The sequence below is a fragment of the Streptomyces sp. NPDC088261 genome (assembly GCF_044740805.1).
Classification (GTDB): domain Bacteria; phylum Actinomycetota; class Actinomycetes; order Streptomycetales; family Streptomycetaceae; genus Streptomyces.
Window position 1 is genome coordinate 129,246 of sequence record NZ_JBIURL010000003.1, and the last position, 461,373, is coordinate 590,618.

At 71.6% G+C, this 461,373-nt stretch carries 384 protein-coding genes, 6 tRNA genes, 8 pseudogenes and 2 riboswitches (2 of these 400 running past the window's edge); of the genes and pseudogenes, 262 read left to right on the forward strand and 136 right to left on the reverse strand.

The features are described from left to right. Positions 1-31 carry the beginning of a spermidine synthase gene (locus ACIODU_RS07775; protein WP_356427254.1) on the reverse strand. It extends 698 nt beyond the left edge of the window, so 31 of the gene's 729 nt are visible here — the first part of the coding sequence; the start codon lies at positions 29-31; its stop codon lies off the left edge, out of view. Positions 32-279: 248 nt separating this feature from the next. Between ACIODU_RS07775 and lon the strand changes: the two genes are divergently transcribed. Then, positions 280-2,688, forward strand: coding sequence for an endopeptidase La (lon, locus tag ACIODU_RS07780; RefSeq protein WP_356427252.1), 2,409 nt, complete (start codon positions 280-282; stop codon positions 2,686-2,688). A gap of 148 nt (positions 2,689-2,836) precedes the next feature. Here the strand turns inward: lon and ACIODU_RS07785 are convergent, their stop codons facing one another. Beyond that, on the reverse strand, positions 2,837-3,379 hold the full coding sequence (locus ACIODU_RS07785; RefSeq protein WP_401765152.1) for a GntR family transcriptional regulator: 543 nt from the start codon (positions 3,377-3,379) through the stop codon (positions 2,837-2,839). 237 nt (positions 3,380-3,616) lie between these two features. Further along, positions 3,617-4,462: a lysozyme gene (locus ACIODU_RS07790; protein ID WP_401765155.1), complete on the reverse strand. Its 846-nt coding sequence runs from the start codon at positions 4,460-4,462 to the stop codon at positions 3,617-3,619. A gap of 242 nt (positions 4,463-4,704) precedes the next feature. Between ACIODU_RS07790 and ACIODU_RS07795 the strand changes: the two genes are divergently transcribed. Then, positions 4,705-5,193 carry a MarR family winged helix-turn-helix transcriptional regulator gene (locus ACIODU_RS07795; RefSeq protein WP_401765158.1) on the forward strand — a complete coding sequence of 163 codons (489 nt, stop codon included), beginning with the start codon at positions 4,705-4,707 and terminating at the stop codon, positions 5,191-5,193. Positions 5,194-5,245: 52 nt separating this feature from the next. Here the strand turns inward: ACIODU_RS07795 and ACIODU_RS07800 are convergent, their stop codons facing one another. Continuing rightward, the gene (locus ACIODU_RS07800; protein ID WP_401765160.1) at positions 5,246-6,037 is read right to left on the reverse strand and encodes a hypothetical protein; all 792 of its coding nucleotides are present in this window, start codon (positions 6,035-6,037) and stop codon (positions 5,246-5,248) included. A gap of 328 nt (positions 6,038-6,365) precedes the next feature. Here ACIODU_RS07800 and ACIODU_RS07805 point away from each other — a divergent pair, with 328 nt between their 5' ends. From ACIODU_RS07805 to ACIODU_RS07835, 7 genes and pseudogenes are all read left to right on the forward strand, one after another. After that, positions 6,366-10,883, forward strand: a complete 4,518-nt coding sequence (locus ACIODU_RS07805; protein WP_401765163.1) for a nitrate- and nitrite sensing domain-containing protein — start codon at positions 6,366-6,368, stop codon at positions 10,881-10,883. Continuing rightward, positions 10,880-11,362, forward strand: a complete 483-nt coding sequence (locus ACIODU_RS07810; RefSeq protein WP_356426619.1) for a roadblock/LC7 domain-containing protein — start codon at positions 10,880-10,882, stop codon at positions 11,360-11,362. The genes ACIODU_RS07805 and ACIODU_RS07810 overlap by 4 nt, the downstream gene beginning before the upstream one ends. Continuing rightward, entirely contained in the window at positions 11,359-11,862 is a 504-nt protein-coding gene (locus ACIODU_RS07815) for a DUF742 domain-containing protein (protein ID WP_401765166.1), read from the forward strand. Before ACIODU_RS07810 ends, ACIODU_RS07815 begins: the two co-directional genes overlap by 4 nt. Positions 11,863-12,139: 277 nt before the next feature. Beyond that, on the forward strand, positions 12,140-12,733 hold the full coding sequence (locus tag ACIODU_RS07820) for an ATP/GTP-binding protein (protein WP_327238532.1): 594 nt from the start codon (positions 12,140-12,142) through the stop codon (positions 12,731-12,733). A 5-nt stretch (positions 12,734-12,738) separates the two neighbouring features. Beyond that, positions 12,739-14,001 carry a styrene monooxygenase/indole monooxygenase family protein gene (locus tag ACIODU_RS07825; RefSeq protein WP_356426614.1) on the forward strand — a complete coding sequence of 421 codons (1,263 nt, stop codon included), beginning with the start codon at positions 12,739-12,741 and terminating at the stop codon, positions 13,999-14,001. A 105-nt stretch (positions 14,002-14,106) separates the two neighbouring features. Then, a pseudogene (locus ACIODU_RS07830) lies at positions 14,107-14,295 on the forward strand (acyl-CoA dehydrogenase family protein); the annotation flags it as partial. 430 nt (positions 14,296-14,725) lie between these two features. Next, positions 14,726-15,025: pseudogene (locus tag ACIODU_RS07835) on the forward strand (indole oxygenase); the annotation flags it as partial. A gap of 192 nt (positions 15,026-15,217) precedes the next feature. Here ACIODU_RS07835 and ACIODU_RS07840 read toward each other — a convergent pair. From ACIODU_RS07840 to ACIODU_RS07885, 10 genes are all read right to left on the reverse strand, one after another. Beyond that, the gene (locus ACIODU_RS07840) at positions 15,218-16,765 is read right to left on the reverse strand and encodes an NlpC/P60 family protein (RefSeq protein ID WP_401765170.1); all 1,548 of its coding nucleotides are present in this window, start codon (positions 16,763-16,765) and stop codon (positions 15,218-15,220) included. A gap of 1,621 nt (positions 16,766-18,386) precedes the next feature. Next, the gene (locus ACIODU_RS07845) at positions 18,387-18,671 is read right to left on the reverse strand and encodes a hypothetical protein (protein ID WP_401765172.1); all 285 of its coding nucleotides are present in this window, start codon (positions 18,669-18,671) and stop codon (positions 18,387-18,389) included. A gap of 48 nt (positions 18,672-18,719) precedes the next feature. Then, positions 18,720-19,697 (reverse strand): diiron oxygenase, encoded by a 978-nt coding sequence (locus ACIODU_RS07850; RefSeq protein ID WP_401765175.1) that lies wholly within the window; start codon positions 19,695-19,697, stop codon positions 18,720-18,722. 109 nt (positions 19,698-19,806) lie between these two features. Further along, complete coding sequence (locus tag ACIODU_RS07855; RefSeq protein ID WP_401765178.1) at positions 19,807-20,775, reverse strand: ornithine cyclodeaminase family protein; 969 nt, start codon at positions 20,773-20,775, stop codon at positions 19,807-19,809. Positions 20,776-21,072: 297 nt separating this feature from the next. Beyond that, complete coding sequence (locus ACIODU_RS07860) at positions 21,073-21,537, reverse strand: DUF3291 domain-containing protein (protein ID WP_356426604.1); 465 nt, start codon at positions 21,535-21,537, stop codon at positions 21,073-21,075. After that, positions 21,534-22,664 carry an amidase gene (locus tag ACIODU_RS07865; protein ID WP_401765180.1) on the reverse strand — a complete coding sequence of 377 codons (1,131 nt, stop codon included), beginning with the start codon at positions 22,662-22,664 and terminating at the stop codon, positions 21,534-21,536. Before ACIODU_RS07865 ends, ACIODU_RS07860 begins: the two co-directional genes overlap by 4 nt. A 48-nt stretch (positions 22,665-22,712) precedes the next feature. Continuing rightward, on the reverse strand, positions 22,713-24,713 hold the full coding sequence (locus ACIODU_RS07870; RefSeq protein ID WP_401765183.1) for a hypothetical protein: 2,001 nt from the start codon (positions 24,711-24,713) through the stop codon (positions 22,713-22,715). A gap of 119 nt (positions 24,714-24,832) precedes the next feature. Beyond that, positions 24,833-26,305 carry a penicillin-binding transpeptidase domain-containing protein gene (locus ACIODU_RS07875; RefSeq protein ID WP_401765185.1) on the reverse strand — a complete coding sequence of 491 codons (1,473 nt, stop codon included), beginning with the start codon at positions 26,303-26,305 and terminating at the stop codon, positions 24,833-24,835. After that, entirely contained in the window at positions 26,305-27,696 is a 1,392-nt protein-coding gene (locus ACIODU_RS07880) for an FtsW/RodA/SpoVE family cell cycle protein (RefSeq protein ID WP_356426591.1), read from the reverse strand. Before ACIODU_RS07880 ends, ACIODU_RS07875 begins: the two co-directional genes overlap by 1 nt. Before the next feature lie 94 nt (positions 27,697-27,790). Further along, positions 27,791-28,141 (reverse strand): zinc-ribbon domain-containing protein, encoded by a 351-nt coding sequence (locus ACIODU_RS07885; protein ID WP_401765189.1) that lies wholly within the window; start codon positions 28,139-28,141, stop codon positions 27,791-27,793. Between the two features lie 151 nt (positions 28,142-28,292). Here ACIODU_RS07885 and ACIODU_RS07890 point away from each other — a divergent pair, with 151 nt between their 5' ends. Next, positions 28,293-29,201, forward strand: coding sequence for a nuclease-related domain-containing protein (locus tag ACIODU_RS07890; protein WP_401765192.1), 909 nt, complete (start codon positions 28,293-28,295; stop codon positions 29,199-29,201). Positions 29,202-29,235: 34 nt separating this feature from the next. Here ACIODU_RS07890 and ligD read toward each other — a convergent pair whose 3' ends face one another. Continuing rightward, positions 29,236-30,132: a non-homologous end-joining DNA ligase gene (gene ligD / locus ACIODU_RS07895; protein WP_401765195.1), complete on the reverse strand. Its 897-nt coding sequence runs from the start codon at positions 30,130-30,132 to the stop codon at positions 29,236-29,238. Positions 30,133-30,227: 95 nt separating this feature from the next. Here ligD and ACIODU_RS07900 point away from each other — a divergent pair, with 95 nt between their 5' ends. From ACIODU_RS07900 to ACIODU_RS07935, 8 genes are all read left to right on the forward strand, one after another. Next, positions 30,228-31,229 carry a Ku protein gene (locus tag ACIODU_RS07900; protein ID WP_356426581.1) on the forward strand — a complete coding sequence of 334 codons (1,002 nt, stop codon included), beginning with the start codon at positions 30,228-30,230 and terminating at the stop codon, positions 31,227-31,229. Between the two features lie 84 nt (positions 31,230-31,313). After that, the gene (locus ACIODU_RS07905; RefSeq protein ID WP_401765877.1) at positions 31,314-31,946 is read left to right on the forward strand and encodes a response regulator; all 633 of its coding nucleotides are present in this window, start codon (positions 31,314-31,316) and stop codon (positions 31,944-31,946) included. Between the two features lie 77 nt (positions 31,947-32,023). Continuing rightward, a tRNA-Arg gene (locus ACIODU_RS07910) sits at positions 32,024-32,098 on the forward strand. A 348-nt stretch (positions 32,099-32,446) separates the two neighbouring features. Continuing rightward, a complete protein-coding gene (locus tag ACIODU_RS07915) occupies positions 32,447-32,659 on the forward strand; it encodes a hypothetical protein (protein ID WP_401765199.1) in 213 nt (70 codons plus the stop codon). Continuing rightward, positions 32,643-33,173 carry a DUF6879 family protein gene (locus ACIODU_RS07920; protein WP_401765201.1) on the forward strand — a complete coding sequence of 177 codons (531 nt, stop codon included), beginning with the start codon at positions 32,643-32,645 and terminating at the stop codon, positions 33,171-33,173. Before ACIODU_RS07915 ends, ACIODU_RS07920 begins: the two co-directional genes overlap by 17 nt. Further along, positions 33,157-33,996, forward strand: a complete 840-nt coding sequence (locus ACIODU_RS07925; RefSeq protein ID WP_401765880.1) for a helix-turn-helix domain-containing protein — start codon at positions 33,157-33,159, stop codon at positions 33,994-33,996. The genes ACIODU_RS07920 and ACIODU_RS07925 overlap by 17 nt, the downstream gene beginning before the upstream one ends. Positions 33,997-34,101: 105 nt before the next feature. Continuing rightward, entirely contained in the window at positions 34,102-34,233 is a 132-nt protein-coding gene (locus ACIODU_RS07930) for a hypothetical protein (protein WP_401765204.1), read from the forward strand. A 197-nt stretch (positions 34,234-34,430) separates the two neighbouring features. Then, positions 34,431-35,405 (forward strand): protein-L-isoaspartate(D-aspartate) O-methyltransferase, encoded by a 975-nt coding sequence (locus ACIODU_RS07935; protein WP_401765883.1) that lies wholly within the window; start codon positions 34,431-34,433, stop codon positions 35,403-35,405. 475 nt (positions 35,406-35,880) lie between these two features. On the opposite strand, the gene ACIODU_RS07940 is transcribed toward ACIODU_RS07935, so the two are convergent. After that, complete coding sequence (locus ACIODU_RS07940; protein ID WP_401765206.1) at positions 35,881-36,195, reverse strand: DMT family transporter; 315 nt, start codon at positions 36,193-36,195, stop codon at positions 35,881-35,883. 82 nt (positions 36,196-36,277) lie between these two features. Next, the gene (locus tag ACIODU_RS07945; RefSeq protein ID WP_401765209.1) at positions 36,278-37,018 is read right to left on the reverse strand and encodes an SDR family NAD(P)-dependent oxidoreductase; all 741 of its coding nucleotides are present in this window, start codon (positions 37,016-37,018) and stop codon (positions 36,278-36,280) included. A gap of 93 nt (positions 37,019-37,111) precedes the next feature. Here ACIODU_RS07945 and ACIODU_RS07950 point away from each other — a divergent pair, with 93 nt between their 5' ends. Next, positions 37,112-37,729 carry a TetR/AcrR family transcriptional regulator gene (locus ACIODU_RS07950; RefSeq protein ID WP_401765211.1) on the forward strand — a complete coding sequence of 206 codons (618 nt, stop codon included), beginning with the start codon at positions 37,112-37,114 and terminating at the stop codon, positions 37,727-37,729. Between the two features lie 55 nt (positions 37,730-37,784). Here ACIODU_RS07950 and ACIODU_RS07955 read toward each other — a convergent pair whose 3' ends face one another. After that, entirely contained in the window at positions 37,785-38,174 is a 390-nt protein-coding gene (locus tag ACIODU_RS07955) for a hypothetical protein (RefSeq protein ID WP_401765214.1), read from the reverse strand. An 89-nt stretch (positions 38,175-38,263) separates the two neighbouring features. Here ACIODU_RS07955 and ACIODU_RS07960 point away from each other — a divergent pair, with 89 nt between their 5' ends. The 24 genes and pseudogenes from ACIODU_RS07960 to ACIODU_RS08075 all read left to right on the forward strand — a co-directional run bounded on the left by ACIODU_RS07960 (position 38,264) and on the right by ACIODU_RS08075 (position 63,877). Further along, complete coding sequence (locus ACIODU_RS07960; RefSeq protein ID WP_356426560.1) at positions 38,264-38,746, forward strand: response regulator; 483 nt, start codon at positions 38,264-38,266, stop codon at positions 38,744-38,746. Positions 38,747-39,270: 524 nt separating this feature from the next. After that, positions 39,271-40,602, forward strand: a complete 1,332-nt coding sequence (nrtL, locus tag ACIODU_RS07965; RefSeq protein WP_401765216.1) for an ArgS-related anticodon-binding protein NrtL — start codon at positions 39,271-39,273, stop codon at positions 40,600-40,602. A 31-nt stretch (positions 40,603-40,633) separates the two neighbouring features. Next, entirely contained in the window at positions 40,634-42,025 is a 1,392-nt protein-coding gene (gene lysA / locus ACIODU_RS07970) for a diaminopimelate decarboxylase (protein WP_356426554.1), read from the forward strand. Between the two features lie 95 nt (positions 42,026-42,120). Continuing rightward, positions 42,121-43,410, forward strand: coding sequence for a homoserine dehydrogenase (locus ACIODU_RS07975; protein WP_356426627.1), 1,290 nt, complete (start codon positions 42,121-42,123; stop codon positions 43,408-43,410). A 7-nt stretch (positions 43,411-43,417) separates the two neighbouring features. Continuing rightward, positions 43,418-44,509, forward strand: coding sequence for a threonine synthase (gene thrC / locus ACIODU_RS07980; protein ID WP_401765220.1), 1,092 nt, complete (start codon positions 43,418-43,420; stop codon positions 44,507-44,509). A gap of 328 nt (positions 44,510-44,837) precedes the next feature. Continuing rightward, complete coding sequence (gene thrB / locus ACIODU_RS07985; protein ID WP_161309053.1) at positions 44,838-45,764, forward strand: homoserine kinase; 927 nt, start codon at positions 44,838-44,840, stop codon at positions 45,762-45,764. A gap of 486 nt (positions 45,765-46,250) precedes the next feature. Beyond that, on the forward strand, positions 46,251-48,362 hold the full coding sequence (rho, locus tag ACIODU_RS07990) for a transcription termination factor Rho (protein ID WP_401765223.1): 2,112 nt from the start codon (positions 46,251-46,253) through the stop codon (positions 48,360-48,362). A gap of 209 nt (positions 48,363-48,571) precedes the next feature. After that, positions 48,572-49,672 carry an LCP family protein gene (locus ACIODU_RS07995; protein WP_401765226.1) on the forward strand — a complete coding sequence of 367 codons (1,101 nt, stop codon included), beginning with the start codon at positions 48,572-48,574 and terminating at the stop codon, positions 49,670-49,672. Between the two features lie 185 nt (positions 49,673-49,857). Continuing rightward, positions 49,858-50,079, forward strand: a complete 222-nt coding sequence (gene rpmE, locus ACIODU_RS08000; protein ID WP_030352007.1) for a 50S ribosomal protein L31 — start codon at positions 49,858-49,860, stop codon at positions 50,077-50,079. 118 nt (positions 50,080-50,197) lie between these two features. After that, positions 50,198-51,277 (forward strand): peptide chain release factor 1, encoded by a 1,080-nt coding sequence (gene prfA, locus ACIODU_RS08005; protein ID WP_356426540.1) that lies wholly within the window; start codon positions 50,198-50,200, stop codon positions 51,275-51,277. 105 nt (positions 51,278-51,382) lie between these two features. Next, complete coding sequence (gene prmC, locus ACIODU_RS08010; RefSeq protein WP_202533057.1) at positions 51,383-52,222, forward strand: peptide chain release factor N(5)-glutamine methyltransferase; 840 nt, start codon at positions 51,383-51,385, stop codon at positions 52,220-52,222. A gap of 55 nt (positions 52,223-52,277) precedes the next feature. After that, on the forward strand, positions 52,278-52,925 hold the full coding sequence (locus tag ACIODU_RS08015; protein WP_161309763.1) for an L-threonylcarbamoyladenylate synthase: 648 nt from the start codon (positions 52,278-52,280) through the stop codon (positions 52,923-52,925). Then, complete coding sequence (locus ACIODU_RS08020) at positions 52,922-53,587, forward strand: protein-tyrosine-phosphatase (protein WP_356426537.1); 666 nt, start codon at positions 52,922-52,924, stop codon at positions 53,585-53,587. The genes ACIODU_RS08015 and ACIODU_RS08020 overlap by 4 nt, the downstream gene beginning before the upstream one ends. Positions 53,588-53,782: 195 nt before the next feature. Continuing rightward, positions 53,783-55,114: an MraY family glycosyltransferase gene (locus ACIODU_RS08025; protein WP_161309765.1), complete on the forward strand. Its 1,332-nt coding sequence runs from the start codon at positions 53,783-53,785 to the stop codon at positions 55,112-55,114. A 273-nt stretch (positions 55,115-55,387) separates the two neighbouring features. Then, entirely contained in the window at positions 55,388-55,825 is a 438-nt protein-coding gene (locus ACIODU_RS08030; RefSeq protein WP_356426534.1) for a hypothetical protein, read from the forward strand. Between the two features lie 213 nt (positions 55,826-56,038). Then, a pseudogene (gene atpB, locus ACIODU_RS08035) lies at positions 56,039-56,878 on the forward strand (F0F1 ATP synthase subunit A); the annotation flags it as partial. A 146-nt stretch (positions 56,879-57,024) separates the two neighbouring features. Further along, a complete protein-coding gene (gene atpE, locus ACIODU_RS08040) occupies positions 57,025-57,258 on the forward strand; it encodes an ATP synthase F0 subunit C (RefSeq protein WP_161309767.1) in 234 nt (77 codons plus the stop codon). A 42-nt stretch (positions 57,259-57,300) separates the two neighbouring features. Continuing rightward, on the forward strand, positions 57,301-57,858 hold the full coding sequence (locus tag ACIODU_RS08045) for a F0F1 ATP synthase subunit B (protein WP_345943819.1): 558 nt from the start codon (positions 57,301-57,303) through the stop codon (positions 57,856-57,858). Next, positions 57,855-58,670 (forward strand): F0F1 ATP synthase subunit delta, encoded by an 816-nt coding sequence (locus ACIODU_RS08050; RefSeq protein ID WP_161309768.1) that lies wholly within the window; start codon positions 57,855-57,857, stop codon positions 58,668-58,670. The genes ACIODU_RS08045 and ACIODU_RS08050 overlap by 4 nt, the downstream gene beginning before the upstream one ends. Positions 58,671-58,807: 137 nt before the next feature. After that, positions 58,808-60,400, forward strand: a complete 1,593-nt coding sequence (atpA, locus tag ACIODU_RS08055) for a F0F1 ATP synthase subunit alpha (RefSeq protein WP_161309769.1) — start codon at positions 58,808-58,810, stop codon at positions 60,398-60,400. A 20-nt stretch (positions 60,401-60,420) separates the two neighbouring features. Further along, complete coding sequence (locus tag ACIODU_RS08060; RefSeq protein WP_327234488.1) at positions 60,421-61,338, forward strand: F0F1 ATP synthase subunit gamma; 918 nt, start codon at positions 60,421-60,423, stop codon at positions 61,336-61,338. Continuing rightward, positions 61,338-62,792 carry a F0F1 ATP synthase subunit beta gene (atpD, locus tag ACIODU_RS08065; RefSeq protein WP_161309771.1) on the forward strand — a complete coding sequence of 485 codons (1,455 nt, stop codon included), beginning with the start codon at positions 61,338-61,340 and terminating at the stop codon, positions 62,790-62,792. The genes ACIODU_RS08060 and atpD overlap by 1 nt, the downstream gene beginning before the upstream one ends. A gap of 134 nt (positions 62,793-62,926) precedes the next feature. Then, on the forward strand, positions 62,927-63,301 hold the full coding sequence (locus ACIODU_RS08070; RefSeq protein ID WP_161309772.1) for a F0F1 ATP synthase subunit epsilon: 375 nt from the start codon (positions 62,927-62,929) through the stop codon (positions 63,299-63,301). Between the two features lie 129 nt (positions 63,302-63,430). Then, entirely contained in the window at positions 63,431-63,877 is a 447-nt protein-coding gene (locus ACIODU_RS08075; RefSeq protein ID WP_161309773.1) for a DUF2550 domain-containing protein, read from the forward strand. Between the two features lie 78 nt (positions 63,878-63,955). Here the strand turns inward: ACIODU_RS08075 and ACIODU_RS08080 are convergent, their stop codons facing one another. The 3 genes from ACIODU_RS08080 to ACIODU_RS08090 form a co-directional block, all read right to left on the reverse strand. Then, positions 63,956-65,728 carry a glycoside hydrolase family 18 chitinase gene (locus ACIODU_RS08080; protein ID WP_356426624.1) on the reverse strand — a complete coding sequence of 591 codons (1,773 nt, stop codon included), beginning with the start codon at positions 65,726-65,728 and terminating at the stop codon, positions 63,956-63,958. Between the two features lie 231 nt (positions 65,729-65,959). Further along, on the reverse strand, positions 65,960-66,619 hold the full coding sequence (locus tag ACIODU_RS08085) for a response regulator (RefSeq protein WP_401765236.1): 660 nt from the start codon (positions 66,617-66,619) through the stop codon (positions 65,960-65,962). Next, positions 66,616-67,860, reverse strand: a complete 1,245-nt coding sequence (locus ACIODU_RS08090; RefSeq protein WP_401765239.1) for a sensor histidine kinase — start codon at positions 67,858-67,860, stop codon at positions 66,616-66,618. The genes ACIODU_RS08085 and ACIODU_RS08090 overlap by 4 nt, the downstream gene beginning before the upstream one ends. 188 nt (positions 67,861-68,048) lie before the next feature. Here ACIODU_RS08090 and ACIODU_RS08095 point away from each other — a divergent pair, with 188 nt between their 5' ends. Further along, on the forward strand, positions 68,049-68,639 hold the full coding sequence (locus tag ACIODU_RS08095; protein WP_401765242.1) for a hypothetical protein: 591 nt from the start codon (positions 68,049-68,051) through the stop codon (positions 68,637-68,639). An 18-nt stretch (positions 68,640-68,657) separates the two neighbouring features. Here the strand turns inward: ACIODU_RS08095 and ACIODU_RS08100 are convergent, their stop codons facing one another. After that, complete coding sequence (locus tag ACIODU_RS08100) at positions 68,658-69,230, reverse strand: cob(I)yrinic acid a,c-diamide adenosyltransferase (RefSeq protein WP_356426520.1); 573 nt, start codon at positions 69,228-69,230, stop codon at positions 68,658-68,660. 226 nt (positions 69,231-69,456) lie between these two features. Here ACIODU_RS08100 and ACIODU_RS08105 point away from each other — a divergent pair, with 226 nt between their 5' ends. The 3 genes from ACIODU_RS08105 (at position 69,457) to ACIODU_RS08115 (ending at position 73,735) form a co-directional block, all read left to right on the forward strand. Continuing rightward, positions 69,457-70,305, forward strand: coding sequence for a 3-hydroxyacyl-CoA dehydrogenase family protein (locus tag ACIODU_RS08105; protein ID WP_356426518.1), 849 nt, complete (start codon positions 69,457-69,459; stop codon positions 70,303-70,305). Positions 70,306-70,493: 188 nt separating this feature from the next. Then, complete coding sequence (locus tag ACIODU_RS08110) at positions 70,494-70,817, forward strand: STAS domain-containing protein (RefSeq protein ID WP_161309778.1); 324 nt, start codon at positions 70,494-70,496, stop codon at positions 70,815-70,817. 338 nt (positions 70,818-71,155) lie between these two features. After that, a complete protein-coding gene (locus tag ACIODU_RS08115) occupies positions 71,156-73,735 on the forward strand; it encodes an ATP-binding protein (RefSeq protein WP_401765247.1) in 2,580 nt (859 codons plus the stop codon). Between the two features lie 93 nt (positions 73,736-73,828). Here the strand turns inward: ACIODU_RS08115 and ACIODU_RS08120 are convergent, their stop codons facing one another. Next, entirely contained in the window at positions 73,829-74,098 is a 270-nt protein-coding gene (locus ACIODU_RS08120; protein WP_401765251.1) for a hypothetical protein, read from the reverse strand. 180 nt (positions 74,099-74,278) lie between these two features. Here ACIODU_RS08120 and ACIODU_RS08125 point away from each other — a divergent pair, with 180 nt between their 5' ends. Then, complete coding sequence (locus ACIODU_RS08125; RefSeq protein ID WP_356426511.1) at positions 74,279-74,974, forward strand: type 1 glutamine amidotransferase domain-containing protein; 696 nt, start codon at positions 74,279-74,281, stop codon at positions 74,972-74,974. A 45-nt stretch (positions 74,975-75,019) separates the two neighbouring features. On the opposite strand, the gene ACIODU_RS08130 is transcribed toward ACIODU_RS08125, so the two are convergent. The 3 genes and pseudogenes from ACIODU_RS08130 to ACIODU_RS08140 all read right to left on the reverse strand — a co-directional run bounded on the left by ACIODU_RS08130 (position 75,020) and on the right by ACIODU_RS08140 (position 76,317). Continuing rightward, positions 75,020-75,733 (reverse strand): SDR family NAD(P)-dependent oxidoreductase, encoded by a 714-nt coding sequence (locus ACIODU_RS08130; RefSeq protein ID WP_401765254.1) that lies wholly within the window; start codon positions 75,731-75,733, stop codon positions 75,020-75,022. A gap of 178 nt (positions 75,734-75,911) precedes the next feature. Then, positions 75,912-76,042 (reverse strand): annotated as a pseudogene (locus ACIODU_RS08135) (MarR family transcriptional regulator); the annotation flags it as partial. Between the two features lie 92 nt (positions 76,043-76,134). Continuing rightward, complete coding sequence (locus ACIODU_RS08140) at positions 76,135-76,317, reverse strand: hypothetical protein (protein WP_401765258.1); 183 nt, start codon at positions 76,315-76,317, stop codon at positions 76,135-76,137. Positions 76,318-76,461: 144 nt separating this feature from the next. Here ACIODU_RS08140 and ACIODU_RS08145 point away from each other — a divergent pair, with 144 nt between their 5' ends. Next, positions 76,462-77,688, forward strand: coding sequence for a hypothetical protein (locus ACIODU_RS08145; RefSeq protein ID WP_401765261.1), 1,227 nt, complete (start codon positions 76,462-76,464; stop codon positions 77,686-77,688). Here ACIODU_RS08145 and ACIODU_RS08150 read toward each other — a convergent pair. The 6 genes from ACIODU_RS08150 to ACIODU_RS08175 all read right to left on the reverse strand — a co-directional run bounded on the left by ACIODU_RS08150 (position 77,663) and on the right by ACIODU_RS08175 (position 81,778). After that, complete coding sequence (locus ACIODU_RS08150; protein WP_401765264.1) at positions 77,663-78,490, reverse strand: transposase; 828 nt, start codon at positions 78,488-78,490, stop codon at positions 77,663-77,665. The genes ACIODU_RS08145 and ACIODU_RS08150 overlap by 26 nt on opposite strands. Positions 78,491-78,731: 241 nt before the next feature. Beyond that, positions 78,732-79,385, reverse strand: a complete 654-nt coding sequence (locus tag ACIODU_RS08155; RefSeq protein WP_401765266.1) for a hypothetical protein — start codon at positions 79,383-79,385, stop codon at positions 78,732-78,734. A gap of 40 nt (positions 79,386-79,425) precedes the next feature. Continuing rightward, positions 79,426-80,499 (reverse strand): MerR family transcriptional regulator, encoded by a 1,074-nt coding sequence (locus tag ACIODU_RS08160; RefSeq protein WP_401765269.1) that lies wholly within the window; start codon positions 80,497-80,499, stop codon positions 79,426-79,428. Continuing rightward, positions 80,475-80,879: a hypothetical protein gene (locus ACIODU_RS08165; RefSeq protein ID WP_401765272.1), complete on the reverse strand. Its 405-nt coding sequence runs from the start codon at positions 80,877-80,879 to the stop codon at positions 80,475-80,477. The genes ACIODU_RS08160 and ACIODU_RS08165 overlap by 25 nt, the downstream gene beginning before the upstream one ends. After that, positions 80,836-81,423, reverse strand: a complete 588-nt coding sequence (locus ACIODU_RS08170; RefSeq protein WP_401765275.1) for an ATP-binding protein — start codon at positions 81,421-81,423, stop codon at positions 80,836-80,838. Before ACIODU_RS08170 ends, ACIODU_RS08165 begins: the two co-directional genes overlap by 44 nt. A 4-nt stretch (positions 81,424-81,427) precedes the next feature. Next, positions 81,428-81,778 carry a hypothetical protein gene (locus ACIODU_RS08175; RefSeq protein WP_401765278.1) on the reverse strand — a complete coding sequence of 117 codons (351 nt, stop codon included), beginning with the start codon at positions 81,776-81,778 and terminating at the stop codon, positions 81,428-81,430. 335 nt (positions 81,779-82,113) lie between these two features. Between ACIODU_RS08175 and ACIODU_RS08180 the strand changes: the two genes are divergently transcribed. Both ACIODU_RS08180 and ACIODU_RS08185 read left to right on the forward strand, forming a co-directional pair. Next, on the forward strand, positions 82,114-82,983 hold the full coding sequence (locus tag ACIODU_RS08180; RefSeq protein WP_401765282.1) for a helix-turn-helix domain-containing protein: 870 nt from the start codon (positions 82,114-82,116) through the stop codon (positions 82,981-82,983). 13 nt (positions 82,984-82,996) lie between these two features. Then, entirely contained in the window at positions 82,997-83,203 is a 207-nt protein-coding gene (locus ACIODU_RS08185; protein WP_401765284.1) for a DUF397 domain-containing protein, read from the forward strand. Between the two features lie 66 nt (positions 83,204-83,269). On the opposite strand, the gene nucS is transcribed toward ACIODU_RS08185, so the two are convergent. After that, positions 83,270-83,929 carry an endonuclease NucS gene (gene nucS / locus ACIODU_RS08190; protein WP_356426492.1) on the reverse strand — a complete coding sequence of 220 codons (660 nt, stop codon included), beginning with the start codon at positions 83,927-83,929 and terminating at the stop codon, positions 83,270-83,272. Positions 83,930-84,142: 213 nt separating this feature from the next. Between nucS and ACIODU_RS08195 the strand changes: the two genes are divergently transcribed. After that, entirely contained in the window at positions 84,143-84,535 is a 393-nt protein-coding gene (locus ACIODU_RS08195) for an SCO5389 family protein (RefSeq protein WP_161310750.1), read from the forward strand. Positions 84,536-84,589: 54 nt separating this feature from the next. Here the strand turns inward: ACIODU_RS08195 and ACIODU_RS08200 are convergent, their stop codons facing one another. After that, complete coding sequence (locus ACIODU_RS08200) at positions 84,590-85,603, reverse strand: LLM class flavin-dependent oxidoreductase (protein WP_356426489.1); 1,014 nt, start codon at positions 85,601-85,603, stop codon at positions 84,590-84,592. Between the two features lie 233 nt (positions 85,604-85,836). Between ACIODU_RS08200 and ACIODU_RS08205 the strand changes: the two genes are divergently transcribed. Beyond that, positions 85,837-86,166, forward strand: coding sequence for an ATP/GTP-binding protein (locus ACIODU_RS08205; protein WP_356426486.1), 330 nt, complete (start codon positions 85,837-85,839; stop codon positions 86,164-86,166). Positions 86,167-86,206: 40 nt separating this feature from the next. Here ACIODU_RS08205 and ACIODU_RS08210 read toward each other — a convergent pair whose 3' ends face one another. The 7 genes from ACIODU_RS08210 to mce all read right to left on the reverse strand — a co-directional run bounded on the left by ACIODU_RS08210 (position 86,207) and on the right by mce (position 95,718). Beyond that, entirely contained in the window at positions 86,207-87,073 is an 867-nt protein-coding gene (locus ACIODU_RS08210) for an ABC transporter permease subunit (protein WP_401765289.1), read from the reverse strand. Then, entirely contained in the window at positions 87,070-88,260 is a 1,191-nt protein-coding gene (locus tag ACIODU_RS08215; RefSeq protein WP_401765291.1) for an ABC transporter ATP-binding protein, read from the reverse strand. Before ACIODU_RS08215 ends, ACIODU_RS08210 begins: the two co-directional genes overlap by 4 nt. Before the next feature lie 155 nt (positions 88,261-88,415). Next, positions 88,416-89,195, reverse strand: a complete 780-nt coding sequence (locus ACIODU_RS08220) for an ABC transporter permease (protein WP_356426621.1) — start codon at positions 89,193-89,195, stop codon at positions 88,416-88,418. Positions 89,196-89,204: 9 nt separating this feature from the next. Further along, complete coding sequence (locus ACIODU_RS08225; RefSeq protein ID WP_401765294.1) at positions 89,205-90,155, reverse strand: ABC transporter ATP-binding protein; 951 nt, start codon at positions 90,153-90,155, stop codon at positions 89,205-89,207. A 118-nt stretch (positions 90,156-90,273) separates the two neighbouring features. Next, positions 90,274-91,212, reverse strand: coding sequence for a cellulose-binding protein (locus ACIODU_RS08230; protein ID WP_161310756.1), 939 nt, complete (start codon positions 91,210-91,212; stop codon positions 90,274-90,276). Positions 91,213-91,412: 200 nt separating this feature from the next. After that, the gene (gene scy / locus ACIODU_RS08235) at positions 91,413-95,129 is read right to left on the reverse strand and encodes a polarized growth protein Scy (RefSeq protein WP_401765297.1); all 3,717 of its coding nucleotides are present in this window, start codon (positions 95,127-95,129) and stop codon (positions 91,413-91,415) included. 160 nt (positions 95,130-95,289) lie between these two features. After that, positions 95,290-95,718: a methylmalonyl-CoA epimerase gene (mce, locus tag ACIODU_RS08240; protein ID WP_356426473.1), complete on the reverse strand. Its 429-nt coding sequence runs from the start codon at positions 95,716-95,718 to the stop codon at positions 95,290-95,292. A gap of 157 nt (positions 95,719-95,875) precedes the next feature. Here mce and ACIODU_RS08245 point away from each other — a divergent pair, with 157 nt between their 5' ends. Both ACIODU_RS08245 and meaB read left to right on the forward strand, forming a co-directional pair. After that, entirely contained in the window at positions 95,876-97,096 is a 1,221-nt protein-coding gene (locus ACIODU_RS08245; RefSeq protein WP_401765300.1) for an acetyl-CoA C-acetyltransferase, read from the forward strand. Between the two features lie 58 nt (positions 97,097-97,154). Continuing rightward, on the forward strand, positions 97,155-98,129 hold the full coding sequence (gene meaB, locus ACIODU_RS08250) for a methylmalonyl Co-A mutase-associated GTPase MeaB (protein ID WP_401765302.1): 975 nt from the start codon (positions 97,155-97,157) through the stop codon (positions 98,127-98,129). A 109-nt stretch (positions 98,130-98,238) separates the two neighbouring features. Here the strand turns inward: meaB and ACIODU_RS08255 are convergent, their stop codons facing one another. Beyond that, positions 98,239-98,949, reverse strand: coding sequence for a PepSY domain-containing protein (locus tag ACIODU_RS08255; protein ID WP_401765304.1), 711 nt, complete (start codon positions 98,947-98,949; stop codon positions 98,239-98,241). Positions 98,950-99,065: 116 nt separating this feature from the next. Here ACIODU_RS08255 and ACIODU_RS08260 point away from each other — a divergent pair, with 116 nt between their 5' ends. After that, on the forward strand, positions 99,066-99,728 hold the full coding sequence (locus ACIODU_RS08260; RefSeq protein ID WP_356426462.1) for a response regulator transcription factor: 663 nt from the start codon (positions 99,066-99,068) through the stop codon (positions 99,726-99,728). Then, on the forward strand, positions 99,725-101,356 hold the full coding sequence (locus tag ACIODU_RS08265; RefSeq protein WP_401765307.1) for a sensor histidine kinase: 1,632 nt from the start codon (positions 99,725-99,727) through the stop codon (positions 101,354-101,356). Before ACIODU_RS08260 ends, ACIODU_RS08265 begins: the two co-directional genes overlap by 4 nt. Positions 101,357-101,395: 39 nt before the next feature. Here the strand turns inward: ACIODU_RS08265 and ACIODU_RS08270 are convergent, their stop codons facing one another. The 4 genes from ACIODU_RS08270 to ACIODU_RS08285 all read right to left on the reverse strand — a co-directional run bounded on the left by ACIODU_RS08270 (position 101,396) and on the right by ACIODU_RS08285 (position 104,129). Further along, complete coding sequence (locus tag ACIODU_RS08270; protein ID WP_161309191.1) at positions 101,396-101,872, reverse strand: MarR family winged helix-turn-helix transcriptional regulator; 477 nt, start codon at positions 101,870-101,872, stop codon at positions 101,396-101,398. A 135-nt stretch (positions 101,873-102,007) separates the two neighbouring features. Beyond that, complete coding sequence (locus ACIODU_RS08275) at positions 102,008-102,802, reverse strand: AIM24 family protein (protein ID WP_401765311.1); 795 nt, start codon at positions 102,800-102,802, stop codon at positions 102,008-102,010. Next, positions 102,799-103,449 (reverse strand): AIM24 family protein, encoded by a 651-nt coding sequence (locus tag ACIODU_RS08280; RefSeq protein ID WP_356426451.1) that lies wholly within the window; start codon positions 103,447-103,449, stop codon positions 102,799-102,801. Before ACIODU_RS08280 ends, ACIODU_RS08275 begins: the two co-directional genes overlap by 4 nt. Next, positions 103,449-104,129: an AIM24 family protein gene (locus ACIODU_RS08285; RefSeq protein ID WP_401765314.1), complete on the reverse strand. Its 681-nt coding sequence runs from the start codon at positions 104,127-104,129 to the stop codon at positions 103,449-103,451. The genes ACIODU_RS08280 and ACIODU_RS08285 overlap by 1 nt, the downstream gene beginning before the upstream one ends. A 123-nt stretch (positions 104,130-104,252) precedes the next feature. Here ACIODU_RS08285 and ACIODU_RS08290 point away from each other — a divergent pair, with 123 nt between their 5' ends. The 4 genes from ACIODU_RS08290 to ACIODU_RS08305 all read left to right on the forward strand — a co-directional run bounded on the left by ACIODU_RS08290 (position 104,253) and on the right by ACIODU_RS08305 (position 108,941). After that, entirely contained in the window at positions 104,253-104,612 is a 360-nt protein-coding gene (locus tag ACIODU_RS08290; protein WP_401765317.1) for a DUF3817 domain-containing protein, read from the forward strand. Continuing rightward, entirely contained in the window at positions 104,609-104,902 is a 294-nt protein-coding gene (locus tag ACIODU_RS08295) for an MTH1187 family thiamine-binding protein (protein ID WP_161309196.1), read from the forward strand. Before ACIODU_RS08290 ends, ACIODU_RS08295 begins: the two co-directional genes overlap by 4 nt. Before the next feature lie 161 nt (positions 104,903-105,063). Continuing rightward, positions 105,064-106,980 carry a glycosyltransferase family 2 protein gene (locus tag ACIODU_RS08300; protein WP_401765321.1) on the forward strand — a complete coding sequence of 639 codons (1,917 nt, stop codon included), beginning with the start codon at positions 105,064-105,066 and terminating at the stop codon, positions 106,978-106,980. After that, positions 106,977-108,941, forward strand: a complete 1,965-nt coding sequence (locus tag ACIODU_RS08305) for a galactose oxidase-like domain-containing protein (protein ID WP_401765324.1) — start codon at positions 106,977-106,979, stop codon at positions 108,939-108,941. Before ACIODU_RS08300 ends, ACIODU_RS08305 begins: the two co-directional genes overlap by 4 nt. A gap of 88 nt (positions 108,942-109,029) precedes the next feature. On the opposite strand, the gene ACIODU_RS08310 is transcribed toward ACIODU_RS08305, so the two are convergent. Next, positions 109,030-110,070 (reverse strand): glycoside hydrolase family 6 protein, encoded by a 1,041-nt coding sequence (locus tag ACIODU_RS08310; RefSeq protein ID WP_401765327.1) that lies wholly within the window; start codon positions 110,068-110,070, stop codon positions 109,030-109,032. Positions 110,071-110,122: 52 nt separating this feature from the next. Continuing rightward, the gene (locus tag ACIODU_RS08315) at positions 110,123-111,145 is read right to left on the reverse strand and encodes a DUF5937 family protein (RefSeq protein WP_356426436.1); all 1,023 of its coding nucleotides are present in this window, start codon (positions 111,143-111,145) and stop codon (positions 110,123-110,125) included. 93 nt (positions 111,146-111,238) lie between these two features. Here ACIODU_RS08315 and ACIODU_RS08320 point away from each other — a divergent pair, with 93 nt between their 5' ends. From ACIODU_RS08320 to ACIODU_RS08335, 4 genes are all read left to right on the forward strand, one after another. Then, on the forward strand, positions 111,239-112,876 hold the full coding sequence (locus ACIODU_RS08320; RefSeq protein WP_401765330.1) for an MFS transporter: 1,638 nt from the start codon (positions 111,239-111,241) through the stop codon (positions 112,874-112,876). 10 nt (positions 112,877-112,886) lie between these two features. Next, positions 112,887-113,396 carry a MarR family winged helix-turn-helix transcriptional regulator gene (locus ACIODU_RS08325; RefSeq protein ID WP_401765332.1) on the forward strand — a complete coding sequence of 170 codons (510 nt, stop codon included), beginning with the start codon at positions 112,887-112,889 and terminating at the stop codon, positions 113,394-113,396. Positions 113,397-113,466: 70 nt separating this feature from the next. After that, on the forward strand, positions 113,467-113,805 hold the full coding sequence (locus tag ACIODU_RS08330; protein ID WP_401765335.1) for a DUF3817 domain-containing protein: 339 nt from the start codon (positions 113,467-113,469) through the stop codon (positions 113,803-113,805). A gap of 379 nt (positions 113,806-114,184) precedes the next feature. Further along, on the forward strand, positions 114,185-114,694 hold the full coding sequence (locus tag ACIODU_RS08335) for a GNAT family N-acetyltransferase (RefSeq protein WP_401765338.1): 510 nt from the start codon (positions 114,185-114,187) through the stop codon (positions 114,692-114,694). 105 nt (positions 114,695-114,799) lie between these two features. On the opposite strand, the gene ACIODU_RS08340 is transcribed toward ACIODU_RS08335, so the two are convergent. Then, on the reverse strand, positions 114,800-115,384 hold the full coding sequence (locus ACIODU_RS08340; RefSeq protein WP_401765341.1) for a DinB family protein: 585 nt from the start codon (positions 115,382-115,384) through the stop codon (positions 114,800-114,802). A gap of 127 nt (positions 115,385-115,511) precedes the next feature. Between ACIODU_RS08340 and ACIODU_RS08345 the strand changes: the two genes are divergently transcribed. Next, the gene (locus tag ACIODU_RS08345) at positions 115,512-116,324 is read left to right on the forward strand and encodes an alpha/beta fold hydrolase (RefSeq protein WP_401765344.1); all 813 of its coding nucleotides are present in this window, start codon (positions 115,512-115,514) and stop codon (positions 116,322-116,324) included. Here the strand turns inward: ACIODU_RS08345 and ACIODU_RS08350 are convergent. Continuing rightward, positions 116,314-116,559, reverse strand: a complete 246-nt coding sequence (locus ACIODU_RS08350; RefSeq protein ID WP_401765347.1) for a hypothetical protein — start codon at positions 116,557-116,559, stop codon at positions 116,314-116,316. The two genes, ACIODU_RS08345 and ACIODU_RS08350, sit on opposite strands and share 11 nt — an antisense overlap. Then, a complete protein-coding gene (locus ACIODU_RS08355; RefSeq protein ID WP_161308249.1) occupies positions 116,556-116,891 on the reverse strand; it encodes a hypothetical protein in 336 nt (111 codons plus the stop codon). The genes ACIODU_RS08350 and ACIODU_RS08355 overlap by 4 nt, the downstream gene beginning before the upstream one ends. Before the next feature lie 180 nt (positions 116,892-117,071). Here ACIODU_RS08355 and ACIODU_RS08360 point away from each other — a divergent pair, with 180 nt between their 5' ends. The 12 genes from ACIODU_RS08360 (at position 117,072) to ACIODU_RS08415 (ending at position 128,578) form a co-directional block, all read left to right on the forward strand. After that, complete coding sequence (locus ACIODU_RS08360) at positions 117,072-117,914, forward strand: helix-turn-helix domain-containing protein (RefSeq protein WP_401765351.1); 843 nt, start codon at positions 117,072-117,074, stop codon at positions 117,912-117,914. Beyond that, positions 117,896-118,105, forward strand: a complete 210-nt coding sequence (locus ACIODU_RS08365) for a DUF397 domain-containing protein (protein ID WP_401765354.1) — start codon at positions 117,896-117,898, stop codon at positions 118,103-118,105. Before ACIODU_RS08360 ends, ACIODU_RS08365 begins: the two co-directional genes overlap by 19 nt. A gap of 98 nt (positions 118,106-118,203) precedes the next feature. Further along, entirely contained in the window at positions 118,204-118,482 is a 279-nt protein-coding gene (locus ACIODU_RS08370) for a DUF397 domain-containing protein (protein ID WP_401765357.1), read from the forward strand. Positions 118,483-118,577: 95 nt separating this feature from the next. Beyond that, positions 118,578-120,278 carry a methylmalonyl-CoA mutase gene (locus ACIODU_RS08375; RefSeq protein ID WP_401765360.1) on the forward strand — a complete coding sequence of 567 codons (1,701 nt, stop codon included), beginning with the start codon at positions 118,578-118,580 and terminating at the stop codon, positions 120,276-120,278. 103 nt (positions 120,279-120,381) lie between these two features. After that, positions 120,382-120,870, forward strand: a complete 489-nt coding sequence (locus tag ACIODU_RS08380) for a MarR family winged helix-turn-helix transcriptional regulator (protein ID WP_401765362.1) — start codon at positions 120,382-120,384, stop codon at positions 120,868-120,870. Further along, on the forward strand, positions 120,867-121,733 hold the full coding sequence (locus ACIODU_RS08385; protein WP_401765365.1) for an ATP-binding cassette domain-containing protein: 867 nt from the start codon (positions 120,867-120,869) through the stop codon (positions 121,731-121,733). The genes ACIODU_RS08380 and ACIODU_RS08385 overlap by 4 nt, the downstream gene beginning before the upstream one ends. Then, positions 121,693-122,637 (forward strand): ABC transporter permease, encoded by a 945-nt coding sequence (locus ACIODU_RS08390; protein WP_401765369.1) that lies wholly within the window; start codon positions 121,693-121,695, stop codon positions 122,635-122,637. The genes ACIODU_RS08385 and ACIODU_RS08390 overlap by 41 nt, the downstream gene beginning before the upstream one ends. Positions 122,638-122,673: 36 nt before the next feature. Next, positions 122,674-124,164, forward strand: coding sequence for a hypothetical protein (locus ACIODU_RS08395; RefSeq protein WP_401765372.1), 1,491 nt, complete (start codon positions 122,674-122,676; stop codon positions 124,162-124,164). A gap of 126 nt (positions 124,165-124,290) precedes the next feature. Next, positions 124,291-125,268: a tetratricopeptide repeat protein gene (locus ACIODU_RS08400; RefSeq protein WP_356426384.1), complete on the forward strand. Its 978-nt coding sequence runs from the start codon at positions 124,291-124,293 to the stop codon at positions 125,266-125,268. A gap of 634 nt (positions 125,269-125,902) precedes the next feature. Beyond that, positions 125,903-126,550, forward strand: a complete 648-nt coding sequence (locus tag ACIODU_RS08405; protein WP_356426381.1) for a DUF6230 family protein — start codon at positions 125,903-125,905, stop codon at positions 126,548-126,550. 101 nt (positions 126,551-126,651) lie between these two features. Further along, complete coding sequence (locus ACIODU_RS08410) at positions 126,652-127,248, forward strand: DUF6114 domain-containing protein (RefSeq protein WP_356426378.1); 597 nt, start codon at positions 126,652-126,654, stop codon at positions 127,246-127,248. Beyond that, positions 127,238-128,578 carry a hypothetical protein gene (locus ACIODU_RS08415; protein WP_401765377.1) on the forward strand — a complete coding sequence of 447 codons (1,341 nt, stop codon included), beginning with the start codon at positions 127,238-127,240 and terminating at the stop codon, positions 128,576-128,578. The genes ACIODU_RS08410 and ACIODU_RS08415 overlap by 11 nt, the downstream gene beginning before the upstream one ends. A 122-nt stretch (positions 128,579-128,700) precedes the next feature. On the opposite strand, the gene pyk is transcribed toward ACIODU_RS08415, so the two are convergent. The 3 genes from pyk to pta form a co-directional block, all read right to left on the reverse strand. After that, positions 128,701-130,131 (reverse strand): pyruvate kinase, encoded by a 1,431-nt coding sequence (gene pyk, locus ACIODU_RS08420; protein WP_356426373.1) that lies wholly within the window; start codon positions 130,129-130,131, stop codon positions 128,701-128,703. Between the two features lie 74 nt (positions 130,132-130,205). Further along, positions 130,206-131,462 carry an acetate kinase gene (locus tag ACIODU_RS08425; protein WP_401765380.1) on the reverse strand — a complete coding sequence of 419 codons (1,257 nt, stop codon included), beginning with the start codon at positions 131,460-131,462 and terminating at the stop codon, positions 130,206-130,208. Continuing rightward, the gene (pta, locus tag ACIODU_RS08430; RefSeq protein ID WP_401765383.1) at positions 131,459-133,540 is read right to left on the reverse strand and encodes a phosphate acetyltransferase; all 2,082 of its coding nucleotides are present in this window, start codon (positions 133,538-133,540) and stop codon (positions 131,459-131,461) included. Before pta ends, ACIODU_RS08425 begins: the two co-directional genes overlap by 4 nt. Positions 133,541-133,838: 298 nt before the next feature. On the opposite strand from pta, the gene ACIODU_RS08435 reads away from it, so the two are divergent. The 3 genes from ACIODU_RS08435 to eccCb all read left to right on the forward strand — a co-directional run bounded on the left by ACIODU_RS08435 (position 133,839) and on the right by eccCb (position 139,758). Further along, positions 133,839-134,864 (forward strand): ATP-dependent 6-phosphofructokinase, encoded by a 1,026-nt coding sequence (locus ACIODU_RS08435; protein WP_161310360.1) that lies wholly within the window; start codon positions 133,839-133,841, stop codon positions 134,862-134,864. A 109-nt stretch (positions 134,865-134,973) separates the two neighbouring features. Next, complete coding sequence (locus ACIODU_RS08440) at positions 134,974-135,366, forward strand: hypothetical protein (protein WP_401765386.1); 393 nt, start codon at positions 134,974-134,976, stop codon at positions 135,364-135,366. Positions 135,367-135,381: 15 nt separating this feature from the next. Further along, positions 135,382-139,758, forward strand: coding sequence for a type VII secretion protein EccCb (gene eccCb / locus ACIODU_RS08445; RefSeq protein WP_401765389.1), 4,377 nt, complete (start codon positions 135,382-135,384; stop codon positions 139,756-139,758). 182 nt (positions 139,759-139,940) lie between these two features. Here the strand turns inward: eccCb and ACIODU_RS08450 are convergent, their stop codons facing one another. Together ACIODU_RS08450 and ACIODU_RS08455 are read right to left on the reverse strand one after the other, a co-directional pair. Further along, positions 139,941-140,615 (reverse strand): response regulator, encoded by a 675-nt coding sequence (locus ACIODU_RS08450; protein ID WP_356426360.1) that lies wholly within the window; start codon positions 140,613-140,615, stop codon positions 139,941-139,943. Further along, positions 140,612-142,369 (reverse strand): ATP-binding protein, encoded by a 1,758-nt coding sequence (locus ACIODU_RS08455; RefSeq protein WP_401765393.1) that lies wholly within the window; start codon positions 142,367-142,369, stop codon positions 140,612-140,614. Before ACIODU_RS08455 ends, ACIODU_RS08450 begins: the two co-directional genes overlap by 4 nt. Positions 142,370-142,503: 134 nt before the next feature. Between ACIODU_RS08455 and ACIODU_RS08460 the strand changes: the two genes are divergently transcribed. Both ACIODU_RS08460 and ACIODU_RS08465 read left to right on the forward strand, forming a co-directional pair. Further along, positions 142,504-143,889 (forward strand): cation:dicarboxylate symporter family transporter, encoded by a 1,386-nt coding sequence (locus ACIODU_RS08460; RefSeq protein ID WP_356426356.1) that lies wholly within the window; start codon positions 142,504-142,506, stop codon positions 143,887-143,889. A gap of 199 nt (positions 143,890-144,088) precedes the next feature. After that, positions 144,089-145,087, forward strand: coding sequence for a GNAT family N-acetyltransferase (locus tag ACIODU_RS08465; protein WP_401765397.1), 999 nt, complete (start codon positions 144,089-144,091; stop codon positions 145,085-145,087). 77 nt (positions 145,088-145,164) lie between these two features. Here ACIODU_RS08465 and ACIODU_RS08470 read toward each other — a convergent pair whose 3' ends face one another. After that, positions 145,165-145,767 (reverse strand): CAP family protein, encoded by a 603-nt coding sequence (locus tag ACIODU_RS08470; protein WP_401765400.1) that lies wholly within the window; start codon positions 145,765-145,767, stop codon positions 145,165-145,167. Between the two features lie 217 nt (positions 145,768-145,984). Between ACIODU_RS08470 and murF the strand changes: the two genes are divergently transcribed. Continuing rightward, positions 145,985-147,388 (forward strand): UDP-N-acetylmuramoyl-tripeptide--D-alanyl-D-alanine ligase, encoded by a 1,404-nt coding sequence (murF, locus tag ACIODU_RS08475; RefSeq protein ID WP_401765403.1) that lies wholly within the window; start codon positions 145,985-145,987, stop codon positions 147,386-147,388. A 168-nt stretch (positions 147,389-147,556) separates the two neighbouring features. Here murF and ACIODU_RS08480 read toward each other — a convergent pair whose 3' ends face one another. After that, on the reverse strand, positions 147,557-147,820 hold the full coding sequence (locus tag ACIODU_RS08480) for a hypothetical protein (protein WP_401765405.1): 264 nt from the start codon (positions 147,818-147,820) through the stop codon (positions 147,557-147,559). A gap of 171 nt (positions 147,821-147,991) precedes the next feature. Here ACIODU_RS08480 and ACIODU_RS08485 point away from each other — a divergent pair, with 171 nt between their 5' ends. Continuing rightward, positions 147,992-148,330, forward strand: coding sequence for a YciI family protein (locus ACIODU_RS08485; protein ID WP_356426342.1), 339 nt, complete (start codon positions 147,992-147,994; stop codon positions 148,328-148,330). A gap of 105 nt (positions 148,331-148,435) precedes the next feature. Further along, positions 148,436-148,798: a DUF2255 family protein gene (locus tag ACIODU_RS08490; protein ID WP_401765409.1), complete on the forward strand. Its 363-nt coding sequence runs from the start codon at positions 148,436-148,438 to the stop codon at positions 148,796-148,798. A gap of 182 nt (positions 148,799-148,980) precedes the next feature. On the opposite strand, the gene ACIODU_RS08495 is transcribed toward ACIODU_RS08490, so the two are convergent. The 4 genes from ACIODU_RS08495 to ACIODU_RS08510 all read right to left on the reverse strand — a co-directional run bounded on the left by ACIODU_RS08495 (position 148,981) and on the right by ACIODU_RS08510 (position 153,411). Then, positions 148,981-151,302 (reverse strand): ATP-binding protein, encoded by a 2,322-nt coding sequence (locus tag ACIODU_RS08495; protein WP_401765412.1) that lies wholly within the window; start codon positions 151,300-151,302, stop codon positions 148,981-148,983. Between the two features lie 93 nt (positions 151,303-151,395). After that, complete coding sequence (locus ACIODU_RS08500) at positions 151,396-152,043, reverse strand: DUF6879 family protein (protein WP_401765415.1); 648 nt, start codon at positions 152,041-152,043, stop codon at positions 151,396-151,398. Next, positions 152,036-152,305 carry a hypothetical protein gene (locus ACIODU_RS08505; RefSeq protein WP_356431484.1) on the reverse strand — a complete coding sequence of 90 codons (270 nt, stop codon included), beginning with the start codon at positions 152,303-152,305 and terminating at the stop codon, positions 152,036-152,038. The genes ACIODU_RS08500 and ACIODU_RS08505 overlap by 8 nt, the downstream gene beginning before the upstream one ends. A 95-nt stretch (positions 152,306-152,400) precedes the next feature. After that, complete coding sequence (locus ACIODU_RS08510; RefSeq protein WP_401765418.1) at positions 152,401-153,411, reverse strand: aldo/keto reductase; 1,011 nt, start codon at positions 153,409-153,411, stop codon at positions 152,401-152,403. A gap of 159 nt (positions 153,412-153,570) precedes the next feature. Here ACIODU_RS08510 and ACIODU_RS08515 point away from each other — a divergent pair, with 159 nt between their 5' ends. The 5 genes from ACIODU_RS08515 (at position 153,571) to ACIODU_RS08535 (ending at position 160,298) form a co-directional block, all read left to right on the forward strand. Beyond that, positions 153,571-154,449: a helix-turn-helix transcriptional regulator gene (locus ACIODU_RS08515; RefSeq protein ID WP_401765421.1), complete on the forward strand. Its 879-nt coding sequence runs from the start codon at positions 153,571-153,573 to the stop codon at positions 154,447-154,449. A 79-nt stretch (positions 154,450-154,528) separates the two neighbouring features. Continuing rightward, complete coding sequence (locus tag ACIODU_RS08520; protein ID WP_356431488.1) at positions 154,529-154,975, forward strand: MerR family transcriptional regulator; 447 nt, start codon at positions 154,529-154,531, stop codon at positions 154,973-154,975. Then, positions 154,972-155,304, forward strand: coding sequence for a thioredoxin (gene trxA, locus ACIODU_RS08525; protein ID WP_401765425.1), 333 nt, complete (start codon positions 154,972-154,974; stop codon positions 155,302-155,304). The genes ACIODU_RS08520 and trxA overlap by 4 nt, the downstream gene beginning before the upstream one ends. 225 nt (positions 155,305-155,529) lie before the next feature. Continuing rightward, the gene (locus ACIODU_RS08530) at positions 155,530-157,893 is read left to right on the forward strand and encodes a HelD family protein (RefSeq protein ID WP_401765888.1); all 2,364 of its coding nucleotides are present in this window, start codon (positions 155,530-155,532) and stop codon (positions 157,891-157,893) included. Positions 157,894-158,195: 302 nt separating this feature from the next. Beyond that, positions 158,196-160,298: a SpoIIE family protein phosphatase gene (locus ACIODU_RS08535; protein ID WP_401765427.1), complete on the forward strand. Its 2,103-nt coding sequence runs from the start codon at positions 158,196-158,198 to the stop codon at positions 160,296-160,298. A gap of 180 nt (positions 160,299-160,478) precedes the next feature. Here ACIODU_RS08535 and glgB read toward each other — a convergent pair whose 3' ends face one another. The 4 genes from glgB to ACIODU_RS08555 form a co-directional block, all read right to left on the reverse strand. Next, positions 160,479-162,905 (reverse strand): 1,4-alpha-glucan branching enzyme, encoded by a 2,427-nt coding sequence (gene glgB / locus ACIODU_RS08540; RefSeq protein ID WP_401765429.1) that lies wholly within the window; start codon positions 162,903-162,905, stop codon positions 160,479-160,481. Positions 162,906-163,785: 880 nt separating this feature from the next. Next, positions 163,786-165,234, reverse strand: coding sequence for a maltokinase N-terminal cap-like domain-containing protein (locus ACIODU_RS08545; protein ID WP_356431495.1), 1,449 nt, complete (start codon positions 165,232-165,234; stop codon positions 163,786-163,788). Between the two features lie 192 nt (positions 165,235-165,426). Then, complete coding sequence (gene treS / locus ACIODU_RS08550; protein WP_161310890.1) at positions 165,427-167,151, reverse strand: maltose alpha-D-glucosyltransferase; 1,725 nt, start codon at positions 167,149-167,151, stop codon at positions 165,427-165,429. Beyond that, a complete protein-coding gene (locus ACIODU_RS08555; RefSeq protein WP_401765891.1) occupies positions 167,148-169,136 on the reverse strand; it encodes a maltotransferase domain-containing protein in 1,989 nt (662 codons plus the stop codon). Before ACIODU_RS08555 ends, treS begins: the two co-directional genes overlap by 4 nt. 530 nt (positions 169,137-169,666) lie before the next feature. On the opposite strand from ACIODU_RS08555, the gene glgP reads away from it, so the two are divergent. Further along, complete coding sequence (gene glgP, locus ACIODU_RS08560) at positions 169,667-172,357, forward strand: alpha-glucan family phosphorylase (protein ID WP_401765433.1); 2,691 nt, start codon at positions 169,667-169,669, stop codon at positions 172,355-172,357. 238 nt (positions 172,358-172,595) lie between these two features. After that, positions 172,596-173,840 (forward strand): alginate lyase family protein, encoded by a 1,245-nt coding sequence (locus tag ACIODU_RS08565; protein WP_401765436.1) that lies wholly within the window; start codon positions 172,596-172,598, stop codon positions 173,838-173,840. Positions 173,841-173,921: 81 nt separating this feature from the next. Here the strand turns inward: ACIODU_RS08565 and ACIODU_RS08570 are convergent, their stop codons facing one another. The 4 genes from ACIODU_RS08570 to glgX form a co-directional block, all read right to left on the reverse strand. Continuing rightward, positions 173,922-175,955 carry a M4 family metallopeptidase gene (locus ACIODU_RS08570; RefSeq protein ID WP_356431500.1) on the reverse strand — a complete coding sequence of 678 codons (2,034 nt, stop codon included), beginning with the start codon at positions 175,953-175,955 and terminating at the stop codon, positions 173,922-173,924. A gap of 425 nt (positions 175,956-176,380) precedes the next feature. Continuing rightward, complete coding sequence (locus ACIODU_RS08575) at positions 176,381-178,273, reverse strand: ABC transporter ATP-binding protein (RefSeq protein WP_356431502.1); 1,893 nt, start codon at positions 178,271-178,273, stop codon at positions 176,381-176,383. Beyond that, on the reverse strand, positions 178,270-180,177 hold the full coding sequence (locus ACIODU_RS08580; protein ID WP_401765440.1) for an ABC transporter ATP-binding protein: 1,908 nt from the start codon (positions 180,175-180,177) through the stop codon (positions 178,270-178,272). The genes ACIODU_RS08575 and ACIODU_RS08580 overlap by 4 nt, the downstream gene beginning before the upstream one ends. 34 nt (positions 180,178-180,211) lie before the next feature. Then, a complete protein-coding gene (gene glgX, locus ACIODU_RS08585; RefSeq protein WP_401765443.1) occupies positions 180,212-182,482 on the reverse strand; it encodes a glycogen debranching protein GlgX in 2,271 nt (756 codons plus the stop codon). A gap of 150 nt (positions 182,483-182,632) precedes the next feature. Here glgX and ACIODU_RS08590 point away from each other — a divergent pair, with 150 nt between their 5' ends. From ACIODU_RS08590 to ACIODU_RS08640, 11 genes are all read left to right on the forward strand, one after another. Next, on the forward strand, positions 182,633-183,856 hold the full coding sequence (locus ACIODU_RS08590; protein ID WP_401765446.1) for an Ig-like domain-containing protein: 1,224 nt from the start codon (positions 182,633-182,635) through the stop codon (positions 183,854-183,856). Between the two features lie 167 nt (positions 183,857-184,023). After that, positions 184,024-185,313 (forward strand): Ig-like domain-containing protein, encoded by a 1,290-nt coding sequence (locus ACIODU_RS08595; RefSeq protein WP_401765894.1) that lies wholly within the window; start codon positions 184,024-184,026, stop codon positions 185,311-185,313. Positions 185,314-185,414: 101 nt separating this feature from the next. Continuing rightward, complete coding sequence (locus ACIODU_RS08600) at positions 185,415-186,185, forward strand: enoyl-CoA hydratase/isomerase family protein (protein ID WP_401765449.1); 771 nt, start codon at positions 185,415-185,417, stop codon at positions 186,183-186,185. Between the two features lie 262 nt (positions 186,186-186,447). Continuing rightward, the gene (locus ACIODU_RS08605) at positions 186,448-186,972 is read left to right on the forward strand and encodes an ATP-binding protein (RefSeq protein WP_327234390.1); all 525 of its coding nucleotides are present in this window, start codon (positions 186,448-186,450) and stop codon (positions 186,970-186,972) included. A 168-nt stretch (positions 186,973-187,140) separates the two neighbouring features. Further along, positions 187,141-187,779, forward strand: coding sequence for an ADP-ribosyltransferase (locus tag ACIODU_RS08610; protein ID WP_401765453.1), 639 nt, complete (start codon positions 187,141-187,143; stop codon positions 187,777-187,779). A 114-nt stretch (positions 187,780-187,893) separates the two neighbouring features. Then, positions 187,894-188,109, forward strand: a complete 216-nt coding sequence (locus ACIODU_RS08615; RefSeq protein WP_161309364.1) for an EF-hand domain-containing protein — start codon at positions 187,894-187,896, stop codon at positions 188,107-188,109. A 183-nt stretch (positions 188,110-188,292) separates the two neighbouring features. Next, positions 188,293-189,105, forward strand: a complete 813-nt coding sequence (locus ACIODU_RS08620) for an MIP/aquaporin family protein (RefSeq protein ID WP_327234388.1) — start codon at positions 188,293-188,295, stop codon at positions 189,103-189,105. Positions 189,106-189,325: 220 nt separating this feature from the next. Then, a complete protein-coding gene (locus ACIODU_RS08625) occupies positions 189,326-190,417 on the forward strand; it encodes an Ig-like domain-containing protein (protein ID WP_401765456.1) in 1,092 nt (363 codons plus the stop codon). Between the two features lie 134 nt (positions 190,418-190,551). Beyond that, on the forward strand, positions 190,552-190,974 hold the full coding sequence (locus ACIODU_RS08630) for a hypothetical protein (RefSeq protein ID WP_401765459.1): 423 nt from the start codon (positions 190,552-190,554) through the stop codon (positions 190,972-190,974). Between the two features lie 66 nt (positions 190,975-191,040). Then, entirely contained in the window at positions 191,041-191,718 is a 678-nt protein-coding gene (locus ACIODU_RS08635; protein ID WP_401765461.1) for a class F sortase, read from the forward strand. A 138-nt stretch (positions 191,719-191,856) separates the two neighbouring features. Continuing rightward, positions 191,857-192,639 carry an SAM-dependent methyltransferase gene (locus ACIODU_RS08640; protein WP_401765464.1) on the forward strand — a complete coding sequence of 261 codons (783 nt, stop codon included), beginning with the start codon at positions 191,857-191,859 and terminating at the stop codon, positions 192,637-192,639. Between the two features lie 34 nt (positions 192,640-192,673). On the opposite strand, the gene ACIODU_RS08645 is transcribed toward ACIODU_RS08640, so the two are convergent. Further along, positions 192,674-193,846 carry a PP2C family protein-serine/threonine phosphatase gene (locus tag ACIODU_RS08645; protein WP_401765467.1) on the reverse strand — a complete coding sequence of 391 codons (1,173 nt, stop codon included), beginning with the start codon at positions 193,844-193,846 and terminating at the stop codon, positions 192,674-192,676. Between the two features lie 226 nt (positions 193,847-194,072). On the opposite strand from ACIODU_RS08645, the gene ACIODU_RS08650 reads away from it, so the two are divergent. Continuing rightward, positions 194,073-195,170, forward strand: a complete 1,098-nt coding sequence (locus ACIODU_RS08650; RefSeq protein WP_401765469.1) for a hypothetical protein — start codon at positions 194,073-194,075, stop codon at positions 195,168-195,170. 79 nt (positions 195,171-195,249) lie between these two features. Here ACIODU_RS08650 and ACIODU_RS08655 read toward each other — a convergent pair whose 3' ends face one another. From ACIODU_RS08655 to gcvT, 4 genes are all read right to left on the reverse strand, one after another. Continuing rightward, positions 195,250-196,632 (reverse strand): L-serine ammonia-lyase, encoded by a 1,383-nt coding sequence (locus ACIODU_RS08655; RefSeq protein ID WP_356431336.1) that lies wholly within the window; start codon positions 196,630-196,632, stop codon positions 195,250-195,252. Positions 196,633-196,824: 192 nt separating this feature from the next. Then, on the reverse strand, positions 196,825-198,093 hold the full coding sequence (gene glyA, locus ACIODU_RS08660) for a serine hydroxymethyltransferase (protein WP_401765473.1): 1,269 nt from the start codon (positions 198,091-198,093) through the stop codon (positions 196,825-196,827). Between the two features lie 17 nt (positions 198,094-198,110). After that, a complete protein-coding gene (gene gcvH, locus ACIODU_RS08665) occupies positions 198,111-198,488 on the reverse strand; it encodes a glycine cleavage system protein GcvH (RefSeq protein WP_356431333.1) in 378 nt (125 codons plus the stop codon). Positions 198,489-198,675: 187 nt separating this feature from the next. Beyond that, the gene (gcvT, locus tag ACIODU_RS08670; RefSeq protein WP_401765477.1) at positions 198,676-199,812 is read right to left on the reverse strand and encodes a glycine cleavage system aminomethyltransferase GcvT; all 1,137 of its coding nucleotides are present in this window, start codon (positions 199,810-199,812) and stop codon (positions 198,676-198,678) included. A gap of 170 nt (positions 199,813-199,982) precedes the next feature. Beyond that, positions 199,983-200,081: riboswitch (glycine riboswitch) on the reverse strand. A gap of 194 nt (positions 200,082-200,275) precedes the next feature. Between gcvT and ACIODU_RS08675 the strand changes: the two genes are divergently transcribed. From ACIODU_RS08675 to ACIODU_RS08720, 10 genes and pseudogenes are all read left to right on the forward strand, one after another. Then, positions 200,276-201,013: an AAA family ATPase gene (locus tag ACIODU_RS08675; RefSeq protein WP_401765480.1), complete on the forward strand. Its 738-nt coding sequence runs from the start codon at positions 200,276-200,278 to the stop codon at positions 201,011-201,013. A gap of 166 nt (positions 201,014-201,179) precedes the next feature. After that, positions 201,180-201,914 (forward strand): enhanced serine sensitivity protein SseB, encoded by a 735-nt coding sequence (locus ACIODU_RS08680; protein WP_401765483.1) that lies wholly within the window; start codon positions 201,180-201,182, stop codon positions 201,912-201,914. Between the two features lie 156 nt (positions 201,915-202,070). Continuing rightward, positions 202,071-202,856, forward strand: a complete 786-nt coding sequence (locus ACIODU_RS08685; RefSeq protein WP_401765486.1) for an enhanced serine sensitivity protein SseB C-terminal domain-containing protein — start codon at positions 202,071-202,073, stop codon at positions 202,854-202,856. Between the two features lie 505 nt (positions 202,857-203,361). Beyond that, on the forward strand, positions 203,362-204,363 hold the full coding sequence (locus tag ACIODU_RS08690) for an ABC transporter permease (RefSeq protein WP_161309848.1): 1,002 nt from the start codon (positions 203,362-203,364) through the stop codon (positions 204,361-204,363). Positions 204,364-204,431: 68 nt separating this feature from the next. Continuing rightward, a complete protein-coding gene (locus ACIODU_RS08695; RefSeq protein ID WP_161309849.1) occupies positions 204,432-206,213 on the forward strand; it encodes an ABC transporter substrate-binding protein in 1,782 nt (593 codons plus the stop codon). 116 nt (positions 206,214-206,329) lie between these two features. Next, a complete protein-coding gene (locus ACIODU_RS08700; RefSeq protein WP_161309850.1) occupies positions 206,330-207,328 on the forward strand; it encodes an ABC transporter permease in 999 nt (332 codons plus the stop codon). Next, positions 207,325-208,425: an ABC transporter ATP-binding protein gene (locus ACIODU_RS08705; protein WP_161309851.1), complete on the forward strand. Its 1,101-nt coding sequence runs from the start codon at positions 207,325-207,327 to the stop codon at positions 208,423-208,425. The genes ACIODU_RS08700 and ACIODU_RS08705 overlap by 4 nt, the downstream gene beginning before the upstream one ends. Positions 208,426-208,439: 14 nt before the next feature. Continuing rightward, on the forward strand, positions 208,440-209,654 hold the full coding sequence (locus tag ACIODU_RS08710; RefSeq protein WP_401765491.1) for an ABC transporter ATP-binding protein: 1,215 nt from the start codon (positions 208,440-208,442) through the stop codon (positions 209,652-209,654). Between the two features lie 149 nt (positions 209,655-209,803). Further along, positions 209,804-210,071 (forward strand): annotated as a pseudogene (locus ACIODU_RS08715) (TRIC cation channel family protein); the annotation flags it as partial. 948 nt (positions 210,072-211,019) lie between these two features. After that, entirely contained in the window at positions 211,020-212,183 is a 1,164-nt protein-coding gene (locus ACIODU_RS08720; RefSeq protein ID WP_401765494.1) for a cysteine desulfurase family protein, read from the forward strand. Positions 212,184-212,209: 26 nt separating this feature from the next. Here ACIODU_RS08720 and ACIODU_RS08725 read toward each other — a convergent pair whose 3' ends face one another. Further along, on the reverse strand, positions 212,210-212,929 hold the full coding sequence (locus ACIODU_RS08725; RefSeq protein ID WP_401765496.1) for an N-acetylmuramoyl-L-alanine amidase: 720 nt from the start codon (positions 212,927-212,929) through the stop codon (positions 212,210-212,212). 61 nt (positions 212,930-212,990) lie between these two features. Between ACIODU_RS08725 and mnmA the strand changes: the two genes are divergently transcribed. Then, on the forward strand, positions 212,991-214,124 hold the full coding sequence (gene mnmA / locus ACIODU_RS08730) for a tRNA 2-thiouridine(34) synthase MnmA (RefSeq protein WP_401765499.1): 1,134 nt from the start codon (positions 212,991-212,993) through the stop codon (positions 214,122-214,124). A 28-nt stretch (positions 214,125-214,152) separates the two neighbouring features. Further along, a complete protein-coding gene (locus ACIODU_RS08735) occupies positions 214,153-215,097 on the forward strand; it encodes an acetamidase/formamidase family protein (protein ID WP_401765502.1) in 945 nt (314 codons plus the stop codon). A 44-nt stretch (positions 215,098-215,141) separates the two neighbouring features. Here ACIODU_RS08735 and ACIODU_RS08740 read toward each other — a convergent pair whose 3' ends face one another. Beyond that, entirely contained in the window at positions 215,142-215,927 is a 786-nt protein-coding gene (locus tag ACIODU_RS08740) for an alpha/beta fold hydrolase (RefSeq protein ID WP_401765505.1), read from the reverse strand. A 90-nt stretch (positions 215,928-216,017) separates the two neighbouring features. After that, complete coding sequence (locus ACIODU_RS08745; RefSeq protein ID WP_161308308.1) at positions 216,018-216,347, reverse strand: DUF427 domain-containing protein; 330 nt, start codon at positions 216,345-216,347, stop codon at positions 216,018-216,020. 106 nt (positions 216,348-216,453) lie between these two features. Between ACIODU_RS08745 and ACIODU_RS08750 the strand changes: the two genes are divergently transcribed. The 11 genes from ACIODU_RS08750 to ACIODU_RS08800 all read left to right on the forward strand — a co-directional run bounded on the left by ACIODU_RS08750 (position 216,454) and on the right by ACIODU_RS08800 (position 230,531). Further along, positions 216,454-216,993, forward strand: a complete 540-nt coding sequence (locus ACIODU_RS08750; protein ID WP_401765508.1) for a TIGR00730 family Rossman fold protein — start codon at positions 216,454-216,456, stop codon at positions 216,991-216,993. A 52-nt stretch (positions 216,994-217,045) separates the two neighbouring features. Further along, on the forward strand, positions 217,046-217,735 hold the full coding sequence (locus tag ACIODU_RS08755) for an SDR family oxidoreductase (protein ID WP_401765511.1): 690 nt from the start codon (positions 217,046-217,048) through the stop codon (positions 217,733-217,735). Beyond that, the gene (locus ACIODU_RS08760) at positions 217,732-218,805 is read left to right on the forward strand and encodes a methionine synthase (protein WP_401765514.1); all 1,074 of its coding nucleotides are present in this window, start codon (positions 217,732-217,734) and stop codon (positions 218,803-218,805) included. The genes ACIODU_RS08755 and ACIODU_RS08760 overlap by 4 nt, the downstream gene beginning before the upstream one ends. 21 nt (positions 218,806-218,826) lie before the next feature. After that, on the forward strand, positions 218,827-221,127 hold the full coding sequence (gene ligA, locus ACIODU_RS08765) for an NAD-dependent DNA ligase LigA (protein ID WP_401765516.1): 2,301 nt from the start codon (positions 218,827-218,829) through the stop codon (positions 221,125-221,127). A 239-nt stretch (positions 221,128-221,366) separates the two neighbouring features. After that, positions 221,367-223,478, forward strand: coding sequence for a bifunctional diguanylate cyclase/phosphodiesterase (locus tag ACIODU_RS08770; protein WP_327234355.1), 2,112 nt, complete (start codon positions 221,367-221,369; stop codon positions 223,476-223,478). 186 nt (positions 223,479-223,664) lie between these two features. Next, the gene (gene gatC, locus ACIODU_RS08775; RefSeq protein ID WP_150487524.1) at positions 223,665-223,961 is read left to right on the forward strand and encodes an Asp-tRNA(Asn)/Glu-tRNA(Gln) amidotransferase subunit GatC; all 297 of its coding nucleotides are present in this window, start codon (positions 223,665-223,667) and stop codon (positions 223,959-223,961) included. A 6-nt stretch (positions 223,962-223,967) separates the two neighbouring features. Beyond that, complete coding sequence (gatA, locus tag ACIODU_RS08780) at positions 223,968-225,497, forward strand: Asp-tRNA(Asn)/Glu-tRNA(Gln) amidotransferase subunit GatA (protein WP_356431310.1); 1,530 nt, start codon at positions 223,968-223,970, stop codon at positions 225,495-225,497. Then, a complete protein-coding gene (locus ACIODU_RS08785; RefSeq protein ID WP_161308315.1) occupies positions 225,494-225,736 on the forward strand; it encodes a hypothetical protein in 243 nt (80 codons plus the stop codon). Before gatA ends, ACIODU_RS08785 begins: the two co-directional genes overlap by 4 nt. A gap of 16 nt (positions 225,737-225,752) precedes the next feature. Beyond that, a complete protein-coding gene (gatB, locus tag ACIODU_RS08790; RefSeq protein ID WP_401765521.1) occupies positions 225,753-227,261 on the forward strand; it encodes an Asp-tRNA(Asn)/Glu-tRNA(Gln) amidotransferase subunit GatB in 1,509 nt (502 codons plus the stop codon). 267 nt (positions 227,262-227,528) lie between these two features. Beyond that, the gene (locus tag ACIODU_RS08795; RefSeq protein ID WP_401765524.1) at positions 227,529-228,860 is read left to right on the forward strand and encodes an SLC13 family permease; all 1,332 of its coding nucleotides are present in this window, start codon (positions 227,529-227,531) and stop codon (positions 228,858-228,860) included. A gap of 234 nt (positions 228,861-229,094) precedes the next feature. Further along, positions 229,095-230,531 (forward strand): RICIN domain-containing protein, encoded by a 1,437-nt coding sequence (locus ACIODU_RS08800; protein WP_401765527.1) that lies wholly within the window; start codon positions 229,095-229,097, stop codon positions 230,529-230,531. 95 nt (positions 230,532-230,626) lie between these two features. On the opposite strand, the gene ACIODU_RS08805 is transcribed toward ACIODU_RS08800, so the two are convergent. Then, positions 230,627-231,553 carry an oxidoreductase gene (locus ACIODU_RS08805; protein WP_401765530.1) on the reverse strand — a complete coding sequence of 309 codons (927 nt, stop codon included), beginning with the start codon at positions 231,551-231,553 and terminating at the stop codon, positions 230,627-230,629. A 282-nt stretch (positions 231,554-231,835) separates the two neighbouring features. Between ACIODU_RS08805 and ACIODU_RS08810 the strand changes: the two genes are divergently transcribed. From ACIODU_RS08810 to ACIODU_RS08825, 4 genes are all read left to right on the forward strand, one after another. Beyond that, the gene (locus ACIODU_RS08810) at positions 231,836-234,073 is read left to right on the forward strand and encodes an MMPL family transporter (protein WP_401765533.1); all 2,238 of its coding nucleotides are present in this window, start codon (positions 231,836-231,838) and stop codon (positions 234,071-234,073) included. 173 nt (positions 234,074-234,246) lie between these two features. After that, a complete protein-coding gene (locus tag ACIODU_RS08815) occupies positions 234,247-234,894 on the forward strand; it encodes a hypothetical protein (RefSeq protein WP_401765535.1) in 648 nt (215 codons plus the stop codon). 271 nt (positions 234,895-235,165) lie between these two features. After that, on the forward strand, positions 235,166-235,339 hold the full coding sequence (locus ACIODU_RS08820; protein ID WP_401765538.1) for a hypothetical protein: 174 nt from the start codon (positions 235,166-235,168) through the stop codon (positions 235,337-235,339). A gap of 206 nt (positions 235,340-235,545) precedes the next feature. Further along, entirely contained in the window at positions 235,546-238,572 is a 3,027-nt protein-coding gene (locus ACIODU_RS08825) for an AAA family ATPase (protein ID WP_401765540.1), read from the forward strand. Between the two features lie 32 nt (positions 238,573-238,604). On the opposite strand, the gene ACIODU_RS08830 is transcribed toward ACIODU_RS08825, so the two are convergent. The 3 genes from ACIODU_RS08830 to ACIODU_RS08840 all read right to left on the reverse strand — a co-directional run bounded on the left by ACIODU_RS08830 (position 238,605) and on the right by ACIODU_RS08840 (position 241,173). After that, the gene (locus tag ACIODU_RS08830) at positions 238,605-238,811 is read right to left on the reverse strand and encodes a DUF6191 domain-containing protein (RefSeq protein WP_401765897.1); all 207 of its coding nucleotides are present in this window, start codon (positions 238,809-238,811) and stop codon (positions 238,605-238,607) included. 37 nt (positions 238,812-238,848) lie between these two features. Then, positions 238,849-240,039 (reverse strand): PQQ-dependent sugar dehydrogenase, encoded by a 1,191-nt coding sequence (locus tag ACIODU_RS08835; protein WP_401765543.1) that lies wholly within the window; start codon positions 240,037-240,039, stop codon positions 238,849-238,851. A 123-nt stretch (positions 240,040-240,162) separates the two neighbouring features. Then, complete coding sequence (locus ACIODU_RS08840) at positions 240,163-241,173, reverse strand: aldo/keto reductase (protein ID WP_401765546.1); 1,011 nt, start codon at positions 241,171-241,173, stop codon at positions 240,163-240,165. A gap of 114 nt (positions 241,174-241,287) precedes the next feature. Here ACIODU_RS08840 and ACIODU_RS08845 point away from each other — a divergent pair, with 114 nt between their 5' ends. The 6 genes from ACIODU_RS08845 (at position 241,288) to serA (ending at position 251,136) form a co-directional block, all read left to right on the forward strand. Further along, complete coding sequence (locus tag ACIODU_RS08845) at positions 241,288-242,229, forward strand: 2-hydroxyacid dehydrogenase (RefSeq protein WP_401765548.1); 942 nt, start codon at positions 241,288-241,290, stop codon at positions 242,227-242,229. 321 nt (positions 242,230-242,550) lie between these two features. Then, positions 242,551-245,457, forward strand: coding sequence for a putative bifunctional diguanylate cyclase/phosphodiesterase (locus ACIODU_RS08850; RefSeq protein ID WP_401765551.1), 2,907 nt, complete (start codon positions 242,551-242,553; stop codon positions 245,455-245,457). Between the two features lie 210 nt (positions 245,458-245,667). Further along, positions 245,668-247,518: an acetolactate synthase large subunit gene (locus ACIODU_RS08855; RefSeq protein WP_401765554.1), complete on the forward strand. Its 1,851-nt coding sequence runs from the start codon at positions 245,668-245,670 to the stop codon at positions 247,516-247,518. A gap of 81 nt (positions 247,519-247,599) precedes the next feature. Further along, complete coding sequence (gene ilvN, locus ACIODU_RS08860; protein WP_161311117.1) at positions 247,600-248,127, forward strand: acetolactate synthase small subunit; 528 nt, start codon at positions 247,600-247,602, stop codon at positions 248,125-248,127. Between the two features lie 135 nt (positions 248,128-248,262). Continuing rightward, positions 248,263-249,261: a ketol-acid reductoisomerase gene (gene ilvC / locus ACIODU_RS08865; protein WP_401765558.1), complete on the forward strand. Its 999-nt coding sequence runs from the start codon at positions 248,263-248,265 to the stop codon at positions 249,259-249,261. Between the two features lie 282 nt (positions 249,262-249,543). Then, entirely contained in the window at positions 249,544-251,136 is a 1,593-nt protein-coding gene (serA, locus tag ACIODU_RS08870; RefSeq protein WP_327234336.1) for a phosphoglycerate dehydrogenase, read from the forward strand. Between the two features lie 140 nt (positions 251,137-251,276). On the opposite strand, the gene ACIODU_RS08875 is transcribed toward serA, so the two are convergent. Continuing rightward, complete coding sequence (locus tag ACIODU_RS08875; RefSeq protein WP_401765560.1) at positions 251,277-252,422, reverse strand: PucR family transcriptional regulator; 1,146 nt, start codon at positions 252,420-252,422, stop codon at positions 251,277-251,279. A gap of 152 nt (positions 252,423-252,574) precedes the next feature. Here ACIODU_RS08875 and ACIODU_RS08880 point away from each other — a divergent pair, with 152 nt between their 5' ends. Both ACIODU_RS08880 and pruA read left to right on the forward strand, forming a co-directional pair. Next, a complete protein-coding gene (locus tag ACIODU_RS08880; RefSeq protein ID WP_356428472.1) occupies positions 252,575-253,501 on the forward strand; it encodes a proline dehydrogenase family protein in 927 nt (308 codons plus the stop codon). Between the two features lie 61 nt (positions 253,502-253,562). Further along, the gene (pruA, locus tag ACIODU_RS08885; RefSeq protein WP_401765562.1) at positions 253,563-255,194 is read left to right on the forward strand and encodes an L-glutamate gamma-semialdehyde dehydrogenase; all 1,632 of its coding nucleotides are present in this window, start codon (positions 253,563-253,565) and stop codon (positions 255,192-255,194) included. Between the two features lie 142 nt (positions 255,195-255,336). Here the strand turns inward: pruA and ACIODU_RS08890 are convergent, their stop codons facing one another. Continuing rightward, positions 255,337-256,176, reverse strand: a complete 840-nt coding sequence (locus ACIODU_RS08890) for a DUF1206 domain-containing protein (RefSeq protein WP_401765565.1) — start codon at positions 256,174-256,176, stop codon at positions 255,337-255,339. Between the two features lie 386 nt (positions 256,177-256,562). Here ACIODU_RS08890 and ACIODU_RS08895 point away from each other — a divergent pair, with 386 nt between their 5' ends. The 4 genes from ACIODU_RS08895 (at position 256,563) to cimA (ending at position 261,201) form a co-directional block, all read left to right on the forward strand. Then, positions 256,563-256,691, forward strand: coding sequence for a hypothetical protein (locus ACIODU_RS08895; RefSeq protein WP_356428464.1), 129 nt, complete (start codon positions 256,563-256,565; stop codon positions 256,689-256,691). 132 nt (positions 256,692-256,823) lie between these two features. After that, on the forward strand, positions 256,824-257,870 hold the full coding sequence (locus ACIODU_RS08900) for a 3-isopropylmalate dehydrogenase (protein WP_401765568.1): 1,047 nt from the start codon (positions 256,824-256,826) through the stop codon (positions 257,868-257,870). 228 nt (positions 257,871-258,098) lie between these two features. After that, complete coding sequence (locus ACIODU_RS08905; protein WP_356428459.1) at positions 258,099-259,190, forward strand: branched-chain amino acid aminotransferase; 1,092 nt, start codon at positions 258,099-258,101, stop codon at positions 259,188-259,190. Between the two features lie 394 nt (positions 259,191-259,584). Next, complete coding sequence (gene cimA, locus ACIODU_RS08910) at positions 259,585-261,201, forward strand: citramalate synthase (RefSeq protein ID WP_356428457.1); 1,617 nt, start codon at positions 259,585-259,587, stop codon at positions 261,199-261,201. 96 nt (positions 261,202-261,297) lie between these two features. On the opposite strand, the gene ACIODU_RS08915 is transcribed toward cimA, so the two are convergent. Further along, positions 261,298-263,187, reverse strand: coding sequence for a ricin-type beta-trefoil lectin domain protein (locus ACIODU_RS08915; protein WP_356428454.1), 1,890 nt, complete (start codon positions 263,185-263,187; stop codon positions 261,298-261,300). Positions 263,188-263,470: 283 nt separating this feature from the next. Here ACIODU_RS08915 and ACIODU_RS08920 point away from each other — a divergent pair, with 283 nt between their 5' ends. The 10 genes from ACIODU_RS08920 to ACIODU_RS08965 all read left to right on the forward strand — a co-directional run bounded on the left by ACIODU_RS08920 (position 263,471) and on the right by ACIODU_RS08965 (position 278,635). Continuing rightward, complete coding sequence (locus ACIODU_RS08920; RefSeq protein ID WP_356428451.1) at positions 263,471-264,448, forward strand: LacI family DNA-binding transcriptional regulator; 978 nt, start codon at positions 263,471-263,473, stop codon at positions 264,446-264,448. A 188-nt stretch (positions 264,449-264,636) separates the two neighbouring features. Then, positions 264,637-266,310 (forward strand): ABC transporter substrate-binding protein, encoded by a 1,674-nt coding sequence (locus tag ACIODU_RS08925; protein WP_401765573.1) that lies wholly within the window; start codon positions 264,637-264,639, stop codon positions 266,308-266,310. Between the two features lie 14 nt (positions 266,311-266,324). Then, entirely contained in the window at positions 266,325-267,461 is a 1,137-nt protein-coding gene (locus ACIODU_RS08930; protein ID WP_401765576.1) for an ABC transporter ATP-binding protein, read from the forward strand. Then, complete coding sequence (locus ACIODU_RS08935) at positions 267,458-268,438, forward strand: ABC transporter permease (protein WP_356428443.1); 981 nt, start codon at positions 267,458-267,460, stop codon at positions 268,436-268,438. Before ACIODU_RS08930 ends, ACIODU_RS08935 begins: the two co-directional genes overlap by 4 nt. A 3-nt stretch (positions 268,439-268,441) precedes the next feature. Further along, on the forward strand, positions 268,442-269,470 hold the full coding sequence (locus ACIODU_RS08940) for an ABC transporter permease (protein ID WP_356428440.1): 1,029 nt from the start codon (positions 268,442-268,444) through the stop codon (positions 269,468-269,470). Next, positions 269,467-270,489 carry an ABC transporter ATP-binding protein gene (locus ACIODU_RS08945; RefSeq protein WP_401765580.1) on the forward strand — a complete coding sequence of 341 codons (1,023 nt, stop codon included), beginning with the start codon at positions 269,467-269,469 and terminating at the stop codon, positions 270,487-270,489. The genes ACIODU_RS08940 and ACIODU_RS08945 overlap by 4 nt, the downstream gene beginning before the upstream one ends. Before the next feature lie 84 nt (positions 270,490-270,573). Further along, entirely contained in the window at positions 270,574-271,986 is a 1,413-nt protein-coding gene (locus ACIODU_RS08950) for a GH1 family beta-glucosidase (RefSeq protein ID WP_356428434.1), read from the forward strand. Positions 271,987-272,030: 44 nt separating this feature from the next. Continuing rightward, positions 272,031-273,926: a discoidin domain-containing protein gene (locus tag ACIODU_RS08955; protein ID WP_356428431.1), complete on the forward strand. Its 1,896-nt coding sequence runs from the start codon at positions 272,031-272,033 to the stop codon at positions 273,924-273,926. A 107-nt stretch (positions 273,927-274,033) separates the two neighbouring features. Continuing rightward, positions 274,034-277,120: a glycoside hydrolase family 3 N-terminal domain-containing protein gene (locus ACIODU_RS08960; protein WP_401765585.1), complete on the forward strand. Its 3,087-nt coding sequence runs from the start codon at positions 274,034-274,036 to the stop codon at positions 277,118-277,120. 150 nt (positions 277,121-277,270) lie between these two features. Then, a complete protein-coding gene (locus ACIODU_RS08965; protein WP_401765588.1) occupies positions 277,271-278,635 on the forward strand; it encodes a hypothetical protein in 1,365 nt (454 codons plus the stop codon). Between the two features lie 117 nt (positions 278,636-278,752). Here the strand turns inward: ACIODU_RS08965 and ACIODU_RS08970 are convergent, their stop codons facing one another. After that, complete coding sequence (locus ACIODU_RS08970; RefSeq protein WP_401765590.1) at positions 278,753-279,364, reverse strand: YceI family protein; 612 nt, start codon at positions 279,362-279,364, stop codon at positions 278,753-278,755. 280 nt (positions 279,365-279,644) lie between these two features. Here ACIODU_RS08970 and ACIODU_RS08975 point away from each other — a divergent pair, with 280 nt between their 5' ends. The 4 genes from ACIODU_RS08975 (at position 279,645) to ACIODU_RS08990 (ending at position 284,909) form a co-directional block, all read left to right on the forward strand. Further along, entirely contained in the window at positions 279,645-280,154 is a 510-nt protein-coding gene (locus tag ACIODU_RS08975) for a hypothetical protein (protein WP_161310404.1), read from the forward strand. Positions 280,155-280,475: 321 nt separating this feature from the next. Then, positions 280,476-282,881 (forward strand): polysaccharide lyase 8 family protein, encoded by a 2,406-nt coding sequence (locus tag ACIODU_RS08980; RefSeq protein WP_401765593.1) that lies wholly within the window; start codon positions 280,476-280,478, stop codon positions 282,879-282,881. A gap of 166 nt (positions 282,882-283,047) precedes the next feature. Beyond that, positions 283,048-284,631 (forward strand): acyl-CoA carboxylase subunit beta, encoded by a 1,584-nt coding sequence (locus tag ACIODU_RS08985; RefSeq protein WP_401765595.1) that lies wholly within the window; start codon positions 283,048-283,050, stop codon positions 284,629-284,631. A 71-nt stretch (positions 284,632-284,702) separates the two neighbouring features. Next, positions 284,703-284,909 carry an acyl-CoA carboxylase subunit epsilon gene (locus ACIODU_RS08990; RefSeq protein ID WP_356428416.1) on the forward strand — a complete coding sequence of 69 codons (207 nt, stop codon included), beginning with the start codon at positions 284,703-284,705 and terminating at the stop codon, positions 284,907-284,909. A gap of 94 nt (positions 284,910-285,003) precedes the next feature. On the opposite strand, the gene ACIODU_RS08995 is transcribed toward ACIODU_RS08990, so the two are convergent. From ACIODU_RS08995 to ACIODU_RS09030, 8 genes are all read right to left on the reverse strand, one after another. After that, positions 285,004-285,588, reverse strand: coding sequence for an ATP/GTP-binding protein (locus ACIODU_RS08995; protein WP_167026571.1), 585 nt, complete (start codon positions 285,586-285,588; stop codon positions 285,004-285,006). Further along, positions 285,569-286,234 carry a DUF742 domain-containing protein gene (locus tag ACIODU_RS09000; RefSeq protein ID WP_356428413.1) on the reverse strand — a complete coding sequence of 222 codons (666 nt, stop codon included), beginning with the start codon at positions 286,232-286,234 and terminating at the stop codon, positions 285,569-285,571. Before ACIODU_RS09000 ends, ACIODU_RS08995 begins: the two co-directional genes overlap by 20 nt. 98 nt (positions 286,235-286,332) lie before the next feature. Next, on the reverse strand, positions 286,333-286,746 hold the full coding sequence (locus ACIODU_RS09005; protein WP_040028900.1) for a roadblock/LC7 domain-containing protein: 414 nt from the start codon (positions 286,744-286,746) through the stop codon (positions 286,333-286,335). 10 nt (positions 286,747-286,756) lie between these two features. Further along, positions 286,757-290,023, reverse strand: a complete 3,267-nt coding sequence (locus ACIODU_RS09010; RefSeq protein WP_401765598.1) for a nitrate- and nitrite sensing domain-containing protein — start codon at positions 290,021-290,023, stop codon at positions 286,757-286,759. 339 nt (positions 290,024-290,362) lie between these two features. Next, positions 290,363-290,947, reverse strand: a complete 585-nt coding sequence (locus ACIODU_RS09015; RefSeq protein WP_167026562.1) for an ATP/GTP-binding protein — start codon at positions 290,945-290,947, stop codon at positions 290,363-290,365. Beyond that, the gene (locus tag ACIODU_RS09020; RefSeq protein ID WP_167026559.1) at positions 290,928-291,335 is read right to left on the reverse strand and encodes a DUF742 domain-containing protein; all 408 of its coding nucleotides are present in this window, start codon (positions 291,333-291,335) and stop codon (positions 290,928-290,930) included. Before ACIODU_RS09020 ends, ACIODU_RS09015 begins: the two co-directional genes overlap by 20 nt. A 110-nt stretch (positions 291,336-291,445) precedes the next feature. Next, the gene (locus ACIODU_RS09025) at positions 291,446-291,859 is read right to left on the reverse strand and encodes a roadblock/LC7 domain-containing protein (RefSeq protein ID WP_030351794.1); all 414 of its coding nucleotides are present in this window, start codon (positions 291,857-291,859) and stop codon (positions 291,446-291,448) included. Positions 291,860-291,868: 9 nt separating this feature from the next. After that, on the reverse strand, positions 291,869-295,768 hold the full coding sequence (locus ACIODU_RS09030) for a nitrate- and nitrite sensing domain-containing protein (RefSeq protein ID WP_401765602.1): 3,900 nt from the start codon (positions 295,766-295,768) through the stop codon (positions 291,869-291,871). A gap of 574 nt (positions 295,769-296,342) precedes the next feature. Between ACIODU_RS09030 and ACIODU_RS09035 the strand changes: the two genes are divergently transcribed. From ACIODU_RS09035 to ACIODU_RS09070, 8 genes are all read left to right on the forward strand, one after another. After that, the gene (locus tag ACIODU_RS09035) at positions 296,343-296,546 is read left to right on the forward strand and encodes a hypothetical protein (RefSeq protein WP_356428404.1); all 204 of its coding nucleotides are present in this window, start codon (positions 296,343-296,345) and stop codon (positions 296,544-296,546) included. A 133-nt stretch (positions 296,547-296,679) separates the two neighbouring features. Then, on the forward strand, positions 296,680-297,462 hold the full coding sequence (locus ACIODU_RS09040) for a fumarylacetoacetate hydrolase family protein (protein WP_356428401.1): 783 nt from the start codon (positions 296,680-296,682) through the stop codon (positions 297,460-297,462). Then, positions 297,455-298,927 carry a glutamate--tRNA ligase gene (gltX, locus tag ACIODU_RS09045; RefSeq protein ID WP_401765606.1) on the forward strand — a complete coding sequence of 491 codons (1,473 nt, stop codon included), beginning with the start codon at positions 297,455-297,457 and terminating at the stop codon, positions 298,925-298,927. The genes ACIODU_RS09040 and gltX overlap by 8 nt, the downstream gene beginning before the upstream one ends. A gap of 185 nt (positions 298,928-299,112) precedes the next feature. Further along, positions 299,113-299,184, forward strand: a tRNA-Gln gene (locus ACIODU_RS09050). 20 nt (positions 299,185-299,204) lie between these two features. Then, a tRNA-Glu gene (locus ACIODU_RS09055) sits at positions 299,205-299,277 on the forward strand. Positions 299,278-299,338: 61 nt separating this feature from the next. Then, positions 299,339-299,411 (forward strand) — tRNA-Glu (locus tag ACIODU_RS09060). Positions 299,412-299,431: 20 nt separating this feature from the next. Next, positions 299,432-299,503: transfer RNA gene (locus tag ACIODU_RS09065), tRNA-Gln, on the forward strand. 18 nt (positions 299,504-299,521) lie between these two features. After that, a tRNA-Glu gene (locus ACIODU_RS09070) sits at positions 299,522-299,594 on the forward strand. A 68-nt stretch (positions 299,595-299,662) separates the two neighbouring features. Here the strand turns inward: ACIODU_RS09070 and ndgR are convergent. After that, entirely contained in the window at positions 299,663-300,379 is a 717-nt protein-coding gene (gene ndgR / locus ACIODU_RS09075; RefSeq protein ID WP_010984119.1) for an IclR family transcriptional regulator NdgR, read from the reverse strand. Positions 300,380-300,555: 176 nt separating this feature from the next. Between ndgR and leuC the strand changes: the two genes are divergently transcribed. The 4 genes from leuC to ACIODU_RS09095 all read left to right on the forward strand — a co-directional run bounded on the left by leuC (position 300,556) and on the right by ACIODU_RS09095 (position 303,711). Then, a complete protein-coding gene (gene leuC, locus ACIODU_RS09080; protein WP_401765610.1) occupies positions 300,556-301,992 on the forward strand; it encodes a 3-isopropylmalate dehydratase large subunit in 1,437 nt (478 codons plus the stop codon). Between the two features lie 2 nt (positions 301,993-301,994). Beyond that, positions 301,995-302,603: a 3-isopropylmalate dehydratase small subunit gene (leuD, locus tag ACIODU_RS09085; protein WP_356428392.1), complete on the forward strand. Its 609-nt coding sequence runs from the start codon at positions 301,995-301,997 to the stop codon at positions 302,601-302,603. A gap of 104 nt (positions 302,604-302,707) precedes the next feature. Next, a complete protein-coding gene (locus ACIODU_RS09090; RefSeq protein WP_327234301.1) occupies positions 302,708-302,935 on the forward strand; it encodes a hypothetical protein in 228 nt (75 codons plus the stop codon). A gap of 143 nt (positions 302,936-303,078) precedes the next feature. Continuing rightward, on the forward strand, positions 303,079-303,711 hold the full coding sequence (locus ACIODU_RS09095; protein ID WP_356428390.1) for an HU family DNA-binding protein: 633 nt from the start codon (positions 303,079-303,081) through the stop codon (positions 303,709-303,711). Between the two features lie 350 nt (positions 303,712-304,061). Here ACIODU_RS09095 and cofC read toward each other — a convergent pair. Beyond that, positions 304,062-304,664, reverse strand: a pseudogene (gene cofC / locus ACIODU_RS09100) (2-phospho-L-lactate guanylyltransferase); the annotation flags it as partial. 227 nt (positions 304,665-304,891) lie between these two features. Between cofC and ACIODU_RS09105 the strand changes: the two are divergent. The 3 genes from ACIODU_RS09105 to ACIODU_RS09115 all read left to right on the forward strand — a co-directional run bounded on the left by ACIODU_RS09105 (position 304,892) and on the right by ACIODU_RS09115 (position 307,914). Then, complete coding sequence (locus ACIODU_RS09105) at positions 304,892-305,650, forward strand: lysophospholipid acyltransferase family protein (RefSeq protein ID WP_356428387.1); 759 nt, start codon at positions 304,892-304,894, stop codon at positions 305,648-305,650. Beyond that, positions 305,647-306,648, forward strand: a complete 1,002-nt coding sequence (locus ACIODU_RS09110) for an NAD(P)H-dependent glycerol-3-phosphate dehydrogenase (protein WP_401765615.1) — start codon at positions 305,647-305,649, stop codon at positions 306,646-306,648. The genes ACIODU_RS09105 and ACIODU_RS09110 overlap by 4 nt, the downstream gene beginning before the upstream one ends. A gap of 93 nt (positions 306,649-306,741) precedes the next feature. Further along, the gene (locus ACIODU_RS09115; RefSeq protein WP_401765618.1) at positions 306,742-307,914 is read left to right on the forward strand and encodes a D-alanine--D-alanine ligase family protein; all 1,173 of its coding nucleotides are present in this window, start codon (positions 306,742-306,744) and stop codon (positions 307,912-307,914) included. Positions 307,915-307,980: 66 nt separating this feature from the next. Here ACIODU_RS09115 and ACIODU_RS09120 read toward each other — a convergent pair whose 3' ends face one another. Continuing rightward, a complete protein-coding gene (locus ACIODU_RS09120) occupies positions 307,981-308,481 on the reverse strand; it encodes a DUF3515 domain-containing protein (RefSeq protein ID WP_401765619.1) in 501 nt (166 codons plus the stop codon). Positions 308,482-308,501: 20 nt separating this feature from the next. After that, positions 308,502-308,735: an Lrp/AsnC ligand binding domain-containing protein gene (locus tag ACIODU_RS09125; protein ID WP_356428381.1), complete on the reverse strand. Its 234-nt coding sequence runs from the start codon at positions 308,733-308,735 to the stop codon at positions 308,502-308,504. A 204-nt stretch (positions 308,736-308,939) separates the two neighbouring features. Between ACIODU_RS09125 and ACIODU_RS09130 the strand changes: the two genes are divergently transcribed. Then, entirely contained in the window at positions 308,940-309,911 is a 972-nt protein-coding gene (locus tag ACIODU_RS09130; protein WP_356428378.1) for a thiamine-phosphate kinase, read from the forward strand. A 10-nt stretch (positions 309,912-309,921) separates the two neighbouring features. Then, on the forward strand, positions 309,922-310,734 hold the full coding sequence (thiD, locus tag ACIODU_RS09135; RefSeq protein WP_401765622.1) for a bifunctional hydroxymethylpyrimidine kinase/phosphomethylpyrimidine kinase: 813 nt from the start codon (positions 309,922-309,924) through the stop codon (positions 310,732-310,734). Between the two features lie 86 nt (positions 310,735-310,820). Here the strand turns inward: thiD and rpmB are convergent, their stop codons facing one another. Continuing rightward, a complete protein-coding gene (gene rpmB, locus ACIODU_RS09140; RefSeq protein WP_078877327.1) occupies positions 310,821-311,006 on the reverse strand; it encodes a 50S ribosomal protein L28 in 186 nt (61 codons plus the stop codon). Between the two features lie 281 nt (positions 311,007-311,287). Between rpmB and ACIODU_RS09145 the strand changes: the two genes are divergently transcribed. From ACIODU_RS09145 to mutM, 9 genes are all read left to right on the forward strand, one after another. Then, complete coding sequence (locus tag ACIODU_RS09145) at positions 311,288-312,946, forward strand: DAK2 domain-containing protein (protein ID WP_401765625.1); 1,659 nt, start codon at positions 311,288-311,290, stop codon at positions 312,944-312,946. A 25-nt stretch (positions 312,947-312,971) separates the two neighbouring features. Beyond that, on the forward strand, positions 312,972-315,194 hold the full coding sequence (recG, locus tag ACIODU_RS09150) for an ATP-dependent DNA helicase RecG (RefSeq protein ID WP_401765628.1): 2,223 nt from the start codon (positions 312,972-312,974) through the stop codon (positions 315,192-315,194). A 107-nt stretch (positions 315,195-315,301) separates the two neighbouring features. Next, entirely contained in the window at positions 315,302-315,886 is a 585-nt protein-coding gene (rsmD, locus tag ACIODU_RS09155) for a 16S rRNA (guanine(966)-N(2))-methyltransferase RsmD (protein ID WP_356428367.1), read from the forward strand. Positions 315,887-315,912: 26 nt separating this feature from the next. Beyond that, positions 315,913-316,392 carry a pantetheine-phosphate adenylyltransferase gene (gene coaD, locus ACIODU_RS09160; protein WP_356428480.1) on the forward strand — a complete coding sequence of 160 codons (480 nt, stop codon included), beginning with the start codon at positions 315,913-315,915 and terminating at the stop codon, positions 316,390-316,392. A 97-nt stretch (positions 316,393-316,489) separates the two neighbouring features. Beyond that, entirely contained in the window at positions 316,490-317,677 is a 1,188-nt protein-coding gene (locus ACIODU_RS09165) for an ATP synthase F0 subunit B (protein ID WP_401765632.1), read from the forward strand. A gap of 143 nt (positions 317,678-317,820) precedes the next feature. After that, positions 317,821-318,459 (forward strand): DUF177 domain-containing protein, encoded by a 639-nt coding sequence (locus ACIODU_RS09170; protein ID WP_356428478.1) that lies wholly within the window; start codon positions 317,821-317,823, stop codon positions 318,457-318,459. 2 nt (positions 318,460-318,461) lie between these two features. Continuing rightward, positions 318,462-318,635: a 50S ribosomal protein L32 gene (gene rpmF, locus ACIODU_RS09175; protein ID WP_003965982.1), complete on the forward strand. Its 174-nt coding sequence runs from the start codon at positions 318,462-318,464 to the stop codon at positions 318,633-318,635. Positions 318,636-318,654: 19 nt separating this feature from the next. After that, positions 318,655-319,623, forward strand: coding sequence for a ribonuclease III (gene rnc, locus ACIODU_RS09180; protein WP_356428361.1), 969 nt, complete (start codon positions 318,655-318,657; stop codon positions 319,621-319,623). A 121-nt stretch (positions 319,624-319,744) separates the two neighbouring features. Continuing rightward, positions 319,745-320,605 (forward strand): bifunctional DNA-formamidopyrimidine glycosylase/DNA-(apurinic or apyrimidinic site) lyase, encoded by an 861-nt coding sequence (gene mutM, locus ACIODU_RS09185; protein WP_356428358.1) that lies wholly within the window; start codon positions 319,745-319,747, stop codon positions 320,603-320,605. A 37-nt stretch (positions 320,606-320,642) separates the two neighbouring features. Here mutM and ACIODU_RS09190 read toward each other — a convergent pair whose 3' ends face one another. After that, positions 320,643-321,548 (reverse strand): CAP domain-containing protein, encoded by a 906-nt coding sequence (locus tag ACIODU_RS09190; RefSeq protein ID WP_356428355.1) that lies wholly within the window; start codon positions 321,546-321,548, stop codon positions 320,643-320,645. 146 nt (positions 321,549-321,694) lie between these two features. On the opposite strand from ACIODU_RS09190, the gene ACIODU_RS09195 reads away from it, so the two are divergent. From ACIODU_RS09195 to ftsY, 5 genes are all read left to right on the forward strand, one after another. Further along, positions 321,695-321,976, forward strand: coding sequence for an acylphosphatase (locus ACIODU_RS09195; RefSeq protein ID WP_356428352.1), 282 nt, complete (start codon positions 321,695-321,697; stop codon positions 321,974-321,976). Positions 321,977-322,364: 388 nt separating this feature from the next. Beyond that, the gene (locus tag ACIODU_RS09200) at positions 322,365-322,583 is read left to right on the forward strand and encodes a hypothetical protein (RefSeq protein ID WP_356428350.1); all 219 of its coding nucleotides are present in this window, start codon (positions 322,365-322,367) and stop codon (positions 322,581-322,583) included. 219 nt (positions 322,584-322,802) lie between these two features. Beyond that, a complete protein-coding gene (locus tag ACIODU_RS09205; RefSeq protein ID WP_401765636.1) occupies positions 322,803-327,017 on the forward strand; it encodes an AAA family ATPase in 4,215 nt (1,404 codons plus the stop codon). 117 nt (positions 327,018-327,134) lie between these two features. After that, positions 327,135-328,553: a sugar porter family MFS transporter gene (locus ACIODU_RS09210; RefSeq protein WP_356428344.1), complete on the forward strand. Its 1,419-nt coding sequence runs from the start codon at positions 327,135-327,137 to the stop codon at positions 328,551-328,553. Positions 328,554-328,632: 79 nt separating this feature from the next. Further along, on the forward strand, positions 328,633-329,871 hold the full coding sequence (gene ftsY / locus ACIODU_RS09215; protein ID WP_356428342.1) for a signal recognition particle-docking protein FtsY: 1,239 nt from the start codon (positions 328,633-328,635) through the stop codon (positions 329,869-329,871). A gap of 318 nt (positions 329,872-330,189) precedes the next feature. Here the strand turns inward: ftsY and ACIODU_RS09220 are convergent, their stop codons facing one another. Beyond that, complete coding sequence (locus tag ACIODU_RS09220; RefSeq protein ID WP_401765640.1) at positions 330,190-330,759, reverse strand: bifunctional DNA primase/polymerase; 570 nt, start codon at positions 330,757-330,759, stop codon at positions 330,190-330,192. Between the two features lie 427 nt (positions 330,760-331,186). Between ACIODU_RS09220 and ACIODU_RS09225 the strand changes: the two genes are divergently transcribed. The 5 genes from ACIODU_RS09225 (at position 331,187) to ffh (ending at position 338,715) form a co-directional block, all read left to right on the forward strand. After that, complete coding sequence (locus tag ACIODU_RS09225) at positions 331,187-332,662, forward strand: hypothetical protein (protein WP_401765642.1); 1,476 nt, start codon at positions 331,187-331,189, stop codon at positions 332,660-332,662. A 265-nt stretch (positions 332,663-332,927) separates the two neighbouring features. Beyond that, entirely contained in the window at positions 332,928-334,205 is a 1,278-nt protein-coding gene (locus ACIODU_RS09230) for an ammonium transporter (RefSeq protein ID WP_356428334.1), read from the forward strand. Beyond that, the gene (locus ACIODU_RS09235; RefSeq protein WP_167026465.1) at positions 334,202-334,540 is read left to right on the forward strand and encodes a P-II family nitrogen regulator; all 339 of its coding nucleotides are present in this window, start codon (positions 334,202-334,204) and stop codon (positions 334,538-334,540) included. The genes ACIODU_RS09230 and ACIODU_RS09235 overlap by 4 nt, the downstream gene beginning before the upstream one ends. A 17-nt stretch (positions 334,541-334,557) precedes the next feature. Continuing rightward, positions 334,558-337,017 carry a [protein-PII] uridylyltransferase gene (locus ACIODU_RS09240; RefSeq protein WP_401765645.1) on the forward strand — a complete coding sequence of 820 codons (2,460 nt, stop codon included), beginning with the start codon at positions 334,558-334,560 and terminating at the stop codon, positions 337,015-337,017. Between the two features lie 138 nt (positions 337,018-337,155). After that, on the forward strand, positions 337,156-338,715 hold the full coding sequence (gene ffh / locus ACIODU_RS09245; RefSeq protein ID WP_356428328.1) for a signal recognition particle protein: 1,560 nt from the start codon (positions 337,156-337,158) through the stop codon (positions 338,713-338,715). Positions 338,716-339,247: 532 nt separating this feature from the next. Here the strand turns inward: ffh and ACIODU_RS09250 are convergent. Next, positions 339,248-340,090, reverse strand: a complete 843-nt coding sequence (locus tag ACIODU_RS09250) for a methyltransferase domain-containing protein (protein WP_356433081.1) — start codon at positions 340,088-340,090, stop codon at positions 339,248-339,250. A 720-nt stretch (positions 340,091-340,810) separates the two neighbouring features. On the opposite strand from ACIODU_RS09250, the gene ACIODU_RS09255 reads away from it, so the two are divergent. The 17 genes and pseudogenes from ACIODU_RS09255 to ACIODU_RS09335 all read left to right on the forward strand — a co-directional run bounded on the left by ACIODU_RS09255 (position 340,811) and on the right by ACIODU_RS09335 (position 354,077). After that, positions 340,811-341,404 carry a hypothetical protein gene (locus ACIODU_RS09255; protein ID WP_161308529.1) on the forward strand — a complete coding sequence of 198 codons (594 nt, stop codon included), beginning with the start codon at positions 340,811-340,813 and terminating at the stop codon, positions 341,402-341,404. Positions 341,405-341,628: 224 nt separating this feature from the next. Continuing rightward, a complete protein-coding gene (gene rpsP, locus ACIODU_RS09260; protein ID WP_161308528.1) occupies positions 341,629-342,075 on the forward strand; it encodes a 30S ribosomal protein S16 in 447 nt (148 codons plus the stop codon). A gap of 2 nt (positions 342,076-342,077) precedes the next feature. Beyond that, positions 342,078-342,317: an RNA-binding protein gene (locus ACIODU_RS09265; RefSeq protein WP_005311361.1), complete on the forward strand. Its 240-nt coding sequence runs from the start codon at positions 342,078-342,080 to the stop codon at positions 342,315-342,317. A 111-nt stretch (positions 342,318-342,428) separates the two neighbouring features. Beyond that, the gene (gene rimM, locus ACIODU_RS09270) at positions 342,429-343,001 is read left to right on the forward strand and encodes a ribosome maturation factor RimM (protein ID WP_401765647.1); all 573 of its coding nucleotides are present in this window, start codon (positions 342,429-342,431) and stop codon (positions 342,999-343,001) included. Beyond that, a complete protein-coding gene (trmD, locus tag ACIODU_RS09275; RefSeq protein ID WP_401765650.1) occupies positions 343,001-343,822 on the forward strand; it encodes a tRNA (guanosine(37)-N1)-methyltransferase TrmD in 822 nt (273 codons plus the stop codon). The genes rimM and trmD overlap by 1 nt, the downstream gene beginning before the upstream one ends. Before the next feature lie 129 nt (positions 343,823-343,951). After that, positions 343,952-344,302, forward strand: a complete 351-nt coding sequence (rplS, locus tag ACIODU_RS09280; RefSeq protein WP_161308525.1) for a 50S ribosomal protein L19 — start codon at positions 343,952-343,954, stop codon at positions 344,300-344,302. A gap of 57 nt (positions 344,303-344,359) precedes the next feature. After that, the gene (lepB, locus tag ACIODU_RS09285) at positions 344,360-345,241 is read left to right on the forward strand and encodes a signal peptidase I (protein ID WP_401765653.1); all 882 of its coding nucleotides are present in this window, start codon (positions 344,360-344,362) and stop codon (positions 345,239-345,241) included. Next, positions 345,234-346,342: pseudogene (gene lepB / locus ACIODU_RS09290) on the forward strand (signal peptidase I). Before lepB (ACIODU_RS09285) ends, lepB (ACIODU_RS09290) begins: the two are co-directional and overlap by 8 nt. Before the next feature lie 10 nt (positions 346,343-346,352). Beyond that, positions 346,353-347,231 (forward strand): signal peptidase I, encoded by an 879-nt coding sequence (lepB, locus tag ACIODU_RS09295; protein ID WP_401765655.1) that lies wholly within the window; start codon positions 346,353-346,355, stop codon positions 347,229-347,231. Positions 347,232-347,276: 45 nt separating this feature from the next. After that, on the forward strand, positions 347,277-348,077 hold the full coding sequence (gene lepB / locus ACIODU_RS09300) for a signal peptidase I (protein ID WP_401765658.1): 801 nt from the start codon (positions 347,277-347,279) through the stop codon (positions 348,075-348,077). Positions 348,078-348,123: 46 nt separating this feature from the next. Next, on the forward strand, positions 348,124-348,603 hold the full coding sequence (locus tag ACIODU_RS09305; protein ID WP_401765903.1) for an NUDIX hydrolase: 480 nt from the start codon (positions 348,124-348,126) through the stop codon (positions 348,601-348,603). Positions 348,604-348,659: 56 nt separating this feature from the next. Beyond that, a complete protein-coding gene (locus ACIODU_RS09310) occupies positions 348,660-348,968 on the forward strand; it encodes a DUF2469 domain-containing protein (protein WP_014675276.1) in 309 nt (102 codons plus the stop codon). Between the two features lie 213 nt (positions 348,969-349,181). Then, the gene (locus tag ACIODU_RS09315; protein WP_327234271.1) at positions 349,182-349,559 is read left to right on the forward strand and encodes a YraN family protein; all 378 of its coding nucleotides are present in this window, start codon (positions 349,182-349,184) and stop codon (positions 349,557-349,559) included. Further along, the gene (locus ACIODU_RS09320; protein ID WP_401765663.1) at positions 349,559-351,226 is read left to right on the forward strand and encodes a YifB family Mg chelatase-like AAA ATPase; all 1,668 of its coding nucleotides are present in this window, start codon (positions 349,559-349,561) and stop codon (positions 351,224-351,226) included. Before ACIODU_RS09315 ends, ACIODU_RS09320 begins: the two co-directional genes overlap by 1 nt. Continuing rightward, positions 351,223-352,452, forward strand: coding sequence for a DNA-processing protein DprA (gene dprA, locus ACIODU_RS09325; RefSeq protein WP_401765666.1), 1,230 nt, complete (start codon positions 351,223-351,225; stop codon positions 352,450-352,452). The genes ACIODU_RS09320 and dprA overlap by 4 nt, the downstream gene beginning before the upstream one ends. 154 nt (positions 352,453-352,606) lie before the next feature. Continuing rightward, entirely contained in the window at positions 352,607-353,443 is an 837-nt protein-coding gene (gene whiG, locus ACIODU_RS09330; RefSeq protein WP_161310885.1) for an RNA polymerase sigma factor WhiG, read from the forward strand. Positions 353,444-353,504: 61 nt separating this feature from the next. Continuing rightward, a complete protein-coding gene (locus tag ACIODU_RS09335; RefSeq protein WP_401765906.1) occupies positions 353,505-354,077 on the forward strand; it encodes a TetR/AcrR family transcriptional regulator in 573 nt (190 codons plus the stop codon). 956 nt (positions 354,078-355,033) lie between these two features. Here the strand turns inward: ACIODU_RS09335 and ACIODU_RS09340 are convergent. Further along, the gene (locus ACIODU_RS09340; RefSeq protein WP_401765670.1) at positions 355,034-355,741 is read right to left on the reverse strand and encodes a M23 family metallopeptidase; all 708 of its coding nucleotides are present in this window, start codon (positions 355,739-355,741) and stop codon (positions 355,034-355,036) included. 277 nt (positions 355,742-356,018) lie between these two features. Here ACIODU_RS09340 and rpsB point away from each other — a divergent pair, with 277 nt between their 5' ends. The 9 genes from rpsB (at position 356,019) to ACIODU_RS09385 (ending at position 366,088) form a co-directional block, all read left to right on the forward strand. Continuing rightward, entirely contained in the window at positions 356,019-356,963 is a 945-nt protein-coding gene (gene rpsB / locus ACIODU_RS09345; RefSeq protein ID WP_161310369.1) for a 30S ribosomal protein S2, read from the forward strand. A 105-nt stretch (positions 356,964-357,068) separates the two neighbouring features. Beyond that, a complete protein-coding gene (gene tsf, locus ACIODU_RS09350) occupies positions 357,069-357,923 on the forward strand; it encodes a translation elongation factor Ts (protein ID WP_356433165.1) in 855 nt (284 codons plus the stop codon). Between the two features lie 155 nt (positions 357,924-358,078). Next, positions 358,079-358,876 carry a UMP kinase gene (gene pyrH, locus ACIODU_RS09355; RefSeq protein ID WP_401765674.1) on the forward strand — a complete coding sequence of 266 codons (798 nt, stop codon included), beginning with the start codon at positions 358,079-358,081 and terminating at the stop codon, positions 358,874-358,876. A gap of 157 nt (positions 358,877-359,033) precedes the next feature. Then, positions 359,034-359,591 (forward strand): ribosome recycling factor, encoded by a 558-nt coding sequence (gene frr, locus ACIODU_RS09360; RefSeq protein ID WP_161310366.1) that lies wholly within the window; start codon positions 359,034-359,036, stop codon positions 359,589-359,591. Beyond that, entirely contained in the window at positions 359,591-360,661 is a 1,071-nt protein-coding gene (locus ACIODU_RS09365) for a phosphatidate cytidylyltransferase (protein ID WP_401765676.1), read from the forward strand. The genes frr and ACIODU_RS09365 overlap by 1 nt, the downstream gene beginning before the upstream one ends. 170 nt (positions 360,662-360,831) lie before the next feature. Further along, the gene (rlmN, locus tag ACIODU_RS09370) at positions 360,832-361,944 is read left to right on the forward strand and encodes a 23S rRNA (adenine(2503)-C(2))-methyltransferase RlmN (RefSeq protein WP_161310364.1); all 1,113 of its coding nucleotides are present in this window, start codon (positions 360,832-360,834) and stop codon (positions 361,942-361,944) included. A gap of 64 nt (positions 361,945-362,008) precedes the next feature. After that, positions 362,009-362,138: riboswitch (TPP riboswitch) on the forward strand. A gap of 94 nt (positions 362,139-362,232) precedes the next feature. Beyond that, positions 362,233-363,363: a thiamine ABC transporter substrate binding subunit gene (locus tag ACIODU_RS09375; RefSeq protein WP_401765679.1), complete on the forward strand. Its 1,131-nt coding sequence runs from the start codon at positions 362,233-362,235 to the stop codon at positions 363,361-363,363. A 53-nt stretch (positions 363,364-363,416) separates the two neighbouring features. Continuing rightward, positions 363,417-365,027 carry an ABC transporter permease gene (locus ACIODU_RS09380; RefSeq protein ID WP_401765909.1) on the forward strand — a complete coding sequence of 537 codons (1,611 nt, stop codon included), beginning with the start codon at positions 363,417-363,419 and terminating at the stop codon, positions 365,025-365,027. Continuing rightward, complete coding sequence (locus ACIODU_RS09385) at positions 365,027-366,088, forward strand: ABC transporter ATP-binding protein (RefSeq protein ID WP_401765682.1); 1,062 nt, start codon at positions 365,027-365,029, stop codon at positions 366,086-366,088. The genes ACIODU_RS09380 and ACIODU_RS09385 overlap by 1 nt, the downstream gene beginning before the upstream one ends. Positions 366,089-366,901: 813 nt before the next feature. Here ACIODU_RS09385 and ACIODU_RS09390 read toward each other — a convergent pair. Both ACIODU_RS09390 and ACIODU_RS09395 read right to left on the reverse strand, forming a co-directional pair. Beyond that, the gene (locus ACIODU_RS09390) at positions 366,902-368,038 is read right to left on the reverse strand and encodes a Rossmann fold nucleotide-binding protein (protein ID WP_356432358.1); all 1,137 of its coding nucleotides are present in this window, start codon (positions 368,036-368,038) and stop codon (positions 366,902-366,904) included. Then, positions 368,032-368,742: an MBL fold metallo-hydrolase gene (locus ACIODU_RS09395; RefSeq protein WP_401765686.1), complete on the reverse strand. Its 711-nt coding sequence runs from the start codon at positions 368,740-368,742 to the stop codon at positions 368,032-368,034. The genes ACIODU_RS09390 and ACIODU_RS09395 overlap by 7 nt, the downstream gene beginning before the upstream one ends. Positions 368,743-368,818: 76 nt before the next feature. Here ACIODU_RS09395 and ACIODU_RS09400 point away from each other — a divergent pair, with 76 nt between their 5' ends. Continuing rightward, on the forward strand, positions 368,819-369,265 hold the full coding sequence (locus tag ACIODU_RS09400; RefSeq protein ID WP_401765689.1) for a TetR/AcrR family transcriptional regulator: 447 nt from the start codon (positions 368,819-368,821) through the stop codon (positions 369,263-369,265). 12 nt (positions 369,266-369,277) lie between these two features. Here the strand turns inward: ACIODU_RS09400 and ACIODU_RS09405 are convergent, their stop codons facing one another. The 4 genes from ACIODU_RS09405 to ACIODU_RS09420 all read right to left on the reverse strand — a co-directional run bounded on the left by ACIODU_RS09405 (position 369,278) and on the right by ACIODU_RS09420 (position 373,274). Then, on the reverse strand, positions 369,278-370,498 hold the full coding sequence (locus ACIODU_RS09405) for a hypothetical protein (RefSeq protein ID WP_401765692.1): 1,221 nt from the start codon (positions 370,496-370,498) through the stop codon (positions 369,278-369,280). Continuing rightward, positions 370,480-371,208 carry an ATP-binding cassette domain-containing protein gene (locus tag ACIODU_RS09410; protein ID WP_356432365.1) on the reverse strand — a complete coding sequence of 243 codons (729 nt, stop codon included), beginning with the start codon at positions 371,206-371,208 and terminating at the stop codon, positions 370,480-370,482. The genes ACIODU_RS09405 and ACIODU_RS09410 overlap by 19 nt, the downstream gene beginning before the upstream one ends. A 198-nt stretch (positions 371,209-371,406) precedes the next feature. Then, entirely contained in the window at positions 371,407-372,786 is a 1,380-nt protein-coding gene (locus tag ACIODU_RS09415; protein ID WP_401765696.1) for an aspartate aminotransferase family protein, read from the reverse strand. After that, complete coding sequence (locus ACIODU_RS09420) at positions 372,771-373,274, reverse strand: Lrp/AsnC family transcriptional regulator (protein ID WP_161310811.1); 504 nt, start codon at positions 373,272-373,274, stop codon at positions 372,771-372,773. The genes ACIODU_RS09415 and ACIODU_RS09420 overlap by 16 nt, the downstream gene beginning before the upstream one ends. Before the next feature lie 214 nt (positions 373,275-373,488). Between ACIODU_RS09420 and ACIODU_RS09425 the strand changes: the two genes are divergently transcribed. Further along, positions 373,489-374,928, forward strand: coding sequence for a gamma-aminobutyraldehyde dehydrogenase (locus ACIODU_RS09425; RefSeq protein WP_356432367.1), 1,440 nt, complete (start codon positions 373,489-373,491; stop codon positions 374,926-374,928). A gap of 89 nt (positions 374,929-375,017) precedes the next feature. On the opposite strand, the gene ACIODU_RS09430 is transcribed toward ACIODU_RS09425, so the two are convergent. The 6 genes from ACIODU_RS09430 to ACIODU_RS09455 all read right to left on the reverse strand — a co-directional run bounded on the left by ACIODU_RS09430 (position 375,018) and on the right by ACIODU_RS09455 (position 380,951). Next, a complete protein-coding gene (locus tag ACIODU_RS09430; RefSeq protein WP_401765700.1) occupies positions 375,018-376,202 on the reverse strand; it encodes a serine hydrolase domain-containing protein in 1,185 nt (394 codons plus the stop codon). Positions 376,203-376,300: 98 nt separating this feature from the next. Next, positions 376,301-377,011: a response regulator gene (locus ACIODU_RS09435; RefSeq protein WP_401765703.1), complete on the reverse strand. Its 711-nt coding sequence runs from the start codon at positions 377,009-377,011 to the stop codon at positions 376,301-376,303. 36 nt (positions 377,012-377,047) lie between these two features. Further along, positions 377,048-378,286: a sensor histidine kinase gene (locus ACIODU_RS09440; protein WP_401765706.1), complete on the reverse strand. Its 1,239-nt coding sequence runs from the start codon at positions 378,284-378,286 to the stop codon at positions 377,048-377,050. A 5-nt stretch (positions 378,287-378,291) separates the two neighbouring features. Beyond that, on the reverse strand, positions 378,292-379,095 hold the full coding sequence (locus tag ACIODU_RS09445; protein WP_401765709.1) for an SAM-dependent methyltransferase: 804 nt from the start codon (positions 379,093-379,095) through the stop codon (positions 378,292-378,294). After that, positions 379,092-379,898: a glycerophosphodiester phosphodiesterase gene (locus ACIODU_RS09450; protein ID WP_401765711.1), complete on the reverse strand. Its 807-nt coding sequence runs from the start codon at positions 379,896-379,898 to the stop codon at positions 379,092-379,094. The genes ACIODU_RS09445 and ACIODU_RS09450 overlap by 4 nt, the downstream gene beginning before the upstream one ends. A gap of 27 nt (positions 379,899-379,925) precedes the next feature. Next, complete coding sequence (locus ACIODU_RS09455; protein ID WP_401765714.1) at positions 379,926-380,951, reverse strand: adenosine deaminase; 1,026 nt, start codon at positions 380,949-380,951, stop codon at positions 379,926-379,928. A 161-nt stretch (positions 380,952-381,112) separates the two neighbouring features. On the opposite strand from ACIODU_RS09455, the gene ACIODU_RS09460 reads away from it, so the two are divergent. Beyond that, a complete protein-coding gene (locus ACIODU_RS09460) occupies positions 381,113-381,856 on the forward strand; it encodes a DUF4190 domain-containing protein (protein ID WP_401765717.1) in 744 nt (247 codons plus the stop codon). A 79-nt stretch (positions 381,857-381,935) separates the two neighbouring features. On the opposite strand, the gene ACIODU_RS09465 is transcribed toward ACIODU_RS09460, so the two are convergent. Continuing rightward, complete coding sequence (locus ACIODU_RS09465; protein WP_401765720.1) at positions 381,936-382,541, reverse strand: NADAR family protein; 606 nt, start codon at positions 382,539-382,541, stop codon at positions 381,936-381,938. 243 nt (positions 382,542-382,784) lie between these two features. Between ACIODU_RS09465 and ACIODU_RS09470 the strand changes: the two genes are divergently transcribed. The 8 genes from ACIODU_RS09470 (at position 382,785) to ACIODU_RS09505 (ending at position 392,689) form a co-directional block, all read left to right on the forward strand. Continuing rightward, complete coding sequence (locus tag ACIODU_RS09470) at positions 382,785-384,302, forward strand: gamma-aminobutyraldehyde dehydrogenase (RefSeq protein WP_401765723.1); 1,518 nt, start codon at positions 382,785-382,787, stop codon at positions 384,300-384,302. A gap of 51 nt (positions 384,303-384,353) precedes the next feature. After that, the gene (locus ACIODU_RS09475; RefSeq protein WP_401765726.1) at positions 384,354-385,601 is read left to right on the forward strand and encodes a spermidine/putrescine ABC transporter substrate-binding protein; all 1,248 of its coding nucleotides are present in this window, start codon (positions 384,354-384,356) and stop codon (positions 385,599-385,601) included. A 66-nt stretch (positions 385,602-385,667) separates the two neighbouring features. After that, positions 385,668-386,852, forward strand: a complete 1,185-nt coding sequence (locus tag ACIODU_RS09480) for an ABC transporter ATP-binding protein (protein WP_356432382.1) — start codon at positions 385,668-385,670, stop codon at positions 386,850-386,852. Further along, positions 386,849-387,802, forward strand: coding sequence for an ABC transporter permease (locus ACIODU_RS09485; RefSeq protein WP_401765731.1), 954 nt, complete (start codon positions 386,849-386,851; stop codon positions 387,800-387,802). Before ACIODU_RS09480 ends, ACIODU_RS09485 begins: the two co-directional genes overlap by 4 nt. After that, positions 387,802-388,608, forward strand: a complete 807-nt coding sequence (locus ACIODU_RS09490; RefSeq protein WP_401765734.1) for an ABC transporter permease — start codon at positions 387,802-387,804, stop codon at positions 388,606-388,608. The genes ACIODU_RS09485 and ACIODU_RS09490 overlap by 1 nt, the downstream gene beginning before the upstream one ends. Positions 388,609-388,685: 77 nt before the next feature. Beyond that, positions 388,686-390,101: an NAD(P)/FAD-dependent oxidoreductase gene (locus tag ACIODU_RS09495; RefSeq protein ID WP_401765737.1), complete on the forward strand. Its 1,416-nt coding sequence runs from the start codon at positions 388,686-388,688 to the stop codon at positions 390,099-390,101. 172 nt (positions 390,102-390,273) lie between these two features. Next, positions 390,274-390,711: a hypothetical protein gene (locus ACIODU_RS09500; protein WP_356432390.1), complete on the forward strand. Its 438-nt coding sequence runs from the start codon at positions 390,274-390,276 to the stop codon at positions 390,709-390,711. 148 nt (positions 390,712-390,859) lie between these two features. Continuing rightward, positions 390,860-392,689: a chitinase gene (locus ACIODU_RS09505; protein WP_401765741.1), complete on the forward strand. Its 1,830-nt coding sequence runs from the start codon at positions 390,860-390,862 to the stop codon at positions 392,687-392,689. Here ACIODU_RS09505 and ACIODU_RS09510 read toward each other — a convergent pair. Together ACIODU_RS09510 and gabT are read right to left on the reverse strand one after the other, a co-directional pair. Continuing rightward, on the reverse strand, positions 392,677-393,618 hold the full coding sequence (locus tag ACIODU_RS09510; RefSeq protein WP_401765743.1) for a phosphatase PAP2 family protein: 942 nt from the start codon (positions 393,616-393,618) through the stop codon (positions 392,677-392,679). The genes ACIODU_RS09505 and ACIODU_RS09510 overlap by 13 nt on opposite strands. Before the next feature lie 127 nt (positions 393,619-393,745). Continuing rightward, the gene (gene gabT / locus ACIODU_RS09515) at positions 393,746-395,080 is read right to left on the reverse strand and encodes a 4-aminobutyrate--2-oxoglutarate transaminase (RefSeq protein ID WP_356432396.1); all 1,335 of its coding nucleotides are present in this window, start codon (positions 395,078-395,080) and stop codon (positions 393,746-393,748) included. A 281-nt stretch (positions 395,081-395,361) separates the two neighbouring features. Here gabT and ACIODU_RS09520 point away from each other — a divergent pair, with 281 nt between their 5' ends. From ACIODU_RS09520 to ACIODU_RS09535, 4 genes are all read left to right on the forward strand, one after another. Then, positions 395,362-397,509 carry an ATP-binding protein gene (locus ACIODU_RS09520; RefSeq protein ID WP_401765746.1) on the forward strand — a complete coding sequence of 716 codons (2,148 nt, stop codon included), beginning with the start codon at positions 395,362-395,364 and terminating at the stop codon, positions 397,507-397,509. A gap of 121 nt (positions 397,510-397,630) precedes the next feature. Continuing rightward, on the forward strand, positions 397,631-399,172 hold the full coding sequence (locus ACIODU_RS09525; protein ID WP_401765748.1) for a PucR family transcriptional regulator: 1,542 nt from the start codon (positions 397,631-397,633) through the stop codon (positions 399,170-399,172). Positions 399,173-400,238: 1,066 nt separating this feature from the next. Further along, on the forward strand, positions 400,239-401,684 hold the full coding sequence (locus tag ACIODU_RS09530) for an aldehyde dehydrogenase family protein (protein ID WP_401765751.1): 1,446 nt from the start codon (positions 400,239-400,241) through the stop codon (positions 401,682-401,684). 140 nt (positions 401,685-401,824) lie between these two features. Continuing rightward, on the forward strand, positions 401,825-403,798 hold the full coding sequence (locus tag ACIODU_RS09535; protein ID WP_401765754.1) for an acyl-CoA dehydrogenase family protein: 1,974 nt from the start codon (positions 401,825-401,827) through the stop codon (positions 403,796-403,798). Positions 403,799-403,883: 85 nt separating this feature from the next. Here ACIODU_RS09535 and ACIODU_RS09540 read toward each other — a convergent pair whose 3' ends face one another. Continuing rightward, the gene (locus ACIODU_RS09540) at positions 403,884-405,077 is read right to left on the reverse strand and encodes a glycoside hydrolase family 64 protein (protein ID WP_401765757.1); all 1,194 of its coding nucleotides are present in this window, start codon (positions 405,075-405,077) and stop codon (positions 403,884-403,886) included. Positions 405,078-405,352: 275 nt separating this feature from the next. On the opposite strand from ACIODU_RS09540, the gene ACIODU_RS09545 reads away from it, so the two are divergent. From ACIODU_RS09545 to ACIODU_RS09580, 8 genes are all read left to right on the forward strand, one after another. Continuing rightward, positions 405,353-406,324 carry a GNAT family N-acetyltransferase gene (locus tag ACIODU_RS09545; RefSeq protein WP_401765760.1) on the forward strand — a complete coding sequence of 324 codons (972 nt, stop codon included), beginning with the start codon at positions 405,353-405,355 and terminating at the stop codon, positions 406,322-406,324. A gap of 81 nt (positions 406,325-406,405) precedes the next feature. Then, positions 406,406-407,161: a hypothetical protein gene (locus ACIODU_RS09550; RefSeq protein ID WP_401765763.1), complete on the forward strand. Its 756-nt coding sequence runs from the start codon at positions 406,406-406,408 to the stop codon at positions 407,159-407,161. A 127-nt stretch (positions 407,162-407,288) separates the two neighbouring features. Then, positions 407,289-408,542, forward strand: coding sequence for a 1-deoxy-D-xylulose-5-phosphate reductoisomerase (dxr, locus tag ACIODU_RS09555; RefSeq protein ID WP_401765765.1), 1,254 nt, complete (start codon positions 407,289-407,291; stop codon positions 408,540-408,542). Beyond that, positions 408,539-409,840, forward strand: a complete 1,302-nt coding sequence (locus ACIODU_RS09560; RefSeq protein ID WP_356430122.1) for a site-2 protease family protein — start codon at positions 408,539-408,541, stop codon at positions 409,838-409,840. Before dxr ends, ACIODU_RS09560 begins: the two co-directional genes overlap by 4 nt. Before the next feature lie 222 nt (positions 409,841-410,062). Next, entirely contained in the window at positions 410,063-411,220 is a 1,158-nt protein-coding gene (ispG, locus tag ACIODU_RS09565) for a flavodoxin-dependent (E)-4-hydroxy-3-methylbut-2-enyl-diphosphate synthase (RefSeq protein WP_161309630.1), read from the forward strand. Between the two features lie 197 nt (positions 411,221-411,417). Next, a complete protein-coding gene (locus tag ACIODU_RS09570; protein ID WP_356430119.1) occupies positions 411,418-412,263 on the forward strand; it encodes a GNAT family N-acetyltransferase in 846 nt (281 codons plus the stop codon). Positions 412,264-412,293: 30 nt separating this feature from the next. After that, entirely contained in the window at positions 412,294-412,860 is a 567-nt protein-coding gene (locus tag ACIODU_RS09575) for a GNAT family N-acetyltransferase (RefSeq protein WP_401765770.1), read from the forward strand. A gap of 101 nt (positions 412,861-412,961) precedes the next feature. Continuing rightward, positions 412,962-414,656: a proline--tRNA ligase gene (locus tag ACIODU_RS09580; RefSeq protein WP_401765773.1), complete on the forward strand. Its 1,695-nt coding sequence runs from the start codon at positions 412,962-412,964 to the stop codon at positions 414,654-414,656. A gap of 879 nt (positions 414,657-415,535) precedes the next feature. On the opposite strand, the gene ACIODU_RS09585 is transcribed toward ACIODU_RS09580, so the two are convergent. The 3 genes from ACIODU_RS09585 to ACIODU_RS09595 are packed head-to-tail and all read right to left on the reverse strand — an operon-like array spanning position 415,536 to position 417,384. Beyond that, entirely contained in the window at positions 415,536-416,438 is a 903-nt protein-coding gene (locus ACIODU_RS09585) for an aminoglycoside phosphotransferase family protein (RefSeq protein ID WP_401765777.1), read from the reverse strand. Between the two features lie 17 nt (positions 416,439-416,455). Continuing rightward, positions 416,456-416,878, reverse strand: coding sequence for a ferritin-like domain-containing protein (locus ACIODU_RS09590; protein ID WP_356430108.1), 423 nt, complete (start codon positions 416,876-416,878; stop codon positions 416,456-416,458). Beyond that, complete coding sequence (locus ACIODU_RS09595; protein WP_401765780.1) at positions 416,875-417,384, reverse strand: hypothetical protein; 510 nt, start codon at positions 417,382-417,384, stop codon at positions 416,875-416,877. The genes ACIODU_RS09590 and ACIODU_RS09595 overlap by 4 nt, the downstream gene beginning before the upstream one ends. Positions 417,385-417,534: 150 nt before the next feature. On the opposite strand from ACIODU_RS09595, the gene rimP reads away from it, so the two are divergent. The 8 genes from rimP (at position 417,535) to ACIODU_RS09635 (ending at position 426,052) form a co-directional block, all read left to right on the forward strand. Beyond that, complete coding sequence (rimP, locus tag ACIODU_RS09600; protein ID WP_161307571.1) at positions 417,535-418,032, forward strand: ribosome maturation factor RimP; 498 nt, start codon at positions 417,535-417,537, stop codon at positions 418,030-418,032. A gap of 2 nt (positions 418,033-418,034) precedes the next feature. Beyond that, entirely contained in the window at positions 418,035-419,150 is a 1,116-nt protein-coding gene (nusA, locus tag ACIODU_RS09605; RefSeq protein WP_356430102.1) for a transcription termination factor NusA, read from the forward strand. A gap of 166 nt (positions 419,151-419,316) precedes the next feature. Continuing rightward, positions 419,317-419,607, forward strand: coding sequence for a YlxR family protein (locus tag ACIODU_RS09610; protein ID WP_356430141.1), 291 nt, complete (start codon positions 419,317-419,319; stop codon positions 419,605-419,607). A gap of 177 nt (positions 419,608-419,784) precedes the next feature. Further along, the gene (infB, locus tag ACIODU_RS09615) at positions 419,785-422,946 is read left to right on the forward strand and encodes a translation initiation factor IF-2 (RefSeq protein WP_401765784.1); all 3,162 of its coding nucleotides are present in this window, start codon (positions 419,785-419,787) and stop codon (positions 422,944-422,946) included. Between the two features lie 137 nt (positions 422,947-423,083). Next, positions 423,084-423,377 (forward strand): DUF503 domain-containing protein, encoded by a 294-nt coding sequence (locus ACIODU_RS09620; protein WP_161311733.1) that lies wholly within the window; start codon positions 423,084-423,086, stop codon positions 423,375-423,377. Between the two features lie 40 nt (positions 423,378-423,417). Continuing rightward, positions 423,418-423,903: a 30S ribosome-binding factor RbfA gene (gene rbfA / locus ACIODU_RS09625; RefSeq protein WP_401765788.1), complete on the forward strand. Its 486-nt coding sequence runs from the start codon at positions 423,418-423,420 to the stop codon at positions 423,901-423,903. Next, a complete protein-coding gene (truB, locus tag ACIODU_RS09630) occupies positions 423,900-424,799 on the forward strand; it encodes a tRNA pseudouridine(55) synthase TruB (protein ID WP_356430093.1) in 900 nt (299 codons plus the stop codon). Before rbfA ends, truB begins: the two co-directional genes overlap by 4 nt. A 311-nt stretch (positions 424,800-425,110) precedes the next feature. After that, positions 425,111-426,052 (forward strand): bifunctional riboflavin kinase/FAD synthetase, encoded by a 942-nt coding sequence (locus tag ACIODU_RS09635; RefSeq protein ID WP_356430090.1) that lies wholly within the window; start codon positions 425,111-425,113, stop codon positions 426,050-426,052. A 1,030-nt stretch (positions 426,053-427,082) separates the two neighbouring features. Here the strand turns inward: ACIODU_RS09635 and ACIODU_RS09640 are convergent. The 9 genes and pseudogenes from ACIODU_RS09640 to eccE all read right to left on the reverse strand — a co-directional run. Beyond that, positions 427,083-428,072 (reverse strand): ABC transporter ATP-binding protein, encoded by a 990-nt coding sequence (locus ACIODU_RS09640; RefSeq protein WP_401765792.1) that lies wholly within the window; start codon positions 428,070-428,072, stop codon positions 427,083-427,085. Positions 428,073-428,103: 31 nt separating this feature from the next. After that, on the reverse strand, positions 428,104-429,210 hold the full coding sequence (locus ACIODU_RS09645) for an ABC transporter ATP-binding protein (RefSeq protein WP_401765795.1): 1,107 nt from the start codon (positions 429,208-429,210) through the stop codon (positions 428,104-428,106). Continuing rightward, positions 429,207-430,148: an ABC transporter permease gene (locus ACIODU_RS09650; RefSeq protein ID WP_401765798.1), complete on the reverse strand. Its 942-nt coding sequence runs from the start codon at positions 430,146-430,148 to the stop codon at positions 429,207-429,209. Before ACIODU_RS09650 ends, ACIODU_RS09645 begins: the two co-directional genes overlap by 4 nt. Continuing rightward, on the reverse strand, positions 430,145-431,218 hold the full coding sequence (locus ACIODU_RS09655; protein WP_401765801.1) for an ABC transporter permease: 1,074 nt from the start codon (positions 431,216-431,218) through the stop codon (positions 430,145-430,147). Before ACIODU_RS09655 ends, ACIODU_RS09650 begins: the two co-directional genes overlap by 4 nt. A 3-nt stretch (positions 431,219-431,221) precedes the next feature. Further along, a complete protein-coding gene (locus ACIODU_RS09660) occupies positions 431,222-433,090 on the reverse strand; it encodes an ABC transporter substrate-binding protein (RefSeq protein ID WP_401765804.1) in 1,869 nt (622 codons plus the stop codon). A gap of 198 nt (positions 433,091-433,288) precedes the next feature. Next, a complete protein-coding gene (locus tag ACIODU_RS09665) occupies positions 433,289-437,038 on the reverse strand; it encodes an SCO5717 family growth-regulating ATPase (RefSeq protein ID WP_401765807.1) in 3,750 nt (1,249 codons plus the stop codon). Between the two features lie 457 nt (positions 437,039-437,495). Continuing rightward, positions 437,496-437,729 carry a DUF397 domain-containing protein gene (locus ACIODU_RS09670; protein ID WP_161306834.1) on the reverse strand — a complete coding sequence of 78 codons (234 nt, stop codon included), beginning with the start codon at positions 437,727-437,729 and terminating at the stop codon, positions 437,496-437,498. Positions 437,730-437,897: 168 nt separating this feature from the next. Further along, positions 437,898-438,617 carry a hypothetical protein gene (locus ACIODU_RS09675; RefSeq protein ID WP_401765811.1) on the reverse strand — a complete coding sequence of 240 codons (720 nt, stop codon included), beginning with the start codon at positions 438,615-438,617 and terminating at the stop codon, positions 437,898-437,900. A gap of 59 nt (positions 438,618-438,676) precedes the next feature. Then, a pseudogene (gene eccE, locus ACIODU_RS09680) lies at positions 438,677-439,963 on the reverse strand (type VII secretion protein EccE); the annotation flags it as partial. A 192-nt stretch (positions 439,964-440,155) separates the two neighbouring features. On the opposite strand from eccE, the gene eccB reads away from it, so the two are divergent. The 7 genes from eccB to ACIODU_RS09715 all read left to right on the forward strand — a co-directional run bounded on the left by eccB (position 440,156) and on the right by ACIODU_RS09715 (position 447,482). After that, positions 440,156-441,679, forward strand: a complete 1,524-nt coding sequence (gene eccB, locus ACIODU_RS09685; protein ID WP_401765814.1) for a type VII secretion protein EccB — start codon at positions 440,156-440,158, stop codon at positions 441,677-441,679. A 74-nt stretch (positions 441,680-441,753) separates the two neighbouring features. Further along, positions 441,754-443,007: a type VII secretion-associated serine protease mycosin gene (gene mycP, locus ACIODU_RS09690; RefSeq protein WP_401765817.1), complete on the forward strand. Its 1,254-nt coding sequence runs from the start codon at positions 441,754-441,756 to the stop codon at positions 443,005-443,007. A gap of 217 nt (positions 443,008-443,224) precedes the next feature. Next, positions 443,225-443,704, forward strand: coding sequence for a hypothetical protein (locus ACIODU_RS09695; RefSeq protein WP_401765820.1), 480 nt, complete (start codon positions 443,225-443,227; stop codon positions 443,702-443,704). Between the two features lies 1 nt (position 443,705). Beyond that, the gene (locus ACIODU_RS09700; protein ID WP_401765822.1) at positions 443,706-445,367 is read left to right on the forward strand and encodes a hypothetical protein; all 1,662 of its coding nucleotides are present in this window, start codon (positions 443,706-443,708) and stop codon (positions 445,365-445,367) included. 49 nt (positions 445,368-445,416) lie between these two features. Further along, on the forward strand, positions 445,417-446,682 hold the full coding sequence (locus ACIODU_RS09705; RefSeq protein ID WP_401765825.1) for a S8 family serine peptidase: 1,266 nt from the start codon (positions 445,417-445,419) through the stop codon (positions 446,680-446,682). 93 nt (positions 446,683-446,775) lie between these two features. Next, positions 446,776-447,135, forward strand: a complete 360-nt coding sequence (locus ACIODU_RS09710; RefSeq protein WP_401765828.1) for a WXG100 family type VII secretion target — start codon at positions 446,776-446,778, stop codon at positions 447,133-447,135. A 47-nt stretch (positions 447,136-447,182) separates the two neighbouring features. Beyond that, positions 447,183-447,482, forward strand: a complete 300-nt coding sequence (locus tag ACIODU_RS09715) for a WXG100 family type VII secretion target (RefSeq protein WP_356430050.1) — start codon at positions 447,183-447,185, stop codon at positions 447,480-447,482. Positions 447,483-447,598: 116 nt separating this feature from the next. On the opposite strand, the gene ACIODU_RS09720 is transcribed toward ACIODU_RS09715, so the two are convergent. From ACIODU_RS09720 to eccCa, 5 genes are all read right to left on the reverse strand, one after another. Next, positions 447,599-448,084, reverse strand: coding sequence for a hypothetical protein (locus ACIODU_RS09720; protein ID WP_401765831.1), 486 nt, complete (start codon positions 448,082-448,084; stop codon positions 447,599-447,601). A 116-nt stretch (positions 448,085-448,200) separates the two neighbouring features. Then, on the reverse strand, positions 448,201-450,501 hold the full coding sequence (locus ACIODU_RS09725) for a hypothetical protein (RefSeq protein WP_401765834.1): 2,301 nt from the start codon (positions 450,499-450,501) through the stop codon (positions 448,201-448,203). After that, positions 450,501-450,989, reverse strand: a complete 489-nt coding sequence (locus ACIODU_RS09730; protein WP_401765836.1) for a hypothetical protein — start codon at positions 450,987-450,989, stop codon at positions 450,501-450,503. Before ACIODU_RS09730 ends, ACIODU_RS09725 begins: the two co-directional genes overlap by 1 nt. Before the next feature lie 79 nt (positions 450,990-451,068). Continuing rightward, positions 451,069-451,821 (reverse strand): hypothetical protein, encoded by a 753-nt coding sequence (locus ACIODU_RS09735; protein ID WP_401765838.1) that lies wholly within the window; start codon positions 451,819-451,821, stop codon positions 451,069-451,071. Beyond that, positions 451,818-455,795 (reverse strand): type VII secretion protein EccCa, encoded by a 3,978-nt coding sequence (gene eccCa / locus ACIODU_RS09740; RefSeq protein ID WP_401765841.1) that lies wholly within the window; start codon positions 455,793-455,795, stop codon positions 451,818-451,820. Before eccCa ends, ACIODU_RS09735 begins: the two co-directional genes overlap by 4 nt. A gap of 268 nt (positions 455,796-456,063) precedes the next feature. Between eccCa and eccD the strand changes: the two genes are divergently transcribed. The 4 genes from eccD to ACIODU_RS09760 form a co-directional block, all read left to right on the forward strand. Continuing rightward, complete coding sequence (gene eccD / locus ACIODU_RS09745) at positions 456,064-457,569, forward strand: type VII secretion integral membrane protein EccD (RefSeq protein WP_401765844.1); 1,506 nt, start codon at positions 456,064-456,066, stop codon at positions 457,567-457,569. Between the two features lie 236 nt (positions 457,570-457,805). After that, entirely contained in the window at positions 457,806-458,096 is a 291-nt protein-coding gene (rpsO, locus tag ACIODU_RS09750; protein ID WP_161312975.1) for a 30S ribosomal protein S15, read from the forward strand. Between the two features lie 328 nt (positions 458,097-458,424). Continuing rightward, on the forward strand, positions 458,425-460,659 hold the full coding sequence (locus ACIODU_RS09755) for a polyribonucleotide nucleotidyltransferase (RefSeq protein WP_356430030.1): 2,235 nt from the start codon (positions 458,425-458,427) through the stop codon (positions 460,657-460,659). Continuing rightward, positions 460,656-461,373, forward strand: partial view of a pitrilysin family protein gene (locus ACIODU_RS09760; RefSeq protein ID WP_356430027.1) — the 5' portion only. The gene runs 659 nt beyond the window's last position; 718 of the gene's 1,377 nt are visible here — the first part of the coding sequence; its start codon is at positions 460,656-460,658; its stop codon lies off the right edge, out of view. The genes ACIODU_RS09755 and ACIODU_RS09760 overlap by 4 nt, the downstream gene beginning before the upstream one ends.

A 461,373-nucleotide genomic window follows, 5' to 3' on the forward strand; every position in this document is an offset into this window, starting at 1 on the left:
CCGGGCCTGGTGCCTGGGCGGATACGGGCATGGTGCGGCCTCTCCGGGGGACTGCTGGTGTCTGCGCTCTCGGTCCCATCCTGGTGCGCGGCGCGGGCCGCCGACAAACCGGTTCGGGTACGGGAAGCGTGACCCCCTTCAGGGCGTTACACCTCTCTGCCTCCCGCCCGCGGTACGCGTGCGGGAGTGATCGCTCAGAGCGAACGCCCCCAGGGGAACAACAGGAGGCTCACAAGCATTGAGCGGGTATAGCTCAACTTGAATGCCGAAGGGGAGATCATGGCTCTCACGTCCACATCGCTCACGCTTCCCGTGCTGCCGCTCGACGACGAGGTCGTGCTGCCCGGAATGGTGGTTCCGCTCGACCTGTCCGACGCCGAGGTCCGGGCGGCCGTGGAGGCCGCGCAGGCCGCCGCCCGCGCCGAGGGGGGCGGGGGCAAGCCGCAGGTGCTGCTCGTCCCGCGCATCGACGGCACGTACGCCGGTACGGGCGTGCGCGGCACCGTCGAGCAGGTCGGCCGGCTCTCCGACGGCGACCCCGGCGCACTGATCCGCGGCCGTGGCCGCGTGCAGATCGGCGCGGGGACGTCCGGACCCGGCGCGGCCCTCTGGGTCGAGGGCCTGAGCGTCGAGGAGCTGGCGCCGGACCCGCTGCCCGGGGCCGTCACCGACCTGATGAAGGAGTACAAGGCCCTCGCCGCGGACTGGCTGAAGAAGCGCGGCGCCTGGCAGGTGGTCGACCGCGTGCAGCAGATCGACGACGTGTCGCAGCTGGCGGACAACGCCGGGTACTCACCGTTCCTCTCGACCGCGCAGAAGGTCGAGCTGCTGGAGACCACCGACCCGGTGGCCCGGCTCAAGCTCGCCACCGACCAGCTCCGGGAACACCTCGCGGAGCAGGACGTCGCGGAGTCCATCGCCAAGGACGTCCAGGAGGGCGTCGACAAGCAGCAGCGTGAGTTCCTGCTGAGGCGCCAGCTCGAAGCCGTACGGAAGGAGCTGCGCGGCCTGAACGGCGAGGGCGACGAGGACGAGTCCGACGACTACCGGACCCGGGTCGAGGCCGCGGACCTGCCGGAGAAGGTGCGGGAGGCCGCCCTCAAGGAGGTCGAGAAGCTGGAGCGCTCGTCGGACCAGAGCCCCGAGGGCTCCTGGATCCGCACGTGGCTGGACACGGTCCTCGAACTGCCCTGGAACGTCAGGACCGAGGACGAGTATGACATCAGGGGCGCCCAGCGCATCCTCGACGCCGAGCACGCGGGCCTGGAGGACGTGAAGGAGCGCATCACCGAGTACCTGGCCGTGCGCAAGCGGCGGGCGGAGCGCGGCCTCGGGGTGGTCGGCGGCCGTCGCGGCGGCGCCGTACTGGCCCTGGTCGGGCCTCCCGGCGTCGGAAAGACCTCGCTGGGCGAATCGGTCGCGCACTCCATGGGACGCAAGTTCGTGCGGGTGGCGCTGGGCGGCGTCCGTGACGAGGCGGAGATCCGCGGACACCGGCGTACGTACGTCGGCGCCCTGCCGGGCCGTATCGTCCGGGCGATCAAGGAGGCCGGCTCGATGAATCCGGTCGTCCTGCTCGACGAGATCGACAAGGTCGGCTCCGACTACCGGGGCGACCCGGCGGCGGCGCTGCTCGAAGTCCTGGACCCGGCGCAGAACCACACCTTCCGTGACCACTACCTGGAGGTCGAACTCGACCTGTCCGACGTGGTGTTCCTCGCCACGGCGAACGTCCTGGAGGCGATCCCGGAGGCGCTGCTCGACCGGATGGAGCTGGTCAGGCTCGACGGCTACACCGAGGACGAGAAGGTCGTCATCGCCAGGGACCACCTGCTGCCCCGGCAGCTGGAGCGCGCGGGCCTGGAGACCGGCGAGGTCACGCTGGAGGACGAGGCGCTGCGCAGGCTGGCGGGCGAGTACACCCGCGAGGCGGGCGTCCGTAACCTGGAGCGGTCCATCGCCAGACTCCTCCGCAAGGTCGCGGCGGAACACGAACTGGGCAAGCGGGAACTGCCGTTCACGCTGGGCCCGGACGATCTGCGCAAGCTGATCGGCCGTCCGCACCACGTCCCCGAGTCCGCCCAGGACCCGGCGGAGCGCCGCACGGCGGTCCCGGGCGTGGCGACGGGCCTCGCGGTCACCGGCGCGGGCGGTGACGTCCTCTTCGTGGAGGCGTCGCTGGCCGACCCGGAGACGGGCGGCTCGGGGCTGACCCTGACCGGTCAGCTGGGTGACGTGATGAAGGAGTCGGCGCAGATCGCACTCTCCTTCCTCCGCTCGCGCGGCGCGGAACTGGAACTGCCGGTCGCGGACCTCAAGGACCGGGGCGTGCACATCCACTTCCCGGCGGGCGCGGTCCCGAAGGACGGCCCGAGCGCGGGCATCACGATGACGACGGCCCTGGCCTCGCTCCTGAGCGGCCGCCTGGTCCGCACGGACGTCGCCATGACCGGCGAGGTCTCGCTGACCGGCCGCGTCCTGCCCATCGGCGGCCTGAAGCAGAAGCTCCTGGCGGCCCACCGGGCGGGCATCACGACGGTCGTGATCCCGAAGCGCAACGAGGCGGACCTGGACGACGTCCCGGCGGAGATCCTGGACAAACTGGAGATCCACCCGGTGACGGACGTCCGCCAGGTCCTGGACATCGCCCTCTCCCCGGCAGAGGTGAGGCTCCCGGCAGCGGCATAAGCCTCCGGCCCCCTACTGACGACGGCCGCGCACTCCCGGACTTACGCTCCGGGCGGGCGCGGCCGTCGGCGTGTGCCTCCATGGTGATCGCCCGGCCGTTCGTGAAGCGACCGGCGTTCGTACGTGTCTTCCTCGGTCCTGGGCATGGTCAGCCGATCCGGATCTCGTAGCGCAGGCGCTGGAGTCGGGCGGGCATGGTGATCAAGTCGAGCTGGACGGGCCGGTCGTCGCCGTCGAAGGTGACGCGCGTTAGGTGCAGCACGGGTTCGCCGGGTGGGATGTCCAGGGCCGCCAGCTCCTCATCGTCGGGCATGCGCGCGGTCACGTCCTCGCGGACGCGGACGCCCACATAGCCCAGCTCGGCGAGGAGGGTGACGGCTCCGCCGGGGATCCTGGCCGTCCCGGCCAGGCGGGTGCCGCGCGCGATGGCGGTGGGGTAGTAGGTGTCCGTCAGCTCGCAGGGCCGGTCTTCGAGGTACATCACCCGCCTGCGCACGATCACGGTCTCATCTCCGCCGAGCCCCAGCAGGCCGGCCACGTCCGGGGCCGCCGGCACCTCGCCCGCGTGGACGACGCGCTGACTGCCCCGCCGCCCCCGCGCGGTCAGCTCCGCACCCCAGGCGTCCTGTTGGCCGTCGGGCCGGGGAGTCAGGTACGGCAATGAGGAACTGACCCACTCGCTGACGCTCACGACGTCCTCCTGCTTCTGGTGGCCCTGCGAGGGCGGTTGCCGACCATGGTGCGCCCTGCCGCTTCGGCAACCACCTCCCTGAGCCCGGGAGTCCGCGCGCTCCGGCGCGTGTCCGGCCCTGCGGGCACCCGGCCGTGCGGTCTCCCGGGGTGGAGAGCTGCGACGGCCGGGGGGTGAAGTCGGTGTCCGAGGTCGTGGACGACTTCGCGGCCCCGCCGCCGGGCGCGCCCGCAGGTGTCAGCCGGTGGCCAGGGACTTTACGCCTGACAGGGGGCCGTTGAACTTGTTGTGGTCTCCTACCGTGGGGCCCGAGGACGTGTACTGCCAGATCGTCTGGTACTCCCAGCCCGCCGGGAGTTCGCCGACCGTTTTGTCGTAGCGGGCGATCCAGAGCGGGTTCGTGGCGCCGAAGCCCGCGTAGTTGCCCGTGCAGTCGCGCCACCAGTTCGTGGACGTGTAGATCAGGGCCGCGCGGCCCGTGCGGGTCTTGTACGTCGTGAGGAAGTCGCGGATCCAGGAGACCAGTTGGGGCGGCGTCTTGCCGTAGCAGGCCGCGCCGTACGGGTTCCGCTCGATGTCCAGGACCCCGGGCAGTGTCCTGCCGTCGGGCGACCACGCCCCGCCGCCGTCCACGAAGTACGTCGCCTGCTCGGCGCCGCCGGAGTCGTCCGGGGCGGCGAAGTGGTACGCGCCCCGGATCATTCCGGTGGCGTACGAGCCCTCGTACTGCTGGCCGAAGTAGGGATTCTTGTAGTAGCTGCCCTCGGTCGCCTTTACGTAGGCCCACTTCACCCCGCTGTCCCACAGCTTGGCCCAGTCGACCTCCTTCTGGTGGCTGGAGACGTCCACCCCCTCCGTCTGTGCCACCCGCAGGCTCGCGGGCGGGCCGCCGCCCCGGCCCTCGTGCGCCAGGAGGCCCATCCCCATGTGCGCCGATCCCCTGGCCGGGGGGACCGGGGTGGGGGCGGCGGGCGTCGCGGTCGCCGTCGGCGGGAGCGTGAGGAGGAGCGCGGGGACGGCCAGGAGCGTGGCCGCCGTGGACCGTAACAAGCGGCCGGTCGTCGTGGGTCCGGGCGTGGGCATGGCTGGTGCCTCCAGGGGCGTCCGGTGATCCGGACGGGGAGTTGGGCGGGGGGATGCGGAGAGGGGGTGCGGACGGAGATACGGACGGGGATACGGACGGGCAGCACGACGCTACGCACGGTCACCCACCCGCGCGCGGCGCGGCACGCTGACGCCACTCCTACGAGCCTGCGAAATACTGTTCGGAAAGCCGCGGCAACGGCCGCCGGCCAGGCAAACCTTCAGGAGCGGAAAAGCGCGCGATGGCTGCTGACGTGCACGCGAGCGGTACGGCGCCCGACCGGGCCCCGGTCGGCGAGGGCGGGGTGGACCACGAGTTCCTCGCGCTGGAGCGCGAGCTGGCCGTCTTCCTGCGCCGCGCCAGAGCCAACTCCGGCGAGATGGCCCGCGAGGTCCATCCGGAGCTGGAGCCCGCCGCGTACGGACTGCTCGTACGGCTGGAGGAGAGCGGCAGCCAGCGCGCCACCGCCCTCGCCGGGTACTTCGGCGTCGGCAAGGCCACCATGAGCCGCCAGCTGCGCGCCCTGGAGGAGCTGGGCCTCGTCACCCGCGAGCCCGACCCCGCCGACGGGCGCGCCTCGCTCGTGCGGATCACCGACGAGGGCCTGGCCCGCTTCCGCCAGGTGCGGGACGCGCGCCGCGACATGTACGTACGCCGGCTCGCCGAATGGGACCGCACCGAGGTCGCCGAGCTGGCCCGGCTCCTTCATCAGCTGAACAGCCGCGTGTAGGCGGGAGCGGGGTCATGCGGATGTCTGTGCGTACGTCACAGCTCCACGTACCTCACAGCTCCACGTACGCCACCGTCGCGTCGTCACTCGTCTTCCAGCGCCGGAACGCCGCCCCGTCCGGATCCGCCGACTCCGCCGCCCGTACCCGGTCCACCAGCTCCTGCGGGCCGCTCTTGCGCACCAGCGCGAGGCAGTCCGCCCAGCCGCCCTCCCGGAACATCTCCACCCACCGCGCCGCCCCGTCCGTGAGGGCCAGGGCGCTCCGTACCTCCGCCGCGGGCGTCCGGCCCGTCACCGCCCTCGACGCGACCGCCGGGTCCGCCGCCGCCGTGAAGAAGCCGCCCTCCGCGTTGCGCAGCGCGTCCGCCGTCGCGACCAGGCGCAGCGCCTCCCGGGGGATCCGGTCCAGGCGGTCGTCCAGCACCGCCCGTACCGCGCCGTCCGGCGACTCCAGCAGCAGGGTCGAGTCCGACAGCACCAGGTGCTCCACCGCGTCCGTGCCCCAGCGGACCATGACGACCGTGGCCTGAGGCGTCCGTACGTGAGAAAGGTCACAGGTGTCACGGTGGGCGTCCGCCGTGCGCAGGATCGCCGCGGAGAGGATCGCGTCGAGGGTCATATCCCGCCGCGAACCGGACAGTTCGACCAGTGCGCCGCCCAGCCGGGCGGTGAACCAGGGCACACCGTGGACACAACCGTCACTACCGTCGCCCCCCGCCGGCGGAGTCACCCCGTCCAGGACCACCAGCACACCGCCCTCGCCGCTCGCGGGCAGTGACACGGCTGTCCAGTCCTCATTGGGGCGTCCGGCGGTGCCGGGGGCGGTGACGAGTTCGATGCGCATGGGGGCCAGTCTGCACGACCCCCGCACCCTTCCGCATGGGTCCTTCACGCCGTCTGCATGGTTGGTCAGTGGCCTTTACACCCAGGTCAGACGGTGTGTTTCGGTGCTGGGGCACCCCTCCGGGGAGCTGCGGGCGCGCATCCTGCCAAAGCGTGCGCGTAAGGTCCACCCGGCGTAACAGGTTCCGGTAGTGCGCCCCCTGGGAAGAGTTGTTGGTCAACTCCTCTGTGATGTTGACTCGTTCAGGTGGCGGAGCGGCCGATGTCTCGTCGCTGACCGGATGTCATCTCCGCTTCATGGGCGGACGAGAACAAGAATGTGAGCACCGGTGCGAAAGAAGCGGCCTCGGGGCAACGGCGTCACGCGCGGTGAGACTCCGGGCGGCCCCCTGAACCCTGGAGCGAACGGGACCACCGGCGTGCCCACCGGCGCCGCCGGCGCGTCTTCCGGCGTGCCCGCCGGACGCCGGGCGCGGGTGCGCAACCGGCTCGTCGTCGGCGTCGCCGTGGTGGGCGTGACCGTGGTCGCGGCCGGCGCTCCCGGCCTCCTCCTGGTCTCCGCCGACCTCAACGACGCGCAGAACCTGGTCACCCTCGCCCAGCTGAACCAGCAGGCCGTGACCCTCTCCCACTCCCTCGCGGACGAGCGCGACGAGGTCGTCGTGTTCATCGCGGCGGGGCGTGAGCCGGCGGGCGAGGGCGAGGGTGGCGACGACGGCAAGAAGACCGGGCACGAGGTCTCCGCGACCCGCAGCACCCGTGTCGACCGCCAGATCGACGAGATCCGCGCCGCCGCGACGGCCTCCCCCGGCCTCCTCCGCGATCTCGCCACCGTCCCCTCCCTCCGGCGCGCCGCCCTCACCGGCAAGGGCACGGCCCTGGAGGCGTACCGCGCGTACTCGGACGTCATCGCGAAGCTCCAGGCCCTCGCCGACGAGCTGGCCGAGAAGGCCCCGGCCGAGGCCGCCGACGGCACCCGCGCGCCCGCCGACCTCGGCCGCGCCGTCGAGCAGGCCTCCGCCACCCGCGGACTGCTGCTCGCCGCGCTCGCCGTGCCCGGCGCGCAGAGCGCGCAGCCGCAGATCGACCCGGTCACCGGTCTGGCCGTCGAACCGCCCGCCGGCGGCGACAGCAAGAAGAACGACGCGCTCCGCGACTCCCTCAGCGCGGCCGCCCAGCAGTCCCGCGTCCGGGAGCTGGGCGCCCTCGCCGACTTCGACCAGGCCGCGGGCGCCGAGGCCCGCGACTCCTTCGCGGCCACCGTCACCGGCCCGGACGTCAAGGCCGCCGACGGTTTCCTCACCCAGCTCACCGACCGGCCCGAGCTGTCCGAGTCGGAACGCCAGGCCGACCAGGAGAAGGTCGGTGCCGCGCTCTCCGCCCGGATCGACCAGATGCGCGGCGTCGAGTCCGGCCTCGGCTCCAGCCAGGTCGCCCGGCTGGAGACGCTGCGCGACGACGCTGTCACCGACCTGGAGCTGCGGGTCGCGCTCCTCGGCGGCTGTCTGCTGGTCGCCGTCGGCGTGTCCACGGCCGTCGCCCGTACGCTCACCCGGCCGCTCGCCGTCCTGCGGATCGGCGCGGCGCGGGTCGCGGGGGCGCCCGAGACCGAGGAGCCGATCAGGTTCACCGGCCGCAACGACGAGTTCGCCCAGGTCGTACGGTCCCTCAACGCGCTGCACGGGAAGGTGCTCGACCTCTCCACCCGTACGGACCAACTGGGCAGCGACCGCGACGACTTGATCGGCGCGCGCGAGAAGGTCGTCGCGCAGCGGTCCGAACTCCAGGAAGCCACGGCCGAGATCGGCGTCCAGCTCCAGCAGCTGCGCCACACCGTGCACCACACCTTCGTCAACCTGTCGCTGCGCACGCTCGGGCTGGTCGAGCGCCAACTCGCCGTCATCGAGGGCCTGGAGGAGCGGGAGCAGGAGCCGGACCGGCTCGCCACGCTCTTCAAGGTCGACCACCTGGCGACGGTCATGCGGCGGCACAGCGAGAACCTGCTGCTGCTCGCGGGGTACGAACACGCCCACGCGCCCACCGGGCCCGTGCCGCTCGTCGACGTGCTGCGTGCGGCCGTGAGCGAGATCGAGCGGTACGAGCGGGTCACGATCCAGGAGTTGCCGCAGCACATCCAGGTGGCCGGGTTCGTCGCGGACGACCTCAGCCATCTGGTGGCCGAACTGCTGGAGAACGCGGCGTCGTTCTCGCCGTCGGACGCCGAAGTGGAGCTGTCCGGGTGGCTGTTGGAGAACGGCGAGGTGATGCTCTCCGTCGAGGACCAGGGCGTCGGCCTGTCGGCGGCGCGGCTGGAGGAGCTGAACGCGCTCCTCGCCGACCCGACGGCGGAGCCGGAGGCGGGCACCGGCCAGGTGGCCGACGGCCTGGGACTGCGCGTGACCGGGCTGCTGGCCGCGCGGCATGGCGTACGGGTCGAACTGCGCGAGCACGAGCAGGGGGGCGTGGCGGCGGTCGTCGTACTGCCGCAGGCCCTGCTCCCGGCGGTGGCGGCGGAGCCGCGGGAGCCCCGGACGAAGGACAAGCCGGGGGACGAGCCGAAGGACAAGGCGCCGACCTTCCGGCTGCCGGGGTCGGTGGCGGAGTCCAACTCCAACGCGCTGCCGGGCCGTTCGGAACCGGGAGGCGATCCGGAAGCGGGACCGGAACCGGGACCGGAACCGGATCCGCTGGTGGTGGCGGCGGAACAGGCGATCCTGAAGGCGGAGGCGACCGGGTCGCTGCGCGTGGTCTCCGCCGAGACCGATGCAGGGGCGGACACCCGCGCTGGGGCCGGCCGCCGCGCGGGTACGCGGCCGGGCACCGATGCCGGGGCGGGCGACCGCGCCGGGGCCGGGGACGCCACGGTGGCGGGGGCCCGGAGCGATGCCGGCGACCGGGCCGGCGATGCGGACTTGGGCGCGGGCGCGGGCGCTGCGCGTGCCCGGGGTACCGGTACGGGTCCCGACGCGGCGGACGGCGCTGCGCGCGTCCGAGGCGCGGCCACGGGCGCGGGTCCGGACGCGGCGGGCAGCGCCCTGCCTCGGCGCGGCGGTGGGAAGTCGGCGGAGGCCGACGAGGAAGCGTTGTGGGCGGCTGCGGAGGGCCGTGGCGGGGCCACGGATCCCGTACAGGACGCGGCGGACGCCGTCGGTGTGGACGCGCCGGGGGCCCGGAGCGGGGCCGCTGCCCGCGCTCGGGACACGGACGCAGGCCTGGACACGGCTCCGGACGCGGCGGACGCTGCCGCGCGGGGGTTGGGCGTCGGTGGGGAGTCGCGCGAGGCTGCCGAGGAAGCCTTGTGGGCGGCTGCGGAGGGCCGGGGCGGGACCGGGGATCCGGTTCGGGGTGCGGCCGACGACGGCGCCCCGAGTGGGGCCGCCGCGCGCGCTCGGGACACTGATGCGGGTTCGGACGCGGCGGGCACCGCCCCGTCGCGGCGGGGCCGCGGTGGGAAGTCGGCGGACGTCGCCGAAGAAGCTTTGTGGGCGGCTGCGGAAGCCCGCGGTGGCGCGGCCGGATCCGTTCGGGACGTGGCGGACGCCGTCGCGCCGGGGCGGGACGCTGTGGACTCGGCGGACGCTGCCGAGGAGGCGCGTGGCGGCGTTGGGGGCCAGGGTCGGGACGCGGCCGGCGTCGGCGTGGACGCGGCGGATGCCGAGGAAGCGTTGTGGGCGGCTGCTGAGGCGCGGAGTGCGCGGAGTGGGGCCGCCGGGGCCGGGACCGGTCGGGACGCGGATGCCGATGAGGAGGCCCTTTGGGCCGCCGCTGAGGCGCGGAACGGCCGGGGTGGGGACGCTGGGGCCGGTCGGGACGCGGATGCCGATGAGGAGGCCCTGTGGGCTGCCGCCGAGGCGCGGAACGGCCGGAGCGGGGGCACCGGGGCCGACCGGGACGCGGACGCTGACGAGGAGGCCCTGTGGGCCGCCGCCGAGGCGCGGGGTCAGGAAGGCGGGGCCGTTGCGGGTGGCGTGCCCGTCTCCGGTGCCACCGACGCGTTGAGCGAGGCCCTCAGCCGGTTGAACACCGAGGACGCCGCCGCTGCCGCCGCCGCGGAGGAAGCCCTCTGGGCCGCCGCCGAAGCGCGGAGCGCCGCGAGCGCTCGGGCCGGCGGAGGAGTGGACGCGGCCGAGGCCGCAGCCGCAGCGCGCGGTGCGTCCGCGGGTGGTCCCGACGAGGAGCACGTCTCCGCCGCCGCCGCTCTGAGCGCCGCCGTCGACCGGCTGAACGCCGAGGACGCCGCCGCCGCGGAGGAGGCCCTGTGGGCCGCCGCCGAGGCGCGCAGCGCGGCCGGCGGTCAGGTCGGCGGCGTGGACGCGGCCGAGGCCGCCGCAGCGGCACTGCGGGCCGCCGCCACGGCGCGTGAGGCCTCGTCCGACGCTCCCGTACGAGGAGACGAGCCCGGCGCCCCCGAGGGCCCCCGTACCCGGCCCGGACGCGACGTCGCCCCCGCTCCCGTCACCCCGGGGCCGTACGCGATCGGGCCCGACGCCCATGAACGTACCCCCGACCAGGACACCTTCACGATGCGGCTGCCCCGGCAGCCGGGCGCGACTCCGCCCCGGACGGGGGACGGATCCCCCGCCCCCGCCCGGGGGGAACGCGTCACCGACAAGGGCCTGCCCAAGCGGACCCCCAAGATCGTCACGCCGGTTCCCCTCGCCCCCCAGGAGCGGACCGGGAGCATCGACGCGGAAGAGCTGCGCCGCAGGCTCGGTGGCTTCCACCAGGGGGCGAAGAACGGCCGGCGCGACGTCGAGGCCGAGCTCGCGGGGCTGACAGAGCCCGGGGAGCGGACGGCGGTACATACCGAAGAGACGGGGGAGACAGTCGAGGAGGCACGCAGTTGACTGCGACCGGCACATTCGGACTGAGCAGCGAAGCCCGTAACCTGCACTGGCTGTTGAGCAATCTGGTCGAGGAGGTACCAGGAGCGCGATCGGTCGCCGTCGTCTCGTCCGACGGACTGCTGCTCCTCTCCTCCGACCCGGAGCAGAACGCCGAGGCGGCCACCCCCGTGACCCGGGGAGGCCCGCGCGGCTCCAGCGCCGATCTGGCCACCATCGTGTCCGGCATCGGCAGCCTCACGATCGGCGCGGCCAAGCTCATGGACGGCGGCGGGGTCAAGCAGACCATGGTCGCCATGGAGGAGGGCAGTGTCTTCGTCATGGTGATCAGCGACGGCTCGCTGCTCGGGGTGCACGCCACCCCGGACTGCGACATGAGCGAGGTGGCGTACCACATGGCACTGTTCGTGGGCCGCGCCGGACACGTACTGACACCCGAAGTACGGGACGAGCTACGCAAATCGATGGAGAAGGCCGAATGACGCCCGCCGACGGTGCCACCGGTGCGACCGCCGACAGCACCGGCGGCGGCGCCGACGGCGGTACGGGCGGCGGCGCGGGCGGTACGGGTGGTACGCGCGGCGATCGCGGCCGCAGGCTGCCGGTGCGCGGATCGGACCGCAGGCCCACCCGGGTCCGGCCCTACTCGCTCACCGGCGGCCGCACCCGCTTCGGCCATGTCCTGCTCGTGGAGACCTTCGTCGCCGCGATCGAACCGGCCGAGGAACGCAAGGAGTTGACCGACGGCGGGCCGCCCGCCGGCGTGATGCCGGAGATGCTGGCGATCGTCGAGCTGTGCCGCCGTATGCGTACGGTCGCCGAGATATCGGCGCTGCTCAAGATGCCGTTGGGCGTGGTCAGGGTGCTGCTCAGCGACCTGGCCGACCAGGGAAAGATTCGTGTGTACGGGACAGGGCACGGCGACGGCCAGCCCGACAGAGCGCTGCTGGAAAGGGTGCTGAGTGGACTCCGCCGTATCTGACCTCTCCGATGTCGCCGAACAGGGGGCGACCGGAAAAGAGGCCACCGACCGGGAGGTCGAGGACAACAACAAGCCCGAGGGCGGTAATCGGCTCAAGGACGACAGCGAGCCCGGGGGCGGTGACCGGCTCAAGGACGACAGCAAGCCCGAGGGCGGCAACCAGCTCAAGGACAACAGTCAGCCCGCCACCGCCGACGCGCAGGACCTCTTCACCCGGGACCCCGGGAGGAAGAAGGCCACCCCTCCCCGGGTGGACGCGTCCGACGACGCGCCCCTCATGGTGCCCGAAGAGGACGCCAGGGCCTGGCAGTTGGACCGTACGCGTGCACCCGTCGCCACGAAGATCGTGATCGCGGGCGGGTTCGGCGTCGGGAAGACGACCTTCGTCGGGTCGGTCTCCGAGATCCCGCCGCTCCAGACCGAGGCGCTCATGACCCAGGCGGGCGCCGAGCTGGACGACGTCACGCACACGCCCGACAAGGTCACCACGACCGTGGCGATGGACTACGGGCGCATCACGCTCGACGACGACCTGGTGCTGTACCTGTTCGGTACGCCGGGCCAGCAGCGTTTCTGGTTCATGTGGGACGACCTGGTACGGGGCGCGATCGGCGCGGTCGTCCTGGCCGACACGCGGCGCCTGCCCGACTGCTTCCCGGCGCTGGACTACTTCGAGAGCTGCGGGCTGCCGTACATCGTGGCCGTCAACCACTTCGAGGGCACCCCGCCCTTCGAGCCGGAGGACGTGCGCGAGGCGCTGACCGTACCGGAGCACGTGCCGATACTGATCATGGACGCGCGGGAACGGCTCACCGCGGTCAAGTCGCTCTTCACCCTGGTGCGTCACGCGCTCGCGTCCTCACCGGAGTAACCGCCGTGCGGAGGGTGCTCATCGTCGGGGCCGGTCAGTCGGGGCTTCAACTCGCCCTCGGACTCCAGTCGCACGGCTACGAGGTCACTCTGATGTCGAACCGTACGGCGGACGAGATCAGGACCGGCCGGGTGATGTCCACCCAGTGCATGTTCCACACGGCTCTCCAGCACGAACGCGATCTCCGGCTGGACTTCTGGGCGGCGCAGGCGCCCAGGATCATGGGCCTCGGTGTCTCCCTCGCCGATCCCGCCGCGCCGGCCGAGCTGTCCCGTCCCGTGGACTGGCTCGGCCGGCTCGACGCGTTCGCCCAATCCGTGGACCAGCGCGTGAAGATGGCGGGCTGGATGGACACCTTCGCCCGGCGCGGGGGCCAGTTGGTCATCCACGGCGCGGCCGTCTCCGACCTGGACTACTTCTCGCGTACGTACGACCTCGTCCTGGTCTCGGCGGGCAAGGGCGAGATCGTCTCCATGTTCGGCCGCGACGCGGCGCGTTCGCCGTACACCAGCCCGCGCAGGGCGCTGGCCGTCGCGTACGTGCACGGACTCGGCCCGCGGCCCGAGCACCCCGACGACGACGCGGTCCGGTGCAACTTCGTGCCGGGGGTGGGGGAGTTCTTCGTGATGCCGACGTTCACCACCGGCGGGCGCGCGGACATCCTGTTCTGGGAAGGGGTGCCGGGCGGGCCGCTGGACGTGTTCGAGGGGGTACGGGACCCGGCGGACGTGCTCTCGCTCATCCTGGAGCTGATGGAGCGGTTCACGCCGTGGGAGTACGGGCGGGCGACGAAGATCGAACTGACCGACGCGAACGCGACGTTGTGCGGGCGCTACACCCCGACCGTCCGCGACCCGGTCGGCCGGCTGCCGGGCGGCGGCCTGGTCCTGGGCGTCGCGGACGTGGTCGTCGCCAACGACCCGGTGACCGGGCAGGGCTCCAACTCGGCGTCGAAGTGCGCGGCGGTGTACCTGGACGCGATCCTGGCGCACGGGGAGCGGGAGTTCGACGAGGCGTGGATGCGGGGGGCGTTCGACCGCTTCTGGGAGAGCGCGCGGCACGTCACCAAGTGGACGAACACGATGCTGGAACCGCCCCGGGACCACGTCCTGCGCCTGATCGCGGCGGGCGCGGAATATCCGGCGGTCGCGGACCGGATCGCGAACGGCTTCAACGACCCGGCGGACTTCGAGGACTTCTTCTACGAGGAGGAGAAGGCGGAGGGGTACTTGGCGGAGGTGGCGAAGGCGGACCCGTCCGGGGCGTGACCGGGCGGGGCCGGGGCTTGGGCGGACGGCTGCGGATGAGGGCGGCAACGCCCGACCAGCGGCGAGCAGGTACTCGTAGCCGCCGCGGCAGACCTCGTACCCCTTCTGCGGGACAACGCGGACAGGGCGGACCGGGACCGGAAACCGCCCGAGGAGAACATCGCCGCCCTGCGGGACGCGGGCCTGCTCCGCCTCTCGGTGCCCGCCGCCTACGGAGGTCACGCGGCCGGAACGCGTGCGCTGCTGGCGGTCCTGGAGGAACTGGGCCGGGGCTGCGGCTCGACGGCCTGGGTGCTGTCCATCTACTACAGCGGCGGCGTTTTCGCGGGTCTGCTGGGCGATCCGGTACGGCGGCGGATCTGGGCCGGGAATCCTGACGCGACGCTCTGCGGGGTGATCGGGGTGCCCGTGCCCGTCCGGACGGTGGACGGCGGCCTTGTCCTGGACGGCCAGTGGGGCTGGGCCTCGGATCTGCATCACGCGGACTGGATTGGTCTCGACGTCCTGACCGAGCGGGGAGGCGTTCCGGAGCGGGGTGTGGCGCTGATGACGACGGCGGAGCTGTCCACGGGGGACACCTGGCACATGACCGGTTATGCGGGGCACCGGCGGCGACAATGTGGTGGCGGAGGACGTATTCGTACCGGAGGAACGGTTCCTGTCCTTCGCCAGGTCGGCAACCGGCGCCTATCGGCGGGGCGCGGTGAGGGGGGCTCGGTTGGGCATGGGCAGGGCGGTGTACGAGCAGATCGTGGAGAAGCTGAGGGCCGGCCGACCCGTGGTGTCGGCCGCGACCCCGCATGCGCGGGCCGTCGACGCCCCGGGCGTGCAGGCGAATGTCGCGGACGCGGCGACGCTCGTCGACAGCGCGCTGCTCCAGGCGGGGCGCGCCGCCGACGACATCGACCGGGCCGCGCGGACCGGAGTGGCGCTGACTCCGGTGGTCCAGGCGCGCCTTCGGGTGGACATCGGGTTCGCGGCACGGCAGATCCGCCAGGCGGTGGACCTGCTGCTGGACGTGGGCGGGGCGAGCCGCTTCGACCTGTCGAGTCCGGTGCAGCGGATCTGGCGGGACCTCGGGACCTCGGGACCTCGGGACGTCGGGACCTCGGGACCTCGGGACGGCGTCGCGGCACCCGGCGTTCACGACGGAGATCAACCGGGAGCGGTACAGCCGTCTGCTGCTCAGCCTCGACTGATCCCGTGTGTCGGCGCCTCAGGCGTGTGGAGTGGCGATCGCGTCGTTGCCGAGGTGGGAAGGGGCCGGGTCGGTGTCCGGCGGGAGTACGGGTGGCTTGTACGACGGCATGGGGTCGGCCCCGGGATCCGGGCGTACGGCGCCGAGCAGCGGGTTCGCCGCGATGGGGGACACCTTGACGCGGGCGCCGGGGCGGGGGGCCTGGATGACCATGCCGTCGCCGAGGTAGATCGCCACGTGGGTGGCCTTGGGGAAGTAGACGACCAGGTCACCGGGGCGCAGCCGGTCCAGCGGCACGCGGGGGAGGTCGCGCCACTGCTGCTGGCTGGTGCGCGGGACGGTGACCCCGGCGCGCGCCCAGGCCTCGGAGGTCAGCCCGGAACAGTCGAAGGACGCCGGTCCCTCGGCACCCCACTGGTACGGCCTCCCGATCTGCGCGGCGGCGTACGCGACCGCGTCACGACCTCGAACGGAGGGAGCGGATCGCGCGACCCGCACGACTCCGCCACGCACCCCGGCCCCCACCTGACCGCCCGCCCTGCCCGAGCCGCCCGCCGGGCTCGGCCCGTCGGCTCGCGGAGGGCGGTACGACCGCGCCGGGTCGGCCGAGGCGGTGGGTCCGAACGGCCGGCGTGGGCCGTTGGGTCCGGCCGGGCGACGACTTGGCCTGTTGGCTCCGGCAGGGCGGTACGACTGCGTCGAGTCGGCCGATCCGATGGGTCCGACCCGTCGGCTTGGGCCGTCGGGTCCGGCCGGGCGATACGACCCGCCGGGACCAACCACACGCCTCGGGACCGAGGTTGCTGCCGCGCCGCCCGATTCTGCCGGGCCGGCGGGCCACGCCGGGCCGGGCACGCCTGCCGGGTCGGCCAGTCTCGTTGAGTCGACCGCTTCTGCGGAGCCGAGCCACCGAGGACCGTTCGGGCCTGCTGACCAGTGGGGCCCTTGCGCTCCGTTCGAAGCGTCTTCCGTCCCCGAGTCCGCCGGGTCGGTCTCCGGGCTTGTGCTCGGTACGTCTCCGAGGGCGCCCGAGGTGATCAGTTCCCGTTGGGCCTTGTCCGTGGCGGCCTTTTCCAGGGCGGCCAGCGCCGCGAGTTGGGCGGGGGTGAGGGAGGCGAGCAGCTTCTCGACCTCGCCGAGCCGGGCCCGTACGGTGTCGCGCTGCTTCTTCTGCCGTGCGGCGAGCACCTGTTGGCGGCGGAGGGCCCGGCGCGCGGCGTCCGCCAGGGCGTTCGCTCGCCGCTCGCCGCCGGTCAGCCGCGCGAGGGTCTCGGCGCGGCCGCGCGCGGCGCGTTTCATGAGGTGGCCCTCGTTCAGGGCGGATTGGGGGTCGCGGGCGAGGAGGAACCGCGCGTAGCCGGAGAGCCCGGACCGGCCCTGGTACTGCTCACGGGCCAGCCGGCCGGCGTCGTCGCGGCTGAGGGCGAGCGCGGTACGGGCCCGGTCGAGCCCGCTGGTGAGGCGCCGGGCCTCGGCGCGCAGCCGCGCCAGCTCCACGTCGGTGGCATTGAAGGCCTCACCGGCCTCCTCAGTCTCCTGGTACAGCCGCTGAAGCTTGATGAGCATCCCGGCGATACCACCGGGGCCGGCGGCGCCGGGGCCGGGCGCGCCCGGAGACGTTCCGCCGGGACCGCCGCCCGCGTCCCCCGGGCGGCCTTCCGATGCGATCGGGCCGCCCGGGGCGGATTCCGCCGGGCCCGGGCCCACCGGGGCGGACTCGCCCCGCCCCGGGCCCACTGGCGCCGACCCACCCGGAGCCCGGCCCCGCGTGCCGGAGGCACCTGGGCCCATCGGGCTGGCCGCAGGCGCGCCAGGCGTGCCCTGCCCCACCAGGACCGACCTACCCAGCCCGCGTCCCTGCGGGTTTGACTCACTCCGGCTGGCCCTACGTGGGCTGGACTCCACCGTCCCCTGGTCCACTGGGCCGAACGCACGCGCGCCCTGGATGCGCGAGCCCAACCCACCCGGTCCCCGGCCCTGCGGGCCCGACCCGCTCCGGGTGTACTTGCTGGGGTTGGACACACGCCGGCGGGCCGTGCTCGGGCCCGACGCATCCGGGCCCAGGCCTACTGGGTCGGACGCATCCGGGCCGTGGCCTACCAGGCCCGACGCACCCGGGCTCCGGCCCTGCGGGCCCGACGCACTCCGGGTGGACTTGCTGGGGTTGGACACACGCCGGCGGGCCGTGCTCGGGCCCGACGCATCCGGGCCCAGGTCTACCGGGTCGGACGCATCCGGGCCGTGGCCTACCAGGCCCGACGCACCCGGGCTCCGGCCCTGCGGGCCCGACGCACTCCGGGTGGACTTGCTCGGGCTGTGAGCCCGCGTGCCTGGGCTCACAAGGTTGGACGCATCCGGTCCTCGGCCCTGCGGGCCTGACCCGCTCTGGGGGGACTTGCTCGGGCTGGGCGCCCGCGTGCGTGGGCCCGGCGGGCTGGACGTATCCGGGCCCCGGCCTGCCGGGCCGGACGCGTCCGGGTCCTGGCCCCGCGGGCCCGACTCACTCCGGCTGGGCGCCCGCGTGCCCGGGCTCACGGGGTTGGACGCATTCGGGTCCTGGCCTGCCGGGCCGGACGTATCCGGGCCTCGGCCTGTCGGGCCGGACGTACTTGGGCCTCGGCCCTGCGGGCCTGACCCGCTCTGGGGGGACTTGCTCGGGTTGGACCCCCGGGTGCCCCGGCCCACCGGGCCCGACGCATCCGCGCCTGGGCCCACCGAGCCGGACGCATCCGCGCCTGGGCCCACCGAGCCGGACGCATCCGGGCCCCGGCCCACCGGGCCCGACGCATCCGGGCCTGGGCCCACCGGGCCCGACGCATCCGCGCCCCGGCCCACCGGGCTCGACGCGCCCGGGTCTCGGCCCACCGGCCCCCACTCCCCCCGGCTGGACTCCGCCGCGCCCCACCCGGCGAGTCCCAGGATCGTCGTCGTGGGGGACAGCGGGACCATCGTGAGAGCCGTGGCGGTGATCAGCGCCGTGGTGCAGACGGATCGCAGCGTTTTTGCTGACACTCCCTCACCTCCCTTTGCGGATGCGGATCGTCCGGTACCCGACGATGATGGGGGGAGGGAGCGGTGCTACTGGTGTGGCTATCGCACCATTGGGCGGTTCGGCGCAAGAACATCACCCTGGGCGGGACAATCCGGCGCCCCCGGCGCCCCCGCGCCCCCGGCGCGCCGTCCCCCGTCAGTCGGTGCGGTTCGGTTTCGACCAGGGCCAGCGCGGGCGGCCGCCTTCGCCGGGGGCGCGGCCCTCGGGGGCGTACACGTACTTCCAGCCCCGCTGGATCCCGAGCCGCTTCGTGTGGCCGGCCGGTTCGCGGCGGTACGTCAGGACCGTGGGCGGGCCCCCCTCCGCGTCCGGGACCGGGACCTCGTACCACTTGGGCGGGTTGCCCGCCGGTCCGGTCAGGATCGGCAGGACGCGCCCGTCCAGCGGGCCGCCCGTGAAGGGGGTGTCTTCGGTTCTCACCCTCCTATCCTCGCGCAGGCCGGGCGTCACCTCGCGGACGCGCCCCCGTCAGGCCAGCAGGCCCGACGCCTTCCACATCCTGCGGCCCGCCCCGCGCAGCACCCCGATGTCGTCCAGGAAGTCCGTCAGCCGCCGCGCCCCCGACTGCATCACCTCCCGCCGGTGGCCGCTCAGGCGGACCTGGGTGACGGCCTCCCGCCGGTCGAGTCCGACGTGGTCGTACACGCTCGGATTGACGAAGCAGACCGAGAAGACACGCGCGGCCTGGCCGCAGCTGAGGCGGGTGAGCTCCTGCTCCCACCGGGGCGCCGTCACCATCTGGCGCCTCAACTCCTCGCGCGCGTAACGGACATGCCGCGCCTCCTCCACCACATGGATGCGCGTCACGCCCCGTACCAGCGGCTGGACCCGCTCGTCGGGGAACGTCAACCTCTGCATCCAGTCCAGGATCTCCTCGCCGAGCAGCGTCGCGGCGAAGGAACCGGGTGTCGTGGACACCGTCTTCAGGACGCGCGCCATGTTGTGGTAGATCCTCGGCACCGGGTACGACGGCGTGCCGCCCTTGTCGATCATCTTCGCGAACATCATCGAGTGCCGGCACTCGTCCGCTATCTCCGTGAGGGCGTACCGGACGTGGTTGCTGGTCACGGGCTTGTCGTAGATGTGCCGGACCAGCAGCTGCATGAGGATGATCTCGAACCAGATGCCGAGCGAGGCGAGCGAGGCCGCCTCGTGCCTCGCCAGGTCCATCCGCTGCTCCTCGGACATCCTCCGCCAGAGCGGGGTGTCGTAGAGGGAGACCAGCTCCGGCGGCCAGAACCACTTGCCGCTCTCGGCCGGCGCGTCCCAGTCCAACTCCTCGTCGGGGTCGAACGAGTGCTTGGCGGACGCTTCGAGGAGCCGCGCGGCGACCTGCTCCCGGTCCCTGAGCGGGCCGAGCGCGTCACGGAGGATCTCCACGTCCCGCTCGGTGGCGGGAGCGGACGACGGGGAGGGGACGGGCGTCGGAACAGTGGCTCGGGGCATGGGCGGGAGCACCTCATCGCTGGGTTACCGGCGGTCACTCCTTATGAGACTACTTGTCAGTAGGGGCGTCAATCCCCCGGTGACGCCGGTTCCGGGCCGAGTTGGGGCGTCAGGCCGCGTCCTCCCCCGGGAGCAGCGCCGCTGCCAGCGCCACCTCCGTGCCCGCCAGTCCCACCGAGCAGAACACCGTGATCTGTCCGGGAGCGGTACGGCACGGCGCCGCGCCCGCCAGTACGGCCCCCAGCTCCACCATGCGCTCGGGCGCGAAGAGGTGGGGCTCGGTGTAACCGGCCGCCTGGGCACGGGAGTCGGTGAAGACCACGTCGGCCCGGGACACCAGCGCGGCGGGCACCTCGTGCCCGGAGGCGGTCTTGGGGCCGAGCGTGCTGACGTGTGTCCCCGGGGCGATCCAGTCCGTGTCCAGGACGGGGGTGGTGCTGTTGGTGGCCACGATCACCACGTCCCGTTCCCGTACGGCGTCCTCCACCGCGCCCACCGCCCTGACGCGGACGCCCAGTTCGTCCGCCGCGCGGCGCGCGAAGGCGGCGGTGCGCTCCGCGCTGCGGGCCGCCACCACGACGTCCTCCAGCGGCCGGACCGCGCCGAGCGCCCAGAGCTGCGTCCACGCCTGCCGGCCCGCCCCGACGATCCCCAGCCGGACGGGCCCCGGGTTGGCCGCCGCGTCCACGGCCAGCGCCCCGATGGCGCCGGTCCGCCGGGGCCCCAGCTCCGAGCCGTGCACCAGCGCCCTCAACCGGCCGTCGGCGCCGTCCCACACGGCCACGAGCTGCTCGGCGCCGACGACGGTGTCGTACGCCCGGAAGCCGTACAGCCCTCCCGTACCCGTACCCGTACCCGTACCCGTGCCTGAGCGGAGGCGTCCGGCCGTGACGACCAGCCCGGCCCCGTCGCCGAGGTCGGCGTTCAGGCGCGGGGGCGCGTGCAGGGCGCCGGAGTGGTGGGCGAGGAGAGCGGCCCGTACGGCACCCACGGCCGTGGCCGCGTCGAGGGCGCGCACGTCCTCGTCGTCGAAGAGGAGCGGGGACGCGGGACGGGAGGACACGGGATCCGGGGACATGGAAGGGGCACGCACCTTTCACGGCCGGGCACCTGGGGCAGGCACCACCGATCGCCGCTGATCGGCCTGGGGTGATCAGCCAGTGCTCATCAGCATGGCATGGGCCACTGACAAAACGGTCACCGCCCAAACGGCTGCCGCCAAAACGGATGTACGCCCGGACCGGGAACACGAACGATGGACCGACGCCGACCCGGCCCGGGGGTACGGGCACGGCACGCACCTCCTCCGCCACTTCCCCCGCTCCCGGCGCCTCCCCGCTCCCGCCGTTCCCCCCGATCCCGCCCCCCGCCGCTGTCAGCCCTGGTCGTTCCCGGTCGGCGGCGGGAAGCTGTCCCTCAGCGTGAAGGTGTACGCGGCCGGGCCGTTCTCCCGCAGGTGGCGCAGGTGCCGTTCCGCCTCCGCCACCGTCGGGCGGTGGCCCGCCGGCACCCACCACAGGGCCGTCATCGCCTCCTCCACGCGCTCGAACCACTCTCTTCGCCGAGTGAGCAGTTCGCGGTGCTGCCCCTGGTACATGAAGGCCTTCAGGGAGTCCGGGTCCCGCCACACCGACATGTTCACGATCAGCCACTCGTCGCCGAAGACGGGGACGTCCGTGGCGTTGCCGCTGTCGCTCTGCAACCTCCACACAAAGCCGTCGGACTCGTCGGCCACGGCGTTCACCGGGTCCAGCGCGTCGACGAAGTCCTTCAACTCAACGGAATCCAAGGGGTACTTGAGGCGGGCTATGTTCACCTGGGCAAGCTCGTACGTGGTCATGGCCGCACCCTAATCGTGTGGTTCTCGGCCGCGACGGCCATTTTCACCAGCCGGACGTCCGCTCCCCGCCGCGCCACCAGTTGCAGTCCGACGGGGCAGCCGTCGGCGGTGAAGCCGGCCGGGACGCTCGCCGCGGGATGGCCACTCAGGTTGAACGCCCACGTCAGCGCGGTGGAGTAGACCTCGCCGGGGCCTTCGTGCCCGTGCGGCCTGTTGGGCGTGACGGGGGTCAGCAGCAGCTCCGTCCCGGCGAAGAGGCGGTCGAGCCGCCGGTTGTTCTCGGCCCGGACGCGCGCCGCGTCGCCCGCTACCCCTGTGTCGGTCGCCGCGCCCCGTACCCCCAACTCCCCTGTGCCCGTTGCCCCGCCCCGTACCGCCAACCACGTCTCGCGCGGGTCCAGCAGCGTGAACGGCGGCCGCCGAAGCGGCAGTTGTACGACTCCGGCCGCCACCAGCCGGTCCACCGCCGCCCGTACGACCGCCGCCACCTCGGGATCCGTCCGGGCGAAGCCCAGGTCCGCCGAGTAGACGGCGGGCAGGGGCAGTTGAAGCGGCGCGGGGTTCCGTACCTCCGCCCGGGCGTCCAGCACGCAGTCCAGATACGCCCGCGCCTCCGCCGCCGAGCGGGTCAGTACCCCGGCCGACGCCAGGCCCGTCCGGTCGGGCGACGGCAGCAGGCCGTTGGTGGTCTTGAGGCCGAACACCCCGCACCAGGCCGCCGGGATCCGGACCGAGCCCGCTCCGTCGCTGCCCGTCGCCAGCGGCACCATGCCCGCCGCGACCGCCACCGCCGAACCGGCCGAGGACCCGCCGGGGGTGCGGTCGGCGCGGTAGGGGTTGACCGTACGGCCGTGCCGGCCCTGGCCCCAGGTCTGCCAGTACGTACCGGGGCCCGGCACGGCCGTCGAGCCGACCGGCACGGCACCGGCCGCGATCAGGCGTTCCGCCGCGTACGAACGGATCCCCGTCGGGCCCTTCACGGCGAACGGCAGTCCCGCGAGGGGCAGTCGGCGGTCCACCGTCCTCGCCCGCTCGCGGGCCTCCTCATCCCACACCTCGGCAAACGCGCACAGCTCGGGGTCCAGCCGCCCGATCCGCGCCAACGCTTCCTCGACCCGTTCGGTCACCGGCCCCCCCGCCCGCCTCACGCCCGCCTCATGCCCCCGCTCAGCCCGTCACGAGCGGCGCCGGAAGAGACCACGCAGCGTCGGCCTCCGTACCGCCTTCGCCCCCGCCTTCTTCTCGACCCCCGCCCCCGCGCCCGGAGCCGCCCCCGCGCCCGCCATCGCCCCGGCCACCAACTCCGCCCCCCGCGCCGCCCCTTCCTCCTCGTCCGGCTCCTCCTCGTCCTCCCGCCGGATCGACTCCAGCAGATCCGCCGCGAGCCCCGTGAAGGTCGCCTCCAGCCACGCGCACCCCAGCACGAAGTGGCACAGCGAGCCCAGGATCTCCACCGGCCGGGTCCGGAACGCCTCCGCCGCGTCCAGCATCCGTTCCACCAGCCGCCGCCCGATGTCCTCGCGGGTCGCCGGATCGCTCCAGGCGATCGCCAGCAGCGCGAAGCCGGCCGCCTCGGTGACCCAGTCCTCAGGCCCGTCCAGCAGGTCCAGCAGGATCCCGCGCCGCACCGACCCCTCCCACGGTTCGTCCGTCCCGTGGTGCGCGATGCCGAGGCAGGCGAACGCCTGCACGCTCCGTATCCACAGCTCCGGCAGGTGCTCCGTGAGGAACCGCCCCTGCTCGTCCTCGCGCGGCAGCGGCGGATGGACCAGGACGCCGAGCAGGTCGGCGGGGGCGATCGCCGCCAGCTCCACCGCGTGGTCGTACGCGGCGGGCAGGTACGGCCAGCGCAGCTCCGCCACCGCCCGCACCGCTTCCGCGACGGCGGCCGGCGGCTCGGGCACGGCGGCCCGGGCCACCAGGCCCTCGTACCGCCACACCGCCGTGGCCACCTCGCGCCGCGCCGGGCGCGGATCGGGTTCCGGTACGGCCCCGAAGCTCACCTCGCCCTTGGGGAAGGCCCGTTGGAGGGCCAGTACGGCGCTCGGCGCCTCGATCGCGGACGCGTTCAGCTGGAGGGCGCTGTCCCGGTAGGCCGGGTCCCCGCCCTCGGCCGCCCGCTCCAGGAACTGGTGGAGCACGTTGACCGTCGCCTCCCGCGCCCCCGTCACCCCCGACAGCCAGGGCAGGTTCTCACTGTGGCGCTGGAGGACCGTGTGCGCGTACCCGTGCTCGGGGTGGTCCCGCAGGTGGTCGGCCAGGGCCAGCAGATGCGTACGGCCCCCGTCCACGGCGAACCGCACCCCGTGGATCGCCGGGGCGGCCTGCGGATGGGCCGGATCTACCGCCAGCGCACGCTCCAGCCAGGGCAGGCCCGCCTCCGGGCGCCCCGACGTCGCGTACAGCTCGGCCACGTCCACGTACAGCGAGAGGTCCGAGGGGTCGCGGGCCAACTCCGCCTCCCAGCAGGCCAGGGCCTCGCCCACCCGCCCGGCGGCGCGCAGCGCGTAGCCGAGCATCACCGCCGGGGTGTGGCCGGGGTCGAGCCGCCGCGCGTGCTCGGCCCAGGCGATCGCCTGGTCGTACGCGGCGAATCGCCGGGCCAGGCCGGAGGCCATGGTCAGCAGGAGGGTGTGGTCCGGGTGCAGGGCGAGCGTGGCACGCGCGAGATCCAGGAACGGGCGCAGGGGCGCGGTCAGTTCGGGGGGCGGCGGGTCCGGTACGCCTCCGCCGACGATGCGGGCGATGACGCTCGCGAGGTTCTGCGGCGAGACCAGCCCGGCGAGGTCCTGGCGGGCGACCCAGGCGACCTCGGCCCAGGGGCGGTCCGGCTGTTCCCGTACCACCGCAGCCAGGGTGGACAGCGCCTCGTCCCAGCGGCCCGCGGCGGCGAGGAGATGCGCCTGGCACGCCACCGCACCGATGTAGGGGCTCCCGTCCGAGAACAGCTCCAGCGCCGCCTCCGCCCCGCCCGCGCGCCCGGCGAACTCCGCCAACGCCTCGTGCACCTCGGGGAGTCGGGGCGCCTCCGCGAGGGCGTTGCCGAGGTGGGTGGCGGCGTGCGGCAGGTCGCCGCCGTCCAACGCCAGGCGCGCCAGGGCCACTTCCCCCTCGGCGTTGAGCTTCTCCCCACCGTCCACGGGACAGTTGTGCAGATCTTCCAGTTCGTCGGCCATCAAGGCCCCCCTTGCCGCGCGGTCCCGCCGTGCCGCACCGGCGCGGCACACAGGAATGCGCAGACCCTAGCGGAGCTGTGTGGCAAGCCAGTTGCCGGGGAACATCCGAGGCCCCGGCCTCACTCCTCCCGCGCCGCCTCCTTCAATGCCGCCTCCATCACCGCCCGCGCGATCGGCGCCGCGTCGCCGCCCCCGCTGATGTCCGAGCGGTCCGCCTCCGCGTCCTCCACCACCACCGCCACCGCGACGGCCGGCTCTCCCGCGTCGTCGGCGCGGGCCCAGGCGATGAACCAGGCATACGGAACGCCCGCGTTGCCGATGCCGTGCTGGGCCGTGCCCGTCTTCCCGCCGACCACGGCGCCCTCGATACCCGCGTTCGTCCCCGTGCCCTCCTCGACCACGTCGACCATCAACCGCCGTACCTTCCGGGCCGTGGAGCCGTCCATCACCTTTCGGTAGGTGCGCTCGGCGGTACGGGAGACCGTCTTTCCCTGCGCGGACGTCGTACGGTCGACCAGGTAAGGACGCCTGAGTTCACCGCCGTTGGCGACCGCCGCGGCCACCATCGCCATCTGGAGCGGGGTCGCGCGCGTGTCGAACTGGCCGATCGAGGACAGCGCCAGCTGGTCCTTCGTCATGTGGCTGTCGAAGTTCGAGACGGCGACCCCGGACGGGATCCGGATCTCCGTGTCGTTGAAGCCGAACTTCTCCACCGTGTCGAGCATGCGGTCCATCCCGACCTTCACCCCGAGCCCCGCCATCACCGAGTTGCAGGAGAAGGTGATCGCGAAGGCCAGCGAGGCCCGGTCGCACCCCTCCACCTCGTTGGGCAGCGTGGTGGTCGTGCCCGGCAGGACGTACGGGTCGGGTACGGAGGTCGGCGCGTCGACGTCCGAGACGACCTTCGCGTCCAGCGCCGCAGCCGCCGTCACGATCTTGAAGGCGGAGCCCGGCGGATACGTCTGCCGGATCGCCCGGTTGAGCATCGGCTGGGCCTCCGCCCCGGTCAGCGCGGTCCAGGCCTCCGTGACGGCGGGGCCGGTGCCCGACAGCTGTTGCGGGCTGTACGACGGGCTGCTGACCAGCGCCAGGATCCGGCCGCTCGCGGGCTGGATCGCCGCGACCGCGCCCCGCCGCCCGGCCAGCCCGTCGAACGCCGCCCGCTGCATCGACGCCCGCACGGTGGTGGCGACCCGGCCGCCGGGCTGGCGGCCGCGCGTGACGTCGTTCCAGAAGGGCAGGGGCGCGAGCAGCGGGTTCGTACCGGTGAGGAGGTTGTCCTCGGCGTTCTCCAGCAGGGTCGTGCCGTACGTCTGGGAGGCGTAGCCCGTGACGGGCGCGTACAGGGGGCCGTCGGTGTACGTGCGCTCGAAGCGCAGCTGCTCGCCGGTGTCCTTGGAGCCGGTGACGGCCCTGCCGTCGACGAGGATGTTGCCGCGCCGCTGCTCGAAACGGGCCACGGTCTGGCGGCGGTTGGCGGGGTTGTCGTCGAGCGAGTCGGCCTCGATGACCTGGATCCGGCCCGCGTTGACGAACAGGGCGACCAGCAGGAGCAGGCAGAAGACGGTGGTGTGGCGGATCTGACGGATCATCAGCGCGTCTCCGTCCCCTCGGGCACCGGGACCACGAGGTCGGGCTCCTCCACCGGCTCGGGACGCGGCGCGCGGGCCGCGTCGCTGACCCGGATCAGCAGCGCCACGATGATCCAGTTGGTGACGACCGACGAACCGCCCTGCGCGAGGAACGGCATCGCCATGCCGGTCAGCGGGATCAGCCCCATCACGCCGCCCGCGATGACGAAGACCTGGAGGGCGAGGATGGAGGAGAGCCCGACGGCCAGGAGCTGTCCGAAGGGGTGGGGCAGGGCGAGGCCGGCGCGGTAGCCGCGGGCGACGAGCAGCGCGTACAGCAGGAAGATCGCGGTGAGTCCGACCAGGCCCAGTTCCTCGCCCGCCGTGGCCAGGATGAAGTCGGACTTGGCGGCGAACCCGATCAGGACGGACTCGCCGAGGCCGAGGCCCGTGCCGAACATCCCGCCGGCGGCGAACGCGAAGAGCGACTGCGCGAGCTGGCCGGGCCCCTGGCCCGCGTCGATGGAGGCGTACGGGGAGAGCCAGTCCTGCACGCGGCCGTGGACGTGTGGTTCGTACGACCCGACCACGAAGGCTCCGACCGCCGCGAGCAGCAGTCCGACCGCGATCCAGCCGATCCGCCCCGTGGCCACGTACAGCAGGATCACGAAGAGCCCGAAGAAGAGGAGCGAGGTGCCCAGGTCGCGTTCGAGGACCAGGACGATGACGCTGAGGAGCCAGATCGCGACGATCGGACCGAGCACCCGGCCGGTGGGCAGCTGGAGCTTCCACCAGAGGCGGCGGCCGGTGTAGGCGAGGGCGTTGCGGTTCGCGGCGAGGTACGAGGCGAAGAAGACGGCGAGCAGGATCTTGGCGAACTCCCCGGGCTGGAAGGAGAGTCCGCCGATCCTGATCCAGATCTTGGCGCCGTTCACCGCCGGGAAGAAGATCGGCACGATCAGCAGGACGAGCGCGGCGGCCACGCAGACGTAGGCGTACCGCTGGAGGACGCGCGCCTCGCGCAGGAACAGGACGGCCGCGATGAACAGCGCGACGCCGAGCGTCGACCAGACCAGCTGGGCGGGCGCCGCCTGGTCGCGCGGGGTCTCCAGGTCGAGCCGGTAGATGAGCACCAGGCCGAGGCCGTTGAGGAGGACCGCGATGGGAAGCAGGAGCGGGTCCGCGTACGGGGCGCGGAGCCGGACGGCGAGGTGCGCGAGGAGCGCGAGCAGGCCGAGGCCCGCGCCGTAGCGGGCCGCGTCGGGGGGGACGGCGTGGTTCCGGCCGAGCCCCACGGCGACGTAGCCGACGACCGAGATGACGACGGCGCAGACGAGGAGGGAGAGTTCGACACCCCGGCGCTTGGGGAGGCGTGGCTCGGGCGGGGGCGGGTCCGCCCTCGTTGCGGTCATGCTCCGCAACGTAGCAAGGAGGTGCGGCTTATGCCCGCTTATGTCGGGGTGCGAGGCATGTCGAACTCACGTCAGGTGGGCGCCTCGGTCCCGGTCAGCGCTGGTAAGGGTTCTGCTGGCCCTGGCCCTGTCCGTATCCCGGCCCGCCCTGCCCGCCGCCCTGTCCGTACGCCTGACCGCCGCCGCCCTGCCCGTACCCCTGCCCGGGCGCCGCGCTCTGCGCCAGCAGCTGGTCCGCCTGCTCCTTCTGCAACCGCTGCTCGGCGCCGCAGAACGTGCACTGGGTCTGGTACTTGGTGGAGAAGGGGAACAGCGGCACGAAGAACAGCGTGAACTTGGTGACCCGCTTGCGGAGGGTGTGGGCGGAGGGGTTGCCGCAACTGCCGCAGACCAGCGTCAATATGGCCAGTTGATAGAGATAGCCCTTGGTACCAAAAATGATCATGGGTGAGTCCTTCCGGGGCCCGTGTCTGGAGAGGGTGTCTGAAGAGAGCGTCTGAAGAAAGCGTCTGGAGAGAGTGTGCTGTAGGGAGTCTGCCGTACGGAGGTGACACGTTCGCGGGCATTTCCCTCCGCCGAGTGGGGAGTGATGAGGAATGACCCGTTTACGTGTCGCCCCGGCGCTGCGGCACTGTCAGGACCGGCTGTACGTGACGCTGCCGGACGGTACGGGCGTGGCCTGGTACGACAGGGGCGCCGGACGCGTCAGCCTCCTGCCGGGGGCGGGGCGCGAGGAGGTGCTGGCCGCGCTGGCGCCGTACCTGAGCGGTGAGGTGACCGTCGGGCCGCCGCCGGTGCCGACCCCCGCGGAGCTGGACCGGCTGGCGCTCCACCCCGACGACGACCTGGCGCCCAACCGGCCGGGGGAGGAGCTGTACGCCGTACTGGACGGGCTGCCCGCGCCGGGGCGGGCAGCAGCGGCACACCGGGGGGCGGCACACCGGGCGGCGCTGCGGCGGGATCCGCGTCAGGGCGAGCTGCTGGCGCGGCGGACCGTGGGGGACCAGCTGGACGGGCTCGACCGGTCGGACGCGTTGGGGCCGGGGGTGCGGGTCCGGGTCCTGCACTCCGTACCGCTGCCGGGGGCGGATCCGGCCGTCCGGATCGACCATCTGCTGATCGGACCGGCCGGTGTCCTGGCGATCCGTACGCTGCCCGCCCGCGACCGGCGGGTGCGTGTCGCCGACCCGATGGTCCGTACGGGCTTCTCGGCGCCCGTCCCCCTGCTCGGCCACCTCCGCGAGGCGGCGGAACGGGCCTCGGCGGCGCTGGCGACGGCGGTGCGGCCGGTGCTCGTGGTGGTGGGGGCGTCCCGGCTCCGGGTCGTGCCGGCGCCGGTGGACGTACGGATCGTGCGGGACACGGAGGTGGCGGCGCTGGCGGGGGTGGGGGGCCCGGGGGACCTGGCGGGCCCGGGGGGTGTCCTGAAGCCGGCCGACATCGAGTCCCTGTACGCGACGGCGCGGGACCGGAGGGCCTGGTCGGGGGGCCGGGGGGCGCGCTGAGGTTCCGGGGGCGGCGGCCGTACGCGGTCGCGCGTCATCCCGGTGCCGGGGGCAGCCGGCCCGCCCGTCCGGCGTCCAGGAGCGGGGCGAGGAGGTCCCCGTACCGCTCCAGCCGTACCGCCACATCGTCCAGCCGGAACACCAGTTGCTCCGCGTCCGTGCAGCTCTCGACCTCCTCCCAGGTCAGGGGGGTGGAGACGGTCGGCTCCCGGCGTGCCCGGACGGTGTAGGGGACGGCGGTCGTCTTCGCGGCGTTGTTCTGGCTGTGGTCGACGAAGACCTTCCCCGGCCGTAGCGAACGCTTCATGCGGTGCAGCGCCAGTCCGGGCCGGTCGCTCTCCGCCTCGACCGCGAGGCGTTTCGCGTACGCCGACACCTCCTCGGAGTCCGTCGGCTCCAGCGCCACCAGCAGGTGGAGCCCCTTGGAGCCGGAGGTCTTCGCGTACGCCGTGAGCCCGTCCGCCGCCAGCCGTTCCCGCAGCCACAGCGCCACCGCGCAGCACTCGACGGCCGTCGCGGGCGCCCCGGGGTCCAGGTCGAACACCAGCCGGTCGGCGCGGCGGGGCGCCTCGACCCGCCACTGGGGCGTGTGGAACTCCACGACCAGGTTCGCCGCCCACATCAGCGTGGGCAGGTCCGCGACCACCACCTGGCGGCCGACCTGCGCGGTCGCGCGGGGTACGTCGGCGATCCGCACCCAGGCGGGTGTACCGGGCGGCGGATTTTTTGTGAAGAAGCGCTGGCCCTCCGGGCCGTCCGGATAGCGCAGGAAGGAGACGGGCCGGTGTGCGAGATGGGCCAGGAGGGGGGCCGCCGTCCGGGCGTAGTAGTGCAGGACCTCGCCCTTGGTGGTGCCGGTGGCGGCGTACAGCACCTTGTCGAGGTTGCTCAGGCTCAGGCGCCGCCCCTCCACTTCTGTGATCGGCGTCATACGATGACAATCCCATAGGTTGGTCACATTCCGGTGAATCAAGACCATTCGGTTTCGGGACCTTCGGTTCAGGCGCATGAAAGGGAGGGACCGACGTGCGATCCATCTGGAACGGCGCGATCTCCTTCGGGCTGGTCAGCATCCCGATCAAGCTGGTGAACGCCACCGAGAACCACTCCATCTCCTTCCGCCAGATCCACAAGGAGGACGGCGGGCGCATCCGCTACCGGAAGGTGTGCGAGCTGGAGGAGCGGGAGGTGTCGTCGGCGGAGATCGGCAAGGCGTACGAGGACTCCGACGGGTCCATGATCCCGATCACGGACGAGGACCTGGCGTCGCTGCCGCTGCCGACGGCGAAGACCATCGAGATCGTGGCGTTCGTCCCGGCGGCCTCGATCGACCCGCTCCAGATGGACGCGTCGTACTACCTCTCGGCGAACGGGGTGCCGGCCGCGAAGCCGTACACACTGCTGCGGGAGGCGCTCAAGCGCAGCGAGAAGGTCGCCATCGCCAAGTACGCGCTGCGCGGGCGCGAGCGCCTCGGCATGCTGCGGGTGGTCGACGACGTGATCGCGATGCACGGTCTGCTCTGGCCGGACGAGATCCGGGCTCCCGAGGGGGTGGCGCCGGAGGCCCCGGTCTCGGTACGGGACGCCGAACTCGACCTGGCCGACGCGCTGATGGACACCCTCGGGTCGGTCGACCTGAAGACCCTGCACGACGACTACCGGGAGGCGGTCGAGGAGCTGATCGCGGCGAAGGCGTCGGGCGGGGCGGTGGCGGAGAAGGGGCCGGCCGAGCGGGGCGGCGGCAAGGTGCTCGACCTGATGTCCGCGCTGGAGAGCAGCGTACGGGCGGCGAAGGAGTCGCGCGGCGGCGAGTCCGAGTCGGAGGGGGACGAGGAGGAGGCGCAGGTGACGCGGCTTCCCCAGCGGAAGCAGGCGGCGAAGAAGACGGCGGCGAAGAAGCAGACGCCGGCCAAGAAGACGACGGGAACGAAGAAGACCACGGGAGCGAAGAAGACGGCGGGAGCGAAGAAGGCCACCGAGACGAAGAAGACGTCGTCTCAGCCGAGGAACAGGCGGTCGTCGGCCTGATGACAGACTGCGCGCGTGACCGAAGCGTCCCGTACCCGTACCCCAGCCGCCCGCACCTTCCGCACCCTCCGCACCCTCCGGATCATCCTGGCGGAGGACAGTGTGCTGCTCAGGGAAGGCCTGACCGCCCTGCTGGACCGCTTCGGCCACCAGGTCGTGGCGGCGGTCGGCGACGCGGACGCCCTGACGGCGGCGGTTGCCCGGCATACCCCCGACCTCGTGGTCACGGACGTACGGATGCCGCCGGGCTTCCAGGACGAGGGACTGCACGCGGCCGTGGCACTCCGTGAGAGCAACCCGTCCCTCCCGGTCCTGGTCCTGAGCCAGTACGTCCAGCGCACCTACGCGGCCGACCTCCTCGACTCCGGCGACGGCACGGGTGTCGGCTACCTCCTCAAGGACCGCGTCGGCCAGGTCGAGGACTTCGAGGCGGCGCTCCAGGCGGTGGCGGCGGGCGGCACGGTGGTGGACCCGGAGGTCGTACGCCAACTGCTGCGCCGCCGCCGCGACCCCCTGGCACGCCTGACACCCCGCGAGCGCGAGGTGCTCGCCCTGATCGCGGAGGGCAGGTCGAACGCGGCGGTGGCCCGCCAACTCGTGGTCTCCGAGGCGGCGGTGGGCAAACACATCGGCAACATCCTGGCGAAACTGGACCTCCCCCCGGCGGACGACACCCACCGCCGCGTCCTGGCGGTCCTCACGTACCTCCGCGCCTGACGCTCCCCGTAATACCTGTTCACGGCCACCCCACCGAAGCTGGTAAGGTTTCACCCGTCGCCGCACAAAGCGACAACGCCCCCGTAGCTCAGGGGATAGAGCATCGGCCTCCGGAGCCGGGTGCGCAGGTTCGAATCCTGCCGGGGGCACCAACCGCTGTGATCAGCGGAAACGTGCCTTGAGAAGCCGTTTGGCAGCCCAGCCGAAAAGCTGGAAATCCTGCCAAGCGGCTTTCTTATTGCCTACGACCGCCGACAGAGGGCACGTTGCCCAGCCCGGACTCGACCGGGACCAGGGTGCCGAGCACGGTCACGACGCCCGCAAGGGCCCGGCTTCGAGCCGCGGCCGCTGCCCTTGCGACGTGTACAGGTCACCCAACCGCCGGGACGAGAATCTTATTCGAGGACGGGAATAGTCCCCTTTCGGCATGGACGGCCGGCCCAACACCCCCCTAGCGTCCTCCTTGGGACCGGCAGACACCCGGCGAGGAAGGACCAGCCATGGCGGGTAAAGAGGCTCTCAGACGACTGACCGGAAGCGCGTTCGGGCCGAACTGCGATGACGACGACTGCCCGAACGTCTATGCCACCGAGAGAGGGTCGTTCGTCGTTCAGGGCGACACCTACGACGGCTTCAAGGCCCCTGACGGGGAGGGGCTCGTGGAAATTCCAGAGCATGTTTTGCGGGAGGCTTTCCGTGTTCTTGGATGGTGACGAGTGGCGGGCATTCTTTGACGGCTTCCAGCGCGAAGCCTTCCGCTTCGAATGCCAGCCGAAATACACCATGCCGAACGAAGCTGCCAGCTTGGCGAGTTTCCTTCGCGGCGAACCGAAGCCCGCGGACCACAATGCTCGCTGGCATGCGCGCGTGCGAGGATATGTGGGCGGCGGCAAATGGATTGGACGAGTGCGTGTCGTGCGTCACCCGTTGACCGATTACCAGCGCTATCAACTGGCGTGGGGAATTCCTGGGAACGTCGCGGCCGGCGAGGACATTCGGGTGCTCGACGCAACGGAACACGATTTCGGGTTGCCGATCGATCAGGATTGGTGGATGTTCGATCGATCCCGTGTCGTCCGACTGAATTACCGACCTGATGGCACACAGATCAATCGTGAAGTCATCCAAGACCGCTCCGAGGCATACCAGCAGTGGAAGAAGATCGCGACAGACGCGGCGATCCCCTTCGCGGAGTACATGAGAACACATGGTGACACTCGACCCTGAGCAGCTGGGGCGGTCGAAGAGCGACCTGGCGGAGATTCTCAGGGAACTGCGGAAGCGAGCCGGTCTCACCGGGGACCGGCTCGCCAGGCGGTGCGCCATGAGCCAAAGCAAAGTCTCGAAGATCGAGACGGGCAAGGTCACGCCCACCCTGGTGGACGTGGAGCGCATTCTTACCGCCCTGGAAGCTCCGCGAGAGCTGGTGGCCGAGGTGACGGCCCTGGCGCGCATCGCCAATACCCAGTGGCAGGACAAGCGGTCATCGTGGCGTCGTGGCCTGGAAAAACGCCAAGCCGAACTGGCCTCCCTCGAAAATACTTCTTCGGATATGAGGTACTTCCTGCCTGCGATGGTTACGGGACTGCTGGCGACGCCGGAGTACATCAAAGCCAGCCTTGACAACTCCCCGGGCGATACGTCAAGGACCGTCGCGAAAAAGCTGGAGCGACAGGCCGTCCTCTACGACACCAAAAAGTCATTCACATTTCTACTCACTGAGCAAGCGGTAATGTGGGCGATCGTCCCGCGTCCAGCCATGGTCATACAGGTCGAACGGCTTGCGTCATTGTCGCGACTGCCAAATGTCCGGTTGGGTGTTCTTCCGAACGGTACTTCACCGGCGCGCGGCCCGATGAATACCTTCACTACTTATGACGATCGACTCGCAACGGTCGAGACGTTCGCCGGCCGACTGGTTTTCCAAGACCCCAGAGACGTGATCCAGCACCTGGCCATATTTGCGGCATACGAGAGAATCGCCCTGTTCGGAGACGAGGCGCGCGCATTCCTTGCCGATTGCGTGCGGTCGATCATTCATGATCTTTAATCCAGGACGGGAATAATTGCGGGGCAGCGCGGGGCAGCGAAGTATTTCCCTGTAGGTTTTCCGGCAAGGGTCCTGTTCGGGGATCACGGATCGAGGGGAATTCTCATGAACGTGTGGTGGCCTGCCATGGTCGACGGTGGCGAGGACGACAGCGACTCCGGCAACAAGCACGGTGGAGGCGGCTCCGACGAAGGTGGGAACACGAATGACGGCCAGGGGCCGGCGGACGGGAAGTGATGACTGAGCCTCGGAAGGCGGAGGCCGGTCCTGATGGGCTGGCCTCCGCGCTCATGCGGAAGGCCGTACTGACGGCGGATTGGCTCCCCGCGTACCGGCGGGTGCCCCGGCACTTGTTCCTGCCTGACACGATATGGCCGGGCCGTGCCGGTATGAATCGGCAGGATGACCGAGTGATTCGGTCGGAAGAGCCGGACATGTGGTGGCGGGCTGCCTATCGGGATGCGCCGATCACCACTCAGTGGGACGACGGTGCGTACACCGGGCCTGGCAAGGGGAAGGTTCCTTCGAGCTCGAATTCCATGCCGACCATGGTTTTTTCCATGCTCGACGCCCTCAGTGTCGAAGACGGAAACCGTGTTTTGGAGATCGGTACGGGAACGGGCTGGAACGCTGCCCTTCTCTGTCATCGTGTCGGCCCTGAGAACGTGGTCACGGTGGAAGTGGACGAGGCCTGCGCCAGGGAGGCCGGGAGGCGTCTTCAGGGGGTTGGCTTCGCACCCCTGGCCGTCGTCGCAGACGGAGCACTGGGGTATCGGCAGAATGCCCCTTACGACCGTGTCGTAGCCACGTGCTCAGTCGGCAGCATCCCTCACGCCTGGGTCGAGCAGACCAGGCCCGAGGGCGTGATTGTCGCTCCCTGGGGGCCAACCTACGGTGGAGAAGGCGTTGTTCGGCTCGTTGTCGGCGACGACGGCACGGCGTCCGGCCGTTTCATCGGCTCGTCGGCCTTCATGCGGATGCGCGACCAGCGCACTCGACGAAGGCACGTCCGGGACTACTTGAACGGTCAGGATTGGCCCGCGGGCGGGATTGTCACCACCACGGAGCTATCCCCGGAATCGGTCGGGGAATGGCAGGTGATGTTCGCCCTCGGCGTTCAGGTCCCCGACGCCTTCCCCTGGGCCGAGACATACGACGACGGCTCGTACACCCTCTGGCTCCGCGACACGGCTGTCACGTCGTGGGCGACCGTGGACTACACGAAGGATCGCGCTGTATTCGACGTCGTACAGTCCGGACCACGGAAGCTCTGGGAGGAAGTCGAGACAGCTTTCCGGTGGTGGGAAGCTCAGGACCGGCCGAGTTTCGACCGATTCGGCCTGACGGTCACGGCAGAGTCGGAAGTCGTCTGGCTGGACGAACCGGAGAATGCTGTTCCCCGGACCTGAAGATCGAGAACGCGAACAAGCGGGACACCCGGCCGACCGCTGGCCACGGCCACGAGGCCGGGTGCGCGGGTTCGGATTCTGGTGGGGGGCTTCCGGATTGGCCCTCTGACCGGTGTCAGAGGTGCGCTGTAGCTTTCCCGCATGGGTGCGTACCTGGTGAGCGTCGGCGCTGAGGAGTGGTGCGGTGAGGAGGAGGACGGGTGGGGGCAAGTCGCTCGGCGCTCAATGCCGAGCTAGGGCGGCTGGGTCTGCCGCCCTATGAGGACGTGCCGCCGGAGACTCTGGTCGCTGGCGGGTTGGGGCAATCCGTGGGGACCCGCCGGCCCCGCGCACGGCTCAGGAGGGGAGCCCTCCTGAGCCGTGGACACGCGTACACACCACTGTCCGGGTCCCTCGGTGCTCGGCGGACCCGAACAGTGTCACCCCTCGGTCGTCACCCTCGCGGGGCGGGGCGGGGCGGGGCGGGGGAGCGAGATCAGCTTTCGAGAAGCCGCAGGCCCACCACACCGCCGATGATCGCGAGAATGCAGGCCACGCGGGCGGCCGACGCCGCCTCGCCCTGCACGATGCCCGCGACCACCACACCCGCCGCGCCGATGCCCACCCACACCGCGTATCCCGTGCCGACCGGCACGTCCCGCAGGGCGAAGGTGAGCAGTACGAAACTCAGCGCGGCGAAGGTGATGCCGATCGTGCTCGGCCACAGCTTCGTGAAGCCGCCGGACTCCTTCAGCGCCAGAGCCCGGACGACCTCCAGCAGGCCGGCCACCGTCAGGATCGCCCATGCCATGTAGCCCGTCCTCGCCGTCGTGCGATCCTCGGTCGATTGCGCGGCCCCGGTCACCGGGGCCCGCCCCTGCGCGCCGCGCGCATCAGGCGGTGTAGCCGCCGTCGACGGCGAGCGACGTGCCGGTGATCCAGGCCGCGTCCGGGCCCGCGAGGAAGGCAACCGCGCCGGCGGTGTCCGAGGCCGCGCCGAGGACCTTCGCCGCCGTCCGCCGGCGCTCCTCCTCCGCCTCCGCCGTGCCGTCCGGGTTCATGTCCGTGACGGTCGGGCCCGGGTCCACGATGTTGACCGTGATGCGCTGCGGTGCCAGGTCGTGGGCCAGCCCCTTGGTGAAGCCGATGAGGGCGGACTTGCTCATCGAGTACAGCGTCACTTCCGGTACGGGGACGCGGGTGGCCCAGCAGCTGCCGATGTTGATCACCCGTCCGCCGTCCGTCATGTGCGCGACGGCCGCCTGGGTGGCGACGAAGACGGCCCGCACATGGACCGCGAGCGTCCGGTCGATCTCTTCGAGGGTGACGTCCTGGAAAGGTCCGTAAGGGAAAATACCGGCATTGTTGACGAGGATGTCCAGGCCGCCCAACTCGGCCGCCGCGCGGGCGACGGAGTCGGCGACCGCCGCCGGGTCCGCGCTGTCGGCCTGGAGCGCGAGGCCCCTGCGGCCGAGGTCTTCTATGGACTTGACCACTTCCTGCGCCTTGTCGGCGGCGTTCACATAGGTCAGGGCGACGTCAGCCCCTTCCCGCGCTAATCGGAGGGCCGTGGCCGCGCCGATCCCCCGGCTGCCACCGGTCACCAGTGCGATTTTTCCTGCGAGTCGCGACATTTTGCTCCGCCTTGATTGCATTCCGGAATGGATGCTGCATAAAGCCTTAACAGGTAAGCTGAGTCAGGGTCAACCCCCTTGGAGGACGGGAATATGACGGAACGTGGCAGGCCGCTTGCGTTCGACCGGGCGGCGGCGTTGCGGCGCGCGATGGAGACGTTCTGGGAGCTTGGTTACGAAGGCACCAAGATGACCGATCTGACCGACGCGATGGGCATCAACTCGACCAGCCTCTACAACTCCTTCGGATCGAAGGAGCAGTTGTTCTACGAGGCGGTGGCCCTCTACGACAACACCGTCGGATCGGTTACCAACCGGGCGCTGCACGAGCAGCCCACCGTGCGGGGCGCGATCGAGGCGATGCTGCGCGGGAACATCGACGCCTTCACCGACCCCCATACGCCGAGCGGTTGCATGATCGTGCTCGCGGCGACCAATTGCAGTACGCGCAACAAGGGCGTGGGCGACCACCTGGCCTGGCGGCGGCGGAACGCGGTGGCGACGCTGGAGGAACGGCTGGAACAGGCCGTGGACGAAGGCGAGTTGCCCCTGGACGCGAACGTGGAGGGCATCGCCGCCTTCTACTCCACGGTGCTCCACGGGCTGTCGGTCGAGGCGCGGGACGGGGTGGCGCTGCGGAAGCTGGAGTCGACGGTGGACCTCGCGATGTCGGTGTGGAACCTGCTGGTACGGCAGATGGTGACGCCCTGACCGGCGCCCCTACCGCCGCCCCGACCGGCGCCCCGGCCGTTTTCCTGACGGACCGTCAGTCGCCCTGCGGGGGGCGGGACATGCGCAGGGCGAGGTCGCGGAGGAGGTCCTCGGAGGAGATGTCCGTACGGCCGGAGTCGTGGACCTCGGCCAGCTCGGAGTAGACGTACGTGAACGCCCCGATCAGCTGCATGATGGCCGGCAGCGCCGCCTCGGTGACCGCGTGGGCGGCCTCCAGGGGGGTCGCCTCGGAGGGCACGGCGAACGAAGGGAAGACCTCGGCGAGCAGCGACCCGATCTGCCCCTCGCCGGAGCCGCGGGCGGCGGTCGTGCCGGTGCTGCCGGTGCTCCCCGCGGCATCGGGGTGCCGCTCCGCCGTGCGGATCCATTCCGCGGACTGGGTGAGGATGCCGATGGCCCTGAGGACAACTTCGTTCTGCTCCATGCGTGGAGCGTAGGCGGTACGGGCGGGGCGGACGGCGGTACGCACCCCCGCCCGGACCGGCGCGTCCCGGCTCCGGGGCCGAGCGGCAATTGGCCAAAACCCGGACGCGGCGCGGAAGTCCGACCTACTCTCGATATGTGTCAGGCGCATCCGGCCGGGTGCTCGTTGTCGACGACAACCGAGTGATCAGGCAGCTGATCAGGGTCAATCTCGAGCTGGAGGGCTTCGAGGTCGTGACCGCGGCCGACGGTGCCGAATGCCTGGAGGTCGTGCACGAGGTCAGGCCGGATGTCATCACCCTCGATGTGGTCATGCCACGCCTGGACGGCCTGCGGACGGCCGCGCGGCTGCGGGCGGATCCGCGCACCAGCCGGCTGCCCCTCGCGATCGTGAGCGCGTGCACGCAGTACGAGGTCGAGGCGGGCCTCACGGCGGGCGTGGACGCGTTCCTGGCGAAGCCCTTCGAACCGGCCGACCTGATCCAACTGGTCCGCCGCCTCACCCACCAGGACGCCCCCCCATCCCTGGACGGCCGCCACGGCGCCGGCCACGCAGGCAGCACCCGCGGCTGACGCCGCCCTTTTTTGGAGCCCGGCCACCCCGGACGACGTCCCGCCCACGGCCGGGGCGCGCCCTCCGCTGCGGCTTCCCGCCACTCGCGGGCGGCCGCCGCGGCACGGCCCGCACAGGCAGCACCCCCGCCTGACGGCGCCCCCGGAGTCTGGTCGCCACCTGCCGACGGCGCCACGTCCGTGGCCCGGGGGGTCCGCCGGCAGCCGACGCCGATCCGGCGCGAACCCGGAGCTTGGCCGCCACCTCCGCCGACGGTGTCCCGTCCATGGCCTGCCCAGGGGCATCCGCCAGCAGTCGGCGGCGTCCTGACCAACGCCCGCCCAGGGCACCGCCGGGTTCGCGGACATGCGGGGGCCATCCGTTGCCGACGGCATCGCGGGACGAGACTCGCCGTCTGCGTGGCGGACGCTCGCGGCTGTCCGTTGCCCGGTCGGCTTGCCCGTACCCCGCCCCACTCGTCGCCGCCGACCGCATCGCGGAACGAGGTCGCGGAGGGGGCCCCCTCCTCCCCTACGCTGGTCCCGTGACCCCCGCCGATCTCTCCACGACCGTGCTGCGCGCCGTGCGCCGCGCGGTGGAGGACGGCGCCCTGCGCGTGGCCGTGCCCGACCGGGTGACGGTGGAGCGGCCCCGGCCCGGCGGAAGCGGCGACTACGCGACGAACGCGGCGCTGCGCCTGGCGGCCGACGCGGGGCTGGCGCCCCGCGAGGTCGCGGAGATCCTGCGCACCCGGGTCGCCACCGCCGAAGGCATCGCCCGGATCGACATCACCGGCCCCGGCTTCCTCAACTTCACGCTGACCGAGGACGACGGCGAAGACCTGGCCCGTACGGTGCTGAGCGCGGGCTCCCGCTACGGCCACGGCAACGCCCTGACGGGCACCACGGTGGTCTTCGCGCCCGCGCGGGAACCACGCGCCCGCGTCTGGACGGAAACGGTGGTCGCCCTGCTCCAGTGCCAGGGAGCGACGGCCTCGATCGCGCCTGCCGACACCGGGCCGGACGCGCCTGCGGCGCCGGGCCGGCTTGCCGCGCCCGCGCCCGCGGCCCCCGGGCCGGACGTGTCCGTCGGCCTCGGGCCTGGGGTGCCTACGACCCCTTGCCGGCGCACCGCCCCTGCGGCCCCCGGGCCAGGCGCGGCGCTCGCGCCTGCCGGCCCTGGGCCGGACGCCACCTTCGGCCCGGGCGCCGTGCCCGCGCCCGCGGCCCCCGGGCCCCGCGCGGCGCTCGCGCCCGCCGGCCCCCGCCCCGGTGGGGCTATGACGAATCCCACAGTCGCTCCGGCCGCACCGGCCCCCGTGCCCGAGACCCTCCGGGTCGTGCCCGTCCCCGACGGGGACGATCTCCTCGGGCGGCTGGGGGCCGACGCCGCCCGCTGGGCGCTGTTGCGGCCCGCCGCGCACGACCGGCCGGCCGCCGGTACCGCCGCCGACGCGCTGCTCGTACAGCGCGAGAGCAATCCCCTCTTCCGGGTGCGGTACGCGTACGCCCGTACCCGGGCCCTCACCCGCGCCGCCGAGCGGCTGGGCTTCGGGTCGGGTGGGGTCGAGGGCGTGGCGGTCGGAGAGGGCGGCCGGCCGCACCCCACCCACGTCGCCCTCACCCGGCTCCTCCGCGACCACCCCGCCGTCCTCGAGGCCGCCGCGCGGCACCGCGCGCCCGACCGGCTCGCCCGGGGGCTCGAACAGGTCGCCGACGCCGTGCTGCGTTTCCAGGAGAGCGGCCGCCCGCTGCCCCTCGGGGACGAGAAACCCTCGGCCGCCCACCGCTCCCGGATCGCGCTCGCCGAGGCCGCCGGGGCCGTGCTGGCCGGCGGCCTCTCCCTCCTCGGCATCGATGCCCCGGAATTCCTTTAGATCGTCCTGAGAGACCTGAAAGAGCCACACCATGAGCCGTTCCGCACACCCCGCAGGGCCCCGCCACGCCGATGTCTTCCCCGACGGGCACTACTCCGCCCCCGCCGCCGACCTCAACGTCCTGGACGAGAAGGTCTGGTCGCGTACGGTCCGGCGCAACGACGACGGCGTCGCGACCGTCGCCGGGATCGAGGTGACGCGGCTGGCCGAGGAGTTCGGCACCCCCGCCTACTTCCTCGACGAGGCCGACTTCCGGGCCCGCTGCCGCGCCTGGTCCGACGCCTTCGGCCCGAACGCCGACGTGTTCTACGCCGGCAAGGCGTTCCTCTCCCGCGCCGTCGTGCGCTGGCTCACCGAAGAAGGGCTCAATCTCGACGTCTGCTCCGGCGGCGAGCTGGCCACCGCCCTCGCCGGCGGCATGCCCCCCGAGCGCATCGCCTTCCACGGCAACAACAAGTCCGCCGAGGAGATCGAGCGCGCGGTCTCCGTCGGCGTCGGCCGCATCGTCCTCGATTCCTTCCAGGAGATCGTCCGCGTCGCGCACATCGCCCAGCGCCTCGGCCGCCGCCAGCCCGTCCAGATCCGCGTCACCGTCGGCGTCGAGGCCCACACGCACGAGTTCATCGCCACCGCCCACGAGGACCAGAAGTTCGGCATCGCGCTCGCCGACGGCCAGGCCGCCGAGGCCGTCCGGCGGGCCCTCAAGCTCGACGGCATCGAGCTCATCGGCATCCACTCGCACATCGGCTCGCAGATCTTCGACATGGCCGGATTCGAGGTCTCCGCCCGCCGCGTCGTCCAGCTCCTCGCCGAGATCCGCGACGAACACGGCGTCGAACTGCCCGAGATCGACCTCGGCGGCGGCCTCGGCATCGCGTACACCTCCGAGGACGACCCCAAGGAGCCGTACGACATCGCGAAGGCGCTGCTGGAGATCGTCACGCGCGAGTGCGACGCCGCCCGCCTCACCACCCCCCGGATCTCCGTCGAGCCGGGCCGCGCGATCGTCGGCCCCACCGCCTTCACGCTGTACGAGGTCGGCACGATCAAGCCGCTCGAAGGGCTGCGGACGTACGTCAGTGTCGACGGCGGCATGTCCGACAACATCCGTACGGCCCTCTACAACGCCGACTACAGCGTGGCGTTGGTCTCACGCCGCTCCGACGCGGAGCCCATGCTGTCGCGCGTGGTCGGCAAGCACTGCGAGAGCGGTGACATCGTCGTACGGGACGCCTACCTGCCCGCCGACCTGGCGCCCGGCGACCTGATCGCCGTCCCCGCCACCGGCGCGTACTGCCGTTCGATGGCCAGTAACTACAACCACGCGCTCCGCCCGCCCGTCGTCGCGGTCAGGGACGGCGAGGCCAGGGTCGTGGTCCGGCGCGAGACGGAGGAAGATCTCCTGCGGCTGGACATCGGATGATGGAATTGGTGTCTCGGGATCTGGACGGACGGTAGATACTTCCGTCCGGTGCGTGAGACTGGTTCACACTCAGTAAGAGGAAACGAGGTCGGATGATGCGTACGCGTCCGCTGAAGGTGGCGCTCCTGGGCTGTGGCGTGGTCGGCTCAGAGGTGGCGCGCATCATGACGACGCACGCCGACGACCTCGCCGCGCGGATCGGCGCCCCGGTGGAACTCGCCGGGGTCGCCGTCCGCCGGCCGTCCAAGGTCCGCGAGGGCATCGACCCCGCGCTGATCACGACCGACGCCACCGCCCTGGTCAAACGCGGCGACATCGACGTGGTCGTCGAGGTCATCGGCGGCATCGAGCCCGCCCGTACGCTCATCACCACCGCGTTCGAACACGGCGCGTCCGTCGTGTCCGCCAACAAGGCGCTGCTCGCCAAGGACGGCACGACCCTCTACGACGCCGCCGCGCAGCACGGCAGGGACCTCTACTTCGAGGCCGCCGTCGCGGGCGCCATCCCGCTGATCAGGCCGCTGCGCGAGTCCCTCGCGGGGGACACCGTCAACCGGGTCCTCGGCATCGTCAACGGCACGACCAACTTCATCCTCGACCGGATGGACACCGCGGGCGCCGGCTACTCGGAAGCGCTGGACGAGGCCACCGCCCTCGGGTACGCGGAGGCCGACCCGACCGCCGACGTGGAGGGCTTCGACGCCGCCGCCAAGGCCGCCATCCTGGCCGGGATCGCCTTCCACACCCGCGTACGCCTGGACCAGGTGCACCGCGAGGGCATCACGGAGGTCACCTCCGCCGACCTTGCCTCCGCCCAGCGCATGGGCTGTACGGTCAAGCTCCTCGCGATCTGCGAGCGCGCGGCCGACGGGAAGTCCGTCACCGCCCGCGTCCACCCCGCGATGATCCCGCTCAGCCACCCGCTCGCCTCCGTGCGCGAGGCGTACAACGCGGTCTTCGTCGAGGCCGAGGCCGCCGGGCAGCTGATGTTCTACGGCCCCGGCGCGGGCGGCGCCCCGACCGCCTCGGCCGTCCTCGGCGACCTGGTCGCGGTCTGCCGCAACAAGCTGGGCGGCGCCACCGGGCCCGGCGAGTCCGCCTACACCCGGCTGCCCGTCAGCTCCATGGGCGAGGTCGTCACGCGCTACCACATCAACCTCGACGTGGCCGACAAGCCGGGCGTGCTCGCCCAGGTCGCGACGGTCTTCGCCGAGCACGGCGTATCCATCGATACGGTGCGCCAGAAGGGAAAGGACGGCGAGGCCTCCCTCGTCGTCGTCACCCACCGCGCGCCCGACGCGGCCCTCTCCGGGACCGTCGAGGCGCTGCGCAAGCTCGACACCGTGCGCGGTGTCGCCAGCATCATGCGTGTTGAAGGGGAGTAAGGGACCCATGACCACCAGCATCGGCGCCCAGCGGGGCACCCATCAGTGGCGCGGCATCATCGAGGAGTACCGGGACCGCCTCCCGGTGACGGACGGGGCGGCCGTCATCACCCTCCGGGAGGGCGGTACGCCGCTGGTCCCCGCGCAGGTGCTGTCCGAGCGCACGGGCTGTGAGGTGCATCTCAAGGTCGAGGGCGCCAACCCGACCGGCTCCTTCAAGGACCGCGGCATGACCATGGCCATCACCCGGGCCAGGGAGGAGGGCGCGAAGGCGGTCATCTGCGCCTCCACCGGCAACACCTCGGCGTCGGCGGCCGCGTACGCGGTCCGCGCCGGGATGGTCTGCGCCGTGCTCGTACCGCAGGGGAAGATCGCCCTGGGCAAGATGGGCCAGGCCCTCGTCCACGGCGCGAAGATCCTCCAGGTCGAGGGGAACTTCGACGACTGCCTGACGCTGGCGCGCTCGCTCTCCGACAACTACCCGGTGGCCCTGGTCAATTCGGTCAATCCGGTCCGTATCGAGGGCCAGAAGACCGCCGCGTTCGAGATCGTGGACGCGCTCGGCGACGCCCCGGACATCCACGTACTGCCCGTCGGGAACGCCGGCAACATCACGGCCTACTGGAAGGGCTACACCGAGTACGCCTCCGACGGCCTCGCCGCCCGCACCCCCCGCATGTGGGGCTTCCAGGCGTCCGGTTCGGCCCCGATCGTGCGCGGCGAGGTCGTCAAGGACCCGCACACCGTGGCCACCGCGATCCGGATCGGCAACCCGGCGTCCTGGCGGTTCGCGCTCAACGCCCGTGACGAGTCTGGCGGGTTCATCGACGAGGTGACGGACCGCCAGATCCTTTCCGCCTACCGCCTGTTGGCCGCGCAGGAGGGCGTGTTCGTGGAGCCCGCCTCGGCCGCGTCCGTCGCCGGACTGCTCAAGGCCGTGGACGAGGGCAAGGTCGACCCGGGCCAGCGCATCGTCTGCACGGTCACCGGCAACGGCCTCAAGGACCCGGAATGGGCCACCGCCGGGGCGCCGCAGCCGTCGGTCGTACCGGTCGACGCGGCGGTCGCCGCCCGCCGCCTGGGCCTGGCGGACGCGTAGGCACGGCCGTTGGGACACGCCCCGGGACATGCTGGGGACACGCCCCGGGAGATTCTTGATCACGGGCGCACACGCAGGCACGCGACACGCATCGTGCGCCTCCTGTGCGCCCTATGTCGCCATGGAACCTTCCTTCGATAAGCTGGGGCCAACCCGCAGTGCCGCAACGTGCTGCCGCGCTGTCGACCCCGCGGCTCGGGCGTCCGGTATACCGTCGTACCGCCGAATCCCGCCGTACCGCAGATCCCCACACCCCTTCACGCCCCTCCACCCGCAGGCCCCGCCGATCCCCCCGCACGTCCCGCAGTCAAGGAGAGTCGTCAGAACGATGGCCGGTCCCTCGTTCCGCGCCGCCGCCGTACGGGTGCGCACCCCCGCCACCAGCGCCAACCTCGGTCCGGGCTTCGACGCCTTCGGCCTGTCGCTGGGGCTGTACGACGACGTGGTCGTCCGCGTCGCCGACTCCGGCCTACACGTCGACATCGCGGGAGAGGGCGCCGAGACACTTCCCCGCGACGAGAACCACCTGCTCGTACGGTCCCTGCGCACCGCGTTCGACCTGCTCGGGGGACAGCCGCGCGGCCTGGAGGTCGTGTGCGCCAACCGCATCCCGCACGGCCGCGGCCTCGGCTCGTCCTCGGCGGCCATCTGCGCCGGCATTCTCGCCGCCCGCGCGGTGACGATAGGCGGCGACGCCCGCCTGGACGACGCCTCGTTGCTGGAGCTGGCGAGCGAGATCGAGGGACACCCGGACAACGTCGCGGCCTGTCTGCTGGGCGGTTTCACCCTGGCCTGGACGGACGGGGGAGCGGCCCGCGCCATCAGGATGGAACCGGCCCGTTCCATCGTTCCGGTGGTTTTCGTGCCCGGCAGGCCCGTACTGACGGAGACGGCGCGCGGCCTGCTCCCGCGCTCCGTCCCCCATGTGGACGCGGCGGCCAACGCGGGACGGGCCGCCCTGCTCGTCGAGGCGCTGACCAGGCGTCCCGAGCTGCTGCTGCCCGCCACCGAGGACCGGCTGCACCAGGACTACCGGGGCCCGGCGATGCCGGAGAGCATCGCGCTCGTCAACCGGCTGCGCGCGGACGGCGTTCCGGCGGTCATCTCCGGCGCGGGCCCCACGGTGCTCGCGCTGGCCGAGGACGGTGCGGCCGACAAGGTCGCACGACTGGCGGGCGAGGGCTGGGCGGCGAACCGGCTGTCCCTCGACGCCGGAGGCGCGTGTGTGCTGCCGCTCGGTCCCGACCGGGCCTAGAACGGCCCTGACCAGCACGGACGCGGTCCGAACAGTGCGGACGCGGCCCAGTGGGCACGGACAGGGCAAGGACAGGGCACGGACAGGGCCCAGAAGGCCGGTAAGCCGGGATTGCCGGTGAGTGAGAGGGGGAATGTTTGTTGGAGCCGGTAGTGTTAACCTCAAGTCTGCAACCGACGTCTTTCAGGCGCGGTGCATCGTGTCCCGTTTCGGGACCACCTTTCTTCCGGGAGCCTCCCCAACTGCCTGAGCAGCCTGCCTGAGCAGTTTTGAGCACGCACCGGAACCGGCACGACACCCCCCGTTTTTCCCAGCGGTGGGCCGAGCAGGGGGACCTCGGGCCGGACCCATGGCACGTACGCATGTTTCTCCGCCGTACCCGGCGGGACCACCGCCCCGGCACGGTCCACAAGATGGGACCGCAGCCGGCAGCACAACCGGTCGCCGAGCCAGAAGGCCGACGTCCGCTCCAGGGAAGGACCCTTCGTGAGCGACACCACCGATCTGATGGGCGTGACTGCCGACAACAGCGTCGACACGACCGCGCCCGCCGAAGGTGCTGCCACTGGCACCACCGCACGGCGCCGCCGCTCCGGCACCGGCCTTGAGGGCATGGTCCTGGCCGAGCTTCAGCAGGTCGCGTCCGGCCTCGGCATCAGGGGCACCGCGCGGATGCGCAAGAGCCAGCTGATCGAGGTCATCAAGGAGACGCAGGCCGGTTCCCCGTCCGCGCCGAAGAGCGCCGACACGGGCGCCTCCGACGCCGAGACCAAGCCGAAGCGCCGCGCCACCTCCAAGGCCCGTACGGGCGAGTCCGCCGCTGCCGCCGCCGCGCAGGAGGCCGGACAGGCCGAGCAGGCCGTGGCCCAGCAGCAGATCGACATCCCCGGCCAGCCGGCCAGCGACGACCAGCCCGCGGGCGAGCGCCGCCGCCGCAGGGCCACCGCCCAGGCGGGCAGCCCCGAGGGCGCCCGTTCCGAGGCGAGGACCGACACCAGGACCGAGGCCGCGCCGGCCGACGTCAAGGTCGAGGCGCAGCCCGACACCAGGGCCGAGGCCGCCGTCTCCGTGTCCGCCCAGGGGAACGCGCAGGGCGACGCCGACGGCCGCCGCGACCGCCAGGACCGCGGCCAGCGCGGCGAGCGTGACCGCGGCGAGCGCGGCGACCGCCGTGACCGCCAGCGCGACCGCCGGGGCAAGGGCGACGAGCAGGGCGGCCAGCAGCAGGGCGGCCAGGGCCAGCAGCGCCAGCAGCGCGACAACCGGGGCGCGGGCGCCCCGGCCCAGACGGGCCCGCAGAACAACGGCCCGCAGAACAACGGCCCGCAGAACAACGGCCCCCAGGACGACTACGACGACGAGGCGGGCGGCCGCCGCGGCCGTCGCGGGCGCTACCGCGACCGCCGGGGCCGCCGGGGCCGCGAGGAGTTCGGCCCGGACCAGCCGCAGGTCGCCGACGACGACGTGCTGATCCCCGTCGCGGGCATCCTCGACATCCTCGACAACTACGCGTTCATCAGGACCTCCGGCTACCTGCCGGGCCCCAACGACGTGTACGTGTCCCTCGCCCAGGTCCGCAAGAACGGCCTGCGCAAGGGCGACCACGTCACCGGCGCGGTGCGCCAGCCCAAGGACGGCGAGCGCCGCGAGAAGTTCAACGCGCTCGTCCGGCTCGACTCCGCGAACGGCATGGGCGCCGACTCCGGCCGCGGCCGCCCGGAGTTCCAGAAGCTGACCCCGCTCTACCCGCAGGACCGGCTCCGCCTGGAGACCGACCCCGGGGTGCTGACGACGCGGATCATCGATCTCGTCGCCCCCATCGGCAAGGGCCAGCGCGGTCTGATCGTGGCCCCGCCGAAGACCGGTAAGACCATGATCCTCCAGGCCATCGCCAACGCGATCACGGTCAACAGCCCCGAGTGCCACCTGATGGTCGTGCTCGTGGACGAGCGGCCCGAAGAGGTCACCGACATGCAGCGGTCGGTCAAGGGCGAGGTCATCTCCTCGACCTTCGACCGCCCGGCCGAGGACCACACCACCGTCGCCGAGCTGGCCATCGAGCGGGCCAAGCGCCTGGTCGAGCTGGGTCACGACGTGGTCGTCCTGCTGGACTCCATCACCCGACTGGGCCGTGCGTACAACCTCGCCGCGCCCGCCTCGGGACGCATCCTGTCCGGTGGTGTCGACTCGACCGCGCTCTACCCGCCGAAGCGCTTCTTCGGCGCGGCGCGCAACATCGAGGACGGCGGCTCGCTGACCATCCTCGCCACCGCGCTCGTCGAGACCGGCTCGCGCATGGACGAGGTGATCTTCGAGGAGTTCAAGGGCACCGGCAACATGGAGCTCAAGCTCGACAGGAAGCTCTCCGACAAGCGCATCTTCCCGGCGGTGGACGTGGACGCGTCCTCCACCCGCAAGGAAGAGATCCTGCTCGGCAGCGACGAGCTGGCCGTCGTCTGGAAGCTGCGCCGGGTGCTGCACGCGCTCGACCAGCAGTCCTCGATCGAACTGCTCCTGGACAAAATGAAGCAGACGAAGTCGAACGCGGAGTTCCTGCTCCAGATCCAGAAGACGACGCCGGGCAACGGCAACGACTGACGTTTCCCCCGCTCGTACGCTCCCCAGAACCGCCCCGGCACCCCGTGCCGGGGCGGTTCTGTACGTTCCGCCCGGGTTGTGGAACCCCGCTCGGTCCTTCACCGTCTGTATATGTGACGATAAACAGCCCGGTGACGAGAAACGGTACGTTTCGGGCCTCGACCCCGGCGGGAGGTAGCGGTACCGGCACCACGGACTGAGGGAGACCCATGACCGAACCGAGCGGAGGGCCCCTGGGGGCCGGCGGCAGACGCCACAGGGCGCCCGGCGGGCACCGCCGGCCGGTCGTCGTCCTGGTGTGGTGCCTGGCCGCTCTGCTCGTGCTCTGCGGCGGCGGTCTCACGTACGTCTATTTCAAGCTCAACGGCAACATCAAGGGCGTCGACATCAACGCCCAGCTGGGCACCGCCCGCCCCCACGACGTCGACAACGGCTCCGAGGACATCCTCGTCCTGGGCTCGGACTCGCGGGCCGGCAAGAACGACGAGTACGGCCGGGACAGCGGTACGGCCCGCTCGGACACGGCGATGGTCGTGCACGTCTACAAGGGCCACAAGAAGGCCAGCGTGGTCTCCATACCGCGCGACACCCTGGTGGACCGGCCCGTCTGCACCGATTCCAAGGGCCGCCCGGTCCCGGCCGCGCACCTCGCCATGTTCAATTCGGCGTACGAGGTCGGCGGCCCCGCGTGCGCCGTCAAGACCGTCGAGTCGCTGTCCGGCATCCGCATGGACCACTACATCGAGGTCGACTTCACCGGCTTCAAGAAGATCGTCGACGAGCTGGGCGGGGTGAAGATCACCACCACGAAGGCCATCGACGACCCCAAGAGCCACCTGAAGCTGGCGGCCGGCACCCACACACTCCACGGGGAGCAGGCGCTCGGCCTGGTCAGGACCCGGCACAGCATCGGCGACGGCAGCGACCTGGGCCGTATCCAGCTCCAGCAGATCTTCATCAAGTCGCTGATCGGCCAGATCAAGAGCGTCGGGGTGTTCAGCAACCCCAAGAAGCTCTTCGACCTCGCCGACACGGCCACCAGCGCGATCACCCCCGACTCCCAGCTCGACTCGGTGAACAAGCTGATCGGCTTCGCGGGCGGCCTCAAGGACATCGGCGGCAAGAACCTCAAGATGATCACACTGCCGGTACGGTACGACCCCGCCGACGGGAACCGCGTCCTGCCGCTGAAGAAGCAGTCCGGACAGGTCTGGACCGCCCTCGCGCACGACCGCCCGATCCCGGCGTCCGCCACGAAGGACTCGGCGGGCGACAAGGAGAACGTGGGCCGGGTGGTCGAGGGCGGCTGACGTACATCCGTGGGCAGTACATCCGCCCGTACGCCCCCCGGAATACATCCGGGCGCCCCCCGGTTTGGGCAGATGCGGCCGGTCCTGGCAGACTGGTCCGTCGGCCCCGGTTCACGTACGAGCACTCCGCGCGTGCGACCCGGCGCCTTCCCCGCCCCCGGCGGGGATGTTCCTGAGGAGACACCTTGAAGCGCGACATCCACCCCGCGTACGTCGAGACCCAGGTCAGCTGCACCTGCGGTGCGTCGTTCACCACCCGGAGCACGATCGAGTCGGGCACCATCCGCGCCGACCTCTGCTCCGAGTGCCACCCGTTCTACACGGGCAAGCAGAAGATCCTCGACACCGGTGGCCGCGTGGCCCGCTTCGAGGCCCGCTTCGGCAAGGCCGCCGCCGCCAAGAAGTAGCGAGCATCCCGCGCCGGTCCTCGGTGCCCTCTCCCGGGCGCCGAGACCGGCGCTTTGGCGTCCCGAAGCACCTTCTCAGCCCCAGTGCAGCACCTTCGCGTCAACCCAGGAGACCCCGATGTTCGAGGCGGTCGAGGAACTGATCGGCGAGCACGCCGATCTGGAGAAGAAGCTCGCCGACCCGTCGGTCCACGCGGACCAGGCCAACGCGCGCAAGCTCAACAAGCGTTACGCCGAGCTGACCCCGATCATCACCACGTACCGCTCCTGGAAGCAGACCGGGGACGACATCGGGACCGCCCGCGAGTTCGCGGTCGACGACCCCGACTTCGCCGCCGAGGTCAAGGACCTGGAGAAGCAGCGCGAGCAGCTCACCGAGAAGCTCCGCCTGCTCCTCGTGCCCCGCGACCCCAGCGACGACAAGGACGTCATCCTGGAGGTGAAGGCGGGCGCGGGCGGCGACGAGTCGGCGCTCTTCGCCGGCGACCTGCTCCGCATGTACCTCCGGTACGCGGAGCGCGTCGGCTGGAAGACCGAGATCATCGACGCCACCGAGTCCGAGCTGGGCGGCTACAAGGACGTCCAGGTCGCGGTCAAGACCAAGGGCGGCAACGGCGCCACCGAGCCCGGGCAGGGCGTCTGGGCGCGGCTCAAGTACGAGGGCGGCGTGCACCGCGTGCAGCGCGTGCCCGCGACCGAGTCGCAGGGCCGTATCCACACCTCCGCCGCCGGTGTCCTCGTGACCCCCGAGGCCGAGGAGATCGAGGTCGAGATCAACCCCAACGACCTGCGGATCGACGTCTACCGCTCCTCGGGGCCCGGCGGCCAGTCCGTCAACACCACCGACTCCGCAGTGCGCATCACGCACGTGCCGACCGGCGTCGTCGCGTCCTGCCAGAACGAGAAGAGCCAGCTCCAGAACAAGGAGCAGGCCATGCGCATCCTGCGCTCGCGGCTCCTCGCCGCCGCGCAGGAGGAGGCCGACCTCGCCGCTTCGGACGTGCGTCGCAGCCAGGTACGCACGGTCGACCGCTCCGAGAAGATCCGTACGTACAACTTCGCCGAAAACCGGATCTCGGACCACCGTGTCGGCTTCAAGGCGTACAACTTGGACCAGGTGCTCGACGGAGAGCTGGACGCGGTCATCCAGGCCTGTGTGGACGCCGATTCCGCCGCGAAGCTCGCCGCCGCCCAGTAACCCGTCCCCGACCCACTCTCGCAGTCCGGAGGAACCAGCGTGCAGCCATCATCTGGGGGGCCCAGCGACCCTCAGCGGCTCCGCCGCGGGCCCGCGCCCCGCAGTCTGCTGCTCGCCGAGGTGGCCCAGGCCACCCAGCGGCTGGCGGACGCGGGCGTGCCCTCACCGCGCTTCGACGCGGAGGAGCTCGCCGCCTACGTGCACAGCGTCAAGCGGGGAGAGCTGCACCACGTCAAGGACACGGACTTCGACGCCCGGTACTGGGAGACGATCGCCCGCCGCGAGGCCCGCGAGCCGCTCCAGCACATCACCGGCCGCGCCTTCTTCCGCTACCTGGAGCTCCAGGTGGGCCCCGGCGTCTTCGTGCCGCGGCCGGAGACCGAGTCGGTCGTCGGCTGGGCGATAGACGCCGTACGGGCCATGGACGTCGTCGAGCCCCTCATCGTGGACCTCTGCTCGGGCTCCGGCGCGATCGCGCTCGCCATGGCGCAGGAGGTCCCGCGCTCGCGCGTGCACGCCGTGGAGCTGTCCGAGGACGCCCTCACCTGGACGCGGAAGAACGCCGAGGGGTCCAGGGTCACCGTGCACCAGGGAGACGCCCTGGCGGCCCTCCCGGAGCTCGACGGACAGGTCGACCTGGTCATCTCCAACCCGCCGTACATCCCGCTCACCGAGTGGGAGTACGTCGCCCCCGAGGCCCGGGACCACGACCCGGAGATGGCACTCTTCTCCGGCGAGGACGGCCTCGACACCATCCGCGGCATCGAGCGCACCGCGCACCGCCTGCTGCGGCCCGGCGGGCTCGTCGTGATCGAGCACGCGGACACCCAGGGCGGCCAGGTGCCCTGGATCTTCAGCGAGGAGTCCGGCTGGGCGGACGCCGCCGACCACCCCGACCTGAACAAGCGCCCCCGCTTCGCCACGGCCCGCAAGGCGATGCCGTGAGCGTGCGGACCCCCCGCGGCACCCACAGAGCTTCGAAGAACGAGGAGTCAGGCTGATGGCACGGCGATACGACTGCAACGACGCGACCGACCGTACGACGGGTCTGCGTGAGGCCGCGTCGGCGATTCGCCGCGGTGAGCTGGTCGTGCTGCCCACCGACACCGTCTACGGGCTCGGCGCGGACGCCTTCAGCGCCGAGGCCGTCGCCGACCTGCTCGACGCCAAGGGGCGCGGCCGCAACATGCCCACCCCGGTCCTCATCGGCTCCCCGAACACCCTCCACGGCCTCGTCACGGACTTCTCCGAGCAGGCCTGGGAGCTGGTCGACGCCTTCTGGCCGGGCGCGCTCACGCTCGTCGCCAAGCACCAGCCGTCGCTCCAGTGGGACCTCGGCGACACCCGGGGCACGGTCGCCATCCGCATGCCCCTGCACCCCGTCGCGATCGAGCTGCTCACGGAGGTCGGCCCGATGGCCGTCTCCAGCGCCAACCTCACGGGACACCCGGCTCCCGAGGACTGCGACGCCGCCCAGGAGATGCTCGGGGACTCCGTCTCCGTCTACCTCGACGGCGGCCCGACGCCCGGCATCGTCCCGTCCTCGATCGTGGACGTCACCGGCAAGGTCCCCGTGCTGCTGCGGGCCGGATCGCTCGACGCGGCCGAGCTCCGCAAGGTGGTACCCGACCTCGAGGTGGCCAATTGACCGCCCCTGAGGGGCGTGGCATAGCGGAGACCGCATACACCGGCAGCAACATCGACACCTTCCGCATCCTCCACGTCAGTACCGGCAACGTCTGCCGCTCGCCCATCACCGAGCGGCTGAACCGGCATGCCCTCAGCGCCCGCCTCGGCGCGCGCCTCACCGACGGGCTGATCGTGGAGAGCGCGGGCACCTGGGGCCACGAAGGGGCCCCCATGGAGTCCAACGCCGAGGCCGTCCTCGCCGACTTCGGCGCCGACGCGTCCGGGTTCGTCGGCCGCGAACTCCTCGACGAACACGTCATCCGGGCCGACCTGGTCCTCACCGCGACCCGTGACCACCGCGCCCAGGTGATCTCCATGGGCCACTCGGCGGGGCTGCGCACGTTCACGCTCAAGGAGTTCACCCGGCTGGTACGGGCCATAGACCCGGCCACCCTGCCCGACCCGCTGGACGAGGGCATGGTGGAGCGCGCCCGCGCCCTGGTCCGCGCCGCGGCGGCGCTGCGCGGCTGGCTGCTGGCGCCGAGCGCGGAGGCCGACGAGGTGTACGACCCGTACGGCGCCCCCATCACGTTCTTCCGCTCGATCGGCGACGAGATCAACCAGGCGCTGGACCCGGTGGTCACGGCGCTCACCGGCGTGCCCGCCCGGCCCGTGTTCTAGGACCCCCGCCCGGCCCGTGTTCCAGGACCGCCGTACGGCCCTCCTCCCCGAATGGAATTGGTGCCGACAGGAAGCCGTGCAACCATCTGCCAGAACCGTGTGTCCTCCTCCTGGGGGGACGCGGTATGCGTCCGCGCTTCCGGCGCGGGCTAATGTGTGGGCCTCGGATGGCCAGCGATTCCTGTGGGGCAGCCTGTGCGTGATTACCTGCTGACGCTCTGTGTGACGGCCGCGGTGACCTACCTGCTGACCGGCCCGGTGCGGAAGTTCGCGATCGCGACCGGCGCCATGCCGGAGATCCGCGCCCGTGACGTGCACCGGGAGCCGACACCGAGGCTCGGCGGGATCGCCATGTTCCTCGGGCTCTGCGCGGGTCTGCTCGTCGCGGACAACCTCCAGAACCTGAGCGGGGTCTTCGAGCGCTCCAACGAGCCCCGCGCGCTGCTCTCGGGCGCCGCGCTGATCTGGCTGGTCGGGGTCCTGGACGACAAGTTCGAGATCGACGCGCTGATCAAGCTCGGGGCGCAGATGATCGCCGCCGGTGTGATGGTGATCCAGGGCCTCACGATCCTGTGGATCCCGGTCCCCGGGGTCGGCACGGTCGCGCTGACCGCCTGGCAGGGCAATCTGCTGACCGTCGCGCTGGTGGTCATCTCGATCAACGCGGTGAACTTCGTGGACGGCCTGGACGGCCTCGCGGCCGGCATGGTGTGCATCGCGGCGAGCGCGTTCTTCCTCTACTCGTACCGGCTCTGGGTCGGGTACGGCATCGAGGAGGCCGCCCCCGCCACGCTGTTCGCCGCCATCCTCATGGGGATGTGCCTCGGCTTCCTGCCCCACAACATGCATCCCGCGCGGATCTTCATGGGCGACTCGGGCTCGATGCTCATCGGCCTGGTGCTGGCCGCGAGCGCCATCTCCATCACCGGCCAGGTCGACCCGGACCGGCTGGGCCTGTTCGCCGGCTCCGAGCGGGAGGCCACGCACGAGATGCTGCCGGTCTTCATCCCGCTGCTGCTGCCGCTGACGATCATCGCCATCCCGTTCGCCGACCTGGTGCTGGCCATCGTGCGCCGTACCTGGAACGGCCAGTCGCCGTTCGCGGCCGACCGGGGGCACCTGCACCACCGCCTGCTGGAGATCGGGCACTCGCACAGCAGGTCGGTCCTGATCATGTACTTCTGGTCCGCGCTGATCGCGTTCGGTGTGGTGCTCTACTCGGTGCACTCGACCGCGATGTGGATCCTGCTGCTCATCGTGCCGCTCAGCGCGATGGGCCTGGTGCTCCTGCTGCTGCCCCGGTTCACACCGCGGGCGCCGCGGTGGGCGGAGTCGTTCGTCCCGCCCCGCTACCGGCGCCGCCGGCGGGCGGAAATCACGGTCGAGGACATCGCGCCCGGACTCGCCCCCGACGCACGGGAGATGCCGGAGGAACGTACGCCTGTTCCCGCCGGCGTCAACGGCGCGACCGCGCTCGGCGCTCGTTCGCGTCTTCCTGAACGCGGCAAGGCCGGTTCACGGCGATGACACTTTTCCATTTACCGCATTGAGGTCCAATACCACGCAACATGCGCATTTCTGTTACGCACATGGGCACGGCCACTCTCACGTGTGACAGGTGGCACACCACCTGGGTAAAGACCTCATCAAATAGTTTGTGATACTGTTCACGAGACCCGGCGACAGAGCCGAAGGACCGTAGTGCGACGGTTCGTTGGCCCGAGAAACCTTCTCTCGGACCGGGCCTACGCTCGTCCATGACGACACCATCTGCCCCACCCAGCAAGCGGAGCTGCCGCCATGCCGTCCAACGACGTCCGGAACCTCCTTCACACCGCCGTGCCCACTGCCGCCGCCGGTGCCGTCGCCGCTGTCGTCAGTGGTGTGGTCGCGGGGGGAAAGGGCGCTCTGGGCGCGGGTATCGGCGCGCTGGTCGTGATCCTCTTCATGGGGATCGGGATGGTGGTGCTCGAACGGACGGCGAAATCGCTGCCGCACCTGTTCCAGGCGATGGGCCTCATGCTGTACACGGCCCAACTTCTTCTGTTGTTCATCTTCGTGGCCGCGTTCAAGAACACCACACTGTTCCATCCCAAAGCCTTCGCCGCCACGCTCGTCGCGGCCACCCTCGTGTGGATCGGCGCGCAGGCGCGTGCGCACATGAAGGCCAAGATCCTCTACGTCGAACCCGAATCCTCGAAGGGCAGCGCGCCCCAGAAATCGGGGTCCTCGACGTGAGGGGTAGGGCCGGGATAAGCGACTGTTCGGGACCCTGCTATCGTCCGGTGCCAACTGCGGCATTGCGGGCGCGGGCATCCGAGCTGACGCCTGTTGTTTCGACGCGAGGCTCGAAACCCGACCGCCGCTCCCACACCCGTTCCACCTGTCCAGTGCCGAACCGCGGCTCCGCGCCGCGCCGACACAACGAGGTTGCCGTACCTATGCGCCATGCTGAAGGAGCCCGCGGTGAGTGCTGACCCGACGCAGGTGCTCGCCTTCGAGACCGACTGCCACATCTTCGACGGGTGTGGTTTCCCGGCACCCGGCCTGCACTCGTTCCTGTTCAAGCCCCTTGTGGGGCACGGCGGTAACGGCACCAGTTGGTACTTCGACAAGACCATGCTGCTCGCCGTTCTCGGCTCGATCATCATCGTCGTCTTCTTCTGGGCGGCGTTCCGCAAGCCGAAGCTCGTCCCGGGCAAGCTCCAGATGGTGGCCGAGGCCGGATACGACTTCGTCCGCCGCGGCATCGTCTACGAGACGCTCGGCAAGCGCGAGGGCGAGAAGTACGTTCCGCTCGTCGTCTCGCTGTTCTTCTTCGTCTGGATGATGAACCTCTGGTCGATCATCCCGCTCGCGCAGTTCCCGGTGACGGCGATCATCTCGTACCCGATCGGGCTCGCACTGATCGTCTACGTCCTCTGGGTCTCGCTGACCTTCAAGCGGCACGGCTTCATCGGCGCCTTCAAGAACTTCGGCGGCTACGACAAGTCGCTCGGTCCGGTGCTGCCGCTGGCCATGGGCATCGAGCTCTTCTCGAACCTGCTGGTCCGGCCCTTCACGCACGCGGTGCGACTGTTCGCGAACATGTTCGCGGGCCACACGCTGATCCTGCTGTTCACGATCGCCAGCTGGTACCTGCTCAACGGCATCGGTATCGCCTACGCGGCGGTGTCGTTCGTGATGGTCCTCGTGATGACCGCCTTCGAGCTCTTCATCCAGGCGCTTCAGGCGTACGTGTTCGTCCTGCTGACCTGCACGTTCATCCAGGGTGCTCTCGCGGAGGGCCACGGTGAGTCCCACCCCGAGCCCGCCCGCGAGAAGCAGGGCGTGCTCGCCGAAGCCCACTGATCGTCTTCCCTTACCCCGACCTCCGCTCCCGTAATTTGTCCGGTGGCCAACCCCCACCGGTCCGTGAAAGAGAAGGAAGAACTGGCATGTCCCAGACTCTTGCTGCCGCTGTCTCCGGCTCGCTCGGCTCCGTCGGCTACGGCCTCGCCGCCATCGGCCCCGGCGTCGGCGTCGGCATCATCTTCGGTAACGGCACCCAGGCCCTCGCCCGTCAGCCCGAGGCCGCCGGCCTCATCCGCGCCAACCAGATCCTCGGTTTCGCGTTCTGTGAGGCGCTCGCCCTCATCGGTCTGGTCATGCCGTTCGTCTACGGCACCTGATCTCCAGATCCGCCGCAGACTCACTAGACGAAAGGCACTGATGTGAGCCATCCCCTGGTTCAGCTCGCGGTCGAGGAGTCGGAGAACCCGCTGGTTCCCCCGATCCCCGAACTCATCATCGGCCTGCTCGCCTTCATCATCGTCTTCGGTTTCCTCGCCAAGAAGCTCCTCCCGAACATCAACAAGGTTCTCGAAGAGCGTCGCGAGGCCATCGAGGGCGGCATCGAGAAGGCCGACGCCGCCAAGGCCGAGGCCGAGAGCGTCCTGGAGCAGTACAAGGCGCAGCTCGCCGAGGCACGTCACGAGGCCGCACGTCTCCGCCAGGAGGCGACCGAGCAGGGCGCCGCGATCATCCAGGAGATGAAAGCGGAAGGCCAGCGGCAGCGTGAGGAGATCATCGCCGCGGGTCACTCGCAGATCGAGGCGGACCGCAAGGCCGCGGCCGGCGCCCTGCGCCGCGACGTGGGCAAGCTCGCCACCGATCTCGCGGGCAAGCTCGTCGGCGAGTCCCTGGAGGACTCCGCCCGGCAGAGCCGCACGATCGACCGCTTCCTCGACGAGCTCGAGGACGGCGCGTCCAAGACGGAGGCCACACGATGAACGGAGCGAGCCGCGAGGCGCTGGCTGCCGCTCGTGAGCGCCTGGACGCGCTGACCGACAGCACGTCGGTCGACGCGGCGAAGCTCGCGGACGAGCTGGCCGCCGTCACGGCGCTGCTCCAGCGCGAGGTTTCGCTGCGCCGGGTCCTGACCGACCCGGCGCAGGACGGCGAGGGCAAGGCCCGGCTGGCGGCCCGGCTGCTGGACGGGCAGGTGGGCGGCACGACCGCCGACCTGGTCTCCGGCATGGTCCGCTCCCGCTGGTCCCAGCCGCGCGACCTGGTCGACGCGGTCGAGGAGCTGGCGGCCGTCGCCGACCTCTCCGCCGCCCAGCGGAGCGGTTCGCTGGACAACGTGGAGGACGAGCTGTTCCGGTTCGGCCGGATCGTCCTCTCCAGTCCCGACCTGCGCGCCGCGCTGACCGACAGGTCGGCCACCGTCCAGGCGAAGACCGCGCTGCTCAGGACCCTGCTCGGCGGTCGCGCCGAAGCGGTGACCGAGCGCCTGGTCGTGCGACTCGTCGCACAGCCGCGTGGACGTAGCCTGGAGGCGGGGATCCACACCCTGTCCAGGATCGCCGCGGAACGGCGCGACCGGCTGGTCGCCGTCGTCACGTCGGCGGTCCCGCTCAACGACAGCCAGAAGCAGCGCCTCGGCGCCGTACTGGCACGGCTCTACGGCCACCCGATGCACCTGAACCTGGACGTGGACCCCGCGGTCCTCGGCGGGATCTCGGTACGCGTCGGCGACGAGGTCATCAACGGCACGATCGCGGACCGTCTCGACGAGGCGGCCCGCCGACTGGCCGGCTGACCCGCACCACAGCAGAACAGCAGGACGAGCGGCCCGGTTGGGCCGTGCAGAGATTGCAGAAGATTCCTGGGGGTCGCCCCCAGACCCGCAGACCCCCAAAGAAACTTCGGGCCCAACAAGGAGAGCAGGGAACCCAGATGGCGGAGCTCACGATCCGGCCGGAGGAGATCCGGGACGCGCTGGACACTTTTGTCCAGTCGTACCAGCCGGACGCGGCCTCGCGCGAGGAGGTCGGTACGGTCAGCGTGGCCGGCGACGGTATCGCCAAGATCGAGGGACTTCCCTCGGCGATGGCGAACGAGCTGCTCAAGTTCGAGGACGGCACCCTCGGTCTCGCCCTCAACCTCGAGGAGCGCGAGATCGGTGCCATCGTCCTCGGCGAATTCAGCGGCATCGAGGAGGGACAGCCGGTCAGTCGTACCGGTGAGGTCCTCTCCGTCGCCGTGGGCGAGGGATACCTGGGTCGCGTCGTCGACCCGCTCGGCAACCCGATCGACGGCCTCGGCGAGATCGCGACCGAGGGCCGCCGCGCCCTCGAGTTGCAGGCCCCTGGCGTCATGGTCCGCAAGTCGGTGCACGAGCCGATGCAGACCGGCTACAAGGCCGTCGACTCCATGGTGCCGATCGGCCGCGGCCAGCGACAGCTGATCATCGGCGACCGCCAGACGGGCAAGACCGCCCTGGCCGTCGACACGATCATCAACCAGCGCGACAACTGGCGCTCGGGCGACGTGAACAAGCAGGTGCGCTGCATCTACGTCGCCATCGGCCAGAAGGGCTCCACCATCGCGTCCGTGCGCGGTGCGCTGGACGAGGCCGGCGCCCTGGAGTACACGACCATCGTCGCGGCCCCCGCGTCCGACCCGGCCGGCTTCAAGTACCTGGCGCCGTACACCGGCTCGGCCATCGGCCAGCACTGGATGTACCAGGGCAAGCACGTCCTGATCATCTTCGACGACCTCTCGAAGCAGGCCGACGCGTACCGCGCCGTGTCCCTGCTGCTGCGCCGTCCGCCGGGCCGCGAGGCCTACCCGGGCGACGTCTTCTACCTGCACTCGCGTCTCCTGGAGCGCTGCGCGAAGCTCTCCGACGAGCTGGGCGCCGGTTCGATGACGGGTCTGCCGATCGTCGAGACGAAGGCCAACGACGTCTCCGCGTTCATCCCGACCAACGTCATCTCCATCACCGACGGCCAGTGCTTCCTGGAGTCCGACCTGTTCAACGCCGGCCAGCGGCCCGCGCTGAACGTCGGTATCTCGGTCTCCCGCGTCGGTGGCTCCGCCCAGCACCGGGCCATGCGCCAGGTGTCGGGACGACTGCGCGTGGACCTCGCCCAGTTCCGTGAGCTGGAGGCGTTCGCGTCCTTCGGTTCCGACCTGGACGCGGCGTCCAAGGCGTCGCTCGCCCGTGGGCAGCGCCTCGTCGAGCTGCTGAAGCAGTCGCAGTACGCGCCGATGCCCGTCGAGGAGCAGGTCGTCTCCGTGTGGGCCGGTACCACCGGCAAGCTGGACGACGTACCGGTCGCCGACATCCGCCGCTTCGAGTCGGAGCTGCTGGAGTACCTGCGCCGCGAGCGCAAGGACCTCCTCACCAGCATCGCCGAGGGCGGCAAGATGTCCGACGACACGATCCAGTCGATCGGCGACGCGATCACCGCCTTCAAGCAGCAGTTCGAGACCTCGGACGGCAAGCTGCTCGGCGAGGACGCCCCGGCCGGCGCGGCCAAGTGACGACGGAAGGGACCTGACTCATGGGAGCCCAGCTCCGGGTCTACAAGCGTCGCATCAAATCCGTCACCGCGACCAAGAAGATCACCAAGGCGATGGAGATGATCGCCGCCTCGCGCATCGTCAAGGCGCAGCGCCAGGTGGCGGCCTCCACCCCGTACGCGACCGAGCTGACCCGCGCGGTCACCGCGGTCGCCACGGGGTCCACGACCAAGCACGCCCTGACCACCGAGGCCGAGTCCCCGGTCCGGGCCGCGATCCTGCTCGTCACGAGCGACCGCGGTCTGGCCGGCGGCTACTCCTCGAACGCCATCAAGGCGGCGGAGCGGCTGACCGAGCGGCTCCGCGGTGAGGGCAAGGAGGTCGACGCGTACATCGTCGGCCGCAAGGGTGTCGCCTACTACGGCTTCCGTGAGCGCAAGGTCACGGAGTCGTGGACGGGCTTCACCGACAACCCGACGTACGCGGACGCCAAGAAGGTCGCGGCTCCGCTGATCGCGGCCGTCCAGCAGGACACGGCCGAGGGCGGCGTGGACGAGCTCCACATCGTCTTCACCGAGTTCGTGTCGATGCTGACGCAGACGCCGGTGGCGAACCGGCTGCTGCCGCTCAGCCTCGACCAGGCGGCCGAGGAGGCGGGCACGAAGGGCGAGATCCTTCCGCTGTTCGACTTCGAGCCGTCGGCGGAGGACGTCCTCGACGCCCTGCTGCCGCGGTACGTCGAGAGCCGTATCTACAACGCGCTGCTCCAGGCCGCCGCTTCCAAGCACGCGGCCACCCGGCGCGCGATGAAGTCGGCGACCGACAACGCCGGGGACCTCATCAAGAGCCTGTCCCGGCTTGCCAACGCGGCCCGCCAGGCCGAAATCACCCAGGAAATCAGCGAGATCGTCGGAGGCGCGAGCGCCCTCGCCGACGCGACCGCGGGGAGTGACAATTAATGACGACCACTGTTGAGACGGCGACCCCGGGGAGCACGGCCACGGGCCGCGTCGCCCGGGTCATCGGCCCGGTCGTCGACGTGGAGTTCCCCGTCGACGCGATGCCGGAGATCTACAACGCGCTGCACGTCGAGGTCTCCGACCCGGCCGAGGCCGGCAAGAAGAAGATCCTCACGCTCGAGGTCGCCCAGCACCTGGGTGACGGCGTGGTCCGCGCGATCTCGATGCAGCCCACCGACGGCCTGGTCCGCCAGGCCCCGGTGACCGACACGGGCGCCGGCATCACGGTGCCGGTCGGCGACGTGACCAAGGGCAAGGTGTTCAACACCCTCGGTCAGATCCTGAACCAGCCCGAGGCCGAGTCGCAGATCACCGAGCGCTGGCCGATCCACCGCAAGGCCCCGGCCTTCGACCAGCTCGAGTCGAAGACCGAGATGTTCGAGACCGGCCTGAAGGTCGTCGACCTGCTGACCCCGTACGTCAAGGGCGGCAAGATCGGTCTGTTCGGAGGTGCGGGCGTCGGCAAGACGGTCCTCATCCAGGAAATGATCATGCGTGTCGCCAACCTGCACGACGGTGTGTCCGTCTTCGCGGGTGTCGGTGAGCGTACGCGTGAGGGCAACGACCTCATCGACGAGATGACCGAGTCGGGCGTCCTGGACAAGACCGCGCTGGTCTTCGGCCAGATGGACGAGCCGCCGGGCACCCGTCTGCGGGTCGCCCTGTCCGCCCTGACCATGGCGGAGTACTTCCGCGATGTGCAGAAGCAGGACGTGCTGCTCTTCATCGACAACATCTTCCGTTACACCCAGGCCGGTTCCGAGGTCTCCACGCTGCTCGGCCGCATGCCGTCCGCGGTGGGTTACCAGCCGACCCTGGCCGACGAGATGGGTGTGCTCCAGGAGCGCATCACCTCGACGCGTGGTCACTCGATCACCTCGATGCAGGCGATCTACGTCCCCGCGGACGACCTGACCGACCCGGCCCCGGCCACGACCTTCGCGCACCTCGACGCGACGACCGTGCTGTCGCGTCCGATCTCGGAGAAGGGCATCTACCCGGCGGTGGACCCGCTGGACTCGACGTCCCGCATCCTGGACCCGCGCTACATCTCGCAGGACCACTACGACACGGCCAGCCGCGTCAAGGGGATCCTCCAGAAGTACAAGGACCTCCAGGACATCATCGCGATCCTCGGGATCGACGAGCTGGGCGAGGAGGACAAGCTCGTCGTCCACCGCGCCCGTCGTGTCGAGCGCTTCCTGTCGCAGAACACGCACGCCGCCAAGCAGTTCACCGGCGTGGACGGCTCGGACGTACCGCTGGACGAGTCGATCACCGCGTTCAACTCGATCTGCGACGGGGACTACGACCACTTCCCCGAGCAGGCGTTCTTCATGTGCGGTGGCATTGAGGACCTCAAGGCCAACGCCAAGGAGCTCGGCGTCTCCTGACCCGGTCTTCCGACCTGGTGGACGCTCGGAGGGGGGCGGGTCATCCTGCCCCCCTCCGACGCATCCACCGGTACCCCATAGAATCAATACCAACACCCGGCCGCAGGGCCGGGTGGTGACCCGAGGAGCCACCCTTGGCTGCTGAGCTGCATGTCGAGCTGGTCGCCGCCGACCGTAGTGTCTGGTCCGGCGAGGCCACCCTGGTCGTCGCGCGCACCACGTCCGGCGACATCGGCGTCATGCCCGGTCACCAGCCCCTGCTGGGTGTGCTGGAATCGGGCCCGGTGACGATCCGTACGAGCGACGGCGGCACCGTCGTCGCCGCGGTGCACGGCGGGTTCATCTCGTTCGCCGACAACAAGCTCTCGCTGCTGGCGGAGGTCGCCGAGCTGGCGGACGAGATCGACGCCCAGCGCGCGGAGCGTGCGCTGGAACGCGCGAAGTCCGACGACGACGATGCCGCCGAGCGGCGCGCCGACGTCCGGATGCGCGCGGTGTCGGGGCGCTGAGAAGCGCGCTGCCACCACGGAATTACCCTCAGCCGCGGCCCTGGCTGGACTTCCAGACCGGGTCGCGGCTGAGGCGATGCAGGTGCGGTTCTGGGTCCGGTACTGGATATGGCGAGGAGGTCGGTGTTGATGGTCCTCGCTCTGCTCGTAAGCGGACTGGTCGTCGTACTGGTCGCGGTGGGGCTCTTCGTCTTCGGTCTGCGCCGGCGGCTGATCCAGCGCTCCGGAGGGACCTTCGACGCCAGCCTGCGGTGGGACGTGCCGGAGGAGACCGACCTCTCCGGCAAGGGCTGGGTGTACGGCGTCGCCCGCTACAACGGGGACAGCGTCAACTGGTTCCGCGTCTTCTCGTACGCCCCCCGGCCCCGCCGCACGCTGGACCGCGCGTCGATCGAGGTGACGGCCCGCCGGGGCCCGCAGGGCGAGGAGGAGCTGGCGCTGCTCTCCGACGCGGTGGTCCTGGGCTGTGTGCACCAAGGGGTACGGCTGGAGCTGGCGATGAGCGAGGACGCGCTCACGGGCTTCCTGGCGTGGCTGGAGGCGGCGCCTCCGGGCCAGCGGGTGAACGTGGCGTAGGCGTGGCGGACATGGTGAAGGGGGCGGCGCTTGAAGCGCCGCCCCCTTCCTTCATGCGGGTGTGTCACATGTCAGGTTCTACTGGAGACCGTTGCTGATCGCCGTGACCAGTTCACCGTTGGTGGTGTCACCGGTGAAGTCCCAGAAGAACGCGCCGCCCAGGCCCTGCTGCTTGGCCCAGGTCATCTTGCCCGCGATGGTGGCCGGGGTGTCGTAGCTCCACCAGTTGTTGCCGCAGTAGGAGTACGACGTCCCGCCGACGGTGCCGGTGGGCGGGCACGAGGTCTTGAGGATCTTGTAGTCCTCGATGCCGGCCTCGTACTTGCCGGGCGCCGCGCCCGTCGCCGAGCCGCCCGGGGCGGCCTGGGTGACGCCGGTCCAGCCGCGGCCGTAGAAGCCGATGCCGAGCAGCAGCTTGGCCGCCGGGACACCCTGCGCCTTGAACTTGGCGATCGCGTCGGCGGAGGTGAAGCCCTGCTGCGGGATGCCGGTGTAGGAGTTCAGCGGGGAGTGCGGGGCCGTCGGGCCCGCCGCGTTGAAGGAGCCGAAGAAGTCGTACGTCATGACGTTGAACCAGTTCATGTACTGGGCCGCGCCGGCGTAGTCCGACTTCTCGATCTTGCCGCCCGCCGAGCCGTCGGCCGTGACGGCGGCGGTGATCAGGTAGTTCGCGCCGAACTTCGCGCGCATGGCCTGCATCATGTTCTTGAAGGCGGCCGGGCCGCTGGCGTCGCAGGACAGACCGCAGGAGTTCGGGTACTCCCAGTCCAGGTCGATGCCGTCGAACACGTCGGCCCAGCGCGGGTCCTCGATCAGGTCGTAGCAGGACTGCGCGAACGCGGTCGGGTTCTTCACGGCGTCGGTGAAGCCACCGGACCAGGTCCAGCCGCCGAAGGACCAGAGAACCTTGATGTTCGGGTTCGCGGCCTTGAGCTTGCGCAGCTGGTTGAAGTTGCCGCGCAGCGGCTGGTCCCACGTGTCGGCGACCCCGTCGACGGCCTGGTCGGCGGTGTACGCCTTGTCCGTCGCGGCGTACGCGTCACCCATGACGCACTTGCCGCCGGTGACGTTGCCGAAGGAGTAGTTGATGTGCGTGATCTTCGAGGCGGAGCCCGAGCTCACGATGTTCTTGACGTGGTAGTTCCGGTCGTACACACCCCACTCGGTGAAGTACCCGAGCTTGATCTTGCTGCCGGTGGGAGGGGTGCCGGGGTCCGTGCCGCCACCGGTGGTGCGGACCGCGCGGGCGCCGCTGACGGGGCCCACCTGGTCGATGGTGTCACGGGCCTGGACGGTGTACGAGTAGTCCGTACCGGCGGTGAGGCCGGTGTTGGTGTACGAGGTGCCGGTGACCGTGGCGACCTTCGTACCGTTGCGGAAGACGTCGTAGTTCTTGACGCCCTTGTCGTCGGTCGCCGCCGACCAGTTCAGCGTGACCGCCGTGTTGGTGATGTTGCTGGCGGTCGGGGTGCCGGGGGCGGAGGGCAGCGCGTCACCGGGGACGCTGGGGCCGCCGTCGCAGGAGGCGCCGTTGAGCTTACAGCCGGAGGGCGATCCCGAGCCGGTGCCGTTGAACCCGAAGGAGATGGACGCGCCGGGGGCCAGCGTGCCGTTCCAGGTCTTGTTCTTGCCGGTCCAGTGGGTGCCGGAGCCGGTGACGTCCGCGTCCCACGCGGAGGTCACGGCGGTGCCGGCGGGGAAGTCCCACTCGACGGTCCAGGAGCTGAGGGTCGTGGTGCCGGTGTTCTTCACCGTCCACTTGCCCTCGAAGCCCGTGCCCCAGTCGGAGGGCTTGGTGAAGGTGGCCGTCGCCGACGCGGCGGCTTCGGCGGGGGCGGCGAGGCCGACCATCGCGGCCAGGGGCAGCAGCAGCGCGGTGAGACCCGCGACCGCTCTTGATCTGAATCTGGCCTTGAGAGGCTGGATGTTCAAAGGTGCTCCTCGATGGAGTGAGTACCGGACAATTCGGGGGTGGTCCGTGCACTGGGCACACCACGTCGGCTCACCGCAGTGTGTGCGGTGAGAGTAGGAAGGTCTGGACCAATCGTCAATAGGTCCAGACCACCGACGCCGATAGGTGGCCTAGACACCCAACTCCCGGGCGAGCACGGCCGCTTGCACCCGGCTGCGCAGCGAGAGCTTGGCCAGCACCCTGCTGACGTGCGTCTTCACCGTAGCCTCGGCCATGTCGAGACGTACCGCGATCGCCGCGTTCGACAGCCCCTCACCCAGACATGACAGCACTTCACGCTCCCGCCGGGTAAGCGCTTCCAGTGCTTCCCGTACGGCGGGGTCCGCCGCGTTCGCCGTACGCACCGCCGTCGGAGCCGCGAACTCCGCGATCAGCCGGCGGGTGACGGCCGGGGCGATCAGACCGTCGCCGCGCGCCACCGTCCGTACCGCCGTGAGCAGATCGGCCGCCTCGGTGTTCTTCAGCAGGAAGCCCGCCGCCCCGGCCCGCAGCGCCCCGAAGACGTACTCGTCCAGATCGAAGGTGGTCAGCACCAGGACGTCCGCGAGACCCTCCGCGACGACCCGCCGGGTCGCCGACACCCCGTCGAGGCGGGGCATCTGGACGTCCATCAGCACGAGATCCGGCCGGAGTTCACGCGCCAGGGACACCGCCTCCTCGCCGTCCGACGCCTCCCCGACGACCTCGATGTCCCGCGCGCTGCGCAGGATGAGGACCAGGCCGGCGCGTACCGCGGACTGGTCCTCGGCGACCAGGACCCGGATGGTCATCGCCCGTCACGTTCCTCTCCCACGGGCAACTGGGCCCGTACCCGCCAGATCGTGTGCCCGTCGTCGTCGGTGACGGGCCCGGACGTGAACACGCCGTCCAGCAGCGCCACCCGCTCCCGCATCCCCACCAGCCCGGCCCCGGAGCCGGGCGCCCGGGGGCCCGGGCGGTCCCCGTACGGACTGTCCACCCGTACGGTCAACTCCTCCCCGGTGTCTGCCGGTTCGACGCCCAGCCCGACGAACACCCGCCCGGGCGCCGCGTGTTTGAGGGCGTTGGTCAGCGACTCCTGCACGATGCGGTACGCGGCCAGCTCGACGGGCGCGGGCAGCTCACGGCCTCCGGGGCGCCGGTCGTCGAGCGTGAACTCCAGCCCGCTGGAAGCGCCGTTGGTCCCGGCCTGCGCCAGCAGCGCGTCCAGGGACCGCAGGCTCGGCGCGGCGGCCGGCTCCGGGTCACCGCCGCCGCTGTCCCGCAGGATCCCGATCAGCCGGCGCATCTCCGCCAGACCCTCGACGCTGTTCTCCCGGATCACGGTGAGCGCGTCGCGGGTCGTGCGCGCGTCGTCCAGCGAGAGCGCGGCCGTGGAGTGGATCGCTATCGCCGACAGGTGGTTGGCGACCATGTCGTGCAACTCGCGGGCCATCCTGGCGCGTTCGGCCGTCACCGCCTGGCTCCGGTCGATCTCCGCCAGGAGCGCCACCTGGCGGGTCCGCAGCCTGGCCGTCTCCGCCGCGTCCCGGTGGTTGCGCACGAGGGCGCCGGTGGCGGCGGGCGCGAAGCCGACGATGCCGACGGCCACGCCGATGAGCAGGGATTCCGGGGTACGGAGCCAGCCGAGGAACCCGGCCGTCGACACGACCGTGAGCAGGCCCATGACGCGCGGGATCCGGCGGGCGGCGGCGGGGGAGCCGTACAGGACGGCGGCGTAGGCGAGGTCGGTGAACATCACGACCGTGGCCAGGCTGCCCCGCGTGAACTGGTCCAGGACCAGGGCGAATGTGCCCACGACCAGGGCGGTCCTGGGCGCGGTCCGCCGTACCAGCTCCATCGCGGCCGTGACGGCCACGGGCACCAGCACCCAGGCGCCGTTCCACAGGCGCGCCTCCTGCGTGAAGACCCCCGCGGCCCACAGGACGACGCCGCCCACGAGGCCCGCCGCGGCGATCAGCACGTCGTCGCGGTGGGGGCGGAGGGGGCGGAGGGGGAGGACGGAGGCGGTCACCTCGCGGGAGGCGGTCATGGCTCCATGAAACACGGCGGGCCGCGCCGGGTCGTCGGCGTGGCGGGGGAGGGCCGGGTCCATCGAAGGATGCAGTGGGGAGCAGGGGGCATTCGTCACCGGCGACGACGCCCGGGCGGCGGCGGACCGGCAGGCTGGACGGTGTCCGCGCGGCACACCGGCCCGCATGCCCCACCGGGAGGAACCCCGTGATCGTCACCCTGGTCGTCGTCTGCGAGGTGGGCTTCTGGGTGCTGCTCGCCGCCGGCCTGACGCTGCGGTACGCGGCGGGGAAGCGGCGGCTCGGGGCCGCCGTCCTGCTCCTGGAGCCCCTGCTGGAGGTCGTCCTGCTGGCCGCCACGGCGGTCGACCTGAGGAACGGCGCCGAGCCGGACTGGACCCACGGCCTGGCCGGGCTCTACCTCGGCTGCACCGTCGCGTACGGCCGCTACACGGTCCGGTGGATCGACGGGCACGTCGCCCACCGCTTCGCGGGCGCCCCGCCCCCGCCGAAGCCGCCGCGTTACGGGACCCCCCGCGCCGTGCACGAGGGCAAGCTGTGGCTGCGGACGCTGCTGGGCTCGGCGGTGGCGGTCGTCCTGCTCCAGCTCGCGATCGGGTACGTCGGCGACCGTGGCGGCACCGGCTCCCTGCGGGCCTGGCAGTTCACCGCGCTGCGGGTCGCCGGGATCCACGGCGTGATCGCCCTGACGTACGCGCTCTGGCCGAAGAAAGCGCCGGCCTCCGCCACCACCGCCACCTCCGCCTCCGCCGACCCCAGCTCCCGGAAGGACAGCTGACCGGCTCCCGTACCGCCGCTACCGCTCCCCGCCCGGCACCCACAGCACGTCCCCGACCTCCTTGTTGGCCACCCGCGCCAGGATGAAGAGCAGGTCGGAGAGGCGGTTCAGGTACGTGGCCGTCAGGGCGTTCATGATGTCGCCGTGGACCTCCAGCGCCGCCCACGTCGAGCGCTCCGCGCGCCGTACGACCGTGCACGCCTGGTGCAGCAGCGCCGCGCCGGGGGTGCCGCCCGGGAGGATGAAGCTGCGCAGCTTCTCCACCTCCTCCAGGTAGCGGTCGCAGTCCGCCTCCAGCTTGTCGACGTACGCCTGCTCGACCCGCAGCGGCGGGTACTCGGGGTTCTCCACCACCGGGTTGCACAGGTCCGCGCCCACGTCGAAGAGGTCGTTCTGGATCCGGACGAGGACCTTCACGATGTCCTCGGGGAGCCGGCCCAGCGCGATCGCGGTCCCGATGCACGCGTTCGCCTCGTTGGCGTCGGCGTAGGCCGCGATGCGCAGATCGGTCTTGACCGTACGGCTCATGTCGCCGAGCGCCGTCGTGCCCTTGTCGCCGGTGCGGGTGTAGATACGCGTCAGATTGACCATACGACCAGCGTAGTGAGGACCCCGGAGGTGCTACGCCGTACGGGGGACAACCCGCTCAAGTGCCCGGCGCGGGGCCCCTGATGGGTCCCTCCGGTGTGATGTCCGTCATGTGAGACGTGACGCGCATCTCTTCACCGCCATCCGGCCGCCCGCGAACGCTAACCTCCGGCAGAGCACGCAAATGTAAACCCGGCGTTAAGACCGGGGGCGATTCAAGGGGTGTGTCGTGGCCAGGAAGCTCGCCGTCATCGGGGCCGGACTCATGGGGTCCGGGATCGCGCAGGTCTCGGCCCAGGCCGGCTGGGACGTCGTCCTGCGTGACGTCACGGACGCGGCCCTGGCCCGCGGGATCGACGGCATCAGAGCCTCGTACGGCAAGTTCGTCGCCAAGGGCAAGCTCGAAGAGGCCGACGCGGACGCCGCGCTGGGCCGGATCACCACCACCACCGACCTGGACGCCGTCGCCGACGCGGACCTGGTGGTGGAGGCCGTGTTCGAGCGGCTGGACGTCAAGCACGAGATCTTCCGCGCGCTGGACAAGCTGGTACGGGACGACGCCGTCCTCGCCTCCAACACCTCGGCCATCCCGATCACGAAGATCGCCGCCGTGACGGACCGTCCGGAGCGTGTCGTCGGGACGCACTTCTTCTCGCCGGTGCCGATGATGCGGCTGTGCGAACTGGTCCGCGGGTACAAGACCAGCGACGAAGCGCTCGCCACCGCGCGGGAGTTCGCCGAGTCCGTCGGTAAGACGTGCGTGGTCGTCAACCGCGACGTGGCGGGCTTTGTCACCACCCGGCTCATCTCCGCGCTCGTCGTGGAGGCCGCCAAGCTCTACGAGTCGGGCGTCGCGTCCGCCGAGGACATCGACACCGCCTGCAAGCTGGGCTTCGGACACGCGATGGGCCCGCTCGCCACCGCCGATCTGACGGGGGTCGACATCCTGCTCCACGCCACCGAGAACATCTACACCGAGTCGCAGGACGAGAAGTTCGCGCCGCCGGAGCTGATGCGCCGGATGGTGGACGCGGGTGACATCGGACGCAAGAGCGGGCAGGGGTTCTACAAGCACTGAGCCGGACCGGAGCCGTACCGGCCGTCACGACCTCACCCCACCGGGTGAATTCGGTATCGGTTCGCTCACGGACGGCAACTTCCACGGCTGCGCGACAGTCAGGCTGCGTGACGGTCGGGCCGCGTGACAGCCAGTGGGCTGCGAGACCGAACAGGCCATGGAGCACTGAGCACTCTCGGGGAGCGCATATGCACATCAGGGGCGACCACGCCGAACTGGTCGTCGAGGGCCGCCTCGACGTACGCAGCGCGGCGGACGCCCGTACGGTCCTGCACTCGGCCGTCGACGGCGGAGCCGGCGATCTCGTGCTCGACCTGACCGCTCTGGACTCCTGGGACGCCACGGGACTCGGCGTCATCATGGGGGCCCACCGACGGGCGGGACGCTGCGGGCGCAGACTCGTGCTGCGCCACGTCCCGCCGCAGATGCAGCGGCTGCTCGTGGCCACCCGGCTGCACCGCATCCTCGCGATCGAGGGCGGAATCGCGGCGGAGTCGCTGCCGCGGGTGTGAGGCGTGGGGCGTGGGGGCGTGAGGCTTGTGGCGCCAGGTACGCGAGGCGTGGGGCGTGAGGCGCCAGGGCACGAGGCGTGGGGCTTGAGGGCGTGAGGTCTGCGCGCCCCGCGCGTCCCGGTGCGCCGTACGTACTCCCCAATGCGCCGCACAATCCTCACGAGAACGTGACTTCCTGGGCAGGTCACCACCCCGCCTGTTCGTAGATACTGTCCGGAGCCTAGGGTTTCGGCCGTCTGCGGATCGACCGACCCATGGAGCAGGCACCGGACCGGAGCGACAGACAAGCGTGCGAGGCCGGGGGGCAACCGCACGCCACGATCTGGGGGACTTTCACGATGGACCCGATGAGCCGGGAAGCGGAAGAACACGGCCACGAGGGCGAACCCGCCGCCGCGAGCAGCGACCAGCGGCCGGCGCGCGAGCCCCTCACGCCGGCGCTCGGGCACCTCAAGGGCGCGGGTCCCACCACCCCCGCGCCGGCCCGTACCGTCCAGTTGATATCGGGCGACTTCCTGCTCACCGTCAACCCGGTCGACGGCACGGAGATAGAGCCCTGCCCGCCGGGCCGCAAACCCGCCGCACCCATCCGGCGCAGCGCCTCCGAGCGCACCGCCCTCCAGCGCGCCGGCCGCCCGCCCGTACCGGCCGGGCCCGCCGCACCGCCCCTCCCGCTCCTGGAGCGTGGCGCCGAGCACAAGGAACTGGTCGAGCTGCTGGGCCGCGGCCGTTCCGTACGCCTCACCGGACAGCCCGGATCCGGCCGCACCGCGCTGATCGAGGCCGTCGGCGCCGACTGCGCGGACCTCGCGCCGGACGGAGTCGTACGGCTCTCCGGCCACCGCCGCACCACCACCGAGCTGCTGTACGACCTGTACGCGGCGGTCTACCGCATCGAGCTGTCCCGCCCCGACCGGGCCGCCCTGCTCGAACGGGTCCGCGACATCGGGGCCGTCGTCCTCCTGGACGACCTGGAGATCGGCGGCGAAGCCCTCGACGAGCTGCTCGCCGCGACCCCCGAATGCGCGTACCTGCTCGCCACCGCGCCCGACGCCGACCCGCCGTCCGCCACCGCGCGCCTGCACGAGGTCCTGCTCGGCGGCATCGGGCGGGGGGCCTCGCTGGAGCTGATGGAGCGCGCCGTCGACCGCCCCCTCACCGACGAGGAGGCGAACTGGGCGGGGGACCTCTGGTTCGAGTCCGAGGGCCTGCCCCTGCGCTTCGTCCAGGCCGGTGCGCTGCTGCGCCAGCGCGACGTCCTGCGCGGCGAGTCCGCCGAGGCCCTGGACGAGTTCGAGCCCTTCGCGGAGACCACCGGTGACGTACCGCTCGTGGTCCGGCTGGGCGCCCCCGACGGGTACGACCCGCCGCTCCCCACCGTCGGCGAGGGCGCCGCGCCCGCGGCCCTGCTCGCCTCCCGGCTGAGCGAGTCCGCCCGCGAGACCCTGCGCTTCGCCGTCGCGCTCGGCGGCGAGGTGCCGCACCAGGCGCACCTGCCCGCGCTGATCGGCGACACCCACGCGGACGCCGCGCTCGGCGAGCTGATGGCCTGCGCGCTGATCTCCCCGGTCGGCACCCGCTACCGGCTGGCGACCGGCGTCGCCGCGCAGCTGGAGGCGGAGGGGTACGGCGAGGACGCGGTGTCCCACGCCCACACGGCGGCCCAGCACTACGCCTGGTGGTCGGCGCACCCCTCCGTCACGCCGGAGCGCGCCGCCGCTGAGGCCGACGCCGTCCTCGCCGCGCTGGCGCCGCTGGTCACGAGCCAGGAGCCGGGGCACGCCAGCGCGGCGGTCCTGCTGGCGCGCAGCGCCACCCCCGCGTTCCTGGCGGGGCTGCACTGGGGCGCGTGGGAGCGGGCCCTGCGGTCCGGCTCGGAGGCCGCGAGGCTGGCGGGGGAGGTCGCCGAAGAGGCGTACTTCCACCACGAGTTGGGCGTCCTCGCGCTGTGTGTGGGGAACCTGGAGCGGGCCCGCGCGGAGCTGGAGGCCTCGATCGGCATGCGGGGCGCCGTCGCCGACCGCAGCGGTACGGTCGCCGGGCGCCGCGCGCTGGCGCTCGTCACGGACCGCGAGGGCGGGCTGACCGGGATCCCCGGCCTGTCGGGCTTCGGGGTGGCGGGGAACGCGTTCGGCGCCCGTACGACTCCGCAGGGCGACGCGACACCGCCCACCCCGAAGGCGCTGGGGCCGGGCGGCTCGGCGGCGGTGGCGGCGCTGCCTCCGGGCGGTGGCGGGAACAACCTGCTGGTCAGCCGCCAGGGGACCCCGGTGGGCGGCACCCCGGTGGTCGCCGGAACCCCCTCGGCCGGCGGCCCGCCCGCGCCGCACCGCCGCCGGCGCCGCTCGGTCCTGGGCGGCGCGCGCCGGAACCTGGTCGCCGCGGGTACGGGCGCGGTGCTGGCCGCCGTACTGGGCACGGTCGTGACCCTCGGCGCGACGTCCAACAACGACAACAACCAGCTCGACCACGGGACACCGGGACAGTCGGTGGACCCGGAGGAGGGCGACGGCGGCGTACCGCAGGACCAGCCGGACGCGGGCTCGACGAACATCCCGGGCGGCGGAAACGCGGCGGTCCCGGGTGAGGCGGGCCCCCCGTCCCCCACGGGCACGGGCACGGCGTCGTCCACCCCCACCACGACGAACAGCCCGTCCCCGACGGCAAGCTCGACCTCGACGGACCCGGGCGACGACGACCCGTCCACCCCCACCAAGTCCCCGACGAAGTCCCCGTCCCACCCGACAACCCCGTCGGACACCCCCACGGACCCCCCGAGCGAAACCCCCTCGGACACGCCGTCGGAAACCCCCACACAAACCCCCTCGGCGGACGCCACGCCCCCGACGGCCAGCTCCTCCCAACCCAGCCTCAGCGCGGGCACCCCGACGGGAACCCCGGCCGGCGTCATCGCCTGACCCACGTACCCACACAACCGCCCGGCCCCCGAGAACCACGGCGGACCGGGCGGTTCGGCGCGCACACTCCACCCCCCTCGGGCATCGGAGCCGTCAGACGTGGACGACGCGGGCTCCATCGCTCGCGCCGACGTCCTCGCCCCGGGCCAGCCTCTCGAAGAGGGCGTCGTCCTCGTCGTCCGCGCCGGTGCCGGCCAGGGCCCAGCGCACCAGCGTCGCGGGGAGTTCGGCGGCGGGCGCGTGCTCGATCTCGCGATCGAACTCCGCGGCCCTGCCCGCGTCCATGGTCGCGCGCACGGCCGCGATCGTGCCGGGCAGCTCTACGAGTTCCCCGCCGATGACGGTCTTGAGGGTGGCATCCACGATGTACTCCTTCCCGCGTCGTACGGTACGCGCGTCCGTACAGCGGGTGGCCTTCTCGTCACCGAAATCCACTCGTCCGGGTCGGCCCACGGCCCCTGCACACATGCGTCCGACTGGGCACCTGATTAGGCTGAAAGGGGGATAAATCGGCCTGATCGTCCGAACGGAGGCGCATGAGTGATGGCGAAGATCCTTTTCATAGTGAGCGGGGCGACGTACTGGGTGCTCAAGGACGGCACCAGGTACGCCACCGGCTACTGGGCCGAGGAGTTCGCGAACCCGTACAAGGAGGTCACGGACGCCGGATACGAGGTGGTGGTCGCGACGCCCGACGGCGCCGTTCCGAACGTCGACATGATGAGCCTGCGCCCCTCCATGGTGGGCGGCGAACAGGAAGCCCTCGATCTTGAGGCCGTCATCCGCGACGCGGAGGTCATGCGGCGCCCGATCAAGCTGTCGGACGTACGGCTGGAGGACTACGCCGCGGTCTATCTGCCCGGCGGCCACGGCCCGATGTCGGACCTCGCGTTCGACGCCGACGTCGGCCGGCTGCTGACGGCCCAGCTCGCCTCGGGCAATCCGCTCTTCATCGTCTGCCACGCCCCCGCCGCGCTGCTCGCCACCAGGATCCACGGCGAGTCGCCGTTCAAGGGCTACAAGGTCACCGGCTTCACCAACGAGGAGGAAGAGGGCGTCGGACTGGCCTCCAGGGCGACATGGCTGCTGGAGACCGACCTGAAGGAGAAGGTGGGCGTCCAGTTCAGCCGCGGCCCGGCGTGGGAGCCGTACATGGTGGAGGACCGCAACCTGGTCACGGGCCAGAACCCCCACTCGGCGGCGGTCCTGGGGGAGCGGATGCTCAAGGTCCTGGTCTGAGGAACGTGGTCCAAGGAACAGAGGGGGCCGGCCCCCCGCCCCGCGTCAGTGCCCCGCGCTCTGTCCCCCGTCGACGTGCGAGATCTCCCCGGTGACAAAGGGGGCCTGCTCCAGGTACAGCACGGCCCGCAGGACGTCGTCGACCTCGCCCATCCGGCCGACCGGGTGGCGCGCGGCCTGGAACCCGCCGGGGTCGGTCGGGTGCATCGGGGTCCGGATGACGCCGAGCGAAACGGCGTTCACCCGGACGCCGCGGGTGGCGTACTCGATGGCGAGGGACTTCGTGACCCCGTTCAGCCCACCCTTGGTCAGGGACGTGAGCGCCCCGCTCACGTCGGCGTCGGCGTTCTCGACCAGGCTGCTCGAAATGTTCACCACATGCCCCCCGCCGTCCCGGGCGAGCATCGCGGCGATCACGCTCCGCGTGACTTCGAAGAACCCACGCACGTTCACCCCGACCACCAAGTCGAAGTCCTCGTCGGTGTACTCGACGAACGGCTTGGAGACGAACACCCCGGCACCGTTGACCAGTGTGTCCACACGTCCGAACCGTTCGAGAGTCGCCCCGACGACCCGGTCCCCGGCCCCGGCCTCGGTCACATCGGCGGCCACAGAGAGCACCCCGGAATCCCCCGACACCGGCGCGGCCCGGTCGGTGGCGGTGACGGCGTACCCCAGCCCCCGATAGGCCGCGACGAGCGCCCCGCCGATACCCCCGGAGGCCCCGGTGATGATGGCGACCTTCTGCCCGCTGCCCACAAGAGCCTCCCGCCCTCGGAACCACACCCAACCCACGCCGACCGCCCCCACCCTTCCGGATACATGCCGCTCCCCGGGGTCACACCCCCAACACCACGGCGTACGGAAACCATTCGGCTTATCCACCACCGACCCAGCCCACCTGCGGGAGCTACCCCCCCGTCGGGGGCGTCTGCGTCTCCGCAGCCCTGGTCACGCACCCCCCTCGCTCCAGGGCCTGGAGCAGTACGTTCATCGACTGCCGCGTCACGAACGCGCCCCGCGCGAGCGCGGAGTTGGACAATCCGGCCGCTGAGCCACCAGATCGAGGCGCACTCCGCGAGGCTGGCGCGTGTCAGGCGCCCACCGGGCCAAACAGGCCGTTCGCGAGCGGGCGACGCGTCGGCTGCCGGCGCAGTGGATCAGAACCCGGCGACCAGGTTGTAGACGACGTACGCGAAGCACGCGACGCCGGCCCAGAGAAGAATCGGCAGGAGCGAGCCGCGCAGCACCGTCAAGAACGTGATCCGATCCGCTCCCGACGGCAGCAGACGCTCGTGCCACACCTCGATGTGGTTCCTGGTCACGCAGTGCTCGGGTCGCATGAAGCCATCACATCATCGGCAGCTCGCCGGTTGTGTGGAGCTACCTGAAAAACCCCCTGGCGCTTCGGTGCCAGGAAAGTCGGTTCTACGGCGGCGCTGAAACTGAGTGGGAGACCAGTCGGCGGTCCTGGAAGCATGTAAGGCATGAGGAATCTTGGAGCAATGGCGGTGTTCGTTGATGACATCCTCTTAAGCAAGCTTTGGGAAGGCGCTAGTGATCGTCTGCTCGCTGCGTTCACTGACAGCATGGATGTCTTTCGTGAGATGAGCGCGCGGGAAGCCAAGTCGTTGGGTTACAGGCTTCCGCAGGGCCTGCCGACGCGGGAACTGGTCGGCTCGGGGCCCGTGGTGGCCGCCCGGCTCGACGCCATGGGTGTCACCGCATCCGCCGCGATGGACTTCGTCGCCGACATGGTGTCGTACATGGAAGCCTCCCACGACTCGTATTGCGGGGCTTGTCGGGGAGATGATGATTCATCTGGTTCGTGCACCCGCGGCTACAGCATCACCACGTGGGTGAGTGACATCGAGGACGCCGCCGCTGGCACCCGGACGCTTTCCGGCGCCGCAGACCAGTTAATGGCTCAGGCTATCGAGGAAGAGCACCTGTTACTACGGGCTGTGCTGAGCGTAGTTCCCGAGGCAACGGTCCGAGTGGTCTTGGGCGCGGCGAAGGCATGGCAGGACTTCGAGGGCACTTCCTGGGCCGGCGACCGGCTGCGCCTGGAGGCTTCGCAGTGCACTCCGCTGGTTGTGCTGACCGAGGGGCGTTCAGATGTGGCCATCCTCGAGCCCGCCTTCGCGCTGCTCCACCCCCACCTGACGGATCTGGTGCGGTTCATGGACTTCGGCCACCGGCCGGCAGGGGGCGCCGGGCCCCTCGCGGCGACCTTACGTACCTTCGCCGCCGCAGGTATCGCCAACCGTGTCGTTGGGCTCTTCGACAACGACACGGCGGGATGTGACGCGCTCCGCGCCCTTCGCCCCGACACGCTGCCGGCCAACTTGCGGGCCGTGCGTTATCCCGATCTCGAACTGGCACGCGGCTATCCGACCATCGGTCCGCCCACATGCGATGCCCCCGAGGGCCGCCGTGAGCGCGCCGATGTCAATGGAGCCGCATGTTCGATCGAGCTCTACTTGGGAATTGACGTTCTCAAAGGAGTCGACGGGTCTCTGCCTCCGGTGCAATGGCGATCCTTCATCTCCGGCATGGACCGCTACCAGGGGGAGATCATGGGCAAGACCGCACTCCAGCAGGCATTCCAGAGCAAGCTGCGAGCCGCCTCCGACTCACCTTCCGTGATGGCGTCGCAGGACTGGTCAGGGCTGCAAGCCATCTTCACTACGGTGCTGACTGCCTTCCACTAAGTGGTCGGCCCCGGAAATCCTTCGGGGTTATCAGGCTGCCAGGGCGATGGAGGATTCTTGGTGTCGGTCGGTGAGGGTGCCGGTCGAGCCGGGCCGGCAGATCGTCCAGGTCTGAGGTGGTGAACTTCCACTGGAACAGCTGTGCCGTGGCGTTGTAGCGGTCTTCGAAATCTCGGAGCCGGTCCCGGACTTGAGTCGGGTCCGTGAAGTCGTTGGGCGAGACAACCTTGCGCTGGACGATTGAGAAGAAGATTTCGATGTGGTCTATCCAGGAGGCGTGTACGGGGGTGTGGACCATGACCGCGTTCGGAAACGCCTTGGTCAGACGGTCGATGGCCTTCTTCCCCCGGTGGGAGGAGCCGTTGTCGAGGATCCAGAAGACGCGTCTGGCGCCGGCGTAGGGCTCCTGTGTCATGACCTGTTCGACCAGTGCCATGAACGGCACGATGCCGGTGGTGGCCTCGCAGCGGCCGAAGACCCTCGCCCGGTGGACGTCGTAGGCGGCCAGGGTCGGGTGGCAGCGGCAGCGGGCCTGGACCGAGGTCTTCTCGTCGCTGGAGACCACGTGCTCGTCCGCTCCGAGGGGCTCGCCATCGTAGGTGCGGGCGTACAGGTCAAGGACGCGCTGGGCCTTGGCGCGGAAGTCCGGGTCCCGGATGGAGATCCAGGACCGGTACTGCCAGGGCTTGAGCGCGTCCTCGCGCAGCCGGCGGCGCACGGTGGACGCCGAGACGGTGTCGGTGACGCCGCGCGCGGTCAACTCGGTGGCCGGCTCCGGGCACGACCAGCGCGACAACGGCACCCCGATCTCGGCCGGGAGCCGGCAGGCCGGCGCTTTGGCCTCGGCGACCTGCGGGAGTGAACCGGGCCGGGCGTCTGGAGCGTTTGCGGTCGGACAATGCGGAGCGCATCCGACTGCCCGTCCTAGGCCCGCCGACCGTCGGGTCGGCGGGCCTAGGTGATCGTTGGAGGTCTGCCGACTCCGGGGAGAGCGGCAGTTTGCCTATCCGCGGAGTCGGCGCGTCACTGAGGATCGAGGGCGCTCACCCGGCGGACCGAGCCTTGATCGTGTGGCTGAGGGCCGTCTGCTGTTCGTCGGGAAGGCGACGCTCGGCATGGAGCATTTGCAGGGCGGTGGTGATGCGTTCCTCGTCCTGGGGTGTGCCGAGGCTGCCCATGTATGGGGGCAGCAGCAGGCTCAGGGCTTCGAGGTCCGTGCGTGCGCAGAGATCGGCGAGGAGTGCACCGACCGGGTCGTCGTGCTGGTGTGGTGCGGAGCGGGCGGTGGCGCGCAGTCCTGCGGCGATGCGGTAGCGGAGCCATTGCTGGTGCGGTCCGGCCGGGACGTCGTCGATGTGCCCGGCTGCGGACTCGAAGTGTTCGCGGGCCTGGTCGGCCTGGCCCAGGTCGCGGTGGGCCCGGGCCATGTTGGCGTGAAGGGAGGCGTAAAAGCCGCGGACGCGGTCGTCGCCGACCTTGTCGGCCCGGTTCAGGCACTCCTGGTTCCAGCGCAGGGTCTCCTGCGCGGTGGGCTGGTGCCGGGCGAGGTAGTGCGCGGCGATGCAGGCGTCGTAGTCGTCCTGGGCCGCTTCCCACGCCTGGAGGAACAGGTCCCGGGCTCGGTCGTCTCGTCCTTCGGTCTCGGCCTGCATTCCTTGCACGCACAGGTGCACGACGATGTTCTCGGGGTCGGTCACGGTTCTCCTGAAGGGGCGAGGGAGCGGTGTTGAGGGAGGGTCAATTGGAGGTGCTCAGGGCCACCGGCATGACCAGGGTGGTGAAGCTGCCCTGGTCGGCAGAACGCACCACGACAGGACGGTCCGCGGCGGAGATCTCCAACAGGGCGTCGGGGCCCACGCTGGCCTCCAGGGCGGCAGCCAGGACGGCAGGGTCGAAGCCGATCTGCTGGGGGAGGTCGTCATGGCAGACGGCAGGAAGGGTGGTGGCGTGGGAGCGATCGGCAAGTGAGATGGTCAGCTCGTCTTCGGCGAAGCTCAGCGCGACGCGGGGAGCGTCGCCGTGGTCGTTGAGTGCGTCGCGCAGGGCCAGGCGGTCGACGATCACGCGGTATTCGGGCGGAGCCAGGGCTGCGAGCATCTCGCGGTAGGAAGGGAACTGGTCCTCGACCGTCACCAGGGTCCGGGACTCCGACGTACTCGACACTCGGGCCCCGTCCGGTCCGACCTGGATGGTGACCTGGTGGACCCGCGCCGCCCACTTCCCGAACTCGACCAGGTCGGCCGCGTGCACCAGGAGACGGCAGGGCTCTCCGTCAAGCGTTGCTGGCCTCAGGACGCGCATCGAGAGGCGATAGCGATCGGTGGCCACCAGGCGAACCTCGCTGTCATCGATCTCGATGAGGACGCAGCCAAGTACGGGATGTTCCGCGTCGGAAGCCGCTGTCGGCACCACCTGGCGGACCGCACTGGCCAGTTCCACGCCGCCGATCCGCGCTTCCGTGATGCTGCCGGCAGAGGAGAGGGAACGCAGAGCCGCAGCGATGGCGGCCTGGGCCGTCTGCGTCTTGTCCCGCATCCTCTCCGCGTGCCGCTCCAGTACCTCGCGGCCGTCGCGCTCCGGCCCGTCGAGCACCACAGCGACCTCGGCCAGCGGCAGTCCCGCATCTCGCAGACCTCGCAGGAGGGTGGCACGGGCCTCTTGCGCGGGACTGTAGAAGCGGTATCCCGTCGCCCCGTCAACCCACGCCGGCCTCAGGACACGGCAGTCGTCATAGAAACGCAGGGCGCTCGGAGCGAGACCCACTCGCCGCGCGAAGACACTGATGCTCAGTAGTTCCGTGGTGCCGTCCATGGCCCCGATTGTCGACGTTCATCCCACTTGAAGGTCAACTCGCCCTTCGGCACTTGCTTTACAGGGTGTCCGAGCGCGGCGGCGAGTGTGGTGAGTTCCTCATCGCCGAACCGGGCACGTTCGAAGTTCCAGATGGCGATCTCGAAGCGGGCGAAGCCGTACGGCCACTCGTACTCCAGGGCATCCAGTGTTGTCACGGTCCGGCAGCAGGGCACCTCCACGGCGAGGGAGGCGAACCCATCCCCGTCGTGCTCATCCATGAAGTCGCCCCACCATTCGGTGTCGATCTCGGCGCCACGGCGTGGGCAGCCGATCCGTTCCAGGTTCTGCCCGCAGTCAACGAAGACGGGCGTCTCGTGCCAGGTGACGTCGATGTCCACGGACGCGTTCCATCAGTGCGGTCTCGACCTGTGTTTTTTTCCTTGGCCTCGGGGGCGCGGGCTTCGCTCGGCACGCGGTGGGGGAGCGGGGTGTCTCGGGGGTGAGGTCGGGGGCTTTGGTGAGCGGTAGCTCGGCCCACACGATCTTGCCCCCCCGCCGGCGGGCGGAAGGTGCCCCACCTTCTGGTGAGCGACTGGACCAGCAGGAGGCCACGTCCACCCTCGTCGTCTGCTGACGGTGCCTTGGGCGTGGGATCTCGCCGGCTCTGTCCCACACCTCGACGTACAGGTTCATGTCCACGACGCGGAGTTGTACGCCGAGGACATGCTCCGCCTTGACGTCCGACCACTTCGGATCCGGGGTGTTCGGGCCGGTTGCCTTGACGGCGTTCGTCACCAGCTCGGAGATGATCAGCAGCGCGTCGTCCATGACATCGGTCGCGTCCCACCAGCGCAGGGTGCACTTGGTGAAGGTACGGGCGCAGCACACCGCCGAGGGAACAGCCGCCAGCGTCAACCGGTCCCAAGCGCGAAGTCGCGACATGCCACTACCTCTTGTCTGCCGGCGAGAGGTTGTCTTGAGTCGCGCGAGTCGCGAGCACATGGACTTGTGCTTGAAAGCGGTCTTCCAGGCAGTCGAGCAGCGCGTCTTGAAGCACGTCGTTCGTGGACAGATGGCACAGCGACGGCAGTACGACGTCGTGCGCGTCCGCACGTCGTAACGCGACTCCCAGCTCGTAGAAGGCTTCGTGCGAGCCGGACTCGGCGTCGTGAAAGACGGCCGCCAGCTGGAAGCCGGCCGCTTGGGCGAAGTGCCGCATCTCTTGTTCCGTTGCGTACACCTGCTGATCGGGGACGTCAGAGAAGAGCCGCATGTAGCCGTAGATGAGTGGTTTCACAACGTGCCTCCCTTGCATCGGGAGCCGTGCGGATTCACACGCGTGCCGCACCGGCCGGGTAAGCCGACACGTTCTTGTGACCCTCGGTCGCCATCGATGACCGAGCGTGTTCATGGCCGGACATGCCGCGCCGAGGTGCGTCCCACTTCTGGGCGCACCTTCGTCACTTCACCCCCGGCCGGAACTGATCGTGCCAGGCTTGCGTTTGCTCAGCATGCCTCAGCCTGGCAGTACTGTGCAAGGTAATCGAATGCATACCGTGCATACGCAATCTGACTTGCTGTGATGGGTGGGGTTCGGTCAAACTCGTCCGTGACAGCCGTGCACATGAAGGGATGGGGCGAGTGGCGCCGAAACGGCAAGCACCCCCGATTCGTCTCCGCCGCTTAGCGGCCGAACTGCGACGGCTGCGTGAGATAAGCGGTCTGACCAGGGATGACGTTGCTGAACGAACCGGCATCAACGCCGCGACGCTCTACCGGATCGAGACGGCCAAGGTGCGTCCGCAGCAGCGGACGCTGGTCGGACTGCTGGATCTGTACGGAGTCGCCGACCCGCAGCGCTCGGAGATCTTGGCGCTTTCGCGTACCGCGGACGAACAGGGCTGGCTGCGGCCGTATCACGCCGATCTGCCCAATGAATACACTGCGTACATCAGCTTCGAAGCCGAAGCGCGTGGCGTCCGGAACTACGAGTCGTCGTTCGTTCCCGGTCTGCTCCAGACCGAGGACTACGCACGGGCCGTGATCCGGGGCGGGGCTCCGGCGGCCACCCCCAAGGAGGTTGACCAGCGAGTCCAGGCGCGGGTCGAACGGCAGGCCGTCTTCGAGAAGCAACACCCGCTTGAACTGTGGGCGATCGTGGACGAAGCGACGCTGCGGAGAAGGGTTGGTGGCTCCAAAGTCATGGCCGACCAGCTGGACCGTCTGGTCGCGTCAGCCGCCGAGCCGCACATCACGGTCCAGGTCATCCCCTTTGACACTGGTGCGCACCCCGGGATGCCGGGCAGCTTCGTGCTGATGGACTTTCCGGAAACCTCAGATCCCTCGGTTGTCTACATCGACAGCATGGCCGGTGATCTTTTCCTCGAGGCTGAGGAGGACATCCGGCGGTACAGCCAGATCTTCGATCACCTGCGCGCCCAGGCGATGAGTCCGAATGACTCGGTTGCCTTCATCGGGACGTTGGTTCGAGAGGCCAAATGAGAGAAGGACAGAGATGAAGCAGGTGGATCTATCCAACGCTGTGTGGCAGAAGAGCAGCTACAGCAGTGCCAACGGTCAGTGTGTGGAGGTTGCCTACGTCAGTGACGTGGTGGCCATGCGTGACAGTAAGCGCCCGATCGGTCCAGCCCTGGTCTTCACCCCTGGCGAGTTCAGCGCGTTCATATATGGGGTTGCGGACGGGGAGTTCGGCCACTCGTAGCCGTCCACCGGCAGCCGTACGACACGAAGGGCCCGACCGGCTGCCCAGGTCGGGCCCTTCCGCCCGTCAGAACAGGCGCAGTTTGTCGTCTTCGATTCCTCGCATCGCGTTGTAGTCCAGGACCAGGCAGCCGATGCCTCGGTCCGTGGCCAGGACTCGGGCCTGGGGTTTGATCTCCTGGGCCGCGAAGACGCCCTTCACCGGGGCCAGGTGGGGGTCGCGGTTGAGGAGATCCAGGTAGCGGGTGAGTTGTTCCACGCCGTCTATGTCGCCCCGGCGCTTCAGTTCCACCGCCACCGTCCCGCCGTCCGCGTCCCGGCACAGAATGTCCACCGGGCCGATCGCCGTCGGGTATTCGCGGCGGATCAGGGTGTAGCCCTCGCCCAGTGTCTCGATGCGGTCGGCGAGGAGTTCCTGGAGGTGTGCCTCCACGCCGTCCTTGATCAGGCCGGGGTCCACGCCCAGTTCGTGGGACGAGTCGTGGAGGACCTCCTCCATCGTGATGATCAGTTTCTCGCCCGCTTTGTTCACCACCGTCCAAGTGGCGTCATCCTCTTTGAGGGTGCAGGGCGGGGACATCCAGTTGAGAGGTTTGTACGCCCGGTCGTCGGCGTGGATCGACACACTGCCGTCGGCTTTGACCAGGATGAGACGGGGCGCGGAGGGCAGGTGGGCGGTGAGCCGGCCCGCGTAGTCCACGGAGCAGCGGGCAATGACGAGACGCATGGTCGGCAACGCTACTCGACCGCCCAGGTCGCGCGCGATTCGCCCCGGAAGCCCCGTTCGTTATTGGCCGGTTGTGTTCCCATTCGCCTGGTGCGGGCCCGACCACACGCCTAACGTGGATACCTGAGGTCGCCGGTCGTGCACGCTGCGTCGTCGTCGCCTCTTTTCCGTGCCCGCAAGACCCCGGTCTTCGGGGTCGCGAGAGGAGAACCCATGTCGCTCGACGTCTCACCGGCACTGTTGGAACAGGCCGAGCGAGGCGAGGTCGACGAAGCTGCTTTCGTCGACTGCGTCCGGACCTCCCTGCCCTACGCGTGGGAGATGATCAGTTCTCTGGTGGCTCAGCTGAAGGTGGACGGTGGACAGTTCGCCGACAACCAGACGCCGCCGCCGGACGAGCAGGCACGTGGTCAGTTGCTGCGCGCCCTCGCGAGTGATGCCATTCGCGGTGCGTTGCAGCGGCACTTCGGAGTGCGTCTCGCCTTCCAGAACTGCCACCGTGTCGCGGTGTTCCCGCTGGACCCCTCGGTCGACGACCGGCTGGCCCGATTCACCTCGATCCGCGGCCAGTTGCTCAACCAGTCCCCCGAACTCCGGGACTGCTGACGTCCCCCGCCGCCACTCCGCCGCCTGAATCGGCGGAGTGGCGGCGGTCAGCGGTCAGTTCACCAGGGGGAGTACGTCGGCTCCCAGGCGCCGCACGTTCTCCTCCGTCGCCGCCAGGTCGCCCGACCCCTCGACGAGCAGGGCGAAGCGCGTGACGCCGGTACGTTCCGCCGTGGCGGCCAGGCGGTCGGCGGCGAGCCGGGGCGAGCCCACCGGGTGCAGGCCGCACAGCAGTTCCGTATAGGCGACGGGGTCGCGCATGGACCGCTCCCGGCCGTCCACCGTCACATGGGCGCCGAGCCCCTGCCGCAGCCAGCCCGGCATCGCCTTCACCAGGCTCTCCCTCGCCTCCGCCACCGTGTCGGCGATCTGGGCGACCCCCACCGAGACGTGCGACGCGCGCGGATCGTGTCCGGCGGAGCGGGCGTACGTACGCCACAGGGCGACCATCTCCGCCTTCTCGTCGTCCCCCGCGTGCATGCCCAGCAGCATTGGCAGCCCGCGCTCGCCCGCCAGTCGGACGCTCCGGGGCGACGTGCACGCGACGACCACCTCGGGGCCGGCCGCGTCCAGCAACTCGTCCGGCCGGGGTACGACCGCGACCTCGCGGAAGGCGAAGCGGTCGCCCGCCGCCCCCACCCGGCTCTCGCGCAGCCACCGCAGGAGCAGGTCGAGGGATTCGGGGAAGTCCTCCTCGAAGGCCCGCAGGCCGCCGCCGAACACCTCCAGGTCCACCCAGGGCCCGCCCCGGCCCACCCCGAGCGTGAACCGGCCGCGGGAGACGAGATGCAGCAGCGCGGCCTGCTCGCCGAGGGCCACCGGATGCACGTTCGGCAACACGCTGACCGCCGTACCCACCCTGAGGCGCCGGGTCCTGCCGAGCAGCAGCCCGGCCAGGGTGACGGCCGACGGGCACACGCCGTACGGCACGAAGTGGTGTTCGGCCAGCCAGACCGCGTCCAGTCCCGACTCCTCGCCGACCTCGGCGGTACGCACCGCCCGGTGCAGCGCCTCGCCCTGTCCCTGGCCCGGGAACTGGGCCGCGAGCACAAAAGCTCCCACACGCATCGCTCTCTGCCTCCTTGCGGCCGACGCGACTCCCCCTTACGGGCAACAACGTCTGACACGTGCCAAAGGCACGGCTCTCCACAAAGTTCTTGCGATTGTCCGGTAAGTCCCTCTTGTGGCGCTCTTGCCGCGCTCTCGCGGCGGGAGCCGTCCTGGGCCGTGTGCGACGTCTACCCGGGGGCGTGGGCCGTAGGCTGGACGGGAACCGTGCTGCCTGCCCCGTGAGGTGTCCTGTGTCCCCGCGCCGCAACCGCCCCCGAGGCGGCGAGAAACCGACCGACCCCACCGGTGACGAGGGGGACAGGTACGGCGGATTCCAGCGCTCGGAGGGGTGGCAGGGCGAGCAGTGGTCCGTACGCCACGTCGCCGGCGCGAGCGCCGCGGGCAAGCGCTACCGCTGCCCGGGCTGCGACCAGGAGATCCCCTCGGGGGTCGCGCACGTGGTGGCCTGGCCGGAGTACGGCGGGGTGGAGGACCGGCGGCACTGGCACCAGGCGTGCTGGAACGCGAAGGACCGCCGCACCTCGCGGGTGCAGCGGTCCCGTAACGCTCCTCGGTACTGACGCCTTCGGTCCCCGCGCCTCACACGTCCCGGCGGTCCAGTCACACGTCCCGGCGGTCCAGCGCGAAGAAGGCGCCCGTCATCGCGACCGCCGTCACCCCGATCATGATCCACAGCGGCTCCCAGCCGGACGGCCCCGCGCCGTCGCCGGAGACGCCCGCGTTGTCGTAGAAGACCGCGAGCTGGTTGGGGATCGAGTAGTCGAACAGCCCGTCGCGCAGCGTGCTGAGCGAGTCGGCGAACATGAACATCGCCAGCACCAGCGGCATCAGGACCACGCCGATCATGATGGTGATCGCCCCGGCCGAGTGCCGGATCAGCGCCCCGACGGCCAGCGCCAGCAGCCCCAGCGTCGCCAGGTAGAGGCTGACGCCGACGGTCGAGCGGAACCACGCCTCCCCGGACGGCGAGGGCGCGTCGGTGATCGCCACCTGGAGGGCGCCCACGAGCGCCGTGGTGACCACGGTGAGGACGAAGATCAGCAGAAAGAAGACCAGCGACTTGGCGCCCAGGACCCGGACGCGGCTGGGGCACGCGGTGAGAGTCGTGCGGATCATGCCGGTCGTGTACTCGGACGAGATGGTCAGCACGCCGAGCGTGATCACACAGATCGAGCCGAGCAGCACCCCGAAGAAGCCGAGGGTCAGCACGTCGTCGTTGAGCGTGTCGGTGGAGGTGGAGACCACCAGGGCGGTGAGCGTCCCGATGCCCACCATCAGGACGAGCATCACGCCGAGCGTCCACATCGTGGACCGTACGGACCGGAGTTTGGTCCATTCGGAGGCGACGGCGTCGCCGAGCGTGGCCCGGCGCACGGGGATCGGCGAGACGTAGCCGCCCACCGGACCCGTGCCCCACGGGGGCGCCGGAGGCTGCGGAGCGGACTGCTGCTGGTACGGGGTCGTCATCGGGCGTCCTCGTTGGTGCTGTCGCTGTCACGCGGGGTCGGCTGTGTCGTCTGAACGGCCGGGGCGGCGGCCGGCGCGGGAGCCGAAGCCGGAGCCGGTACGGGAGCGGGCGCCGCCATCGGGGTCGCGTACGGGTTCTGACCGGGCGGCGGTGGCGCGTACCACCCCTGCTGCGGCGCCTCCTGGACCACCGGCGGTACGGGGGTCCCGTACCCCTGGCCCTGTCCCCAGCCCTGCTGCGGCGGCGGCTGGAAGCCCTCCAGCGCGTCCGCCGTCGACCGGTAGTCCACCGCGCCCTGCGTCATCCGCATGTACGCCTCCTCCAAGGAGGCCTGATGCGGCGACAGTTCCCAGATCCGTACGTCCGTGTCGTGCGCGAGATCGCTGATCCGGGGGAGCGGCAGCCCCGTGACCCGCAGCGCGCCGTCCGGCTCGGACAGCACCTGGCCGCCCGCCTCCGTCAGCGCGGACATCAGCTTCTCCCGCTGGGGCGGGTCGACCGGCGCGGTCCGCACCCGCGCGAAGTCCGCGGAGTTCGCGGAGATGAAGTCCGTCACGCTCATGTCCGCGAGCAGCTGCCCCCGTCCGATCACGATCAGATGGTCGGCGGTGACGGCCATCTCGCTCATCAGGTGCGAGGAGACGAAGACCGTACGGCCCTCGGAGGCCAGCCGCTTCATCAGGTTGCGGACCCAGAGGATGCCCTCGGGGTCGAGTCCGTTGACCGGCTCGTCGAACAGCAGCACCTGCGGGTCGCCGAGCAGCGCCGCCGCGATGCCGAGCCGCTGGCCCATGCCGAGCGAGAAGCCCTTGGAACGCCGCCGAGCCACGTCCTGGAGGCCGACGACCCCGAGCACCTCGTCCACCCGGGCCGCCGGGATGCCCGACAGCTGGGCCAGCGAGAGCAGGTGCGTACGGGCCGTCCGGCCGCCGTGCACGGCCTTCGCGTCGAGCAGCGCGCCGACCTGGCGCGGCGCGTTCGGCAGCTGCCGGAAGGGATGCCCGCCGACCGTGACGCTCCCGGCCGTGGGCCGGTCGAGGCCGAGGATCATCCGCATCGTCGTGGACTTGCCGGAACCGTTGGGGCCCAGGAACCCGGTCACGGTGCCGGGCCGTACCTGGAAGGAAAGGTTGTGCACGGCCGTCTTGGCGCCGTAGCGCTTCGTCAGGCCGATCGCCTCGATCATTCGCCAGCCCCATCGACAGGTCAGGTCGTCGGGGCAGTGGCCGCTTCCGGACCGAAGGCCCCCCGTTTGAGTTAGGAGGATATCCGGGCCTTGACGGTTCCGGCCAAGTCGTTACAACGCTGCGGCGCGCCCCGCGACGGTGCGGCGCGCCCCCGTCAGGCGTCGCGCTTCTTGATCACGATCCAGCCGCCGACCAGCGCCGCCGCCACCCACAGCACCAGGATCCCCAGGCCCTCCCACGGCCCGTACGGCGCCCGGTCCGTGTTCATGGCGTCCGGCACCACCTGCAAGATCTTCCGGCCGGCCTGGTCGGGGAAGTACCGCGCGACGTCCTTGGCGCCCGGGACCGCCGCCAGGATCTGCGAGACCAGGAAGAAGAACGGCATCAGGATGCCCAGCGACAGCATCGAGCTGCGCAGCATCGCCGCCACGCCCATCGAGAAGACGGCGATCAGCGCCATGTAGAGCCCGCTGCCGATGACCGCGCGCAGGACGTCCGGCTCGCCGATGGTCGTGCTGTGGTCGCCGAGCAGCGCCTGGCCGAGGAAGAAGGAGAGGAATCCCGTCAGGAGTCCGACGACCAGGGCCAGCACCCCGGCCACGAAGATCTTGGAGAAGAGGAAGAGGGACCGCCGGGGCACGGCGGCCAGCGAGGTACGGATCATGCCCGACGAGTACTCGGAGCCGACCACGAGCACGCCGAAGACCACCATCGCGAGCTGGCCGAGGACCATCCCGGAGAAGCTGGCGAACGTCGGGTCGAAGGTGGCCTGCTGGGCGTCGGTGAGATCGCCGAACGTCGCGTTGTACACCGCGCACAGGACGGCGCCCAGCGCGACGGTCACCACCAGGGCGCTGATCAGGGTCCAGGTGGTGGAGGAGACCGTACGGATCTTGGTCCACTCGGACTGGAGAACCGCCGGTGCCGTTGTCAGTGCCATGGGTCAGGCTCCCTTGCCCTCGAACTCCCGGGGCGGGCCGCCGTCGGCCCCCGCGTGGGCGTGGTACTCGACGGACTCCGCCGTCATCTGCATGAAGGCGTCCTCCAGCGAGGCGCGCTGCGCGCTCAGCTCGTGCAGCACGATGCCGTGGCGCGCGGCCAGCTCGCCCAGCTCCTCGGTCTCGGCGCCGTCGATCTCCAGGACCCCGCCCTCCGCCTCGACCGGCGTGTACCCCTCCGCCGCGAGGACGTCGTTCAGCCGCTCGCGCTCCGGGGAGCGCAGACGCGCGTAACTCCGGGAGTTGTCGTGGATGAACTGTGCCATCGAGGTGTTCGCGAGGAGCCGTCCCTGACCGATCACGATCAAGTGATCCGCTGTCAGGGCCATTTCACTCATCAGATGGCTGGACACGAAGATCGTCCGGCCCTCCGCCGCGAGGGCCTTCATGAGATTGCGGATCCAGTGAATTCCCTCGGGATCAAGGCCATTGACCGGTTCGTCGAACATCAGGATCTCGGGATCACCGAGCAGCGCCGAGGCGATTCCCAGGCGTTGGCCCATACCAAGGGAGAAACCCTTGGACTTTTTCCGCGCGACGGCCGTCAGTCCGACCATGTCCAGCACCTCGGACACCCGGCGTTCCGGAATCCGATTGCTCTGCGCCAGGCAGAGGAGGTTGTGGTACGCGCTCCGGCCGCCGTGCATGGCCTTGGCCTCCAGCAGCGCCCCTATGTGCTTGAGCGGTTCGGTGAGGTCGCGGTAGCGCTTGCCGTCGATCCTGACCGAGCCACCGCTCGGGTTGTCCAGATCGAGCATCATCCGCATCGTGGTCGACTTGCCCGCGCCGTTGGGCCCCAGAAAACCCGTCACCACCCCGGGTCTGACCTCGAAGGAGAGCTGGTCGACGGCGACCTTGCGGCCGAAGCGCTTGGTGAGACCCTCAACCTCGATCATGCGGACAACCTAAGGGCACAAAAAGCCCCCCGCCACCGGAGTGGCAGGGGGCTTACGCGATCGTTACGCGCCGGGCGTCAGCCGCTGCGTACGCGGCTCGGCCACGGCGTGCCCGGCGTCAGCGCGACTGCTGCGCCGGCACCCCGCGGGAGATCGGCTCGTCGTCGGCCGGGGAGCCGGCGGCGGCCACCGCGGCACCGGTCAGCGTCGCCAGCATCTCGCGGACGTTGGTCAGCTGGGCGTTGATCGAGTCGCGGCGGTTGGTGAGCGCCGCCAGCTCGCGCTCCGACTCGCTGCGGATCCGGTCGGCCTTGGCGTTCGCGTCGGCCACGATGTCCTCGGACTGGCGCTGAGCGGTCTCCACCGTCTGACGGGCGCGGCGCTCCGCGTCCGTACGCAGCTTCTCGGCCTCCAGGCGCAGCTGCTCGGCGCGGTGCTCGATCTCCGCCAGGCGCTTCTCGGCCTTCGCCTGACGCGTCGCGAGGTCACGCTCGGACTGCTCACGCCGCTTGGCGAGGTTCGTCTCGAAGTCCGCGGCGGCCTGGGCGGCCTTGGCGCGGGTCTCCTCGAAGAGCGCGTCCGCCTCCTCGCGCTTGGCCTGCGCGTCCTTCTGCGCCTCCGAACGCAGCGTCGAGGCATCGCCCTTGGCCTTCTCGACGATGCGCGTGCCCTCGTCCTCGGCGCGCGCCTTGCGCTCCGTCGCGAACGACTCGGCGTCGTTACGGACCTGCTGGGCCGCCGACTCGGCGAGCTCACGGTGCTGTTCGGCCGCGCGACGGGCCTCCTCGCGCAGGTCCTTCGCCTCCTCCTCGGCGAGGCGGAGGATCTTCTCTACGCGGGCGCCGAGGCCGGCGTACGACGGCTCCGCGTCGCTGACCTGGGCCTGAGCATTCTGCGTTTCGAGATGCAGCTCCTCGATGCGCTTTTCCAGCGCGGTGATGCGGGCCAGGGCGCTGTCACGGTCGGCGACGAGTTTGGTAATGCGGTCGTCCACCTGACCACGGTCGTAACCACGCCGCACGAGCTCGAAGCCGAATGGGGAGGATGTGTCACTCATGGGGTTCCTGTCGAATGAGACCGGTGAGGTGATAGGGGGAATCCTAGGGGCCGGAGCGGCGTGTCATCGTGTTGATGCCGGTTTGATATGGAGAATGTCCAGCCTTTTGAGTGGCGCGAAGCGGTTTCCCGGAGCCCAGGGGCCGGTGGTCCGGTCCCAGGAGGTGTCCTGCCGATCAGGCCGGATCGGCAGGACACCCCCTAGCCGTCGGAAGACTTGCCACCCGAACGATTCGTTCCGGCCGCCGCACCCGCCTTGACCGGGTTGTCCTTCGCCGGACCCGACGGTGCCTCCAATGACCCCAACGCTTCGAGCACGTCCTGGACACGGGAGATCTCCGTCTGGATGTCCGCGCGTCTGCGCGTCAGGACGTCCAGGTCCCGCTCGCCGTCCTCGACCATCTGCTTGGCGGCCTGCTGGGCGTCCGCGCGCAACTTCTCGCCCTCCTTGGTCAGTTCGGCCTTCTTCAGCTCGGCCTCCTTGAGAAGACCCTCCGCCTTGCGCACGGCGGCGATCCTGACTCTGCTCGCCTCGGAGCTGGCCTCGGAGACCAGCTCCTCCGCCTTCCGCGCGGCCTCGGCCCGCTGTTCCTCCGCGGCCTTCATCAGGGCGTCGACCCGCTCGCCCGCCGTGCGCAGCTGCTCGGACGTCTCGCGCCGGGCCCGCTCGTGCAGTTGCTCGATCTCGGACTCCACGCGCTGACGCAGTTCCTCACCCCGCTCGCGTATGGCCGTGGCGTCGCGCCTGGCCCCCACGAGCAGGTTGTCCGCGTCCGTACGGGCCTTCTCCACCAGGGAGTTGCCCTCGATCGTGGCCTCCGCGTCGATGCGCTCGGCCTCCTTGCGGGCGGCGGCGACCATCCGGTCCGCCTGCTCCTCGGCCTCGGTGGCGGCGCGCAACGCCTCCTCCTGGGCCTTGTTGATGAGCTGGTCCGCCTGCTCCGCCGCGTCCGCACGGCGCTTGGCCGCGTCCTTGCGCGCCTCGTCGAGCAGCCAGTCCGTCTCCTCCTGCGCCTCGTTCCTGAGCCGCTCCGCCGCTTCCGCGGTCTCCGCCTTGACCCGCTCGGCCTCGGCCCGCAGCCGCTCGGCCGCCTGCTGCGCCTGGCCCATCGCCTCGGCGGCCTCGGCGCGCATCCGCTCGACCTCGCTGGTCGCCTCCGTGACCAGCCGGTCGGCCTGCGCGGCCGCGTCGCCCCGGATCCGGTTGGCGTCCTCCCTGGCCTCGGCCCTGGCCCGCGACGCGTCCTGCTCCGACGCCACGAGCGAGTCGGACGCCTCCGTCCTGGCCCGCTGCGCGTACTCCGCGCTGTCGGCCCGCAGCCGCTCCGCCTCCGCGATCGCGTCGCCGACCGTCCGCTCGGCGAGCGCCTGCGCCGCCTCGGACTCCGCGTTCGCGCGCGTACGGATCCGGTTGGCGTCCTCCGTGGCCCGCTCCCGCTCCGCGTACGCGTCGCCGCGGACCCGGTCGGCCTCCTCCTGCGCCTCCGTACGCGTACGCTCCGCCGCGTGCTCGGCGGCCGACCGCAGTCCGGCGATCTCCTGCTCGGCCTGGTCCTGGAGACCGGCCACCGCTTCCCGTACCTGCTGCGCCGTCTGCTCGGCGGCGGCCACCAGCTCCGTCGCGCGCCGGTCCGCCTCCTCGACCAGCCGCTGCGCCTCCGCCTGCGCCTCCTCCACCCGCTTGCGGGCCGAGGCGAGCAGTTCCTCGCTCTGTTCGCGGACGCTCGCGCGCTCCTGGTCCGCCTCCGCGCGGGCGGCGGCCAGCGTCTCCTCCGCCTCGCGGCGCCGCCGGGCCGCCTCGTCCTGCGCGGCGGCCAGCGCCTCCGCGGCCTCCACCCCGACCCGCTCGGCGGCGGCGGCCGCCTCGGCCCTGATCCGGTCGGCGGTCTCCTGCGCCTCGCTCTTGAGCCGCTCCGCCTCCGTCGCGGCCTCCGTGCGCAGCCGTACCGCGTGCGTCTCCGCCTCCGCGCGGGACTGCGCCGAGTCCGCCGCCGCTTCTGTACGCAGCCGCTCGGCCTCCTGCTCGGCCTGCGCCTGGAGTGCGCGGATCCGCTCGGCGGCCTCCGCGCGCAGCCGGTCCGTCTCCTCGCCGGCCTCCCGGCGGATCCGCTCGCTCTCGCCGCGCGCCTCGGTCAGCGCCTCCTCGGCCGACGCGAGGCGCTGCTCCGCCTCCGTGTGCAGCCGGGTCAGCTCGCCCGCCGCCTCGGCCTTGCGGGACTCGACGCCCCGCTCCGTCTCCTCGCGCAGGGCGGCGGCGGCCTCCTCGGCCGCCTTCTTCGTCGCCTCGGCCTGCTCCTCGCCCTCCGCCCGCAGCCGCTCGGCCTCGGCGCGCGTGCGCTCCAGCGTCTCCTCGGCCTGCCGGCGCAGCGTCGTGGCGCGCTCGATGGCTTCGGTACGGACCCGCTCGCTCTCCGCGGTCGCGTTCGACCGCGCCTCGTCCGCGTCGGCCTTCGCCTTGGTCAGCAGCTCCTCGGCGGACCTGGCCGCCTCCTCGATCTGCTGGACGGCCTCCCGCCGCGCCTCGCCCCGGATCCGCTCGCCCTCGGCGACCGCGTCGGCCCGCAGCTGCTCGGCCTCGCCGCGCAGCCGGCGCGCCTCCTCCTGGAGCTCGACGGTCTTGGCGCGGTACTCCTTCGTGTCGTCCTTGGCCGCGCCCTTGAGCTGGTCGGCCTGCTCGGCGGCCTCGCCGCGCAGCCGGTCCGCCTCGGCCTCGGCCTCGCGGCGGATCCGCTCGGCCTCCTCGCCCGCCGACCGGATGGTGGCCTGGGCGTCGTCGGACGCCTTGTTCAGGACCTCCTCCGCCGTACGGGCCGCCTTGGCGAGCTGGGCGGCAGAGTCCTCCGCCGCGACCGTACGGGCCCGCTCGGCCGCCTCCGCTACCAGCTTCTCCGCCTCGGCGCGGGCGTCGGCGAGCGCCTGCTCGGCCTCGGCCTTCGTCGCCTCGGCCTCCTGCGTGGCCTCGCCGACCAGCCGGGCGATCTCCGACTTGGCCGTACGCGTGCGCTGTTCGTTCTGCGACTCGGCGGCGGCCATCCGCTTGGCCGCGGCCTCCTTGGACTCGGCTTCGACCTTCTCGGCCTCCGCGCGGGCCTCCCGCAGCCGCTCCTCGGCCTGCTGCATCCGCTGCTCGGCGGCCCGGCTGATGTCGCCGGCCTGCTGGCGGGCCTGGTCGGACTCGGCGGTGCTGGACGTACGCAGCTGCTCGGCGTGGCTCGTGACCTCCTGCGCCTGCGCGGACGCGGCGTTCAGCAGCCGCTCGGCGTCCCTGCGGGCGCGCTGGAGGAGGGCCTCGGCCTCGGCGCGGGTCGACTCGGCCTCGGAGCTGAGCCGCCGGCGGGCCTCGTCGGTGACCCGGGCGGCCTCCGCGCGGGCGGCGGCGAGCGACTGCTCGGCCTCCGCGCGCGACTCGTCCAGCAGGCGGCGGGCCTGGGACTCCGTCCTGGCGCGCAGCTGCTCGGCCCAGGCGACGTTCTCGTTGACGTGCGACTCGACGGTCTGGCGGCGTTCGGCCAGCTCCTGGTCGAGGCGCTGGCGCCGCTGGACGGCCTCCGCGTGCAGCTCGGCCTGGAGCCTGGCCTGGTGCTCGGCGTGCTCCTGGAGGATCCGCTGCGTCTGGGCGCGGGCGTCGCGCAGCTCGCGCTCGGCGTCCGTGCGCATCTGCTCGGCCTGGATCTGGGCGTTACGGAGCAGCTGGTCGGCCTGGTAGCCGAGGTCGGCGTTGTCGTAGGAGGGACGGGTCGCCAGATTGCGGCGCGCCTCGTGCAGCTTGGCGCGCAATACCTCGACCTGGTAACCGAGGTCCTCGGCGTGCTGGACGGCCTTCTCCCGCGCGGTCTTCAGCCGTTCCATCTCGGCTTCGAACCGCGAGAGGTGGTCGTCGTCAGCTCGGTGGCTCTCCTGGCGTTCGTAGCCCCGCACTGCGCGGTCCCATCCGTCCCCTGGTCGCAACTGCCCTATAGAGCCCGTTCTTTCGGTGAACGGCCCCCCGGGGAATGGTGTCAGATCTTCGGTCGGGGCGCGGCCCCGGCCCGGCCCCGGCCCGGAGCGGTCCACTCTACCGGGCCGGGAATGCCCGGGGTCAGTGCTCCGGGGCCGAGGTGACCAGTTCCGTGAGGACTCCGTGACAGTCTTTGGGATGCAAAAAGGTGATGCGGGAGCCCATGGAACCGGTGCGGGGCTCGTCGTACAGCACCCGGACACCCTTCTCGCGGATGCCCTGGGAGTCGCCGTCGACATCGGCCGTACCGAACGCGAGGTGATGGACCCCCTCCCCGTTCTTGGCCAGCCACTTCCCGACGGCCGAGTCCTCCCGGATCGGCTCCAGCAGCTGGAGGTACGAGGCCCCGCCGTCGGAGGTCCCGTTGATCCTGAGCATGGCCTCGCGGACGCCCTGTTCCTCGTTGACCTCGGTGTGGAACACCTCGAAGCCGTAGGTGGCGCGGTAGAACTCGACGGTGGCGTCGAGATCGAAGCAGGCGATTCCGATGTGGTCGATGCGCGTCAGCATGGTCCCAGTGCAGCGGTACGGCGCCGGTTACGCAACGTGCGCGCCGTCACACGCACGGACGGGTGACCGGGGGCGCTACTCCTCAGTACATTGGAGTTAACCCTCGTTCACCTCCTCAGGCCGCACCGCAGCGGCAACACAAAGGGGATCGCGTCTGATGTCTGCTCTCACGTCCGATACGCACAAGACGAACAAGACCACCTCGGTGATCGTCGCGGGTGCCCGTACCCCCATGGGCAGGCTGCTCGGCTCCCTCAAGTCCTTCTCCGGCGCGGACCTCGGCGGCCTCGCGATCAAGGGCGCGCTGGAGCGGGCCGGGATCGGCGGTGAGCAGGTGGAGTACGTGATCATGGGCCAGGTGCTCCAGGCCGGCGCGGGACAGATCCCGGCCCGCCAGGCGGCCGTCAAGGGCGGCATCCCGATGAACGTCCCCGCGCTGACGATCAACAAGGTCTGCCTCTCCGGCCTCGACGCGATCGCGCTCGCGGACCAGCTGATCCGCGCCGGCGAGTTCGACATCGTGGTGGCCGGCGGGCAGGAGTCCATGACGAACGCGCCGCACCTGCTGCCCAAGTCCCGCGAGGGCTACAAGTACGGCGCCGTCGAGATGCTCGACGCCATGGCGTACGACGGGCTGACCGACTCCTTCGAGGACATCCCCATGGGCGCCTCCACGGAGAAGCACAACACGCGCCTGGGCATCGCCCGCCCGGCACAGGACGAGTTCGGCGCGCTGTCCCACCAGCGGGCGGCGGCGGCCCGCAAGAACGGGATCTTCGAGGCCGAGATCGTGCCGGTGGAGGTCCCGCAGCGCAAGGGCGACCCGCTGGTCGTCAGCGAGGACGAGGGCATCAGGCCCGAGACGACGGTGGACTCGCTGGCCCGGCTGCGGCCCGCGTTCGCCCAGGACGGCACGATCACGGCGGGCACGTCGTCGCAGATCTCGGACGGCGCGGCGGCGGTCGTGGTGATGAGCCGGGCCAGGGCCGAGGAGCTGGGCCTGGAGTGGATCGCGGAGATCGGCGCGCACGGCAATGTGGCGGGACCCGACAACTCGCTCCAGTCGCAGCCCTCGAACGCCATCCGGCACGCCCTCCGGAAGGAGGGCCTGGAGGTCGGGGACCTCGACCTGATCGAGATCAACGAGGCCTTCGCGGCGGTGGCGGTCCAGTCAATGAAGGATCTCGGGGTCTCCCCGGAAAAGGTGAACGTGAACGGCGGGGCGATCGCCCTCGGCCACCCGATCGGCATGTCCGGCGCCCGGCTGGTGCTGCACCTGGCGCTGGAGCTGAAGCGGCGCGGCGGTGGCGTCGGGGCGGCGGCCCTGTGCGGGGGCGGCGGCCAGGGCGACGCGCTGATCGTACGGGTCGCGAAGTAGCCGGTCCTCAGGATCCGTACGGCACGACAAGCAGGTGGCAGGAGGAACGGGAGCTGTGATGCAGGACGTCCCCGGGCTGGTGGCCCAGGCACGCGAGGGCAGGCCGCGGGCCGTGGCCCGGCTGATCTCCCTGGTGGAGGGGGCGTCCCCGCAGCTGCGCGAGGTGATGGCGGCGCTGGCCCCGCTCGCGGGCGGCGCGTACGTGGTCGGGATCACGGGGTCGCCGGGTGTCGGCAAGTCGACGTCGACCTCGGCGCTGGTGACCGCGTACCGGAAGGCGGGCAAGCGGGTCGCGGTGCTGGCCGTCGACCCGTCGTCGCCGTTCTCCGGCGGGGCGCTGCTGGGCGACCGGGTACGGATGTCCGAGCACGCGTCCGACCCCGGCGTCTACATCCGCTCGATGGCGACCCGCGGCCACCTCGGCGGGCTCGCCTGGTCCGCGCCGCAGGCGATCCGCGTCCTGGACGCGGCCGGGTGCGACGTGATCCTGGTGGAGACGGTCGGGGTCGGCCAGTCGGAGGTGGAGATCGCCTCCCAGGCCGACACGTGTGTGGTGCTGCTGGCCCCGGGCATGGGCGACGGCATCCAGGCGGCGAAGGCCGGGATCCTGGAGATCGGTGACGTGTACGTCGTCAACAAGGCGGACCGCGACGGCGCGGACGCGACGGCCCGCGAGCTGAACCACATGCTGGGCCTGGGCGAGGCCCGGGGCGCGGGCGACTGGCGGCCCCCGATCGTGAAGACGGTCGCGGCCCGGGGCGTGGGCATGGACGAGGTCGTCGAGGCGCTGGAGAAACACCGCGCGTGGATGGAGGAGCACGACGTCCTCACCACCCGCCGGGCCGCCCGCGCGGCCCGCGAGGTGGAGACGATCGCCGTCACCACCCTCCGCGAACGCATCGCGGACCTGCACGGCGACCGCCGCCTGGAGGCCCTGGCGGGCCGGGTGGCGGCGGGCGAACTGGACCCGTACGCGGCGGCGGACGAACTGATCGCCGGCCTCACGGAACAGGAAGACGTGCACCAGCCCTGAGCCGCCGCTTCCGGCCCGCGGTCCGTCCCGCGCCCCGCACGACCGCCCGGCGTGGGGGTCCGGGCGGTCGTGGCGGGGGGACGGAGGTGGATCGGCGGGGCAGTCGCGGTCAGTCGTCGTCGCCGTGGCCGCTGTGGTCGTCGTCGCGGTCGTCGTCGTCGTCACGGTCGTGGCGGTCGTCGGTCGTCCTCGCCGGCGCGACCTGGCCCGTCTTCGTGTGGACGGTCAGTGCGTGCGTACGGCCGTCCTTGCCGCGTACGCCGACGTCCCAGGCGCTCGCGTGGTCGTCGTCCAGGTCCACGGAGGTGACCGTGCCGGGGACGGAGGCCAGGGCCGCCGCGGCGGCCTCCTGGGCGTCGACCGTGGCGGCGCGCAGCGCGGCGCGCTCGTCGCGGTTCTCCCGGTCGTCGTCCCCGTCGTCGTGGCGGCCGTCGTCGCGGTGGTCGTCCGGGCGCACCGTACCGGCCGCGTCGATCCTCAGCTCGCGCCACCGGCCGTCCGTGCCGAGCACCTCCACCTCCCAGACGCTCCCGCGGTCGTCGTCCCGGTCGACCGAGGACACGGCGCCGGGGTACTTCCCGAGCGCGGCGGCGGCCGCCTCGCTCGCGGTCACGGCCGTGGGCGTGGTTGTGGTCGTGTCGCTCCTGTCGTCCGCCGACGGGTCCGTCGCGCCCGGGACGGTGACGGGGGACGGCGGAGCGGTCCTGGCCGCACCGTCACCGTCGTCCCGTCCTTCGCCGCCCACGGCGACCGCCGTGAACGTACCGCCGCCGACGAGTGCCGCCGCCGTGACGGCCGCGATCACCAGATTGCGCTTCATGGGGATTCCTTCCAAAGCCGGTCCGTAGCAAGTGACTTCACTCTGGACGGGCGACCCTGAAGGCAGCCTGAAGCCACCTGAAGAGATCTTCAGGTTCGGTTTGCGAAGCTGGGGGCATGCGGCTGCTGATCGTGGAGGACGAGAAAAGGCTCGCGGTCTCGCTGGCCAGGGGACTGACGGCCGAGGGCTTCGCCGTGGACGTCGTCCACGACGGCCTGGAAGGGCTGCACCGCGCCGGGGAGGGCGTCTACGACCTCGTCGTGCTCGACATCATGCTGCCCGGCATGAACGGCTACCGCGTCTGCGCCGCCCTGCGCGACGCGGGCAACGAGGTGCCGATCCTGATGCTGACCGCGAAGGACGGCGAGTACGACGAGGCCGAGGGGCTCGACACCGGCGCCGACGACTACCTGACCAAGCCGTTCTCGTACGTCGTCCTCGTGGCCCGGGTCAGGGCGCTGCTGCGCCGCCGGGGTACGGCCGGTGCCTCGCCCGTGCTGCGGGCCGGCGCCCTGCGCGTCGACACCGCCGCCCGCCGCGTCTTCCGCGAGGAGACCGAAGTGTCGCTCACCGCCAAGGAGTTCGCCGTCCTGGAGCAACTCGCCGTCCGGGTCGGGGAGGTGGTCGGGAAGCCCGAAATCCTGGAGCACGTCTGGGACTTCGCGTACGACGGTGACCCGAACATCATCGAGGTCTACATCAGCGCCCTGCGCCGCAAGATCGGCGCCGCGCGCATCCAGACCGTCCGGGGGGCCGGGTACCGGCTGGTGGCCACATGACCCGCGCGCCGGACCCCCGGGGCGGCCGGCTCTCCTCCGTACGCGCCAAGGCGTCCCTCGGCGCCACCCTCGTCGTCGCGGTCGCCCTGGTGGCGGCGGGGCTCGCGGTCCTGCTGTCGCTGCGCTCCGACCTCACCGACCAGGCGGACCGGGAGGCGGACGCCGCCGCGCGCGAGGTGGCGCTCGACATCATCGCCGAGCAGGTGCCCGGCAGGACCCCGTACAGCCGCCTGGAGCTGCCCGGCGCCGAGGAGCACCCGGTCCAGGTCGCCGACGAGCGGGGGCGGTTGATCGCCGTCAGCGACGACCTGGAGGGGATCAGCGGTACGGGGGTGGCGGCGGTGACGCCCGTACGGAGCCCCGCCCCGCGGCCGACCGCCGCCGCACAGGACGACGACGGCGCACAGGACGACGACGGCGCACAGGACGACGCCGCACAGGACGACGACGGCGCGGAGGACGACCACGGCTCCGGAAACGACGGCAGCGGCCGCCACAGCGGCGGCACCGACGATGACGACGACCCGGCGATCGGAGCCGTCGGGAAGCCCGGCGCCCTGACGACGGGCCGGGCCACGGTCGACGGCGCGACCGGCGAGTACCGCTTCTCCTCGATCGAGGTGACGGACACCTCCGGCCGTACGGTCGTCGTCCACGCGGGCGCCACCCTGGCCGCCCGCCAGAGCGCCGTCGGCACGGCCGCCGCGGCGATGCTCGCCGGTCTGCCGGTGCTGCTGCTGGTCGTCGGGGGAGTGACCTGGCTGGTGACCCGGCGCGCGCTGCGCCCGGTGGAGGGCATCCGGCGCGAGATGGCGGCCATCACCGCCTCCGAGGACCTGTCCCGGCGGGTGCCGGAGCCCGCCACGCACGACGAGGTCGCCCGGCTGGCCCGTACGACCAACGAGACGCTCACCGCGCTGGAGGCGTCCGTCGAGCGCCAGCGCCGCTTCGTCGCGGACGCCTCGCACGAACTGCGCAGCCCGATCGCCTCGCTCCGTACCCAGCTCGAAGTGGGCGACGCCCACCCGGAGTTGCTGGACGTCCCGGGCGCGGTCGCCGACACCGTACGGCTCCAGCAGCTCGCCGCCGACCTCCTGCTGCTGGCGCGGCTGGACGCGGGGGAGCGGCCGGGGCGGGCCCGCTTCGACCTGGGCGACCTGGCGGCCGGGGAGATCGCCGTACGGACGACGGACCGGGTGAAGGTCTCGCTGGAGCCCGGAGAAGAGCCGGGAGAAGAGCCCGGAGAGGACCCGGGAGAAGAGCCGGGAGGGCCGGGCGGATCACTGGAAGTGACCGGCAGCCGGAGCCAGTTGGCGCGGATCCTCGGCAACCTCCTGGACAACGCCCAGCGCCACGCCGCCTCGTCGGTCACCGTCTCCGTCCACCGGCGGGCCGGCCGGATCGTGCTGGCGGTCGCCGACGACGGCCCCGGAGTGCCGGAGGCGGAGCGCGAGCGGGTCTTCGAGCGGTTCGTACGGCTGGACGACGCGCGCGCCCGCGACGACGGCGGCGCGGGCCTCGGCCTCGCCCTCGCCCGCGACGTGGCCCACCGCCACGGAGGCACCCTCACGGTCGCCCGAGGCCCCCTGGGCGGCGCCCGCTTCGAGCTGTCACTGCCCCCGGCGTGAGGACACCCGGCGCGCGCCGGGCGTCCCCGCCCCCGCCGCTCAGATCTTGCCGCGCCGCCCGCGCAGGTGCTCCGCGACCGGCGTGAGCGACGCGCTCAGCTCCGCCAGCGCCTCGGCCGACAGCAGGTCGATGAAGTGCTTCCGTACGGAGTCGACGTGGAAGGGCGCGACCTTCTGCATGGTCTCCATGCCCGCGTCCGTCAGGACCGCGAACAGCCCGCGCCGGTCCGACTCGCAGTTCTCCCGGCGCACCAGGCCCGCCGTCTCCATCCGCGTGATCTGGTGCGAGAGGCGGCTCTTGGACTGGAGCGTGGCGGCGGCGAGGTCGCTCATCCGCATCCGCCGGTCCGCGGACTCGGACAGGTTGACCAGGATCTCGTAGTCGTTCATGGTCAGGCCGAACGGTTGGAGATCCTTCTCCAGCTGATGGGTCAACAGTCTGTTGACATCCAGGTGCGTGCGCCACGCGCATTGCTCAGCCTCGGTCAGCCAGCGGGTTTCCGTCTCGGTCTCCATATGAGCATTCTACCTAAGAAGTTGAATTTTGGACGAATCCTCGGTGGTGACGTGCCGCACCCGTCTCCTGGGATTCCCCGAAGGGCCCCGCGGAAACGGCGCAGACGTTCGACGTCACCCTCCGTAGACTACCCCTCACAGACCGAAGCGGCGCTGGAGATCCCCCAGCTGACCGGGCAACCGGGGAGCGGCGCCCTGTTGACCCGCGCCGGGACCGTGCCCGGGCACCCCGGGCCCGCCGCCCGGCACCCCCGCCTGCTGCGGCACGGCGCCCGTCGGCCGCTCGGCCATCAGGACCTCGGTCGACTGGAGCAGCACCGTCCCCGCGCCGACGAACTCGAACTGGTGCTCCTCGCCGGACGCCCCGCCGATCCCCGTCATGGCCCGCAGCCCGCCCAGCAGCCCCGTCATGTACCCGTGGTCGTAGTGGTGGCACGGGGACGGGCAGTCCGCCCAGCCCACCAGCGCCTGCGGATCCACCTTGAGCGGCGGCTCCATGAAGACCACGGGCCCGTTGGACGCCGCCACGAACTTCCCCGTACCGATCAGGGTCAGGAAGCCCGGCACGATCGACTGCTTGAGGGCGAGCGAGGGCTGGTACGCCAGCAGGTTCCCGGAGCGGATCGTCAGGTTCCCGTCCTCCAGGTCGTACGAGTTCACGTCGAAGGCCCGGTCGGCGAGCAGCATCTTCCCGCTGCCCTCCGCCACCACCCAGTCGGCCGCGTGCAGCGGCGAGTGGAAGCTCGTCCGCAGCAGCCCCTCGAACCGGCCGTGGCCGATCCCGTTGAAGTCGATACGCCCGTAGTAGGCGATCATCTTGCCCTTCTGGAGGAACCACTGGCTCCCCTTGAGCTCCACACAGAAGGTGTACGCGTTGACGTTGTCGTCGCTCGGCAGCGTCATCGGGTCATGGATCACGGGGCCGCTCACAACTTCTCCTCAGACGCCTGGACGTACACCGCACCGTTGCCGCTCAGCTCCAGCTGGAACGCCTCGCCCGAGCCGCGCCCCACCATGTCGCGCCAGCCGAGGGCGGTGGAGAGCTTGTTCCGTACGTCCCCGTGGTGGGCGACGTACGCCTGCGGGTCCACGTGGACCGGACGGCCGGGCGTGATCGGCACCTCGATCACCCCGCCGTGTGCCATCACCGCGACCGCGCCGTGGCCCTTGAGGGTGGTGGTGAAGAGCCCCTGCCCGGTCACCTGGCCGCGGACCATGCCCATGACCCCGCCCTGCGAGCCCATGAACATCGTGCCCTGCTGGAGCGTGCCGTCGAAGGCGAGCAGCCGGTCGGCCTCCACGTACAGGGTGTCGCCGGCCAGCCCGATCACCTGGATGTGGTGGCCGCCGTGCCCGAACATCACCGTGCCGTTGCCCTCGACGGTCATCAGCGGCGCCGCCTCGCCCGCCACCCGGCGCCCGATCATCGACGCGAGGCCGCCCTGGCCGCCCTGCGTGTTCGGGGTGAAGCTGACCTCGCCGCGGTACGCGAGCATCGCGCCGCGCTGGCTGTACAGCTTCTGGCCCGGCAGGACGGTCGCCTCGACCATCTTCGAGTTGATCTCACGGAACGGCATCAGACGTCACCCCCGATGGTGTTCCGCTCGCTCGGCTGCACGTACACGAGCCCGTCGCCCTCGAAGCGGATCTGGAAAGCCTCGCCCGAGCCCTCGCCCATGAGCGTCCGGAACGTCACGCCGGACTGGAAGTTCTGCTGGAGGTTGCCCTGGTGGGCTATGTACGCGCCGGGGTCGACCGACAGCGGGTACTGCGGGGTCACCCGCAGGACGACCGCCGGGCCGTCGGACATGATCGCCGCCTGGCCCGTGCCCTCGACGGTGGTGGTGAACAGGCCGTTGCCCGTCGCGCCCCCGCGCAGGCCGGTGAACGACGTGCCGGTACGGAGCCCCGCGTCCGTGCAGAGCAGGTTGCTGGACTCCACGTACAGCTTGTCGCCGTGCAGCGAGACGAGGTTGATCTCACTCGCCCGGTCGGCGAAATAGCAGGTCCCCTGGCCCCTCACCTCCATCATGACCATCTGTTCGCCGGTCAGCCGGCGGGTCACCATCCCGCGGATGCCCTCACCGCCGCCGGACATCTTCTTGAAGGCCATCTGGCCGTCGTACGCGACCATCGAGCCGTTCTTCGCCTTCACCGCGTCGCCGGACATGTCGACGGCGAGCACCTTGCTGCCTTGCAGTCGGAACTGAGCCACAGGACGACGGTAGTCCGCCGGGGTCCCCCGGGAACAGGGCATCCGGGCTCTTCCCCTCCCTGACCCGACCCTGATAAAGCGGCGCGGCGGCGGCCTGCGAGAATGGGCGGGCGCTTGTGCACGCGTTCACAAGATCCCGCCGACAACGACGAAGGTGCCTGCCTCGTGGACATCAGAACCGCCTCCGCCCTCCACCGCCTCCGCCTGGTCTCCGCACCCGAGGCCGTGTCCTTCCTGCTGCTGCTGGTCTGCTCGGTGCTCAAGCGCACGACGGACTTCAACGCCGTCCCGGCGATGGGCTACATCCACGGCGCGCTCTTCATCCTGTACGTGGTGTTCTGGGCCCTCGCCTGGCAGCGCACCCGGTGGTCCTTCGGGACGGCCGCCCTCTACTTCGTCCTCTCCGTCCTGCCGACCGGTGGCTTCTTCGCCGAGCGCAAGCTCAAGCGCGCCGCCGACGAGGAGGTCGCCTCGCGCGTCCCCGGGGGTGCCGGCGGAGCCGGGGAGGCTAAGGTCGGCGCATGATCGTTGCCTTCTCCGTCTCGCCCGTCGGTGCCGGTGAGGACGTCGGCGAGTACGTCGCCGACGCCGTCCGTATCGTCCGCGAGTCCGGTCTGCCGAACCGTACCGACGCCATGTTCACCTCGATCGAGGGCGAGTGGGACGAGGTGATGGACGTCGTCAAACGCGCCGTCGCCGCCGTCGAGGCGCGCGCCCCGCGCGTCTCGCTCGTCCTCAAGGCCGACATCCGACAGGGCGTCACCGACGGCCTGACGTCCAAGGTCGAGACGGTCGAACGCCACCTGGCGGGCTGACCGCCCGCGCCTGACCCCTCGTACGACCTCGCGGACCGACCCCTACTCCACCCGGGGCCAGTTCGCCCCTTACGCCACCCGCTCGGCCCGTCTCCAGTCGACACGCCGGACGATCTCCCTTTTTGTGGGGTTATCGACCTTGCTGATCAGCTGGAGGCACCGTGCGGCCCGACGGCTACGACTACGACAGCCACAGCTGCCTGTCCGGTCCCCTCATGGAACCGGACCCGGCGGCCGTCTACCGGGTGGGGTACCGGAGTCTGCTCGCCAAGGAGCCGCACCGAATACGCGCCATCCTGCTGATGACCCTGGCGCCCCTGCTGTCGGGCGTGCTGCTGCTCTACCTCGTGTGGCCCAGCCACCGGACCGAGCGGGAGGGCGGCCAGCGCTGGCTCATCGCCTTCGACCACGTGATGCTCGTGTCGATCGGGCTCATCGCCTTCTTCATGCTGGTGAACGTGGCCTCGGTCGCCCACGCCACCCTCGTCGCCCGGGACCCCGTCCCGGTGCCCGCCGAGGTCGGCACCCGGGTCGCGTTCCTCACCACGTACGTTCCCGGCAAGGAACCGCTCTCCATGGTGCGGGCGACCCTCGAAGGGGCCGTGAACCTGCGTCACCAGGGCCTTCTCGACATCTGGCTGCTGGACGAGGGCGACGACCCGCAGGCGCGGGCGCTCTGCGAGGAGCTGGGAGTCTGGCACTTCACCCGCAAGGGCGTACCGGAGTGGAACCGCCCCAAGGGCGTCCACAAGGCACGTACCAAACACGGCAACTACAACGCGTGGCTCGCCCGGCACGGCGACGACTACGACTTCTTCGCGTCCGTCGACACCGACCACGTACCGCTGCCCAACTTCCTGGAGCGGATGCTGGGCTACTTCCGCGACCCGGACATCGCCTTCGTCGTCGGACCGCAGGTGTACGGGAACTACACCTCGCCCGTCACCAAGGCCGCCGAGTCGCAGCAGTTCCTCTTCCACGCGCTGATCCAGCGGGCGGGCAACCGCTACCACGCGCCGATGTTCGTCGGCACGAACAACGTCGTGAGGATCACCGCCCTCAAGCAGGCCGGCGGCCTCTTCGACTCGATCACCGAGGACATGGCGACCGGGTTCGAGGTGCACCGCAGGAAGAACCCCCTCACGGGCCGGTTCTGGCGCTCCGTCTACACCCCCGACGTGCTGGCGGTCGGTGAGGGCCCGGCCTCCTGGACCGACTTCTTCACCCAGCAGCTGCGCTGGTCCCGGGGCACGTACGAGACGCTCATCAAGCAGTACTGGAAGGCACCCTTCCGGATGCCGCCGGGCCGGCTGGTCAGCTACACGCTGATGCTCGTCTACTACCCGATGACGGCCGTCAACTGGCTCCTCGGGATCCTCAGCTGCGTCCTCTTCCTCTGGCTGGGCGCCTCGGGGACCCAGGTCTCGTCCTCGGTCCTGCTGATGCTCTACAGCGACGCCGCCGCCTTCCAGGTCGGCCTCTACCTCTGGAACCGGCGGCACAACGTCTCGCCCCACGAGCCGCGCGGCTCGGGCGGCCTCGCCGGGATGGCGATGTCCGCGCTCTCCGCCCCGATCTACCTCAGGTCGCTCGGCTCGGCGGTGCTACGCACCCGGGGGCGGTTCGTGGTCACGCCCAAGGGCGGCGAGACCACCACCGACCGGCTGGCGACGTTCCGGATCCACCTCTTCTGGGCCGGCGTGCTGGTCAGCTCGCTCCTCGCGTCCGTCTGCCTGGGGCACACACACGCGGCGATGCGCACCTGGGCGGTCCTGGCCCTGGCGATCGCGCTCGCACCGGTGGCGATATGGGCGGGGACGGTACGGCGTGAACGGCACGCGGCCGGGCTCGCGGCGCGGCCGGTGGCCGGGGCCCCGGAGCGGGTCACCGCTCCGGATCACGTCACCGCTCCGGGCCAGGTCACCGGCCCGGATCAGGTCAACGCTCCGGATGGGGTCACCGACCCGGATCGGGTCCCGGCGGCGGTGTCGCCCGGCGCGGAGCCCGCGCCCGCACCCGCGCTCGCCTCTACGACAACGGCGCTCGCCTCGACGGCAACGGGAGGAATTGAGTCATGAGGTACCGGTACCGGCCGACGGGCAGGTTCAGGAAGACGCTGCTGGGCGGCGGGGCGCTGGTGGTTCTCGCCGGGCTCAACGCCCCCGCCGCGCTCTCCTTCGCGGGGGAGAAGTACCACGCGTACAAGATCTCGCAGCCCGGCTACAAGCAGCGCTACGGCTCCTGGGACCTGCTCGACGTACCGAAGGAGTTCCGTACGAACGCGATCCACGCGGCCCTGCTGCACACCGGCAAGGTGCTGATCATCGCGGGCTCGGGCAACAGCCAGAAGAAGTTCGACAAGGGTTCCTTCGACACCATCCTCTGGAACCCGGCGGACAACAGCTTCCGCAAGATCCCCACCCCCGAGGACTTCTTCTGCTCCGGTCACTCCCAACTGCCCGACGGGCGGCTGCTGGTGGCCGGCGGCACGGCGCGGTACGAAGTGCTCGACGGCGAGGTCGACCGGGCGGGCGGCGGGATGCGCGTCAAGAACGAGAACCCGGACCGGGCCGTCACGTTCAAGAAGGGCACGCGCTTCCGCTCCCCGTCGGGGGTCGAGTACGTCAGCAGGTTCGACGTCACCGTGCCCAAGGCGAAACGGCAGTTCAAGATCTCGTACGCGCGCACCGGCCGGATGATGCCGTGGAAGACGAAGGTGACGGCGGGCGAGGCGCGGGTCTTCGTGGAGGCGGCGAAGGCGGGGCCCGAGGCGCTGACGACCGAGGCGGCGCAGTACGAGATCCTCGGCCTCAAGGGCAAGGACGCGGACAACCTGTACGGGCTGGCGCAGAAACTCACCACGGAGAAGCAGGACTTCCAGGGCATCAAGGCGGCGTACGAGTTCGACCCCAGGGCCGAGAAGTACGTCCCCGTCAGCCCGATGAAGGAGGCCCGCTGGTACCCGACGCTGGTGACCCTGGACGACGGCAAGGTGCTCGCCGTCTCCGGTCTGGACGACGTCGGAGCCGTACTGACCGGGGACAACGAGATCTACGACCCGGCGACGAAGAAGTGGTCCAAGGGCCCGACCCGCTACTTCCCGACCTACCCCGCGCTGTTCCTCACCAAGGGCGGCAAGCTCTTCTACTCCGGGTCCAACGCCGGGTACGGGCCGGCGCAGAAGGGCCGGCAGCCGGGCGTGTGGGACGTCAAGAAGAACACCTTCACCCGGGTCAACGGACTCACGGACGTCGACCAGACGGAGACGTCGGCCTCGCTGATGCTGCCGCCCGCGCAGGACCAGAAGGTGATGGTCCTGGGCGGCGGCGGGGTCGGTGAGTCGTCGCTGGCGACGGCCCGTACCGCGATCGTGGACCTCAAGCGGGACAACCCCGGCTTCGAGAAGGGGCCCTCGCTGCCGCAGGGCACGCGCTACCTGAGCAGTGTGCTGATGCCGGACGACTCCGTCTTCACGACGGGCGGGTCGTCGGACTACCGGGGGCGGTCGGCCAGTGACATCCACAAGGCGCAGTTCTACGACCCGCCCCGCAACGCGTTCCGGCCGGCCGCCGACCCGACGGTGGGGCGCAACTACCACTCCGAGGCGCTGCTGCTGCCGGACGGGCGGGTGGCCACCTTCGGCTCGGACCCGCTCTTCGACGACGCGGACAACACCAAACTCGGCACGTTCGAGCAGCGGGTGGAGATCTACACGCCGCCGTACCTGCACGGGCGCGGCGGCAAGGACCGCCCGGTGCTGGGCAAGGGGCCGGCCGCGCCGGACGCGAACGGCCGGGCGACCTTCGCGACGGCGGACGCGGAGCGGATCACGAAGGCGCGCCTGATGCGGCCGAGCGCGGTCACGCACACGACGGACGTGGAGCAGCGGTCGATCGCCCTGGATCTGACGAAGGGCGCGGGGGAGGTGACGGTGGAGGTGCCGAAGGACCCGACGCTGGTGCCGCCGGGCTGGTACATGGTGTTCGTGACGGACGCGGAGGGGGTGCCGTCGGAGGCGAAGTGGCTGAAGGTGGGGTGAGTACGGGGGCGGGGCGGGGCGGGGCGGGGGCTGGGCCGGGCCGTGGGCGCGTGTGGTGGCCCGGCGCCCGGCCCGCCCCGCCCCCCGTTCAGCCCTTCGCTCTCCTCGCCAGGCCCAGGGCGTAGTCCGGCCACCACGTGCCGGCCGCCGGGCCGCCCCGGCAGGGGCCGTCCGATTCGCCGGGGCGTTTGATCCACAGGTAGGCGTCGACCAGTGTGTCGCCGGTGCGGGTGGTCGGGGGTGTGCCGAGCGCCCGGCCCGGCGGGTTGCACCACGCCTGGGCGCGGTCGCCGGGCAGCGGGCCCCGGCCGTTGCGGCTGGTGTCGACGGTGAAGTGGGCGCCGCCCAGCAGGGCGGAGAGCTTGGCGCCGAAGGCCCTGACCGTGTCGTTCGACTGGAAGTTCGACACATTGAGTGAGAATCCGTCGGCCGCGTTGACGCCGGCCCGCTCCAGGGGGTCCGCGAGCCGGGCCGGGTCGGAGATCCAGGCCGGGTTGCCCGCGTCGAGGTAGACGCGGGTGCGCGGCTGCTGCTTGAGCCGGCTGACCGCCTGGGCCAGCAGCGTGTAGCGCTCCTCGTGGTGTTCGGCCGGCGTGCAGCCGTCCGCGAGGTGCGCGATCGCGTCCGGTTCCAGGATCACCACGGCCGGGGTGGTGCCGAGGGCGGTGGCGAAGGAGTGGATCCAGTTCCGGTACGCGGAGGCGTCGGCGGCGCCGCCCGCCGAGTAGAGGCCGCAGTCGCGGTGGGGGATGTTGTACGCGACGAGGACCGGGGTCCGCCCGTCGGCGGCCGCGCCCCGCACGGCGTGCTCGACCTGCGGTACGGGATTGTCGCCGGAGGGCCACACGGCGACCGGGCGGTCGGCGATGCGGCGCAGGGCCTTGGCGTCGGCGGTACGGCCCCGGCGCTCCCAGCGGGCGACCTGGCGGGCCGCGTCGCTGTCGGGGTCGACCCAGAACGGCGAGGCGGAGTCCTGGGCGGCCTCGCCGTGGCCGACGGAGGAGCCGCCGGGCCGCCGCTCGCCCGCGCCGGAGGACGACGAACACCCACTCAGCGTCAGGGCGAGGACGAGGGCGACGATCGACGTGGTGACAACGGCTGAGCGCGGGCGCGGTCCGTGGCCGGACATCCAGCCCCCTCGGGAGTGGCGTGGGCAGGTCCGGCACATCGTGACATAACGGTCAGTCGGCGGGGGGCTGCGACACCGCGAGGGTGATGCCGAGCGGGGTCCGCTCGTAGAGCACCTGGTGACCGTACCGCCGCGAGGTCAGCAGCCCGGATTCCCGCAGCACGGAGAGGTGGGCGGAGACGGAGGAGGGCGCGAGCCCGAGCCGGTGGGCGAGCGCGGTGGTGCCGGCGGGCTCGTCCAGGGCGCACAGGACGTCGGCGCGGGCCCGGCCCAGGAGCCGGGCGAGGACGTCGGGGGTCCGGTCGGCGGCCTCCGTCCACAGACCGCCGATGCCGCGGGCGGGGTAGATGAGGGCGGGCTGCCAGGGAGCCTCGTACCCGCTGACGACGCGGGGCCAGCAGAAGACACTGGGCATGAGCACGAGCCCCTGACCGCCGAGGACGCGGTCGTGGTCGCCGTGGGTCCCGACGATGGTGAGGGTGGCGCCGCCGGATCCGTTGCCCGGGCTGCCCTCGCCCCACTTGAGCTGCGGACTCAGCTCCCCGAGCAACCGCTCGAAGCCGCTGTCCGCCAACCGCCGCGAATGGTAGGCGACATCGGCCTCCAGCAGCGCGCGCAACCGTGGCCACTCGGGCTCGATCAGCGCCCGCCAGGCCCGCTCCAGCAGATCGGCCAACTCCCGTACGGCCCGGGCGGGGTCGGCCAGCATGGCCCGTCCGGCGGGGGTACGGGCGGCGCCGGGGGTGTCGGCGAGGGCGAGCGCGATGTCGGTACGGGCGGCTTCGGGCGAGGTGGCCCGTACGCTTTCGATCTCCTCCTCGAAGGACGCGAGGGCGCTGAGCGGCGCGGGGCAGAGGAAGTCGGGGTTGTGCCCGGCATCGGGCATCAGCAGATACAGCGGCCCGAGATCGATCCCGGCGGCGGCGTCCCGCACGCGTCGGAGCCAGGGCAGGTGATACCCGTGCCGCTCGGGCCGCGCGAGGGTCCGTACGGCTTCCTGCGTCTCCCAGAGCGGGGACACGGCAAACCGGAAACGAAGCAGATCGCTCTCGCCGAAGTGAAGGTGAAAGGGCATGACCTGACGGGCTCCGGGGGGTGTCGGGGCTCGGAAGATTCGCCCACACCCGAAAGTCTACCGACGGGGGTCGGGCACCGGCAGTCTGCGCGTATGCCCGAGAAGGACGCCCCACCCACGCCCGAAACCGCGACTGCCGATACACCCGACGCCGGACTCCGTACTACGACCGGAACGCCCGCCCCCGGGCCCGCTGACAGGAGCGACGCAGGTGGCGACCCGGTTGCCGCCGGGGCGGCCGGTACTGGCGGTGGCCCGGTTGCCGCCGGGGCGGCCGGTACTGGCGGTGGCCCGGTTGCCGCCGAGGCGGGTGCCACCGGGTCTTTCGGCGCCGGGGCGGCCGGCACCGCCGGTGTCCCCGACGGCCGGGTCGTCGCCGGAGCGACCGCCGCTGAAACCCTCGCCCCCGGCGCCGTGGGCGCCCCCGCCCCCGCTCCCGCCACCCCCCGGGGCTACCGCCCCGTCTTCGCCGTGCGCGAGTTCCGGTTCGTCTTCGCCGCGCACCTCCTCTCCCTCCTCGGCGTGGTCGTCAGTGAGATCGCGCTCACCGTCCTCGTCTACGACCTCACCGGCTCCCCGTTCCTGAGCGCGCTCACCTTCGCGCTCGGGATGCTGCCGTACCTCTTCGGCGGAATTCTGTTCGCCGGCGTCGCCGACCGGTATCCCGCCCGGCGGACCCTCGTGACCTGCGACCTGGTCTGCGCCGCCTGCGTCGCGGTGATGGTGGTGCCCAGCACCCCCGTCGCCGGACTGCTCGCGCTGCGCTGCGCCGTGGCCGCCGTCTCGCCCGTCTTCACCGGGACCCGGATGGCCGCGCTCACCGACATCCTCGGCGAGGGGGACCTCTACGTCCTCGGCCGCTCCCTCCTGCGGATCGTCTCGCAGAGCGCCCTGCTCGCGGGGTACGGCGTCGGCGGGATCCTCCTCGCCGTCGTCCCGGCGCGCGGGGCGATCGGCATCACCTTCGGGACGTTCCTCTGCTCGGCCGCCCTGCTGCGGTTCGGCACCCGCAAGCGCCCCGCCCGCAGCGGAAGCGGAAACAGGAAGCAGGACAACTCCCAGCCCGCCAGCATGATGCGCGAGTCCCTCGCGAGCGCCGGCTTCCTCCTCCGCGACCGCCGCATCCGCGTCCTGCTCCTCCTCTTCTGGATCCCCGCGATGTTCGTCGTCGCCCCCGAAGCCCTCGCCGCCCCCTACGCCGACGCCATCCACGCCGGCCCCGCCGCCCTCGGCCTCATGATGTGCGCCATGCCGATCGGGCACATCTCGGCCGAGCTGTACGTCGGTACGGCCCTGTCCCCGCGCGCCCGCAGCCGTATCGTCCTGCCCGTCGCCGCCCTCGGCCTCGTCCCCCTGCTCGTCTACGCCGCCCGCCCCGGCCTCGGCTGGGCCCTGCCCGCGCTCGCGCTCTCCGGCGTCGGCGCCGCGTACGTCATCGGCCTCGACCAGTGGTTCGTCGCCGCCGTCCCGGAGGAGCGGCGCGGCAGCGCGATGACCCTGCTCACCGCCGGCCTGATGACGATCCAGGGCCTCGGCATGGCACTGGCGGGGGCCGCCGCCGAGTTCCTTCCCGTCCACCACGTCGTCGCCTGGTCCGGCGGGATCGGCACCGTGTGCTGCCTCCTGCTCGTACGGGAAGCACGGAGAACCGCCCCGAAGGCCGCCCCCGAGACCGGGGCCGAGGCGACCGAAGTGCGAGACGGGTCGGGGCGCCAAGTGACCACTGGGTAAGGTCGTGGCCGTGTCAAAGCCGCTCAGCCTTCCCTTCGACCCGATCGCCCGCGCCGACGAACTCTGGCAGCAGCGCTGGGGCCCGGTGCCCTCCATGGGCGCGATCACCTCGATCATGCGCGCCCACCAGATCCTCCTCGCCGAGGTCGACGCCGTCGTCAAGCCGTACGGACTGACCTTCGCCCGCTACGAGGCCCTCGTCCTGCTCACCTTCTCCAAGGCCGGCGAACTGCCGATGTCGAAGATCGGCGAGCGGTTGATGGTCCACCCGACGTCTGTCACCAACACCGTGGACCGGCTGGTGAAGTCCGGTCTGGTGGACAAACGCCCCAACCCCAACGACGGCCGCGGCACCCTCGCCTCCATCACCGACAAGGGCCGCGAGGTGGTCGAGTCCGCCACCCGCGACCTCATGCGGATGGACTTCGGCCTGAGCGCGTACGACGCCGAGGAGTGCGCCGAGATCTTCGCGATGCTGCGCCCGCTGCGGGTCGCCGCCCAGGACTTCGACGAGGAGTAGACGAGGCGTGGGGGGAGAAGTACCGGCCCCCGCGAAGATCGCCCGGAACGTGCCGGTTACGCTGAGTGCCATGAAACGAAGCGTGCTGACCCGCTACCGGATCATGGCCTACGTGACCGGTGTGCTGCTGGTCCTGCTGACTCTCGGCGTGATCGCCAAGTACGTGCTGGACATCGACGGCGCCAGCGGCTTCACCAGCGTCGTCGGTATCGCGCACGGCTGGCTCTACATCGTCTACCTGGTCTTCGCCTTCGACCTGGGCGCCAAGGCCAAGTGGCCCGTCAAGCGCCAGATCTGGGTCCTCCTCGCCGGCACGGTCCCGACGGCGGCGTTCTTCGTGGAGCGCAAGGTCACCCGGGAACTGGAGCCGAGGATCACCGAGGACACCCCCCTCACGGCAAAGGTGTAACCCCCGCGCCCCCCAAGGATCCGCCCTACGCCTGCCCCCGCGTGCGCTGCGCGGGCGGCAGCCGTCGGGGGGAGCGGAGATGAGTTGTTTCTCGATGCCGTTCTCCTCGAATCTCCTCGAAGAAGCCGCGCGCTTTCGCGCCCCCCGGCGGTCGAATGCGGCGGGATGATACGGTCTCCGGCGTTCGTGTTCGATTCAGAGTGAGGAAGTGGGGAGGTGGGGTTGATGACCGCGCTCAAGGCCACCGCCGTGTGCTCTGCCCAGACCACCCTCACGTCCTGGGCTGTGGCCTGACCTCATCCGGATTTGCCCTCGCTGGGAGCGTGAGCTCGCGGGGCAACCCCACACGAACCCACCATGAAACGGATCTCCATCCATCATGAGCATCAACTGGATCACGCGTGCCGAGACCAGCGCCGACATCCCCGCCCTTCGCGCCATCAGCCTCGCCGCGTTTGACACTCCTCTGGAGGCCGACCTCGTCGACGCCCTGCGCGCCGACCCTTCGTGGATCGACGGACTGTCCATCGTCACCACCGACCAGGACGGCAAGCTCATCGGCCACGCTCTGCTGACCCGCTGCCACATCGGCGACACCCCGGCCCTGTGCCTGGGCCCCGTCGCCGTCCGGCCCGAGTACCAGAAGACCGGCGCCGGCTCCGCGGCAATCCGCGCCGCGTTGCAGGCCGCCAAGGAGCTGGGCGAGCACTTCGTCACCGTCCTCGGACACCCGACGTACTACCCGCGGTTCGGCTTCACTCGCGCTTCCGAGTACGGCATCGGACTCAGCATCGACGTCCCGGACGAGGCCATGATGGCCCTGACCCTCGACGTCGAGCATCCGCTGCCCGGCGGCACTGTCCGCTACGCCGCACCGTTCGGCATCTAGTCGAAGCCCGCCGTGCCGGGGCCGCCACCGAACCTCGGCACGGCGGTTCCGGACCGCTCACACACAGCGCGCCAGATCGCCTGCGATCCCGCCAGACGGGGTGGTCTAGGGCTGGCCTGACGCGGCTGATTCGGCCGCTCGCTCGATCTTCGCGCGGTGGGCGGCGCGGGCGGCCTCGTCGATCCGCGGCTCGTGTTCGGGGCGCATCCCCGTTCGGCCGTCCAGGCCCTCGCGCAGGATGTCGGCGTGGCCCGCATGCCGGTTGGTCTCGCCGAGGACGTGGACCAGGACCGCGAAGAGGTTCGTGCGGGCATGCGGCTCCGGCCACCACGGCACGTGGCCGGGGGTATCGAGGGCGAGCGCGTCGATCGTCACGTCCGAGTGTTCCCACGTGCGCCGGTAGAACTGGATGATCTGATCGCGCGTCTCGTCCCCGGCCGCCCACAGATCGCTGCCGTCGTGGTCCTGCCACCGGGGCAGCGGTTCCGGGGACGGCCGGCCGAAGACCTCGCCGAAGTACCTCGCCTCAACCCCGGCCACGTGTTTGACCAGGCCGAGGAGGTTCGTCCCGGTCACCGTCAACGGCCGGCGGGCGTCGTATTCGGACAGGCCGTCCAGCTTCCAGAGCAGCGCCTCGCGGTCCCGCCGCAGTCTGCCGCGCAGGCTGTCCTTCGCGAATTCATCGATCATGCGGCAGGAGCCTGCCACGGGTTGCCCACGGCCACCGATGAGTTTTCCGCCCCGCGGGAGTCCCATCGGGAACAACTCACGCCACGGCCACTGCACTACGGCCCCTACGCGAACCGGAGAGATCGACATGTCAACAGAGGCCCGTTTAGTCTCCGCCGACGGCACCGAGATCGCGTTCGAGCAGTCGGGCACCGGACCCCCCGTCGTCCTGGTCGCCTCGGCCCTCGCCGACCGCTCCGACACCACCAAACTCGCGTCCCTCCTCGCCCCGCACTTCACGGTGATCAACTACGACCGGCGCGGGCGCGGTGCCAGCGGTGACGGCGACGCCTCCACCCCCGACCGCGAGGTCGAGGACATCGCCGCCCTGGTCGAGTACGTCGGCGGTACGGCGTCGCTGTTCGGGTCGTCCTCCGGAGCCGTCCTCGCCCTGCGCGCGGCCGCCGCCGGAGTGAACGTCGACCGACTGGCCCTGTACGAGCCGCCCTTCGTGGTCGCCGAAGGCGACGACGGACCGCCCAAGGATCTCGCGCGGCAGATCACCACGCTGCTGGCGGAGGGCCGGCACAGCGACGCGGTCGCGTACTTCATGACCAGGGTGCAGGGCATGCCCCGCATCGCCGTGTTCTTCATGAAGCTCATGCCGAAGATGTGGAAGAACCTCACCGGCCTGGCCCGCACGCTGCCCTACGACATCGCGGTCATGGGCGACACCCAACGGGGCCGACCGCTCGACCCGGCGGAGTGGAAGGGCGTGGCTGTACGCACCCTGGTCCTCACCGGCGCCAAGAGCCCGGCCGCCTTCCAGCGCGCCGCCCGCGCCCTCACCGACATCCTGCCGCAGGCCGACCACCACACCCTGCCCGGCCTCAACCACGGCGCGGTCGTCATGGCGCCGAAGAAAATCGTCCCCCGGATCACCGAGTTCCTCAAGCAATGAGCCTGCCGCGCAGACCGAGGGCTGTACGGCTGCGGGTGTTGGCCTCGGAGACGCGAGCGCTGAGGAGTTCGGCCGGGGTCAGGGGGCGGACCCGGTTCGGGTCGGCGTCCCATTCCCGGCCGCCGGCGAGGGGGCGGAGTTGGAGGTAGGGGCCCACGTGGCCCATGACCATGCCGACGCGGTCGCGGGCGGGGTCGTGGACGGTGTCTCCGACGGCCGGGTGGCCGTCTGTCACCGGCCGGTACCCTTGACGATCACGGCGGCGAGAGCCAGCGCGACGGGGGCGGAGCAGACGCCCAAGTAGACGAGGGCGTAGCGGGTGGCGCGGCCGGCGTCGTCGTCCGTGTCGCCTTCTGTCTCCGGCCAAGGGGTACGTACATCCATCGCGGGCAGTTGAATCCCGGCCGCCGTCAGCGCTTCGGCGAGCGCGTCCCTCGCGTCAACTGCCTCCTGGATCTTGGCCGTTCCGACCAGGCCCTCCGGCGGTACGAGAACGCTGTGTGCGGGGGCGGGAGTTGCTCCCGGTGTACGGCGGGGGAGCGGCGAGTGGGGAGGCTGCGGCGTCATGGGGGGCCTTCCTTCGGCTGTTTCTGCGCGGAATCTCCGCCCCGTTCGCGAGTCGCGTATTACTGTGCGTGAGGGGCGTGTTACGAGAATGCGCCACCGGGGGTACGGGCCCCGCTGCGTGCGGGTGCTGCTTCCCTCGCATCCGAAGCACGTTCCACACCTTCCACGGAGGGCAGCACCATGCCGACGAGACGAGTGGTCACCGGCCGCAGCAGGGAACCGCGCGCACGGTTCGCGGAGGAACTGCGCGCCATGCGGGTTCAGCGCGGCGAAAGCCTGCGGCAGCTGGGCGAACGGGTCGGCTGGGACTGGTCGTTGTTCGGCAAGATGGAGAAGGGCGAGACGGTGGGCGGCCCGGAGGTCGTCCAAGCGCTTGACACGTACTACGGAACGCCGGGGTTACTGCTGGCCCTGTGGGAACTGGCCGTGAGCGACAAGGCACAGTTCCGCGAGCGCTACCGGCGGTACATGTCGCTGGAGGCCGACGCTGTGAGCCTGTGGCACTTCGCGGTGAGTGTCCCGCCGGGTCTATTGCAGACGCGCGGCTACGCGCGAGAGGTTCTGGCGGCTGGTGGCCTCAAGGGTGAGGAGTTGGACCAACAGGTCGAGGCGCGGATGGGTCGGCGGGAGCTGCTGGCGGGCGACGACGCCCCGCCGTTCCGCACGATCCTGTCGGAGGCTGTGCTGCGGACGCCGTTGCGGGACGCGGCTGAGTGGCGGGCGCAGCTGGAGTACTTGCTGGATGCGAGCGAGCGCAGGAATGTGACAGTGCAGGTGTTGCCTTTCAGCGCGGGGCTGCATGGCTTGCTGAGCGCTGACATGTGGTATCTGCGGCTGCCGGACGCTCGGACGGTGGCGTACGCGGAGAACGGCTACCAGGGCGAACTGATCGAGGAAACGGCACCTGTTGAGCGGTTGCAGCTCAGGTACGATGCGGTGCGCGACATGGCTCTGTCCCCTGCCGAGTCGCGGAAGTTCATCCTGCGCCTGTTGGAGGAAGTGACGTGCGATCCGTCGACCTGAGCGTTGTGACTTGGCGTAAGAGCAGCTACAGCAATCAGGACGGTGGCGCTTGCGTCGAAGTCTCAGACGACTTCGACGCCATCGTCCCTGTCCGGGACAGCAAGAACCCGCATGGCCCTGCGCTCGCCTTTCCGGCCGATGGCTGGTCGTCGTTCGTCTCGGCTGTGAAGAACGGCGCGTTGGGCGTCTGAGCGCCAGTTGTACGAGACGGGCTCCCGCAGATCGGTTGTGCCGGTCTGCGGGAGCCCGAGTAGCCGGAGTTCACCCTGCGCACTCTGGAGGACGTGCCGTGAGCGTCACCACGTGGCGTAAGAGCAGCTACAGCAATCCGGACGGTGGTGCCTGCGTCGAGATCTCTCAGGCGCCCATCGACCTGAGCGCCAGCACGTGGCGTAAGAGCAGTCACAGCAACTCGGACGGCGGCGCTTGCGTCGAGGTCGCCGACAGCTTCGTCGCCGTCGTTCCCGTCCGGGACAGCAAGAACCCGCTCGGCCCCGTGCTCGCCTTCCCGGTCGGCGGTTGGTCCTCCTTCGTGGCGGCCGTGAAGAACGGTGCGCTGGGCGTCTGAGACGACCGCCGTGCACTGCCCCGTGCCTCTCCCATCGACATTTACTTGGACGTCCTAGTAAATTGGAACGCATGGAAGGCAAGGAGGGTGAAGGTATGGACGCTCACGCCGTCGAAGAAGGCCGCCGTCGCTGGCAGGAACGGTACGACAAGGCACGCAAGCGGGACGCGGACTTCACCACGCTGTCCGGGGACGTGGTGGAGCCGGTGTACGGGCCCCGGCCCGGGGACACGTACGAGGGCTTCGAGCGGATCGGATGGCCGGGGGAGTACCCGTTCACGCGCGGGCTGCACCCCACCGGGTACCGGGGCCGGACCTGGACCATCCGCCAGTTCGCCGGCTTCGGGAACGCCCTCCAGACGAACGAGCGCTACAAGACCATCCTCGCCAACGGCGGCGGCGGGCTCTCCGTGGCCTTCGACATGCCGACCCTGATGGGGCGCGACTCCGACGACCCGCGTGCCCTGGGCGAGGTCGGCCACTGCGGCGTGGCCATCGACTCCGCCGCCGACATGGAGATCCTCTTCGGGGACATCCCGCTCGGCGACGTCACGACGTCGATGACGATCAGCGGCCCGGCCGTCCCCGTCTTCTGCATGTACCTCGTCGCGGCGGAGCGCCAGGGCGTCGACCCGGCCGTCCTGAACGGCACGCTCCAGACCGACATCTTCAAGGAGTACATCGCGCAGAAGGAGTGGCTCTTCCAGCCCGAGCCGCACCTGCGCCTGATCGGCGACCTCATGGAGCACTGCGCGAGCTCCATCCCCGCGTACAAGCCGCTCTCGGTCTCCGGCTACCACATCCGCGAGGCGGGGGCGACGGCCGCGCAGGAGCTGGCGTACACGCTGGCCGACGGCTTCGGGTACGTGGAGCTGGGCCTGAGCCGGGGCCTGGACGTGGACGCCTTCGCGCCCGGGCTGTCGTTCTTCTTCGACGCGCACCTCGACTTCTTCGAGGAGATCGCGAAGTTCCGCGCGGCCCGGCGGATCTGGGCGCGCTGGATGAAGGAGGAGTACGGCGCCAGGACGGACAAGGCGCAGTGGCTCCGCTTCCACACCCAGACGGCCGGGGTCTCGCTCACCGCGCAGCAGCCGTACAACAACGTCGTACGGACGGCGGTGGAGGCCCTTTCGGCCATTCTGGGCGGCACCAACTCCCTCCACACGAACGCGCTCGACGAGACCCTCGCCCTGCCCAGCGAACAGGCCGCCGAGATCGCCCTGCGGACGCAGCAGGTGCTCATGGAGGAGACCGGCGTCGCCAACGTGGCGGACCCGCTCGGCGGCTCCTGGTTCGTGGAGCAGCTGACCGACCGGATCGAGGCCGAGGCCGAGAAGATCTTCGAGCAGATCAAGGAGCGCGGGCTGCGGGCCCACCCGGACGGGCAGCACCCGATCGGCCCCATGACCTCGGGAATTCTGCGGGGCATAGAGGACGGGTGGTTCACGGGCGAGATCGCCGAGTCGGCGTTCCAGTACCAGCGGTCCCTGGAGAAGGGCGAGAAGCGGGTCGTCGGCGTCAACGTGCTCCACGGGTCGGTCACCGGTGACCTGGAGATCCTGCGGGTCAGCCACGAGGTCGAGCGGGACCAGGTCAAGGTCCTCGGCGAGCGCCGGGCCGCGCGGGACGACGCGCGGGTCACCGCCGCCCTGGAGGCCATGCTGGCGGCCGCGCGGGACGGCTCGAACATGATCGCGCCGATGTTGGAGGCCGTACGGGCGGAGGCGACGCTCGGCGAGATCTGCGGGGTCCTGCGGGACGAGTGGGGCACGTACACGGAACCGCCCGGCTTCTGAGCCGGGGTTCCGGCGACGCGGGCTCTCTTCCCCCGGACCGGCTGTACGGGTCCGGGGGATGCTCTTTGGCATTTAGCTCTGCGTAAGAGCTAAAATCGGTGGTATGACCACCGAGATGTCTCAAACCGGTGAGGGCACCGACCACGCCGACGCCCTCGCGGACGCGCTCGCCGGCGTCCAGCGGCTCGTCCGGCGGCGGCTGCGACGCGAGCTGGACGTCTCGCCGATGCGCGGCGCGCAGATCGAGCTGCTGCGCCTGGTCGCGGCCCGCCCCGGCATCGGGGTGTCGGCCGCCGCCCGGGAGCTGCACCTCGCCAACAACTCCGTATCGACCCTGGTCAACCAGCTCAGCGGGGCGGGATACCTGCGCCGCGAGACCGACCCGGACGACCGGCGCTCCGCCGTCTTGCTGCCCACCCCCGAGGCCACGGAACGGCTCGCCGCCTGGGCGTCGCGGCGGGGCGCGCTGATGCGGGAACAGCTGGCGCGCCTGACCGTGGAGGACAGGGCGGCCCTCGCGGCCGCCGTCCCCGCACTGAACAGACTCGCCCGGAACCTGCACGACGAGTACGGAGAGGGGGAGCGCGCATGACCAACGAGCGGAGAACAGACGAGAGGAACGACGCCGTCACCTGCACCGGGCTCGACTACGCCTTCAACGACACGAAGGCCGTCGACAACCTGGACCTGTCGGTCGGCGCCGGCGAGGTCTTCGGGCTGCTCGGCCCGAACGGCGCGGGCAAGACCACCGCGATCCGCTGCGTCACCACCCTCCTCCCCGTCCCCGCCGGCATGGTCCGGGTCTTCGGCCACGACGCGGCGAAGGAGCGCATGGCGGTACGCCGCCTGCTCGGCTACGTACCCCAGCAGCTCTCCGCCGACGCGACCCTGACCGGCCGGGAGAACGTCACCCTGTTCGCCCGGGTCTTCGACGTCCCCCGCCGGGAGCGGGCAGAACGGGTCGCGCAGGCCCTCGCGGCCGTCGACCTCACCGACGCGGCGGACCGGATGGCCAAGACGTACTCCGGCGGCATGATCCGCCGTCTCGAACTGGCCCAGGCACTCGTCAGCGCACCCCGCCTGCTGATGCTGGACGAGCCGACGATCGGGCTGGACCCGATCGCCCGTACCAGCGTGTGGGAGCACATCAACGCCGTACGGAAGGCGACCGGCATGACCGTTCTTGTCACCACGCACTACATGGACGAGGCCGAGCAGTACTGCGACCGGATCGCCCTGATGCACCACGGTCGGATCCGGGGCCTCGGCACCCCCGGCGAGCTGCGCGGCGAACTGCGCGACCGGCGCGTGGCCGCCGGCACCGCCACCCGGAAGGACCCGCTCCCGACCCTGGAGGACGTCTTCCGCGACGTGGCGGGCAGCGGCCTGGACGAGGAGGGAGGGGACTTCCGTGATGTCCGTACGACCCGGCGCACCGCCTCCCGAGTCGGCTGACGGCGCGTCGGCCGACGGCCGGGGCGGCGGCGCGAACGGCGGTCCGGGCAGCGGTCCGGACAGCGCCCCGGCCCCCGGCAGCAAGCCCGACCTCAGCAAGCTCAACCTGCTCCTCGTCCCGCCGCGCCCCCGCACCGGCTGGCGGGTCCTGCTCGCCCGGGTCGCCGCGATGTGCGCGGTGGAACTCCAGAAGCTCCGCCACGACCGGACCGAGCTGTACACACGCGCGGTCCAGCCCGCGCTGTGGCTGCTGATCTTCGGCGAGACGTTCACCCGTATCCACGCGATCCCGACGGGCAACACGCCCTACCTGGACTTCCTGGCGCCCGGCATCATCGCCCAGTCCGCGATGTTCATCGCGATCTTCTACGGGATCATGATCATCTGGGAGCGGGACGCAGGTGTCCTCACCAAACTGCTCGTCACCCCCACCCCCAGATCCGCCCTGATCACCGGCAAGGCGTTCGCCGCCGGGGTGAAGGCGCTGATCCAGGCGGTCGTGGTGATCGTCATCGCGGCGGCGCTCGGCGTCGGCCTGACGTGGAACCCGCTGCGGCTGCTCGGGGTGGCGGTGGTGGTGATCCTCGGCTCGGCCTTCTTCGCCTGCCTGTCGATGACGATCGCGGGGATCGTGCTGACCCGCGACCGGCTGATGGGCGTCGGCCAGGCCATCACGATGCCGCTGTTCTTCGCCTCCAACGCCCTGTACCCGGTGGCGATCATGCCCGGCTGGCTCCAGGTGATCAGCCGGATCAACCCGCTGAGCTACCAGGTCGACGCCCTGAGAGGACTGTTGCTCGGCACGTCGTCCCACCATCTGCTGCTGGACTTCGGGGTGTTGGCGTTCGCCGCCGCCCTGGGCGTCGCGGCCGCCTCCTCGCTGCTGGGCCGTCTCGCGCGATAGGGTCGGCGACCCTCGACGGGGGGAGGGCGACGGCGCATGGCGGCGAGGGTCAGGTACGACCAGCGGGTGCTGGCACTGATAGAGGTACGCGGCGGATCCCGGGACTGGACGGAGGCCGAGCGGGTCTTCGAGGCGCACGGCTGGCCGGTCGTCGGCCACGAGCCGCGCGGGCAGGGGGAGTCGGCGGGCATCCTGACCGCCGATCCGGCGGCGCGGGTGTACCGCGTCGAGATCCGGCTGTACGGGGCGTCCCGCCGGGCCGAGCGGGGCGCGACCTGGCAGGTGCGGAACGCGGCGCGGACGGCGCAGCTGGAGATGTACGTACGGCGGGCGGACCGGCTGGACCGCGACAGCGAGGTGCTGTCGGAGTGGCTGGCCCATTCGACGGCCCACCGGACGGGACCGCTGTCCCGGGTGGCCCGGCGGCTGGCACGGGCGGGAGTCTTCGACGCGGGGACACAGGTGACGGCGGGAGGGCCCGGGGAGGCGCTCCGGCTGGCCCGTGCGGGCCTGGACGGCGGGGCGCGGCGGGCGGTCGCCGTACGGCCGATGGACGGGCGCTGGAAACGCCCGGCGCGGTTACGGCGGGAGAGGCAGTTCGACCGCCGGATGGCCACGTTCGCGATCGGTACTCTGGTCCTGTCGGGGAGCGCGGCCATCGCGGCGGAACAGGCCGGTGTGCTCCGCTACTTCTGGGCAGGGGTGGCGCTGGTCGCGGGGTGTGTCGCGCTGTTGGCCGGAGGGACCTCCGACCGGGGCCGTCGCCTGTCGAACACGGCGATCGCGGGCGGGGCCGTCACGACGGTACTCGGCGTCACCCTGAGGGACCCAGGTATGTCCGGGGCGGACGGGCTCCGGCTGCTCTACGGGCTGACCCTCGTGACCGGGCTGGGGCTGCTGGTGCGGCAGTGGACCTGGGGCGAGTGGGCCACCTGGGCCGTTCCCCTCGCCGCCACGCTGCTGATCTCCAGTTTCGCGGGGGCCGGGTCCGTCCTGCACGCCCTCTACGCGGATGCCCTCTCGCTGACACCGGACGATCTCGACGTTCCTCCGGCCTGGCAGTTCCTCTCGGCGCTCAAACTCGTCGCGCTCCTGCTGCCGGTCCTGCTGGTGCCCGCCGTGTGGGGTCTCGCCAAGCACTACCACTACGTGGTGCCGGGCGAGCGCTTCAGCGGGCTGATGTACGTCACGATCCTGGTGGCGTTCCTGGTGGCGGGCGGCAGCTTCGCCCTGGATTCGGCCGAGACCGCGGCCTCGCGGACGGAGAAGGCCGCCCGGCAGGGGCGGGAGGCCCCCCACTACTTCGGCGTCGAGCCCGCGTGGACCTGCGTCGAACCGACCGTCCCGCTCGCCTCCCTCTCGGGCGAGGGGCCCCGGCTCGACCCCGCCCGGCCCTACCTGGCCTTCGGGGTCGCGGGCGGCAACGCCGTGCTGTGGGACCGGCGTTCCGGCGGACCGCTCAAGGTCCCGGCGGAGAAGGTACGGCTGGTGCCGGCGACGTCGGCGGAGGCGCGCTGCGGCCGTTGACGCGCCCCCTGGTACGGCCGCCGGAAGCGGTGCCGTACCGCCGTTCGGCCCTCGCGACAGTCGTGGGGAGGAATGGGTGTACACGCCGCTTTTCCCTGGCGCGCCCGGAGGGGGGAGGATGTACTCATGCAGCCTAGGAACATGTCCATGAGCGGCGTTGTCGACCTCGCCGCGGTGAAGGCGGCCGGTGAGGCCAAGGCGAAGGCGGAGCAGGCACGCGCCGAGGCCGCCCGCCACGGCGGGACCGCCGCCGTACCCCCCTCCAGCCTGGTGATCGACGTCGACGAGGCCGGCTTTGAACGCGATGTCCTCCAGCGCTCCTCCGAGGTCCCGGTCGTCATCGACTTCTGGGCCGAGTGGTGCGAGCCGTGCAAACAGCTCAGCCCGGTGCTGGAGCGCCTCGCGCACGAATACAACGGCCGTTTCGTCCTGGCGAAGATCGATGTCGACGCCAACCAGATGCTGATGCAGCAGTTCGGGATCCAGGGCATCCCCGCGGTCTTCGCGGTGGTCGCCGGGCAGGCGCTGCCCCTCTTCCAGGGCGCGGCCCCCGAGGCCCAGATCCGCGCCACGCTCGACCAGCTGATCCAGGTCGGCGAGGAGCGCTTCGGCCTGACCGGGATCGCCGTCGACGCGGACGCGGAGGGCGCGCGGGCGGCGGAACCGGAGGACGCCGTACCGGCCGGACCGTACGACGCCCTGCTCGAAGCCGCCGTGCGGGCCCTGGACGCGAACGACTTCGGCGGAGCGGCGCAGGCGTACCGCAACGTCCTCGCCGACGACCCCGGCAACACCGAGGCCAAGCTGGGCCTGGCCCAGGCCGAACTGCTCTCGCGCGTCCGGGACATGGACCCGCAGCGGGTGCGCGAGGACGCGGCGGCCAAGCCGGCGGACGTCCGGGCGCAGATCGCCGCGGCCGACCTGGACCTGGTGGGCGGGCATGTGGAGGACGCGTTCTCCCGGCTGGTCGAGACGGTCCGGCGGACGGCGGGCGACGACCGGGACGCGGCGCGCGTACGGCTGTTGGAGCTGTTCGAGGTCATCGGCGGGGACGATCCGCGGGTGACGGCGGCGCGGCAGGCGCTGGCGAGGGTGCTGTTCTGACGGCGCGGGATTCCGTACGGGATCCTGGGCGGGCGCCCTTTCCGGCGCCCGGCATTCCGCATTCGGCCAATTCACACGTACAGCAGTCGCGTTTTGCTAAAACTTGGGGAACGCGGCTGCTGTTACTGCCAGTAAATCAACCGGCTTGCTCTGTCCGGTTTTTGGCCCCCATCCCCCCTTCTGTCGGCCCCGTTCGCGGCACCCTGAGTGGTGGGCCGGCGGCGGTGGGTGGCGGGCCGGTTATCTTGCCGTTACTAGCCAGTAACGAGCCCCCTTGTGTAGAGCTCGTGAATGCACGACGATCGGCGACGCTCGGTCCAATACCGCACCGGCACGGCAGCCAGCCGCGCCCGCCGGTCGAGGGTTCCCCGCCGAGTGGACCGGCGGCACCGCCGCCGGCCCGGACAGGGGGGTTCCTGCTCACGGGCAGGGCCTGTCCAGAGGTTGCGCGAAGGCGTGGCCAGTGGTTGTCGCTCGGGGGTGATCGCCGGAGAATCGGACGCGGCCGCACGCACGCACGGTGCGGTTTGCGCACCCGATCCGGGCGCTCCCCTTCCCGAGGACGTAGCACTTCTCCCATCCCAGGACGGGCCAGACCCGATCCGGAGATGTACGTCCGAGAAGGAGGAAATACATGGAGTCCCCAGCCCAAGTTCGTGGCGGGACCAGATGGCGGCGGTTCGCCGTCGTCATGGTGCCGAGTGTGGCCGCCACGGCCGCGATCGGTGTCGCTCTCGCACAGGGCGCGCTCGCCGCGTCGTTCAGTGTGTCGGGGCAGAGTTTCAAAGTGAAGGCCTCCGAACTGGTCGGCCAGAACATGGTGCAGTACGGCGGTGTCGCCCCCGGTCCGAAGGGCAACCAGGCCGTCGTCGTCTCGGGCTTCAAGTCGGCCACGATCACCGACATGTGCCAGTCTGTGGTGACGCCGGACGTGCCGCTCCTGGGCACGATCACCCTGAGGTTGAAGGCGGGCTTCGGCGAGAAGAAGGTTCTCGCGGACAACCTGTACCTCGACGTCGCGTCACTGGATGTCGACAACGCCGTGTTCGACACCATGGAGATCGGGCTGCCGGCCAAGGATCTCCAGTCGCCCGGCAGGAGGGCCGACGAGAAGGAATCCTCGCCGGGCGCCCCCTACGGCTTCGGCCAGCAGGCGAAGACGGCAACGCTGACCGGAGTGAGGCAGACGGCGTGGGCCACCACGGCCGGCTCCTTCACCCTGCCGAACCTGAGCCTGCGGCTCAGTCGCGGCACCGACGAGTGCTTCACGGACGCTCCCTAGGCGTCCGCCCCGAGCGGGTCGGACCATCGCGGCGCTCGCCGGGTCGTTCGGCTCGCTCGGACCCTCCTCTCCACGTGACACCCTCCCAGGGAGCTGTATCCATGAAGGCCGAGTCCACAGAGTCCCGCGGATTCACCTACTGGCGGCTTCGGTTCCGAGCCTGGCGTGGTAGCCGCCCCTTCTGGGCCGGCCTGTTCACCCTCCTCGGCGGAATCCCGATCGCCTACTTCCCGTACGGGAATCTCAAGCTCGGCAACCTCACGCTGGCCATGTCCACCACGGCCGGGGCGGGTTCGCTGATCATCGGTGTCCTGCTGGTCACCCTGGGTCTGACGATGTGGTACCACAGCCTCGTCCGGGTGTTCTCCGGCGTGGCCGCGATCCTGCTGGCCCTGGTCTCGATCCCCATCTCCAACTTCGGCGGCTTCCTGCTCGGTTACCTCTCCGCGCTGGTGGGCGGCGGGCTCGCGCTCGCCTGGGTGCCTGTGAAGCACCCCGTGCCCGAGGAGCCGGAAGAAGACGAGCACTACGACGAGTTGGCCGAGCCGTACAACAGCACCTCGGCGCACGACGAGTGGACCTCGGAGCCCCACCGCCCCGGTGGTGACCCCCTCCTCCCCGCCCCGCGCGAAGGGGCGGAACCGAACGTGACGGAAACGACTGCCGAGGCCAATGGCGGGAGGAACAGTGCGGGGTGACCACGCGCAGTGGACCGCGGCCGGGGACGACGACCCCCCGGTGCGGAGGGGGCCGCGGCACGCGGCGCCCAAGAAGTCCCTCCTGAACAAGCTCCAGATACCCGCCGGCAAGGCGATGGCCCTGGCCGCGATGCCGACCGCCGTCTTCGTGGGCATGGGGCTCACCCCCCGGCTCGCGCTGGCCAGTGACAGTCAGGACATCCCCTTCCTGCCGGGGCCGTGCGTGACCCGTTCCGACGACCCCGACCCCTCGGAGTCGCCCAGCGGATCGGCCTCGCCGTCGCCCTCCGCGTCGGACTCCGCCGACCCGTCCGATCCGTCCGACCCCTCGGACCCGTCGGCGCCGGCACCGTCCGACAGCGGTACGGCCCCCGAGCCGCAGCCGTCCGCGACGTCGACCCCCGCGCCGCAGCCCCCGGACCCGCCGCAGGGCGATCCGCAGCCCGGGGACACCACCCCGCCCGCCCCGCAGCCGACGAAGACCAGGAACCCGCTGGACCCGCTGGGCCTCGGCGACGCGCTGGGCGACCTGCTCGGCGGCGGGGGCAAGAAGACGACACCCCCGCCGGAGCCGGACCACACGGCGACGGCCGCCCCGGAGCAGCCCGTACCGTCCCCGTCGGAGACGCGGTCGTCCAGCGACAAGCCGACGTCCACGCCGAAGCCGGACCGGCCCACCGAGCACCCGACCGGGCAGGCCACCGGCGCCGCCAAGGCCGCCGAGGACGCCATCAGGGACGCCGCCGACCAGGCCGGCGCCACGGTGGAGGAGCTGGGCGAGGACGCGAAGGGGCTCGACGCCCGCGCGGACGAGGAGATCCCGGAGGACGCGGACGGCAAGGAGCCGTTCCCGTGCCCGACCGCGGACCCCGAGGCCCTGGCGAACGCGAAGCTGGACGCGGGCGTTCCCCGGCTGGCCAACGACCCCTGGACGCTCAAGAGTTCACTGCTGACCCTGAACGGTCTCGACTACCAGGGCATCGTGGAGGTGGAGACCGGGAGCGGTGAGATCAAGAAGGTGCTCAAGTTCACGGCCTCGTCCCTGGACATCAAGGATCTGCACCAGACATGGATCCACCCGGACGGGGGGCTGGGTCACACGACGGGCGGACCGGGCACCACGTCGACCATCCGGGGCGCCGAGGTGACCATGTACACGGAACAGTTGAAGGGCAACCTCTTCGGTCTGATCCCGATCACCTTCAGCCCGGCGACCCCGCCGCCGCTGAACATCCCGTTCGCGTTCTTCACGGACGTCACCGTCCTCCAGGCGGGCCAGTTCGGCGGCACGCTGACGATCCCGGACCTCAAGAACTACGTCACGGACTGACCGTACGAACACAACGAACACGCGAAGACCGCGGGCACCGCGACCGAGCACCCCGTACGGCAATGGGCCGCACCCCGATCCGGGATGCGGCCCACCGCCGTACAAGCAGCGATCACCCGCGATCAGTCGCGGCCCTGGCCGCCCAGGTGGTGCACCCGGACCATGTTCGTCGTGCCCGGGATCCCCGGAGGCGAACCGGCGGTGATGATCATGATGTCGCCGTCGTTGTAGCGCTTGAGCTTCATCAGCTCGACGTCCACCAGGTCGACCATCTCGTCCGTGCTGTTGACCCACGGCACGATGAAGGACTCGACGCCCCAGCTCAGCGAGAGCTGGTTGCGCGTCGACTCGTCCGTGGTGAAGGCGAGGATCGGCTGCGCGGCGCGGTAGCGGGAGAGGCGGCGGGCCGTGTCGCCGGACTGGGTGAAGGCGACCAGCGTCTTCGCGCTCAGGAAGTCGGCGATCTCACAGGCGGCGCGGGCGACCGAACCGCCCTGCGTACGGGGCTTCCTGCCCGGGTTCAGCGGCTGGAGGCCCTTGGAGAGCAGCTCCTCCTCGGCGGCGACCACGATCTTCGACATCGTCTTGACCGTCTCGACCGGGTACGCGCCCACCGAGGACTCGGCGGAGAGCATGACCGCGTCCGCGCCGTCCAGGATCGCGTTCGCGACGTCGGACGCCTCGGCGCGGGTGGGGCGGGAGTTGGTGATCATCGACTCCATCATCTGGGTCGCCACGATCACCGGCTTGGCGTTGCGGCGGCACATCTCGATGAGCCGCTTCTGGACCATCGGGACCTTTTCGAGCGGATACTCGACGGCCAGGTCACCGCGGGCCACCATGATGCTGTCGAACGCCGCGACGACGCTCGCCATGTTCTCGACGGCCTGCGGCTTCTCGACCTTGGCGATGACGGGGACCCGGCGGCCCTCCTCGTCCATGATCTTGTGCGCGTCCAGGATGTCGTCACCGTCGCGCACGAACGAGAGCGCGATCATGTCGCAGCCCATCCGCAGCGCGAAGCGCAGGTCCTCGACGTCCTTCTCCGACATCGCGGTCACGTTCACCGCCGCGCCGGGCAGGTTGATGCCCTTGTGGTCGGAGATCACCCCGCCCTCGATGACGATGGTCTTGACCCGGGCGCCCTCGACCTCGACGACCCGCAGCTCGACGTTGCCGTCGTTGATCAGGATCTGGTCGCCCTTGGAGACGTCCCCGGGCAGACCCTTGTAGGTGGTGCCGCAGATGGACTTGTCACCCGGGACGTCCTCCGTCGTGATGGTGAACTCGTCCCCCCGGACCAGCTCGACCGGACCCTCGGCGAAGGTCTCCAGACGGATCTTGGGGCCCTGGAGGTCCACCATCACGCCGACGGCGCGACCGGTGTCGGCGGCGGCCTGACGGACGCGGTGGTACCGCTCCTCGTGCTCGGCGTGACTTCCGTGGCTCATATTCAGGCGGGCCACATTCATTCCGGCCTCGATGAGCGACTTCAGTTGCTCGTACGAGTCGACGGCGGGGCCCAGTGTGCAGACGATTTTGGAACGGCGCATGAGGCGGATCCTATCGGTTTGTTTCGGCGCGGAATATTCCGTCTGGTGGAAAGTACAAATGGGCGGACTGCCGCTCAGGAGAGAGGCGTTCGCATCTCGTCCTTTCGTACGTTCTCCGTGCCGACCAGCGCGAAAGTCCGCTGCGCGATTTCCAGCTCCTCGTCGGTCGGGACGACGGCCACCACGACCCGCGCACCGTCCTGCGAGATGATCCGCGGCTCGTCGGAACGTACGGTATTGCGTTCCGGGTCCACCGTGAGACCCATGGGCTCCAGACCTGCGACGGCGGCCTCGCGGACCGCCGCCGCGTTCTCCCCGACACCCGCCGTGAAAGCCACCGCGTCCACCCGGCCGAGCACGGCGGTGTACGCGCCGATGTACTTCTTCAACCGGTGGATGTAGACGTCGAAGGCCAGCCGGGCGCGCTGGTCACCCGCGTCGGAGCGGCGCAGGATCTCGCGCATGTCGTTGTCCCCGCAGAGGCCGGTCAGACCACTTCTCTTGTTGAGAAGTTCATCGGTCCCGTCGGCGGACATCCCGGCCACCCGCTGGAGATGGAGGGGGACGGCCGGATCGATGTCACCGGATCGGGTGCCCATCACCAGCCCCTCCAGAGGGGTCATTCCCATCGAGGTGTCCACACACCGCCCGCCCCGGACCGCCGACGCGGACGCGCCGTTGCCCAGATGCAGGACGATCACGTTCACGTCCGCCGGGTCCTTGCCGAGCAGCGAGGCGGTTTTACGCGAGACGTAGGCGTGCGAGGTCCCGTGGAAGCCGTACCTGCGGATGAGATACGTGTCCGCCGTCTCGACGTCGATGGCGTAGCGGGCGGCGTACTCCGGCATCGTCTGATGGAAGGCGGTGTCGAAGACGGCGACCTGCGGGAGGTCCGGGCGCAGCTTCCTCGCGGTACGGATGCCGGTGAGGTTCGCCGGGTTGTGCAGCGGCGCCAGCGGCACCAGCCGCTCGATCTCGGCCAGTACGTCGTCGTCCACCAGGACCGGTTCGCCGAAGCGCGGGCCGCCGTGCACGACCCGGTGGCCGAAGGCCGCCAGCGCGGGGGAGTCGAGGCCGAGGCCGTCCTCGGCCAGCTCCTCGCCGACCGCCTTGAGCGCGGCCGTGTGGTCGGCGAAACCGCCCCTGCGCTCGCGCTTCTCTCCTGTACGGGGGGTGTGGACGAGCCTCGGGTCCTTCTCGCCGATGCGCTCCACGAGGCCGACCGCGAGGCGGCTCGCGTCCGCCATGTCCAGGAGTTGGTACTTCAGCGACGAGGAACCGGAGTTGAGGACGAGTACCCGGGTGGGAGAGTCGGTCGGAGAGTCCGTCATGCCGTTCCGTCCTGAGCCTGGATCGCCGTGATCGCGACCGTGTTGACGATGTCCTGCACGAGCGCGCCCCGCGACAGGTCGTTGACGGGCTTGCGCAGCCCTTGGAGGACCGGGCCCACCGCCACGGCGCCGGCCGAGCGCTGCACGGCCTTGTAGGTGTTGTTCCCGGTGTTGAGATCAGGAAAGATGAAAACGGTCGCCTGCCCGGCCACGTCCGAGCCCGGCATCTTGGTCGCCGCGACGGACGGCTCGACGGCCGCGTCGTACTGGATCGGGCCCTCGATCCGCAGCTCGGGGCGGGCCGCCCGTACCAGCTTCGTCGCCTCCCGCACCTTCTCGACGTCCGCGCCGGAACCGGACGTGCCGGTGGAGTACGAGAGCATCGCGATGCGCGGCTCGACCCCGAAGCGGGCGGCCGTGGCCGCCGCCTGGACCGCGATGTCCGCGAGCTGCTCCGCGTCCGGGTCCGGGTTCACCGCGCAGTCGCCGTACACCAGCACCTTGTCGGCGAGGCACATGAAGAAGACCGACGAGACGATCGAGGCGGTCTCCTTGGTCTTGATGATCTCGAAGGCCGGGCGGATCGTCGCCGCCGTCGAGTGGACGCAGCCCGACACCATGCCGTCGGCAAGGCCCTCCTCCACCATCAGCGTGCCGAAGTAGTTCACGTCCGCGACCACGTCGTACGCCAGCTCCACCGTGACGCCCTTGTGGGAGCGCAGGTCGGCGTACCGCTCGGCGAAGCGCCGGCGCAGGTCGGAGGCGGTCGGATCGATCAACTGCGTGGCCGGGGCGCTCAGATCGATGCCCAGGTCGGCGGCCCTCTTGCGGATGACGTCCGGGTCGCCGAGCAGTGTCAGGTCGCAGACGTCCCTGCGCAGCAGGACGTCCGCCGCCCGCAGCACCCGCTCCTCGGAGCCCTCGGGCAGGACGACGCGGCGGCGGTGCGAGCGGGCCTGCTCCAGCAGTTCGTGCTCGAACATCATCGGGGTGATCCGGCCGCTGCGGGCCACCGACATCCGCTCCAGCAGGTCCGCCGTGTCCACGTGGCGCTCGAAGAGCCCGAGCGCGGTCTCGGCCTTGCGCGGGGTCGCCGCGCTCAACTTCCCCTCCAGGCCGAACAGCTCGGTCGCCGTCGGGAACGACCCGCCGGCCACCGAGATCACCGGCGTGCCCGGCGCCAGCCGCGAGGCCAGCGTCAGGATCAGCTCCGCAGGCCGCTCGTCCAGTGTCAGCAGGACCCCCGCGATCGGCGGGGTGCCCGCCGAGTGCGCGGCGAGCGCGCCCACCACCAGATCGGCGCGGTCGCCGGGGGTGACCACCATGCAGCCCGGGGTGAGCGCGCCCAGGAAGTTCGGCAGCATCGCCCCGCCGAACACGAAGTCCAGCGCGTCCCTCGCCAGGCCGGCGTCGTCGCCGAGCAGCACCTCGCCGCCGAGGGCCTGGGTGATCTGCGCGACCGTCGGCGCGGCGAGGGCGGGCTGGTCGGGCAGGACGTAGCAGGGCACCGGGAGCTGCGACACGAGCCCCTCGGCGATGGCCGTCCGGTCCTCGGCGGCGACCCGGTTGACCACGACGCTCAGGACGTCGCAGCCGAGGGCCTCGTACGCGCGGTGGGCGTTGCGGGCCTCCGACCGTACGGACTCCGCGGACTGGTCCTTGCCCCCGACCACCGCTATCACCGACGCGCCGAACTCGTTCGCCAGCCGGGCGTTGAGCGACAGCTCGTCGGGGAGCTGGGTGGCGGCGAAGTCGGTGCCGAGGACGAGGACGACCTCGTACTCCCGCGCCACCCGGTGGAAGCGGTCCACCAGGCGCGACACCAGCTCGTCCGTGCCGTGCTCCGCCTGGAGCGCGGTCGCCTCGTGGTAGTCGAGCCCGTACACCGCGGAGGGTTCCTGTGCCAGCCGGTAGCGGGTGCGGAGCAGCTCGAAGAGCCGGTCAGGGCCGTCGTGCACCAGCGGGCGGAAGACGCCCACGCGGTCCACCTGGCGGGTCAGCAGCTCCATGACCCCCAGCTCGACGACCTGCCGGCCGTCCCCGCGATCGATGCCGGTCACGTACACGCTGCGCGTCACGCGTGCTCTCCTGTCCTGTCGGTCCCGGTGAGGATGTCTTCCCGGTGGGGATGTCTTCCCGGTGGGGATGTCTCCTCGGTGAGGATGCCTCTCGCTGGGGATGCCTTGAGGCGGCAATTCCCTCTTGACAATACCTCTGGATACGGCTAGGAGCCGTTGGTCCCGTCCCCCGGACGTGGGGCGGCCGGATGCGTGCCTTCGCCGCCCCGCGTGGGAGGATCGGAAGCGGCTCATGCGTGGGGTGCGGAGGGCCCGCCCCCCGGAAAGCACGGCACTAGCGAGCGGGAGACACGGCACGATGCGTATCGGAATTCTCACCGCGGGCGGCGACTGCCCCGGCCTGAACGCTGTGATCCGGTCGGTCGTCCACCGGGCCATGACCGGGTACGGCGACGAAGTCATCGGCTTCGAGGACGGCTTCAAGGGACTCCTCGACGGCTACTACCGCCCGCTGGACCTGAACGCGGTCAGCGGCATCCTCGCGCGGGGCGGCACCATCCTCGGCTCGGCCCGCCTGGAGCGCGACCGGCTGCGCGAAGCGGCCGAGAACTGCGCCGAGTTGGCCCGCCGGTACGACATCGACGCGCTCATCCCGATCGGCGGCGAGGGCACGCTCACCGCGGCGCGGCTGCTGTCGGACGCGGGGATGGCCGTCGTCGGCGTCCCCAAGACGATCGACAACGACATCTACTCGACGGACCGTACGTTCGGCTTCGACACGGCCGTCATGGTCGCGACCGAGGCGATCGACCGCCTCAAGACCACGGCGGAGTCCCACCAGCGCGTCATGGTCGTGGAGGTCATGGGCCGCCACGCGGGGTGGATCGCGCTGGAGTCCGGCATGGCGGGCGGCGCGCACGGGATCTGCCTGCCGGAACGGCCCTTCGAGGTGGACAGCCTCGTGAAGATGGTCGAGGCGCGGTTCTCCCGGGGGAAGAAGTTCGCGGTCATCTGCGTCGCGGAGGGCGCGCACCCGGCCGAGGGCTCGATGGAGTACGGCAAGGGCGAGATCGACCAGTTCGGCCACGAGCGCTTCCAGGGCATCGGCAACCGCCTGGCCGCCGAGCTGGAACACCGCCTCGGCAAGGAGGCCCGCCCGGTGATCCTGGGCCACGTCCAGCGGGGCGGCACGCCGACGGCGTACGACCGGGTGCTCGCCACCCGCTTCGGGTGGCACGCGGTGGAGGCGGTGCACCGGGGTGAGTTCGGCCGGATGACGGCGCTGCGCGGGACTGCGGTGGAGATGGTTCCGCTGGCGGAGGCCGTGACGCAGCTGAAGCGGGTCCCGGAGAACCGGATGCGCGAGGCGGAGTCGGTCTTCTGACCGGTCCTCCAGCCGGTCCTCCCCTTGTGGCCAACGGGCCTGCTGGAAACAGCTGTTCTGTGCCAAGCTGGGGCTCTGACAGACCGGAGAGCAACGGGGGAACCATTCCATGCCACCCATGCGGATCGCCGTCGCCGTCGAGGCGGCGGGCGGCGACGCCGAAGAGACCGACGCCCTGACCCGGGACCTCCAGGAAGAGCTGCTGCTGCTCGACGCGGCCGAGTCCGTCGAGCGGCCGGCGGGCGGAGCGGCCCCGGCCGGTTCCAAGGGCGGTACGGTCACGACGCTCGGCGCCCTGCTCATCACCGGCGCGTTCTCGCGGGCGGCGCTGAACACGCTGGTCAGCCTGGTGAGCGAGTGGCGGCAGCGGGCACAGGCGCGCCGGGTGGAACTCACCGTGGGCGACGACTCGCTGATCGTCGAAGGCGTGTCGAGCGGTGACCAGAAGGCGCTGATCGAGGCGTGGCTCCAGCGGCGGTCCGGCAGCGACCCGCAGCCGTAGGCCCGGGAAGAGACCGTGAGCCGCGTCGCCCTGCTCATCGCCACCACGGACTACATCGACTCCGGACTGCGCCGCCTGCGCTCGCCCGCCGCCGACGCCCGCCGCCTGGGCGCGCTGCTGGAGGACCCGGCGATCGGCTACTTCGACCGGGTCATCCCGCTGGTCAACGACTCGAAGGCGGAGATCGAGGAGCACATCGAGCGCACGCTCCGCGACCTCGCGCCGAACGACACCCTGCTGCTGTACGTGTCCTGCCACGGCATCCGGGACAAGCACGGACGCCTCTTCTTCACGACGCTGCGCACCAAACGCGACCTGCCCGAGTCGACCGCGATCTCCGCGCGCTTCGTCGAGGAGCAGATGAGCCGCTGCCGCGCCCGGTCCAAGGTGCTGCTGCTCGACTGCTGCTTCGGAGGGGCGTACGTCCAGGGCATGGCGCCCTTCGCGCCCGACGACGGGGAACTGTCGGTGCAGGCGGCGGGGAAGGGCACGTATGTCATGACCGCCTCGGACGTCCTGGAGTTCGCCTTCGAGGGCGAGACGGTGAAGAGCCGGTCGGGCGTCTTCCACTCCGTGTTCACCGAGGCGATCATCGACGGCCTGAGCACCGGGCGCGCGGACCTCGACAACGACGGTGTGATCACCGCGCACGAGCTGTTCCAGCACGTCGAGCGGCACGTCAGGGAGAGCGGGGCCCCGCAGACACCGACCGAGTTCCGCTCCGGCGTCCAGGGCAACATCCCCCTCGCGACCGCCGCGTTGTGGCACCGGGGGCGGACCGCGGAGAGCGATCCCTTCGTGGGTGACAGCCTCTCCCTGGGGGAGCTGCTGCCGGCGCTCGTACCCGGCCCCGACCGCGGTCTCTGCGCGCCCGACTGGCCGCCGAACGGGCAGCTCACCGTACCGCTGGGGCGGATGTACGACCCGGCGCAGGGCCTCCAGGAGACCCTGACCCTCGATCTGTCCGGGGGCGCGCCGCACATCGGCGTCGTGGGCGGCAGGTGGAGCGGCAAGACGTCGGTCCTGCGCACCCTCGCCTGCTCGCTGGCGCTCACCCACACCCCGGACGAGGTGCAGATGTACGCCCTGCACGGCGAGCCGGACGGGATGACGCGCCTGGACGCCCTGCCGCACGTGGGGATGGTGGCGGACTACTCCCGCGCCGACGACGTACGCACCCTGGTCGACGGCGTCATGGCCACGCTGAAACGGCGCGAGAGGCTCTGCAACACCCTGCGCATCCGGTCCCCGAAGGCCTTCCGCCAGAAGCGGACGCAGGGGCTGCTGGAGGGCGAGTCGAACGGCGAGGTGTTCCTCCTCGTCGACTCCTGGCCGGACTTCGCGGCCCGCTACCCGGAGGAGTCCCGCCTGCTGCTCGCCGTCGCCCAGCAGGGTGTCTACTACGGCATCCACCTCGCGGTCTCCGCCGACCGGTGGAAGGACCTGCCCGACGACCTCCTCCCGCACCTCGGTACGTGGGTCGAACTCGCCCTGGCCGACCCGCAGGAGTCGCGGATCGACCGCGACCTCGCCGGCGGGATCCCGCCGGGCCAGCCCGGCTTCGGGCTGACCCGGGGACGGCGGTACGTCCGGCTGGCGGTCCCGGCGCTGGCCACGGCGGGGAGCCCGGCGGAGGCGACCGCGCTCCCGGAGACCGGGGACGAGGGCGCGGAACTCGACGCGCTCCTGCACAAGGTGGCCGCGGCGTGGCGGGGGCCGGGCGCCCGCCCGCTGAGCACGTACCGGGACGACGGCGACTCCGTACCGCGCCTCCTGGACCTGCTGCCGCTCCCCGAGGGCTGGTACGACGACCCCGCGTCCGCCTGGACCGCGAAGCCGGAGCGCAGACTCACCACTCCGGTGGGCGTGGACGCCAACGGCGCGCCGGTCGTGCTGGACCTGAAAGAGGCCGCCCTGGGCGGCTGGGGCCCGCACGGGGTGTGTGTCGGCGCCACCGGTTCCGGCAAGTCGGAGCTGCTGCGCACCCTGGTCCTCGGGCTGGCGGTCACCCACTCCCCCGAGACGCTGAACTTCGTCCTGGTGGACTTCAAGGGCGGTGCCACCTTCGCGGGGATGGCACTCCTGCCCCACGCGGCGGCCGTCATCACCAACCTGGCGGACGACCTGTCCCTGGCCGACCGCATGGGCGACGCGATCCGCGGCGAGATCAACCGCAGGCAGCAGGTGCTGCGCGACGCGGGGAACTACCCCAACATCCATGAGTACGAGCGGGCGCGCGCGGCGGGCGCGGCTCTGGTGCCGCTGCCGACCCTGGTCATGGTCATCGACGAGTTCACCGAGCTGCTGGCCGCCGAGCCCGGCCTCCTGGACCTGCTCGTCCAGATCGGCCGCATCGGCCGCTCGCTCGGCATCCACCTGCTCCTGGCCTCGCAGCGGCTGGAGGAGGGACGGCTGCGCGGGCTGGACACGCATCTGTCGTACCGCATCGGTCTGCGGACCTTCTCGGCCGCGGAATCACGCGCGGTGCTCGGCGTACCGGACGCCTACTCGCTGCCGTCCGTGCCCGGTTCCGGCTATCTGCGGTTCGACATGGACCACATGGTCGGCTTCCGGGCGGCGTACGCGTCCGGCTGGGCCGGGGCGGACGCGTACGCGGACGACGGGGACTCCCCGATGGACCTCATCCTGAACCGCCTGGAGAACCAACGCCCCTTCGCCCACCAGATCTGGCTGCCGCCGCTGGAGTCGGCACCACCGCTCGACGCACTGCTGCCGGGCCTGACGGTCGTCGAGGGGCGCGGCCTGACCCAGCCCGGCTCTTCGGTCGGAGGCGCGCTCGTCGTGCCCCTGGGCCTGGTGGACAAGCCGTACGAACAGCGGCGCGACGTCCTGTGGCGCGACTTCTCCGGCGCGGCGGGCAACCTGCTGATCACCGGTGGCCCCCAGTCCGGCAAGTCGACCCTGCTGCGCACCCTGGTGTCGTCCTTCGCCCTCACCCACACCCCGGAGGAAGTCCAGTTCTACGGGCTCGACTTCGGCGGAGGCGGCCTGTCCGCCGTGGCGGAACTGCCGCATGTGGGCGGCGTCGCCTCCCGGCTCGACCCGGAGCGGGTCCGGCGGACCGTGACGGAGGTGGCCGGGATCCTGGCCCAGCGCGAGGAGTCCTTCCGCTCCTCCGGCATCCTCTCCATGGAGGTCTACCGGCACGGTCGTGCGGTCGGGGAGATCACCGACCAGCCCTGGGGTGACGTCTTCCTCGTCGTGGACGGCTGGGGAAGTTTCCGCCAGGAGTACGACGCGCTGGCGGCGACGATCACCGACCTCGCGTCGCGTGGCCTCGACCACGGAATCCACGTCGTCCTCACGGCCCACCGCACCGCCGACGTGCGTCCGGCGCTCAAGGACCAGCTGCTGACACGCCTCGAACTCCGGCTCGGTGACCCCGCGGAGTCGGAGTTCTCCGCCTCCGTCGCCGCGAACGTCCCGGCGGGCACCCCCGGCCGCGGACAGACGCCCGCGAAGCAGCACTTCATCGCGGCGGTCCCGCGGATCGACGGCGTCCCCTCCGACAAGGGACTCGCCGAGGCCACCGCTTCCCTGAGCCGCGCCGTCGCCCAGGCCTGGCAGGGGCCGGTCGCCCCACCGGTCCGGTTGCTTCCCGCCGAACTGCCCGCCCACAGCCTGCCGAAGGGCGACGCCCAGCCGGCGTACGGTGTCGCCTTCGGCATCGACGAGAACACCCTGCGACCGGTCTACGTCGACTTCGAGACCGATCCCTTCTTCCTGGTCCTCGGGGAGAGCGAGTCGGGGAAGACCGCGCTGCTGCGCCTGCTGGCCAAGCAGATCTGCGAGCGGTACACGCCCGACGAGGCGCGTGTCGTCGTGGTCGACTACCGGCGGACCCTGTTGGGCGGTGTCCCGGACTCGCACCTGATCGAGTACGCCGCCTCGCCCACGACCATCGACACGCACATGGAGGCGCTCAAGGAACTCTTCGACAAGCGCATGCCGTCGAAGGACGTCACGCCGCACCAACTGCGCGACCGCAGCTGGTGGTCCGGTCCACGGCTGTTCGTGATCGTGGACGACTACGAGCTGGTCGCGAACGCCCGCGGCAACCCGTTGGCGGTGCTCGCCGACCACCTGCCCTTCGCCCGTGACGTCGGCGTCCACTTCCTGATCGCCCGCAGCTCCGCAGGCGCCTCGCGCGCCGCGTACGAGCCGTTCACACAGCGCCTCCGGGAACTGGGCGCGCAGGGCGTGGTGCTCTCGGGCGACCCCACGGAGGGCGAACTCCTGGGCAACGTCCGCGCCCGCCCACTGCCGCCCGGCCGTGGCTACTTCCTCTCGCGCCGAAGGGGCGCCACCCTGATCCAGACGGGCTGGCAGCCAATGGGCCCACCCGGCGAATCAAGCCCGTCCGGCGTTTGAGGTCGCCGCTAACCGCACCGGCACAATCCAAGCCTGTCCGGCGTTTGAGGTCGCCGCTAACCCGCACCGGCACAATCCAAGCCCGTCCGGCGTTTGAGGACATCGGTAACCCGTGCCGAGTACGGGGCGCACCGGCACAATCCAGCCCGTCCGGCGATTGAGGACAAAGGCGGCGCCCCCGCCTAGCGCCACCGATACTGGAGCTCCGGGCGACCCACGTGCCCGTACTGCGGACTCCGTTCCGCCCGCCCCACCGTCACCAGATACTCCAGATACCGCCGCGCGGTAATCCGCGAAATCCCCGCCCGCACCCCCGCCTCCGCCGCGGTCACCCCCGAAGGAGACTCCCGCAACGTCCGCGTCACCGCCTCCAGCGTCGGCCCGCTCAACCCCTTCGGCAGCGACGCGGGACCAGGCGTACGGAGCGCGCCCAGCGCCCGGTCCACCTCGTCCTGCCCGCTCGCCTCCCCCGACGACGCGCGGAACTCCGCGTACCGCACGAGCCGGTCCCGCAGTGTCGCGAACGTGAAGGGCTTGAGCACGTACTGGACGACCCCGAGCGACACCCCCTCCCGTACGATCCCCAGATCCCGCGCCGACGTCACCGCGATGACGTCCGCCTGGTGGCCGCCGGCCCGCAGGCTCCGCAGGAGGTGGAGGCCGTGGCCGTCGGGCAGGTACAGGTCGAGCAGGATCAGATCGATCGCCGTACGCTCCAGCACCCGCCCCGCCTCCGCCCGCGAACGCGCCACCCCCGCGACGGCGAAGCCGGGCACCCGGCGTACGTACAGCTGATGGGCGTCCGCGGCGACGGGATCGTCCTCGACGACCAGCACCCGGATGACGCTGTCGCTCACGACACGGCCCCTCTCGGCCGGGGAACGGCGCCCACGCCACCCGAACCGGACCCACCACCCGAGCCGGACGCGCCCACGCCACCCGAACCGGACACACCCCCGCCGGACGCGCCACCCCCGCCGGCGGCGACCGGCAGCCGTACGGTGAACTCCGCCCCGCCCTCCGGCCCCTGCGACAGCTCCACCGTCCCCCGCGCCCGGTGCACCGCCTGCTGGACCAGCGCCAGGCCCAGCCCCCGCCCCGGCCCCCGCGTCGACCAGCCGCGCCGGAACACCTCGGCCCGGTCGCCGGGTTCGACCCCGCCCCCCGTGTCCCGTACCCCCAGCAGCAGCACCCCGTCCTCCACCAGCGCCGTCACGGTGACGCGAGCGGCACCGACGGAGCCGGAGCCCCCACCCCCCGCCGCCCCGGCGGAACCCGCCGCGTCCACCGCGTTGTCGATCAGGTTCCCCAGGATCGTCACCAGGTCCCGCGCCGGCAGGGACGCGGGCAGCACCCCGTCGTCGATCCGGCTGTCCTCCGCCAGGACCAGCTCCACACCCCGCTCGTTCGCCTGCGCCGCCTTCCCCAACAGCAGCGCCGCCAGCACCGGTTCGGCCACCGCGCCCACCACCCGGTCCGTCAGCACCTGCGCCAGCTCCAGTTCGGCCGTCGCGAACTCCACCGCCTGCTCCACCCGGTCGAGTTCGATGAGCGACACCACGGTGTGCAGCCGGTTCGCCGCCTCGTGCGCCTGCGACCGCAACGCCTGCGTGAAGCCGCGCTCCGAGTCCAACTCGCCCGACAACGCCTGGAGTTCGGTGTGGTCGCGCAGGGTGATGACCGTGCCCCGCCGCTCACCCCCCACCACAGGACGGGTGTTGACCACCACGATCCGGTCGTCGGTCATGTGCACCTCGTCGACCCGCGGCTCCGACGCCAGCAGCGCCCCCGTCAGCGGCGCCGGCAGCCCCAGCGCCGCGACCGGCCGCCCCACCGCCGAGTCGTCCAGGCCGAGCAACTCCCGCCCGCCGTCGTTGATCAGCGCGATCCTGCGCTGTCCGTCGAGCATCAGCAGCCCTTCGCGTACGGCGTGCAGCGCGGCCTGGTGGTAGTCGTGCATGCGGCTCAGCTCCTCCGCGTTCATGCCGTGCGTGTGCCGCCGCAGCCGCGCGTTGACGACGTACGTCCCCAGCCCGCCCAGCGTCAGCGCGATCCCCGCCGCCAGGAACAGCACCCGCACCTGCTCGGTCACCTGTGTGGAGATGCGGTCGACGGTGATGCCGACACTGATCAGCCCGGTGATCCTCCCGCCGTCCTTCACGGGTGTCACGGCGCGCATGGAGGCGCCGAGCGTGCCGGTGTAGGTCTCGGTGAACGTGTGCCCTTCGAGCGCCGGGGCCGTACGCCCCAGGAAGGGCATGCCGATCTGCTTCGGATCGGGATGCGTCCAGCGGATCCCCCGCGGATTCATGATCGTCACGAAGTCGACCCCGGTGTCGTGCCGGACCCGCTCCGCGTACGGCTGGAGGGCCGCCGTCGGGTCGGGCGTCCGGATCGCCTCCCGTACGGAGGGCGAATCGGCCATGGCGCGCGCCGTGGCCAGAACCTGCCTGCGCGCCGTCTCGTCCGCCTGGGCGCGATCGGTGACGTACGCGAAGACCGCGTAGCCCGCCACGACGGCCGCCACCAGCACCACCTGCATCGCGAAGAGCTGGCCCGCCAGGCTGCGGGGGCGGGGGAGGCGGCGGAGCAGCCGTCGGAGCAGACGCATGGCCCAAGTCTGCCTGTCCGGAATCGTATGAACGAAATGAACGCAAGGGTGACCGGCGTCACACGGTGGTGGATAGTCGCCGGGACCCCAGTCGGGACGACGGGGGCATCGCAGGGACGAGTCAAGGAGGACCCGTGGCCGCAGCAAGGCGGGACCGTACGCATTATCTGTACATAGCGGTGATCGTAGCCGTCGCGCTCGGCATCCTGGTGGGCTTCGCGGCTCCTGGCGTCGCCGTCGAACTCAAGCCGCTGGGCACGGGCTTCGTGAACCTGATCAAGATGATGATCTCCCCGATCATCTTCTGCACGATCGTGCTCGGGGTCGGCTCGGTCAGGAAGGCCGCCAAGGTCGGCGCGGTCGGCGGACTGGCCCTCGGCTACTTCATGGTGATGTCGACCGTCGCCCTGGCCATCGGCCTGGTCGTCGGCAACATCCTGGAGCCGGGCTCGGGCCTGCACCTCACCGAGGCCACGAAGGGCGTGGGCGCGGCGCAGGCGGAGGGCGCGAGCGAGTCCCTGCCGGACTTCCTGCTCGGCATCATCCCCAAGACCATGGTGTCGGCGTTCACGGAGGGCGAGGTCCTCCAGACGCTGCTGGTCGCGCTGCTCGCGGGCTTCGCGCTCCAGGCGATGGGCAAGGCGGGTGAGCCGGTGCTGCGGGGCATCGGGCACATCCAGCGGCTCGTCTTCCGGATCCTCGCCATGATCATGTGGGCCGCCCCGGTCGGCGCCTTCGGCGCGATGGCGGCGGTGGTCGGCGAGACGGGCGTGGACGCGCTCAAGTCCCTCGCCGTCATCATGATCGGCTTCTACGTCACCTGTGCGATCTTCGTCTTCGTCATCCTCGGCGCGCTGCTGCGGTTCGTCGCCGGGATCAACCTGCTGCTCCTGCTCAAGTACCTGGGCCGTGAGTTCCTGCTGATCCTCTCCACCTCGTCGTCGGAGTCGGCCCTGCCGCGCCTGATCGCCAAGATGGAGCACATGGGCATCAGCAAGCCCGTCGTCGGCATCACCGTACCGACCGGTTACTCCTTCAACCTCGACGGCACCGCCATCTACCTGACGATGTCCTCGCTCTTCATCGCGCAGTCGATGGGCGACCCGCTGTCGATCGGCGAGCAGATCTCGCTGCTGCTCTTCATGATCGTCGCGTCCAAGGGCGCGGCGGGTGTCACCGGCGCGGGTCTGGCGACCCTGGCCGGCGGCCTCCAGTCGCACCGCCCCGAGCTGGTGGACGGGGTCGGCCTGATCGTGGGCATCGACCGCTTCATGAGCGAGGCGCGGGCCATGACGAACTTCGCGGGCAACGCGGTGGCGACCGTCCTGGTCGGCACGTGGACCAAGGAGATCGACAAGGAGCGGGCGGGCGAGGTCCTGGCGGGCCGGATCCCGTTCGACGAGACGACGCTGCTGGACGACCACGGTCCGCGGGCCGGCGACGCGCACGACGACGCGGACGCCCCGGCGTCCGAGCCCACCGGGAAGATCGTCACCGAGAAGACCCAGGCCGGGGTCTGACCCCCCTCCATACCCCTGGCCTTTCCCGGGACCGGCCCGTACGACGCACACGTACGGGCCGGTCCGCGTTTCCGGATTCGCCTGTCGGTGGCGTGGGTCTGTTCCGTGTGTCTCTTCCGTGAGTCTGTTCCGTGGGTCTGTGGCGTGGCCAATTGTCGCATTTAGGCGGTTGGTCGCTTTTTCGTCTACGGTTCGGATCATGAGCGCAGACCCGGTCTGGTCGGTACGCCCGCTTCGCGCGGCTGATGTGGACGGCGCCGTGGAGTTGTTGATCCGTACGAGCGCGGCCGACATCCGGCACCTCTTGCGTACGGACCTGTCCGTCACCCTCCAGGACGCCTTCGGCGGCGCGCTGGTCGCCGAGGGGGACGGGCGGCTGGTGGGCGCGGCGAAGGTGTCGGACGACCCGGTCTTCCCCGGGACGGCCACCGCCCTGGTCGCGGTCGACCCGGCGGAGCGCGGGCGGGGGATCGGGACGGCGCTCGCGGACCGGCTGATCGGCGCGTGGGACCGGGCCGGCGGCGGGACCGTGAGCAGCATGCTGCGGGACGACCTCCCGCGCGGGCGGGCCTTCGCCGAGCGGTACGGCTTCGGCGTCGTCCATCACAGTGTCGGCTTCCGCTTCGACCTGGCCGGTCACGAGGTGGAGTTGGAGCAGCGTGCCCGGTCCGCGCTGGAGCGTGCCGGGGTACGGGTCCGGCTCGCGACCCCGGTCGCGGAGGAGCGGACGATCGCGGAGTGCCTGGAGCGGTGCGGGCAGGGCCTTCCCCTTCCGGTGGACGCCCGCCCCGACCCGGGGGTGTGGCTCACGCGCCTCCCGTCCGACTCCGTCTTCCTGCTCGCCGAACCGCCCCCGCCGGAGGAAGGTCCCGCCGCCGGGGCGGCCGCGGTGACCGGGGCCGTACGCCCTGTCGGCATGACGATCCTCCTCCCGCGGACGGACGCCAACAGCTGGCACGTGGCCTTCACGGGCACCGACCCCGACCACCGGGGCCGGGGCGTGGCGACGGCGGTGAAGGCGGCCTCGCTGCTGTACGCGTGCCGGGCGGGCGTCGAGAGCGTGACCACCCACAACGACGAGTCGAACGAGCACATCATCCGCGTGAACGCGTCGCTGGGGATGGTTCCGGACGTGGGCTACTGGACGCTGACCCGTAGGAGCGGGTCCGGGCAGGGTGAGGCGCCGGGGCGGGGGTGAGGTGCCGGGGGTGAGGCGCTGCGGGCGGGGGCGGGGAGCCGCTGCGGACGGCCCCGGCCGTGCCCGATCGGCGTACGTCAGCGCCGCTCGTCCCGTACGTTCTCCCGGAACCGGCCCGCCACGTTCCCCGGCGGGCTGAACGTCACCACGACGTAGTTCTCGAACCACTCCCCGCCCCGCCCGGTCGCCCTGGCCGCGCCGATCCTCTTCGATCCCCGCCACACCAGCTGGGTGAAGTGGCCCGTGGCGCGGCTGAATTCGCCGGCCCGGAAGTCGTACGAGGCGACCTCGTCGTACCACGCCTTCACGGCGGTCGGTCCGGGCAGGTGGTCCGGATCGGCGGACCCGGTCCAGTACAGGTTCTCGCCGTATCCCCGGTCCAGCCCCCGGTGGGCCTCTCGCAACCGTTCGTGCGAAGAGACCTCCCGCGCACGGGACTTGGCGTACCGGTTCAGCTTCCGGTCCAGCCGCACCGGCCGCGCGCCGTGTCTCGCGCGGTAGGCGTTGACCGCCTTCACCACCTGCTGGAGGAACGCCCGGTCGGTGGTGTCGGGGAGGGGCCGGCGGGAGTCAGCCGCCGAGGGGGAGGAGACCGACTGGCTCGGTGGGGTGGCGCCCGCCGTCACACCGACCAGGGCCGCCGTCGCGAGCAGGACACCGATTTTCTTGCGTTTCAGCACGTTTCATCTATGGCCAGCCAACTCACCCGTGAATCAGCGGATTTGGCCAAGAACGGGGTCGGTAACCGGCCGCTGTCCGGGAGCCGGGCCGGCCGGGTTTCCCGCCGCTCTGGCAGGTCTCCGCGGCCCTGGGCGGTGAAGGAGTTACGGTCGCGGGGCCGGACCGGTCGGCCGGTGGCCGTGCCGGGCACCCCCTGCTGATGCGGAGGCTCCTTTCGTGATCCCCCTTTCCCTCGAAGCCGTCGCGGCGGCCGTCGGCGGCCGCCTGTACGACGTACCGGACCCGTCCGTGCTGATGAGCGCACCCGCGGTGGTGGACTCGCGGGCGGTCGAGCCCGGTGGGCTGTTCGCGGCCCTGCCCGGAGAGCACGCCGACGGGCACGCCTTCGCGGGGAACGCGGTGGAGGCGGGTGCGGTGGCAGTCCTGGCCACGCGTCCCGTCGGTGTCCCGGCCGTGGTCGTGGCCGACGTGCTGGACGCGCTCGCCGCGCTGGCCCGTACCGTACTGGCCGCCGTACCGGAGGCGACCGTCATCGGGCTGACCGGCTCGGCGGGCAAGACCGGCACCAAGGATCTGCTCGCGCAGGTGCTGCCCGAGATCGGTCCGACGATCGCGACGGTGAAGTCGTTCAACGGCGAGATCGGCATGCCGCTGACGGTGACCCATCTGGACCGGAGTGTGCGGTACGTCGTGCTGGAGATGGGCGCGCGCGGCATCGGCCACATCGCCCATCTGACCCGTATCGCCCCGCCCGCCGTCGGCCTGGTCCTCAACGTGGGGACGGCGCACGTCGGCGAGTTCGGAGGGCGGGAGCAGATCGCGCGGGCCAAGGGGGAGCTGGTGGAGGCGCTTCCGGAGGGCGGGCTGGCGGTCCTGAACGCCGACGATCCGCTGGTCGCCGCCATGGCGTCCCGTACCCGCGCGCGCGTGCTCACCTTCGGTGTGGGGAACGAGGCGGACGTACGGGCCCTGGACGTCGCCGTCGACAGCTCGGGCCGGCCGTCGTTCACCCTGGCGGCCGGGGGCGCCGCCGGTGCGCGGGCCCGGGTCGACCTGTCCCTGCACGGTGTGCACCACGTGTCGAACGCGCTGGCCGCGGCGGCCGTCGCGATCGGGCTGGGGGCGGGGGTGGAGAAGACGGCGGGGGCGCTGTCCCGCGCGGTCCTGGTGGCCTCGGGGCGCATGGAGGTCACCGACCGGCCGGACGGGGTACGGATCATCAACGACGCGTTCAACGCGAACCCGGACTCGATGCGGGCGGCGTTCGCGTCTCTCACGGCCATGGCCCGCGACGGCCGCCGAACGGTCGCGATCCTGGGCGAGATGAAGGAACTGGGCGCCGACGCGGCCGAGGAACACCGGGGAGTCGGCCGCGTGGCCGCGGCGGCGGGTGTCGACGTACTGATCGCGGTGGGCACGGACGACGCCCGAACCCTGGCCACGGCGGCACACACCGCCAACCCACGACTGAGGGTGACCCACGCCAAGGACCGCGACGAGGCCCTGACACTGGCCCGCGCCCTGCTCCGCCCGGAGGACATCGTCCTGGTAAAGGGCTCCCACAGCACCGGCCTGGAACACACGGCACAGCGCTTGGCGGTCGCGGGGGACACGCCCTAAGGCCTGTCCGGCGGATCTTCGCGGGGCGGCCGCACTGGGCGAGCTCCGCCTGAGCTCAGCCGCCCGCTGCCGCCCGCCGGCCCTTTTCTCGGCGCCATTTCGGCGCCTTCCGGCGCCGTCGGCGCGGCTTCGCTCGTCATCCGGCTGAAGCCCTGGGGACGAGACCGGTCACCACCCCGGATCAGTCGGACGCTGGTGCCCGCACGGAACGATGACGCCGTCCTGGTCGACGACCTCGGAGGAGCTGGCCGAGTTCACCCACACCGTGATGCCTTGGCGATGGACGACGACGTTGAACGGCGACTCCTCGGGCTCCGACTCCGTCACCACGGTGAACTGTTCGCCGGGGCGCATCCAGTGGTCGGTTCCCCAGGGCTCCACCCACAAGCAGAGCACGCTCTCGGTCTCGTTGCTCACGCTTGTCCTCGACATGCCAGAACCCTAACGAAAGGGAACGCCGCATCGGAAAACCGGAGTTCACCAGAGCGACGGGGCACGTCCCAAACGCCAATTCTTCCCGGGCAACCGGGCCTCTGGCCCCGGTGTTCGTCGTAGGGTGATCGGCGGTTGACGGAGACCAACGACCTAGGGAGCCACGCGCCCATGACGCGGTATCTGATCTCGTTCGACGACGGCACGATGATCATCCCCGAGGAGGACTTCCCCGAAGTGGCGGCCGCCTCGCACGAGGTGGTGCGGCAGGCGCAGGAGGCCGGTGTGTGGGTCTTCGGCGGCGGGCTGCACACGCAGCGGGCGAGCGTCGTGGCCACGGACGGGACCGTCACGGACGGCCCGTACCCGGAGACCAAGGCGGTGCTCGGCGGCTTCTCGGTCATCGACGTGCCCACGCGCGAGGAGGCGCTGGAGTGGGCCGCCAGGATCGCCGCCTCGTGCCGGTGTGCGCAGGAGGTACGGGAGATCATGGACGACCCGGAGGTCTGACCCGGACGTCTGACCTGGCCGGCCTGACCGACCGTTTGCGTCAACGCCACGCTCACGAGAGAGGGAATGGGGAAGGCGCGCCCGGCCGCACACGAGGATGCGGCCATGACTTCCGCAATGGATTACCTCGCAAACGCCGACGTCGTTCGGATCGCCACCGAGCTGAGCGACGGAGGCGAGGTCGTGACCCCGATCTGGTCGGTCGTCGTCGACGACACGGCCTACGTCCGCAGCGCCTACGGCCCCGAGTCGAACTGGTACCGCCGGGTCAGCCGCAGCGGCCGGGCGAAGTTCGTGGACGGTTCCACGCGCTACCCGGTGACGGTCGAGCACGTCAGCGACGATTCGGTCAACGCGGACGTGGACGGCGCGTACAGGACGAAGTACGCCGCAAGCCCCTCACTCCCGGACCTCCTCAACCCGGACGTCCGGGGCTTGACCCTGCGCGTGATCCCACAAGAAGCCTGAGCGAAACGCCTCGCGCCCGGGGTGCTCCCTAGGGCGTGTCCGCAAAGTGGGGTCTGGCTCGCGGCGTTGTCGGACCCACCCAGTACGTCCAGTACGGGGTGAGTCCTCCGCCTTGCGATCGCACGCACCAGATGCCGCGAGCCCCGCCCTCCGGGCGGACGACCCCACTTTGCGGACACGCCCTAGCCCGGGAGCATCCCGAGCCGTCCCTCGATGCGGAGGCGGGTCGCGTGGGCGCGGAGGTCCTCGTACGGGGTGAGGAGGCGTAGCGCCGCTCTCCAGTGCTCGTGTGCCTCCGTCGGATCCGTGCCGGCCAGCGCCGTCGCCAGGCCGTCCAGGGCCAGCGCTTCGTGCCACGCGTCGTCCAGTTCGTGGTGGGCGGCCACGGCCCTGCGGTGGAAAAGCGCCGCCTCCCGTGCCCGGTCGAGGTGAACGTACACCTCACCCGTGCCGCTCCACGCCAGAGCCTCACGACTGCGGTCGCCGAGACGGCGGTGGAGGGTGGCGGAGCGGTGGTACGAGACCAGCGCCTCGTCGTACTGCTCGTTGGCCTGCTGGGCATCGCCCAGGGTGAGCAGCCAGTAGCCCTCCAGCCAGTGGTTCCGCAGGCCGAGGGCGAGGTCGAGTGCCTGCCGTGCCGTACTCAAGGCCCTTTCGGGGTCGCCCTGTTCGCGCTCGATGCCGCTCAGGAGGCGCAGCGCGTTGCCCTCGCCGCTCCGGTTGCCGATGGCGCGGTGCGCGGCGAGGGCCTCGCGCGCGGCGTCCGCCGCTTCCGCGAGGCGTCCGGCGTGGTGGTGGCTCGCCGCGAGGTTCGCCTGCGCGGTGGCCGACAGGCGCGGGGAGCGCTGTTGCCGGAAGAGGCGCAGGGCGTCTTCGAAATGGGTTGCCGCCAGGTCGAGTTCGCGGCGGCGGAGGTGCACGAGACCGATGAGGTTGAGGGAGTACGCCTCGCCCGAGCCGTCTCCCGTCTCACGGCGGATCGTCAAGGCCCGGCGGTGACACTCCAGACTGTCCGCGAGGCGGTGGATCTGGCGGTGGTCCATGCCCATCAGCGTGAGCAGCTGCGCCTCTCCGCCACGGTCACCCTCCCGCCCGGCCGCCGCGAGCGCGGCGTCCCCCATGGCCAGCCACGCGGTGACCGGGGCGGCGGAGGGGCGCGTCCACCAGAAGACGATCGCCGACCGCCAGGCGGGGCCGTCGTGTCCGGCCGCGACGGCGGCGTGTACGGCGGGCGGCAGATTGCCGTGTTCCCGCTCGGACCAGTTCATGGCGGAGTCGTAGTCGGGGAAGGACAGGGCCGGCTGGTCGCCGGCCGCTGTCAGCGGCACATGGGCTTCGAGGGGGTTGAGCCAGTCCTGGGCGGCGTCCGCCGTGCGCGCGTACCAGTCGAGAAGGCGGAGCAGAGCGGCGTCGCGGGACGCGGACGACTCGTGGTCCTGTGCCTGGTCGGTCGCGTAGGCGCGGAGCAGGTCGTGGAACTGGTAGCGGTCGGGGGCGGGTTGCTCCAGGAGGTGGACGCCCGCCAGGAAGTCGAGCAACTGGCGCGCCCGGCCGAGAGGTAGCCCGGCCAGCGCGGCGGCGGCCTGGGGGCCGAAGTCCGGGCCCGGATGGAGGCCGAGGAGGCGGAACAGCCGGGCGGCCGGTTCGGGCAGTGCGCGGTAGGACCACGCGAAGACCGTCCGTACGGCCTCTTCCTCCTCGTCGCCCGTGCTCAGGGCGTCCCAGAGCCCGCTCTCGTCCCGCAGGTCGGCGATCAGGTCGTCCAGGCGCATGTGGGGCCGGCTGGCGGCGCGTTCGGCGGCGATGCGCAGGGCCAGGGGCAACCGGGCGCACAGGTCGGCCAGTTCGGTGAGTTTGTCCAGGTCGTCAGCGGGGCGGTAGCCGGCGGTGATGGTACGGAGCAGGGCGACGGCCTCCGCCTGCGGCAGGGTGCCCAGGGTGAGGCGGCGCGCTCCGTTCCGTACGGTGAGGCCGGACAGGCGGCTCCGGCTGGTGACGACGACCAGGCAGCCCGCGCTGCCCGGCAGGAGCGGCCGGACCTGGCTGACGGTGGCGGCGTTGTCCAGGACGACGAGGACACGGCGGTCCGCGAGCAGGGAGCGGTAGAGGGCGGAGGCCGCGTCGAGATCCTGGGGGATGGAGCCGGGCCGCACGCCCAGGGCGGGCAGGAAACGGTGGAGGGCCTCGTGCCCGGTGACCGGTCGGCCCGGATCGTAGCCGCGCAGGTTGATGTACAGCTGGCCGTCCGGGAACCGGTCGCGGACCTGGTGCGCCCAGCGGAGGGCGAGCGAGGTCTTGCCGGCGCCCGCGGTCCCGGCCACCACGTACACGGAGACGACGAGCGGGCTGCCGTCCTCGCCGGCGAGGACCGCGTTCAGCTGGTCGAGTTCGCGGGTGCGGTTGACGAAACCGGGCACGTCGGCGGGGAGCTGCCGGGGAGTCGGGCTGCCCGGCGCGCCCTCGCCGTCCGTGCCGTGGTCGTGGAAGTGGATGCCGCCCAGCACGCTCCGTGCCTGTACGACGCCGCGCGACGACCCCGAGAAGTCGTTGCGCGATCCGCCGGGCCGGGTCCCTTCGCCGCCGTGTCCGTCGATCGCCTACTCCGGCCGGGGCGGTGGGGTGGAGGGCGTCTTCGGCGCGGGAAGGTCCGCGATCTCGCGTGCGAAGTAGGCCGCGATGTCCTCACCGGAGTCGTAGAGATCCGCGATGTAGCGCTCCCAGCGCCTCACCGTCTCCGGGTCGGTGTACCGGATCGCTCCGTCCGGACGACCGGAGTCGGTGTAGAGGATGCGGTAGAGGGTCCGGCCGCCCAGAGTGACCACTTCCGGCAACAGCCCCGCCGTCTCGGCGGCGGCCACGGCTTCCGTCGACACGACGCGGACGGGCCGGCCGCATTCCGCCTGGAGGCGCAGGGAGTGCAGCTCCCACTGCACGTAGGGGGTCAGAGGCTGTGCGACCACCCGGACGCGACGGAAGACGTGACCGCGGTCGGTGTGCGCGCGAATGGCGGTGAGGAAGTCCTCGCGCTGTCCCTCGACAAGGCGCAGCGCCTCGTCCCAGTCACCACGGCGGAGAGCGTCCCGGCCGGGGTCTCCGATCTCCTCGAAGTGCTGGAGCCGTTCGAGTTTCCACGAGCACCCGTTCCGGATGTCCGTACTGCGGTCCTTGAAGTCCCCGCGGTAGTCGTCGCGGACCAGCTTCTCGCCGAGTTCCGGTGGCAGACGGGGTACGTACGGATCAGACATCGGCGATGTCCGGCTTCGCGGCCCTGAGGGTGTTCCCGGGGATGACCACCAGGCGTTCGTCGTCCGCGAGCGACACGCCTGCGGGCAGCCGGTCCTCGTACGCGGCGGTGAGGTCCCTGCCGATGACGGCGATGTCGCCGTTGTCCAGCTGCCAGATGTCCGGGCATTCGTCCACGCCGGCCGAATTGCCCAGCTCCTGGGGCGGCTTACCGAGCCGCCGCTCGAACGACGCGGACGGGTCGGCTTCCCAGGCACGCGGCATCCCGGTCTCCACTCAGCTGGTCCGTCTGTGCGGGCGGTACCCACTGTATGGAGGGTGGTTACTCCGGGCAATGCCGGTCGTGAGGTTCCGGGCGGTCAGAAGCGGCGTAGGCGCTTGTCGGCCAGGGGTGGGGGTGTGTAGTAGATGTCGTTCTGGTTGACGTTCGTGCCCGGGGGGACGATCTCGTCGATGCGGTCCAGGATGTCGGGGGGCAGTTCCGTCTCCGCGCCCGCCAGGAGGTCGTCCAGGTGCTCGGGGCGGCGGGGGCCGATGAGGACCGACGTGACCGCCGGGTGGGAGCGTACGAATGCCGTGGCCAGGTGGGACAGCGGCATGCCCGCCTCCGCCGCCAGTTCCGTCAGGCGCGCGACCGCCTCCGCCTTCGCCCGGTTGGCCGGTACGGACAGGTCGAAGGCCGCCGGGCCCCGCGCCGCGCGGGCGCCCTTCGACGGGTCCGCGCGGCCCGAGAGCCAGCCGGAGCCGAGCGGGCCGTAGGTCAGGACGCCCATGCCGTACCGCTGGGCGGTGGGCAGGACGGCGGCCTCGACGCCGCGCAGCAGGAGGGAGTACGGGGGCTGTTCGGTACGGAACCGGTGGTGGCCGCGGCGTTCCGCCGTCCACTGCGCCTCCACGATCAGCTCGGCGGGCGTGCACGAGGAGCCGATGGCCCGGACCTTGCCCGAGCGGACCAGGTCGGAGAGGGCGGCGAGGGTCTCGTCGACGTCCGTGCGGGGGTCGGGGCGGTGCAGCTGGTACAGGTCGATGTGGTCGGTGCCGAGCCGCCGCAGGCTGTTCTCCACCGCTTGTACGATCCAACGCGGCGAGCCGCCCTGGCGGTTGAGGTCGTCGCCCGTCGGCCAGCCGAACTTCGTCGCGAGGACGACCTCGTCGCGCCGGCCCTTGAGGGCCTTGCCGACGATTTCCTCCGACTCGCCCTCGCTGTAGACGTCGGCGGTGTCCACGAGGTTCACCCCGGCGTCCAGGGCGCGGTGGATCATCCGTACCGACTCGCCGTGGTCGGTGTTGCCCATCGCGCCGAACATCATCGCGCCGAGCGCGACCTCGCTGACCGACATGCCCGTACCGCCCAGAATCCTGCGCTTCATCGCTCGGTCCTCGATCCTTCCGCCCGGGGTGGCCCACCTTCCACACAACCATCCGCGTGTCCGGCTCGCACGGGTGAAGGGGAGCCCCCCTCCACCGGGGGTCCGGTGGTACCCCTCTCGCGCGGCGCGGCGCCGCCCGCCCCGCCCTACGCTGGACGGATGAGCGACATGCCGTCCTCCGGCGGGGGCAACCCCGAGCTGCGGGAGTTCCTGCGCTCGCGCCGCGCGCGCGTCACCCCCGAGGACGCGGGGCTGCCCCTGCACGCCGGGGCGCGGCGGGTCCCGGGGCTGCGGCGCGAGGAGGTCGCCCAGCTGGCGGGGGTGAGTGTGGACTACTACGTACGGCTGGAGCGGGGGCGCGGCAGCAACGTCTCGGAGAGTGTGCTGGACGCCGTCGCGCGGGCCCTGCGGCTGGACGACACCGAGCGCGGTCACCTCTTCGCCCTGGCCAGGCCCACCCGTAAGCAGGGCAGGCCGCTGCCGCCCCAGCGCGTACGGCCCGGGATGTACCGGATCCTGGACACACTGACCGACACCCCGGCGCTGGTGCTGGGCCGCCGGCTGGACGTCCTGGCGTCCAACCCGATGGCGCGGGCGTTCTACACGGACTTCGAGGTGCTGCCGCGGCGGGAGCGGAACATGGCCCGCTTCCTCTTCCTGGACGAGGCGGCCCGCGACCTGTACGCCGACTGGGCCGCGTCCGCGCGCGGGACGGTCGCCGCCCTGCACCTCTACGCGGGGCGCAACCCCCACGACCCCCGGCTGGCCGAGCTGATCGGCGACCTGTCGCTGGGGGACCAGGACTTCCGCCGCTGGTGGGCGGACCATGACGTGCTGCGCCGTACGTACGGGAGCAAGCGGTACCACCACCCGCTGGTCGGCGAGCTGACGCTCGACTACGAGGCGCTCAACCCGACCGGTGACCCGGACCAGACCCTCGGCATCCACACCGCCGAACCGGGCAGCCCCTCGGCGCACGCGCTGAGCCTGCTGGCGGGGTGGACGCGGGAGCCGGCGGCCGGGCATTCCCCGGCTTGACCCCCGGCTTGACCCCTGTGTTGCCTGCTGCCCGTTGACCCTTGCCTTGACGTGGGCGTCAACCCTTACCGTCGTCCACATGCGCATCGGCGAGCTGGCGGAACGGGCGGGCACCACCACCCGGGCCCTGCGGTACTACGAATCACGCGGGCTGCTGCCCGCCCGGCGGGCGGTGAACGGCTACCGCACGTACGACGAGGACGATCTGCGGCTGCTCCAGCAGATCAGGACCCTTCAGGACTTCGGGTTCGACCTGGAGGAGACCCGGCCGTTCGTGGAGTGCCTGCGCGCCGGGCACCCGGCCGGCGATGCGTGTCCCGCCTCGCTCGACGTCTACCGCCGCAAGCTCACCGAGCTGGACGAGCTGATCGGCCAGCTCCAGTCGGTCCGCGCACAGGTCGGGGCGCAGCTGGCGCAGGCCGAGGCGGAACTCCCGGGCGGTCCGGAACCGCTCTGCGACCTGACGGACGCGCTTGCCCAGGGAATTCATCGAACTCATCGCACTCACGGAGGTACGAACGCATGATCACGATCGACGGAGTCGACGCCGTCACGGACGCGGACTTCGACACGGTGGTAATAAGGGCCGAACTGCCGGTCCTGGTGGAATTCACCGCCGACTGGTGCCCGCCGTGCCGGCAGCTCGCGCCCGTCCTGAGCGCCGTCGCCGCCGAGGAGGCCGGCCGCCTGAAGATCGTCCAGCTCGACGTGGACACCAACCCGGGGATCACCACGCGGTACGGCGTGCTCGCCATGCCGACACTCCTGCTGTTCCGCGACGGGGAGCCGGTGAAGTCGATGGTCGGCGCCCGGCCGAAGCGCCGCCTGCTGGAGGAACTGGCCGACGTGCTCTGACGCCTCTCAGGGCGCCTCCGAAGCCTTTCCGTCCGCCCCCGATCCCATTCGCGCGCATCAAAAAAGCCCCCACCGAATTGACGGTCGGGGCTTGCGTTCGCGTATATTGGTTGTTTCATGTCTTGAGCGCGATCTGTGGTCGATCTGTCGTTGATCTGCGTTAAAGACATGTCTCAAGTAATGGATGCAGCATATTGGACAGGGGCTCAATTGTCAACCGAGGAATTGCAGAACGAACAGCAATTCGTCACTCTCCTCTACGAGCGACTCGACGCCCTGAGGGAGCGGGCCGAGGACGCGGTGCGGGCCACCGCGGGAGAGGTCAGCACCGGTCGGCAGGCGAGGGTCGAGCGTGACATCACCGTGGCCGAGCAGTCCGGCCGCGTCTCGTCCCTCAACGCCGTCGAGTCCGGCCTGTGTTTCGGCCGGATCGACCTCGCCGACGACACCACCCACCACATCGGGCGCATCGGCATACGGCAGGACGACGAGGAACGCACCCCTCTCCTGGTCGACTGGCGCGCCCCCGTCGCCCGCCCCTTCTACCTCGCCACCGGCTTCGAGCCCATGGGCCTGCGGCGGCGCCGCCACCTGACCACCCGGGACCGCCGGGTCACCGCCCTGCACGACGAGATCATGGATCTCACCGACACCCGCCGCACGGGGTACGAGGACGCGGACGCCGACGCCGTCCTGCTCTCCGCGCTCAACTCCGCGCGTACGGGCCGGATGGCCGACATCGTCCAGACCATCCAGGCCGAGCAGGACCGCGTCATCCGCGCCCCGTACCGGGGTGTGCTGGTGGTCGAGGGCGGGCCCGGCACCGGAAAGACGGCGGTCGCGCTGCACCGGGCCGCGTACCTCCTCTACGCCTACCGCGAGCAGCTGGCCCGCCGCGCCGTGCTGATCGTCGGGCCGAACCCGGCCTTCCTCGGCTACATCGGCGAGGTGCTGCCCTCGCTCGGGGAGACGGGCGTGCTGCTGGCGACGACGGGGGAACTGTTCCCCGGTGTACGGGCCGTCGGGACGGACACCCCGGCGGCGGCCGAGGTCAAGGGGCGCCTCGCCATGGCGAAGGTGCTGGCCGAGGAGATCGCCGACCGGCAGTCGCTGCCCCGGCCGAGCATCGAGATCGCCCACGAGGACCACGGCACGCTCGTCCTGGACCGCGAGACGGCGGCCGAGGCCAGGCAGCGGGCCCGCGAGACCGGGCTGCCGCACAACCTGGCCCGGCCGGCCTTCGCCTTCCGGGTCATCGACGCGCTCACCGCGCAGCTCGCGGAGCGCATCGGCGCGGATCCGGAGGGCGGGCCCAACCTGCTGTCCCCGGAGGACGTGGCGCAGCTCGGCAAGGAGGTCGCCACCAGCCGGGAGGTGCAGGCGGCGATCGAGTCGCTGTGGCCGGCATTGACCCCGCAGCGGCTGGTCGCCGACTTCCTGGCCGCGCCCTGGCGGCTGGACGCGCGTGACGCGGCGGCCGTACGCCGTCCCGGGATCAGGACGGGCGCGGACGCGCCGATCGACTGGACGCCGGCGGACGTGCCGCTGCTGGACGAGGCGGCGGAGCTGCTCGGCGAGGACGACAGCGCGGCACGCGCCGCCGCCGCGCTGGAACGGCAGGAGCAGATCGCCTACGCGCAGGGCGTGCTGGAGCTGTCGTACGGCTCCCGTACGCAGGAGTTCGAGGACGAGGACGAGTCGGAGGTGCTGGCGGCCCACGACATCATCGACGCGGAACGGTTCGCGGACCGGCACGAGGAGGCGGACACCCGCAGCGCCGCGGAGCGCGCGGCGGCCGACCGGACGTGGGCGTTCGGGCACATCGTCGTGGACGAGGCGCAGGAACTGTCCGCGATGGCCTGGCGGTTGCTGATGCGCCGCTGCCCGAGCCGGTCCATGACACTGGTCGGCGACCCGGCGCAGACCGGGGACGCGGCGGGCTGCGACTCGTGGCAGCAGATCCTCCAGCCGTACGTCGGCACGCGCTGGGAGCTGTCCCGGCTCGGCGTCAACTACCGTACGCCCGCCGAGATCATGGAGGTCGCGGCGGAGGTACGGCGGCTCACGGACCCGCTCTTCGAGCCGCCGAGGTCCGTACGGTCGACGGGTACGGCCCCGCTCGTACGGGCGGTCGCACCGGCCCGAATGCCGTGCACGGCGGCGGAGTTGGCGGCCGAGTGGGGGGAGGAGCACCCCGGCGAGGGCCGCCTCGCGGTGATCGCGCCGCCCTCGCTCGTCCCGTCGCTCGGCGCCGAACTGCCCGACGCGTCCTGGGGTGTCGCCCCCGACCTGACCCGCCCGGTGGTCGTGCTCGACCCCCGCCAGGCGAAGGGGCTGGAGTTCGACACGGTGATCGTGGTCGACCCGGAGGCGATCCTGGACGGCTCGCCGCGCGGGACGAACGACCTGTACGTGTCCCTGACGCGGACGACACAGCGCCTGGCGATCGTCCGCAACGCGGAGGTTCCGTCGCGGCTGAAGTCGACCAGCGCGACCGGCACGAGCGGCGGGGAGGCGCCGGGGACGCCGGAGGTTCCGGAGACGCCGGGGACGCCGGAGGCGCCGGACGGGGAGCGGGGGCGCGGCTAAGGGCCGCGGTCCTCGTAGTCCCGGTGTGGCCCGCGGGGCCGCTTCACGGCGGCCGGGGGTCCGGACGCGTCCCGGCTCCGGGCCGGAGGTGGGCCGGCCGGGGGGCCGGAGGTGCCGGGCGGCGCGGGAGCGCGGCAGGTTGGTGCCGGGCGGTCGCCGGGGACGGTCCGGGGAGCCCCCGCCCGGGATGTCGCTGGTGTCGGTGGGGACTAACATCCACATATGGGTGATATTCGATCTGACCGGTTCGACATCCCCCTGGGGGAAGCGGGCGCTGGCGCGGCCCCCGGGGTGGTGTGAGCGTGGCGGAGGACGACGCCTCGATCACAGCGGAGATCGAACGAGCCCTGACGGACGTGGGAGGGGCCACCGGCGCGCACATCGGGGTCGTGTACCTGCTGGAGCCCGGGGACCGGGCCGTACGCATGGGCTTCGTGACCGGCCTGTCGCGGAGGGTCGCCGCGCCCTGGACCCAGGTGGCGCTCGCCTCGACGGTCCCGGTGGCCGAGGTGGTGCGTGAGGGGCGGCCGGTGTGGGTGCCCAGCCACACGGAGATGGCCCGCCGCTTCCCCCGTACGGCCCTCGCCCTGCCCTACCACGTGGCCCTCGGCGTCGTACCCCTGTCGTCCGGCACCACCCGCTGGGGCGCGCTGCTCCAGATCTGGCCCGGTACGCACCCGCCCGAGCTGTCCGACCGGGAGACGCGGGCGTTCGACGCGGGCGCCCGCCGCATCAGCGACCTGCTGCTGCGGGCCGCGGAGGAGGGGCGTCCGGTACGGCCCGCGGAGCCGCGCACGGTCGACCCGCCGCCGGCCCGGCACGCGGCGCCCGGGGCCGAACTCACCGAGCGCTTTCCGGAGGGCGCCTGCGCCCTGGACCTCGAAGGCCGCCTCACCTTCCTCAACCGGACCGCCGCCGAGCTGCTGGGCGGCACCCGCGACAGCCTGCTGGGGGCCCGGCCCTGGGAGGTGCTGCCCTGGCTGAACGACCCGGTCTACGAGAACGCGTACCTCGGCGCGCTGTTCAGCCGGCTGCCCGTCTCCTTCAGTGTCCTGCGGCCCCCCGACCGGTGGCTGGCCTTCCACCTCTACCCCGACGCCACCGGGGTCAGCGTCCGCGTCACCCCCGGCATGGCGCCCGGCGACGGGCACGACCCGGTCCTGACACCGGCGCCGGCCGCCGCGGGGAACGCGCGCCCGGGCGCCCTCTTCCAACTGCTGCACCTGTCGTCCGTCCTCACCGACGCCGTGGGGGTACGGGACGTGACGGAGACGGTCACCGACCAGATCATGCCGGTCATCAACGCCCAGGCATTGGCGCTGGTCACCGCCGACGCGGGGCGGCTGTCGGTGGTCGGCTTCCGCGGGTTCCGGAAGGAGATCGCGGTCGGCTTCGACGGCCTCGCGCTGACCGCGGACACGCCGGTCGTCCGGGCGGTCCTGAACGGCACCCCTCTCTTCTCGACGGACGGCGACGAACTCCGGCGTACGTCCCCGAACGTCCGACTGAGCCCGGAGAAGGCCTCGTTCGCGTACCTCCCGATGTTCGCCTCGGGGCGGACGATCGGCTGCTGCGTGCTGGGGTACGACCGGCCGCACGCCTTCCCGCCGGACGAGCGCACCGCCCTCATCTCCCTGGCCGGGGTGATCGCGCAGGCGTTGGAGCGGGCCCGGCTGTACGACTCCAAGAACCAGGTCGCCCTCGGCCTCCAGGCCGCGCTGCTGCCCCACGACCTGCCGAGGGTCCCCGGGCTCCAGGTCGCGGCGCGCTACCTCCCGGCGACGCGCGGCCTCGACATCGGCGGTGACTTCTACGACCTGATCCGGCTGGACGACACGTCGGTCGCGGCGGTCATCGGGGACGTACAGGGCCACAACGTGAACGCGGCGGCGCTGATGGGGCAGGTCCGTACCGCCGTCCACACGCACGCGAGCGCGGGCGCGCCGCCGGACGAGGTGCTCGCGCGCACCAACCGCCTGCTGATCGACCTGCGGTCCACGCTCTTCACGAGCTGCCTGTACGCCCACCTCGACCTGCGGCACCACCGGGCGCGGCTGGCGACGGCCGGGCACCTGCCGCCGATCCTGCGCCATGCCGACGGCCGTACGGAGATCCTGGACGTGCCGACCGGGATCCTCCTCGGCATCGAGCCGGAGGCGGAGTACCGGACGGTGGAGGTCCCGCTGCCGCCGGGCGCGGTGCTGGCGCTCTACACGGACGGGCTGGTGGAGGTCCCCGGCACGAACCTGGACACGTCGATCGCGGCGCTGGCGGGGCGGTTGGGGCGGGCGGACACGGGGTCGCTGGACGCGCTGTCGGAGGCGTTGGTGCGGAGGGCGGGGCGGACGCGGCAATCGTTCCGGGGGAGCGACGATATCGCGCTGCTGCTGTTGAAGGTGGCGTGAGGGGGGCGTCCTCAAGCGCCGGACGGGCTCGACGTGTCCTCAATCGCCGGACGGGCTGGCGTGTGTCCTCAAGCGCCGGACGGGCTTGATCTGTCCTCAGGGCCGGACGGGCTGGGTGTCCTCAAACGCCGGACGGGCTGGGGTTCCTGCCCGTCCGGCGCTTGAGGACACCCCGGAGGGTCAGGGAGTCGGGCGGAGCCAGATCGTGGACAGGGGGGGGAGCGTCACGTGGAGGGACGCCGCGTGGCCGTGGGACGGGGTCGACTCCGGCTTCAGCGGCTCCGGATTCAGGACGTCGCTCCCGCCGTACCTCGCCGCGTCCGTGTTCAGGACCTCCGTCCACGCCGCGTACCGCTCCGGCACCCCGAGGCGGTATTCGTGCCGGACCACCGGCGCGAAGTGCGACACCGCCAGCAGCGGCGACCCCGCCGCGTCGAAGCGCAGGAACGCGAACACGTTGTCCTCCGCCGCCCCGCCGTCCACCCACGAGAAGCCCTCCGGGGAGGTGTCCCGCTCCCACAGCGCGGGCGTCGCGCCGTAGACCGTGTTCAGGTCGCGCACCAGGTCCCGTACCCCCCGGTGGTCCGGCGCCGCCTCGTACGACGGGTCCAGCAGCCACCAGTCCGGGCCGTGACCCTCCGACCACTCCGCGCCCTGCGCGAACTCCTGCCCCATGAAGAGCAGTTGCTTGCCGGGGTGTGCCCACATGAAGCCCAGATAGGCCCGTTCGTTCGCGCGCTGCTGCCACCAGTCCCCGGGCATCTTGGAGACCAGCGCCCGCTTTCCGTGCACGACCTCGTCGTGCGAGATCGGCAGGACGTAGTTCTCGCTGTACGCGTACACCATGGAGAACGTCATCTCGCCGTGGTGGTACTTCCGGTGCACCGGCTCCTTGGAGACGTAGTCCAGCGAGTCGTGCATCCAGCCCATGTTCCACTTCAGCCCGAACCCGAGCCCGCCGAAGCCGTCGGGGCCGACGAGGTGGGTCGCGCGGGTGACGCCGTTCCACGCCGTGGACTCCTCGGCGATGGTCACCACTCCCGGGCAGCGGCGGTAGACGGTGGCGTTCATCTCCTGGAGGAACGCGACCGCGTCCAGATTCTCCCGGCCGCCGTGCTCGTTGGGGGACCACTGGCCCGCCTCGCGGGAGTAGTCCAGGTAGAGCATCGAGGCCACGGCGTCGACGCGCAGGCCGTCGATGTGGAACTCCTCGCACCAGAACACCGCGTTGGCGACGAGGAAGTTACGGACCTCCGTGCGGCCGTAGTCGAACTCCAGCGTTCCCCAGTCGGGGTGTTCGGCGCGCTGCGGGTCCTCGGACTCGTACAGCGGCCGCCCGTCGAAGCGCGCCAGCGCCCACTCGTCCTTGGGGAAGTGGGCGGGGACCCAGTCCACGATGACGCCGATGCCGGCGCGGTGCAGGGCGTCCACCAGGAAGCGGAAGTCGTCGGGGGTGCCGAGGCGGGAGGTCGGGGCGTAGAAGCCGGTGACCTGGTAACCCCAGGAGCCGCCGAAGGGGTGCTCGGCGACGGGCATCAGCTCGACGTGCGTGAAGCCGAGATCCTTGACGTAGGCGGGGAGTTGCTCGGCGAGCTGACGGTACGTCAACCCCGGCCGCCAGGACGCGAGATGAATCTCGTACACGGAGAACGGCGCCTCGTGCACGGCGCGGTCGGCGCGGTGCGCGAGCCACTCCTCGTCCTGCCAGACGTGGTGGGTGTCGGTCACGATCGACGCGGTGGCGGGCGGGACTTCGGTGCGGCGGGCCATCGGGTCGGCGCGCAGGGTGTGCGTGCCGTCGGGGCGGGTGATGTCGAACTTGTACAGCGCGCCTTCGCCGATGCCCGGCACGAACAGCTCCCACACGCCGGTGGCGCCGAGCGAGCGCATGGGCAGGCTGGTGCCGTCCCAGTAGTTGAAGTCGCCGGAGACCCTGACGCCGCGGGCGTTGGGCGCCCAGAGGGTGAAGCGGGTGCCGGTGACGCCCTGGTGGGTCATCGGGCGGGCGCCGAGCGCCTTCCACAGCTCCTCGTGGCGGCCCTCGCCGATCAGGTGCAGGTCGAGGTCGCCGAGGGCGGGGAGGAAGCGGTACGGGTCGTGGACCTCGACGTCGTCGACGCCGTCGGTGTCGCCGTAGCGGATGAGGAGGGAGTACGCGGGGACGGCGGGGAGGTCGAGGACACCGGAGAAGAAGCCGTCGCCGTCGTCGTGGAGGGGGGTGCGGGTGCCGCCGGGTCCGCCGGGTCCCTCGGGTCCGTCGGTGAGCACGGTGACGGCGTGTGCGTACGGGCGCAGGGTGCGGATGACGATGCCGCCGCCGGGGAGGGGGTGGGCGCCGAGGAGTCCGTGCGGGTCGTGGTGCGAGCCGCTGAGGAGGCGTTCGCGGTCGGTGGGGTCGAGGGGTGGGGCGGAGGGGTTTTCCGGGTTGGCCGGCGATTCCGGTGTTTCCGGGTTGTTCTCCTTGGCCTGCTTGGCCTGCTTGGCCTGCTTGGACTGTTTGGCCTTGGCCTTTTCGCCGCTCGCGGGCTTGCGGGGGCGGCCGGCGGGGGGCGCCGGGACGGACGGGGTGCCGGACGGGGTGTCGGGCGACGACGGACGGGCGGTCACGGGTGGTGCCTCCTCGTGGGGCGGGGTGAGGTGTCTCGGTGCGGTGCGCGGCCTGGGGCCTCGCGGTGTCCTCAATCGCCGGACGGGCTTGATTGTCGCGGGCCGCGGTGGGGATGCGCGAGCGGTCGGCGGGCGTGCGTGGCCTGGGGCCTTGCGTTGTCCTCAATCGCCGGACGGGCTTGGGGTTTGGCCTGGCGGTGGGGACGCGCGGGTCGCGGGTGGGTGTGCTTGGCCTGCGGCCTCGCGGTGTCCTCAATCGCCGGACGGGCTAGGTGGGCGCCCTTGCGGTGGGGATGTGCGGGCCGGAGGTGGGTGTGCTTGGCCTGCGGCCCCGGGGTGTCCTCAATCGCCGGACGGGCTTGATTGTTGCCCCTGCGGTGGGGATGTGCGGGCCGGAGGTGGGTGTGCTTGGCCTGCGGCCTTGCGGTGTCCTCAATCGCCGGACGGGCTTGATGGGTGCCCTTGCGGTGGGGATGTGCGGGCCGTGGGTGGGTGTGCTTGGCCTGCGGCCTCGCGTTGTCCTCAAACGCCGGACGGGCTTGATAGTGCCCGTCCGGGCACGCTTGATGGTGCTCAGTCCGGCCGGACTGATCGTGCGCGGCCCGGTGGGTCCGATGGTGTTCGGCCCAGACGGGGCGACCGTGTTCGGCCCGGACCGGGCGACCGTGCGGGGGCCAGACCGGGCGACCGTACTCGGCCCGGACCGGGCGGTCGTGCTCGGTCCAGACAGGTCGACCGTGCTCGGCCCGGACCGGGCGATCGTGCCCGGCCCCGCCGGTCCGAGGGAGTTCCCCGCAGCCGAGGTGAGCGCTCCCCGTCGCGGTGGCTGGCGAAACAAGCCCGTCCGGCGATTGAGGACACAGGCAGGTCGGCGGGATCGTCACCGCTCGCCCGCCAGCCGGCGAATCGCGGCCATCGGGACCGGGAGCCAGTCCGGGCGGTGGCGGGCCTCGTACAGGACCTCGTAGACCGCCTTGTCCGTCTCGTACGCCCGCAGCAGCTCCGGCTCCGCGCGCGGATCCGTGCCCGACGCCTGCGCGTAGCCCTCGCAGAACGCCGCGCGGCACCGCGTCGCCCAGTCCGCCCGCCACGGTTCGTGCGAACGCGCCGCGTAGTCGAAGGAACGCAGCATGCCCGCCACGTCGCGGACCGGTGGCTGCGGGCGGCGGCGCTCCGCCAGTGGTATGGCCGGTTCGCCCTCGAAGTCGATCACCGACCAGCGGCCGTCGGGGGTGCGCAGCGCCTGGCCCAGGTGCAGGTCGCCGTGGACCCGCTGGGCCGGGCGGCCCCGGGCCGCCTCGTCCAGGCCCGCGAGCGCGTCGAAGGCTGCCCGCAGGCCGGGGACGTACGGCATCAGGGCGGGGACCGCCTGCGCCGCCACGTCCAGGCGGGCCGTCATCGCGTCCGCGAACTGCGCCGTCTGCGCGCGGCCCAGCGTCACGGTCGGGAGCGCCGCGGCCAGCGCCAGATGCACCTCGGCCGTGGCCCGCCCCAGCGCGCGTGCCTCCGACGTGAACTCCCGGTCCGCGCCCAGCGCCGCCAGCGCCAGCTGCCAGCCGTCCCGCGACCCGCGCAGATACGGCTGGAGCACACCGAGGGTGAGCGTGTCGTCGCTGCCCGTCGCGTCGTCCGCCTCGAACCACGCCACCGGCGCCGGCACCCGGTCGCAGCCCTCCGCGGCGAGGGCCAGCGGCAGCTCCAGATCCGGGTGCGGGCCGGGGAAGACCCGGCGGAGGATCTTGAGGATGTACGCGTCCCCGTGGACGGCCTCGCCGCGGGCGTCCCCGTAGACGAGAGAAGAATTGGACTGCTCCGCGTCCAGCAGCTTTCCGTTCAGGGCCGCCGGGATCGGCCGCGCGCGCTCGAACCGCAGCGGTCCCCATGACCCTGGGTTGCGCAATCGTTCCAGCAGCAGCTCCGCGACCCGCGGGTCGTGCAGGCCCTCGTACACCGTGAGCCCGGCCAGCGGGCCCCGCGTCGCCCGGCCGAGGCGCGCCGCCGCCAGGTGCGGGGGCAGGGCCTCCCGGACGCCGAGCAGCAGCTGGTAGCAGTCGCCGGCCGAGGCGGAGACCCCGGCGGCGCCCTGTTCGACCCGTACCAGCAGGTGGAGCAGGGACGGGTCGCCCGGGTGCACGGGGCGCAGCTCGGTGACCGTCACCGGTTCAAAACCGGTGACCGGCCGGCCCTTGCCGGCGAACCAGCGCTGGCGGGGCAGCCAGTCGTGGAGCAGGGGGGCGAGCGATCCGAGGAGCGCCGCCGCGTCGGTGGGTGACACGGCGCGGTCGGAACCCCCGTACGGCGTGATCCGGGTGGATGCAGCCTTCGTCATGGCCTCGCGTCCTTTCCCCGGGCACACCACAGGATGCGCAGAGTGTCCCGGATTGCGGCATCTGCTGTCCGGCTGTGCGGGACGTGTCGGGTGACGATGATCCGTACGGACTCGATTCCGTACGCGTCGGACGTGGGGAACGTGCCCCGTGCGGGGCGGTGGAAACACCGCCCCGCACGTCATCCGGTCGCGTCAGCTCGACGCGACATCCTTCCTGAGCCTGAACCAGTAGAAACCGTGGCCCGCCAGAGTGAGCAGGTACGGCCACTCGCCGATGGCGGGGAAGCGCACCCCGCCGATCAGCTCCACCGGGTGCCGGCCGCTGAACTCCTTGAGATCCAGCTCGGTGGGCTGGGCGAACCGCGAGAAGTTGTGGACGCACAGGACGAGGTCGTCGCCCTTGCCGTCCTGGGAGGGCGCCTCCCGCAGGAACGCCAGCACCGCCGGGTTCGACGACGGCAGTTCCGTGTACGAGCCGAGCCCGAAGGCCGGGTTCTGCTTGCGGATCTCGATCATCCGCCGGGTCCAGTGCAGCAGCGAGGACGGCGAGGCCATCGACGCTTCCACGTTGGTGACCTGGTACCCGTAGACCGGGTCCATGATCGTCGGGAGGTAGAGCCGGCCGGGGTCGCTGGACGAGAATCCCGCGTTCCGGTCGGGCGTCCACTGCATCGGGGTCCGTACGGCGTCCCGGTCACCGAGCCAGATGTTGTCGCCCATCCCGATCTCGTCCCCGTAGTAGAGGATCGGGGAGCCCGGCAGCGACAGCAGCAGGGCCGTGAACAGCTCGATCTGGTTGCGGTCGTTGTCGAGCAGCGGGGCGAGGCGGCGCCGGATGCCGATGTTGGCGCGCATCCGGGGGTCCTTGGCGTACTCCGCGTACATGTAGTCGCGTTCCTCGTCCGTGACCATCTCGAGTGTCAGCTCGTCGTGGTTGCGGAGGAAGATGCCCCACTGGCAGTTGGTGGGGATCGCCGGGGTCTTCGCCAGGATCTCCGAGACCGGGTAGCGCGACTCGCGCCGTACGGCCATGAAGATCCGCGGCATCACGGGGAAGTGGAACGCCATGTGGCATTCGTCGCCGCCCTTGGCGTAGTCACCGAAGTAGTCGACGACGTCCTCGGGCCACTGGTTGGCCTCGGCGAGCAGTACCGTGTCGGGGTAGTGCGCGTCGATCTCCTTGCGCACCCGCTTGAGGAAGGCGTGGGTGGCCGGGAGGTTCTCGCAGTTGGTGCCTTCCTTCTGGTAGAGGTACGGCACGGCGTCCAGCCGGAAGCCGTCGATGCCCAGGTCCAGCCAGAAGCGCAGCGCGGAGATGATCTCCTCCTGCACGGCCGGGTTCTCGTAGTTGAGGTCCGGCTGGTGCGAGAAGAAGCGGTGCCAGTAGTACTGCTTGCGCACCGGGTCGAAGGTCCAGTTGGAGGTCTCCGTGTCGACGAAGATGATCCGGGCGTCCTCGTACTGCTTGTCGTCGTCGGCCCAGACGTAGTAGTCGCCGTACGGTCCTTCGGGGTCCTTGCGGGACTCCTGGAACCAGTCGTGCTGGTCGCTCGTGTGGTTCATGACGAAGTCGATGACCACACGCATGCCGCGCTGGTGCGTGGCGTCGACGAACTCCACGAAGTCGGCGAGGTCGCCGAACTCGGGGAGGACGGCGGTGTAGTCGGAGACGTCGTAGCCGCCGTCGCGCAGCGGCGACTTGAAGAACGGCGGCAGCCAGAGGCAGTCGACACCGAGCCATTGGAGGTAGTCCAGCTTGGCGGTGATGCCCTTGAGATCACCGATGCCGTCTCCGTTGCTGTCCTGGAACGAACGCACCAGAACCTCGTAGAAGACGGCTCGTTTGAACCAGTCGGGATGACGGTCCTGGGCCGGGGTGTCCTCGAACGTGTCGTGGACGGGCTCGTTGACGATCATGATGTGGGTGACCCTCCGATCGGCGGGGACGGTCGCAGGACCACGACGTGCGCGGGCGTGACGCCCGGCTCTAGGCGCACGTAGTTGGCCCTGCCCCAGTGATAGGTCTCGCCGGTGAGCTCGTCGCGCACCGGGACGGTCTCGTGCCATTCGAGGCCGAGCCGCTCCATGTCCAACGAGACCGTCGCCTCCTGGGTGTGGTGAGGGTCGAGGTTGACGACCACCAGAACGATGTTCGAGCCCGCCCGCTTGCTGTACGCGATGACCGCTTCGTTGTCGGCATCGTGGAAGTGGATGTCGCGCAGCTGTTGCAGCGCGGGGTGCCGCCGTCTGATCCGGTTGAGCGTGGTGATCAGCGGCGCGATCGTACGGCCCTCACGCTCGGCCGCTTCCCAGTCCCGGGGCCTCAGCTGGTACTTCTCGGAGTCACGGTACTCCTCGCTGCCCGGCTTGGCGGGGGTGTTCTCGCAGAGTTCATATCCCGCGTACACACCCCACGACGGCGCCATCGTCGCGGCGAGCACCGCGCGCACCTCGAACGCGGGTCTGCCGCCCTCCTGGAGGTAGGCGTGGAGGATGTCGGGCGTGTTCACGAAGAAGTTCGGACGCATGTACGCGGCGGTCTCGCGGGACAGCTCGACCAGGTAGTCCGTCAGCTCCCGCTTGCCGGTCCGCCAGGTGAAATACGTATACGACTGCTGGAAGCCGACCGCGCCCAGCGTGCGCATCATCGCGGGGCGCGTGAACGCCTCGGCCAGGAAGATGACATCGGGGTCGGTGCGGTTGATGTTGTTGATGACCTTCTCCCAGAAGACCACCGGCTTCGTGTGCGGGTTGTCGACGCGGAAGATCCGTACCCCGTGGGACATCCAGTACCGCAGCACCCGCACGGTCTCGCGGACCAGGCCGCGCATGTCGGCGTCGAAGGCGATCGGGTAGATGTCCTGGTACTTCTTCGGGGGGTTCTCGGCGTACGCGATGGAGCCGTCCGCGCGGTGGTGGAACCACTCCGGCTTCTTCGCGACCCAGGGGTGGTCGGGGGAGCACTGGAGCGCGAAGTCGAGCGCGATCTCTATGCGCAGGGTGCGCGCCGTCTCCACGAAGTGGTCGAAGTCCTCGATCGTGCCGAGGTCGGGGTGGATCGCGTCGTGGCCGCCGTCCGGCGAGCCGATCGCCCAGGGCACGCCGACGTCCTCGGGGCCCGGCGTCAGCGTGTTGTTGGGGCCCTTGCGGTGGGTGGTCCCGATGGGGTGGATCGGGGGCAGGTAGACGACATCGAACCCCATCGCGGCGACCGCGGGCAGCCGCTCGGCGGCCGTACGGAAGGTGCCGCTGACCGGCGGCTCGCCCTCCTTCACGACCGCGCCCTCGGAGCGCGGGAACAGCTCGTACCAGGAACCGAACAGGGCACGCTTGCGCTCGACCAGCAGGCGCGCGGGGCGCGAGGAGGTGACCAGTTCGCGCAGCGGGTGACGGCCGAGCGCGGCGGTGGCGTCCTGGGAGAGGGCGGCCGCCAGCCGGTCCCCGGCGGGGCGGTCCCGGTCGCGCAGCGCGTCGGCGGCGGCGAGCACGGCCTCCCGGCCGTCCTTCTTCGGTACGCCGACGGCGGCGCGCTCGTACAGGTCGGCCCCCTCGGCGAGGACCAGTTCGGTGTCGATGCCCGCCGGGATCTTGATCCCGGCGGTGTGGCGCCAGGTCGCGACGGGGTCGCTCCAGGCCTCCACGGTGTAGGTCCAGCGGCCTTCCTCGGTGGGGGTGACCTCGGCGCCCCAGCGGTCGGTGCCGGGGGCGAGCTCGTGCATGGGGGTCCACGGGCCGGGGCGGCCCGATGGATCCGTGAGGACGACATTCGCCGCCACCGCGTCATGGCCCTCGCGGAAGACGGTGGCGGTGACCTGGAAGGTTTCACCGCTCACCGCCTTCGCGGGGCGCTTGCCGCAGTCGACGAGCGGATGGACGTCCAGGACGGGAATGCGACCAATCAGCGGTTTCACTGGATCACCTGGGTGCTGTGCGGGCGTGACAGGCAGGGCGGGTGCTTCGGGTGCTTCGGGTGGTACGGGTGGTCTGGTGGAAGGGGTGGTGGGAACGGGGGAAACGGGGGGAACGCGCGATGTGGATGAGGTCGTGTGGGGGCTCCGTAAATTCTGTGGTCTTTTGGGATGTTTTACCGTTCTTTGTAGCTGCTCGGTCGGCGACTGAGAGGCTGCGGCCATGTCGGCTCCCGTCCGCGTTCACTCGAATAGCGCTGGATCGTGTGCCGTACGTACCGCATGAGCCTTCCCAATATTTTCCGCCGGACAATCTGTTCGCGTGTATCTCCTACGTCATCAGCAGATGAACGGCTACCCTCTCCATCCTCTCGGTCATCCCTCCCGCCGCCTCCCCAGGGGGGCGCACATCTCAATGCGCCGTGGTTGGAACGGGGGGCGTACGGCTACCGTCGGGGGGACGGTGGGACGCACATCGTCGTGTGTCCCCTCCAGCCCGTACGTCCCCTGCGAAGGTGGAGCACGTGAAGGCAATCCGTCGGTTCACCGTCCGCCCCGTCCTGCCCGACCCGCTGCGACCACTCGGCGACCTGGCGCGCAACCTGCGCTGGTCCTGGCACACCGAGACCCGAGAGCTCTTCGAGTCCGTCGACCCCGCCGGCTGGCGGCAGGCCGACGGCGACCCCGTGCGGTTCCTCGGGGGCGTCTCCGCGGCCCGCCTCGCCGAGCTGGCCGAGGACCGCGCCTTTCTGCGCACCCTGAGCGCCGCCTCCGCCGACCTCGACACCTATCTGCACGGCCCCCGCTGGTACCAGGAGAACGACGGGGGCGGTGGGGACCTGCCCGCGGCCATCGGCTACTTCTCGCCCGAGTTCGGTGTCACCGCCGCGCTGCCGCAGTACTCGGGCGGGCTCGGCATCCTCGCCGGCGACCACCTCAAGGCCGCCAGCGACCTCGGCGTCCCGCTGATCGGCGTGGGCCTGCTCTACCGGCACGGCTACTTCCGGCAGTCCCTGTCCCGGGACGGCTGGCAGCAGGAGCAGTACCCCGTCCTCGACCCGAACGAACTGCCGCTGACCCTCCTGCGGGAGGAGGACGGCAGCCCCGCGCTGGTCGCGCTCACCCTGCCGGGGCGGCGCACCCTGCACGCCCGCGTCTGGCAGGCGCAGGTGGGCCGGGTCCCGCTGCTGATGCTCGACTCGGACACCGAGGAGAACGGCCCCAGCGAGCGGGACGTCACCGACCGGCTGTACGGCGGCGGCAGCGAGCACCGGCTGCTCCAGGAGATGCTGCTCGGCATCGGCGGGGTGCGCGCGGTGCGCACGTACTGCCGGCTCACCGGCCACGCCGCGCCCGAGGTGTTCCACACCAACGAGGGGCACGCCGGCTTCCTGGGCCTGGAGCGCATCCGTGAACTCGCCGACACCGGGCTCGGGTTCGACGCCGCTCTGGAGGCCGTCAGGGCCGGTACGGTCTTCACCACCCACACCCCCGTGCCCGCCGGCATCGACCGCTTCGACCGCTCGCTCGTCGCGCACCACTTCGGCGACGACGGCGAACTGCCCGGGGTGGACGCCGAGCGGATCCTCGCCCTCGGCCTGGAGACCTACCCGGGCGGCCAGCCCCACCTCTTCAACATGGCCGTGATGGGGCTGCGGCTCGCCCAGCGGGCCAACGGCGTCTCCACCCTGCACGGCGCCGTCAGCCGCGAGATGTTCTCCGGGCTGTGGCCGGGCTTCGACCCGGAGGAGGTGCCGATCGGCTCCGTGACCAACGGGGTGCACGCGCCGACCTGGGTCGCGCCCGAGGTCGCCCGGCTGGGCGCCGAGCGGGTCGGCGTCGAACGCGCCGAACACGCCCTGTCCGTGGGCGGCGAGCCCCGCTGGGACTCGGTGGAGGACATCCCGGACGCCGACATCTGGGCCGTACGGAGGTCGCTGCGCGGGCAGTTGGTCGAAGAGGTACGGGAGCGGCTGCGCGCGTCCTGGCTCCAGCGGGGCGCGGCGGAGGCCGAACTGGGCTGGATCGACGGCGTGCTGGACCCGGACGTCCTGACCATCGGCTTCGCCCGCCGGGTCCCCTCGTACAAGCGCCTCACCCTGATGCTGCGCGACCGCGACCGGCTCAGGGCGATGCTGCTCCACCCCGAGCGGCCCGTCCAGATCGTCGTCGCGGGCAAGGCGCATCCGGCGGACGACGGCGGCAAGCGGCTGGTGCAGGAACTGGTGCGGTTCGCCGACGACATGCGGGTGCGCCACCGCATCGTCTTCCTGCCCGACTACGGCATGCGGATGGCGAAGAAGCTCTACCCGGGCTGCGACGTCTGGCTCAACAACCCGCTGCGGCCGCTGGAGGCGTGCGGGACCAGCGGGATGAAGGCCGCGCTCAACGGCTGCCTCAACCTGTCGGTGCTGGACGGCTGGTGGGACGAATGGTTCGAGCCGGACTTCGGCTGGGCCATCCCGACGGCGGACGGGGTGACGGCCGACGAGAACCGCAGGGACGACCTGGAGGCGGGCGCGCTCTACGAGCTGATCGAGGACCGGGTCGCGCCGCGCTTCTACGACCGGGACACGGTCGGTGACGGCGGCAGCGGCGACGGGGGCGACGGCGAGGGGCTGCCGGGCCGGTGGATCGAGATGGTCCGGCGCACCCTGGTCACGCTGGGGCCGAAGGTGCTCGCGGGACGGATGGTCCGTGACTACGTGGAGCGGCTGTACGCGCCCGCCGCCCGCGCCCACCGCACCCTGGACGCCGCCACCGCGACCGAACTGGCCGAGTGGAAGGGCCGGGCGCGGGAGCTGTGGCCCCGGGTGTCGGTGGACCACGTCGAGACGGTCCCGTCCGCGACGGCGTCGGTGGAGACCACGGCCGGCGGTACGGCGGAGCTGGGCGCGACCCTCGCGCTGCGGGTCCGGATCGGCCTCGGCGACCTGCGCCCCGACGAGGTGGAGGTGCAGGCGGTGGCCGGCCGGGTCGGCTCCGACGACGCGATCGCGGACGCGCAGACCTTCCCGCTCAAGCCGGCCGGCGGACCCGATCCCGAGGGGCGCTGGGTGTACGAGGGGCCGCTCTCCCTGGACCGCACGGGCCCGTACGGCTACACGGTCCGCGTTCTGCCGGCGCACCCGCTGCTCGCGACGAGCGCGGAGCTGGGGCTGGTCGCCCTGCCCGCGGAGTCGGCGGGGGACGGCGCGGGGGTGCTGATGCGGTGACGTAAAGGCTGACGTGCTGAGGCGTCGAGGTGCCGAGGCGCTGACGTGCCGCCGGTCGGGGCCGGGCTCCCGGGAGCCCGGCCCTTGGCATGTCCCCCCATGATCCGCATAGGTCCAGACCTTGACGTGTCCATGCGTTGGTTCTAAGTTCCTCGTTCCAACAGGGTTCACAACGTCACCCAAAGTTCACATGGGTGAACCGAGTTGAGGACCTCCACTGACCCGGAAGGCCCCCCACATGCGCCCCGGACCCATCGCGAGAGTCCTCGGACTCTCCGCCGCCCTGGCCGGCGTCACCGCCGGCGTCTTCATGGCTCCCGCCTCCGCCGCCAAGGCCCCGGAGGGGGTGAAGGCCGCGGTCGCCGCCCCGGCCGTCGCCGCCGCCCCGGCGGTCTTCACGCACCCCGGCGTGAACCTCAACACCGCCCAGCTCGACTTCGTCCGCGCCAAGGTGCAGGCCGGGGCGCAGCCCTGGAAGGCCGCCTACGACCAGATGGTCGCGAGCAAGTACGCGTCCCTGTCCCGTACCGCCAAGCCCCGCGCGACCGTCGAGTGCGGCTCGTACTCCAATCCCAACAACGGCTGCACGGACGAGCGTGAGGACGCGATCGCCGCGTACACCGACGCGCTGATCTGGTACATCACGCGCGACGACGCCTACGCGCAGAAGGCGATCCAGCTCATGGACGCCTGGTCCGGCACCATCAAGGACCACACCAACTCCAACGCGCCGCTCCAGACCGGCTGGGCGGGCTCGTCCTGGCCCAAGGCCGCGGAGATCATCAAGTACGTACGCGGCAACTGGGCCAACTCGGGCCGGTTCGACACGATGCTGCGCAACGTCTACCTGCCGAAGCTCCTCGCCGGTTCCAACTCCAACGGGAACTGGGAGCTGACGATGGTGGAGGCGTCCACCAGCATCGCCGTCTACCTCAACGACAAGGCGGCGTACGACAGTTCCATCAGCCGCTACCTGACCCGGGTGCCGGCCTACATCTACCTGGCGTCGGACGGCGCCCTGCCGAAGACGGTCCCGAGCCAGAACCTCAACACCACGGCGAAGATCGTCAGTTACTGGCAGGGCCAGAGCACGTTCGGCTCGGCGATGACAGGCCTCACCCAGGAGACCTGCCGGGACTTCGTCCACACCGGTTACGGCATCTCGTCGGTCTCGCACGTCCTGGAGACCGCGCGCCTCCAGGGGCAGGACCTGTACCCGCAGGTCGGCGAGCGGCTGCGGCAGGCGCTCGGCTTCCAGTCCCGGTACGAGATCCAGGCGCAGCCCGTCCCGTCCAACCTGTGCGGCGGCAGTGTGGTCCGCGGCCTCGGCCCGATCACCGAGGTAGGGTTCAACACCCTGAACACACTCCACGGGGTGGCGATGTCCAACACCCAGACGCTCACCGAGCGGCAGCGGCCCTCCGGGACGAACAACCTGTTCGTCGCGTGGGAGACCCTGACGAACGCGGGCAACCCCCACTAGCCGATACCGGCGCCCACACATGAAGAAGTGCCGCCCGGAGTGAGGACACTCCGGGCGGCACTCTGCTTCACGCGCTGTGGGTCAGAACTGGAGCTTGAAGCTGTTGATCCGGCCGGTGTCCGCCGACGCGACGTCCTGGACGCGGAGCTTCCAGGCACCGTTGGCGACCTCGGAGGAGGCGTTCACGGTGTACGTCTCGACCACGTTGTCCGCCGAGTCGCCGCTGCTGGCGGCCTTGACCCGGTAGGCCGTGCCGTCCGGGGCCACCAGGTCGATGACCAGGTCACCGCGCCAGGTGTGCGTGATGTCCACGCTGACCTGGAGGTTGGTCGGGGCGTTGCCCGCGATGCCGGTGACGTTGACCGTCGAGGTCACCGCGGCGCCGTTGTCCGGGATGGCGACCTGGGTGTTGGACTCGAAGACCTTGCCCGGGTCCGGCGGCGGGGTGCCCGAGCGGGTGCCGACGTTGATGGCGGCCCAGGCGTCCTGCACGGCCTTGTACTCGACGCTGCTCGTACCGCCGTAGAGGTCACTGGCGACCGCGAGCGTGCCGGTACGGGCGGCCGCGTAGTTCGTGGAGGTGCCGAACTTCGTGGAGAGCGCCTTGAACCAGATCTGCTCGGCCTTGGCCCGGCCGATGCCGGTCACCGGCAGGCCGTCCGAGGTCGGCGAGTCGTAGGTGACGCCGTTGATGGTCTTGACGCCGCTGCCCTCGGAGAGCAGGTAGAAGAAGTGGTTCGCCGGACCCGAGGAGTAGTGGACGTCGATGCCGCCGAGGCCCGAGTACCACGCGTCCTTGGACGCGCCGTCCTTGCTCGGCTTGTCCATGTAGCGCAGCGGGGTGCCGTTGCCGTTGATGTCGATCTTCTCGCCGACCAGGTAGTCCGCGGGGTCCGCGGGCTGGTTGGAGTAGAACTCGACGGCCGCGGCGAAGATGTCGGAGGTGGCCTCGTTGAGGCCGCCCGACTCACCGCTGTAGATCAGGCCGGCGGTGTTGGCGGTGACGCCGTGGGACATCTCGTGGGCCGCCACGTCGATGGACGTGAGGGGCTTCGCGTTGCCCGAGCCGTCGCCGTACGTCATGCAGAAGCAGGCGTCCTGCCAGAAGGCGTTGACGTAGTTGTTGCCGTAGTGCACACGGGAGTAGGCGCCGACTCCGTCACCGCGGATGCCGGTGCGCCCGTGCACGTTCTTGAAGTAGTCCCACGTCTCCGCGGCGCCGTAGGCTGCGTCGGCGCCCGCGGTCTCCGCGTTGGAGGCCACGCCGTTGCCCCAGACGTCGTCGGGGCCCGAGAAGAGGGTGCCGGTGCCCGACGTACCCCGGTTGAGGTTGTACGTCTTGTGGTTGCCGCGCGTCGAGTCGGTCAGGTTCCAGGTCGAGCCCGACTGGACGGACCCGAGGGTGACCTGGCCGCTGTACTGCGTGTTGCCCACGCCGTTGTCGACGCCCTGGTACTCGAAGATCTTCTTGCCGGTGGCCGCGTCCGTGATGACGTGCAGCTCGTTCGGGGTCCCGTCCTCCTGGAGCCCGCCGACGACCGTCTCGTACGCCAGGGTCGGGGTGCCGTTGGCGGCCCAGACGACCTTGCGCGGGGCGCGCTCGGCGGCGGTCTTCTTCGAACCGTCCGCCACGGCGAGGCCGAGGGCCTGCTTCTCGGCGACGGCCGGAGTCACGTCCGCGGAGAGGTCGACGTTCTTCAGAACGGCCTTCGACGACTTCGTGACCGACTCGGTCTTCCCCGCCTTCGTCTCCTCGACGATGAGGTCACCGCCGAGGACCGGCAGGCCCGCGTAGGTGCGCTCGTAGCGGGTGTGCGTGGTGCCGTCGACGTCCTGCACGACGTCACGGACCGCGAGCTTCTCCTGTGCGCCCAGGCCGAGCTCCTTGGCGGTCTCCGCCTTGGAAGCGTCGGCCGCCTTGATCAGCGCGGTGCGCTGGGCGGGGGAGAGATCGCGCGGCAGCGCACCGGGGTCCGCCTTGCCGGCGACCGGTGCCTTGGGGGCGCTGTCGGGCTGTGCGGTGGCGGTACCTGCCTGCACACCGACGGTGAGAAGAGCTGCTGCGGCGATCAGAGCGCCGGTCGCGGTGGCACGACGGCTGGGCGTGGGTCTCACGCGAACTCCTTCTGCGATGGGGGTACCGGGCCGCACGGTGAGCAGCCCGGGCAGAGCCTGCGGAGCGAGTGCTGCCGTACGGAACGACGCCGTACGGGTGGTGCGGAGAACGGGGGAAGAGTCGCAGTCGTGACACCCGTCTGTCAGGACCGCGTCAAGAACTTGGCCGGAAATCGTCCGGTGCCCGAAAGGCCCTGTTCGTTAAGCGGACGTTTCGCCGGTGATCACCGCGATGCCGTCCCGGGTTCGCCCCGCCCCGACCTGCCGGACTTCGTGCCGGTCAAACTCGAATGTGTCATCGATGAACACAGTGTTGACCACGGGAAAGCGAACACGCGCGCGGCCGGGTCGAACTGTGGCGCATTCCATGCCACGGCCCGGACCCCGCGCGGGCCGGCCCGGCTGCCCGGGTCGGCCCGCCCGCGTCACGCCAGGCTGTCGCGCCACGCGCGGTGCAGGCCCGCGAAGCGGCCCGTGCCCGCGATCAGGTCCGCCGGGGGGCCGTCCTCGACCACGCGGCCGTGTTCCATCACCAGCACCCGGTCCGCGATCTCGACCGTCGAGAGGCGGTGGGCGATCACCACCGCCGTACGGCCGTGCAGGACCGTGTCCATCGCCCGCTGCACCGCCCGCTCGCCCGGGATGTCCAGCGAACTGGTCGCCTCGTCGAGGATCAGCACCGCCGGGTCGGCGAGCAGGGCCCGCGCGAAGGCCACCAGCTGGCGCTGGCCCGCGGAGATGCGGCCGCCGCGCTTGCGGACGTCCGTGTCGTACCCGTCCGGCAGCGTCGCGATGAACTCGTGCGCCCCGATGGCCCTCGCCGCCGCCTCGATCTCCTCGCGGGTCGCGTCCGGGCGCCCGATCGCGATGTTCTCCGCGACCGTGCCCGAGAACAGGAACGCCTCCTGCGTCACCATCACGATCCCGCGCCGCAGTTCGGGCGTGTCCAGCTCCCGCAGGTCGACCCCGTCGAGCAGGACGCGGCCCTCCGTCGGGTCGTAGAAGCGCGCCAGCAGCTTGGCGAGCGTGGACTTGCCCGCGCCCGTCGAGCCGACGACCGCGACCGTCTGGCCGGCCGGGAGGGTCAGGTCGAAGCGCGGCAGGATCTCCCCGCCCGTACGGTACGAGAAGCTCACCCCGTCGAAGACGACCTCGCGGCCCGGCAGATCGCCCGCGCGGGCCGGCAGCGGACGCGGCGACGCGGCCTCCGGCACCGAGGGCGTCTGGGCCAGCAGCCCCGCGATCTTCTCCAGCGAAGCGGCCGCCGACTGGTACGAGTTGAGGAACATCCCGAGCCGGTCGATCGGGTCGTACAGCCGCCGCAGGTAGAGCACCGCCGCCGCCAGCACCCCGAGCGCCAGCGTGCCGTCCGCCACCCGGTACGCGCCCCAGAGGACGATCCCGGCGACCGCCACGTTCGCGACGAGCCGGGAGCCGACGACGTAACGGGCCATCTCCAGCAGGGCGTCGCCGTTGCTGAGCCGGTGGCGGTCGTTGAGCCGCTCGAAGTCCGCGTCGTTGGCGCGCTCGCGCCGGAACGCCTGCACCGGCCTGATGCCGTTCATCGTCTCCGCGAACTTCACGATGACGGCGGCGATCGCGGTCGAGCGGATGCCGAAGATCCGGCCCGCCCGCTTCTGGTAGAGCCGCACCAGCAGATACAGGGGCACGAACGAGAGCACGGCGAGGCCGCCGAGCCCCAGGTCCAGATAGAGCAGCATCGCCGAGATGTAGACGAACGCCAGCACCACCGCGATGAGTTCCTGGAGGCCCTCGCTGAGCAGCTCCCGCAGCGACTCCACGTCCGTGGTCGACCGGGAGATCAGCCGGCCCGACGTGTAGCGCTCGTGGAAGTCCACACTCAGCGCCTGGGCGTGGCGGAAGATCCGGCCGCGCAGGTCCAGGAGCACGTCCTGGTTGATCCGCGCGGAGGCCAGGATGAACGCCCACTGGAAGCCGCCCGAGCCCAGCGCGCAGATCAGGTACCCGGCCCCGACGGCGACGACGGGACCGTGGTCGCCGTCCCGGAAGGCGGGCACCCCCCGGTCGATGGCGTACGCGACGAGCAGCGGGCCCGCCTGGGACGCGGCCTGCTGGAGCAGCAGGAGCAGCGTGGCCACGATCACCCGGGGGCGGTGGGCGCGCAGCAGCGAGCGCAGCAGGGTGCCGGTGGCGCGCGGGGGCGCGGGCAGGGCGTCCCGGTCGAAGGGGTCGCCGGACGCGGGGGTCTTCGCGAGGGAGGGCGGCGCGTCGGGCACGGGACCTTCCGCCGGCTGCCCGCCGCCCGTGTCCGTACCGGTCGTGGTGGACGTACTCATCGGGCGTTCTCCTCCGCGGCCTCAACCGCCTCCATGGCCTCAACAGCCTCCATGGCCTCGGCGGCCTCGACAACCTCAGCGGCCCGCACGGCCTCCAGCGCTCCGGCGGCTCCCGCCCCCGCGCCCCCGGCCTGCGCCCCCGACATCAGCCACGCGTACTCCTCGCTGCTCCGCAGCAGCTCCTGGTGCGTGCCGACCGCCGTGATCCGGCCCCCCGAGATCAGCGCCACCCGGTCCGCCAGCAGCACCGTCGACGGACGGTGCGCCACCACCAGCGCGGTCGTCTCCTTCAGCACCCGCCGCAGGGCCGCCTCCACCAGCGCCTCCGTGTGCACGTCCAGCGCCGAGAGCGGATCGTCGAGCACCAGGAAGCGCGGCCGCCCCACCACCGCCCGCGCCAGCGCGAGCCGTTGGCGCTGGCCGCCGGAGAGGCTGTGCCCCTGCTCGCCGACCTGGGTCGCCGTACCCTCCGGCAGCTCCCTCACGAATCCGGCCTGGGCCACGTCCAGCGCCCGCGCCAGGGCCTCCTCGCCCGCGCCCTCGGCGCCCATCAGCACGTTCTCCCCGGCGCTCGCCGAGAACAGCGTCGGCTCCTCGAACGCCACCGACACCAGCTCCCGCAGCCGTGCGCGCGGCATCAGCCCGACGTCCTGGCCGTCGAGCGTGATCCGCCCCGCGGTCACCTCGTGCAGCCTCGGGACCAGGGCGGTCAGCGTCGTCTTGCCGGAGCCGGTCGCCCCGACCAGCGCCATCGTCTCGCCCGGCCTGATGTGCAGATCGATCCGGTCCAGTACGGGCACCGAGTCCGCCTCGGCGTCGGGATAGCGGAACGACACCCCCTCGAACCGCAAACCACCCGCGCCCTCCGGCGCCGCGCTCCCGGACCCCGCCGCGTCGATGTCGTCCTCGACCTCTTCCGGTACGTCCATCACCTCGAAGAAGCGCTCGGTCGCCGTCGCCGACTCCTGGCTCATCGCCAGCAGGAACCCGATCGACTCCACCGGCCACCGCAGCGCCAGCGCCGTCGACAGGAACGCCACCAGCGTGCCCGCCGACAGGTCACCATCCGCGACCTGGATCGTGCCCAGCACCAGGGCCGCGCCGATGGCCAGCTCCGGGAGCGTCATGATCAGCGCCCAGATCGCCGCCAGCAGCCGGGCCTTGGCCAGCTCGGTGGTCCGCAGCGTCCCGGCGAGCGTGTGGAAGGCGCGGGACTGGCTGCGGTGCCGGCCGAAGCCCTTGATGATCCGGATGCCGAGCACGCCCTCCTCGACCACCGTCGTCAGATCGCCGACCTGGTCCTGCGCCCGCCGGGCGACCGCGGTGTACCGCGACTCGAAGAGCGAGCAGAGGACGACCAGCGGCACCACGGGAGCGAGCAGCACCAGCCCGAGCGACCAGTCCTGCATGAGCAGGATCACGAAGCCGGCCAGGATCGTGACCGCGTTGACCAACAGGAACGTCAGCGGGAACGCGAAGAACATCCGCAGCAGCATCAGGTCCGTCGTACCGCGCGAGAGCAGCTGCCCCGACGGCCAGCGGTCGTGGAAGGCGACCGGGAGCCGTTGCAGGTGCCGGTAGAGGTCCGCGCGCATCGACGCCTCGACCCCGGCCAGCGGACGCGCCACCAGCCACCGCCGGAATCCGAACAGCACCGCCTCGGCGATCCCCAGGAGCAGCAGGTACAGCGCTCCCAGCCAGATGCCGCCGGTGTCCCGGTCGGTGACCGGGCCGTCCACCATCCACTTCAGGATCAGGGGGATGACCAGGCCGAGGCAGGACGCGACGATCGCGACGAAGGCCGCACTGGCGAGGCGGTGGCGTACGGGTCGCACGTAGGGCCACAGTCGCAGCAGTGACTGTGCGGTGGACCGTTCCTTGGTGGCTGCATGTTTTTCGGGCATCAGGGGCGAGCCTACGGTTCACCACTGACATCGCTCATGTGGTTTTCCCGACACCCGGCTCCGCCCGCACCCGGAACAGCAGCACCGACCTCCCCGGCAGCGTCACGCCCGCCCCGGCTTCGTGCACCGTGCCCGGTTCCTCGGTCTGCTCCTCCAGCGAGGTGTCCACGACCAGTTCGTACGCCTCCGCCCACGGCGGCCCCGGAAGGACGAACTCCACCGGCTCCGGGCCCGCGTGCAGGACCGTGAGGAAGCTGTCGTCCGTGATCTTCTCGCCCCGCGCGTCCCGCCCCGGGATGTCCCGCCCGGAGAGGAAGAGCCCGAGCGTCGAGGCCGGCGCGTACCAGTCGCCGTCCGTCATCTCCGTACCGCGCGGGGTGAACCACGCCAGGTCCGCCAGGCCGTCGGGCGCCTGCGGCCGGCCGGAGAAGAAGGCGCGGCGGCGCAGGACGGGATGCGCGTGGCGCAGCGCCAGCAGCCGGCGGGTCAGCCGGTACAGGCCGTGCGCGCCCGGCTGGTCCAGCAGCGACCAGTCGAGCCAGCTGACCGCGTTGTCCTGGCAGTAGGCGTTGTTGCTGCCCCCTTGGGTCCGGCCCATCTCGTCGCCCGCGACCAGCATCGGCACGCCCGTCGACACCAGCAGGGTGGTGAGCAGGTTGCGCAGCTGGCGCCGCCGGAGGGCGTTGACGGCCGGGTCGTCGCTCTCGCCCTCCACCCCGCAGTTCCAGGAGCGGTTGTCGTCCGTCCCGTCCCGGTTGTCCTCGCCGTTGGCCTCGTTCCGCTTCTGCTCGTACGACACCAGGTCGCGCAGCGTGAAGCCGTCGTGCGCGGTGATGAAGTTGACGGAGGCGTACGGCCGCCGGCCGCCCCACGCGTACAGGTCGCTGGACCCGGACAGCCGGTAGCCGAGATCCCGTACGTCGGGCAGCGCGCCGCGCCAGAAGTCCCGTACGGCGTCGCGGTACCGGTCGTTCCACTCCGTCCACAGCGGCGGGAAGGCCCCCACCTGGTAGCCGCCGCTGCCGACGTCCCACGGCTCCGCGATCAGCTTCACCCGGCGCAGCACCGGGTCCTGTGCGATGACCGCGAGGAACGGCGACAGCATGTCGACGTCGTGCATCGAGCGGGCCAGGGCCGCCGCCAGGTCGAAGCGGAAGCCGTCGACGCCCATCTCCGTGACCCAGTAGCGCAGCGAGTCGGTGATCAGGCGCAGCACCTGCGGCTGGACCACGTGGAGGGTGTTGCCGCAGCCGGTGTAGTCCGTGTAGGCGCGCGGGTCGGGCTGGAGGCGGTAGTAGCCGCGGTTGTCGATGCCCCGCAGGGAGAGGGTCGGGCCGTGCTCGCCGGCCTCGGCGGTGTGGTTGTAGACGACGTCGAGGATGACCTCGATGCCCGCCGCGTGCAGCGCGCGGACCATCGCCTTGAACTCCTCGACCTGCTGGCCCCGGGTGCCGCCCGCCGCGTAGCCCGCGTGCGGGGCGAAGTAGCCGATCGAGTTGTAGCCCCAGTAGTTGTGCAGCCCCCGGCGCAGGAGGTGGTCCTCGTGGGCGAACTGATGCACCGGCAGCAGCTCGACGGCGGTCACGCCGAGCCGCTGGAGGTGGTCGATCGCGGCGGGATGGGCGAGACCCGCGTACGTGCCGCGCAGCTCCTCCGGGATGCCGGGGTGCAGCTTGGTGAAGCCCTTCACGTGCAGTTCGTAGATGACGGAGTCGGCCCAGGGGGTCTTCGGGCGGCGGTCGTCGGCCCACTCGTCGTCGGGCGCGTCGTCGTGGACGACCACCCCCTTGGGGACGTACGGGGCGGAGTCGCGCTCGTCGCGGACGGTGTCGGCGACCTGCCGCTGCGGCCAGTCGCGCACATGGCCGTAGACCTCGGGCGGCAGCCGGAAGTCGCCGTCGACCGCGCGGGCGTACGGGTCCAGCAGCAGCTTCGCCGGGTTCCAGCGGGCGCCGGTCCAGGGGTCCCAGCGGCCGTGGACCCGGAAGCCGTACCGCTGGCCCGGGCGGACGCCGGGCACGAAGCCGTGCCAGATCTCGTGGGTCAGCTCGGTCAGCGGGAGCCGGGTCTCGATCGTCCCGGCGCCGCGCGGGCCGTCGTCGAAGAGGCACACCTCGACGGCCTCGGCGCCCCCGGCCCAGAGCGCGAAGTTGGTGCCCGCCACCCCGTCGGGCCCGACCCGGTAGCGCGCCCCGAGCGGGGTCGCGGCCCCGGGCCACACGTCCAGGCGGCGTATGCCGGTCTCCGCTCTCCCCCTCTCCCGCACCGATTCCCGCACTGCCTCCTGCTCGGCTGCGCTCGTCACCTCGACCGGCCTCCCGCGGCTCGTCGGCCCCGCGGATCGGTGCGCACGGCGTCCCGGCCGTGGCTCTCCTCGCGTGGTCCTTCCTTGTTCTTCCCTCATGAGACCCCGCCCTCACGTTTCCCCCGGAGGGGGGTGGTCGTTGGGCGGGGCGTGAGACACGTACTGAAGCGGGCAGGGACCGGCACGGCCGTCGCGCTGGCGGGAGCGGGACTGGTGGCGGCGGCCCTGGCCGGCCTCGTGGGATGCACCAGTGGCGGGAGCCTGCTCGAAGGGAAGTCGGGGGCCCCGGGCGACACGATCAGGATCACCCCGGAGGACGGCGCGACGTCCGTCCGGGTGTCCGGGCGGATCGAGGTGAGGGTGCCGGACGGCCGGATCGAGCGCGTCACGGTGGCGCGGGTCGAGGACGCGCAGCGCACCGAGCTGCCGGGCCGTATCTCCCCGGACGGCCGGACCTGGCGCCCGGGCGACGGCGCGCGGGTCGCGCCCTCGGCCAGGTACAGCGTGGACGCGGTCGCCGTGGACGGCGCGGGCCGGCGCTCCGCCCGGCACAGCACGTTCACGACGGCCGTGCCCAAGGACCGCTTCATCGGCTACTTCTCGCCGGAGAACCGCTCCACCGTCGGCGCCGGGATGATCGTCTCGTTCGACTTCAACCGGGCGATCCGGAACCGCGCGGCCGTCGAGCGGGCCATCGAGGTCACCGCCGACCCGCCGGTGGAGGTCGTCGGCCACTGGTTCGGCGACGAGCGGCTCGACTTCCGGCCGCGGGAGTACTGGGCCCCGGGCACCGAGGTCACCGTCGCGGTGCGGCTGCGGGACGTCGAGGGCGCGCCAGGGGTCCTCGGCATCCAGGAGCGGACGACCGGCTTCACCGTGGGCCGCTCGCAGATCTCCCTCGTGGACGCGGAGGAACACACCATGGAGGTACGGCGCGACGGCGAGCTGATCTCGACCCTGCCGATCACGGCGGGCGCCGCCAAGACCCCCACGTACAACGGGAAGATGGTCGTCACAGAGCTGCACGACGTCACCCGCATGGACGGCAGGACGGTCGGCTTCGGCGGGGAGTACGACATCAAGGACGTGCCGCACGCGATCCGGTTGACGACCTCGGGGACCTTCCTGCACGGCAACTACTGGGCCGCGCCCGGCACGTTCGGCACCGCCAACGTCAGCCACGGGTGTGTCGGGCTGCGGGACGTGAAGGGCGGCGGCGAGGAGACGCCGGCCGGGTGGTTCTTCGACCGGACCCTGATCGGGGACGTCGTGGAGGTCGTCCACTCACGTGACCGGATCGTGGCTCCCGACAACGGACTCGGCGGCTGGAACATGGACTGGGCGGCGTGGAGGAAGGGCTCCGCACTCCGCTGACCTGCGCCCGCCGGGACCGACGGCCGGCACCCGTTGGAACGGAACGGTGACAATCGCGAGATCGTCCCCAGGCATGCGATGTGATTGTCTGACGCTGGGCGCGGGCAATCGGCGCGCGAGAGTGCGGGCCGTGGCGGGGCCAGGCCGTGCGAGGGGAGACGACCATGGTGAACGGCTTGCCGATATCGGGGACATCGGCGGGACCGGTCCGCGGGCCGCGGGGCCGCGGACACGACGGACGGCGGGGGCGCGGGAGGCGCGGACTGCTGGCGCTGGCGCTGGGAGGAGTGCTCCTGGTGGTCACCGCGTGCGGGGGCGGGGACGACGGCGCCGACCAGGGCGCCTCCGGTGGCAAGGGCGCCGGCAAGGGCGCGGCCTCGGTGAAGAACGCGGCGTCCGTCGCGGTCGTGACGGTCGCGCCGAAGGACGGCTCCAAGGCGGTCGCGACCACGGGGGTCCTCAAAGTCTCCGCCGACCAGGGCACGTTGACCTCGGTCACCGTCAAGGACGACAAGGGCAACGAGGTCGAGGGGAAGCTGACCCCCGACGGCGCGGACTGGGAACCGACCCAGCACCTCGCCGGCTCGACCAAGTACAAGGTGCACGCGATAGCCAAGGACGCCGACGGCCGGGAGTCCGCCAAGGACACCACCTTCACGACGCTCGTGCCGCAGAACACCTTCATCGGCCAGTACACGCCGGAGAACGGTTCGACCGTCGGCGTCGGCATGCCGGTCTCCATCAACTTCTCCCGGGGCATCACCGAGCCCGACGCCGTCGAGAAGGCCATCACGGTGACGGCGGAGCCGTCCGTACCCGTCGAGGGCCACTGGTTCGGCAACGACCGGCTGGACTTCCGGCCCGAGAAGTACTGGGCCGCGGGCACGAAGGTGACGGTCAGGCTCAACCTCGACGGGGTCGAGGGGCGCCCGGGCGTCTACGGCGAGCAGGCCAAGTCGTTCTCGTTCACCATCGGCCGCAGCCAGGTCTCGACGGTCGACGCGCGCGCCCACACGATGAAGGTCGTGCGGGACGGCAAGCAGATCAAGAACATCCCGATCACCGCGGGCGCGCCGTCGACCACCACGTACAACGGCCAGATGGTGATGAGTGAGAAGTACGAGGTCACGCGGATGAACGGCGCGACCGTCGGCTTCGGCGGGGAGTACGACATCAAGGACGTGCCGCACGCGATCCGGCTGTCCACCTCGGGCACCTTCGTGCACGGCAACTACTGGGCGTCCTCGGGGACGTTCGGCTCCGCCAACGTCAGCCACGGCTGCGTGGGGCTGCGGGACGTCAGGGGCGGCGGCAAGAACGGCACCCCCTCCGCCTGGTTCTTCGAGCAGTCGATCATCGGCGACGTGGTGATCGTCAAGAACTCGAAGGACAAGCAGATCGCCCCGGACAACGGCCTCAACGGCTGGAACATGTCCTGGGCGGAGTGGACGAAGTAGCTCCCCTCGTACGTACCGCCGCTCCTTGAACGGCCGGGCCCGGCGCACTGTGACCAAGTGCACCGGGCCCGCTGGCGTTAATCTTCGTTAACCTGCCACCCATGGCTACCGTGAACCTCGAAGTCTCCGACGGCGTCGGCACGATCCGGCTCGACCGTCCCCCGATGAACGCGCTGAACGCCTCGATCCAGGACCGGCTGCGCGAGCTGGCCGAGGAGGCCGGCCGGCGCGAGGACGTACGGGCCGTGATCCTGTACGGCGGCGAGAAGGTCTTCGCGGCCGGCGCCGACATCAAGGAGATGCGGGACATGGACCACGCGGCCATGGTCCTGCGCTCCCGGGCGCTCCAGGAGGCGTTCACCGCCGTCGCCCGCATCCCCAAGCCCGTCGTCGCGGCCGTCACCGGCTACGCGCTCGGCGGGGGCTGCGAGCTGACGCTCTGCGCGGACTACCGGATCGCCGCCGACAACGCGAAGCTGGGCCAGCCCGAGATCCTGCTGGGGCTGATCCCGGGCGCCGGCGGCACCCAGCGGCTCGCCCGGCTGATCGGCCCCTCCCGCGCCAAGGACCTCATCTTCACGGGCCGTCAGGTACGGGCCGACGAGGCGCTCGCGATCGGCCTGGTCGACCGGGTGGTCCCGGCGGCCGAGGTGTACGAGCAGGCGCGCGCGTGGGCCGCCGCGCTCGCCCAGGGGCCCGCGCTCGCGCTGCGGGCGGCCAAGGAGAGCGTGGACGCGGGGCTGGAGACGGACCTGGAGACGGGCCTCGCGATCGAACGCACCTGGTTCGCAAGCCTGTTCGCGACCGAGGACCGGGAGCGCGGCATGCGCTCGTTCGTGGAGGAGGGCCCCGGCAAGGCCCGCTTCCTCTGAGCTCCTCCGATCCGGTGCTCCCGGGCGCGCGGCTCCCCGTTTCGTCAACCGCGTGCACGGCTTATCCCAACCTTAAAAGAGCCTTAAGGAAAATGCCCCGATCGCTGTTGGTGATCATCTGAATGCGGGTTGTCATCCCAGGTCAGGGTGGCTGTCGGTGGACGTCTGATGCCTTAGGTATATGCCAGACGCCCTGCCTGGAATGACTCATTCCGGTGGGTTGAATCCCCGGGAACGCCCCCGGGGACGCCTCCGGGCAGCCATGATGGGAGACATGGCGGGCCTGGAGGGTGTGGAGCAGCCGCGGCAACGCGGCAGTGCGACCGCTGCGCGCTGGATTCCGGCCGCCGAGGACGAACAGGCCCTCAAAGCGCTGGAGTTGTACGGCAATCCGACGGACGGCGAGGTACGGCTCCCGTCCCGCCCGGAGTCCGCCTCGGCCGCCCGGAAGATCACCCACACGGTGGTCCTGCACCAGTGGGCCCTCTCCCCGCAGACGGCCGAGCAGGCGGTGCTGCTCGTCTCCGAACTCGTCGGCAACGCGGTGCGCCACACGGGCGCGCGGGTCTTCGGGTTACGCATGGTCCGTCGCCGAGGCTGGATCCGGATCGAGGTGCGCGACCCGTCGCGCGGACTGCCCTGTCTGATGCCGGTGCAGGAGATGGACACCAGCGGGCGGGGCCTCTTCCTGGTGGACAAGCTGTCCGACCGGTGGGGTGTGGACCTCCTTCCCCGGGGCAAGACGACCTGGTTCGAGATGCGCGTCGCCGACCGCCAGGTCCCCTGAGACCTTTCCCGGCACACGCCACACTGCGCACACCCCTTCTCCCTGGGCCACCCGGGTGACATCCCTTGGCCACAACTCGCCATTTGATGGCAGGAGTTCGCCGGAGACACGCCGCCGTACGGGTGACGGTCCCCCTACGGGCACCGTACGGGCGGAAGGGTGCTCCCCATGATCTCCACTCGTCTGCGGCGCCGGGCCGCCGCCCTCGCCCTGTCCGTCACCGCCGTACTGGTCCCCGCCTCGGTCACCGAGGCCGCGCCCGCCGCCCCCCGTACCACCACCGTCGCGCCCGCCGCGGCCCCCGCCGCGCTGGCCGCCCCCGCGTCCTGTCCCGTCCTCTACGACCCGCTCTTCGCCGCGGCGGACCGCCGGGTGGACCTGAGCCGGATCACCCCCGAGCCCGCGTGGCGCTCCGACTGCCGGCAGCTGTACCGCGCCGACGGCCGCGCGCCCGCGGTCATCTTCGAAGAGGGCTTCCACCCCAAGGCGCCGCTGGACGGGCAGTACGACATCGAGAAGTACGTCCTCGTCAACCAGAACTCCCCGTACGTCTCCACCACCTTCGACCACGACCTGTACAAGCAGTGGAAGAGCGGCTTCAACTACTACGTCGACGCCCCCGGCGGGATCGACGTCAACAAGACCATCGGGAACACCCACAAGTGGGCGTCCCAGGAAGAGGTCGCCTTCATCGGCGGCATCGCCCGCGAACACATCGTCGGCGCGTGCCCGGTGGACAAGAAGAGGAAGGTCGAGATCATGACGGAGTGCGTGGACAACCCGCACTACCGCCCCTGGCGCGGCTGACCGGGACGCGCCGCCCTCCCCGCCGCTCCCCGCCGCGCGGGCTGCCGCCGTTCGGGTGAGTGCGGGCGGATAATCTGGGTCCGTCAACACAGCATGAACGAAGGGGCGGACACAGTGGCGGACATCGACGACGCGCGTAAGGCATTCGACCGGTTCGACGCCGACGGCGACGGGCTCATCACGGCCGTGGAGTACAAGAGCGCGATGGCGCAGCTCGGGGACTTCCACGTCACCGAGACCGTGGCGCAGGCCGTCATCAACGCCCATGACGCCAACGGCGACGGCCTGCTGACCTTCGACGAGTTCTGGGCCGCCCGCAAGGGCGAGTGACCCCGCGTCGCACGTGAGGCCCGGCTCCGGCCGGGCCTCACGCGCGACCGGCCCCGGGTGACCTCTCCCGTCGCCCCGCGGGGGCCGACAGTCACTCATATGCATCCACCGCCCTGCCGACATGACCGTTTCATGCTTATTTGGTCATGACCGCGGCTCGGAACTAGGTGGAGGCAGGCGCTCATGGCAAAGGGATTGAGGAACACCCTCGTCGGGGAGATGGCCGCGGAGTTCGCCGGCACGTTCATCCTCATCATGTTCGGATGCGGCGTGGTGGCACAGGTGCAGGCGCCGAACCTCGGCGACCACGACAGCATCGCCTGGGCGTGGGGCTTCGGCGTCATGCTCGGTGTGTACGTGGCGGCCCGGGTCAGCGGGGCCCATCTCAACCCCGCGGTGACGCTGTCCCTCGCGGTCTTCCGCGGCTTCGCGTGGCGCAAGGTGGCGCCGTACGCCTTCGCCCAGACGCTGGGCGCGTTCTGTGCCGCGCTGCTGGTGCGCTGGAACTACACGGAGATCCTGGCGAAGTTCGACCCGGGTCACACGTTCAAGACCCAGACGGTCTTCTCCACCCTCCCCGGCAACGGGGTGCTGCCGGTCAGTGAGTACGGCGCGTTCCGCGACCAGGTCATCGGTACGGCGCTGCTGGTGATGGTCATCTTCGCCATCACCGACCTGCTGAACACGCCCCCCGGCGCCAACCTCGGCGCGCTGATCACGGGTCTGCTCGTGGTCGCCATCGGCATGGCGTGGGGCGCCGACGCCGGATACGCGATCAACCCGGCCCGTGACTTCGGCCCCCGCCTCGCGAGCTTCATCACCGGGTACGACACGGCCTGGCGGGACCAGTACGGCAACTTCTACTGGTGGATCCCGATCGTCGCCCCGCTCGTCGGCGGACTGGTCGGCGCCGCGTTCTACAAGTTCGTGATCTCCACGTTCCTGCCCGTCGCGCAGAAGCAGGAGCAGGGCCGGGCCCCGATCGCGGACGTCTGACCGACCGGATCCTTCCTGCGGCGGGTGCGGACCCTCACGGGTCCGCACCCGCCGTTTTGGCCGTTGCTTTACGTGCGCGTTGCAACCGCTTTGCCATGGTTCATGTCTCTATGGGTAAGGGGGCGGCAATGGGGGCGGATGTCGGGTCCCGGGACACATGACGTCCTGGGACACGTGACGGCATATGACGGCACATGACGGAGCGGAGTACGGAATGGGCATGCGCACGCGCAGGGGCATCGCCAAGGGCTTCGCCCGGGGCCGGGTCAAGAGCGGCGGCATAGGCGTCGCGCTGGCCACCACCGCGGTGCTGCTGGGGGCGACCGCCTGCGGGGCGAGCGCCTCGGCCTCGGGCGCCGCCACCGGCGCCGCCGCCTCGGGCGCCGGCGCGCGTACCGCCACCCATGCCACCCATGCCGCCCACGCCACTCACGTCACCCCCGGCGCCTCTGCGGTGAGTGCGAGCCCGGCGGCATCGGCGTCCCGGCCGGCCGGACCGCCGATGCTCCTGGACACGATCACCCCGCAGACCGGCACCACCGTCGGCGTGGCGATGCCGGTCTCGGTGACCTTCACCGACCCGGTCGCGCCGTCCGCCCGCGCCGGCATCGAGAAGCAGCTGAAACTGACCACGTCGGTCCCGGTCAACGGGGCCTGGCACTGGTTCGGCGACCAGCGGGTCGACTGGCGGCCCGCCTCGTACTGGCCCAGCGGTACGAAGGTGACCCTGGACGCCGAGCTGACCGGCGTCACCGACGGCCACGGCCGCTACGGCACCCACGCGTACCACCACAGCTTCACCATCGGCAGCGACACGGAGGCGACCGTCTCCGCCTCGGGCCACACGATGAAGGTGACGCGCGACGGCAGGACCGTCCGTACGCTCCCCATCGACGCGGGCAGCAAGGACTGGCCCTCCTGGGACGGCACGATGGCGGTGATGGGCAAGGCCAAGACGGTCCGTATGACGTCGTGCAGCGTGCACATCACCTGCGACAAGAAGGACCCCGACTTCTACGACCTGACACTGCCCTGGGACGTCCAGCTCACCGCCTCCGGCACCTATCTCCACTACTCCACCGGCGACCCCCAGCCCGGTCACAGCAGCGGCTCGCACGGGTGCGTGCACCTGTCGCTGGCCGACGCCAAGTGGTTCTACAACTTCGTCAAGCAGGGTGACCCGGTCACGATCACCGGCTCCCCGCGCGGGAACGCGGCGCCCGACAACGGCTTCGCCGACTTCAACCTGACCTGGACGCAGTGGCTGGCGCAGAGCGCGACCGGCGCGCACGTCTCGCCGGTCACGCTGTAGTGGCGCGCTGATGTGATGACCACAGCGCCCTGACAGGTTCCTCATCACTTCACGCCAGCCTGGGAGCGAGCCCGGGATCCCGGCCACCGGGGTCCCGGGCTCCACCGAGTTCCCGCTGGAATGGAGCCATTCCCATGAGTCACCGTCCCTCCGCGCGTTCCGCCGTGCTGGCCGCCGCGACGCTCTGCGCGGTCCTCGCGCCGTCCGCCGCCGCCTTCGCGTCGGACGCGCCCTCGGCCAAGCCCGAGCGGGCCGCCACCGGCGCGGCGCCGGCCCGTCCCACGCAGACCCCGCCGCAGGAGCCCACGAAGGCCGCCGAGCCCGCGCAGGAGGCCGCCCCGTCCCCCGTACCGGACAGGGGCCGCCCCTCCGCGGTGCCGGACGGGCGCCGTCCCTCCGCGGTGCCGCGCGGCGGTGTGGCGGCCGGTGAGCGGCCCGCGTCGGGCGGCGGCGACACGGCCGCGCTCGCCGGCTCGGCCGCCGGGCTCGCCCTGCTCGCGGGAGCGGCCGCGTACGTGATCCGCCGCCGTACCACCACCGCCCACCGCAGCAGCTGACCGACGTCCGAGGGGCCTCCGTCCGGCCGGGCGGAGGCCCCTCGGTGCACCGCCCAGGAGACCTCCATGCCCCGTTCGCAGCACGACCCGGAACAACACCCGCGCCGCCGCCCGGCGCGCGCCCGCCTCGCCCTCGCGCCGGCCGCCGTCCTGGCCGCCCTCGTCCTCCTCACCACCGGATGCTCGTCCGGCACCGAGATCGGGACCAAAACCGGTACCGGGGCCGCCGCCCCGGCCTCCCCGTCGGCCGGCTCCTCGCCCACGGACGGTCCCGGAGGTACGACCCCCTCCGCACCGCCCGCCGCCGACCCCGCCCGCGTCACCATCCCCTCCCTCGGCGTGGACAGCTCCCTGATGGCCCTCGGCCTCAACCGGGACGGCACCGTCGAGGTGCCCCCGGCGGACCGGGGCATGACGGCGGGCTGGTACACCGGCGGAGCCGTACCGGGCGAGCCGGGCGCCGCCGTGATCATCGGCCACAACAACACCCGCCTCGGCCGGGCCGTCTTCCACGACCTGAAGAAGATCCGCGAGGGCGCGGACATAGCCGTACGGAACACCCGCGGCGCGACCGCCCACTTCACCGTCACCGGCACCGAGACGGTCGGCAAGACGTCCTTCCCGACGCGGAAGGTCTACGGCCCCACCGACGCGCGGGCGCTGCGGCTGATCACCTGCGACGGCGCCTTCGACGCGCAGGGGCACCCGGTCGACAACCTCATCGTGTACGCGACCCTGACCTGAGGTTCTCCTCCCCAACCCGCCCCGGACGCGCGGGCGTTGGTGTGACAGGATGCGTCGGGGCGGTGGTGGTCCGCGGCGGGGGACAGGTCGGCACACGTCCCAGTCCCGTGGCCCGGCCAGACACCCTTGGAGCCCTTCATGACGCCCGGTACGCCGAAGTCCCAGGTCGACACGAGCAAGCCGCACCCGGCCCGCATCTACGACTACCTGCTCGGCGGCAAGGACAACTACCCCGTGGACCAGGCGCTCGCCGGCCAGCTGACCCCCGAGGCACAGGAGGGCGCCCGGCAGAACCGCGCCTTCATGCACCGGGCGGTCCGCTGGGTGGCCCGCAGCGGCATCGACCAGTTCCTGGACATCGGTACGGGCATCCCGACCGAGCCGAACCTCCACCAGGTCGTCCAGGAGGTCAACCCCGAGGCGCGGATCGTCTACACGGACAACGACCCCATCGTGCTGCGGCACGCCGAGGCCCTGCTGATCAGCACCCCCGAGGGCCTCACCGACTACATCGAGGCCGACGTCCGGCGCCCCGGGGAGATCCTCGACCACGCCCGCTCGCTGCTCGACTTCCGGCGCCCGGTGTCGCTGTCCCTCATCGCCCTCATGCACTTCGTGCCGGACGAGGACGACCCGTACGGCATCACCCGTACCCTGATCGAGGCCCTGGCGCCCGGCAGTGTTCTGGTGCTCTCCCACCTGACCGGGGACTTCCTCACCCCGGAGCAGAACCGGATCTCCGAGTACCGGTCCAGCGGCATCAACCTGCGCCCCCGTACCCGTGCGGAGGTGGAGCGGTTCTTCGACGGGCTCGACCTCGTCGAGCCGGGCCTGGTCACCCACTGGTACAAAGACACCCCCGCGCCGGCGGACAGCACGGGCACCGACCTGCTCTACTCCGGGATCGCCCGCGTCCGCTGAGCCCGGCCGGTCCGGCGGATCCACCGGCCCCCGGTCACCGTTCCGCGGTGTCCCCGGGGGCCGCGGGGGTCGCGGGGGCCGCGGTGACCAGGAGGACGGCGGCGTCATCGGCGAGCAGTTCCCCCTCGGAGTGCTGGACGAGGGCGCCGCGCAGGCGCTCCAGCAGTTCGTCGGGCGGCAGCCCGGCCAGCTCCCGCAGCGTGTCCGTCAGGGGGAAGAACACGCCCTGCCGGTCACGTGCCTCCGTTACCCCGTCCGTGCACAGCACGAGCACGCAGTCCGCCGTGATGGTCGAGTCGAGCGGGGTGCGCGGTACGCCGATCAGCGGGCCCAGGCCGAGCGGGAGACCGGGCTCGCTCATCGCGATCTCCGTCACCCGGCCGCCGGTCACGACGTAGTGGGGCACGTGCCCGCACACCACCGTCGTGGTCCGCCCGTCGGCCCCCGCCTGGATGACCGTGGCGGTGACGAAGCGTTCCATGTCGGCGCCGTCGACCGAGGCCGCCGCGTTGTAGCGCAGCAGGGCGCTCTCCATCTGCTCGGTCAGCCGCACGACGTCCGGCTGGTGGAAGGCGGCCTCCCGGTACGCGGTGAGCACGGCGTGCGCGGCTCCCAGCGCGGCGAGGCCGTGGCCCTGGACGTCGCCGATGAGGATCCGTACCCCGTACGGAGAATCCACCACCTCGTAGATGTCACCGCCGACGCGGGCGCCCTGCTGGGCGGCGAGGTAGAACCCGGTCGCCGTCATCGGCCCCGCGGCCAGCGGGAACGGCTGCAACAGGGTGTTCTGTACGGCGTTGGCCACCGCGCGGGTCTCCGCGAGGAGGTGCTCGCGCTGGATGCGGACCCGGGAGATCAGCAGGGTGGCGAGCACGAACAGCGCGGTGGTGACCAGCGACAGGGCTTCGAGGACGGGGCGGCCCAGCGGGTCGTTCACCGCCTCCGCGACGCTCACCGCCGCGACGGCCGCGGCGGAGATCAGCGCCTGGCGGCGGGTGCCGAGCAGGGCGGTGGCGAGCAGTCCCAGTCCTGACAGGCCGGCGAGCCGGATGTCGTTGCTGACGACCACGTCGGCGAGGAACAGCCCGACCGACAGGACGACCGACACCACACACGCCCACAGCCCCCAGGCCGGGGACGGTTCGTCCAGGTCGCGGATCTCGGCCGCCAGCCGCGCCCGCGCACGGCGGAACGGCTTCCACGTCACGAGGGGCACCGGGCCCGGATGTCCGCCGGCGGACAAAACGTATGGTCGCGCACCGGATCAGTGTCACCGACGGCACGGCGCGGGCGCCGAATGCCACGCCGTCCCGCCGGGCGGCGGTGCACGCCGCGGCCCCGTGACGCCCCCGGCGATTCCTGGCGCCGGGGCCGTTGTCAGTGGGCCGTGTGATGATCACGGATGTCGAACGGCCGAGACGGGGGAGCGCGTCGTGGGTGAGGGGTCCATACCGGACGAGGAGTGGGAGCGGTTCCTGCGCGAGGCGGCGGCCGGGGCGCCGGGCGCGCCCCGGGAACCGTCGGCGCGGGCGCGGATGGTGACGCGGCGTCTGAAGGAGCAGCCGGCTCCGCCGGAGGGCTGGCGGACCCACACCCCGGCCCGGCCGCGCGGGGGCGGGGGCAAGGGGTGGTACGCGTTCGGGCTCATGGCCGCGCTCGCCCTGCTGGTCGTGGCGCTGACGCCGGGCCGGCTGACCGGATGGTGGGGGAACGGCGACGCCGACGCCGTACCGCCGGCCGCCGAGACGGCCCGCCCGACCGCGCCGCCGCCGACGGAGGCGGCGGCCGGGCTCCCCACCGTCGACGAGCCGTTCAGGGGATCGCCCGCCCGGCTGTGGAGCGACGGGGCGACGGGGCTGGGGCTGCCCGCGGCGCGGGCGACCGGCTGGATGACGGAGGCGGAGGTCGCGCGGGCCCTCGACCGGAGCCGCGACTTCCTGATCGCGTCGAGCCTGGACCCGGGGGTCCTGCGCGGAGAGCGGCCGGCGAAGGCGATCGCGGCGGTCAACCCCCAGCAGCGGGACGTCCAGGACTTCCTGGAGACCGCGTTCACCGCGCCCACTCCGGAGAACGACCCCCTGCTGCTGTTCAGCCGGTTCGACGGCACGGAGGTGCGGCTCGCCGGTGACGTCGTGAAGACCCGGGGACGTATCACGTACCGGGAGGGCAAGCGCGGCGCGGTCGAGGTGAGCAGCGACGTCACGTACGTCTATCCGCTCGTCCGGGCCGCGTCCGGCAGCGACGAGGTCGCGCGCACGATCGTGCGCCGCGAGGTGGTGATGAGCTGGGACGATCCGGCGAAGGTGTTCATCGAGCCGGGCACGTTCTCGCTCGTCTCCTACAGGGTGGACTCCGCCAACGGCGGATGCTCCCCGTCCACCGGCTACTTCACCCCGGAGTTCAGCGCCGAACGCGCGGTCACGGACGAGGGCGAGGGCCCCGAGTCCGACCCGTACGACCGCAGCACCCCGATGGACACCCGTATGCGGGAGGCGGACGGCGTGGGGTGCGGTAGAGCCAGCCGGCTGTGAGTCGAGTTCGCCGTTCTTCGCGTGGCCGGCACAGGGGGCCGTGACACCACTCCTTCACCTCGGACCCGGCGGTCTCGCCCTAGCACTCGATGATGTTCACCGCGAGGCCGCCCCGCGCCGTTTCCTTGTACTTGACGGACATGTCGGCGCCCGTCTCCTTCATCGTCTTGATGACCTTGTCCAGGGAGACCTTATGGCTGCCGTCGCCGCGCAGGGCCATCTTCGCCGCCGTGACGGCCTTCACCGCCGCCATGCCGTTGCGTTCGATGCACGGGATCTGGACCAGGCCGCCGACCGGGTCGCAGGTCAGGCCCAGGTTGTGTTCCATGCCGATCTCGGCGGCGTTCTCGACCTGTTCGGGGCTGCCGCCCAGGACCTCGGCCAGGGCGCCCGCCGCCATCGAGCAGGCCGAGCCGACCTCGCCCTGGCAGCCGACCTCGGCGCCGGAGATGGACGCGTTCTCCTTGAAGAGCATGCCTATGGCGCCCGCGGCGAGGAGGAAGCGGACGACGCTCTCGTCCTTCTCCGCCGGGGTGGCGCCGCCGGCCGCGAAGTTCATGTAGTAGTGCAGGACCGCCGGGATGATGCCCGCCGCGCCGTTGGTGGGGGCGGTGACGACCCGGCCGCCGGCGGCGTTCTCCTCGTTCACGGCCATCGCGTACAGCGTGATCCACTCCATCGCGTGGGCCTGCGGGTCGCCGTCCGCGCGCAGCTGGCGCGCGGTGTTCGCGGCCCGTCTGCGGACCTTCAGGCCGCCGGGCAGGATGCCCTCGCGGGACATGCCGCGCGCGACGCACGCCTGCATGGCCCGCCAGATCTCCAGCAGCCCCGCCCGGATCTCGTCCTCCGTGCGCCAGGCCTTCTCGTTCTCCATCATCAGCGCGGAGATCGACAGGCCCGTCTCGCGGGCGAGCCGCAGCAGCTCGTCGCCGGTGCGGAAGGGGTGGGTGAGGACCGTGTCGTCCAGCTTGATGCGGTCCTCGCCGATCGCGTCGTCGTCCACGACGAAGCCGCCGCCCACCGAGTAGTACGTCTTCTCCAGGAGCAGGCCGCCGTCCGCGTCGTACGCGAGGACGGTCATGCCGTTCGCGTGGTACGGCAGGACCTCGCGGCGGTGCAGGACCAGGTCCTCGTCCACGTCGAAGGCGATCTCGTGCATGCCCAGGAGGTTGAGGCGCTTGCCCGTGCGGATACGTTCCGCCTCGGCGTCCGCGCGCTCCACGTCGACCGTACGGGGGGAGTGGCCCTCCAGGCCGAGGAGGACGGCCTTGGGGGTGCCGTGGCCGTGGCCGGTCGCGCCGAGGGAGCCGTACAGCTCCGCCCGTACCTTCGCGGTGTGGGCCAGGAGCCCCTCGTTCTTGAGCCGGCGGGCGAACATGCGCGCCGCGCGCATCGGGCCGACCGTGTGGGAGCTGGACGGGCCGATGCCGATCGAGAAGAGGTCGAAGACCGAGATGGCCACGGGAGGGACTCCTAGCTGGTGGGTAGACGCCGTTGTCTGCCGGGGTGGTGCAGAGGCCACGGGTGTACGGGGTGCGGGGCACCGCGCTCACGGTCCAGTGTGCGCGGTGCCTCACGAACGCGGGCCGTACGGAGAGCCGTACGGGCGATGACGTTCCGGTGTGGTGGCGGAGGCCCGGGTGGGGCCCGGTGCCTACAGGCCGGGGTAGAGCGGGTGCTTCTCGGCCAGCGCGGTGACCCGCGCCGCCAGCGCCTCACGGTCGAAGTCGGGCTTGAGGGCGGCGGCGATGATCTCCGCGACCTCGGCGAAGTCCTCGGTGGTGAAACCCCGGGTGGCGAGCGCCGGAGTGCCGATCCGCAGGCCCGAGGTGACCATCGGGGGGCGCGGGTCGTTCGGGACGGCGTTGCGGTTGACCGTAATGCCGATGCCGTGGAGGCGGTCCTCGGCCTGCTGGCCGTCCAGCTCCGAGTTCCGCAGGTCGACAAGGACCAGGTGCACGTCCGTACCGCCGGACAGGACGGAGACACCGTGCTCGGTGACGTCGGCCCGCACCAGGCGCTCCGCGAGGATCCGGGCGCCGTCCAGGGTGCGCCGCTGGCGCTCCTTGAACTCGTCCGAGGCCGCCACCTTGAAGGAGACCGCCTTGCCCGCGATGACGTGCTCCAGCGGGCCGCCCTGCTGGCCCGGGAAGACCGCGGAGTTGATCTTCTTCGCCAGCTCCTGGGTGGAGAGGATCACTCCGCCGCGCGGGCCGCCGAGGGTCTTGTGCGTGGTGGTGGTGACGACGTGGGCGTGCGGCACCGGGTTCGGGTGCAGGCCCGCGGCGACCAGGCCGGCGAAGTGCGCCATGTCGACCATCAGGTACGCGCCGACCTCGTCCGCGATGCGGCGGAAGGCCGCGAAGTCCAGCTGGCGGGGGTACGCGGACCAGCCGGCCACGATCAGCTTCGGCCGCGACTCCTTGGCGAGGCGCTCGACCTCGGCCATGTCGACCTGACCGGTCTCGGTGTCGACGTGGTACGCGACGACGTTGTAGAGCTTGCCCGAGAAGTTGATCTTCATGCCGTGGGTCAGGTGCCCGCCGTGGGCGAGGTTGAGACCCATGATCGTGTCGCCGGGGGAGAGCAGCGCGAACATCGCCGCCGCGTTCGCCTGCGCGCCGGAGTGCGGCTGCACGTTGGCGTGCTCGGCCCCGAACAGCTCCTTCACACGGTCGATCGCGATCTGCTCGATCACGTCGACGTGCTCGCAGCCGCCGTAGTAGCGGCGGCCGGGGTAGCCCTCGGCGTACTTGTTGGTCAGGACGGAGCCCTGGGCCTCCATGACCGCGACCGGAGCGAAGTTCTCCGAGGCGATCATTTCGAGCGTGGACTGCTGACGGTGGAGTTCGGCGTCGACGGCGGCGGCGACGTCCGGGTCGAGCTCGTGGAGCGGGGTGTTCAGAAGCGACTTCGAAGACATCACAGTCCCTGGGGTGTCTAGTTGCCGGAAAATTCCGTGTACTCGTCGGCGGTGAGCAGGTCGGCCGGCTCCTCCGCGACGCGCACCTTGAACAGCCAGCCACCCTCGAAGGGGGCCGAGTTCACCAGCGAGGGGTCGTCCACGACGTCCTGGTTGGTCTCGGTGACCTCGCCGCTCACCGGCGAGTACAGATCGCTGACCGACTTCGTCGACTCCAGCTCACCGCAGGTCTCACCGGCGGTGACCGCGGCACCGACGCCGGGGAGCTCGACGTACACGACGTCACCGAGGGCATTGGCCGCGAACTCGGTGATGCCGACGGTCGACACCCCGTCCTCGGCGGCCGTCAGCCACTCGTGCTCCTTGCTGTAACGCAGCTGCTGGGGGTTGCTCATGGGCTGAATTCTCCTGTACGAGGGGGAGTGGTCGGGACGGGCGTCTTGAGGATCGAGACGCGCGGGGAGGGATCGGGGCCAGGGCCGGACCGGACCGGTCGTCAGGGCCGGGCCGTGGCGTCGCGGGACTGTTGGGGCTGTCGGGACTGTCGGTACCGCAGGGACTGTGACGTCCGAGACGTCCGTATCACTTCCGGCGCTTGTAGAACGGGAGCGCCACGACCTCGTACGCCTCGTGGGACCCGCGGATGTCGACCCCGACCCCCGCCGTCCCCGGCTCGGCGTGCGAGGCGTCCACGTACGCGATGGCGATCGGCTTCCCCAGCGTGGGGGAGGGGGCGCCCGAGGTGACCTCGCCGACGGTCTCCCCACCCGCGACCACGGCGTACCCGGCGCGGGGGACGCGGCGGCCCTCGGCGACCAGGCCGACCAGCTTGCGCGGCGGGGCGGCGGCGGCGCGCTCGGCGGCGGCCTCCAGGGCCTTGCGCCCGACGAAGTCGCCTCCGTTGGAGGTCTTGTCGAACTTGACGACCCGGCCCAGGCCCGCGTCGAAGGGGGTGAGGGCCGTGGACAGCTCGTTGCCGTACAGCGGCATGCCCGCCTCCAGGCGGAGGGTGTCCCGGCAGGACAGCCCGCAGGGCACCAGGCCGACCGGGGCGCCGGCCTCGGTCAGGGCCCGCCAGAGCGTCTCCGCGTGCGCGGGCCCGACGAACAGTTCAAAGCCGTCCTCGCCGGTGTAGCCGGTACGGGCGATGAGCGCGGGCACGCCCGCGACCGTGCCGGGCAGGCCCGCGTAGTACTTCAGGCCGTCCAGGTCGGCGTCCGTGAGCGACCGCAGGATGCCGGGGGACTCCGGGCCCTGGACCGCGAGCAGCGCGTACGCGTCCCGGTCGTCCCGTACCTCCGCGTCGAAGCCCGCCGCGCGGGTGGTCAGCGCGTCCAGGACCGTCTGCGCGTTCGAGGCGTTGGCGACGATCATGTACTCGTCCTCGCCGAGGCGGTAGACGATCAGGTCGTCGAGGATCCCGCCGTCCTCCTGGCAGATCATCGTGTACCGGGCACGGCCGACGGCGACCGCGCCGATGTTGCCCACCAGCGCGTGGTCCAGCAGCTGGGCCGCCTGCGGGCCCGTGACGGTGATCTCGCCCATGTGCGACAGGTCGAACAGACCCGCCTTGGTGCGGACCGCGAGGTGTTCGTCGCGCTCGCTCCCGTACCGCAGGGGCATGTCCCAGCCCGCGAAGTCGGTCATGGTCGCGCCCAGCGCGCGGTGCACCGCGTCGAGGGCGGTGCGGCGGGGGGTGCTGCTCGGGGCAGAGTTCATGGTGGTGACTCCCAGGGCATGACGACGAGGACGGTCCTCCCCATCTGTCATCGGAACCTGAGAGGTTCACCACGACCGCACGGAACCACGGACGACTCTCCGTACGTGCTCACGGTCGTGACTTGCACCTTGGGTGGGACCGCGACGGGCGGCCCGCTTTTCAGATCTGCCTCATCCACGCGGTACGGGGCCTGAGAGATTCAAGGGGAGAACTTGCTCCTTCGGCGCCCGGCGCACACGGTGAGCCGGGACTCTCCCGCGCGGATTCAAACGGCCTGTATGCAGTTGGCGCCGTCATCATCGCACGCATCGCGGGCGCGTGGGGGAGAGAGTCCCCGAACATGGCGACTGCCCGCCACGCCCCGTGAAAGGCTTGCGCGGCATTACCAATTCTTTACACTTTATGGGCAAGGGTCTGGCAGGGGTCAAGGGCCAGGGTGTCCGACCTGACGGGGGGACGGCGATGACGTCGCAGGGATCCGGTGCGTATGTGACGGCGACAGGGGTGGCGGCGACGGGCGTGGCGACGGGCGTGGCGCCGGGGGTGGCGGGCGCAGCGGCGTCCGGAATGCCCGTCCAGTCCGGTGTGACGGCCGCCCGGGACGTGCCCGCGCGCTCCGCGCCGGTGGTCCGCGACCTGCGCGGCCGCGACGGCAGGGTGCCGGGCACCCTCTACTTCGCGGCGGGGGACGTCGTGGTCGTCTCGGGACTGCCGGGCAGCGGCAAGTCCACGTTGATACGGAGGGCGGCCGCCGGCGGCGTCGACTCGCAGGACACCAGGGACCGCTGGGCGCGCCGGCTGCCCCGCCCCGTGCCGTACGCCGTCTACCGCCCGCTGGTCCGCGTCGCCCACTACGCCGCGCTGTGGCGCGCGCTGCGCTCCGGCGAGAGCGTGGTCGTGCACGACTGCGGTACGCAGACCTGGGTACGGCGCTGGCTCGCCCGCGACGCCCGGGTGCGGGGCCGCCGCCTCCACCTGGTCCTGCTGGACGTCACGCCCGGGGTGGCCCGCGCGGGCCAGCGCGAGCGCGGCCGGGGCGTCTCGGGGTACGCGTTCGCCCGCCACCGGCGCGCGGTCCGCCGCCTCGTCAAGGACGCCGAGTCGGGCCGCCTCCCGGCGGGCTGCGCCTCGGCGACCCTGCTGGACAGGCCGGCGGCCACCACCCTGTCCGCCATCACGTTCACGGGCGGGACGCCCTGAGGCGCTCCGGGCGGCCCGCCCCGGCGCGTGCTCCGGGCGGCCCGCCCCGGCGCGTGCTCCGGGCGGCCCGCCCTGACGCGCTCCGGGCGGTACGCCCGGGATGCGCCGTGACGACAGGCCTTAGGGTGCTGCGGCAGGCAAGCAGGTGAGTGGAGGGGTGGAGCGCGTGGACACAGCATGGCCCGGCAACGAGCTCGAAGAGGTGCTCGCGGCCTCGCTCGGGAACGACGCCGCGGGCGGACGGCTCGTGGAGGTGCTCGGGCGCAGCCAGGTCTGGGTGCCGCTGCCCCAGGGCGGCGGCCCCGACAGCCAGAGCCTCGATCTCCCCACGATGGAGATCGAAGGCGCCCCGTACGTCCCGGTGTTCAGCTCCGAGCAGCAGTTCATGGGATGCGTCGGCGCCCACATGCCCTTCACCGTGGCCCCCGCGCGCGAGTTCGCGCGCGGGCTGCCCCCGCAGCTCGGGATCGTCGTGAACCCCGGCGGCGCGGTCGGCATGCCGCTGCCGCCGCTCGCCGTCGCCGAGCTGTGCCGGGTGGGCCGCACCCCGCTCGACGGCCCCGCCACCGGCGGCCGCGTCCGGCTCTTCCAGCCGGACTGGCAGGAGGACCCGGTCGACTTCCTCGCCGCCGCCTCCGCCGAGTTCGAGGCGTCCGGGGTCGTGGTCACCGCCCGCCGCGCCCTCGCCAGCGTCGAGGGCGAGCCGCCCGTGCTCTTCGTGGGTGTCCAGCTCGCCTCCTGGGAGGCCGCGGACCGCAACGTGCCGATGGACGCGCTCGGCCGTGCGCTGGGCCGGGTCCAGGTGCCCTGGCCGGTCAACCTCGTCCTCCTGGACATGACACAGGACCCGGTCGGCGCGTGGATGCTGGCGCGCGTGCGTCCGTTCTACCAGCGCGGATAGAAGAGAGCCTGGCGTGCGACCGGGGGCGCCCGGGGACGCGCGGCCACGCGGTCGGGGCACTGTCGGCGGCGGCGCCTAAGCTGGTTTCATGACGGGCCGCGCCGCGTTGCGGGGGGAGACGGTCGAATGGTGGATCGAAGAGGGGCGGGACCCAGGGTGAGCGCGTCAGGTACCGCGGCGGCCGGCCGGGCCGAGCGGCTGCTCCGCCAGGTGACGCCAGGACGCTACGACGCGTACGAAGCGCTGCTCCAGGCCCTGGCCGAGGACCGGGTCTGGATGCTCCTCTGGCAGGGCCGCGCGGGCTCGCCCGACGCCCAGTACGGCAACATGCAGGTGGAGGGCCTCGGTTACGCGCCCTGTGTGACCTCCGCCCAGGAGCTGGCGGCGAGCGGCTGGACCCGTACGCACGAAGTGGTCACGGGCCGCGACATCGCCCGTGTCCTGTATCCGGACCGCTGGGGGATCTGGCTCAATCCGCACACCCCCGGCGGCGGCGTCGGCATCCCCTGGCTCGACCTGCGCCGGATCGCCACCGGCCTCGACCGGATGCCCGCGGGACCGCTGCGGCTGTCCAAGCCGGCCGTCGAGATCCCGCAGTTCTACGCCCAGCTCACCCAGAACGCGCACCGCACCCCCGCGGTCCGGGCGCTGCGCCGCGCCTGGGTGCAGCCGGCGCTCGGGGCCCCGTACCTGGCCATCGGCCTGGACCTGTACGACACGAGCCCGGCCTCCGTGGACTCCGTCCGGACCATGATGCGGCAGTCGGTCGGCGCGGTCCCGGAGGGGCTGCCCGTCTCGACGGTGGCGATGTCCGACGAGTACGACCCGGTCACGATGTGGCTGCGGGCCAACACCCGGCCCTTCTACGACCGCGAGGCGCACGCGTCCCCGGCCCCGGCGACGGGGTACGGATATCCGCCACCCGCGTCGCGCGCCTACTGACCGTCCGGCGCCCGCCGAACGTCCGGCGCTCACGCAGCGTCGCGCGCTCACTGAGACGGAGCGTTCCGCACGGAGCGTGCACACTACATCCACCTGAGTCCGGCAAAGCGGATATAGCGGGCACCGGGTCGACTCGGACGCGCGTAGAGCCGCCCGGGTCGTGAGCTTGGGAGCGGAATGTCCGCTCTTCGCCGGAAGGTGGGGTATTGGCGCGCTTGATGGCCATATCGCCGTCAATGACAGTCGTCCGCCCATGGTTACCCGCAGTCCGGATAACGGAACACCTCTAACAGCATCACGGTTAGGCATCCATTCCCCTGGGGGGCTGGCGGGTGATCACAGCGGCAATGAAGACTCCCCGCATGCATGGCCTTTCGGGCCTGTGTGCGAGTAGCTCGGCCCGCGTGACGGAGTCAGACCACTGCTCGCGCTGCTTAAGGGAACGGGCCGCTACAGCGGCAAGTGCGGGCCGGTCACCGCCGGTTGAGAGAGGGTTTCTGCCACGATGACGGCACCATTGCACGAGCCGACCACCGAAACGGCCCCGAGCGCGACCGAAGAAGTCGCCGCCGTTGCGGGGAAGTCGGTCCAGGGGCGTTCCCTCAGCCGGATCGCCTGGGGGCGCCTGAAGCGGGACAAACTGGCTCTCGCCGGCGGCACCGTCGTGCTTCTGCTGATCCTGGTCGCGATCCTCGCGCCCCTGATCACCCACCTCGCGGGCCAGTCGCCGGACGACTACCACGAAGACCTGATCGACCCTCTCTTCTCGACCCCGACGGGATCCTTCGGCGGCATCAGCGGCGACCACTGGTTCGGCGTCGAGCCGGTCAACGGCCGCGACATCTTCGCCCGGATCGTCTACGGCGCCCAGGTCTCGCTGCTGGTCGGCTTCCTCTCCGCCCTCGTCGCGGTGGTCTTCGGCACGATCCTCGGCGTCCTCGCCGGCTACTTCGGCGGCTGGCTGGACTCGCTCATCAGCCGCGTGATGGACATGCTGCTCTCGTTCCCGCAGCTGCTCTTCATCATCGCGCTCGTCTCCGTCATGCCGAACGACATGCTCGGCCTGAGCGGCAGCGGTGTGCGGCTCCTCGTGATGATCCTGGTGATCGGCTTCTTCGGCTGGCCGTACGTCGGCCGTGTCGTCCGCGGCCAGACGCTCTCCCTGCGCGAGCGGGAGTACGTCGAGGCGGCCCGCAGCCTCGGCGCCGGGCAGACGTACATCCTGTTCAAGGAGCTGCTGCCCAACATCATCGCGCCGATCATCGTCTACACCACGATGATGATCCCCACGAACATCCTCACCGAGGCGGCCCTGAGCTTCCTGGGTGTAGGGGTGAAGCCCCCCACCGCTTCATGGGGGCAGATGCTCTCCTCCGCGGTGAGCTATTACGACTCGGATCCGATGTACATGATCATCCCGGGTCTGGCCATCTTCATCACCGTGCTCTCCTTCAACCTCTTCGGCGACGGCGTGCGTGACGCGCTCGACCCGAAGGGTTCGCGCTGAACTGCGGTACATCAAAGCCCGCCCGTCCATTCCACACGGGCAGTTACTCACACGGAGGATCCGAGATCGTGACATCCCTACGCACCAGAGGTCGGCGCAAGCAGGTCTTCGCCGCTGCGTTCGTGTCCGCGGCACTGCTGGGCACCGCGGCGTGCGGCGGCGGCAGCGACTCGAAGGACGAGGGCGGCAAGAGCGCCGCCGCCGGCTTCGACGCGGGCAACAACAAGATCGCCAACCCTTCCGACAAGAAGGGCGGCACGCTCAAGTTCGCGAGCGTCCAGGACACCGACTCCTGGGACACCACGCGCGCCTACTACGGCGTCGTGTGGAACTTCATGCGGTACTACAGCCGCCAGCTGGTGACCAACAAGGCGGAGCCGGGCAAGCCCGGCGCCGAGGTCACCCCGGACCTGGCGACGGGCCTGGCGAAGGTCTCCCCCGACGGGAAGACCTACACGTACACCCTGCGTGACGGCATCACCTGGGAGGATGGCAAGACCATCACCTCCGAGGACGTCAAGTACGGCATCGAGCGCCAGTGGGCGCAGGACGTGCTGTCCGGCGGTCCGGTCTACCTGAAGGACGTCCTGGACCCGAAGGGCGCGTACAAGGGCCCGTACAAGGACACGTCCAAGGACGGCCTGAAGGCCATCGAGACGCCGGACCCGAAGACGATCATCTTCCACCTGCCGAAGCCGAACTCGGACTTCCAGGAGATGCTCGCCCTCACCTCCTCGTCCCCGGTCCGCAAGGACAAGGACACCAAGTCCAAGTACGGCCTGCACCCGTTCTCCTCGGGCCCGTACAAGTTCGAGTCCTACACGCCCAACAAGGGCACGGTGCTCGTCCGCAACACCGCCTGGAAGCAGTCCTCGGACCCGGTCCGCAAGGCGCTCCCGGACAAGATCACGATCACGCTCTTCACGAACGCCGACGAGATGGACAACCGTCTCCTCGCGGGCGACTACGACCTGGACTTCTCGCAGACCGGTCTCTCCCCGCAGGCGCGCATCAAGGCGCTCAAGGAGCACAAGAACAACCTGGACAACCCGGTCTCCGGCTACATCCGGTACGCCTCGTTCCCGCAGATCGTGAAGCCGTTCGACAACATCCACTGCCGCAAGGCGGTCATCTACGGGGCCGACCACAAGTCGATCCAGACCGCGCGTGGCGGCCCGCTCGCGGGCGGCGACATCGGCACCAACATGCTGCCCCCGTCGGTCCCCGGCTCCGAGGGCCAGAAGTACGACCCGTACAACGTGCTCGCGAACGACGGTACGGGCGACATCGCGAAGGCCAAGGAAGAGCTCAAGGCCTGCGGTAAGCCCAACGGCTTCAAGACCACCATCGCGGTCCGTAACAACAAGCCCGTCGAGGTCGCCAGCGCCCAGTCGCTCCAGGCGTCGCTGAAGAAGATCGGCATCACCGCCGAGCTCGACCAGTACGACGGTGCGCAGACCTCGGGCATCATCGGTAACCCGACGATCGTCAAGAAGAAGAACTACGGCATCATCATCATGGGCTGGGGCCCCGACTTCCCGTCGGTCCAGGGCTATGGCGTTCCGCTGTGGGACAGCAAGTACATCCTGCCCAGCGCGAACAACAACTTCGCGATGATCAAGGACCCGAAGATCGACGCCAACTTCGACAAGTTCGTCACCGAGCTCGACCCGGCGAAGAAGGCCTCCATCGCGACCGAGATCAACCACCAGGTGAGCGAGGGCGCGTACTACCTGCCCTTCACCTTCGAGAAGTTCATCAACTGGCGTTCCACCCGGCTGACCAACGTCTACACGACGGACGGGTACAGCGGTAACTACGACTTCACGAGCCTGGGCGTTGTGAAGTAACCACCACCGGTACACCCGCCGTACGGCACGAAAGGCAGGTGAAGGCCGGCGTGGCGTGATCGCGGGCCACCGGACGAACTCCGGTGGCCCGCGGTCCCGCCGCAGGGCCGAGAGCAGTGCTCGCATACCTCATCAGGCGGCTCATGGCCGTCGCAGTGATGCTGGTGGTCATCATGTTGGTGGTCTTCTGCATCTTTTTCCTTGTCCCCAAGTGGGCGGGCGTCGACCCGGCCACGATGTACGTGGGCAAGACGTCCGACGCCGCGGCCGTGGAGGCCATCCGGCAGAAGCTCCAACTGGGCGACCCGATCTTCGTCCAGCTCTGGGAGTTCTTCAAGGGCATTTTTGTCGGGCGCACCTACTCGGCCGGCGGAGACGTCACCAACTGTGCCGCTCCCTGCTTCGGTTACTCGTTCCGCAGCGAGCAGGCCATCTGGCCGGTGCTCACCGACCGTCTGCCGGTGACCCTGGCGCTGGCGCTCGGTGCGGCCGTCCTGTGGCTGGTCTTCGGCCTCGCGGCGGGTGTCCTGTCGGCGCTCAAGCGCGGTTCCTTCTGGGACCGCGGCGCGATGCTCGTCGCGCTGAGCGGCGTCTCGCTCCCCATCTACTTCACCGGTCTGCTCTCGCTGGCGATCTTCCACTACAGCCTGGGCTGGCTGGACGCCTCGTACGTACCCCTGGCGGACAGCTTCACCGGATGGTTCGGCGGCATGATCCTGCCCTGGGTCACGCTCGCCTTCCTGTACGCGGCGATGTACGCCCGCATCACCAGAGCCACCATGCTGGAGGTGATGGGTGAGGACTACATCCGCACCGCCAGGGCCAAGGGCCTGAGCGAACCCGTCGTCATCGGCAAGCACGCCATGCGCTCCACGATGACGCCGATCCTCACCCTGCTCGGCATGGACCTCGGCGCCCTCATCGGCGGCGCGATCCTCACCGAGACGACCTTCAGCCTTCCCGGCCTCGGCCAGGCCGTGCTCAAGGCGATCAACGACCGGGACCTGCCGGTGATCCTGGGCGTCACGCTGATCACGTCCCTCGCGGTGATTCTCGCGAACCTGGCCGTGGACATCCTGTACGCCGTGATCGACCCTCGAGTGAGGCTCGCATGACCGACCTGAGCAGGACGGGCTCCGCCATCGGCGAGCCCGTCGCCGGGGGCACCCGCCCCTCCGAGGCCTTTCTCGACGTACGAGACCTCCGCGTCCACTTCCCCACGGACGACGGTCTCGTCAAGTCGGTCGATGGGCTCAGCTTCCAGCTGGAGAAGGGCAAGACCCTCGGCATCGTCGGCGAGTCCGGCTCCGGGAAGTCCGTCACCTCGATGGGCATCATGGGGCTGCACACCACCGGGCAGTACGGGAAGCGCAAGGCGCAGGTCTCCGGAGAGATCTGGCTGAACGGCGAGGAACTGCTCACCGCCTCACCGGACCGGGTGCGCAAGCTCCGCGGCCGGGACATGGCGATGATCTTCCAGGACCCGCTGTCGGCCCTGCACCCGTACTACACCATCGGCAAGCAGATCATCGAGGCCTACCAGGTCCACCACAAGGTGGACAAGAAGGCCGCGCGCCGCCGTGCCATCGAGATGCTCGACCGCGTCGGCATCCCGCAGCCCGACAAGCGGGTGGACTCGTACCCGCACGAGTTCTCGGGCGGTATGCGGCAGCGCGCGATGATCGCGATGTCGCTGGTCAACAACCCCGACCTGCTGATCGCCGACGAGCCGACCACGGCTCTCGACGTGACGGTCCAGGCCCAGATCCTGGACCTGATCCGCGACCTCCAGAAGGAGTTCGGCTCCGCGGTCATCATCATCACGCACGACCTGGGCGTCGTCGCCGAACTGGCCGACGACATTCTCGTGATGTACGGCGGCCGGTGCATCGAGCGCGGGCCCGCCGAGAAGGTCTTCTACGAGCCCCGGCACCCCTACACCTGGGGTCTGCTCGGTTCCATGCCGCGCATCGACAGGGAACAGACCGAGCGCCTCATCCCGGTCAAGGGCTCCCCGCCCTCCCTGATCAACATGCCGACGGGCTGCGCCTTCAACCCGCGCTGCCCGTACGCCGACGTACCCAAGGGCAACATCACCCGCACCACGCGGCCCGAGTTGACCCAGGTCGAGACGGGGCACTGGGCGGCCTGTCACATGTCGGAGCAGGACCGGGACCGCATCTGGACCGAAGAGATTGCGCCCAAGCTGTGAGCGAGGACAAAGACGTGACGATTCCCGCCCAGAGCGCCGGCGCCGGCCTCCTGACCAAGGACCCGGCCCCGGGCGAGACCCTGCTCAAGGTCACCGGGCTCCAGAAGCACTTCCCCATCAGGAAGGGCCTCCTCCAGCGCCAGGTCGGCTCGGTCAAGGCCGTCGACGGCATCGACTTCGACGTGCGCGCCGGTGAGACGCTGGGCGTGGTGGGCGAGTCGGGCTGCGGCAAGTCGACCATGGGCCGGCTGATCACGCGTCTGCTGGAGCCGACCGGCGGTCAGATCGAGTTCCAGGGCCGTGACATCTCGCACCTCGGGGTGCGCGGGATGCGCCCGATGCGGCGCGACGTCCAGATGATCTTCCAGGACCCCTACTCGTCGCTGAACCCGCGGCACACGATCGGCACGATCGTGTCCGCGCCGTTCAAGCTCCAGGGCGTCGAGCCCGAGGGCGGCGTCAAGAAGAAGGTCCAGGGCCTGCTGGAGCTGGTGGGGCTCAGCCCCGAGCACTACAACCGGTACCCGCACGAGTTCTCCGGCGGCCAGCGCCAGCGCATCGGCATCGCCCGCGCGCTCGCGCTCAACCCGAAGCTCGTCGTCGCCGACGAGCCGGTGTCCGCGCTGGACGTGTCGATCCAGGCGCAGGTGGTCAACCTGCTGGACGACCTCCAGGACGAGCTGGGCCTGACGTACGTGATCATCGCCCACGACCTGTCGGTCATCCGGCACGTCTCGGACCGGATCGCGGTCATGTACCTCGGCAAGATCGTGGAACTGGCGGACCGCGAGTCGCTGTACGCGGCTCCGATGCACCCGTACACGAAGGCCCTGATGTCCGCGGTGCCGGTGCCGGACCCGCGGCGGCGCGGTGCGAAGAGCGACCGCATCCTGCTCAAGGGCGACGTGCCGTCGCCGATCTCGCCGCCGACCGGGTGCCGCTTCCACACGCGGTGCTGGAAGGCGACGGAGATCTGCAAGACGGTCGACCCGCCGATGCAGCTGCTGAAGCCGGGCCAGCAGGTGGCGTGCCACCACCCGGAGAACGCGCCGGACCAGGCGCCGCAGGACACGGTGCTGCTGTCGGCGGCGCGGGACGCGATCGAGCTGGTGGACGTGACGCCGAAGTCGGCGGGGCCGGCTGCGCCGGCTGTTTCCGGGACCGCTCCCGAGGCGCCTTCCGGGACGTCTCCCGAGGCGGGCGACGCGCAGGGCGCCACCAAGGAGTAGTAGGCGGCGGGGAGCGGGGAGCGGGGCGGAGAAGAGGCGGGCCGGGAGCCTTCTGGGTACCCCGGCCCGGGGCGCCGGGCGCTCTGACCGGATGTTCAGCTCCCGGCGCTCTGACCGCGTGCCGGTGTTCGGCCCGGCACGATGACCGGGTGTTCCACGACCTCGTCAGCCCCTCCGTCCAGCAGGCGCTGGACCGCGCCGGGATCACCGCGCTGGGCGGCGGGTTGCTGCGCGACCTGGTCATCGTGGGCGGTGCCGCCGGCGGCCTTCACCGATCTCGGCTGCTTCTCCGCCCCGCTGGTGGCGATCGCGCTGGTGTTCTTCCTGCGTCCCCAAGTCGAGCGGGTCCAGGGCGCGGTGCACGTCTTCGACGTGGCGGGGCTGGGGCTCGGGCTGGCGACGGCGGTGGGCGTGGGTTCCTGGATGTCCTTGCGCTGGACGGGCGTGTGCGGCGCGGTGGTGGGCGCGGCTTACTGATGTCCTCAATCGCCGGACGGGCTTGGGTGTGTCGTGGTGACGGGGGGCGGGGCCTGCGGAGGTACGTATGTCCGGACTGCATGTTTTACGGCGCGTGCGACCGGTCGCATTGATTAACGGTAGCCATGCGCCACAAAACACGCTTTACGTCCGGACACACGCACCTCCTCCGACCCCACCCCCCTCACGCCGGGGGTGAAGTGAACGGCCCCGCCCGCTCCGGGGTCCCTGAGGTCCGTTGCGCGGGTGCGGCTTACTGATGTCCTCAATCGCCGGACGGGCTGGGGGTGCGTCGGGGCGGGCTGGATTGCGGCTTTGCGCTGGTGGTGGGTGCGGGGCAGGGATGTCCTCAATCGCCGGACGGGCTGAGGGGGCGTCCGGGCGGGCTGGGGGTGCGTCGGGGCGGGGTGGATTTTGGCCTTCGCGTTGGTGCCGGGTGCGGGTTACCGATGTCCTCAAGCGCCGGACGGGCTTGGGTTGCCCCGGGTGCGGGGCACCCGGTTGCGCTCCTCGCCCGACGGGCTGGGGGTTGTCTTGTGCGCGGGCCTGGAAGGGGGACGGGCAGGGGGCTACCGTCAAACAAAACAAGGGCGCGCACGCGACGTAAAACATGCAGTGCAGGACACGACCCCTGACCGGCCCCCGGCAACCGGCCCGCGGATAAAGCCCCGGGCCGCAGCGGGCACCATCAAGCCCGTCCGGCGGTTGAGGACATCAGTAAGGCGCGCCCACCACCGGGGCGCAGAAGCCCGTCCGGCGATTGAGGACAAGCGAGGGGGGCGCGCCCACCACCGGGGCGACGGAGGGCCACCCTGACCGCCGCGCAACCGGCCCCGCGTGGCCCGGCGGTGGGGCAGCGCGTCCGTGGCTCGTAGAATCGAGCACACCATGGCTTACCTCGACCACGCCGCGACCACCCCCATGCTGCCCGAGGCCATCGACGCGATGACCGCCCAGCTCGGCCTCGCCGGCAACGCGTCCTCGCTCCACGCCCCCGGCCGCCGCGCCCGCCGTACCGTCGAGGAGGCCCGCGAGGCGCTCGCGGAGGCTCTGGGCGCGCGGCCCAGCGAGGTGGTCTTCACCTCGGGCGGCACCGAGGCCGACAACCTCGCCGTGAAGGGCCTGTTCTGGGCCCGCCGCGACGCGGACCCCGCCAGGACACGCGTCCTCGCCAGCCCCGTGGAACACCACGCCGTCCTCGACGCCGTCGACTGGCTCGGCACGCACGAGGGCGCGACCGTCGAGTACCTGCCGGTCGACGCCTACGGCAGGGTCCGCCCCGAGACGCTGCGCGAGGCGATCCTCCGCGACCCCGACGACGTGGCCCTCGTCACCGTCATGTGGGCCAACAACGAGATCGGCACCCTCACCGACGTACCCGAACTGGCCGCGATCGCCGCGGAGTCCGGCATCCCGTTGCACTCCGACGCCGTCCAGGCCTTCGGCCAGACCGAGGTGGACTTCGGCGCGTCGGGGCTCGCCGCGATGACCGTCTCCGGCCACAAGATCGGCGGCCCGTACGGCATCGGCGCGCTGCTGCTCGGCCGCGAGTACACCCCCGTGCCCGTCCTGCACGGCGGCGGTCAGGAACGCCACGTGCGCTCGGGGACCCTGGACGTGCCGGCCATCGCCGCGTTCGCCGTCGCGGGCCGCCTCGCCGCCGAAGGGCGCGCGGACTTCGCCCGGGAGATCGGCGCCCTGCGGGACGAACTGGTCGACGCGGTACGGAAGTCCGTCCCCGACGCCGTCCTCGGCGGCGACCCCGTCGACCGCCTCCCCGCCAACGCGCACTTCAGCTTCCCCGGGTGCGAGGGCGACTCGCTGCTCCTCCTGCTCGACGCCCAGGGCATCGCCTGCTCGACGGGCTCCGCGTGCACGGCGGGGATCGCCCAGCCCAGTCACGTCCTGCTGGCCACCGGCTCCGACCCCGACCTGGCGCGCGGCACCCTGCGCTTCTCGCTCGGCCACACGTCGACCCGCGAGGACGTCGAGGCGGTCGCGGCGGCGATCGGCCCGGCGGTCGAGCGCGCCAGGAGCGCCGGCCTCAGCTAGGGCGTGTCCGCAAAGTGGGGCCCGGCTCAGGTCTTCCGCGTGCGTGCCGGGCTCGGCGTGGGGGGTGGAGGCGCGTCCCTTGCCTCCCGTACCAGCTTCACGTACCGGGCCCAGTCCCAGTGCGGGCCCGGGTCCGTGTGGTCCGTGCCCGGGACCTCCACGTGCCCGATGATGTGCTCGCGGTCCACCGGAATCCCGTACCGCTCGCATATCCCCGCCGTCAGCCGCGCCGACGAGCGGTACATCGCCGCCGTGAACGAACCCCTGTCGTCCACGAACCCTTCGTGCTCGATGCCTATGGACCGTTCGTTGTACGAGCGGTTCCCCGCGTGGAACCCCACGTCCAGCTCGCGGATCATCTGCGCCACATGACCGTCCTTGCGCACCACGTAGTGCGCGGCGGCCGCGTGCCCCGGATCCCGGAAGACCTTCAGCGCCGTCGCGTAACTGCCCTGGACGACATGGATCACCACCCGGTCCACCCGGTAGTCGTCCGGGCGGTCCGCCCGCCGCCAGTTCGCCGAGGACGCCGCGACCCACTCCGCCGCCGCGTAGTCCAGCTCGCCCTCCTTGCGCGGCTTCTCGATGCCGGGCACCCGCCACCAGTACGGCGCCAGCCTGTCCCGCGCCAGGACGCCCGTGCCCAGCACCGCGGCCGCGCCGCCGATCAGCACCGCCCGCCGCCCGGGTCTGCCGCTGTCCCCGCCGGTCCCGCCCGCACGCCGGCGGCCCTTTTTCTCGCCCATGTGATCGTCAACGCATACTCACGCGACGGTGGTTCCCCGGTCCACGTACTCTGGTGAGGCTATGACTCAGACACCCCAGCGTCCCCTCCGCGTGCTCGCCGCCATGTCCGGCGGTGTGGACTCCGCCGTCGCCGCCGCGCGCGCCGCCGAGGCGGGACACGACGTGACCGGCGTCCACCTGGCGCTCTCCGCGAACCCGCAGTCGTTCCGCACGGGCGCGCGGGGCTGTTGCACAATCGAGGACTCCCGGGACGCCCGCCGCGCGGCGGACGTGATCGGCATCCCGTTCTACGTGTGGGACCTCGCGGAGCGGTTCCGCGAGGACGTCGTGGACGACTTCGTGGCGGAGTACGAGGCGGGCCGTACGCCCAATCCGTGCCTGCGCTGCAACGAGAAGATCAAGTTCGCGGCGCTGCTGGACAAGGCCCTGGCCCTCGGGTTCGACGCGGTCTGCACCGGCCACTACGCGACGGTCGTCACCGGCCCCGGCGGCGCCCGCGAGCTGCACCGCGCGAGCGACATGGCCAAGGACCAGTCGTACGTCCTCGGGGTCCTGGGCGAGCGTCAGCTCGCCCACGCGATGTTCCCGCTGGGCGACACCCTCACCACGAAGGACGAGATCCGCGCGGAGGCCGAGCGCAGGGGCCTGGCGGTCGCGAAGAAGCCCGACAGCCACGACATCTGCTTCATCGCGGACGGCGACACCCAGGGCTTCCTCGCGAAGCGCCTCGGCAGGGCCGAGGGCGACATCGTGGACGAGTCCGGCGCCAAGATCGGCAGCCACGAAGGCGCGTTCGGCTTCACCATCGGCCAGCGCAAGGGCCTGCGGATCGGCCACCCGGCCGCCGACGGCAAGCCCCGCTACGTCCTGGACATCTCGCCCGTGAACAACACCGTCACGGTCGGCCCGGCCGCCGCGCTGGACGTCACCGCCCTGACCGCGATCAAGCCCCGCTGGTGCGGCGGTATGGCCCCGGAGGGGCGGGGCACGTACACCGCGCAGCTGCGCGCCCACGGCGACGAGACGCCGGTCGAGGCGGAACTGTCCGACGGCGTCCTGCGCGTCACGTTCGACGCGCCGGTCCGGGGCGTGGCCCCGGGGCAGGCGATCGTGCTGTACGACGGCACGCGTGTGGTGGGTTCGGCGACGATCGCGACGACCGAGCGGCGCCGTACCGACGCGCTGGCGGGCTGACAGAAAGCGTCGGCATCCTGTCGACGTCTTGAAGAAGGGCTTATCGACCGTGGCCGAACACCGGCTCGACTCCGTGCCCGGCACGGTCACCAACGTCTTCTCGCGCGACCTGCCCCCGGTGCTGACCGTCGACCCGGGGGACACCGTGGTGGTCCACTCCCTGGACGCGTCGGGTCACCTGGAGCGGCAGCGCACCCCGGGGGAGCCGCGCCCGAAGATGTTCGGCGGCCGCCCGGGGCACTGCCTCGCCGGCCCCATAGCCGTGCGCGGCGCCCGTCCCGGGACGGCGCTCGCGGTGCGGGTGGAGTCCCTGCGCCCCGACCCGTGGGGCTGGACCGTGGCCGCCGCCGCGGACACCCCGCTCAACCGCCGGCTCGGGCTCGCGGACGCCGAGCCCTCGTGGCTGCTGTGGGAGCTGGACGCCGACGCGGGTACGGGGACGGACCAGTACGGGCACACGGTGTCGCTGGCCCCCTTCCTCGGCGTCATCGGCCTGCCGCCCGCGGAGCCGGGCGAGCATCCGACCGTGCCGCCCCGGGTGGCGGGCGGCGGCAACATCGACTGCCGGGAGCTGGTCGCGGGATCCACGCTGTTCCTGCCGGTGACCGTGGACGACGCGCTGCTGTGCGTCGGGGACGGCCACGCGGTCCAGGGGGACGGCGAGGTCTCCGGTACGGCGGTGGAGTGCGGCATGACCACGCGGCTGACGCTGGACGTGGAGACGGCGCCGCCGGTGCCGACCGTGCACGCGGTGACCCCGGCGGGCCGGATCACCTTCGGCTTCGACGCGGACCTGAACGAGGCGTCGGCGCAGGCCCTGGACGCCATGCTGACGTGGATGGGGTCGCTGTTCGGGCTGGACCGCGCGACGGCGCTGGCGCTGGCGAGCACGACGGTCAACCTGCGGGTGACGCAGGTCGCCAACCAGGTGTGGGGCGTGCACGCGCTGCTGCCAGAGGGCGCGGTGCGCTGAACCCGGCGGGCGCGGTGCGCTGACACCCTCCGGGCGGGGGGGCGTCACGCCGTGAAGAAGTCCGTCAGCACCGGCGCCAGCACGTGCGGCGCCACTTCGTGCGTCTGACCCGTCAGGGTGCGGTGACGGCCGCGAGGCAGGGCCGAGGCCACTGCCTTCGCGGCCGCGCGTAACGCTCTCGTACTGGCCCCGCCGTCCACCACCATCCCCCGGGTCCCGATCGTCGCCAGCCGGTCCAGGGGGACCGGTTCCAGGCCCACCAGGGCGTTGTCGTACGCGAGGGTGTGCGCGATCGCCCGCAGTCCCGGCCAGAGCGCCGACCGGCGCATCCCGGCGATCAGGTCGTGCGGGGTGCCCACCATCGCCAGGAACAGCTCCACCGCGCCGTCCCGCCGCCCCTGGGCCAGCAGGTCGGTCAGCCGCTCGGTGAACGCCTTGCGGCCCGGCAGGACCGACGTGTCGGTGGGGTACGGAGGCTCGTACAGCGCGAACTGCGTGATCGGCAGCCCGGCCGCCGCCGCCTCCAGGACGAGGATCGCCCCCGCCGACGCGCCGTACACGGAAGCGCTGCCGCCCGCCTCCCCGATCAGGCTCGCCAGGTCCTCGATCTCGCGCCGCACCTCGTACGGACGGGTGTCACCGCTCGCGCCGCGCCCCCGGCGGTCGTACACGAACACCTCGAAGCGCGGCGCGAGCAGCTCCGCGAGCCGGGTCTCCGACTCGGCCGTGCCCAGGGCGCCGCTCACCAGGATCAGGGGCGGTCCGCCGCCCGTCCGCCGGTACGCGATGAGAGTGCCGTCCCCCGACTTCGCCTTGCACGCAATGTTCATACCGGGGGAGACCGGCGGGACCGGCACAACTCATCGCTCCGGGGCGGACATTCTTTTCGCGGCCCCTCACGCCCCTTCTGGGGCCCTTCCTCAGGCCGCGAGAACCTCGGTGTCGTAGAAGCAGAAGTGCCCCTTGATCCGGGCGACTTCCTCCTTCGGCTCCTCGTACCCCCAGACCAGGTCGGGCGCGTCCGGCAGCGACCAGTACGACGCGTCGCCCTTCCACGGGCAGTGGGTGCTGGTGTCGGACGAGGTCAGCAACTCGGTCCTGACGTCCTCCGGCGGGATGTAGTAACGGACCGGCAGGCCCGTCTCGTGCAGGAGCAGCGGACGGCGGCTCTCGGCGAGCACCTGCCCGTCGCGGACGACGCGGACGTGCGTGGTGCCCTGCTCGATGGTGATGGTGTGCCCTGCGGCCATGATCATCCGTCCCTTCGGCATGTACGGCGGGGTGGACCCGCCCCACACCATTCAGCACCGGACGACCGCGTGGTCTTCCCGACACCCCGACCTTTACGGTGGTCGGATGAACATCTGTGTCTTCCTCTCCGCCGCCGACCTCGACGACCGCTACACGCGCCCCGCCCGCGAATTCGCGGAACTGATCGGCAAGGGCGGCCACACGCTGGTGTGGGGCGGCTCGGACCGGGGGCTGATGGGGGTCGTCGCCGACGGGGTGGAGCAGGCCGGCGGCCGGCTGGTCGGCGTCTCCGTCAGCTTCCTGGCGGCCTCGGTCAGGGCGGCGGCCGACGAGATGGTCGTCGCCGGGGACCTCGCGGAGCGCAAGGCGCTGCTCCTGGCGAAGGCCGACGCGGTCGTCGTCATGGTCGGCGGGCTGGGCACCCTGGACGAGGCGGCCGAGATCCTGGAGCTGAAGAAGCACGCCCTGCACAACAAGCCGGTGGTGCTCCTCAACACCGCGGGCTTCTACGACGGGCTCAAGCAGCAGCTCCAGCGGATGGACGAGGACGGCTTCCTGCCCGTGCCCCTCCTGGACCTGGTCTTCTTCGCCGAGGACGGCGTCGGGGCGCTCGCGTACCTGGAGGAATCTCTCGGGGTGCAGTGAGCCGGGGGCGCGCGGGTGCGGGGCGGTGTTCCCGTGATGCGACGATGACCCCATGGCTACACATCTGATCACCGGGGCCGGCTCCGGCATGGGAGCGGTGGTCGCCCGCCGCCTCCACGAGCGCGGCGACGACCTGCTGCTGATCGCCCGCGACGCGGGCCGGGGCAAGGAACTCACCGCTCTCTATCCCGGCTCCCGCGCGCTCGTCGGCGACCTCGCCGTCCCCGACCGGCTCGCGTGGGCCATGTCCCACCAGGTCCTGCCGGACCGCCTGGACTCGCTCCTGCACTTCGCCGGGGTCGTCGACCTCGGTCCCGTCGGGGACTTCTCGCCCAAGGGGTGGCACCACCAGCTCAACGTGAACCTGATCGCCCCGGCCGAACTCACCCGTCTCTTCCTGCCCCAGCTGCGGGCCGCCAAGGGGCAGGTGGTCTTCGTCAACTCGGGGTCCGGGCTGCGGGCGAACGCCGAGTGGGCCGCGTACGCCGCGTCGAAGCACGGGCTCAAGGCGCTCGCCGACGCGCTGCGCGAGGAGGAGCGGCCGAACGGGGTCCGGGTGACGTCCGTCTACCCGGGGCGTACGGCGACCCCGATGCAGGTCAAGATCCACCAGCACGAGGGCAAGGAGTACGACGCGTCGACCGTGATCGACCCGGAGTCGGTGGCGACGGCGTTCCTCACGGCGCTCGACCTGCCTCGTGACGCGGAGATCCACGACATGACCATCAGGCCGGGCCGATGAGCGACGACCGGCGCGGCGACGACGGGCGGAGCGACGGCGGCGCGGACGACAGACACGCGCGCGGGGACGCCGACGCGCCCCCCGGAATCCCGTGGGGCCCCGCCACCGGCGTCGGGTCCATGCCCGGCGGGGACGCGCGGGAGACCGCCCGTCAGGTCACCGGGACCTTCGAGGACTTTCCGTACCTGCCGGAACTGCCCGCCCGGGGACCCGGCGCCGACATGATCGGCCGTACGGTCGGCCTGCTCGCCGAGGTCTACGCGCGCGTGGAGCCCAGCGGGTGGCGCATCGGCGACCGCCCGGGGCGGGACACCAGGCGGGCCCGGTCCTGGCTGGGGGAGGACCTCGACGCGCTGGAGGAGTTCACCCAGGGGTACGAGGGGGCCCTCAAGGTCCAGGCCGTCGGGCCGTGGACCCTGGCCGCCTCCCTGGAGCTGCGCAACGGCGAGTCGGCGCTCAGCGACCCCGGCGCCTGCCGGGACCTCACGGCGTCCCTGGTCGAGGGGCTGACCGCGCACCTCGCGGACGTACGCCGCCGTGTCCCCGGCGCGCGGGTCGTCCTCCAGCTCGACGAGCCGTCCCTCACCGCCGTCCTGCGCGGCCACATCCGGTCGGCCAGCGGCTACCGCACGCACCGCGCGGCGGACCGGCAGCTGGTCGAGGACGCGCTCCGGCAGGTCGCCGGGGTCGCCGAGGGGGTGGTGGTGCACTCGTGCGCGCCCGACGTGCCCTTCGCCCTGCTGCGCCGGGCCGGCGTGGCCGGTGTCTCGTTCGATTTCGGACTCCTCACGGAGCGTGACGAGGACACCATCGGCGAGGCGGTGGAGGCGGGCACCAAACTCTTCGCCGGGGTCGTGCCGGGCACCGACGCCCCATTGTCAGACCCTGCCGGTAGCGTCATGGGTGTCAGAACGCTGTGGCGCAGGCTGGGGCTGAATCCGGGGACTCTCGCCGAGTCCTTGGTGATCACCCCGTCGTGCGGTCTCGCGGGGGCCTCTCCCGCGTACGCACGGGAGGCGCTCGCCCACTGCGTCCGGGCGGCGAGATCACTCGCGGACAACCCAGAGTGACGGTAACGGGAGGACAAGACGGTGGCCGGCGAAAAGCACGCACAGCCCGCAACGGTGCCCGCGCAGGCGCGCGACCAGCACGCGCAGCTCGCTGAGCAGATCGAGGAGCACCGCTTCCGGTACTACGTGAAGGACCAGCCGGTCGTCAGCGACGCCGAGTTCGACCGGCTGCTGCGCACCCTGGAGGGGCTGGAGGACGAGTACCCCGAGCTGCGGACGCCGGACTCGCCCACCCAGAAGGTCTCGGGGGCGTACGAAACGGAGTTCACGGCCGTCCAGCACCGCGAGCGGATGCTGTCCCTGGACAACGCGTTCGACGAGGAGGAGCTGGCCGCCTGGGCCGACCGCGTCGCCAAGGACGTCGGCACGACGGACTACCACTTCCTCTGCGAGCTCAAGGTGGACGGCCTCGCGGTCAACCTCACCTACGAGCACGGCAGGCTGACCCGCGCCGCCACCCGCGGCGACGGGCGGACGGGCGAGGACATCACGCCCAACGTCCGGACGATCCAGGAGATCCCGCACCGGCTGGCCGGGGACCGGGTCCCGGCCCTGGTCGAGATCCGCGGCGAGGTCTACTTCCCGATGGAGGGGTTCCAGGAGCTGAACGCGCGGCTGGTGGAGGCCGGTGACAAGCCCTTCGCCAACCCCCGTAACGCGGCGGCGGGTTCGCTGCGCCAGAAGGACCCCAAGATCACCGCCACCCGGCCGCTGCACATGGTCGTGCACGGCATCGGCGCGCGCGAGGGCTTCGGCATCGACCGCCTCTCGCACGCCTACGAACTGCTGCGGGAGTGGGGCCTGCCCACGGCCCGGCACAACCGGGTGGTCGACGGCCTGGACGGGGTGCGGGAGTTTATCACGACCTTCGGCGAGAGACGCCACTCCGTGGAGCACGAGATCGACGGAGTGGTCGTCAAGCTCGACGAGATCTCCCTCCAGGGCCGCCTCGGCTCCACCTCGCGCGCCCCGCGCTGGGCGATCGCGTGGAAGTACGCGCCGGAGGAGGTCAACACCAAGCTGCTCAACATCCGCGTGGGCGTGGGGCGTACGGGACGCGTCACGCCGTACGCGCAGGTGGAGCCGGTCACGGTCGCCGGCTCCGAGGTGGAGTTCGCCACGCTGCACAACCAGGAGGTCGTGAAGTCCAAGGGCGTGTGGATCGGCGACACGGTGGTCCTGCGCAAGGCGGGCGACGTCATCCCGGAGATCCTCGGCCCGGTGGTGGACCTGCGCCCTGACGACGCGTACGAGTTCGTGATGCCGGCCGAGTGCCCCGAGTGCGGTACGGCGCTGCGCGCGATGAAGGAGGGCGACATCGACCTCCGCTGCCCCAACGCCCGCTCCTGCCCCGCCCAGTTGCGTGAGCGGCTGTTCTACCTGGGCAGCCGCAAGAGCCTGGACATCGAGAACTTCGGGTACGTGGCCGCCACCGCCCTGACGAAGCCTCTGGAGCCCGCCACCCCGCCGCTGCTGGACGAGGGCGACCTCTTCGACCTCACCGTCGAGCAGTTGCTGCCCATCAAGGCGTATGTCCTGGACCAGGACAGCGGGTTGCCCAAGCGCGACGCCAAGACCGGCGAGGACAAGATCGTCACGGTCTTCGCCAACCAGAAGGGCGAGCCGAAGACCAACACCCTGGCGATGCTGGAGCACATCGCCGAGGCGAGGCAGCGCCCGCTGGCCCGGATCATCACGGGTCTGTCGATCCGTCATGTCGGCCCGGTCGCCTCCGAGGCGCTGGCCCGGGTGTTCCGTTCCCTCGACCGGATCGAGCAGGCCTCCGAGGAGGAGCTGGCGGCCGTCGAGGGGGTCGGACCGACCATCGCCGCGTCCGTCAAGGAGTGGTTCGAGGTCGACTGGCACCGCGAGATCCTGCGCAAGTGGCGGGCGGCGGGCGTCCGTACGGAGGACGAGGGCGGCGGCGAGGACGAAGGCCCGAGGCCGCTGGCCGGCCTCACGGTCGTGGTGACGGGCACGCTGGAGAACTACACACGTGACGGGGCGAAAGAGGCGCTCCAGGCCCTCGGCGCCAAGGTCGCCGGCGCGGTCTCGAAGAAGACGGCGTTCGTCGTGGCGGGCGAGAACCCCGGGTCCAAGTACGACAAGGCCGTACAGCTCAAGGTGCCGGTCCTGGACGAGGCGGGATTCGGGATCCTGCTGGAACAGGGCCCGGAGGCGGCCGCGGAGGCCGCGGTGACGCCCGAGATCACCGACGTGCCCCCGGCGGCCACCCCGGCCGCAACGGCCCCTGAGGAGGCGTCCGAGCAGGCGTCCGAGCAGGCCGCCGGGCCGGACTCCCCGTCAGACCCGGCGAAGTAGCGGGCCCCGGGGGCCGGATCGGGGCCTCAAGCTCACCCGTTCGGCGCAAATCCGTTGGATACGGATGGGCGGGTTGCATTCGGGCAACAGCTGTAGAGCGCTGCCCGTCAGGGCACTTGGCGGCCTACTGTTGAGTCGTGCGCCTGTCGTGCGCGGCCGTGTGGAGGGATGCCGGCCGTGGTGGCATGACAACGTGCCATCGCGTGGCATCGGCTCCGCCGGCTGTGAGAGGGACGGGAATGAAACCGACCGAGAGCGCCGCCCCGGTCTCACCCCCGCGCGGTTTCGCGGCATTTGCGGGGATGACGGAGAGATTTCCCGCCGCTGTCGTCGGAATCGCCGTGGTCGTGCTGACCACCGGCATCGTCCGCACGGTCCAGGAGGACCGGGCGCTCTTCCCCGGCGGCACCGAAGGCTGGTCGCTGGCCGTCCTCACCGGCATCATCGTCGGCCACCTCGTCGCGCTCGGCCGTGACCGCTGGTGGGGCGGCACGGGCTCCGGCGCGGCCCTCACCCTCGCCGTCCTGCTGCTGTACGGGTGGGTGCCGGCCGGACTGGTCAGCCTGGCCGTCGTGGTGCTCGTCGGCGTCGCCCGCCGCCACCGCTGGCGTCAGGGCGTCCTGAACGGCGCCGCGGACATCCTGGGCATAGGGTCCGCCGCGCTCGTCCTCGCCCTGTTCGGGGACGTCCCGACCGTCGCCGAGCCCTGGCAGCCGCTCGACTGGGGGATCGGCGGCGTCGCCGAGATCGTGCTCGCCGCCTGCGCGCATCTCGTCGTCATGCGCGTCCTGCTCTGGTACGCGCTCACCCCGCAGGGCGGCGGCCTGCCCCACCTCGCCCGTACGGCCCTGATGCGCCAAGGGCTGGTCGCCGCGGCGCTCCTCGGGATCGCCCCGCTGATCTGCGTGGTCGCCGTGTCCCTGCCGGTGCTCCTGCCGCTCTTCTCCATCCCGCTCATCGCCCTCGACTCCACCCTGTGGATCGCCCGCGCCCGGGCCGAGGAGCAGCTGCGCGACCCGCTCACCGGCCTGCCCAACCGGCAGTGGCTGCTGGAGCGGACCTGGTCGGCCCTGGAGGAGGCCGAGTCGCTGGGCGCCCGGTCCGCGCTGGTCCTGATAGACCTCGACCGCTTCCGTTCCGTCAACGACACGCTGGGCCATCTCGCCGGTGACCGGCTGCTGTTGCAGATAGCGGACCGGCTGCGCCTCGCCCTGCCGCAGGGCGCGGAGGCGGCCAGACTCGGGGGCGACGAGTTCGCCGTCCTGCTCCCCACCTGCGACTCCACGACCAGCGCCCAGCGCGTCGCCCGCCACCTGGTCGCCGAACTGTCCTCCCCGCTCGACCTGGACGGCCTCACGCTCGTCCTGGAGGCCAGCGCCGGGGTCGCCGTCTATCCCGAGCACGCGCTCGACGCGGAAGGGCTGCTGCGCCGCGCGGACGTCGCGATGTACCAGGCGAAGCGGGACCGTACGGGCGTCGAGGTGTACGAGTCCAAGCGGGACTCCAACACCCCGGACCGGCTGGGCCTGCTGGGCGACCTGCGCCGGGCGCTGGACGCCGGCGAGGTGGAGCTGCACTACCAGCCGAAGGTGCGCTTCGACGGCCAGGTGGCCGGCCTGGAGGCGCTGGTGCGCTGGGTGCACCCGGAGCGCGGCCGGGTCCCCCCTGACGAGTTCATCGCCATCGCCGAGTCCTCCGGGCTGATGCCCCACCTGACCGAGTACGTCCTGGACACGGCCCTCGCCCAGGTCGCCCGCTGGCGGGCCCAGGGCCTCATGACCCCGGTGGCCGTCAACGTGTCGCCGCGCGACGTCCACACCCCCGGCTTCGCCGGTTCCGTCGCCGCCCGCCTCGCCCGGCACGGCGTCCCGCCGGGCTCGCTCCAGCTGGAGATAACGGAACACGTCCTGCTGGAGGACCCCCAGCGGGCCGCCGACACCCTCGCGGGCCTCACCGGCCACGGGGTGAAGATGTCCCTGGACGACTTCGGTACGGGGTACTCCTCGCTCGTGCACCTGCGCCGCCTGCCGGTGAGCGAGCTGAAGATCGACCGGTCCTTCGTGGCCCGGCTCGCCGTCGACAACGAGGACGCGGAGATCGTCCGCTGCACGGTCGACCTGGCGCACTCGCTGGGCCTGGTGGTCGTCGCGGAGGGCGTCGAGGACGACGAGACCTGGGAGCGGCTGCGGGACCTGGGCTGCGACGCCGTACAGGGCTGGCTGGTGGCCGCCGCGATGCCGCCCCACGAGGCCACGGCCTGGCTGCGGGCGAGGAGCGAGCACGGCTGGCAGCGCCCGGCGGAGCTGGAGGCGGCCGCGCGCCGCGAACAGTCCGGCCAGGCGGTCCCGTAACGGATCAGGCCGATCCCGTGACGGATCGCGGCGTACCGAGGCGGATCCGGCCGTCCCGCCACCCGGTCCGGAGGCGCCCGCCGCGCTCACCCGGACGGGTCAGCGGCGAACCGTTTCGTGGGGAGGGGGCTCGGACCCATAGGATTGGGGCCGAAACCACTCTCACTCACCCCTGAGGATCGCCGCATGCCTGGCATCACGCGCGAGGAGGTCGCTCACCTCGCACGGCTGGCGCGTCTGGAGCTGAAGGCCGAAGAGCTCGAACACTTCGCCGGACAGCTCGACGACATCATCGGCGCGGTCGCCCGCGTGTCCGAGGTCGCCGACCAAGACGTACCGCCGACCTCCCATCCGCTGCCGCTGACGAACGTCATGCGCGCGGACGAGGTCCGTCCGTCGCTCACCCCCGCGCAGGCGCTCTCCGGCGCCCCGGCCCAGGAGCAGCAGCGTTTCAAGGTGCCGCAGATCCTGGGGGAGGACTAAACAGCCATGACGGACAGCAACACGGATGGCGGCACGACCATCAAGACCGACATCATCAGGCTCACCGCGGCCGCGATCGCCGAGAAGATCGCCTCGGGCGAACTCACGGCCGTCGAGGTCACCGAGGCACACCTCGCCAGGATCGAGGCGGTGGACGAGAAGGTCCACGCCTTCCTCCACGTCGACCGGGAGGGCGCGCTCGCCCAGGCCCGCGCGGTGGACGCGCGGCGCGCGGCCGGCGAGGAGCTGGGCCCGCTCGCCGGGGTCCCGCTCGCGCTCAAGGACATCTTCACCACCGAGGGTGTGCCGACCACCGTCGGCTCCAAGATCCTCGAAGGCTGGATCCCGCCGTACGACGCGACGGTCACCCAGCGCCTCAAGGCCGCCGGCGTGGTCATCCTCGGCAAGACCAACATGGACGAGTTCGCCATGGGGTCCTCCACGGAGAACAGCGCGTACGGCCCCACCGGCAATCCCTGGGACCTGACCCGGGTCCCCGGCGGCTCCGGCGGCGGCTCGTCCGCCGCGCTGGCCTCGTACGAAGCACCCCTGGCCATCGGTACGGACACCGGCGGCTCGATCCGCCAGCCCGCCGCGCTCACCGGCACGGTCGGCGTCAAGCCGACCTACGGCGGGGTCTCGCGGTACGGCATGGTCGCCTTCTCGTCCTCCCTGGACCAGGGCGGCCCCTGCGCCCGTACGGTCCTGGACGCGGCCCTGCTCCACGAGGTGATCGCCGGGCACGACCCGATGGACTCCACGTCCATCGACGCGCCGGTCCCCTCCGTGGTCGAGGCGGCCCGCAACGGGTCGGTCGCCGGGATGCGCGTGGGCGTCGTCAAGCAGTTCTCCGGCGAGGGCTACCAGGCCGGGGTCGTCCAGCGCTTCGACGAGGCGGTGGAGCTGCTCACCAAGCTCGGCGCCACCGTCGTGGAGCTGGACTGCCCGTCCTTCGACCTCGCGCTGTCGGCGTACTACCTGATCGCGCCCTCCGAGTGCTCCTCGAACCTCGCGCGGTTCGACGCCATGCGCTACGGCCTGCGGGTCGGCGACGACGGCACCCGCTCCGCCGAGGACGTCACCGCCCTGACCCGCGAGGCGGGCTTCGGCGACGAGGTCAAGCGCCGCGTCATCCTCGGTACGTACGCGCTCAGCTCCGGCTACTACGACGCGTACTACGGCTCGGCCCAGAAGGTCCGCACCCTCATCACCCGCGACTTCGAGAAGGCGTTCGAACAGGTCGACGTGATCGTCTCCCCGACGACCCCGACCACCGCCTTCGCGATCGGCGAGCGCGCCGACGACCCGATGGCGATGTACCTCGCGGACCTGTGCACCATCCCGACCAACATGGCCGGCAACGCGGCCATGTCCCTGCCCTGCGGCCTCGCGCCGGAGGACGGCCTGCCGGTCGGGCTCCAGATCATCGCCCCCGCCCTGAAGGACGACCGGCTGTACAAGGTCGGAGCCGCCGTCGAGGCCGCCTTCGTGGAAAGGTGGGGGCACCCGCTGCTGGAGGAGGCACCGTCACTATGAGTAACGCGATCAGCAAGGCCAAGGGCTTCAAGAAGTCAAAGTCCGGCACCTACCTGTCCATGGCCACCACGGCCTTCAGCGCCCTCAGCGTCGCCAAGCAGGTCAAGAGGGCCCGTACCGAGCAGGACACGCTCCGCCTCGTCGATGCCGCCATCTCGGCCGCGGCCATCGTCACCGGGCTGGCGATCCTGTACCGCGAGCTGAAGCGCCTGGGCGACGACGACGTCCTGCTGGGCTGAGAGGGAATGTTTCACCGTGACCGTCACTGAACTCGTGCCGTACGAGGACGCCCTCGCTACGTACGATCCCGTCATGGGCCTGGAGGTCCATGTCGAACTCGGCACCAGGACCAAGATGTTCTGCGGCTGCTCGACCGAGCTGGGGGCCGACCCCAACTCGCAGACCTGCCCCACCTGTCTGGGTCTGCCCGGCTCGCTCCCGGTCGTCAACGCGATCGGGGTCGAGTCGGCGATCAAGATCGGCCTCGCGCTCAACTGCGAGATCGCCGACTGGTGCCGTTTCGCCCGGAAGAACTACTTCTATCCGGACATGCCCAAGAACTTCCAGACCTCGCAGTACGACGAGCCGATCGCCTTCAACGGCCATCTGGACGTCCAGCTCGACGACGGCGAGATCTTCCGGGTGCAGATCGAGCGCGCCCACATGGAGGAGGACACCGGCAAGTCGCTGCACGTCGGCGGCGCCACCGGCCGTATCCACGGCGCGTCCCACTCCCTGCTCGACTACAACCGTGCCGGCATCCCGCTCATCGAGATCGTCACCAAGCCGATCGAGGGCGCGGGCGCCCGGGCCCCCGAGGTCGCCAAGGCGTACGTCGCCGAGCTGCGCGAACTCATCAAGGCGCTCGGGGTGTCCGAGGCGCGCATGGAGATGGGCCAGATGCGGTGCGACGTGAACCTGTCGCTGCGCCCGCACGGCCGCGAGGAGTTCGGCACCCGCTCCGAGACGAAGAACGTCAACTCGCTCCGGAGCGTGGAGCGCGCCGCCCACTACGAGATCCAGCGCCACGCCGCGGTGCTGAACTCGGGCGGCACGGTCGTCCAGGAGACCCGCCACTTCCACGAGGAGGACGGGTCCACCACGGCCGGCCGCGTCAAGGACAACGCGGAGGACTACCGTTACTTCCCGGAGCCCGACCTCGTGCCCGTCGCCCCCGCCCGTGACTGGGTCGAGGAACTGCGCGCCGGGCTGCCCGAGATGCCGCGCGCGCGGCGGAACCGGCTCCGCGAGGAGTGGGGCGTCACCGAGCACGACATGCAGTCGATGCTGAACGCGGGCGCGATCGAGCCGATCGTCGCCACGATCGCCGTCGGCGCCCCCGCTGACCAGGCCCGCAAGTGGTGGATGGGCGAGCTGGCCCGTCACGCCAACGAATCGGGCCGCGCGCTGGACGAGCTGCCCATCACCCCGGAGCAGGTGGCCCGGGTGGCGGCGCTGGTCGTGTCCGGCGACCTCAACGACAAGCTGGCCCGGCAGGTCTTGGACGGCGTCCTCGCCGGCGAGGGCGACCCGGACACCGTCGTGGAGAAGCGCGGCCTCAAGGTCGTCTCCGACGAGGGCGCGCTGGGGCCGGCCGTGGACGAGGCGATCGCGGGCAACGCGGCGATCGCCGACAAGATCAGGGCGGGCAAGGTAGCGGCGGCGGGCGCGCTGGTCGGCGCGGTCATGAAGGCCACGCGCGGCCAGGCGGACGCGGCGCGGGTGCGCGAACTGATCCTGGAGAAGCTGGGCGTCGAGGGCTGATCCTCGGTCCGGGCGGGGGCTGACCCCGCGCTGTATGTATGCCACCGGGGGTGGGGGGCCCCCCCCGGGGGGCCCCCCCCCCCCCCCCCCCCCGGGGGGGGGGGGGGCCTGAAACGGCGAGGCGCGCGGTACACACACCAGCGGGGGGGGGCGGGGGGGGGGGGGGGGGGGGGGCCGGGGGGGGGGGGGGGGGGCCCCCCGGGGGGGGGGGGGGGGCCCGGGGGGGGCCCCCCCCCCGGGGGGCCCCCCCCCCCCGACCCATGCCGGGTGCTTCAGGAGTGCGCTCTGAACGTCGTCGTCGCGGAAACCGTCTCCGTCGCGCTGCTGCTGGCGGTGCTGGCGTTCGCCGTCGTCCGCCCGCGCGGGTGGCCGGAGGCGGTCGCCGCCGTCCCCGCGGCGCTGCTGCTCGTCGCCCTCGGTGCCGTATCGCCGCACGAGGCGTGGCAGCAGACGCACAGCCTGCTGCCGGTGGTCGGCTTCCTCGCGGCGGTGCTCGTCCTGGCCCAGCTCTGCGCCGACGAAGGGCTGTTCAAGGCGGCGGGGGAGCTGGTGGCGCGGGTGTGCGGGCGCCGGCCGCGGCGGCTGCTGGGCGGGGTGTTCGCCGTGGCCGCCGTCATCACCGCGATCCTCAGCCTGGACGCGACGGTCGTCCTGCTCACGCCGGTGGTCTTCGCGACCGCCGCGCGGCTCGGTGCCCGGCCCCGGCCGCACGTGTACGCGTGCGCCCATCTCGCCAACTCCGCCTCGCTGCTGCTGCCGGTCTCCAACCTCACCAACCTGCTGGCGCTCACGGCGAGCGGGCTGTCGTTCACGCGGTTCGCGCTGCTGATGACCCTGCCGTGGATCGCGGCGGTGGGGGTGGAGTACGTGGTGTTCCGCCGGTTCTTCGCGGCGGACCTGGACGCGGGCACGGATCCGGGCGCGAATACGGGCGCGGACACGGTCGCGGATACCGACGGGGATACGGGCTCCGATCCGGTACGCGACAAGACCACCCCCGTCCCCGTCTTCACCCTCGTCGTCCTCGGCCTGACCCTCGCCGGGTTCGTGGTCACCTCGTTCGCCGGCATCGAGCCGGTCTGGGCGGCGTTCGCCGGGGCCGTCGTCCTCGCCGTCCGTGCGCTGGCGCAGCGCCGTACGACCGTGCCCGGTCTCGTCCGCGCCGCCTCGCCGCTCTTCTGCCTCTTCGTCCTCGCGCTCGGCGTGGTGGTCAAGGCGGTCGTGGACAACGGCCTCAACACCGGGATCGAGCACCTGCTCCCGGACGGCTCGTCGCTGGCCGCGCTGCTGGCGATCGCCGCCGTGGCCGCCGTCCTGTCCAACCTGATCAACAACCTCCCCGCGATCCTGGCCCTGTTGCCGGTCGTCGGGCCCGCCGGACCGGGGCCGGTCCTGGCCGCGCTGATCGGGGTCAACCTCGGTCCGAACCTCACGTACGTCGGCTCCCTGGCGACCCTGCTGTGGCGGCGCATCCTGCACGAGCACCGCACCGAGGCGGAGTTGGGGCTGTTCACCCGGCTGGGGCTGCTGACCGTGCCCGCCACGCTCCTGGTCTCGACGGTCGGGCTCTGGCTGTCCCTGCTCGCCTTCGGGAGCTGACCCCGCGCGGGTAAACAGCCGTCAAAAACCAGGTCTGCATGTCATGTGATCGGTGGCCAGGCCATTGACGCGCCGTTGGTCTAGTCCTTTACTCGTTCCCACACCGGCCGGTTCACATGAACGGTCTCCGTTCTTTCACCTGAACCACGACGGCCGATCCCCCTCCACACATTCCGGTACTTGTCTGCGCTCCACCCCCACGTGTGAATTGATGCGTCCATGACAGGAGTTTCCGTGTTCCGATCCTGTACGAGAGCCCTCGCCGCCGTCCCGGCCGTGCTCGCCCTGGCCGCCACCGCGGTCGTCGCCACGGCCGGCGGCGCCAGCGCCGCGGCCAACCCGGGCCCCGGCTTCCCCGCGCAGTACGCGGCGCCCTACATCGAGACCTACGCCGCGCCGTCGGCGATGGCCAACGCCCGCAACGCCACCGGGCTCAAGTACTTCACCCTCGCCTTCATCATCGACGGCGGCGGCTGCAACGCCACGTACAACGGGGACACCCCCCTCACCGACGCCGGCTGGACCTCGGCGATCAACGCCAACCGGGCCGCGGGCGGCGACGTCATCGCCTCGTTCGGCGGCGCCGCCGGCACCGAGCTGGCACAGGCCTGCACCTCGGTGGCCGCCCTCAAGACCCAGTACAAGCGGGTCATCGACGGCCTCAACCTGACCCGGGTCGACTTCGACATCGAGGGCGACGGTGTCATCGACGACGACGCGGCCAACGACCGCCGCAACAAGGCGCTCGCCCAGCTCCAGCAGGAGTACGCGGCGGCCGGCAGGAAGCTCGACGTGCAGTTCACCCTGGCGACCGACCCCACCGGTCTGCCCCAGGACCAGCTCGACCTGCTGACCAACGCCAAGAACAACAACCTGACCGTGAACCTCGTCAACCTGATGACGATGGACTACGGCCCGGCGATGGACATGGGCAAGGCGGCCACGGACGCGGCCACCGCGCTGCACGCCCAGCTCGGCCGGATCTGGACCACCAAGACCGACGCGCAGCTGTGGGCGATGGAGGGCAACACCCCGATGATCGGGGTGAACGACACCACGGCCGAGGTGTTCTCCACGGGCAACGCGAACACCCTCGCCGCCTTCGCCAAGGCGAAGGGCATCCAGGAGCTGGCCTTCTGGGCGCTCGGCCGGGACAAGGCCTGCGCGAGCAACGGCACCCTCTCCGACACGTGCAGCGGCACGTCGCAGAGCGCCTGGCAGTTCTCCAGCATCTTCAACGGCGTTACGGGCCCCGGCGGCGGCACCACCCCGCCGCCCACCGGCGGCGCGACCGGCAGGATCACCGGACTCGGCGGCAAGTGCGTCGACGTGAACGCGGCGAGCAACGCCAACGGGACGGCCGTACAGCTCTACGACTGCAACGGCTCCACCGCCCAGCAGTGGACGGTGTCCACGGACGGTACGGTCCGGGCGCTCGGCAAGTGCCTCGACCTCGCCGCGGCGGGGACGGCGAACGGCACCAAGGCGCAGTTGTACGACTGCAACGGCACGGGCGCCCAGCAGTGGCAGAAGGGCACCGGCAACACGCTGGTGAACCCGGTGTCCGGCAAGTGCCTGGACGTCACGGACAAGTCCACGGCCAACGGTGCGCGGCTCCAGATCTGGACCTGCGCGGGCGGCACCAACCAGCAGTTCCTGCTCCCCGCCTGACGACCGGTCACCGATCCGGCCGGTCCCGGATCCAACCGGTCACCGATCCGGCCGGTCACCGATCCGACCCGGCCGGCGGACGCGGCGGGCCTGCTTCAGGACCAGTGGTAGCAGACGTGGGTCTGCTCCTCCGAGTCCGTCCACAGGCTCGCCGCCAGCCGGATGTCCGACGCCGCCGCCGGCAGCTTGGCGGGCTGCGGCGTCTCGGGCGCGCCGCGCCTGCCGCCCGGCTCGTAGTAGCCGCCCGGGGTCACGTCCCGGGCGGTCGCCGCGTACAGCGAGGGCAGCGCGGCCTCCTCCGTACTGGAGCCGATGACCCGCCCGATCGCGAGCCTCGACAGGTGGCGGGTGAGGCCGGAGCTGTGCTGCTGGAGTCCGGTGAAGGCCGAGCCCGGGTGGACGACCACGCTGGTCAGGGGCACTCCCGCCGCGTCGGCGCGGCGCTGGAGCTCCTGGGCGAAGAGGATGTTGGCGAGCTTGGACCTGGCGTACGAAGCCATCGGCCGGTAGTGCTTCACGCTCTGCGGATCCTCCAGGTCACCGGTGAAGGCCCTGGCTCCGGCGATCGCCGCGCTGACCGTCACCACTCTCGGCGCGGGCGCCTTGAGCAGCAGCGGCAGCAGGCGTCCGGTGAGCGCGAAGTGGCCGAGGTGGTTGATGCCGAAGGTCAGCTCGAAGCCGTTCTTCGTGGTACGGCGCTCGGGGATGGCCATCACGCCGGCGTTGTTGACCAGCAGGTCCAGCGGGCGGCCGCTCTCGGTCAGCCGGCCGGCGAAGGCCGCGACGGAGGACAGGTCGGAGAGGTCGAGCGCCTCGGCGCGGACCGCGGCGCCGGGGACGGCCGCGGTGAGCCGGCCGGCGGCGGCGCGGACCTTGTCGGCGGAGCGTCCCGCCAGCACGACCTCGGCGCCCGCGCGCGCCAGCTCGACGGCGGTGACCTCGCCGATGCCGCTGTTGGCGCCGGTCACGACGGCGAGGCGGCCCTGCTGGCGGGGAAGGTTCTGTGGGGACCACTCGGACATGGGGCGGATCACTCCTCGGGACGGACAGGCGCCAGGTGGGACAAGTGTAGATAAGTAAGGGAATGTCCGGTTGTCGGAGACCGGCTCCCCGGCTTCCGTCGCGCGGCTCTTCCGTGGGAGTTCCCGGTCGGCGGGCACTGTGAGTAAACCCACGAAGCGGACAAATGATCATTACCGGCTGCGAGAGTGGCTCTCCGTAGGTCACGCGCTCTTCACCCAGGATCCCCACGCCCCACGACGGGTGTTCACGGTGCGGAGCCACGAACCCCTGGGAGCACCCTCTTGGCAGCCCTCGCGCGATGGTGCGTCAGGCATCGCCTGCTCGCCGTCCTCCTGTGGCTGACCACCCTCGGGGGCGTCACGGTGGCGGCGCAGGTGATGGGGTCCTCGTACTCGAGCTCCACCAGCTCCGACACGTCCGGCAGCGAGTCCGGGCACGCGGCCCAGCTCCTCACCGAGAAGTTCCAGGGGCTCGGCGGTGACAGCGACTCCGTCGTCTGGCACACGGACCGGGGCTCGGTCCGTACGGGCGAGGTCCGCCAGGACATGAGCAGGACGCTCGCCACCATCGCGAAGCTGCCCGGGGTCTCGTCCGTGGTCAGCCCGTACGCCCCCGACGGCGACGGCCGGATCAGCGAGGACGGCCGTACCGCCTACGCGACCGTCACCTTCGACCAGCAGGCCGACGACCTCCCGGAGGCGCGGGCCCAGGCGGTGGTCGACACCGCGAAGGCCGCCGCCACGGACACTCTCGACGTGGACCTGGGCGGTGACGCCGTCGCCCTCACCCAGGGCTCGACGGGCGCCCACCTCACCGAGATCGTGGGGGTGGTCGTCGCCGCCGTCGTCCTCTTCCTGGCCTTCGGCTCGCTCGCCGCCAGCGCGCTGCCCCTCGCCACCGCGCTCGTCTCGGTCGGCACGGCGTACGCGGGCATCGTGCTCCTCGGCCATGTGATGACCGTCGCCGACTTCGCGCCCATGCTCGGCCTGCTGATCGGGCTCGGCGTCGGGATCGACTACGCGCTGTTCATCGTCACCCGGCACCGCAAGGGCCTCAAACGCGGGCTCACCGTCACCGAGGCCGCCACCAACGCCGTCGCGACCACCGGCAGGGCCGTCGTCTTCGCCGGGGCCACCGTCTGCATCGCCCTGCTCGGCATGCTGGTCCTCCGGCTCGGCTTCCTCAACGGCGTCGCGATCGCCGCGTCCCTCACCGTCGTGCTGACGGTCGCCGCGTCCGTCACCCTCCTGCCGTCCCTGCTGTCGTTCGTGGGGACGCGCGCGCTGAGCCGGCGCGAACGCGCGCGGCTCGCCACCCGCGGCCCCGAGCCCGAGGTCCCCGGCGGCCTCGCCGTCCGCTGGTCGCTCTTCGTGGAGCGCCACCCCAAGCTGCTGGGCGCGATCGCCGCCGGGGTGATGCTCCTCCTGGCCCTGCCCACGCTCTCCCTCCACCTCGGTACCTCCGACCAGGGCAACGACCCCGCCACGACCACCACCCGGCAGGCGTACGACCGGCTCGCCGACGGATTCGGCCCCGGCGTCAACGGGCCGCTCGCGCTGGTCGCGCACCTCGACGGCGCGGACGACCGGCTCGCCATGGACCAGCTGCCCGACCTGCTCCGTACGACCGAGGGGGTGGCGTCCGTCGGCCCGATCATGTTCAACGGCAGCGGCGACACCGCGTCGCTCACCGTCGTACCGACGTCGGCCCCGCAGTCCCGCCAGACCAGCGAGCTGGTCGACCGGTTGCGTACGGACGTGGTCCCGCGCGCCGAGACCGACACCTCCCTGGAGGTGTACGTCGGCGGGGTCACCGCCAGCTACGACGACTTCGCCGCCACGATCGTCGGCAAACTGCCGCTCTTCGTCGGGGTGGTGATCAGCCTCGGCTGTCTGCTCCTCCTGCTCGCCTTCCGCTCCCTGGGCATCCCGCTCAAGGCGGCGGTGATGAACGTGGCCGCCGTCGCCTCGTCCTTCGGGGTGGTGGTCGCGATCTTCCAGTGGGGGTGGGGGAGCGAGCTGCTGGGGCTCGGGGGCGGCGGGCCGATCGAACCGTTCCTGCCCGTGATCATGGTGTCCGTCCTCTTCGGTCTCTCCATGGACTACCAGGTCTTCCTGGTCAGCCGGATGTACGAGGAGTGGCTGGAGACCGGCGACAACAGACGGGCGGTACGGGTCGGGCTCGCCGAGACCGGACGGGTGATCAACTCGGCGGCCGTCATCATGATTTCGGTGTTCCTGGCCTTCGTCCTCAGCGGCGAACGGGTCATCGCGATGTTCGGCATCGCCCTGGCCGCCGCGGTTGCGCTGGACGCGTTCGTCCTCCGTACCCTGCTGGTGCCCGCGCTCATGCACCTGCTCGGCGGTGCCAACTGGTGGCTGCCGAAGCGGCTGGACCGGTGGCTGCCACGGATCAGCGTCGAGGCACCCGAGTGCCGTCCGAGCGGGACGGTCCACGAGGTACGGCACCGGGTGACGGCGGTGAAGAGGGAGTCGGACGTCCGCGACATCGCCGGGTGACATCGCCGGGTGACGGGGCGGAGCCGTGCCCCCCAGTGGCCGGGTGACCGGGCGCCGGGGGACCGCCGGGAGGGCGCCGGGGGACGGCCCGGAGGGCGCCTGAGGTTGAGCCACTTCCGGTCAGTTCCGGCGTTCTCAGGAAGTTCTCAGACTTCGCCCCTAGCGTGCGCCGTATGAACCCCACCTCCAAGACCCAGACCCCCGAGCCGGAGTCGTCCCAGGACCCCACGCCTGAGAGCGCCGCGGCCACCGAGCCCAAGGCCGGGGAGAGCGACGTGCGTGACGAGGCGGTGCCCGCTCCCCGCACGGCGGACCCCGCCGGGGGGACCGGCGCGGACGGCGCGCTCGTGGTCGAGTTCGACGACGAGTCCGACGACGGCGACGACGACTTCGCGGACGAGCTCGCCGCCGAGCGCGGTCACTCCGGCCTGGGCTCCATGGCCGGCGCCTTCCTCGCCCTGGCCCTCGGCATCGTCGGCCTGACCGGCACCTGGTTCGGCAAGGTCCTCTCCGAGCGCGAGGCCCTCTCCGGGCAGGTCAAGCTGGACCAGAGCGCCACCGCCGCCAAGCAGATCTCCGAGGGGTACGCCGACGCGTGGCACGCCTCCGCCGCCGCCAACGGGGTCGTCGCGCTGCTCGCCCTGCTGGTCGGCGCGATCGTGGTGGCCCTGCCGCAGCGGACCGGCTGGGTGCGTCCCGTCGCCGTCGCGGGGGCCGTCCTCGGCTTTGTGGGCATCCTGGTCGCGCTGGGCATGTACTTCGACATCTTCGCGTCGATCCCGGTGCCGCCCGCGCCGCCGGCCGCCCCGGCGGCCCCGTAGGCACCCGGCGGACGACCGCTTTCCCTCCGGGCTCTCCGCTCGGCTCTCCTCCCGGCCTAAGGCCCCCGCGCGCTTCGCCGCCGGAGCCTTAGGCCGTACCTATGCCCGTACGTCCGCACCCCCGCGCCCGGCCCCACTTCGCGGACACGCCCTAAGGCCCCGGGGGGTCGCGAAATGCGGCACTCTCCCGATGTGGGCGGACCCCCTGGGCGGCGAGGGTGGAGGCATCACCGGACGCCGACGCCGGAACCTTCGCCCCAGGGGGAACACCATGTTCGAGTACGAACTCCAGAAGATCCACACCGACGAGCTGCTGCGCCGGGCCGCCCAGGGGCGGCTCGTCCGGGAGGCCCGGGCCGCGCGGCGCGAGGCGCGGCGAGCCGCCAGGGACGCCGGGGAGGGGCCGGTGAATCCCCTCCGCGACCGCTTCGCGCGCGCGGCATGAGGCCACGGGCCGTACCGCGGGCCGGACAGCGGGCCGGAGCGCAGACCGAACCGCAGGCCGCTCCGGCGCGGGCCCTCGTGCCCGCGCCGGAGCGCGCGCCCGCCCTCACGCGGGCGCGCACCCCCGTTCCCGCGCCCGGCCCGCACGGGCAGACGAACGGACCTGCGCACGGACAAACCGGTACGCCGGGCTCGGGCAGTTGTGCGATGCTCGGCCGTGTGGATACCAGGTCCGTCAGCCCTGTGTTCGTCGGCAGAGCCGGCGAACTGACCGCCCTCACCGAAGCGCTCGCCCGCGCCGACGCCGGTGAGCCCCAGGCGTTGCTCGTCAGCGGCGAGGCCGGGGTCGGCAAGACCCGCCTGGTCGAGGAACTGCTCGACACCGCCTGCGCGCGGAAGGCCGTCGTCGCCGTCGGCGGCTGCGTCGAGATCGGCGCCGACGGACTGCCCTTCGCCCCCTTCTCCACCGCCCTGCGCTCCCTGCTGCGCCGCCTGCCCGACGAACTGATCGCGGCGGCCGACGGCCAGGAGGGCGAACTGGCCCGGATCCTGCCCGAGCTGGGGCAGTCGGGGCGGGAGGCGCTCGGCGAGGACTCCACCGCGCGCCTCTTCGAACTGACCGTCCGCCTCCTGGAGCGCCTGGCCGCCGACCGTACGGTCGTACTCGTCCTGGAGGACCTGCACTGGTCCGACGCCTCCACCCGGAACCTCCTCGCCTACCTCTTCCGCGCCCTGCGCCGCGGCCGGCTCGTCGTCATCGCCACCTACCGCGCCGACGACATCCACCGCCGCCACCCGCTGCGCCCGCTCCTGGCCGAGCTGGACCGCCTGCGGTCCGTACGCCACCTCGAACTCTCCCGCTTCACCCGCGCCGAGGTCGCCATCCAGCTGGCCGGCATCCTCGCCGCCGAACCGGACGCGGCCCTGCTGGACGAGATCTTCACCCGCTCCGACGGCAACGCCTTCTTCGTGGAGGAACTGGCCTGTTCGTACGGCACCGGCTGCCGCCCCGGCCTGAGCGAGTCCCTGCGCGACGTCCTGCTCGTCCGGGTCGAGGCCCTTCCGGAGCACGCCCAGCGGATCGTCCGGATCGTCGCCGAGGGCGGCACCACCGTCGAACACCCGCTGCTGCTCGCCGTCTCGCGGCTCACCGAGGACGACCTCATCGAGGCGCTGCGGCTCGCCGTCGGCGCGAACATCCTGCTCCCGGTGGACGACAACAGCTACCGCTTCCGCCACTCGCTGGTCCGCGAGGCGGTCAGCGACGACCTGCTCCCCGGCGAGCGCTCCCGGCTCAACCGCCGCTACGCGGAGGCCCTGGAGGCGCATCCGGGGTACGTCTGCGCCGACGTACGGACCACCCGCCTCGCCGGGTACTGGTACAACGCCCACGACGCGGCCAAGGCCCTGCCCGTCGTCCTCAGCGCCGCCGTCGAGGCCCGGCAGCGCTACGCCCACTCCGAGCAACTGCGCCTGCTGGAGCGGGCCATGGAGCTGTGGGACGACGCCCCGCCGGAAGTGCTCGCCACCCTCCGGCCGCCGGACGACGCCGAGGTCTACCCGGCGTGCGCCGGTGGTACGAAGACCTCCGCGCTCTCGTACCTCGACCTGATGGCGGAGGCGACCGTCGCCGCGCGCTTCGGCGGCGACCGCGAACGGGCCCTGGCGATCTCCAAGAAGGCCATGCGGGTCCTGGAGCGGGACACCGACCCGCTGCGCGCCGCGTGGTTCTGGACCCAGCGCTCCCGGCTCATGCAGGACCTCACGCGCGGCGACGGCTGGCAGGAACTCGCCACCGCCCAGGAGCTGGTACGCGGCCTGCCGCCGTCGGCCGTGCACGCCGACATCCTGGTCAACATCGCGAGCTGGGGCGCCCTGCACCGGCCCGGCCCCGACGCGCTGGCTGCCGCGACCCGGGCCGTCGAGTACGCCGAGCTGGTCGGCGCCGAGTTCATCGAGCTGCACGCCCGCCTCACCCACGGCTGGCTCACCGCCGACGCGGGCGGCATCGAGGAGGGCCTCGCCGAGATGTACGCGGTGCGCGACCGGGCCGCCGAGATCGGCGCCGTCGGCATCATCGGCCGGGCCGGCACCAACCTGCCGTCCACGCTGGAGGCCGTGGGCCGCTCGGCGGAGGCCGTCACCGCCGCCGAACTGGCCATCGCCGTCTGCCACCAGCGGGGGCTCGCCAACTCGGAGAGCTGGGTGCGCGGCAACCTCGCCCAGTCACTCACCTCGCTGGGCCGCTGGACCGAGGCGGACCGGGTCCTCGACGAGGCCGCCGCGCTCGCCCTCTCCCGCAAGACCCGGGGCCTGATCGCCGACCGCCGCGCCGAACTGGCCCTGCGCCGGGGCGACCTGGCCGAGGCGCGGGCCCAGGTGGACGCGGCCCGCGCGTTCTACGGCACCCACGACCCGCAGCCGCAGCACTCCATCTCGCTGTCCAGGATGGCGATGAGCGTCGCCGCGCGGCAGGGCAGGCTCGCCGACGCCCGCGAGGAGTTCCGGCAGGCCGTCGGAAGGGGCTTCCCGCCGGGCACCCAGCGGTACGCGCTCCCGCTGCTGTGCGCGGCGGTCGCGATGGAGGCCGGGGCGCTGGGCCTGCCGGGCGCGGCGGAGGGCCGGGCGCGGACCCTGGCCGCCGTACGGGCCGAGGCCAAGCGGCTGCCGACGATCGTGCCCGTCTGGCAGGCGTACGGTCTGCTGCTCGACGCCGAGCTGGCGCGCGCCGAGGGCCGTACGACCCCGGACCTTTGGGGGCGCGCGGCCGTCGCCTTCGAGCAGACCGGGCGCCCCTACGAGACGGCGCTGGCGCAGTGCGGCTGGGCCGCCGCCCTCCTGGACGCCCACGCCGACCGCTCCGCCGCGGCCGGCCCGCTGGCCCGGGCCCACGCACTCGCGACCGGCCTCGGCGCCCGCCCGCTGGCCGAGGAGACCGAACAGCTCGCCGCCCGGGCCCGTATCGCCCTCGACGCCGACCCCGGCCGGGCCGCCCTCACGGGCGCGGACACCGATCCCGTACGGGCCCTGGGCCTGACCCCGCGCGAACAGGACGTCCTGCGGCTGGTCGCCGCGGGCCACACCAACCGCCGGATCGCCGAGGAGCTGTACATCTCGCCGAAGACGGCGAGCGTGCACGTCTCCAACATCCTGGGAAAGCTCGGCGTCTCGGGCCGCACGGAGGCCGCCGCGACGGCCCACCGCCTGCGCCTGTTCAGCGACCCGGCGGCCTGAGGTCCGCAGGGCGCGGAACGTTCCGCTCCGGCTCAGCTCGCGGGCGACGGACCGGCCGGGTCGGACGGCGCCGAAGCCCCGGCCTGCTCGGCCGGGACCCGTATCGTCACCTTCCCCGAGGCGAGGTCTATCGGCCCCCGCCCCGGATCGTTCGCGTCGACGTCGACCCGGCTCAGCTCCAGCCGCTTCTGCTCCTCGGTGGTGTGCTTGCGGCCGGGTGCGAAGAGCTGCTCGATCATGTTGAACACGGACGGTCCACCTTCTCGCTACAGGTAGTCATGAGACCTCCAGCTGGAGGATCTTGTCGTCCCCCGGCCGCGGTGTCCCCCTGGTGTCCGTTTCGCTGGTCACCAACCACACCTTGCCGCCGCCCACCGCGAGCACCGTGCGCAGACGGCCGTACTGCCCCTGGAAGAACGCCTGGGGCGCCGCCGCCGATTCCCGTCCGTCCAGCGGAACGCGCCACAGCCGCTCGCCGCGCAGTCCCGCCATCCAGATGGAGCCCCGCGCGTACGCGATCCCGCTCGGGGACGCCTCGCTCGTCGGCCACTGGACCACCGGGTCCGTGAACCCCGCCTTCCCGGCCTTTCCCTCGACGTCCGGCCAGCCGTAGTTCTTCCCCGGCTCGATCAGGTTCAGCTCGTCCCAGGTGTTCTGGCCGAACTCCGCCGCCCACAGCCGGTTCCTGGAATCCCAGGCCAGGCCCTGCACATTGCGGTGGCCCGGCGAGTACACCAGCGAGTCGGGCACCGGATTGCCGGGCGCGGGATCCCCGTCCGGGGTCATCCGCAGGATCTTGCCCGCCAGCGACTTCATGTCCTGCGCGAGACCCGTCTCGCCCGTCTCGCCCGTACCCGCGTAGAGCATCTTGTCCGGGCCGAACGCGATCCGCCCGCCGTTGTGGATGGTGCCCTTGGGGATCGACCGCAGGACCGTGTCCGGCGCGCCCAGCTGCTCCCCGGCCGGCCTCGTGTCGTCGTAGCGCATCCGCGCGACGCGGTTGTCGGACTCCGTCGTGAAATACGCGTACACCAGGTGGTCCGAGGCGTACGACGGGGAGAGCGCGATCCCCAGCAGGCCCCCCTCGCCGTCGGGCGAGACGCCCGGCACCGAGCCGACCTTCGTCTGCTTCCCGCTGTCCTCGGCGACGCGCGTGATCGTGCCCTCGTCCCGGGAGGACACCAGCAGGTCGCCGTCGGGCAGGGCGGCCAGACCCCACGGCGACTTGAGCCCCTCGGTGAGCGTGCGCGCCACCTTCGCCGAGCCCTTCGCGGGCGCCGCCGACTCGCTCGCCTCCGCGCCGGTGGACGGCGCCCCGGCCGACGCGCCGGCGGACGTGCCCTCCGTGGTCGGCGCGGGGACCGGGATCCGGCCGGTCCGCTGCCCGTCACCGCCGTCGGAGGAGCATCCGGTGGCCACGAGAAGCACGGCAGCGGCCCATACGGCCGTCACTGCTGAACGTTGCACGGTTCTGATCCCTTCGGCGGGTGAGCGCTGCGGTTCCTACCGTTCTTACACCGCTGCCCCGTGTCAGGTTCCCACCGCCGGACCACGGATTCCCCGGAGCGCGGGATTCCGCGTGCCCCGCACTCAGTCCCAGGACCCCCGCGCCGCCGGAAGCGCCGCCAGATCCGCCAGATCCGCCGCCGTCAGCGCCAGCCCCGCCGCGCCCGCGTTCTCCACCGCCCACTCCGCCCGCTTGGTCCCCGGTACGGGCACCACGTGCGGCCCCCGCCCCAGCACCCACGCCAGCGCCACCTGCGCCGGGGTCGCGCCGTGCCGCTCCGCGACCCGTCGTATCCCCGCGACCAGCGGCTGGTTCGCGGCCATCATCTCCGCCGTGAACCGCGGATGCCTGGCCCGTACGTCGTCCGGCTCGAAGCCCTGCCCCGGCGTGAGCGTCCCGGTCAGGAAACCGCTCCCCAGCGGCATCGCCGCCAGGAACCCCACCCCGCGCGCCTCGCACCACGGCAGCAGCCGCTCCAGCGCCTCCGGCGACCACAGGGACAGCTCCGCCTGGACCGCGCTCACCGGGAAGACCTGCTGCACCCGTTCCAGCTGCCGGACGGTCGCCTCGTACGGCCGCGTCCGCGCACCCCGGCGGAAGGCCCGCGACGCCGTCGGCCCCGCCTCGACCGCGCACAGCCCGAGCGCCCGTACCTTCCCCGCGCCCACCAGCTCCGCCATGGCCCCCCACGTCTCCTCGACGGGTATCTCCGGGTCCGCGCGGTGGAGTTGGTACAGATCGATCACCTCGGTCCGCAGCCGCCGCAGCGAGGCGTCACAGGCCCGCTTCACATACCGGGGGTGGCCGTTGGCGACCAGATGCCGGTCGCCCACCAGCAGACCGCACTTGGTCGAGACGAAGATCTCGTCCCGCCGCTCCTCCACCACCCGCCCCAGCAGCAGCTCGTTGGTGAACGGCCCGTACATGTCGGCCGTGTCGAGCAGGCTCGTACCCGCGTCCAGCGCCGCGTGCACGGCCCGCAGCGACCGGTCGCCGCGCTGCTCCGAGGCGGTGTACGCCCAGCTCATCGGCGCGCAGCCGAGCCCGATCGCGCCCACGTCGAGGGCCGCCGCACCGATGGTCCTGCGCTCCAACCGCCGTGTCCCTTCTCGTTCCGCCCACACGCTAACCCCCGCGCCCGCCCGGCCCGCCGGGGGGCGGACCCCGCCGGCGGCGGCTCCGGACAGCCGTCGCATAGCCTCCTGGCCATGACTTCAGACATCTGGCTCCCGATACCGGCGGACGGGATCGAAGGGCTCCCCGCCGGACCCCGCTACGTCCACTGGGACGGCGCGGAGGACTTCCCCGCGGATCCCGCCGACTGCGCCTTCTACGTCGTCCCGTACATGAAGGGCGCGGAGGTGGCGGTCCGGCCGCTCGCGCGGATGACGTCCGTACGGGTCGTACAGACGCTGTCGGCCGGCACCGACCACGTGCTGCCGGGCCTCGCGTCCCTGCCCGCCGGCATCCGGCTGTGCAACGCGAAGGGCGTCCACGAGGCCAGCACCGCCGAACTCGCCCTCACCCTGATCCTCGCCTCCCTGCGGGGGATTCCCGGATTCGTCGCGGGCCAGGAGCGCGAGGAGTGGCGCTCCGGTTTCTACCCGGCGCTCGCCGACAAGTCGGTGCTGATCGTGGGGTACGGGTCGATCGGCGCCGCCATCGAGGACCGGCTCACGCCCTTCGAGTGCGCGCGGGTGGCGCGCGTCGCGCGCTCCGCCCGTGCCACGGAGCGCGGTGAGGTGCATCCGCTCGGCGCGCTGCCCGCCCTGCTCCCGGAGGCGGATGTCGTCATCCTCTCGACCCCGCTCACCGAGGAGACGAAGGGCCTGGCGGGAGCGGACTTCCTGGCCCGGATGAAGGACGGCGCTCTCCTCGTGAACGTGGCCCGCGGCGCCGTCGTCGACACCGAGGCGCTCCTCGGGGAGCTGGAAAGCGGAAGGATCAGGGCCGCACTTGACGTCACCGAGCCTGAACCGCTCCCCCCGGGGCATCCGCTCTGGCATGCTCCGGGTGTTCTCATCAGTCCGCACGTGGGCGGGTCCACCTCCGCCTTCCTGCCCCGTGCCAAGCGGCTGCTCGCCGGACAGCTGACCCGGTTCGTGGCGGGGGAGGAACCGCACAACGTGGTGCACACGACAGGCCACTGACCCGGACCGGCCGCGTCGTGGATACACCCGGTACTCGCAACTCCCCCGCTGGTGACGGAGAGTAGAAGTGCTATGTCCCTGAGTGACGAGACTGGTGTATCGTCCCGATCTGGGGGTCGCGACGTGCGCGGGTGCGACGCGGGGAGAGATCAGACAGCGAGGGGGGCGACGGGCGATGTACGGCCGATGGACCGACCATCCGACGCGGCAGGGCCGCCGACGGCGACCTCAGGACGCCCCGCCGCGTACCGAAGGCCCGATCCCCGCCCCGCACGGCCCGGGATCCGCGGCGGTGACAGCGACGCTCCCCGGGACGCTCCGGTGAGCGCCGAGAGCGTGCTCCCCGCCCACCGGCCCGCCCCGGGCGGACTCGGTACGGGGCTCGTCGCCCAGCTCTTCCTCGCCCTGATCTGCGGGGGGTACGCCGCGGGCGCCGCCCTGGGCTGGGGATCCCCGGAACTGGCCCTGATAATGGGTGACTTCGGGCTGAGCCTCGCCGCGGGCATCGCGGCCGTCTCCTGCTTCCTCTACGCCCGCGGCCGCGACCGGCGCTTCCGCCCCGCCTGGCTGCTCTTCTCCCTGTCCTCCGCCATGGCCTCCTGCGGCAACGCCGTCTGGGGGTGGTACGAAGTGGTCCTCGACCGCCCCGTGCCGGGCCTGTCCCTCGCCGATCTCTTCTTCCTCTGCTTCGCGCCGCCCGCCATCGTGGGCCTGCTCGTCCTCGCCAAGCGCCCCGTCACGAAGGCCGGCTGGGTCTGCCTGGCCCTGGACTCCTGGCTCATCGGCGGCTCGCTGCTGACCCTCTCCTGGAGCCTCGCCCTCGCGCACAACGCGCACTTCCGGGGCGAGAGCGTCGCCCAGGCCGCCCTGTCCCTCGCCTACCCCCTGCTCGACATCGTGCTCGTCAGCATGGTGCTCGCGCTGCACTTCCGCCGCTCCACGGGCAGCCGCTCGGCGGTGAACACCGCCATCGCCGCCCTCGCGCTGACCGTGCTGTGCGACGCCCTGTTCACCTCGCCGCTGCTGCGGGCCACGTACCGCTCGGGACAGCTCCTGGACGCGGGCTGGTTCGCCGGCTCCCTCCTTCTCGCGTACGCGCCCTGGGGCGTGCGCCGCGGCGCGGACCCGGCGCCCGACCCGCCGCCCCCGGTCCCCGCCCTCGCCCCGCCCGTCCGCCCCTCCAGCCGCCCCATCGCCGGCTCCCTGGCCGCGCTCACGCCGTACCTCGCCGCCGCCGTCTGCACGCTCGGGATCCTCTACAACGTCATCGAGGGCCGCCGGGTGGACCGGGTGGTGGTCCTCACCGGCTGTACGGTCGTGCTCGCCCTGGTCGTACGGCAGGGCATCATGCTCCTCGACAACATCGCGCTCACCCACGAACTGGCCCAGAAGGAGAACCACTTCCGCTCTCTGGTCCAGGGGTCCAGCGACGTCATCATGATCGCCGCGCCCTCCGGCACCCTGCGGTACGTGAGCCCCGCCGCGACCGGCGTCTACGGACGCGACGCCGAGGCCCTCGTCGGCGCCGAGCTGGCCACGATCATCCACCCCGACGACCTCGGCCGGGTGCACCACGAGGTACGGCGATTTCTGGCCGCGCCTCCCACGGAGGAGCCCACGACCCGGATCGAGTGCCGCTTCAAGTCCGGCACCGGCGACTGGCTCAACGTGGAGTCCACCGTCAACCGCCACCAGGGCGGGCTGATCTTCAACAGCCGTGACGTCACCGAGCGGGTCCGCCTCCAGGCACAGTTGCAGCACAACGCCGAGCACGACCCGCTCACCGACCTGCCCAACCGCGCCCTGTTCACCGAGCGCGTCCGGCTCGCTCTCTCCGGACGCCGCTCCAGCGACCCCGGCACGGCCGTGCTCTTCATCGACCTCGACGGCTTCAAGAGCGTCAACGACCGGCTGGGCCACCAGGTCGGCGACGAACTGCTGATCCAGGCCGCCCGCCGGCTCCAGGACTCCGTCCGGGCCGAAGACACCGTCGCCCGGCTCGGCGGCGACGAGTTCGCCGCGATCGTCCTCGGCGACGGCGGGGACGACCAGACGGCCCGCGAGTACCTGGTCCACGAGATCGCCGACCGGCTGCGCCTCCAGCTCTCGCAGCCGTACCGCATCGAGGGCAACGACGTCCGGGTCGCCGCCTCCATCGGCGTCGCCTTCGCCGAGCCCGGCATCACCCCCACCGACCTGATGCGCAACGCCGACCTCGCCATGTACCGCGCCAAGGCGGGCGGGAAGGACCGCGTCGAGCTGTACGCCCCCCAGATGCAGGCCGACGTCGTCCGCAGGACGGAGCTGGCGGCCCGGCTGCGCACCGCGCTGCACGACGGTGAGTTCGCGCTCCTGCACCAGCCCGTCGTGCACCTGGCCACCGGCCGGGTCTGCTCGGTGGCCGCCCAGGCGCGCTGGCGCACCGCCCAGGGCATCCTCTCCACCCCGGCCGAGATCCTGCGCGTCGCCGACGACAGCGACCGCACCGCCGAGCTGGGCCGCTGGGTGCTCGAAGAGGCCGTCGCGCAGGCCGCCGAGCGCACCGCGCTCGGCCACCCCGCCCCGGTCGTCGTACGGCTCCCGGCCCGCAGACTGCTCGACCGGTCCCTGCCCCTCGGCACAGTGGAAACCCTCCTGGCCCGCCACGGCCTGCCCTCCGGGGCGCTGGTCATCGAGCTGGCCGACAGCGACCCCCGCAGCTCCCTGGACGAGCTGGAGCACCGCCTCCTCGCGCTGCGCCGGCTCGGCGTACGGATCGCGCTCGACGGCTTCGGCAGCGGGTGCGCGGCCCTCCACGCCCTGCGCCGCCTCCCCGTGGACATCCTGAAACTGGACCGCGGGCTGGTCGACGGAGTGGTCGAGTCCGCCCGGCTGCACAAGATCACCACCGGGCTGCTCAAGATCGCCGGGGACCTCGGCCTGGAGTCCGTGGCGGAGGGCGTGGACCTCCCCGAGCAGGTGGTGGCCCTGCGGGCCATGGGCTGCACGCACGGCCAGGGCATGGCCTTCTCCGGGCCGCTCGACGAGTTCCGGCTCCGCCGCGCCCTGGTGCGCGGCTCCTACCCGCTCCCCGGCGGCGCCCCGGGCACCCCCGGCGTTCCGCGGCCCGTCCTGAGCGGCGGCTCCCTGCCCGTCCGCTACACGCGCCCGCAGGGCGGTGACCGGATTCCGTACCCCTCCATCCCCGCCAGCCGCTCAAATAATGAGACGCCCGTCCCACCCACTTGACAGCCGTGGCGGGCCGGAGGGAGGGTCAATGCCATGCGCACCCGAATTCTCGTACTTGGCAAGCGCGTCGGCTGAAGCAGAGCCCGTACCGGCTCCGCAGACCGCACCCGACGCGCTCCCCTCGCTTGCCTCCCGGCACGAGGGGTTTTTTGTTGCACCGATACACCCCAAACCCTCGCGTACCCCTTCAGCTTCGAGAAGAGAATGCCGATGACCGACCAGGCCACCGGGGCCCACCATCCGCAGCCGCGGGCCCGTACCGGCGGACCGTCCCCCGCCACCGTCGAGCACGTCACGGGCGCGCAGTCCCTCATCCGCTCGCTGGAGGAAGTGGGGGCCGACACGGTGTTCGGCATCCCCGGCGGCGCCATCCTCCCCGCGTACGACCCGATGATGGACTCCACCCGGGTCCGTCACGTCCTCGTCCGCCACGAGCAGGGCGCGGGCCACGCGGCCACCGGGTACGCCCAGGCCACCGGCAGGGTCGGGGTCTGCATGGCGACCTCGGGACCCGGCGCCACCAACCTGGTCACCCCGATCGCCGACGCGCACATGGACTCCGTGCCGCTCGTCGCGATCACCGGCCAGGTGGCCAGCGCGGCCATCGGCACGGACGCCTTCCAGGAGGCGGACATCGTCGGCATCACCATGCCGATCACCAAGCACAACTTCCTGGTGACCAAGGCCGAGGACATCCCGCGCACCATCGCGGAGGCGTTCCACATCGCGGCCACGGGCCGCCCCGGACCCGTCCTGGTCGACATCGCCAAGGACGCCCTCCAGGCCCGTACCACCTTCAGCTGGCCGCCCGTCCTGGACCTGCCCGGCTACCGCCCGGTCACCAAGCCGCACGCCAAGCAGATCCGCGAGGCCGCCAAGCTGCTCACCGCGGCCAAGCGCCCGGTCCTGTACGTCGGCGGCGGGGTCATGAAGGCCGGCGCCACCGCCGAGCTGCGGGTCCTCGCCGAGCTGACCGGAGCCCCCGTCACCACCACCCTGATGGCGCTGGGCTCGTTCCCCGACAGCCACCCCCTGCACGTGGGGATGCCGGGCATGCACGGTGCGGTCACCGCCGTCACCGCGTTGCAGAAGGCCGACCTGATCGTCGCCCTCGGCGCCCGCTTCGACGACCGCGTCACCGGCAAGCTCGACAGCTTCGCGCCGTACGCCAAGATCGTCCACGCGGACATCGACCCGGCCGAGATCGGCAAGAACCGCGCCGCGGACGTGCCCATCGTCGGGGACGCCCGCGAGGTCCTGGCCGACCTCGTCCAGGCCGTCCAGGCCGAGCACACCGAGGGCAACACCGGTGACTACAGCGCCTGGTGGAAGGACCTCACCCGCTGGCGCGACACGTACCCCCTGGGCTACACCCAGCCCGGCGACGGCAGCCTCTCCCCGCAGCAGGTCATCCAGCGCATCGGCCAACTCGCCCCGGACGACACCATCTACGCGGCGGGCGTCGGCCAACACCAGATGTGGGCCGCGCACTTCATCGACTACGAGCAGCCGGCCACCTGGCTGAACTCGGGCGGCGCCGGGACCATGGGGTACGCGGTGCCCGCCGCGATGGGCGCGAAGGCCGGGCAGCCGGACCGTACCGTCTGGGCGATCGACGGCGACGGCTGCTTCCAGATGACCAATCAGGAACTGGCCACCTGCGCCGTCAACAACATCCCGATCAAGGTCGCGATCATCAACAACGGCGCGCTGGGGATGGTCCGCCAGTGGCAGACCCTCTTCTACAACGAGCGCTACTCCAACACCGTCCTGCACTCCGGCAAGGACTCCGACGGCGAGGTCTGCCGCGGCACCCGCATCCCCGACTTCGTGAAGCTGGCGGAGGCCATGGGCTGCGTCGCGATGCGCTGCGAGTCCCCGGAGGAGCTGGACGCGGTGATCGCCAAGGCCAACGCGATCAACGACCGTCCCGTCGTCGTGGACTTCATCGTCCACGAGGACGCCCAGGTCTGGCCGATGGTCGCCGCGGGTACCTCGAACGACGAGGTCATGGCCGCCCTCGGCGTCCGCCCCGACTTCGGCGAGAACCTGGACGACTGACGCCGGGACAGCAGGCGTCACAGACGAAGACGACAGAGCCGAGAGCCTGAGAGCCCCAGAGAGAGCCCGAGAGAGACAGACATGTCCACCAAGCACACCCTCTCCGTCCTGGTCGAGAACACGCCCGGCATCCTCGCCCGGATCGCCGCGCTGTTCTCCCGCCGCGGCTTCAACATCGACTCGCTCGCCGTCGGTGTCACCGAGCACCCCGACATCTCCCGCATCACCATCGTGGTGAATGTCGACGGGCTGCCCCTGGAACAGGTGACCAAGCAGCTCAACAAGCTGGTGAACGTCCTCAAGATCGTCGAGCTGGAGCCGAACGCGGCGATCCAGCGCGAACTGGTCCTGGTGAAGGTCCGCGCCGACAACGAGACCCGCTCCCAGATCGTCGAAATCGTCCAGCTGTTCCGCGCCAAGACCGTGGACGTCTCACCCGACGCCGTCACGATCGAGGCCACCGGTTCGAGTGACAAGCTCGACGCGATGCTCAAGATGCTGGAGCAGTTCGGCGTCAAGGAACTGGTCCAGTCCGGCACGATCGCCATAGGGCGCGGCGCCCGGTCCATCACGGACCGCAGCCTGCGCGCGCTCGACCGCAGCGCGTAGCGCCCGGCGGCGAAGGGCCCCGGCCGTGGCTCGCATCGCGAGACCGGGACCCCGCCTCACCCCGCCCGTCGTACGGTGGGAAGGCACGACGAACCACCACGCAGAAGCAGAAGTGCACACCAAGGAGAAAAGCCAGTGGCCGAGCTGTTCTACGACGACGACGCCGACCTGTCCATCATCCAGAACCGCAAGGTCGCGGTCATCGGGTACGGCAGCCAGGGCCACGCCCACGCGCTGTCGCTCCGTGACTCGGGTGTCGACGTCAGGGTCGGTCTGCACGAGGGCTCCACGTCCAGGGCGAAGGCCGAGGAGGAGGGTCTGCGCGTCGTGTCGGTGGCGGAGGCCGCCGCTGAGGCCGACGTCATCATGATCCTGGTCCCGGACCCGCTCCAGGGCAAGATCTACGAGGAGTCCATCAAGGACCAGCTCAAGGACGGCGACGCGCTGTTCTTCGGCCACGGTCTCAACATCCGCTACGGCTTCATCAAGCCGCCGGCCAACGTCGACGTGGCCATGGTCGCGCCGAAGGGCCCCGGCCACCTGGTCCGCCGCCAGTACGAAGAGGGCCGCGGCGTGCCCTGCATCGCCGCCGTCGAGCAGGACTTCTCGGGCAAGGCGTTCGCGCTCGCGCTCTCCTACGCGAAGGGGATCGGCGGCACGCGCGCCGGCGTCATCAAGACGACCTTCAAGGAGGAGACGGAGACGGACCTGTTCGGTGAGCAGGCGGTGCTCTGCGGTGGTACGGCGGCGCTGGTCAAGGCGGGCTTCGAGACGCTGACCGAGGCCGGCTACCAGCCGGAGATCGCGTACTTCGAGTGCCTGCACGAGCTGAAGCTGATCGTGGACCTCATGTACGAGGGCGGCCTGGAGAAGATGCGCTGGTCGGTCTCCGAGACCGCCGAGTGGGGCGACTACGTCACCGGCCCCCGCATCATCACCGACCAGACCAAGGCCGAGATGAAGAAGATCCTCGCCGAGATCCAGGACGGGTCCTTCGCCCAGACCTGGATGGACGAGTACCACGGCGGTCTGAAGAAGTACAACGAGTACAAGCAGGCCGACAGCGACAGCCTGCTCGCGACCACCGGCGCGGAGCTGCGCAAGCTCATGAGCTGGGTCGACAACGACGCGTGACCGCGCCCCCGCCGGGGGTCGTTCCCGAGCGCCGGACGGGCCTGGAGCCCGCCCGGCGCCCGGGAACGCGCAGGGGTTTTCGCGTGTGTCTCAGGCAGCTCCGGTACGGGAATCCCGTACGGGTGACGCAGTCGCCGAAGGCGGAAGTCCCCACCCGGTGACAGCACTACACTGCTCAACACCAACGCGTCAGGCCCACAGCGTCGTGCGTCTTCGCGGTCAGACCTCCACCGCATGCGGCCGTCGGGACGGCCGTCCGCAATGGGACTTGTGAGGACTCACGTGAGCTCGAAACCTGTCGTACTCATCGCCGAAGAGCTTTCGCCCGCCACGGTCGACGCGCTCGGCCCGGACTTCGAGATCCGGCACTGCAACGGCGCCGACCGCGCGGAACTGCTGCCCGCCATCGCCGATGTGGACGCGATCCTCGTCCGCTCCGCCACCAAGGTCGACGCCGAGGCCATCGCCGCGGCGCGCAAGCTGCGGGTCGTCGCCCGCGCCGGGGTGGGTCTCGACAACGTCGACGTCTCCGCCGCGACCAAGGCCGGCGTGATGGTCGTGAACGCGCCCACCTCGAACATCGTCACCGCCGCCGAGCTGGCCTGCGGTCTGCTGATCGCCACCGCGCGGCACATCCCGCAGGCCAACACCGCGCTCAAGAACGGTGAGTGGAAGCGCTCCAAGTACACGGGCGTCGAGCTGAGCGAGAAGACCCTCGGGGTCGTCGGCCTCGGCCGCATCGGGGTGCTGGTCGCGCAGCGCATGTCCGCGTTCGGCATGAACATCGTCGCGTACGACCCGTACGTACAGCCGGCCCGCGCCGCGCAGATGGGCGTCAAGCTCCTCACGCTGGACGAACTGCTCGCGGTCGCCGACTTCATCACCGTCCACCTGCCCAAGACCCCCGAGACGCTGGGTCTGATCGGCGACGACGCGCTGCACAAGGTCAAGCCGTCGGTCCGGATCGTCAACGCCGCGCGCGGCGGGATCGTGGACGAGGTGGCGCTCGCCGCCGCCCTCAAGGAGGGCCGCGTCGCGGGCGCCGGTCTGGACGTGTACGCGAAGGAGCCCTGCACGGACTCCCCGCTGTTCGAGTTCGACCAGGTCGTCGCCACCCCGCACCTCGGCGCGTCCACCGACGAGGCGCAGGAGAAGGCGGGCGTCGCGGTCGCCCGTTCCGTACGGCTCGCGCTCGCCGGTGAACTGGTCCCCGACGCGGTCAACGTCCAGGGCGGCGTCATCGCCGAGGACGTACGGCCCGGCCTGCCGCTCGCCGAGAAGCTCGGCCGCATCTTCACCGCCCTCGCGGGCGAGGTCGCGGTCCGGCTCGACGTCGAGGTGTACGGCGAGATCACCCAGCACGACGTGAAGGTGCTCGAACTGTCCGCGCTCAAGGGCGTGTTCGAGGACGTCGTCGCGGAGACGGTCAGCTACGTCAACGCCCCGCTGTTCGCGCAGGAGCGCGGCGTGGAGGTACGGCTCACCACCTCCAGCGAGTCCCCGAACCACCGCAACGTGGTCACCGTCCGCGGCACGCTCGCGGGCGGCGAGGAGGTGTCGGTCTCCGGCACCCTGGCGGGCCCCAAGCACCTCCAGAAGATCGTCGCCATCGGCGACTACGACATCGACGTCGCGCTCGCCGACCACATGGTCGTGCTGCGCTACGAGGACCGCCCCGGCGTCGTCGGCACGGTCGGCCGCATCCTCGGCGAGGCGGGCCTGAACATCGCGGGCATGCAGGTCTCCCGCGCGGAGGAGGGCGGCGAGGCGGTGGTGGTCCTGACGGTGGACGACAACGTCCCCGTCGCGGTCCTGACGGAGATCGCCGAGGAGATCGGCGCGGCCTCGGCCCGCACGGTGAACCTCACCGACTGACACCGACCGACGCGACCCCCGCGGTCCACGTCGTCCTCAAGCGCCGGACGGGCCTCTCGCCCGCCCGGCGCTCGGTCGTCCGCCCGCCCGGTCGGGGCCCGGTGCCTCAGCGGACAGCCGCCCGGGCGCCCCGGATCTCCTCAGAGCCGCGCCGCCTTCAGCCCCATGTGCAGCAGCAGGCGGTCCTCGCCCGAGGCCAGGTCCAGGCCCGTCAGGTGTTCGATGCGGGACAGGCGGTAGTAGAGCGTCTGCCGGTGGATGCCCAGGGCCGCCGCCGTGCGGCCCGCCTGGCCCGCGCAGTCGAGGTAGACCTCGGCGGTGTGGGCCAGTTCGCTGTGGGCCGGGGTCAGGAGGGGGCTCACCGCCGGGTCCGGGGTCGCGGGGAGGGCGGTGAGGAGGCGGTACGGGCCCATCGCCGGCCACTGGGCGACCGGGCCCAGTCGGGGCTGGGCCACCGCCGCGCGGGCCGCCGCGACCGCCTCCTGCCAGGCCGCGGGCAGGTCGGACGGGCCGCGCCGGGGAGCCGAGGCGCCCGCCGCCGTGTCCTGGCCCGCGCCCCCGTGCAGCCGGGCCACCGCCGCCAGCGCCGGGGTGAGGGCGTCCGGCGAGCGCAGCCGTACGAGCAGGGCCAGCGCCGCCTCGCCGCCGTACGGCAGCCCGCCGTGGGGGAGCGTGCAGAGCGCGGCCGTCCCCGGCACCGCCCGTACCGACGGCTCCTCGTCGCGCCACGGCGCCACGCACACCACCACGTGCGGCCCCTCCGCGCCCGGCCCGAGCGCCGTGCGCAGCGCCGTCACCGCCGCCTCGCGCTGCCAGCCGGGCCCGGCGGTCAGCACCGCCCGCAGCTCGCGCGCCAGGTCTGTGCCCGCCTTGACCTCCTCGGCGAGCAGGTCACCGATCCGGGCGGTCACCTCCATGGCCGCCGCCAGCCGGGCCGTGCCCGGCCCCGGGTCGGAGTCGTCCAGCAGCCACACGTACCCCAGCACCATGCCCCGGTGCCGTACGGGCAGGCAGATCCGGCCCCGGAAGACCCCCGCGTCCGGGGCCGCCGGGATCCGGACGGGGCCGGTGGCCCGCGTGATGCCGAAGCCCTCGAACCAGGCGCGGACCGCCGGGGTCGACTTGCGCGTCACGATCGACCGGGTCCTGACCGGGTCCATCGCCGTGTCGTCCTCCGTGTCGTGCGCGCCGAAGGCGATCAGTCCGAAGTCGCGGTTCTCCAGCGTCGCGGGGACGCCGAGCAGCGCCGAGATCTCATCCACCAGGTCCTGGTAATCGCCCTTCATCCGGACATTCTCGCACCGCTCTCAGACAGATGTATGAGATCCCGCCCACGGATGCGTGACAGCTGTCGATGGCAGAGGATCGGACCGCTCCCTAGATTCTGAGCCGACGCCCGAAACGCACCGGGCGGTCGTACTCACCGTGGAGGTGCCCCGTGCTGGGTCCCGTGATCCTGGCCGCCTCGCGCAGCGGCTCCCTGCGCCGGGCCGTCTCGGCCGCCCCGGTCACCAAGCCCGTGGTGGACCGGTTCATCGCCGGTGAGTCGATCGAGGAGACGGCCCCCGTCGTCCGGTCCATGGCGGCCCGCGGCCTGGAGGTCACCCTCGACGTCCTCGGCGAGGACATCACCGACCCGGCGGAGGCGCTGCGCGCCCGGGACGCGTACCTCCGGCTGGTCGAGGCCCTGGAGCCGCTGGAGCTGGGCGCCCGCGCCGAGATGTCCGTGAAGCTGTCCTCCTTCGGCCAGGCCCTGCCCGGCGGCCACGACCTCGCGCTCAAGAACGTCACCGCCGTCGTCGAGGCCGCCGCCGCCATCGGCACCACGGTCACCCTCGACATGGAGGACCACACCACCGTCGACTCGACCCTCGCCATCCACGCCGAGGTCCGCCGGGAGTTCCCGCAGACCGGTGCCGTCGTCCAGTCGTACCTCTTCCGTACGGAGGACGACTGCCGCGCGCTGTCGGACGCCGGCGCGCGCGTCCGGCTCGTCAAGGGCGCCTACAAGGAGCCCGCCTCCGTCGCGTACCAGGACAAGGCCGACGTCGACAGGGCGTACGTCCGGAGCCTGCGGATCCTCATGGAGGGCGGCGGCTACCCCATGGCCGGCACCCACGACCCCCGGATCATCGCGATCGCCCAGGACCTCGCGCACCGCGCGGGCCGCAAGCCCGACGAGTACGAGTTCCAGATGCTGTACGGCATCCGCGAGGCCGAGCAGGTGCGGCTGGCCGCCGAGGGCCACCGGATGCGTGTCTACATCGCGTACGGCACCGACTGGTACGGCTACTTCATGCGCCGCCTCGCCGAGCGCCCCGCCAACCTCGCGTTCTTCCTGCGCTCGATCGTCAGCCGTGGCTGACTCCCCCCCCGACCGCACCGCCGATGAAGCCGATGAAGCTGCTGAAGGAGATCCGCCACCCATGGACGCTGTGACACAGGTTCCGGCGCCGGTCAACGAACCGGTGCACGGCTACGCCCCCGGGTCGCCCGAGCGCGCCCTGCTGGAGGCGAAGCTCAAGGAACTGGCCGAGAACCCCGTCGACCTGCCGATGACCATCGGCGGCGTGAAGCGGATGGGCGGCGGCGCGCGGGTCGACGTCGTCCAGCCCCACCGCCACGAGGCGGTGCTCGGTACGTTCGCCGGCGCCACGGAGCAGGACGCCCGGGACGCGGTCGACGCGGCCCTCGCCGCCGCCCCGGCCTGGCGCGCCATGGCCTTCGACGACCGCGCGGCGATCATCCTGCGCGCCGCCGAGCTGCTGGCGGGCCCCTGGCGCGAGACGCTGGCCGCCGCGACCATGCTCGGCCAGTCGAAGACCGCGCAGCAGGCGGAGATCGACTGCCCCTGCGAGCTGGTCGACTTCTGGCGTTTCAACGTCGCGTACGCCCGTGACCTGCTCGCCGAGCAGCCGCCGGCCAACTCGCCCGGTGTGTGGAACCGGCTCGACCACCGCCCGCTCGAAGGCTTCGTCTACGCGATCACGCCGTTCAACTTCTCCGCCATCGCGGGCAACCTGCCGACCGCGCCCGCCCTGATGGGCAACGTCGTCGTCTGGAAGCCGTCGCCCACCCAGACCCTCGCGGCCGTGCTGCTGATGGAACTGCTGGAGGAGGCCGGGCTGCCCAAGGGCGTCATCAACCTGGTGACCGGGGACGGGATCGCGGTGTCCGAGGTGGCGCTGCGCCACCGCGACCTCGCGGGCATCCACTTCACCGGCTCGACGAAGACCTTCCAGCACCTGTGGAAGACGGTCGGCGAGAACATCGAGACGTACCGCTCGTACCCCCGGATCGTCGGCGAGACCGGCGGCAAGGACTTCGTCGTCGCCCACCCGAGCGCCGACCCCGCGATCCTCAAGACCGCGCTGACCAGGGGCTCGTTCGAGTACCAGGGCCAGAAGTGCTCGGCGTCCTCGCGCGCGTACATCCCCGCGTCGATCTGGGACAACGGCTTCAAGGAGCGGTTCGCCGCCGAGGTGGACTCGCTCACCATGGGCGACGTCACGGACCTCGGGCACTTCATGGGCGCCGTCATCGACGAGCGCGCCTTCGCGAAGAACAGGGCCGCGATCGACCGCGCCGCCGCCGACCCCACCTGCACGATTGTCGCGGGCGGGACGTACGACGACTCCGTGGGGTACTTCGTCCGGCCGACGGTCATCGTGTGCACCGACCCGGAGAACGAGGTCTTCACGACCGAGTACTTCGGCCCGATCCTCGCCGTGCACGTCTACGACGACGCCGACTACGACAGCGTCCTCACGCAGCTGGAGTCGGTCTCGGCGTACGCGCTGACCGGCTCGGTCATCGCCAACGACCGCGCGGCGGCGGCCCGGACGATGGAGAAGCTGCGCTACGCGGCCGGCAACTTCTACATCAACGACAAGTCCACCGGCGCCGTCGTCGGCCAGCAGCCCTTCGGCGGCGGGCGCGCGTCCGGCACCAACGACAAGGCGGGCGCCCCGCAGAACCTGATGCGCTGGACGCTGACCCGCGCCATCAAGGAGACGCTGGTCCCGCCGACGGACTACCGCTACCCGCACATGGGCTGACCGGCCCGGGCCCCTTCCGGGGCCCCGAAAACCCCCGCCCCCGCACCGGCGCCCCCCTCCGGAGCGGGGGCGGTGTCGTGCCTCCGTACGGGAGAGGGGCGCCGGTGCGGAGGCGGTACGCGTCCAGGGGCCGGCGGGCCGGTCAGACCCGGCGCCAGCGGGCCATCGCGAACGAGAAGACACCGAACAGCACCAGCCCGGTCGCGACGAGCGCCAGCAGCCACGGGCCGGCCGGGGTGTCGGTGAACGAACGCAGCGTGTCGTCGAAGCCCTTGGCCTTGTCCGGCTCGTACGTCACCGCCGCCTGGATCACGAACCCGCCGATCGCGGCGAACAGGATCCCGCGCCCGGCACCCCCGCCGACGCCCGTCACGTCGACCAGCTGCCGGGTCCTGCGGGACATCTCACCGAGCTTCAGGTGCTTGTGGTACGAGCGCATCACCGCGCGCGTCCCGACCCACAGGCCCGCGACGACTATGCCCGCGCCGGCGATCCCCACGATCCACTGGCCGCCGGGCCAGCTCAGCGCCCGCGCGGTGATGTCCTGCGACTGCTGGTCGCCGGACCCGCTGCCGCTGCTCTTCTCCCCGGCGGCGAACGCCAGGACCGAGTAGGCGACAAAACCGTAGAAGACGAAGCGGCCCGCCGACATCAGCCGCTTGCCCGGCTTCTGGCCGTCGGGGCCCGCCGCGCCCACGATCGCCTCCGAGAGGCGCCACAGCGCCATCCCGACGAGGCCGATCCCGAGGGCCCAGAGCAGGACCGACCCCATCGGCTGCTTCGCCAGCTCGGCGAGCGCGCCCCCGCGGTCGGCCTGTTCGCCGCCCCCGCCGAAGGCGATGCGCAGTGCCAGGATCCCGATGAGCAGATAGATCACGCCCCGTGCGGCGAACCCCCAGCGGGCTGCCCCGTCCATCACCGAGCTGTTCGCCGCCTGCCGCGCCTTGCCCTGGCCACTGTGTGAAACCGTCTGTGCGTCCATGGTGAACCTCCGCTGTCCGGGTGCCCCGGCCCGCCCGGCGGAAACGGCTGCCCAGGGGGTTCACGCGGCGGCCGCCCGGCAGCCGTCCCGGCGCTCACCGGCAGTCACCCCGGCACCCGCCCGGCACCGCCCCGGCACCTTTCCGTGATCGCCGTCTCAGATAGTAGGAAGTCCGAGTAAAGAGAAGACAGGGCGGCCCCGCTCGCCTAGCTTGGAATGAGCCGAACGTCTCGCTTCATCGAGCGAACGCGGTGGACGGCACGCGCCCCCACGCAGGCAACCCCTGCCGCGTATGCCTCCCCGCCCCTTCCGGCGCCTCGTAGACGCATCATGCGGCCCCCGTGCCGCATGTCTCCGCTCTCCGCTGCCTCAAGGAGTCGATCAACATGGCCGAGACCACCATCCGCCGCGTCCGTCACACTCCCCGCACGAGCGAGTCCGAGCGCAAGAACGCCGCCGCGGCGCTCCAGCGCGCCCTCGACCGCAGGGACAACGGCGGCTCGACGGGCCACTGAGCCCCTGTCAGGACCCCTGGCGGGACCTCTGTCGAGCCCCCGTCAGGACCGCGCTGCCCATGGAGATTGACATCCGTGTCCACGGAATGGACACGCGATGTCAATCCATGGGACGCGGAGTAGGGTGCCGCTATGTCTCGCAGCATCAATCTCGCAGTGATCCCCGGTGACGGCATCGGTCAGGAGGTCGTCGCCCAGGGCCTCAAGGTCCTGCGTGCCGTCCTCCCGCAGGATGTGAAGCTGGAGACCAAGGAGTACGACCTCGGCGCGGGCCGCTGGCACCGGACCGGGGAGACCCTTCCGGACGCGGACCTCGACGCCCTCAAGGGCCACGACGCCATCCTGCTCGGCGCGATCGGCGACCCGAGCGTGCCGTCCGGCGTCCTGGAGCGCGGCCTCCTCCTCAAGCTGCGCTTCGCCTTCGACCACTACGTGAACCTGCGTCCGTCGAAGCTGTTCCCGAACACCGCGACCCCGCTGGCCGGCCGCCCCGCCATCGACTTCGTCGTCGTCCGCGAGGGCACCGAAGGCCCGTACACGGGCAACGGCGGCTCGCTGCGCACCGGCACACCCGCCGAGGTGGCCACGGAAGTGAGCCTCAACACGGCGTACGGCGTGGAACGGGTCGTCAGGGACGCGTACGCGCGCGCCGCCGCCCGCCCCCGCAAGAAGCTGACGCTGGTCCACAAGAACAACGTCCTCGTCTACGCCGGCCACCTGTGGAAGAACATCTTCGACCGGGTGGGCCAGGAGTTCCCCGAGGTCACCACCGACTACCTGCACGTCGACGCCGCGACGATCTTCTTCGTCACCCAGCCCGAGCGCTTCGACGTGATCGTGACCGACAACCTCTTCGGTGACATCCTCACCGACCTGGCCGCCGCCATCAGCGGGGGCATCGGCCTGGCCGCGTCCGCGAACATCAATCCGGACCGTACGTTCCCCTCGATGTTCGAGCCGGTGCACGGCTCCGCGCCGGACATCGCGGGCCAGGGGAAGGCCGACCCCACCGCCACCGTCCTCTCCGTCGCCCTCCTGCTGCGCCACCTCGGCCTCGACGCCGAGGCCGTCCGGATCGAGGAGGCCGTCGCGGCCGACCTCGCCGGGCGTGACGGTTCCGCGGCCGCGCGGACGACCGACGAGATCGGTGACGCGCTCGCCGTACGCGTAGCGAGCTGACCCGCCGCGACTTCCGACAGCCGCCGGGTCCTGTGACCCGGCGGCTGTGCTTTTGCGGCCTCCGGGTGACACCATCATCCCAGGACCGCATTCACTCGTTCCGGTCATGCCCCCACCCCGCTCTCCACGGCGGGGCGGTCGCCCGCCCGCATACTCGGACGTCCTAGTAGAGCCGTAGCGGCGTGAACGCGGTCCGTCACACACAACCGGTGAAGGACGAGAGTATTCATGACCACGCCCACGACCACCCTGGAGCTCAAGCCCTCCGCGCACCCGCTGTCCGACGCCGAGCGGGAGCGGATCCTCGCCAACCCCGGGTTCGGCCGCCACTTCACCGACAACATGGTGACGGTGAAGTGGGCCGAGGGCCGCGGCTGGCACGACGCCGAGCTGGTGCCGTACGCCCCGCTGTCGCTCGACCCGGCCAACATGACCCTGCACTACGCGCAGACGATCTTCGAGGGGCTCAAGGCGTACCGGCAGGTGGACGGCTCCGTCGCCACCTTCCGCCCGGAGGAGAACGCGCGCCGCTTCCAGCGCTCCGCGCGCCGGATGGCGATGCCCGAGCTGCCCGTGGAGACGTTCGTCGCCGCGGTGGACGCGCTCATCGGCCAGGACCGCGCGTGGGTGCCCGGCGTCGGTGAGGAATCCCTCTACATCCGGCCGTTCATGTTCGCGACGGAGGTCGGCGTCGGCGTGCGGCCGGCCAACGAGTTCCTCTTCATGGTCATCGCGTCCCCGGCCGGGGCGTACTTCGCCGGCGGCGTGAAGCCGGTCTCCGTCTGGCTGTCCGAGGAGTACGTGCGCGCCGCCCCCGGCGGCACGGGCGAGGCGAAGGCCGGCGGCAACTACGCCGCGTCCCTCATCGCCCAGGCCGAGGCCACGAAGCACGGCTGCGACCAGGTGGTCTGGCTGGACGCGACCGAGCGGCGCTGGATCGAGGAGATGGGCACCAACAACCTCTTCTTCGTGTACGGCGACCGGCTCATGACGCCCGAGCTGACCGGCACCCTGCTCGCCGGGGTCACCCGCGACTCGGTCCTGAAGATCGCCGCCGACCTGGGGTACGAGGTCACCGAGGGCCGCCTGACCGTCGACGACTGGCGCACCGGCAACGCCGACGGCTCCCTCACCGAGGTCTTCGCGTGCGGCACCGCCGCCGTCATCACCCCCGTCGGCACGGTCCACTCCGCGCGCGGCGGCTGGACGGTGGCGGACGGCCGCCCCGGCGAGGTCACGATGAAGGTGCGCAAGGCCCTGCTGGAGATCCAGTCGGGCGCCGCGCCGGACGTCCACGGCTGGCGCCACCACGTCGCCTGACCCGGCCGGCCCGACCCCGTCGGCCTGACCGGTGGTACGTACGAGGACCCGCATCCCGCACCGCCGGGGTGCGGGTCCCGCTACGCTGGCGGCCGGAGGACGCGGGGAAGATGATCGACCGCATCGTGAGACAGGGGCTCCGTAAAGTGACCAGACGTGCGAAAATCGGCTGGTGCTCTCGTTCGTCATGATTATTGGCAGCAAGCGCGCCGGTCCGCAGTGACCGCCCCGTAGACCAGTACGGAGCGGACATCGAGCCTCGGACCCGCGCGCAGACCTCTCGCATCCGCGAGGGGTTTTTTCGTTTTCCGGCCCCACCCCGGCCGGAGGCGGACCGCGCGGGGAGACGGGGGCAGGTGGAGCCAGACCATCCACTCAACAGGAGCAGGACACCATGACCACAGAGTCCACGGGGCCCACGGGGAACGACGACAGTTTTCATGTCTTCGACACGACGCTGCGGGACGGCGCCCAGCGCGAGGGCATCAACCTGACGGTCGCCGACAAGCTGGCCATCGCACGTTACCTGGACGAATTCGGCGTGGGCTTCATCGAGGGCGGCTGGCCGGGGGCCAACCCGCGCGACACCGAGTTCTTCGCCCGGGCCCGGCAGGAGATCGACTTCCGGCACGCCCGGCTCGTCGCCTTCGGCTCCACCCGCCGCCCCGGCGCCAAGGCCTCCGAGGACCCGCAGGTCAGGGCGCTCGTGGAGTCCGGCGCCCCGGTGGTCACGCTGGTCGCCAAGTCGCACGACCGGCATGTCGAACTGGCGCTGCGCACCACCCTCGACGAGAACCTCGCGATGATCCGCGACACCGTGTCGTACCTCCGCGAGCAGGACCGGCGGGTCTTCGTCGACTGCGAGCACTTCTTCGACGGCTACCGCGCCAACGCCGAGTACGCCAAGTCCGTGGTACGGGCCGCCGCCGAGGCCGGCGCGGACGTCGTGGTGCTCTGCGACACGAACGGCGGCATGCTGCCCGCCCAGATCCAGGCCGTCGTCGCCACCGTCCTCGCCGACACCGGCGCCCGGCTCGGCATCCACGCCCAGGACGACACCGGCTGCGCGGTCGCCAACACCCTCGCCGCCGTCGACGCGGGCGCCACCCACGTCCAGTGCACGGCCAACGGGTACGGGGAGCGCGTCGGCAACGCCAACCTCTTCCCGGTCGTCGCCGCGCTGGAGCTCAAGTACGACCAGCGGGTCCTGCCCCCCGGCGCGCTCGCCGAGATGACCCGGATCTCGCACGCCATCGCCGAGGTCGTCAACCTCGTCCCCTCCACCCACCAGCCGTACGTCGGGGTCTCGGCCTTCGCGCACAAGGCCGGCCTGCACGCCTCCGCGATCAAGGTCGACCCCGACCTGTACCAGCACATCGCCCCCGAGCTGGTCGGCAACACCATGCGGATGCTGGTCTCCGACATGGCGGGCCGCGCCTCCATCGAGCTCAAGGGCAAGGAGCTGGGCGTCGACCTCGGCGGCGACCGCGACCTGGTCGCGCGGGTGGTCGGCCGGGTCAAGGAGCGCGAACTCCAGGGGTACACCTACGAGGCCGCCGACGCCTCCTTCGAGCTGCTGCTGCGCGAGGAGGCCGAGGGGAAGCCGCGCGTCTACTTCCGTACGGAGTCCTGGCGCGCGATCGTCGAGGACCGCCCGGACGGCACGCACGCCAACGAGGCCACGGTGAAGATCTGGGCGAAGGGCGAGCGGATCGTCGCCACCGCCGAGGGGAACGGCCCGGTCAACGCGCTGGACCGGGCGATGCGGGTCGGGCTGGAGCGGATCTACCCGCAGCTCGCCAAGTTCCAGCTGGTGGACTACAAGGTCCGCATCCTGGAGGGCACGCACGGCACCGACTCCACCACGCGGGTGCTGGTCACCACGTCGGACGGGACGGCCGAGTGGGCCACGGTCGGGGTCGCGGAGAACGTCATCGCGGCGTCCTGGCAGGCGCTGGAGGACGCGTACACGTACGGGCTGCTGCGGGCCGGGGCCGAGCCGGCCGCGTGAGACCACCCGGCGGGGTGACCGGACACGACGCCGGACGGGCTGCTTCCAGCCCGTCCGGCGTTTCCGTGCGGAGATCTCAGCGATCCGGTACGGCTCCTACTGGAGGCGCCACTTCTGGTTGGACGCCCCGGTGCAGGTCCAGATCTGCGCGCGGGCCCCGTTCGCCGACGAGTTCCCCGTCACGTCGAGGCACTTGTTCGCCCCGAGGTTGACGATGTCGCCCGATCCGGAGTTGTACGTGAACTGCTGGGCGGCGGTGCCGTTGCAGTCGTACAGCTGCACCTTCGCGCCGTCCGCCGTGGAGGCGGCCGTCACGTCCAGGCACTTGCCGAGCGTCCTGATGGTGTTGTCCGTGCCGACGGTCCAGTTCTGGGCCGCCGAGCCGTTGCAGTCGTAGAGCTGCACGGCGGTGCCGTTGGCGCTCGAACCGGACGCCGCGTCCAGGCACTTGCCCGCGAGGCCCCGGAAGGTGCCCGTCGAGCCGGTGCCGCCCCCGCCGCCCGCCTGGGTGCCCGACCAGGTGAACGTCGCCGACGTCTTGCCGGGGAGCGAGTAACTGAAGTTCTGGCCGCCCCAGTTGACCCGGAGGGTCTGCGCCGCAGTGCCGTCGTTGTACGCGATCAGCGCCTTCGAGCCGTCCGTGTTGCGCCAGGCCACGTTCGGGACGGTGCCGCTGGCGGTGGAGGCGATCCGCGAGGCGCCCGGCTTCACGAACTTCGTGAGGTGGCCCATCGTGTAGTACTCGATGTTGTAGTCGACCTGGCCGTGCCGGCTGTCGCCGTTGTGGACCGTGATCAGACCGTCGCAGGTGCCGCAACCGCCGTTGTGGGGACCGCGGTTCTGGTCCACCGCGAGGGACCACTTGGTCACCGACTTCGCCCAGTTGCGGGTGTAGTCGATGATGTTGTTCATGTCCTCGCGCTGCTGGTTGGCGATCCACTCGCCACCGGAGTGCTCCGTCTGGAACGCGTCCATCGTGGGGTACTGGTTGTGCACGGTGGTCTGCTTGGCGATGTCGCCGCCGTAGCCGTGCCAGGCGACCCCGCCGAAGTTCGGGTGGCTGCGGACCGCCGGGTCGTTCACGGTCTCCGCGGCGTACGCGTCGTACGTGTCCCAGTTCCAGTCGTGCGCCAGCACCTTGGTGGGCAGGCCGGCGGCCTGGAGCTTGGGCAGCAGGTTGCTCTTGGTGAAGTAGGCCAGGCCGGAGCCGTTCCAGCTCATCGACGGGTAGCCCGCACAGCACGTCGGCTCGTTCTGCGCCGTGACGTAGTCGATCGGGATGCCCTGGTCGCGGTAGGCCTGGAGGTACTTGACGAAGTAGTCGGCGTACGTGCCGTAGTTCTCCGCCTTCAGCCAGCCGCCGTTGAGCTGCCCGCTGTCCTTCATCCAGGCGGGGGCGGTCCAGGGCGACGCCACGTTGGTCATGGCCGGATTCAGCTGCTTCGCCTGCTTGGTCAGCGGCAGGACGGCCCGGAGGTCGTGGGCGATCGAGAACTTCGACAGCGTGGGGTCGGTCTGGCCCGCCGGCACGTCGTCGTACGTGTAGCCGAAGCGGGCCAGGTCGGAGCCGCCCATCGGGTTCCGGTTGAAGGACAGCCCGATGCCGTCGGTGGGGGAGAAGAGCTTCCTCATCGTGGCGTCGAGGGTGGCCTGCGAGAGCGCGCCGCTCTCCTTCATCAGGTACGCGGCGGTGTCGGTGAAGGACGCGCCGCCGCCCGTGAAGGTCTGGTAGCGGGTGTTCTCGTCGACGGTCACGTTCGTGCCGCTGCCGCCGTTGCCCGACTGGAAGGTGACGGGGGTCTGCTGCTGGAGACCCCGGGTGACGACCCGGCCGCGCGCGTCGCTCGTGGTCGTCAGATAGATGTTGACCTGCTCGCCCGCGGCCTGGGCCGGCCCGGCGGACAGGCCGGTGAGCCCGGCCGTGGCCAGGGCGCCCGCGAGGAGGACCCTCGTCAGACGCCGTCCTTGAGCACTCGATCTCGCCATGTTGCTGCTGCCCTTCTTGGCACAGAGGTGGGGGGTTACGCGATGGTGCCTGCGGCGTGAGTGAACTGCTGTTGCGAACTCCCGTCAAGGGGCGGCGCATTCACAACCTGAACGCATAACTCCCTTGGCCCGCTACTGGCCTGCTGTGCACCAAAGGTGCGGACCAATCTCGACGTGAAGTATTGACGGCAGTGTTGCCTCCCGGTTAACTCACCGCCCAACGCCCGGTACCGGTTCCGGAAGCGGTTGCGGTACCGGTTCCACCTCGACGCGGAGGCCCCCCATGCGTGTCACGATCGCCGACGTCGCCCGCCAGGCGGGTGTCAGCAAGACGACCGTGTCCCGCGTCATCAACACCAAGGGCGAGGTCGACGGCGGTACGGCGGCCCGCGTCCGCGCGGTCATCGCGCAGCTCGGGTACGTACCGAGCTCGGGCGCCGTCGGACTGGCCCGCGGGAGCAGCCGTACGGTCGGCATGCTGGTGCCCTCGCTGACCTGGCCGTGGATGGGCGAGGTGCTCCAGGGGGTGGTCGACACCGTGGAGGCCGCGGGGTACGGGCTGCTGCTGTTCACCTGCAACCGGGGTGCTGAATCGGTTCAGCGGTTCACCACCCAGGTCACCGCCCGCGCCTTCGACGGACTGCTCGTCGTCGAACCGGAGAACACCCTCGACACCATCATCGGCCTGCACCGCCAGGGCCTGCCCGTCGTCCTGATCGACGACCGCGGCAGCCACCCCGAGGACTTCCCCTCCGTCGTGACCACCAATTTCGAGGGAGGCGCGTCGGCGGCCCGCCATCTGCTGGCCGACGGGCGCACCAAGCCGCTGGTCATCACGGGCCCGGCCCACTTCGGGTGTGTACGGGACCGGCTCGCCGGCTTCCGGCACGTCCTGCCCACCGACCGGGTCGTGGTCGGCGACTTCACCGAGCTGTCCGGACGGCTCGCGGTCGAGAAACTCCTCAACGGCCGGGTCCCGTTCGACGCGGTGTTCGCGCACAACGACATCAGCGCGGCCGGCGCCCTGCGGGCCCTGCGGGCCGCCGGGCGGACCGTCCCCGACGACATCGCCGTGGTCGGCTTCGACAACATCCCGATGGCCCGGCACACCGAGCCTCCGCTGACGACCGTCCGCCAGCCCGCCCGGCAGATGGGCGAGACGGCGGCGCGGATGCTGCTGGAACACCTCGGCGGGGCCGCCGCCCCCGACGAACCGGTCGTCCTGCCCACCGAGCTCGTGGTGAGGCAATCGGCGCCGTAACCGGACCGTACCCCCACCGCACCCGCCCCACCGCACTCCGCACCAGGACCGCCCGTCCGGCGGAAGACGTACCGCACCGCCCTGCACGCCCTGCACCGCCTTGCACGCCCCACGCACGCACCGCCTTGCACCGCCCGCACCGCAGCGCAGTTGTCCGTCCGCACTCGCAGTCCTTCCTGGAGACCCCCATGTCCGCACACCGCACGCTCCGGGCGCTGGCCGCCGCCACCGCCGTGGCCGCCCTCGCCGCCGGATGTTCCTCGGCCAACTCGGATGCCAACCGGAAGGCGGGCGGGGCCTCGGGGGTACTCACCGTCAGCATGCCGAACGGCCCCCAGACCAACAACAGCAACCCGTTCCTGGGCACGTCGGCGGGCGCCTCGCTCGGCTACCGCTACATGATCTACGAGCCGCTGGCGATGACGAACGTCATCCGGCCCAGCGAGAAGGCGAAGCCCTGGCTGGCGACCGGCTGGGAGTGGGAGTCCAACTTCACCAAGGTCACCTTCACGATCGATCCCAAGGCCAAGTGGTCCGACGGCAAACCGCTGACCGCCGAGGACGCCGCCTTCACCTTCGAACTGCTGAAGAAGTACCCGGCGCTCAACGGCAACGGCCTCCAGTTCGACGGCATCGAGGCGCGGGGTGACCAGCTCGTCCTGACCTTCAAGGAGAGCCAGTTCGTCAACCAGAACAAGATCCTCCAGACGTACGTCGTCCCGAAGCACATCTGGGAGACCGTCAAGGACCCGGCGACCTGGCCCAACCGGACGCCGGTCGGCTCGGGCCCGTACAAGCTCAAGACGTTCACCCCGCAGACCACCACCCTCACCGCCCTGCCCTCGTACTGGAAGGGCAAGACCCTGGTGAAGGAGCTGCGCTACACGTCGTACAACGACAACAGCGCGCAGACCACGGCCCTGGCGAGCGGCCAGACCCAGTGGTCGTTCGTCTTCATGCCGAACTACAAGCAGCTGTACGTCGCCAAGGACCCCAAGAACAACAAGCTCTGGTTCCCCTCCGGGCTCGGCATCCACGGCCTGTGGTTCAACACCACCCGGGGCCCGCTCGCCGACAAGGCGCTGCGCAAGGCCATGGCGATGGTCGTCGACCGCCGCGCGATCCACGTCCAGGCCCAGGCCACGCTGTACCCGGAGATCACCAACCCGACCGGCATCCCGCTGCCCGCCGGCGACTCCTTCCTCGCGCCCGAGTACAAGAACGCCACGGTCGAGCCGGACGTCGCGGGGGCGAAGAAGCTCCTGGCCGAGGCGGGATACCGGCTCGACGGCGGGGTGCTCAAGGACCCCAAGGGCAAGCCGGTCTCGCTGACCTTCACGGACCCGGCCGGCTGGAACGACTACATCACCGGGCTCGCGATCATCAAGGACAACATCAAGCAGCTCGGCATCGAGGCGAAGGTCAGGACCCAGACCGCCGAGTCCTGGACGTCGGACGTCAGCAACGGCAAGTTCGACGCCACGCTGCACTGGACCAACAGCGGGCCGACGCCCTACGACATGTACCAGAACATCATGGACGGGGAGCTGCTCCAGCCCGTCGGCAAGGCCTCCCAGCTCGGCAACTTCGGCCGCTTCGACAGCCCCGAGGCGACCGCGGCGCTGCGGGAGTACGCCACCGCCACCGAGGACTCGGCCCGTACGGCGGCCATGAACACCCTCCAGAAGATCATGGTCGAGGAGGTCCCGATGATCCCGACGGCGGCCGGCCCGATCGGCGCCGAGTACTCCACCAAGTACTGGGTCGGCTGGCCCACCGAGGAGAACCCGTACGGCCCCCCGCAGCCCACCCAGCCCAACTCGCTGGACGTCGTGCTGCACCTCAAGCCCGCGGCGAAGTGACGGCGGGACCGGCCATGACCCCCACCCCCCGCGACGCGACCGCCCAGGACGACCCCACCACCACGGGCCAGGACGGCCCCGAGGGCCGCGACGGCCACGACGACGCCGTCGTGCTCGAAGCCCGCGGTGTCACCAAGCACTTCCCCGTCCGCCGCACCGGCGGCGACCTGCTCGCCGGCCGGCACCGCAGCGTCCACGCCGTGGACGACGTGTCGCTGCTGCTGCGGCGCGGCACCGTCACCGCGCTGGTGGGGGAGTCGGGCTCGGGCAAGTCCACCGTGGCCCGGCTGCTCGCCCAGCTGTACCCCCTCACCGAGGGGGAGATACGGCTCGGCGGGAAGCCCGTCAGGGCCGGGCGTGGCCGGTCCTTCCGCGCGTACGTCAAACAGGTCCAGCTGATCTTCCAGGACCCGTTCGCCTCCCTCAACCCGGTGCACACCGTGCGCTACCACCTCACCCGCTCGCTGCGGATCCACGGCAAGCGGGGTACGGAGGAGGAGTCGTCGGCGCTTTTGGAGCGGGTCCAACTCACCCCGCCCGGGCAGTTCCTGGACAAGTTCCCGCACGAACTCTCCGGCGGGCAGCGCCAGCGCGTGGCGATCGCCCGCGCGCTCGGCGCCGACCCGCGGGTGCTGCTGGCCGACGAGCCGGTCTCGATGCTCGACGTCTCCATCCGGCTCGGGGTGCTCAACCTGCTGCGCGACCTCAAGGAACGACTGCGGCTCGCGATCCTCTACATCACCCACGACATCGCCTCCGCGCGGTACTTCGCCGACACGACGCTGGTGATGTACGCGGGCCGGATCGTCGAGGGCGGGGACAGCGAGACCGTCACACAGCGCCCCGCGCACCCGTACACCCAACTGCTGATCGCCTCGGCGCCGGACCCCGACCGGATCGTGGCGGAGGAGCGGCAGGAGGAGACCGGCACCGGCGAACCCCCGTCGCTGATCTCCCCGCCCGCCGGCTGCCGCTTCCACCCGCGCTGCCCGCGGGCGATGGAGCGCTGCCGTACGGAACTGCCGCCGCGCTTCGAGCTGTCCGGTGGCCAGTGGGCGGCCTGCTGGCTGTACGAGGACGGCGCGCGCCCGGAGAACGGCCCCGGCGCCGGAACCGGCCCCGCGGCCGCGCCGGAGGTGACCGCCCCGTGAAGTACGTCCTCCAGCGGCTCACCTTCTACGCCGTCACCGCCTGGGCCGCGATCACGATCAACTTCCTGATCCCGCGGCTGATGCCCGGCGACCCGGTCCAGGCCCTGATCGCCCGCTTCCAGGGTCAGCTCGACACCAGCGCCGTCAACTCCCTCAAGGCCCTCTTCGGCCTCGACAAGGAGCGCTCGCTCTGGCAGCAGTACACCGACTACTGGTCGCAGCTCTTCCAGGGCGACCTCGGGCTGTCGTTCACGTTCTTCCCCACCCCGGTCGGCGAGGTCATCTCGCAGTCGCTGCCCTGGACCCTGGCCCTGGTCGGCACCACCACCCTGATCAGCTTCCTGCTCGGCACCGGCATCGGCGTCTACAGCGGGTGGCGGCGCGGTTCCTGGCTGGACGGGCTGCTGCCCGTCACCACCTTCATCTCGTCCATCCCGTACTTCTGGCTCGGCCTCATCGCGATCGCGCTGTTCGCCGTGAAGTGGCCGCTGTTCCCGGCCTCGGGCGGGTACGACGGCTCGCTGGTGCCCGCCTTCGACGTGCCGTTCCTCTCCAGCGCGCTCTACCACTCCGTCCTGCCGGGCGTCACGATCGTGCTCAGCGCCATGGCGGCCTGGATCCTCGGGATGCGGAACATGATGGTGACCGTCTCCTCCGAGGACTACGTGATGGTCGCCCAGGCCAAGGGCCTGCCGGAGCGCCGCGTGATGTTCTCGTACGCCGCCCGCAACGCGATCCTCCCCAACATCTCCGGCTTCGCCCTCTCCCTCGGGTTCATCGTCGGCGGCACGCTGCTGGTGGAGATGGTCTTCTCCTATCCCGGCATCGGCTTCCAGCTCTTCCAGGCCGTCCAGGCCAAGGACTACCCGCTGATGCAGGGCGTCTTCCTGATCATCACGCTCTCGGTGCTGGCGGCGAACCTGCTGGCCGACCTGGTCTACCTGCTGCTCGATCCGCGGACCCGGAAGGAGGCCTGAGCCATGGCCGTCACCGCTGCCGAAGCCGCCGTCCTGGACGCGGCGCCGACCCCCGCGCCCGCCGGGCGCACCCGGCTGCGCTTCCTGCGCGGCGGCAAGACCGTCACCGGCCTGGCGATCCTCGGGTTCTTCGTCGTGCTGGCGGTCGTCGGCCCGTGGATCGCGCCGTACGACCCCGACCGGATGAGCGACGAGATCCTGCGGCCGCCCTCCGGGGCGCACTGGTTCGGCACCACCCAGACCGGCCAGGACGTGCTCTCGCAGATCCTCGTCGGCACCCGCGGGGTGCTGATCGTCGGCTTCGTCGCCGGGTTCTTCGCGACCGTCCTCGCCGTGCTGATCGGGGTCAGCTCCGGTTTCCTCGGCGGGGTCGCGGACGAGCTGCTCTCGGCGCTCTCCAACATCTTCCTGGTCATCCCCGCGCTGCCGCTGATCATCATCATCGCCAGCTTCGTCTCGGACGCGGGCGACCTGCTGATCGCGGTGGTGATCGCCTGCACGTCGTGGGCGTGGGGCGCCCGGGTCCTGCGCGCGCAGACCCTCTCCCTGCGCCGCCGCGACTACGTGGAGGCGGCGCGGGCGACCGGTGAGCCCACCTGGCGGATCATCTGCTTCGAGATCATGCCCAACCTCACCGCCGTCATCGCGTCCGGCTTCGTCGGGACGGTCATCTTCGCCATCCTGCTGGAGATCACCCTCGCCTTCACGGGCGTCGCCGACATCTCCAACTGGAACTGGGGGACGGTCCTGTTCTGGGCCCAGTCCAACCAGGCGCTGGCGCAGGGCGCGTGGTGGTGGTTCGTCCCGGCGGGGCTCTGCATCGCCCTGCTCGGCGCGGCCCTCTCGCTGATCAACTTCGGGATCGACGAGTTCATCAACCCCCGGCTGCGTACGGACACGGGCGCGTCCCGGACGGTGCGGATGCGGGTCGGCTTCACGCCGGTGGCCCGCAAGGACCGTACAGCGAACGCCCGTACGGCCGACCCCGCCGCGCCCGACGCCCGTACGCCCGACAAGGAGCCGCGCGCATGACCGGCCGTCCCGTCCTGACCATCCGCGGCCTCGATGTCGACTACGGCACCGGCACCCACGCCGTGCACGCCCTGCGCTCCGTCGACCTCACCCTGCACCGGGGCGAAGTGCTCGGCCTGGCCGGCGAGTCCGGCTCCGGCAAGTCGACCCTCGCCTACGCGGTGACCCGGCTGCTCTCCCCGCCCGGGGTGATCACCGGGGGAGACGTCCACTACCACCCGTGGGACCGGGAGCCGGTGGACCTTCTCGCCCTCTCCGCACGGGAGTTGCGGGCCTTCCGCTGGCAGGAGCTGTCGATCGTCTTCCAGGGCGCGATGAACTCCCTCAACCCCGTGCACACCGTCCACAGCCAGCTCACCGACGTCCTCCAGGCCCACCGCCCGCAGTCGCGCGCGGCCGAACGCACCGCCCGCGCCGAGGAGTTGCTTTCGCTCGTCGGCATCTCCAAGGACCGGCTCTCCGCCTATCCGCACCAGCTCTCCGGCGGCATGCGGCAGCGCGTGATGATCGCGATGGCCCTCGCCCTGGAGCCCGAGATCGTCATCATGGACGAACCGACCACCGCCCTCGACGTGGTGATGCAGCGTCAAATTCTGCGCAAGCTCGTCGGCCTCCGCGAGGAACTGGGCTTCTCGGTCGTCTTCATCACCCACGACATCTCGCTGCTGATCGAGTTCTCCGACCGGATCGCGATCATGTACGGGGGGCGGATCGTCGAGGAGGCCGCCTCCGCCGACATCTACCGCGACCCCCGACACCCGTACAGCGACGGCCTGTTGCACTCCTTCCCCGCCCTGCACGGCCCCCGCCGCGAGCTGACCGGCATCCCGGGATCGCCCCCTCACCTGACCGCGATGCCGGCCGGCTGCGCCTTCCACCCCCGCTGCGGCAAGGCGTTCGCGCCCTGCGCGTCCCACGTCCCGGTCCTCGCCGGGCCGCCCGGTGAACCCGACCGCTCGGTGGCCTGCTGGCTGCACCACACCCCGCCCGCCGCCCCCGCCCCCACCGACCCCGGCTGAGCCCCCCGTACCGCCGGACCCGTCCCGGCCGCCTCCGCCCACCCGCCCGCGCACTCGTGTGCCTTCCCCTGACCCAGGAGACCCATGAACGCCCTCACCCCCCAGGGCCTCACCCGCCCCGCCGTGGCGATCCCCGGCCTCCCCGCGGACTTCCGCTGGGGCGTCGCCACCTCCGCCTACCAGATCGAGGGAGCGGCTGCCGACGACGGCAGGACCCCCTCGATCTGGGACACCTTCTGCCGGGTGCCGGGGGCGGTCGCCGGAGGGGAACACGGCGACGTGGCCTGCGACCACTACCACCGGATGCCGCAGGACGTGGAGCTGATCGCGGGTCTGGGGGTCGACACGTACCGCTTCTCGCTGGCCTGGCCGCGCATCCAGCCCGGCGGTACGGGACCGGCCAACGCCAAGGGCCTGGACTTCTACAAGCGCCTGGTCGACGAACTGCGGGACCGGGACATCACCCCGTGGATCACGCTCTACCACTGGGACCTCCCGCAAGAACTGGAGGACGCGGGCGGCTGGCCGGCCCGCGACACCGCGTACCGCTTCGCCGACTACGCGGCCCTCGCGTACGACGCCCTCGGCGACCGGGTCGAGCACTGGACCACGCTCAACGAGCCCTGGTGCTCGGCGATGCTCGGGTACGACCTGGGCCTGCACGCCCCCGGCCGCACCGACTTCGGCGACGCCATCCACGCCGTCCACCACCTGCTCCTCGGCCACGGGCTCGCCGCCCGGCGGATCCGGGACGCCGCCGGGGACCGGCCGCTGGAGCTGGGCATCACCCTCAACCTCGGCACCGCCACCCCCGAGACGGACAGCGAGGCCGACGCCGAGGCGTGCCGCCGCGCCGACGGCCTCGGCAGCCGCCTGTACCTCGACCCGCTCGTCCACGGCCACTACCCCGCGGACATCGTCGCCGACCTGGCGGCGCGCGGCGTCGAGATCCCCGTCCAGGACGGCGACCTGGAGACCATCTCCACCCCGATCGACATCCTCGGGGTCAACTTCTACCGGGGCACCCTCTTCTCCGGAGTCACCGAGGAGGGGTCCCCGGTGGGCGCCGACGGGCTGCCCGTCACCCGCGGCGTCCCCCGTGATCTGCCCCGTACCGCCATGGACTGGGAGATCACCCCGACCGAACTGACCGATCTGCTCCTGCGCCTCCAGCGGGAGTACGCCGTACCGACGGTGATCACCGAGAACGGCGCCGCGTTCGACGACGTGGTGGCCGCCGACGGTTCCGTCCCGGACGCCGACCGCACCGCGTTCCTCGCCGACCACATCGAGGCCGTCGCCGCGGCCCGGGAGGCGGGGGCCGACGTACGGGGCTACTTCGCCTGGTCGCTGATGGACAACTTCGAGTGGGCGTACGGCTACGACAAGCGCTTCGGCATCGTCCGCGTCGACTACGACACCCAGGTCAGGACCCTCAAGGACAGCGCCAAGTGGTACCGCGACACGATCGGCCGCACCCGGGCCGCCCGGCGGTAGCACGCACCGCACCCACCCGCACTCCCCCCACCCCGGAGGCAACGATGCCCTCGCGCACCACACTCCTCGCCACCACCGCCGCACTGGTGGCCCTCTCCGCACCGCTCGCGTTCGCCGCGCCCCCGCCCGCGTCCGGGGCGGTCCCCGCCAAGGCCGCCGCCGTGGCCGCCGCGCCCTGGAACGCCGACCAGGCCGCCGCCTCCTACGCGATCAGCCCGGCCCGGGTCACCTCCTCGGGCAGCGAGAACGCCGACGTCGCCCCCGGCAAGGCCTTCGACGGCAACGCCGCGACCCGCTGGAGCAGCAACTTCGCCGACAACGCCTGGATCCAGATCGACCTGGGCAGCACCCTGCGCGTCAACCAGGTCAAGCTCGAATGGGAGGCCGCGTACGGCAAGCAGTACGTCCTCGAAGTCTCCAAGGACGGCACCAACTGGACCAACTTCTACACCGAGACCGACGGCACCGGCGGCACCGTCACCGCCCACACCTACCCCCAGGAGGTCACCGGCCGGTACGTCCGGCTGCGCGGCGTCCAGCGGGCCACGGCCTGGGGCTACTCCCTCTTCTCCTTCCAGGTGTACGGAGGCGAGGTGGCGCCCGCCTCCACCACCCGTACCAACCTCGCCCTGAACCACCCCGCGTACGGCAACCTCTACCAGCACGCGGGCAATTCACCGGCCTACGTGACCGACGGCGGCTGGCCGGCCGACCTCAAGGGCGACCAGACCCGCTGGGCCAGCGACTGGAACGTGGACCGCTGGGTCGGGGTCGACCTGGGCGCCTCGTCCCGGATCGAAGCGGTCGACCTGTACTGGGAGGCGGCCTACGCCGTCGACTACGAACTCCAGGTCTCCGACGACAACCGCACCTGGCGCACCGTCTACCGCCCCTCGGCCGCCGACGTCGCCGCCCGCCGCGCCGACATCAAGGCCCCGGGGGAGGCGGCCGGCCGGCGCGACACCATCACCCTCCCGACCCCGGCGACCGGCCGTTACGTACGGATGCTGGGCAAGGAGCGCCGCTCGTTCTACAACCCGGCGCCGGCCACCGCCCAATTCGGCTACTCCCTCTACGAGTTCCAGGTGTGGGGGACCGGCGGCAGCGCCAACGCCGCCTACCCGGCGCTCCCGAAGAACTCCACCGGCGCCTACCGCACCACGTTCTTCGACGACTTCACCGGCTCCGGGCTCGACCGCAACAAGTGGCGCGTGGTGCGCACCGGCCAGGAGATGGGCTCGGTCAACGGCGAGTCCCAGGCGTACGTGGACTCGGCCAACAACATCCGTACGGAGAACGGGACTCTGGTCCTGGAGTCGAAGTACTGCAAGGGCTGCACGACCGTACCGGGCGGCGGGACCTACGACTTCACGTCGGGCCGTATCGACACCAACACCAAGTTCGACTTCACCTACGGCAAGGTGAGTGCCCGTCTGAAGCTCCCCGTCGGGGACGGCTACTGGCCGGCGTTCTGGATGCTGGGAAGTGACGTGGACAACCCGTCCGTCTCCTGGCCCGGTTCGGGTGAGACCGACATCATGGAGAACATCGGCTACGGCGACTGGACCAGCACCGCGCTGCACGGGCCCGGTTACTCGGCCGACGGCAACATCGGCAAGACCCAGACCTTCCCGGGAGGGGGCCGCGTCGACCAGTGGCACACGTACGCCGTCGAGTGGCAGCCGGAAGGCATGCGCTTCACCGTCGACGACCGTGTGGTGCAGGAGACCTCCCGGCAGAAGCTGGAATCGACCCGCGGCAAATGGGTCTTCGACCACAACCAGTACGTGATCCTCAACCTCGCTCTGGGCGGCGCCTATCCGGCCGGCTGGAACAAGGTCACCCAGCCCTACTGGGGCCTCCCGCAGTCGAGCGTGGACCGCATCGCGCAGGGCGGGATCAAGGCCGAGGTGGACTGGGTGCGGGTCGAACAGAAGTAAGGCCGACCGGCGCCGGGAGGGCATGACACCCCTCCCGGCGCCGGCCGGTCCGCTACGCCCCCGGTGACACCAGAGTCACTGGGGGCACCAGGGACACAAGGAGCACCATGCAAGGCACACGTGTCAGACCGAGACCGGGCACCAGGACGGCGGCGCTGCTCGCGGCCGCCGTCCTGGCGGGGCTGCTGCCCCTCGCCGGGACCGCGTCGTCCGCCGCCGCGGCGGACGACCCGGCGCCCGTCGCCGTCGACCGCTTCGAGGGCGAGATCCCGTTCGCGAACCCACCCGCGGAGGGCATCTTCACCTGGGGCGGCGACGCCGACGACCCGCCGACGCTGAGCATCGCGGACCGCGCGGACGCCCCCGAGGGCGCCAAGGTCCTCGAAGGCTCCTACAACGTCAGCGGGTACGGCGGGTTCAGCCACGACTTCGCGTTCGACAAGCCGTCCCACGACTGGTCGGCGCACCGGGGCATCCGCTTCTGGTGGTACGGCCAGAACACCGCGCCGCTGCCGCCCGGTTCCGGCAAGAGGATCGCCTTCGAGATCAAGGACGGCGGCGCCAACGGCGAGGCCTCCGAGCTCTGGAACACGACCTTCACCGACGACTGGGAGGGGTGGCACCTGGTCGAGATCCCCTTCGCGGACTTCCAGTACCGCACCGACTACCAGCCCGTCGGCGGCATCGACCACGTCCTCGGCCTGACCGAGATGTGGGGCTACGCCTTCACCATGCCCACCGGCGCTCCCGGGCGGTTCGCCCTGGACGGCGTGGAGTTGTACGGCAAGGCCGACCCGAGCCTCAAGGCGAGCGTCGTCACCGACGCGGCGGTGTACCCGGTCAAGGAGGGCGCCACCGCCCGGGTGAAGGTCTCCGTCGCGACGACCGGCTCCGTCCCCGTCGACGAGCCCGTCACCGTCGACTACACCACCGAGGGCGGCACCGCCGAGGCGGGCAAGGACTACACCCCCGTCTCCGGTACGGTCACCTTCCCGGCCGGCAGCGCCTCGGGCACCTCGCGGACCGTCGAGATACCGACCCTCAAGGACCGGGCCGGTGAGAGCGCGGAGACCGTACCGCTGAAGCTCACCGTCACCGGCGCCAAGGCCCCGGTAGAGAACCCGGCGGTCGTCGTGGACGCGCACGGCCTGCCGTACCTCGACACCAAGCTCCCCGTGAAGAAGCGGGTCTCCGACCTCGTCTCCCGGATGTCCCTCGCGGAGAAGGCCGGCCAGATGACCCAGGCCGAGCGCAACGCGCTCACGGCCCAGGGCGACATCGCCGCGTACGACCTCGGCTCGCTGCTCTCCGGCGGCGGCTCCGTGCCGACGCCCAACACCCCCGCCGCCTGGTCGAAGATGATCGACGCCTTCCAGCTCAGGGCGCAGGCCACCCGCTACCAGATCCCGCTGATCTACGGCGTGGACGCGGTGCACGGCCACAACAACGTCGTCGGCGCGACGATCATGCCGCACAACATCGGCCTCGGGGCGACCCGTGACCCGGCGCTGGCGGAGAGGACCGGCGCGGTCACGGCGAAGGAGGTGCGGGCCACCGGCATCCCGTGGGACTTCGCGCCCTGCGTCTGTGTCGGCAGGGACGAGCGCTGGGGCCGTACGTACGAGACGTTCGGCGAGGACCCCGCCCTGGTGACCTCCCTGGACACCGTCGTCAACGGCATGCAGGGCTCCGCCTCCGGCGGTGACCTCGACCGCAACGACAAGGTGCTGGCCACGGCGAAGCACTTCGTCGGCGACGGCGGCACCGAGTACGGCTCGTCCACGACCGGCTCGTACACCGTGGACCAGGGCGTCACCAAGGTCACCCGCAAGGAGCTGGAGGAGGTCCACCTCGCGCCGTTCAAGGACGCCGTGAAGCGGGGCGTCGGCACGGTCATGCCCTCGTACTCCTCGCTGGACATCACCGACGACAACCTCGCGCCGGTCAAGATGCACGCCGACGGCGCGATGATCAACGGTGAGCTCAAGGACAAGATGGGCTTCAAGGGCTTCGTCATCAGCGACTGGCAGGCGATCGACCAGATCCCCGGCGACTACGCGAGCGACGTCCGTACGTCCGTCAACGCCGGGCTCGACATGATCATGGTCCCGACGCAGTACAAGACGTTCACCCAGACCCTCCAGGCGGAGGTCACGGCCGGGCGGATCACGCAGGCCAGGATCGACGACGCCGTCTCCCGCATCCTGGAGCAGAAGTTCCGGCTCGGTCTGTTCGAGAAGCCGTACGCGGACACCACCCACCAGGCGGAGATCGGCTCGCCCGCCCACCGCGCGGTGGCCCGCCAGGCCGCCGCCGAGTCCCAGGTGCTGCTGAAGAACGACGGCGCGGTCCTGCCGCTCAAGCCGTCGCAGAAGGTGTACGTGGCCGGCTCCAACGCCGACGACCTCGGCAACCAGGCGGGCGGCTGGACCATCAGCTGGCAGGGCGCCTCGGGGAGGACCACCACGGGCACGACCATCCTGGAGGGCATGAGGAAGGCGGCCCCGGACGCCACCCTCACCTACTCCAAGACCGCCACCGAGCCCACCACCGGCTATGACGTCGGGGTGGTCGTCGTCGGCGAGAAGCCGTACGCGGAAGGCATCGGCGACGTCGGCAACGGCCACGACCTGGCGCTGAGCGCCGAGGACCAGAAGGCCGTCGACACGGTCTGCGCCGCCATGAAGTGCGCCGTCCTCGTCGTCGCGGGCCGCCCGCAGCTCATCGGCGACCAGCTCGGCGACATCGACGCGCTCGTGGCGTCCTGGCTGCCGGGCACGGAGGGCGACGGCGTCGCCGACGTCCTCTACGGCAAGCGGGCCTTCACCGGTCAGCTCCCGCTGACCTGGCCCAAGTCGGTCGAGTCGCTGCCGATCAACGTCGGTGACGCGTCGTACGACCCGCAGTACCCGTACGGCTGGGGTCTGACGACCCTGAAGGCGCCGCCGAAGGGCGGCCAGGCCACGCTCACCGCGATCGGGCTCGCGGCGAAGATCCTCCAGAAGGCCGGGCTCGGCACGTCGGCGCAGGGCAGGGAACTGGTCGGCCAGGCCAGGCTCCTCGTCCAGCAGAAGATCGGCCAGTCCGTGACGGCCGCGTCGGCGAAGCCCTTCGCCGAGGCGGACCACCTGCTGCTCACCGGTGACCTGTCCGGTGCGGTGGCGAAGCTGACGGCGGCGTACCGGGCCGCCTGACCGGGCGTACGACCCCCAGGTACGAGGCACCCGAGCCGGCGGGCTCGGGTGCCTCTCCCTTTGCCGGGCGCTTGCCCCTTGGCCGCCGCAGCCGCCCGGCCGCTTGTCGCTGTAGGCACCACTTTGGTGTGATTCGGGTAACTTCGATCCATGAGGACCAGGCTCTTCACCGCGCTGTCCGGGGTGCTGCTCGCCTCGGCCGCCGCCCTCACGGCGGCCCCCGTCACGCCACCGGCCGAGGCCGCCACCGGCCCCGGGACCGCGGCGGACGCCCTCAGGAAGAACCCGGTGTACGTGGACCCCCGCGCCACCGGCCAGCTGTCGCTGCCGCAGGCCGACGCCCTGGCGAAGAAGATCCGGGACGCGGACAAGCCCCTCTTCGTGGCCGTCCTGCCGCGGAACGCGCAGTTCCCGCCCGACAGCGTGCTCCGTACGATCCGCGCCGAGACCGGCGTGACCGGCCTCTACGCCATCCGCCTGGGCGACGGCTTCAACGCGGGCGCCGACCCGGCCGTGCTGTCGGGGCGCGCGGTACGGAACCTCACCGCCGCGGTCAAGGTCGGCTCACCGGACGCCGTGACCGAGCTGAACGACTTCGTCGACCGGGCCCTGCCGCAGACGCGCGGGCACGCCCCCGATTCCTGGGGCTCCAGCGGCAACGGGGACGGCAACGACGGCAAGGAAGGGCTGATCGCGCTCGGCGGGCTGGTCGTGGTGGGCGGCGGGGCCGCGTACGCCGTCACGAGCCGGAACCGCCGCCGGCGGGACGAGAAGCGGCAGGAGGCCCTGGAGAAGCTCCGGGTCGTCGTGGACGAGGACATCACGGCATTCGGCGAGGAGCTGGACCGGCTGGACTTCCACCCGGCGGAGCGGGGCGCGGACGAGTCGATGCGCACGGACTACGAGAGGTCCCTCGACGCGTACGAGAAGGCGAAGTCCCTCATGGGGTCGGCGCGGGCGCCGGAGGACGTGCGCGAGGTGACCGAGGCACTGGAGGACGGCCGCTACCACCTGGCGATGCTGGACGCGCGCAGAAAGGGCGCCCCGCTGCCGGAGCGCCGGTCGCCGTGCTTCTTCGACCCGCGGCACGGCCCTTCGGTGGCCGACGCGCGGTGGGCGCCGCCGGGCGGGGTGGTCCGGGAGGTCCCGGTCTGCGCGGCGGACGCGGCGCGGCTGGCGGACGGGGAGGACCCGGGGGTCCGTACGGTCGGTACGGAACAGGGCCCCCGTCCCTACTACGAGGCCGGGCCCGCGTACGGGCCCTGGGCCGGCGGGTACTTCGGCGGCGGGCTGCTGCCGGGACTGCTGGCCGGCACGCTGCTCGGCGCGGCCATCGCCTCACCGGGCTACGCCGCCGACTACGGCGGCGGCGAGTACACCGGGTTCGACGGCGGGGACACCGGCGGGGACACCTCCGGGTCGGACTTCGACCCGGGTGACTTCGGGGGCGGTGGATTCGGCGGGGGAGGGGACGGGGGCGGTGGCGGCGGGTTCGACGGCGGGGGCGGCTTCTAGCTCCCGGCTGCTGGATCCGGCTGGATCCCGCGGGGAGCGGGGCCGTACCGAGGCGGGTGCCTCGCCCCCGCCGGTCGCGTACCGACGCGTGTCCTCGCCCCGGGGGGGCGCGACGGGTCAGACGGCCTCGGGGGCCTTCTTGATCGCGCTGATGTCGAAGAGCAGCTTGACCTTGTCGGAGACGACCACGCCGCCGGCCTCCAGCGCCGCGTTCCAGGTCAGTCCCCAGTCGGAGCGCAGGATGGTGGCGCCGCCCTCGAAGCCGACCCGCTCGTTGCCGTAGGCGTCGGTGGCCGCGCCGTTGAACTCCAGGTCGATGGAGAGCGGCTTCGTGACGTCCTTGATGGTGAGGTCGCCGTTGATGCGGTACGACTCGCCGCCCAGCTCTTCGGCCGAGGTGGACGTGAAGGTCATCTTCGGGAACTGCTCGGCGTCGAAGAAGTCACCCGTGAGGAGGTGGCCGTCGCGGTCGGGCGCGCCCGTGTCCACGCTGGCGATCGAGACGACGATCGAGGCGGTGGAGTGGGCGGGGTCGGTGCCGTTCAGGTCCAGGGAGCCCTCGAACTCGGTGAAGGCGCCGTGGACGTTGGTGACCATCGCGTGGCGCACCGAGAAGCCGATCTTGCTGTGGCTCGGGTCGATCGTGTACGCGCCGGTCAGGGCGACCAGGGCGGGGTCGATCTCGCGGGTGGCGGTGGTGCCGTCGCTCTTGCGGCCGAAGAGGGCCATGTCGATCTCCTGTGGGTAGGTAGGTGGCTCAGTAGTTCAACATTCAATGAATGCCGGACGAGCGCAACCATAGACCTGTCTGGTTCGGATTTCAACTATGTCCCTCGATCGAGGGAACTCCTTTACCCGCGGCCTTTACGACCCCTTCACGGGCTCGCTCCCCACGCCCTCTGGCGGACGCGCGTAGATGTCGGGCAGGATCGGCCTGCGCCACCCGCACCGCCTGCCCCGCCGTCCCACCGGCCCGACATCACCGTCATCCAGCAGGAGGAATCCCCCCATGAAGCTCCGCTCCGTCCTCAGCGCGTTCGCGCTCGTCCTGGGCGCGCTCCTGGCCCCCGGCTTCGGCGTCCTCACCGCCACGTCGGAGGCCCAGGCGGCCACGAAGATCTCCCACGCGACGGCGACGTCGATGTTCAGCTCGCGCGGCATCACCTGGTCGTCGTCCGGCGGCTGCTCGAACCGCAACAACGCGACGTGTACGTCGTTCGACCAGCTCAACCAGGCGACGGCGCAGGGCGCGCAGACCCTGCGGAGCGCGACGGGCTGCGCGCTGAACATCACGGGCGGCACGGAGACGGGCCACGCGAGCGGTACGTACTCGCACTGGAACGGTTACAAGCTCGACTTCGGCAAGTCGACGTGCCTGACGAACTACGTCAAGAACACGTTCACGTACATCGGCGTGCGCGGGGACGGCTACCCGCAGTGGCAGGCGGGTTCGGGGAACATCTACGCGGACGAGGGCAACCACTGGGACGTGACGTTCTACAACTGCGGCGGCTGCTAGCCCGAACGCGTTGTCCTCAAGCGCCGGACGGGCTGATGCGGCGGCCCCCACCAAGCCCGTCCGGCAGGCTCCGTGGGCGCTCACCCGCGCAACGCGTGTCCTCAATCGCCGGACGGGCTGAATGGGGTTGCCCGGCATGGTGTGGCCCCTCCGGGGGCCAATCGCGGCACAATCAGGCGGACCTGGGCCCCCCACCAAGCCCGTCCGGCGTTTGAGGACGGAACCGTCGGCGGCGAGGGCGTCGCGCGCATCGGGGGCGTCGGCGCCCACTCCAGCCCGTCCGGCGATTGAGGACAACACGGCGCGTTCGCGGAGGTACGCATGACCTGGGGCCGGCGCCAGCTCCTCGCGGCCACCGCCACCACCCTCGCGCGCCCCGCGCACGCAACCGCCCCCGCCCCCCTTGACGGCCTCGACGGCCTCCGGCAACGATGGGCCGCCCTCCACCTCGGCACCGCGTACGACGCGAAGCAGGAGCCCTACGCCTCCCGCCTCACCCGCACCGGCACCCGCGCCGCCCACCACCAGAAGACCATCGCCCCCACCCCCACCTCCCTCTGGCCCGACCACCCCTTCGACCCACCCGCCGGCCTCACCGCCAGCTACGCCCGCCTCCTCACCATGGCCGAGGCCCACGCCCGCCCCCGCACCGGCCTCACCGGCGACCCCGCCCTCCTCGCCGCCGTCCTGCGCGGGCTCGACCACCTCGCCGCGACCGTCTACCACCCCGGCACCACGCCGTACGGCAACTGGTGGGAGTGGCGCATCGGCAGCCCCCGCCACCTCCTCGACATCGTCGCCGTGCTCCACGACCACCTCGGCGACCGAAGGCGCGCCGCCGCCTGCGCCGCCGTCGACCACTTCGTCCCCGACACCCTCCTCACCGACTACTCCGGCATCAGCACCGGCGCCAACCGCGTCGACCTCTGCCGCTCCGTCGCGCTGCGCGGCATCCTCGGCCGGGCGCCCGCGAAGATCGCCCTCGCCAGGGACGCCCTCTCGCCCGTCTTCCCGTACGTCACGAAGGGCGACGGCCTCCACGCCGACGGCTCGTTCGTCCAGCACACCTGGGTCGCCTACTCCGGTACGTACGGCCAGGTCCTCCTCGACGGACTCGGCCGGCTGTTCACCCTCCTCGACGGATCCCCCTGGGCCGTCACCGACCCGGACCGGCAGATCGTCCTCGACAGCGTGGAGCGGGCCTACGCGCCGCTGATCCTGGACGGTCTGATGATGGACAGCGTCAGCGGCCGCGCCGTCAGCCGCGGCCACCTCAAGGACGACGACCTCGGCGTCCTGCGAAGCGACCACTTCCACGGCCAGGCCCTCATCGCCACGATCCCGCTCCTCATGACCGTCGCGAGCCCCGCCGAACGCACCCGCTGGACCGCCCGGGCCAAAGGCTGGATCGAACGCTCCGCCGCCCCCGGTAGCCCCTCCCCGATCCTCACCGCCCCCCAGTTCGACGTCGCCGACCTCGCCCGCCTGCACGCCCTCGCGGACGCGGACGTCCCCGCCGCCCCCGAACCCGTCGGCCACACCCTCTTCCCCGGGATGGACCGGGCCGTCCACCGCCGCCCCGGCTGGACCGCCAACCTCGCCATGGCCTCCGCACGCATCGCCTCCTACGAATGCGGCAACGGCGAAAACCCGCGCGGCTGGCACACCGGCGCCGGAATGCTCTACTGGTGGACCCCCGGACCGGAAGAATCGGCCACAGACCGGCCCGACGCCGCCCGCCGCCCCAACGACCAGTACACCGACTGGTTCTGGCCCACCGTCGACCCCTACCGGCTCCCCGGCACCACTGTCTCCACCCGCCGCCTCCCCGACCGCGCCGGCGGCGAGTGGGGCGCGCCCCGGCCCGCCGTCCGCTGGGTCGGCGGCGTCACCGACGGGGAGTTCGCCTCCGTAGGACAGCACCTCAAAGGTCTCGGCTCGACGCTGGAGGCCCGCACCTCCTGGATCTTCGCCGCCGACACGGTCGTCTGCCTCGGCGCCGCCCTCACCTGCACCGACGGCGTCCCGGTCGAGACGGTGGTCGACAACCGCAACCTGGGGGAGCCCGGGACCGCGTCCGGGCGACACCCCTTCACCCTCGACCCCTCCTCCCGCCCCCGCTGGGCCCACCTCGCCGGCCACGGCGGCTGGGTCTTCCCCGGCGGCGCGGCTCCCGGCACCCTGCGGACCCTCGAAGAGGACCGCACCGGCTCCTGGCACGACATCAACACCACCAGCACCACCGAACGGCGCACCCGCCGCTACCGCACACTCTGGCTCGACCACGGCACCGACCCGGTCGCGGCCTCGTACCTCTACCTCCTGATGCCGGGCGCCTCCCGCCGTACCGTCGCGGCCCGCGCCGCCGACCCCCGCTGGCTGTCGCTCCTCGCCCAGACCGGCGACGTCCACGCCGTGGCGGTCCGCTCCCTCGGCCTGACCGCCGCGAACTTCTGGCGGGCCGGTACGGCGGGCCCGCTCACCGTGACCGCGCCCGCGAGCGTGCTCGTGCGGGAGCGGGGACGTACCGCCACGATCCATCTCAGTGAGCCGGTACGCTCCGGGCGGCCGGTGGAGATCGTCTGGGACCGGCCGGTACGGCGGGTCGTGGCGGCGGACCCGTCCGTGGCGGTGCTCGCGGCGGGGCGTACCGTACGGCTGCGGATCACCCCGGGGACACTCGGCGGCAGCCACCGCTGCGAGGTCACGCTGCGTGGACGTCCGTGATGACTCTTCGCCGACATCTATGGAAACCCTACAAGTACTAGGTGTTCCGAGCTATGAGGTCGCGCCCATTCGGGTCGCGTTCTGTCCAGCTCCACCAGGAATCGGGGCAGGAGACTGTGTGGAGTCTACGGAGCTATTTACCCCTCGGTGTTCGTAGGGTTGGAACATGACCGTAGTGGACGAGAAGCCGAGCGAGCCCGCCGACGCCCGAGGCCGGGTGGCCGAACTGCACGCCCTGCGCGAGCAGGCCCGCCGGGGGCCGAGCGACCGGGCCACCGAGGCCCAGCACGCCAAGGGCAAGCTGACCGCGCGTGAGCGGATCGACCTGCTGCTCGACGAGGGATCGTTCAAAGAGGTCGAGCAGCTGCGCAGGCACCGGGCGACCGGATTCGGCCTGGAGGCGAAGAAGCCCTACACGGACGGTGTGATCACCGGCTGGGGCACGGTCGACGGCCGTACGGTCTTCGTGTACGCGCACGACTTCCGGATCTTCGGCGGCGCGCTGGGCGAGGCCCACGCCACCAAGATCCACAAGATCATGGACATGGCCATCTCGGCCGGTGCCCCGCTGGTCTCCCTGAACGACGGCGCGGGCGCCCGTATCCAGGAGGGCGTCTCCGCGCTCGCCGGCTACGGCGGCATCTTCCAGCGCAACACCCGAGCGTCCGGCGTCATCCCGCAGATCAGCGTGATGCTCGGCCCGTGCGCGGGCGGCGCCGCCTACAGTCCCGCCCTCACGGACTTCGTCTTCATGGTCCGCGAGACCTCGCAGATGTTCATCACGGGCCCGGACGTGGTGAAGGCCGTCACGGGTGAGGAGATCACCCAGAACGGCCTCGGCGGCGCCGACGTGCACGCCGAGACCTCCGGCGTCGCGCACTTCGCGTACGACGACGAGGAGACGTGCATCGCCGAGGTGCGCTACCTCCTCTCGATGCTCCCGCAGAACAACCGCGAGAACCCGCCCACGGTCGACTCCGAGGACCCGGCGGACCGCCGGTCCGACGTCCTGCTGGACCTGGTCCCGGCCGACGGCAACCGCCCGTACGACATGCACAAGGTGATCGAGGAGCTCGTCGACGACGGCGACTTCCTGGAGATCCACGAGCGCTGGGCCCGCAACATCATCTGCGTGCTCGCCCGGATCGACGGACAGGTGGTCGGCATCGTCGCCAACCAGCCCCAGTCCCTCGCCGGCGTCCTGGACATCGAGGCGTCGGAAAAGGCCGCGCGATTCGTCCAGATGTGTGACGCCTTCAACATCCCGATCGTCACCCTCCTGGACGTACCGGGCTTCCTGCCCGGCGTCGACCAGGAGCACGGCGGGATCATCCGGCACGGCGCGAAACTGCTGTACGCGTACTGCAACGCGACCGTGCCCCGGATCTCCCTCATCCTGCGCAAGGCGTACGGCGGTGCTTACATCGTCATGGACTCCCAGTCCATCGGCGCCGACCTCACCTACGCCTGGCCGACCAACGAGATCGCGGTGATGGGCGCCGAGGGTGCCGCCAACGTCATCTTCCGCAAGCAGATCGCCGAGGCCGAGGACCCCGAGGCCATGCGCGCGCGCATGGTCAAGGAGTACAAGGCGGAGCTGATGCATCCCTACTACGCCGCGGAGCGCGGCCTGGTCGACGACGTCATCGACCCGGCGGAGACCCGCGAGGTGCTCGCGAGCGCCCTCGCGATGCTCCGCACCAAGCACGCCGACCTGCCGTCGCGCAAGCACGGCAATCCCCCGCAGTAGAAGCCCCCGCACCAGCCCCGGCACTGGCCCCCGCGGTCAGCCCTCGCGGTGAGAAGACGGAGACCGACCCCATGAGTGAGCCCACCAACGATTCCCTGCTGCGCGTCGAGAAGGGTCAGGCCGACCCCGAGGAACTCGCCGCGATCACCGCGGTCCTGATGGCCCGCGCCGCCTCCCGCTCGGAGGCCCCGGCCGTCGGCCGCGGCCGCTCCACCGCGGGCTGGCGCCGCCTGGAGCGCAGCTCCGGCTTCCGCGCCCCGCACAGCTGGCAGGGCTGACCCGCCCCGCCCCACCCGCGCGCACGTACGAACGACAGCGGCCCCCGCACTCATCGAGTGCGGGGGCCGCGGTGCGTGACCAGTGGGGTGTGGTTTAGCGCAGTCGTGCCATGAGTGCGTGTTCGACGAGGGTGATGAGGCCGCTTTTGGCGTCGGCGCGGTGGCGGGCGTCGGTGGTGATGATGGGGGTGTCGGGTCCGATCTGGAGTGCTTCGCGTACTTCGTCGGGGGTGTAGGGCTGGTGTCCGTCGAAGCCGTTGAGGGCGATGACGAAGGGGAGTCCTGAGTTTTCGAAGTAGTCGACGGCGGGGAAGCAGTCGGCGAGGCGGCGGGTGTCGACGAGGACGACGGCGCCGATGGCGCCGCGGACGAGGTCGTCCCACATGAACCAGAAGCGGTCCTGTCCGGGGGTGCCGAAGAGGTAGAGGATGAGGTCTTGGTCGAGGGTGATGCGGCCGAAGTCCATGGCCACGGTGGTGGTGGTCTTGTCTCCGGTGTGGGTGAGGTCGTCGATGCCGGCTGACGCGGACGTCATGACGGCTTCGGTACGCAGCGGGTTGATCTCCGAGACGGCGCCGACGAACGTGGTCTTGCCCACGCCGAAGCCGCCCGCCACCACGATCTTCGCGCTGGTGGTTGAGCGGGCTGCTCCTCCGCCGCTAGAGCTTCCGAAGTCCACTGAGCACCCTTTCGAGCAGTGTCACGTCTGGCTGACCGCCGGCGGTCTCGTCGCCGCCGGGCTGATGGATGGCGACAAGTCCGGCCTCCGCCAGGTCGGCTACGAGGATCCGGGCGACGCCGAGGGGAATGGAGAGAAGGGCCGAGATCTCGGCGACCGACTTGATCTCGAAACACAGCTGGCAGATCCGCTGGTGCTCGGGCAACTGCCCTTGCAGCCGGGACGGATCGGCCGTCGTACTGACCAGCGCCTCGATGGCGAGCTGGTATCGCGGGCGGGTCCGTCCGCCGGTCATGGCGTACGGGCGCACCAACGGGTTGTGGGTGTCCCTGGACGGGTCGGGCGCGGCGGAGCGCCGGGGCTGTTGCTGCACCGGCTGGATACGGGGCGTCCGGGGCTGGTTGTACTGGTGGTGCGGCGGGTAGGGCTGTTGTTGACCGCCCGGTCCGCCGTAACCGCCGCCCTGACCGCCCTGACCTCCCTGGTTTCCCAGGCCTCCCTGACCGCCAGGATTCCCCTGACCGGCCTGTCGGCCCTGATCGCCCTGACCGCTCGGCGTGGACGGGAAGTTGAAGCGGTTCCGGGCCTGCTCTCCCGTGGGCTGCCGGACACCGTCATAGGGATGTCCGCCTGGGGGTGTAGCCACGTTTCCTCCTCCGACTGCCGGTCGCCGGTCCTTTGGTGTGCCTGTGGAGCCGCGCGCCACCGCACCCTATGGTGCGGTGGCGAGAACTGCACTGTCTGTCAGTTGAGCAGACTTCCCTGGAGTTCGGCGCGGAGGTCCGGTGTGAGGACCGTACCGGCGCGATCGACCAACAGGGCCATCTCGTACCCCACCAGGCCGATGTCGGCCTCGGGGTGGGCGAGCACGGCCAGCGAGGAGCCGTCCGAGATGGACATCAGGAAGAGGAAGCCGCGCTCCATCTCCACGACGGTCTGGTTGACGGCGCCCCCCTCGAAGATCCGGGACGCCCCCGCGGTCAGCGAGGTCAGCCCGGACGCCACGGCCGCGAGCTGATCGGCCCGGTCGCGGGGGAAACCGTCGGACATGGCGAGCAGGAGTCCGTCGGCGGAGACCACCACCGTGTGGGACACCCCGGGGGTGTTGTCCACAAAGTTGGTGATCAACCAGTTCAGATTCTGCGCCGCCTGGCTCATCGGGCTCACACTAACGCTCCTGGTTGTAGGTACTGCCCGGGCCGTGGCCCGGTCCGTTCGTGTCCGCTCCTGCGTTGCGTCCCCGCAGGACCCCGCGCCGCAGGTTGCTCAACCTGCCGCGCACGTCCTCCGGAGCACGGGAGACCTGGGGGCCGCCCTGCGGGGTGCTCTCCGCCGCTCCCTCGACCAGATTGGCCTTGGGCACCCGGCGGGGAAGACCGGACGGGGTGACCCCGCCCGCCTTCGGCTCGCGGAGCTTCTCGGCCCGCTGCCAGCGATCGTCGTTCTTGGAACGCCAGTCCTCGGTGTCCGCCGTCCCGGTGTCCAACTCGCCGCCGGCCGGGGGAGTCCGGCCCGGCTGTCCGTCGTTCTGACCGGTGGGCTGCCACTCCTGGGCCTGCCGGCCACCACCCCGGCGCGGCAGTCCCGCGCCGGTCAGCGCGTGACTGGTGCTCGGAGAGGGACCCGGACGGTCGAAGCCTACGCGGTCGGCGGGGATCTCGGGTGCGACCTGTGAAGATTCCGGTTCCGCGGGGGCCACCGGGGGGTAGGCCGCCTGGTAACCGCCCTGATCGCCCCACTCACCCTGGTGGGGTTGGGCGCCGAAACCGTTCTGGTACGGGACGTCACCGCTCGGCAGGTCCGGGTAGCCGGCCTCCGCATAGGCGGGCGCCGGGGTCTCCGGATATCCGTCGGGCGTCCCGTAGGGCTCGGGCGCGCGGTACTGCTCGTACCCGGCGGGAGCGTACCCGTCCGCGGCCGGCGCCTCCCCCGTCCCCGGCTGCGGGGCGAAGTCCGGGGCGTACGGGGCCTCCTGGGGCGCGTAGGCGGCCTCGGAGCCCTCCCGGTACTGCCCGTCGACCTGGTCGCTGAAGAGCGGTCCCTCGGGGCTCTCAGGGCCGCCCAGCGCCGCGCGCCGTTCCTCGCGCCGCAGGGTGCGGTTGACGGGGTCGAGCCGGCGGCTGTCCCGGGCGGGGCCCGGCTCCTCGGCCGGCGTCTCGTACTTCGAGTCGTCGAAGCCGAGTTCGGCCGCCGTCAGCATGGGCGCCGTGGGGAAGGAGCGCACCTCGGCGGGCGGTTCCTGGTCCGGGATGATCTGGGAGACCGTGAAGTCGTCGGCCTGGGCGGCCGGTTCGCCGCCCCCGCCGTGTGTGATCGCGTCGGGGAGCATCACCAGCGACGTCGTACCCGCCTGCTCGCCCGAGGGGCGCAGCTGGACCCGGATGCCGTGCCGGTCGGCCAGCCGGCCGACCACGAACAGGCCCATGCGCTGGGAGACGGCGGCGTCCACGGTCGGCGGGTTGGCCAGCTTGTGGTTGATGTCCGCGAAGTCCTCGGCGGTCAGGCCGATGCCCTTGTCGTGGATCTCGACCATCACCCGGCCGTCGGGCAGCCGCGTGGCGGTCACCCGGACCTTGGTCTGCGGCGAGGAGAACGTGGTGGCGTTCTCCAGCAGCTCGGCGAGCAGGTGCACGAGGTCGGTGACGGCCTGGCCGTGGATCTCGGTCTCGGGGACGCCGGTGAGTTCGATACGGGCGTACGACTCGACCTCCGAGGAGGCGGCGCGCAGCACGTCCACCAGGGGCACCGGCTGGTTCCACCGGCGGCCCGGCTCCTCACCGGCGAGGACCAGCAGGTTCTCGCCGTTGCGGCGCATGCGGGTGGCCAGGTGGTCGAGCCTGAAGAGGCTCTCCAGCTGGTCCGGGTCGCCCTCGTTGTTCTCCAGGTCCGTGATGAGGGTCAGCTGGCCCTCGATCAGGGACTGGTTGCGGCGGGAGAGGTTCGTGAAGATCGCATTGACGTTTCCGCGGAGCATGGCCTGCTCGGCGGCGAGCCTGACCGCCTCGCGGTGGACCTGGTCGAAGGCGCGGGCGACCTCGCCGATCTCGTCGCGCGAGTCGATCGGGATGGGCTGGACGCGGGTGTCGACACGGCCCGGTTCGGTACGGGACAGCTGGTCGACCAGCATCGGCAGCCGCTGCTCGGCGATGGAGAACGCCGCCGTGCGCAGCTCGCGCATCGAGCGGCTCATCTGGCGGGCCATCATCCCGGCCAGGATGAAGGCGATGAGCAGGGCGATCACGACGATGGCGCCGTTGGTGATCGCGTCGTTCCTGGCGTTGGTGGAGATCTGCGCGGCGTCCGCGACGGCCTTGTCGACGAGTTCCTTCTCGACCACGGTGTAGCCGTCGAACTTGGCGGTGGCGGCGGCCATCCACACGTCCGGGGTGACCCCCCGCGCCGCGAGCTGCTCGGGGGTGGCGCCGGTGGCGATCGCGGCGACCATGCCGTCGAAGACGGACCCCTCCTGGCTGGGGGGCGGGGTGAAGTCCTGGCCCGCGGCGGCGGCCTGCTGGCCGGCGGCGGCGAGCTTCTTCGCCCCCTCGGCGGCCTTCTGCTTCATGACCTGCTGGAGCCGGACGGTGTCCGCGGCGGTGCCGCCGGAGACGTACTCCGCGACGGAGACGCTCTCCAGATAGGCGTACGACGAGAAGGCGATGGTCTGCCCGCCCCTGACCTGGTCCTTCTGGCTCGGCCTGACGAGCAGGTGCATGCCGATCGAGCGCTGGAGCGACTCGGCGGCCTTGGCGAGCTGGAGGGCGTAGACCGTACGGCCGTAGCTGGTGATGTTGCCGGTGCCGAGGCCCAGCTCGTTGGCGAACTCCATGAGGGAGTGCTGGACCAGCACGTATCCCTCTTCGGTCGCCACGGGGCCGCCGTTGTTGCCGGTCTTGTCCGGGGTCTCCACCGCCGCGGTGTAGGCGGTCTTGCGGATGGCCGCCAGCTTGGGCTCTTCCCCGCGGAAGATGCTGAGGCGGCGTTCGAGGCCCTGCTTGGCGGGCATGTCCCGGACCGCGACGTCGAACTTCTTCTTCGCCGCGTCGGTGGCCGCCCTGGTCCGTACGACGATCTGCGCGTCGCGCTTGTTCGTCAGCAGGGGCTGCGCGGTGAGGTCGCGCTCGTTGAGGAGGGCCTGGCCGTACTCGGAGGCGGCGCGCACGATGAGCGCCGTCTTCTCCGCGTCCTGGGCCTCCTGCCAGGTGTCGATCGACCCCTTGACCTGGAAGCCGCCCATCACCAGTCCGACCAGGACCGGGATCAGCAGAATGGCGTTCAGCCGGGTGGCCACACGCCAGTTGCGCGGCGAGAGCCGGCTGGAGCTGCCGGGCGCGGAGGGCGCGCCGGCCGGGTCCGCGGACGGCGCCGCCGACCGCGGTGGCGGGGTGAAGTTGCCCCGCGTGTGTTGCTCCGCGGAGCTCGCCTTGCTTCGCCTCACTCGACCAACAACCTCTCGGCGCCGGCACCTACGCTGTGCCGTTTCTCGTTCAGGGCCGTACAAACTCGGGAGTCGCCGAATTCCAGCACGGGGAGGGGTCCCACTCCAAACAGTGGGAATCGGCCGTTCCGAGTGATCCACGCCTCAAATAAAAGGGGCATAAAGGCCGAGCGGGAACAAAAAGGGGAGGTCGTGTGAGCGCAGTGATACCAGTTGAGTGCGTCGGGTGTCCGCAGCCCGTGAATTCTCTGTCTAAACGTTATGAAGGGCGAGGCGGGCCGTGTCGGACGACACAGCCCGCACTCTGCGCGGACTACAGCAACTGCCGTAGCCGTCCGTCTACTTGAGTCGTGCCATGAGTGCGTGTTCGACGAGGGTGATGAGGCCGCTTTTGGCGTCGGCGCGGTGGCGGGCGTCGGTGGTGATGATGGGGGTGTCGGGTCCGATCTGGAGTGCTTCGCGTACTTCGTCGGGGGTGTAGGGCTGGTGTCCGTCGAAGCCGTTGAGGGCGATGACGAAGGGGAGTCCTGAGTTTTCGAAGTAGTCGACGGCGGGGAAGCAGTCGGCGAGGCGGCGGGTGTCGACGAGGACGACGGCGCCGATGGCGCCGCGGACGAGGTCGTCCCACATGAACCAGAAGCGGTCCTGTCCGGGGGTGCCGAAGAGGTAGAGGATGAGGTCTTGGTCGAGGGTGATGCGGCCGAAGTCCATGGCCACGGTGGTGGTGGTCTTGTCTCCGGTGTGGGTGAGGTCGTCGATGCCGGCTGACGCGGACGTCATGACGGCTTCGGTACGCAGCGGGTTGATCTCCGAGACGGCGCCGACGAACGTGGTCTTGCCCACGCCGAAGCCGCCCGCCACCACGATCTTCGCGCTGGTGGTTGAGCGGGCTGCTCCTCCGCCGCTAGAGCTTCCGAAGTCCACTGAGCACCCTTTCGAGCAGTGTCACATCCGGCGCGCCGCCGGCCTCTCCGTTGCCCGGCTGGTGGATGGCCACCATGCCGGCTTCCGCCAGGTCCGCCACGAGGATCCGCGCGACGCCGAGCGGCATCGTCAGCAGGGCCGACACCTCAGCCACCGACTTGACCTCACGGCAGAGGTGGCAGATCCGCTGGTGCTCGGGGAGCAGCGTGGCGAGATGAGCGGGGTCTGCTGTCGTACTGACCAGCGCCTCGATGGCGAGCTGGTACCGCGGCCGGGTCCGTCCGCCGGTCATGGCGTACGGGCGTACCAGCGGCTGATCGCCCTCAGGTCCGTACGACGCGTCGACTGAGGCGCCGTACGGATCGTGAGAGGCGGGTGGCGGGGTCATGAATCCTCCGGGCGTGACAGCAAGATGTCTGCGTGCCGTCTGACTTGGCCGGTGGGGGGCCGGTTGGGCGGCCTGACGGTGTTGGAGCTGGTGGCGGCGGTGCCGAAGCCTCAGTGCAACAGACTTCCTTGGAGCTCGGCGCGCAGGTCCGGCGTGAGGACCGTACCGGCGCGGTCGACCAGGAGGGCCATCTCGTACCCCACCAGGCCGATGTCGCACTCGGGGTGGGCGAGCACGGCCAGCGAGGAACCGTCGGAGACGGACATCAGGAAGAGGAAGCCGCGCTCCATCTCCACCACGGTCTGGTTGACCGGGCCGCCTTCGAAGATCCGGGACGCCCCCGCGGTCAGCGAGGTCAGCCCGGACGCCACGGCCGCGAGCTGGTCGGCTCGGTCGCGGGGGAAGCCCTCGGACATGGCCAGCAGAAGTCCGTCCGCGGAGACCACCACCGTGTGGGACACCCCAGGGGTGTTGTCCACGAAGTTGGTGATCAACCAGTTCAGATTCTGAGCGGCCTGACTCATCGGACTCAACTAACGCTCCTGCTGGTGAGAGGGGCCGAGGTTGAAGCTGTTGTTCGCCGGACCGGCTGTGCCCGCCTGACGACCCTGCTGAATACCCCGGCGTAGATTGGTCAGTCGGCCGCGTACGTCTGCCGGCGCACGCGAAACCTGCGGACCGGCCGTGTTGTTCTGTTCCTGCGCGGTACCGGGCACCAGGTTGGCACGCGGCACCCGGCGGGGCAGACCTGAAGTGGTGATACCGCCCGCCTGGGGCTTCTTGACCCGTTCGGCCTGGCGTACCAGCTCGTCGTTGGGCGACGTGCGCCAGGAGGACGTGGCACTGGAACCGTTGGCCCCCGAGCCGTTGGCGGCCGGGCTGTTCGCGCCGGCACCGTTGGTGCCGAACCCGTTGCCGCTCGGCGCGCCCGCGCCCATCAGACCGGCACCGGGCTCACGCTGCGGCATCGGGTCACGCCGGGGCGCCGGCGGCAGCGGGGCCGGAGCCTGCTGCGAAGCGCCCTGCGCCGGGGGCTGCTGGGGCGGCTGCTGCTGTCCGCCCGGCTGCTGACCGTGGAACCAGTTGGTCTCCAGGTTGTCGAACAGCGGGGTACGGCCGTCGCCGGGACCGGCCGGCGGCAGCGCCTCGTGCTGGGGCTGCGGCGGCAGGCTGGGCTGGCGCGGGGCGCCGTAACCCGGTCCGTCCTGACCGTTGCGGCCGCTGGCCGGCTGACCGTACGGGTCGAACTGCCCGGGGCCGCGGCCCTGCGCGCCCGGCGCCGCGGACGGAGCCGGGGGGCGCGGGGCGTTGAAGTCCTGCTGCGGGGCGTAGTTCGGCGGCGCGGCGTAGTTCTGCTGCTGGCCGTTGCCGTAACCCTGCTGCTGGTAGCCGCCCTGCTGGGCGCTGTAGTCGGGCTGGTAGCCGCTCGGCGGGGGCGCGTTGAAGTCCGGCCGGGGGAACTGGGCGGTGGCGGCGGCATCTTGCTGGCTCTGCTGGCCCTGCTGCTGCCCCCCGCCCCGCTGGCCGCTGTCGGCCCCGGGACGCGGCGCGTCGAAGTCGGGCCGGGGGAACTCCGCGGTGCCGGGACCCTGCTGGGAGACCTGGGGCCGGGCGTACTGGCCGGTGTTCTCGTGCTCCTCGTGACCGCGCGGGGCGTCCTGCCCGGGCTGCTGCCCGGTGCCCCAGCTGGTGGTCTCGGGGCGCTGCTGGCGGTTCTGCGGCTGCGGGTTGCCGCCCGGCAGCTCGGCGCGCGGACCGCCCGGGGGCGGCAGCTGCCGGCTGCGCTCCGGTACGCCGCCCTGCTGGAAGGCGTTCTGGGCGTGGCCGCTGAAGCCGTTCTGGCCCTGCTGTCCGTGGGACGCGCCGGGACCGTCGTTACGGCCCTGGCCCTGGCCCGGGTTCTGACCCTGGCCCTGGCCCGCGAACGCGTTCTGACCGCCGAAGACGCTGTTCTGACCGGTCTGGCCCGTCTGGCCCGCGCCCTGGCGCTGCGGGTTCTGGGGCGTTCCGTTCCCGCCCTGCTGGCCGCCCGGTCCACCCTGTCCGCCGTCCCGGCCGGGCAGTGCGGCACGCGGGCTCGCACCGGCGCCGACCTGGCCGCGCGGGGTGCCCGCGGCGATCCGGCCGGGCGGGGGCGATCCGGGGCCCGCGGTGAGACCGGGGGCGGGCGCTCCGCCGGGACCGGCGGTGAGGCCGGGACCCGCGGGCGGCCGGCCGGCCACCGGGGCCTGGCCGTTCTGGCCGCCGATGTTCATCCCGGGCTTGCCGACCGGGCCCTTCTTGCCGCCGTGGGCGACGTCGACCGGCAGCATGACCAGCGCGGTCGTACCACCCGAGTCGGAGGGGCGCAGCTGGATCCGGATGCCGTGGCGCAGGGACAGCCGGCCGACCACGAACAGACCCATGCGGCGCGAGACCGAGACGTCCACGGTGGGCGGCGACGCGAGCCGCTCGTTGATCGCCGCGAGGTCCTCGGGGGAGAGGCCGATGCCGGTGTCGTGGATCTCGACCAGCACCCGGCCGTCGGGCAGCGCGTGACCGGTGACCCGGACCTTCGTCTGCGGCGAGGAGAACGACGTCGCGTTCTCCAGCAGCTCGGCGAGGAGGTGCACGAGGTCGTTGACGACCCGTCCGGCGACCTCGGTCGCGGGGACCGAGGCCAGTTCGATGCGCTCGTACTGCTCCACCTCGGAGGCGGCGGCACGGAGCACGTCGACCAGGGGCACGGGCCGGGTCCAGCGACGGCCCGGCTCCTCGCCCGCGAGGACGAGGAGGTTCTCACCGTTACGGCGCATACGGGTCGCGAGGTGGTCCAGCTTGAACAGCGAGGACAGCTGGTCCGGGTCGGCCTCGCGGGACTCCAGCTCGGAGATGAGCGAGAGCTGACGCTGGATGAGGCCCTGGCTGCGGCGCGAGAGGTTGGTGAACATCGCGTTGACGTTGCCCCGCAGGAGGGCCTGCTCGGCGGCGAGGCGGACGGCCTCGCGGTGCACGTCGTCGAAGGCCGCGGCGACCTGGCCGATCTCGTCCCTGGAGTGCACACCGACCGACTCGACGGAGGTGTCGACGTCCTGCGGGTCCGACTCGGAGAGCGCCTTGACCAGTTCGGGCAGGCGGTCCTGGGCGACCCGGGTGGCGGTGTCCTGGAGGCGGCGCAGCGAGCGGATCATCGCGCGGGCCACCACGAAGGCGCCGACGAGCGAGACCCCGAGGACGAGGAGGATCAGCGCGGCGTTGATGTACGCGTCGCGCTGGGCCTGGTCGCGCAGTTCGCGGGCCTTGCCCTCCATCTCGCCCAGCAGCGTGGCCTCGATGGTCTTCATCGCGTTGATACGGGTCGAGGCCTGGTCGGTCCAGTCCAGGTACGAGCGGTGGGGCTCGTTCTTCAGGCCGTCCGGCTGTCCGAGGACCCGGTCCGCGTACTTCTCGGCGGCCTGGATCTCGGGGTTTCCCTGGCCGTTGAGCGGTGCGGTCAGCTCTTCGGCGTTGCCGCCCATCGACTCGTACAGCGAGTTGAAGGACGTGAGGGAGTTCTTCTCCTTGGTGAGCGCGTTCTGACCGTAGAGACGGTCGTTCTCGCTCAGATCGCCGTCCTTCTTCGGGTCGGCGGGGAGCGCGGCGGCGATGATGGCCCGCTGGATGGACGCGTACTCCTTGGCGGACGAGAACGCGGCCAGGGCGCGGGTCCGCTTGATCATGTCCGGGTTGCTGGTCGCCTGCGCCATGTCCTGCGAGAGGCTCAGCAGGGACTCGATCAGTCCGCTGTACGCGTCGACCGTGAGGGAGTCGGCGCCCTTGGACTGGTAGGCGCCCTGGCGGATCTTGTTGATCTGGTTGACCTGCGTGGCGATCTGGTTGACGTTGGAGCGGATGGACTCCAGCGCCTGGTCGCCGTCGGTGTTGCCGATGTCGACGGTGGCGTCGAGGAAGGCCTTCTTCGCCCGGTCCGTCTTCGTACGGCGGTCCTGGACCTTGAAGTCCGAAGCGGTCGCGCCGTTGGTGAGAGGACCCGCCGACTCGTCCCGCTCGGCCTGGAGCTGGGCCGCGAGGTTGGTCGCTTCCTTGGTCATCTTCGTCAGCAGCTGCATGTGCTCCAGCTGCTGGATCTCGTTCAGCGACTCGTTGATCCGCAGCCCGCCCAGGGTGGTCGCCGCGACCACCGGGAGGGTCAGCAGAGCGACCAGGCGGGTACTGATGCGCCAGTTCCGCAGAAGTATTCGTGAGCCGGCGTCGGTCGGCCCCACGGGTTTGGGCGCGGCCGTCCTGCCGTCGCCGACCGGTGCCGCCCCGGGGCGCGCGGCACGGGGGCCGCTCTCGCCCGTCGGTGCCTGGCCCGGGTTCTGGGTGTGCTGGGGCGAGGCACCGCGGTCGGTTCCGCTGCGGGGCTCCTGCTCCGCCGCAGCGCTGCTATCCCTCTTGAAACGTCCCTGCACTAGCGTCGCAACCTCTGGACCAGGCGTCCCACCGCGAAACGGCAGGACGGTGTCGGCGTCGTGGGGCGCAGAACGCTCCCCATGGTGGTCTTGAGTGACCGGCGCTTTACCCCTTCCCCACCGCCACGCGGCGCTGCGATGCGCCCCTGCGCGCCGGCTTGAAACCCGCGGCGGTGGGGGGAATTCCAGCACAGTGCAGGATCTCCAACAAGGGCCGCGTACCGGCCTGTGACCTGTATGACACCGTGTGAGCAGCATGTCACAAGCCGTAGAAAGGGTTCATGGAGGAAAGGGGGCGATTGCTGACAGGCTGCTTACGGGTGGGGGGTGTCTGAGTCCGGATGATCAGGAGCGGAATGAAACGTTCAGTAGCGCAATGTCCGTTTCGGTGATCTTGAGACCCCGCCCGGAATGCCCCCAATGCCCGCCCCGTCGTGAGCAAACTCACATGGAGATCGCGGAGAGATCCCCGTTCCGCCGGGGAATCGCCTGTTTAGCCTGACGTTCTGCACGGCCGGCACATCCGACAACCGGCGCTCCGGCGCCCGATCACGCGACAGGGTCCGACACACAGATGAAGACGACGAAGCTGTTCCGCACCACCGCCAACCCCCGGCGCACCACGCTGGCGCACCTGAAGGACGCGGGGGAACTTGTACCCACGGAGCGCCCGGAACATTCCGTCACTCTGCCGAACCGCACGGCCAACCCCCGCCGCACGATTTTGATGGACGCCCCGGCGCCGTACAAGGTTCCCGACGCGGAACCCGCCCAGTAGCGGGGTACGGCCCCGGCCCCGGCGGCACCCGGCGGCCCCGGCGGTCGCACGCGAGCGCGCCACCCCGCACCGGCTAGCCTGGAGTGTCAGTCTCCAGCAGGCCAGCAAGTGACAGTGAGGGGCGACAGCACCCGTGCGCATCGCCAGATTCTCCATCGACGGCAATGTCGCCTTCGGCGCGGTCGAGGGCGACGGCGGCGACCCCGCCGGCCTCGTCCTCGACATCATCAGGGGCATTCCGTACACCGATTTCGAGCTCTCCGGCACCAAGGTGCCGCTGAGCAAGGTGCGGCTCCTGCCGCCGGTGCTCCCCAACAAGGTCGTGGCCATCGGCCGCAACTACGCGGAGCACGCGGCGGAGCTCGGCAACGAGGTCCCCGAGGTGCCGGTGGCGTTCTTCAAGCCCACCACCTCCGTGATCGGCTCGGGCGACGCCATCGAATACCCCTCCTTCTCGAACGACGTGCACTACGAGGCCGAACTGGCCGTCGTGATCGGCCGGTTGTGCCGTGAGGTCCCGCGCGAGCGCGTCAAGGACGTCATCTTCGGCTACACCTGCGCCAACGACGTCACCGCCCGGGACACGCAGAAAACCGAGAAGCAGTGGGCCCGCGCCAAGGGCTTCGACACCTCGTGCCCGCTCGGCCCCTGGGTGGAGACCGAACTGGACCCCTCGGACCTCACGGTCCAGTGCACGGTCAACGGTGAACAGCGCCAGCTCGGCCGTACGAGCGAGATGGTCCGCTCCATCGAGGACCTGATCGTCCACATCACCGAGGCCATGACACTGCTCCCCGGAGACGTCATCCTCACGGGCACCCCCGCCGGGGTCGGCCCCCTCAGCGTCGGCGACGAGGTCGCCGTCTCCATCGAAGGCATCGGCACTCTCACCAACAGGGTGATCAAGCGTGGTTAACGGCCCCGTCCGTGTTCGTTTCTGTCCGTCCCCGACCGGCAACCCGCACGTGGGCCTGGTCCGCACCGCCCTCTTCAACTGGGCCTACGCCCGCCACACCGGCGGCACCCTGGTCCTGCGCATCGAGGACACCGACGCGGCGCGCGACTCCGAGGAGTCGTACGAACAGCTGCTCGACTCGCTGCGCTGGCTCGGGCTCGACTGGGACGAGGGCCCGGAGGTCGGCGGCCCGCACGCGCCGTACCGCCAGTCGCAGCGGATGGACCTCTACCGCGACATCGCGGACCAGCTGCTGGCCGCGGGGAACGCGTACCCCTGCTACTGCACCACCGAGGAGCTGGACGAGCGCCGCGCGGCGGCCCGTGCGGCGGGCAAGCCGTCCGGGTACGACGGCCACTGCCGGGACCTGAGCGCGGAGCGGAAGGCGGCGTACGAGGCCGAGGGCCGCACGCACATCGTCCGCTTCCGGATGCCCGACGAGCCGATCACCTTCACGGACCTGGTCCGCGGCGAGCTGACCTTCACCCCGGAGAACGTCCCGGACTACGGCATCGTCCGCGCCAACGGCGCCCCCCTCTACACGCTCGTCAACCCGGTCGACGACGCGCTGATGGACATCACGCACGTCCTGCGCGGCGAGGACCTGCTGTCGTCCACCCCGCGCCAGATCGCCCTCTACCAGGCGCTGACCGCGCTGGGCGTGGCGAAGGGCGTCCCGGCGTTCGGACACCTCCCGTACGTGATGGGGGAGGGCAACAAGAAGCTCTCCAAGCGCGACCCGCAGTCCTCCCTCAACCTCTACCGCGAGCGCGGCTTCCTGCCCGAGGGGCTGCTCAACTACCTCTCGCTGCTGGGCTGGTCGCTCGCCCCGGACCGCGACATCTTCTCCATGGACGAGATGGTCGCCGCGTTCGACATCGCGGACGTCAACGCCAACCCGGCGCGCTTCGACCTCAAGAAGGCCGAGGCGGTCAACGCGGACCACATCAGGCTGCTGGACGTGAAGACGTTCACCGAGGCCTGCGGTCCCTGGCTGCGCGCGCCGCACGCGCCGTGGGCCCCCGAGTCCTTCGACGCGGCGGCCTTCGAGGAGCTGGCGCCGCTGGCCCAGACCCGGCTCACGGTCCTCTCGGACATCACGGCCAACGTCGACTTCCTCTTCCTGGACGAGCCGGCGGAGGACCAGGCGTCCTGGGAGAAGGCGATGAAGCCGGGCGCGGACGCGCTGCTGGCCACCGCCCGTACGAAGATCGCCGACTCGGAGTGGACCGCCGAGGCGCTCAAGAACGCGGTCCTCGCGGCCGGCGAGGAGCACGGCCTCAAGCTGGGCAAGGCGCAGGCGCCGGTCCGGGTCGCGGTCACCGGCCGTACGGTCGGGCTGCCGCTCTTCGAGTCGCTGGAGCTGCTGGGCCGCGAGCGGACGCTGGCCCGGATCGACGCGGCACTGGCCAAGCTGGCGGCCTGACCGTCTCCTGGCGGGCCGGACGGGCTTCCGGGCCCGTCCGGCTCCCCGGGCCGCCGGGCGCCGATACTCGTTTTGGAGCGCTGCCCGCTGTCGGGTAATGTTCTTCCTGCGCCGCCCGGGAAGGCCGAAAGGTCCGGCCGGGAGACGCAAGCCAAGCAAACCCCCGTCAGGGGGTTGAGTTTTGGTGGGCTATGGTGTAATTGGCAGCACGACGGTTTCTGGTTCCGTTAGTCTAGGTTCGAGTCCTGGTAGCCCAGCGCAGACACCATTCTGCAACGCCCCCGTTGTGTAGCGGCCTAGCACGCTGCCCTCTCACGGCAGTAGCGCCGGTTCGAATCCGGTCGGGGGTACAGATCCTTCTCTCCGACGCTTTCGGGTCGCACCCGGACGCGTCGACGCAGGATCGCTAAGGCCCCCGTTGTGTAGCGGCCTAGCACGCTGCCCTCTCACGGCAGTAGCGCCGGTTCGAATCCGGTCGGGGGTACGGTAAGACGTAAATCACCATGGGCTATGGTGTAATTGGCAACACGACGGTTTCTGGTTCCGTTGTTCTAGGTTCGAGTCCTGGTAGCCCAGCTGGACCTCTTGGTCCTCGCCCCCGTTGTGTAGCGGCCTAGCACGCTGCCCTCTCACGGCAGTAGCGCCGGTTCGAATCCGGTCGGGGGTACGTACGCAGATATCCGGAAGGCCCTCCCCGCGGGGAGGGCCTTTTCCGTGCCCCGGCGCCCCGGCCCCTCAGCCCGTACGCCGCAGCGCCTCGCTCAGCCGGCCCGCCGCGTCGATCACGGCCTGCGCGTGCATCCGGCCCGGGTGGCGGGTGAGCCGCTCGATGGGACCCGACACCGAGACCGCCGCGACCACCCGGTTCGACGGACCCCGCACCGGCGCCGACACCGAGGCCACCCCGGGCTCGCGCTCGCCGATCGACTGCGCCCAACCCCTGCGCCGTACCCCCGAGAGGGCCGTCGCCGTGAAGCGGGCGCCCTGGAGACCCCGGTGCAGCCGCTCCGGTTCCTCCCACGCCATCAGGATCTGGGCCGAGGAGCCCGCCTTCATCGTGAGCGTCGAGCCGACCGGGACCGTGTCCCGCAGCCCCGACAGCCGCTCGGCGGCCGCCACACAGATCCGCATGTCCCCCTGGCGCCGGTAGAGCTGCGCGCTCTCGCCCGTCACGTCCCGCAGGTGCGTCAGCACGGGTCCCGCCGTCGCCAGCAGGCGGTCCTCGCCGGCCGCAGCGGCCAGCTCCGCCAGCCGGGGGCCCAGGATGAACCGGCCCTGCATGTCCCTCGCCACCATCCGGTGGTGTTCCAGAGCCACGGCCAGCCGGTGGGCCGTGGGTCGAGCGAGCCCGGTCGCCGCGACCAGCCCGGCGAGGGTGGCCGGACCGGACTCCAGGGCGCTCAGTACGAGAGCAGCCTTGTCGAGAACGCCGACGCCGCTAGAGTTGTCCATGCAACGATACTCGCGTCTCACTCTGTGAAACGCAAGTTCCTTTTCCCGGGGTCTTTGCCAACCTGTAGGGACAGGCCCGCGGACCACGGGTCCCCGCCGGCGTCCGGTACGAAGGGGTACGGACGCGGGCCCACGTCTCGAAAAGTGCCGGCGCTCCGCCGGCCGGAGGGAAAGCGATGGGTAGGACACTCGCGGAGAAGGTCTGGGACGATCATGTCGTCCGGCGGGCGGAGGGCGAGCCCGACCTCCTCTACATCGATCTGCACCTGCTGCACGAGGTGACCAGCCCCCAGGCCTTCGACGGCCTCCGTCTCGGCGGCCGGCAGGTCAGGCGACTCGACCTCACCATCGCGACCGAGGACCACAACACTCCCACCCTCGACATCGACAAGCCGATCGCGGACCCGGTCTCGCGCGTCCAGTTGGAGACGCTCCGCAAGAACTGCGCGGACTTCGGCGTACGGCTGCACCCGCTCGGCGACGTCGAGCAGGGCGTCGTCCACGTCGTGGGCCCCCAGCTGGGGCTCACCCAGCCCGGTACCACCGTGGTCTGCGGCGACAGCCACACCTCCACCCACGGCGCGTTCGGCGCGCTCGCGTTCGGCATCGGCACCAGCCAGGTCGAGCACGTCCTCGCCACCCAGACCCTGCCGCTGGCCCGCCCCAGGACGATGGCCATCACGGTCGAGGGCGAACTGCCCCCCGAGGTCACCGCCAAGGACCTGATCCTCGCCATCATCGCCAGGATCGGCACCGGCGGCGGCCAGGGCTACATCCTGGAATACCGGGGCTCGGCCATCGAGAAACTCTCGATGGAGGCCCGGATGACCATCTGCAACATGTCGATCGAGGCCGGCGCCAGGGCGGGCATGATCGCCCCCGACGCCACCACCTTCGACTACCTCAAGGGCCGCGACCACGCCCCCGAGGGCGAGGACTGGGACGCCGCCGTCGCGTACTGGCGCACCCTGCGCACCGACGACGACGCCGTCTTCGACGCCGAGGTCCTCATCCAGGCCGCCGAACTGGCCCCGTTCGTCACCTGGGGCACCAACCCCGGCCAGGGCGCGCCGCTCACCTCGCACGTCCCCGACCCGGCTTCGTACGAGGACGCTTCGGAGCGCCACGCCGCCGAAAAGGCCCTGGAGTACATGGGGTTGACCGCCGGACAGGCGCTGCGCGACATCAAGGTCGACACCGTCTTCGTAGGTTCGTGCACCAACGGACGCATCGAAGACCTGCGCTCGGCGGCCTCGGTCCTGGAGGGCCGCAAAGTCGCCGACGGCGTACGGATGCTGGTCGTCCCCGGGTCCGTACGGGTCGCGCTCCAGGCCGTCGCCGAGGGCCTGGACAAGGTCTTCACCGGCGCGGGAGCCGAATGGCGGCACGCGGGCTGCTCGATGTGCCTGGGCATGAACCCCGACCAACTCGCGCCCGGCGAGCGCTCCGCGTCCACCTCCAACCGCAACTTCGAGGGCAGGCAGGGCAAGGGCGGCCGTACGCACCTGGTCTCCCCGCAGGTCGCCGCCGCCACGGCCGTACTGGGCCATCTGGCCTCGCCCGCCGACCTGTCCGACGCCGACGCCGCCCGTACGCCCGCTGGAGCGCGATAACCATGGAAGCCTTCACCACCCACACCGGCCGGGCCGTGCCGCTGCGCCGCAGCAACGTGGACACCGACCAGATCATCCCCGCCCACTGGCTCAAGAAGGTCACCAGGGACGGGTTCGAGGACGGGCTCTTCGAGGCCTGGCGCAAGGATCCGGAGTTCGTCCTCAACCGGTCCGAGTACGCCGGGGCCACGGTCCTGGTCGCCGGACCCGACTTCGGCACCGGATCCTCCCGCGAACACGCCGTCTGGGCCTTGCAGAACTACGGCTTCAAGGCCGTCGTCTCGTCCCGGTTCGCCGACATCTTCCGGGGCAACTCGCTCAAGAACGGTCTGCTGACCGTGGTTCTGGACCAGTCCGTCGTGGACGCCCTCCAGGAGCTCGTGGAGAAGGACCCCACGGCCGAGGTCACCGTGGACCTGGAACAGCGGCAGGTGCGGGCCGGCTCCTCCGATGGAGCAGTGCTGACGGCTGATTTCGACCTTGACGAGAACGCCCGCTGGCGCTTGCTGAACGGGCTCGACGACATCAGCCTCACCCTTCAGAACGAAGGCGACATCGCCTCCTACGAGGCCTCCAGGCCGTCCTTCAAACCACGCACCATTACCGCCTGATCAGCGCTTTTCCCCTCCTGCACCCCCTGCCTCCCGGCAGGGGGTGCAGTTGCTTGTTGAGACCCCGCCGGGCGACAACTCGCCCCAGATGGCACAATCGGTGCATGGAACCCGACAACCAACTCAAGCTTTACGGGTTGGTCGCCGAACAACTGAAAGAGGCACACGCGAAGGTGCGTGGACTGCAAGTCCCGGAGGGCGTACGCATGGCGCTCACCCGGAAGCTGCTGGTCATCACGGCTGCGGCGAAGCACGATCTCCCGGATGCGGCAAGGCGTCTGGACCGCTTGACGAAGGACCTCGACGAGGGTCGATTTCCGGAAGGCGACTGACCTCCGCGGAACTCCGCCGGGCCGACTTCGTTGCGGCACTAGGGTGATTAGCCCGTTTCGTGTTTGATTTGCGGTATATATCTGCCTAACGTGCGAAAAAGCTTGAACACTTTCGTTCTGGCAATGTCTCCGAAGGGGAAGACGTGAACAAGGCGCAGCTCGTAGAAGCGATTGCGGACAAGGTCGGCGGCCGCCAGCAGGCCGCGGACTCGGTCGACGCGGTACTGGACGCGATCGTCCGCGCGGTCGTCGCAGGCGACCGGGTCTCGGTCACCGGCTTCGGCTCGTTCGAGAAGGTCGACCGCCCGGCGCGTTACGCGCGTAACCCGCAGACGGGTGAGCGGGTCCGGGTCAAGAAGACCTCGGTGCCGCGCTTCCGCGCGGGTCAGGGCTTCAAGGACCTGGTCAGCGGCTCGAAGAAGCTCCCCAAGAACGACGTGGCGGTCAAGAAGGCCCCCAAGGGCAGCCTCTCGGGCGGTGCTTCCACCCGTACGACGGTGAAGGCCGCGGCGAAGAAGGCCACCGCCAAGAAGGCCACGACCGCCAAGACGGCGGCCAAGCGGACGGTCGCCAAGAAGACCACCGCGAAGAAGACCAGCGCGGCCAAGAAGACCACGGCGAAGAAGGCCACGTCGTCGGCGTCGAAGTCCACCGCCAAGAAGGCCACCGCGAAGAAGACCGCGCCGGCCAAGAAGGCGACCGCCAAGAAGGCGCCGGCGAGGAAGGCCGCGTCCCGCACCACCACCGCGAAGAAGACCGCCGCCAGGGGGAAGTAAGCGACAACAGGGCGACTCACGCGCCGGGCCGGGCTCCCCTCGGGGAGCCCGGCCCGCGGCGTTCCGCTCGGAAAGCCCGGGCTCAGAAGGTCCAGGCTCGGACGGCCTGGGCTCAGAAGGTCCGGGCCTCAGAAGGTCTGGAGCGTCACCAGCGTGACGCGCAGGGACGCGCCCTCGCCCTCGGTCTCGATGCGCACCCGCTGGCCGGGCCGCAGCAGCCGCAGCCCGCCCGCGTCGAAGGCCGGCGCGTCGAACTCCACCGGGGTGCCGTCGTCCAGCAGCACACTCCCGCTGCGGCTCTCTGACTCGTACGTGTAAGCGGTCGCCTGCATGCCCGCAGCGTAGCGGTCGGCGTACCGCGCGGCCGTCCGCGGGCCGAGCCCCAGCGCCACCGCCACCAGCAGGTCCGCGCCCGTGTCGACGTCCCGCCGTACCGAATCCACCCCGGTCAGCAGAATTTCCACCGCGCCCGACGACAAATGCCGGGCCCGGGAACGACCACCGAAAGCCGGATTCAATTCCGCGCCCGGGGCCGCCGCCAGCAAAGTGGTGCCGATTCCGGCGGCGTCCGCGAGAAATGCCCGCGGAAATGCGCGCGCGGCACCGAGCACCCGGGCCAGCTCGGCGGGGCGCAGCGCCGGCAGGTCCGCGTTGAGCGTGGCCACCGGCGCGCGCGGATCCCGGCTCCGCGCCACCGCGGCCCCGTGCGCCAGCGCCGCGTTGAGACCGGCGGCCGGCGTGTCCGGTACGACGCGCGCCCCCAGCGCGGCCAGCTCCGCCCCCGCCGCGGGATCGTCCGTGACCACCACGACGTCCCGCACGGCCGGGCAGGCCAGCGCGGCGGCGACCGTGTCCTGGGCGAACGCCAGGGCCAGCCGGGGGCGCAGAGCACCGCCCAGGGCCCCGGCCAGCCTGCTCTTGGCCAGGCTGAGCGGCTTGAGCGGGACGACCAGGGACCAGCGGGCGGTCGGGTCGGTGTCCGTGGCGAACTCTCCCTCGGTGCGTGCCGGGTGCGTACCTGCGTGTACCGGCCCCCTATTGTTGCCCGGCCGTGTCCCGCTCGCAGGCCCGCTCCCCGGGCCGGGGCGTACGGTGTTCTCGACAGCGCACGACCCCGGGGCGAGACGTGGCCCCGGGCCGCCGGATCGCGATCCGGCTCCCGAGGAGGAAGGTGTCACGAGTGTCCCGCCGCAGAATCGGCTTCTGGTACCGCCTGGCGGCCGTCATCGCAAAACCGCCGCTGATCGTTCTGTTCAAGCGGGACTGGCGGGGCATGGAGCACATTCCGGCCGACGGCGGATTCATCACCGCCGTCAACCACAATTCGTATCTCGACCCTCTGTCGTACGGTCACTTCCAGTACAACACCGGCCGCGTCCCGCGATTCCTGGCGAAGGCCGCGCTCTTCAGGGGCTCCTTCGTCGGCATGATGCTCCGCGGCACCGGCCAGATCCCCGTCTACCGCGAGAGCACCAACGCGCTGGACGCGTTCCAGGCCGCCGTCGACGCCATCGAGCGGGGCGAATGTGTCGTCTTCTACCCCGAGGGCACCCTCACCCGCGACCCCGACCTGTGGCCCATGGCGGGCAAGAGCGGCGCGGCCCGCGTCGCCCTGCTCACCAAGGCCCCGGTCATCCCCGTCGCCCAGTGGGGCTCCCACCTCGCGCTCCCGCCGTACGCCAAGGAACGGCCGGTACGGCTCTTCCCGCGCAAGACGCTGAAGGTCCTCGCGGGCCCCGCCGTCGACCTCTCGCGGTTCGAGGGCCAGGAACCCACCCCCGAGGTGCTGCGCGCGGCGACCGAGGTCATCATGGCCGCGATCACGGAACTGCTCGCGGAGGTACGCGGGGAACCGGTGCCCGCGGAGTTGTACGACCCCCGCAGGGCCAGGGCGGAACAGCGGCGCAAGGCCGCGGAAGCGGAAGAGGGCTCCAAGTGACACGCGTCGCCGTTTTCTCGGCGGGATCGTGGGGCACGGCGTTCGCCATGATCCTCGCCGACGCCGGGTGCGAGGTGACCCTCTGGGCCCGCCGCCCCGAGGTCGCCGAGGCCATCAACACCACCCGCGTCAACCCCGACTACCTGCCCGGCCTCGAACTGCCCGAGGGCGTACGGGCCACGACGGACCCGGCGGAGGCCGCCGACGGCGCCGAGTTCACCGTCCTGACCGTGCCCTCCCAGACCCTCCGCGAGAATCTGGCCCGCTGGGCTCCCGTCCTGCCCTCCGACACGGTGCTCGTCTCCCTGATGAAGGGCATCGAACTGGGCACGGCCAAGCGGATGAGCGAGGTCATCGAAGAGGTCGCCAAGGCGCCCGCCGAGCGCGTCGCGGTGATCAGCGGCCCCAACCTCGCCAAGGAGATCGCCGACCGTATGCCCGCCGCGGCCGTCGTCGCGTGCCGGGACGAGGACGTCGCCCGGCGCCTCCAGACCGCCTGCCACACCCCGTACTTCCGCCCCTACACCAACACCGACGTCGTCGGCTGCGAACTGGGCGGCGCCGTGAAGAACGTGATCGGGCTCGCCGTCGGCATCGCGGACGGCATGGGCCTCGGCGACAACACCAAGGCCTCGCTGATGACCCGCGGCCTCGCCGAGACCACCCGCCTCGGACTGACCATGGGCGCCGACCCGCAGACGTTCTCCGGCCTGGCCGGCATGGGCGACCTGATCGCCACCTGCTCCTCGCCGCTCTCCCGCAACCACACCTTCGGCACCAACCTCGGCCGCGGGATGACCCTCCAGGAGACCATCGCGGTCACCCGGCAGACCGCCGAGGGCGTCAAGTCGTGCGAGTCCGTGCTGGATCTGGCCCGGCGCCACGGCGTGGACATGCCCCTGACCGAGACCGTCGTCGACATCGTCCACAACGGCAAGCCGCCGCTCGTCGCGCTCAAGGAACTGATGTCGCGCAGCGCCAAGGCGGAACGCCACTGACCCCGCGGGCCGCCGGGCCGTACGCCACCGGGCGGGAACGCCACCGAGTCGGCCGCTGACGAGCCGCTGTCCACCGGGTACGCTCATCGCGATATGAGCAGCGAGAACTCCTCCCAGAGCCCTGAGCGGCAGGCCCGCAAGCCGCGTGTGGCGGTCGTCTTCGGCGGCCGTAGCTCCGAGCACGGCATTTCGGTGGTCACGGCCGGCGCCGTCCTGCGCGCCATCGACCGTACGAAGTACGACGTCCTGCCCATCGGCATCACCGCGGACGGCCGCTGGGCCCTCACCGCGGACGACCCCGGGCGGATGGCCATCACCGACCGCGTCCTGCCGAGCGTCGAGAGCGTCGCCGAGTCGCTGGACGGCGGGGTGGTCCTCTCCGTGGACCCGGCCAACCGCGAGGTCGTCTACAGCGAGCCGGGTTCCGTGCCCAAGGTGCTGGGCGAGGTCGACGTCGTCTTCCCGGTGCTGCACGGCCCGTACGGGGAGGACGGCACGCTCCAGGGCCTGCTGGAGCTCTCCGGCGTCCCGTACGTCGGCGCGGGGGTCCTCGCCTCGGCCGTCGGCCAGGACAAGGAGTACATGAAGCGGGTGTTCACCTCCTTCGGGCTGCCCGTCGGCCCGTACGTGGTGATCCGCCCCCGCGAGTGGGAGCAGGGCCCCGAGGGCGCCAAGGGCGCCGCCGCCCGCAAGAAGATCGTGGACTTCGCCGCCGAGCACGGCTGGCCGCTCTTCGTGAAGCCCGCGCGCGCCGGCTCCTCCATGGGCATCACCAAGGTCGACGACCTCTCCGGTCTCGACGACGCGATCGCCGAGGCCCAGCGCCACGACCCCAAGATCCTGGTGGAGTCGCTGCTGCGCGGCCGGGAGATCGAGTGCGGGGTACTGGAGTTCGAGGACGGGCCGCGCGCGAGCGTGCCCGCCGAGATCCCGCCCGTCACCGCCCACGACTTCTACGACTTCGAGGCCAAGTACATCGACTCCGCCGCCGGTCTGGTGCCCGCGCCGCTGACCGAGGAGCAGACCGCCGAGGTGCGGCGGCTCGCGGTCGAGGCGTTCGAGGCGGCGTCCTGCGAGGGCCTGGTCCGCGCGGACTTCTTCCTCACCGAGGACGGGGATTTCGTCATCAACGAGATCAACACGATGCCGGGCTTCACCCCGATCTCGATGTACCCCCGCATGTGGCAGGAGACCGGTGTCGGCTACCCGGAACTGGTCGACCTGCTGATCCAGGCGGCCCTGCGCCGCCCGACCGGCCTGCGCTGACGCGTCGCCGCGGCCTCTCCCGGAGGCCGCGGTCCCGTCAGGGCCGCGGGGCCGTACCCGTACCCCTCAGAGACTGCTCGGGATCGTCCTCGCCACCGGGGCGGCCAGCGCGGCCAGCGGTGTCGCGTCGTTGGCGAAGCGCGGGCCCAGGGTGACCTCCACGTACGCCTTCCGGTACGTGGTCGTGAAGCGCGCCCCCGAGTCGAGCTGTTCCAGCATCCAGTTGACGCCGTCGGCCTCCACCGCGTTCGCCCGGGGATCGTCCATCTCCCCGGGGCGGGGGACCCCGCAGCGCAGTACGATCGCGTCGTCCCCCCACCCGGCCGTCAGTTCGGAACGCGGCCGGGGATCGTCCCGGTCCAGCCCCCCGAGCCTCCCCGGCAGCGCCTCGTGCAGGGCGCCGCACAGCTTCGCCGCCTCGGCGGAGGGGCGGGGAACGGTGACCGGAGAACCCTCGTCCGCGGACGAGCAGCCCGCCGCGGCCAGGAGCAGGGCGACGGCGGGCAGGCAAAGCGTCGGACGGCCGGATAGCCTGCGGCGGAAGAGCCGGCGGCGGGTAACGGTCACCGGCCAAGCGTAGACGGGGGCTACAGGTGAACGACGGGGCAGGTCAGGGTGCGGGTGATGCCGTCCACTTGCTGGACCTTGGCGACCACCATGCGGCCCAGCTCGTCGACGGTGTCCGCCTGGGCGCGGACGATGACGTCGTAGGGGCCTGTCACGTCCTCGGCGTGTATCACTCCTGTGAGCTTGGCGATGGTCTCGGCGACGGTTGTCGCCTTGCCCACCTCGGTCTGGATAAGGATGTACGCCTGTACCACGGAACCTCCAGGGCGGCCACGAGGATCATGTGGGGGAAAGAGACGCCACGGTATCGCGTCGTCGCGGGCCACGGGGAGACCCGGGGGCCCGATGGCGCCCCCGGGTGGCGTACGGAAAACATAAGTTGACGTGTCTCTTGACGGAACCGACAGCAGTGACGGCCCGCGACCGCAGGCGCGGCCGGCGATGAGAGGGGAGTCTCGGTGAAGGGAACCGTGGGCGAGTTGGGGGAGTTCGGCCTCATCAGGGAGCTCACCTCCCGGCTGACCACCACCCCGGCGGTCCGGCTGGGCCCTGGCGACGACGCCGCGGTCGTGGCCGCGCCCGACCGCAGGGTCGTGGCCAGTACGGACCTCCTGCTGGAGGGCCGGCACTTCCGCCGCGACTGGTCCACGGCGTACGACGTCGGCCGCAAGGCCGCCGCGCAGAACCTCGCCGACATCGCGGCGATGGGCGCCGTACCCACCGCGCTGCTGCTCGGCCTGGTCGTGCCGGCCGAACTCCCGGTCACCTGGCCCACCGAGCTGATGGACGGCATCCGCGACGAGTGCCAGGTCGCGGGCGCGGCCGTGGTCGGCGGTGACGTCGTGCGCGGTGACACCATCACCCTCGCCATCACGGCCCTCGGCGACCTGCGGGGCCACGACCCGGTGGTCAGGTCGGGCGCGCTCCCCGGTGATGTGGTCGCGTACACCGGCTGGTTGGGCTGGTCGGCCGCCGGGCACGCGGTGCTCTCCCGCGGCTTCCGCTCGCCCCGTGCCTTCGTGGAGGCCCACCGCAGGCCCGAACCGCCGTACCACGCGGGCCCCGCGGCGGCCGGACTCGGCGCCACCGCCATGACCGACGTCAGCGACGGGCTGGTCGCGGACCTCGGGCACATCGCGGACGCCAGCAAGGTCAGGATCGACCTGCGGTCCGGACTGGTCGACATCCCGCAGCAGATGCACGACATCGGCCAGGCGGTCGGGATCGACCCGCTCCAGTGGGTGCTGACCGGGGGAGAGGACCACGCGATCGTGGCGACCTTCCCGCCGGACGTGAAACTCCCCGCCCGCTGGAAGGTGATCGGCGAGGTCCTTCACCCGTCCGCGCTGCCGCAGGTGACGGTGGACGGGGCGCCCTGGACGAGCAAGGGCGGCTGGGACCACTTCGGGGACATCGAGGACGCGCGGTAGATTCGGCCGGGTGAGCTCCTCTCCCCCCTTCGTGCCCGCCCGCGTCCTCACCGTCGCCGGTTCCGACTCCGGCGGCGGCGCGGGCATCCAGGCCGACCTCAAGACGATGCTGGCGTTCGGGGTGCACGGCATGAGCGTGCTCACCGCCGTCACCGCGCAGAACTCCCTCGGGGTCCAGGGCGCCTGGGAGCTGCCGGTGGAGGCGGTACGGGCCCAGTACCGCGCCGTGGTGGACGACATCGGCGTCCAGGCCGTGAAGACCGGCATGCTCGCCTCGGCCGGACTGGTCGAGGCCGTCGCGGACCTGCTCGCCGCGACGGACGCCCCGGTGGTCGTGGACCCGGTCGGCGTCTCCAAGCACGGGGACCCGCTGCTCGCCGACTCCGCGCTGGACGGGGTACGGACGAAGCTGCTGCCCGTCGCCACCGTCGCCACCCCCAACCTGGACGAGGTCGCCCAGCTCACCGGCGTACAGGTGACGGACGAAGCGTCCATGCGCCGGGCGGCGGACGCCGTCCTGGACTTCGGGCCCCGCTGGGCGCTCGTCAAGGGCGGGCACCTGCCGGGCGACGCCGTCGACCTGCTCACCGACGGCACCGAGGAACACTGGCTGCGCGCCCCCCGCCACAGCAACCGCCACACGCACGGCACGGGCTGCACGCTCGCCTCCGCGACAGCCTCGGGCCTGGCGAACGGGCAGGGGGTGGTGGAGGCCGTGGTCGCGGCCAAGGAGTACGTCACCGGCGCGCTCGCGCACGGCTTCCCGCTGGGCGGCGGCATCGGCCCGGTCGATCACGCGTGGCGCTTCCGCCGGGGTCTGTGACGGCGGGTGAGCACGGCAAAAAGCCGGCCCACCGAGGTGGACCGGCTCTTCAAGGCAACCGCAGGGGCTGCGCTACGACGCAGGCGTCAGCGCGAGACCTTGCCGGCCTTGATGCACGAGGTGCAGACATTGAGCCGCTTCGGCGTCCGACCGACCACGGCACGCACGCGCTGGATGTTCGGGTTCCAGCGACGGGACGTGCGGCGGTGCGAGTGGGAAATGCTGTTGCCGAAGCCCGGCCCCTTGCCGCAGACGTCGCAGTTGGCAGCCACGGGTCACTCCAAAGACTTCAGATGTACGTACAGAGAAATCCGACGTGCCCGAATCAACGAGTTGATGTGGCCTAGCCGGGGGAATGGCCCGACTCTCGTCGGGCAACCGGAGCAGCATACAACGGCTGCCTCGGTACAACGAAACTACCACGACCCGCCCGGCCCCCCTCCCGGTCCCGTCCGCCCCCTCTCACCCCTGGGGGGCGCGGGCGGCCCCGGGGGTTACCCTGCGTCCAGCCCGCCAGCCCAGGCCGTGAAGGCCGCCCAAGGAGGACCACCCGGTGCCGCAGACCCTCGACGCCGAAACGGTGCGGAGCTGGTGCTCACTGGCTCTGGAGGCCCTTGGGCGGGAGCGCGAGGAGATCGACGCGACGAATGTCTACCCGGTCGCGGACGGCGACACCGGCACCAACCTCTACCTGACCGTCGAATCCGCGGCGCACGCCGTCGAGGCGGTGTTCGCCGCGCACGAGACCGGGGGGTCCGTGCCCGCGGCGGGGGACGCCGTACGGGCCATGGCGCACGGCGCGCTGATCGGGGCCCGGGGCAACTCGGGGACGATCCTGGCGCAGTTGCTGCGGGGCATGGCGGACGTGCTGGCGGACGACGGCACGCGGGAGACGCACGGCGCCGACGGGGCCGGTGAGGGGGACCACCTCGCGCGGGCGCTGCGCCGGGCCGCCGGGCTCGCCCGGGAGGCCGTCGCGCACCCCGTCGAGGGCACGATCCTCAGCGTCGCCTCGGCGGCGGCGGACGCCGCCGAACAGGCCCGGGGCGGTACGGCCGCCACCGCGCGCGCCGCCCACGCCGGAGCCCGTACGGCCCTGGACGCCACCCCCGGACAGCTCGCCGTCCTCGACCGCGCCGGGGTCGTGGACGCGGGGGGCCGGGGACTCCTCGCCGTCCTGGGCGCCCTCGTCCAGGCCCTCTCGGGGCAGGCGCCCGCGGCCTTCACCGCCGCGCCCCGGCGGCCCGGGGAGCCGGTCGTGTCGCCGGCCGACGAAGGGCCCGGCGCCTTCGGTTCCTGCGACGCCGACGACGGCCCCGCCTTCGAGGTGATCTACCTGCTGGAGGCCGGCGACGACGCCGTGACCCGGCTGCGCGCCCGGCTCGACCGGCTGGGCGACTCCCTGGTCGTCGTCGGCGGGGACGGGCTGTGGAACGTGCACATCCACGTGGACGACGCCGGCGCCGCCGTGGAGGCCGGGGTCGAGGCGGGACGCCCGTACCGCATCAGGATCACCCACTTCGGCGCGGCGGAACGGGCCCCGGAGCAGGTCCAGCGGGCCGTCGTCGCCGTCGTCCCCGGTGAGGGCCTTGCCGGGCTCTGCGCGGAGGCCGGCGCCACCACCGTGCTCGCGCGCCCCGGCGAGCCGCCCGCCAGCGGCGAACTGGTCGAGGCGATCCGGCGCGCGCACGCCCGCGAGGTGGTGCTGCTGCCCAACGACGCGGCCCTGCGCCACACCGCCGCCGCGGCGGCCGAGCAGGCCCGCGCCGAAGGGGTACGGGTCGCCCTCATCCCCACCCGGGCCGCCGTCCAGGGCATCGCGGCCCTCGCCGTCCACCAGCCCGACCGCCGCTTCGACGAGGACGTCGTGGCGATGACCTCCGCGGCCGGCGCCACCCGCTACGCCGAACTGGCGGTCGCGGAACGGCAGTCCTGGACCATGGCGGGCATCTGCCAGGCCGGGGACGTCCTGGGCCTGATCGAGGGCGACGTGGCGGTCATCGGCGCGGATCTCGCCGCCACCGCCGAGGCCGTGCTCACCCGGATGCTCCTCGCGGGCGGCGAGCTGGTGACGCTGGTCCTCGGCGAGGACGTGCCCGACGCCCTCGCCGACCGCCTGGAGGCGCACGTACGGGAAGGGCATCTCGCGGTCGACACCGTCGTCTACCGGGGCGGCCGGCAGTCCGCGCCCCTGCTCATCGGCGTGGAGTAGCTCTCTGTCAGTGCCGTGGTGTGCAATGGATCGTGTGTCAGCGCTGGACGAATCCCTCACGAAGACGCTCGGCCCCGCCACCGCGAAGGTGATGGCCGAGCAGCTCGACCTGCACACGGTCGGCGATCTGCTGCACCACTACCCCCGGCGGTACGAGGAGCGCGGCCAGCTGACCACGCTCGCCGACCTGCCGCTGGAGGAGGACGTGACGGTGGTCGCCCAGGTCGCCGACTCCCGGATCGTGCGGTACGGAGGCGGCTCGGGCCAGCGTCTGGAGATCACCCTCACCGACGGCAGCGGCCGGCTCCAGCTGGTCTTCTTCGGCCGGGGCATCCACAAGCCGCACAAGGACCTGCCGCCCGGCAGCCGCGGCATGTTCGCCGGCAAGGTGTCCGTGTTCAACCGCAAGCTCCAGCTGGCCCATCCGACGTACGTCACGCTCGGCACCGACAGCGGCGAGGACGCGGTCGACGCGTTCGCGGGCAGGCTCATCCCGATCTACCCCGCCTGCAAGGGCCTTGAGTCCTGGAAGATCACCAAGGCGGTCGACGCGGTCCTGCCCCGGGCCGCCGAGGCCCTGGACCCGCTGCCGCCCGCCCTCCGCGACGGACGCGGCTTCGCCTCCCTGCCCGAGGCGTTGCTCAAGGTCCACCGGCCCGAGACCCGCGCGGACATCGCGGACGCGCGCGAGCGGCTGAAGTGGGACGAGGCGTTCGTCCTCCAGGTCGCGCTCGCCCGGCGCCGCCACGCCGACGCCCAACTCCCCGCCGTGGCGCGGAAACCGGTCGCGGGCGGGCTGCTGGACGCCCTCGACGCGAGCCTGCCCTTCACCCTCACCGACGGCCAGCTCAAGGTCACCGCCGAGATCTTCGCCGACCTCGCCACCGAACACCCCATGCACCGGCTGCTCCAGGGAGAGGTGGGCTCGGGGAAGACCCTCGTCGCGCTGCGGGCGATGCTCACCGTCGTGGACGCGGGCGGACAGGCCGCGATGCTCGCCCCGACCGAGGTCCTCGCCCAGCAGCACCACCGGTCGATCACGGAAATGATGGGCGAGCTGGCCCAGGGCGGCATGCTCGGCGGCGCCGAGAAGGCGACGAAGGTCGTGCTGCTCACCGGCTCCATGGGCACGGCGGCCCGGCGCCAGGCGCTGCTCGACCTGGTCACCGGCGAGGCCGGGATCGTGATCGGTACGCACGCCCTGATCGAGGACAAGGTGAAGTTCCACGACCTCGGCCTGGTCGTGGTGGACGAGCAGCACCGCTTCGGCGTCGAGCAGCGCGACGCCCTGCGCTCCAAGGGCAAGCAGCCCCCGCACCTGCTGGTCATGACGGCCACCCCCATTCCCCGTACGGTCGCCATGACGGTCTTCGGCGACCTGGAGACGTCGGTGCTGGACCAGCTGCCCGCCGGGCGGCTGCCGATCGCCAGCCATGTCGTCCCGGCCGAGGACAAGCCGCACTTCCTGGCCCGCGCGTGGGAGCGGGTGCGCGAGGAGGTCGGCAAGGGCCACCAGGCGTATGTCGTGTGCCCGCGGATCGGGGACGACGAGGACGAGACGGGGAAGAAGAAGCCGGCCAAGGGGAAGTCCGCGGGGAAAGCGGCCGACAAGGCCGCCGAGGAGGACGGGAAGCGTCCGCCGCTCGCCGTCGTGGAGGTCGCCGCCCACCTGGCCCAAGGGCTCCTGGCCGGTCTGCGGATCGAGATCCTGCACGGCCGGATGCAGCCCGACGACAAGGACTCCGTGATGCGCCGCTTCGCCGCCGGCGAGGTGGACGTCCTGGTCGCGACGACGGTCATCGAGGTCGGGGTGAACGTGCCGAACGCGACCGCGATGGTGATCATGGACGCGGACCGGTTCGGCGTCAGCCAGCTGCACCAGCTGCGCGGCCGGGTCGGGCGCGGCTCGGCCCCCGGGCTCTGCCTGCTGGTCACGGACATGCCCGAGGCGAGCCCGGCGCGGGCCAGGCTCGGCGCGGTCGCGGCCACCCTGGACGGCTTCGAGCTGTCCCGTATCGACCTGGAGCAGCGCCGCGAGGGCGACGTCCTCGGCCAGGCCCAGTCCGGGGTGCGCTCGTCCCTGCGGATGCTCGCCGTCATCGACGACGAGGAGATCATCGCGGCGGCCCGCGAGGAGGCCGTCGCGGTGGTCGCCGAGGACCCGGAGCTGGCGGGCTACCCGGAGCTGCGGATGACCCTGGACGCGCTGCTGGACGCCGAGCGGGAGCGCTACCTGGACAAGGGCTGACAGGGCCCGGCCGGGTCGTACGCCCTATCGTGAGAGCAGCAGTCCCGCTCCCTTCCGTCCATCCCTCCATCCCCCCGTCCCCACGAAAACCGAGGTTCGCGACCCCCATGACCCGCGTGATCGCCGGTTCCGCCGGCGGACGCCGGCTCGCCGTCCCGCCCGGCACCGGCACCCGCCCCACCTCCGACCGGGCGCGCGAGGGGCTCTTCTCCAGCTGGGGATCGCTCCTCGGCACCCTCGAAGGCGTCCGGATCGCCGACCTCTACGCCGGGTCGGGCGCCATCGGCCTGGAAGCCCTGTCCCGGGGCGCCGTACACGCCCTGCTCGTGGAGTCCGACCCGCGCGCCGCCAGGACCGTCCGGGAGAACGTCAGGACCCTCGGCCTGCCCGGCGCCGAGGTCCGTACCGGCAAGGCCGAGCAGATCGTCACGGGACCGGCCCCCGACGCCCCGTACGACCTGGTCTTCCTCGATCCGCCGTACGCCGTCACCGACGACGATCTTCGGGAGATCCTCCTCACACTCCGCACTCAGGGGTGGCTCACGGGCGACGCCGTCGCCACCGTGGAACGCAGCACCAGAGGCGGGGAGTTCGGCTGGCCGGGGGGATTCGAGCCCCTGCGGTCCCGTCGCTACGGCGAGGGAACGTTTTGGTACGGTCGCGCCGCCTCTACGTGCGAAGACGCACCATGACCGGACCGGAGAGCGAGGGAATTCAGTTGCGCCGCGCCGTCTGTCCGGGGTCCTTCGACCCCATCACCAATGGACATCTCGACATCATCGCCCGCGCCTCCAAGCTGTACGACGTCGTGCACGTGGCGGTGATGATCAACAAGTCCAAAAAAGGGCTGTTCACGATCGACGAGCGGATCGACCTGATCCGCGAGGTCACCTCCGAGTTCGGCAACGTGGAGGTGGAGGCCTTCCACGGCCTGCTCGTCGACTTCTGCAAGCAGCGCGACATCCCCGCCATCGTCAAGGGCCTGCGCGCGGTCAGCGACTTCGACTACGAACTCCAGATGGCCCAGATGAATCACGGCCTTTCGGGTGTCGAGACTCTGTTCGTCCCCACCAACCCCGTGTACAGCTTCCTCTCCTCCTCCCTCGTCAAAGAGGTCGCGACCTGGGGCGGAGACGTCTCCCACCTGATCCCCCCGGCCGTCCACCGCGCCCTCGCCGCCCGCCTCGGCACGTCCTGACGGACCGGCGGCCCCTCATCTGGTGTCGGAGCGGCTCCCACTGGCCGTACAGTCGTTGCGTCCGTCTCCAAACCAGCTGAGAGAGTGGCGAGCACCGGTGGACGTGCAGAAGAAGCTCGACGAGATCGTCGACACGGTGGGCAGTGCCCGCTCCATGCCCATGTCGGCGTCCTGCGTGGTGAACCGCGCCGAGCTGCTCGCGATGCTGGAGGAGGTGCGCGACGCGCTCCCCGGCTCGCTGGCCCAGGCCCAGGAACTGCTCGGCGGCCACGAACAGCTCGCCGCCCAGGCCCGCCAGGAGGCCGACCGCATCATCGGCGCCGCCCACGCGGAACGCACCACCCTCATCTCCGACACGGCGGTCGCCCGCCGCGCCCAGGAGGAGGCCGACCGGATCCTCTCCGAGGCCCGCAGGGACGCCGCCGAGGTCAAGGCCGAGGCCGACGACTACGTCGACTCCAAGCTCGCCAACTTCGAGGTCGTCCTCACCAAGACCATCGGCTCCGTCGACCGGGGCCGCGAGAAGCTGCTGGGCCGCGACCCGGGCCGCGGTGAGCAGGGGTACGGCTCCGAGGGCGACGACGCCGACGACGCCCCCGAGCACAGCACCGACCCGGAGACCCTGATCCGGCGCGCCGACGAGTACGTGGACGCCAAGATCGGCGCCTTCGAGGCGGTCCTCTCCAAGACCCTCGAAGCCGTCGGGCGCGGCCGGCAGAAGCTGCTGGGCAGGACCGAGATCGACGACCTGGCCGCGCACCTCGCCGCCCAGGACGCGGCGGGCCCCCAGATGCGCACCAGCGACGCCGACCACTGGGCGGACCTCGCGGAGGTGCCGCGCGAGCAGCCCGCCGCCCAGGACGCGGCGGCCGCGCAGCTGCCCCAGATCCCCGCCCAGCAGCCGTACGTGGACCCCGCCTACGGGCAGCCGGCCGCCGCGTACCAGGAGACCGGCTACCAGGACCCCGCGTACCCCGACCAGGCGTACGCCGGATACGGCCAGCAGGACACCTACGGGGGCGGCTACCAGCAGGATCCGTACGCGTACCCGCAGCAGCCCCCCGTCACGCAGGGGTACGGCCAGGACCAGGGCCAGGCCCAGGGGTACGACCCGAACTACGGCTGGCAGCAGCCCGCCGGCCAGCAGCCGCCCGTCCCGCAGCCACCGCAGCACCAGCCCGGCCAGGCCCACCCCGACCAGCAGGGCGCCCTGGACGAGACCAGCCTCTTCGACACCAGCATGATCGACCTGGACCAGCTGCGCCGGTACGAACAGGGCCGCTGACGCACCCGGGGCCCGGATTGGGCCTACGGCGGCCGGTCCAGTACCCTGGCTCTTCGGCCGCGTGTATGTCCGCGGCCCCCGCTGCCCTCTTCGTTTCCGCGACACCGCGGCGGCCCCTCCACGATCCGAAAGTTGGAACAGCCCTGAACGCGCGCCTCGACCACCGCGACCCCCTCGTGTTCGACACACACGAGCTGGGGCGGCGTCCTGGTGCGCTCAGGAAGCTGACCAGGACGGTCCCCGCGCCCCAGGACTTCGGCATCGGCGGAGTCATCGGCACGCCCGAGGGCGGCCCGGTGGAGCTGACTCTCCGTATCGAATCCGTCATGGAGGGCGTGCTCGTCACCGGCACCGCCCGTGCGACGGCCGAGGGGGAGTGCGTAAGGTGTCTGGAGCCGCTGGGCCAACCGGTCGAGGCGGACTTCCAGGAGCTGTTCTCGTACCACGACGCCGATGACCGGGGCCGCACCCGTGCGGAACCCGGCGACGACGCCGAGGACGACGAGGACACGCTGTTCATCGAGGACGGACTGTTCGACCTCGAACCTGTGCTGCGTGATGCGGTGGTGCTCGCACTGCCGATGCAGCCGGTGTGCCGGGAGACCTGTGCCGGCCTGTGTTCCGAATGCGGAATCAGGCTGGACGAGAATCCCGGTCACCACCACGACGCCGTCGACATCCGTTGGGCGGCATTGCAGGGACTCGCCGAAACCGTCAAGGACGGCGAGAAGGACAACATGGGCGGCGCCGCAGCTGGCGCCGACGAGAAGCAGGAGAAGTAGCCGTGGCTGTTCCGAAGCGGAAGATGTCGCGCAGCAACACGCGCCACCGCCGGTCGCAGTGGAAGGCTGCGGTCCCCACCCTGGTGTCGTGCGAGCGCTGCCAGGAGCCGAAGCTCCAGCACATCGCGTGCCCGAGCTGTGGCACGTACAACAAGCGCCAGGTCCTCGAGGTCTGAGCGGCTGGTGAGAGGCACGATGTCTGAACTGTCCACTGCCAAGAAGCAGGCAGACAACGTCAGTACGGCCTCGTCCCCCACGCTTCTGGAAGGGCGGCTCGGCTATCGGCTGGAGTCCGCCCTTCTGGTGCGTGCGCTGACCCATCGTTCGTTCGCGTACGAGAACGGCGGTCTGCCCACCAACGAGCGGCTCGAATTCCTCGGGGACTCGGTGCTCGGCCTGGTGGTCACGGACACGCTGTACCGCACCCACCCCGACCTGCCTGAAGGCCAGCTGGCCAAATTGCGGGCCGCGGTGGTCAACTCGCGTGCGCTGGCGGAAGTGGGCCGCGGCCTGGAACTCGGCTCCTTCATCCGGCTCGGCCGGGGCGAAGAGGGCACGGGGGGCCGGGACAAGGCTTCCATCCTCGCCGACACCCTTGAAGCGGTGATCGGCGCCGTCTATCTCGACCAGGGTCTCGACGCGGCCTCGGAGCTGGTGCACCGGCTCTTCGACCCGCTGATCGAGAAGTCCTCCAACCTCGGAGCCGGCCTGGACTGGAAGACCAGTCTCCAGGAGCTCACCGCGGCGGAGAGTCTCGGGGTTCCCGAGTATCTCGTCACGGAAACCGGTCCCGACCACGAAAAGACCTTCACTGCTGCCGCCCGCGTCGGTGGTGTCTCGTACGGCACCGGCACCGGCCGCAGCAAGAAGGAAGCGGAACAGCAGGCGGCGGAGTCCGCGTGGCGGTCGATCAGGGCCGACGCGGACGCGCGGGCGGCGGCGGAGAAGAACGTCGTGCACATCGAAGGGGCCGACCCGGTCCCGGAGACCCCGGGGGTGCCCGGGGACGTGGCGCCGTCCGGCCCCGGCGCCAACGGTTCGGATCCGGGCTCCGTCAACGGCTCGGGCCCGGGCTCCGGCTCCGGGCAGCAGTCCGGGCATGGTGTCGATCCTGACGCCGTGGTTCCCGCCGACCCCGCTTCCGCGGACGCGGCCCAGGCCTGACCGGCAGTCCGGTCAGCCGTACGGCCCTCTTGGTACGCCCCTCGCGCCGGATCCCGGTGTGAGGGGCGTCGCCCGTTCCGCTCTTGTCCCCGCCCTGTCTTGCTGTCCCGCGAGGAGTCCCGTGCCCGAGCTGCCCGAGGTCGAAGTGGTACGGCGCGGTCTGGAGCGCTGGGTCAGCGGCCGGACCGTCGCCGGGACCGACGTGCTGCATCCGCGCGCGGTACGGCGCCACCTCGCCGGCGGCGAGGACTTCGCGGCCCGCGTCAAGGGCCACACCATCGGCACGGCCCGCCGGCGCGGCAAATACCTCTGGCTCCCGCTCGCCGACACCGACGCCTCGATCCTCGGCCACCTCGGGATGAGCGGTCAGCTCCTCGTCCAGCCGGAGACCACACCCGACGAGAAACACCTGCGGATCCGCATCCGGTTCGCCGACTCCCTCGGCACCGAACTGCGCTTCGTGGACCAGCGCACCTTCGGCGGACTCTCACTGCACGACAATTCCCCCGACGGGGTGCCCGACGTCATCGCGCACATCGCCCGGGACCCCCTGGACCCGGAATTCGACGACGACGCGTTCTACAGGGCGCTGCGCCTGCGCCGTACCACCGTCAAGCGCGCGCTCCTGGACCAGTCACTGATCAGCGGCGTCGGCAACATCTACGCGGACGAGGCGCTCTGGCGCGCCAAGCTCCACTACGAACGCCCCACCGCGACCCTGCCCCGGCCGCGCGCCGTCGAGCTGCTCGGGCATGCGCGGGACGTGATGAACGGGGCGCTCGCCGTCGGCGGCACCAGTTTCGACAGCCTGTACGTCAACGTGAACGGCGAATCGGGTTACTTCGACCGGTCGCTGGACGCGTACGGCCGCGAGGGCGAGCCGTGCCGGCGCTGCGGGACCCCCATCCGGCGCAGGCCGTGGATGAACCGCTCCAGCTATTTCTGCCCGCACTGCCAGCGCCCGCCGCGTACGGCGGTGTAGACGGGTCCGTACGGGTGGTTCCGTACACGTGGCGCTGTCAGAACCCGAAGTCCTGCGTCCACCACGGGCCGCCGGTGCCGGTGTGCACTCCTACGCCCAACCGGGTGTAGTCGCAGTTCAGTATGTTCGCGCGGTGGCCCTCGCTGTTCATCCACGAGTCCATCACCGCCTGGGCGTCGGCCTGGCCCCTGGCTATGTTCTCGCCGCCGAGCTTCTGCACCCCGGCCTGGTCGGCGCGGTCCCAGGGAGTGTTTCCGTCGGGATCCGTGTGGTCGAAGAAGCCGCGCGCGGCCATGTCCTCGCTGAAGTCCTGGGCCAGCCCGGCCAGTGAGGCGTCGGCCCGGACCGGGGCGCACCCGACCTTCGCCCGCTCGTCGTTGACCAGGGAGAGGACAGCGGTCGCGGCGGACGCCGCCGCGGGGCCCTGCCCCTGGTCCTCCGTCGCGCGCCGGGTCGTCTGCTCGGGTTCCGGGGCCCGGGTCGCGGGCGCCTCGGTCTTCTTCGTCTCGGGCGCCCGCGTGACCGGGGCCTTCGCCTTCTTCGACGCGTCGGCCGACGGCTTCGACGGAGTGGCGGCGCGCTTCTTGGCCGGGGTGGTCGCCACCCGGCCCGGCGTGGAGGGCGAGGCGGACACGGAGGCGGACGGGTATTCCGTGGGCTCGGCCGAGGCGCCGCCCTGATCCAGCAGCTCGGGCGCGCCGTCGGTGCGTACCTGCTCACCGGTGGGCCCACCGCCGACGTTGTACTGGTCGCCGCCGGGCAGCAGCCCCGAGGCCACCGCCACCGCGCCGACGGCCATGGCCGCCGAGGCGCCGAGCAGTCCGGTCCTCACGGGGGCGGCGACGCGCCGCTTACGGCGTGCACCACCCCGGTGCCTGCCTGCCGTGGCGTCCGCGTAGTCCACAGCGGCGGGTACGGCGGCGGAGCGCGAATGGCGTCCCATCGACTGTGCCTTCCTCATGCTCTCGACATGATCCTGATAGCAACGTGCCTCACCCGTACGAGTGAGGCTCATTGTGACCGGACTGTAGCCCATGGCGTCCGGGGCCGGTGTGTCGTACGGCCGATTGCCGGGGATAACGTGTGGCCGTGAATGACGACGTACGGCTCACCGCCTGGGTGCGCGGACGAGTACAGGGAGTGGGCTTCCGCTGGTTCACCAGGGCGAACGCGCTGGAGATCGGCGGGCTGACCGGATTCGCCCTCAACCTCGACGACGGCCGGGTGCAGGTGGTGGCGGAAGGGGCGCGTGAGAAGTGCCACGGCCTCCTGGAGTGGCTGCGCTCGGACGACACACCCGGACGGGTCGACGGGGTGACAGAGATATGGGGCACAGCGCGCGGGGATTACGAGACCTTCGCGATCCGCTGAGCCGGCCGTCCGGGACGGCGTTCGGGACCCCCTCGGGAGGGCCCGCGGAGGCCTCCGGCGGCCGTCGACGCCAGCATTGACCTGGTGGTTGCCAAAAATGGCCCCGCCGTGCGAGGCTGCGCGATTAACGAAGATCTCCACGCCCGCAGGGGCCCGTGGGTGAGGCGGTGCCGCGTTCCGACGGCCGAGCCCCCCGGGCCGACGGCCTGCGCGGGCGATGATCGTGTTGACCGTCAAACTTTTTGGTGAGACTCTGGAATCCCCGCGCACCTTAGCTGTTTGGCAGTAAGAACCGCAGCGGAGCAAGCACTGTCAGGCACCGCGGGTGCGATTTCCCCTATGACCCAACCGCATACGGTCGGTCACTCAGTGTGGAGGACCATCCATCATGGCAAAGGCGCTTCTCGGTTACGTCGGCGGTTCCGACCCGCGACTCCTCGCCGAGATGCGACGGCTTCAGAAGCGTGTCCAGGACCTCGAATCCGAGTTGGCACGGATCCAGTCCGAGAACGACGCGTTGAACGCCGCCGTCGCACAGCACCCTGGAGACTCGATGTTCGAGAACATGGACATCGAAGTACACCAGGGGGAGCCTGCGCTCACCTGATCACCGCCCCCGTCGGGGCCGGGTGAGTCACACTCGCGCAGATTCGGCACCATTCAGCAAGATATGCAAGGGACGCTTCGGCGTCCCTTCTTTCTTTCCATCTTCCGTTGTACACAGCGAGGTTGACCGTACGACGCCCTTTCCTAAGGTCTGATGTGCCCTGCGCGTTCGGCGGCGAAACCGCCGGACGGCGACGGGAGCGGGGTAAAGTCCGGCGGCGTGCACCTCAAGGCCATGACCCTGCGCGGGTTCAAATCCTTCGCGTCCGCCACGACACTGCGCTTCGAGCCGGGCATCACCTGTGTGGTGGGCCCGAACGGCTCCGGTAAATCGAACGTCGTGGACGCGCTGTCCTGGGTCATGGGTGAACAGGGAGCGAAATCGCTGCGCGGCGGCAAGATGGAGGACGTGATCTTCGCCGGGACGACCGGGCGGCCCCCGCTCGGCCGCGCCGAGGTCTCGCTCACGATCGACAACTCCGACGGCGCGCTGCCCATCGACTACGCGGAAGTCACCATTACGCGGATCATGTTCCGCAACGGCGGCAGCGAATACCAGCTCAACGGGGACACCTGCCGGCTTCTCGACATCCAGGAACTCCTCTCCGACTCCGGTATCGGCCGCGAGATGCACGTGATCGTCGGACAGGGCCAGCTGGATTCCGTCCTGCACGCCGATCCGATGGGCCGCCGGGCCTTCATCGAGGAGGCGGCGGGGGTGCTCAAACACCGCAAGCGCAAGGAGAAGGCGCTGCGGAAACTGGATTCGATGCAGGCGAACCTGGCGCGTGTCCAGGACCTCACCGACGAGCTGCGCCGCCAGCTCAAGCCCCTCGGGCGGCAGGCGGCGGTAGCGCGGCGGGCCGCCGTCATCCAGGCCGACCTGCGCGACGCGCGGCTGCGGCTGCTCGCCGACGATCTCGTACGGCTGCGGGACGCCCTGCGCACGGAGATCGCGGACGAGGCCGAGCTGAAACAGCGCAAGGAGGAGGCGGAGGGGCGGCTCAGGGCGGCGCTGACGCGGGAGACCGAGCTGGAGGACGAGGTACGGCGGCTCGCGCCGCGGCTCCAGCGGGCCCAGCAGACCTGGTACGAGCTGTCCCGGCTGGCGGAGCGGGTACGGGGCACGATCTCGCTGGCCGACGCGCGGGTGAAGAGCGCGACCGCGCCGCCCGCGGACGACCGGCGGGGACGGGAGCCCGAGGACATGGAGCGGGAGGCCGCCAGGATCCGCGAGCAGGAGGCGGAGCTGGAGGCCGCGCTGGAGGCGGCCGAGCACGCGCTGGAGGACACCGTCGCGCACCGCTCGGAGCTGGAGCGGGCGCTCGCGGTGGAGGAACGCCGCCTCAAGGACGTGGCGCGGGCGATCGCGGACCGGCGCGAGGGGCTGGTGCGGCTGGCGGGGCAGGTCAACGCGGCGCGGGGGCGGGCGGCGTCCGCGCAGGCCGAGATCGGGCGGCTGGCGGAGGCGAGGGACGCGGCGGGGGAGCGGGCGGCGGCGGCGCGCGAGGAGTACGAACAGCTCAAGGCGGAGGTCGACGGTCTGGACGCCGAGGACGAGGAGCTCGCGGAGCGGTACGCGGCGGCGCGGGAGTCCCTGGCGGAGGCGGAGGCGGCGCTGTCGGTGGCGCGGGAGGCGGCGACGGGCACGGACCGCGAGCGCGCGGCGGTCGCGGCGCGGCACGACGCGCTGGCGCTGGGGCTGCGGCGCAAGGACGGCTCCGGCGCGCTGCTCGCGGCCCGCGACCAGCTGACGGGCCTGCTCGGCCCGGCGGCCGAGCTGCTGACGGTGACCCCGGGCCACGAGATCCCGGTGGCGGCGGCGCTGGGGGCGGCGGCGTCGGCGATCGCGGTGTCCACGCCCGGCGACGCGGCGTCCGCGATCCGCCTCCTCCGCGCCCGGGACGCGGGCCGGGCGTCGCTGCTCCTGGCGACCTCTCCGGCCACGGTCCCGCCCCAGGCGACGAGCACGGCCACCCGCGACGAACTCGCGAGACCTCCGGCCCCGAGGCGCCCTCAATCGCCGGACGGGCTGAACACCGCCGAGGCGGAGCCGCCCTCCGCGGGGGGCGCCGGCCCTGCGGGCCTACCGCGTCCTCAATCGCCGGACGGGCTGGAGGGGGCGGGGGAGGGGGTTGCGCCTGCGGAGGGCGGCGAGTTCGGTGGCCCTGCGGGCCAACCGTGTCCTCAAACGCCGGACGGGCTGGAGGGGGCTCCGTCGCTCGGCGGGGTGGAGGTGGCTGGGGCGAAGCTTCCGGCGTCGGAGGGTGGGGGGTTCGGTGGCCCTGCGGGCCAACCGTGTCCTCAAACGCCGGACGGGCTTGAAAGGGCTCCGTCTCCGGATGGGCTTGAAAGGCCCCCGTTGCCGGATGGGCTTGAAAGGCCCCCGTCGCCGGATGGGCTTGGAAGGGCTCCGTCGTCGGGCGCGGTGGAGGGGGCCGGGGCTGAGCTTGGGGCTTCGGAGGGGGGCGACGGTTCTGGGGCGGGGGCCGCCCATCAAGCCCGTCCGGCGATTGAGGACGGCCTTTCCGCCGGAGGCGGGGGAGCAGCCGCCCGCGAGCTCGCTGGGGTCGCCCAAGCCCGTCCGGCGATTGAGGACAGCCCTTCCGCCCGAGGCGGCGGCACCCGCGCGCCCCGCGTCGTCGACCTCGTGCGCGGGCCCCGCGAACTCATGGACTCCGTCAGGCACCTCGTCAGGGACATCGTCGTCGTCGGGACCCTCGAAGACGCCGAGGAGCTGATCGCCGCCGACCCCGGCCTCGTCGCCGTCACCGCCGAAGGCGACCTCCTCGGCGCGCACTTCGCGCACGGCGGCTCCGCGGGCGCGCCCAGCCTGCTGGAGGTCCAGGCCTCCGTGGACGAGGCCGCCGCCACCCTCCGCGACCTGGACGCACGCAGCGAGGAGCTGGCGCAGGCGCAGGCCAGGGCCACCGCCACCCGCGCCGAACGCGCCGCCCTCGTCGAGGAGCTGGGCGACCTCCGCCGCGCCGCCGACCGCGCCAAGTCCGCCGTGTCGGGACAGCTCGGCCGCCTCTCCGGGCAGGCCCGCGGCGCCGAGGGCGAGGCCGAGCGCACCGCCTCCGCCGCCGCCAAGGCCCAGGACGCCCTGGAGCGCGCCACCGAGGAGGCCGAGGAACTGGCCGAGCGGCTGCTCGTCGCCCAGGAGGCCGGAGAAGGGGCGGAGGACGAACCCGACACCTCCGTACGGGACCGGCTCGCCGCCGACGGGGCCAACGCCCGCCAGACCGAGATGGAGGCGCGCCTCCAGGTCCGTACCCACGAGGAACGGGTCAAGGGCCTCGCCGGCCGCGCCGACGCCCTCGACCGGGGCGCGCGCGCCGAGCGCGAGGCCCGGGCGCGCGCCGAGCAGCGCCGCGCCCGGCTGCGCCACGAGGCCCGCGTCGCCGGAGCCGTCGCGTCCGGCGCCCGCCAGCTGCTCGCCCACGTCGAGGTCTCCGTCGTACGCGCCGAGGCGGAACGTACCGCCGCCGAGGCCGCCAAGGCCGAACGCGAACGGGAACTGGTCACCGAGCGCACCCAGGGCCGCGACCTCAAGGCCGAGCTGGACAAGCTCACCGACTCCGTCCACCGCGGCGAGGTCCTTGGCGCCGAGAAGCGCATGCGCATCGAGCAGCTGGAGGCCAAGGCCCTGGAGGAGCTGGGCATAGAGCCGGCCGGGCTGGTCGCGGAGTACGGCCCCGACCAGCCCGTACCACCGTCCCCGCCCGCCGAGGGCGAGACCCTGCCCGAGGATCCCGACGACCCGCGCAACCGGCCCCGCCCCTACGCCCGCGCCGAGCAGGAGAAGCGGCTCAAGGCGGCCGAACGGGCGTACCAGCAGCTCGGGAAGGTGAACCCGCTCGCCCTGGAGGAGTTCGCGGCGCTGGAGGAACGCCACCAGTTCCTCTCCGAGCAGCTCGAAGACCTCAAGAAGACCCGGACGGACCTCCTCCTCGTGGTGAAGGAGGTCGACGAGCGGGTCGAGCAGGTCTTCACCGAGGCGTACCGCGACACGGCACGCGAGTTCGAGGGCGTGTTCTCCCGGCTCTTCCCCGGCGGCGAGGGCCGGCTGATCCTCACCGACCCCGACCACATGCTCACCACCGGCGTCGACGTCGAGGCCAGGCCGCCGGGCAAGAAGGTCAAGCGGCTGTCCCTGCTCTCCGGCGGCGAACGGTCCCTGACCGCCGTCGCCCTGCTGGTCTCCATCTTCAAGGCCAGGCCCAGCCCGTTCTACGTGATGGACGAGGTGGAGGCGGCCCTGGACGACACCAATCTCCAGCGGCTGATCCGCATCATGCAGGAGCTCCAGGAAAGCTCGCAGCTGATCGTGATCACCCATCAGAAACGCACGATGGAGGTCGCCGACGCGCTGTACGGCGTCTCCATGCAGGGCGACGGCGTCTCCAAGGTCATCAGCCAGCGGCTCCGCTGACGGTTGGGTTTTCACCCAGCCGGCGGGTGTTGCAGCAGGGCGTGATGCCCCGTTGTGCGCCACTGTGGGGGCTCGCCCCCCCCACACCCGGCGACGCCGGGCGCTCCAGGAGTTCATGTGACCACCACCACGAAGGTGCAGCCCTCCGACGGCAACGCGCCCCGCCCCGACCACCTCCGCCACGTCATCTACATCACCACGGCCGCGGCGATGGGCGGATTCCTCTTCGGCTACGACAGCTCCGTGATCAACGGCGCCGTCCAGGGCATCCGGGGCCGCTACCACATCGGTTCACTGCCGCTCGCCCAGGTCGTCGCCGTCGCTCTGCTGGGATCCGCGATCGGCGCGGCCACCGCGGGCCGGATCGCCGACCGGATCGGCCGCCTCCACTGCATGCGGATCTCCTCGGTCCTGTTCACCATCAGCGCGGTCGGCTCCGCCCTGCCCTTCGACATCTACGACCTCGCGGTCTGGCGGGTCATCGGCGGCTTCGCGATCGGGATGGCCTCGGTGATCGGCCCCGCGTACATCGCGGAGGTGTCGCCCGCCGCGTACCGGGGCCGGTTCGGCTCCTTCCAGCAGGGCGCCATCGTGCTCGGCATCGCCATCTCGCAGCTGGTGAACTACGGCATCCTCCAGCTCGCCGACGGTGACCAGCGCGGCGACCTCGCCGGCCTGGAGGCGTGGCAGTGGATGCTCGGGGTGATGGTCGTCCCGGCGATCTCGTACGGTGTGCTGTCCTTCACGATCCCCGAGTCGCCCCGCTACCTGATCTCCGTGGGCCGGGAGACCGAGGCGAAGCGGGTGCTCGCCACGGTCGAGGACAAGAACGTCGACCTGGACGCGCGGGCGGCGGAGATCGAGCTGGCGATGCGCCGGGAGCACAAGTCGACCTTCAGGGACCTGCTCAACGGGCGCAACTTCCTGCCCATCGTGTGGATCGGCATCGGACTGTCGGCCTTCCAGCAGCTCGTCGGCATCAACGTCGCCTTCTACTACTCGGCGACGCTCTGGCAGTCCGTCGGGATCAACCCGTCCAGCTCGTTCCTCTACTCCTTCACGACCTCGATCGTGAACATCATCGGCACGATCATCGCGATCTCGCTCGTCGACCGGGTGGGCCGCAAGCCGCTGGCGATCGTCGGATCCTGCGGCATGACCGTCGCCCTGGCCTTCGAGGCCTGGGCGTTCTCCGCCCACCTCGTGAACGGCAAGCTCCCCACCACCGAGGGCACGACGGCCCTGGTCGCGGCGCACGTCTTCGTGCTCTTCTTCGCGCTGTCCTGGGGCGTGGTCGTCTGGGTCTTCCTCGGCGAGATGTTCCCCAACAAGATCCGCGCGGCGGCGCTGGGCGTCGCGGCGTCGGCGCAGTGGATCGCCAACTACGCCATCACCGCGAGCTTCCCGAGCCTCTCGGCGGACTGGAGCCTCTCGGGGACGTACATCATCTACGCGTGCTTCGCGGCGCTGTCGCTGCCGTTCGTGCTGATCTTCGTCAAGGAGACCAAGGGCAAGACGCTGGAGGAGATGGGCTAGGGCGCGCCGCCGACCGTGTTCTGTATGTGACCCTCCGGAACCGGGGACCGGCACCGTCGTGGTCGATACTGGGAGCGTTATGGAAATCCTCATCCTTGTTGTAGTCATCGCCCTGGTCGCGGTCGGCGCGATCAGCGCGCTCCTGGTCGGCAGCCGTAGGAAGAAGAAGCTGCCGCCCCGGGCGCCGTCGAGCTCGCCGACCCTCACAGCTCCGCCCGCCGAGCCACACGTCGGTGACGAGGCGGAGACGCCGCGCGACGAACCGCGCCGCACCATCGAGGAGGTCGGCCTCCCGGACGCCTCGGACGCCACGGGGTCGCCGGTCGCCGTCGAGGACCCGGTGGTCGGCGCGCCGCCCCCCGTCGAGATCGAGATCCCCGAGCCGACCGCCGGCCGGCTGGTCCGGCTCCGCGCCCGGCTCTCCCGCTCGCAGAACTCCCTCGGCAAGGGGCTGCTCACGCTCCTGTCGCGGGAGCACCTGGACGACGACACCTGGGACGAGATCGAGGAGACGCTGCTCACGGCGGACGTCGGTGTCGCGCCCACGCAGGAACTGGTCGGACGGCTCAGGGAGCGCGTGCGGGTGCTGGGCACCCGGACGCCCGGCGAGCTGCGCACGCTGCTGCGCGAGGAGCTGGTGGCGCTGCTGGACGTGGGCGCGGACCGGGAGGACTTCGACCGGACGGTCAGGACCGAGAGCGTCCTGGACACCCCGGCCGTCGTGATGGTCGTCGGGGTCAACGGGACCGGCAAGACCACCACCACGGGCAAGCTGGCGCGGGTGCTGGTCGCGGACGGGAAGTCGGTCGTGCTCGGCGCGGCGGACACGTTCCGCGCGGCGGCGGCGGACCAGCTCCAGACGTGGGGGCAGCGGGTCGGGGCCCGTACGGTACGGGGACCCGAGGGCGGCGACCCCGCGTCGGTGGCCTTCGACGCGGTCAAGGAGGGCATCGCGGAGGGCGCCGACGTGGTGCTCATCGACACCGCCGGGCGGCTGCACACCAAGACCGGGCTGATGGACGAGCTGGGCAAGGTCAAGCGGGTCGTGGAGAAGCACGGGCCGCTGGACGAGGTGCTGCTGGTGCTGGACGCGACGACCGGGCAGAACGGGCTGGTCCAGGCGCGGGTGTTCGCGGAGGTCGTGGACATCACCGGGATCGTCCTGACCAAGCTGGACGGCACCGCGAAGGGCGGCATCGTGATCGCGGTCCAGCGGGAACTGGGCGTACCGGTGAAGCTGGTGGGCCTGGGGGAGGGCGCGGACGATCTGGCGCCGTTCGAGGCGGGGGCGTTTGTGGACGCGTTGATCGGCGACTAACGCTGCGCGGTGCATGGTGGTTGGTGGTTGGTGCGGTTACTGATTGTCCTCAAACGCCGGACGGGCTTGGTTGCGTGGTGGTGCGGGGGCCGGGGCCTCCGGAGGCGTGTGTCCGGACTGCATGATTTACGGCGCGTGCGGCTCGGGTTTCGGGTGCGGGCCGTGTGCGCCACAAATCACGCTCTACGTCCGGACACACGCCTCCTGCGGCCCCGGCCCCCTCGCGTCGGTGGGTGGCCTGCCGGGCAACTCAAGCCCGTTCGGCGATTGAGGACAACGCGCGCGAAGCGCGTGGGGAACGGGGGCCGCGCCAGTGGGCTAGGCCGCTGAGCGGTGGCAGATGTACGCCAGGGTTCCCAGGAGCAGCCTCGCCTGGGGCGGGGTCGCCGTGTCCAGGGACGGGGGGCGCAGCCAGCGGACCGGGCCCCGGCCCGGGATCTCGGTGGGCGGGGCCGGGACGTGGCCCGAGCCCTGGCCGCGCAGGTCCAGGCCCGCGTCGTCCCACCCCATGCGGTACAGCAGCTGGGGCAGTTCGGCCGCCGCCCCGGGCGCCACGAAGAAGTACGCGCGCCCGCAGGGCGTCGCCAGGACCGGGCCCAGGGGCAGTCCCATCCGCTCCAGGCGGACCAGGGCCCGCGAGCCCGCCGTCGCCGACACGTCGAGGACGTCGAAGCTGCGGCCCACCGGCAGCAGGACCGACGCCCCCGGGGACTCGGACCACACCTTGGTGACGTCGGCCAGCGTCGCGCCCGCCGGCACCTCGTCGCCCGGCCCTTCGGGCGAGCCGGGGGCGACGTCCCAGCCCCAGAGTCCCGTGTACTCCGCCACCGCCGTGCACTCCGTGGTGCCGCGGCCGCGGCGGCGCGTGCCGCCGATCGTGAAGCCCATGCCCCCTCCAACGGGTCGGGTGCGCCGGTGGTTACGACTCGCAGTCTGCCCGTGACCCTCTGTGTTCGTCGGGTCGCTTCCGGCGGCGTACGGGAGCACTGGGGGTGGTGCGGACCGCCGTACGCGCCCCGGCGCACACCGCTTCACCCGTTCCTGATCGTCGTGTGTCAAGTGAATCGCGCCCGGCCGGGGGGCAGTTCATTCGAAGGGGTGGCGAATGGTGGCGTTTCTGGAATCACCCTCGCCGGACGGGTGATCGTAGGATTACTTTCGGTACACGGACCCCGGAGGAAAGTGCGACCACGGGTATGCCCGGGGCAACTCGGTTTCCTGTTCGAAGGGGGGCAACCTCCGGACAGGGAGCCACACCTCACGGCATTCTGATAGCGGTTCGCGTGACAGGGCTTGAACGGATGGGGGCGTACGAGTGGGCGGCAGCGGCGCGAGCGGCACGAATTCAGGCAAGAGCCCGAACGGGCAGCTGGGCTCGTGGTTTGCGCGAAGCGGCTGGTCGAAGGGTGAACTCGCACGTCAAGTCAACCGCAGGGCCCGTGAGATGGGCGCCCATCACATCAGCACGGACACCTCGCGGGTACGGCGCTGGCTCGACGGCGAGCAGCCGCGCGAGCCCATTCCGCGGATCCTGTCCGAGCTGTTCTCCGAGCGGTTCGGCACGGTCGTGGCCGTCGAGGACCTCGGCCTGCGCTCCGCGCACCAGTCACCCTCGGTGTCCGGCGTCGACCTGCCCTGGGCGGGACCGCAAACCGTGTCGCTGCTCAGCGAGTTCTCCCGCAGCGATCTGATGCTGGCCCGGCGCGGCTTCCTCGGCTCCTCGCTGGCCCTGGCGGCCGGACCGTCCCTGGTCGAGCCCATGCAGCGCTGGCTCGTCCCCACCCCGGCCGCCGAGCCGGAGCGGCCCGCGACGGAGGACCCGGGATCCCGCCCGCCCCGGCTCTCCCGGACGGAGCTGGACCTGCTGGAGTCGACCACGACCATGTTCCGGCAGTGGGACGCGCAGTGCGGCGGCGGGCTGCGCCGCAAGGCGGTCGTCGGGCAGCTGCACGAGGTGACCGACCTGCTCCAGGAGCCGCAGCCGCGCGAGACGGCCCGGCGGCTGTTCCGGTGCGCCGCCGAACTGGCCGAGCTGGCCGGCTGGATGAGCTACGACGTCGGGCTCCAGCCCAACGCCCAGAAGTACTTCGTCCTCGCGCTGCACGCCGCCAAGGAGGCGGGGGACAAGCCGCTCGGCTCGTACATCCTGTCCTCGATGAGCCGTCAGATGATCCATCTGGGCCGGCCCGACGACGCGCTGGAACTGATCCACCTCGCCCAGTACGGCAGCCGCGACTGCGCCACCTCCAGGACGCAGGCGATGCTGTATGCGATGGAGGCGCGCGCGTACGCGAATATGGGCCAGCCGAGCAAGTGCAAACGAGCCGTCCGGATGGCCGAGGACACCTTCTCCGACGTGGGCCTGGACGGCGAGCCGGAGCCCGACTGGATCCGGTTCTTCACCGAGGCCGAGCTCAACGGCGAGAACGCCCATTCGTACCGCGATCTGGCCTATGTCGCCGGCCGCAGCCCCACGTACGCCTCCCTCGCCGAGCCCGCCATGAGGCGTGCCGTCGAGCTCTTCGAGCACGACCGGGAGCACCAGCGGTCGTACGCGCTCAACCTCATCGGGATGGCGACCGTGCACCTGCTCAAGCGAGAGCCCGAGGAGTCGGCCGCCCTGGCCCAGACCGCCCTGACCGCGGCGAGGAAGGTGCGGTCGGAGCGGGTCAACAACCGGCTGCGCAAGACCGTCGACACCGCCGCGCGGGACTTCGGCGACGTCGCCGAGATCGCCTACCTGACCGACCGTCTCTCCACCCAGCTGCCCGAGTCCGCCGAGGCGGTCTGAGGGGTCCCCGGACTCCGGCCGCGACCGTCACCCCGTACAGCCCGACACGGCTCCCCCGCCGCGAGGTCAGCAGGGTGACGGCCGCGGCCGGTTTACGATGTCCCGCGGTTCATCGGTACGTAACATCCAGGACGTCTTCGTCACTGTTGCGAAACATGCAGCGGCACTGACTGAAACGGCGCTGCGCCAATCTCCTCAGCACAGTCGGCCCAGACCCCCCTGAGCATCCGCACGGGCCGTTCCGACTTCCGAGGAGACGCTGGCCTTGAATGGCGCAGATACCGCATTCGTATTGATCAGTGCCGCGCTCGTCATGCTGATGACGCCCGGCCTGGCATTCTTCTACGGCGGCATGGTGCGGGTGAAGAGCGCCCTCAACATGCTCATGATGTCGATGAGCGCGCTCGCCGTCGTCAGCGTGCTGTGGGTCCTGTACGGGTACTCACTGACGTTCGGCGACGACATCGGCGGGGGGCTGCTCGGCAACTTCGACCACATCGGGCTGAAGGGCATTACCGCCGACACGCTGACCGGTGGCAAGGAAGGCATTCCCGTCTTCGCCTTCGCCCTGTTCCAGCTGATGTTCGCCGTCATCACCCCGGCACTGATGAGCGGCGCACTCGCCGACCGCGTGAAATTCAGTTCCTGGACCCTGTTCATCGCGCTGTGGGTCAGCGTGGTGTATTTCCCGATCGCCCACTGGGTGTGGCAGTCCGACGGCTGGCTCTTCAAGCTGGGCGTGATCGACTTCGCCGGTGGTACGGCGGTCCACATCAACGCCGGTATCGGCGGACTCGCCGCGGTCCTGGTCGTCGGCAAACGCATTGGATTCAAGAAGGACCCGATGCGCCCGCACAGCCTGCCGCTCGTCGTGCTCGGCGCCGGACTGCTCTGGTTCGGCTGGTTCGGCTTCAACGCCGGCTCCGCGCTGGCCGCCAACGGCACCGCCGCGATCATGGCGTTCAACACCCAGATCGCCACCGCCGCCGCGATGATCGGGTGGCTCGCCTACGAGCGCATCCGCCACGGCGCGTTCACCACGCTGGGCGCCGCCTCCGGCGCCGTCGCCGGCCTGGTCGCCATCACCCCGTCCGGCGCGGCGGTCAACCCGTTCGGCGCGCTGCTCATCGGCGTCGTCGCCGGAGCGGTCTGCTCCTGGGCCGTCAGCCTCAAGTACAAGCTCGGCTACGACGACTCGCTGGACGTCGTCGGCGTCCACCTCGTCGGCGGTCTGATCGGCACCCTGCTCGTCGGCGTCCTCGCCATCAACGGCGTCGGCGGTCTCGACCAGCTCGGCAAGCAGGCCGTCGGAGCCTTCTCGGTGATGGCCTACTCCTTCGTCGTCACCTGGATCCTCGCCAAGCTCGTCGACAAGACGATCGGCTTCCGGGCGTCCGAGGACGACGAGACGAGCGGTGTCGACATGGCCTTCCACGCGGAGTCGGCCTACGACTTCAGTGCGCTGGGCGGCTCTCCCTCGGGCCGTAGTAGCGTCCCGGCCGACCTCGCCGGAGCGGCGACGAACAAGAAGGTGGACGCATGAAGCTCATCACCGCAGTCGTGAAGCCACACCGGCTCGACGAGATCAAGGAGGCCCTCCAGGCCTTCGGGATCCAGGGGCTCACGGTCACGGAGGCCAGCGGATACGGCCGGCAGCGCGGTCACACCGAGGTCTACCGGGGTGCGGAGTACACCGTCGACCTCGTCCCGAAGATCCGTATCGAGGTACTGGTCGAGGACAGCGACGCCGAAGAGCTCATCGAAGTAGTGGTCAAGGCCGCCAGAACCGGCAAGATCGGTGACGGCAAGGTATGGAGCGTTCCGGTCGACACGGCGGTCCGGGTACGGACCGGCGAACGCGGCCCCGACGCCCTCTGAGAGACGGGAACGACTGGGTGACGAGCCTCGAAGAGACAACCGAGCAGGCAGACTCGGGACCCAGCGGCTATGCGGCGGCCCGGCTGCGCCTTCTCCAGGAGAAGGCGCGGTCCGGGCCGCCGCGGCGCGCCGCCCTCGCGAAACTGACCGACGGCTGGCTGAACGCGCTGTTCACCACGGCCGCGAGGGAAGCCGGCGTCCGGGGCGCGGCCCTGGTCGCCGTGGGAGGCTACGGACGGGGCGAACTGTCCCCGCGCAGCGACCTCGACCTGCTGCTCCTGCACGACGGCAAGGCCGGCGCCCCCGCCATCGCGGCCCTCGCCGACCGCGTCTGGTACCCGGTGTGGGACCTCGGCCTCGCCCTGGACCACTCCGTCCGCACTCCCGCCGAGGCGCGCAAGACCGCCGGCGAGGACCTCAAGGTGCAGCTCGGGCTGCTCGACGCCCGGCACGTCGCCGGCGACCTGGGCCTCGTCACCGGCGTACGGACCGCGATCCTCGCCGACTGGCGCAACCAGGCCCCCAAACGGCTGCCCGAACTCGACGCGCTGTGCCGCGAGCGCGCCGAACGCCAGGGCGAACTGCAATTCCTCCTCGAACCCGACCTCAAGGAGGCCAGGGGCGGCCTGCGCGACGCCACCGCCCTGCGCGCCGTCGCCGCGTCCTGGCTCGCCGACGCACCCCGCGAAGGCCTCTCCGAGGCCCGCAGGCGCCTCCTGGACGCCCGCGACGCCCTGCACCTGACCACCGGACGCGCCACCGACCGGCTCGCCCTCCAGGAGCAGGACTCCGTCGCCGCCGAACTGGGCCTGCTGGACGCCGACGCCCTGCTGCGCCAGGTGTACGAAGCGGCCCGCACGGTCTCGTACGCCTCCGACGTCACCTGGCGCGAGGTCAACCGGGTCCTGCGCTCCCGGGGCGCCAGGCCCCGCCTGCGCGCCATGCTCGGCACCAAACCCGCGCCCGAGCGCACGCCCCTCGCCGAAGGAGTGGTCGAGCAGGACGGCGAGGTCGTCCTCGCCCGTACCGCACGCGTGGAACGCGACCTCGTGCTGCCCCTGCGGGCCGCGGCCGCCGCCGCCCAGGCGGGCCTGCCGATCTCCCTGCACGCCGTACGCCGTATCGCCGCCGCCGCGAAGCCCCTGCCGGTGCCCTGGCCCGCCGAGGCCCGCGAGGAACTCGTCAAGCTGCTCGGCGCCGGCGAGTCCACGGTCCCCGTCTGGGAGGCCCTCGAAGCCGAAGGCCTGATCACCCAGCTCCTGCCCGACTGGGAACGGGTCCGCTGCCGGCCCCAGCGCAACCCCGTCCACACCTGGACCGTCGACCGCCACCTCGTGGAGACCGCCGTCCAGGCCTCCTCCCTGACCCGCCGCGTCCACCGGCCCGACCTGCTCCTCGTCAGCGCCCTGCTGCACGACATCGGCAAGGGCTGGCCCGGCGACCACTCGGTCGCCGGCGAGGTCATCGCCCGCGACGTCGCCTCCCGCATCGGCTTCGACCGCGACGACATGGCCGTCATCGCCACCGTCGTACGCCACCACCTGCTCCTCATCGACACCGCCACCCGGCGCGACCTGGACGATCCCGCGACGGTCAGCTCCGTCGCCGGGCGGGTCGGTTCCCTCGGCACCCTGGAGCTGCTCCACGCCCTCACCGAGGCGGACGCGCTCGCCACCGGGCCCGCGGCCTGGTCCACCTGGCGCGCCGGACTCGTCTCCGACCTCGTGCAGCGGGTCGCCGCCGTCCTCGCGGGCCACGAGGTCCCCGAACCCGAACCCACCGCGCCCAGCGCCGAACAGGAGCGCCTCGCCGTCGAGGCGCTGCGCACCGGCGAACCGGTCCTCGCCCTGCACGCCCCGCAGACCGAGCCCCCGCCCGAGGAGGAGCCCGGCGCCGAACCCGAACCGGTCGGCGTCGAACTCCTCATCGCGCTGCCCGACCAGCCGGGCGTCCTGCCCGCCGCGGCCGGCGTGCTCGCCCTGCACCGGCTGACCGTCCGGGCGGCCGACCTGCGCGCCGTGGAGCTCCCCACCGAGCTGGGGGAGCGCTCCGACGTCCTGCTGCTGAGCTGGCGGGTGGCCGCGGAGTACGGCTCCCTCCCGCAGGCGACCCGGCTGCGCGCCGACCTCGTACGGGCCCTGGACGGCACCCTGGACATCCCCGCCCGGCTCGCCGAACGCGAGGCCGCGTACCCCAGGCGCCGGGGCGTGAAGGCCCCGCCGCCCCGGGTGACCGTCGCCCCGACGGCCTCCCGGCACGCCACGGTCATCGAGGTGCGCGCCCAGGACGCCCCGGGACTGCTGCACCGCATCGGCCGCGCGCTGGAGGAGGCGGCGGTACGGGTCCGCAGCGCGCACGTCTCGACCCTCGGCGCGAACGCCGTGGACACCGTCTACGTCACGCGCGCGGACGGGTCGCGGCTGCCGGAGGCGGACGCGGCGGCCCTGGCGAAGTCCCTGGAGGAAGCCCTGAGGTGAGCGGAGGCCCGGCCTCCGTGCGGTGAAAGGCGCCCTCGTCCGCGGATTTCCGGCGGGCGAGGGCGCCGCGCTGGTTCAGGCAGATACCCTGGAGGGCGATCCACCCGCCCGCCCCCGACCCGAGGATTCGCGACCACCGTGTTCGACACTCTCTCCGACCGCCTCGCAGCCACATTCAAGAGCCTCCGGGGCAAAGGGCGCCTCAGCCCGGAGGACATCGACGCCACGGCCCGCGAGATCCGTATCGCCCTGCTCGAAGCCGACGTGGCCCTGCCCGTCGTCCGCGCCTTCATCGCCAAGGTCAAGGAACGCGCGAGCGGCGCCGAGGTCTCGGGCGCGCTGAACCCGAGCCAGCAGGTCATCAAGATCGTCAACGAGGAACTTGTCGGCATCCTCGGCGGTGAGACCCGGCGGCTGCGCTTCGCCAAGCAGGGGCCCACCGTCATCATGCTCGCCGGCCTCCAGGGCGCCGGTAAGACCACCCTCGCGGGAAAGCTCGGCCTCTGGCTCAAGAACCAGGGCCACTCCCCGCTCCTGGTCGCCTGTGACCTCCAGCGCCCCAACGCCGTCACCCAGCTCTCCGTCGTCGCCGAGCGCGCGGGTGTCGCGGTCTACGCCCCCGAGCCGGGCAACGGCGTCGGCGACCCGGTCAAGGTCGCCAAGGACTCGGTCGAGTACGCCAGGTCGCGCCAGTACGACATCGTCGTGGTCGACACCGCGGGCCGCCTGGGCATCGACCAGGAGCTGATGAAGCAGGCCTCCGACATCCGCGACGCGGTCAACCCCGACGAGACGCTCTTCGTCGTGGACGCGATGATCGGCCAGGACGCGGTCAACACCGCCGAGGCGTTCCGCGACGGCGTCGGCTTCGACGGCGTGGTCCTCTCCAAGCTGGACGGCGACGCCCGCGGTGGCGCGGCGCTCTCCATCGCGCACGTCACCGGCAAGCAGATCATGTTCGCCTCCAACGGCGAGAAGCTGGACGAGTTCGACGCGTTCCACCCGGACCGGATGGCGTCCCGCATCCTCGACATGGGTGACCTCCTCACCCTGATCGAGCAGGCGGAGAAGACGTTCAGCCAGGCCGAGGCCGAGAAGATGGCCGCCAAGCTCCAGAGCAGCAAGGGCGGCAAGGACTTCACCCTGGACGACTTCCTCGCCCAGATGGAACAGGTCAGGAAGATGGGCAGCATCTCCAAGCTGCTCGGCATGCTGCCCGGCATGGGCCAGATCAAGGACCAGATCAACAACATCGACGAGCGGGACGTGGACCGTACCGCCGCGATCATCAAGTCGATGACACCGGGCGAGCGTCACGAACCCACCATCATCAACGGCTCGCGCCGGGCGCGGATCGCGCGGGGTTCCGGCGTGGAGGTCAGCGCGGTCAAGAACCTCGTGGAGCGGTTCTTCGAGGCGCGCAAGATGATGTCGAAGATGGCGCAGGGCGGGGGGATGCCGGGGATGCCGGGCGTTCCCGGGATGGGCGGGGGTCCCGGCCGTACGAAGAAGAAGCAGAAGGTCGCGAAGGGGAAGCAGCGGTCGGGCAACCCGATGAAGCGCAAGCTGGAGGAACAGGCGGCGGCGACGCGACGGGATTCGGCGGAGCCGTCGGCGGGCAACGCGTTTGGCCTTCCGGCCGGGGGATCCGATAAGAACTTCGAGTTGCCGGACGAGTTCAAGAAGTTCATGGGCTGACGTTGCGGCGCTTGCTTGCGCTTACTGATGTCCTCAATCGCCGGACGGGCTTGGGTGTGCCGTGGTGACGGGGGGCGGGGCCTCCGGAGGTGCGTGTGTCCGGACTGCATGTTTTACGGCGCGTGCGGCGGGTCGTTCAGTGGGCCGGGGCCCTGCGCCACAAAACACGCTTTACGTCCGGACACACGCACCTCCTCCGACCCCACCCCCCTCACGCCGCCGGGAAAGCTGAACGACCGCGCCCCACACCATCCAGCCCATCCGGCGCTTGAGGACATCGGCAAGCGGCGCCCGGCACCATCAAGCCTGTCCGGCGTTTGAGGACAATCAGTGAGCCGCGCCCGCGGACCGGGCAGGCGCACCATCCAGCCCGTCCGGCGCTTGAGGACATTGGTAAGCCGCGCCTGCGGACCGGGCGGACGCACTATCCAGCCCGTCCGGCGTTTGAGGACAATCGGTGAGTGCGGCCGCGCACCGGGCAGACGCACAAACCAGCCCGTCCGGCGATTGAGGACAACGCGGTCGCCGGACGCTACGGCCTTGCGATCAGGTAGCGGAACACGTTCGGCATCCAGACCGTTCCGTCCTTGCGGACGTACGGGTGCAACGCCTCCGCCACCTCCTTCTCCACCTGTCGCCGATCCGTCGCCCGCACCGCCCCCTCGAACACGCCCGTCGACAGCAGCCCCCGCACCGCGCTCTCCGTGTCCGCGTACCCGAACGGGCACGACACCCGGCCCGAGCCGTCCGGTGTGAGGCCCGCGCGGGCCGCGACCTCCTCCAGGTCGTCCCGGTACGCCGGGCGCCAGCCGCCCTTGCGGAGGGGGTCGGCCAGCCGGCCCGCGACCCGCAGGACGCCCGCCGTCGCGCACCGCTCCGGAGGGCCCCAGCCCGTCAGCACCACCGGCGCGTCCCGCCCCGCCAGCGGTATCGCCGCGTCCAGCGCGGGCGCCAGCCCCTTCGCGTCGCCCGCCACGCAGCCGATCGGCTGAAGCGCGGTGATCACGTCGTACGGCACCCCGCCCGGCAGCGCGGCCTCCGCCGTCCGGGACGTGGGGAGCACCCTCCCCGAGGGGCCGGAGGCGGCCGCGGCCAGCCGCGCCGACGCCAGCGCCAGCAGCTCCTCGTCCGAGTCGACGCCCGTGACCCGCGCACCCCGCGCCGTCGCCATCAGGAGCGCCAGGCCCGAGCCGCAGCCGAGGCCGAGCAGCCGGGTCCCCGCGCGGACCTCCAGGCGCTCGTACACCGCTTCGTAGAGCGGTACCAGCATGCGTTCCTGGATCTCGGCCCAGTCACGGGCGCGTACGGAGGGGTCGGAGGCGACCGCCGTCGGCGGCCCCGCGTTCGTATGGTGCTGGACGAGCGTACGTGTCATGGATAGCGCCCCAATCCGCCGAGAGGTCGGTCCTGCCCCGAATGACATCCCCCGTGTGCGTGCGCGCCTTCGTCCCCCGTTATGCCAGGGAACTCCGCATCCGTTCCCGCGTCCAGTGGGCGATTGGCAAAGCGTCGGTGAACCGCTGGTACGCCCCCGCGCGTGCGGCCGGTTCCCGCCCTGGGGCGTCCCCGGGGCGCGGGCCGGGGCCGGGGGAAGATGCCTGCTCCGGTGCCCTGGGCGGGGTGTTCTCCCATGGGCGTACGGGCTCTGGCGCCCGGCCGGAACTGGCCGACAACGGTCTCCCCCGCGCCGCGCCGCCGACTGGGCCGAACGGGTGGTCGCACGGGAGCGGCCCCGACGTACGCCCGCGTACGCCCCACCGGACCACACACGGACACCCCGGCCCGCGCGACGGGGCGGTGCCGGAATCCGGCGATGCGCCGGGTAGTGTCGGTCTTGTGGCCCGCGCTCCGCCGAGCGCCCGCCCCGATGGCCGCCCGTGTCCCCCGGGCGCCCGCGCCCCCCCGTACGTAGATCGTCTACGCGTCGAAGCGTACGAGTCGCTACGTACCGGCTTGGTAGGGGCTGCGAGGCTTCTCCGCAGATCTACGCACCCGCCCTCGTCAGGACGCATCAATGGCAACTGACGGGTACGTGCAAATTATTTGGGATGCCCCGGAATGGAACCCCGGAGCGCCCCAGCTCGTTATTCACGACGTGAGCACGACACCACCTGTTCTCGCCGCAGAGCTGGCACAGGCGTGGGCCGATATTCAGCGGTCCCACCCCGAGCTGCCGGATCTTGCCGCGCCAGAGTCCCTGATCGGAGAGTCCTCGTCCGCCTGCGGCGCGGAGCTCTCATTCGAACGACTGCTTCACGAAGCGGTCCACGGCATCGCCGCGGCGAGAGGTGTCCGGGACACCTCGCGAGCGGGCCGCTATCACAACCGCCGATTCCTGGCGATCGCCGAGGAGATGGGCCTGGACCACCCCGAGGAGCCGCATCCCAGCAGCGGCTTCTCGCTGGTCTCGCTCAGCCCCGAGGCGAAACGCCGGTACCGCCCCACGATGGAGCGGCTGCAACGGGCCCTCAAGGCACACACGGTCGCGACGGCCGCCGACACCAAGCGGAGCTTCCGCGGCCCCGCCGCCCGGCACGGCTCGTCCGGCGGGGGCGTGCGCGTCAAGGCGGTCTGCGACTGCGGGCGCAACGTGCGCGTGGTCCCGTCGGTCCTGGCCCAGGCGCCCATCGTCTGCGGCGGCTGCGGCAAGCCGTTCCGTATCCCGGAAGTGGTCGCCGCTGCGAGCTGAGCCCCGGTGCCCACCGGCGGGGGCCGGTGGGCCGGGCCCGGCGCCCGACCCTCGCCGCGTCATGCCGCACCGCAGGTGTGTGGCAGAATAGCCAGCTGTACTCGACAGTCGCACAGGACCCCTCTCTCCTCCGGCTGACGCGTCCATCGGGCGGATCGGGTACCGCAACCCCACGCGGCGTCCCGCCTCGCCCAACCACGTCAAGACCAGGAGACACCACTCCAGTGGCAGTCAAGATCAAGCTGAAGCGTCTGGGCAAGATCCGTTCGCCTCACTACCGCATCATCGTCGCCGACTCCCGCGTCCGCCGTGACGGCCGGGCGATCGAGGAGATCGGCATCTACCACCCGGTCCAGAACCCCTCGCGCATCGAGGTCGACTCGGACCGCGCGCGCTACTGGCTGTCTGTCGGCGCCCAGCCGACCGAGCCGGTTCTCGCGATCCTCAAGCTCACCGGTGACTGGCAGGCGCACAAGGGCCTTCCGGCCCCCGCGCCCCTGCTCCAGCCGGAGCCGAAGGCCGACAAGCGGGCCCTCTTCGAGGCGCTCACCAAGGACGGCGGCGACGAGCCCAAGGGTGAGGCCATCACCCCGAAGGCGAAGAAGGCCGACAAGAAGGCGGACGAAGCCGGGACCGAGTCCTCGGCGCCCGCCGAGTCCACCGAGGCCTGAGCATGCTCGAGGAGGCTCTCGAGCACCTCGTGAAGGGCATCGTCGACAACCCGGACGACGTGCAGGTCGCCTCGCGCAACCTGCGCCGTGGCCGCGTGCTGGAGGTCAGGGTCCACCCCGACGACCTCGGCAAGGTGATCGGCCGCAACGGCCGTACCGCCCGCGCGCTGCGCACCGTCGTGGGTGCCATCGGCGGCCGTGGCATCCGCGTCGACCTCGTCGACGTGGACCAGGTCCGCTGAGAGCGTTCAGCTGACAGCGTTCAACACCGGCACGGGCCGGGGCCGGGCCGTATGGTCCGCCCCGGCTCGTTGCCGTTTGTTCCATGTGTGACCGTAAAAGGGGCGTATGCAGTGCAGTTGGTGGTTGCGCGGATCGGTCGCGCCCATGGGATCAAGGGTGAGGTCACCGTCGAGGTGCGTACGGACGAGCCCGAGCTGCGGCTCGGGCCCGGCGCCGTCCTGGGTACGGAACCGGCGTCGGCCGGCCCGCTGACGATCGCGACGGGCCGGGTGCACAGCGGCAGGCTGCTGCTCCGCTTCGAGGGCGTGAGCGACCGCGGCGGCGCCGAGGCCCTTCGTAACATCCTGCTCATCGCCGAGGTCGACCCCGAGGAACTCCCCGAGGACCCGGAGGAGTTCTACGACCATCAGCTGATGGATCTCGACGTCGTCCTCGCCGACGGCACGGAGATCGGGCGGATCACCGAGATCACGCACCTGCCGTCGCAGGACCTGTTCATCGTGGAACGGCCCGACGGCAGCGAGGTGATGATCCCCTTCGTGGAGGAGATCGTCACCGAGATCGACCTGGAGGAGCAGCGGGCCGTCATCGACCCGCCCCCGGGCCTCATCGACGAACTCCCGGAGACGGACGCGCCGGAGCGGGCCGCCGGCGGCGACCAGGCCGGCAAGGGCGACGCCTGATGCGGCTCGACGTCGTCACGATCTTCCCCGAGTACCTGGACCCCCTGAACGTCTCGCTGGTCGGCAAGGCGCGTGCGCGGGGCCGTCTCGGTGTGCACGTGCACGACCTGCGGGCGTGGACGTACGACCGGCACAACACGGTGGACGACACCCCGTACGGCGGCGGGCCCGGCATGGTCATGAAGACCGAGCCGTGGGGCGACGCCCTGGACGACGTGCTGGCGAGCGGGTACGAGTCGGGGGCCCACGACCCGGTGCTGGTCGTGCCCACCCCCAGCGGCCGGCCCTTCACCCAGGAGACCGCCGTCGCGCTCTCCGAGCGCCCCTGGCTGATCTTCACACCGGCGCGGTACGAAGGCATCGACCGCCGGGTCGTGGACGAGTACCGCACCCGGATGCCCGTCCACGAGGTCTCCATCGGCGACTACGTCCTGGCCGGAGGCGAGGCGGCCGTCCTGGTGATCACCGAGGCCGTGGTCCGCCTGCTGCCCGGCGTGCTCGGCAACGCCGAGTCGCACCGCGACGACTCCTTCGCGCCCGGCGCGATGGCCGACCTGCTGGAGGGGCCCGTCTACACCAAGCCCCCCGAGTGGCGCGGACGCGGCATCCCGGACGTGCTGCTCAGCGGCCACCACGGGAAGATCGCGCGCTGGCGGCGCGACGAGGCGTTCGAACGTACCGCCCTCAACCGCCCCGACCTGATCGAGCGTTGCGACCCCTCGGCCTTCGACAAGAAGGACCGGGAGATCCTTTCCATCCTCGGCTGGTCCCCGGAGCCCGGTGGCCGATTTTGGCGCAGGCCCCCCGCCGTGGAAGAATAGGCCGCTGCCCTACGTCCGGTGTGCGCCCCTGCCACAGGGGGAACGACGCCCGCCCGACGAGAACGGCACCCCAGACTCTCGTCCCGACATCCGCTGATGACCTGTGGCATCAGTGAGGAAGCAGATCCCATGACCAGCTTGCTCGACGCCGTAGACGCGTCGTCGCTCCGCAGCGACCTCCCCAAGTTCCGCGCCGGTGACACCGTGAACGTGCACGTGCGTGTCATCGAAGGAAACCGCTCCCGCATCCAGCAGTTCAAGGGTGTCGTCATCCGGCGTCAGGGCTCCGGCGTCCGTGAGTCCTTCACGGTCCGCAAGGTCTCCTTCTCCGTCGGCGTCGAGCGGACCTTCCCCGTCCACAGCCCGATCTTCGAGAAGATCGAGCTCGTGAGCCGCGGTGACGTCCGTCGCGCCAAGCTCTACTACCTGCGCGAGCTGCGGGGCAAGAAGGCGAAGATCAAGGAGAAGCGCGACAACTGAGCCCCGGCTCACCGTCGCGACCGGGTCCAGCGGGCCGCCGGATAAGCTCCTGCCCCGATGGACACCGAAGCACAGCACACGGAGCGCGACTCCTCCTCCCCGCCCCTCACCGGGCCGGAGGAGGAGTCGCGCTCCGCGCGTTCTTCCGGCCGGTTCTGGCCCAGGGCCGCCGCGCTCGCCGCAGTGTGCGTCGCCGTCGTCCTGCTGGTCAGCCACTTCGTGGCGCAGCCCTTCCTGATCCCGAGCGGTTCCATGGAGCCCACCCTCCGGGTCGGGGACCGGGTGCTGGTCGACAAGCTGGCGTACCGTTTCGGGTCCGTGCCGCACCGCGGCGACGTCGTCGTCTTCGACGGCACGGGCTCCTTCGTCCAGGAGAAGCCCCGGGAGAATCCCGTCACCGGGCTGCTGCGCGGCGCCGCGGCGGCCGTGGGACTCGCCGAGCCCGCCGGGACCGACTTCGTGAAGCGGGTGATCGGGGTGGGAGGCGACCGTGTGGTCTGCTGCGACGCAGGGGGCAGGATCGAGGTGAACGGACGGGCGGTGGACGAACCGTACGTGTACGCCGGCGACGCCCCGTCCCGCGTTCCCTTCGACATCGTCGTCCCGGAGGGCACGCTGTGGGTCATGGGTGATCACCGCGACAACTCCCGCGACTCCCGGGACCATCTCGGCGAGCCGGGCGGGGGCGTGGTGCCGGTGGACCGGGTCGTGGGACGGGTGAGGTGGACCGTCTGGCCGCCCGGCCGCTGGTCGGCGCTGCGACCCACCGACGCCTTCGAGGACGTGGGGGGCGCGGCCGGCGCCGTACCGGTGGGGGGCCGCCCGGCCGGTGCCGTACCGCCTCCTGATGCCGTACGGGCTCCGCGTGCCGTAGGAGCTCCGCGTGCCGTACAGGCTTCCGGCGGCGGTCAGGGGAGGCGGGACGGTGCTCATGGGTAAGCGCGGGCGCGCGGCCAGCCACGGGCACGACACCCGTCTGCCGACCGGCAGCCGGCCCACGATGGGCCGGGCGCTGCCGGGCCGGGCCGACCGGCGCAGGCTCGCGCGGCGGGTCAAGAACCGCAGGCGGCGGTCGGCCATGACCGAGATCCCGGTGCTGATCACCGTGGCGCTGCTGATCGCGCTGGTCCTCAAGACCTTCCTCGTCCAGGCCTTCGTGATCCCGTCGGGCTCGATGGAGCAGACGATCAGGATCAGCGACCGGGTGCTGGTGGACAAACTGACCCCGTGGTTCGGCTCGAAGCCGGAACGCGGCGACGTCGTCGTCTTCAAGGACCCCGGGAACTGGCTGGAGGACGAGAAGCCCGTACCGGACACCTCCCCGGTCGTCATCAAGCAGATCAAGGAAGGGCTGACCTTCATCGGGCTGCTGCCGTCCGCCGACGACCAGGATCTGATCAAGCGGGTCGTCGGTGTCGGGGGTGACACCGTCAAGTGCTGTGACGCATCGGGCAAAATTACCGTCAACGGTGTGCCGTTGGAGGAGCCGTATCTCCACCCGGGGAACGCCCCCTCGACGATCACTTTCGAGGTGAAGGTGCCCGCGGGGCGTATCTTCGTGATGGGCGACCACCGGGAGAACTCGGCGGACTCCCGCTTCCATCTCGACGAGAAGGACCAGGGCACGGTCTCGGAGGACGAGGTGGTGGGGCGGGCCGTGGTCATCGCCTGGCCGATCGGCCACTGGAGCCGGCTGGGCGACTCGGAGCCGTTCAGCGGGGTCCCGGACGCGCGTCCCGCGCCGACGGCGGCCACAGGCGCGTCGAATAGTGTGTTCCCGCGGGATCGACATGGATTGGTCCGGCTCCCGAGCCCTGCGGAACTCCCGCTCGTTATGGGAGTGGTGGGCCTGCCCCTTCTCCGGGGCAGGCGACCGCACGGAGTGAATCGCACGGAGTGAGGAGTGGATGTGGGGGATGTGGCGGTCGGCGCACGTTCCGGTCACGATGATCCCGAGGAGGGACACGAGCAGCTCGCCGAGTCGCCCGCGGTCGTGACGGACAGCACGACGGAACCGGGGATCGGTCCTTTGGGCGGTGACGGCGGTCCCTTGAGCGGTGATGGCGTCGGTGACAACGACGGTGCCGGTACCGGTGACGGCGAAGGGCAGAGGAAGCAGCGTTCCTTCTGGAAGGAGCTTCCCCTCCTCATCGTCATCGCGCTGGTCCTGGCGTTGGTGATCAAGACCTTCCTGGTCCAGGCGTTCTCGATCCCCTCGGACTCGATGCAGAACACCCTCCAGCGGGGTGACCGGGTGCTGGTGGACAAGCTGACCCCGTGGTTCGGCTCGGAGCCCGAGCGCGGCGAGGTGGTCGTCTTCCACGACCCGGGCGGCTGGCTGCCCGAGACGGACGTCCCCGACCCGAACATCGCGCAGAAGTTCCTGAGCTTCATCGGGCTGATGCCGTCCGCCGAGGAGAAGGACCTGATCAAGCGGGTCATCGCGGTCGGCGGCGACACGGTGGAGTGCAAGAAGGGCGGCCCGGTCGAGGTCAACGGGCACGCGCTGGACGAGAAGGGGTTCATCTTCGCCGGGAACACCCCGTGCGACGACCAGCCCTTCGGACCGTTCAAGGTGCCCAAGGACCGGCTCTGGGTCATGGGCGACCACCGGCAGAACTCGCAGGACTCGCGCTACCACATGGACAACGCCGACCGGGGATTTGTCCCGGTCAAGGATGTGGTCGGCCGGGCCATCGTGGTCGCGTGGCCGCTCAACAGGCTGGCGACGCTGCCGGTGCCCGACACCTTCGACCAGGCGGGTCCCGGCCGGGCGGCCGCCGTCGTGGGGTCGCTCGCGGCTCCTGGCGCGGCGGGTCTCGCCGGTGCGGTGCCGCTGGTGCTGTGGCGCAGGAAGAGGCTCGCGTCCCGGCCGGTGAGGGAATCGGGTCCGCACAGCACCGGACCCGGCGGCGGTACCGCCGGGTAGGGTGCCGTCCCGGATCCTCGATTTCCGGAACGGTGGGGTGCTCGGGTGAGCGGAACGGGACGTACGGGCGGAACAGGACGTACGGGACGCGCGGGACCTGGGAACGGCGGCCGCGGCCGCCTCGGCAGCGTGCTGTCGGGGCTGGTCGTGGCCGTCGGCTGTGTGCTCTTCCTCGGCGGGTTCGGGTGGGGGGCCGTGGAGTACCGCCCGTACACCGTGCCGACCGATTCGATGTCCCCGACGGTGAAGGCGGGGGACCGGGTGCTCGCCCAGCGGATATCGGGCGACGCGGTACGGCGCGGGGACGTGGTGGTCTTCACCGACAAGCAGTGGGGCGACATGCCGATGGTGAAGCGGGTCGTCGGGATCGGCGGCGACAAGGTCGCCTGCTGCGACACCGGGGGGCGGCTTACCGTCAACGGCGAGGCGATCGCGGAGCCGTACGTGGGGAAGCTGCCCGGCGGGCGGGTCTCGGGCGGCGATTTCGACGCGACCGTACCGGCAGGTCAGCTGTTTTTGCTCGGTGACCAGCGGAATGTGTCGCTGGACTCGCGGGTGCACCTGGAGGACCCGGGGCAGGGCTCGGTGCCGCGCTCGGCGGTGGACGCGCGGGTCGACGCGGTCATCTGGCCGTCGCCGGGGTTCCTGGGGCGGCCGGCCGGGTTCGCGGCGCTGCCGGGCGGGGTGTCCGTCGCCGGGCCGGTCAGGCCGCTGGTCGGGGCGGTGGTGCTGGGGGCAGTGCTGATCATGGTGGGGGCGGCGTACGGGCCGCTCGCGCAGCGGCGGGCGGCGCGGGCGCGGTCGGGGCGGTCAGGGGAAGGGGTGTCGGCGCGTGCGGGGAACTGAGGACGGGGTCGGCGGGTTCGGTGAGGCCGGCGGGTTCGGTGGGGGCGTGCTGCGGAAGGTCGCCCGGGTGGTGCTGCTCGACCCTCAGGACCGCATCCTGCTGCTCCACGGCTACGAACCGGACGACCCGGGGAACACCTGGTGGTTCACGCCCGGCGGCGGGCTGGAGGGCGACGAGAGCCGCGCGGAGGCCGCGCTGCGGGAGCTGGTGGAGGAGACGGGGATCACACAGGTCGAGCTGGGGCCCGTGCTGTGGCACCGGCGGTGCTCATTCCCCTTCGACGGGCGGCGCTGGGACCAGGACGAGTGGTACTTCCTGGCGCGTACGACACAGACCGAAACGGCTCCCGGAGGGCTGACCGAGCTGGAGCGGCGCAGTGTCGCGGGGCTGAGGTGGTGGACCTCCGCCGAACTTCTGGCGGCACGTGAGACGGTGTATCCGACCAGGCTCGCCGAGCTGCTGCGTACGCTGCTCGACGAGGGTCCCCCGGATGAACCGGTGGTCCTCGCCCCCGAAATCGTCTAGGGGCGCGGGGGACCGGAGCACAATAGGGGGACGTACGGCTGAAGGGGAACATTGCCATGAGCGCCGAGGACCTCGAGAAGTACGAGACCGAGATGGAGCTGAAGCTCTACCGGGAGTACCGCGATGTCGTCGGTCTGTTCAAATATGTGATCGAGACCGAGCGTCGCTTCTATCTCACCAATGACTACGAGATGCAGGTGCATTCCGTACAGGGCGAGGTCTTTTTCGAGGTGACGATGGCGGATGCGTGGGTCTGGGACATGTACAGGCCCGCCCGTTTCGTCAAGCAGGTACGGGTACTCACGTTCAAGGACGTGAACATCGAGGAGCTCAACAAGAGCGATCTCGAACTGCCCGGAGGCTGAAGAGCATGACAGCGCGGACGGAGACGCCCCGGGGTTGCGGCCCTGGGGCGTTTTCGTGTGCTTACGGGGTGTGCCGGTGTGCGGGGGCGTGGCGTTTTCCGGGGTGGTCTCACTCGCACGAGTGAGCGAGTTTTCCACAACGCCCGAGTTGTCCACGAAGATCCACTTGATTCCGGCGGACGCGGGAGAGTCGGTGCCGGAGGTGGTGCCGACATGAACGCGACGGGGGCGTTGGGACGCTACGGCGAGGACCTGGCGGTGCGGCGGCTGGCCGCGGCCGGGATGACCGTACTGGCGAGGAACTGGCGGTGCGGCAGGACGGGCGAGATCGACATCGTGGCCCGGGACGAGGACGCCGGGGGCGGTGAGGTGCTGGTCGTCTGCGAGGTGAAGACCCGCAGGGCGGATTCCTTCGAACATCCCATGGCCGCCGTGACCCCGGTCAAGGCGGACCGGCTGAGACGGCTCGCGGCCTGCTGGCTGGAGCGGTGCGGCGGTCCGCCGCCGGGCGGGGTCCGCATCGACCTGATCGGGGTGGTCCTGCCCCGGCGGGGCGCGGCCGTGGTCGAGCACGCGCGGGGGGTGGCCTGATGGGGTTCGCGCGGGCGTGCTCGGTGGCGCTGGTGGGCGTCGAGGGCGTGGTGGTGGAGGTGCAGGCGGACCTGGAGCCGGGCGTGGCGGCGTTCACCCTGGTGGGGCTGCCGGACAAGAGCCTGGTCGAGAGCCGGGACCGGGTGCGGGCCGCCGTGGTCAACTCCGGCGGCGAGTGGCCGCAGAAGAAACTCACGGTCGGGCTCAGCCCGGCCTCCGTGCCCAAGAGCGGTTCGGGATTCGATCTGGCCGTCGCGTGTGCGGTCCTCGGGGCGGCGGAGCGCCTCGACCCCCGGGCCATCGCGGATCTGGTGCTCATCGGCGAGCTGGGGCTCGACGGGCGCGTCCGGCCGGTGCGCGGGGTGCTGCCCGCCGTGCTCGCGGCGGCCGAGGCCGGATACCGGCAGGTGGTCGTCCCGGAGCGGACCGCCGGGGAGGCCTCACTGGTCCCCGGGGTCTCGGTCCTGGGGGTGCGGACGCTGCGCCAGCTCATCGCGATCCTGACCGACGAGCCCATGCCCGACGAACCGGCCGAGACGGACGAGGGCCGCCCCGGCCCGCTCCTGGCGGGGCTGATGGTGCCCGGCGCCGGGGTCGGCACGGGGCTGGCCGCCGGGCTCGGGGCGCGGGACGGACACCGGCCCGACCTCGCGGACGTGGCGGGCCAGACCGCCGCCCGTACGGCCCTGGAGGTCTCGGCGGCGGGCGGACACCACCTGCTGCTGCACGGACCGCCCGGCGCGGGGAAGACGATGCTCGCGGAACGGCTGGCCGGCGTGCTGCCCCCGCTGACCGAACAGGAGTCCCTGGAGGTCACGGCGGTGCACTCGGTGGCGGGCATGCTGCCGCCCGGCGAACCGCTCGTCCGTACGGCGCCCTACTGCGCGCCCCACCACTCGGCGACGATGCAGTCCCTGGTGGGCGGCGGCAACGGGATGCCGAGACCGGGAGCGGTGTCGCTCGCCCACCGCGGGATTCTCTTTCTGGACGAGGCTCCGGAGTTTTCCGGACGGGCGCTGGACGCGCTGCGCCAGCCCCTGGAGTCGGGGCATGTGGTGGTGGCGCGCAGCGCGGGGGTGGTACGGCTGCCCGCCCGGTTCCTGATGATCCTGGCGGCCAATCCCTGCCCCTGCGGGCGCCACACGCTCCACGGAGCCGGCTGCGACTGCCCGCCCTCGGCGATCCGGCGCTACCAGACCCGGCTGTCGGGACCGCTGCTCGACCGGGTCGACCTGCGCGTCGAGGCCCAGCCCGTCCACCGCGCCGACCTGGCGGGACAGGGCGGGCGCGGCGAGTCCACGGCGGTGGTCGCCGCCCGGGTCGCGGAGGCCAGGGCGCGGTCGGCGGCCCGGCTGGAGGGCACGCCGTGGTCGCTCAACAGTGAGGTGCCGGGGCACGAGCTGCGGACCCGCTGGCCGGTGGCGCCGGGAGCGCTGGACACGGCGGAGCGCGACCTGGAGCGGGGGCTGCTCACCGCGCGGGGGCTGGACCGGGTGCTGCGGGTGGCCTGGACCGTCGCGGACCTCGCCGGACACCGCTGCCCGGACGCCCGGGACGTGGACCTGGCCCTGGAGCTGCGCACCGGCATCGCCCGCGGCGCGCGGTCCGGAGCGGGCGGGGATCCGGCACGCTCCGGCGCCGGGGTCGCGAACGGGGGACTGTCATGACCAGGGGGACGGAGATCGGGACGGGGACGGGGACGAGCGGCGAGGTGAGCGGCGGGGCCGGTCCCGGTGGGGTCGGTCCGGGGGAGCGGCTGGCGCGGGCCGCGCTCACGCGGGTCCTGGAGCCGGGGGACGAGCACGGGGGCCGGTGGCTGGCGGAGTTCGGGGCCGTCGGGCTGCTCGCCAGGCTCACCTCCGGGGACGCCGGGTGCGACGAGCTGACCGGCGTCGGCGAACCACGCCTCGCGGGCTACCGGAACCGGGCCGCCGCCGCCGTGCCCGAGCGGGACCTGGCGGCCGTGCACGCGCTCGGCGGGCGCTTCGTCTGCCCCGGTGACCGGGAGTGGCCCAGCCAGCTCGACGACCTGGGCGACGCGCGGCCGGTCGGGCTCTGGGTGCGGGGAAGGGCGGATCTGCGGATCTGGTCCCTGCGCTCCGTCGCCCTGGTCGGCGCCAGGGCGTGTACTCCGTACGGGGCACATATGGCGGCCTCCCTGGGCTCCGGACTCGCCGAGCGCGGCTGGGTCGTCACCTCCGGCGCCGCGTTCGGGGTCGACGGGGCGGCCCACCGGGGCGCCCTGGCGGCGGGCGGGGCGACCGTCGCGGTCCTCGCCTGCGGGGTCGACGTCGTCTACCCACGGGGTCACGCCGAGTTGATCGGACGCATCGCCGAACAAGGACTGGTCATCGGCGAATTGCCGCCCGGAGCCCACCCCACCCGCAGCAGGTTCGTCCTGCGCAACCGCGTGATCGCCGCGCTCACCCGGGGCACCGTCGTCGTGGAGGCGGAGTACCGCAGCGGATCACTCGTCACGGCGCGCGGCGCCCAGCGGCTCGGCCGGTTCACGATGGGGGTTCCCGGGCCCGCCACCAGCGGCCTCTCGGCGGGCGTGCACGAACTGCTGCGCGGCGAAGGAGTGCTGGTCACGGACGCCGCCGAAGTGGCCGAGCTGGTCGGGGACATCGGCGACCTCGCACCGAGGCGGCGCGGCCCCGTGGTGCCCAGGGACCTGCTGGACCCGGCCGGCGCACGGGTGCTGGAGGCGCTGCCCGCCCAGGGGGCCGCCGACGGACGGGAGATCGCCCGGGCCGCCGGCACCACCGCCGACGAGGCGCTCGGCAGGCTCTACGAACTCCACTCGCTGGGCTTCGTCGAACGGCACGGCGACGGCTGGCAGTTGGCCCGGCGCCCGACACCGGCGGCGACGGCGCGGCGAGGCGGTACTTGACCTGGGGCATTCGGGTGAAAAGGTGTGAGCGGCGCCGCTCCCCGTTCCGACAGCGGTCGCGCACCGCTCTTCCCCAGTCACGCTACGCTCACCTGGATTCCGGCCCAGAAAGATGTCCCCCCGCACGTCACAGCAGAACGGCTCAAGGCAACGCATGCCCCAGCACACCTCCGGGTCTGACCGCGCGGCGGCGCCCCCCGCTGCCCGGGGCGCCGTGCGGCCCCCCGCGCCCACGTCTCTCGACGAGCTGTGGCGGTCGTACAAGACCACGGGCGACGGCCGGCTGCGGGAGCAGTTGATCCTGCACTACTCACCCCTGGTGAAGTACGTCGCGGGCCGGGTGAGCGTGGGACTGCCGTCCAACGTCGAGCAGGCCGACTTCGTCTCCTCCGGCGTCTTCGGCCTGATCGACGCGATCGAGAAGTTCGACATCGAGCGGTCGATCAAGTTCGAGACCTACGCCATCACCCGCATCCGCGGCGCGATGATCGACGAACTGCGCGCCCTGGACTGGATCCCCCGCTCCGTACGGCAGAAGGCGAGGGCCGTCGAACGCGCCTACGCCACGCTGGAGGCGCAGCTGCGCCGGACGCCCTCGGAGAGCGAGGTCGCCGCCGAGATGGGGATCGCGCTGGAGGAACTGCACGCCGTTTTCAGCCAGTTGTCGCTGGCGAACGTGGTGGCGCTGGAGGAACTGCTGCACGTCGGCGGGGAGGGCGGCGACCGGCTCAGCCTGATGGACACCCTGGAGGACACCGCCGCAGACAACCCGGTGGAGGTCGCCGAGGGGCGCGAGCTGCGGCGGCTGCTCGCCCGCGCGATCAACACGCTCCCCGACCGGGAGAAGACGGTGGTCACGCTCTACTACTACGAGGGGCTCACGCTCGCCGAGATCGGCAACGTCCTGGGCGTCACCGAGAGCCGGGTCAGCCAGATTCACACCAAGTCCGTCCTGCAACTGCGGGCGAAGCTGGCCGACGTCGGCCGCTGACGCGGGGCGGGCGCGGCGGGATCCGTAGAGTGGAACCGTGCCCAGGATTCGAGCGGCCTCCGTGGCCGAGCACCGGACGATGCAACGAGGCGCCCTGCTGGACGCCGCCCGCTCCCTCCTGTCGGAAGGCGGTACGGACGCGCTGACCTTCCCCGCCCTCGCCGAACGCACGGGCCTCGCGAGGTCGTCGGTCTACGAGTACTTCCGCTCGCGCGCGGCCGTGGTCGAGGAGCTGTGCACCGTCGACTTCCCGGTGTGGGCGGCGGAGGTCGAGGCGGCGATGGCGTCCGCGGGGACGCCGGAGGCGAAGGTGGAGGCGTACGTACGGACGCAGCTCGCGCTGGTCGGCGACCGCCGTCACCGCGCGGTGGTCGCGATCTCCGCGAGCGAGCTGGACGCGGGCGCCCGGGAACAGATCCGCGCGGCGCACGGGGGCCTGGTCGCGATGGTCGTCGACGCGCTGTCGGAACTGGGCCAGTCGCGGCCCCGGCTCGCCGCGATGCTGGTGCAGGGGTTGGTGGACGCGGCGGTCCGCCGCATCGAACTCGGCGAGGCGCCCTTGGAGGTCGCGGAGGCCGCGGTAGCGCTGGCCCTGGGCGGCGTCCGCGCCCCGGTGGCGCGCGCGGCTTCCTGATCGTCCTCACGCCGGACGAGCGTCTGCCTCTCGGTGGTGGGCGCGGCGTCTTGCGTGTCCTCGGCGCTGGACGGGCGTGTGCGGCCCGGTGGTGGGCGCGCCTTACTACTTGTCCTCAATCGCCGGACGGGCTGGGTTTGTCGTGGTGACGGGGGGCGGGGCCTGCGGAGGTACGTATGTCCGGACTGCATGTTTTACGGCGCGCGCGAGGTCTTGTTTTGTTTGACGGTAGCCATGCGCCACAAAACACGCTTTACGTCCGGCCACACGCACCTCCTCCGACCCCACCCCCCCTCACGCCGAGGGTGAACTGAACGACCCCGCCGCCCCGGGGGTGGTTGTGGCCCGGCACGCGGGCGCGGCTTACTGATGTCCTCAATCGCCGGACGGGCTGGGGGTGCGTCCGGGCGGGCTGGGGGTGCGTCGGGACGGGCTGGGTCGCGGCCTCCGCGCCGGTGATGGGTGCGGGTTACCGATGTCCTCAAGCGCCGGACGGGCTTGAGATGCCCGGGGTGCGGGGCACCGGTTGCTCCCAGGCCCGACGGGCTGGGGGTTGTCTTGTGCGCGGGCCTGGAAGGGGGACGGGCAGGGGTCGTGTCCGGAACGTAAAGCGTGTTTTGTGTCGCATGGCTACCGTCAAACAAAACGAGGGCGCGCACGCGACGTAAAACATGCAGTGCAGGACACGGCCCCTGACCGGCCCCCGGCGACAAGCCGCGCCCGGGGCACCGGCCCGCAGCGGGCAAAATCAAGCCCGTCCGGCGATTGAGGACGCAGTAAGCCGCACCCGGCACCGGGCGCGCAGGCACCAACAAGCCCGTCCGGCGCTTGAGGACAAGTAGTGAGCCGCGCCCACCACCTGGGCGCAGACGCCCGTTCTGCGCGAGGACAAGTAAGTCGCCGCGCCGCCCACCGGGGCGCAGACGCTCGTCCGGTGATGAGGACAACGCGGTCGGTTACCCCGTCGTGGGGAGCAGGCGTGGGGGAGGGCGCCTCAGCGCCGAGGGAGGGAGCAGGGACACCGGGTTCAGGTACCGGTCGCCCTGGCGAAGGCCCCAGTGGACACAACCCGCGCAGGGGGACGACGACCACGACCGCCTCGCTACCACCTCGCCCGCCTCCACCTCGTCGCCCTTCGCAACCAACGGGTCCACCGGTTCGTAGGTGATGCGGAGAGGCGGGTCGCCCGTGCGCGACAGGGTGATCGAGACGACCCCCCGCCCCGCCACCTGGCCCGCGTAGAGAACCCGGCCCGCCGCCGCGGCCCGTACCGCCGTACCGGGGGCCGCCGCCAGGTCCACCCCCCGGTGCCCGGGGCCGTACAGCGTCGCAGGCGGATCCCAGCCCCGGAGAACGGACGCCGGGCTCACCGGCCACACCGCGCCGGGCCGCGGCAGAACGGCCCCCGGGGCACCGGCCAGGGTGACCGGGCCGCCGGGCAGGCCCCCGGGCGGGTCGCCCGCCAGGCCGCCCGCCGGGCCGTCGCGCAAGGCACCCGCCGGGCCACCCGGTAGGCCGCCCGCCGGGCCGCCGCGCAGGCCGCCCGCCGGGCCACCGTGCAGGCCGCCCACCGGGCAACCCGGCAGGCAACCCGCCAGGCCACCGGCCAAAGGCGGCGCGCCGCTCGTCGCGGATAAGAGCAGGGTCAGCGTCAGCAGGAGCATGGGGTCAGAATGGGCCCCGCGGCGCGGCCCCCGCTGATCATGGTGCTGATCTGTGGACGGCGGGACCGTTGTGGATATCGCCGTCACTCGGCAGTGCGCGGGTCCCGTACACTTCATGTGGCGATCCGGGTCACCGGGTCGACTTCGCACGCCCCGCCAGCGGCCTCTTCGAGCCGCCGGCCGCGCTACTCGGTCCTCCGTGGCACAGCGCGTCGGGGCGTCAGGCGCGTCCGCCGTCCGGCGGGTGCGACAACCGAGAGCCTCTAGGAGTACGGCCATGGCCGTCGTCACGATGCGGGAGCTGCTGGAAAGCGGCGTCCACTTCGGTCACCAGACCCGTCGTTGGAACCCGAAGATGAAGCGATTCATCTTCACGGAGCGCAACGGCATCTACATCATCGACCTGCTCCAGTCGCTGTCGTACATCGACCGCGCCTACGAGTTCGTCAAGGAGACCGTCGCCCACGGCGGCTCCGTCATGTTCGTCGGCACCAAGAAGCAGGCGCAGGAAGCGATCGCCGAGCAGGCGACGCGCGTGGGAATGCCCTACGTCAACCAGCGCTGGCTCGGCGGCATGCTGACCAACTTCTCCACCGTCTACAAGCGCCTCCAGCGCCTCAAGGAGCTCGAGCAGATCGACTTCGACGACGTGGCGGCCTCCGGCCTCACGAAGAAGGAGCTGCTCGTCCTCTCCCGCGAGAAGGCCAAGCTGGAGAAGACCCTCGGCGGTATCCGCGAGATGCAGAAGGTGCCCAGCGCCGTCTGGATCGTGGACACCAAGAAGGAGCACATCGCCGTCGGTGAGGCGCGCAAGCTCCACATCCCGGTCGTCGCGATCCTCGACACCAACTGCGACCCCGACGAGGTCGACTACAAGATCCCCGGCAACGACGACGCGATCCGCTCCGTCACGCTGCTCACCCGCGTGATCGCCGACGCCGTCGCCGAGGGCCTCATCGCCCGTTCCGGTGTGGCCACCGGTGACTCGAAGCCGGGCGAGAAGGCCGCCGGCGAGCCCCTCGCCGAGTGGGAGCGCGACCTCCTCGAGGGCGAGAAGAAGGACGACGCCGAGAAGCCCGCCGACGACGCCGTCGCCGCCGAGGCCGGTGTCCAGACCTCCGCCGAGACGGAGAAGGTCGCCGACGCCGAGCAGGTCGACGAGGCCGCCGCCCCGGCCGAGCCCGAGGCTGCCGCCCCGGCTGCGGACAACGAGCAGGCCTGACCTTCACCGGTTCGGTTGCTGACAGCGGGAGCTGGTGCCGTACCCCGGCGCCGGCTCCCCGCCGTCCACCCGTAGATCTTCGACTTCCGAGAGAGATTCACAGACATGGCGAACTACACCGCCGCTGACGTCAAGAAGCTCCGCGAGCTCACCGGCGCCGGCATGATGGACTGTAAGAAGGCCCTGGACGAGGCCGACGGCAACGTGGACAAGGCCGTCGAGCTGCTCCGCGTGAAGGGTCAGAAGGGCGTCGCCAAGCGCGAGGGCCGTTCGGCCGAGAACGGCGCGGTCGTCTCCCTCATCTCCGAGGACAAGACGTCCGGCGTGCTCCTCGAGCTGAAGTGCGAGACGGACTTCGTCGCGAAGAGCGAGAAGTTCATCAACGTCGCCAACGCGCTCGCCGCGTTCGTCGCCTCGTCCGTCCCGGCGGACCTGGGCACCCTGCTCGCCTCCGAGATCGAGGCCGGCAAGACCGTCCAGGCGTTCGTCGACGAGGCCAACGCCAACCTCGGCGAGAAGATCGTCCTGGACCGCTTCGCGCAGTTCAGCGGCGGTTACGTGGCCGCGTACATGCACCGCACCATGCCCGACCTCCCGCCGCAGGTCGGCGTCCTGGTCGAGCTGGACCAGGGCTCCGCGTCGGACGACGCGGCCGCCGAGGCCGCCAAGGACGTCGCGCAGCACATCGCCGCCTTCGCGCCGAAGTACCTCACGCGCGAGGACGTCCCCGCCGACGTCGTCGAGAACGAGCGCCGCGTCGCCGAGGCGACCTCCCGCGAGGAGGGCAAGCCCGAGGCCGCCCTCCCGAAGATCGTCGAGGGTCGCGTCAACGGCTTCTTCAAGGACGTCGTCGTCCTGGAGCAGGCGTTCGCGAAGGACAACAAGAAGTCGGTCCAGAAGGTCCTGGACGAGGCCGGTGTCACCCTGAAGCGCTTCTCGCGCATCAAGGTCGGCATCTGAGTCCGTACCGCGTTCGACGCAGGACCCCGCTAGGGTCTTACGGAGTCGTCACACGCGCATGCGACGGACGACCGCAGATCTGACGAGGAGGCCATTGCCGCACGGGACACACCCCCACCGGCAATGGCCTTCGTCGTATGTACGAGGAGATCCCCATGAACAAGGGCGCGGACGCCACCCAGTCTGCCGACGGCAAGGACCACACAGCGGGCGGCGGCGACCCGGCCAAGGGCGCCGGCCGCTTCATGCTCAAGCTGTCCGGTGAGGCGTTCGCCGGCGGGGGCGGCCTCGGCGTCGACCCCGACGTCGTACACGCCATCGCCCGTGAGATCGCGGCCGTCGTACGGGACGGTGCCCAGATCGCGATCGTCCTCGGCGGCGGAAACTTCTTCCGCGGCGCCGAACTCCAGCAGCGCGGCATGGACCGGGCCCGCTCCGACTACATGGGCATGCTCGGTACGGTCATGAACTGCCTGGCCCTCCAGGACTTCCTGGAGAAGGAGGGCATCGACTCGCGCGTCCAGACGGCCATCACGATGGGCCAGGTCGCGGAGCCGTACATCCCGCTGCGCGCCGTACGGCACCTGGAGAAGGGCCGCGTCGTGATCTTCGGCGCGGGCATGGGCATGCCGTACTTCTCCACCGACACCACCGCCGCCCAGCGCGCCCTGGAGATCGACGCCGAGGCGCTGCTGATGGGCAAGAACGGGGTGGACGGGGTCTACGACTCCGACCCCAAGACCAACCCGAGCGCGGTCAAGTTCGACGCGCTGGAGTACAGCGAGGTCATCGCCAAGGACCTGCGGGTCGCCGACATGACCGCGATCACGCTGTGCCAGGACAACAAACTGCCGATCCTCGTCTTCGAATTGCTGACCGAGGGCAATATCGCGCGCGCGGTCAAGGGTGAGAAGATCGGCACGCTCGTGAGCGACCAGGGCACCCGGAGCTGAGTCGCGCGGGACACACCGCGGGACACTTGATCCGTACGGCCCCGCACGGGGATGGACAAAGCCCTGACGGTCGGACACCGTGCAGGGCAGGACGCGACGCAGGATCCGCCAGGACCGGTAGCAGGCCCGGCCCACTCAAGACACGCAGGAGCAAGTGGTGATCGAAGAGACCCTCCTCGAGGCCGAGGAGAAGATGGAGAAGGCCGTCCTGGTCGCCAAAGACGACTTCGCCGCGATCCGCACAGGGCGGGCGCACCCGGCGATGTTCAACAAGATCGTGGCGGACTACTACGGTGCGACGACCCCGATCAACCAGCTGGCGTCGTTCTCCGTACCCGAGCCGCGCATGGCCGTGGTGACGCCGTTCGACAAGAGCGCGCTGCGCAACATCGAGCAGGCCATCCGCGACTCCGACCTCGGGGTCAACCCGAGCAACGACGGCAACATCATCCGGGTGGTCTTCCCCGACCTGACCCAGGAGCGCCGCAAGGAGTACATCAAGGTCGCCAGGACCAAGGCCGAGGACTCGAAGGTCTCGATCCGCGCCGTGCGCCGCAAGGCCAAGGAGACGATCGAGAAGCTCGTGAAGGACGGCGAGGTCGGCGAGGACGAGGGCCGCCGCGCCGAGAAGGAGCTCGACGACACCACCGCGAAGTACGTGTCGCAGGTGGACGAGCTGCTCAAGCACAAGGAAGCCGAGCTGCTCGAAGTCTGATGAACGACTCTTCCTGGGGTTCCCCGCCGACCGCCGGCCTCTGGGGACAGCCCGACCAGGGGGCCGGCCCGGCGGGTCCCGCCTACGATGAGCCTGCCGCACAGCAGACTCGGCCCATGCCCATCGTGCCCGACGGACCCGCCCACGGCGGGGGCCAGGACAACGACCGGGGGGCGGCGCGGCCGGGTGGCCCCCTGTTCCGCGACCCGATCCCTCAGGAGCCCATGTCCGCGCCCCCGCCACCCCCGCCGAAGAAGCGGGCGGGCCGTGACCTGCGCGCGGCCATAGGGGTCGGTGTCGGGCTCGGTGTGGTGGTCGTGGCCTCGCTCTTCGTCGTCAAGGCCGCCTTCGTCGGGGTCGTCGCGGTCGCCGTCGTGGTCGGGCTGTGGGAGCTGACCTCCCGCCTCCGCGAGAAGAAGGGCATCAGGGCCCCGCTCGTCCCGCTGGCCGTCGGCGGTGCCGCGATGGTCGTCGCCGGGTACGTGCGCGGGGTCGAGGGCGCCTGGGTCGCGATGGCCCTGACCGCGCTCGCCGTCCTGGTGTGGCGGATGACCGAGGAGCCCGAGGGGTATCTGCGGGACGTCACGGCGGGCGTGTTCGCCGCGTTCTACGTCCCGTTCCTGGCCACGTTCGTCGCGCTGATGCTCACCGCGGACGACGGCGCCCGGCGGGTGTTGATGTTCCTGCTGCTCACGGTGGTCAGCGACACCGGCGCGTACGCCGTCGGCTGGCGCTTCGGCACCCACAAGCTCGCGCCGCGCATCAGCCCCGGCAAGACCCGGGAAGGGCTGCTCGGAGCGGTCCTCTTCGCGATGGTCGCGGGCGCGCTCTCCATGCAGTTCATGATCGACGACGGCCTCTGGTGGCAGGGCCTGCTGCTCGGCATCGCGGTCGCCGCCAGTGCCACCCTCGGTGACCTGGGTGAATCCATGATCAAGCGCGATCTCGGCATCAAGGACATGGGGACGCTGCTGCCGGGCCACGGCGGCATCATGGACCGGCTCGACTCCCTGCTGCCCACCGCGCCGGTGGTCTGGCTGCTGTTGGTGATCTTCGTCGGCTCCGGGTGAGCCGCACCGGTACTCTTGAAGGGCTCGCCACTCACCGGTGGCGAGCCCTTTTGGTCCCCGCGCCCCGCGCGGGGCTGATCCCGTGAGGTCTCCCGGCACCGGCAACGTGGTGCCGCTCTTCCCCGTGGCACCGGGGAGCGGGCCTCGCCGCACCGAGGAGACTTGCGTTCATGGCCCCGCCGACCCCCGGAGAACTCACTTTCGTCGCGCCCCGCGGAGCCAAGAAGCCGCCGCGGCACCTCGCCGACCTCACCCCCGCCGAGCGCCGTGAGGCCGTCGCCGCCACCGGCGAGAAGCCCTTCCGCGCGAAGCAACTGTCCCAGCACTACTTCGCGCGGTACGCGCACGACCCCGAGCAGTGGACCGACATCCCCGCCGGGGCGCGGCAGAAGCTCGCGGCGGAGCTGCTGCCCGATCTGATGTCCGTCGTACGGCACATCTCCTGCGACGACGACACCACCCGCAAGACCCTGTGGCGCCTCCACGACGGCACGCTGGTCGAGTCCGTGCTCATGCGCTACCCGGACCGGGTCACCATGTGCATCTCGTCCCAGGCGGGCTGCGGGATGAACTGCCCCTTCTGCGCGACCGGCCAGGCCGGCCTCGACCGCAACCTGTCCACCGCCGAGATCGTGCACCAGATCGTCGACGGCATGCGCGCCCTGCGCGACGGCGAGGTGCCCGGCGGTCCCGCGCGGCTCTCGAACATCGTCTTCATGGGGATGGGCGAGCCGCTCGCGAACTACAACCGGGTGATCGGCGCGATTCGCCGGCTCACCGACCCCGAGCCCGACGGCCTCGGCATCTCGCAGCGCGGGATCACCGTCTCGACGGTCGGCCTGGTCCCGGCGATGCTGCGCTTCGCCGACGAGGGCTTCAAGTGCCGCCTCGCGGTCTCGCTCCACGCGCCCGACGACGAGCTGCGCGACACCCTCGTACCGGTCAACACCCGCTGGAAGGTGCCGGAGGTGCTGGACGCGGCGTGGGAGTACGCGGCGAAGTCCGGCCGGCGGATCTCCATCGAGTACGCCATGATCCGGGACATCAACGACCAGGCGTGGCGGGGCGACCGGCTGGGCCGGCTGCTCAAGGGGAAGCGGGTGCACGTCAACCTGATCCCCCTCAACCCGACGCCGGGCTCCAAGTGGACGGCGTCGCGCCCCGAGGACGAGAAGGCCTTCGTGGAGGCGATCGCCCGGCACGGCGTACCGGTGACCGTACGCGACACCCGGGGCCAGGAGATCGACGGAGCGTGCGGACAGCTGGCCGCTTCCGAACGCTGAGGGCCGGCTGTGTAATCTGGCGCTGTGTAATCTGGCACTGAACAACAGATTTTCGGTACGACACATATTCCGACAGGGGAGCGCCACAGCGCTGAGAGTGCGATACGGATCCGGCTCCACGAGCGGACACCGGTCGCAGACCCTCTGAACCTTGCCCAGGTCATTCTGGGTAGGAAGTTCGGACATCACTCAAGCTGTTGCGCCCTGCCCGGCGCCCGGCCCGCGTCCGTCGCGGGAGGGCGCCGGGCAGGGCCGCGTCTTCTCCTGGAGTCCCCAGGAGGAAAACCAGTGAGCATCACCAGGAAAGCCGTGAGCACCGCCCGCGCCAGAAGGACAGCGGGCCTCGCGCTCGTCGCCGCGCTCGGGGTCTCGACCCTCGCCGCCTGCGGCGGATCCGGCGGTACGGAGTCGTCGGGCGGCGACGGCGGCGGGACGAAGTCCAAGACCGTCACCCTCGTCAGCCACGACTCGTTCAACGCCTCGCCCGCCGTGCTGAAGGCGTTCACCCAGGAGACGGGCTACACCGTCAAGGTCCTCAAGAGCGGGGACGCCGGCGAGGCGCTCAACAAGGAGATCCTCACCAAGGGCTCCCCGCAGGGCGACGTCTTCTTCGGCGTGGACAACACCCTGCTCTCCCGCGCCCTCGACAACGGTCTGTTCACGCCGTACCAGGCGAAGGGACTCGACCGGGTCGCCGCCGACACCCGGCTGGACGCGGCGAAGAACCGGGTCACCCCGATCGACACCGGTGACATCTGCGTCAACTACGACAAGAAGTACTTCGCGGACAAGAAGCTCGCGCCGCCGCAGAGCTTCGACGACCTGCTCAAGCCGCAGTACAAGAACCTGCTCGTCACCGAGAACGTGGCGACCTCCTCGCCGGGCCTCGGCTTCCTGCTCGGTACGGTCGCCCACTCCGGCGACGCCGGCTGGCAGGACTACTGGAAGAAGCTCAAGGCCAACGGCGTCCAGGTGGTGGACAGCTGGGAGCAGGCCTACAACGAGAGCTTCTCCGGTTCCGCCGGCGGCAAGAAGGCCCACGGCGACCGCCCGCTCGTCGTCTCGTACGCCTCCAGCCCGCCCGTCGAGGTGCTGTACGCGAAGCCGCAGCCCAAGGTCGCGCCGACCGGCGTCGCCACCGGCACCTGCTTCCGGCAGATCGAGTTCGCGGGCCTGCTCGGCGGGGCGAAGAACGAGGCCGGCGGCAAGGCGCTGCTGGACTTCCTGATCAGCGACCGGTTCCAGGCGGACATGCCGCTGAACATGTTCGTGAACCCCGTGGTCAAGGCCGTACCGCTGCCTCCCCTGTTCACCGAGTTCGGCGCGACCGTGGACCGGCCGGAGACCGTGGCGCCCGACAAGATCGCCGCCAACCGGGAGCAGTGGATCCAGACGTGGACCTCACTCGTCGTGAAGTAGCCCGCGAGCCGGACCGCCGGGCCGTACGGGCACACGCCGTACGGCTCGGCCTCATGGCCGTGCCCGTCGTGTTCTTCGCGGTCTTCTTCGCCTACCCGGTCGTCGCGATCGTCGGGCGCGGGCTGCGGACCGGCGGGGTCTGGCAGTTCGGCCGCGTCGGTGACGTGCTGAGCCGCCCCGACCTCCTCGGCGTCCTGTGGTTCACCACCTGGCAGGCCCTCGCCTCCACGGCGCTCACCCTGGCCGTCGCCCTGCCCGGCGCGTACGTCTTCGCGCGCTTCGACTTCCCCGGCAAGCAGCTGCTCCGGGCCGTCGTCACCGTGCCGTTCGTCCTGCCGACCGTCGTCGTCGGCACGGCCTTCCTCGCCCTCCTCGGGCGCGGCGGACTCCTGGACGAGCTGTGGGGCGTCCGCCTCGACACCACCGTCTGGGCGATCCTCCTCGCGCACGTCTTCTTCAACTACGCGGTGGTCGTACGGACTGTCGGCGGCCTGTGGTCGCAGCTCGACCCGCGCCAGGAGGAGGCCGCGCGGGTGCTCGGCGCGAGCCGCCTCGCCGCCTGGCGGCGGGTCACCCTGCCCGCCCTCGCGCCCGCCGTCGCGTCCGCCGCCCTGATGGTCTTCCTCTTCACCTTCACCTCCTTCGGCGTCGTGCAGATCCTCGGCGGCCCCGCGTACTCCACGCTGGAGGTGGAGATCTACCGGCAGACCGCGCAACTCCTCGACCTGCCGACCGCCGCCGTGCTCACCCTCGTCCAGTTCGCCGCCGTCGGCGCGATCCTGGCGCTGCACGCCCGGACCGTACGGCGGCGGGAGAGCGCGCTGCGCCTGGTCGACCCGGCGCTGACGGCGCGCCGTCCGAAGGGGCCGGGGCAGTGGGCGTTGCTCGTCTCCGTCCTCGGCGTGGTACTCGTCCTGGTCCTGCTGCCGCTCGGGGTGCTGGTCGAGCGTTCCTTCGACGGCCCCGGCGGGTACGGCCTCACCTACTACAGGGCGCTCACGTCGGTGGGGCCGAGCGGCACCTTCCTCGTTCCGCCGCTGGACGCCGTACGGAACTCCCTGGAGTACGCGGTGGTCGCGACGGCGATCGCGCTGGTCGTGGGCGGACTGGCGGCCGCCGCGCTGACCCGGCGGGCGGGCCGGCTCGTCCGCGGCTTCGACGCCCTGCTGATGCTGCCGCTCGGCGTCTCCGCGGTGACCGTCGGCTTCGGATTCCTGATCACCCTCGACCAGCCGCCGCTGGACCTGCGGGCCTCCTGGATCCTGGTGCCGCTCGCCCAGGCGCTGGTCGGGGTGCCCTTCGTCGTACGGACCATGCTGCCCGTGCTCCGGGCGGTGGACGGCCGGCTGCGCGAGGCGGCGGCGGTACTCGGCGCGTCGCCGCTGCGGGCCTGGCGGGAGGTCGATCTCCCCTTGGTACGGCGGGCGTTGCTCGTCGCGGCCGGGTTCGCCTTCGCGGTCTCGCTCGGCGAGTTCGGTGCGACGGTCTTCATCGCCCGGCCCGACCGGCCGACGCTGCCGGTGGCCGTGGCGCGGCTGCTGGGCCGGCCCGGGGAGCTCAACTACGGGCAGGCGATGGCCCTGAGCACCGTCCTGATGGTGGTGTGCGCGGTGTCGCTGCTCGTGCTCGAACGTATCCGTACCGACCGCTCGGGGGAATTCTGATGACGCTGCTCAGCCTCGCGGGGGTGACGGTACGGTTCGGCGACCGCAAGGCGCTCCGGACGGCGCTCGACGCGGTGGACCTGGACGTCGCCGAGCACGAGATCGTGTGTGTGCTGGGGCCGAGCGGCAGCGGCAAGTCGACGCTGCTGCGGGTGGTCGCGGGGCTCCAGGAGGTGGACGGCGGGCGGGTGTCGCTGGACGGCGCGGACCAGGCGGGGGTGCCGGTGCACCGGCGGGGGGTGGGCCTGATGTTCCAGGACCACCAGCTCTTTCCGCAGCGGGATGTGGGCGGCAACGTCGCGTTCGGGCTGCGGATGCGGGGGGTTTCGCGGGACGAACAGGCGGGCCGGGTCGAGGAGTTGCTCGACCTGGTGGGCCTGCCGGGGGCCCGTGGCCGGGCCGTCTCCTCGCTCTCGGGCGGTGAGCAGCAGCGGGTCGCGCTGGCGCGGGCGCTCGCGCCGCGTCCCCGGCTGCTGATGCTGGACGAGCCGCTGGGGCAGCTGGACCGCAGCCTGCGGGAGCGCCTGGTCGTCGAACTGCGGGGCCTGTTCGGGCGGTTGGGTATGACGGTGCTGGCCGTCACCCACGACCAGGGCGAGGCGTTCGCCCTCGCGGACCGGGTGGTGGTCATGCACGAGGGCCGCATCGCGCAGACGGGTACGCCGCTGGAGGTCTGGCAGCGGCCCGCGTCCGCGTTTGTGGCCGGCTTCCTGGGTTTCGAGAACGTGGTGCCGGCGGTGGTGGCGGGCGGGGTCGGGGACACGCCCTGGGGCCCGGTTCCGGTGCCGCCGGGTTCCCCGGAGGGGGCGGTGACGCTGCTGGTGCGGCCGGGTGGGGTCCGCCTGTCTCCGGCCCCCGCTCCCGACCCGGCGGCGGCCGGGCTCCGCTGCACGGTGGAGTCGCGTACGTTCCGGGGGAGCCGGGTGGTGGTGGTGCTCCGGCCTGAGGCGGGGCCGCGGCTGGAGGCGGAGTGCGAATTGCGCGAAGCGCCCTGGGAGGGCGGTGAGGTGGGGGTGACGTTCGCGGCGGACGAGGTGGTGGTGCTCCCGTCTGCGCGGTGATCTTTGCCCTGTCTGTTTGTCCTCGCGCCGGACGGGCGTGTGCGCCCCGGTGGGGGGCGCGGCTTCCTTCTTTTGTCCTCAAGCGCCGGACGGGCTCTGTTTGTGGCGTCTGCCTGGGGCGCGGGCGCGGCTTACTGATGTCCTCAAGCGCCGGACGGGCTGGGTGTGTCGTGGTGACGGGGGGCGGGGCCTCCGGAGGTACGTATGTCCGGACTGCATGTTTTACGTCGCGTGCGGCCGGTCGTATTGATTGACGATCGCCATGCGACACAAAACACGCTTTACGTCCGGACACACGCACCTCCTCCGACCCCACCCCCCTCACGCCGAGGGTGAAGTGAACGGCCCCGCCGCTCCGGGGTCCCTGCTGCCCGGTGCGCGGGTGCGGCTTACTGCGTCCTCAAGCGCCGGACGGGCTGGGGGTGCGTCCGGGAGGGCTGGGTCTTGGCGCCCGTTGCCGGGTGCGGGTCACCGATGTCCTCAAGCGCCGGACGGGCTTAAAGACCCGGGGTGGGCCAGGGTTGTTTTGGCGCGGGCCTGGAAGGGGGACGGGCAGGGGTCGTGTCCGGAACGTAAAGCGTGTTTTGTGTCGCATGGCTACCGTTACGCATAACGAGGGCGCGCACGCGACGTAAAACATGCAGTGCAGGACACGACCCCTGACCGGCCCCCGGCGACAACCCGCGCCGGAAAACGCGGCCCGCAGCGGGCAAAATCAAGCCCGTCCGGCGATTGAGGACAAGCAGGAAACCGCGCCCCCCACCGGGGCGCAGACGCCCGTCCGGCGCGAGGACAACACAAACCGCAATGCCCTTACCGCAACGCACCCCCCAGACGCGCCAGCGCCCCCGCCGCCTCGTCCACCGAGTCCACCAGCGCTATCCGCGGCTCCATGGACCTGCGTCGCGCCAGCGACAAGAGCAGGGGCCACGCCGGCAACCGTTCCGTCCAGTGCTCCCGGTCCACCAGCACCATCGGGGTCGGCTCGCCCCGGGACTCGTAGTAGTTCGGCGTCGCGTTGTCGAAGATCTCCTGGACTGTGCCCGCCGCGCCCGGCAGGAAGACGACGCCCGCGTTGCACCGGGCCAGCAGCCCGTCCTCGCGGGTCGCGTTGGCGAAGTACTTCGCGATGTGCGCGGCGAACGCGTTCGGCGGCTCGTGGCCGTAGAACCATGTCGGGATGCCCACCGACTCCTCGCCCTTGGGCCACCGCGCCCGCACGTCGAACGCCGCCTGCGCCCAGTCGGAGACCGACGGGACGAACGACGGCGTCTCGGCGAGGAGTTCGAGGGCCTCGTCCAGCATGTCGTCGGGGTGGGGCGCGGCGTACGCGCCCAGGTTCGCCGCCTCCATCGCGCCGGGCCCGCCCCCGGTCGCGACCGTCAGCCCGGAACGGGTCAGGGCCCGGCCCAGCCGCGCCGCCCCCGCGTACGCGTCCGTGCCGCGGGCCATCGCGTGCCCGCCCATCACGCCCACCACCCGCGCCCCGACGAGGAGTTCGTCCAGGGCGTCGGAGATCGCGTCGTCGTGCACCGAGCGCAGCATGGACGCGAAGATGTCGCCGTCCGACTTGGTGCGCTGGAACCACGCGTAGGCCCGCGCGTCCGGCGTGGCGTCGTACCCGTGGTCCGCGAGCCCGTCGAAGAGCTGGTCGGGGGAGTACAGCAGCCCCCGGTACGGGTCGAAGGGGAGGTTCGGCACCGGCGGGAACACCATGGCTCCGTCGGCGCGGACCTTGGCCAGGGCGGCGGCCTCCATGGGGCAGCCGAGGAAGACGGCGCCGGAGGTGTCGGTGGCGATCAGGGTGTCCGTACGGCCGGACAGGTCCACGGACTGGAGCCGGAAGCCGTCGAGCTTCCCGCCGGTTTCGACGATTCTGCGGTCGAACTCGTCGAGGGTTTCTATCTCCCGGTCCGTCGGCTGCGGTTGGAGGTCATCGCCATTCACCATGGCGTCACGATAGCGGCCGGTCCTTCACACCGTCCGCCCCGCCCGCACTCAGTGCCGCCCCGCCTCCCGCGCCCGCTCCACGGCGGCGCGCGGCCCCTTCGTGAAGGGGGCGCCGTGCCCGGGCAGGACAAGTGCCCCGGCCGGACCGGAGAGCGGTTCCAGCGAGGCGAGGGCGGCGGCGCTGTCGTGGGTGAACCCGCGCGCGACGAGCGTCGGCCCGGTGCGACCGGTGAGGCCGTCGTACGTGACCAGCGCGTCGCCCGTGAAGAGGAGCCCGCGTTCCGCGAGAGGTACGCGGTGCTCCCCGGCGTGTGGCCGGGCACGGGCACGGCCCGCGGGCCGCCGGGCAGTGTCGCGGGCAGCCCGGCCGCGCCGAAGTCGTGCGCCGTCCCGACCGCCGGCGCGGTGAACGCGCCCCCGCGCGCCAGGTGCGGCGGAGTGCCGAGCGCGACGGGCCGCCGCAGCAGGTACGGCAGCGGGCTCCGCTCCGGCTTGGCGTGCCGCACCGCGGAGCGGGGTCCGTCGCCCAGGGACGCCGCGTCCCTCTCCTGGATCCAGATCTCGGCGCCCGCCCGGCGCAGCCGCTCGGCCAGGCCGGTGTGGTCCGGGTGGGCGTGGGTGAGGAGGACGGTCCGGATGTCCGCCGGGGTGCGGCCCAGCCGGGCGAGGAGGGTTTCCAGCCCCGCGAAGTGACGGGCCTCCACCGTCCGCGCCGTCGCCGAGCGGGCCGGGGTCTCGCCCGAGACGCTCTACAAGACGTTCGGGAGCAAGGCGCAGCTCATGAAGGCGCTGTGGGACGTCACCCAGGCCGGTGACGACGAACCCCTCACCATGGCCCAGCGGCCCGTCCTCCAGGAGGTGCTGCGCACCCGCGACCCGTACACGAAGCTCAGGCTGTACGCGGGGTTCGTCCGGGGCGTCCATGAACGGCTCGCCCCGCTCTTCACCCTGCTGACCTCCGCCGGCGGCGAGGTGGCCGAGCTGCTGGCCGGGACGGAGGAGGAGCGGCTCACCGGGATCACGGCCTTCGTCGGGCACCTCGCGACCGAGGGCGTGCTCCCCGCCCGCGCGGACCGCGCGTACCTCGTGGACGCCTGCTGGGTCCTCACCGGACCGGACCTCTTCCAGCGGTTCACGGTCGCGCGCGGCCGGGACGCGGACACGTACGAGAAGTGGCTGGCGGACACGCTGTCCGCGACGCTGCTCCCCGGCGACGGCCGGGCGTGAGCCCCAGACGCCTCAGACCGTCAGGGGGACCGCCGCCAGCGACGCCACCGCCCACGTCAGCGGGACGAAGACCGCGAGCAGGGTCGCGGTCCGTACCGCCGCCGCCGTGCGGAGCATCGCCGCCGGGGCGCCCTGCCGTACCAGATCCGCCGTCGTCGTGGCCCGCGCCTGGCGGGCCTCCAGCGCCGCCGTCAGCAGCGTCGCCACCGTGCAGCCGAGGACCAGCCCCGCGCCCAGCCCGGTCAGCGGGCCGAAGGGGCGTTCGTCGCCGGGCCCGTACAGGCTCGCCGCCGCGAACGCGCCGGAGACCACCGCGCACAGCACGCCCAGCGGACGGCCGATCCGCCCGGCCTCGGTCATCAGCATGCGGCCCGCCAGCAGCCGGACCGCGCCGGGGCGCAGCGTCTGGAGCAGCCAGCCGCACAGGTGGGTGATGCCGGGCCCGGCCAGCGCGAGGCCGACGGCGGTCAGCGCCCAGCCGGCCAGCACGCCCGCCGAGCCGCCGTCGAAGCGGCCGGGCAGCGGCAGCGCGCCCGCGTCCCCGTTCCGGCTCGCGTACGTCTCCACCGCGAGGCCCGCCGCCGTGAGCGCGAACCCCCACGGCAGCCCGCCCGGCGCGGACGTCCGGGCGAACGCGCCCGGCGGCCGGACCTTCTCCCCGCCCGCGTCGGCAGCCCCGGTGCCGGCCCCCGTCCCCGTACCGCCTTCGGACCGGTCCGGTACGGCGGTGGCGGAGCGCGGTCGCAGCGCCAGTCCGGCGGCGACGGTGGCCAGCAGCGGCGCCGCCGCCAGCAGGGTGAGCGCCGCGCCCAGCGGCAGCGGCCGGTCCGCGGAGAGCAGGTCGGCCGCGGCGCCGTCGAACGGCATGCCCGTCAGGTCGCCGCGCAGGTGCAGGAAGACCAGCAGCGCCACCGCGCTGCCGAGGGTGGTGGCCACGGCCGTCGACGCGACGGCCAGCATCGTGAGCCGGGCCGGGCCCAGGCCGACCGCGGACAGTCCGCGGCGCGGCCGGGTGCTCGGGTCGGTCCTGGCCACCGCCACCGCGAACTGGGCGGTGGCGGCGAGCGGGACCAGGCACCACAGCAGGCGCAGATAGGACCCGGCGGGATGGCCGAGGGCCCACCCGAGCGTGCACAGCAGCAGGAAACCGACCCCGGCGGACGCCGCGGCGACCAGCAGCCGGCGCAGCAGGACCAGCGGGTGGGTGCCCCGGGTCAGACGGAGAGAGAGCACGCGTCCTGGCCTTCCGCCTCGGACGGCTGGAGGGAGCCCACCCGGCGGCCGTCGAGCAGCGAGACCGTACGGTCGGCGAGGGTCGCGACCTCCGGGTCCAGCGTCGCCAGCACCACGGTGATGCGGTGCGAGCGGGCGGCGGTGGTCAGCGTACGGAGCACCTGGGCCCGGTCCGCCTGGTGCAGGGGCGCGGTCGGTTCGTCGGCGAAGAGCACGGACGGCTTGGTCACCAGGGCCCGGGCGACGGCGACCCGCTGGCGCTGGCTCTGGAGCAGGGAGTGCGGTCGTTTACGGGCGCACGCGCCGATGTCCAGGCGCTCCAGCCACTCCATCGCGGCGGTCTTGGCCGCGCGGTGGCCGGCGCCGCGCATCAGCAGGGGCAGGGCGGCGTTCTCCCAGGCGCTCAGCTCGGGGACGAGGCACGGCCGCGGGTCGATCCAGCTGAAGCGGTCGCGGCGCAGGCGTTCGCGCAGGACGGCGTTCATGGTGTGCACGGGCGCGCTGTTGAACCAGATCTCGCCCTGGTCCGGCACCAGTTGGCCGGAGAGACAGCGCAGCAGTGTCGACTTGCCGCTGCCGCGCGGGCCGTTCACGGCGAGGATGTCGCCCTCGCGCACGCCCAGCGAGACACCGGTGAGGGCGGGCGAGCCGTTGTGGGAGTAGTGCAGGGAACGAGCCCAGAGCACGTCGTTGTCCGGCGGGGCCACCATGGCGCACACCTCCACCTCGGTCGGATCGGTCTCTCGGCACGGTAGGGAACCCGGACCGGGTGCGCGCACAGCACACGGCCCGGATGCCACCCTTCTCACTCGAAAGGGGGTATCCGGGCCGTCGATACGATCAGATGATCAGCGCTGTCGGATGGTGACCGGTGGAGCGGTAGGGACGATGAGCGGTCGGGACGACGATCAGAGCTTCGTCCACGCCTCCGTCAGCACCGACCGCAGGATCCCCTCGATCTCGTCGAACGTCGACTGGTCGGAGATCAGCGGCGGCGCCAGCTGGACCACCGGGTCCCCCCGGTCGTCGGCCCGGCAGTACAGGCCGCGGTCGAACAGCTCCTTGGAGAGGAACCCGTACAGGACGCGCTCGGTCTCCTCGTCGGTGAACGTCTCCTTCGTCGCCTTGTCCTTCACCAGCTCGATGCCGTAGAAGAACCCGTTGCCGCGGACGTCGCCGACGATCGGCAGGTCGTGGAGCTTCTTGAGGGTGTCGAAGAACGCGCCCTCGTTGTCGAGCACGTGCTGGTTGAGGCCCTCGCGCTCGAAGATGTCGAGGTTGGCGAGGCCCACCGCGGCCGAGACCGGGTGGCCGCCGAAGGTGTAGCCGTGCAGGAAGGTGTTGTCACCCTCGTAGAACGGCTCGGCGAGCCGGTCGGAGATGATGCAGGCGCCGATCGGGGAGTAGCCCGACGTCATGCCCTTGGCGCAGGTGATCATGTCCGGTACGTAGTCGAACTTGTCGCACGCGAACATCGTGCCGAGCCGCCCGAACGCGCAGATGACCTCGTCGGAGACGAGCAGCACGTCGTACTGGTCGCAGATCTCGCGGACCCGTTGGAAGTACCCGGGCGGCGGCGGGAAGCAGCCGCCCGCGTTCTGCACCGGCTCCAGGAAGACCGCCGCGACCGTCTCGGGGCCCTCGAAGAGGATCTCCTGCTCGATCTGGTCGGCGCACCAGCGGCCGTACGCCTCCGGGTCGTCCCCGAATATCGGCGCGCGGTAGATGTTGGTGTTGACGACCTTGTGCGCGCCGGGGACCAGCGGCTCGAAGGGTGCCTTGAGCGCGGGCAGCCCGGTGATGGACAGGGCGCCCTGCGGGGTGCCGTGGTAGGCCACCGCGCGGGAGATGACCTTGTACTTGGTGGGCTTGCCGGTCAGCTTGAAGTACTGCTTGGCGAGCTTCCAGGCGGTCTCGACCGCCTCGCCGCCGCCCGTGGTGAAGAAGACCTTGTTGAGGTCGCCGGGCGCGTAGTGGGCCAGCCGCTCGGCCAGCTCCACCGCGTTCGGGTGGGCGTACGACCAGATCGGGAAGAACGCCAGCTCCTGCGCCTGCTTGTAGGCGGTCTCGGCCAGCTCGTGACGGCCGTGGCCGGCGTTGACCACGAACAGCCCGGAGAGGCCGTCGAGGTAGCGCTTGCCCGTGTCGTCGTAGATGTAGGTGCCCTCGCCCCGCACGATGGTGGGCACGGGGGCGTTCTTGTACGACGACATGCGGGTGAAGTGCATCCACAGGTGGTCGTACGCGGTCTTGGAGAGGTCCTGGCTCACGACTATCGGGTTCCCCACATGTAGGTCTGCTTCTTCAACTTGAGGTAGATGAAGCTCTCGGTGGAGCGCACGCCGGGGAGCGCGCGGATCCTTTTGTTGATCACTTCCAGCAGGTGTTCGTCGTCCTCGCAGACGATCTCCACCATCAGGTCGAAGGAGCCCGCGGTCATCACCACGTACTCGCACTCGTCCATCGCCGCCAGCGCGTCGGCCACCGCGTCCATGTCGCCCTCGACGTTGACGCCGACCATCGCCTGGCGCCGGAAGCCGACGGTCAGCGGGTCGGTGACGGCGACGATCTGCATCACGCCCTGGTCCAGCAGCTTCTGCACCCGCTGGCGCACGGCCGCCTCGGAGAGTCCGACCGCCTTGCCGATCGCCGCGTAGGAGCGCCGGCCGTCCTCCTGGAGCTGTTCGATGATCGCGAGGGACACGGCATCGATGGAGGCGGAGGATCCGTTCCCGGTCCTGGACTCTGGTCTGGGATCTGCGCTGCGACTGGCCACGCAGCTCACTGTGCACTGCGACTCGACCGTCCCGCAACCCTGTAGCGATGAAATTCGTTGTTACGGGACCCCAGGAGAACCGAATCCGAAGTTGATGGGGGTCGGGCCTGTCGAAAGCGTCGACCGAGCGATTAGGCTGGGTGTCTCACCCACCGGACACCGGGCACCGGACATCCGACCGCAGGACAACAGGACATCTGACAGGAGGGTGGCAGTGACCACCGAACCGCGCCGTCTGCGTAACTACATCAACGGGGAGTTCCGGGACGCCGCCGACGGGCGGACCATCGAGGTGGTCAACCCGGCCACGGGCCAGGTGTACGCCACGTCGCCGCTCTCGGGCCAGGCCGACGTCGACGCCGCCATGGAGGCCGCCGCGGCCGCCTTCCCGGCGTGGCGCGACGCCACCCCCGCCGAGCGGCAGAAGGTCCTGCTCAAGATCGCGGACGCCGTCGAGGAGCGGGCGGAGGAGCTGATCGCGGCCGAGTCCGAGAACACGGGCAAGCCGCTGGAGCTGACCCGTACCGAAGAGATCCCGCCCATGATCGACCAGATCCGCTTCTTCGCGGGCGCCGCCCGGATGCTCGAAGGCCGCTCGGCCGGCGAGTACATGGAGGGGCTGACCTCCTTCGTACGGCGCGAGCCCCTCGGCGTCTGCGCGCAGGTCGCGCCCTGGAACTACCCGATGATGATGGCCGTGTGGAAGTTCGCGCCCGCCCTCGCGGCCGGCAACACGGTGGTCCTCAAGCCGTCGGACACCACCCCCGCCTCGACGCTGCTCCTCGCGGAGATCATCGGCGCGATCGTCCCCAAGGGCGTCTTCAACGTCCTGTGCGGCGACCGGGACAGCGGCCGGCTGATGGTCGAGCACCCCACCCCGGCGATGGCGTCCATCACCGGTTCCGTACGGGCCGGCTCCCAGGTCGCCGCGTCGGCGGCCAAGGACGTCAAGCGGGTCCACCTGGAGCTGGGCGGCAAGGCGCCGGTCGTCGTCTTCGAGGACGTCGACATCGCGAAGGCCGTCGAGGACATCGCGGTGGCCGGGTACTTCAACGCGGGCCAGGACTGTACGGCCGCCTGCCGGGTCCTCGTCCACGAGTCGATCCACGACGAGTTCGTGACGGCCCTCGCGAAGGCCGCCGCCGACACCAAGACGGGCGCGGCGGACGACGAGGACGTGCTCTACGGCCCGCTCAACAACGCGAACCAGCTCGCACACGTCTCCGGCTTCATCGAGCGGCTGCCCGCGCACGCCAAGGTCCAGGCGGGCGGCCACCGCGTCGGCGACCAGGGGTACTTCTACGCCGCGACCGTCGTCTCCGGACTCCGGCAGGACGACGAGATCGTCCAGCACGAGGTCTTCGGCCCCGTCATCACCGTCCAGTCCTTCACGGACGAGGAGCAGGCCGTGGAGTACGCGAACGGCGTCGACTTCGCCCTCGCGTCCTCCGTGTGGACGAAGGACCACGGCCGCGCGATGCGGATGTCGAAGGCGCTGGACTTCGGCTGCGTGTGGATCAACACGCACATCCCGCTGGTCGCCGAGATGCCGCACGGCGGGTTCAAGCAGTCCGGGTACGGCAAGGACCTCTCCGGGTACGGCTTCGACGACTACACCCGTATCAAGCACGTCATGACGTCACTCGACAGCTGACGACAGCCGACGCCGGCCGAGATCCGGCACGACGGCGAACGCCCGGCCGCGCGACAGCGGCCGGGCGTTCGCGCGCGCCTTCTGTGTGGTTACGCAGACGGCTCCCCGAACGCCGCCACCATCAGCGACAGCGCCCTCGGATTCATCCCCTCGCCCTTCGCGTCCGTCGCGTTGACGCTGTAGACCAGCGTGCGCGAGAGGTCGCGCGTCGCGGCGATCGCCGTGGTGTAGCCCCAGCGGCTCCCGGTCTTGCCCCACACCTGACGGCCCCCGAGCGTGATGACCGACAGGCCCGCGCTGTACGCGGCCGGCTCGCCCGAGCCGTACTGGCGCACCGGCCCGGCGGGCAGCGTGAACATCTCCGCCAGCTGTGGCCGGGGGACGACCCGCCCCCGGAACAGCGCCCGGACGAAGCGCTCCAGGTCCGCCGTGCTGGAGATGAGGTCTCCCGCCGCCCAGGACTCCGTGGCGCCCCACACCGTCACGTCGCGCAACTCCGTGCCCCCGCCGGGGAGGGGGAAGAACTGGTAGCCGTGGTTGTGCGGGCCGCTGATCCGCGGATCGGCGCCGGGGAAGTACGTGTCGCGCAGTCCGAGCGGACGCAGCACGCGGCGGGCGGCCTCGTCGGCGAAGGGGCGGCCCGTGACCTTCTCGGTCAGCAGCCCCAGCAGGGTGTAGTTGATGTTGAGGTAGTGCTGCTGCCCGCCCGGCGCGAACTCCGGCTCCTCCGCCAGGGCCGAGGCGGCCATGTCCCTCGGGTCGTGGAGGTCGAAGCGGTGCGCGTACCGCTCCTCGGGGGTGGTCCCCGGCAGCTCGGCGGCCGGGATGCCGCTGGTGTGGTCGAGCAACTGCCGTACGGTCACCCGCCCGTACGCCGCGGGGACCAGGTCCGGCAGGTAGGAGCGGACCGTCCGGGCGAGGTCGACCCGGTGCTCGGCGGCCAGCTGGAGCACCACCGCGGCCGTGAACACCTTCGTCACCGAACCGGCCCGGAAGCGGGCGTGCGGGTCGGCGGGCGCCCCCGACGCCAGGTCGTGCACCCCCGCGCTGCCGCGCCACACGCCGTCGGTGCCGCCGACCCGGACGAGCGCGGCGGTCGCGTCGGCGTCCGGCAGTCCCGCGAGGGCGGCGCGCAGGGCCGTGGAATCGGGGGCGTGGGCATCGGCCGCGTGGCGCGGCACGTCCGCCGTGGCGAGCGCCGCCGGGGCCTGGGGACCCGCCGCGATCCCCAGGATCAGTGCGGCGGCCAGGGCGGTTCTGGTACGGGCGTTCATGGCGTGGTCTCCAGGTGAGGGGGCCGGCTGGCTGGCCCTCCCCATCCTGCGGAACCCGGCGTCCCGGCGGATCGCCGGAGCGGGTGGTCCTCGGCGGCTCAATCCCTCGCCGGTACGGGGGAGCCGGCGGCCCGCTCTCCCCCGGCGGAGGGACGGCCGGCGGTGACCAGTCCCGTCTCGTACGCGCGGATGACCGCCTGGATCCGGTCCCGCAGCCCCAACTTCGCCAGCACGTGCCCCACATGCGTCTTCACCGTGTGCTCGCTCACGGTGAGCGCGGCGGCGATCTCCGCGTTCGACAGGCCCCGCGCCAGATGGAGGAGCGTCTCGCGCTCCCGGGCCGTCAGGACACCGAGCCCCGCGCCGGGCGGGGCCGCCGCGGGCCGGGGCCGCCGTACGTACTCCTCGACCAACCGCCGCGCCACCGACGGCGCCAGCAGCGAGTCGCCCGCCGCCACCACCCGTACCGCGTGCACCAGATCGTCCCGCCGGACGTCCTTGAGCAGGAAACCGCTCGCGCCCGCGTGCAGCGCCTCGTACACGTACGCGTCGGAGTCGAAGGTCGTGAGCATGACGGTCCGGCAGCCGCCCGCCCGGGTGATGGCCCGGCACGCCTCGATGCCGTCCGTGCCCGGCATCCGGATGTCGAGCAGCGCCACCTCGGGGCGCAGCCGCCGTACGGCCTCGACGGCCCGCGCGCCGTCGCCCGCCTCCGCCACGACCTCGATGTCGGGCTGCGCGTCGAGGATCATCGCGAACCCGCTGCGGACCAGCTCCTGGTCGTCCGCCACCACCACCCGGATCGTCAACGCCCCACCTCCGCCCGGGAGTCTACGAGCGGGAGTCTACGAGCGGCGGGGGGAGCGGACGAGCGGCGCGGGGGCGGGTGCGAGCGGCAGCCGTACCGCCAGCCGGAAGCCTCCGCCCTCCGGACCGGGGCCCGCCGTGACCGTGCCGCCGTGCGCGGCCACCCGCTCGCGGACCCCGACCAGGCCGTGTCCGGTGGAGTCGCCGGGGCCGCGCCCGTCGTCGGTGACCGTGACCGCCAGGGCGTCGGGGCCGTACTCCAGCCGGATCAGGACGGAACCGGCGGCGGCGTGCTTGACCACATTGGTCAGCGCCTCCTGGACCACGCGGTAGACCGTGGCCTCCGTGTCGAGCGACAGCGGCCCCGGCGGCCGGCCCACCGTCTCGTACCCGATGTCGATCCCGCCCGCGGCGACCCGCTCCACCAGTGCGGGAAGCTCCGTCAGGGAGGGCTGCGGGTGCAGGGGCGCGGACGGGTCCCCGGCCGGGCCGCCCTCACGGAGCACGCCCAGCATCCGGCGCAGCTGCACCATCGCGTCGCGGCCCGTCTCCGAGATCGCGTCGAACGCCGCCTCGGCGCGCTCGGGAGCCGTCCGTACCGCCACCGGACCCGCCTCCGCCTGGACGATCATGATACTGACGGCGTGCGAGAGGATGTCGTGCATCTCCCGGGCGATCCGGGCCCGTTCGCGTGCCGTCGCCTGCTCCGCCTCGATCCGGTTCGCCCGCTCCAGCTGCGCCGCCCGGTCCTCGACGGCCGCCGTGTAGTCCTGGCGGATCCGGGTCAGCCGGCCGAAGCCGTACGCCGCCCCGAAGACGAGCAGCGAGAACAGCAGCTCCCTCGCCTCACCGGAGTTGAGCGCGACCGACGGGAAGATGAGCACGAGGGTCAGGGCGGCCGTGGGCAGGCGCCTGCGCGCCGGGGAGAGCGCGGCCACCGTGTAGACCGCCAGCAGCGCGGGGTACGGGAGCGTCTGGCCCGGGCCGTCCCAGGTGACCTCGTACAGGACCTGCGCCGCCAGCACGGCCAGCAGGACGGTCACCGGGGCGCGCCGCCGCCACACCAGCGGCAGGACGCTCAGGCTCGTCAGCCCGTACGCGGGCCAGTCGGCGGGCGGCAGCGAGGCGGCCCGGGGGACGACGAACGGGATGGTGACCGCGGCCTGGACGAGCAGGGCGATGCCGAGGTCCACGCCCCACGTGCCCGCCCGGCCGTGGAGCCGGGCCGCAACCCCCGGCCACCATGTCCGGGCCGCCGGGGCGCGCGGGGCGTTCACGGCGTTCAGGGCTTGCGTCCCACCACGCCGAACTGGGCCACCTCGCCCACGCCGTCCTCCATGCTCGGCTCCGGGCGCCAGCGTGAGCAGGAGACGAGGCCGGGCGGCAGCAGTTCCAGGCCGCTCAGCAGGGACAGGACCTTCGAGCGGCTGCGGGCCACGATCCGCGGGGACGCGTGCTCGTTCCAGAACCGCATCGCCTCCGCGTTCCCGCCGCCGCCCAGCTCCAGCGTCGGGTGGGTGAGGACCAGATAGCTGCCGGACGGTACGGCGTCCATCAGACGGCCCACGATCGACCGGGCCTCCACCGTGTCCATGACGAAGTTCAGGATCCCCAGCATCATCACCGCGACCGGGCGCCGCAGGTCCAGGGTCGGTTCCACGGCCGCCAGGATCTGCTCGGGTTCGTGGACGTCCACGTCCAGGTACGTCGTGGCGCCCTCGGGCGTGCTGGTGAGCAGCACCCGGGCCAGGGCCAGCACGGTCGGGTCGTTGTCGACGTACACGACCCGCGACTCGGGGGCGATCCGCTGCGCGACCTGGTGGGTGTGGTCGGCGGTGGGCAGCCCGGTGCCGAGGTCCAGGAACTGCCGTACGCCCAGGTCCCGGGTCAGGTGGGTGACCGCGCGGCCGAGGAACGCCCGGTCCGCGCGGGCGACCTCGCCGATGGACGGATACATGCTGGTGACCTGGTCGCCCACCGTGCGGTCGACCGGATAGTTGTCCGTGCCGCCCAGCCAGTAGTTCCAGACACGGGCGTTCTGCGCGACGTCGGAACGCACGCCTTCCGGGAGGTCCTGGTCCTTCATGACTGCTCCAGGTGAGAGGCCGGGCGGGCGGCGGGGTGAGGGGCGCGGCCCAGCAGGCCGGCCAGGACGTCGATCCGGTTGGTCGTGATCGAGTCGACGCCCCGGGCGATGAGCCGCCGCATGGAGCGTCCGGTGTCGGCGGTCCAGGCGGAGACCAGCAGGCCCGCGCGGTGGTCGCGATCGGCCAGCTCCCGGCTGACCAGGCCGAAGCGGTAGTTGAGCCAGCGCGGCCGCACCGCGTCGAGCAGGGCGGGCCGGGGCGGGGCGACCGTGGTCCACGTCATCGCGATCTCCGCGTCCGCGTCCGCCGCGCGCACGGCGAGCATCGTCGTGGGGGACGCGCAGTAGTACACCCGGTCGGCGGCCCCGCCGTCCCGTACCGTGCCGACGACGGTACGGACCGCCGCCGCGGAGGCCCCCGGGAGATCGATCATCAGCCGCGCGCCGGGCAGCGCGGCCAGCGCCTCCGCGAGGGTCGGCACCTCGCCCCGCGCGTGGTCGCGCACCTCGTCGTGGGTCAGGTCGGCCAGCCGCCGCTCGTCGCCCCACAGCCGTTCCAGCGTGGAGTCGTGGAGCAGGACGGGCACTCCGTCGCGGGTCAGCCGTACGTCGAACTCGACGGCGTCCGCGCCGCGCGCGAAGGCGGAGCGGAGCGAGGGGAGGGTGTTCTCCCGGATCCGGTACGGGTCACCCCGGTGCCCCACGGCGACGACGGGCCGCTCGTCCGCCGGGTCCTGTTCCGCCCGTCTCGCCCGTCCCGCTCGCCCGGCCTGCTCGTGTCGCTCGTCCCGCTTCGTGCGCATGGGAGCAATTGTGGCCACAGGCAGCCCTCAGCGCGCCAGCCAGGCCGAGGTGTACGTGTCGATCTCGGCGAGCAGCCGCTTCTTGCCGTCCGCGTCGAGGAAGGACGCCTCGACACCGTTCCTGGCGAGGGCGGCCAGCCCGCGCTCGTCCAGGCCGAGGAGGCGCGCTGCCACGCCGTACTCCTGGTTGAGGTCCGTGCCGAACATCGGCGGGTCGTCGCTGTTGACCGTCACCAGCACCCCGGCCGCGACCATCTCCTTGACGGGATGCTCGTCGAGGTCGGCCACCGCGCGGGTCGCGATGTTCGACGTCGGGCACACCTCCAGCGGGATGCGGTGCTCGGCCAGGTGCGCCAGCAGCTCCGGGTCCCGCACGGAGCTGGTGCCGTGGCCGACGCGCTCGGCGCGCAGGTCGCGCAGTGCGTCCCAGACCGTCTCCGGCCCGGTCGTCTCCCCGGCGTGCGGCACGGAGTGCAGGCCCGCGTCGATCGCCCGGTCGAAGTAGGGCTTGAACTGCGGGCGGGGCACGCCGATCTCGGGGCCGCCGAGGCCGAACGAGACCAGGCCCTCGGGGCGCAGGTCCACCGCCAGCCGCGCGGTCTCCTCGGCCGCCGCGAGGCCCGCCTCGCCGGGGATGTCGAAGCACCAGCGCAGGACGACGCCCAGCTCGGCCTCCGCCGCCTTCCTGGCGTCCTCGATCGCCTCCATGAAGCCCACCTCGGGGATGCCCCGGCTGGTCGAGCTGTACGGCGTGACCGTCAGCTCGGCGTACCGGATGTTCTGCCGGGCCATGTCACGGGCGACCTCGAAGGTCAGCAGCCGTACGTCCTCCGGGGTGCGGATCAGGTCCACGACGGAGAGGTACACCTCGATGAAGTGCGCGAAGTCCGTGAACGTGAAGTAGTCGACGAGCGCCTCGGGGTCGGTCGGCACCTTCGAGTCGGGGTGGCGGGCGGCCAGTTCGGACACGATGCGCGGCGAGGCGGAGCCCACGTGGTGGACGTGCAGCTCGGCCTTGGGGAGACCCGCAATGAAGGGGTGCAGATCGGTCATCGTGGATCCTCCGGGGGGGGCGCGGGTACGGCGGCGGTCGGCGCCGGAGGGGCGGGGTGTCCGCCCTCTGCCCGGGGCCGCTCGGGTCGGGGAACATGGTAGGCCGGGCCGTTCGCGCGCCCGGAGGGGCCTTAGCATGACGGGACGACGTAGGGGGGACCATGCCGGACCAGAACGACCAGCCGCCGGGCGGCTTCGAGGACAACGATCCCTGGGCACCGCCGGAACGGCGCGTACCGCTGGACAAGCAGGCGCCCGGATCGGTGCACGACCAGCCGACGGTGGTCGGTGGGCCGCCGCCCGGCGCCGTACCCCCGCCGCCGCCCGCGCCCGGCGGGCCCGGCGCGGGTGCGCCCGGACCGTACGGCTACCCCGGCGCACCGCCCGGGACCGTCCCGCCGCAGCCCGGCGCTCCGTACGGTCCGCCGTACCCCACCGGTACGGGCGGGACGCACGACACCGGGGGCGGCTACGGCTACCCGGCGGGAGCGCCCACCGGGGCGACGCACGCCGGTTACCCCGCCGGGTACTCCCCGGGCGGCTACGTCGCTCCGTACCCCGGCTACGGAGCGGGCGGCTGGCAGCAGGCCCCTTCCAACGGCATGGGTGTCACGGCCCTGGTGCTCGGCATCGTCGGGCTGGTCGTCGGCTGCTTCTGGGGCGCCGGGATCCTCCTCGGTGTCCTCGCCCTGGTCTTCGGCGTCGTCGGCCGCCGCAAGGCCCGCAGGGGCGAGGCGACCAACGGGGGTATGGCGCTGGCGGGGATCATCCTCGGCGCCGTCGCGACCGTGCTCGGCGCGGTGTTCCTCGCCCTCCTCATCTGGGTGGTCAACAGCGAGGACGGCTCGGACTTCACCGACGAGGACCCGTTCTCCACCTCGTCCGTGGTGCTCGTGACGCCCTGACCTCCGGCCGCGGGACGACCCCGTACCCCTCAGGTACGGACTCAGGACTCGGGACTCGACTCAGGACTCAGGCACGGACTCAGGTACGGAGCCGTTCCCGCGCCTCCATCAGGGCGAAACCGAGCAGGTTCAGGCCCCGCCACCGGGCAGGGTCCGCCGCCCGCTCGTCCTGGGCCGACAGGCCGATGCCCCAGATCCGGTCCCTGGGGCTGGCTTCGACGAGCACCCGCCCGCCCGTGCCCAGCAGGAACTCCCGCAGCGCGGGGTCCTGCCCGAACTTGTGCACGCTGCCCTCCACCACCACGCCGAACCGCTCGCGCTCCCAGACGGCCTGCTCGAAGCCGCGCACCAGGCGGCCCGCCTTCTTGGCCAGGGCCGGATTCGCCGCCGCCACGGCCTCGCGCTCGGCCTCCGGGTCCTCGAAGAGCCGGGCCTTCGCCGCCATCATCCAGTGCTCGGCCGTGGCGTACTCCACCCCGTCCACCGTGAACGGCGACGGCCACCACTGGCTGAGACAGCTCGCTCCCAGCGTGCCGTCCGCCTTCGGTGTGTGCCCCCAGAAACACAGGTACTTCAGCGTCTCGCCGCGCTCCGCCCGCGCGACCAGGTCGGCGGCCGTGCGGATCGCGCGTCCCGTGTGCTTCGTGCTCCCCGTGTGCTCCGTGCTTCCCGTGTGTTCTCCCATGCACGGGATTCTGCCGGTCACCACGGACAGTCCGTACGGCGAACAGCCCCCTGACACGACACACGGTCCACCGATTCCGTCGCGTAACCAAAAGGCAACAACGGAATCCCTTGTTGAGGTGGACGTGCTCTGTCAGGATCGGCACTCAATTGAAGCCGGACAACGACTGGAACCACGACCGGCGTGCGGGACCGCCGGTACGGGGGCACCGCCGGAACGTCGGCCGGAACATCGGAGAGCGTCATGGGCAACCGCTTCCAGGTGCGGGACCGCTTCGCGGCCGGCGCGCAGTTCATCGGGGGCCGGCTGCGCCCCGGCACCTCGGGGCGTACGCAGGCGGTCACCGACCCGGCGACCGGTGAAGTGGTCCACACGTACGAACTGGCGGGCACCGCCGACGTGGACGACGCCGTCGCCGCCGCGCGCGCCGCGTTCCCCGCCTGGTCGGCCGCCACCCCCGGCGAGCGCTCCGACGCCCTGCACCGCCTCGCCGCCGTCCTCACCGAGGAGGCCGCGGACCTCGCGTACGCCGAGTCGCTCCAGTGCGGCAAACCGATCAGGCTCGCCACCGAGTTCGACGTCCCGGGCACGATCGACAACACCGCGTTCTTCGCGGGCGCCGCCCGCCACCTCGACGGGGTCTCGGCCGGGGAGTACAGCGCCGACCACACCTCCTACGTACGCCGTGAGGCCCTTGGGGTCGTCGGCTCCATCGCCCCCTGGAACTACCCGCTCCAGATGGCCGCCTGGAAGATCCTCCCGGCCGTCGCCGCGGGCAACACCATCGTGCTCAAGCCCGCCGAGATCACCCCGCTCACCGCGCTGATGTTCGCCCAGGCCGCCCAGCGGGCCGGACTGCCCGACGGGGTGATCAACATCGTCTCCGGCGCGGGCCGGGACGCGGGGGAGCGGCTGGTCGCCCACCCCGACGTCGTGATGACCTCCTTCACCGGCTCCACACCCGTCGGCAAGCGCGTCGCCGAGATCGCCGCCGCGACCGTCACCCGCCTCCACCTCGAACTCGGCGGCAAGGCGCCCTTCCTCGTCCTGGACGACGCCGACCTGGAGGCCGCGGTCCACGGCGCCGTCGCCGGGGCGCTCATCAACGGCGGGCAGGACTGCACCGCCGCCACCCGCGCGTACGTCCAGCGCCCCCTGTACGACGCGTTCGTCAGCGGGGTCGCCGCGCTGATGGAGACCGTCCGGCTGGGGGATCCCGCCGACCCGGCCACCGACCTGGGCCCGCTGATCACCCACGCCCACCGCGACCGCGTCGCGGCCGTCGTCGACCGGGCCCGCGGCTACGCGCGCGTCGTCACCGGCGGCGAGGCACCGGGCGGCGCGTTCCAGGACGGCGCCTACTACCGGCCCACCCTGATCGCCGGCGCCCCGCAGGACAGCGAGGCCGTCCAGGCCGAGATCTTCGGCCCGGTCCTGGCCGTCCTCCCCTTCGACAGCGACGACGAAGGTCTCGCCCTCGCGAACGACACCCCGTACGGACTCGCCGCCTCCGTCTGGAGCCGCGACGTCTACCGCACGGGCCGCGCCACCCGGGAGATCCAGGCCGGGTGCGTCTGGGTCAACGACCACATCCCGATCATCAGCGAGATGCCGCACGGCGGCTACAAGGCCAGCGGCTTCGGCAAGGACATGTCCGCGTACTCGTTCGAGGAATACACGCAGATCAAGCATGTGATGTTCGACAACACCGCGGTCGCACGCAAGGACTGGCACCGCACGATCTTCGGAGACCGTCCCTAGCGGCTGCCCCGCGGATCCGGCCGTTACCACCCACCCGAAAGGGCACAGCGCATGGAGCAGTACGAGCCCGACCGTCCGTCGGCCGCCCAACGGGCCGCGATGCGGCGCACCCTGACCAGCGGCCGGGGCGCCCTCTCCCGCCGCTCGCTGCTGCGGGCCACCGGGGTCGGCGCGCTCACCGTCGGCGGCCTCGCCGCGCTGAGCGCCTGCGGGATCCCGCCCGCCAAGCGGGACGAGGACGGCCCGGCGACGACGGACCACTCGGCGAAGGAGAAGCGGGTCGTCTTCTCCAACTGGACCGAGTACATGGACACCAGCGAGGACGAGAAGCACTACCCGACGCTGGAGGCCTTCACCCGGCGCACCGGGATCGCGGTCAAGTACACGGCGGACATCAACGACAACGTCGAGTTCTTCGGCAAGATCCAGCCGCAGCTCGCGGCCGGCCAGGACACCGGCCGTGACCTCATATGCGTCACCGACTGGCTGGCCGCCCGCATGATCAGGCTCGGGTACGCGCAGAAACTCGACCCCTCGAACCTGCCGCACGCGTTCGCGAACCTGGCCGAGCAGTTCCGGATGCCCGACTGGGACCCGGGCCGGGCCTACTCGTACCCCTGGACCGGCATCCCGACCGTCATCGCCTACAACGCCAAGGCGACCAAGGGCCGCAAGGTCGAGTCCGTGAGCCAGCTGCTCGACGACCCGGCGCTCAAGGGGCGGGTCGCCTTCCTCTCCGAGATGCGCGACTCCGTCGGGATGACCCTCCTCGACCTCGGCAAGGATCCCGGGTCGTTCTCGGACGACGACTTCGACGCGGCGATCGCCCGGCTCCAGAAGGGCGTCGACAACCAGCAGATCCGCCGCTTCACCGGCAACGACTACACCGCCGACCTCGACAAGGGCGACCTCGCGGCCTGCGTCGCCTGGGCCGGGGACATCGTCCAGCTCCAGGCGGACAACCCGGACATCAAGTTCACCATCCCGGAGAGCGGCTACATCATCTCCAGCGACAACCTGCTGGTCCCGGCCAAGGCGCGGCACAAGACCAACGCCGAGAAGCTCATCGACCACTACTACCAGCCGCCGATCGCCGCCCAGCTCGCCGCGTACATCAACTACGTCTGTCCGGTGGACGGGGTCCGCGCGGAGCTGACGAAGATCGACAAGGCGATGGCGGACAACACCCTGATCCTCCCGGACGCGGCCATGGCCGCCGCCTCGCACGCCTTCCGCTCCCTCAGCAGCAAGGAGGAGACGGCGTACGAGGGGAAGTTCGCCAAGCTCATCGGCGCCTGAGCCGCCGGCCCTGAGCACCGCGCCCCGCCCCGCCCCCTCCCTCCCAGCCCCCCGGGATCGTGACCCATGACAGAGACCGCACCCACCGGCCACGGCGGCGACGACGTCCGCCTCACCGGGATCAGCAAGACGTACGGCTCCTTCCACGCCGTCAAACCGCTCGACCTCACCGTGCCCCAGGGCTCGTTCTTCGCGCTCCTCGGCGCCTCCGGCTGTGGCAAGACCACCACCCTGCGGATGATCGCGGGACTGGAGGAACCGACCACGGGCTCGGTCTTCCTCGGCGACAAGGACGTCACCGACCTGCCGCCGTACAAGCGCCCCGTCAACACCGTCTTCCAGAGCTACGCGCTCTTCCCGCACCTCGACATCTACGAGAACGTCGCCTTCGGGCTGCGCCGCCGCGGTGTGAAGTCCGTACGCAAGCAGGTCGGCGACATGCTCGACCTCGTCCAGCTCGGCGACTTCGCCCGGCGCAAGCCCCACCAGCTCTCCGGCGGCCAGCAGCAGCGCGTCGCCGTCGCCCGCGCCCTGATCAACCACCCGCAGGTGCTGCTGCTCGACGAGCCGTTGGGCGCCCTCGACCTCAAGCTGCGCCGCACGATGCAGCTGGAGCTGAAGCGGATCCAGACCGAGGTCGGCATCACCTTCATCCACGTCACCCACGACCAGGAGGAGGCCATGACGATGGCCGACACGGTCGCGGTGATGAACGGCGGGGTGGTGGAGCAGCTGGGCAGCCCCGCCGACCTGTACGAGAACCCCAACACCACCTTCGTCGCCAACTTCCTCGGCACCTCCAACCTCATCGAGGCCGAGGTCGCCGAGAAGAACGGCGGCGACGTGGTGGTGACGGTCGGCGGCGCCAAGCTGGTGCTCCCGGCGGGCCGGTGTTCCGCGCCGACGACCAGTGGCGGCACACTCCTCGTCGGCGTACGCCCCGAGAAGATATCCCTCGCGCACGCGGACGACGCCGGGAGCATCCCCGACGGCCGCAACCGCGTCACGGGCCGGATCGTGGACTCCAGCTTCATCGGCGTCTCGACGCAGTACGTGATCGACAGCCCGGCCGGTGCCGGACTGGAGGTGTACGCGCAGAACATCGAGCGCGACACCCGCCTGGTGGCCGGCGCCGAGGTCGTCCTGCACTGGAACCCGGCGCACACCTTCGGCCTGGACGCCGCGCAGTCCGCGCGCGCCGGGACGACGGGAGCCGACGGTACGGAGACGGCGGACGGGGAGGCCTCGTGACCGCCACCGAAGCACCGCCCGCGCCGCCGGGCCCGCCCACCCCGCCGGCGGCGGCGCCCGACGGGATCCCCCTGCACAAGGTGTCCCGGCGCAAGCGGCTCGTCCCGTACTGGCTGCTCCTGCCCGGCATCCTCTGGCTGCTGGTCTTCTTCGCCCTGCCGCTCGTCTACCAGGCCTCCACGTCCGTGCAGACCGGGTCGCTCGAAGCGGGCTTCGAGGTCACCTGGCACTTCCAGACGTACTGGGACGCGCTCCAGGAGTACTGGCCCCAGTTCGTGCGCTCGCTGCTGTACGCGGGCACGGCGACGATCCTGTGCCTGCTGCTCGGCTACCCGCTCGCGTACCTCATCGCCTTCAAGGCCGGCCGCTGGCGCAACCTGGTGCTGGTCCTGGTCATCGCGCCGTTCTTCACCAGCTTCCTGATCCGCACCCTCGCCTGGAAGACGATCCTCAGCGACGGCGGCCCGGTCGTCGGCGTCCTCAACTCGCTGCACCTCCTGGACGTCACCAGCTGGCTCGGCTGGACCGAGGGCGACCGCGTCCTCGCCACGCCGATGGCGGTCGTCTGCGGTCTGACGTACAACTTCCTGCCGTTCATGATCCTGCCGCTCTACACCTCGCTGGAGCGGATCGACGGCCGGCTCCACGAAGCCGCGGGCGACCTCTACGCCCGGCCCCTGACCACCTTCCGCAAGGTGACCTTCCCGCTCTCCCTGCCGGGCGTCGTCTCCGGCACGCTGCTCACCTTCATCCCGGCGAGCGGCGACTACGTCAACGCGGAACTGCTCGGCTCCACCGACACGAAGATGATCGGCAGCGTCATCCAGACGCAGTTCCTTCGGGTCCTCGACTATCCGACGGCGGCCGCGCTGTCCTTCATCCTGATGGCCGTCGTCCTGCTGATGGTCACCTTCTACATCCGCCGCGCGGGGACGGAGGAACTGCTCTGATGGGTGCCGTTCGCTGGATCAGGCGGAACCTGGTCGTCATCGCGGGCCTGCTGACGCTCGCGTACATGATCGTCCCGAACGTCGTCGTGATGGTCTTCTCCTTCAACAAGCCCCAGGGGCGCTTCAACTACTCCTGGCAGACCTTCTCCCTGGACGCCTGGAAGGACCCGTGCGGGGTGGCCGACCTGTGCGGCTCGCTGAGCCTGTCGCTGCGGCTCGCCACCTTCGCCACGATCGGCGCCACCGTCCTCGGCACGATGATCGCCTTCGCGCTGGTCCGCTACCGCTTCCGGGCGCGCGGCGCGATCAACTCGCTGATCTTCCTGCCGATGGCGATGCCCGAGGTGGTCATGGCGGCCTCGCTGCTCACGCTCTTCCTCAATTTGGGCGCGCAGCTGGGCTTCACGACCATCCTCATCGCGCACATCATGTTCTGCCTCAGCTTCGTGGTGACGGCCGTCAAGGCGCGGGTCCTGTCCATGGACCCCCGGCTCGAAGAGGCGGCCCGCGACCTCTACGCGGGGCCGGTGCAGACGTTCGTACGGGTCACCCTGCCGATCGCCGCGCCCGGCATCGCGGCGGGCGCGCTGCTCGCGTTCGCGCTGTCGTTCGACGACTTCATCATCACGAACTTCAACGCCGGGCAGACCGTCACCTTCCCCATGTTCGTCTGGGGCTCGGCGCAGCGCGGCACGCCGGTGCAGATCAACGTGATCGGCACGGCGATGTTCATCATTGCCGTAGCGCTGGTGGGCGGGGGTCAGCTGATCAGCAACCGCCGGCGGAAGACGGCCGCGACCACCTGAGCACTCCACCGTCACCCGGAAACGTCACCACCGCCTGAAAGCACCACCACCTGGAAGCTCCGAGGGAGTTGGAAGACATGGCCCCAAGCGCCATGCGTACCGCCGCCGCCTCACTGTCCGACGCGCAGCCCCTCTCGTACTGGCTGGACGACCCCGGCCGCCCCGGGGCCCTGCCCGCCCTCGCCGGCGACGAGCGCTGCGACCTGCTGGTCATCGGCGGCGGGTACAGCGGGCTGTGGACCGCGCTCCTCGCCAAGGAGCGCGACCCGGACCGCGAGGTCGTGCTGATCGAGGGCCACGAGGCGGGCTGGGCCGCCTCGGGCCGCAACGGCGGCTTCTGCGCCGCCTCCCTCACCCACGGGTTCAGCAACGGCCTCGCCCGCTGGCCCGGTGAGCTGGCGACCCTCGAAGAGCTGGGGGCGCGCAACCTCGACGCCATCGAGGCGGCCGTCGCCCGCTACTCCCTGGACTGCGACTTCGAGCGCAGCGGCGAGATCGACGTGGCGACCGAGCCGTACCAGCTGGCCGACCTGCGCGAGACGTACGAGGCGGCGGTACGGTCCGGCGCCACCGGGCTCGAACTACTGGACCGGGACGCGGTCAGGGCCGAGGTCGACTCCCCGACGTTCCTGGGCGGGCTGCACGACCCCTACGGGGTGGCGATGCTGCACCCGGCGAAGCTGGTGTGGGGCCTCAAGCGGGCCGTCACCGCCCTGGGTGTGCGGATCTACGAGAACACGCGCGGCCTGGAACTGGCCCGCACGGCCACCGGCATGGCGGTCCGCACCCCGTACGGACGGGTCTTCGCCCGCCGGGTCGCCCTCGGCACCAACGTCTTCCCGTCGCTGGTCAAGCGGGTGCGGCCGTACACGGTGCCGGTGTACGACTACGCCCTGACGACCGAGCCGCTGACGGACGCCCAGCTCGCCTCGGTGGGCTGGCGCAACCGCCAGGGCCTCGGCGACAGCGCGAACCGGTTCCACTACTTCCGTATCACCGCCGACCAGCGGATCCTGTGGGGCGGTTACGACGCGATCTACCCGTACGGAGGCCGGCTCGACGCCTCCCTCGACCACCGCCCCGAGACGTACCTGACGCTCGCCTCCCACTTCTTCCGCTGCTTCCCGCAACTGGAGGGGATCCGTTTCAGCCATGCCTGGGGCGGGGCGATCGACACCTGCTCGCGCTTCTCGGCCTTCTTCGGCACGGCGTACGACGGCCGGGTCGCGTACGCCGCCGGGTACACCGGCCTCGGGGTCGGGGCCACCCGCTTCGGCGGGGAGGTGATGCTCGACCTGCTGGCGGGCGAGCGGACCGAACGCACCGAGCTGGAGATGGTGCGCACCAAACCCCTGCCGTTCCCGCCGGAACCCGCCGCCTGGGCCGGGATCGGCCTCACCAAGTGGTCGCTGGCCCGCGCCGACGCGCACGCCGGGCGGCGCAACGTGTGGCTGCGGACCATGGACCGGCTGGGGCTCGGCTTCGACAGCTGAGCCGCGGGCCGCCGGACCCGCGACGCCCGCGGACTCGCAATTCGGTTGCCCCGTCAGTAGGTTGGGCCGCGCGTTTCAATTGGCCTGCCGAACCCGCGTCATCATCGGGCGCCACCTGTGTCTCCCCCCGTATGGACGTACTGTCCAACAACACGGATGGGAGGCCGGACAGATGACTGGCTCGGGGGCCAAGAGCGCGGTGGAGTGGCTGGTATCGGTGGCACCGGATCCGGATGCCTGCCGGTGGGAGTGGGAGCGCAGCCCGCTCGGGGTGGCGCTGCTGCCGGCCGGGCGGCGCTGGGACGTACTGATTCTGCCGGGGGAGCTGGGCTATCCGACGCTCGACGTGCTCACCCGGCTCATCGACCGGCCGGGCCCGGTCCTCGCCGACTTCGGCGACTCCCGCATGGGGTTCTTCGTACCCCCGGGCACGGCGACCCGCTGGCTCGGTACGGGGGTGCGCGGCGCGGGTCACGGCACCTGGATCGTCGTGCCGTACCCCGGACGGGCCAGCGGCGGGGTGCGCTGGCTGATCCCGCCGGACGGCTCGGGCACCCTGACCGATCCCGCGCTGCTGGAGCTGGCGATGCACGAGGCGGCGGCGGGTTAGGGCTCGTCCGGCGGGTGGCGGGAGGGGGAACGGCGCGTGGCGCGGCCGATGCGCGGCCGATGCCCTCAGAGGTCTTGACCACACCAATTGGTCTGGACCATGCTGTGCGCCACCCGCCCCCTCATTTCCCCCATGCCCGGAGGCAGTTGTGGAACGTACGAGACGTCCTGCCCGGTACCCCAGACTGGTGGCCGCCCTCACGGCGGCCCTGCTCGCCGCGGGCGGCCTCGTCGCCACCGCGCAGTCCGCGCACGCCGCCGACGTGAACGTCGCCGTCAACGGCGGCTTCGAGTCCGGCCTGAGCGGCTGGAGTTGTACGGCGGGCAGCGGCGCGGCCGTCACCACCCCCGTCCACGCCGGCACCGGCGCCCTGCGCGGCACGCCCGCGGGCAACGACAACGCCAAGTGCTCCCAGACCGTGACGGTCCAGCCCGACTCCGCGTACACGCTGAGCTCCTGGGTCCGCGGCAGCTACGTCTACCTCGGCGCCTCGGGCACCGGCACCACCGACGTCTCCACCTGGACGCAGTCCGCGCCCGACTGGCAGAAGCTCACCACCACGTTCCGCACGGGCCCGTCCACCCGGTCCGTGACGGTCTACCTCAACGGCTGGTACGGCACCCCCGCCTACTACGCCGACGACCTCACGCTCGTCGGCCCCGGCGGAACGCCCGCCCAGCCCCCGGCCGTCCCCACCGGCCTGAGGTCCACCGGCATCACGTCGTCCTCGGTCAGCCTCTCCTGGACGGCCGTCACCGGCGCCACCGGCTACACCGTCTACCGGGGCGGCACCAAGGCCCTCGACGTCACCGGCACGTCCGCGACCGTCTCCGGGCTCAACGCGTCCACCGCGTACAGCTTCCAGGTCGCCGCGACCAACTCCGGCGGCGCCTCCGCGCTCTCCCCGGCGGTCTCCGCCACCACGAGCGCCTCGGGCGGCGGAGGCGGAGGCGGCGGTACGACCCTGCCGGCGCACGCCCTCGTCGGCTACCTCCACTCCAGCTTCGCCAACGGCTCCGGCTACACCCGCATGGCCGACGTCCCCGCCTCCTGGGACGTCATCAACCTGGCCTTCGGCGAGCCCACGTCGGTGACCTCCGGCGACATCCGGTTCAGCCTCTGCCCGGTCGCGGAATGCCCGAACGTCGAGTCCGCCGCCGAGTTCAAGGCCGCCATCAAGGCCAAGCAGGCGGCCGGCAAGAAGGTGCTGATCTCCATCGGCGGCGCCAACGGCCAGGTCCAGCTCGCCACGACCGCCGCCCGCGACACCTTCGTCTCCTCGGTCTCGAAGATCATCGACGAGTACGGCCTCAACGGCCTGGACATCGACTTCGAGGGCCACTCCCTCTCCCTCAACACCGGCGACACCGACTTCCGCAGCCCCACCACCCCGGTGATCGTCAACCTGATCTCCGCGATCAAGACCCTCAAGGCCAAGTACGGCGCGGGCTTCGTCCTCACCATGGCCCCCGAGACCTTCTTCGTCCAGCTCGGCTACCAGTACTACGGCTCCGGCCCCTGGGGCGGCCAGGACCCGCGCGCCGGCGCGTACCTGCCGGTCATCCACGCCCTGCGCGACGACCTGACCCTGCTGCACGTCCAGGACTACAACTCGGGCTCGATCATGGGCCTCGACAACCAGTACCACTCCATGGGCGGCGCCGACTTCCACATCGCCATGACCGACATGCTGCTCACCGGCTTCCCGGTGGCCGGCGACACGTCACGGGTCTTCCCGGCGCTGCGCCCCGACCAGGTCGCCATCGGCCTCCCGGCCTCCACCCAGGCGGGCAACGGCTACACCACCCCGGCCGAGGTCAACAAGGCGCTGAACTGCCTCACCAAGAAGACGGACTGCGGTTCCTACCAGACCCACGGCACCTGGCCCGCGCTGCGCGGCCTGATGACGTGGTCGATCAACTGGGACCGGTTCAACGGCCAGGAGTTCTCCCGGAACTTCGACGCCTACTTCCCGTGACCGCTGACGCCCGCCGTCTTCCCTGACCGTTCCGCGCGCCGGGAGTCCGCCGCCCGCAGCGCCCGGTCCAGCAGGAGCAGCAGCATCCCGCCGAGCGCGAGACTGCCGAGGACGTCCAGCGGCCAGTGGTAGCCACGCAGGAGCAGACCGGTGCCCGTCGCCAGGGTGAGCAGGACGGCGACGGGCACCGTGCGTTTCCGGCCGGCATACGGGGCGAGGAGCAGCGCCGCCGCCCCGTACGCGACCATCGCGGTCGCCGTATGGCCCGACGGGTAGTACCCGGTGGCGTCGGTCAGCGGCCCCCGCCGGTCGATCCAGAACTTGAGCGGGACGACCAGGACGGGCACGGCCACCATGGTGAGCACGGCGGCGAGGGCCCGGTCGGGCCGCCCGCGCCACACCACGTACCCGAGAGCCAGCGCCAGGACGGGCAGGGCGACGACCACACCGCCGAGATCGGCGAGGAGTTCGGTCAGGGGCCGGGGGCCGTGCCCCGCGAGGGACAGCTCCAGGCGCTCGTCGGCCCGGCGTACGGGACCGCCGGCGGCGGCCTGCCAGGTGACGAGGGCGAAGAGGACCGCGCACAGCGCGAAGAGCCACGCGCGCCGGGACCGCCACGGACGGCGTGGAACGGAGAAGACCGAGAAGAGGCGGGACAGGACCGCGAGGGAGCGGGACAGGACTCCGAAGAGACGCCCGGACCGATGAGAGAGCGGCCGCCCTGGAACAGGGGGGGTGGTTCCAGGGCGGCCGACAGGACCGGTGTGCCGCACGCCCCGGGGGGTTTGGGCCGTGCGGCCGTCCGATCCGTGAGGAGACCCGGAGCCCGAAGCCCCGGTGGTGTGCGCGAAGGCACGGCCGGAACGGTGCTGGGGACGCCCCGAACCGGTGTCGCCCGCAGTCCCCTGCGAGCGGGGTGTTTCTCTCATCTGCGCAAACCGTACGTCAGGGCGCGGACGACGGACAGCGGCAGAACGGACCCGCCATCGCCCTCGCACACCTTCTTCACACGCCCTGACCAGCGACTCCCGACCATGACACCCGTTTCGCTCCGGCTCAGAGAGCGGCGAGCGCCGCCTCGATGACGTCCAGGCCCTCGTTGAGCAGGTCCTCGCCGATCACCAGCGGCGGCAGAAAGCGCAGCACGTTGCCGTACGTACCGCAGGTGAGGACCAGCAGACCCTCCGCGTGGCACGCCTTCGCCAGCGCGCCGGTCGTCTCCGGGTCCGGCTCCTTGGTGACCCGGTCCCTCACCAGCTCGATCGCGATCATCGCGCCGCGGCCCCGGACGTCGCCGATCACGTCGTACTTCTCGCTCATCGCGGAGAGCCGGGCCTTCATGACCTCCTCGATGCGCCGGGCCCTCGCGACGAGGTCCAGCTCCTTCATCGTCTCGATCGCGCCGAGCGCGGCGGCGCAGGCCACCGGGTTCCCGCCGTACGTACCGCCCAGCCCGCTCGCGTGCGCCGCGTCCATGATCTCCGCGCGGCCGGTCACGGCGGCGAGCGGCAGGCCGCCCGCGATGCCCTTCGCCGTGGTGATCAGGTCGGGCACGACACCCTCGTCCTCGGACGCGAACCACTGGCCCGTACGGCAGAACCCGGACTGGATCTCGTCCGCCACGAACACGATGCCGTTGTCCTTCGCGAACCGCGCCAGCGCGGGCAGGAACCCCTTGGCCGGCTCGATGAAACCGCCCTCGCCGAGCAGCGGCTCGATGATGATCGCGGCGACGTTCTGGGCGCCGATCTGCTTGGTGATCTGGTCGATGGCCTGCGCGGACGCCTCGGCGCCGCAGTTCTCGGGGCCGGTCGGCCAGCGGTAGCCGTACGCGACCGGCACCCGGTAGATCTCCGGGGCGAACGGTCCGAAGCCGTTCTTGTACGGCATGTTCTTCGAGGTCAGCGCCATCGTGAGGTTCGTACGGCCGTGGTACGCGTGGTCGAACACGACCACCGCCTGCCGCTTCGTGTAACTGCGGGCGATCTTCACGGCGTTCTCGACGGCCTCGGCGCCCGAGTTGAACAGCGCGGACTTCTTCGCGTGGTCGCCGGGGGTCAGCTCGGCGAGCCGCTCGCAGACCTCCACGTACCCCTCGTACGGCGTGACCATGAAACAGGTGTGGGTGAAGTCCGCGAGCTGCGCGGTGGCCCGGCGCACGACGGCCTCGGCGCTGGCGCCGACCGTGGTGACCGCGATCCCGGACCCGAAGTCGATCAGCCGGTTCCCGTCCACGTCCTCCAGGACCCCGCCCCCGGCGCGCGCGGCGAACACGGGCAGCGTGGACGCCACCCCGGCGGCGACCACGGCGGCGCGCCGGGCCTGCAACTCCAGCGACCGGGGTCCTGGGATGGCGGTGACAAGACGGCGCTCCTGCGGGATGGCGGTCATGAGGGGCTCCTGGGGGGTGCTCCGGCGATGCTCCGGACTCGGACGTGGACGCGGCGCTTTCCCCGCAGGCTAGGCGCGCGACACCGCCCCGGGCATGCGCCGTTCGGTAGTGATCCGGGCGTGTCGTTTGTCCGTGGCGGACATAGGGGGGTGGGCGGGGGTGGGGGAGGGGCGACACCTGTGCGACGACGGAAGCGCCAACTACCCGTCAACGCAGTGCGATGGCCATACATTGAGTCGGGTACACAGATCGGACCTGGCTGGTCAGGGGGCAGGAGCTCATGGACACCGACGGCACGTACGAGGCGCGGGGCGACGCGAGGGGGGACTCCCGGGGGACACGCGGCAACCCCGTGCCCCGCCCCGCGGGACCGCCGCCGCCCATGCCGGCCCTGCCTCCGACCACCCCCCCGACCGTCCCCGGCCCGCCGCCCGCACCGGGGCACGCCCCCGTCATGGGCCCCACCCTGCGCGAATGGCTCCACACACCGCGGCTCGCGGACGGGCCGGGAGTCTGGGCGTACGGCCATGTGGCGCGCCCCGCCGAGGAACCCGAGCGCACGCCGATCCGCCAGCTCGTCAGCGGCGCCCTCATCTCGCTCCTCGCCGGTCTGCTGCTCTGGTCGCTCCTGTGGAACATGTACCTCGGCGGCTTCTGGCTCTGGCCGCTCTACATGTTCACCCCGGACTCCTGGCGCGGCTCGATGCCGTCCGTCGTCGCCGCGTACGTGTACTACGGCATCGTCGTCGTCGTGTTGCTCGTCGTCTTCGGCCGCCTCGGCCGCTGGGCCGAGCTCGCCCGCCGCGTCCTCGGCCACCGCGCCGAGACCGCCGCGACCGCCCCCGCCCCGCCGGGCCCCGAGGACGATCTCGCCGAGTGGCCCGAGCTGCGGGCCGCCGGGCAGGGGGAGACCGCCGCGCGGCTCGCCGCCGAGGTGCGGGACGGGCGGATGAACGACGTCGACTACACCCGGATCCGCCGCGCCTGGCAGTCCGTACGGGCCGACCCCTCCCGCCTCACCGCCTTCACCGACGAGGTCCGCGCCCACGGCGCCGCCGCCTGCGTCCACCCCTCCCACGCCCGCGACCTCCCCGTCCGCGCGGCCCGGCACGACCTGCTCGGGCGGCAGGTGCTGCTCGGCACGGTCCAGGACGGGCAGCGCAACCCGTACGCCCGCCGCGGGACCGGACTGGCCCTCGACCCCGACCTGCTCGGCACCTCCCTGCTGGCCGTCGGCCCGCCCGGCACGGGCAAGACCCGCGCCCTCGTCCGCCCCGTCGTCGAATCCCTCGCCCTCCAGGCCCTCGCCGGACGCGCCGCCGTCATCGCCGTCTGCGCCACCGGCACCCGTCTCGGCCCCGACGACGCGTACGACGTCGTCGTGCGCCTCGGCGACCCCGCCTCCGCGTACGACCTCGACCTGTACGGCGGCACCAACGACCCGGACGAAGCCGCCACCCTCCTGGCCGAAGGCCTGGTCGGCGACCTCGCCGACACCGACGGCCGGCGCGCCACCACCGCCCTCGCCCAGCTGCTCGGCCCCTTCCGCGCCGCCCACGGCCGCCTGCCGTCCGTACCGGAACTGCGGGAACTGCTCGACGGCGAACCCACCGCCCTGGCCGCCCTGCGCGAGGCGCTCGACACCCAGGGCCAGTACGGCATGCGGCGCGAACTCGACACCAGGGAACGCCAGTCGGGCACCCCCGGCGACCCGGGCCCCGCGCTGGCCGACCGGATCGCGCTGCTCGACCGCCCCGCCTTCGCCGGGTTCTTCGACACCAGCGGCCGGACCAGGCCGTTCTCCCTGCGCACGCTGGAGCACCCGCTGCGGGTCCGCATCGACCTGCCCGAGCGCGGCCACGCCGAAGCCTCCCGGATGCTGGCGCGGCTGATCCTCGCCCAGTTCACCGCCAACGCCGCCGTCCGGGCCGACCGTTCGCTCTTCGCCTGCCTCGTCCTGGACGACGCCACCCGTACCCTCACCGCCGGGACACTGCGCGGCGTACAGCGGCTGCGGTCCGCCAACGCGGGCGCCGTGCTCACTCTCCGTACGCTCGATGACGTACCGGAAGCACTGCACACCTCCCTGCTCGGGGCCGTCGGCTGCCGGATGGCGTTCTCCGGGATCACGACCTGGGACGGCAAGCGGTTCGCCGAGGCGTGGGGCACCGAATGGGTCGAGACCCGGGACGTCACCCAGCGCACGGTCTTCGCGGACCAACCGCTGACCCGGGCCATCCACGCCTTCCGCAAACTGGTCACCGGCAAGGCCGTGACGACGGACGCGGTGACCGTACGGCAGGTCGAACGCGAGCGCTGGTCCGCCTCCGACCTGGCGCACGCGGTTCCCGCCGGGCACGCCGTGCTGTCGCTGCGCACGGTCGGCGGCGAGCACGCGCCGCCGCTGCTGGTGGATCTCGGCGGCTGAGACCGGCACGGCGTTCGTACAAGCTGGCAGGATTGGAGGACGCCGTTCGTACGGGACGGCGTACTCGCCCGCCGGTTTCCCGGACGTCCCGACGTTCCCAGACAAAGGCCTCGGTCCCGCCATGCCGCCCACGCTCGCCTCGCTCGTGCAGCACTCGGCCCTCCACCTTCGGGTGCGCGCGGGCGAGGAGCTGCTGCGGACGCCCGTGCGCTGGGCCCACGCCAGCGAGCTGGCCGACCCCGTCCCGTACATGGAGGGCGGCGAACTGCTCCTGGTCACGGCCACCACACTGGACGCGGAGGACCCGGCCGCGATGACGGCGTACGTACGGCGGCTCGTCGGCGCGGGGGTGGCCGGGCTCGGCTTCGCGGTGGGCGTGAACTACGACTCCGTCCCGGAGGCGCTGATCGCCGCGGCGCGCGCCGAAGGGCTCCCCCTGCTCGAAGTGCCCCGGCGCACGCCCTTCCTGGCCATCAGCAAGGCCGTGTCGGCGGCGATCGCGGCGGACCAGTACCGGGCCGTGACGGCGGGCTTCGAGGCCCAGCGTGAACTGACCCGCGCCGCGCTCGCCGACGGACCCGCCGCGCTGCTCGCCCGGCTCGCGGCGCACGTGGACGGCTGGGCGGCGCTGTACGACGCGACCGGCGCGGTCGTCGCCGCCGCGCCGGAGTGGGCGGCCAGGCGCGCGGCCCGGCTGACGGCGGACGTCGAACGGCTGCGGGAGCGGCCCGCGCCGGCGAGCGTCGTCGTCGGGCACACGGGCCACGGCGACGGCGCCGAGGACCGGGTCGAACTCCAGTCCCTCGGCACGGGCCGCCGGGCCGGCGGAGCGCTGGCGGTCGGTACGGGGGCGGCGCTGGGCACCGCCGAGCGGTACGCGGTGCACTCGGCGGTCGCCCTCCTCACGCTCACCACCGAGCGCTCTCGTGCCCTCCGCGAGGCCGAGCAGCGGCTCGGCGCGGCGGTCCTGCGGATGCTGCTGTCCGGGCAGCCCGACCACGCCCGCTCCGTGGCGGGCGAGCTGTACGGCGGCCTCCTCGACGCGCCGTTCCGCCTGCTGATCGCCGAACCGGACTCCGACACGACGGAGCCCGGCGCCCTGGAGGCCCTGGCGGACACGCTGGAGGCGGCAGGGGCGCGGGCGGGCGAGGCGGTGCTGGCGGTACCGGACGGGGAGCGGCTCGCGGTGCTCGCGGTGGACGGGGGCGCGGTGGTGGCGGCCGCGGGGGGCGCTGCGGTCGGCGGCGTCGTGATCGGGCTCTCGGCGCCCACGGGGCCCATCGCGGTGGGCGGCGCGTACAAACAGGCCGAGGCGGCGCTGTCCGTGGCGCGGCGGCGGGGGCGGGTGCTGGTCGAGCACGAGGAGCTGGCGGCGGGCTCGATCCTCCCGCTCCTGGCGGACGACGCGGTACGGGCGTTCGCGGACGGCCTGCTGCGGGCGCTGTACGAACACGACGCGAAGGGCCGGGGCGATCTGGTGGCGTCGCTCCGGGCGTGGCTGTCGCGCCACGGCCAGTGGGACGCGGCGGCGGCGGATCTGGGCGTCCACCGGCATACGCTCCGCTATCGGATGCGGAGGGTGGAGGAGATCCTGGGTCGTTCCTTGGACGACCCGGATGTGCGGATGGAGCTGTGGCTGTCGCTCAAGACGACGGAGAGGTAGCGAGGAGCGATGTCCTCACGCCGGACGGGCGTCTGCGCGGCGGTGGTGGGCGCGGCGTCTCATGTGTCCTCGCGCTGGACGGGCGTGCGCGCCCCGGTGGTGGGCGCGGTTTCCTTCTTTTGTCCTCAATCGCCGGACGGGCTGGGTGTGTCGTGGTGACGGGGGGCGGGGCCTGCGGAGGTACGTATGTCCGGACTGCATGTTTTACGGCGCGTGCGGGCCCTTGTTTTGTTTGACGGTAGTCATGCGCCACAAAACACGCTTTACGTCCGGCCACACGCACCTCCTCCGACCCCACCCCCCTCACGCCGAGGGTGAGCTGAACGACCCCGCCCGCCCCGGGGTCCCTGAGGTCCGTTGCGCGGGCGCGGCTTACCGATGTCCTCAAGCGCCGGACGGGCTGGATGGTGCCCTGCGCGGTGCGCGGGTGCGGGTTACGGATGTCCTCAATCGCCGGACGGGCTTGAGGGGGCGTCCGGGCGGGCTGGAGGGGCGTCGGGACGGGCTGGACTGTGGCCTCCGCGTTGGTGCCGGGTGCGGGTTACCGATGTCCTCAAGCGCCGGACCGGCTTGAAATGCCCCGGTGCGGGTCCGGGCTGCCTCCAGCTCCGCCCCGGAGCGGGCCGGGTAGTGACGCGGGCCTGGAAGGGGGACGGGCAGGGGTCGTGTCCGGAACGTAAAGCGTGTTTTGTGTCGCATGGCGAACGTCAACCAATACGACCGGCCGCACGCGACGTAAAACATGCAGTGCAGGACACGGCCCCTGACCGGCCCCCGGCAACCGACCCGCACTGGGGGCACCGGGCCGCAGCGGGCACCATCAAGCCCGTCCGGCGATTGAGGACATCAGTGAGCCGCGCCCGCGCACCGGGCAGGCGCCACCACCAAGCCCGTCCGGCGCTTGAGGACAAGCAGGAAACCGCGCGCACCACCGGGACGCAGACGCCCGTCCGGCGCGAGGGCAACATCTACCGCAACGCGGGACCGCCAAAGTGGCCACCACCGACCCGCCACCACTCCACCGTGGCCAAGAAACCCCACCCCCGCCCACCCCTACCGTGGACCCATGACTCCCACCACCGCCTTCTGGCTCGCCGGCCGCCAGGCCACCGGCGAGGACGCCTTCGACGTGACCTCCCCCTGGGACGGCCGCCCCGTCGGCACCGTCGCCGTGCCGACCGAGCAGCAGGTCGAGGAGGCCGTCGCCGCCGCCCACGCCGTGCGCGGCGTCTTCGCCGCGACGCCCGCGCACCAGAGGGCGGCCGCCCTCGACCACGTATCGCGCCGCCTCGGCGACCGCGCCGAGGAGATCGCCCGCCTCATCTCCGCCGAGAACGGCAAGCCCCTCAAGTGGGCCAGGGGCGAGGCCGGCCGCGCCGTCTCCGTGTTCCGGTTCGCCGCCGAGGAGGCCCGCCGGTTCAACGGCGGCGAGGCGCAGCGCCTCGACACCGACCCCGGCGGCGCCAGCCGCCTCGCGCTGACCCGGCGTTTCCCCAAGGGCGTCGTCCTCGGCATCGCGCCGTTCAACTTCCCGCTCAACCTGTGCGCCCACAAGGTCGCCCCCGCCCTCGCCGTCGGCACCCCGATCATCCTCAAGCCCGCCCCCGCGACGCCCCTGTCCGCGCTGCTCCTCGGCGAGCTGCTGGCCGAGACGGACCTGCCGGCCGGCGCCTGGTCGGTCCTGCCCGTGCCGAACGACCGGATGCCCGCGCTCGTCCAAGACGACCGGCTGCCGGTGATCTCGTTCACCGGCTCCGACAAGGTCGGCTACGCGATCATGGACTCCGTCCCGCGCAAGCACTGCACGCTCGAACTCGGCGGCAACGGCGCCGCCGTCGTCCTCGCCGACTACGCGAGCGACCAGGACCTCGACCACGCGGCGACCCGCATCGCCACGTTCTCGAACTACCAGGGCGGCCAGTCCTGCATCTCCGTGCAGCGCGTGATCGCGGACGCGGCCGTGTACGAGCGGCTCGTGCCGAGGATCGTCGCCGCCGTCGAGGCCCAGGTCACCGGCGACCCGTCCGACGAGACCACCGACGTCGGCCCGCTCGTCAGCGAGGACGCCGCCCGGCGCGTCGAGTCCTGGGTGGACGAAGCCGTACAGGCGGGCGCCCGCCTGCTGACGGGCGGCAAGCGGGACGGCTCCTCGTACGCGCCCACCGTCCTCGCCGACGTCCCCGACGACGTCACGCTGGCCTGCGAGGAGGTCTTCGGCCCGGTCCTCACGCTCCGCAGCGTGACGGGCGAGGAGGCCGCCTTCGAGGCCGTGAACGAATCCAAGTACGGCCTCCAGGCAGGGGTGTTCACCCACGATCTCCAGGCCGCCTTCCGCGCCCACCGCGCCCTGGAGGTCGGCGGCGTGATCATCGGCGACGTGCCCTCGTACCGCGCCGACCAGATGCCGTACGGCGGTGCCAAGCAGTCCGGCGTCGGCCGCGAGGGTGTGCGGTTCGCCATGGAGGACTACACGTACGAGCGGGTGATGGTCCTGACGGGCCTGGACCTCTGACAGGCGCACGCGACCGTGGTGGGCCGATCGATCGGTCGGCCCACCACTGGTGGACCTGTCGGATATCGGGTAGATACGGACGAGTAGAACCGGCCGGTACCCGTCCATCGCTCCCGACACCGCGGCGAGGTGAGTTCCTCATGTCCGCCCCATCCGCACCCTCAGAAGCATCCGCACCGAAGGACCCGCAGGGCAGGCCCACAGTCTCCGAGCGTGAGGCCCGACAGGTCGCCGAGGACGCCCGTGAGCAGGGCTGGCGCAAGCCCAGCTTCGCCAAGGAGATGTTCCTCGGCCGCTTCCGCCTCGACCTCATCCACCCGCACCCCGTGCCCGCGTCCGAGGACGTCAGGCGGGGGGAGGCGTTCCTGGCCAAGCTGCGTGAGTTCTGCGACCGGGAGATCGACGCCGCCCTCATCGAGCGCGAGGCCAGGATCCCCGACGAGGTGATCGCCGGCCTCAAGGAGCTGGGCGCGCTCGGCATGAAGATCGACGTCAAGTACGGCGGTCTCGGCCTCACCCAGGTGTACTACAACAAGGCCCTCTCCCTCGTGGGCTCCGCGAACCCCGCCGTCGGCGCGCTGCTCTCCGCCCATCAGTCGATCGGCGTACCGCAGCCGCTCAAGATGTTCGGCACCCAGGAGCAGAAGGACACCTTCCTGCCGCGCCTGGCCCGTACGGACATCTCCGCCTTCCTCCTCACCGAGCCCGACGTGGGCTCCGACCCCGCCAGGCTGGCCACCGCGGCCGTCCCGGACGGCGACGAGTACGTGCTCGACGGCGTGAAACTGTGGACCACCAACGGCGTCGTCGCCGACCTCCTCGTGGTGATGGCCCGCGTGCCGAGGTCCGAGGGCCACAAGGGCGGCATCACGGCGTTCGTCGTCGAGGCCGGCTCCCCGGGCATCACGGTCGAGCACCGCAACGCCTTCATGGGCCTGCGCGGCCTGGAGAACGGCGTGACCCGCTTCCACCAGGTCCGCGTCCCGGCGGCGAACCGTATCGGCGAGGAGGGCGCGGGCCTCAGGATCGCGCTCACCACCCTGAACACCGGACGCCTCTCCCTGCCCGCCATGTGTGTCGGCGCGGGCAAGTGGTGCCTCAAGGTCGCCCGCGAGTGGTCGGGGGCCCGCGAGCAGTGGGGCAGGCCGGTCGCCCGCCACGAGGCCGTGGGCGAGAAGATCTCCTTCATCGCGGCGACCACGTTCGCGCTGGAGGCGGTGGTCGACCTCTCCTCGCAGATGGCCGACGAGGACCGCAACGACATCCGGATCGAAGCCGCGCTGGCCAAGCTGTACGGCTCCGAGATGGGCTGGCGGATGGCCGACGAACTGGTCCAGATCCGCGGCGGCCGGGGCTTCGAGACCGCCGAGTCGCTGGCCGCGCGCGGCGAACGGGCCGTCCCCGCCGAGCAGATGCTCCGGGACATGCGCATCAACCGCATCTTCGAGGGCTCGACGGAGATCATGCACCTGCTGATCGCCCGCGAGGCCGTCGACGCCCATCTCGCGGTGGCCGGCGACATCATCGATCCCGACAAGTCCCTCTCGGACAAGGCGAAGGCGGGGGCGCAGGCGGGCCGGTTCTACGCCCGCTGGCTGCCCAAGCTCGTCGCCGGTACGGGCCAACTCCCCGGCTCGTACGCGGAGTTCCACCCGAGCGGACACGCCGACCTGTCGGTCCACCTGCGGTACGTCGAGCGGACCTCGCGCAAGCTGGCCCGGTCCACGTTCTACGCGATGTCCCGCTGGCAGGGCCGCATGGAGACCAAACAGGGCTTCCTGGGGCGGATCGTGGACATCGGCGCGGAGATCTTCGCGATGAGCGCGGCCTGCGTACGGGCCGAGATGCTGCGCACCGGCGGCGACCACGGCCGCGAGGCGTACCAACTGGCCGACGTCTTCTGCCGCCAGGCCAGGATCCGGGTCGAGGAGCTGTTCACGCGGCTCTGGTCCAACACGGACGCGATCGACCGCAAGGTCGTGGACGGCGTTCTGTCCGGTACGTACACCTGGCTGGAGGAGGGCATCGTCGACCCCAGCGGGGACGGCCCCTGGATCGCGGACGCGACACCGGGCCCGTCCGGGCGGGAGAACGTCCACCGCCGGATCGGCTGACGCGGCGGGGGAGTTGGGGGGCAGCATCACAGGGCCGCGTCCGTGACGGTGGACGCGGCCCTGTCGTGCGGCCAGAAACGGGGGGCTAGTTGAACGGGTCCAGCGTGATGTACGCCTGCTGCGGGTTGCCGTCGTTCACCAGCGACTCGTGCGCGCCGACGTCGTCGAACGCGAACGCGTACGCCTTGCCGTCGGCCATCCGGTCGTGGAGCAGCCGGGCGTAGTGGTTGGTGACGCCGTCCTTGTAGAAGTTCGCCGCGCTCGTGTCCGGCTGGTTCGGGTTGGTCAGCAGCGTGGAGCGGTTGTACCCGGCGCACAGGGTGCGCGAGATCGGCCCCCGGACCAGGTCGTTGGGCGCGTCCAGCAGCTTGTAGCAGCCGAAGACGCTGTCCGAGTCCGGTTTCTGGAAGGACGTGACCACGGCCCCCGCGCTGTTGGTGAAGTTCATGACGTTGCCGGAGACCCGCCCGAAGTACTTGGTGTTCGGCTGGTCCGCGAACGGGGTCACCGTCAGCGTCGAGGACGCGTACTTCGTCCAGACCCGGTTGACGTAGTCGTTCATGACCGTGGCGGACAGCGCGCCGGACCCCACGCCGTGGCCGGGCGAGAGCGCGCGCAGGACCGTTCCGTCGGACCGGGTCTGGATCAGGCCGCCCCAGCCGGACTGGGCGCGCAGCGCGCTGTAGAAGCCGTTGTAGCCGCCCGGCTTGAGGTGCCCGGTGGTCTTGGTGGTGCCGTTGGGGATCTTGACGCCGACCGCGTACGGCGCCGAGAACATGTCGACCTGCGTGCTGTTGATCCAGATCCCGGCGTCGTTGAGCGTGTACTCGGTCCAGTTGAAGAGGATGTTCCGGTTCGGGTCGGCCGGGTTCTGCACCGCGGGCTGCACGAGGCCGCCGGTGGTCAGCTTGAAGACGAGTTTCTGACCGTACGAGAAGTACACGCGGCCGGAGAACTTCGGCAGCCGGATCGTCTTCGACTGCCCGTTCGCGGGCCCGGCGATCGACGCGTCGGGCGCGGGGGTCGGCGGGTTCCCGCCGGCGGGCCAGGCGTGGAACGTGCCGTTCTCGTCGGCCCAGCCCTGCTGGCCCGTGGTGAGCAGGGTGCCGAGGTTGTAGACGTACACCGGGTCGGTGCGCCCGGAGTTGTTGGTGAGGGTGAGGGGGATCGTCGTCGGGACGGCTGCCTCGGCGGGTTCCGCCGGTGCCGCGGCGGTGAAGCCCGCGGCGAGGATCACCGCGGCCGCCAGGGGCGCCAGCACCTTCTTCAGGGAGAGCACGCTCTGCCTCCTGCACTGTGGGGGTCGAGGGGTTGAGAGCGCTCTCAGAATCGATCCGGCGGGTGGTCATGTCAATGGACATGACACAACTGCCCCGCCCCGGGCGGCCGTTCCCCCCACCCCGGGCGGCCCCCGCCCCCGGCCCCGAAAACCCTTGGGAGCGCGCCCGCCGACCGCGTATCGTCTCCGCGGACTTCCGGCCGGAGTACGGCGGCGGACAGGGCGACCGGACACGGCTGCGGACATGAGGGCACGGCGATGAACAGGGTGACGCGATGACGGACTTCGGCCTGGTGGACGACCCTTCCCGCTGGCAGGAGGGCTTCGAGCGGAGGCTGCGCGCGGCGTACGGCTCCGCCGGGCATCCGGCCGCCGCGGCGGACCGCCGTATCGAGGAGGTACGGGCGGGCGCGGCCCGGCGGACGGTCGCCGAACTGACCTCGGACAGCGGCGGGGCGGTGGGCTGGGTCGCCGTGTCCCTCGACGAGGACGAGCCGGGCTCCTCCCTCACCGGCCGGATCGTGGACCTCTGGATCGACCCCGCGCACCGCGGGCGGGGACACGGCGAGGCCGCCCGTACGTGGGCCGAGGAGCGGTGCGCGGCGGCGGGGGCGACCCGGCTGACCGTACAACTGACCGAGGCGGACCCGCTGTTCGCGCACTACTCCGTCCGGGGCCAGACCCGCCTGCGCCACCTCGCCGGTCCGGGCCGGGACGTCACGCCTGCCCGCGAGGCCGCACGGGCCCGCGACGCCCGGCCCGCCCTCACCGCCCGCCCGATGACCCCGGACGAGTACGGCCCCTGGCTCGTGGCGGGCAAGGACGAGTATGTCGCCGACATCGTCCGCTCCGGGTCCCTCACCCCCGCCGAGGCGCGGGCCAAGTCGGACCGCGACTTCGCGGACCTCCTGCCCGCCGGACCGGCCACCCCCGACCACCACATCGTCGTCCTGGAGGCGGCGGGCGCCCCGGTCGGCACTCTCTGGCTCAAGCACCACCACCTCCCGGGAGTGACCTTCGGCTTCTCGCTGGAGATCGACGAGAGCCACCGGGGCAAGGGGTTCGGCCACGCGTCCATGGCGGTCGCCGAGAGCGAGACGCTCGGGGCGGGCGACTCGGTGCTGATGTTCAACGTGTTCGGCGGGAACACCGTCGCGATGGGCCTGTACGACGCGTCGGGCTACCGCGTGGTCCTGGAGCACCGCTACACGGTGCTGCCCCGCGAGGCTCCTGACGCCGGGTTGTGAGCCGGCCGCCCCCGTGCCGCACAATCGAGCCTCGGTCGTCGTGATCAACAGAGCCGTGATCAACACAGCGGGGGGAACAGAATGACCGGGACGGAGAAACGCGGCGGGCGCGACCGCCTGGCGGCGGCCCTGCTCGCCGTGAGCGTGCTGGCCGGTGTCGCCGGATGCACCGGCGGCGGTACGGCCGACAACAAGCCGTCCCCCGCCGCCTCCCCGGCGGGCCCGCCGCCCCGTACCGAACGCCAACTGACCACCGCCGCCCTCTCCGACGGCGAACGGGCCGGCGCCTACACCGTGTCCACGTACCCCCTCGGCGGTCCGCTCGACACGGACTACACCGCCGCCCCCGCCGTCTGCCAGCCCCTCGTCAGCCTCGCCCCGGGCGTCAGCGGGTTCCGCCCCGCCGCCGAGGTCGGCCGCCGGGCCGAGGACCCCCGCGAGACGCTCGGCGTCACCGTGGACCTCCGGCTGCGCTCGTACGCGGGACAGGGCGCGGCCCGCGTCATGAAGGCCCTCACCACCGCGGGCCGTACCTGCGCGGGCGGGTTCACCGAGGATCGGCTCTCCCCCGTGCGGGCGACCTACCTCGCCGTCGAAACGGTCGAGGCGCCGTCCCTGGGGGACGACTCCGTCGCGTACCGCTTCACGATCAGCGACATCCGGGACAAGAAGACCAAGAAAAAGCTGTACGAATACCTGACCGTCGTACGATCCGGCTCCACCACCCTCTCCTTCCGCGCCGAGGTCACCGGCACGAAGGACGTCGGCACGAAGGACGCCGGTGCGGTGCCCGTCGACGTGATCCGCGCCCAGTGGGCCAAGTTCGACGCCTCCTGACCGGGCGTACGGAGGCACCGCCCCGACCGCCCTCCGACGGCACCGCCCGGCCTCCGCGGGTCATGATTCGGTCGTGTGGAGGGGCGCGCTGTCCTGACACGGCGCCGATGGGGCAAGAATGGGGCCCATGAGCGACAGCCCAGCCCCTCTCGCGGACCCGCACATCGCCTTCGACACGGCAGAAGGCCGCCGGGACATCGTCGTCCTCGGCTCGACCGGCTCCGTCGGCACCCAGGCCATCGACCTGGTCCTGCGCAACCCCGACCGCTTCCGCGTCACCGCGCTGTCCGCCGCGGGCGGCCGGGTGGCGCTGCTCGCCGGACAGGCGCGGCGGCTCGGAGTGCGTACGGTCGCCGTCGCGCGCGAGGACACCGTGCCCGCGCTCAGAGAGGCCCTGCGGGCGGAGTACGGCCCGGGCGAGCCCCTCCCCGAGATCCTCGCGGGGCCGGACGCGGCCACCGAACTCGCCGCGTCCGACTGCCACACCGTGCTCAACGGCATCACCGGCTCCATCGGCCTCGCCCCCACCCTGGCCGCCCTCGAAGCCGGCCGCACCCTCGCCCTCGCCAACAAGGAATCGCTGATCGTCGGCGGCCCCCTGGTCAAGGCCGTGGCGAGACCCGGCCAGATCATCCCCGTCGACTCCGAACACGCCGCACTCTTCCAGGCCCTGGCCGCCGGCACCCGCGCCGACGTCCGCAAACTGGTCGTGACGGCCTCCGGCGGGCCCTTCCGGGGCCGTACGAGAGCGGAACTGGCGGACGTCACCCCCCAGGACGCGCTCGCCCACCCCACCTGGGCCATGGGCCCGGTGATCACGATCAACTCGGCGACCCTCGTCAACAAGGGTCTCGAGGTCATCGAGGCACATCTGCTGTACGACATCCCGTTCGAACGGATCGAGGTCGTCGTCCACCCGCAGTCGTACGTCCACTCGATGGTGGAGTTCACCGACGGCTCCACCCTCGCCCAGGCCACCCCGCCCGACATGGGCGGACCGATCGCCGTCGGACTGGGCTGGCCCCGGCGTGTCCCGGACGCGGCCCCCGCCTTCGACTGGACGAAGGCGTCGGCGTGGGAGTTCTTCCCGCTCGACACCGAGGCCTTCCCCTCGGTGGGACTGGCCCGGCACGTCGGTACGCTCGGGGGCACGGCTCCCGCGGTGTTCAACGCCGCGAACGAGGAGTGCGTGGACGCTTTCCTGGGGGGCCGGCTCCCGTTCAACGGCATCATGGACACGGTCACCGAGGTCGTCGCGGAGCACGGGAATCCCCCCACGGGAACCTCGCTCACCGTGCCGGACGTCCTTGAAGCGGAGACCTGGGCCCGTGCCCGGGCCCGGGAACTCGCGGTAAAGGCGACAGCGGAGGCTCGCGCATGACGATCCTGTTGACGATTCTCGGCATCGCCGTCTTCGCCGTGGGACTGCTGATCTCGATCGCCTGGCACGAACTGGGCCACCTCTCCACGGCCAAGCTCTTCGGCATCCGCGTGCCCCAGTACATGGTCGGCTTCGGGCCGACGGTGTGGTCGCGCAAGAAGGGCGACACCGAGTACGGGCTCAAGGCCATCCCGCTCGGCGGCTACATCCGGATGATCGGCATGTTCCCGCCCGACGCCCAGGGCCGTATCGAGGCCAGGTCGACCTCGCCGTGGCGGGGGATGATAGAGGACGCGCGCTCCGCGGCCTTCGAGGAGCTGGAGCCGGGCGACGAGACGCGCCTCTTCTACACGCGCAAGCCCTGGAAACGCGTCATCGTGATGTTCGCGGGCCCGTTCATGAACCTGATCCTCGCCGTCGCGATCTTCCTCGGCGTGTCCATGAGCTTCGGCTTCGCGACCCAGACCACCAAGGTCGCCGGGGTCCCGAAGTGCGTCATCGAACAGAGCGAGAACCGCGAGTCGTGCGCCAAGGGCGACCCCGTGTCGCCCGGGTACGCCGCGGGCCTCCGTACGGACGACCGGATCGTGGCCTTCAACGGGCAGCCCGTCAAGGACTGGTCGGCGCTCTCCGACCTGATCCGCAAGACCACCGGGCCCGCCACCGTCACCGTCGACCGCGACGGTACGGAGAAGGTCCTGCACGCCACCCTCGTCTCCAACCAGGTCCTCGCGAAGGACTCCGACGGCCAGGCCATAGAGGGCGACTACGTCACGGCGGGCTACCTCGGCTTCCTCTCCGCCACGGAGATCGTCCCGCTCTCCTTCACCGACTCCGTCGACCGGATGGGGACGATGCTGGAGGACGGCGTCGACTCGATCGTCGCCCTCCCGTCCAAGATCCCCGATCTGTGGAACGCGGCCTTCGACGGCGGTGAGCGCAAGGCCGACTCCCCGGTCGGCGTGGTCGGCGCGGCCCGCATCAGCGGCGAGGTGATGAACCTCGACCAGCCGACGCCGAACCTGATCGCGACCCTGCTCTTCGTGGTCGCGAGCTTCAACCTCTCGCTGTTCCTCTTCAACATGCTGCCGCTGCTGCCGCTCGACGGCGGGCACATCGCGGGCGCGCTGTGGGAAGCGGCCAGGCGCAACCTCGCCCGGCTCTTCAGGCGGCCCGACCCCGGCCCGTTCGACGTGGCGAAACTGATGCCCGTGGCCTATGTCGTGGCCGGCATCTTCATCTGCTTCACCGTGCTCGTCCTGATCGCCGACGTGGTCAACCCCGTCAAGATCAGCTGATTCTCCCGCTTCGCCACGGCCGGACACCTTTCGTGTCCGGCCGTTGGCCTTTGGGTGGACTTTTCGCGGCGATGTGCCCCGGCGTGGCGCCGTGGCGTAATCTCGGGGTTCCGGAGCCCGCCGGTCCCGCCCGGCCGGGCGGCCCGGCCGGTCAGTCCGACCAGCCGGTCCGACCACCCAGTCCGATCCGCATCTGAACCACACCTTGGGGTTGCACACCAGATGACTGCAATTTCTCTCGGAATGCCCGCCGTTCCGACGAAGCTCGCCGAACGAAGGGTCAGCCGCAAGATCCAGGTCGGATCGGTCGCGGTCGGCGGGGACGCGCCGGTGTCGGTGCAGTCGATGACGACCACGCGTACGTCGGACATCGGCGCGACGCTCCAGCAGATCGCGGAGCTCACCGCCTCCGGCTGCCAGATCGTCCGGGTGGCGTGCCCGACGCAGGACGACGCGGACGCGCTGGCGACCATCGCCCGCAAGTCACAGATCCCGGTGATCGCCGACATCCACTTCCAGCCGAAGTACGTCTTCGCGGCGATCGACGCGGGCTGCGCGGCGGTACGGGTGAACCCGGGCAACATCAAGCAGTTCGACGACAAGGTCAAGGAGATCGCGAAGGCGGCCCGGGAGACCCGGACGCCCATCCGGATCGGCGTGAACGCCGGCTCCCTGGACGCGCGCCTCCTCAAGAAGTACGGCAAGGCCACCCCCGAGGCCCTGGTCGAGTCGGCGCTGTGGGAAGCCTCGCTGTTCGAGGAGCACGGCTTCCAGGACATCAAGATCTCGGTCAAGCACAACGACCCGGTCGTGATGGTCAACGCGTACCGCCAGCTCGCCGCCCAGTGCGACTACCCGCTGCACCTCGGCGTCACCGAGGCCGGACCGGCGTTCCAGGGCACGATCAAGTCCGCCGTCGCGTTCGGCGCGCTGCTCAGCGAGGGCATCGGCGACACCATCCGCGTCTCTCTGTCGGCCCCGCCGGCGGAGGAGGTCAAGGTCGGCATCCAGATCCTGGAGTCGCTCAACCTCAAGCAGCGCCGCCTGGAGATCGTCTCCTGCCCGTCCTGCGGCCGCGCCCAGGTCGACGTCTACAAGCTCGCGGACGAGGTGACGGCGGGCCTCGACGGCATGGAGGTGCCGCTGCGCGTCGCCGTCATGGGCTGTGTCGTCAACGGACCGGGCGAGGCGCGCGAGGCCGACCTCGGTGTCGCCTCCGGCAACGGCAAGGGCCAGATCTTCGTCAAGGGCGAGATCATCAAGACCGTCCCCGAGTCGAAGATCGTGGAGACGCTCATCGAAGAGGCGATGAAGATCGCCGAGCAGATGGAGCGCGACGGCATCCCCTCGGGCGAGCCCGAGGTCTCCGTCTCCGGCTGACCGGACGGCACCCTCTCCTCACCGGACTCCGACCGGACCCTCTCAGGCACAAGACTCCGACCGAACCCCCTCAGGACTCCCACCGGATCCCGCGTCCCCCCACCATCGGGGCCGCGGGATCCGCTGTCCGGGGGGCGGCGCTCCGCCCGGCCGCCAGGTACAGTGCGGAGATCAGCAGACCGTTCGGTGAGGCCCTCGTGTTGACGCACACCACCACCCGGGTCCTCGAACCCAGCGAACTCGGCGCGGCGCTCGCCATCCTGGAGAGCGATCCCGTCACGAACGCCTTCGTGACCTCCCGCGTGCAGGTCGCCGGGCTCGACCCCTGGCGCCTCGGCGGCGAGATGTGGGGCTGGTACGCGGACGGGCGCCTGCGCTCCCTCTGCTACTCGGGCGCCAACCTCGTCCCCATCTGCGCCACCCCCGAGGCCGTACGCGGCTTCGCCGACCGTGCCCGCAGGACCGGCCGCCGCTGCTCCTCCATCGTCGGGCCCGTCGAGCCCACCACCCAGCTCTGGCGCCTGCTCGAACCCAACTGGGGCCCCGCCCGCGAGGTCCGCGCCAACCAGCCGCTGATGGTCACCGAACACCTCCCCGCGACCGTGCCGCCCGACCCGCTCGTCCGCCGCATCCGCAAGGACGAGCTGGACGTGATCATGCCGGCGTGTGTCGCCATGTTCACCGAGGAGGTCGGCGTCTCGCCGCTGGCCGGCGACGGCGGGCTGCTCTACCAGGCGCGCGTCGCCGAACTCGTGGGCGCGGGACGGTCGTTCGCCCGGATCGAGGACGGCAGGGTGGTCTTCAAGGCCGAGATCGGCGCCGCCACCCCGCGCGCCTGCCAGATCCAGGGCGTCTGGGTCGACCCCGCCCACCGGGGCCGGGGACTGTCCGAGACCGGCATGGCCGCCGTCGTACGGTACGCGCTCGCCGACGTCGCGCCCGTGGTGAGCCTGTACGTCAACGACTACAACACCCCCGCCAGGGCCGCCTACCGGCGCGTCGGGTTCCGCGAGGTCGGCGCGTTCATGAGCGTGCTGTTCTGAGCGTGCCCCGCGGTCAGTAGGGTTCGGCCCATGCTGAGCATCCCCGGGGACAACCCCCGGACCCCCGACGTACAGGTGGGCCCGGTCGACCTCGCCGCCCGCGTCGACGAGGCACTCGCTGTGCAGGCGCTCGCCTTCGGGCTCAGCGACGACGAGATCGAGGTACGCCGCCACATCGTGCTGCGGCACCTGATGTACCCCGGCTGCCGCGCGCTCGGCGCGACCACGCCGGAGGGGCGCCTCGTCGGGTTTGTGTACGGGCTGCCGAACGACCGCGCGCACTGGTGGTCCTCGGTGGTCGAGCCGTACCTCCGCTCGGCGGGCACCGACAGCTGGCTGGACGACACGTTCGTGATCACCGAACTCCACGTCCACCCCGGCTTCCAGGCCCGGGGCATCGGCCGCGCCCTGATCACCACCCTCACCGACGGCGCGGCCCAGCCCCGGTCGATCCTGTCCGCGATCGACGTCGAGAGCCCGGCCCGGCGGCTGTACCGCATGCTGGGGTACGAGGATCTCGCGCGTCGGGTGCTGTTCCCGAGCGCCCCGAAGCCGTATGCGGTGATGGGCGCGCACCTGCCGCTGCGGCGCCCGTAGGGAGCGTCCCGGCGGGAGAGCCCGCTCTAACTGATTTCCGCCCGCCGGTGCCGCCCGGCTAACCTCCACGCATCAGCCGAGAGAACGCAGGAGTGCTCCCCATGTCCCAGGTCCAGCGCATGTCCCGATTGATGGCCAAGACATTGCGCGACGACCCGGCGGACGCCGAGACCCTCAGCCACAAGCTGCTCGTCCGCGCCGGTTACGTACGCCGCACCTCCGCCGGCATCTGGAGCTGGCTGCCGCTGGGCAAGAAGGTGCTCGACAACATCGCGCGCGTCGTCCGCGAGGAGATGGACGCGATCGGCGCCCAGGAGGTGCTGCTGCCCGCGCTGCTGCCGAAGGAGCCGTACGAGGCGAGCGGGCGCTGGGACGAGTACGGCGACCTGCTGTTCCGCCTCAAGGACCGCAAGGGCGGGGACTACCTGCTCGGCCCGACGCACGAGGAGATCTTCACCCAGCTGGTCAAGGACCAGTGCTCGTCCTACAAGGACCTGCCGGTGATGCTCTACCAGATCCAGACCAAGTACCGCGACGAGGCCAGGCCCCGCTCGGGCGTGCTGCGCGGGCGCGAGTTCCAGATGAAGGACTCGTACTCCTTCGACACCACGGACGAGGGCCTCGCCGAGTCGTACGCGCTGCACCGCGCCGCGTACCAGAAGATCTTCGCCCGCATCGGCCTCGACTTCCGGATCGTCTCGGCGGTGTCCGGTGCGATGGGCGGCTCCGCGTCGGAGGAGTTCCTGGCGCCGGCGGCGGCGGGCGAGGACACGTTCGTGGACTGCCCGAACTGCGACTACGCGGCCAACACGGAAGCCGTCACCTTCGCCTTCACCCCGCCCGCCGAGATCGTCGAGCACGGGCCGCTGGAGGAGCTGGACACCCCCGACACCCCGACCATCGAGACGCTGGCCGCGCACCTCGGCGTGCCCGCCTCCGCGACGCTGAAGAACCTGCTCGTCAAGATCGACGGCGAGGTCACGGCGGTGGGCGTGCCCGGCGACCGCGAGGTCGACCTCGGCAAGCTCGGCGAGCACCTCGCGCCGGCGGTCGTGGAGGTGGTGACGGCCGAGGACTTCGAGGAGCGGCCGGACCTGGTACGGGGTTACGTCGGCCCGCAGGGCCTCAAGATCCGCTACATCGCCGACCCCCGGATCGCGGCGGGCACGGCGTGGGTGACGGGCGCGAACAAGCCCGACACGCACGCGCGCAACGTCGTGGCCGGGCGGGACTTCGAGGTGGACGAGTACCTGGACGTCGTCGTGGTCGAGGAGGGCGACCCGTGCCCCACGTGCGGTACGGGCCTCAAGCTCGACCGCGCGATCGAGATCGGTCACATCTTCCAGCTCGGCCGCAAGTACGCGGACACCTTCCAGCTCGACGTCCTCGGCCAGCAGGGCAAGCCCGTGCGCGTGACGATGGGCTCGTACGGCATCGGCGTCTCGCGCGCGGTCGCGGCGCTGGCGGAGCAGTCCGCCGACGACAAGGGCCTGTGCTGGCCGCGGGAGATCGCGCCGGCGGACGTGCACGTGGTCGCGGCGGGCAAGGCGCTCCAGACGGAACTGGCGCTGGACGTGGCGGAGCAGCTGGCGGCGGCGGGGCTGCGGGTGCTGGTGGACGAGCGGGCCGGGGTCTCGCCCGGCGTGAAGTTCACGGACGCGGAGCTGATCGGCGTACCGCACATCGTGGTGGCGGGGCGCCGGGCGGCGGAGGGCGTGGTGGAACTGAAGGACCGCCGCACGGGGGAGAAGGAGGAGCTGCCGGTGGCGGACGCGGTGGCGCGCCTGCGCGCGTAGCGCGCGCCGGGACGTTGGCCCCGGGGCCCCGAGCCGGACTCGGGCCTCCACCCCGGCCCCCTCCGACACCACGCCGCCTACCGCACCGACTCCGGGGGCGCTGCCCCCGACCCCCGGCGCCTCAATCGCCGGCGGGGCTGGACATGCCCTCCGGGCATGCACCCCGCCGGCGCTGCCGACCACCGCTTCGGTTGTCGGCCGACGTCCCTGCTTCGGGGGCGCTGCCCCCGGACCCCCGCGCCTCAATCGCCGGCGGGGCTTGATACGCCCTCCGGGCATGAGCCTCGCGGGCGGTGTCGAGTGCTGCTTCGGGAATCGGCTGGCGTACCTGCTTCGGGGGCTCCGCCCCCGGGCCCCCGCGCCTCAATCGCCGGCGGGGCTTGAGGTGCCCCCGGGCTCAGCCCTGCCGGTGCTGCCCGGATGGAAACTTCGATCTCGCCGGGCAATGCGCGCCCGCAGGGAAGATCGGCGCTCAGCGCCACTCAAGCCCGTCCGGCGTTTGAGGACATACGCGCGCAGCGCGTGCGGGACAGGGCGGCCTGGGCGGGGCGGGGTGGATCAAGCCCGTCCGGCGATTGAGGACAAGCGCGCGCAGCGCGTACGGGGACACGGCGGCGCGAGTGGGGCCGGGGCCCCCGGGGCGCACCGCGGCTGGGCGTGTATCAAGCCCGTCCGGCGTTTGAGGACAAACGCGCGCAGCGCGTGCGGGACGCGGCGGCCTGGGCGGGGCGGGGTGGATCAAGCCCGTCCGGCGATTGAGGACAAGCGCGCGCGGCGCGGGCGGGGCAGCGTGGGCCGGGTCGTGGCACTGGGCGGCAGGCAATCCCAGCCCGTCCGGCGATTGAGGACGGCGTTCGCGCGGCGCGGTCGAGGGCATCGCTACAGCCAGCTCGCGTACTCCAGCAAGACCTCCGCCTCCTGGCGACGCCCCCGCGTCAGCGACCTCGTCCCCGACTCCACCGCCCGGAACAGCGCCCACCCCCGCAACCGCTCCTGGTCCATGTCCAGGGACTCCGCCAGCCGGCGGACCCGGCGCCGCGTCGACGACGCGCCGGGGGCCGCCGCCACCAGGTCCTCCACCCGGTCCCGCGCCAACCGCGCCACGTCGTACGCGCGCTCCCCGACCACCGGCTCCGGGCCCACCGCCAGCCACGGCGACCGGTCACCGGCCAGCACCTTGCCCTGCCGGAACGCCCCGTGCAGCAGCAGCGCCTCGGGCGCCGCCGCGCACAGCTCGTCGCGGGCGGCGAGCGCCGACGCGACCAGCGGCGCCAGCCCCGCGTCCGCCGCCGCGGCCGACCGCATCGCCGACGCCTGGCGCGCCGTCCGGTCCGCCACCGACTCGAAGCCGTGCTCCGGCGGCGGCGCGACCCACAGTTTCCGTACCGTGTCCGCCGCCTCCAGCAGCGACTTCGCCTCCGGCAGCGAGCGCAGGGACATCTCCGGGTGCAGCCGCTCCAGCAGCAGGGAATCGGGGGTGGTGTCCAGCAGCTCCGCCGCCCCCCAGCCCTTCCAGTGCGCCAGCGCCGCCTGTTCCAGGGAGGGCGCGGCGAAGGGCGGGACGATCTTCAGCGTGGCGGGGGCGCCGTCGGAACGCCGTACCAGCAGCACCAGACCGCTGCGCCCGCCCGGCTCCACCACCCGCTCCACGGTCACCCCGTGGTGCGCCACGGCCTCGGCCGCCCGCGCGGGCAGCCCGGCCAGCCAGGCGGCGGCCCGGTCGCCGTACGTCTCGCCCAGCGTGCGGGCCAGCCGTTCCGGCGGTTCAGAAGCGAAAGCCATACGTCCCCTTCGTCAGCTCAGCGTCGCTCGGCGAGCCCGGGAAAGGTCACGCCGCTGCCGCGCCAGCGGACCGCCCGTACCGCCGCCTCCCGGAGCGCGCCCGCGGCCTCCCGCCGCGTGGGGCCCTCCGAGGCCCGCACCAGGTCGGAGTAGACGTCCGCGACCCGGTCCTCCAGCTCGGCGGCGAGCCGGACGGCCGCGGCCCGGTCGGGGACCGCGAACGGCAGAGCGTACGCGGCCGCCGCCACGGCCGGCTCACCGCCCAGGTCACGCACGGTCCTGGCGAGCGCGTCCCGGCGGGCCCGGTGCGCGGCGTACGCGGCGGTGGCCTCGGAGCGGCGGTCCTCGCCGACCCGGGCGCCGACGATCCCGTACCCGTACACGGCGGCGTGCTCCGCCGCCAGCGCCGCCTGGGTGGCGTCCAGCGTGCCGGTGCTCACGAGACGGAACCTTTCGTCAGCAGGTAGACGTGCGCGGCGCCGGCCGCGGCCAGCGAGGCGAGGAGACGGGCGAGTTCGGGGGGCGCGTCCAGCAGGGCGGCGGAGTGCGCGTCGGCGGTACGGCGCTCCGCCGCGGCCAGCGTCCTCAGCGCGTCGGCGGGATCGTCCGCGAGGGCGAGAGCCCCCGCCGGCGTCGCGGACACCGAGGGGGACGGGGAAGAGGGGGACGGGGAAGGGGAGGCGGGGGACGCCGGGGCCAGCGCCTTCACGTGCGCCGCCACCGCCGTACGCAGCGGCGTCAGCGCGCCCGCCAGGTCCGGGTGCCGGTCGAGGACCGCGTCGTACTCGGCCAGCAGCGCCCGGCTGTCCCGCGCGGCCCGCAGGCGCCGGGTGTCGTCCGCCTTCTTCACCGCCGCGGGACCGGGACCCTCCGAGGAGCAGGCCGTCAGCAGCCCGGCTCCTCCGGCGATGAGGGCATGCCTGCGTGTTGTCCCCGTGCGCCCCACGCGTCTCTCCTCGGGCTCGCGATGATCACCGCAGGCGAGCGTACCCGCGGGTCACCCTCCGGTGGACGGCAACACCCCCCGGGACCGGATACCCTTTGATCTGACACACGACGATCCCACAACAGCACACGCGGCCGAGGAGTCACCCGGATGAGCACCACCGAGAGCGAGAGGCTGCGCGTACTGCTGGAGCCGCTCGTCAGCGCGAAGGACCTCGATCTGGAAGAGGTCGAGGTGGCCCGGGCCGGCCGGCGTCGTGTGCTGAGGGTCGTGGTCGACTCCGACGAGGGCGTGGACCTCGACGCGTGCGCCGAGCTGAGCCGTGACATCTCCGACGAGCTCGACGAGACCGACGCCATGGGCGAGGGCGAGTACCAGCTCGAAGTGACCTCCCCGGGTGCCGAGCGACCGCTGACCGAGCGCCGCCACTACGTGCGCGCCGTCGGCAGGCTCGCCCGGTTCCAGCTGGACGAGGGCGACGAGTTCGTCGCGCGCATCCTCACCGTGGACGACGAAGGACTCGACCTCGAAGTGCCGGGTGTGAAGGGGCGCAGACCCACCGCCCGGCGCGCCGAGTTCGCGCGGATCGCCAAGGCGCGCGTGGAGCTCGAGTTCAACCGCAAGGACAAGAAGGAAGAGGAGGCGTAGCCGTGGACATCGATGTGAAGCTCCTGAAGGGCTTGGCACAGGAGAAGGAGATCGCCTTCGACCTGCTGGTCGAGGCGATCGAGTCGGCCCTCCTCATCGCCTACCACCGCACCGACGGCAGCCGCCGCCAGGCCCGGGTCGTGCTGAGCCGGGACAACGGCCACGTCACGGTGTGGGCCAAGGAGGACCCGGCGGACCTGGAGGAGGGGCAGGAGGCCAGGGAGTTCGACGACACCCCGTCGGACTTCGGCCGGATCGCCGCCACCACGGCCCGCCAGGTCATCCAGCAGCGGCTGCGGGACGCCGAGAACGACGTCACCTTCGGCGAGTACGCGCGCCGCGAGGGCGATGTCGTCGCCGGCATGGTCCAGCAGGGCAAGGACCCCAAGAACGTCCTGGTCCGGCTGGACGACAAGATGGAAGCCATCCTCCCCGTACAGGAGCAGGTCCCGGGCGAGCAGTACACCCACGGCCTGCGGCTGCGCACGTACGTCGTCCGGGTGGTCAAGGGGGTACGGGGGCCGTCGGTGACGCTGTCCCGTACGCACCCCAACCTCGTGCGCAAGCTCTTCGCGCTGGAGGTCCCCGAGATCGCCGACGGCTCCGTCGTCATCGAGGCGATCGCGCGCGAGGCCGGCCACCGTACGAAGATCGCCGTCCGGTCGACACGATCCGGTCTCAATGCCAAGGGCGCCTGCATCGGCCCGATGGGCGCCCGGGTCCGCAACGTCATGGCCGAACTGCTCGGTGAGAAGATCGACATCGTGGACTGGTCGGACGACCCGGCGGAGATGGTGGCCAACGCCCTGTCGCCCGCCCGGGTCAGCAAGGTCGAGGTCGTCGACCTCGGCGCCCGCTCCGCGCGGGTGACCGTACCGGACTACCAGCTGTCCCTGGCGATCGGCAAGGAGGGGCAGAACGCCCGCCTGGCCGCCCGTCTCACCGGCTGGCGCATCGACATCCGGCCGGACACGGAGGAGCCGAGCGAGAGCGACGCCGAGACCGACCGGGGCCGCGACCGCGGCGGAGACTGGGACCGCGAGCGCGACGGCGGACCCGACCGGGACCGGGAGCGGGGCCGTACCGCGGACCGCGGCGGCGAGCGGGGCCGGGGCTAGAGAAGGACCGGGGCCGAGGCCCGGAGAAGTCGGGTCCGTCCGCCGGCCGTGACCGGCGGACGGACGGCCCGGTCCTGGGAGATCTTTTCGGTCAGAGTCGCCCGTCGGCGGGCGTTCGAATCCTGGCCCGGAGGGGTGAGGTCGGTGCGGGGAGGTAGACTTGAACGTGTCTGGCCGGACGAGCGACCGAGCCTGCCCTGAGCGAACGTGCGTGGGGTGCCGGGAGCGAGTGGCCAAGAACGATCTGCTGCGCATCGTGCTGAGCGGAGAACAATGTGTTCCCGATCAACGCGGTACGCTGCCCGGCCGGGGTGCGTATGTGCACCCCGCCTTGGTCTGTCTGGACCTGGCAGTCCGCCGTAGGGCGTTCCCCCGGGCCTTCAAGGTCCAGGGACCGCTCGACAGCGCGGAGCTGCGCAGGACCGTCGAAGCCCTCACGGCGACGGCGGCCCGGTAGGAACGGTGCACCGCAGGAAGCACCGCACGAAGACGTACGGCACGGAACCCCGTGCGGTTCAGGTACCTCGCGAGTTGGAAGTAGGTCGAGATTGCGATGAGCACTCGATGAGTACGCGATGAGTACGCCCATGAAGTAGCGACGGTCCGGCGGTAACCCGGACCTAAAAGGAGCGAAGTGGCTAAGGTCCGGGTATACGAACTCGCCAAGGAGTTCGGGGTTGAGAGCAAGGTCGTCATGGCCAAGCTCCAAGAACTCGGTGAATTCGTCCGTTCGGCGTCCTCGACGATCGAGGCGCCGGTTGTACGTAAACTGACCGACGCATTGCAGGGCCCCGGCGGCAACGCCGGCAAGGCCCCCGCGAAGCCGGGAGCGCCGCGCAAGGCGACCCCCGCGAAGCCCGGCGCACCCTCGCCGGCCCAGGCGGCGCGTCCCGCCGCCCCCAAGCCCGGTGTCCCGGCTCCCAAGCCGGTCGCCGCCGAGGCTCCCAAGAGCACGCCCCCCGCGTCCGCCGCACCGGCCCCCGGACCCCGTCCGCCGGCCCCCGCGGCGCCCGCCCCGGCCGCGCCGAGGCCCGCCGCGGCCGCCAAGCCCGCGCCGGCCGCCCCGGAGTTCACCGCGCCCCCGTCGGCCCCGGCCGCGGCACAGCAGCGTCCCGGTGCGACCCCCGGCCCCCGTCCCGCCACCCGCCCCCAGGGCGGTCAGGGCGAGCAGCGCCAGGGTGAGCAGCGCCAGAACGAGCGTCCGGCGGACCGCCAGGGCGAGCAGCGCCAGGGTGGCCGCCCCACGGGCGCCCGTCCCGGCCAGGCCCCGCGTCCCGGTGCCCGCCCCGCGGGCCCGCGTCCGGGCAACAACCCCTTCACCTCAGGTGGCTCCACCGGCATGGCGCGTCCGCAGACGCCCCGTCCCGGCGGCGCCCCGCGCCCCGGCGGTGCCGGAGCCCCCGGCGGCGCCCCGCGTCCGCAGGGTGCCGGCCAGGGCGGCCCCCGTCCGCAGGGCGGATCCGGCCAGTCCGGTCGTCCGTCCCCCGGCGGCATGCCCCGGCCGCAGCAGTCGGCACGCCCCGGTGGCGCGCCCGGCGGCGGCCCCGGTGGCAACCGTCCCAACCCGGGCATGATGCCGCAGCGTCCCGCTGCCGGTCCTCGTCCCGGTGGTGGTCCCGGCGGCGGTGGCCGCGGTCCCGGTGGTCCCGGCCGTCCGGCCGGTGCCGGCGGTGGCGGCGGTCGTCCCGGTGGCGGCGGCTTCGCGGGCCGTCCGGCCGGTCCCGGCGGCGGTGGCGGCGGCTTCGCCGGTCGTCCCGGTGGCGGCGGCGGTGCCCCGGGTCGTCCCGGTGGCGGCGGTGGCTTCGGCGGTGGCGGCGGAGGCCGTCCCGGCTTCGGCGGCCGTCCCGGCGGCCCCGGTGGCCGTGGTGGCACACAGGGCGCGTTCGGCCGTCCCGGCGGGCCCGCCCGCCGCGGCCGCAAGTCGAAGCGGCAGAGGCGCCAGGAGTACGAGGCCATGCAGGCCCCGTCCGTCGGCGGTGTGATGCTGCCCCGTGGCAACGGCCAGAGTGTCCGGCTGTCGCGCGGTGCGTCGCTCACCGACTTCGCGGAGAAGATCAACGCCAACCCGGCGTCGCTCGTCGCCGTGATGATGAACCTCGGCGAGATGGTCACCGCCACGCAGTCCGTCTCCGACGAGACCCTCCAGCTTCTCGCCACCGAGATGAACTACGTACTGGAGATCGTCAGCCCGGAGGAGGAGGACCGCGAGCTTCTCGAGTCCTTCGACATCGAGTTCGGCGAGGACGAGGGCGGCGAGGAGTTCCTCGTGTCCCGTCCGCCGGTCGTCACCGTCATGGGTCACGTCGACCACGGTAAGACCCGGCTGCTGGACGCGATCCGCAAGACGAACGTCGTCGCGGGCGAGGCCGGCGGGATCACGCAGCACATCGGCGCGTACCAGGTCGCCACCGAGGTCAACGGTGAAGAGCGCAGGATCACCTTCATCGACACCCCCGGTCACGAGGCGTTCACCGCCATGCGTGCCCGTGGTGCGAAGTCCACCGACATCGCGATCCTCGTGGTCGCGGCCAACGACGGTGTGATGCCCCAGACGATCGAGGCGCTGAACCACGCCAAGGCGGCCGACGTGCCGATCGTGGTCGCGGTCAACAAGATCGACGTCGAGGGCGCCGACCCGACCAAGGTGCGCGGACAGCTCACCGAATTCGGGCTGGTGGCCGAGGAGTACGGCGGCGACACCATGTTCGTCGACATCTCCGCCAAGCAGGGTCTGAACATCGACAGCCTGCTGGAGGCCGTGATCCTCACGGCCGACGCCTCGCTCGACCTGCGGGCCAACCCGGAGCAGGACGCGCAGGGCATCGCGATCGAGGCCCACCTCGACCGCGGCCGCGGCGCCGTCGCCACCGTGCTCGTCCAGCGCGGAACGCTCCGCGTCGGTGACACGATGGTCGCCGGTGACGCGTACGGACGTGTCCGGGCCATGCTCGACGACAACGGCGACAACGTGGACGTGGCGACCCCGTCGACCCCCGTCCTCGTCCTGGGACTCACCAACGTCCCCGGTGCCGGTGACAACTTCCTGGTGGTCGACGACGACCGCACCGCCCGGCAGATCGCCGAGAAGCGTGCCGCCCGTGAGCGGAACGCGGCCTTCGCCCGCAGGGGCATCCGGTTCTCCCTGGAGAACCTGGACGAGGCCCTCAAGGCCGGCCTGGTGCAGGAACTCAACCTCATCATCAAGGGCGACGCGTCCGGTTCGGTGGAGGCTCTCGAGTCCTCGCTGCTCCAGCTCGACGTCGGCGACGAGGTCGACATCCGGGTCCTGCACCGCGGTGTGGGTGCGGTCACCGAGTCGGACATCGACCTGGCGATGGGCTCCGACGCCATCGTGATCGGCTTCAACGTGCGCGCCGCGGGGCGTGCCGCGCAGATGGCCGAGCGCGAAGGGGTGGACGTCCGGTACTACTCGGTCATCTACCAGGCGATCGAAGAGATCGAAGCGGCCCTCAAGGGCATGCTCAAGCCGGAGTTCGAAGAGGTCGAGCTGGGTACGGCGGAGATCCGCGAGGTCTTCCGCTCGTCCAAGCTCGGCAACATCGCGGGTGTTCTCATCCGGTCCGGCGAGGTCAAGCGCAACACCAAGGCCCGGCTCGTCCGCGACGGCAAGGTCATCGCGGAGGACCTCAACATCCAGGGTCTGCGCCGCTTCAAGGACGACGTCACCGAGATCCGCGAAGGCTTCGAGGGCGGTATCAACCTCGGGAACTTCAACGACATCAAGATCGACGACGTCATCGCGACGTACGAGATGCGCGAGAAGCCGCGAGGCTGACGCGCGGCTGGCAGCCGGGGCCGGTCGGCGGGAGGTATTTCCGTCGACCGGCCCCGGCCGCTGCGTTACGGTTCTGAACGTCCCTGCCAAGCGTTGGCAGGCGTCTGAACCCGCACCGGCGGGACATCCGGATACGCATGTACGTGGGGACTCTCTCCTTCGACCTGCTCCTCGGCGACGTACGGTCGTTGAAGGAGAAGCGCTCCGTCGTCCGGCCGATCGTCGCGGAGCTCCAGCGGAAGTTCGCGGTGAGCGCGGCGGAGACCGGTGACCAGGACGTCCACCGCAGGACCGAGATCGGCCTGGCGGTGGTGTCGGGGGACTGGACCCATCTCAGGGACGTCCTCGACCGGTGCGAACGCATGGTCGCCGGGCACCCGGAGGTGGAGCTGCTGTCGGTACGACGGCGGCTGTACGGCGACGAAGACTGACGTGTACACCAGAGAAACCGATAGGAAGAGTGACGGACCGGTGACCGACAACGCGCGGGCCCGCAAGCTGGCCGATCGCATCCAGGTCGTGGTCGCGGAGACCCTGGACCGGCGAATCAAGGACCCCCGACTCGGCTTCGTGACCATCACGGACGCCCGCGTCACCGGCGACCTGCGGGAGGCCACGGTCTTCTACACGGTCTACGGCGACGACGAGGAGCGCGCCGCGTCCGCGGCGGCCCTGGAGAGCGCCAAGGGCGTGCTGCGCTCCGAGGTGGGCCGGCAGACCGGGGTCCGCTTCACCCCGACGCTGGCCTTCGTCCCGGACGCCCTCCCGGACAACGCCCGCACCATAGAGGACCTCCTCAACAAGGCGCGGGCGAAGGACGCGGAGGTACGGGAGGTGTCGACCGGCAAGACGTACGCGGCCGGCGCGGACCCGTACCGCAAGCCGGAGGACGACGACGAGGCCGACTCCGAGGCCGCCGCCACCCCCACCGACGAGGACGGCTCCACCAAGGAATGACTGACCACACCCCCACACCCGACGGACTTGTCATCGTGGACAAGCCGTCGGGTTTCACTTCGCACGACGTCGTCGCCAAGATGCGCGGGATCGCCAGGACCCGCCGCGTCGGCCACGCCGGCACGCTCGACCCCATGGCGACCGGCGTCCTCGTCCTCGGCGTGGAACGGGCCACGAAGCTCCTCGGACACCTCGCGCTGACCGAGAAGGAGTACCTCGGCACGATCCGGCTGGGCCAGGACACCGTCACCGACGACGCGGAGGGCGAGATCATCTCGTCCACCGACGCGTCGGCGGTCACCCGTGAGGGCATCGACGCGGGGGTCGCGGCCCTCACCGGACCCCTGATGCAGGTGCCGTCCAAGGTCAGCGCCATCAAGATCAACGGCAAACGGTCGTACGCGCGCGTGCGCGGCGGCGAGGAGTTCGAGATCCCGGCCCGCCCGGTGACCGTCTCCTCGTTCCGGGTGTACGACGTGCGCGAGGCCGTCGCCGGGGACGGTACGCCCGTGGTCGACCTCGTCGTCTCCGTCGTCTGCTCCTCGGGGACGTACATCCGCGCCCTCGCCCGTGACCTCGGGGCGGGCCTCGGGGTCGGCGGCCACCTCACCGCGCTGCGCAGGACCCGGGTGGGTCCCTACGCGCTGGACGCGGCGAGGACGCTCGACCAGCTCCAGGAGGAGCTGACCGTCATGCCCGTCGCCGATGCCGCCGCGGCGGCGTTCCCGCGCTGGGATGTGGACGAGCGGCGCGCGAAGCTGCTGCTCAACGGGGTACGGCTCGACATACCGGAGCACGGGAAGGGACCGGTCGCGGTGTTCGGCCCCGAGGGCCGTCTCCTGGCGCTGGTGGAGGACCAGCAGGGCAAGGCGAAGAGCCTGGCGGTCTTCGCCTGAGCCCGGGGCGGCCGGGCGCGGGCGTTCCCCTTCGTCCCGCCGGCCATACCGTGGGGCGCCCGAGCACGCCCGGCCGCCCCACGATCCCCCTCCCGGAAGGGGTCTATCCATCTCCGGCCCCCGCGTCACCCCTTCGGCGGGGCGCGTGGGGTGCGCGCCGGATGCATCGGGGGGCGCGTTCTCGCCGGGAGGGGGCCGGGCGGGCCCTTCGGAGCCCGGTGCCGATGCGGGGGGCGGGCCCCGGGCATGGCAGTCTTAGAGCTGCGTAATCCGGCAATCACGTACACAGTTTCGGGCGAGGAGCGGTCACAGTGCAGCGCTGGCGCGGCTTGGAGGACATCCCCCAGGACTGGGGGCGCAGCGTCGTCACCATCGGTTCCTACGACGGGGTGCACCGGGGACACCAGCTGATCATCGGCCGGGCCGTGGAGCGGGCGCGTGAGCTGGGGGTGCCGTCGGTCGTCGTGACCTTTGACCCGCACCCCAGCGAGGTCGTACGCCCCGGCAGCCACCCGCCGCTGCTCGCGCCGCACCACCGGCGCGCGGAGCTGATGGCGGAGCTGGGCGTGGACGCGCTGCTGATCCTGCCCTTCACCGTCGCGTTCTCGAAGCTCTCCCCGGCGGACTTCATCGTGAAGGTCCTGGTCGACAAGTTGCACGCGCGCGCGGTGATCGAGGGCCCCAACTTCCGCTTCGGGCACCGGGCGGCGGGGAATGTCGCGGTGCTCTCCGAGCTGGGGGCGACGTACGACTACGAGGTCGAGGTCGTCGACCTGTACGTCACCGGCGCGGCGGGCGGCGGCGAGCCGTTCTCCTCCACCCTGACGCGCCGGCTGGTCACCGAGGGCGACGTGGCGGGCGCGGCGGAGATCCTGGGCCGCCCGCACCGCGTCGAGGGCATCGTCGTACGGGGCGCGCAACGGGGGCGCGAACTGGGCTACCCGACGGCGAACGTGGAGACGCTGCCCCACACGGCGATTCCGGCGGACGGGGTGTACGCGGGGTGGCTGACGGCGGCGGGGGAGCGGATGCCGGCGGCGATCTCGGTGGGCACGAATCCGCAGTTCGAGGGGACGGAGCGGACGGTCGAGGCGTATGCGATCGATCGCGTGGGCCTGGATCTGTACGGGCTCCATGTCACGGTGGACTTCTTCTCGTACGTGCGGGGCCAGCGGACGTTCGACTCGATCGAGGGGTTGCTGGTGGCGATCGGGGACGACGTGAAGCGAGCGCGGGAGCTTTTGCCGACGTAGTCGGCCTGGCGGCCGACTGTTGTCCGCCCTCGCTGGACGGGCGTCTGCGGTGTGGTGGGGGGCGCGGCGTCTTGCGTGTCCTCGGCGCTGGACGGGCGTGTGCGCCCCGGTGCGCGGGCGCGGCTTACTGATGTCCTCAATCGCCGGACGGGCTTGATTTTGCCCGCGCGCCCGGTGCCGGGTGCGGTTACTGCTTGTCCTCAAGCGCCGGACGGGCTTGGTGGTGCCCGCTGCGGGCCGCGTTTTCTGGCGCGGGTCGGTTGCCGGGGGCCGGTCAGGGGTCGTGTCCTGCACTGCATGTTTTACGTCGCGTGCGCGCCCTCGTCCTGTTCAACGGTAGCCATGCGACACAAAACACGCTTTACGTTCCGGACACGACCCCTGCCCGTCCCCCTTCCAGGCCCGCGCACAAGCAACCGACGGCCCGTCGGGCGTGGGCGGAACAGGGGTGCCCCGCACCCGGGGGCAACCCAAGCCCCTGGACGCACCCCCAGCCCGCCGGCCACCCCTCAAGCCCGTCCGGCGTTTGAGGACATCGGTAACCCGCACCCATCACCGGCGCGGAGGCCACAATCCACCCCGCCCCGACGCACCCCCAGCCGGTGCGCGGGCGCCCTCTCAAGCCCGTCCGGCGATTGAGGACATCCTTGACCCGCACCGGCGCACCGCGCAGGGGCACCCTCCAGCCCGTCCGGCGTTTGAGGACATCAGTGAGCCGCGCTCGCGTGCCGGGCGGCAGGGACTCCGGGGTGGGCGGGGTCGTTCAGTTCACCGGCGGCGTGAGGGGGGTGGGGTCGGAGGAGGTGCGTGTGGCCGGACGTAAAGCGTGTTTTGTGGCGCATGGCTACCGTTAACGAAACAAGGGCTCGCACGCGCCGTAAAACATGCAGTCCGGACATACGTGCCTCCGCAGGCCCCGCCCCCCGTCACCACGACACACCCAGCCCGTCCGGCGCTTGAGGACAAGTAGTAAGCCGCGCCCGCGCCCCGGGCAGACGCCACAACCAAGCCCGTCCGGCGCTTGAGGACATTAGTAACGCGCACCGGCCACCGGGCGAACGTGACACGCGACCTGGGCGACCGCGTCGCCCGACAGCACCGGCAGCGCACTCGTACGGCACGCCCCCGCCACCGCGCCCGCCTCCCCCGACGCCAAGACCTGGCACCGCGCGTGGAACCGGCACCCCGCAGGGATCCGCGACGGATCCGGTGGCTCGCCCGTCAGGACCACCGGGGGGCCGGGCGACTCCGGCAGGACGGACAACAGCGCCCGCGTGTACGGGTGCTGGGGCGACGTCAGGACCTCCTCCACCGGCCCGGTCTCCACCACCCGCCCGAGGTACATCACCGCCACCCGGTCCGCGATGTTCCACGCCAGCCCCAGGTCGTGCGTCACGACCAGCGCGGAGAGGCCCAGTTCGTCCCGCAGCGACAGCAGCAGCGCCAGGATCTCGCCCCGTACGGACGCGTCCAGGGACGCCACCGGTTCGTCCGCGACGAGGAGTTCGGGTTCGAGGACCAGCGCGCCCGCGATGACGACGCGCTGTCGCTGGCCCCCGGACAGCTCGTGCGGGTAGCGGAGGAAGAAGCGCTCCGGGGGCCGCAGCCCCGCCCGGGACAGCGCCGAGGCGACGGCTTCGCGTTCGTCGCCCCCGTACCCGTGGATCCGCAGGCCCTCCGCCACCGCGTCGTACACGGTGTGGCGCGGGTTCAGGGACCCGCTGGGGTCCTGGAGGACCAGTTGGACCCGCTTGCGGTACGCCTTGAGCGCGCGCGACGTGTGCGTGAGGGGCTCGCCCGCGAAGGTGACGCTCCCGGACGTGGGCGGCACCAGGCCCAGCAGCGTGCGCGCCAGCGTCGTCTTGCCGCAGCCGGACTCGCCGACCAGGGCCACGATCTCGCCGGGGGCGATGTCGAGGTCGACGCCGTCGACCGCCCGTGCGGGCGCCCCGCCGCGCCGCCCGGGGAAGGTGACGTGCAGGCCGGCGGCCGAGAGCAGAGGGGGCGTGCTCGTGGTCATGGGTGGCTCCTCAGGAGGCCGTGGGACCGCCTCATGCCGGGTCGGTGGAGGGGTCGGAGGAGACGTCGGAGGAAGTGCCGGCAGAGGCATCCGCGGCGACGCCGCCAGAGGCGTCCGCGAAGCCGGTCGCGGCGGAGTCCGCGGACGCCCGCCCCGGCGACACGTGCACGCACGCCGCCCGCCGGCCCGGCCCCGCCTCCCGCAGTGCGGGGTCGTCGTCCGCGCACGCGTCCAGCGCGACCGCGCACCGCGGATGGAACGTACAGCCGCCCGGCAGCGCGGCGGGGTCCGGCGGGTCGCCGGGCAGCCCGCGCGGCGCCCGCCGGGAGGCCGGGTCGCCGATGCGCGGGAACGCGGCGGACAGCGCCCGCCCGTACGGGTGCGCGGCCGCGTCGTACACCGCCCGCGCCGGGCCCTCCTCCACGACGCGCCCCGCGTACATCACCGCGAGCCGGTCGCAGGTGTCGGCCAGGACCGTCAGGTCGTGGCTGATCATCAGCAGGCTGATGTCCTGCTCGGCGACGAGCCCCTCGATGAGCCGTAGGATCTGCGCCTGGATCATCACGTCCAGCGCGGTGGTCGGCTCGTCGGCGACGATCAGCCGGGGATCGCACGCCAGGGCCATCGCGATCATCACGCGCTGGCGCTGCCCGCCGGAGAGTTCGTGCGGGTAGGCGCCCGCCCGGGCGGCCGGCAGCCCGACCTGTTCGAGCAGGGCGCCCGCCCGGCGCCGGGCGGCGGCCGGGGTGGCGCGCTGGTGCAGGACCACCGGTTCGGCGATCTGGTCGCCGATCCGGTGGACCGCGTTGAGCGAGTGCATCGCGCCCTGGAAGACGATCGACGCCCCCGCCCACCGTACGGCGCGCAACCGCCCCCACTTCATGGTGAGGACGTCCTCGCCGTCGAGGAGGATCTCGCCGGTCACCTTCGCCGAGGCGGGCAGCAGGCGCAGCAGGGCCAGCGCCAGGGTGGACTTGCCGCAGCCGGACTCGCCGGCGACGCCGAGCTTCGTACCGGCCCCGACGGTCAGGTCGACGCCGCGCACGGCCGCCGCGCCGGAGGCGTAGGTGACATGGAGATCCCTGATCTCCAGCAGGGGGGCGTGGGTGGGTGGGGTGGGTGTCGTCGGGATGGTCAACGGAGCGCCCCCAGCTTGGGGTTGAGCACGGTCTCGACGGTCCGGCCGCAGAGTGTGAAGGCCAGCGCCACCAGCGCGATCGCGACGCCGGGCGGAGCGAGGTACCACCAGTGCCCGGAGGAGACGGCGCCCGCCTCCCGCGCGTCCTGGAGCAGGCCGCCCCAGGAGACGACGGTGGGGTCGCCGAGCCCGAGGAAGGCCAGGGTGGCCTCGGTGAGGATCGCGCTGGAGATGCCGAGGGTGGTCTGCGCGAGCACCAACGGCATGACGTTGGGCAGCACATGGCGCGTCATGATGTGCCGGTGGCCGCCGCCCAGCGCCCGGGCCCGCTCGATGTACGGCCGGGACTCGACCGCGATGGTCTGCGCCCGTACGAGCCGTGCCGTCGTCGGCCAGCTGGTCACCCCGATCGCCACGATGACGGTCCAGATGGAGCGGGACATCACGGTGGCGAGGACGATCGCGAGGACGAGGGTGGGCATCACCAGGAACCAGTCGGTGATCCGCATGATGACGGTGGAGTACCACCGCCCGTAGTGTCCCGCGACGATGCCGACCAGTGTCCCTATGGCGACGGACAGGGCCGCCGCCAGCAGTCCGACGGTGAGCGAGATGCGCGAGCCCCAGACGAGCAGGCCGAGGAGCGACCGCCCGAACTGGTCGGTGCCCAGGGGGAACCGGCCGCTCGGCGACTCCAGCGCCGTCCCGGGCGCATGGGTCACACTCTGTACGTCGCCGCCGACGAGCAGTGGGGCGAAGAGGGCGGTCAGTGTGATCAGCGCCAGGGCCGCGAGTCCGAAGAGCCCGGACCGGTGCGTACGGTACTGCCGCCAGAAGCGGGCCACCGAGTCGCGCCGCCGGGTCCAGGCGAGGGAGGAGGCGGTCGGCGGGGCGGGAGCCGGCGGGGAGGGGAGCGGCGGGGTCTTCTCCAGTGTCATCGGCCCACCCGGGGATCGAGCAGCGGATAGAGCAGGTCGGCGAGCAGGTTCATCAGGATCATCGCGCCCGCGAAGACGACGAACAGGCCTTGTACGAGAGGGAGATCGGGCACGCTGAGTGCCTGGTAGAAGAGGCCGCCGAGGCCCGGCCAGGAGAAGACCGTCTCGACGAGGATCGAACCGGCCGCCACATGGCCCAGGTTGATGAACACCATGGTGACGGTGGGCAGCAGGGCGTTGGGTACCGCGTGCCTGCGCCGTACGAGATCGTCCCGCAGGCCCTTCGCGCGGGCCGTCGTCAGATAGTCGCCGCCCATCTCGTCCAGCAGCGAGGAGCGCATGACCAGGAGCGTCTGCGCGTATCCCACGGCGACCAGGGTCACGACGGGCAGCACCAGGTGGTGGGCCACGTCGGTGACGTACCCGAAACCGCTCGAACTGCCCGACGACATACCGCCGGTGGGGAACATCCCGGGGATCGGGCCGATGCCGACGGAGAAGACGATGATGAGGAGCAGGCCCAGCCAGAAGGACGGTACGGACCAGAGGGTCAGCGCCACACCCGTGTTGATCCGGTCGCCGAGGCCGCCGTTGTGCCAGGCGGAGCGGGTGCCGAGCCAGAGCCCCAGCGCGGAGTAGATCACCACGGCGACCCCCATGAGGAGCAGGGTCGCGGGCACCTTCTCGCCGATCAGCTCGCCGACCGGCGCGCGGAACTGGTACGAGGTGCCGAGGTCACCGGTCAGGGCGTTGGCGCAGTAGTCCGTGAACTGCCGCCACATGGGCAGGTCGAGGCCGAACTGCCTGCGCATCGTGGCCAGTTGCTCGGCCGACGTCGGCACACCGCGCGTCATGGCCTTCACCGGGTCGCCGGGGATGATCCGGAACAGGAAGAAGCTGGTGACGAGCACGGCGATCAGAGAGACGACCGCACCGCCCAACTTGCCCGCCCCATAGCGGAGATAGGCGGTCGCGGTGCCGGACGAGCGGCGGTCCGCCGCGTCCGGCGGCGCGGGCTCCTCCGGGCCGCCGGCGTCCCGCACCGCACCGGGAGTGCTTGCGGTACTCATGGGTTATTCACGGTCTTCCGCGGTGGAACGGCGGCGCATCACGACGAAGAGCCCGAGGGCGGCCACGACCACCACGGCGGCTCCGATCCCGATCACCACACCGGTGGAGGACGAGCTGTCCGCGCTGTCGTCGCCCGCGGCCGGTACCGCGGACCACCAGCTCCAGTAGCCGTCCTGGCCCCAGAGGTTGCCGGCGGCCTCCGGCATCGTCGTGATCGACTTGATCTGGTCCGTACGGTACGCCTCGACGGCGTTCGGATAGGCCATGACGTTCATGTACCCGGTGTCGTACAGCCGCGACTCCAGCTGCTTGACCAACTCCGCGCGCCGGGCGGGGTCGTACTCCGCGGCCTGTCGCGCGTAGAGCCCGTCGTACGTCTTGTCGCAGATGAAGTTGTCGGTGGCGCCGCTGTCCTTGGGCGTGGCGGGCAGCGCGTCGCACGTGTGGATGGAGAGGACGTAGTCGGGGTCGGGGTTGACGGACCAGCCGTCGAAGGCCAGGTCGTAGTCACCGGCGAGCCAGGGGTCCGAGACGTTGTCGAGGCACTCGACCTCCAGCCCGATGCCCAGGTCGCCCCACCACTCCTGGAGGTACTTCCCGACGGCCTTGTCGTTGGGGTCGGTGGCGTGGCAGAGGATGCGGAAGTCGAGCGGCTTGCCGTCCTTGCCGACGCGCTTGCCCGAGCTGTTCTTCTTGTAGCCCGCCCGGTCGAGGGTCTCGGCCGCGGCGGCCGGATCGTACCCGAGTGCCTGCTCGGGCGAGGGCTGCCAGAAGTACGAGGCGAAGCGCGGCGGGATGTAGCCCTGGCCCTCCACCGCGTGGCCCTGGAAGACCTTGTCGATGACGGTCTTGCGGTCGACGGCCTGGAAGAGCGCTTTCCGTACGGCCGGGTCGAGCAGCGCGGGGTGCCCGTTGCCGAACTTCTTGCCGTCCTTGGACCGGGCGCCGGGGTTGGTGGCGAGGGCGTAGAAGCGGCGGCCGGGCGCGTCGTTGACCTTGATGTCGGCGGTGGCCTTGAGCGAAGCGGCCTGGGCCGGGGTGAGGTTGGGGACGAACGAGACCTCGCCCTTGCGCAGCGCGGCGACGGCCGCGTCCCCGTCCTTGTAGTACTTGAGCACCAGCTCGTCGAACTTGGGCGCACCGCGCCAGAAGGTCTTGTTCGGCTTCAGCTTGATGTACTGGTCGACCTTGAAGTCCGTAATGATGAAAGGCCCGTTGCCGACGACCGGGAACTCTTTGTCGTTGTTGAACTTGGAGAAGTCGCCGACCTTCTCCCAGATGTGCTTCGGCACGATCGGCACGTCGAGCGCGGTCATCGTGGCCTGCGGCTTGTCCAGTTCGATGACGAGCGTCCGCGGGTCCGGGGCGGTCACCTTCTTGAAGTTGGAGGTGAAACTGCCGTTGGCGGTCGCCGCGTTCTCGTCCGTCATCATCTTGTTGAACGTCCAGGCGGCGTCCTCGGCGGTCGCCTGCACGCCGTCGGACCACTGGGAGTTGTCGCGGATGGTGAACGTCCACGTCAGCTTGTCCGCCGACGGCTTCCACGCCGTCGCGAACCCTGGGACCGTGTGCGCGTCCTTGGGGTCGTAGTTCGTCAGGTACTCGTACGTCAGACGGTGAACCGTCGTACCGAGCAAGGTCTGGGACAGGAACGGGCTCAGGGAGTCGACACTCTGGCTGACCGCGAGCGTGAGCACCTTCTTGCCGTCGGCTGCCTGGGCCTGCTGGGGCGCCGGGAGCAGCGGGGAGAACGGGATCACGGTCCCGGCGACGAGCGCGCCGGACAGGGCGCCGGACGCCAGGAGCAGACGGCGTCGGGAGGAGTGCCTCAAGGGCTGTCGCGTCGGGCGTGGGGGAACGCTGTGGACCATAAGACGGTGACCTCGTGTCATCACTCGCACGGAGAAGCCGGGTGGATTCTGGATCGCCAACTGGTGAAGCGCAGGTCTATCAGCGGTCGTCCGGCCGCGTCAACGGCGGCCGGACACCCCGTGTGGGCTGCGGGAATACCCAGAGGGTCCGCTCCTCGAACCAGGAACGGACCCTCATTGGTATCTACCTCTGCCGCCTCACTGCTGAGGCGCTGGCGGCGCCTGCGGGGGCTGCTGCCAGCCGGGCGGGACGGCGGGGTGGCCGTGCTGGGGTTCGGGCTGGTGGGGCGGTTGTTGGGGAGCCTGCTGGGGTGACTGTTGTCCCGGGTGGGCGTACGGCGGCTGCTGCTGTGGGTGAGGCTGAGGGGCCTGATGCTGCTGTTGGGGCTGCTGGGGTGCGTACTGCTGCGGGTACTGCTGCTGCGGATAGGGCTGCGGGGCGTACGGCTGTTGCTGCTGCGGATACGGCTGCCCCTGCTGCGGCTGCCCCGGTCCGCCGCCCGGCCCCGGCATCGGAGGCGCGTACTGCGGGGGCGGGTTGTTGCCGTCCGACGTCCACAGCCCCTGCGCCTGCTGGGCCCGCGCGAAGTCCTCCGCGACCAGCGCGGAGAGGTGGAAGTACGCCTCACGCGTCTTGGGCCGCATCATGTCGAGGTCGACCTCGGCGCCGGCGGCGAGGTGTTCGTCGAACGGCACCACGACCACCCCGCGGCAGCGGGTCTCGAAGTGCTGCACGATGTCGTCGACCTTGATCATCTTGCCGGTCTCGCGGACCCCCGAGATGACCGTGAGGGAGCGCTGCACCAGATCGGCGTAGCCGTGCGCGGACAGCCAGTCGAGCGTCGTGGAGGCGCTGCTGGCGCCGTCCACCGACGGCGTCGAGATGATGATCAGCTGGTCGGCGAGGTCCAGCACCCCGCGCATCGCGCTGTAGAGCAGACCCGTGCCGGAGTCGGTCAGGATGATCGGGTACTGCTTGCCGAGCACCTCGATCGCGCGCCGGTAGTCCTCGTCGTTGAACGCCGTCGAGACCGCCGGGTCCACGTCGTTGGCGATGATCTCCAGACCGGACGACGCCTGCGAGGTGAAGCGCCGGATGTCCATGTAGCTCTGGAGGTACGGGATGGCCTGGACCAGGTCGCGGATGGTCGCCCCGGTCTCGCGCCGCACCCGGCGGCCGAGCGTTCCGGCGTCCGGGTTGGCGTCGATCGCCAGGATCTTGTCCTGCCGCTCGGTGGCCAGCGTGGACCCCAGCGCGGTGGTGGTCGTCGTCTTGCCGACCCCGCCCTTGAGGCTGATGACGGCGATCCGGTAGCAGGAGAGCACCGGTGTACGGATCAGCTCCAGCTTGCGCTGCCGCTCGGCCTCCGCCGCCTTGCCGCCGATCTTGAAGCGGGAGGCGCTGGACGGATTGCGACTGCTCTTCGCCTTCGGCTTGGTGTTGCGCAGGAGCCGGTCGGAGGACAGCTCGACGGCGGCGGTGTAGCCGAGCGGCGCGCCCGGCACGGACCGCTCACGCTGGTCGTGCGACACGGCGGACGGCCAGCCGGCCCCGGCGCGGGGGTCGACGGGAGGCGCGGCCTGGTGCGGCTGCCGCTGGTCCTGGCCGGCGGGCCGGGGGTGCGGCTGGGGCTGGTGCGTCTGCTGCGGGGGGATGTACGGAGCCGCCTGCGCGGGCGGCTGCGGTACGGGGCCGGGCTGCGCGGGGTAGTCGGGGTGCGGGAACCCGTAACCGGCCTGCGGCGGCACGGACGCGGGCGGGTAGGGGCCCGGCTGCCCGGGCTGCCCCTGGGGGAAGCCGTAACCGGGCTGCGGGGGTTGGGCGTTCGGCCCGGGGGCGGCGGGTGCCTGGGGTGCCGGGGGGCCGGGGTGTCCTGGCTGGCCCGGGTGGGGGAAGCCGTAACCCGTGGGCGGGGGTGGGGTGTTCGAGTCCGGTGCGGCGGATGCGTGGGGTGCTGTGGGGCCGGGGTGTCCTGGCTGGCCCGGGTGGGGGAAGCCGTAACCCGTGGGTGGGGGTGGGGTGTTCGAGTCCCGTGCGGCGGGTGCCTCGGGGCCGGGCTGGCCGTGCTGGGGGAAGCCGTAACCGGGCTGCGGGGGTTGGGTGTTCGGCCCAGGGGCGGCGGGTGAGCCGGGGTGCCCTGGGCCGCCCTGCTGCGGGAAGCCGTAACCCGGCGGCAGGGGCGGGGTGTTCGCCCCCGGCGCGGCGGGGGGCTGCTGGGCGGCGGCCTGACCGGGCTGACCCGGTCGTCCCGGCTGCGGGAAGCCGTACCCGCTGGTGTCCTGGTGCGGCTGCGCGGGCCAGCCGTACGGAGGCTGGGGCGCGGGGGGCTGCGGCTGCGGCGGTACGGGCCACTGGGGCGCGGCCGTCGGCGCGGCGGGCTGGAACGCGGGCGGCAGCGGCGGCAGCGCGACCGCCTCGGGGGCGGCCGGCGGCTGCGGCGACCACGGCGGGCCGGGCGCGGGGGGAGCGCCGGGGGCGGCGCTCGCCGGGGCGGAGGTGTCGGGAGCGGTCTGCCCCGCGCGGGCGGCGGGGGCCGGATCGTCCCCGTCGGCCGGGGCCTCGGCGGACGCCTCCTGGCCGGCCTCGGAACCGCCCTCCCGCTCCGGTCCGGCCTCGGGTGCCGATTCGCCCGTGGTCCTGTCCGGGGCCTCGGACGGGTCCGTACCGTCGGCCGGTTCGCCGCCGTTCGCGGAGCCTGTGCCGTCCCGGTCGGCGGTGGCGGGCACGTCCGTACCGGGCGCTCCGGTGCCGTCCCCGCTCGCTGCGGCCTTCGCCGCGTCACGTTCCGCGAACTCCCGCTTGAGCGCGGCGGGAGAGAACCGCATCGTCGCCCCGCTGTCCACCTCACCCCCGCCGAACGGCTCCGCCGCCGGGGGAGCTGCGGGAGCGGCCGGGGTGGCGCCCGGGCCGGTGCCGAGTACGGGAGGCCCGGAGGGCTGACCGGCGGCCGCGACGGGGCCCGGCGCGCCGGCCGGGGGCTGACCAGCGGTGGGAACGGGACCGGTAGCCGTGTCCGACACGAGTCCGGTGGCGGGTACGGGCCCGGAGGGCTGACCGGCGGCCGAGACGGGCAGGGGGTCCGTCGCACCGGCCGGGGGCTGACCAGCGGTCGGAACCGGACCGGCAGCCGCGTCCGGCGCGTGTCCGGCGGCGGGTACGGGCCCGAAGGGCTGACCGGCGGCCGCGACGGGGCCCGACGCACCGGCCGGGGGCTGACCAACGGTGGAAACCGGACCGGTAGCCGTGTCCGGCACTGTTCTGGCGGCGGGTACGGGACCTCCCGTCCCGACCGGACCCGTGACGGGATCGCCGCCGGGCACCGCGTGGGGAGCCACGACCGCACCGGCGGCCGTACCCTGCCCCGGCGCGGCGGCCTGCGGGCCCGTCAGAGGCGACGGGGTCGCGTCCGGTCCGGGTCCCCCGCCGGCGCCGGAAGCAGCGCCGGCGGCCGACGCGGGGCCGGGAACGCCGGACGCGGCCGGGTCTCCTGCCGGAGCCGGACCGGCGGCCGGGACCGCGCCGCCGGCCGATACCCGCTCGGGCGCGGCGCCCGACGCGCCCGTGGGCGCGCCTGACGGCGTCTCGGGCGACGAGGCCGTACCCGTACCCGTACCGGCGCCCGTACCCGTACCGGGCCCCGTCCCCGGACCCCGCCCCGGCGCCGGAGGCGCAAGCGTCCAGTTCGGCTCGAAGCCGCTCCCCGTCGGCAGCCCCGGCACCGCCACCGGCGCGCCCACCGGCGGCGGAGGCGGCGTCGGGTCGTACGCGGGCGCGGGCGGCCCCGCCGCCGCGCCACCGGCCGTGTCCCCCGGCGCGTTCTGCGTGTACCAGGCGGGAGGGGTGTAGTCGATGGTGAACTCACCCGTCACCTCGGGCTCCGCGTCGGACTGATCGTCCACGGGCGGCCGGTCCCAGCCTCCGCGGATCTCGTCCCGATCGCCGTTCACTTTGCCTCCTGAGGTGGTCGAGCACCCTTGTGCCGTGGTGGGCGGGGGCGGTCGTACCTGGTTGTCCGGTCCGCCCGGCTCTCCCCCTGGGCCCTGTCAGGACCCGGTGACGCGGCAAACACGTCTGCCGGTTCTCCTCCCGCGCCTCCACCCACCCTAATCGTCCCCGGCGTCGCTCCGGCAGGGCGGACGGGTCCGCCGGGGAGCGGCCCGTACGTCACGTCCTGCCCCCAAGTGAACACGTAAGGAACCCGGGTGGGTACAGCGATCGGTCAAATCGGTACATGTCCGCGGGAGATCGCGGCAGAACCCGCGCAGAACGGGCGTACGAAACGGACTTTGGCCCGCACCCCCCCGCACACCCCTCGTCCCCCCGAACGCCGGAGGGGCACGCCCCGAACGGAGCGTGCCCCTACCTGTTACCCGCTGTTCGCCGCCGGCCCCGGGCCGACCGGGCTCAGCGCAGATCGAACTCCCCGTCACGCGCCCCGAGCACAAACGCCCGCCACTCGGCCTCGGTGTACCTCAGTACGGTGTCCGGGTCCACGGACGACCGCATGGCGACGGCGCCTTCCGGCAGGTACGCGATCTCGACCCGCTCCTCGTCCGCACTGGTGCCGGGCGCGCTGTGCCACTCGACTCCAGAGATGTCCAGGGCATACAGCTCGTCCTTCTCCTGTGCGCTCCCCATCAGACAAGCTTCCTTTCGGTGACGGCTCGGTGACGCCCTCTTCCGGCTGTTCCGGTTCCTCCGGCATCTTAGGACGGTTGGCCGTACATCCGCGACGGAACGATTACAGCGCGTGCGGGCGGGGTAGGGAGGCGGGGCGGAGCGGGGCGGGAAGCCCGGGCGAAAAGGTCAGTCCATCCGGCGCGCCACGCCCAGCAGTCCCGTCTCCGCGTCCGTGGCGCTCGTCATCACCCAGTGGTGCTCACGCCCCGCGCACCAGAGCGTGACCCCGTCCGCCAGCGTGGGCAGCGCGTCGGTCTCGGCCCGCGACAGGCCCAGGATGCGGCCCACCTGCTCGGCCTCCTGCGGCGAGACCCGCTGGACGCCCACCAGCGTGGAGCCCCGCATCAACCGCGGTGCCACCGGGCTCATGTAGGGCAGCAGGGTCATCACCGACTGCCACGGCGAGGACACCACCCGGCCGCGCGGGGGGCGCATCCCGCAGTCCCGGATCACCACCACGGGGCTGCCGACCGTCGCGCCCATCGGCGGCACCCGGCCGACCTCGTGCAGCGTGACGCAGTCCAGGCCCGCGCCCGCGGCCTGCGCGAGCAGCGTCCAGGCCTGGGCGCGCCCGGTCTCGACCGCGACGCGCGCGCCGGTGGCCGCCGCGCGCAGCGCCAGCACCTGCGCCGTCCACAGGCCGCCGACCAGCAGGACGTCGTACGGTGTCGAGCGGTGGAACCCGACCATCTGCGGGCGGCCGTCGCCGTCGTCGCCGATCACCACACCGTCGTCCCCGACGGGCAGTGACAGCGCGCCGAGGTGGTCCAGCGCGATGGTGTGTCCCGCGTGGTGCGGGCCGCGCAGCCCCCGCAGGCCCCGCTTCGTACCGTTGGCGGTGGTCATCGCGCGCCTCCCAGGGGCAGTGTGGCCAGCACACCGGGCAGCTGCTCGCGGTCCAGCCGTACCAGACCGACCTTCGCGTGCCGCGCGGCCTGCTCCAACGTCCGACGTACACGCACCAGTTCGGTGTCCGAGCCGCCGGTGATCCGTACGTGCCCACCGAGCGACATCGTCCCCCGGTGAGCGCCCGGGCGCAGGGTCAGGCTGAAGGTGGTGGCGTACGCGGGAGCCGAGGTCAGCAGCGCCACCAGCTTGGGCAGCGGAGTGGCGCCCCGCCCCAACTCGGGCCAGCGGCCCACGGCATAGGTGGTGTGCCAGCGGTCGTCACACCGCCAGACCCGCGCCGTCTCGGCGGTGCGCCGCCGCGCCGCCGCGTCCGGCCGGCCCGCGCGGGCCGACAGTGCCGGGCTGGCGCAGGCCGACGTCGCGACGGCGGAGTTGAGCTCTTCCTGGTCCAGCACCACGGCCCGGAACCCGGCGCCGGTGATCCGGCTCGCGACATGGTCCGCCAGCCGCACCAGGCACCGCTGCGCCCCTTCGATCCCACCGCCGCGCGCGTCCACGGCCTCGCGGCACAGCTCCGGGTCCAGCTTGACCGCCACCCAGGTGAGCCGCAGCGCGGGGGCGCCGGTCTGCTCCTGGAGGGGGGCGTACGAGAGCCGGGCCACGGCCTGTTGGGGCAGGTGCGGCGCCGGTGCCGAACGCACCTGCTGCACCAACTGCACCGATTCCGGGGTGATGTCGTCCACGCTGAGGGCGTCCGCGAGCAGGGTGAGCGGCAGCGAGCGCGCGCCGAACACCGGGCGCAGCCCGTCGCCGCTGGCCTCGACCCGTACCACCACGGTCAGGAACGAGCCGTCACCGAGCATCCCGACCGTGCGGCGGTTCCGGTCGACGTAGGTGTACGGGCGGAATCCCGGCACGCTCTCCGCCACGGGCGCGAGCGAGGGGTCGACGTCGGGCCCGCACGGCTCGGCCGGCCGGGTGCGCGCCCGCAGCGCGAGAGCCGTCGACAACCAGTCCTGTACGGCGCGGCCCCGGCGGCGCGACACGGCGACCAGCACCAGCACACAGGCCACGGTCGCGGCCGGCACCAGCCAGAGCCCGCCGAGCGCCAGGCCGATGCCCGTCAGCGCGAGAGCGACCTCGACGAGCACCAACTGCCGTAGCTGGAAGGGCCCGAGGTGACCGGCCCGCGGACGGGAGCGCAGCGTCGTCCGCGCCGGAGCGACCCCGGGGGCCGGGCGCGCGGGGCCCGCCTCCGCGCGCCCGCGTCGCCACCGGCCGGACGGAGCCGGGACCCGTGCGGTGTCGCTCCGTCCGTCGCGCTCGCGCGTCGCCGTACTCATCCCCGCCGTGCCCCCTTGCGCCGTAACTGCCGTCCGTCCACGGGCGTTGACCGGTCGATCACCCTACCTGAGCGGTGGGACGCGAGCGCCGGCATGCATAGTAGGGGGCCGGCGCGACACACAGGTGCCTCCGGTGCACGAGGGAACCGGTCGCTCAGTGTCGCTCAGTGGGGGAAGAGGGACAGCGGACAGATGGCATCACGACGGGACGAACTCAACGCCTACACCTTCGCGAAACGAAGGCTGATCGCGCAGTTCGTGCAGCCGAACTCGACCGGTTCGGAAGAGGGCGCGCCCCGTCCGCTGCGTGCGGTGCTGCCCGGTGTCATCGTCGGTGTGGTGATCCTCGCGGCCTTCGGCGCGTGGGGGATGTTCAAGCCCGTGGCGCCCAAGGAGTGGGACGCGGTGAACGAGAACGTCATCATCGCCAGCAAGTCCACCACCCGCTATGTGGTGTTGCGGACGGGGAAGACGAAGCAGCTGCACCCCGTGCTGAACATGGCCTCCGCCAAACTCCTGCTCGACCAGGACAAGGGCAAGGTCATCAACGTCAGCGAATCGGTCATCGACCGCAGCGACCTCGCCCACGGCCCGACCGTCGGCATCCCCTACGCCCCCGACCGGCTCCCCGACGCCAAGGAGGCCGGGGCGGCCAAGCGTTGGGCGGTCTGCGAACGGCCGAGCGCGGGCGGGCGGGCCATCCAGAAGGCGGCGTTCGTCCTCGCCCAGCGCGAACAGGGCAGGACCGAGGGGGCGGACCGGCTGCGCGGTGGCGAACTCCTGTACGTCGAGGGCCCGGACGGGGTCCAGTACGTCGTGGACGCCGAGGGCAAGGCGTACCGGGTGAAGAAGGACGAGCTGCTCCTGCGCCAGGTGGTCGGCGCCGACCGCAAGCCGCAACGGGTCACCGCCGCCTGGCTGGAGACCCTGCACCGGGGCGGCACCATCGACTTCCCGGCGATCACGGGCATCCCCGGCGCCGACGCGAACGCCCCCGGCGCGCTGCTGCCGAAGGAGGCGAACAAGGTGGGCATGGTCCTCGTCGCCCCCGTCAACTCCAAGAACCAGCAGTACGTGGTGCTCCCGGGCCGGGTCGCCCCCGTCACGGACTTCACGGCGAAGCTGCTGCTCAGCAGCAAGGCACTGGTCACGGTCGGCCAGGCGGGCCGGGCCACGTCGGTCAGCCCCGGCGCCATCGAGCCCGGCGAGCCGTTCGGGCAGGACAAGGACTGGCCGCAGAGCGACCCCACCCCGGTCAACGAGGCGGGGACCGACGCGGGCAGCCGTAACACCGTGTGCAGTGTGCTGCGGAACGTGGACGGCTCCGGCGGCGCCACCACACTGAGCACCTGGGCGGGCACCGACTTCCCGAAGCCGCTGCCCACCGGCTCCAGCGCGTATGTCACCCCGGGCTCCGGGCAGTTGTTCCGGCAGTTCCAGGGGTCGTCGACCGCGTCGGGGTTCGTCTTCCTGGTCACCGACACCGGTTTGCGCTACGGCATGCAGTCCAACGGCGACAGCGCCGGGGACGAGCCCGGGATTGGAGCCGGTACGGCGCAGGAGCGCCAGGCGCGGCAGCAGGAGGCCCAGCAGGCGCAGAACCGGCTCGGCTACAAGGACGTCGCCCCCGCGCCGGTTCCCGCCGCGTGGGCCACGTTCCTGCCGACGGGGCCCCGGCTGTCGACGGCGGCGGCCCGGCAGATCCAGGGCTCGTGAGAGGGAGGGTGAGGGGGAGCGTGAGCGGGACGGGACGGGTGAGAGGGAGCGTGACGGGACGCTTGAGGGGGAGCGTGAGGGGAAGAACGCACCTGGCCGACCGACGGCTCCTCGCCGTCACCGCCACCGCGGTCACCGCCGCGGCGGCCCTCCTCGCCCTGCCCGCGTCCGCCGCGGCCGAGGGCCCCACCGACACCCAGTGCACGTTCCCCAGCAAGCCGTACGCGGGCCGCCCCTGGGCGCTGCAACGGGTGCTGCTCGACGAACTGTGGTCGCAGTCCACCGGCAAAGGGGTACGGGTCGCGGTCATCGACACCGGAGTCGACGTCAGGAATCCCCAACTCACCCCGGCCGTCGACGTGAAGAGCGGCCGCAACAAGATGAAACGGGGCCTGAAGGACGAGTTCGGCGGCGCGATCGAGCGCGGCAAGGAGGACGGCACCACGGACACCGTGGGCCACGGCACCAAGGTCGCCGGGATCATCGCCGCCCGCCCCCGCGAAGGCACCGGCTTCGTCGGCCTGGCGCCCGGGGCCACCATCATCCCCATCCAGCAGAACGACGCCGAGGGCCACGGCACCGCCGAGACCCTCGCCGACGCCATCACCTACGCCGTCGAGGCGCGCGCCGACGTCATCAACATCTCCCAGGACACGGCCAACGCCGTAGAGCCCGCACCCGAGTTGAAGCAGGCGGTGGACCACGCCCTCGACCAGGACGTCGTCGTGGTCGCCTCGGCGGGCAACGACGGCCTCGGCGGGAACGTCAAGGAGACCTACCCGGCCTCGTACGAAGGCGTGTTGGCCGTGGCGTCGTCCGACCGGAACAACGAACGGGCCGCCTTCTCCCAGTCCGGCCCGTTCGTCGGGGTCGCCGCTCCCGGCGTCGACATGGTCTCCACCGTTCCAGGCGGCGGCCACTGCGCCGACAACGGTACGAGTTTCTCCGCGCCGTACGTCGCCGGCGTCGCCGCGCTCATCAAGGGCAAGCACCCGGACTGGACGCGGAAACAGATCGTCGCCCAGATCGAGCAGACCGCGGAACGCTCCATCGCGGGCCATGACCGGCTGGTGGGCTGGGGAGTCGTGGACCCGGTACGGGCCCTGACCGAGGACGACAAGCCCCTCGACGCGCCGGTCGCCGACCGGGGCGCGGACCCGGTGGCGGCGCCCGAGGCGGCCGGGTTCCACGTCGGCGAGACACCGGAGGAACGCACGACACGCCTCGCGACGTACGTGCTCGTGGGCGCGGGAGTGCTGGTCGCGGCGACAGCGGGCGGCGCGGTGGCACTGCGCGACGCGCGGAGGCGGCGTACCCGGCACGCGTGAAACGCCGCGTGGGGAAGTTGCGCGTGCACACTCCCGCGCACCTCCGCACCGAACCCGTAACAGGAAGTCCCCCCGCGGACAACGCCCTTGGGGCTGTCGGAGCTGATCGCTAGAGTGAGATGTACAGATGCGGTTGGTGTGTGCGGCGCCACGATCGCAACGTAGGACCACTGAGGTGACTGAGGCAGTTGAGGTAAACGGGGAGAGGAACAAGGGCATGGTGATCCCTGCGGACGGCGGGGGAGGCGGGGGAGCCTCGACGGGTGGGAGCGACCTCGAACGCGGTGTCGGCGCGCTGAAACGCTTCCAGAGCCGGGTGAAGGACCTGCTGGCGGACCTCGAACGCGGGGCGGCCGGAGACACGAAGGTGGCGGCGCAGACGGTCGCCAGGACGTCGCTGAGCGGCGCCAACGCGGCATTCGCCGAGGCGGACGGGCTGTACGCCCAGTACAACCGCGTGCACCAGTCGCTCGTCTCGCTCTCCCGGACGCTCGGCGACCAGATCGAGACGCTGAGCATCGGGGTGCACGCGGCCGAGGTCGGGTTCGACAACGTGGAGGAGGACGTGCGGCGGCGGTACGTGGCGATCCAGGACCGTATCGAGCACGAGCAGAAGGCTCAGCGGGAGCAGAGCACGAAGACCGAGCACGGGGTCGGCGAGACGGACAAGTCGACCTATGACGACGGTTGGGGATGACATGACCGACGGGAAGCCCGAAGAACTCTCCCCCGAGGAACAGCACCAGCAGGACCAGGCGCGGGTCCAGGGTCAACTCGGTGCCATCGACATCACCCAGAGGGTGTCGTCGATCATGAGTGGCTTCTTCGGATCCGGTGGCGGCCCCGGCCCCTTCGCCAGGACCAGCTTCGAGGGCCACGACCTCAACGCCATGATCGACCTGGTGGAGACGGCGAACCCGGCGGATCTGGAGAACGCGGGCACCGCTCTCTGGAAGGCCAGGGACGCGCTCGCCGACGCGGCACAGGAGCTCCAGGACTACGTCGACAAGGTCGAGTGGAAGGGGCAATCGGGCGACGAGTTCCGCTCGTTCGGCCGAGGACTCGCCGAACACGCCCGGGGGCTGGGCGCGTTCGCCGATGTGGCCGCTACGCAGATCACCGCCGCCGGTACGGGCCTGGCGTCGGTGCACAAGTCCATGCCGCCCCGCGACACCCGGCTGCGCAAGCAGAGTGTCGAGGACATCGAGATCGTCAAGCAGGTGGACGGCAATCCGGACTACGAGGCCGCGAAGAAGGTGGAGCGGGACCGCCAGGAGGCCATCAACCAGATGAACCGACTGGCCTCGTTCTACGCGGTCTCCGAGGAGACCCTGGCGGCCCAGGAACCACCGAGGTTCGACCGGGTGCTCCAGGCGAACGTGCCCCCGCCGAGCACGGTGGGCCCGGTGGTCCGCGCCAAGAGCGCGAGGGACGTGGGCGACGGCCCGTCGGACGAGTCCGAGGTCTCGTCGGTGTCGGCCCGCTCCGACTCCCTCGGTGACGCGGACCGGTCGCAGAGGGATCTGGACACGGCCCGCCCGATCACCCCCGCGCCCGAGCGGGAGACGTCGGTGGAGATCGACAACGTCGTGGCACCGCCGGCTCCCCAGGCTCTCCCGGACGCGTCCACGCTCCCCTCCTCGACAGGAGGCCCCGGCTCCGGTGGCGGGACCGTGCCTCCCCCGGCGGGCGGCCCGGCGAACCTCGTCTCCCGGGGTGGACCCGGGGCGAAGGGCCCGCAGGGTTATGCCAAGTCGGTGGGCCAGTCGACCGGATCGCTCGGCAAGGGGGGTGGCCCGGCCGGACGGGCGCCGACGGCATCGGGCGGTTCCGGTACGGCCGGCCGGCCGGGGACCCTCGGCGGCGGAGCCGGAGCGGCAGGACGCGCTGGTGCGTCAGGCGCCGGTGGTACGGGCCAGACTCCGGCCGGTCGCGCGGGAGCGGGCCGTGGGAACGGCATCGTCGGCGGAAACCCGCAGCGCGCCGCCGGATCCACCGGTTCCCGTATGCCACGGGGGAACGTCATCGGCGGTGAGGGCGCGGCCTCCGGCCGTGCCACCGGCGGCAGGACCGGGCGGGGTGGTGTGGTGGGGGCGAATCCCGCGAACACACCGCGGTCCGGCGCGCGGGGCACCGCCAGTACGAACGGGGTGGTCGGCACGCCTCGCGGCGCCGCCTCCCGGTCCCGCCCCGGCGCGGGCTTCACCCAGGGCGGCTCGGGCCTCGTCCGAGGTCCCGGCGGCCGGCGGCCGGAGGAAGAGGAACAGGACGATGCCGTGTCGCGTCCTGACTACCTGACGGAAGACGAAGAGACATGGACGGCCGGCCGGCGCCCCGCCGGGCCGCCGGTGATCGATTAGGCGCGGAACAGGCACCGAGGAAGGTTCGGAAGTCAGGATGACGGCAGGAATGAGCCCCGCCCGTAAGCGCGGCGGCAGGTCCCGTCCCGTGCGGCGGGAACTGCTCTGCGTGGTGGCCGCGCTGAGCGCGTGGACCCTGGGCATCGCCGGTACGGCTCCGGACGCCTCGGCGGCGGACCAGCGGTCGAAGCAGTGGTACCTGGACGCGATGCATGCCGAGGACATGTGGAAGGTCACCACGGGCGAGGGCATCAAGGTCGCTGTCATCGACTCCGGCGTGAACCCGTCCACTCCGTCGCTCAAGGGCCAGGTGCTGAAGGGGATCGACGCCACCGTCGAAGGCGGCGGTGGCGCCACCGCCGACACGAACGGGCAGGGGACCACCACGGCCGAGCTGATCGCAGGTACGGGCAAGGGCGGCGGACTGCGCGGCCTGGCGCCGGGCGCCAAGATCATCCCGATCAAGCTGCCCCTTCTCAAGCACGACGAACTGCCCCAGATCAACGATCCGTTGAAGCGGGCCATCCGGGCCGCGGCCGACACCGACGCGCAGATCATCAACATCTCCGTCGGCAACGAGCATGTGATCGGCGTGGACATGTTCGGGCAGCACTCCGCACTGGAATACGCCCTGAGCAAGGGAAAGCTGTTGGTGGCGGGCACCGGCGACAATGCGAAGGAGGGGAACAAGGCGCAGTATCCGGCCGCGTTCGCCGAGGTCGTGGGCGTTGCCTCGGGGGACCGTAAAGGCGGTGTGGCCGACTTCTCCCAACACGGCAGCGACGTTGATATCGCTGCTCCCGGAACCGACATCCCCCGCTGGTGCGACGCGACGTTCAAGAGCTACTGCGACGATGGCGGTGGGGCAACCGCGTCCGCCGCGCTCACCTCGGCTTCGGCGGCACTCGTGTGGTCCCAGCACCCTGACTGGACCGCGAACCAAGTACTCCGCGTTCTGTACGACACGGCGGGCCGGGACTGGGGCAAGAAGACGCTCAGCACCTACCTCGGCCACGGCCTGATCCGCCCCCGCGAAGTCATCGTCGACGGCAAGGGCAACCCGGGCCCTCCCGACGCCAAGCTTCTGGCCGACGAGATCTTCCCCGTAGCCTCCCCGTCCACGTCCCCCTCCCCGTCCGCATCGGCTTCCTCACAGCCGGAGAAGGGCAAGCCCGGCTCCGAGGCCGTCGTGGCAGGCTCGGCCGAGAAGACGTCGGACGACGGGCAGTTGGGCCTGATCCTCGGCGGCGTCGCGGTGATGGTGGTCCTCGCGGGAGGGACCTTCGCGGTGCTCCGCAGGCGCCGTACGGCCTGACGACGGACCACGCACTCACGTACGTACATACACACTCCTCGACCGGTGGGACACCGACCCGCCGCGACCCCAGCTCCAGGAAAGGACCATCGCATGGCAGTCCAGAAGGTGAACGGTGTAGCGCTCAAGTCGCTCCAGGGCGAACTCACCAGGAGCTTCGACGACGTCAAGGGCCAGCTCCACAAGCTCCAGGCGACGATCGACAGCCTCGAAGGCCACTGGGCGGGCATCGGCGCCGGGGCGTTCAACGCCAAGCAGACGCAGATCAACAACAACATGGTCGGCATCGGCAACCTGCTGCTCAACTTCCAGGAAGCCATCGAGGCGGCCCGCACCATCGCCGGCAACACCGACGACGAGGTCGAGGCGGCCCTGCGCGGGGTGGACGTGGTGGACGGCTACTCGGGCGACGCCGGCGCGGAGAAGGCGACGTCCAACCTCAACCACTACTGACAGCCGACCCGACCGAGTGAACCAGTAAGCAGAGAGGCAGGACTTCCATGGCGCAGAACGACGGCACGATGATCGTCACGTACACGCGGCTCGACGAGGCCGCCCGGGACATCAAGACCCAGGCCGACCGGCTCGACCAGAGCCTCAAGGCCATCCAGGCGAAGATCCGTTCGGTCTCGGACCTCTGGGAGGGCGAGGCCCGCGAGGCGTACAACGGTGCCCAGGCCAAGTGGGACAAGGAGGCCATGGCCATCCACACGGCGCTCCTCCAGATCTCCCGCGCCGTGGCGGAAGCGGCTCCGGCGTACAAGGCCGGAGACCAGAAGGCGGCCTCGAACTTCCACTGACCGAGCGAGCAGAGCACAACCGGCACAAACGAACGAAGCGAAACAAGGCGGGGTGGGCACACGCGGGAGGCGCCCACCCCGCCTCGTTCGTGTGTACGGGCGCGGTGGTGCGGGGCCTACCCGAGCCTCCGCCGCGCACACTCGGCAGGACCCGCCACGCCCTCGGTGAACGCGGTGATCAGCTTCTTCATCCGCGTCTCGTCCTCCGTGCCCCGTGTGACACGTACGGAGGCGACGAGCCTCTGGTCCGGCCGCTTCGGATCCTGGCAGTCGACCAGCCCGATGCCGCCCTTGGCGGCGTATATGTAGCGCTTGTCCGGGGTCGTGCTGCTGTCCACTTCCACTTCGTTGTAGGGGGCGCCGGCCACCTCCCGCAACGTCTTCTCGTACCACTCCGTGCTCGCCGAGACGACCGTCTTCCCGTCCACGACCAGCCGGCAGCGCGTAACACCCTGGACGTCGTTCTTGGGAACGGAGGAGAGTTTCTTCCCTGCGGGAAGGAAGGGATCCAGCAGATCGGACGGCACGGCAACGTCGCACAGGCTGCTCGGCGTCGCGTATTCCTTCGCCGGCGACGAGCAGCCCGCAACGAGGAGACCCACGGCAAGCATTCCGACCACAGAGGCCGCCGCTCGACCGACGTACGGCTTTTGTTCTCCGGAAGTTCTCAAGATGACCTCACGGTATGGGGGGTGTGTGATCTTGGGCGAGGAGGCTGTCATCCCGGTTGAATCTCGGTTTCCAGATCGTCGGCCATCTGCCCGACGTTGACCGATGCGGCGCCGAACCCGGCCTCCGTTCCGATCCGTGCCCATTCGGCCACCCTTTCGGCATACGGAACATGGTGGGCATCCGCGGCGGTGATGGCGGCCATTTGGCTGAGGGCGACATTCCCGTCCTTGCTGTCCTCCCAGATCTGCGCCGCGTCCCGCCCCGCGTTTTTCAGGGCTTCCGGTTCGGCCTGCTGGAAAATGTGCTCAAGGACGACGCTGCTCACTGTGCCGGCCACGCCGCTCGCGATCGCGCCTCCCACCGGGGTCGCCACGAAGCTCACCCCTACGCCGACGCCTGTTCCAATAGCGCCGGACCAGGTGTTCTTCTTCTGGGCCACGGCGTCCTCGAAATCGCCGTCCGCTTGGCTCGCCGGACCCAGCACGGCCTCTTGGCGGCCGATGGAGAGGGTTCCGCCGATCTCACCCGACTTGTTCGCAATCTCCTTGATGGTGTCTTCGGGCGAGTGGGGATAGCGCAGTTCTGCCGGCAGATCAGGGTTCATGTGGTAATCGATGAGATTGGCCATGTATGCCTTCTGGCCGACCTCCACATTCGCGAATCCCTCGGGGTTCTGCCCCACGCCGACCAGGAAGCGCGTGACATCCGAATGGCTCAGCTCTGCCTGCGTGCCCGCGATGGGGAAGAGCTGCTTCGAGTTTCCATAAGTATCGTCCGTCATGGCCAGCGTGATGTCCGGCAAGTACTCCGCCGCGATCTGCCCGACGCTGTCCGACATGTAACCGTGCTTCGTCAGGCGCTCCGGGTCGTCCGCGATGGACGACACCAGGCTCTCCATCAGCGCCGCCTGCCGCGCGTTGTGGGCCGGGGTGTCCGGGCCCGGTAGTTCGCCGGCCGGGTGGCCGGTGGTGGCGGCCTCCAGGGCCAGGGCCATCGCGTTGCGGCCCGTGTTGCTCTCCTCGCCCTCGCTGTTCTGTTCCTGCGGCCAGTCCCGCTCCTCGAAGAGGTAGTCGAAGTTGCTGAGCCCGGCCTTCACCTCCTTTCCGTCCGGGCCCTCACGCTTGAAGTCGTGGTCCTCGTCCTTCGTCACGAAGGGGTCGCTGAAGAAGTCGGTCGCCGCGTCCGGGCTGTTCGACAGGGCCTTCATGAAGCCCGTCATCGGGTCCGAGCCGGAGTCGGTGCCGGTGCGGTTCAGGAACGGGTCCATCCCCATGCGCTGCCAGGCCAGCGGCGCGTGACCGCCGTTGTCGGTCATCTTCTTCTCGGTCTTGATCAGCTCACTGCCGTAGCTCTTGAGGAACCCATCGTCGAAGTCGCCCCACCGCATCAGGTTGCTCATGACCTGGAACCCCATGGGACCGCCAGGCCTGCCCACCGGCTGGCTGCCGAGGCCCGTCATGTCCCGCTTCCAGTCCGTCATGCCCTGGCTGTCGCTCTGGGTGGCCGTGGCGAGCGTCAGGCTGAGGTTCTTCTGCAACTCGCCGTACTGCCCCACCCGTTCATGGCCCAGCCGGGCGCCGTCGTGCGGGTCGTTGATGCCGGCCCAGAACTCCAGCGTGCCCTTGGCGCCCAGCCGCGCGGCGAAGCGCTCCGCGAAGAGTTCGTCGCCCGCGTACTTCTTGAGCCCGGCGTTGAGTTCGTCGAACTCCTTGACGCTGAGGTCCCCCGGCTTCTGCTGCGCCAGCCGCGCCAGCCGGTCCGCCTCCCTGAGCGCGCCGTCCGCGGAGTCCCGGTCCTGGTACGCGGCTCCCGAGAAGCCGTACGTGCTCTGGTCGGCGAGCGCTCTGAGCACCGTGGCGGCCGAGGTGTCGCTCTGCGTCGCCCGGTCGAGGATGCCCTGGATCTCGTCCCGGAAGAGGGTGACGTCACTCTCGCTGTGCTCGGGGACGGTCGTCCCCTTCGCGGCCCGGTCGGGGTGGATGTTCATCGTGACCGTGAAACCTCCGCCCGCGGTCGAGGTCACGGTGAGGTTCTTCTTCAGCGCGCGGTCGAGGGCCGCCTCCAGCGCCCGCTGATGCTCCTTCAGTTCGTCCCGCGTATCGCTCAGAATGTTCTTGATCGAGGTCGCCTGGGTGTGGGCGTCCTTGAACTCCCCGGCGGTCCTGCCGATGAACTTCCGCGAGACGGTCGCGTTGACGCCGGTCCAGTTGGCCTTGTTCGCCTGCCCCCTGAGCCCGTTGTTCGCCTCCGCCTCCAGATCCACGAGGTTGCGCACCATCGTCGCCCAGTCGGCGATCGCGTCGTCGAGCGGCTTGAAGCGGGCGAAGCGCAGGTCCTCCAGGTTCATCAGTCGTCCCCCTTGTTCTTCTTGCCCGGTTCGCCGTACGCCTCGTCGAAGCCCTGGTCGAGCGTGGCGATACTGCTCAACTGCCCCTGGATGAAGTGCTCGTCACCGGCGTGCGCGTTCTTCGTGTAGTCCATGTGGTTCGAGATGTGGGCACACGCGTCCATCAGCGACTTGAGCTGGGCCTCCCAGCGGACCGAGACGTGCTGGAGCGCCCCGCCCAGGGCGAACCCCTGCGTCGTCAGATCACCTGCGGCCTTGTCGCTGCTCGGCACGGCGACCCGCGCTTCCTTCCACAGCCGGTTGTACAGCTTGAACGCCTTGTCCCCGATCGCCGCGAGATCGGACTGGGTGACCTTGAGATCACCCTGGGCGTCGCCGGCGGTTCCGCCGCCCCCGCCCAGGTCGGCCGGAAGCTGATTCAGCCGCATCCCCGTCGACCTGCTCTCCGCCGCCGCGGACTTCAGCTGTTCCCACTCGTCCCACGCCATGGGCGGGCTCCTTCCCCCGTGCGCCCGGTGCTCCGGTGCGCGCCATTCACTCGGACCGACCGCCGTTCTCAGCTCATCCTCACGCGCCGGGCTCCTCGGGTACGGGTACCCGCTCGGGCAGCCCGGCCTCGTCCGCGCACGCCAGCACGTCCGCGAGCCGCCGCGAGACGGAGTTGAGGACCGTCATCCGGTCCTCGCCGCTGGTGCCGCCCTCGATCCGGGCGGGGGTGCTGAACAGACCCGCGTTCACGTACGGGGTCCCGGCGGTGGTCCCGGCGGCGGCGGTCCCCGTGCCCTTGGTGGGGCAACGGAAGTACAACGAGGTGGAGTTCGCTTCCTTGGTGTAGGCCAGGACCCCCAGAGGGTAGTACGTCAGATCCCGGGCGCCCTTCTCCACAGTGCCCCGCCCCGGGAAGCGGCTCGCCGCCTTGAAGTCCAGCTCGACCAGCGGCCGGCCGCTCCTGTCACCGGCCCGGTACACCGTGCACCTGCTCCGCAGGCCCACCTCGTCATGGAGGTGCTTCGCCGCCCGCGCGACGGAGAACGCGTTCGGCTGTCCCGCCTCCGTCGTACCGGTGAGTTCGGTGAACCGGTCGGTGCCGCCCAGGCGCCTCAACGCCTCCGCCCCCGCCGTGTCCAGGGCGCCGTCACAGACCTGCTCCGCCGTGACGCCCGGGGGAGTGTCGTCGCCGGATCCGCCGGAGCAGCCGGCCGCTCCGAACAGGACCGCCACGCCCGCCCCGACCCAGCGCGGTACGGTCCGGCGAGCGCGACCACCCTCCGCGCCGCACGCCCCGGCCTGTCCGGACCGCTGCCACGGCTGCCCGATCACGACGAAGGCCCCTCCGCCACCAGCCCCGTCTGCACCAGGGGATTCCCCCGCCGCCGGGAGACGAACACCCCGCGGCCCGCCGGCATCGGGCGGGGGCGTACGCCCGCCAGGACGTCGCCCTCGTTCGGGTCGCCGGACAGTACGACGCCCTGGGCGCCCAGCTCCTGCATGCGCTGCATGAACGGTTCGTACGCCGCCCGGCTCGCGCCCGCCGTGCTGCGGGCGATGATGAAGCGCACCCCCACGTCCCGCGCGAAAGGCAGCAGTTCGGCGAGCTTGGCCAGCGGGTTGCCGCTCGACGTGGAGACCAGGTCGTAGTCGTCCACCACCACGTACACCGTCGGCCCCCGCCACCAGCTGCGCTCGCGCAGCTCCTCCGCCGTGACGTCCGGGGACGGTGTGCGGCGCTGCATCAGGTTCACCAGCGCGTCGACGTGGTGCTCCATGTTGTTGGACATCGGTACGTACTCCGCCAGATGGCTGGACGGCGTGACACCCAGCAGCCCGCGCCGGTTGTCGATGACGAAGAGCTTGCAGGAGTCGCCGTCGTACCGCTCCGCCAGCTGCTTGATCAGCAGCCGCAGCAGGTTCGACTTGCCGGACTCGCTCTCCCCGAACACCAGGAAGAACGGGTCGCGTTCGAAGTTGACGAAGACCGGCTCCAGGTTGTTCTCGTCGATCGCGAAGGCGACCCCGCGGTCCGGCCGCTCCGCGCCCCCGGGCAGCTCCGCCGCCGGGAGTTCGCGCGGCAGCAGTCGTACGGAGGGCGCCCCCGGCTCGGTCCAGTGCCGGGCGACCTCCTGGGCCATCGCCGCCGTCGCCTCCGACAGGTCGCTGTCCGAGTTGATGCCGTCGATCCTCGGCACCGCCGCCATGAAGTGCAGCTTCTCCGGGGTCAGACCGCGCCCCGGCACCCCCGCCGGCACGTTGACCGCCGACTTGCGGTCCAGCTCCGAGTCCATCGTGTCGCCGAGCCGCAGCTCCAGCCGGTTCATCAGGTGGTCCTTGAGGTTGGCGCGGACCTCCATCGAGCGGGACGCGGTCAGGACGACGTGGATGCCGTACCCGAGGCCCCGCGCCGCCATCTCCAGGACCGCCTGCTCCAGACCCTCGTAGTCGGAACGGAAGCCGCCCCAGCCGTCGATCACCAGGAACACGTCGCCCCACGGCTGCTCCGCCGGCGAGATGTCACCCCGCGCCCGCATCCGCCGGAACGTCGCGATCGAGTCGATCCCGGCGGCCCGGAAGTACTCCTCGCGCCGCGTCAGGATGCCGTACACCTCGGCGACCGTACGCCGCACCCGCTCGGGATCGAGCCGGGAGGCCACCCCGCCGACATGCGGCAGGCCCGCCACCGACGACAGCCCGCCGCCGCCGAAGTCCAGCCCGTAGAACTGGACTTCGCGCGGGGTGTGCGTCAGCGCGAACGCCGCGATCAGGGTCCGCAGCAGGGTGGACTTGCCGGACTGCGGGCCGCCCACGATCTGCATGTGTCCCGCCGCCCCCGAGAAGTCCCGGAAGAGCGTGTCACGCCGCTGCTCGAACGGCTTGTCGACCACCCCGAGGGGTACGACGAGCCGCCCCGCCCCCTCGTACCCGGGCTGCGCCAGCCCCCGCCCCGGCACGTCCGCGAGCCCGGGAAGCACCTCGTCCAGCGACGGCGGGTTGTCCAGCGGCGGCAGCCACACCTGGTGCGCCTCCGCGCCGCGCCCCTCCAACCGCCGCACGATCACGTCGAGTACGGAGTCGGCGAGGGCGTCGTCCTCCGCCGCCCGCGCCTCCGGCACGGCCGGACCCGGCGCCGGTTCCACGTACCGCACCGGTACGGGCGCCGCCGTGAACGCCACCGGCCTGCGGTCCACCGGCAGCGGCCCGCCCGGCACCGCCGCCCGCTGCGCGCCCGTGCGGTACACCCCGGAGACGTACGCGGCCTTGAACCGCACCATTTCGTCCGTGCCGAACTTCAGATACCCCGAACCCGGCACGTTGGGCAGCTGGTAGGCGTCCGGCACCCCCAGCGCCGCCCGCGACTCGGCGGCGGAGAAGGTCCGCAGACCGACGCGGTACGAGAGGTACGTCTCCAGGCCGCGCAGCCGCCCCTCCTCCAACCGCTGGGAGGCCAGCAGCAGATGGACGCCCAGCGACCGCCCGATGCGGCCGATCTGCACGAACATCTCGATGAAGTCCGGCATGGCGGTGAGGAGTTCGCTGAACTCGTCGATCACCAGGACGAGCGACGGGATCGGCCGCAGCGGCGCGCCCGCCGCGCGCGCCTTCTCGTAGTCGTGGATGTTGGCGTAGTTCCCCGCGTCGCGCAACATCTCCTGACGGCGGTTCAGCTCACCGCGGATGGAGTCGCCCATGCGGTCCACCAGCGTCAGGTCGTCCGCCAGGTTGGTGATCACTGCGGCCACGTGCGGCATCTGCGACATGCCCGCGAAGGTGGCGCCGCCCTTGAAGTCCGCCAGGACGAAGTTGAGGGTCTCCGAGGAGTGTGTGACGGCGAGACCCAGCACGAGGGTACGGAGCAGCTCGGACTTGCCGGAACCGGTCGCGCCGACACACAGACCGTGCGGACCCATGCCCTCCTGCGCGGCCTCCTTCAGGTCCAGCATCACCGGGCTGCCGTCCTCGCCGACCCCGATCGGCACCCGCAGCCGCTCCGCCTGCGAGCGGGGCCGCCACGTCCGGGTGACGTCCACGGACGCCGCGTCGCCCAGGTTCAGCAGATCGGTGAAGTCCAGGTTGGCCAGCAGCGGTTCGTCGTCGTCGCCGCCCGACGCCACCCGCAGCGGGGCGAGCTGCCGGGCCAGCGCCTCGGCCGCCGCCACACTGAGCAGGTCGGGCTCCCCGTCGTACACCAGGCCGTTCCCCACCTCCAGTTGGAGCGCGTCCGGGCGGACGACGACGGAGAGGCTGCCGCGCGCGCCGGTGACCTCGCCGGGCACGACCTCGATCACCGTCACCCCCTGGAGCCCCTCGGCCGCCGCGAGCGCCGAGGCCGGCGGTACGGTCCTGCCGTCCAGGACGACCACCACGTGCGGCTGGTCCAGCAGGGGCTGCCCGCCGGGCTGGAAACGGGGGCGGCCTTCCAGGTGCCCGGCCAGAAGCGCCTCCAGCTCCCACGGGTCCGTCGTGATGAGGCGGCGGCTGCCCGCCCCGTCCGTGGTGCCGGCGGACTGGACGTGCGGCAGCCACTTCGCCCACTCCCAGGCGGCGGTCTCCTCACGCCCGGTGGCGAACGCGATCACCAGGTCGTCGGGGGAGTGGAGGGAGGCGAGCGAGGCGACCATCGCGCGGGCCGTGGAGCGCACCGACCCGGCCTCGCCGCCGACCGTCACGTGATAGAAGGCACGCAGCGAGACGGCCATCGGCAGACCGTCCAACGTGCCGTGCGCCATGAGGAATTGACGCATGGCGCCGGCCGTCAGCGGCTCCAGCTCGTCGACCGGCGCGGTCTCCGGCGCGATCAGCGGCGTCGCCAGCTCCTGGCTGCCCAGACCGATCCGTACCTGCCCGAAGTCGTGGTCACCGACCCGCCGTTCCCACACCCGGCTGCCCTCGGCGACCAGCGCCCACAACTGCTCGGGGGACGGGTGCAGGTAGTACTGCGCGTCGCGCTGGAGACGCGCCGTCCGCAGCACCGAACGCCGCGTCTGCGTCAGGTACTTGAGGTAGTCGCGCCGCAGGTCGGCGAGTTGGCCCTGGGTGCCGCGCCGGTAGCGCACCAGCATCGCGATCGCCATGGCCACCGTCGAGGCGATCATCACCATGCCCATGATCCGCATGATCGGGTTCGGGGTCATGAAGAAGAAGACGACGGAACCGCCCATCCCCAGCATCGGGAGCAGCTGCATCAGCGCGCCCTCCTGCTGCCCGCGCGGCAGTTCGGGAGGAGGCTGGAGCTGCACCTGTTCGCCGGGCACCTCGGACGGCAGGACCCGCGGCGGGCGCTTGACGACGATCTGACTCACAGCTCACCCATTCCCTCGCCGGACGGAATGTTTCTGTCGGCGCCCCCGTGGCGACGGGTTCCATCCGCGGCAGGGATCCTACTTGCGCCCGGCCCCAGGGGGTGGCGGTAGTGTGACCCGACGCGTTCACACCCCTCGCCAACTCGTGAACTACCGCAAGAAGAGGGGCATTCGGGGCGCGGCCACGAGGCCTCCGGGACCGGTGTCTCCACACCACACACCACATCTCCACGGCGGGCACGACCAGAACCACGAGGGGAAGCAGCAGGTGAGTATCACGGCCCCAGCGACGGCCACCGGAACCGGCAGGCCCAGCTCCCCGGCCCCGTCCGGCGGCGGAACCGGCTTCTGCCGGGTCACGGTCGTCGCCCCCGACAGCCGCGTCGACGTGGCCCTGCCCGAGGACATCGCGGTCGCCGACCTCTACCCGGAGATCCTCCGGCTCTCCGGCCAGAGCCCCGCCGACGGCGCCCCCGTCGGCTACCACCTGGTGCGCCGCGACGGCACCGTACTGGACAGCGCCCTGTCCCTGGCCGCCCAGCGCATCCTCGACGGCGAACTGCTCTCCCTGCGCCCCTTCGCCGAGTCCCTGCCGCCCGCCGTCTTCGACGACGTGTCCGACGCCGTCGCCTCCGCCGTCGCCCGCGACCGCGCCCTGTGGACCGACCGGCTGATGCGCGCCGCCGGACTCCTCGGCGGCTCGGTCCTCCTCGTCCTCCTCGGCTTCGTCCTCTGGACGGCCGACCCCCGGCACGACATGCACGGCCTGCCCGGCGTCCTCGCCGGCGTCACCGGTGTCCTGCTGCTCGCCCTCTCCGCCGTACGGGCCCGGGTGTACGACGACCGCGCCTCCTCCGTCGCCCTCGGCATCGGCTGTCTGGCGAACACGGCGGTCGGCGGATCGGGACTGCTGCCCCTCGACGCGGGACAGGGCATCGGCCGGCTCCAGTTCCTGCTCGCCTGCGCCGCCGTCCTGGTCGCCTCCGTGATCCTGGTGATCGTCTCCCCCGGCGGCGACGGCCCCTTCGTCGCCTTCGTCCTCGCCGCCGCCACCGGCCTGGTGCTCACCTTCGTCGCGATCACCCGCCACCTGGAACCCGCCGAGACCGCCGCGCTCTGCGCCCCGCTCGCCGTCGGCGCCCTCGCCTTCCTGCCCGGCCTCTCCACCCGCTTCGCCCGGCTCCCGATCGGCTTCGAACCGCCCCGTACCGGCGTCGGCGGGTACGGCACCGACCCCGAGCCCCAGAGCACCGTCGACGCCGCACGGATCGCCGCCCAGGCCCGGCGCGGCCACGAACTGCTCGTCGGCCTGGTCGGGGGCTGCGCGCTGGTGGCCGTCGCCGCCGCCGCGGTGCTCGGCTTCTCCGACGACGTGTGGGGGCAGCTCCTCGCCCTCGCCACCGGCGTCGCCATGCTCATGCGCGCCCACCTCTTCCGCTACACCGCCCAGGTCGGCTGCGCCCTGGCCGCGGGCCTCGGCGCCCTGGTGCTCCTCGTGCTCGGCCTGTGCCTCAACCCGCCCGCCGGCCTGATGCGCGAGGCCCTCACCGGTGACGGCCGCGCCCTGGACATCCGTACCGTCTGGCTCACCACCGCGGTCGCCGCCGTCGCCGCGCTGATCACGGCCGTCGGGCTGATCGTGCCGCGCAAGGGCGTCACCCCGTTCTGGGGCCGCTTCCTGGAGATCGCGGAATCCTGCGTGCTGCTGACGCTCGTACCGCTGTGCCTCGCCGTCTTCGACGTCTACCACTCGATCCGGGCCATGACGTCCTGACGCTGACGCGGACCGTCCGCCCTCGGTGCCGTACCCGGGTGAGAAGTGCGTGAACCGGCTGGTACTCTGGGCGACGGCCGTCTGTGTACGTGACCCCGGTGCCCCGACAGATCCTCACCGATCCAAGGGCTCCCCGGTCGGCACACGGCGGATCCCCAGCCTCCCGAGTCACGGAAGCTCCCCAGAGTATTCGACCTGGGGCACTCGAAGGCCACGAAGACCCACGAGGAGTACGCGTGCCGCTCGACGCCGCTACAAAGAAGACGATCATGACCGAGTTCGGCCAGAAGGAAGGCGACACCGGCTCCCCCGAGGTCCAGGTCGCCATGCTGTCGCGCCGGATCTCGGACCTGACCGAGCACCTCAAGGTGCACAAGCACGACCACCACTCCCGCCGTGGTCTGCTGATCCTGGTCGGCCAGCGCCGCCGCCTCCTTCAGTACCTGGCCAAGAAGGACATCCAGCGCTTCCGTGTGCTGGTGGAGCGCCTGGGCATCCGCCGCGGTGCCGCCGGCGGTGCCAAGTAGTCCCGACGCCGTGACAGGGAGCGGTTCCCCCATCCCGGGGACCGCTCCCTTCGCCGTATGACGACCCGCACCACGTAATCTGGTGCGGGAGCACCAAGAAGAGCACAACAGAAGAGCACCACAGAAGAAGAGCACCACCGAAGAGCACCAACTGAAGAGGAGAAGCGAACTCCGCCGCCGCCGGTCCTCGGTAGTGGCGCCCGGAACGGCGCGCGGCCCACGCCGCGGCCCCGGGTGCTTCGATCGAAGACCGGCCCGCACCAAGGAGCGCTTCTCCGCCACGTCCCCTGCCACACGGGCACCGGACGAAGACGAGGAGAGAACACTAGTGGAGAACGAGACCCACTACGCCGAAGCCGTGATCGACAACGGAACCTTCGGCACCCGCACCATCCGCTTCGAGACGGGCCGCCTGGCCCGTCAGGCCGCCGGCTCCGCCGTGGCCTACCTGGACGACGACACCATGGTGCTGTCGGCCACGACCGCCTCCAAGAAGCCCAAGGACCAGCTCGACTTCTTCCCCCTCACGGTGGACGTCGAGGAGCGCCAGTACGCGGCCGGCAAGATCCCCGGCTCGTTCTTCCGCCGCGAGGGCCGGCCCTCCGAGGACGCGATCCTCACCTGCCGCCTCATCGACCGCCCGCTGCGCCCGTCCTTCAAGAAGGGCCTGCGCAACGAGATCCAGGTCGTCGAGACGATCATGGCGCTCAACCCCGACCACCTGTACGACGTGGTCGCGATCAACGCCGCCTCCTGCTCCACGATCCTCGCGGGCCTGCCCTTCTCCGGCCCCGTCGGCGGCACCCGCGTCGCCCTGATCAAGGGCCAGTGGGTCGCGTTCCCGACGCACACCGAGCTCGAGGACGCCGTCTTCGACATGGTCGTCGCGGGCCGCGTCCTGGAGGACGGCGACGTCGCGATCATGATGGTCGAGGCCGAGGCCACCGACCGTACGATCCAGCTGGTCAAGGACGGCGCCGAGGCTCCCACCGAGGAGATCGTCGCCGCCGGCCTGGAAGCCGCGAAGCCCTTCATCAAGGCGCTCTGCAAGGCGCAGTCGGACCTCGCCGCCAAGGCCGCCAAGCCCACCGGCGAGTTCCCGATCTTCCTCGACTACGAGGACGACGTCCTGGAGGCGCTCACCTCCGCCGTCCGCGGCGAGCTGGCCGAGGCGCTCACCATCGCCGGCAAGCAGGAGCGCGAGGCCGAGCTGGACCGCGTCAAGGGCCTCGCCGGCGAGAAGCTGCTCCCGCAGTTCGAGGGCCGCGAGAAGGAGATCTCCGCCGCGTACCGCTCGCTCACCAAGACCCTGGTCCGTGAGCGCGTCATCAAGGACAAGGTCCGCATCGACGGCCGCGGCGTCACGGACATCCGTACGCTCGCCGCCGAGGTCGAGGCCATCCCGCGCGTGCACGGTTCCGCGCTGTTCGAGCGGGGCGAGACCCAGATCCTGGGTGTCACCACCCTCAACATGCTCCGCATGGAGCAGCAGCTGGACACCCTCTCCCCGGTGACCCGCAAGCGCTACATGCACAACTACAACTTCCCGCCGTACTCCACCGGTGAGACGGGCCGCGTCGGTTCGCCGAAGCGCCGCGAGATCGGTCACGGCGCCCTGGCCGAGCGCGCGCTCGTGCCGGTGCTGCCGACGCGCGAGGAGTTCCCGTACGCGATCCGCCAGGTCTCCGAGGCGCTGAGCTCCAACGGCTCGACGTCCATGGGCTCGGTCTGCGCCTCCACCATGTCCCTGCTGAACGCCGGTGTGCCCCTCAAGGCCCCCGTCGCCGGCATCGCCATGGGCCTCATCTCGCAGGAGATCGACGGCGAGACCCACTACGTCACCCTCACCGACATCCTCGGTGCGGAGGACGCCTTCGGCGACATGGACTTCAAGGTCGCCGGTACGAAGACGTTCGTCACCGCGCTCCAGCTCGACACCAAGCTCGACGGCATCCCCGCCTCGGTCCTGGCCGCCGCGCTGAAGCAGGCCCGCGACGCCCGCCTCCACATCCTCGACGTGATGAACGAGGCCATCGACGTCCCGGACGAGATGTCCCCCAACGCCCCCCGGATCATCACCGTCAAGATCCCGGTGGACAAGATCGGTGAGGTCATCGGCCCCAAGGGCAAGATGATCAACCAGATCCAGGAGGACACCGGCGCCGACATCACGATCGAGGACGACGGCACCATCTACATCGGTGCCGCCGACGGCCCCGCCGCCGAGGCCGCCCGCGCCACGATCAACCAGATCGCCAACCCGACGATGCCGGAGGTCGGCGAGCGCTACCTGGGTACGGTCGTCAAGACCACCACCTTCGGTGCCTTCGTCTCCCTGCTCCCCGGCAAGGACGGACTGCTGCACATCTCGCAGATCCGCAAGCTCGCCGGCGGCAAGCGCGTCGAGAACGTCGAGGACGTCCTCGGGGTGGGCCAGAAGGTCCAGGTCGAGATCGCCGAGATCGACCAGCGCGGCAAGCTCTCCCTCATCCCCGTGATGGAGGACGAGGAGTCCGCCGACGGTACGGCCACCGAAGACGCGAAGGACGAAGCGACCTCGTGACCACCGGCTCCAGGGCAACGGCCCGCACCTCTTCGGAGGCGCGGGCCGTTGCCCGTACCCAAACGCTCCTCAAGGGCGAGAACGGCATCGGCACGGTCCGCCGTACGACCCTGCCCGGCGGCCTGCGCGTCGTCACCGAATCCCTGCCGTCGGTGCGCTCCGCCACCTTCGGCATCTGGGTCCAGGTCGGCTCCCGGGACGAGACGCCCACGCTCAACGGGGCCACCCACTACCTGGAACACCTCCTGTTCAAGGGCACGAACCGGCGCAGCGCCCTCGACATCTCGTCCGCGATCGACGCGGTCGGCGGTGAGATGAACGCCTTCACGGCGAAGGAGTACACCTGCTACTACGCGCGTGTCCTCGACACCGACCTGCCGCTCGCCATCGACGTCGTGTGCGACATGCTCACCGGCTCCCTCATCGAGGCCGCCGACGTCGAGGCCGAACGGGGGGTCATCCTCGAAGAGATCGCCATGACCGAGGACGACCCCGGTGACGTGGTGCACGACCTGTTCGCGCAGACCATGCTCGGCGACACCCCCCTCGGCCGTCCGGTCCTCGGCACCGTCGAGACCGTCAAGGCCCTGGACCGCGACCGCATCGCCCGCTTCTACAAGAAGCACTACGACCCCACGCACCTGGTCGTGGCCGCCGCGGGCAACATCGACCACGCCACGGTCGTACGGCAGGTCCGCAAGGCGTTCGACCGGG

Excerpts from the sequence above, each read along its gene's own strand:
- lon (WP_356427252.1), top strand. The coding sequence starts at position 280 with ATGGCTCTCACGTCCACATCGCTCACGCTTCCCGTGCTGCCGCTCGAC.
- ACIODU_RS07790 (WP_401765155.1), bottom strand. The coding sequence starts at position 4,462 with ATGCCCACGCCCGGACCCACGACGACCGGCCGCTTGTTACGGTCCACG.
- ACIODU_RS07795 (WP_401765158.1), top strand. The coding sequence starts at position 4,705 with ATGGCTGCTGACGTGCACGCGAGCGGTACGGCGCCCGACCGGGCCCCG.
- ACIODU_RS07800 (WP_401765160.1), bottom strand. The coding sequence starts at position 6,037 with ATGCGCATCGAACTCGTCACCGCCCCCGGCACCGCCGGACGCCCCAAT.
- ACIODU_RS07815 (WP_401765166.1), top strand. The coding sequence starts at position 11,359 with ATGACGCCCGCCGACGGTGCCACCGGTGCGACCGCCGACAGCACCGGC.
- ACIODU_RS07820 (WP_327238532.1), top strand. The coding sequence starts at position 12,140 with ATGGTGCCCGAAGAGGACGCCAGGGCCTGGCAGTTGGACCGTACGCGT.
- ACIODU_RS07840 (WP_401765170.1), bottom strand. The coding sequence starts at position 16,765 with ATGCTCATCAAGCTTCAGCGGCTGTACCAGGAGACTGAGGAGGCCGGT.
- ACIODU_RS07850 (WP_401765175.1), bottom strand. The coding sequence starts at position 19,697 with ATGCCCCGAGCCACTGTTCCGACGCCCGTCCCCTCCCCGTCGTCCGCT.
- ACIODU_RS07855 (WP_401765178.1), bottom strand. The coding sequence starts at position 20,775 with ATGTCCCCGGATCCCGTGTCCTCCCGTCCCGCGTCCCCGCTCCTCTTC.
- ACIODU_RS07860 (WP_356426604.1), bottom strand. The coding sequence starts at position 21,537 with ATGACCACGTACGAGCTTGCCCAGGTGAACATAGCCCGCCTCAAGTAC.
- ACIODU_RS07870 (WP_401765183.1), bottom strand. The coding sequence starts at position 24,713 with ATGGCCGACGAACTGGAAGATCTGCACAACTGTCCCGTGGACGGTGGG.
- ACIODU_RS07875 (WP_401765185.1), bottom strand. The coding sequence starts at position 26,305 with ATGATCCGTCAGATCCGCCACACCACCGTCTTCTGCCTGCTCCTGCTG.
- ACIODU_RS07880 (WP_356426591.1), bottom strand. The coding sequence starts at position 27,696 with ATGACCGCAACGAGGGCGGACCCGCCCCCGCCCGAGCCACGCCTCCCC.
- ACIODU_RS07885 (WP_401765189.1), bottom strand. The coding sequence starts at position 28,141 with ATGATCATTTTTGGTACCAAGGGCTATCTCTATCAACTGGCCATATTG.
- ACIODU_RS07890 (WP_401765192.1), top strand. The coding sequence starts at position 28,293 with ATGACCCGTTTACGTGTCGCCCCGGCGCTGCGGCACTGTCAGGACCGG.
- ligD (WP_401765195.1), bottom strand. The coding sequence starts at position 30,132 with ATGACGCCGATCACAGAAGTGGAGGGGCGGCGCCTGAGCCTGAGCAAC.
- ACIODU_RS07915 (WP_401765199.1), top strand. The coding sequence starts at position 32,447 with ATGGCGGGTAAAGAGGCTCTCAGACGACTGACCGGAAGCGCGTTCGGG.
- ACIODU_RS07930 (WP_401765204.1), top strand. The coding sequence starts at position 34,102 with ATGAACGTGTGGTGGCCTGCCATGGTCGACGGTGGCGAGGACGACAGC.
- ACIODU_RS07935 (WP_401765883.1), top strand. The coding sequence starts at position 34,431 with ATGTGGTGGCGGGCTGCCTATCGGGATGCGCCGATCACCACTCAGTGG.
- ACIODU_RS07940 (WP_401765206.1), bottom strand. The coding sequence starts at position 36,195 with ATGGCATGGGCGATCCTGACGGTGGCCGGCCTGCTGGAGGTCGTCCGG.
- ACIODU_RS07945 (WP_401765209.1), bottom strand. The coding sequence starts at position 37,018 with ATGTCGCGACTCGCAGGAAAAATCGCACTGGTGACCGGTGGCAGCCGG.
- ACIODU_RS07950 (WP_401765211.1), top strand. The coding sequence starts at position 37,112 with ATGACGGAACGTGGCAGGCCGCTTGCGTTCGACCGGGCGGCGGCGTTG.
- ACIODU_RS07955 (WP_401765214.1), bottom strand. The coding sequence starts at position 38,174 with ATGGAGCAGAACGAAGTTGTCCTCAGGGCCATCGGCATCCTCACCCAG.
- lysA (WP_356426554.1), top strand. The coding sequence starts at position 40,634 with ATGAGCCGTTCCGCACACCCCGCAGGGCCCCGCCACGCCGATGTCTTC.
- ACIODU_RS07975 (WP_356426627.1), top strand. The coding sequence starts at position 42,121 with ATGCGTACGCGTCCGCTGAAGGTGGCGCTCCTGGGCTGTGGCGTGGTC.
- thrC (WP_401765220.1), top strand. The coding sequence starts at position 43,418 with ATGACCACCAGCATCGGCGCCCAGCGGGGCACCCATCAGTGGCGCGGC.
- thrB (WP_161309053.1), top strand. The coding sequence starts at position 44,838 with ATGGCCGGTCCCTCGTTCCGCGCCGCCGCCGTACGGGTGCGCACCCCC.
- ACIODU_RS07995 (WP_401765226.1), top strand. The coding sequence starts at position 48,572 with ATGACCGAACCGAGCGGAGGGCCCCTGGGGGCCGGCGGCAGACGCCAC.
- prfA (WP_356426540.1), top strand. The coding sequence starts at position 50,198 with ATGTTCGAGGCGGTCGAGGAACTGATCGGCGAGCACGCCGATCTGGAG.
- ACIODU_RS08015 (WP_161309763.1), top strand. The coding sequence starts at position 52,278 with ATGGCACGGCGATACGACTGCAACGACGCGACCGACCGTACGACGGGT.
- ACIODU_RS08030 (WP_356426534.1), top strand. The coding sequence starts at position 55,388 with ATGCCGTCCAACGACGTCCGGAACCTCCTTCACACCGCCGTGCCCACT.
- atpE (WP_161309767.1), top strand. The coding sequence starts at position 57,025 with ATGTCCCAGACTCTTGCTGCCGCTGTCTCCGGCTCGCTCGGCTCCGTC.
- ACIODU_RS08050 (WP_161309768.1), top strand. The coding sequence starts at position 57,855 with ATGAACGGAGCGAGCCGCGAGGCGCTGGCTGCCGCTCGTGAGCGCCTG.
- atpA (WP_161309769.1), top strand. The coding sequence starts at position 58,808 with ATGGCGGAGCTCACGATCCGGCCGGAGGAGATCCGGGACGCGCTGGAC.
- ACIODU_RS08060 (WP_327234488.1), top strand. The coding sequence starts at position 60,421 with ATGGGAGCCCAGCTCCGGGTCTACAAGCGTCGCATCAAATCCGTCACC.
- atpD (WP_161309771.1), top strand. The coding sequence starts at position 61,338 with ATGACGACCACTGTTGAGACGGCGACCCCGGGGAGCACGGCCACGGGC.
- ACIODU_RS08075 (WP_161309773.1), top strand. The coding sequence starts at position 63,431 with ATGGTCCTCGCTCTGCTCGTAAGCGGACTGGTCGTCGTACTGGTCGCG.
- ACIODU_RS08080 (WP_356426624.1), bottom strand. The coding sequence starts at position 65,728 with ATGGTCGGCCTCGCCGCCCCCGCCGAAGCCGCCGCGTCGGCGACGGCC.
- ACIODU_RS08085 (WP_401765236.1), bottom strand. The coding sequence starts at position 66,619 with ATGACCATCCGGGTCCTGGTCGCCGAGGACCAGTCCGCGGTACGCGCC.
- ACIODU_RS08090 (WP_401765239.1), bottom strand. The coding sequence starts at position 67,860 with ATGACCGCCTCCCGCGAGGTGACCGCCTCCGTCCTCCCCCTCCGCCCC.
- ACIODU_RS08100 (WP_356426520.1), bottom strand. The coding sequence starts at position 69,230 with ATGGTCAATCTGACGCGTATCTACACCCGCACCGGCGACAAGGGCACG.
- ACIODU_RS08110 (WP_161309778.1), top strand. The coding sequence starts at position 70,494 with ATGCACATCAGGGGCGACCACGCCGAACTGGTCGTCGAGGGCCGCCTC.
- ACIODU_RS08115 (WP_401765247.1), top strand. The coding sequence starts at position 71,156 with ATGGACCCGATGAGCCGGGAAGCGGAAGAACACGGCCACGAGGGCGAA.
- ACIODU_RS08125 (WP_356426511.1), top strand. The coding sequence starts at position 74,279 with ATGGCGAAGATCCTTTTCATAGTGAGCGGGGCGACGTACTGGGTGCTC.
- ACIODU_RS08140 (WP_401765258.1), bottom strand. The coding sequence starts at position 76,317 with ATGCGACCCGAGCACTGCGTGACCAGGAACCACATCGAGGTGTGGCAC.
- ACIODU_RS08145 (WP_401765261.1), top strand. The coding sequence starts at position 76,462 with ATGAGGAATCTTGGAGCAATGGCGGTGTTCGTTGATGACATCCTCTTA.
- ACIODU_RS08160 (WP_401765269.1), bottom strand. The coding sequence starts at position 80,499 with ATGGACGGCACCACGGAACTACTGAGCATCAGTGTCTTCGCGCGGCGA.
- ACIODU_RS08170 (WP_401765275.1), bottom strand. The coding sequence starts at position 81,423 with ATGTCGCGACTTCGCGCTTGGGACCGGTTGACGCTGGCGGCTGTTCCC.
- ACIODU_RS08180 (WP_401765282.1), top strand. The coding sequence starts at position 82,114 with ATGGGGCGAGTGGCGCCGAAACGGCAAGCACCCCCGATTCGTCTCCGC.
- ACIODU_RS08185 (WP_401765284.1), top strand. The coding sequence starts at position 82,997 with ATGAAGCAGGTGGATCTATCCAACGCTGTGTGGCAGAAGAGCAGCTAC.
- nucS (WP_356426492.1), bottom strand. The coding sequence starts at position 83,929 with ATGCGTCTCGTCATTGCCCGCTGCTCCGTGGACTACGCGGGCCGGCTC.
- ACIODU_RS08195 (WP_161310750.1), top strand. The coding sequence starts at position 84,143 with ATGTCGCTCGACGTCTCACCGGCACTGTTGGAACAGGCCGAGCGAGGC.
- ACIODU_RS08200 (WP_356426489.1), bottom strand. The coding sequence starts at position 85,603 with ATGCGTGTGGGAGCTTTTGTGCTCGCGGCCCAGTTCCCGGGCCAGGGA.
- ACIODU_RS08210 (WP_401765289.1), bottom strand. The coding sequence starts at position 87,073 with ATGACGACCCCGTACCAGCAGCAGTCCGCTCCGCAGCCTCCGGCGCCC.
- ACIODU_RS08215 (WP_401765291.1), bottom strand. The coding sequence starts at position 88,260 with ATGATCGAGGCGATCGGCCTGACGAAGCGCTACGGCGCCAAGACGGCC.
- ACIODU_RS08225 (WP_401765294.1), bottom strand. The coding sequence starts at position 90,155 with ATGATCGAGGTTGAGGGTCTCACCAAGCGCTTCGGCCGCAAGGTCGCC.
- ACIODU_RS08230 (WP_161310756.1), bottom strand. The coding sequence starts at position 91,212 with ATGAGTGACACATCCTCCCCATTCGGCTTCGAGCTCGTGCGGCGTGGT.
- mce (WP_356426473.1), bottom strand. The coding sequence starts at position 95,718 with ATGCTGACGCGCATCGACCACATCGGAATCGCCTGCTTCGATCTCGAC.
- ACIODU_RS08245 (WP_401765300.1), top strand. The coding sequence starts at position 95,876 with ATGTCTGCTCTCACGTCCGATACGCACAAGACGAACAAGACCACCTCG.
- meaB (WP_401765302.1), top strand. The coding sequence starts at position 97,155 with ATGCAGGACGTCCCCGGGCTGGTGGCCCAGGCACGCGAGGGCAGGCCG.
- ACIODU_RS08255 (WP_401765304.1), bottom strand. The coding sequence starts at position 98,949 with ATGAAGCGCAATCTGGTGATCGCGGCCGTCACGGCGGCGGCACTCGTC.
- ACIODU_RS08260 (WP_356426462.1), top strand. The coding sequence starts at position 99,066 with ATGCGGCTGCTGATCGTGGAGGACGAGAAAAGGCTCGCGGTCTCGCTG.
- ACIODU_RS08265 (WP_401765307.1), top strand. The coding sequence starts at position 99,725 with ATGACCCGCGCGCCGGACCCCCGGGGCGGCCGGCTCTCCTCCGTACGC.
- ACIODU_RS08270 (WP_161309191.1), bottom strand. The coding sequence starts at position 101,872 with ATGGAGACCGAGACGGAAACCCGCTGGCTGACCGAGGCTGAGCAATGC.
- ACIODU_RS08280 (WP_356426451.1), bottom strand. The coding sequence starts at position 103,449 with ATGCCGTTCCGTGAGATCAACTCGAAGATGGTCGAGGCGACCGTCCTG.
- ACIODU_RS08285 (WP_401765314.1), bottom strand. The coding sequence starts at position 104,129 with ATGCCCTGTTCCCGGGGGACCCCGGCGGACTACCGTCGTCCTGTGGCT.
- ACIODU_RS08295 (WP_161309196.1), top strand. The coding sequence starts at position 104,609 with ATGATCGTTGCCTTCTCCGTCTCGCCCGTCGGTGCCGGTGAGGACGTC.
- ACIODU_RS08305 (WP_401765324.1), top strand. The coding sequence starts at position 106,977 with ATGAGGTACCGGTACCGGCCGACGGGCAGGTTCAGGAAGACGCTGCTG.
- ACIODU_RS08310 (WP_401765327.1), bottom strand. The coding sequence starts at position 110,070 with ATGTCCGGCCACGGACCGCGCCCGCGCTCAGCCGTTGTCACCACGTCG.
- ACIODU_RS08315 (WP_356426436.1), bottom strand. The coding sequence starts at position 111,145 with ATGCCCTTTCACCTTCACTTCGGCGAGAGCGATCTGCTTCGTTTCCGG.
- ACIODU_RS08320 (WP_401765330.1), top strand. The coding sequence starts at position 111,239 with ATGCCCGAGAAGGACGCCCCACCCACGCCCGAAACCGCGACTGCCGAT.
- ACIODU_RS08330 (WP_401765335.1), top strand. The coding sequence starts at position 113,467 with ATGAAACGAAGCGTGCTGACCCGCTACCGGATCATGGCCTACGTGACC.
- ACIODU_RS08335 (WP_401765338.1), top strand. The coding sequence starts at position 114,185 with ATGAGCATCAACTGGATCACGCGTGCCGAGACCAGCGCCGACATCCCC.
- ACIODU_RS08340 (WP_401765341.1), bottom strand. The coding sequence starts at position 115,384 with ATGATCGATGAATTCGCGAAGGACAGCCTGCGCGGCAGACTGCGGCGG.
- ACIODU_RS08345 (WP_401765344.1), top strand. The coding sequence starts at position 115,512 with ATGTCAACAGAGGCCCGTTTAGTCTCCGCCGACGGCACCGAGATCGCG.
- ACIODU_RS08355 (WP_161308249.1), bottom strand. The coding sequence starts at position 116,891 with ATGACGCCGCAGCCTCCCCACTCGCCGCTCCCCCGCCGTACACCGGGA.
- ACIODU_RS08360 (WP_401765351.1), top strand. The coding sequence starts at position 117,072 with ATGCCGACGAGACGAGTGGTCACCGGCCGCAGCAGGGAACCGCGCGCA.
- ACIODU_RS08375 (WP_401765360.1), top strand. The coding sequence starts at position 118,578 with ATGGACGCTCACGCCGTCGAAGAAGGCCGCCGTCGCTGGCAGGAACGG.
- ACIODU_RS08380 (WP_401765362.1), top strand. The coding sequence starts at position 120,382 with ATGACCACCGAGATGTCTCAAACCGGTGAGGGCACCGACCACGCCGAC.
- ACIODU_RS08385 (WP_401765365.1), top strand. The coding sequence starts at position 120,867 with ATGACCAACGAGCGGAGAACAGACGAGAGGAACGACGCCGTCACCTGC.
- ACIODU_RS08390 (WP_401765369.1), top strand. The coding sequence starts at position 121,693 with ATGTCCGTACGACCCGGCGCACCGCCTCCCGAGTCGGCTGACGGCGCG.
- ACIODU_RS08395 (WP_401765372.1), top strand. The coding sequence starts at position 122,674 with ATGGCGGCGAGGGTCAGGTACGACCAGCGGGTGCTGGCACTGATAGAG.
- ACIODU_RS08400 (WP_356426384.1), top strand. The coding sequence starts at position 124,291 with ATGCAGCCTAGGAACATGTCCATGAGCGGCGTTGTCGACCTCGCCGCG.
- ACIODU_RS08405 (WP_356426381.1), top strand. The coding sequence starts at position 125,903 with ATGGAGTCCCCAGCCCAAGTTCGTGGCGGGACCAGATGGCGGCGGTTC.
- ACIODU_RS08410 (WP_356426378.1), top strand. The coding sequence starts at position 126,652 with ATGAAGGCCGAGTCCACAGAGTCCCGCGGATTCACCTACTGGCGGCTT.
- pyk (WP_356426373.1), bottom strand. The coding sequence starts at position 130,131 with ATGCGCCGTTCCAAAATCGTCTGCACACTGGGCCCCGCCGTCGACTCG.
- ACIODU_RS08425 (WP_401765380.1), bottom strand. The coding sequence starts at position 131,462 with ATGACGGACTCTCCGACCGACTCTCCCACCCGGGTACTCGTCCTCAAC.
- ACIODU_RS08435 (WP_161310360.1), top strand. The coding sequence starts at position 133,839 with ATGCGTATCGGAATTCTCACCGCGGGCGGCGACTGCCCCGGCCTGAAC.
- ACIODU_RS08440 (WP_401765386.1), top strand. The coding sequence starts at position 134,974 with ATGCCACCCATGCGGATCGCCGTCGCCGTCGAGGCGGCGGGCGGCGAC.
- ACIODU_RS08455 (WP_401765393.1), bottom strand. The coding sequence starts at position 142,369 with ATGCGTCTGCTCCGACGGCTGCTCCGCCGCCTCCCCCGCCCCCGCAGC.
- ACIODU_RS08465 (WP_401765397.1), top strand. The coding sequence starts at position 144,089 with ATGAGCGCAGACCCGGTCTGGTCGGTACGCCCGCTTCGCGCGGCTGAT.
- ACIODU_RS08480 (WP_401765405.1), bottom strand. The coding sequence starts at position 147,820 with ATGTCGAGGACAAGCGTGAGCAACGAGACCGAGAGCGTGCTCTGCTTG.
- ACIODU_RS08485 (WP_356426342.1), top strand. The coding sequence starts at position 147,992 with ATGACGCGGTATCTGATCTCGTTCGACGACGGCACGATGATCATCCCC.
- ACIODU_RS08490 (WP_401765409.1), top strand. The coding sequence starts at position 148,436 with ATGACTTCCGCAATGGATTACCTCGCAAACGCCGACGTCGTTCGGATC.
- ACIODU_RS08500 (WP_401765415.1), bottom strand. The coding sequence starts at position 152,043 with ATGTCTGATCCGTACGTACCCCGTCTGCCACCGGAACTCGGCGAGAAG.
- ACIODU_RS08505 (WP_356431484.1), bottom strand. The coding sequence starts at position 152,305 with ATGCCGCGTGCCTGGGAAGCCGACCCGTCCGCGTCGTTCGAGCGGCGG.
- ACIODU_RS08510 (WP_401765418.1), bottom strand. The coding sequence starts at position 153,411 with ATGAAGCGCAGGATTCTGGGCGGTACGGGCATGTCGGTCAGCGAGGTC.
- ACIODU_RS08515 (WP_401765421.1), top strand. The coding sequence starts at position 153,571 with ATGAGCGACATGCCGTCCTCCGGCGGGGGCAACCCCGAGCTGCGGGAG.
- ACIODU_RS08520 (WP_356431488.1), top strand. The coding sequence starts at position 154,529 with ATGCGCATCGGCGAGCTGGCGGAACGGGCGGGCACCACCACCCGGGCC.
- trxA (WP_401765425.1), top strand. The coding sequence starts at position 154,972 with ATGATCACGATCGACGGAGTCGACGCCGTCACGGACGCGGACTTCGAC.
- ACIODU_RS08545 (WP_356431495.1), bottom strand. The coding sequence starts at position 165,234 with ATGACGAAGGCTGCATCCACCCGGATCACGCCGTACGGGGGTTCCGAC.
- treS (WP_161310890.1), bottom strand. The coding sequence starts at position 167,151 with ATGATCGTCAACGAGCCCGTCCACGACACGTTCGAGGACACCCCGGCC.
- ACIODU_RS08565 (WP_401765436.1), top strand. The coding sequence starts at position 172,596 with ATGCGCCCCGGACCCATCGCGAGAGTCCTCGGACTCTCCGCCGCCCTG.
- ACIODU_RS08575 (WP_356431502.1), bottom strand. The coding sequence starts at position 178,273 with ATGAGTACGTCCACCACGACCGGTACGGACACGGGCGGCGGGCAGCCG.
- ACIODU_RS08580 (WP_401765440.1), bottom strand. The coding sequence starts at position 180,177 with ATGCCCGAAAAACATGCAGCCACCAAGGAACGGTCCACCGCACAGTCA.
- ACIODU_RS08600 (WP_401765449.1), top strand. The coding sequence starts at position 185,415 with ATGGCTACCGTGAACCTCGAAGTCTCCGACGGCGTCGGCACGATCCGG.
- ACIODU_RS08605 (WP_327234390.1), top strand. The coding sequence starts at position 186,448 with ATGATGGGAGACATGGCGGGCCTGGAGGGTGTGGAGCAGCCGCGGCAA.
- ACIODU_RS08610 (WP_401765453.1), top strand. The coding sequence starts at position 187,141 with ATGATCTCCACTCGTCTGCGGCGCCGGGCCGCCGCCCTCGCCCTGTCC.
- ACIODU_RS08620 (WP_327234388.1), top strand. The coding sequence starts at position 188,293 with ATGGCAAAGGGATTGAGGAACACCCTCGTCGGGGAGATGGCCGCGGAG.
- ACIODU_RS08625 (WP_401765456.1), top strand. The coding sequence starts at position 189,326 with ATGCGCACGCGCAGGGGCATCGCCAAGGGCTTCGCCCGGGGCCGGGTC.
- ACIODU_RS08630 (WP_401765459.1), top strand. The coding sequence starts at position 190,552 with ATGAGTCACCGTCCCTCCGCGCGTTCCGCCGTGCTGGCCGCCGCGACG.
- ACIODU_RS08635 (WP_401765461.1), top strand. The coding sequence starts at position 191,041 with ATGCCCCGTTCGCAGCACGACCCGGAACAACACCCGCGCCGCCGCCCG.
- ACIODU_RS08640 (WP_401765464.1), top strand. The coding sequence starts at position 191,857 with ATGACGCCCGGTACGCCGAAGTCCCAGGTCGACACGAGCAAGCCGCAC.
- glyA (WP_401765473.1), bottom strand. The coding sequence starts at position 198,093 with ATGTCTTCGAAGTCGCTTCTGAACACCCCGCTCCACGAGCTCGACCCG.
- gcvH (WP_356431333.1), bottom strand. The coding sequence starts at position 198,488 with ATGAGCAACCCCCAGCAGCTGCGTTACAGCAAGGAGCACGAGTGGCTG.
- gcvT (WP_401765477.1), bottom strand. The coding sequence starts at position 199,812 with ATGAACTCTGCCCCGAGCAGCACCCCCCGCCGCACCGCCCTCGACGCG.
- ACIODU_RS08675 (WP_401765480.1), top strand. The coding sequence starts at position 200,276 with ATGACGTCGCAGGGATCCGGTGCGTATGTGACGGCGACAGGGGTGGCG.
- ACIODU_RS08690 (WP_161309848.1), top strand. The coding sequence starts at position 203,362 with ATGACGGCACCATTGCACGAGCCGACCACCGAAACGGCCCCGAGCGCG.
- ACIODU_RS08705 (WP_161309851.1), top strand. The coding sequence starts at position 207,325 with ATGACCGACCTGAGCAGGACGGGCTCCGCCATCGGCGAGCCCGTCGCC.
- ACIODU_RS08720 (WP_401765494.1), top strand. The coding sequence starts at position 211,020 with ATGGCTTACCTCGACCACGCCGCGACCACCCCCATGCTGCCCGAGGCC.
- ACIODU_RS08725 (WP_401765496.1), bottom strand. The coding sequence starts at position 212,929 with ATGGGCGAGAAAAAGGGCCGCCGGCGTGCGGGCGGGACCGGCGGGGAC.
- mnmA (WP_401765499.1), top strand. The coding sequence starts at position 212,991 with ATGACTCAGACACCCCAGCGTCCCCTCCGCGTGCTCGCCGCCATGTCC.
- ACIODU_RS08740 (WP_401765505.1), bottom strand. The coding sequence starts at position 215,927 with ATGAACATTGCGTGCAAGGCGAAGTCGGGGGACGGCACTCTCATCGCG.
- ACIODU_RS08745 (WP_161308308.1), bottom strand. The coding sequence starts at position 216,347 with ATGGCCGCAGGGCACACCATCACCATCGAGCAGGGCACCACGCACGTC.
- ACIODU_RS08750 (WP_401765508.1), top strand. The coding sequence starts at position 216,454 with ATGAACATCTGTGTCTTCCTCTCCGCCGCCGACCTCGACGACCGCTAC.
- ACIODU_RS08755 (WP_401765511.1), top strand. The coding sequence starts at position 217,046 with ATGGCTACACATCTGATCACCGGGGCCGGCTCCGGCATGGGAGCGGTG.
- ACIODU_RS08760 (WP_401765514.1), top strand. The coding sequence starts at position 217,732 with ATGAGCGACGACCGGCGCGGCGACGACGGGCGGAGCGACGGCGGCGCG.
- ACIODU_RS08770 (WP_327234355.1), top strand. The coding sequence starts at position 221,367 with ATGAAACCGACCGAGAGCGCCGCCCCGGTCTCACCCCCGCGCGGTTTC.
- gatC (WP_150487524.1), top strand. The coding sequence starts at position 223,665 with ATGCCTGGCATCACGCGCGAGGAGGTCGCTCACCTCGCACGGCTGGCG.
- gatA (WP_356431310.1), top strand. The coding sequence starts at position 223,968 with ATGACGGACAGCAACACGGATGGCGGCACGACCATCAAGACCGACATC.
- ACIODU_RS08785 (WP_161308315.1), top strand. The coding sequence starts at position 225,494 with ATGAGTAACGCGATCAGCAAGGCCAAGGGCTTCAAGAAGTCAAAGTCC.
- ACIODU_RS08805 (WP_401765530.1), bottom strand. The coding sequence starts at position 231,553 with ATGTCCGAGTGGTCCCCACAGAACCTTCCCCGCCAGCAGGGCCGCCTC.
- ACIODU_RS08815 (WP_401765535.1), top strand. The coding sequence starts at position 234,247 with ATGAACCCCACCTCCAAGACCCAGACCCCCGAGCCGGAGTCGTCCCAG.
- ACIODU_RS08820 (WP_401765538.1), top strand. The coding sequence starts at position 235,166 with ATGTTCGAGTACGAACTCCAGAAGATCCACACCGACGAGCTGCTGCGC.
- ACIODU_RS08825 (WP_401765540.1), top strand. The coding sequence starts at position 235,546 with ATGCTCGGCCGTGTGGATACCAGGTCCGTCAGCCCTGTGTTCGTCGGC.
- ACIODU_RS08830 (WP_401765897.1), bottom strand. The coding sequence starts at position 238,811 with ATGATCGAGCAGCTCTTCGCACCCGGCCGCAAGCACACCACCGAGGAG.
- ACIODU_RS08845 (WP_401765548.1), top strand. The coding sequence starts at position 241,288 with ATGACTTCAGACATCTGGCTCCCGATACCGGCGGACGGGATCGAAGGG.
- ACIODU_RS08855 (WP_401765554.1), top strand. The coding sequence starts at position 245,668 with ATGACCGACCAGGCCACCGGGGCCCACCATCCGCAGCCGCGGGCCCGT.
- ilvN (WP_161311117.1), top strand. The coding sequence starts at position 247,600 with ATGTCCACCAAGCACACCCTCTCCGTCCTGGTCGAGAACACGCCCGGC.
- ACIODU_RS08875 (WP_401765560.1), bottom strand. The coding sequence starts at position 252,422 with ATGAAGGGCGATTACCAGGACCTGGTGGATGAGATCTCGGCGCTGCTC.
- pruA (WP_401765562.1), top strand. The coding sequence starts at position 253,563 with ATGGACGCTGTGACACAGGTTCCGGCGCCGGTCAACGAACCGGTGCAC.
- ACIODU_RS08890 (WP_401765565.1), bottom strand. The coding sequence starts at position 256,176 with ATGGACGCACAGACGGTTTCACACAGTGGCCAGGGCAAGGCGCGGCAG.
- ACIODU_RS08895 (WP_356428464.1), top strand. The coding sequence starts at position 256,563 with ATGGCCGAGACCACCATCCGCCGCGTCCGTCACACTCCCCGCACGAGC.
- ACIODU_RS08900 (WP_401765568.1), top strand. The coding sequence starts at position 256,824 with ATGTCTCGCAGCATCAATCTCGCAGTGATCCCCGGTGACGGCATCGGT.
- ACIODU_RS08905 (WP_356428459.1), top strand. The coding sequence starts at position 258,099 with ATGACCACGCCCACGACCACCCTGGAGCTCAAGCCCTCCGCGCACCCG.
- cimA (WP_356428457.1), top strand. The coding sequence starts at position 259,585 with ATGACCACAGAGTCCACGGGGCCCACGGGGAACGACGACAGTTTTCAT.
- ACIODU_RS08915 (WP_356428454.1), bottom strand. The coding sequence starts at position 263,187 with ATGGCGAGATCGAGTGCTCAAGGACGGCGTCTGACGAGGGTCCTCCTC.
- ACIODU_RS08920 (WP_356428451.1), top strand. The coding sequence starts at position 263,471 with ATGCGTGTCACGATCGCCGACGTCGCCCGCCAGGCGGGTGTCAGCAAG.
- ACIODU_RS08925 (WP_401765573.1), top strand. The coding sequence starts at position 264,637 with ATGTCCGCACACCGCACGCTCCGGGCGCTGGCCGCCGCCACCGCCGTG.
- ACIODU_RS08930 (WP_401765576.1), top strand. The coding sequence starts at position 266,325 with ATGACCCCCACCCCCCGCGACGCGACCGCCCAGGACGACCCCACCACC.
- ACIODU_RS08940 (WP_356428440.1), top strand. The coding sequence starts at position 268,442 with ATGGCCGTCACCGCTGCCGAAGCCGCCGTCCTGGACGCGGCGCCGACC.
- ACIODU_RS08945 (WP_401765580.1), top strand. The coding sequence starts at position 269,467 with ATGACCGGCCGTCCCGTCCTGACCATCCGCGGCCTCGATGTCGACTAC.
- ACIODU_RS08950 (WP_356428434.1), top strand. The coding sequence starts at position 270,574 with ATGAACGCCCTCACCCCCCAGGGCCTCACCCGCCCCGCCGTGGCGATC.
- ACIODU_RS08955 (WP_356428431.1), top strand. The coding sequence starts at position 272,031 with ATGCCCTCGCGCACCACACTCCTCGCCACCACCGCCGCACTGGTGGCC.
- ACIODU_RS08960 (WP_401765585.1), top strand. The coding sequence starts at position 274,034 with ATGCAAGGCACACGTGTCAGACCGAGACCGGGCACCAGGACGGCGGCG.
- ACIODU_RS08965 (WP_401765588.1), top strand. The coding sequence starts at position 277,271 with ATGAGGACCAGGCTCTTCACCGCGCTGTCCGGGGTGCTGCTCGCCTCG.
- ACIODU_RS08970 (WP_401765590.1), bottom strand. The coding sequence starts at position 279,364 with ATGGCCCTCTTCGGCCGCAAGAGCGACGGCACCACCGCCACCCGCGAG.
- ACIODU_RS08975 (WP_161310404.1), top strand. The coding sequence starts at position 279,645 with ATGAAGCTCCGCTCCGTCCTCAGCGCGTTCGCGCTCGTCCTGGGCGCG.
- ACIODU_RS08980 (WP_401765593.1), top strand. The coding sequence starts at position 280,476 with ATGACCTGGGGCCGGCGCCAGCTCCTCGCGGCCACCGCCACCACCCTC.
- ACIODU_RS08985 (WP_401765595.1), top strand. The coding sequence starts at position 283,048 with ATGACCGTAGTGGACGAGAAGCCGAGCGAGCCCGCCGACGCCCGAGGC.
- ACIODU_RS08990 (WP_356428416.1), top strand. The coding sequence starts at position 284,703 with ATGAGTGAGCCCACCAACGATTCCCTGCTGCGCGTCGAGAAGGGTCAG.
- ACIODU_RS09005 (WP_040028900.1), bottom strand. The coding sequence starts at position 286,746 with ATGAGCCAGGCGGCGCAGAATCTGAACTGGTTGATCACCAACTTTGTG.
- ACIODU_RS09020 (WP_167026559.1), bottom strand. The coding sequence starts at position 291,335 with ATGACCCCGCCACCCGCCTCTCACGATCCGTACGGCGCCTCAGTCGAC.
- ACIODU_RS09025 (WP_030351794.1), bottom strand. The coding sequence starts at position 291,859 with ATGAGTCAGGCCGCTCAGAATCTGAACTGGTTGATCACCAACTTCGTG.
- ACIODU_RS09035 (WP_356428404.1), top strand. The coding sequence starts at position 296,343 with ATGAAGACGACGAAGCTGTTCCGCACCACCGCCAACCCCCGGCGCACC.
- ndgR (WP_010984119.1), bottom strand. The coding sequence starts at position 300,379 with ATGGACAACTCTAGCGGCGTCGGCGTTCTCGACAAGGCTGCTCTCGTA.
- leuC (WP_401765610.1), top strand. The coding sequence starts at position 300,556 with ATGGGTAGGACACTCGCGGAGAAGGTCTGGGACGATCATGTCGTCCGG.
- leuD (WP_356428392.1), top strand. The coding sequence starts at position 301,995 with ATGGAAGCCTTCACCACCCACACCGGCCGGGCCGTGCCGCTGCGCCGC.
- ACIODU_RS09090 (WP_327234301.1), top strand. The coding sequence starts at position 302,708 with ATGGAACCCGACAACCAACTCAAGCTTTACGGGTTGGTCGCCGAACAA.
- ACIODU_RS09115 (WP_401765618.1), top strand. The coding sequence starts at position 306,742 with ATGAGCAGCGAGAACTCCTCCCAGAGCCCTGAGCGGCAGGCCCGCAAG.
- recG (WP_401765628.1), top strand. The coding sequence starts at position 312,972 with ATGGATCGTGTGTCAGCGCTGGACGAATCCCTCACGAAGACGCTCGGC.
- rsmD (WP_356428367.1), top strand. The coding sequence starts at position 315,302 with ATGACCCGCGTGATCGCCGGTTCCGCCGGCGGACGCCGGCTCGCCGTC.
- rnc (WP_356428361.1), top strand. The coding sequence starts at position 318,655 with ATGTCTGAACTGTCCACTGCCAAGAAGCAGGCAGACAACGTCAGTACG.
- ACIODU_RS09190 (WP_356428355.1), bottom strand. The coding sequence starts at position 321,548 with ATGGGACGCCATTCGCGCTCCGCCGCCGTACCCGCCGCTGTGGACTAC.
- ACIODU_RS09200 (WP_356428350.1), top strand. The coding sequence starts at position 322,365 with ATGGCAAAGGCGCTTCTCGGTTACGTCGGCGGTTCCGACCCGCGACTC.
- ftsY (WP_356428342.1), top strand. The coding sequence starts at position 328,633 with ATGGAAATCCTCATCCTTGTTGTAGTCATCGCCCTGGTCGCGGTCGGC.
- ACIODU_RS09220 (WP_401765640.1), bottom strand. The coding sequence starts at position 330,759 with ATGGGCTTCACGATCGGCGGCACGCGCCGCCGCGGCCGCGGCACCACG.
- ACIODU_RS09235 (WP_167026465.1), top strand. The coding sequence starts at position 334,202 with ATGAAGCTCATCACCGCAGTCGTGAAGCCACACCGGCTCGACGAGATC.
- ACIODU_RS09250 (WP_356433081.1), bottom strand. The coding sequence starts at position 340,090 with ATGACACGTACGCTCGTCCAGCACCATACGAACGCGGGGCCGCCGACG.
- ACIODU_RS09265 (WP_005311361.1), top strand. The coding sequence starts at position 342,078 with ATGCTCGAGGAGGCTCTCGAGCACCTCGTGAAGGGCATCGTCGACAAC.
- trmD (WP_401765650.1), top strand. The coding sequence starts at position 343,001 with ATGCGGCTCGACGTCGTCACGATCTTCCCCGAGTACCTGGACCCCCTG.
- rplS (WP_161308525.1), top strand. The coding sequence starts at position 343,952 with ATGACCAGCTTGCTCGACGCCGTAGACGCGTCGTCGCTCCGCAGCGAC.
- lepB (WP_401765653.1), top strand. The coding sequence starts at position 344,360 with ATGGACACCGAAGCACAGCACACGGAGCGCGACTCCTCCTCCCCGCCC.
- ACIODU_RS09310 (WP_014675276.1), top strand. The coding sequence starts at position 348,660 with ATGAGCGCCGAGGACCTCGAGAAGTACGAGACCGAGATGGAGCTGAAG.
- ACIODU_RS09315 (WP_327234271.1), top strand. The coding sequence starts at position 349,182 with ATGAACGCGACGGGGGCGTTGGGACGCTACGGCGAGGACCTGGCGGTG.
- ACIODU_RS09320 (WP_401765663.1), top strand. The coding sequence starts at position 349,559 with ATGGGGTTCGCGCGGGCGTGCTCGGTGGCGCTGGTGGGCGTCGAGGGC.
- dprA (WP_401765666.1), top strand. The coding sequence starts at position 351,223 with ATGACCAGGGGGACGGAGATCGGGACGGGGACGGGGACGAGCGGCGAG.
- whiG (WP_161310885.1), top strand. The coding sequence starts at position 352,607 with ATGCCCCAGCACACCTCCGGGTCTGACCGCGCGGCGGCGCCCCCCGCT.
- ACIODU_RS09340 (WP_401765670.1), bottom strand. The coding sequence starts at position 355,741 with ATGCTCCTGCTGACGCTGACCCTGCTCTTATCCGCGACGAGCGGCGCG.
- rpsB (WP_161310369.1), top strand. The coding sequence starts at position 356,019 with ATGGCCGTCGTCACGATGCGGGAGCTGCTGGAAAGCGGCGTCCACTTC.
- tsf (WP_356433165.1), top strand. The coding sequence starts at position 357,069 with ATGGCGAACTACACCGCCGCTGACGTCAAGAAGCTCCGCGAGCTCACC.
- pyrH (WP_401765674.1), top strand. The coding sequence starts at position 358,079 with ATGAACAAGGGCGCGGACGCCACCCAGTCTGCCGACGGCAAGGACCAC.
- ACIODU_RS09365 (WP_401765676.1), top strand. The coding sequence starts at position 359,591 with ATGAACGACTCTTCCTGGGGTTCCCCGCCGACCGCCGGCCTCTGGGGA.
- rlmN (WP_161310364.1), top strand. The coding sequence starts at position 360,832 with ATGGCCCCGCCGACCCCCGGAGAACTCACTTTCGTCGCGCCCCGCGGA.
- ACIODU_RS09380 (WP_401765909.1), top strand. The coding sequence starts at position 363,417 with ATGGCCGTGCCCGTCGTGTTCTTCGCGGTCTTCTTCGCCTACCCGGTC.
- ACIODU_RS09385 (WP_401765682.1), top strand. The coding sequence starts at position 365,027 with ATGACGCTGCTCAGCCTCGCGGGGGTGACGGTACGGTTCGGCGACCGC.
- ACIODU_RS09390 (WP_356432358.1), bottom strand. The coding sequence starts at position 368,038 with ATGGTGAATGGCGATGACCTCCAACCGCAGCCGACGGACCGGGAGATA.
- ACIODU_RS09400 (WP_401765689.1), top strand. The coding sequence starts at position 368,819 with ATGAAGGCGCTGTGGGACGTCACCCAGGCCGGTGACGACGAACCCCTC.
- ACIODU_RS09410 (WP_356432365.1), bottom strand. The coding sequence starts at position 371,208 with ATGGTGGCCCCGCCGGACAACGACGTGCTCTGGGCTCGTTCCCTGCAC.
- ACIODU_RS09430 (WP_401765700.1), bottom strand. The coding sequence starts at position 376,202 with ATGAACGCCCGTACCAGAACCGCCCTGGCCGCCGCACTGATCCTGGGG.
- ACIODU_RS09445 (WP_401765709.1), bottom strand. The coding sequence starts at position 379,095 with ATGAAGGACCAGGACCTCCCGGAAGGCGTGCGTTCCGACGTCGCGCAG.
- ACIODU_RS09450 (WP_401765711.1), bottom strand. The coding sequence starts at position 379,898 with ATGCGCACGAAGCGGGACGAGCGACACGAGCAGGCCGGGCGAGCGGGA.
- ACIODU_RS09455 (WP_401765714.1), bottom strand. The coding sequence starts at position 380,951 with ATGACCGATCTGCACCCCTTCATTGCGGGTCTCCCCAAGGCCGAGCTG.
- ACIODU_RS09460 (WP_401765717.1), top strand. The coding sequence starts at position 381,113 with ATGCCGGACCAGAACGACCAGCCGCCGGGCGGCTTCGAGGACAACGAT.
- ACIODU_RS09465 (WP_401765720.1), bottom strand. The coding sequence starts at position 382,541 with ATGGGAGAACACACGGGAAGCACGGAGCACACGGGGAGCACGAAGCAC.
- ACIODU_RS09470 (WP_401765723.1), top strand. The coding sequence starts at position 382,785 with ATGGGCAACCGCTTCCAGGTGCGGGACCGCTTCGCGGCCGGCGCGCAG.
- ACIODU_RS09475 (WP_401765726.1), top strand. The coding sequence starts at position 384,354 with ATGGAGCAGTACGAGCCCGACCGTCCGTCGGCCGCCCAACGGGCCGCG.
- ACIODU_RS09480 (WP_356432382.1), top strand. The coding sequence starts at position 385,668 with ATGACAGAGACCGCACCCACCGGCCACGGCGGCGACGACGTCCGCCTC.
- ACIODU_RS09490 (WP_401765734.1), top strand. The coding sequence starts at position 387,802 with ATGGGTGCCGTTCGCTGGATCAGGCGGAACCTGGTCGTCATCGCGGGC.
- ACIODU_RS09495 (WP_401765737.1), top strand. The coding sequence starts at position 388,686 with ATGGCCCCAAGCGCCATGCGTACCGCCGCCGCCTCACTGTCCGACGCG.
- ACIODU_RS09500 (WP_356432390.1), top strand. The coding sequence starts at position 390,274 with ATGACTGGCTCGGGGGCCAAGAGCGCGGTGGAGTGGCTGGTATCGGTG.
- ACIODU_RS09510 (WP_401765743.1), bottom strand. The coding sequence starts at position 393,618 with ATGAGAGAAACACCCCGCTCGCAGGGGACTGCGGGCGACACCGGTTCG.
- gabT (WP_356432396.1), bottom strand. The coding sequence starts at position 395,080 with ATGACCGCCATCCCGCAGGAGCGCCGTCTTGTCACCGCCATCCCAGGA.
- ACIODU_RS09520 (WP_401765746.1), top strand. The coding sequence starts at position 395,362 with ATGGACACCGACGGCACGTACGAGGCGCGGGGCGACGCGAGGGGGGAC.
- ACIODU_RS09525 (WP_401765748.1), top strand. The coding sequence starts at position 397,631 with ATGCCGCCCACGCTCGCCTCGCTCGTGCAGCACTCGGCCCTCCACCTT.
- ACIODU_RS09530 (WP_401765751.1), top strand. The coding sequence starts at position 400,239 with ATGACTCCCACCACCGCCTTCTGGCTCGCCGGCCGCCAGGCCACCGGC.
- ACIODU_RS09535 (WP_401765754.1), top strand. The coding sequence starts at position 401,825 with ATGTCCGCCCCATCCGCACCCTCAGAAGCATCCGCACCGAAGGACCCG.
- ACIODU_RS09545 (WP_401765760.1), top strand. The coding sequence starts at position 405,353 with ATGACGGACTTCGGCCTGGTGGACGACCCTTCCCGCTGGCAGGAGGGC.
- ACIODU_RS09550 (WP_401765763.1), top strand. The coding sequence starts at position 406,406 with ATGACCGGGACGGAGAAACGCGGCGGGCGCGACCGCCTGGCGGCGGCC.
- dxr (WP_401765765.1), top strand. The coding sequence starts at position 407,289 with ATGAGCGACAGCCCAGCCCCTCTCGCGGACCCGCACATCGCCTTCGAC.
- ACIODU_RS09560 (WP_356430122.1), top strand. The coding sequence starts at position 408,539 with ATGACGATCCTGTTGACGATTCTCGGCATCGCCGTCTTCGCCGTGGGA.
- ispG (WP_161309630.1), top strand. The coding sequence starts at position 410,063 with ATGACTGCAATTTCTCTCGGAATGCCCGCCGTTCCGACGAAGCTCGCC.
- ACIODU_RS09575 (WP_401765770.1), top strand. The coding sequence starts at position 412,294 with ATGCTGAGCATCCCCGGGGACAACCCCCGGACCCCCGACGTACAGGTG.
- ACIODU_RS09580 (WP_401765773.1), top strand. The coding sequence starts at position 412,962 with ATGTCCCAGGTCCAGCGCATGTCCCGATTGATGGCCAAGACATTGCGC.
- ACIODU_RS09585 (WP_401765777.1), bottom strand. The coding sequence starts at position 416,438 with ATGGCTTTCGCTTCTGAACCGCCGGAACGGCTGGCCCGCACGCTGGGC.
- rimP (WP_161307571.1), top strand. The coding sequence starts at position 417,535 with ATGAGCACCACCGAGAGCGAGAGGCTGCGCGTACTGCTGGAGCCGCTC.
- ACIODU_RS09620 (WP_161311733.1), top strand. The coding sequence starts at position 423,084 with ATGTACGTGGGGACTCTCTCCTTCGACCTGCTCCTCGGCGACGTACGG.
- truB (WP_356430093.1), top strand. The coding sequence starts at position 423,900 with ATGACTGACCACACCCCCACACCCGACGGACTTGTCATCGTGGACAAG.
- ACIODU_RS09640 (WP_401765792.1), bottom strand. The coding sequence starts at position 428,072 with ATGACCACGAGCACGCCCCCTCTGCTCTCGGCCGCCGGCCTGCACGTC.
- ACIODU_RS09650 (WP_401765798.1), bottom strand. The coding sequence starts at position 430,148 with ATGACACTGGAGAAGACCCCGCCGCTCCCCTCCCCGCCGGCTCCCGCC.
- ACIODU_RS09655 (WP_401765801.1), bottom strand. The coding sequence starts at position 431,218 with ATGAGTACCGCAAGCACTCCCGGTGCGGTGCGGGACGCCGGCGGCCCG.
- ACIODU_RS09660 (WP_401765804.1), bottom strand. The coding sequence starts at position 433,090 with ATGGTCCACAGCGTTCCCCCACGCCCGACGCGACAGCCCTTGAGGCAC.
- ACIODU_RS09670 (WP_161306834.1), bottom strand. The coding sequence starts at position 437,729 with ATGGGGAGCGCACAGGAGAAGGACGAGCTGTATGCCCTGGACATCTCT.
- ACIODU_RS09675 (WP_401765811.1), bottom strand. The coding sequence starts at position 438,617 with ATGACCACCGCCAACGGTACGAAGCGGGGCCTGCGGGGGCTGCGCGGC.
- eccB (WP_401765814.1), top strand. The coding sequence starts at position 440,156 with ATGGCATCACGACGGGACGAACTCAACGCCTACACCTTCGCGAAACGA.
- ACIODU_RS09695 (WP_401765820.1), top strand. The coding sequence starts at position 443,225 with ATGGTGATCCCTGCGGACGGCGGGGGAGGCGGGGGAGCCTCGACGGGT.
- ACIODU_RS09700 (WP_401765822.1), top strand. The coding sequence starts at position 443,706 with ATGACCGACGGGAAGCCCGAAGAACTCTCCCCCGAGGAACAGCACCAG.
- ACIODU_RS09705 (WP_401765825.1), top strand. The coding sequence starts at position 445,417 with ATGAGCCCCGCCCGTAAGCGCGGCGGCAGGTCCCGTCCCGTGCGGCGG.
- ACIODU_RS09710 (WP_401765828.1), top strand. The coding sequence starts at position 446,776 with ATGGCAGTCCAGAAGGTGAACGGTGTAGCGCTCAAGTCGCTCCAGGGC.
- ACIODU_RS09715 (WP_356430050.1), top strand. The coding sequence starts at position 447,183 with ATGGCGCAGAACGACGGCACGATGATCGTCACGTACACGCGGCTCGAC.
- ACIODU_RS09725 (WP_401765834.1), bottom strand. The coding sequence starts at position 450,501 with ATGAACCTGGAGGACCTGCGCTTCGCCCGCTTCAAGCCGCTCGACGAC.
- ACIODU_RS09730 (WP_401765836.1), bottom strand. The coding sequence starts at position 450,989 with ATGGCGTGGGACGAGTGGGAACAGCTGAAGTCCGCGGCGGCGGAGAGC.